Raw genomic sequence first — 429,526 nt, forward strand, 5'->3', positions numbered from 1 at the left:
CGAACTGCGCCGGGCCTTGCGCCGCGATGAGCTGGAACTGCATTACCAGCCCCGGATGAACCTTGAAGACGGGCAGATCGTCGGCCTCGAAGCCTTGGTGCGCTGGCGTCATGCCGAGCGCGGCTTGCTGCCTCCGAGCGAGTTCGTTCCCCTGGCCGAGCAGAGCGGTTTGATCGTGCCGCTGGGTTACTGGGTCATTTCCCGGGCATTACGCGATATGCAGGCGTTGCTTGAACTCGGTTTGCCGCCATTGCACATGGCGATCAATCTGTCGTTCCGGCAGTTTCAGGACAGCCAGTTGCTCTCGACCCTGAGCCGGTTGATCAGCGAGCGCGGTGTCGAAGCGCAATGGCTGGAATTCGAGCTGACCGAAACCGCGGTCATGCGCCGCAGCGATCTGGTCAAACAGACCATGGACGCCCTTGGGCGCCTGGGTGTGCGCTTCTCCCTGGATGACTTCGGTACCGGTTTTTCGTCCTTCGTGCACCTCAACAGCCTGCCGATCACGTTGCTGAAGATCGACAAGAGCTTTGTCGGCGGCATGGAGCTGCGCGAAGAAAATCGCAAACTGGTGCACGCGATGATCAACCTGGCGCACAACCTCAACCTGGAAGTGGTCGCCGAGGGTGTGGAAACGCCGGAACAACTGGAGCTGTTGCGCGGGTTCAATTGCGATCAGGTGCAGGGATATCTAATCAGCAAGCCGTTGCCGTTGGCGGATCTGGTGGAATACCTGATGTTTGACGGCAATCAGCAGGCGCCGCTGGAAATCGTCGTTTAAACACCCACGAAAAATTGTAGGAGCTGGCTTGCCAGCGAAGGCGGTTTGACATTCAACATATGTGTCGACTGACCCACCGTTTTCGCTGGCAAGCCAGCTCCTACAGGTTTTTCATTCGGCCTGGATGGCGTCGAAATGCTCTGACACCGGCTCCCGCCGAATCATCCGCTTCATCTTCCATTCAAACGCCAGCGTCAGGGCCACCGCTGCGCAGGCCAGTCCCAGCGCCAGGCCCCACCAGACGCCCGTTGGCCCCCAGTCCAGGTGGAACGCCATCCACCACGCGGCCGGAGCGCCAATCAACCAATAGCAACCCAGGCCGACGAGGAACGTGGTCTTGGCATCCTTGAGCCCGCGAATGCAGCCCATGGCAATGGTTTGCACGCCGTCGAACAACTCGAACCAGGCCGCCACCGCCAGCAGGCTCACGGCGAGGTTGATGACATCGGCAAACGCCGGGTCGTTGTGGTCGAGGAACAGGCCGACCAACGGGTTTGGCAACAGCCAGAAGACCATGGCGAAACACAGCATCGCCGCCGCTCCGAAGGCAATGCCAACCCTTCCGGCCAGCCGGGCATCCAGTAACTGCCCGGCACCGTAATGCTGACCGATGCGCATGGTGATCGCGTAGGAAATCCCCGCGGGCACCATGAAGGCTACCGAGACGATTTGCAGGGCGATCTGGTGCGCCCCCAGTTGCGTGCTGCCCATGGTGCCCATGCACAGCGCGGCGAAGGCAAACAGCCCGACCTCCACGGCGTAGGTGCCACCAATTGGCAGGCCCAGGCGCCACAGTTCATTCAGGTACTTGCGGTTGAGCTGCCACAAGCCCTGGCGCAGTGGATAGGCGTCGTAGGCCGGGTGCCGGCGAATGTGCCACGCCAGCGCCAGGGCCATCAGGTTGGCGACAATCGCCGTCACCAGGCCAATGCCCATCAGCCCCAGTTTCGGCAAGCCGAACATCCCGGTGATCAACGCGTAGTTCAGCAGGAAGTTGGCGACGGTACCGCCCAGGCTGATGACCATTACCGGCGTTGCCCGGCCGATGGCGCTGGTAAAGCCGCGCAAGGCCATGAAGCTCAGGTAGCCGGGCAGGGCGAACGGCAAAAAGATCAGAAACTGACCGGCCGACTGGACGTTGCTTTCGGTCTGGCCGAACAGCAGCAGTACCGGCTTGAGGTTCCACAGCAGCAGGCCGGCGCCCAGCGCCATCAACCATGCCAGCCACAGCCCGGCCTGGGTCAACCGGGTGGCGCCGAGAATATCGCCGGCACCCTGACGAATGGCCACCAGCGTACCAACCGCCGCGATCACGCCGATGCAGAAAATCGACACGAACGAATAGGTCGCCGCGCCAAGTCCACCGCCGGCCAGTGCCTCGGGACTCAGGCGCGCCATCATCAGGGTGTCGGTGAGGACCATCAGCATGTGCGCCAACTGCGAGGCGATCAACGGCCCCGCCAGCCGCAGGATGGCCCAGAGTTCAATACGCGCTGGATGCTGCATGGTCATCACGCTCGTTTATCAAAGAGAACAGGAAAGCGTCGATTCTCGGCGCTCTGCGGCGATTGCACAAAGGGATAAAAAGGATGGGTAGCATGATTCAAACTCATGCTGAAGAGTTTCTGCTAGGGTATTTAAAATTGCTGTAGGAGCTTTCCTGATGTCGCGTCGTCTTCCTCCTTTATATGCCCTGCGCGCCTTCGAAGCCGCGGCGCGGTACACGTCGTTTACCCGGGCCGCGCAAGAGCTGTCGATTACCCAAAGTGCAGTCAGTCGGCATATTCGTACCCTCGAAGAGCATTTTGCCTGCCGCCTGTTTCACCGCAGTGGTCGTAATCTGCAGCTGACCGAATCGGCGCGGTTGATCCTGCCGGGCATTCGTGACGGTTTCACCGCCCTGGAGCGCGCCTGCAATACCTTGCGCGCCGAAGACGACATCCTGCGCATGAAAGCCCCGTCGACCTTGACGATGCGCTGGTTGCTGGCGCGGCTCAGCCGTTTTCGGCACCTTCAACCGGGCAATGAAGTACAGCTGACCAGCGCCTGGATGGACATCGACTCGGTGGACTTCAATCAGGAACCGTTCGATTGCGCCGTGATCCTCAGCAACGGGCATTTCCCGCCAGACTGGGAGGCTACTTTGTTGTTTCCAGAGGAACTGATTCCGGTGGGCGCGCCTAACCTTCTGAACGATCAGCCTTGGGACGTCGCACGCCTGGCCAGTACCGAACTGCTCCACCCAACGCCCGACCGTCGCGACTGGCGCAGTTGGCTGGAGCGCATGGGCCTGACCGATCAAGTCTCACTAAAGGGCGGTCAGGTGTTCGACACGCTGGAGCTGGGGATGATCGCGGCCGCCCGAGGCTATGGGGTGTCCATGGGCGATTTGTTGATGGTGGCTGAGGATGTAGCGCAGGGACGTCTGAGTTTACCGTGGCCGACGGCGGTCGCCAGCGGTGAAAATTATTACCTGGTCTGGCCGAAAACCCGCCCAGGAGGTGAGCGTTTGCGCCGCCTCAGCGTTTTCCTCCTGGGTGAGGTTCGGGCCATGGAGTTACCGGCGGTCGAGCACTTGGGTCACCTCAATTCAGCATCAAGCTAGTTGCACTTGGCATTGCTGGAGACTTCCTTGCTCGCCTGTTTCAACAGGTTACCCAGCTCAGCCGCATTGGTGCTGTTGTAAATCCGACCTCCGGTGTTTTCAGCGATACAGCGTGACGGGCCGCCAGCACCGATTTTCACCACGTTGACCCGAAGGCGCGGTTGTTCCCTGGCGATTCGACGGGAAACCGCGCAAACGTCCTGCCCGCAACCGTCTTCGCCGTCGACAAACATCACGATAACCGCATCGTTATTGCGCCCGTCGACGGTACTCGCCGCGTGGGCCAGGCTGTCGGCCAGCGGTGTGCCGTCGTCCGGAACCAGGCCTCGAATCCCGTTGATCAGCCGCGGGCGATCGCCGAACTTGTACATACCCCGGTCCGGTGTTCTTTCGCAGCCGGCGAAGGTGATCAGGCGTGTGTCGATCTTCGGGTCCAGCCCGTTGATCATGCCGGCCAGCGATTCCTTGGCGACGTCCATGCGGCTGGGTTTGGCGGTGAGCCGCATGGTGCGGTTCGGGTCCAGGAGCTTGTTGATGTCAGGACCGTAGAACCAGTCCTCGTCGGCTTTCACTGACTTGATGTTCAAATCCATCGAGCCCGAAGTGTCGAGCACCACCACGAACTGTGGGACCTCTGACTTCGGCGCTGTTTTGCGGCATGCGAAGTTGTCCAGCGTCGGGGCTGGTGGCGGGGCCGCCACTTCCGGTTTTGGCGGTGGAACCGGTTTGGGTGGCGGGGTCGGCTTGGGTTCCGGTGCGGGTGCGGGTGCGGGTGCGGGTGCGGGTGCCGGTTTGGGTGGCGGGACCGGCTTGGGTTCCGGTACCGGTACTGGTTCTGGCGTGGGTTCTGGCGGCGGAACAGGTTTCGGTTCCGGTTCCACGACAGGCGCGGGGACAGGCTCAACCGGCTTCTCAACCGGTTTCTCGACGGGCGTAACCACCGGCGCTACAGGCGCTACAGGCGGAACCACGACAACCGGCTCTCGGTGCAGGAACCACCAGAGCCAGAGCGCCAGAAGCAGCAACAGCAGCGCGAGCAAGGCCGCCGCGAGCCACCAGCCACGTCGCGACGGCGCTACGACCGGTGCCACCGGAATCACTGGCGGCACGATCGGTTTGGGCGGACGCTGGTTCCAGCGCACCACCAAAGGTTCACCGTTGAGGCTGTAGAGTTTGTCCAGCTCAGGCGCGCCGAGCAGGCTGCGCAGGTCATCCGCTTCCGTCGGTTGACCGCGTTTTTGCAGTTCATCCGCCAGCTGTCCGAGGGACGTCTGACGCACCTCATAGGTTTCCAGCAAACGTCGTTGCGCGTCCTCTTTGAGATCGGCATAAGGCGTGGGTTGGCCACCCAGTTCCGTCCACCATTCCAGCACGTCGCCGCTGCCCATCCGCGGGATGGCAAACAGACTGGCGACGGTCGGCGGAAAGTGTTTCTGGATGAGGGCGACTTTGGCTTGCAGCGCACTCATCCCCTCCGATGTGGCTTGCGCATCCCTGATGACCCGCTGCATGACGACGATTCCTGAAAAAGTGCAGGCATCCGTCGGGATGCCCTGCGGGGTGAAAAGTTACTCTTCGTAGCCAAGGCTGAATTGCAGCTGGTTGACCTTCTTCTGCAACGTTTTCAGCTCTTGCTGCCTGGCCGCCAGTGCCGCTGGTGTTGATTTGGCCGTTGGCGCCACTTGCGTAGCCTTGAGCTGCTTCTCGAGGTCGGCAATCTGCTTCTGCACCTGGGCTTCATTGCCGCGCCGGGCCTTGAGCGAGTTCAGCAGTTGCGTCAGCGACTGATTCAGCGCCGCCTGGGATTTCTGCTGGCTGGCCAGATCGGTCTTGGTGCTGAGTTGCTGGGCCTGAATGTTCTCGTACACCTGACGGAACATTGCGTTTTGCTTTCGGGATTCGCTCAGGGCCAGTTCCTTCTGCTTGACCTGATCACTGTAACCACCGGAGTAGTCGCAGTTCATCTTGGTCAGCATGCTGCTGTCGCGATTGGTTGCATCGCACTCGCCCGGCGTGGTCGCGCAACCGCTCAGGGCCAGGATGGCAGTGATGACCATCAGTTGTCGTAGCGTCATGTGCTTAGCCCAGGGTGATTGCGGAACGTTGGCTGTACAGAGCGTCGACTTCCTTCTGCAGGCTGACGACTTTCTGGTTCATTCTCTGAATGTTCATCTCCACTTGCCGGATCTCGGCGCTGGAGCCTTGTGAACGCTCGGCGTCTGCCACTTTTCGGTACTCGGTAACTTTGGTACGCATGTTGGCAAGGTCTTTGCGCAGGCGCGCGATGTCTGAATCGATCCCGGCGATTTGCGCCTGGGCCCTGCTCTTGTCGACTTTCTTGTTGGCGATGTCCTTTTTGATCTGGGCAATTTGCGCACGGTCATCATTGATCACTTGCTGAGCGGTCGCCGTCCGGGCGATCACGTTCTGCGTGTCTTGTTCGACATCGCTGTTCATCTTCGCCAGGCGGGTGGTGGTGTCGGCGTATTGGGCGCGACGTTGATCCAGGTAATAGTTCGCGCCCATGGCCACGCCACACGCGGTGATACCGGCGGCGATGACGCACACGGTTTTGTTGCTGCTGTTGGACAGCGCGCAAGCGAGGATGCCGACACCGGCGCCGACGGCGCAGGCCTGGTATCCGGACTTGCTGAAGAACTCTGCGTCATTGCCCTGGGTCAGGCGCGGGTCGGCACCTTCGCCTTCGCCTTCGCCTTCTCCGAGCATGGAGCTGCCGGTGTTGGCGCAACCGGTCATTAGCAGGCTGCTGGCGACTACGAAAGCGATCTGTAGTTTGAAGCGAGTCCAAAGGCTGCGCGACATGGTGAAACTCCTACGTAACGGGTTGACGCATTGTTATTGAGTGACGGTTTTGCAGCTGTTCAGCCAGGCTGCAGTGTCGATTTTCTGCTTTTGCAGGAACGCTTTCTGATTGGCCCAGTGCGTGCGCAAATAAGGCTTCAGGTCTTGCAGCTGCTTGTTGCGGGTGATGATTTCTTCCATCACCGGGACTTGTGTTTCAAGCAGTGGCTGGCCGTACAAGGTAGCCGATTCCACCAGGCTGCTGGCGTAGTAACGGCTGAGTTTGTGCAGGCGGTCCTTTTGCTCCTCGAGCTTGCCTTTACGCATGTCGCAACTGGCGTCTTTGTCCGCACCTTCGCAATTGAGCTTGTAGTTCTTTTGCAGGAAGTCCACGTACTGGCCGTCGTCGAGCATCTTGGTGCACAGGAACGCACCCAGGTTGAGGCTGGCGCGGATCGCCTGGTCGCGGGTTTCTTCCTGCTGCTGGTTACTCGCGCGCAGCTGGTTCTCGAGGGCCTGGAGCTTTTCCTTGAGCGCTTTGTCTTCGACGCCCGAGGCGAGGCTGTTCAGCGATTGCACGGTGCCTTTGTCGGCCGATTCGGGTTCCTGGCTGCCGGTGCCGAGTTTCTTCCAGCTGCTCTCGATGCTGGCGACTCGTTCGCGAGAGGTGAGGGTCGGGGAGACCAGCACCAGTCGCAGGCCGGTGGTCTTGTTTTTCACCTGGCCTTCGGCATTGTAATACGGTTCTTCCTTACGTAATGCAGTACGCAGGTCGGCCTGCGCAGTCAGGAAGTTTGCGCCACGGACGATGTAGCCACCGGCCTGACCGTGCTGGCGGTCGAGTTTGTTCAGGCGAAACGGCTCGAACATCATTTCGTCGACGTTGCCGAGCATGTCATGCAGGCCCAGCGGGTTGGGCTTTTGCAGACCGGTCAATTGCACTTTGCCATTAGACGATTGCGCCCCGGCGAACCACTCGTAAGCGTTGATGCCTTCTGGCATTGGGTAGTGCGTGTCGCGGAATTCAGCAGCACCGACTTCCAGCCCGCCGCGCGCGGCGAACTCCCACTCGACCTCCGTCGGCAGGCGCAGGAAACCCAAGGCGCCGTCTTCCTTTGGCAGTTTGCCGGCGGCGTTTTTGCGCAGCCACAGGTTGTACTTGTCGGCGGCATCGATGGCTTGCACCCAACTCACCGCCGTTTGCGGCAAGCGCATCCTGGTGGCGGCGGTGGGGCAGGTCGCTTCGGTCAGCGCGGCGTATTGCAACTGACTCATCTCGTACTTGGCCATCAGGTAGTAGCGGGACTTGTCGTTCTTGGCCCCGGTAAAACTGCCGGCGATAAAGGTCGGTCGGGTCTGCTCGACATAGCCGTATTCCGCGCCGTCCTGACCGATGTTGATCGGGTAGTCATCCAAGGGACCGGCGACCGGAATGAACACCTTGCGAAACACCATCGAACCTTCGCAGGGCATCGGCAGCACAACGTCGCCAGCCTCGGGCATCGGGTTGTAATACTTTTCTTCCCAGCCCGCCGCCGATGCGTCGAGCAAGTAGCCGAGGCTCAGGGGTAATAGCAAGCCAAAACGTTTATAGCTCACGCAGACTCTCCGCAGGTTGGATGTTGATGGCTCTCAGGGCACCGATCATGGCCACCAGTGCGGCGACCAGGAAGGTCAGGAGCAGGGCGGCGACGCCATGCCAGACGGTGATGTGGCAAACGAAGGTGCCGGTGGCCTGGCTGCCGCCGAGCAGGTAGTCGAACAAATGACTGCCCACGGCATAAGACCCCAGTCCGCCCACGTAGCCGGCCAGACTCAGCACTAGCGCTTGCAGGACCACGAAACCGCCGACGGACCTGCGCTTGAAACCCAGCAGACGCAGGACCGCCAGGCTTTTGCGTTTACGGTCGATGTTGGCCAGGAACGCGCCGACCATGGACGCCACGCAGCCGATCAGTGCCGCTACGGCGATCACACCGAAGATCAGCCCCAGCACATGGTTGATGGCTTTGACGTTGTCGATGTCGGCCAGTCGGCTCGACGTTTCGATGTGTTGTTCATTGAGCCAGTGTTCCAGCGGCGCGACTTGATCGATGTCGCGCGCATACACGCGGGCGCGGGCATACAGCGGTTGTAGATTATCCTGAGGCTTACCGGTGGTAATGCCGAACTCACTGACCTGATAACCGTCGCGAAAGCGCTCCAGATCCAGCAACAGCGGCGGGGCGACAAAACCGGCGGCGCGACCGAAGCGGGCACCATCGAGCACGGCCAGTACCGTCAGCGTCATCTCGCCGCGTTCATTGACACCTTCCAGGCGGCGCAAGGCCCGCAGCTGCACACTGTCGCCAGCCTTGGCCTGCAAGCGTTGCGCTGCGCTGGCGCTGAGGATCACTTGATTGCCGACGGGGGTAAGTGACGCCAGATTCAGTTGTGGGTCGCCGGGCTCAGTGGCGATGATTTCCGCGCCTTCGACAAACCGTTGCATGCCGATCAGCAGGTCAGCCTGAGTATTGAGCGAGCGGGTCTGGCCGAGGGCAAAACCGGTCTCGGGGCGTTGGCGCAAACGCTCGATCCAGGCCGTGTCGTAGTTGCCGTTGCTGAGCATCTTCACTTCAAGGTTGCGCGGGTCGCGCAGCAGTTCGTCCTGCAGCTGGCTGACCACCCCGTGTTTGAGCCCGAACAGCAACAACAACGGCGCGATCACCGCCACCAGGGAGGCGGCGATACACAGTGAGACCTTGCGGTCGTGCCACAGGTCTTGCAGTGCCAGTGAGCCCAGCAGGCACAAGCGATCAGTCCATCGGTTCAAACAGCGTCTCCCCTTGATGGCTGATAGCGCCAAGTCGCGGCAAGCCGAAATCCTTCAACAAAGCCCAGTCATGGGACACAACGAGCGCACTCAGGCCCATGCTCGACACCAGGCTCAGTAGCAACTCGAACAAACGCCGTGCACCGTGAGGGTCGAGCGCGGCGGTCGGCTCATCGGCCAACAGCAGCAGCGGTTCATGGGCAATTGCCCGAACGCAGGCAACGCGCTGGCGTTCGCCGATCGACAAGGCCTGAGGGTGTTTATCCAGCAACCCTTGCAGGCGCAACACGTCAACGGCGTGGTCGATGTGATTGCTCTTGGCCGGCATCCCGAGCAAACGGCGCGGCAGGCTAATGTTGTCGCGCACGCTCAGGAACGGCAGCAAGCCGCCGCTCTGCAAAATGAATCCCAAATGCCGTGAACGCACCGCTGCCAGAGCAGGCTGGTCGTCAGTGGCCAGCAGTTGGGCAATATCCTGGGCGTGCGTCGGGCCCAGCCGAAAGCGCTCGAGTTCTACCGGCGCGAGCAACAGGCCGATGGCTTCGAGCAACGTGCTTTTGCCGCTGCCGCTCTCACCGGTGATGGCGAGGATTTCCCCGGCGCGGACCTGCAAGTGCGGTAGTCGCACATGATGAGCCTGTGCGCCTTCACCACGGCGCACCAGCAGGTTCTTGATATCGAGCATGGGCGTCTCGTTAAGGCATCATTTCCAGCGGTACGGGGTAGACGTTGTCCCGCGCATCACTGTCTTTGGCTAAAGCGACCCAACGGTCGACATCAGCGTTGTAACGCTGGTAATGCCGCAGTTTGGTGTTCAGCGTGCGGATGAATTTTTCTTGTGCCAGACCATCCCAGCTCTTCCAGGTCTCTTCATCCAGGTTCAGCACTTCACTCTGATAAGGCAGGTCTTCGAGGTATTCACCGAGGACGCCCATGTCCGCCAGCTTGGCATTGCTGTTCTGCTTGAGCTGATTGGGATCGGCGCCCATGGTCGCCGCCACCGAGCGCAGGCGATTGAACATGTCCGTCGGCGAAATCAGGCCTTCGTTGGCGGCATCGAGAATCTGCTTCATCACGTCGCTCAAGTCGCTGAGCTGTGACTTGGTCAGCAGCACCCGCACGTCGGTGGTCGGGATGTTCTGCTTGATCAGGTCGCGGTCGGTGATCCATGCCTTGAACACTGGCGGGGCTTTGCTGTTGGTCTTCTCGCCAAGATAGGCGAGTTGCATGGCGTGGCCTATCAAAGCCGCGTCTTCGAGCATTTTTTTATCGGCCGGGTCCTGCTTGGCGTTCGCCGCGCTGCCAATGGCGTCTTCGCCCATGTAGGCGGCTTTGACTTGTGTCGTGATCGCTGCGGCCAGTGCGTCAACCTTGCGCCCGAATTCCTGCACATCGCCAGCGTTCACCGGGTAGTACAGCGAAGTGTTGGTGCCCGGGTAGGTCGACAGGTTCTTGTATTGCGCCTCGGCCTTGGCGTGGTCCTTGGCTCCGGCCGGGGTTTTCAGGTGCAGGGTGTAAATCGCCACACCCGGGTTGGCGGCTTCGATACGCACCTGTGCAGCGCTCAAGCCGGTCTTCGACAGCTTGTCGTCGCCTTCGATGGCGCCCGCATCGGTGATCAGCACCACGTATCGTGCGCCGAACTGGTTCCAGTCGACCTTGTCGATGCTCTCCATGACGCCGGCAAACGAGTCTTCATCGAAGCTGCTGCTCGACACGGTGGCCTGTTTGAGGTCTGCAATTTTGGCGAAAAAGTCGGCGCTGTCTTTCACCTTGGTAGGGTCGGCGTACATCTTGGTGGTGTATTCCAGCCCCGGCACCGCCTGGGTGTTGGAGCGGAAAGCCACCAGGCCGAACTTGACCTGCTTGCCGAGATTCTGCGCTTCGATCTTCTGGTAAACCTTGCGGATCGCTTCGCGGGTGCGGTCGATGTAGGGGTCCATCGAGATCGTCGAGTCGATGACAAATACCACGGCCGCACTGAATTCCTTCAGCTGGTTGGCTTTTTTCTCTTCGGCTTCCTTGCTGCCGGCGGCGCTGCCTGCAGTGCCGCCCTTGGCGTTCTTGTCATCCGGCTTGCTGACGGAGGCGACGTTGAGCAGGCGCGTGCGGAAACCGCTTTCGGTCATGACTTCTTCGCCACTGAGCACCGGCAGCAGGTAAAACTGCTTTTGCAGGTCGACGAAGTATTCCGGTTCTTCAGCCAGTACGCCCGGTGCTTGCTGGCCCTTTTTCAGCGTGGCCCGCAGCGGCGCAACTTTGCTGACCGGATCCGGTGCATCAAGAATGCCTTCGACGGTGGCGCGGTCCTTGAAGAACAGCAGCCGGTCGCGGTTGGCCGGGTTAGTGAAGGCCAGCGTCAGCTGCATCTTCCAGTCGGTGGTGCAGCTGGCAGGCAGCCAGCCAATGGTTTTGCCATAGCTGTCGGGGCCGACTTTCAGCCACTCGATGTTGTTCGCTTGGGTGCGCTCGTACACATAAAAGCGGCTGAAGACGGGTGGTGCGTCGCCTGCCGCACCGCCCGCCGTCGGGCTGACTTTGCAGCCCGGCGTGGTCAGCACGCGTTGGAACAGGGTCTTTTTACCGGCCTGGATCAGCGGTTTGTCATCGGCCTGGGACAGCGGGCTGATGCACAGTGCCAGTAATGCGGCACCGCTCAGCAGGAATCGACTCAGGGGCGAACGCATCACTTCTGCAACTCCTCGAAGCGCTGCTTGGCTTCGGCGTTGTTCGGGTCCTGGGTCAGGATGGTTTCATACCAGTAGGCGGCGGTGGCGTTGTCCGCGGCCGGGAAGCACTCGCTGGCCTTCAGGTATTTAGGGTCGTATTCGCGGGCATAGGCGTTGGCGATCAGCGCGTCACCGGCCTGGGCACGGTTGGCGTACAGGCGCTGGGCGACGCCACAGTGCTTGCTGGCCTTGGCCTGGTTGATGATCTCCAGCAATTTGGCACTGTCGGGCGCCGCCTTGATGCAGGTCTGGACGAAGGTCAGCTCGGGCAGGCTGTTCATGCTGTCGAGGGTACAGGCTTGAGCGTCGGCGCCGGCAGGTGCAACGGATGCGGCGGGAGTGGCTGCAACCGCAGGGGCCGGGGTGCGTTTGTAGAACCAGAATCCGCCGCCCGCCGCCAGCAGCAACACCACAATCAACAGACCGATCAGGCCTTTATTGCTTTTTTTCACCGGTGCGGGAGGCGGCGCGTAGGCGGGCTCGGTCAGCACCGACTCCAACTCCACTTCTGGCTCGGCGGTGGACAGGGTCAGTTCAGGCAGATCCGGGATCTCCAGGATCTCCGGTGCCGGTGCCGGTGCCGGTGCGCTCGGCGCCGTCAGTTCGGCACTGCCGTAGGTCGAACGTGTCTGGCCGCCGGCCGTGGACGGCAGCAAGCCAACGCCAGGGCGAACCACGCCTTTATCGGCATGACCGTGGTTCTGTTCGCGCAGTTCGATCTGGAATTGTGAGTTGGCGACGCCTTCCAGCAGCGGGTCGACCACGTCCGGACCGACCTGCGCCTCCAAAGCTTCGTCGTTGGCCGTGAGATTGAAACGCGAGACCTTGAACCAGAATGGATTGTTGCTCCAGGCCTTGTGGTCCTGAAGGTAAAAACCGTCCTGGTTGCGCTGAATGGAAAACTCCAGCTGTTCCTCGCCACCCTGCCATTTCTTCACAGTGAGGCGGGCCTGGCCAGGCACATTGGGCTCTAACGCGAGCAGGTCGACACGAATTGGCATTGCTTATCTCGCTGCGAAGGCTGTGAGCACTTGGCCCAGCCGTTCGTTCTGTTCAGGGGTGATTTCACGTCCGGCACCATGGCCGGCATTGTCCTGCGTGATGTAGGCCAGGCCCGAGAGCCAGTCGCCCAGGTACCGTTGCGCCTGATTCGACGGTTGCGCCGGCAGTTCGGGCACTTGTCCCGGGCCAATGTCGGTGTAGAACGAAAACAAAGGCGCCTTGGCTCCGGTGCGGCTGTTCGGGCGCTCGTTCACCGGCTTCTGGAGGTAGCCGAACCAGGACACGAAATCGCGCAGTACGCGCTGCACTTCCAGTACCTGGCGCTCGACCAGTTGATCGCGCCGCGCGCCACTTTGTGCGCGCTTGAGGACGGCGCGGCTCAGTTGCCCCGGCAAGTCCTGGCGATAGCCGGCGGTGATCAGTTCATCGACCACCGCTTCCAGCAAAGCCTTTTCCAGCCCCAGCAGGTTGAGCAGGCTTTGCCGGGTGGTCAGTTCCCGCAGGTGCGCGATCCAGGCCTTGAAGGCCGCTTTGGCAAAGCGATGCTCATTGCTTTGCAACTCGGGCGCCGGGGTGCCGGTTTTGTTGCTCGCCGGCGTGCTGTCGGGGCTCAGGTCGTCACCGAAATCGAAGTCGAAACCGGCGTCGTTGCCGTACAGGCTCTGGCTCGGCGTCGGGGCGACCGGTTCGTCGGTCACGGCCCGCTCGTCATCGCTTTCATACACGCCGCTGAGGTACAAGTCGCGCACCTCTTCGCTCGGCATGTCGAGTTGATCGATCAATTCGCCAAGCACTGCCGGGCGACGGCCCAGGCCCGTCAAAATCATTTGCGCCTTGGCTTTCTTGGCGGCTGCGGCGCTGTCGTCGTCAGCGTGGTACCAGGTGCTCAGGCCGTGAGTGGTCAGGCCTTCGAGGCATTCGCTCAATTGCTCGCGGATGCGCTGCAATTTGAATTCGATATTGGCCACGCCTTTGAAACTGCCGCTGAAGTGGCTGATGCCACCGTCATCGTTGCGCAGCATTTCTGTCCAGGCGTTGGCCGGGTCCTTGATGTGTTTACACACCAGGGCGTTGCTGGCGAAGCTGGTGCCCAGCGCACTGACACGTTCCTGATAGAGGGCATTGAGGCCGGTTTCCGCACCGGTCGCGTCTTGCCCGATGAACGCCGCGTCCATACGCGGTTTGCGCACCAGGTAGGTGTTCTGGAACGGTGTGCCGGCCCAGTCGTTCATCCAGCTCAGGCTGCCGAAACGCTCCAGCATGGTCAGCTTGATCATGCCGTTCCAGCTCTCGTCGTACTGATCAGGCGTCAGGCTCAGGGAGTTGGTGATGCGCAGGTCGAGCATGGTCAGCGCCCAGATCAGGCCAGTATCGCGCTTGCTACGAGCGGCCGAGTCGGCGCCTTGGGTTTTTTCGATCCAGCGGGTCAGCACCGGGCCCACGTCGTTGACGTCGCTCTGTTTGGTCGAGCCTGTGCACACCACCAGCGCGTTCATTTCCTGGTTGTCGGTGTACCGTTCGAACAGGTAGGCGACCTTGCCGCGCAAGATCAGCTGGGAAACGGAGTTGTCCTTGGCGGTGGACTCAGGGTCGTTGGAGTCGGCGATCTCGTGCAGTTTCTGGCGCCCGCGATAACCGGGGAAATCCAGCAGGTCGACCTGATTGACGATGTCATCTACCGGCGCTTCGATCAGGCGGAAGGTCATTTCGGCGGTCAGTGCCGCCAGTTGCGCGACCGCAATTGCCTGACTGTTTTGCAGGCGATCGCCAACCAGTGGTCGAACATCGATCGGCAAGTCCAGCGGGCTGCCGAAGCGTTCGAGGATGTCGACGTTCATGATGCTGTCGCGCTGGCTGTAGGTGTCGTTGTCGAAACTCACCAAGGCCTTCAGCGGTGCGAACACGGTCTCTGGCAGACCCAGCTTGTGCAGCGCGCCGGCCAATTGCTGGTACACGCGCGTCAACTCGCGTTGCTCACCCCAGAGAATCGAAAACAGCTCGGCCCGTTCCTGGAAATTCAGGCGTGGCGCCAGTTGCAACGCTTTGGGCCAGTACAGGTGCTCAAGCTTCTTCACCGAATTGCGGAAGTTGTCGCGCAGATAATCCCACAGCGACACCAGATCGTCGGCGTTGACGCCCGCTTGCAGCGGCCCGGTTTCGCGGCCTTCGAACGGTTTGAGCACGCGCTGGATGCGCTCTTCATCGATCTCGTAGGAAATCCGTTCAAGGTCGAAATCCTTGAACCAGGCGTTGGCGAGAATCTTCGCCAGCTCGATTTCCTTGAACAGCGTGAGTTCTACCGGGAAGTCATTGTCCTGACTTGCCGTCGCCCGACGGCTGAAACGCGTTACCAGGCCGGTGGCTTCCTTGCCACCACCCACCGGGTTGATGTGCTTGATGAAGTCCAGGCGCTGGTCGCCGAACTCGGTTTCCAGTTTGCCGTTCTGACCGGCGGCGAGGGCCGAAATCAGGTAGGACTTGCCGGCCTGGGACAAGCCGAAAAAGCCAATGGTCATCGGCGTGCAGGCCACGCGACCGAGGCTTTGGGCCAGGTTGCGGGCGCGGTGCAGGCGGATGTTCAGGTTGTCGGCTTCGCTGTCCAGGCGCGGTGCATTGCCGCGTGTCTGGCCAATCCAGTCCAGCGCCTGACCGGCGCCTTCATAAACAGCGGCCCAACTGGCAGAGAGCTGAGTTTGATCGGGGGTCAGGTCATTCATTTGCGTTTCACACTTCCACTGTCGAGCCAGTATTTGGTCTCGCTCAGGCCGGCGTCGAGCATGGTGTTGAGCTCCAGCTCGAGGTCGCTGCGCGGATTGAAGTTGACGTTGTTACTGTTGGATTCGATGTCACGAACCGAGAGGCGGTCGCTGACCAGATCCTGCTTGCGGGTGTATTTGTCCGCCGGTTTGACCTCAAACCGCACCTTGAGCAGCGGCGCGCTGCCGTTTTCACCGATTGCGCGGGAAAACTTCTCCCGACCCGCCTTGGTGAACCGCAAGGTATACAACGGCGAAGCGGCCCAGCGTTCAGCGGCCAACTGGCGGAAACCGAGGCGCAGATCGCCGCGCATTTCCAGTTGTGGCGTGTCGGCGGTGTCGCCAACGCCAATTACCGGTAGCTTGATTTTGTAGTCTTCGGACTGGATATCGCGGTACAGCACGTCGGCATCCTTGATCACGTTGTTCAGATCGATGACGCCGATGTGCTTGACCGTCGAATACGGCTTGAGCGCCGATGCCCGGAAGTAGAAGTTCGGTACGCTGTGGTTGGCGCACAACAGGCAGAGCATGGCGCCGACCGAGGCGGTGCTCTTCGGGTCGTCGATCCGGCCGTTCTTGTGAAACGGATACCAGCCGCCGGTGCGGTAGTTTTGCAGCGCCAGAATGCGCCCCGGTGGCAGCGGCAGCACCTTGCGAATGAACGCCTGGATGCCGGGCAGGCGCGAAGGGCGGCCGGTCAGCAGCAAGACATCGCACGGGTAATGCGCGACCACTTCACATAGCGCACCGAGGATCTTGGTGATGTTGATCTGGTCGTTGAGGAACGCGGCGTGGAGCTTTTGCAGGTCGAAGCTGATCGGCGCGGCATACAGGTCGAAACCGCTCTGAGCGCCGACATCACGACGCACGGCGGCATTGACGTAGTCGAGCACGGTCTGGCTGATTGCGTTGTCACCGAGCAAATGGCGGTAGCTTTGCGGGATGACTTCTTGCGGGACTTGCGGATCGTAATGCTCGTACGCCTTGAGCAGCGCCAGGCCCAGCGGGGCGAACACCTGGAGGTTCAATTGCTGACGCAGGATCATGTCCTGGGCACTGACCGATTCATCGCCACACAGCCGTGACATCAGTGAATTCGGGGCCTTGACGCCAGCGTTCTGCAAGGCTTTTTCGAAACTCGGCAGGATGAAGTCCTGAATCACATCCAGCAGGATGTCGTCGCCGGCCACTTTGAAGCCATCGCGAAAACGCTGTTCGGGCACGATGTGCACATTGCTGCCGCTGCCGGTATTGCCTGCGCGGTCGAGACGATAGTCGGTGATCACCAGGTCGGTGGTGCCACCGCCGATGTCGATGGTCGCGAGGGTGATTCGTTGGCGGTCGGTCTTGTCCGGCCGGGCGATGGTGTCAAAAAACTCTTCCGGGTGACCGGCGAAGTTCTCGTTGACCTCGGTGTACAGGTAAACCAGCTGGCCGCAGGACGCTTCGTCCCATTCCACACGGATACTCGGGATCGGCGTGCGCGGGCTGACGGCCTGGTCCTGATGTGGGTCTTCCTCACCGGCATGCCAGCCGAGGCTTTTCCACACCAGACCGATGGCTTGCAGCATGCGTTCGTTGAGAATGCTGCGCTCGGCCTGCGGCATGCCCGGCGGCACAGTCAGGGTAATGCTGTTGAGCTGGCGCGGCACGCGGGTGTGACCCTGGCGCGAGCGCTGGGCCGGGCTGTTGATTTGCGACAGCGCCTGGGCCAGTACTTCGGCGAGCATGAAGGTCATTAGCGAGCTGCGTGAGTAACGCGGCATGAACACCGGCAAACGATCGTCTTCTTCGAGGCTATAAAGTGCCTCGCCGGTTTCGTTGATCAGGTGCGAAAACGGCGCGGCGGTGGCAAACGGTTCATTGTCGGTCTTGATGTACGAACAGTTGAAACGCCAGCCGTGGCCATAGGCGTTTTCGTCCCACAGATAGCGTTTCGGGCTGGACAGGCCAGTGGAGCCTTCGGTGCCGCGACGACGACTGGCCAGACGACCGGCCTCATTGCCGACACGGGCAATCGTCGCCCATTGGAACGCATCGTGACGACCACTCTTGACCGAACAGTGGTCCTTGCCGAAATACGCCTGGGCGAATTCCACGCGGCTTTCGAACGGCAGGTTGTAGGTGTGTTCGGGGGTGATCAGGTCGCGCAGTTCCAGCACGTAGTTCTGCTTCAGTCCGGAGCCGGCCTGACCGTGGTTTTCAATCAGGATGCCGCAGGTGCGCGAGTTGCCGACGTCCAGCACCAGGTCCACCGGAATCGGTTTGACCAGGCCATTGCTGTCGTTGGCAACCACTTTGAGCTCGGGGATTTCAACTTTCGCCCCGGCCTTCGACTGCTGGGCGGCTGACGGTTTGCTCAACAGGCTGAGCAAGTTGAGGTAGTGCGCCAGGTGATGGTTGGCGCGGATGTCGATGTCCAGTTCTGCGCGAGAACGGTGGGCATTGCCCTCATTGAACACTTCCAGCAACCACTCGTTGACCCACGGCTGCGCCAGAAACCAGCGGGTTTCTCTAGCCTTGGTCGCCAGTTTGAAAGACACGCCGGAGCTGATGTCTTCTTCATTTGGCGCCAGATAGGCAGTGCCGTCACGCTTGGGCATCACACGGCTGTCGAACGCCATTGTCAGGCGGTGGGTATTACCGTCGATGTCGGGAGTCGCCAGTTTCACCAAGCGCATGCGCGACCAATTGCTCGGACCTTCGTCGAAACGATGCGGTGGCATGAAGCGGAAAAACGGGATCGGCAGCCAGATACCGTCGAGCAAATCGAGGCTGCTTTTCATGTCGACACTGAACGCGGGTTTGGCTTTTTCGACCTTTTCCGGTTCGGGTTCATAGAAAAAGAAGTCTTTCTCTTCGTTGTACGCCAGGCGGCAGATCAGGCCGCTGATCATCGGTGCGAACTCGCCCGCCGGCTCCTTGCGCGGATCCAGGCACAGGGCGAAATCCATGAACTGGATGCCGGTGTCGCTGACCAGCGTGACGGTGTCTTCGAATTGAGTGACTTCTGGCAACATGTCAGGTTATTCCGTTTTATTCGGCCACTTGCCGCATGGACATGGGGAATTGTTCTTTTCCGTAACCGCCGGTGCAGTCCGCGATCGTGGTCGCCCCTTTGCTGCAGTTGACCTTGGGCATCTCGTAAGTGCTGCCATCGGCGCAAACGGCCTGGCCCTGGCTGTCGATGGCCAGGCTGCCACCCTTCATAGTAGCGCTCACCGGCCCACTGCATTTCGAACCGTCGGCCTGGTGGACGGTGACTTGGCCCTTACCGTCCTTGAGCTGGTATTCCAGACGCAGCGGTTTGCCGGTTCGGCTGTCCTGTATCCCGGCGCCTGCGCTGTACTGACCATCGAGAAACTTGGCGGCACCGTCGGCGGCGTCTGGCGGGATGCTCAGGGGCGGGCCGGGTTTTGCGGCGGCGGATTTTTCTGCTTCGGGCGATGTGACATCCGGCGGCGCGGTTTTGTTTTCTGGTGGCTCAGTTTTGTTTTCTGGTGGCTCAGTTTTGTTTTCGGGTGGCGCAGTTTTGTTTTCAGCTGCCGGGTCTATGGCCGGGTCTTTGGTCAAGTCGGCGGGTGCCATGTCAGCCTCGTTACCCTCGACGGCCGGCGTTTCCACACCCTGCGTTCCGGTCACGGCGGTGCCGGTTCCAGTGGTGGAGCCTACAACGGTGCCTGTCACCGGGACGCCATTGAGCGTCGTGACATTGCCGGTCAGTGGTGGCTCTTCCAGTTGTTTTTCCACCGGTACAACGCCCTTAGGCAGCAAATCTACCGCCACCAACGGAATCGGGACGCACCCTCGCAGGCCGAGCAACAGCCACAAAAGCAGCAGCAGGAGCGGCAGCAGCAACAGCCACCACCAACGACGCCACCACGGACGGGCAACCACTGGCACGACAGGCGCAACAACAGGCGCTTCGGCCACGGGTGGCAGCGTGAACGCGGGCGGGACCTGATAGAGGCAGTGCAGGGGATCGCTATTGCCGGTACCGGCATGCTCGAAACCCCAGAACGTCAGCACCGGTTTGCCTTGCACCAGGTAGACGAAATTTTCGTCCGGGAAATGAATCACGCGCTTGAGTAGCTTACCGAACACGGCTTTGTCGCCTTGTTGCTGTTCGGCGGAGTCAGTACCCAGGAAGCGCTGGCTCAATTCTTCGAGCGCGGTCTTCAGCGCTTCAAGCTGGCGGCGGGCAGGGGCGCGTTCTTCTTCGGTCGCGCTGCTCCACGGAATCACATCACCGTCGAGGGCGCTGTACCAATCGATCTGGTTGCCGAGTTCATCACTTTGAGGGATGGCCAAATGATCTACCAGATCGGGATTCTTGCGGCGAATGGCTTCGCGCAATTGCAGGGCTGCCCGGTAGACCGGTTGACCTGTTTCGCCGAGGGCAGTGAATGACCCGCTCTTACCGCTGCGTAATAGTGCCCCGCGCATTCAAACTCCATACGATCCGTTGCGCAAAAATGACAGACAAATGTGCCTGTACCTGCTCCTGCATTTGGCAAGCGACCATGATGCCATAATGGTGTCGCCGTCAAGCTGCCGGAGGTTCAAACCTCATGAGACTAACGTAAGCGTGCGGAGGTTGCATAAGGTCAATTTTAATTGGCTCTGGAAGGCTGGGGGATGCACTTTTTAAGCTTGCTGAATCGTTTCATCAGCGCTATAAAAAATGCACAACTCCAAGAAAGGCTTTCCCCATGTCCCCGCTCAAACTCCTCGTTGTCCTTGGTGCGCTGTCCGCCTCCCACGCCATGGCTTGGGATTACGTCCTGCTCGACAGCGACAAAGCCGCGCAAAACTGGCAGATCACCAGCCAGCAACTCGGTGTGAAAACCGACCAACCCTTCTCCGTGACACTTCGAACCTTGCACGGCGGTCGGCAAGAGGGCACCAGCATCGTCGACATCGATAACGGCACGATGAAGCTCTCGGTGGTGCCGACTCGCGGGATGAACGTGCTGCAGGCCTCGGTCGGTAGCGTGCGCATGGGCTGGGATTCGCCGGTCAAGGAGGTGGTCAATCCGTCTTTCATCGAGCTCAATGGTCGCGGTGGTCTGGGTTGGCTGGAAGGTTTCAATGAGCTGGTCACCCGCTGCGGCTACGAATGGGTCGGCCACCCCGGCGTCGACAACGGCGAACTGCTGACCCTGCACGGTCGGGCCGCCAACATTCCTGCGAACAAAGTCACCCTGCACATCGATGAAAAACCACCGTACGCCATCACCTTGCGCGGCGAACTGAAAGAGCAGGCGTTCAAGAAAGTCGACTTCTCCGTGGCGACCGAACTGGTCACCGAACCCGGCAGCGTAACGTTCGCTCTCAACGACACCCTGACCAATAACGGTGACTATCCGAAGGAATACCAGGCGCTGTATCACAGCAACTTCAGCACGCCGTTCCTGGAGCAGGGCGCCCGCTTCGCCGCACCGGTGAAACAGGTCTCACCGTTCAACGACAAAGCCAAAGGCGATCTGTCGGACTGGCAAACCTACCGCGCACCGACCAAGGACTACGACGAGACGGTTTACAACGTGGTGCCGTATGCCGATGCCAAGGGTGTTACGTTGACCGTGTTGCATAACAAGGCCGGCAGCCTGGGGGTTTCGGTCGGCTTCAACACTCAGACATTGCCCGTTTTCTCCCTGTGGAAAAACACCGATACCCAAGGCCAAGGCTATGTCACGGGGCTGGAGCCGGGAACAAGTTTTTCCTACAACCGCCGTTATCAGCGGCCACTGAACCTGGTACCGACAATCGGGCCGAAGGAACACAAGCAGTTCCGCATCAGCTACAGCTTGCTGGCGGATAAGGCGGCTGTGGATAAGGCCTTGAAGCAGGTGAGCGAGATTCAAGGTGGGCGGGAGACTGAGGTGCGGCAGACGCCGTTGGTCGATCTGAACAAGGGGTGACGCTGGCTAGAGCGTTGTCGGCCGATATTGCAGCGCCTCGGCCAAATGTTCGCGTCTGATGCCGTCGGCTTGTTCAAGGTCCGCCAGCGTGCGTGCGACCTTGAGCAATCGATGGGCTGAACGCAGGGAGAGATTGAGCCGTTCACAAGCGGTTTCCAGCCAGTTTTCATCTACTGTGGATAACTTGCAGTGCTTGCGCAGCCCCGGCAGATCGAGAAAGGCATTGGCACAGCCCTGACGCTTCTGTTGGCGCTCGCGTGCCTCGGCCACTATCAATGCAGCGCTGGCGCTGTCCTCTCCCGGTTTCACGGGTGGATTCAGCGCCGTGGCCTCCCGTGCCACGGTCAGGTGCAAGTCGATCCGATCCAGCAGCGGGCCCGACAGCTTGTTGCGGTATCGTTGCACCATGTCAGGTGTGCAGGAGCAGCGCCCAGTGGGTTCGCCAAGATATCCACAGGGGCACGGATTCATCGCCGCCACCAACTGGAACCGCGCTGGAAACCGCACGCGATCCTTCGCCCGGGAAATCACGATATACCCGGACTCCAGTGGCTCTCTTAACACCTCAAGCACCCTGCGTTCAAACTCCGGAAGCTCGTCCAGAAACAAGACGCCATGGTGAGCGAGGGTGATCTCGCCCGGCTGCGGTTTCGAGCCGCCGCCCACCAGCGCAGGCCCTGAGGCGGAGTGGTGGGGCTGGCGAAACGGCCGATGCGGCCAATGGCTCAGCGGTACGCAACTGGTGACCGATTGGATCGCCGCCACCTCCAGTGCTTCGCTTTCCGCCAGCGGCGGCAGTAGCCCCGGCAGGCGACTGGCCAACAGCGTTTTCCCGGTTCCCGGCGGCCCGCTGAACAGAAGGTTGTGCGCACCTGCGGCGGCAATCAACAGCGCCCGTTTGGCTGCCTGCTGACCCTGCACTTCATTCAAATCGGGATAGGGTTTGCTGGCGTAGAGCAAACCATTGGAGACATAGGGCTCGATCGGCGTATGCCCATTGAAATGCGCAACCGCCTCCAGCAAATGGTCCACCGCAATCACTTTCAAGCCCGACGCCAGGCACGCTTCCTCGGCATTGGCCCGCGGCACCACCAACGACCGCCCGGCCTTGCGCGCCGCCAATGCTGCGGGCAATACACCGCGCACGGCCCGAACCGCGCCTGACAGCGCCAGCTCCCCAAGGCACTCCACATCATCGAGCGTCAGCGTCGGCACTTGCACGCTGGCCGAGAGAATCCCCAGCGCAATCGCCAGATCGAAGCGCCCGCCATCCTTGGGCAAATCCGCCGGCGCCAGATTCAGCGTGATGCGCCGTGGCGGAAACTGCAGCCCCGAATTGATGATCGCGCTGCGCACCCGGTCCTTGCTTTCCTTCACCGCTGCCTCGGGCAGGCCGACCATGGTCAGCGATGGCAAACCATTGGCCAGATGGACTTCAACGGTGACAGCGGGGGCATCCACGCCAATCTGGGCGCGGCTGTGGACGATGGAGAGGGACATGGTCGTTCCTTGAGATGACGGGGGCCGCTTCCTGCGGTTTCAACAGCGTAGTCGGACGGCGCGAAACAAAAAGGATATGAAATAACGTGAAATATCACCGGATGTAACGACTCGTTTATGACCGGCGCCACAATCGACTACAACTCTATCTTCGAGCCTTCTCCCTGTTTGACGCCTCCTGTTTCCAGCAGTATGTGGTGGCTTGGTAAGCCCTGAAATGGGGCGTTTTCAAGGAGGATTTACACTGAAAATGTTGACTAGTGGCTGGCATTAACGGATCCTCATTTTTGAGGACTGCAACTGCGCATTCGTCGGGACTGGGCACCAGCAAAGGCCCCCCCGCATTTTTGGCAGCAGAGAAAGCTGGTTTCTCTGAAGTAGTGACGACGGGCTAGCCTGTCGGATTCTGAACCCAAGGTCGCAAGGCTGGGAGCTAAAGAATCGCTGCGACTACTCCTCAAAAATACTGAAAAGGCGTCCATTGGACGCCTTTTTTTTATTTCTGATTTGGTGCTGTTCGTGGTATCTGCCCGACCAACGTGCCATGCGCACGCTTTTGCGGGTACCAAGTCACTATGTAATAACCAAAGCCTGTTACGCGCTCGTGTCTCGGCTCGAGGATCAGTGTTCCCATGGATGTCCTCAACACTGCGATCCGGTTTCCGCCTCGCTGTTCTTTGAGTTCGCAGTAGATCTGCGCTCCAGGAACTATCATTTTCGACAGAAGAGCTGCTACCCCGTCGCCGCTATGAAACGGCCTCGATAGTCTCGCGAATAGGCGAAGGCGTTAATGCTGTAACGAAGGGTTGGCGCGTGTTAGCCCAAGCTCTGCACATTATTGAGCGTCAGCGTCGTCACCTGCACGCTTGCCGAGAGAATCCCAAGGGCGATCGCCGGATCGAAGCGTCCGCCATCCTTGGGTAGGTCCCCCGACGCCAGATGCATATCTTGGCTGTCCCTTATCAGGCAAGAAGCCTACAGGCACTGGTGTGGACTGATAAATCAGGCCGGAGAGCTGCTTTTTGTAGGACCGTGCCGAGATAGTTGAAGGACGTCGGTGAAAGAGCGTCGATGGCCTTGCGGTATCTACAGGGGTGGTCTGTCCAGTGTGGGATGGCAGGTAGACCGAGGCGACTCCATTCGCGGGCAAGCCCGCTCCCACAGGGGATCGCTTTTCACAGAGTAATAGGTGTGTTACTCGGCAGGTGGAGTGAGCTTCGCTTCCAACTCCGCTACTTTCGCCTCAAGAGCCTCCAACCGTGCCCGCGTGCGCGCCAACACCACCATCTGGCTATCGAATTCTTCGCGGCTCACCAGATCCAGTTTGCTGAATCCGCTCTGCAACAGCGCCTTGAACTGGCTTTCGATTTCGCTTTTGGGCAGTGGAGTGTCGCCGCTGAAGAGGCGGGAGGCGGTGCCTGTCAGGGCGTCGAGGAAGTCTTTGGGCGCGAGCATGGGAAATGTCCTGGTAGCAATGGCAGGCAGTGTATCACGCAGTGTCTATAGTCAATTCCGTGGGCAAGGGATGCACGCTTTTCGCGCATGGGGACGGACGGTGGCGCACCGTTGTTGTGCGTAACACGTCGGGTGTTGTTGTGAAGTGGTCGCGATCTGTTGGCAAAGGCTTGAAATTAAAGTGTTTTGTGGAGATGGCAAGCTTTCTGCTTAGATGCTGGTAACCCATGCACTGATGCAGTCGCTGTGACGAATGCAGTGCGCCAGGCGAAACGCGGGGAGTGTTTCGCAAGGAGCGGTTAGCTGGCGTCGGACGGGCAGGTAAGGCCGACGATGCGTTACAAAGCCAGGCACTGCGCTTAGACTTGAGACGGGTTTGTTTTCCTGGGGCAAGTCCACCAAATTCGGGAGAGAGTTTTCATGAAGCTAGTCACTGCCATCATCAAGCCGTTCAAGCTGGACGACGTGCGCGAGTCGTTGTCCGAGATCGGCGTGCAGGGCATTACCGTTACTGAAGTCAAAGGCTTCGGTCGGCAGAAGGGTCACACCGAGCTGTATCGCGGCGCTGAGTACGTGGTCGATTTCCTGCCAAAGGTGAAGATTGATGTCGCCATTGACGACAAGGATCTCGACCGGGTTATCGAGGCGATAACCAAGGCGGCCAACACCGGCAAGATCGGGGACGGCAAGATCTTCGTGGTCAATCTGGAACAGGCGATTCGCATCCGTACCGGCGAAACCGATACCGACGCAATCTAAGCCGCCACAAACCCAACGCCCCAGGAGAAAACAAAATGACTCTGCGTAAATTCGCAGGGCTAGGAGCCCTGTTGTCCTTCGTAATGCCCTGCCTGGCCATGGCGGCAGACGAAGTGGCGGCCCCAGTCCTCAACTCCGGCGACACCGCCTGGATGATGACCTCGACAGCCCTCGTGCTGTTCATGACCATTCCCGGCCTCGCGCTGTTCTACGGCGGCATGGTTCGCTCCAAAAACATTCTTTCCGTGATGATGCAGTGCTTCGCCATTACCGGTCTGATCAGCGTCCTGTGGGTCATTTATGGCTACAGCATTGCGTTCGACACCACCGGCATGGAGCAGGGCGTCGTCAACTTCAACTCGTTCTTCGGTGGCATGGGCAAGGCCTTCCTCGCCGGTGTCACGCCATCCAGCCTGACCGGCCCTGCGGCGCTGTTCCCTGAGGCGGTGTTCATCACCTTCCAGATGACGTTCGCCATCATCACTCCGGCGCTGATCGTTGGTGCTTTTGCCGAGCGTATGAAATTCTCCGCGATGCTGATCTTCATGGGCATCTGGTTCACCCTGGTGTATGCACCGATCGCGCACATGGTCTGGTCCGGCAACGGCGGCCTGATGTGGGATTGGGGCGTGCTGGACTTCGCCGGTGGCACCGTAGTGCACATCAATGCCGGTGTGGCTGGTCTGGTTGCCTGCCTGGTGCTGGGCAAGCGCAAAGGCTTCCCGACCACGCCGATGGCGCCGCACAACCTGGGTTACACCCTGATGGGCGCGGCCATGCTGTGGGTCGGCTGGTTCGGTTTCAACGCCGGTTCCGCTGCGGCGGCCAACGGCACTGCCGGCATGGCAATGCTGGTTACCCAGATCGCTACCGCCGCCGCTGCTCTGGGCTGGATGTTTGCCGAGTGGGTCACCCACGGCAAGCCAAGCGCACTGGGCATCGCTTCGGGTGTGGTTGCAGGCCTGGTAGCCATTACCCCGGCCGCTGGCACCGTAGGCCCGATGGGGGCTTTGGTGATCGGTCTGGCTGCAGGCGTGGTGTGCTTCTTCTGCGCGACCACCCTGAAACGCAAACTCGGCTATGACGACTCCCTGGACGCCTTCGGCGTGCACGGTATCGGCGGTATTCTCGGCGCGATCCTGACCGGTGTGTTCGCTGCACCGGCCCTGGGTGGTTTCGGCACTGTCACCGATATCGGTGCGCAAGTCTGGATTCAGCTCAAGGGCGTGGGCTTCACGGTGATCTACACCGCGATCGTCACCTACATCATCCTCAAGGTCCTGGACGCCGTCATGGGCCTGCGTATCACCGAGGAAGAAGAAGCGGTCGGTATTGATCTGGCGCTTCACAACGAACGCGGCTACAACTTGTAAGCACGCGCATGAAAAAAACTTGCCCGGCTTGCCGGGCATTTTTTTGTCTGGAATTTGTCATTGAAGGGTGAGCTGAAAGGTTTTTTCCTACAGGTTTTACGATGTTTGCGTCGGGTATATTTGTACGGCCGAAGGCTTACAGGAATGAGGGATGATCAGGGCCTTTGTTTTTTCCCAGAGCGCGCTAGAATGCGCCCCGGACGTGCGGAGAACTGTATGTGGCAACAGACTCTGATAACCCTTCGGGCGAGGCCCCGGGGCTTTCATCTGGTAACGGACGAGTTACTCGCCGGCCTGCCTGAACTCAAGGCGTGTCGGGTCGGTCTGTTGCATTTGTGGATACAGCATACCTCGGCGTCGTTGACCATCAACGAGAACGCCGATCCGGCGGTCCGTCGCGACTTCGAACGATTTTTCAATCGTCTGATCCCACAAGGAACAGACGGCTATGAGCATAACGACGAAGGCCTGGACGACCTCCCGGCGCACTTCAAGGCCAGCGTGCTTGGCTGTCAGCTCAGTTTGCCGGTTTCGGCGGGCCGACTGGCATTAGGGACCTGGCAAGGCGTTTACCTGGGCGAGCACCGTGATCATGGCGGTGCCCGTAAAGTCCTCGCCACCGTGCACGGTGAAGGGGCATAACCGCTGGTCAGCAGCGGCTGTTGATTTTTTTCCGGCGGCCTTCGACAGAGGGCAAAGCTGGGCTATAACTAATCTGCTTTTCGCAAGTCATGAGGTAGAACATGAGCGACGATGATCTGGAAAACGACGACCTCGAAGTAGGCGACGACGACGAAACCGAAGAAGGTCTGGAAGCAGCGGCGGAAGACGTCGCTGAAGACGACGGCGGTGATGCCCCCGTTCCGACCGCCAAAGGCAAAGCCAAGGCAGCGGTATCGGTTGATGAGCTGCCGAGTGTCGAAGCCAAGAACAAGGAACGCGACGCCCTGGCCAAGGCCATGGAAGAGTTCCTGGCTCGTGGTGGCAAGGTGCAGGAAGTGGAGGCCAATGTGGTCGCCGATCCTCCCAAGAAGCCTGACAACAAGTACGGTAGCCGGCCTATCTGAGCCTGCTGCACGCTTGCTGAAAAAGCCCGCCGTCGCTGCGGGCTTTTTCATGCCTGAAACAAAATCGTGCGCAGCCCTGTAGGAGCCGGCTTGCCGGCGAAGGGGCCCTTGAGTCTTGTGCAATCCTTGAGATCGCCTTCGCTGGCAAGCCAGCTCCTACAGATTCCACTGCGCCAACAACGCCGGCAATTCGGTCAGGCTGCGAATTTCGGCATCCGGCAAACGCTCGGCTTCCCAGACTTTGCCCGCCGGGTTGAACCAGATCGCCCGCAGCCCTGCCTGTTGCGCGCCGGCAATGTCGTCCCCCGGATGATCACCGATATGCACCGCCGATTCCGGGGTTGCACCACCACGTTGCAGCGCTTCATGAAACAGTCGCGCATCGGGTTTGGCAATGCCGATGTCTTCAGCGCACAACGCAAACTTGAAGTAGTCCGCGAGCCCCAGGCGGCGCACATCGGCGTTGCCGTTGGTGACCACGCCGAGGGTGTAATGGTCGGCCAGTGCCTGGAGGGTGGGTTGCACCTCCGGGAAGATTTCCAGCTGATGCCGGGCATGCAGGAACACTTCGAAGCTCTGATTGGCCAGGTCCGACGCCTCCGCATGGGCGTACCCGGCTTCTTCCAGTGCTTGAAACAACACACGGCGACGCAAGGCACTGATGCGGTGCTTGAGGTTTGGCTCGATGCTCAGGATGCGTTCGCGAATGGCCCACAAATGATCCACCGGAACAGCGCCCAGGTTGGGCGCATGTTCAGTCAGCCATTCACGCAATACGGCTTCGGCGCTGACGATCACCGGGGCGGTGTCCCACAGGGTGTCATCGAGGTCGAAAGTGATCAGTTGGAGAGTCATGAATCGTCGCCTTTAATGCGTTTGGCCCGTGGATGGGCGCTGTCGTAGACGGTTGCCAGGTGCTGGAAATCCAGGTGGGTGTAGATCTGGGTGGTCTTGATGTCCGAGTGGCCGAGCAGTTCCTGCACCGCCCGCAGGTCCTGGGAGGACTCCAGCAGGTGGCTGGCGAAAGAATGTCGCAACATGTGCGGGTGCAGGTTTTGCCCCAGTTCGCGTTCGCCCGCGGCCTTGACCCGCAACTGGATCGCCCGCGGACCCAGGCGCCGGCCTTGCTGGCTGACAAACACCGCATCGTCCGCCGGATTGGCCAAGGCCCGCAGTGGCAGCCACTGTTCCAGCGCCTCGCGGGCTTTTGTGCCCACTGGCAGCAGACGGGTTTTGCTGCCCTTGCCGTGCACCTGGACCATGCCGTCCGCCAGATCCAGCTGATCGAGATTGAGCCCGGTCAGCTCCGACAGGCGCAGCCCGGAGGAGTAGAACAGTTCAAGGATCGCCTGATCCCGGCGCGCCAGAAAGTCGTCTTCCACGCCACCTTCCAGCAGTTGCAGCGCGCGGTCGGTATCGAGGGTTTTCGGCAAGCGGCGCTCGCCCTTGGGCGGTGCCAGGCCATTGGCAGGGTCGTGATCGCAGAGGCCTTCGCGGTTCAGGTAGTGATAAAGCCCACGTACTGCCGACAACAGCCGTGCCAGGCTGCGGGACGATTGACCTTGTGAATGCAGGCGGGCGATCAGGCTGCGCAGGCGCTGGATGTCCAGGGCCGCCCAACTGCCGATGTTCTGTTTGACGCACCAGTCCAGCACTTTGTCGAGGTCGCGGCGATAGGCCGATAGCGTGTGCGGCGACACCTGCCGCTCACTGCGCAGGTGTTCGCAGTAAGCGTCCAGTTGCCGTTCCATCTCAGCGTACCGAGCGCAGAGAGCTGTTGAACCGTGGCAGCACGCGGCCCATGACTTCGGCGATGTAGCTCAAAAACAGCGTGCCCACCGAGCTCTTGTAGTGCTGCGGGTCGCGGCTGGCGATGGCCAGGATGCCGTGGATGCCTTGGTGACTGATGGCCACGACGGCGGTGGAGCCGATCTGCTTGCGCTGCTCTTCGCCGAACAGAAAGTCCAGTTCATGCTCGCGCAGGGTGCCGCTGACGCTCTTTTCTTCCTGTAGCAAGCCGCCAATGGCCACTTGTGCCTCGGCGTGAGTGACCCAGCGGCCAACCGGCATGGGGTTGTCGCCGAGCAGGATGAGACTGACGAAGGGCACCTGGAAGTCCTGGCGCAGGCTGTCTTCGACGCACATCACCACGTCTTCCAGGGTGTTGGCATCCATCAGCGCAAGGATCAGGCGGCGAGTCTTGTCGAAGAGGCGGTCGTTGTCGCGGGCCACATCCATCAAGTGCGAGAGGCGGTGTCGCAACTCGATGTTGCGGTCACGCAGGATGGTCATCTGGCGTTCGACCAGGGACACGGTGTCGCCACGGCGATGGGGAATGCGCAAGGCCGGCAGCAGTTCTTCGTGTTCGACGAAGAAGTCCGGATGAGCCTCCAGGTACGCGGCAATCGCCGCCGCCTCCAGGCTTTCGGACGCTGATTCGTCGGGCTGTCGGGCGGGTACCTGGGGCTTATCGGTCATGGCTTTGGCTCACTCAAAGACGTACTTGTCCTTCATATACACGTACTGCCGGGCCGGTCATCATGACTGGTTGCCCAGGGCCTGCCCATTCAATGGACAGACGCCCGCCGGGCAGGTCAATCAATAGCGGCGAATCCATCCACCCCTGGCTGATCGCGGCCACCGCCGCGGCGCAGGCGCCGGTACCGCAGGCCTGGGTTTCCCCCGCCCCGCGCTCCCAGACGCGCAGCTGCGCGCGGCCCCGGTCGATGACCTGGAGAAAACCGACATTGACCCGTGCCGGGAAGCGCGGGTGATGTTCGATTTTCGGCCCCAGTTCATGCACCGGTGCATTGTTGATGTCACTGACCCGCAACACGGCGTGGGGATTGCCCATGGACACGGCAGCCAACTCGACCGGTGTGCCGTCGACCTCAACCTGGTAACTCAGGGCCTGTTCCGACGCCTGGAACGGAATATCGGCCGGCACCAGGCGCGGCGCGCCCATGTTCACGCCAATCTGTCCGTCGTTGCGAACATCCAGCTCGATAATGCCGCTTTTGGTTTCGACACGGATCTGCCGTTTCGCGGTCAGGCGCTTGTCGAGCACAAAACGGGCGAAACAGCGTGCACCGTTGCCGCATTGTTCCACTTCGGAGCCGTCGGAGTTGAAGATCCGATAGCGGAAGTCCACGTCCGGGTTGCTCGGGGCTTCGACGATCAGCAACTGGTCGAAACCGATGCCGGTGTGTCGATCGCCCCAAAGCTTTGCATGCTTGGGCAGAATATGCGCGTGCTGGCTGACCAGGTCGAGGACCATGAAGTCATTGCCCAGGCCGTGCATCTTGGTAAAACGCAGCAGCATGGTTTTACTCCGGCAGCAGGCTTTCGCCAGCGAACAACTCGGCTACCGTCTCACGGCGACGCACTTCAAATGCCTGATCGCCGTCCACCAACACTTCAGCGGCGCGGCCGCGGGTATTGTAGTTGGAGCTCATGACAAACCCATAGGCGCCGGCGGAATGCACGGCCAGCAGGTCGCCTTCTTCCAAAGCAAGCTCACGCTCCTTGGCCAGGAAGTCACCGGTCTCGCAGATCGGCCCGACGATGTCGTAGGGGCGGGCAGCGGTAGCGCGCGGGCGCACGGCGGTGACGTCCATCCAGGCCTGGTACAGCGCCGGGCGGATGAGGTCGTTCATGGCCGCGTCGACGATGGCGAAGTCTTTGTGTTCGGTGTGCTTGAGGTACTCGACCTGGGTCAGCAGCACGCCGGCGTTGGCGACGATGAAACGGCCCGGTTCGAACACCAGTGCCAGATCGCGACCGTCAAGACGCTCGCGCACGGCCTTGATGTAGTCGGCGGCCAATGGCGGCTCTTCATCGCGATAACGCACGCCCAGGCCACCACCGAGATCGATGTGGCGCAGGTAGATGCCGCAATCGCCGAGGCGGTCGACCAGGCCCAGCAAGCGGTCGAGAGCATCGATGAACGGTGGCAGGGTGGTCAATTGCGAACCGATATGGCAATCGACGCCAACCACTTCCAGGTTCGGCAGCTGCGCAGCACGCACGTACACGTCTTCGGCGTCGGCGATGGCGATGCCGAACTTGTTCTCTTTGAGACCGGTGGAGATGTATGGGTGAGTACCGGCATCGACGTCCGGGTTTACGCGCAGCGAGATCGGCGCCCGAACACCGAGCTCGGCCGCCACCACTTGCAGGCGCTCCAGCTCGTCAGTGGATTCGACGTTGAAGCAGTGCACGCCGACTTCCAGCGCACGACGCATGTCGTCGCGGGTCTTGCCGACGCCGGAGAACACGATCTTGTCGGCGCTGCCGCCAGCGGCCAGTACACGTTCCAGTTCGCCACGGGAAACGATGTCGAAACCGGCACCCAGACGCGCCAGGACATTCAGCACACCCAGGTTGGAGTTGGCCTTGACCGCAAAGCAAACCAGGTGAGGCATGCCAACCAGGGCATCGGCATAAGCCAGGTATTGGGCTTCGATGTGCGCGCGCGAGTAAACGTAGGTCGGTGTACCAAAGCGATCAGCGATAGCAGACAGGGCAACACCTTCCGCGAACAGTTCACCGTCACGGTAGTTAAAAGCGTCCATGATGTTCCCTTATTGGTAGACGTCGTGCTTGTGCGACTTGGAGGGCTGCTTTTGCGAGGACTGGGCTTGCTCTGCAGGGTCCTGATCTTCATCGGGCAGGTACAGCGGGCCTTTTTGGCCACAGGCTGAAACCAAACAGGCAAAAGCGACGATCGAAGCGAGCGCGGCTAGGGAAGAGATCAGGCGCTTCATGGCGAAATCCTTGAAAATGCAGTAATTGCGCCGGAGTATACCGGCCACCCGGCAGCTTGCCTATGCGACGGGGCTCCCGTCCGGCGGGCCTTCGCGCATACACATCGAACCCTGTGGGAGCGGGCTTGCCCGCGATAGCGGTGGTTCTGTCGACATTGATGTTGAGTTTGCCGGCCCCATCGCGAGCAAGCTCGCTCCCACAGGTACAGCGTTTGATGTACCTATATCGGCCCATGATCGTTATCCTTTGCAATCAGCGGGGCTCGCCCGTATCGTGCGGCGCTTGAGCCTGATCAGACACTTTTTGAGGTTGCCGTAATGAGTTTGTCCGAAGCGCGTTTCCACGATCTGGTCGATGCCACCCAGCAGGCGCTGGAGGACATCTTTGACGACAGCGACCTGGATATCGATCTCGAAAGCTCGGCCGGTGTGCTGACCGTCAAGTTTGAAAACGGCACCGCGCTGATCTTCAGTCGCCAGGAACCGTTGCGTCAGCTGTGGCTGGCGGCAGTGTCCGGCGGCTTCCACTTCGACTACGACGAAGAAAGCGAGCGCTGGATGTGCGACAAGAGCGAAGAGCAGCTGGGTGAAATGCTTGAGCGCATCGTCAAGCAACAAGCCGACGTCGAACTCGATTTCGAAGGCCTGTAACGTCGTGACCCAGCCTGCGCCCGTTCGTCCGCCAAAGCCGCTTTACAGCAACGTCAGCCCGGCAGTCCCTTCGCCCTGCAGTGGCGTGTGCCGGCTGGATGAGCAGAAGGTCTGCCTCGGGTGTTTCCGCCATGTCGAAGACATCCGCGAATGGCGCTCGGCGGATGACGAGCGCCGCCGGGTGATCTGCGCCCAGGCCTCGCATCGCAAAACCACCACCGATGCCCGGTAGGGGCGCACAGCCGTATGCCGGTGGCGGCTTGTATATTTTTTGAGCTGTGATAGTGTCCGGGTATGCCTCAACCCATCGAGGCTTGTGAAAACCCCGCCTTTTTCTGGCGGGGTTTTGCTTTTTTCGTGCAGAAGAAAGGAGTCTGCCCTGATCATGACCGCACCTTCCATCACCCTTACCCGTCTGGACGTACAACGTCTGGAGCGCCTGATCGACAGCCTGGACGAAACGCTGCCGGGCGTTATCGCGCTGCAAACCGAACTGGATCGCGCCGATACAGTGGTCGGCCACGATGAAGTGCCCGCCGACGTCGTGACCATGAATTCCCGTGTGCACTGTCGTGAAGAGGGCAGTGGCAAGGACTACCACCTGACGCTGGTGTATCCGAAGGATGCCAATGCCGATGAAGGCAAGATTTCCATTCTGGCGCCAGTCGGCAGCGCGTTGCTGGGCCTGAAAGTCGGCCAGCACATCGACTGGCCAGCCCCGGGCGGCAAGACGTTGAAACTGACCCTGCTTGAAGTCGAATCGCAGCCAGCCAACGGCGGCGACTACAACGTTTGACCCCGCATCAGACCTGTTCGAGCGCCTCGTTCAATGCGCGCTCCAGGTCGGTCTTGTAGCGCAGATACAGATTGCTCGACCCCTGACCATCACCGAGCAGGCCTGAAAGGTCCAGATCGGTGATGTAGCAGCGGTAGCGTTCGGTCTCACGGCGTTGTTCGACGATTTCCCGGGCGACCACGCTGAACAGCTGGTCGCCATGTTCCAGCTCGGAAAACTCCCGCTGATTGCAATACAGCGTGACCTGTACCTTGCCCGGTGCGGCTTTGCCGACGATCGCCTGTACGTCATAGAAGGGTTTGTTGACCGGGGTTTGCGGCGCCGGTCGGGCATCCACCCGACGCGCCCGGCCTGCTCCTGAAGGCTGCAGTTGATAGTACAGGGTGTCCAGGCTCGCAGGCTGGGCCGTGTCCATCGGTAGCGCGGCATCGCGCCGGTACTGGATCGATTGCAGGAAGCGTTGCAACGGCACCAGCAGGCTGTGCTCGTCATGCCACGGCAGGCGCTGCTGCCACAAGGCATTGAATTCATCGAGCACGTACAGATCGGCCTGCGCTTCGTTGACCCGGTAGAACACCTGGATGCAGTCCGGTCGACCCATGGGCAGCAGCAGCGCCAGGTCCTGGTCGTCCAGTGCCATCGGGTCCAGGTGCAGCGGGCTGTAGCTCGCCAGTTCTTCACCGAGGTAGTCGAGCAATGCTGGCAGGCTAGCCAGGGCGATGTGATTGACCTGGCCGGGTATCAGTTCCAGCACGTGGTAATGCTGCTGGACCTGAATCAGGTAGCGATGGTTGAGATTACTCAGCAGCAGGTTCTGCGCGGTGTCGAGGATGTCTTCGACGCGCTGGGCGATGAATTGCGCGCGGTTGTGACAGAAACAACGCACTCTCAACCTGGGTTGCCGCGGCCTGCCAGGCAGGGCGTTGAGATAGTCGCGCAGGCAATCGAGCAGGGCGTGGGGGCCGTCATAGCGACTGACCAGCACTTCGTTCCAGCTGTTGCGCGTGACCTGATCCAGGGTCAGCACCAGGTTTTCCCTAACGCCTGCGTAGCTCAAGGAATCGGTACGCTCGGTGGTCATCAGGATGTTCAGGTCGCGGTGGTGCTTGAGCGGATCAATGCCAACGTTGACCAGGATCAGCACCTCGCTGGGCACGCTGGCACGCAGCAGGAGTTCTTCGGCGACGGTCGGCAGAGGCAGGGGAATGCTCTGTTGCAGGCTGCCAAGCAGGTTGAATAGCTCGAATTCGCTGAGGTCGCTGCTGCCCGGGTGCAAGGCCAGGCGGGTGCTGCTGTCGATCACGCCGTTGCGGTGGCACCAGGCGAGCAGCTCGAGCAAATGGCGACTGCGTTTGATCGGGGCGAAATGTTCCCACTCAAGGGCGGTCAGACTGCCGTTGTACAAGCCCCATTGGCTTTGCTCGGGTTCTTTCCTGCTCGGCGCGTACACCAGCGTCAGAGTGTCTTCGGCCAGGTCCGGGGCAATGCCGGGGTTGATGAACTCGACCTTGTCCGCCTTGCGCTCGAAGGCCGCATACAGGCGTCGACCCAGCACGCTGAGGTCGCGCTTGTTGATCGGACTGATGGATTGTTCGTGGCGGGCAAACTGGGTCAGGAAGCGATAGCTGAAATTCAGTTCATTGACCAGGGCCCGGCGCTCCGAGATCACCTGGCGCACTTTCCACTGGCTGCGGCTGTCGAGCAGGGCCAATTGGCGCTGATCCCATTGCCACTCGCGAGCCAGGCGCTCAAGCAACGAACGTTGCCAGCCTTGGGTGCGCCCACCGCTGCCAGTGAGTTTGCGATTGACCTTCAGGTAGAGCGCTCGGCGCACCAGCTCCAGTCGCTCCGGTTCGTTGCGGGCGATAAGGTACTGCGCGATGCGTCGATAAACCACGACATACGGGTCCAGCTCATCGAGGTCGAGCCGGTTGGCGAACACCGCCTGTTTGAAGCGCAGGCTCAGGCATTGGACTGTGGGGTGTTCGCTGGCGTACACCTCGATCAGCAGGAGTTTGAGCACCGATTTGTACGGCGACTCGATACCCTTGAACAGCTGCCAGAGCCCCGCACCAACGAATTCCCCAGGCGGAATGCGGGCCAGGTGGCCCAGGTCCAGGGTTTCATCGGCGCGGATGAAGCGCTTGGAGGTCAGTGTGTGGGTGTATTGCTCATAGTTGGCTTCCTCATACACCGGCACCAGCCACCAGATAGGCGTCCGTCCTGCCAGCCAGATCGCCGTGCGATAAAACTCGTCCAGCAGCAAATAGTGCTGGGTGGTGCCGCAGTCTTCCGAACTCAGCTGGCTGTCGCGCTCACCCCCTACGAAGCGGATCGGGTCGACCAGGAAGAAGTGCGCCTCGGCACCCTGGCTGGCAGCCCAGGCTTCGAGCAGTTGGCACTTCCTGCGCAATTCGGTGAGCTCGTTTTCGCTCAGGTCCGGGCTGTGACAGACCCACACGTCCATATCGCTCTGGTCCGCCTGGGCCAGGGTGCCGAGGCTGCCCATCAGGAACAGGCCGTGAATTGGCCGGGGTGGATTGCTGCCGTGGCGCGGCTTATAGGAAAAGGAGCGGGTCAGGCGCTGGGCTTCGGCGAGGAGGCTGGCATCCGGCTCGAAATTCGACAGCCCGGCCGGTGTGCTGCCCGAAACGTAACCTGGCAGCAGAGGATGATTGACGTGGAAGAACAGCGGCAGGAGGTTCAATACCCCTTGCTGGCGCGTCGATAACCCTTCCATGGCACGCGCCATGCGCCCCTCGTTGAGCTTGAGGAAGCGTGCGCGCAGCTGGCTGAGCACCTTGCGGTCAATTCCCTCGTCCAGATCGGGGCGGATTTCATGGGTGCGGGTCATGTCAGCTCAAACCGGCTCGCAGGGCTCGGACGTGGAGGCTCTCGGGATGAGGGGCAGTTTAGCGCCTCGGCCCCGGGACTTTTAAGCTGATTTTGTATTCTGGCGTCAGATTTCTATCACGGGGCGACGCCAGGCGACTGAATGCGCCCGCGGAAATCCCGTGGCGGGGCTTCCGTGGGCAATGCGATGGAATTCAGGCTGTTTCCTGAACGCTCAGAATAGTCAGAACGGTTTGTACATTTTGCGCGGCGTCACGACCCAGGCTGGTCAGATAACCGCCGTCAGGCTGGTCGATGAGTTCTTTCTCAAACAGGCGTTTGGCGGCGGCAATGTGTTTCGGGGCAGCGGTCTGATGAATTTTCAAACCTTCCTGGGAACTGTCCAGGTTGAAGAGTGCGAGGACTTCCAGTTCGGCAACCAACTCAGGGGTAAGCGACATAAGGACTCCAGACTTTCTAGGAATTGGGCGACAGCGCTCCTAAGGTGATCTCACTCGCGCGGCATGTCCAGTGCTCGTGCCAGGGTTATTGCTTTTCCGGCGGCAACTCGGGCAGTGCCCGCAACGCGGCTTCGTACCATTCGGTATTGAACGCGCGGTCTTCGTCGAGCATCGTGTCGATTTCTATGGCCAAAACGTGGGCCATCAAGTTGAGGATGTCCTCGCGCTCGTAGCCCACCAGCGTCAGCTTGTTGAAGGTCGCTTTGGCGGCCGGCGGATTGTCGCTTTCGATCTGGTTCTCGATGGCTTCGACCAGCGTGGTTTCGGCGAATTCTTCTTCGTCGTTATCGATATCGGTTGGTTCGCTCATGGCAGGCTCCTTAAGGAAAGGTCGCCAGTTTACCCGCATTCAGCCGCGTGATGCTGCTGGCAAGAAAGCCTGGAGCGTTCTATAAACAGGCACTGCCCACCCCACGCACGGCCTGGAGGCTATGTGATGCTCAAGCTTTATGGTTTTTCCGTCAGCAACTACTACAACATGGTCAAGCTGGCGCTGCTGGAGAAAGGACTGCCGTTCGAAGAAGTGCCGTTTTATGCCGGCCAGACCCCCGAGGCGCTGGCCATCAGCCCCCGTGGCAAAGTCCCGGTGTTGCAGACGGAGCAGGGTTTCATCAATGAAACCAGTGTGATCCTCGAATACATCGAGCAAAGCCAGAAAGGCACGCCACTGCTGCCGAGCGATCCCTTTGAACGGGCGCAGGTGCTGGCGCTGGCGAGGGAGATCGAGCTGTATATCGAGCTGCCGGCGCGTGCCTCTTATCCAGAAGCTTTTTTTGGCATGACGCTACCGAATGCGATCAAGGAAAAAACCAAGGCCGAACTATTGCAGGGTATTGCGGCGCTGGGCCGGCACGGAAAATTCAGCCCTTACGTGGCAGGCGAAAACCTGAGCGTGGCGGATCTGTATTTCCTGTACAGCGTGCCGCTGGCGTGCGGTGTGGCGAAGAAGTTGTTTGATATCGATTTGTTGGCTGAGCTGCCGGCAGCCAAGGCGCTGCTGGAGATTCTGGGCGATAACCCGAATGTTCAGCGGGTTGCAGCGGACAAGGAGGCGGCGATGCCGGCGTTCATGGCGATGGTCGCGTCCAAGAAGTAGGAATTTGTAGCGCATTCAAGAATGCATTCGCGGGCAAGTCACGCTCTGTAGGAGCGAGGCTTGCCCGCGAAGCTTTTAGCGGCTGGCGAGCAGAGCCTGACCGCGCGCTACGGCTGCCTTCACCTGCGCCGGCGCGGTGCCGCCGATGTGGTTACGGGCATTGACCGAACCTTCCAGGGTCAGCACGGCAAACACGTCCTGATCGATCTGGTCGCTGAACTTGCGCAGCTCTTCCAGGCTCATTTCCGCCAGGTCCTTACCGCTTTCCACGCCATATTTCACGGCATGGCCGACGATTTCATGGCAGTCGCGGAAGGGCAGGCCGCGGCGCACCAGGTAGTCGGCCAGGTCGGTGGCGGTGGAGAAGCCACGCAGGGCTGCTTCGCGCATCATCGCGTGTTTGGGCTTGATCGCCGGGATCATGTCGGCAAAGGCACGCAGTGAGTCGCGCAGGGTGTCGGCGGCGTCGAACAGCGGTTCCTTGTCTTCCTGGTTGTCCTTGTTGTAGGCCAGGGGCTGGCCTTTCATCAAGGTCAGCAGGCCCATCAGCGCACCGAATACACGACCGGTCTTGCCACGTACCAGCTCTGGCACATCCGGGTTTTTCTTTTGCGGCATGATCGAGCTACCGGTGCAGAAACGGTCCGGCAGATCGATGAACTGGAACTGCGCACTGGTCCACAGCACCAGCTCTTCGGAGAAGCGCGACAAGTGCATCATCGCGATGCTGGCCGCCGAGCAGAACTCGATGGCGAAGTCGCGATCGGACACGTTGTCCAGCGAGTTGCCGCCCACGGCATCGAAGCCCAGCAACTGGGCGGTGTATTCGCGGTCGATCGGGTAGGTGGTGCCGGCCAACGCGGCGCTGCCCAGTGGCATGCGGTTGGTGCGCTTGCGGCAGTCGACCAGGCGCTCGTAGTCGCGGCTGAGCATTTCGAACCAGGCCAGCATGTGGTGCCCGAAGGTCACCGGCTGCGCGGTTTGCAGGTGGGTGAAGCCCGGCATGATGCTGCCCGCTTCGCGCTCGGCCTGCTCCAGCAAGCCTTTTTGCAGGCGGGTGATTTCGCCGAGGATCAGGTCGATTTCGTCACGCAGCCACAGGCGAATGTCGGTGGCGACCTGGTCGTTACGGCTGCGGCCGGTGTGCAGTTTTTTACCGGTCACGCCAATGCGGTCGGTCAGGCGCGCCTCGATGTTCATGTGCACGTCTTCGAGGTCCACGCGCCAATCGAACTGGCCGGCCTCGATTTCTCCCTGGATGGTCTTCAGGCCATCGGCAATGCTGTCGCGCTCGGCATCAGTCAGCACGCCGACCTTGGCCAGCATGGTGGCGTGGGCGATCGAGCCCATGATGTCGTGGCGATACAGGCGCTGGTCGAAGGTGACGGAGGCGGTGAAGCGGGCGACGAAGGCGTCGACGGGTTCACTGAAGCGGCCGCCCCAGGACTGATTGGTCTTGTCAGTGCTCATGAATTCGCTCGTATCGGCTGAAGAAAGATGGCGTTGAAAGCTGCCGCGGATAATAACAGGGTTGCCAATCCTGTCGCTGGCACTGGTCGACTGGTTTTCATTGCCCGGGGTGTCTGAGCCTGGGCGTGAACAATTTGCACAACGATATTTTTCAATTGAGCAATATCGTTCCGGCAACCGTCTACAGTTGGACAGTAGGATGAGCGCACTTCTCGGTGCGAAAGAGGACTATAAGAAGAGGGGTGTTCATATTGCGTATCAGCAAACCCTGTGGCGATGTGTCGCCAATGCGGGCCTGGGCCGCTAATCGCCCGGCAGATGAAAATTTAGCTGCCCGACCAGCGGCACTTTTTGACGCTCGCGCTAGTCTTAGCGTGGATCGCGGTGACGGACGTCACTTCACCTGTCTACGCTATCCTTGTGCGAGACTCACGCAGGAATCCAGCGCAATATGAATGTCCTGATCGTTGATGACGACCCCCAAGCCCGCGAGCGCCTGAGCCGAATGGTTGGCGAGCTCGAGGGATACAGTGTCCTGGAGCCCAGCGCCACGAACGGCGATGAAGCGTTGGCACTGATCGACAGCCACAAGCCGGATATCGTGCTGCTCGATATCCGCATGCCAGGCCTCGATGGCCTGCAAGTGGCCGCGCGATTGTGCGAACGTGAAACCCCGCCTGCCGTGGTGTTTTGCACGGGGCCCGATGAATTTGCCGTGGAAGCCTTACAGGCCAGCGCCGTAGGCTATCTGGTGAAACCTGTGCGAACTGAACAATTACATGACTCGTTGAAAAAAGCCGAACGGCCCAATCGTGGCCAGCTCGCCGCCCTGACTCGCCCTGCCGCCGAAAGTGGCAACGGCCCGCGCAGCCATATCAGTGCCCGTACCCGCAAGGGGATCGAGCTGATCCCGCTGGATCAGGTGGTCTACTTTATCGCCGACCACAAGTACGTGACCTTGCGCCACGAAAGTGGTGAGGTGCTATTGGATGAGCCACTCAAAGCCCTCGAGGATGAATTCGGCGACCGCTTCGTGCGCATCCACCGCAACGCACTGGTCGCTCGCGAGCGTATCGAACGCTTGCAACGAACACCGCTGGGGCATTTCCAGCTGTTCCTTAAGGGTCTCAATGGTGATGCATTGATCGTCAGCCGACGTCATGTGGCCGGCGTGCGGAAGATGATGCAACAGCTTTGATTCGCGGGTTGCAAGGCGGACTTCACACCCGATTGCCGGATATCCGGGGCCAGGGAGGCCGAGTAGTTTCTGATACAAGTCAAAGTGGATTTGGCTGAGCTGTTATTATCCGCCGTATCTATTCAGTACGGATTGATCCATGTCCTCTCGCCAGATCCGCATCGCCACCCGCAAAAGCGCTCTTGCCCTGTGGCAGGCCGAATACGTCAAAGCCCGTCTGGAACAGGCCCATCCGGGTCTGCTCGTGACCTTGGTGCCCATGGTCAGTCGCGGCGACAAGCTGCTCGACTCACCCCTGTCGAAAATCGGCGGCAAGGGCCTGTTCGTCAAGGAGCTGGAAACTGCGCTTCTGGAAAACGAAGCCGACATCGCCGTGCACTCCATGAAAGACGTGCCGATGGACTTCCCTGAAGGCCTCGGTCTGTTCTGTATCTGCGAGCGCGAAGACCCACGCGACGCATTCGTCTCCAATACCTACGCAAGCCTTGAAGCGTTGCCACCTGGCAGCATCGTCGGCACGTCGAGCCTGCGCCGCCAGGCCCAGTTGCTGAGCCGTCGTCCAGACCTGGAAATCCGCTTCCTGCGCGGCAACGTCAACACGCGCCTGGCCAAGCTCGACGCCGGCGAATACGACGCCATTATCCTCGCGTCCGCCGGCTTGATCCGGCTGGGCTTTGAAGATCGCATCACCTCGGCCATCAGCGTCGACGACAGCCTGCCGGCCGGTGGCCAAGGCGCAGTGGGGATCGAATGCCGCACCGCGGACAGCGAAATTCACGCACTGCTCGCGCCGCTGCATCACCAGGACACCGCGACCCGTGTGAGCGCCGAGCGTGCTCTCAATAAACACCTCAATGGCGGCTGCCAGGTGCCGATCGCCTGCTACGCCGTGCTTGAGGGTGAGCAGGTCTGGTTGCGTGGCCTGGTGGGTGATCCGAGCGGCGGCCTGTTACTCAGTGCCCAGGCCCGAGCGCCGCGTGGCGATGCCGAGGCTCTGGGGGTGCAAGTGGCCGAAGACCTTTTGAGCCAGGGCGCCGCCGATATTCTGAAAGCGGTCTACGGCGAGGCAGGTCACGAGTGACGGGCTGGCGCCTGCTGCTGACGCGTCCGGCGGATGAGTCGGCGGCGTTGGGCACTTTGTTGGCCAATCAGGGGATTTTCAGTAGCAGCTTGCCGCTTTTGGACATAGTGCCGATCCCGGTCTCTGACACAATCGGCGAAGTTATCCGGGAACTGGATCGCTACAGCGCAGTGATCGTGGTCAGCAAGCCCGCCGCGCGAATTGGCGTCGAACTGCTCCAGCGCTTTTGCGTTCAAGCACCGTGTGTGAAGTGGTTTAGTGTCGGCGCGGCGACGGCACGAATTCTTCAGGGTCATGGCCTGGACGTGAGCTTCCCGGATGAAGGCGATGACAGCGAAGCCTTGCTTGAACTTGCGAGTTTGCGCGAGTCTCTCGCCCGACCCAATCCGCGTGTGCTGATCCTGCGCGGGGAAGGTGGGCGTGAACTGCTGGCTGAGCGATTGCGCGAGTCAGGTGCTAGTGTCGAGTATCTGGAATTGTACCGCCGCGAGCTGCCGCAATACCCTTCGGCAGCCCTGGAACAGCGGATCGAAGCGGAACGCCTGAATGCGCTGGTGGTCAGCAGTGGACAAGGTTTTGAGCACCTGCATCAATTGGCTGGCGATGCCTGGCCGCAGTTGGCGCGGTTGCCGTTGTTTGTACCAAGCCCCAGGGTCGCCGAGCTGGCACGTGCTGCCGGTGCCCAAACAGTTGTGGATTGTCGTGGCGCCAGTGCCGCGGCTTTGCTGACGGCGTTACGGGAGCATCCCGTGCCCGTTCTCTAAATGCAAAGGATGGATACGTGAGCGAAACAGCCTTGCCTAAAGATAACTCGCGGCCAGTGCTCGATGCACCGGTTGATGCACCTTCTGATGAACTGCGACCACCTCCAGCTGAGCAGCAACGCCGAGGCAATGGGCTGGCAATCGTCGCGCTGCTGTTGGGCGCCGCCGGTGTCGCAGTAGGTGGTTGGGGAGTCTGGCAGGTGCGTCACTTGCAAGCCAATACCCAGCAGCAATTGAGCCAGGTGCAGGCTTTGAACGATCAGGCGCAGAGCCTGAAGCTGAACGAGCAGCGCCTGAGTGCGCGCCTGGAACAACTGCCCAATGCCGATGTACTGGAGGAGCGCAGCCGCCTGGTGATTCAGTTGCAGGGCGACCAGCAACGCTTGAATCAACGCCTGGAAACCGTCCTCGGTGCCAGCCGCAAGGACTGGCGCCTGGCTGAGGCCGAGCACTTGCTGCGCCTGGCCAGCCTGCGACTTTCGGCCTTGCAGGACATTAGCAGCGCCCAGGCTTTGGTGCAGGGCGCCGATGAAATCCTCCGTGAGCAGAATGACCCCGGTTCCTTCGCCGCTCGCGAGCAAGTGGCCAAGACCCTGGTGGCCTTGCGCAGCACCGAGCAGCCGGATCGCACCGGTTTGTTCCTGCGGCTGGGGGCGTTGCGCGATCAGGTGATCAGCCTCACCGAGCTGGCGCCCGAGTACAAGGACCGTGGCGAATCCCTGCTGGGATTGACCGCCGATGGCGACGGCGCCAGTCGCTGGGCGCAATGGTGGGATCAGATCTCGCGCTACATACGTATCGATTTCAACGCCGACAAAAATGTCCGCCCATTGCTGGCCGGGCAGAGCCTGAGCCAGGTTCGCCTTGCCCTGAGCCTGGCGCTGGAGCAGGCGCAATGGGCTGCGCTCAACGGTCAGGCGGCGGTGTATGCGCAAGCGCTGGCAGAGGCGCGGGATGTGCTCAAGGGCAACTTCAACCCGGACAATCCTCAGAGCAAAGTGATGCTCGAACAGGTGGCGGAACTGAGCAAGCAGCCGGTCTCTGTGGTCACCCCGGACCTGACCGCGACCCTAAGTGCGGTCCAGGGCTATCTGGAGCGGCGTAACGTGAACGCCGAGGACTCGATCAAGCCGCTGGCCAAGCCTGCCGCGAATGCCGCGCAGGAGGCCACCCCATGAAACGCCTCTATGTGATCGTGTTCCTGGCCATTGCGGCTGCGGCTGCGCTGGGCTTGGCCATCGCCGAGCATTCGGGTTACGTCCTGATCGCCTACAAGAGCTTTCGCTACGAATCGAGCCTTTGGGCAACGCTGGCTTTGATCGCCGTACTCTTGCTGGTCTTCTGGGGTATCAAGGCGTTGGTCGAACTGGTGACGACCTCCGGTGGCGTGGTCAATCCGTGGTCACGGCGCAATCGTAGTCGCCGGGTCCAGGTGGCGATCGAACACGGGCAACTGGACCTGGCCGAAGGTCGCTGGGCCAGCGCGCAGCGTCACTTGCATCGGGCTGCGGAAGCCGAGCGTCAGCCGCTGTTTTACTACCTCGGGGCGGCGCGAGCCGCGAACGAACAAGGTCGCTACGAAGAAAGTGACAATCTGCTGGAGCGTGCCCTGGAGCGTCAGCCCCAGGCCGAGTTGGCGATAGCCTTGAACCACGCGCAATTGCAGACCGATCGCGGTGATACCGAGGGCGCCCTGGCGACCCTGCAGGCGATGCGCGAGCGCCACCCCCATAACGCACAAACCCTGCGTCAGTTGCAGCGCCTGCATCAGCAGCGAGGTGACTGGTCGGCAGTGATCCGCCTTTTGCCCGAGCTGCGCAAGGACAAAGTCCTGCCGGCGGCTGAACTGGCCGAACTGGAGCGCCGAGCCTGGGGTGAGAACCTGTCCCTGGCGGCGCATCAGGAAGAGGAAGGGACGCTCGGTTTGCAAGCGCTCGATCGCGCATGGCAACAGCTGACATCGGCTCAGCGCCAAGAGCCGCAATTGGTACTCGCCTATGCCGAGCAACTGCGGCAACTGGGGGCCCAGATCCAGGCCGAAGAGGTCTTGCGCACGGCTTTGAAACGAAACTACGACAGCCATCTGGCACGCCTCTATGGATTGGTGCGCGGCAGTGACCCGGCTCGCCAACTGCAACTCGCCGAGGGCTGGCTGAAAGATCATCCGACCGATCCAGGCCTGTTGCTGACGCTGGGTCGCCTGTGTCTGCAAAGCAGCCTGTGGGGCAAGGCCCGGGATTATCTGGAAAGCAGTCTGCGAATACAGCGCAACCCGGAAGCCTGCGCCGAACTGGCACGCCTGCTGGCCCAGATGGGAGACACCGAGCGTAGCAACCAGCTGTTCCAGGAAGGCCTGGGTTTGCTCGATGAGCGCTTGCTTGCGGCACCGCTGCCGGCGTTGGCTCACGTTTGATCACTGAGTGACGGATCGCTCGAATGGGCGATCCGCTGCTCCAAAGCTTGTCGGAATTCTCCCTTCGCAAGGCTGCTTCAGCAAAGTCCTACAGACCACTACGTCTGATCCTGTGATGTCTGTCGGGAATTCCCAATGTATTTGCTGAAATGTCTGCACCTGCCCGCCTTGAAAGGGTTGCGCGCTTTCCACTACCGTAGCCGTCGGACTCTTATTGTTACGGAAACGCCATGCCGTTGGCCTGCCCACGCTCCCTGTTTTTTACTGTGTTCATCGCAGGCACCCTGGCCCTGGGCGTTTCCTATTACCTGGAATATGCGGTCGGCCTCCAGCCATGTGGCTTGTGCCTGTTGCAACGGGCTTGCCTGGCGCTGCTAAGCGGTTTGTGCCTGATGGCTTCAGTGCACGGTCCCGGTCGCCTTGGAGCCTTTGTGTATTGGCTGGTTGCACTGCTCTGTGGCCTGTTGGGGACCTTCACGGCCTGGCGTCAGGTGTTGCTGCAAACCGATCCTGTGTATCAATTTTCCTCCTGCTCACCTGACCTGGCCGAGGTATTCACAGGCGCCCCGTGGCTACGCTTCATGCAGATGATGTTCCAGGGTGCCGTCGACTGCCCGCGGATCGCCTGGACGTTGTTCGATTTGAGTATCCCGGAATGGAGTCTGCTGTTCTTCGTTGCGGTGATGATTCCGAGTATTTATCAGCTGATACGCCTGGTCTTGAGTGCTCTACGACGACCACTCGGCGACAAGTCGTCGGATCGGGTGCTTGCCAAAGATTAAACACTTGTATGAACTTTATCGTCTGCGTACCTTGAAGCCACCGTCGCGCGGGCATAATCTGGCCCGCACGTGTCATTGGATTTATGTTGCTCGATGACGCTCTGCCTGGTCGAATCTTGATTCTCAAGTGTGCGACAGGTGTAGAGCAGCATGACCCACAAGGGAAGAGAGACCGCCATGCTCGAAAGTTGTCAGAATGCTCAGGAACGTTGGGGTGGAGTTCATCTGCTGATTGACCGCTGGTTGCAGGAGCGTAAAGAGCTGATCGATGCGTACGACAAGCTCGGAGCAAAACCTGAGGCACTGTCCGAGAACCGCAAACCCTTGCAAGAGTTCTGCGGCGTGCTGGTCGATTACGTCTCCGCCGGCCACTTCGAGATCTACGAACAGTTGACGGGGGAGGCCAAGGCCTTCAACGACAAGCGTGGCCTGGAGCTCGCAGAGACCATCTACCCGCGCATCGACGTCATCACCGAGAAACTCCTCGCGTTCAACGACCTGTGCGATGCCGGGAAGTGTGTTGCTGATGAGTTCAAGACGCTGGGTGGCTTGCTGCATGAACGCTTCGAACTGGAAGACTGCCTGATCGAAGTGTTGCATACCGCTCACAAGGAAGAAGATTCGGTTCAGGCCTGATCGTTCTTCCCGCAAGACCTGAAAACGGTGCGCCATGGCGCACCGTTTTTCATTTGTGCTTTCAGCTGGTGGCACCGCGCAATTCGACCTCGAACACCAGGGGAGTGAAGGGGGCGATGAGGTCGCCTGCACCGTCGGAACCATAAGCCTGTGCCGATGGAATCACCAGGCGCCATCTGGCACCGACGGGCATGTCTTGCAGCGCGCTGCGCCAGCCACTGATCACGCTGTCGAGACTGAACCATTGCGGTTGGTTGTTCTGGTCGAACACTGTGCCGTCTGGGAGTCGACCGACGTAAAGCACCTGGACCTTTCCGTTGGGTCCGGCCTTGGCGCCAGTACCCGGTGACAACTCGGTCAGCAGTATTCCATCCGCCAATTCACGAACGCCGGGTTTGGCTTTTTCCCTGGCGAGAAAGTCGTGCTCGTTTTTAAGTGCCTGCTCGTTTTGCGGTGCGGGCGTTTGCAGGGTCCCCTGCGTTTCGTGCTCGCGCAAAATCTGTTCGATCTGCTCGTCCTTCAACGCCAGTGGCTTGCCTTGATAGGCCTGCTGCAGTCCTTCGACCAGTGCCTGGATCTGCAAGTCGGGAACCTCTTGGCGCAAGCGTTCGCCAAGACTTGCGCCCAGGCTGTAAGCGAGATCGTGAGCGTCTTTTTCCTGGTTTTTTTCAGTGGCGTTGGCCACGGAAAATATCACGCAGAACGATAAAAAAAGGTAGCGCGACATGGGCACTCTCCAGCCTGAGTTGCGGGCGATTATGCCAGCGTGAATGCGTTCAACGGTGAACTGCTTTTGCGCCAACGCAGAACATTTTCAATTCGTTGCAACGCAGCGCTTTGGATACTGTCAAGATGCCCTAGCGGCGGTAGCAGCAGAGGTCTAGTATGAGCCGCACTCACGTCAGCCAGGAGGTAAACCATGTCGGCCACCAAGAAGCCTGTAAGTACTCCGTTGCACTTGCTCCAACAACTCTCGGGCAGCTTGCTCGAGCATCTGGAAAACGCTTGTTCCGAAGCTTTGGCTGATGCTGAAAAACTGCTCGCCAAACTGGAAAAGCAGCGCGGAAAAGCGCAAGAGAAATTGCACAAATCCCGTACCAAATTGCAGGACGCAGCGGCGGCCGGAAAGGCCAAGGCGCAAACCAAGGCCAAGGACGCGGTGAAAGAGCTCGAGGACCTGCTTGATGCCCTCAAGGATCGTCAATCGGAAACTCGCGGCTACATCCTGCAACTCAAGCGCGATGCCCAGGAAAGCCTGAAACTGGCCCAAGGTGTTGGTCGCGTAAAAGAGGCTGTCGGCAAGGCGTTGTCCTTGCGTTCGGCCAAGCCTGCTGCGGCTCCTGCGAAGAAAGCCGCTGCCAAACCGGTTGCCGCAAAAGCACCGGCCAAGCCTGCCGCCAAACCTGCCGCCAAGGCACCGGTGAAAGCCGCAGCCAAACCTGCTGCAACCTCTGCAGCGAAAAAACCTGTCGCGGCCAGTGCTGCAAAACCGGCTGCCAGAACTGCAGCTGCCAAACCTGCTGCCAAGACAACCGCTGCCAAAACAGCTGCCGCGAAACCGGCTGCTAAACCAGCCGCCAAAACCGCGGCTGCGAAACCTGCCGTAGCGAAAACCGCAGCCGCCAAACCAGCGGCTAGAACTGCCGCTGCCAAACCCGCTGCCAAACCGGTGGCAAAAGCAGCAGCAAAACCAGCCGCCAAACCTGCTGTGACGAAACCTGCCGCTGCTGCCAAACCGGGTGCTGCAAAAGCACCGGCTAAACCTGCCGCAGCCAAACCTGCTGCCAAACCAGTCGCAGCCAAGCCAGCTGCAAAAGCACCGGCCAAACCTGCAGTGAAAAAACCGGTTGCCGCCAAGCCGGCCACCGCGCCAGTTGCCAAGCCAGCCAACCCGGCTCCGGTAGCAACGTCTGCTTTAGCAGCAGCCACCTCGACAGCCACGCCAGCGCCAACGCCGGCCGCCGCATCGATCGCACCAACCACCCCAACCAGCGCTTCTTAAGTGCCGGATACCGCGACGCGCAGCTGATGCAGCGCGTCGCGGTCCAGGTTGGCGGCGCCTGCCGTCACACCTTCCAGCCAGATCGCCAGATCGGTTGCGTCACCTTTCGGCCAATCCTGAGCCGATCGCTCCAGGCGCAATAACAGATTTCGCTCGGCCTCCAATTCAAGTGCCTTGACCTGTTCGCGTAGCGAGTGCAGCTCGGCATCCCGTGTGGCGGCAACTTTCCATTGCACGCGCAGTGCCCGCAACGGTTGCACGACATCGGCGTCCCAGGCCTGCGCCACACCGCGAAGCTGCTCCAGGCGTTGCTCATCGCAGGCGATACCCCGTTGTCCCAGCCATGCCGCGCACAGCAGCAGACACACACTGACACCGGCCGCCTGCAATCGCAGGCACGCCTGTTCGACGCCCGGACGGGCATAAAGGGTCAGGGAAAAGCTCCACAGGTCAGAGGACATAGTGCTACTCGCGCCAGTTGCGAGCGAAGCTGGTAGACTCCGCCGCCATTATGATTCGACTTCAGAACCTGACTTTACAGCGTGGCCCGCAACGTCTGCTAGAAGACGCCGAGCTGACCCTGCACGCCGGCCAGAAAGCCGGCCTCATCGGTGCCAACGGCACCGGCAAATCGAGCCTGTTCGCCTTGCTCAGGGGCGAATTGCACCCTGACTCGGGTGATTGCTTCCTGCCGGCCGACTGGCGTATCGCCCACATGCGCCAGGAGGTCGACACGCTCGAACGCCTGGCGGTCGACTACGTGCTCGATGGCGACCTTCGCCTACGCCAGGTGCAACGTGACCTGGCGGCAGCCGAAGCGGCCCATGACGGTGCCGCACAGGCCCGTTACCACTCCGAGCTCGATAGCGCCGACGGCTACACCGCCGACGCACGGGCGCGCAAGTTGCTGGCGGGCCTGGGCTTCACCAACGAGCAGATGGATCGCCAGGTCGGCGATTTCTCCGGTGGCTGGCGGATGCGCCTGAACCTGGCGCAGGCCTTGATGTGCCCTTCGGACCTGCTGTTGCTCGACGAACCGACCAACCACCTGGACCTCGACGCCATCATCTGGCTCGAAGAGTGGCTCAAGAGCTATCCCGGCACCTTGATGTTGATTTCCCACGACCGGGATTTCCTCGATGCCGTGGTCGATCACGTGGCTCACGTCGATCAGCGCAAGATCACCCTCTATCGCGGTGGCTACAGCGCCTTCGAGCGTGCCCGTGCCGAACGCCTGGCCCAGCAACAGCAAGCCTATGAGAAGCAGCAGGCGCAACGTGCGCACATGGAAAGCTACATCGCCCGCTTCAAGGCCCAGGCGACCAAGGCCCGTCAGGCCCAGAGCCGGATCAAGGCCCTGGAGCGGATGGAAGAGCTGACCGCGGCGCACGTCGACTCGCCGTTCGACTTCGTCTTCCGCGAATCACAGAAGATTTCCAGCCCGCTGATCGACCTGTCCGATGCCCGCCTGGGTTACGGCGAGAAAACCGTGCTGGAGAAGGTCAAGCTGCAACTGACCCCCGGTGCGCGCATCGGCTTGCTCGGCCCGAACGGCGCCGGTAAATCGACCCTGATCAAGAACCTTGCCGGCGAGCTCTCGCCGCTGGCCGGCCGCTTGACCCGTGGCGAGAACACCGTCGTCGGCTACTTCGCCCAGCATCAGCTGGATTCCCTGGATGCCAAGGCCAGCCCGTTGCTGCACTTGCAGCGCCTGGCACCGACCGAACGTGAGCAGACCCTGCGCGACTTCCTCGGTGGTTTCGACTTCCGCGGTGCGCGGATCGACGAGCCGGTGCTGAATTTCTCCGGTGGCGAAAAGGCGCGCCTGGCGCTGGCGTTGATCGCCTGGGACCGGCCGAACCTGTTGCTGCTCGACGAACCGACCAACCACCTGGACCTGGAAATGCGCCTGGCGCTGACCATGGCCTTGCAGGAATTCAGTGGTGCGGTGTTGGTGGTCTCCCACGATCGCCATTTGCTCAAAAGCACCACCGACAATTTCTACCTGGTGGCAGACGGCAAGGTCGAAGAATTCGACGGTGACCTCGAGGACTACACCCGCTGGCTGGTGGAGTACCGTCAGCGCAACACCCCGGTCAGCAACACCCCGGTCAACCCGGACAAGACCGACAAGAAAGCCCAGCGTCAGGCTGCCGCTGCGTTGCGTCAGCAACTGGCGCCGCACAAGCGCGAGGCTGACAAGCTCGAAGCCGAGTTGGGCAAGCTGCACGAGAAACTGGCGAAGATCGATGCCAGCCTGGGCGACAGCGACATCTACGAACCGTTGCGCAAGAATGAGTTGCGCGACCTGCTGGCCGAGCAGGCCAAGCTGAAGGTGCGTGAAGCGCAGCTCGAAGAAGCCTGGATGGAAGCCCTGGAACTGCTGGAAAGCATGCAGGCGGAGCTGGAGGCTCTGTCCTGATGGAGGCCTTCAAGCTGCCGCTGCCGGCGATGTGGGCCGAGCCGATCTGGCTCGGTGTGCAAATCCTGCTGATCCTGCTGGCGGGTTACATCGCCCAACGCTTCGTTGCCAAGTGCCTGACCCGCCTCGGTGAGCGTTACCCGTTCCCGCCACAGTTGCTGATGCCGCTGCGCGGCGGGCTGCGTTGGCTGATCATGGGCAGTGCGCTGATCTTCGTGCTGGAGCGCCTCGGGGTTTCGGCCACGGTGCTCTGGACCGCGCTGTCGGGGTTTGTCGCGGTGGCGGCGGTGGCGTTTTTCGCCATGTGGAGCGTGCTCTCCAATCTGTTGTGCGCGATCCTGATCTTCACCGTCGGGCCGTTTCGCCTGGGTGATGTGGTCGAGTTGGTGGACACCACCGACAAGCCCGGCGTCAAAGGCCGGGTCATAGCGATCAATCTTCTGTACACCACGCTGATCGAAGCTGAAGAGCTCGGTACCGGCAGCGCCATGGTGCAGGTGCCCAACAGCCTGTTCTTCCAGCGTTCGGTTCGGCGTTGGCGCGGCAGCGATGTGTTTCCTTCGAGCGGGTTTGAGAAATAAGCCAGCTTGCGATCTTTTGCTTTTGGCGTACGCAAAAAATCGGTAGTCACCAGCCCAAAGCCGCATTAGCTTAGACATCTGTCACGAGTCTGAGTCGAGGTGTGCAATGGAGCTTCAAACATGGCTGGCGTTTTTTGCCGCCTGCTGGGTGATTAGCCTGTCTCCCGGTGCCGGCGCCATTGCGTCGATGTCCAGTGGTTTGCAGTACGGTTTCTGGCGCGGTTACTGGAACGCCCTGGGCCTGCAATTGGGCCTTGCAGTGCAGATTGCGATTGTCGGCGCCGGTGTTGGCGCGATTCTCACGGCATCCGCCACCGCCTTCTATGCGATCAAATGGTTCGGTGTGGCCTACCTGGTTTTTCTCGCCATCAAACAATGGCGTGCACTGCCCAGCGACATGAGCGATGACGCGGCGGTCCGGCAGATTGGCAAGCCGATGGCCCTGGTGTTCCGAGGCTTTCTGGTGAACATCAGCAACCCCAAGGCGTTGGTGTTCATGCTTGCGGTTTTGCCGCAGTTCATTGATCCGCACGCGCCACTGCTGATCCAGTACGTGATCATCGGTGTCACCATGGTCTGCGTGGACCTGATTGTCATGGCCGGTTACACCGGGCTGGCTTCCAAGGTGTTGCGTATGTTGCGTACACCGAAACAGCAAAGACGCATGAACCGTACCTTTGCCGGGCTGTTCATCGGCGCGGCGGCGTTCATGGCCACCCTGCGTAAAGTCGCGGTTTGAACCATCAGGCATAAAAAAGGCGACCGCTTCAGGTCGCCTTTTTCGTTTAAGGCCTGTTGCACAACTTACGACAAAGCTTGAGTGAAAGTGATTGGGAGGGAACAATATGTTACTTCGTATTTCCAATTGAGATTCATTCATGATTGCCCCGTCCCGATTCCTGGCCTGGCTGATAGCGCCGGTGTTTGCCCTGTGCAGTTTCAATCTGCTGGCCGACACCGTGGAAGGCGCACCCCAAGCGCTGCACTTACTTGATTACATCGGCGCGGACTACCCGCAAGCGGTGCAGGCAGGCAAGGTCGTCAACGAATCCGAATACCGCGAACAGCTGGAGTTCACCCAGGCGTTGCAAGGCTTGATTGCCGGCATGCCGGCCAAACCGGAAAAGACCGGGCTGGAGCAGGGCATCAGTCAGCTGCACGAGGCAGTCACCGCGCGTCAGGACGGCGCAGACGTTGCCCGACAGGCTCGACAGCTCGGCGCAAAACTGGCCGTGGCCTATGAAGTCAGCCAGGCCCCGATCATTACCCCGGACCCGACTCGCGGTGCGCCACTGTACGCCCAGCATTGTTCGGTGTGTCACGGCGATACAGGTGCTGGCGACGGTCCGGCGGGTGTGGGGCTGACCCCGCCTCCGGCCAATTTGCGTGACAACGCGCGCCTGGATCACCTGAGCCTCTACGCGATCTACAACACGGTAGGCCTGGGAGTCGAAGGCACCGACATGCCGGCTTTCGGCGATCAGTTGGATGATCGTCAGCGTTGGGATCTGGCTACCTATGTCGCCAGCTTCAGCGCTGATCCGCAGACCGCCAGCAGCGACAAGACCTACAACATTGCCGATCTGGCCCGCCAGACCCCGGCTGAAGTGCAGGCAACCGACGGCCCGCAGGCTGCCGCGACTTTCCGCGCGCAACGGGCTCAGCCGCCGCAGGCCAAGCGTGGCCCGGCGCAGTTGCTCGACTACACCGCCACCACCCTGGACAAGAGCGTCGCGGCTTACCGCGCTGGCGATCACGATCAGGCCTACGACCTGTCGGTGGCGGCGTACCTGGAAGGCTTCGAGCTGGTCGAAAGCTCCCTGGACAACGTCGATGCCAACGTGCGTAAGGACACTGAGAAATCGCTGATGGCTTACCGGCAGTCGTTGCAGGATGGTCTGTCGGTAGACCAGGTCGAGCAGCGTCTGGAGGCGGCCAAGGCCAAATTGAAGACGTCTGCCGATTTGTTGGGCAGCGATGGTTTGAGCTGGTCGCTGAGCTACATTTCCGGCCTGTTGATTCTGCTGCGCGAAGGCCTGGAAGCGATTTTGGTACTGGCGGCGATCCTTGCCTTCCTGCGTAACACCGGCCAACAGTCGGCGGTACGCAGCGTCAACGTCGGGTGGGGCCTGGCATTGTTGGCCGGTCTGGGTACCTGGGCGCTGGCGGCTTATGTGATCGATGTCAGCGGCTCGCAGCGTGAGTTGCTGGAAGGCGCGACGGCGCTGTTCGCCAGCGTCATGGTGTTGTGGCTCGGTGTGTGGATGCACGACCGTCGTCATGCCGCGGCCTGGCAGGATTACATCAAGAGCAGCCTGGTGGGCGGTGGTGGGCGTTTCGGTTTTGCGATCCTGGCGTTCTTCTCGGTGTATCGCGAGCTGTTCGAAGTGATCCTGTTCTACGAAACCCTGTGGTTGCAGGCCGGGCCTGCGGGCCATGACGCAGTGCTGGCCGGTGGTGCGACGGCGTTGGTGTTATTGGTCGGCCTGGCCTGGGTGATCCTGCGCGGCTCGGCGAAACTGCCGCTGGCGCTGTTCTTCAGCATCAACGCCGGTCTTCTATGTGCCTTGTCGGTGGTCTTCGCCGGGCACGGTGTGAAGGCCTTGCAGGAAGCCGGAATCTTCGGCACGCGGCCGGTGGCGTTCTTTGAGTTTGATTGGTTGGGAATTCATGCGGATGCGTATTCGCTGAGTGCGCAGGCTGTGGCGATCCTGGCGATCATTGTGCTGTATGGTCGTAGTCGTGTGGCCGAGAAGCGAAGAGTTACGGCTTAACAGCATTCGCTTCGCTCATATTCGCGGGCAAGCCTCGCTCCTACAGGTTTTATGTTGACACACCATTGTGTGTACGACACTGAACTGTAGGAGCGTGGCTTGCCCGCGAAGCTTTTAACGGAGGAAAAATCTATGCGCGTATGGATCGATGCCGACGCCTGCCCCCGGGCGGCCAAGGATCTGGTGGTGAAGTTCGCCCTCAAGCGCCAGTTCGAGGTGGTGCTGGTGGCTGGCCAGCCGCAGAGCAAGCCGGGCCTGGCCCTGGTGAAGCTGATTGTGGTGCCAAGTGGCCCTAATGCGGCCGACGACTACCTCGTGGAACACGCGGTGCCTGGTGAACTGGTGATCTGCAGCGATGTGCCGCTGGCCGACCGGTTGGTGAAAAAAGGCGTTGCCGCGCTGGACCCGAGGGGCAAGGAGTTTGACGCGCAGAACATGGGCGATCGCCTGGCCGTGCGCAACCTGTTCACCGACTTGCGCGAACAGGGGCAGATGAGTGGCGGGCCGGCACCCTTTGGTGAGCGGGAAAAGCAGGCGTTTGCCAATGCGCTGGACCGCATACTCACTCGTCTGTCCCGCTCACGCTGATCGTTCCCACGCGGAGCATGGGAACGATCAGGTTCGGGTTCGGGTTTCAGTCAGGCGTCGTTTTCGTGGGTCAGTTCGAGCACGCGGTCAACCAGTTTATTGATGCCCGACGCTGCCTCACTGATGCTCCCGGCCAACATGTACGCCGGAGTGCTCACCAGTTTGCGCGCCTTGTCTTCGACGATATCGCTTACGGCGCATTCCTTGTGGGTGGCGCCCATCTTGTTCAGCGCCGCGGCCGTTTCTGCGTCGTTGCCGATGGTGCACGTTACGCCGGGCCCATAGATTTTCGCCGCCAGGGCAGGCGAGATGCAGATCAGGCCGACCGGTTTGCCGGCCTCGGCAAAGGCTTCGGTCAAGGCCAGGACGTCCGGCTGAACCGTGCAGGCGGTACCTTCGATGGCGAAGTTGGAGAGGTTCTTGGCCGAGCCGAAGCCGCCGGGAATGATCAGCGCATCGAATTCTTCGGCGTCGGCCTCGCGGATATCCTTGATCTCACCGCGGGCTATGCGGGCGGACTCCACCAACACATTGCGCGACTCGGGCATTTCTTCGCCGGTCAGGTGATTGATGACGTGCAGCTGCGCGATATTTGGTGCAAAACATTGCACCTGCGCGCCACGCTGGTCCAGGCGCAGCAGGGTCACCACGCTTTCGTAAATTTCGGCGCCGTCGTATACGCCACAACCGGAAAGGATCACTGCAACTTTTTTGCTCATGGGCTTTTCTCCAGATTCATGGCGTTAAATGTCCACTAATTTGTCACTCGTTGCCATAGGGATAATTCGAGGCTACACATAGGATCTGTCCTCAAGATTCCGACCAGGGCGCGTCATGGACTTCATTCTGTATGCGGTGCCGTTTTTCTTTGTGCTGATCGCTGTCGAGCTGCTGGCCGACCGTTGGCGCGGGGTCAGCAACTATCGGCTGGCAGACGCGATCAACAGCATCAGCACCGGCGTGCTGTCGACCACCACGGGCCTTTTGACCAAGGGCGTGGGGTTGGTCACCTATGCGTTCGCCCTCAAGCACCTGGCGCTGTTCGAACTCTCGGCCGACAGCATCTGGGTCTGGGTATTCGCCTTCGTCCTTTACGATTTCTGCTACTACTGGCTGCACCGCATGGGCCACGAGCGCAATATTCTCTGGGCCGCGCATTCGGTGCATCACCAAAGCGAGGACTACAACCTCTCCACCGCCCTGCGCCAGACCAGTACCGGGTTCCTGCTGAGCTGGATCTTCTACCTGCCCATGGCCGTTGTCGGCGTGCCGTTGCTGGTGTTCGTCAGCGTCGCGGCGCTGAATCTGCTGTACCAGTTCTGGGTGCATACCCGGCACATTCCCAAGCTCGGCTGGTTCGAATGGTTTTTCGTCACGCCATCCAATCATCGGGCTCACCATGCACAGAACGCTCTCTACATGGATCGCAACTACGGCGGTGTGTTCATTATTTGGGACCGTCTATTCGGCTCGTTCCAGGAAGAGGACGACAACGAACCGGTGATTTTCGGCGTGACCACGCCGCTGGCGAGCTGGAACCCGGTGTGGGCCAACGTGCAGTTCTACGCCCAGTTGTGGGCGGATGCGCGGCGGGCCGACAGCACCTGGGACAAGCTGCGGATCTGGTTCATGCGCACCGGTTGGCGGCCGGCGGATGTGGCGGCCAGGTACCCGATGAACAAGCCGGACCTGAGCCAGTTCCGCAAATTCGAAGTGCCGTTGGACGGGCGTCAGCAGCTCTACGTGCTGTTGCAGTTCTGCGTCTACATCGCACTGGGCAGCTATTTGATGAACCTGGAACCGGGTCTGTCGACGGCCGCGTTGGTGCTGGGCTGGGGAGCGGTGGCGCTGGGTCTGTTCGTCCTGGGCGTGGCCCTGGAGAATCGCCCGTGGGCGCTGAAGCTAGAGTTGCTGCGCCTGGCATCGAATGTGCCGCTGGTATGGCTGGCGCCGCTGGTGGGGCTGTGGCCGGCCAGCGCGGCGGGCTGGGTCGGCCTGCTCAGTTACAGTCTGATCAGCGGTATCGGGCTCTACTGCTGCAGAAACCGGTTTACTCGACTGGCGTCTTAGGGTTGCCCGGATTGTGCTGTTGGGCCTTCAGGGCTTGCTCGTCGGCATAGATCTGCTTGGCCAGGCGGGCATTCTTGAACCGGCGGCGCAGCCACAGGCCAAGTCCGAGGACGAGCAGGGCACCGAGCACCCACAGTTCGTACTTCTTGATACTGCCGAGCATCCCTTCCAGTACCGCGCCGAAGTGATAGGCCGCCGCCGCCAGTGCGGTGGCCCAGATCGCAGCGCCAATGCCGTTGAGCAGCAGGTAACGGCCCGGTGGATAGCCCGACAAGCCGATCGCCACCGGCATCACGGTGCGCAGGCCGTAGACGAAGCGAAAGCTCAGGACCCAGATGTCCGGATGCTTGCGGATGTGCTCCAGCGCACGGTCACCCATCAACTGCCAGCGCGGTTTGCGTGCCAGCAACTTGCGCCCGTGCTTGCGCCCCAGGAAGTACCACAGCTGATCGCCGGCATAGCTGCCGAAGAACGCCACGACCACCACCAGGTTGATGTCCATGTATCCACGGAACGCGAGGAAGCCCGCGAGCACCAGGATGGTTTCGCCTTCGAAGAACGTGCCTAGGAAAAGGGCAAAGTAGCCGAAGTCATGCAGGAATTGTTGGAGCATTGTCTGGGTGCTGGCGAAATGAACGCGCAGCCTAACCCTTCGTACACATTCAGGAAAGTGTCCAAATGTGTCTCGACGTGAACATTTCCTACAACGACAATGGAATGCGGCTACCTGTCACAGGGTGCACACAACTGTAATACCTTCGTCATAATGGCCGCTTATAACTGTCACGCTCGCCATCCGCGCGGGCTCAGGAGTCTGCCGTGAGCTTTACCCCCGCCAACCGCTTGTTCCCTGCAACCCGCCTGCGCCGCAACCGTCGTGACGATTTCTCGCGTCGCCTGGTCCGTGAAAACGTGTTGACCGTCGATGACCTGATCCTGCCGGTGTTCGTGCTGGACGGTGAAAACCGTCGCGAAGCGGTGGCCTCGATGCCGGGCGTCGAGCGCCTGACCATTGATCTGTTGCTGGAAGAAGCGGCCAAATGGGTCGAGCTTGGGATTCCGGCGCTGGCGCTGTTCCCGGTGACGCCCCCGGAGCTCAAGTCGCTGGATGCCGCCGAAGCCTGGAACCCCGAAGGCATTGCCCAGCGCGCCACCCGCGCGCTGCGTGCGCAGTTCCCTGAACTGGGTGTGATCACCGACGTCGCGCTGGACCCGTTCACCACCCACGGCCAGGACGGTATTCTCGACGAAGAAGGCTATGTGCAGAACGACATCACCGTTGACGCACTGGTCAGGCAAGCCCTGTCCCATGCCGAAGCGGGCGCCCAGGTGGTCGCACCTTCGGACATGATGGACGGTCGCATCCAGGCGATCCGCGAGGCCCTCGAAGTGGCCGGTCACGTCAATGTGCGGATCATGGCCTACTCGGCGAAGTACGCCAGTGCCTATTACGGCCCGTTCCGCGATGCGGTCGGTTCGGCACTGAACCTGGGCAAGGCCAACAAGGCCTCCTATCAGATGGACCCGGCCAACAGCAACGAAGCCCTGCACGAAGTGGCGGCTGACTTGTCAGAAGGCGCAGATATGGTCATGGTCAAGCCAGGCATGCCCTATCTGGATATCCTCTGCCGGGTCAAAGAAGAATTCAAAGTGCCGACTTTTGTTTATCAAGTCAGTGGCGAATACGCCATGCACATGGCGGCGATCCAGAATGGCTGGTTGAGCGAAGGGGTTATCCTCGAATCCCTGACCGCTTTTAAACGCGCAGGCGCTGATGGCATCCTGACGTATTTTGCCGTTCGTGCTGCTCAATTGTTACGAGAGCAAAAATAGCCCTCCCAGGAACATTCGATGAATACCGAAGCAGTACTCACTGAAGTTGCCGTAAAAGACGCTCAGCCTGTGGTGGAGCAAGTCGACGAGACCCCGCCGGAGCTGGAACCCGCTCCGCCCGCGGCGGTCGTCGAAACCGCCGTGGCAGCGCCGGCGATTGCCATTCCAGGTCTGGATGACAGCAGCCTGTACATCCACCGCGAGCTGTCGCAACTGCAGTTCAATATCCGCGTGCTGGAACAGGCACTGGACGAGTCCTACCCGTTGCTGGAGCGCCTGAAGTTTCTGCTGATCTTCTCCAGCAACCTGGACGAGTTCTTCGAGATTCGTGTCGCCGGCCTCAAGAAGCAGATCACCTTCGCCCGGGAGCAGGCCGGTGCCGACGGCTTGCAGCCGCACCAGGCCCTGGCCCGCATCAGTGAACTGGTACACGGTCACGTTGACCGCCAGTACGCGATCCTCAACGATATTCTGCTGCCGGAACTGGAAAAGCATCAGGTCCGCTTCATCCGTCGCCGCAACTGGACGACCAAGCTCAAGACTTGGGTCCGGCGCTATTTCCGCGACGAAATCGCCCCGATCATCACCCCGATCGGCCTCGACCCGACGCACCCGTTCCCATTGCTGGTCAACAAGAGCCTGAACTTCATCGTCGAGCTCGAAGGCATCGATGCCTTCGGTCGCGACTCCGGCCTGGCGATCATCCCGGCACCGCGCCTGCTGCCGCGCATTATCAAGGTGCCGGAAGAAGTCGGCGGCGCTGGCGACAACTATGTGTTCCTGTCGTCGATGATCCACGCCCACGCCGATGACTTGTTCCAGGGCATGAAGGTCAAGGGCTGCTACCAGTTCCGCCTGACCCGAAACGCCGACCTGGCGCTGGACTCCGAGGATGTCGAAGACCTGGCGCGTGCCCTGCGTGGCGAATTGTTCTCCCGTCGTTATGGCGACGCGGTGCGCCTGGAGGTAGCCGATACCTGCCCGAAACACCTGTCCGATTACCTGCTCAAGCAATTCAACCTGAGCGAAACCGAGCTGTATCAGGTCAACGGCCCGGTGAACCTGACGCGTCTGTTCAGCATTACCGGCCTGGACAGCCAGCGCGAGCTGCAGTACCTGCCGTTTACCCCGCAGATCCCGAAACTGCTGCAAAACAGCGAGAACATCTTCAGCGTGATCAGCAAGCAGGACATCCTGTTGTTGCACCCGTTCGAGTCGTTCACCCCGGTGGTCGACCTGCTGCGCCAGGCCGCCAAGGACCCGCACGTGCTGGCGGTGCGTCAGACCCTGTATCGCTCCGGCGCCAACTCGGAAATCGTCGATGCGTTGGTGGATGCGGCGCGTAACGGCAAGGAAGTCACCGCGGTGATCGAACTGCGGGCACGCTTCGATGAAGAGTCCAACCTGCAACTGGCCAGCCGTCTGCAAGCGGCCGGTGCGGTGGTGATCTACGGTGTGGTCGGCTTCAAGACCCACGCCAAGATGATGCTGATCCTGCGCCGCGAGGCGGGCGAGATCGTGCGTTACGCGCACTTGGGCACGGGTAACTACCACGCCGGCAACGCTCGCCTGTACACCGACTACAGCCTGCTGACTTCCGACGACGCCCTGTGCGAAGACGTCGGCAAACTGTTCAGCCAGTTGATCGGCATGGGCAAGACGCTGCGCATGAAAAAGCTGCTGCATGCGCCGTTTACCCTGAAAAAGGGCATGCTCGACATGATTGCCCGCGAAACCCAGTTCGCCCTCGACGGCAAACCGGCGCACATCATCGCCAAGTTCAACTCGCTGACCGATCCGAAGATCATCCGTGCGCTGTACAAGGCCAGCCAGTCAGGCGTGCGTATCGATCTGGTCGTGCGGGGCATGTGCTGCCTGCGGCCGGGCATCGCCGGAGTGTCGCACAACATCCACGTGCGCTCGATCATCGGGCGCTTCCTGGAGCACACCAGGGTCTTCTACTTCCTCAATGGCGGCGAAGAGCAGATGTTCCTGTCCAGTGCCGACTGGATGGAGCGCAACCTCGACAAGCGCGTAGAGACTTGTTTCCCGGTGGAAGGCAAGAAGCTGATCATGCGGGTAAAGAAAGAGCTGGAGCTGTACCTCACCGATAACACCCACAGCTGGAGCCTGCAGTCGGACGGCCGATACATCCGTAACACGCCGACCGGCAACCAGAACCCGCGCAGTGCTCAGGCTACGTTGCTGGAGCGGTTGGGCAGCCCGATCCTGGCTGTGCGCTAACGCCGGCTAGTTGTAAAAAAAATGGCGATCCCAAGGGATCGCCATTTTTGTTTCCACCGCCCCCTGTAGGAGCTGGCTTGCCAGCGAAGCCGTCCTCGATTTTGACACAAGGCTCAATGACGCCTTCGCCGGCAAGCCGGCTCCTACAGGGACCGTTTTCGGCTATAGGTTGTTTATCGAGCGCTCAGGACAATATCGACCCGCGTCAGCCACTGCGCTTCAATTTCAAAGTCGGCCTGGGTCAGCTGGTTTTCGTCCAGCCAGTTTTCCGGGAACACCACTTCCAGGCTGTTGCCAGTGGCGTTCAGTTCCACCTGGGGCATTTGCTGGGTGCCGCGGATGTGATGGAACAGGATCGCGAAGCGCAGCAACACGCACAGGCGAATCAGCTTGATGCCGTCATCGCCGAAATCGGCAAATTTGTCCTTGGGGATGTTGCGACGGTGACCGCGGACCAGCAGCGCGAGCATCAGTTGGTCCTCGCGGGAGAAACCGGCCAGGTCCGAGTGCTCGATCAGGTAGGCGCCGTGCTTGTGATATTGATAGTGGGCAATGTCCAGGCCCACTTCATGTACCTTGGCCGCCCAGCCCAGCAGTTCGCGCCAGACGCCGTCTTCCAGGTCCCAGTCCCTGGCCACCTGATCGAAGGCATGCAGGGCCTTGCGTTCGACTCGCACCGCCTGTTCCAGGTCGACGTGATAACGCTCCATCAGCGAGGTCAGGGTTCGTTCACGCACGTCTTCGTGATGATGGCGCCCCAGCAGGTCATAGAGCACGCCTTCGCGCAACGCGCCTTCACAGTGGTCCATGCGTTGCAATTCAAGGGAATCGAAGATGGCTTCGAGGATCGCCAGGCCGGCCGGGAAAATCGCCCGACGGTCCGGCTTGATGCCTTCGAAGTCGATTTTCTCGACATCGCCAAGTTTGATCAGCTTGCGCTTGAGCCATGCCAGGCCTTCGGCATTCACTTCGCCGCTGCCGTGGCCGCCGGCCTTCAGCGCCAGGCCGATGGCGCGGATGGTGCCCGAGGAGCCGATGGCTTCATCCCAGGTCAGGCGGTGCAGGGCGTGTTCGATGCTCATGATCTCCAGCCGTGCTGCCGTATACGCCTGGGCGTAGCGGGCCGGGGTGATCTTGCCGTCCTTGAAATAGCGCTGGGTGTAGCTGACGCAACCCATCTGCAGGCTTTCGCGCAGCAGCGGTTCGAAGCGCTGCCCGATGATGAATTCGGTACTGCCGCCGCCGATGTCGGCCACCAGGCGTTTGCCGGGTGTGTCAGCGAGGGTGTGGGACACGCCGAGATAGATCAGGCGCGCTTCTTCACGGCCGGAGATGACTTCCACCGGGTGACCGAGGATTTCTTCGGCGCGGTGGATGAATTCGTTGCGGTTACGGGCTTCACGCAGGGCGTTGGTGCCGACGATACGCACGGCGCCCGGGGGCATACCGTTGATCAGTTGGGCGAAACGCTTGAGGCAATCGAGCCCGCGTTGCATGGATTCTTCGCTGAGATGGCGTTCGTCGTCGATACCGGCGGCCAGCTGAACCTTCTCCCCGAGACGCTCGAGAATGCGGATTTCGCCGTTCTGGGCCTTGGCCACGACCATGTGAAAGCTGTTGGAGCCCAGGTCGATTGCGGCGATCAGGGACAGATTCTTGGCTTGGGATTGCGGCATGGTCAGGGGGTCTCGGTCGTTAACCTCGACATCGTGCCACGATCACAGGCTGGCGCCAACGCGTTGTGTTCAAAGCCTTGATCCAGTGCAGGGAAGTTGGTGACCGCTGCGCGCTCAATCGCGGGCAAGCCCGCTCCCACAGGTTTTTGTGTCGATCACAAAATTGTCGATTTACACGGGGCACTGTGGGAGCGGGCTTGCCCGCGAAGAGGGCCTGACAGCCACCGCAGATCTGTCAGCCCGCCGCCTCAACCGTCCCAATGAAATTCGCCAGCTCCACCGTCCGCGGATTGGCAAACAACTCCTTCGGATGACCCACCTCATGCACCAACCCCTGATGCATGAACACCAACTTATCCCCAACCTCCCGCGCAAAGCGCATCTCATGGGTGACCATGATCAGCGTCATGCCTTCCTTGGCCAGTTGCCGAACCACGCTCAGCACCTCGTTGACCAGTTCCGGGTCCAGTGCCGAGGTGATTTCGTCACACAGCAACACCTTGGGCGACATCGCCAGTGCGCGGGCAATGGCGACTCGCTGTTGCTGCCCGCCGGACAGTCGATCGGGGAAGGCATCGAACTTCTCCCCAAGCCCGACCCGTTCCAGCATCTGTCGCGCCAGTTCGGCGGCCTTGGTTTTCGGTACTTTCTGCACCACTTGTGGCGCGAGCATCACGTTCTCGCCGACCGTCAGGTGCGGGAACAGGTTGAACTGCTGGAACACCATCCCGACTTTCTGCCGCAGGCTGCGCAGGTCGGCGCGGGCGGCGTCGAGGTATTCGCCGTCGACTTCGATGACGCCATCGTTGATCGATTCCAGGCCGTTGAGGGTGCGCAGCAAGGTCGACTTGCCCGAGCCGCTGCGGCCGATGATCGCCACCACCTGGCCTTGTTCGACACTCAGGTCGATGCCTTTGAGCACATGGTGGTCGCCATAGTATTTATGCAGGGCGGAAATTCTAAGCAGAGGCATGCAGTCTCCTTTCCAGGTAGCGCGCACTGAGGGACAAGGGGTAGCAGAGCAGGAAGTAGCCGAGGGCGACCAGGCCGTAGACCATGAAAGGCTCGAAGGTGGCGTTGGCCAGCATGCCGCCGGTCTTGGTCAGTTCGGTGAAACCGATGATCGAGGTCACGGCAGTGCCCTTGACCACTTGCACCGAGAAACCCACGGTCGGCGCCACGGCGATGCGCAACGCTTGTGGCAGGATCACGTAGCGCAGTTGCTCCAGGGGGTTCAGCGCCAGGCTCGACGAGGCTTCCCACTGGCCGTGGGGAATCGACTCGACGCAACCGCGCCAGATCTCCGCCAGATAGGCGCTGGTGAACAACGTCAAGGCGATTGCCGCGGCGGCCCACGGCGAAATCTCCACCCCGGCCAGCGCCACCCCGAAGAACACCAGGAACAGCTGCATCAACAGCGGCGTGCCCTGGAACAGTTCTATGTAGGTGCGGGCAAAGCTGCGCGGCAGGGATTTGTTCGAGAGGCGCATCAGCATGATCAGCAAGCCGATCAGCCCGCCGCCTACGAACGCCACCAGTGACAACGCCAGTGTCCATTGCAGGCCCGTGAGCAGGTTGCGCACGATGTCCCAGAAGGTGAAATCGCTCATCGGCTGCTCCTGGCAATGAAGCGGTGGCCGATCCAGTTCAGCAACTGGCGGATCAACAAGGCCATGCACAGATAGAGCAACGTGGTCAGGGCATAGGTTTCAAAGGCGCGGAAGTTGCGTGACTGGATGAAGTTGGCGGCGAAGCTCAGTTCTTCGGTGGCGATCTGCGAACAGACCGCCGAGCCGAGCATGACGATGATGATCTGGCTGCTCAGGGCCGGCCAGACCTTGCCCAGCGCTGGCAGCAGCACCACGTGGCGGAAGGCTTCGAAGCGCGTCATCGCCAGTGCCGCCGCAGCCTCCAGCTGGCCTCGCGGGATCGCCTGGACACCGGCGCGGATGATCTCGGTCGAATAGGCGCCCAGATTGATCACCATCGCCAGCACCGCTGCCTGCCATTCGGAAATCTGCACGCCCAGCGACGGCAGGCCGAAGAAGATGAAAAACAACTGCACCAGAAACGGCGTATTGCGGATCAACTCGACGTAGACCGCGAAAATTCCGGCGAAGGGGCGGATGTTCCACGCCCGCACCAGCGCCCCGACGATGCCCAGGCCCACCCCCAGCACCGCGCCGATGGCCGTCAGCTCAAGGGTGAACAACGCACCGCGCAGCAGCAGGTCGGTGTTGTGCACCACCGGCAAGAAATCGAACTGATAAGCCATAACGTGTCTCCTGCGCGCCGGATCAGAGGTCGGCCGGCAGCGGTTCTTTCAACCAGGCCAGGGCGTTTTTCTCCAGAGCACCGTCGCTCTTGGCGGTCACGAGAATCTGATTGACCTTGTCCAGCAGCGCCGGCTCGTTCTTGTTCACGCCCACGTAGACGGGCGAGTCCTTGAGTTTCACTTTCAGCGCCGGCACGCGTTTGGGGCTCTTCTCGCTGATCGCGACCATCACCACGTTGCCGCTGGCGATCAGATCGACTTGCCCGGCCAGGTACGCGGCGATGGTCGAGTTGTTGTCTTCGAAACGCTTGATGGTCACGCCTTCGGGGGCGACTTTGGTCAGTTCGATGTCTTCGATGGCGCCACGGGTGACGCTGATGGTTTTGCCCTTGAGGTCGTCCAGGCTTTTGATGTCGGCGTCTGGCGGACCGAACACGGCGAGGTAGAACGGCGCATAGGCGCGGGAGAAATCGATGACTTTTTCCCGCTCGGGGTTCTTGCCCAGGCTGGAAATCACCAGGTCGACCTTGCCGGTGGTCAGGAACGGGATGCGGTTGGTGCTGTTGACCGGGGTCAGTTCAAGTTTGACCTTGAGCTGGTCGGCCAGCAGTTTGGCGGTGTCGATATCGAGGCCGCGCGGCTTCATGTCCGGGCCTACCGAGCCGAAGGGCGGGAAGTCCTGCGGTACGGCGACCTTGAGGACGCCGCGCTTGACCACATCTTCCAGAGCGTCGGCGTGGGCGGGGGCCTGGCTCAGCACGAGGCTGGCGAACAAGGCTATGATGAGGGCGCTGTAACGCTGGGTCATGGCAAGTCTCCGGATCTTCGAGAAGTGATTTCTGCGGATGGACAGAGCACGGGCCATGCCAACATGGCGGATTCGGGGCACCAGGCCGCGGTTTTGCTGGCGTCGCACGGTCTTACTGGTCTGAACAGTCAGGTGGTCTTTCGCACCCCGATGGCGCAGCCGTGAATGCAATCGAACCCCCATGGGGCACGACTTGCCGGGCGCGGCGAATAGCTTTACAACTGATCGCACATTGGCCTGGTTCGACTGGAAAACCATGAATTCGATCTCTCGCGCCGTACCCGAAGTGGCGCTGCAAGCCATCCGCAAATTGATCACCGAACAGGGTTTCGGGCCGGGGGATGCCTTGCCCTCGCAACGGGACCTGGCCGTGCAATTGGGTGTCAGTCGGGCATCGTTGCGCGAGGCGCTGTCATCGCTCAGCGCCCTGGGTGTCATCAGTATCCAGCCGGGTAAAGGCGTGTTCGTGCAGTCGCCCGTGGAGCTGCCCAGAGGTGAGGCGGCACCCTGTTGGCCGTTCGCGGCACAGGCTTCGCCCCTGGATATCTTCCAGTTGCGTTATGCACTGGAGGGCTTCGCTGCGGGGCTGGCGGCCGTGACCTTGAGTACCGATGAGCTCGATGCACTGGAAGATAACGTCGCCGCCATGCGCGACGAACTCAAGCGGGGCGACTTCGAAGCGGCGGCGCGCCTGGACTTTGAATTCCACCGACGCATTTTGCTGGCCAGCGGCAACCAGGCGATGGTGAGCATCCTGACCGCCAGTGCCGACATCTTCCTGGAAAGCCAGAAGCTACCGTTCATCCGGGCCGAGCGGGCCATGGAAACCTGGCAGGAACACCGCAAGATCCTTCGCGCGCTGGCGCGCCGGGCCTCGGGGGCTGCGCAAAAGGCCATGCATGAACACGTGCGCAACGCGTCGCTGCGCACTGGAATTGCGTTCGTCGCTCCCGCCACGGCGTGACCTGGGCTATACCCAAACTCATGGAACACCATAGCGAGACTCAATCATCTGCACCTTCCTGAACGAGGGAAGGGCCGTTATGATGGGCCACGTTTTTTTGCTTACAACCCTGGAGAATTCCATGAGCAGCGATCTTATCAAACACGTTAGCGACGCTAGCTTCGAGGCCGACGTACTCAAGGCTGAAGGCGCTGTACTGGTCGACTACTGGGCTGAGTGGTGCGGCCCTTGCAAAATGATCGCTCCTGTCCTGGACGAAATTGCAGAGACTTACAAAGGCAAGCTGACCGTTGCCAAGCTGAACATCGACGAAAACCAGGAAACCCCCGCCAAGCACGGCGTGCGTGGTATCCCGACGCTGATGCTGTTCAAGAACGGCAACGTTGAAGCGACCAAGGTCGGCGCACTGTCGAAGTCGCAACTGGCGGCTTTCCTCGACGCCAACATCTAAGCGTCGTTACAGCGTGTCAGAAAAAGGCCCCGCAATTAGCGGGGCTTTTTTCGTTGTAGAGGGCTAGACGCTCCGAAACTCAAGTGTTACATTCGGCCCCGCGCTGGTTTCTCCAGTGCCCCCTGCTAGCCGTCGCCGACGCTCTCCTTTTCGAATAAGTACGCGATCCTGTCGCCTTCTCCGCGGCGCGGCCTCATTAAGCCAAAAGCTTAATTTCCCCCCTCCATAAATGATTACGTCATTCCTATATGAATCTGACTGAACTCAAGCAAAAGCCGATTACCGAACTGCTCGAATTGGCCGAACAGATGGGCATAGAAAATATGGCCCGTTCGCGCAAGCAGGACGTGATTTTCTCCCTGCTGAAAAAGCACGCGAAAAGCGGCGAGGAAATCTCCGGTGATGGCGTGCTGGAGATTCTCCAGGACGGCTTCGGCTTCCTCCGCTCTGCAGACGCCTCCTATCTCGCCGGCCCAGACGATATCTACGTCTCGCCGAGCCAGATCCGTCGCTTCAACTTGCGCACCGGTGACACCATCGTTGGCAAGATCCGCCCTCCGAAGGAAGGCGAGCGTTATTTCGCGCTGCTCAAGGTCGACACGATCAACTTCGACCGTCCGGAAAACGCGAAAAACAAGATTCTCTTCGAGAACCTGACCCCGCTGTTCCCAACCGTGCGCATGAAGATGGAAGCCGGTAACGGTTCCACCGAAGACTTGACCGGTCGAGTCATCGACTTGTGCGCCCCGATCGGTAAAGGCCAGCGCGGTCTGATCGTTGCACCGCCGAAAGCCGGTAAGACGATCATGTTGCAGAACATCGCGGCGAATATCGCGCGTAACAATCCTGAAGTTCATCTGATCGTATTGCTGATCGACGAACGTCCGGAAGAAGTGACCGAAATGCAGCGCACCGTGCGCGGCGAAGTGGTTGCCTCGACGTTCGACGAGCCGCCAACCCGCCACGTGCAGGTTGCCGAAATGGTGATCGAGAAGGCCAAGCGCCTGGTCGAGCACAAGAAGGACGTGGTGATCCTGCTCGACTCCATCACCCGTCTGGCCCGTGCCTATAACACCGTGATCCCGAGCTCCGGCAAGGTATTGACCGGTGGTGTCGATGCCCACGCCCTGGAGAAACCGAAGCGTTTCTTCGGCGCCGCGCGGAACATCGAAGAAGGCGGCTCGCTGACCATCATCGCCACCGCGCTGGTTGAAACCGGCTCGAAGATGGACGAAGTGATCTACGAGGAATTCAAAGGCACCGGCAACATGGAACTGCCTCTGGATCGCCGCATCGCTGAAAAGCGTGTGTTCCCGGCCATCAACATCAACCGTTCGGGTACCCGTCGCGAAGAGCTGCTGACCGCCGACGACGAGCTGCAGCGCATGTGGATCCTGCGCAAGCTGCTGCACCCGATGGACGAAGTGGCTGCCATCGAGTTCCTGGTCGACAAGCTGAAAACGACCAAGACCAACGATGAGTTCTTCCTGTCGATGAAGCGCAAGTAAGTCGATAGGCCAGCAAAAGCCGGGGAAACCCGGCTTTTTGCTATCTGATTTTTGCTCAACCGGCAGTTCGTGGTTCTGAATAGAGGGGTTCGGCGCTAAACTGCCTGCCCCGAACGCCACGGCCAACACGAGGCTCACGCATGCAGTATCGCGACTTGCGCGACTTTATCAGCGGCCTGGAACAGCGCGGCGAACTCAAGCGCATCCAGGTTCCGGTGTCCCCAGTGCTCGAAATGACCGAGGTCTGCGATCGCACCTTGCGCGCCAAGGGCCCGGCCCTGCTTTTCGAAAAGCCCACCGGTTTTGACATTCCCGTGCTCGGCAATCTGTTCGGCACCCCCGAGCGCGTGGCGCTGGGCATGGGCGCCGAAGCGGTCAGCGAGCTGCGTGAAATCGGCAAATTGCTGGCGTTCCTCAAGGAACCCGAGCCGCCAAAGGGGCTGAAAGACGCCTGGTCCAAGCTGCCGATCTTCCGCAAGATCATCTCGATGGCACCCAAGGTGGTCAAGGATGCGATCTGCCAGGAAGTGGTCATCGAAGGCGACGACGTCGATCTGTCGACGTTGCCGGTGCAGACCTGCTGGCCAGGCGATGTCGCGCCGCTGATCACCTGGGGCCTGACGGTCACCAAAGGTCCGAACAAGGACCGGCAGAACCTCGGCATCTACCGTCAGCAAGTGATTGGTCGCAACAAGGTCATCATGCGCTGGCTGAGCCACCGTGGCGGCGCGCTGGATTACCGTGAATGGTGCGAAAAACATCCTGGCCAGCCGTTCCCGGTCGCCGTGGCACTGGGCGCTGACCCGGCGACCATTCTTGGCGCCGTGACCCCGGTACCGGACAGCCTTTCCGAGTACGCCTTCGCCGGCCTGCTGCGCGGTAACCGTACCGAGCTGGTGAAATGCCGTGGCAACGACCTGCAAGTACCGGCCACCGCCGAGATCATCCTGGAAGGCGTGATCCACCCGGGCGAGATGGCCGATGAAGGTCCGTACGGCGACCACACGGGTTACTACAACGAAGTCGACAGCTTCCCGGTGTTCACGGTCGAGCGCATTACCCATCGTATCAAGCCGATCTACCACAGCACCTACACCGGTCGTCCGCCGGATGAGCCGGCGATTCTGGGTGTGGCGCTGAACGAAGTGTTCGTGCCGATCCTGCAGAAGCAGTTCCCGGAAATCACCGACTTCTACCTGCCGCCCGAAGGTTGTTCGTACCGCATGGCCGTCGTGACCATGAAGAAGTCGTACCCAGGCCATGCCAAGCGGGTAATGCTGGGTGTCTGGTCGTTTTTGCGACAGTTCATGTACACCAAGTTCGTTATCGTCACTGACGACGATATCAACGCGCGGGACTGGAACGACGTGATCTGGGCCATTACTACGCGCATGGACCCCAAGCGTGACACGGTGATGATCGAAAACACGCCGATCGACTACCTCGACTTTGCCTCGCCGGTGTCCGGCCTGGGTTCGAAGATGGGGCTCGATGCCACGCATAAATGGCCGGGTGAAACCACGCGCGAGTGGGGCCGTGTAATCGTCAAGGACGACGCCGTGACCCAGCGGATCGATGCCATCTGGAATCAGTTAGGAATAGATTGATGCGTGTAACCTTGCAGCCCTCCGGAGCCGTACTGGATATCTTGCCCGGCGAGCGGATTCTCGATGGCGCACGCCGCCTGGGCTATGAATGCCCGCAAAGCTGTCGCAACGGTAACTGCCATGTGTGCGCTGCACTGCTGGTGGAAGGGCGCGTCGAGCAGTCGGGTCTCGTGCGCGACCATGGCGAGTTCTACACTTGCATAGCAGAGCCGCTGGAAGACTGCATCGTGCTGTGGGATGGCGTGCTCGCGCTGGGAGAGTTGCCGGTGCGCAGTCTGTCGTGTCAGGTCACCAGTTGCACCGAGGTCGGCGGCGATACCTGGCGGGTGCGGCTGCGGGCCCCCGCCGGCAAGCCACCGCGTTATCACGCGGGCCAGTACCTGATGATCCATCGCGACAACGGCGAGAAGTCGTCCTTCTCCCTGGCCTCGGCACCCTCCGCTGGGCGTGATCTGGAAATCCACGTGCTGGCGCGCGAAGCCAGTGCGCTCAACCTGATCGAGCAACTGCAGCGCAACGCCATGGTGCGTGTCGACATGCCGTTCGGTGATGCGCACCTGGCCGAGTTGCCGGACGGTCCGCTGGTGCTGATTGCCGCGGGCACTGGAATGGGCCAGGTCCATGGCCTGATTGAACATTGCCGTGCACAAGGCTTCAAGCATCCCGTGCATCTGTATTGGGGCGTGCGTCGTCCTGAAGACTTCTATGACGTCGAGCATTGGGATGAGTGGCTGAAACTGCCCAATCTGTTCCTGCATAAAGTCGTCAGCGACCAATGCGGCTGGCAGGGGCGTTGCGGCATGTTGCATGAAGCGGTATGCGAAGATTTTCCCGATCTCAAGGCCCTGCACGTATACGCCAGTGGCTCGCCGGCCATGGTCTACGGCACCCTGGATGCGCTGGTCGAGGCGGGGATGGACGCGCACCAGATGCGCGCCGATGTGTTTGCGTACGCACCGCGCTCTTGAGCCGCGCGCTTGAGCCTGCCCATGCAGGACCTGCCGTTATAACTGCGTATATAGCCTATCGGTATTTATAAGATCTTATAAATGTCGGTAGGTTATATCTCATTCAAGTAATTAATTAAGAGTTGCGCCAAGGCGCTTCATTTACTTGAATACATATGTGCCTTATTGCTACAGCGGTGCGTTCTATTTAGTAACTGTTTTACTCGCGGGGAGCTGAACGCTATTCGCCATGAGCGCCATTGAATCTTCGTTTTTGAACCTGTCCTACCCTCCGCAGCTCGATCTGGGGCCGCAACTCACGCACGAACAATTGCTCAGCTCGATGCAATCGACCATGGCGCGCCATAAAGGCGGGCCGGTGTGGCTGTTCGCGTATGGATCGTTGATCTGGCGCCCTGAGTGCACGGCGGTCGAGCGTGTTCGCGGGCGAGTACATGGCTACCATCGCGGCTTGTACCTGTGGTCCCACGAGCATCGTGGCACGCCGGAAATGCCCGGGCTGGTATTCGGTCTGGATCGCGGCGGCTCCTGCAGCGGTTTTGCCTATCGCCTGCCCGAAGAACAGCTGGACGCGTCACTGTATGCGCTTTGGAAGCGCGAGATGCCGTTTCCATCCTATCGCCCGCACTGGCTCAACTGCCGGCTTGAAGACGGCAGCAAGGTTCAGGCATTGGGGTTTGTCCTGGAGCGGCACTTGCCCAGCTATGCCGGCAACTTGCCGGATCACGTACTGAGCCACGTGTTCGAAAACGCTTGCGGGCGTTACGGCACTACTCGCGATTATGTCGAGCAGACCGCCCACGCCCTGCGTAGCCACGCCATGCCAGACCGGAATCTGGAGGCGCGGCTCAAGCGCTGCAAATCAAAGGATGATCAAGCGAGTGCTTCGCGGCTCTGACTGGCGACCTGTTTGTGCCAAAGGGTTGGCGCAAGGAAGGCCATCGCCAACAGGCAGGCACCGATCAGCAGGACGAAACCACCATCCCAGCCGAAATGGTCCACGGTGTAGCCCATCGCCGCACTGGCCGCGACCGAACCGCCCAGGTAGCCGAACAGACCCGTGAAGCCCGCAGCCGTACCGGCGGCTTTCTTCGGTGCCAGCTCCAGCGCTTGCAGGCCGATCAGCATCACCGGGCCGTAGATCAGGAAGCCGATGGAAACCAGCGCAATCATGTCGACCGTCGGGTTGCCGGCCGGGTTGAGCCAGTACACCAGCGTTGCCACAGTCACCAATGCCATGAACACCATGCCGGTCAGGCCACGGTTGCCACGGAAGATCTTGTCCGACATCCAGCCGCACAGCAGTGTGCCCGGAATGCCGGCCCACTCGTAGAAGAAGTACGCCCAGGACGTCTTGTCCACGGTGAAACCTTTGGCTTCCTTGAGGTAGGTCGGTGCCCAGTCCAGTACGCCGTAGCGCAGCAGGTAGACAAAGACGTTGGCGAGGGCGATGTACCAGAGCATCTTGTTGCGCAGTACGTACTTGACGAAGATTTCCTTGGCGCTGAATTCTTCTTCGTGGCTGGCGTCGTAGCCTTCCGGGTAGTCATTCTTGTACTTCTCGATCGGCGGCAGGCCGACCGATTGCGGGGTGTCGCGCATGGTGATGAAGGCAAACACCGCGACCGCCATGGCCACCGCCGCCGGCACGTAGAACGCCGCGTGCCAGTCGTTGAACAGGCCCATGCCGATCAGGAACAGCGGGCCGATCAAGCCACCACCCACGTTGTGCGCCACGTTCCACAGGGACACCACGCCGCCGCGTTCCTTCTGCGACCACCAGTGCACCATGGTCCGCCCACTCGGCGGCCAGCCCATGCCTTGCGCCCAGCCATTGATGAACAGCAGGACGAACATGATGGTCACGCTGGACGTCGCCCAATGCGCAAAACCGAAAATGAACATCACCGCCGCCGAGACCATCAGGCCAAACGGCAGGAAGTAGCGCGGGTTGGAGCGGTCGGAAACGATGCCCATCAGGAACTTGGACAAACCATAGGCAATGGCGATCGCCGACAGCGCCACGCCCAGTTCCCCACGGGTGTAGCCCTCTTCGATCAGATAGGGCATGGCCAGGGAGAAGTTCTTGCGCAGCAGGTAGTAACCGGCGTAGCCGATAAAGATACCGGCGAAGATCTGCCAGCGCAGGCGTCGGTAGGTGCTGTCTATTTTTTCTTCAGGCAAGGGAGCCTGATGTGCGGCAGGACGAAAGAAAGCAAACATTCAAGAGCTCCAAATTTCTTGTTTTGACTGCGGATGCGAATGTTACAGTTTCGTTACCGAAAATAGCACCGGTTCGCATTCGCCAAACAGCGGAAATGTTGGAATTCGAGCGTTCCTTTATGAACATGTCGCACAGGTGTAAATGAAGGGCGTTGTAGGAATTATTACTGCGTTCCTTTTTGATGCGGAGGGTGTGGCGGGTGTAAGGCAGGACTTTGGGAAATGTCCTGCGCCTTTACCGGAAGCCACGACCTTCAGCTTTAGGCCGTCGGTCTGTAGCCTTTTTTTTGCGGCCAGGAACTGGCATTTGCATCAAGAGGGAGGGGGTATGCGGTGGTTTGCGTTGATGTTGATCCTGGTTGTTGCTGGCGAAATCCGGGCTGAAGAATTTTTTGTGATACCGGAGAACAATCCCAAGCCGATATATCCACTGGCGCTGCAAAGGGCCGGGATCGTCGGTACTGTCCGGGTCGGGTTCACGGTCATGGCAGATGGTTCAATCAACAAGGTGAGGATTGTGCAAAGCGATCACCCGGACCTGGCCGAAGCGACCAGGGTGGCGATAGCACAGTGGCGGTTCAAGCCCTGGACAGTCGATGGCGGTAAACCTGCGGAACAGGAAATGGTTGCGCCGATGGTGTTTGGATACGATTGGGATATGACGATCGATACCAACAAATGGCTCAACGAGCTGCGATGTCGCGACCTCAATGAGGCCCTTGTTCGCTCCCCGGAACACGGATGGACAGATTCCGCGGCGTTCTACTACACCCGTGCTTATCTGACGAAAGCGTTTTCTTCAGCCATGTTATCGAACGAACGACGACTGGAACTGATTGCCCAACTGAACCGCAAAGTGCCAATCATTGTCAGGGAATGTCGGAACAACCCTGTTTCCAGATACGTGAGGTACTTGCCGCAGGACATTCGAAAGTTGCTTTAGTAATTGGCCTGGCAAAATACGGTCTGAACAACGTTTATCGAAGTCCAGACCGATTGTCGGGCTTAACGAACCTGCACCACTACCTTCCCGACCGCCTTGCGCTGACCAAGATCATTGATCGCCTGCGCAGCATTGCTCAGCGGATACACCTGCGACACCAGCGGCTTCAACTTGCCTTCGGCAAACCAGCCAAACAATTGCTGGAAGTTGGCGGCGTTGTCCTGCGGCTGACGCTGGGCAAACGAGCCCCAGAACACGCCGAGCACTGCTGCACCCTTGAGCAGTGCGAGGTTGACCGGTAACTCGGGAATGCGTCCGCTGGCAAAGCCGACCACCAGCAAGCGACCGTTCCAGGCGATGGCGCGGATGGCCTGGTCGAACAGGTCACCACCCACCGGGTCGTAGATCACGTCGGCGCCCTGGCCATCGGTGAGGCGCTTGATTTCGTCCTTGAGGCTGGTTTCGCTGTAGTTGATCAGCTCGTCGGCACCCGCTGCCTTGGCCACGGCGAGTTTTTCCGCGCTGCTGGCCGCGGCGATTACCCGGGCGCCCATGGCCTTGCCGATTTCCACTGCCGCCAGGCCGACACCGCCGGAGGCGCCCAGTACCAGCAGGGTTTCACCGGGTTGCAGGTTGCCGCGCTGCTTGAGGGCGTGCATCGAGGTGCCGTAGGTCATGCTGAAGGCAGCGGCGGTGTTGAAGTCCATGGTGGGCGGGATCGGCAGCACGTTGTAGCTCGGCACCGCAACCTGTTCGGCAAAACTGCCCCAGCCGGTCAGGGCCATGACCCGGTCACCGACTTTCAGGTGGCTGACCTTTTCGCCCACTGCGCTGACGACGCCGGCGGCTTCACCGCCCGGGGAAAACGGGAAGGGTGGTTTGAACTGGTACTTGCCCTCGATGATCAGTGTGTCGGGAAAGTTCACCCCGGCGGCGTGTACCTCCAGCAGGATTTCATTCTTCTTCGCGACAGGACTGGCGACGTCTTCCAGCACCAGCGATTCGGCGGGGCCGAAGGCTTTGCACAGCACGGCTTTCATCAGGGCTATTCCTTTGGGAGTGATGGCCGATAAGTGTAGGTGTGAGAGTCGACGGGTCAACGAGCATGCTCGGCACTGATAGTCAGCCATAAGCTTGTGCTGGCGTGGCGGGTGGTTATGCTAGGCCGCAAACCGGATAAGGAGCGAATTGTGAAAGCGTGGATCATGTTGTTACTGGCCCTGTCCCTGCCTATGGCAGCGGTGGCTGAAGAGGCCAAGGAAGAGGCTGCGCCGAAGGTCAATTACGTCACCTTGAGCCCGCCGTTCGTGGGTAACTATGGGCTCGATGGCACACCGAAGCTCAAGGTCTACAAGGCGGATGTGGCATTGCGCGTGACCGGTGACGAGGCCACCAAAGCGGTGAAGGCCAATGAACCGCTGATTCGCAATCAACTGGTGGCGTTGTTTGCCCAGCAGTCCAGCGAGACGATGAACAATGTCGAGGCCAAGGAAAAACTGCGTCAGGAAGCCCTGAAGCAAACCCAGCAGATCATGAACGATGAAACCGGCAAGCCGGTGGTTGAGGATCTGTTGTTCAACAACTTGATCATTCAATAAGACTTCTATTGCTTGAGCGGGCGCCATCGCGAGCAAGCTCGCTCCCACAGTGGATTGTGTAGAAGCACAATCACATGTTCACCACAGAACCCTGTGGGAGCGAGCTTGCTCGCGATGAGGCCAGTACAGGCGATAAATGACTCAAGTCTTTAAGGCAATCACCGCTGCCCACTGATCCGCTGTCACCGGCATCACCGACAGTCTCGAGCCCTTCTGCACCAGTGGCATCTCGGCCAGCGCCGGTTGCTGTTTTAGATAATCCAGCTTCAACACCTTGGTAAACGTTTCAACGTGCGCGACATCGATCGCGCTCCAGGCGTTTTTCTCAGGGGTTGCCTTGGGGTCGTAGTAATGGCTCTCAGGTTCCAGCGCCGTCGGGTCCGGGTACGCCGCTTCGACGATCTTGCCAATCCCGGCAATCCCCGGTTCCGGGCAGCTCGAATGATAGAAAAAGAACTCGTCCCCCACCGCCATGGCGCGCAAAAAATTCCGCGCCTGATAGTTGCGAACCCCGTCCCAGCGCGCTTTGCCAAGCTGTTCCAGGCCTTTGATCGAGAGTTCGTCGGGCTCGGATTTCATCAGCCAATAGGCCATTGTTCGGCTCCTTGCAAAGTGGGTGGAGAGGTTGTCCGGCAATTTTATGACAAACCGACAGTCGGTTGACGTCAGCATTTGCGTGGCGGTTCACGTTGTCGCAAAATGCCGGCCTTTCAAGCTTGACGCTGCTGCACGGCCTACAAACGGAAACCGCTGCTGTCATCGTGTTGATATGCCTTTGGGGGGCAATCGATGAAACGCAAACCGGATTTACTATGGATTCTGGTCATTTTGTTCGGCCTCGGCGTCGTGACCACTGGCTATGCCCAAAGCCTTTGGGTCAACAAGACCGATGCACCGGTCGAAATCTCGGCATTGCAGCAACAGTCGACAGCCTTCAAACGCTGACCTTTGCTTTTCGACGCCGCTGATCCCGGTGGCGTCTAGCCTGAGTAATACCAGGCCTTGTCCGTCACCGTTCCTTGCAACGGCACATCCCAGCTAGCCTGAGCCAGTCGCTCGACCTTCTGACATTCATGGGCCAGCCCCAACAATGTCGGCTTGCGCCAGTCATTACGGCGCGCCAGGTAGGCGAGGCTTCGATCATAGAAGCCGCCGCCCATGCCCAGGCGTCCGCCGACATCGTCAAACCCCACCAATGGCAGCAGCACCAGATCCAGCGCCCAGACTTTGCGTTGCCGGGCGAGGTTGTGCCTGGGTTCGAGGATACGGAAGCGATTGGGCTTGAGCTTTTCGCCGGGGCGAATCCGCTGGAACACCATTTTGGTTCGCGGCCAGGCACTGAGCACCGGTAGATAAGTGGCCTTGCCCCGCCGTTGAGCCGCGCGCAGCAACAGGCGCGGATCGATTTCACCGTCGGTGGGCAAATAAAGAGAGATGTGTTTGGCGCGGCGGAACAGCGGTTGCTGGGCCAATTGTTTGTAAAGCCCGCGAGCCGCCTGGCGCTGCTGACTGGGTGTCAGTGCGCGGCGGGCCTTGCGCAGCATGCGTCGAAGTTGCGGTCGAGGGAGCAGCGCAGGTTCGGTCATGAATTCGGGCTTCGGCTATACGCGTTCGTAAAGCGTATCTGTAAAAAAGCAGAGCTGTAAAAACGCCGATGCCGGTATTAAAACCGGCATCGGACTGGAATCAGGCTCCCCGGATGTACCGCTGTCGACTTAGCCCTTGAACCCGAAAGTTCAAGGTGGAAGACGCAGTAGGCTTTAAGGCTTTCCGTCTAGCGGACATGCACACCAGCCCAACGTGCGACCTCCAGGGTATAGCAAATCGGCTCAGGGACATCGCCAACTGGCAAGCACCCCAGGGAGTGATCAGAGTATACCGCAAGCGGTGACGCGAATCAGCCTTTGGTGACATCCGGATCAGTGGCAAGCACCAGGTCGACACGATCAAGCAGGTCGCGCACCTGTTCGCGGGTCGAACCGCTGGCCTGGATGTCCGGTCGCTCTTCCTTGTGCAGCAGGTCGTGCGTGATGTTCAGCGCGGCCATCACGGCAATGCGATCGGCGCCGATGACTTTGCCGCTGCTGCGGATTTCGCGCATTTTGCCGTCCAGATAGCGAGCGGCGCTCACCAGGTTGCTGCGCTCTTCCTGGGGGCAGATGATCGAATATTCTTTGTCGAGGATCTGCACGGTGACGCTATTGCTTGAACTCATGAGTCTTGCTCCAGGGCCTTGAGGCGCGAAATCATCGATTCGACCTTACGCCGAGCGATTTCGTTTTTTTCAATGAGGTGCGCGCGTTCCTCGCGCCAGGTCTTTTCCTGAGCTAGTAAGAGTCCGTTTTGGCTCTTAAGTTGCTCGACTCGGGTAATCAGCAGTTCGAGTCTGGCCATCAGCGCTTGCAGGTCGGTGTCTTCCATAGTTTTCACTGTCTGATGGGAGTCGGACTGTAGGAGCGAGCCTGCTCGCGATGAACCTGAGAACGCCGCGGGGTGTCAGGACCCCAGCGTTATCGTTGACGAGCATCGCGAGCAAGCTCGCTCCTACAGGGGTAGTCGATGTAGGATACAAGGCCTTCATTCTAGACATAGCGCCGTCTGGCGCCTAGCTGCCCATGACCATTCAGAATTCCCCGTACCAAGGCTTCGCCACCCTGCTGACCTCCAGCGGCCATAACGTCTCGCCTGCCGAACTGCACGGCCTGCTGCTTGGCCGCAGCTGCGCCGGCGCCGGTTTCGATGCCGAAGGCTGGCTGATCGACGCCGCCGAACTGCTCGAAAGCGAGCCCCAGGACAACGTCCGCGCGGCCCTGATCGGCCTGCAGGAGATGGTCAAGGGTGAGCTCACCGGCGACGACGTAACCGTGGTCCTGTTGCTGCCGACCGACGACGCTCCGCTGGCCGAACGCGCCGCGGCACTGGGCCAATGGTGCCAGGGCTTCCTCAGTGGTTTTGGCTTGAACTGCCGCGACAGTAGCATGCTGAGCAACGAGGCCACCGAAGTGTTGCAGGATCTGGCGGCCATTTCCCAGGTGCAAGACGCTCTGGAAGAGTCCGACGACGGCGAAAGCGACTATATGGAAGTCATGGAGTACGTGCGCATCGCGCCGCTGCTGCTGTTCTCGGAAACAAAGAAAGACGTAGCGGCTGCCGCCAAGCCGTCGCTGCACTGACCAAAAAGCCAGGGAAAGCCATCTGCCCATGATTCATATCCCTAAGTCGGAATACAGCCGTCGTCGCAAGGCGTTGATGGCGCAGATGGAACCCAACAGCATCGCCATCCTGCCCGCCGCCGCGGTAGCCATCCGCAACCGCGACGTCGAGCACGTCTATCGCCAGGACAGCGATTTCCAGTACCTCAGCGGTTTTCCCGAGCCTCAGGCCGTGTTGGTCCTGATCCCGGGGCGTCTGCACGGTGAATACATCCTGTTCTGCCGTGAACGCAACGCCGAGCGCGAGTTGTGGGACGGCCTGCGGGCCGGGCAAGAGGGCGCGATTCGCGACTTCGGTGCCGACGACGCCTTCCCGATCACCGATATCGACGACATCCTGCCCGGCCTGATCGAAGGTCGCGACCGGGTGTATTCCGCCATGGGCAGCAACCCGGAATTCGACCGGCACCTGATGGAATGGATCAACGTGATCCGCTCCAAGGCCAACCTAGGCGCCCAGCCGCCGAACGAATACGTTGCCCTGGATCACCTGCTGCACGACATGCGCCTGTATAAATCGGCGGCAGAAGTGAAGGTGATGCGCGAAGCCGCACGGATTTCCGCCCAGGCACATGTGCGTGCAATGCAGGCCAGCCGTGTCGGGTTGCATGAGTTCAGCCTGGAAGCCGAGCTCGATTACGAGTTTCGCAAGGGCGGGGCGAAGATGCCGGCCTACGGCTCGATCGTCGCGGCGGGGCGCAACAGTTGCATCCTGCACTACCAGCAGAATGACGCGCTGCTCAAGGACGGCGACCTGGTACTGATCGACGCCGGTTGCGAGATCGACTGCTACGCCAGCGACATCACCCGTACCTGGCCGGTCAACGGCAAATACTCTGCAGAACAGAAGGCGATCTACGAATTGGTGCTGGCCGCCCAGGAAGCCGCGTTTGCCGAGATTGCCCCGAACAAACACTGGAACCAGGCCCACGAAGCCACGGTGCGGGTGATTACCTCGGGCCTGGTCGAGCTGGGACTGTTGCAGGGCGACGTCGACGAACTGATTGCCAGCGAAGCCTACAAAGCGTTTTACATGCACCGCGCCGGTCATTGGCTGGGCATGGATGTGCATGACGTCGGCGAGTACAAGGTCGGCGGCGAATGGCGTGTGCTGGAGGTGGGCATGGCGCTGACCGTGGAGCCGGGGATCTACATTTCTCCGGACAACCAGAGCGTGGCGAAGAAATGGCGCGGCATTGGCGTGCGCATCGAGGACGATGTCGTGGTCACCAAGACCGGCTGTGAAATCCTGACCAAAGGCGTACCGAAAACCGTCGCCGAGATCGAGGCCCTGATGGCGCAAGCACGGACACAAGCGGCATGAATCGAGTCAATCTGGCGATTATCGGTGGAGGCCTGGTCGGCGCCAGCCTGGCGTTGGCCTTGCAGGCCGGGGCGAAGGCCCGTGGCTGGAAGATCGTACTGATCGAGCCGTTTGCCCCCGGTGACACCTGGCAGCCTAGTTACGACGCGCGTTCCACGGCGTTGTCCTTCGGTGCGCGGCAGATTTACCAGCGCTTGGGTGTCTGGCAGGAAATCTCCCGCCGCGCGGAGCCGATCAAGCAGATTCACGTCTCTGACCGGGGGCGTTTTTCCACGGCACGACTGTCGGCGATGGAGGAGGGCGTTCCAGCGCTGGGTTACGTGGTGGAAAACGCCTGGCTCGGCCATTGCCTGTGGCAGGGTCTGGACAAGGATGTGATCAGCTGGCGTTGCCCGGCGGAAGTCACGCGCATGGAACCGCTCACCGACGGCTACCGCCTGACCCTGAATGACGAAACCACACTCGATTGCGATCTCGCGGTGCTCGCCGATGGCGGCCGTTCAGGCTTGCGCGAGCAACTGGGCATCGGCATTAAAAAGCGCCCGTACAACCAGAGCGCGCTGATCGCCAACATCACCCCGAGCGAAGCCCATGGCGGCATGGCGTTCGAGCGCTTCACCGACGATGGCCCGATGGCGTTCCTGCCATTGCCGGACAACCGTTGTGCGCTGGTCTGGACCCGTCTGGGCATGGATGCGCAACGGCTGGCCGCGCTTGATGATCGCAGTTTCCTCAGCGAGCTGCAGGGCGTGTTCGGTTATCGCCTTGGCACCTTGAAGCAAGTCGGTGTGCGGCACTTGTATCCACTGGCATTGGTGGAGGCCGAAGAGCAGGTGCGCTCGCACCTGGTGGTGCTCGGCAATGCTGCCCACAGCCTGCACCCGATTGCCGGCCAGGGGTTCAACCTGTCACTGCGCGATGCCCAGGCGCTGGCCGATGCGCTGCTCGCCAGTGAACACCTGCCGGGGGACCTCGCCACCTTGCAGGATTACCGCGAGCGCCAGCGACTGGACCAGAACCTCACCGTGGGCTTCTCCGATCAGGTCACGCGCCTGTTCGGCAGTACTCAGCCGCTGGTGTCATTGGGGCGCAATCTGGGCCTGCTTGGCCTTGACCTGCTGCCACCGGCCAAGCGTTGGTTCGCCCGGCAAGCCATGGGCCTGGGTACCCGCCCTGATGTTTAACTGGCTGACACGCAAGTTTGGCAAGGCCCGCTTGATGTGCCGGTTCATGAACCTCTATCCGCCGTACCTTGGCGCCGGGGTTCGGGTGCGGCACATCAGCGATGACTTCCGTGACATCCAGGTGTCCATGGGCCTTAGTTGGTACAACCGCAACTACGTCGGCACGCAGTTCGGCGGCAGCCTGTATTCGATGGTCGACCCGTTCTTCATGCTGATGTTGATGGAAAATCTCGGTCGCGAGTACATCGTCTGGGACAAGGCCGCCGACATTGACTTCATCGCGCCGGGCAAAGGTCCGGTGTTCGCCCGTTTCAACATCGATGACACCTTGCTCGACGAGATCCGCCGGCAGACGGCGGAGGGCAGGAAGTACCTGCCGCAATTGCAGGTCGATATTCATGACGGCGCCGGCAACCTGGTGGCGCGCGTCGGAAAAACCCTTTACGTGCGGCTCAAGCCGCAAGCGAGACAGGCTTAAAGCATGGAAATGCGCGCAGATCTGCTGATTGTCGGGGCCGGAATGGTCGGCAGCGCCCTGGCGCTGGCGTTGCAGGACAGCGGGCTGGAAGTCCTGCTGCTCGATGGCAGCCCGTTGAGCGTCAAACCCTTTGACCCGCAGGCGCCGTTCGAGCCGCGCGTGAGCGCATTGTCGATTGCCAGTCAGAGAATTCTCGAACGCCTGGGTGTCTGGGACGGCATTGCCAGCCGGCGCAGCAGCCCCTACAGCGAGATGCAGGTCTGGGATGGCAGCGGCACCGGGCAAATCCACTTTTCGGCGGCCAGCGTGCATGCCGATACGCTGGGCCATATCGTCGAGAACCGCGTGGTTCAGGACGCCTTGCTCGACCGTTTGCACGACTGTGACCTGGGCATGCTGGCCAACGCACGCCTGGAGCAGATGCGCCGCTCCGGCGACGACTGGCTGCTGACCCTGGCCGATGGCCGAACCTTGCGCGCGCCGCTGGTGATCGCGGCGGATGGCGCCAACTCGGCGGTGCGGCGCCTGACCGGTGTCGCCACGCGGGAGTGGGATTACCTGCACCACGCCATCGTCACCAGTGTGCGCAGCGCCAAACCGCATCAAGCGACTGCCTGGCAGCGGTTTACCGACAATGGCCCGCTGGCGTTCCTGCCGCTTGAGCGCGACGGTCAGCAGGATTGGTGCTCGATCGTCTGGTCGACCACGCCGAGCGAAGCCGCGCACTTGATGGCGCTGGACGACGAGGGTTTCTGTCGTGCGCTGGAACGGGCCTTCGAAGGTCGACTCGGCACGGTACTGAGTGCCGATCCGCGTCTGTGCGTGCCGCTGCGTCAGCGCCATGCCAAGCGGTACGTGGCAGAAGGCCTGGCCTTGATCGGCGACGCCGCGCACACCATTCACCCGTTGGCCGGGCAGGGTGTGAACCTCGGTTTCCTCGATGCCGCGGTGCTGGCCGAAGTGCTATTGAACGCGGCGACCCGTGGCGAGCGCCTGGCGGATGTGAAGGTGCTGAGCCGTTACGAACGTCGGCGCATGCCGCATAACCTGGCGCTGATGGCGGCGATGGAAGGTTTTGAGCGGCTGTTCCAAGCGGATCCGTTGCCGGTGCGCTTGTTGCGTAACGCCGGGTTGAACCTGGTCGACCGGATGCCCGAGGCCAAGGCGCTGTTCGTGCGTGAGGCGCTGGGGTTGATGGGGGATTTGCCGGCGCTGGCCAAGGCTTGAGATTTTTGTTGAGGCTTATGGCCCCATCGCGAGCAAGCTCGCTCCCACAGTTATCTCCAGTGCTCACAGATTATGTGAATACATATGAGACCCTGTGGGAGCGAGCTTGCTCGCGATGGCGGCGGCACAGTCACTGCAAACCTCTCCTCGTGCAACATCTGGTAACTCCTCCGCAAAGTGTTCGATTGAGAAGGGAAATGTGAGTCCTTATCATTTGGCCTAACTTTTTCAATCGAGAGACCGCTCCCATGTTGGCACCGAAGCGTCTACTGACCGCACTGGCCCTGACCCTGATCGGCAGCACCGCCGCCCAGGCCGCTGACGAGGTGGTGGTCTACTCCTCGCGCATCGACGAACTGATCAAGCCAGTGTTCGATGCCTACACCGCGAAAACCGGCACCCAGGTGAAGTTCATCACCGACAAGGAAGCGCCGCTGATGCAGCGGATCAAGGCCGAGGGCGAGAATACGCCCGCCGACCTGCTGCTGACCGTCGATGCCGGTAACCTTTGGCAGGCCGAGCAGATGGGCATCCTCCAGCCTTTCACCTCGAAAACCATCGATACCAACATTCCGCTGCAATACCGTGCGGCCTCCCATGCCTGGACCGGCCTGAGCCTGCGGGCGCGGACCATCGCCTATTCCACCGATCGGGTGAAACCGGGCGAACTGACCACCTACGAAGCACTGGCCGACAAGAACTGGGAAGGTCGCCTGTGCCTGCGCACGGCGAAGAAGGTCTACAACCAGTCCCTGACCGCCACCATGATCGAAGTACACGGTGCCGAGAAGACCGAGAAGATCCTCAAGGGCTGGGTCAACAACCTGTCCACTGACGTGTTCTCCGACGACGTGGCAGTGCTCGAGGCCATCAATGCCGGCCAGTGCGACGTCGGTATCGTCAACACCTACTACTATGGCCGCCTGCACAAACAGAAGCCGGATCTGCCGGTTAAACTGTTCTGGCCGAACCAGGCGGATCGCGGCGTGCACGTCAACCTCTCGGGCATCGGCCTGATCAAGCACGCGCCGCACCCGGAAGCGGCCAAGGCCCTGGTGGAGTGGATGACCACACCGGAGGCGCAGAAGATTTTCGCCGACGTGAACCAGGAATTCCCGGCTAACCCGACTGTGCAGCCATCGGCCGAAGTCGCTGCCTGGGGCAAGTTCATTGCCGATACCCTGCCGGTGGAAGTCGCCGGCAAACGCCAGGCCGAAGCGATTCGCATGATGGATCGCGCTGGCTGGAACTGAGTCACCCGATATACTGCGCCCCGCCTGTGCGGGGCGTTTTGTTTTTGCGCAGGTACCTCTGACCCTGTAGGAGCGAGCCTGCTGGCGATGAGCGTCACGACACCGCTGACCGTCAGGCACCCCGCGTTATCGTTAACGTTCATCGCGAGCAAGCTCGCTCCTACAAGGGTTTGTTATCTCCTCATCTGCTTGAGAGCTATACCTTGGCCCACCCCGCCCAACGCCGCTGGTATCCCCTGGTCTTCGCCATCGCTGCGCTGGTCCTGCTGCCCCTGAGCGTCCTGCTGCTGTCCTGGCAAGCCATCGACCCGCAGATCTGGTCCCACCTGTGGGAGACCCAGATGCCGCGCCTGCTGGGCAACACCCTGACCTTGATACTCGGTGTCGGCGTTGGCGTGACGGTCCTGGGGGTGAGCCTGGCCTGGCTCACCAGCCTTTGCGAATTCCCCGGTCGGCGTTGGCTGGACTGGGCGTTGATGCTGCCCTTTGCGATTCCGGCCTACGTGCTGGCATTCGTCTTCGTCGGGCTGCTGGATTTTGCCGGCCCGGTGCAGACCCTGCTGCGGGAGTGGTTCGGCGGCGGCCTGCGTTTACCGCGTGTGCGCTCCACGGGCGGGGTGATCCTGGTATTGGTGCTGGTCTTCTATCCTTACGTTTACCTGCTGGCCCGCACCGCGTTCCTGGCCCAAGGCAAGGGCCTGATGGAAGCGGCGCGAGTGCTCGGTCAATCCCCGTGGCAGGCGTTCTGGCGCGTGGCAATGCCCATGGCGCGCCCGGCCATCGGTGCTGGCGTGGCCCTGGCGCTGATGGAAACCCTGGCGGATTTCGGTGCCGTGTCGGTGTTCAACTTCGACACCTTCACCACCGCCATCTACAAGACCTGGTACGGGTTCTTCAGCCTCTCAACCGCCGCGCAACTGGCCAGCCTGTTGCTGCTGGTGGTGATGCTCGTGCTGTACGGCGAGCGTCGAGCCCGCGGCGCCAACCGGGCGAGCAACGAACGGCCACGGGTCAAGGCGTTGTATCACCTGCACGGCCTCAAGGCGCTGCTGGCGACGGGGTGGTGCGCCCTGGTGTTCGCCTGCGCCTTTGTCATTCCAATGCTGCAGCTGGTGGTGTGGTTCTGGCAGCGCGGGCGCCTGGATCTGGATGAGCGTTACACCGGCCTGATTATCCACACCTTGTACCTGGGGACAATGGCGGCGCTGATCACCGTGAGTGTCGCCCTGGTACTGGCGTTTGCCCGGCGGCTGGCACCGACCCAGGGGATCCGCGCCGGGGTCAGCCTGGCCAATCTTGGCTACGCCTTGCCCGGATCGGTGTTGGCGGTGTCGATCATGCTGGCGTTCAGTTACCTGGATCGCGTGCTGGTAATCCCGCTCTCCGGCTGGCTCGGCGGGGCTGGCAAGCCGTTGTTGCTGGGCAGCCTGTTGGCGTTGCTGCTGGCCTATCTGGTGCGCTTCATCGCCGTGGCTTACGGTCCGCTGGAAAGCAGTCTGGCGCGAATACGGCCATCTTTGCCCGAAGCGGCACGTAGCCTGGGGGTCAGTGGGCCACGACTGTTTTTCAAAGTGTATCTACCGTTACTGCTCCCCGGCTCGTTGAGCGCGGCCTTGCTGGTGTTCGTCGATGTGCTCAAGGAAATGCCCGCGACCCTTCTGATGCGCCCCTTTGGCTGGGACACGCTGGCGGTGCGGATCTTCGAAATGACCAGTGAAGGCGAGTGGGCGAGAGCATCTTTGCCGGCCTTGACCCTGGTTTTTGTCGGGCTGCTGCCGGTCATCGGATTGATACGACGTTCGGCGCATCGAAACAGCTAGGTGTCAGTCCTACACCTTGCGGCTACAATGCGCGGCATTCGGTGCGGTCGGTCTGACAGACAAGGTAGTGAAAACGGCTGGAAGCCTTTTATTTCAAGGTTCCCGCACAAACGATCACTCGTCCGCACCTTCGCCACGCCCGGAAGGAGAAACCCATGGGACAGCGTACGCCTCTGTATGACCTTCATCTCGCCCTCGGCGCGAAGATGGTCGATTTTGGCGGTTGGGATATGCCTCTGCATTATGGATCCCAGGTCGAGGAGCACCATCAGGTGCGCCGCGATTGCGGTGTTTTTGATGTATCCCACATGACCGTGATCGATGTCGACGGCCCCCAGGCCAAGGCATGGCTCCAGCATTTGCTGGCCAACGACGTCGAACGCCTGCACAAACCCGGTACCGCGTTGTACAGCACCATGCTCAATGAGCGCGGCGGTATCGTCGACGACATGATCGTCTATCGCCTCGAAAGCGCTTACCGTCTGGTGGTCAACGCCTCTACCCGCGATCAGGACCTGACGTGGATGCAGGCACATCTCGACGGTTTCGACGTGCAGCTCAACGAGCGCTCCGAACTGGCAATGCTGGCCATCCAGGGCCCCCACGCCCGGCAAAAGATTGCCGAGCTGGTGAGCCAGGCGCGCGGCGCATTGATCCAGAAACTCAAGCCTTTCGAAGGCCGGCCCGACGGTGACTGGTTCATCGCACGCACCGGCTACACCGGTGAAGACGGCCTGGAAATCATTCTGCCGGCCGAGCAGGCGCCGGGGTTCTTCAACGATCTGGTGGGGGCGGGTATTTCTCCCATTGGCCTGGGCGCGCGTGACACCCTGCGGGTCGAGGCGGGCATGAACCTGTACGGTCAGGATATTCACCAGGACGTTTCCCCGCTGGCCTCCAACATGGCCTGGAGCATCGCCTGGGAACCGGCCGCTCGCCAGTTCATCGGCCGCCAGGCGCTGGAAGCAGAACGCAGCGGTGGCGTACAACACAAACTGGTGGGGTTGGTCCTTGAGGAACGCGGGGTTTTGCGCGCTCATCAAGTGGTCCGCATCGCCAATGTTGGCGAAGGGGAGATCACCAGTGGTAGTTTCTCTCCTACGCTAAGCAAGTCGATTGCACTGGCGCGCGTGCCGATGGCCACTGCCGACCGCGCGGAAGTAGAAATTCGTGGCAAGTGGTACCCGGTCAGAGTGGTCAAGCCGACCTTCGTCCGCCATGGCAAAACCTTGATCTAATCTTTTCCGGCGGGCGTTGACCGCCGACAATTTTCCTGAGGACACAGAACATGAGCAATATCCCTGCCGACCTGCGTTTTGCCGAGAGCCACGAATGGGCTCGCCTGGAAGCCGATGGTACCGTCACCGTGGGCATCAGCGATCACGCGCAGGAAGCGCTGGGTGATGTGGTGTTCGTTGAGCTGACCGAAGTCGGCAACGTCTTCGCCGCCGGTGATCAGTCGGGTGTGGTGGAGTCGGTCAAGGCCGCTTCCGACATCTATTCCCCGGTTGCCGGTGAAGTGATCGCGGTCAACGAAGCTCTGAGCGGTGAGCCTGAGCTGCTCAACTCCGACCCGTACGGCGCGTGGATCTTCAAGCTCAAGCCAAGCAACGCGGCTGACCTGGACAAGCTGCTTGATGCAGCGGGTTACAAGGCCGCCATCGGCGAATAAGCCTTCAGCGTCACCCCAAAGCCCCGACTTGTCGGGGCTTTTTTATTTTTACCGGGCGAATTTCCCCTGTAGGAGCGAGCTCGCTCGCGATGAACTTGAGAACTCCACGGGGTGTCAGGCTTGCAGCGTTATCGTTGACGACCATCGCGAGCAAGCTCGCTCCTACAAGTGACTGCTATGCTGGTTTGACCGTGTTGCATCGACGCCGAGCGCCAGTCAAGAGAGAGCCCGTCATGTCAAAGTTGCCGTCCTTGAGCCAGTTACGCGACCCCAATGCCTTTCTTCGCCGCCACCTTGGGCCAGATGCCGCCGAGCAACAGGCGATGCTCGACAGCCTCGGCCTCGGTAGCCGGGTCGAGTTGATCGAGCAGACGGTACCGCCGGGAATCCGCCTGAACCGACCACTCGATCTGCCCCCGGCCCTCGACGAAGAAGCCGCGCTGGCCAAGCTGCGCGGTTACGCCGAGCAAAACCAGGTCTGGACCAGCCTGATCGGCATGGGCTATCACGGCACGCTGACGCCGGCCGTCATACTGCGCAACGTCCTGGAAAATCCCGGCTGGTACACCGCGTACACACCCTATCAACCGGAAATCGCCCAGGGCCGGCTCGAAGCGCTGTTGAATTTCCAGCAATTGACCATCGACCTTACGGGCCTTGAACTGGCCAACGCCTCGCTGCTGGATGAAGCCACCGCGGCGGCGGAAGCCATGGCGCTGGCCAAGCGGGTCGCCAAGTCGAAAAGCAATCTGTTCTTCGTCGACGAAAACTGCCACCCGCAGACCATTTCCGTGGTGCAAACCCGCGCCGAAGGCTTCGGGTTCGAACTGATCGTCGACGCTGTGGATAACTTGAAACAGCACCAGGTGTTTGGTGCGCTGCTGCAATACCCCGACACCCACGGCGAGATCCGTGATTTGCGCCCGCTGATTGATCATCTGCATGCCCAGCAGGCGCTGGCGTGTGTCGCCACCGATCTGCTGAGCCTGCTGTTGCTCACCCCGCCGGGGGAGCTGGGCGCCGACGTGGTGTTCGGCTCATCCCAGCGTTTCGGCGTGCCCATGGGGTACGGCGGCCCTCACGCGGCGTTTTTTGCCAGTCGTGACGAGTACAAGCGGGCGATTCCCGGCCGCATCATCGGCGTGTCAAAAGACGCCCGCAGCAACGTTGCCCTGCGCATGGCGCTGCAAACCCGCGAGCAGCATATCCGCCGTGAAAAGGCCAACTCGAACATCTGCACCGCGCAAGTGCTGCTGGCCAATATCGCCAGTTTCTATGCGGTTTATCACGGCCCGGAAGGGCTGAAACGGATTGCCCAGCGCGTGCACCGGCTGACCTGCATCCTTGCCGCAGGCCTTGAGCGCAAGGGCATTACTCGCGTCAACCAGCACTTCTTCGACACCCTGACCCTGGAGGTCGGTGGCACCCAGACCGCGATCATCGAAAGCGCCCAGGCCGCGCAGATCAACTTGCGCATTCTGGGGCGTGGGCAATTGGGGCTGAGCCTCGACGAAACCTCTGACGAAACCACGGTAACGAAACTGTTCGACCTGTTCCTGGGGTCTGATCATGGGCTCAACGTCGACGAGCTGGACGCTGAAACCCTGGCTGGCGGCATTCCCGACACGCTGGCGCGAACCTCGCCCTATCTGCGCCACCCGGTGTTCAACGCCCACCACAGCGAAACCGAGATGCTGCGCTACCTCAAGCAACTGGAAAACAAGGATCTGGCGCTCAACCAATCGATGATCCCGCTGGGCTCGTGCACCATGAAGCTCAACGCCACCAGCGAGATGATCCCGATTACCTGGCCGCAGTTCGCCAACCTGCATCCGTTTGCGCCCAGGGAGCAGGCGCTCGGTTACACATTGATGATCGAAGAACTGGAGCGCTGGCTCTGCGCGATTACCGGTTTCGATGCGATCTGCATGCAGCCCAACTCCGGGGCCCAGGGCGAATACGCCGGGCTGCTGGCGATCCGCAAATACCACGAGAGCCGCCAGCAGGGCGGGCGGGATATCTGCCTGATTCCTTCGTCGGCCCACGGCACCAACCCGGCCTCGGCACAGATGGCCGGGATGCGCGTGGTGATTGTCGAGTGCGACGAGGCGGGCAACGTCGATCTGGAGGACCTGAAAGACAAGGCCGCCCAGGCCGGGGATAAACTGGCCTGTCTGATGGCAACGTATCCGTCGACCCATGGCGTGTACGAGGAAGGCATCAGCGAAATCTGTGAAGTTGTCCACAGCCATGGCGGCCAGGTGTACATGGACGGCGCCAACCTCAATGCCCAGGTGGGCCTCGCGCGCCCGGCGGACATCGGCGCCGATGTGTCACACATGAACCTGCACAAGACCTTCTGCATTCCCCATGGTGGCGGTGGGCCGGGCATGGGGCCGATTGGCGTGCGCGCCCACCTGGCGCCGTTCGTGGCCAATCATCCGGTGGTGCCTATCGAAGGGCCGCAGCCACAGAATGGCGCGGTCAGCGCAGCGCCCTGGGGCAGTGCAAGCATTCTGCCGATCAGCTGGATGTACATCGCCATGATGGGGCCGCAATTGGCCGACGCCAGTGAAGTGGCGATCCTGGCGGCCAATTACCTGGCGCGGCACCTCTCCGGCGCGTTTCCAGTGCTCTACACCGGCCGCAACGAGCGGGTGGCCCACGAGTGCATTCTCGACCTGCGACCCCTCAAGGCGCTGACCGGCATCAGCGAAGAAGACGTTGCCAAGCGTCTGATGGACTATGGCTTCCATGCACCGACCATGTCGTTCCCGGTGCCGGGGACGTTGATGGTCGAGCCCACTGAAAGTGAGTCGAAGGCAGAGCTGGACCGTTTTATCGGCGCGATGCTGAGCATCCGCGCGGAAATTACCGAGGTGCAAAACGGCAACTGGCCAGCCGAGGACAACCCGTTGAAGCGAGCGCCGCATACGCTGGCGGACATCACTGGCGTGTGGGAGCGGCCTTACAGCATCGTGCAGGCGGTCACACCGGATGCTCACACCAAGGCGCACAAGTATTGGCCGGCGGTGAACCGGGTGGACAATGTGTATGGGGACCGGAACCTGTTTTGTGCGTGTGTGCCGTTGGACGAGTACCGCTGAACAACACACGCCCCTGTAGGAGCTGGCTTGTCGGGTCGCCGCATCGCAGCGAAAGCGGTGTAACAGTCAACACGGATGCTCAATGCCAGGGCCTCTTCGTCGGCAAGCCAGCTCCTACAAGGGGTTTGCGTAGGTCATAAAAAATGCCGCTCATGTGAGCGGCATTTTTTGTTCGGTAACCTGGGCTTATTCCGAAGCCACGGCGTTCTTCGCCAGGATCGCATTCGCCAGTTCCATATCCGTGGCCTGCAGCCCCGGGTTGTCGGCGCGGACTTTTTGCATTGCCGCTTCCAGGTACGGGCCGCGGATGCCGCCGTCACTGGCGACGAAGCTGCCGGCATCGTCCTGGGCAGCGACGATCACCTTGTTATCCTTGAACGTCAGGTAGGTCGAACCGGTGGTTGCACCGGAGGTAAGGACGTTACGCCAAAAGCTATCAGCCATCGCCGAGCCGACAGGCAGGGACAACAAGGCGATGGTAGCGACAGCAACTTTGAAACGCATGATGGGTGACTCCACTGATTTAACTGCGATGTTGGATTGTCCGCCCCTCATCGAGTTCCATAACGGCCCACCTACTTCTGCTCGCTCTGTGGCGTGACCCGCAACACCTCCTCAATCGTGGTCAAACCCGCCGCCACTTTCTGCGCGCCTGATAGTCGCAGACTGCGCATGCCTTCCTTGAACGCCTGGCGCCGCACGGCCAGCAAGTCGGTGTCGGGATTGATCAGCGTCTTCAAACCGTCGCTCAGTTGCATGATTTCGTACACCCCGGCACGACCGTGGTAGCCGGTATCGCGGCATTCCAGGCAGCCAATGGCGCGCTGGGCATTGCCAGGCAACGGCGCTTGCCAGGGCCGGGTCAGGGTTTGCCAGTCTTCCTCGCCCAGGGCTTGCGGGGCCTTGCAGTATGGGCACAGGGTACGCACCAGGCGTTGGGCCATCACGCCGAGCACAGTGGCCTTTATCAGGTAATGCGGCACGCCGAGTTCGAGCAGGCGGCTGATGGCGCTGGGCGCATCGTTGGTGTGCAGCGTCGACAACACCAGGTGCCCGGTGAGGGCGGCCTGGATGGCCATCTCGGCGGTTTCCAGGTCGCGGATCTCGCCGATCATGATGATGTCCGGATCTTGTCGCATCAGCGCCCGGACCCCGGCGGCAAAGGTCAGGTCGATGTTGTGCTGGACCTGCATCTGGTTGAACGCCGGCTCGACCATTTCTATTGGGTCTTCGATGGTGCAGAGGTTGACCTGGGGTGTTGCCAGTTTTTTCAGCGTGGTGTAGAGCGTGGTGGTCTTGCCCGACCCGGTCGGCCCGGTGACCAGGATGATGCCATTGGGCTGGCGGGTCATGTCCTGCCAGCGCCGCAGGTCGTCCGCGGAAAAACCCAACTGGTCGAAATCCTTGAGCAGCACCTCCGGGTCAAAGATCCGCATGACCATTTTTTCGCCGAAGGCCGTGGGCAAGGTCGAGAGCCGCAACTCGACTTCACCGCCATCCGGGGTCTTGGTTTTCACCCGGCCGTCCTGGGGTTTGCGTTTCTCCGCGACGTTCATTCGCCCCAGGCTTTTCAGGCGACTGACAATGGCCATGGTTACCTGTGGCGGGAACTGGTAAACGTTGTGCAGCACGCCGTCGATGCGAAAGCGCACCGTGCCCTGTTCGCGCCGGGGCTCGATGTGGATATCGCTGGCGCGCTGCTGGAAGGCGTACTGGAACAGCCAGTCGACGATATTGACGATGTGCGCGTCGTTGGCATCGGGCTCCTGATCGCTGGCGCCGAGGTTGAGCAACTGCTCGAAGTTGCCCAGGGTACTGACCTGCTGATCGGCATTGCTCGCGCCGCTGACCGATTTGGCCAGGCGAAAGAACTCCACGCTGAAACGCTGGATGTCCACCGGGTTGGCCACCACACGCTTGATCGGCAGCTTCAGCACATGGGTCAGGTCGGCTTCCCAGCCGGTGACGTAAGGCTGGGCGCTGGCGATGGTCACCGCGTCGCGATCGACCGACACCGCGAGGATCTTGTGGCGCTGGGCGAAGGCGTAGGACATCAGCGGGGTAACAGCCGCGACGTTGATTTTCAGCGGATCGATACGCAGGTAAGGCTGGCCGGCCTGCTGGGACAGCCACAGGGTCAGGCTTTCAAGGTCGAGGTGCTTGCCGGGACGGCTGAGGTCGTCCAGGTGTTGGCTGGCGATGAACTCCAGCGGGTGCATCTGGCCATTGGCGGCGTGCCGGCGTCGGGCGTTGAGCGCCTGTTCGGCCGAGTCCTGGCTGACAAAGCCCTGGGCGACCAGTTCGCGCAGCACATCATTGAGGTCCAGCCAGCGGTCCTGAAAGGCGATTTGAACGGACATGCGGGCTCCTTTTGAACAACAGTGCGCAAAGGATAGCCGTGACCCCGCAGGCTGTTGGGCCACTACCCGACGAAGCCGTATCGGGTTTTTTCAGCCCGCCGCCAGTGCCGCTTCGACCCACGCAGAATCAGCGGTTTGCAGATCGACCGAGCACACGCTGATCAGGTTTCGAAGTTTTTCCGCAATTACCTGGGCGCGATGCCAGCTCAATCCGTCGATGACCACATCGATGGCCAGCAAGTCGTCCTGGCGCTGCACATTCACCTGTTGCGGTGTCAGGAACTGCAGGGCGAACAGGTTGAGCGCGCGGCACAGCAGGTCCGGTTCGGCTTCGGCGAGCAATTGGTAGTGAACGCGGCAATGGGCGTTGCCGGCATTCCAGGCATCGGCACGGGTGGGCGAGGTATTGACGGCTTCCAGGTAGGGCATGTTCGGTCTCCAGAATGATTGGAGAAATTTTTACATTCGGTGGCGGGTATTTCTTATCTATGATTAGCCGTATTACAGATCTGGCGAATCGTGTAATTCACAGGATTATCATTTTAAGGTTTTTTTATGCGCAGCGAGCTGGACAGTTACGACCGCAGGATTCTCGCCTTGCTGCAGGAGGATGCTTCGCTCTCAAGCGCGCAGATCGCCGAACAGGTGGGGCTTTCGCAGTCGCCCTGCTGGCGGCGGATTCAGCGGATGAAGGAGGAGGGGATCATTCGCGGCCAGGTCACCTTGCTCGACCGCAAGAAAATCGGCTTGAACACGCAGATTTTTGCCCAGGTAAAACTCAACGCCCATGGCCGTTCGAACTTCACCGAATTCACCGAGGCGATTCGAGGTTTTCCCGAGGTGCTGGAGTGTTATGTACTGATGGGGGCGGTGGATTTCATGCTGCGGATCGTCGCGGCGGACATCGAGGCGTACGAGCGGTTTTTCTTCGAGAAGCTGTCGCTGGTGCCGGGGATTCAGGAAGTGAATTCGATCGTGGCGTTATCGGAGATCAAATCAACGACGAGTTTGCCGGTCTGAAGATTTGCGGTGCATTTGCTGGCCTCATCGCGGGCAAGCCCGCTCCCACAGGGATTAACGGTCGTACACAAGTTTTGTGTTCGCCAACGGTCCTGTGGGAGCGGGCTTGCCCGCGATAGCAATCTTATAGGCGCAGGAGCATCTTCCAGGCGCGATTCTGATACACCGCGATCGCCTGTTGCTTGCGCGCATCCAGGGTTTCGTCGGTGATCGGTTCGTTGGCCAGTTGCGCCAACTTGTTCAGCTCGCCGTAGAGGCGATCCATTTCCGGGATCTCCAGCACGTTGCGTGCGTGGTGCAGCCAGACCTGGATGCGCTCGATGCGCGGCAGTTGTTCGGCCAGGTCTTCCGGCTGTTGCTGGTAACGCTGCAATTGCAGCGAGGTAGCTTCTTCGCCGAGCAGGCGTGGCAGCCAGCTGCCCAATTGCGCGGCGCCCTGGCGATTGCCGCGGGTGTTGCGCTCGGCGGTCCAGGTGCGGGCCAGCAACCAGCGCGAGGTGCTCAGGGAGAATAGGCCCCAACGCGGGTCTTCGAGTTCTTCGAGGAACTGCTCCGGCGCGGCTTTGCGAACGTCTTCATCGTCCAGGCCGGCCTGTACCAGCGGGCGCCAGTCTTCCAGCAGAGCGTCGAGCGCGACACGCAAATCGTGGGTCGACTGACGCGGTGCGGCTTGACCAAGGCTGCTGATCAGCGCGCGCATTTCAGCCAGGTTCTCGACCCAGTCCTGCAACAGGCGCCAGTGGCCATTGAAACGATACTGCTCGGCCAGGCGCTGGCTGCTGCCCAGCAAGTGCCAGCTGAGCGCGGCGAAGGCGTCGTCCAAGGGCGTTTCGGCGCTGATCTGGGGTGCCGGCAGGCTCAGCGAGTAACTGTGGGCGTCGTACAGGCGATAGCCGCGTTCGGCCTTGCTGATGTCGCATGGCATCAGCGCCAGTTTTTCAGCCAGTTCGGCGGCCAGTTCCAGCAGCGCGGCGGGTTCGCCTTCGCGCAATTCCAGTTCCAGTTCGCAGATTTCTTCTTTCTGCTTGCCGACGACCACGTGGCCCAGGTCCAGTGCCGCTTCGATGACCACTTTGGTCTTGCCACGGCCCCAGGCGATTTCCGCGCGCTCGCGGACGAAATCGGTGGTGAAGATGGCTTTCAGGGTTTTCTTGTCCAGCTCAGCCAGCTCTTCGGGCCAGCATTCGCCGTCCAGTTTTTTCAGGTCGAGCTTGGCTTTGGGCAGGTTCCAGTCGTACTCGTTACGTACGGACAGGCCAGCGACGCTTTGGCCGCGGGTTTTGAGGGTCTGAATCACTTCTTCGCCATCCTTGCGCAGGCGCAGGGCGACTTTGGCCCGGGCCAGGTCACGCTCCGGGGTGTCGAAATATTGATTCATCAACTCACGGCGTTCCCAGCCACTTTTGTTGCGTTTTTTCAGTAACGGGTGCTCGCGCAGGGCGGCGAGGGTTTCGCGGCTGACGCGGAGCTTGATTTCGGTTTCTTTCTGCATGGCCGGAAAATCCAGGATCGGGAGCGCAGCCGGGGGAATGGGTGGCTGCCAAGGCCGTGCAGTGTACAGGACTCAACCTGCCTTCGCCCTGCGACGGTTTATTCCTGTCACCGGATGGCTCTATGATGGACTTCAATCCGGGAGTTGGAGTCAGCGATGCCTTTGCCGTCCATGAAAGATCAGTTCGCTGCGCTGATCGCTGCGCCGTCCGTCAGTTGCACCCAGCCAAGCCTCGATCAATCCAATCGTCCGGTGATCGACCTGCTGGCCGCCTGGCTCGGTGACCTGGGCTTTGCCTGTGATATCCAGCAGGTCAGCCCCGGCAAATTCAACTTGCTGGCCAGTTTTGGCAGTGGCCCCGGCGGGCTCGTGCTGGCCGGTCACAGTGATACGGTGCCGTTCGATGGCGCGTTGTGGCAGACCGACCCTCTGAAGCTGACTGAGGTCGACGGGCGCTGGGTCGGCCTGGGCAGTTGCGACATGAAGGGCTTTTTCGCCCTGGCCATCGAAGCCGTCAGGCCGCTGCTCGACCAACCGTTCAAGCAGCCGCTGCTGATCCTTGCCACCTGCGATGAAGAAAGCTCGATGTCCGGTGCCAGGGCGCTGGCCCAGGCAGGAAAGCCGCTGGGGCGTGCGGCGGTGATCGGCGAGCCGACCGGGCTCAAGCCGATCCGCATGCACAAAGGCATCATGATGGAACGCATCGATATTCTCGGGCAGAGCGGCCACTCCTCGGACCCGCGTCTGGGGCACAGCGCGCTCGAAGCCATGCACGATGCCATCGGTGAACTGCGCGGCCTGCGCTTGTTGTGGCAGCGCGAATTCCGTAATCCGCAGTTCAGTGTGCCCATGCCGACAATGAACTTCGGCTGCATCCATGGGGGCGACAATCCCAACCGCATCTGCGGGCAGTGTTCGCTGGAATTCGATCTGCGGCCGTTGCCAGGTATGGACCCCAAGGTCCTGCGTGCCGAGATTTTGCAGAAGCTCAGGCCGATTGCCGAGCGGCATCAGGTCAAGATCGATTACGCGCCCCTGTTCGCCGAAGTGCCGCCTTTCGAGCAGGCTGAGGATGCGGAACTGGTGCGCATTGCCGAAAAGCTCACCGGCCATGCCGCCGAAGCAGTGGCATTCGGCACCGAAGCGCCTTATCTTCAGCAACTTGGCTGCGAAACACTGGTGCTCGGCCCCGGCGATATCGCTTGCGCCCACCAACCGGGGGAATTCCTCGAAATGTCACGTTTGCAGCCTACGGTGCATCTATTACGACAGTTGATTGAACATTACTGCCTGACGCCGGCCCAAACGCAGGTGTGATGTATAAATTGCCGGTGTCCCAACCCGTATTCATGAGGAGAGCGCGCGTGTCGCCAAGCCTGTTCCGACGATAACCATCAGCCCGCTGTGTGTTTTCTGTTCCGCCCTTTTTTCGGCTGCTATTTATTACAGGCCCAGGTTCATGCCCGAATACGTCAATTGGCTTCGTCACGCTTCGCCCTACATCAACGCCCACCGCGATTGCACCTTTGTCGTCATGCTGCCCGGCGATGGTGTTGAGCACCCGAACTTCGGCAACATCGTCCATGACCTGGTGTTGTTGCACAGCCTGGGCGTGCGGTTGGTCCTGGTCCATGGTTCGCGCCCGCAAATCGAAGCGCGCCTTGAGGCTCGCGGCCTGACCCCGCACTACCATCACGGGATGCGCATCACCGATGCCGCGACCCTGGAGTGCGTGATCGATGCGGTCGGCCAGCTGCGCATCGCCATCGAGGCACGGCTGTCCATGGACATGGCGTCGTCGCCGATGCAGGGCTCGCGCCTGCGGGTGGCCAGCGGCAACCTGGTGACCGCGCGGCCTATCGGCGTGCTTGAAGGTGTCGACTATCACCACACCGGTGAAGTGCGTCGGGTTGACCGCAAGGGCATCAATCGCCTGCTGGACGAGCGCTCCATCGTGCTCTTGTCGCCACTGGGCTACTCGCCGACCGGTGAAATTTTCAACCTCGCCTGTGAAGATGTCGCCACGCGCGCGGCCATTGACCTGGGCGCAGACAAACTGCTGCTGTTTGGCGCCGACCTGGGCTTGATCGATGAACACGGCCGGCTGGTACGCGAACTGCGTCCGCAACAGGTGCCGGCACATCTGCAACGTCTGGGCAGCAACTACCAGGCCGAGCTGCTGGATGCTGCTGCTGAAGCCTGCCGTGGCGGCGTGGCCCGCAGCCATATCGTCAGCTACGCCGAAGACGGTGCGCTGCTGACCGAGCTCTTCACCCGTGACGGTGGCGGCACGCTGGTGGCCCAGGAGCAATTCGAGGTGGTGCGCGAAGCGGCCATCGAAGACGTCGGCGGCTTGCTGGACTTGATCAGCCCGCTGGAAGAGCAGGGCATTCTGGTACGCCGCTCCCGTGAAGTGCTTGAGCGTGAGATCGAGCAGTTCAGCGTGGTCGAGCGTGAGGGCATGATAATCGCCTGTGCGGCGTTGTATCAGATCGCCGATTCCGATGCCGGGGAGCTGGCGTGCCTGGCGGTGAACCCGGAGTACCGTCATGGCGGTCGCGGTGATGAACTGCTCGAGCGCATTGAAACCCGCGCACGGGCCCAGGGCTTGAAAACCTTGTTCGTCCTCACCACTCGCACGGCTCACTGGTTCCGCGAGCGCGGCTTCGTGCCGAGCAGCGTCGATCGCCTGCCGTCGGCGCGGGCGTCGCTGTACAACTATCAGCGTAATTCGAAGATCTTCGAAAAAGCCCTGTAACGACGATGCCCTTGTTGATGATCGTTCCCACGCGGAGCGTGGGAACGATCATTGCGTTATTCCTGCACGAACTTCGCACTGACATACGGCGAATAATCCGGTAGCACCGTCTCAACCTTCCCTTGTTCCTTCAAGAACTTCGCCGTCTCGCCAATCGCCTGCGCCGTGCCGCCGGCCAGCAGTGCGCTGGTCTGTTGTGCCTTGGCATCCGGGAACGCGGAACCGGCCAGCAGTTCCGGCACATCGACGGCGTTGGCACCGGTCAGTTTGGCGATTTTTTGCACCGGTACCGAATCCGCGGTCCAGCTGTCCTTATGCGCCGCATAGTCGGCAAATGAGTCGAGGGTCACCTTGGCGAACCGGGCGATGACCTCCGGGTGCTTCTGGGCGTAATCCTTGCGCGCTACCCAGACTTCGAAGGTTGGTGCACCCCATTGGCCGACCTGCGCGGCATCGGTCAAGGTCTTGCCGGTCTTGCGAATTTCCCCCAGGGCCGGCGACCAGACGAACGCGCCGTCGATGTCTCCACGCTTCCAGGCGGCGGCAATTTCCGCCGGTTGCAGGTTCACCACTTTGACTTTCGAGGCGTCCAGCCCCCAGTGCTTCAGCGCGCCTAACAGGCTGTAGTGGGAAGTGGAAACGAACGGCGTGGCGATGGTCTTGCCGATCAGATCTTGCGGTTTATCGATGCCACTGCCGTTGCGCACCACCAGGGCTTCGGCGGCATTGATCTGCGCGGAAACGAGGAAAGCGACGATCGGCAGATTGCGCGAGGCCGCGGCAGCCAGTGGGCTGGAACCGAGGTTGCCGATCTGTACATCACCGGAGGCAATGGCGGTGACCACTTCCGGACCACTGTTGAAGCGCCGCCAGTCGATTTTCTCGCCAATGGTTTTTTCGTAAAGGCCATCCGCCTGGGGGACTTTGCTCGGGTCGATACCGGTCTGGTAGCCCACCGTGAGGTTCGCCGCATGGGCGGAAAAAGAGACCATCAACGATACACAAACTGTAACAAATGGACGGGATAGTGCGCGCTTGTTCGTCATGGCGTCGGCCTTTTCGATAGGTTTTGTTTCGGAATTGCTTCTAAACCTAATCGATCTAAAAAACGCCTAATAAATACCATTTAGGAATTAGCTTATGAGCCAGCCGCTCTATCCCGAGGGCGGTGAGACGGTGAGCTAAATTCCTAAAGGGTATGAGGAAAGAATCCGATCATTCTTTTCAGGTTTATGACGAGCTCATGACCCGGCAGGGACCAAAAAACAGGGGATTAGACTATGGTCGTAGACACACAAAGTTACGATTGACTTGTGGGTCACGCTCTGGCGCTAATCGCGCATCTTAGGATCCGGGACATCGATTCCGGGCCAGGAATACAAGAATTAGAAACGAGAGGAGTTTAACAATGAACAAGTCCACCTTGGCGCTGGCCGTGGCCGTAGGGGTTATGGCGCAGCAGGCAGGCGCCGCGGGTTTCATCGAAGACAGCAAGGCTTCCGTCAGTTCCCGTACCTATTATTTCGACTCGGACAAGCGTGAAGGTGCGTCGACACCTGCTAACCGGCAGCGCGAAGCTGCCGAGGGTCTGAAGTTCGATTACCAGTCGGGCTTCACCCCAGGCACTGTCGGCTTCGGTATCGACGCCCAGGCACTGGTCGGCATCCATCTGGACGGCGGCAAGGGCCATCACCCGGACAACAACTCCTTCTCCCCTAGTGATTCCGATGGTTCGGCAGAGAGTTCGTGGAGCCGTCTGGCGGGCAACGTCAAGGCACGCTTCTCGAAGACCGAGGCCCACTACGGTGGTGCCTTGCAGCCCAACATGCCGATCCTGATCGCGAACGACAGTCGCGTACTGCCACAAACCTTTGAAGGTGGCACCATCACCTCGAAGGAAATCGACAACGTGACCTTCAACGTCGGTCAACTCGAGCACGCGACAGGTCGCGCCTCCTCGAACAGCACTGGCCTGTCTGTGGCTGGCGCTACTCAGGACAGCAACCAGTTCCGTTATGCCGGTGCTGACTGGAAAGTCACCAAAGACCTGTTGCTGCAGTACTACTACGCGAACCTGGAAGACTTCTACAAGCAGAACTTCCTCGGCCTGGTGCACGTTTACCCGATCGCGCCTAACCAGTCGTTCAAGACTGACATTCGTTACTTCGACAGCAGCTCCGATGGCAAGAACGGCAGCGGCCAGGCGGGCTACCGGTTCAACAACAACAACGGCTTCGCCAAGACCCCGGGCGAGGTCGATAACAAGACCTGGAGCGCCACGTTCACCTATACCCTGGGTGGCAGTGCATTCCTGCTCGGGCATCAGCGTGTCAACGACGACGGCGGCTTCGTCTTCCTCAACCAGGCCAACGTTGTCGATGGCAACGGTCGCAACGAAGGTGCCGGCGGCGCCAGCTTCTACTCGTTCACCGATGCCACCGTGGGCAGCTTTATCCGTGCCGGTGAAAACACCACGTACGGTCAGTACTCCTACGACTTCGCTTCGCTGGGTGTACCAGGCTTGAAAGCTTCGGCCGCTTACCTGTACGGCCAGGACATCAAGGCCACCAACGGTACTGGCAAGGACCTGAACGAGCGCGAGACCGACCTGCGTGTGGATTACGTGATTCAAACCGGTCCGCTCAAAGGGTTCGGTACCACGCTGCGCCACGGTATGTATCGTGGCAATACCAGTACCCTTGATGAAGACCAGACCCGTGTGATCTTCAACTACACCTACGCCTTCAAGTAAGCCGTAGCAAAAAGCCTCGTCAACGGACGAGGCTTTTTTCGCGTCCGTTTTCATATTCCATAAACGATGCATGTGATTATTTTTTATTCTTTTTAGCTTCTTTCTCAAGCGCTTAAAGTAAAGCCGTCCGATACGCACCGTAAGCTTCGGATAAAGCTTTAACTCCCCCGAACTCAAAAAAAATCCAGGCATCGGTTTGTCGCCGATACCTCGGGTCTGCGCTGTCGAGGTATATTCCTAAATGCGATTAAAAGTAATTTATCAATTCTTTTTAGGATTATGAAGGAGTATTCTGCGCGGCCCAAAAAAACGACCGGTCCAGACGGTCTGGCGCGAATGGCGCTTGCGGATCCAGGGCATTCGACCCAGGACCAAGAAATTAGAGAACGATAGGAGCGAAACAATGAACAAGTCCACCTTGGCCCTGGCTGTGACCGTAGGGGTTTTGGCGCAGCAGGCAAGCGCCGCCGGTTTCATCGAAGACAGCAAGGCAACATTGGGGCTGCGCAACTTCTACATCAACACCGACTACCGTGACGGTACCGGTCCGAACAAAAACGAAGAGTGGGGCCAGGGTTTTGATTTGCGTTTCACCTCCGGTTATACCCAGGGCCCTGTTGGCTTCGGTATTGATGCGATCGGTCTGTTGGGCGTGAAGCTGGATTCGGGCGGCGGCACCAACGGTGCTACCAACAACTCTTATGGCGGCACTGTTTTCCCAAGCAAGTCCAACGGCGAAGCGGTTGATAACTTCTCCAGCCTGGGTGTGACTGCCAAAGCCAAGATCTCTCAGACCGAGCTGAAATTGGGCACCCTGCAACCAAAACTGCCAGTGATCGTGACCAACGATGGCCGTCTGCTTCCACAAACCTGGCAGGGTGGCCAACTCACCTCGGGCGACATCAAGGACCTGACCCTGATCGGTGGCCAGATCGAGCAGGTAAAAGGTCGTAACTCGAGCAACAACGAACAGTTGTCGATCTCGGGCGCCAACAGCCGTGCCGCAACAGGTCGAGACAGCAACAAGTTCATCTATGCCGGTGGTGACTACAAGCTCACCAAGGACCTGACTGCCCAGTACTACTACGGCAACCTCGAAGAGTTCTACAAGCAACACTTCCTGGGTCTGGTGCACAACTGGGCAATCGGTCCGGGTGTGTTGAAGTCGGACTTGCGCTACTTCAACAGCTCCGATGACGGTGCCAACGGTCACGACCCACTTTACTACTCCACTGGCAACTACAACGCTCCGAGCGGTAAAGGCAAGGTCGACAACAATCTGTACAGCGGCCTGTTCCTCTACACCGTTGCCGGTCACACCTTCGGTGGCGGTTATCAGGTCAGCAATGGCAGCAGCGATTTCCCGTGGCTGAACCAGGGCGACGGATCGTCGGCCTACATCATCACCGACTCGCAAATCCAGAAGTTCGCCCGTGCCGGCGAACGCACCTGGCAGGCACGCTACTCGTTTGACTTCGCCAAGGTCGGCGTGCCTGGCCTGACGGCGGGCGTGGTGTACCTGCATGGCGACGACATCGATACCGTCAACTCGGCCGGTCGTGAAGCGGCCAGCGGCGCTTCCGAGTGGGAGCGCGATCTGACCGTGGGTTATGTCGTCCAGTCCGGTGCGTTGAAAAACCTCGGCGTGATGTGGAAAAACGCCACCTGGCGCACCGATCTGCCGAACACTCGCTCCCAGGACGAGAACCGCCTGATCGTCAGCTACTCGATCCCGCTGTTGTAATAGCGCTCGGAACCCAGGCAAAAAAAGCCCCGCCCGGCATCACGCCGGGCGGGGCTTATGCGTTTTCGAGGCGGGCTCACCCCCGTAAACCCGCCTGGAAAGTCCCCTCTTTTGCAGCAACTCAAGGCCTTCTCGAACCTTGTGGGCGATGTTCGGCGCGATGAGTTCGCGCGTCCAGTGAAGAGATGTTTAATATTTCCTTTAGGTCTAAATAAATCGATATTTATTCTTTTTAATAGATAAGAAATACAGGCACAGTTGATCTCAACCAGCACTCATCAGGAGCAGCACCATGAGCATCAGACTGGGCGATATCGCCCCCGATTTCGAACAGAATTCCAGCGCTGGTGCTATCCAGTTCCACCAGTGGCTGGGCGATAGCTGGGGTGTGCTGTTCTCCCACCCGGCCGACTTCACGCCGGTGTGCACCACCGAGCTGGGCTTTACCGCCAAGTTGAAAGATGAATTCGCCAAGCGTGGGGTCAAGGCCATCGCGCTGTCCGTCGACCCGGTGGATTCGCACCACAAGTGGATCGAAGACATCAACGAAACCCAGAACCCGTGGTCAACTTCCCGATTCTCGATGACGCCGATCGCAAGGTATCGGACCTGTACGACCTGATCCATCCCAACGCCAACGACACCCTGACGGTGCGCTCGCTGTTCGTGATCGACCCGAACAAAAAGGTTCGGCTGACCATCACCTACCCGGCGAGCACCGGGCGCAACTTCCATGAAATTCTGCGGGTGATCGACTCGCTGCAGCTCACCGACAACTACAAGGTGGCCACCCCGGCCAACTGGCAGGACGGTGATGAAGTGGTGATCGTGCCTTCGCTCAAGGATGAAGAAGAAATCAGGCAGCGTTTTCCCAAGGGCTATCGCGCGGTGAAACCGTACCTGCGCCTGACGCCGCAGCCGAATCGGTAATCCTTACATGATCGTTCCCACGCGGAGCGTGGGAACGATCTCGCAGGACATAAAGCAGGGGATTTCAGGCCGTTTCGACGGCCTTTTTTTCGTCTGGAAGAAATGGAATTTATATATCTAAAGCGTATAACCAAATGAATAAATATGATTTATGGATATATAAATCACCTGTTAAGGTCATTCCATCAAAGCGAGATCGCAAGTCGCGAATCGCCAACTCCGTTTAAGGAAGTATCTGAATGCTGGTCGTCTCACTGGGTGGCAGTCCCAGCCAGCGCTCCCGTTCCGGGGTGCTGCTGGATCGCTCCCGACGTTGGTTACAAAAGCGCGGCGTGGAGGTCGTGAGTTATCAGGTACGGGACTTCCCGGCCGAAGACTTGCTGCACGCCCGCTTCGATAGCCCGAAGGTCGTCGATCTGCTGCAACAGATTGAAAACGCCGATGGCCTCCTGATCGCCACGCCGGTGTACAAGGCTTCGTTTTCCGGGGCCTTGAAAACCGTGCTGGACCTGCTGCCTGAGCGTGCCCTGAGCCACAAGGTAGTGCTGCCGATGGCCACGGGGGGCAGCATTGCCCACATGCTGGCGGTGGATTATGCGCTCAAGCCGGTGTTGTCGGCATTGAAGGCCCAGGAGCTGCTGCAGGGGATTTTCGCCGTCGACAGCCAGATCGCTTACGGCGAAGGCAGCGCGCTGGCGCAGTTGGCGCCGGAGCTGGAGCAACGACTGGATGAGTCGCTGGAGTTGTTTTTCAGCGCCATGGCACGACGGCCCCGGCCGCTCGATCCGAACCTGTTGAATGATCGTTTGTTGAGTGCTCGCTGGAGCATTTAAGCCCTTCCGAAAATTGATGTACTCGCCTTACTCGCCCGCTAACGGGCAAGCAGGTGCAGCCAAAAACCCAACTGCAAAAAGGAGAGCGCCATGCGCCCTGTCATTTTGCGTCGCGGTCTGGTCGCTCTGTTTGCTGCGGCTGTCACCTTCGGCGCCATTACTCAAGCTCAAGCTGAAACTCTGCGAATCGGCTACCAGAAATACGGCACCCTGGTGCTGCTCAAAGCCAAAGGCACCCTGGAAAAACGCCTCGCCGCCCAAGGCGTCGATGTGCAATGGACGGAATTCCCCGGTGGCCCGCAACTGCTCGAAGGCCTGAACGTCGGCTCCATCGACTTCGGCGTCACCGGCGAAACCCCGCCAGTGTTCGCTCAGGCAGCGGGCGCTGATCTGCTCTACGTCGCCTACGAACCGCCAGCGCCGCACAGCGAAGCGATCCTGGTACCGAAGGACTCGCCGATCAAATCGGTGAAGGACCTCAAGGGCAAGAAAGTCGTCCTGAACAAAGGCTCCAACGTGCATTACCTGCTGGTCCGCGCCCTGGAAGACGCCGGCCTCAAGTACACCGATATCCAGACCGTATTCCTGCCGCCGGCCGATGCCCGCGCCGCGTTCGAGCGTGGCAGCGTCGATGCCTGGGTCATCTGGGACCCGTACCAGGCCGCCGCCGAACAGCAGCTGCAAGCGCACACCCTGCGCGATGGCCAGGGCATCGTCGACAACCACCAGTTCTACCTGGCCACCAAGCCCTATGCGCAGAAAAACCCTGAGGTGATCAAGACCCTCGTGGAAGAAGTGCGTGCGGTCGGTGAATGGTCCAAGGCCAATCCGGAGGATGTGACCAAACAGGTTTCGCCACTGCTCGGCCTGCCGGCGGACATCACCCTGACGTCGGTGAAACGCCAAGGCTACGGCGCGCTGTTCCTGACCCCGGAAGTGGTCGCCGCGCAACAGAAAATCGCCGACAGCTTCTATCAGCTCAAGCTGATTCCCAAGCCGCTGCGCATCAAGGATGTGATCTGGACGCCACCGGCGGCCGTTGCTAAAGCACAGTAATTCGATTCCCTAAGGAGACCACTCCATGAGCCTCAATATCTTCTGGTTCCTGCCTACCCACGGCGACGGCCATTACCTTGGTACCGCCGAAGGCGCTCGCGCCGTCGACCACGGTTACCTGCAACAAGTCGCGCAAGCGGCGGATCGCCTGGGCTTCGGCGGCGTGCTGATTCCCACCGGTCGTTCCTGCGAAGACTCGTGGCTGGTGGCCGCGTCGCTGATCCCGGTGACCCAGCGTTTGAAATTCCTCGTCGCGCTGCGCCCCGGAATCATTTCCCCGACCGTGGCGGCGCGTCAGGCCGCGACCCTCGATCGCTTGTCCGGCGGGCGTGCGCTGTTCAACCTGGTGACAGGCGGTGATCCGGAAGAATTGGCTGGCGACGGTCTGTTCCTGACCCACGAAGAGCGCTATCAGGCTTCTGTGGAATTCACCCGCATCTGGCGTCGGGTGCTGGAAGGCGAAACCGTCGATTACGATGGTCAGCACATCAGCGTGAAGGGCGCCAAGCTGCTCTATCCGCCGATCCAGCAACCGCGTCCGCCGCTGTACTTCGGTGGCTCGTCGGAAGCGGCCCAGGACCTTGCGGCAGAGCAGGTCGAAATGGTCCTGACCTGGGGCGAGCCACCGGCCGCTGTTGCCGAGAAAATCGCCCAGGTGCGCGCCAAGGCCGCCAAGCTCGGTCGTACCGTGCGCTTCGGCATTCGTCTGCATGTGATCGTGCGCGAAACCAACGCCGAAGCCTGGCAAGCGGCGGATCGACTGATCTCGCACCTGGACGACGACACCATTGCTCGTGCCCAGGCTTCGCTGGCGCGCTTCGATTCCGTGGGCCAGCAACGCATGGCTGCGTTGCACGGTGGCAATCGTGACAACCTGGAAGTCAGCCCCAACCTGTGGGCCGGTGTTGGCCTGGTGCGCGGCGGTGCCGGCACGGCGCTGGTGGGTGACGGTCCAACCGTGGCTGCCCGGGTGAAGGAGTACGCGGACCTGGGTATCGACACCTTTATCTTCTCCGGGTATCCACACCTGGAAGAGTCATATCGCGTCGCTGAGCTGCTGTTCCCGCACCTGGATATCGAGCGTCCCGAGCTGCCGAAAAGCGCCGGCTACGTCAGCCCGTTTGGCGAGATGGTCGCTAACGACATTCTCCCTAAAGCCGCGTCCCAGAGCTGAGGCGCGCCATGAAGAAGATCATTCACAGCCTTGCGCCCTGGGCATTGCCGGTCTTGCTGTTGGCGGTGTGGCAGTTGTCGGTGTCGGCGGGCTGGTTGTCGACGCGGATTCTGCCGGCGCCCGTTGCCGTGATCGAAGCCGGTGTGGAACTGGTGCGCAGCGGCGAAATCTGGACGCACCTGGCCATCAGCGGCTGGCGCGCGGCGCTGGGCTTCGCCATTGGCGGCGGCATCGGCCTGACCCTGGGCTTCATCACCGGTCTGTCGAAATGGGGCGAGCGCCTGCTCGACAGCTCGGTGCAGATGATCCGTAACGTACCGCACCTGGCGCTGATTCCATTGGTGATCCTGTGGTTCGGCATCGATGAGTCGGCGAAGATTTTCCTGGTGGCCCTGGGCACCTTGTTTCCGATCTACCTCAACACGTATCACGGCATCCGCAACGTCGACCCGGCGTTGGTGGAAATGTCGCGCAGCTACGGTCTGTCCGGTTTCAGCCTGTTCCGCCAAGTGATTTTGCCGGGGGCGCTGCCTTCGATCCTGGTCGGTGTGCGCTTTGCCCTGGGGTTCATGTGGTTGACCCTGATCGTCGCCGAAACCATTTCCGCCAGCTCCGGCATCGGCTACCTGGCAATGAATGCCCGGGAGTTCCTGCAGACCGACGTGGTGGTCCTGGCGATTCTGCTGTACGCGGTGCTCGGCAAACTGGCCGACCTCGCGGCTCGTGGGCTTGAACGTGTGTGGCTGCGCTGGCATCCGGCTTATCAGGTCGTCAAGGGAGGTGCCGCATGACCGCGGAGCAACCTCCACGCCTGCTGCGCGGGATTCCGCTGGCAGTGCGCAAGCTGCAAAAAACCTTCGGCTCGCGGCAAGTGCTGCGCGAGATGGATCTGCACATTCCGGCCGGTCAGTTCGTCGCGGTGGTCGGTCGCAGCGGCTGTGGCAAAAGTACCTTGCTGCGTCTACTGGCCGGGCTCGACCAGCCTACGGGCGGTGACTTGCTGGCCGGCTCCGCGCCGCTGAGCGAGGCGCGGCAAGACACCCGGCTGATGTTCCAGGAAGCGCGTCTGCTGCCGTGGAAAAAGATCATCGACAACGTCGGCCTCGGGCTCAAGGGCAACTGGCGCCCGCAAGCGCTGCAAGCGTTGGAAGCGGTCGGCCTGGCGGATCGCGCCAATGAATGGCCGGCGGCCTTGTCCGGAGGGCAGAAGCAACGTGTGGCGCTGGCTCGTGCATTGATCCATCAACCGCGCCTGCTGTTGCTCGACGAGCCGTTGGGTGCGCTGGATGCCCTTACCCGCATTGAAATGCAGCAGCTGATCGAACGGCTCTGGCAACAGCACGGCTTCACGGTGTTGCTAGTGACCCACGACGTCAGTGAAGCGGTGGCGATTGCCGATCGGGTGATCCTGATCGAAGACGGCGAAGTCGGCCTCGACCTGCACGTGGAACTGCCGCGCCCTCGGGTTCGCGGTTCCCATCGGCTGGCGGCGCTGGAAACCGAAGTCCTCAACCGCGTGCTGTCACTGCCCGGCCAGCCACCGGAACCGGAACCTGTTTCACCCTTGCCTACGCAGTTGCGCTGGGCTCAATAACTCAAGTCTTACCCAACGACAGGAATCAACATCATGACTATCAAGGCCATCAACGTTCGCAACCAGTTCAAAGGCTCGATCAAGGAAATCGTCCTCGGTGACGTGCTCTCGGAAATCGACGTACAGACCGCTTCCGGCATCGTGACGTCGGTGATCACCACCCGTTCGGTGAAAGAGCTGGAACTGGCGGTGGGCAGCGAAGTGATCGCGTTCGTGAAATCCACCGAGGTGTCGATCGCCAAGTTGTGAGTCGTTCGCGGATCGTTCCCACGCAGAGCGTGGGAACGATCAGGCTCTCTTCGGCAAATACGGCGGCAGATACAGCCCCAGATACGCATCGAACACCCGCATCCCTTCCTCAGCCATGCGCGGCGTGATCTGCCCGTGCTGCTGCACCGAACGCGCATAGACGCGGTCACCGAGCTCCATGGCCAGCGCAAACACATCGACATCTTCCGGCAACCGTGGCAGCTCGAAATGGTGATCGAACAGCTTGTGCATCAGGTCGCCCAGCTCAATGTCGTGCTGGCGGTCGGCCTGGGTGACTTCAGTCAGGCCGTGCTGGGCCAGGATGAGTTGGCGGGCGGCGGCGTCTTCGCTGTAGATTTCAAGCATGCGTTGTTCCACCAGTCGCGACAGGTCACGCCAACCACTCAATGCGTCATGGTCGATGGGCGCTTGCAGGCAGGCGCGAAAGGCCGCGTGGACGTCGGCTGTCAGCGCTTCGAGCAGGGACGGGACGCTGGCGAAGAAGTGGTAGACGGATGAGGGTGGGATCTGCGCGCGTTCGGCGACACTGTAGATCGACAGACTGGCCACGCCCTCGGCGGCCAGCAGCGTGCGGGCGGCATCGAGTATCGAATCGATCCGGGCCTGGCTGCGTGCACGGGGTTTGCGGGGGGTGGCGGTGCGCGTCATCGGAGTCTCCTGCGGGGCAGGGGGCATTGTACGAGCAGGCATCTATGTTGTCTGCCAGGACGCCATCGCTGGCAAGCCAGCTCCCACAGGGATCTGTTGTGGAAGCGTTATCCGCATGCGACACAAGACACTGTGGGAGCTGGCTTGCCAGCGATCTGCCGCAGGCGGCCATAAAAAAACGCCGCGGGCCTTATCAGCCGACGGCGTTTGTTTTACTGCAACCGATTAAACGGTATGCAGGTACCAGTTGTACTCAAGGTCGGAGATGGAGTGTTCGAACTCCTCCAGTTCACTTTCCTTACAGGCCACGAAGATATCGATGTATTTCGGATCGATGTACTTGGCCATGACTTCGCTGTCGTCCAGTTCGCGCAAGGCGTCGCGCAGGTTGTTCGGCAAGCTCTGCTCGTTCTGCTCGTAGCTGTTGCCTTCCACTGGGGCGCCAGGTTCGACCTTGTTGACCAGACCGTGGTGCACGCCTGCCAAAACTGAAGCCATCAGCAGATACGGGTTGGCATCGGCGCCTGCCACACGGTGTTCGATACGTACGGCATCGGCGGAGCCGGTCGGTACGCGAATCGCTACGGTGCGGTTGTCCAGGCCCCAGCACGGCGAGTTCGGCACATAGAACTGCGCGCCGAAACGACGGTAGGAGTTGACGTTCGGGCAGAGGAAAGCCATCTGAGCCGGTAGGGTCTCGAGCACACCGCCGATCGCGTGTCGCAGCGCGGCGTTCTGCTCGGGATCCTCGCTGGCAAAAATATTCTTGCCGTCTTTGTCGAGAATCGAAATGTGCACGTGCAGACCGTTGCCCGCCTGGCCTGGGTAAGGCTTGGCCATGAAGGTGGTATCCATTTCATGGTCGTAGGCGATGTTCTTGATCAGGCGCTTGAGCAGTACTGCATAGTCGCAAGCCTTGATCGGGTCGGCCACGTGGTGCAGGTTCACTTCGAACTGCGCCGGGGCACTTTCCTTGACGATGGCGTCGGCCGGGATGCCTTGCTCTTTCGCACCTTCCAGGATGTCCTGGAGGCAGTCGACGTATTCGTCGAGGTCGTCGATCAGGTAGACCTGTGTCGAGTGCGGGCGTTTGCCGGAAACCGGAGAGCGAGGTGGTTGCGGACGACCGTTCACGTTCTCCTGGTCGATCAGGTAGAACTCCAGTTCGAACGCGGCGCAGATGGTCAGGCCCATTTCGTCGAACTTGCGCACCACATTGGCCAGCACTTCGCGCGGGTCAGCGAAGAATGGCTCGCCTTCGAGTTCGTGCATGGTCATCAGCAGTTGCGCGGTCGGGCGCTTCTGCCATGGCTCGTTGCACAGGGTATCGGGGATTGGATAGCAGATTCGGTCAGCATCACCGATGTCCAGGCCCAGGCCGGTGCTTTCCACCGTGGAGCCATTGATATCCAGGGCAAATAGAGAGGCCGGCAGGTTGATGCCTTTCTCGTAAACCTTGTGGAGGCTGGTGCGTTCGATGCGCTTGCCGCGCACCACACCATTCATATCCGCAATCAGAAGGTCAACGTACAGAACCTCAGGATGTTCCTTAAGGAACGCGTTCGCTTCGTTAAGCTGAACGGCACGCGGGGGTACCGACATGATGCAACACCTTTGTTGTTAAAAATATCAATCATTGATCTTTTCGGATTCCAGTCAACCCGAACGGCATGCCGAAGTCAAGTGAGGCCTTTTTTGCCCTAAAAAAGCGCTCGTGTGGCTTTTTTGAGGCGCTTTGGGGCGTTTTTATACCCCTTGGCCGTTTGACGCCCGCAGGCTTGAGCGGGCCGTGTTGTATTTTTTACGGGGGTGTTGTGTAAAAAAATGAACAAGGCTAAGCTCGAATCAAACCCATAACAGCAATAATACCGGGGTGCTTCATGTCTCGCCTGCCGATAATCGGCGTCACCGCCTGCTCTTCGCAGACCGGTCTGAATGCTTATCACATCAGTGGCGACATCCACATCAACGCCGTGGCCGCATTGGCCCAGAGCCTGTCGGTGATCTTCCCTTCCCTGGCGGATCAACCGTCCCTGTCCGTTATTCTGGACGGCTTCGACGGCACACCCATTACGGTTACTCCATTCAATATAGAACCGATTCACAATAGCGGCTCGGCCTTCGTGCAGGGCACCGCTCGCGATTCTGCAGGCCCGGTATGCGCAGAAGTACACACAAGCGCGATAGCCTGGCGCAAACTTGCATTTCACCGCGACGCCGATGCGTCAACTACCGCCTGACCTCAAGCGTCAGGAAACTCAAAGCCTAGAGGCATTTATGAGTAACAACCTCGACCAGCTCACCGATTGGTTGAAAGACCACAAGATCACAGAAGTCGAATGCATGATCGCCGACTTGACCGGGATTACCCGGGGCAAGATTTCGCCGACCAACAAGTTCATCGCCGAAAAAGGCATGCGTCTGCCAGAGAGTGTGCTGCTCCAGACCGTGACCGGCGATTACGTCGAAGACGACATCTATTACGAGCTGCTCGACCCGGCTGACATCGACATGATCTGCCGTCCCGACCAGAACGCGGTGTACCCGGTGCCATGGGCCATCGAACCGACCGCCATCGTCATCCACGATACTTACGACAAGCAAGGTAACCCGATCGAGCTGTCGCCGCGCAACGTGCTCAAGAAGGTCCTCAAACTCTATGCCGACAAAGGCTGGCAGCCGATCGTGGCGCCGGAAATGGAGTTCTACCTGACCAAGCGCAGTGACGACCCGGACTATCCGTTGCAGCCGCCGATCGGCCGCTCCGGCCGCCCGGAAATCGGCCGCCAGTCGTTCTCCATCGAGGCGGCAAACGAGTTCGACCCGCTGTTCGAGGACGTCTATGACTGGTGCGAATTGCAGGAACTGGACCTCGACACGCTGATCCACGAAGACGGCACGGCGCAGATGGAAATCAACTTCCGTCACGGCGACGCCCTGTCCCTGGCGGACCAGATCCTGGTGTTCAAGCGCACCATGCGTGAGGCCGCACTCAAGCACAACGTGGCCGCGACCTTCATGGCCAAGCCGATGACCGGCGAGCCTGGCAGCGCGATGCACCTGCACCAGAGCATCATCGACATCGAGACCGGCAAGAACATCTTCTCCAATGAAGACGGGACCATGAGCCAGCTGTTCCTGAACCACATCGGTGGTTTGCAGAAGCTGATTCCGGAGCTATTGCCGCTGTTCGCCCCCAACGTCAACTCGTTCCGCCGCTTCCTGCCGGACACCTCGGCACCGGTGAACGTGGAATGGGGCGAAGAGAACCGCACCGTGGGCCTGCGGGTACCGGATGCCGGGCCACAAAACCGGCGCGTGGAAAACCGCCTGCCGGGTGCCGATGCCAACCCGTACCTGGCCATTGCCGCGAGCCTGCTGTGCGGCTACATCGGCATGGTCGAAGGCCTGAACCCGAGCGCACCGGTGGTGGGCCGTGGTTATGAGCGCCGCAACCTGCGCCTGCCACTGACCATCGAAGACGCGCTCGAGCGCATGGAAAACAGCGCAACCATCGAGCGCTACCTGGGCAAGACTTTCATCACTGGCTACGTCGCGGTCAAGCGGGCCGAGCATGAAAACTTCAAGCGCGTGATCAGTTCGTGGGAACGGGAATTCCTGCTTTTTGCCGTCTGATGCGCCGGGCGCCGCCGTTGTCGGGTGGCGCTCTCACCTGGACTTTTTAGGAGATTGGTATGACCAGCAACAACCCGCAAACCCGTGAATGGCAAACCCTGAGCAGCGATCACCACCTGGCCCCGTTCAGCGACTTCAAGCAGCTGAAGGAGAAGGGCCCGCGGATCATCACCAACGCCAAGGGCGTCTACCTGTGGGACAGCGAAGGCAACAAGATCCTCGACGGCATGGCCGGCCTGTGGTGCGTAGCCATCGGTTACGGCCGCGATGAGCTGGCCGACGCCGCCAGCAAGCAGATGCGCGAGCTGCCGTACTACAACCTGTTCTTCCAGACCGCCCACCCGCCGGTACTGGAGCTGGCCAAGGCCATCGCCGATGTCGCGCCAGACGGCATGAACCACGTGTTCTTCACAGGTTCCGGCTCTGAAGGCAACGACACCATGCTGCGAATGGTTCGTCACTATTGGGCGATCAAGGGCCAGCCGAAGAAAAAAGTCATCATCAGCCGCAAGAACGGTTATCACGGTTCCACCGTGGCCGGCGCGAGCCTGGGCGGCATGACCTACATGCACGAACAAGGCGACTTGCCGATTCCGGGCATCGTTCACATCGCCCAGCCGTACTGGTTCGCCGAAGGCGGCAACATGACCCCGGAAGAGTTCGGGATCTGGGCGGCCAATCAGCTGGAAGAGAAAATCCTGGAAGTGGGCGTGGACAACGTCGGCGCCTTTATTGCCGAGCCGATCCAGGGTGCCGGTGGCGTGATCATTCCGCCAGACAGCTACTGGCCGCGCATCAAGGAAATCCTTGCCAAGTACGACATCCTGTTCGTGGCCGACGAAGTGATCTGCGGTTTCGGCCGTACCGGGGAGTGGTTCGGCAGCGATTTCTATGACCTCAAGCCCGACATGATGACCATCGCCAAAGGCCTGACCTCCGGCTACATCCCCATGGGTGGCCTGATCGTGCGCGATGAAGTGGTCGACGTGCTCAACGAAGGCGGCGATTTCAACCACGGCTTCACCTACTCCGGGCACCCGGTGGCGGCGGCTGTAGGGCTGGAAAACATCCGTATCCTGCGCGACGAAAAAATTGTCGAGCGCGTGAAGACAGAAACGGCACCGTATTTGCAGAAACGTCTGCGCGAACTGAATGATCACCCATTGGTGGGCGAAGTTCGTGGGGTAGGTCTGCTGGGGGCGATCGAACTGGTTCAGGACAAGGCCACTCGCAAGCGTTATGAAGGCAAGGGCGTCGGCATGATTTGCCGGCAGTTCTGCTTCGATAACGGGCTGATCATGCGTGCCGTGGGGGACACCATGATCATCGCGCCACCGCTGGTGATTACGCCTGCGGAAATCGATGAGTTGGTGACCAAGGCACGCAAGTGCCTGGACCTGACCCTGAGTGCGTTGCAGGCCTAAGTGCTAGGCTCTGAGCGGGAGTGATGAAACTTTCGCTCAGGGCAGTCAGAAAGGTTGGCCTTTTCTTGAAAGACCGCCTCGGATCTTGCCAGACTAGCCGCGGTTCCAGTTGTCCGGGTTCGGCCGCTGAACAAAGTGGTTCAAAAAAGAAAAATTTGGAGCATTACGCATGAAGGCATTAGGAAAAAAGCTTGCTGGCAAGACCCTCCTCGCCATGTCCCTGATGGGCGTTATGGCGGGCGCAGTTCAGGCGGATGACAAGGTTCTGCACGTGTATAACTGGTCCGACTACATTGCACCGGACACCGTGAAGAAGTTTGAGCAAGAGTCGGGGATCAAGGTTGTCTACGACGTCTTCGACAGTAACGAAACGCTTGAAGCCAAGTTGCTGGCAGGCAAATCCGGTTACGACATTGTCGTGCCGTCGAACAACTTCCTGGCCAAGCAGATCAAGGCCGGCGTATACCAGAAGCTGGACAAGTCCAAGCTGCCTAACTGGAAAAACCTGAACACTGACTTGCTCAAGGCCGTTTCGGTCAGCGACCCGGGCAACGAACACGCCTTCCCGTACATGTGGGGTTCGATCGGTATCGGCTTCAACGCCGAGAAAGTCAAGGCAGCACTGGGTGCCGACGCGCCAACCAATTCCTGGGACCTGCTGTTCAAACCTGAAAACGCCGCCAAGTTGAAATCTTGCGGTATCAGTTTCCTCGATTCGCCTACCGAGATGATTCCGGTGGCGTTGCACTACCTGGGCTATCCAACCGACAGCCAGGACAAGAAACAACTGGCCGAAGCCGAAGCGCTGTTCCTGAAAATCCGTCCTTCGGTTGGCTACTTCCACTCGTCCAAGTACATCTCCGACCTGGCCAACGGCAACATCTGCGTGGCCGTGGGCTACTCGGGCGACATCTACCAGGCCAAGGCGCGTGCCGCCGAAGCCGGTGACAAAGTGAAAGTCAGCTACAACATTCCAAAAGAAGGTGCCGGCAGCTTCTACGACATGGTCGCCATCCCTAAAGATGCCGAAAACGTCGAAGGCGCCTACAAGTTCATGACCTTCCTGCAGAAGCCGGAAATCATGGCTGAAATCACCAACGCCGTGCGTTTCCCGAACGGTAACGCGGCCGCCACACCATTGGTTGATAAAGAAATCACCGCCGACCCAGGCATCTATCCGCCGGCGGATGTGCTGGCCAAGCTGTACGCGATTGCCGACTTGCCGGCCGCGACCCAGCGGATCATGACCCGCAGCTGGACCAAGATCAAATCCGGTAAATAAGCCGGTTTGATGCAATAACCTGTAGTCGCCACCTGCGCGGCGGCGACTACAGGATCAATTAAATGACAGAAAGTTTTGCTGGAACGGTTTTTCGAGGGTAAGTTGCGCGCCGGTTTTGTTGTCAGGCAGCCATGGCTGTCATGTAACGCGGGGCAACTTGAGCCCAACTCATTTTAGAGGACCTCCACTTGCCTATTTTTTCTTTGTTGCGCAATGCCATGCTGGTCGCTGCCGGATTGACGCTTGCCGTCAATGTTCAGGCGGCTGGCACAGTGCATATTTATAACTGGTCGGATTACATCGGCGAGACCACCCTGGCCGACTTCCAGAAAGAGACCGGCATCAAACCGGTTTATGACGTATTCGATTCCAACGAAACCCTGGAAGGCAAGTTGCTGGCCGGGCGTACCGGTTATGACGTAGTCGTGCCGTCCAACCACTTCCTTGGCAAACAGATCAAGGCCGGCGCTTTCCAGAAGCTCGACAAGTCTCAATTGCCGAATTACAAGAATCTCGACCCTGTACTGCTCAAGCGTCTGGAGCAGAACGATCCGGGTAACCTGTACGCCGTGCCGTACCTGTGGGGCACCAACGGCATCGGTTACAACGTCGACAAGGTCAAGGCTGTGCTGGGCGTCGACAAGATCGATTCCTGGGCTGCGGTATTCGAACCGGAGAACATCAAGAAACTGCAAAGTTGCGGCGTGGCGTTCCTTGATTCCGCCGATGAAATGATGCCGACGGTCCTCAACTACATGGGCCTGGATGCCAACAGCACCAACCCTGAAGACTACAAAAAGGCCGAAGCCAAGTTGCTGGCGGTGCGGCCTTACGTGACCTACTTCCACTCCTCCAAATACATCGCAGACCTGGCCAATGGCGATATCTGCGTGGCCATCGGTTTCTCCGGCGACATGTTCCAGGCCCGCAACCGTGCGGCCGAAGCCAAGAAAGGCGTGAACATCGCCTACTCGATTCCCAAAGAGGGCGGTGCGCTGTGGTTTGACATGCTGGCGATTCCGAAGGACTCGGCCAACGTGAAGGAAGCGCACGCGTTCATCAACTATTTGCTCAAGCCTGAGGTGATCGCCCAGGTCAGTGATTACGTCGGCTACGCCAACCCTAACCCGGGGTCGGACAAACTGATGGAACAGTCCATTCGCACCGACGAAGCGGTTTATCCACCGCAAGCGGTACTCGACAAGACCTACGTGTCCATCGAGTTACCACCAAACATTCAACGTTTGATGACCCGCAGCTGGACCAAGGTCAAGTCGGGCAAATAGCTTCAAGGCTCAAACTATCCAAGGTTGGCTCACCTTGAGCGAACTGCACTCTTTTTTTTGGGAGTTTCGTAAATGGCAGTTGCCTCCGGCGCCTATAAGAAAGCCCTCGAGGGCGACCAGTCACCTAAACAGGTGCTGGTCAAAATCGACCGGGTCACGAAGAAGTTCGACGAGACGATTGCCGTGGACGACGTGTCCCTGGAAATCAAGAAAGGCGAGATTTTCGCCTTGCTCGGCGGTTCGGGATCGGGCAAGTCCACCCTGCTGCGCATGCTCGCCGGTTTCGAGCGACCGACTGAAGGGCGGATCTTCCTCGACGGCGTGGACATCACCGACATGCCGCCGTACGAGCGGCCGATCAACATGATGTTCCAGTCCTACGCGCTGTTCCCGCACATGACCGTGGCGCAAAACATCGCCTTCGGCCTCAAGCAAGACAAACTACCCGCTGCCGAAATCGATGCCCGTGTGGCCGATATGCTCAAGCTGGTGCAGATGACCCAGTACGCCAAGCGCAAGCCGCATCAGTTGTCCGGCGGCCAGCGTCAGCGTGTGGCCCTGGCCCGTTCGCTGGCCAAGCGACCGAAGCTGCTGTTGCTCGACGAGCCAATGGGTGCGCTGGATAAAAAACTGCGTTCGCAAATGCAGCTGGAGCTGGTGGAGATCATCGAGCGCGTCGGCGTAACTTGCGTCATGGTGACCCACGACCAGGAAGAGGCCATGACCATGGCCGAGCGCATCGCAATCATGCACTTGGGCTGGATCGCCCAGATCGGCAGCCCGATCGACATCTACGAAACCCCGACCAGCCGCCTGGTCTGCGAATTCATCGGCAACGTCAACATCTTCGACGGTGAAGTGATCGACGACGCCGAGGGGCACGCGATCATCACCTGCAAGGACCTCGATCGGAAGATCTATGTGGGCCACGGCATCAGCACTTCGGTGCAGGACAAGTCGGTGACCTATGCGATCCGTCCGGAAAAACTGCTGGTGACCCCGACCATGCCGACCTGTGAATACAACTGGTCCAGCGGCAAGGTGCACGACATCGCCTACCTCGGTGGTCACTCGGTGTTCTACGTCGAACTGCCGAGCGGCAAGATCGTCCAGTCGTTCGTGGCCAACGCCGAGCGTCGTGGGCAGCGGCCGACCTGGGGTGACCAGGTGTACGTGTATTGGGAAGACGATAGCGGCGTGGTACTTCGCTCATGAACATGCGCAAATTCAAACGCCGCCTCAATCGAATAATTCCCGGTGGCCGCCAGATGGTCATCGGGGTTCCCTTCATCTGGCTGTTCCTGTTCTTCATGTTGCCGTTCTTCATCGTCCTGAAGATCAGCTTCGCCGAAGCCGACGTGGCCATTCCGCCCTACACCGAAATCTACAGCTACGCCGAACAGAAGCTGCAGGTGCTGCTTAACCTGGGCAACTACGCGATGCTCGGCGACGATGAGTTGTACATCGCCGCCTACCTCGGCTCCTTGAAGATGGCGCTGATCAGCACCATCCTCTGCCTGCTGATCGGCTACCCGATGGCCTACGCCATCGCCAGCGCCCGCAAAGAGCTGCAAACGGTGCTGGTGCTGCTGATCATGATGCCGACCTGGACCGCGATCCTGATCCGCGTCTACGCGTGGATGGGCATCCTCAGCAACAACGGCCTGCTCAACGGTTTCCTGATGAGCATGGGCTGGATCAGTGAGCCGCTGCAGATCCTCAATACCAACCTCGCCGTGTACATCGGCGTGGTGTATTCGTACCTGCCGTTCATGATCCTGCCGCTCTATGCCAACCTGGTGAAGCACGACACCAGTCTGCTGGAGGCCGCATCCGACCTCGGTTCGAGCACCTTCAACAGCTTCTGGAAGATCACCGTGCCGCTGTCGAAAAACGGCATCATCGCCGGCTGCATGCTGGTGTTCATCCCGGTGGTGGGTGAGTTCGTGATCCCGGAACTGCTCGGCGGTCCGGAGACCCTGATGATCGGTAAAGTGCTCTGGCAAGAGTTCTTCAACAACCGTGACTGGCCGGTGGCATCCGCCCTGGCGGTGGTGATGCTGGCGATCCTGATTGTGCCGATCATTCTGTTCAACCGCAGTCAGGCCAAGGAAATGGAGGGTAAAGAATGAAACGCTTCCGTTTCTCCAGCCTGATGCTGGTACTGGGTCTGTTGTTCATCTATCTGCCGATGCTGATCCTGGTGATCTACTCCTTCAACGCCTCGAAACTGGTGACGGTGTGGGGCGGCTGGTCGATCAAGTGGTACGTCGGCCTGATGGACAACACGCAACTGATGGGCTCGGTGGTGCGCTCGCTGGAAATCGCCTGCTACACGGCGGTGGCGGCAGTCGCACTGGGAACGCTGGCCGCGTTCGTCCTGACCCGCATCACCCACTTCAAGGGCCGTACGCTGTTCGGCGGCCTGGTCACGGCGCCATTGGTGATGCCCGAAGTGATCACCGGTCTGTCGCTGTTGCTGCTGTTCGTGGCCATGGCGCAGATGATCGGCTGGCCACAGGAACGTGGCATCGTGACGATCTGGATCGCCCACACCACGTTCTGTGCGGCGTATGTGGCAGTGGTGGTGTCGGCGCGCTTGCGTGAGCTGGACCTGTCCATTGAAGAAGCGGCCATGGACCTGGGCGCACGGCCATGGAAGGTGTTCTTCCTGATCACCATTCCGATGATCGCGCCATCCCTGGGCGCCGGCGGCATGATGTCGTTTGCCCTGTCGCTGGATGACCTGGTACTGGCGAGCTTCGTCTCGGGCCCGGGTTCCACCACCTTGCCGATGGAAGTGTTCTCGGCGGTGCGCCTGGGCGTGAAACCCGAGATCAACGCCGTGGCCAGCCTGATCCTGCTGGCGGTGTCGCTGATGACGTTCCTGGTCTGGTTCTTCAGCCGTCGCGCCGAAGAAGCGCGCAAGCGTGCGATCCAGCAAGCCATCGAAGAAAGCGCTGCCGACTCGTGGAAGCAACCGGACGTGCGTCGCGCGCAGCCGGAAGCGGCGTAAGTCTGAGGTGATCGTTCCCACGCTCTGCGTGGGGCGCAGCAGTTCAGGCAGAATTTTGCGGCGATGTCGCCTCACAGGGCCTCATCGCGAGCAAGCTCGCTCCCACAGGTTTTGTGCCGTACACAAAATCTGTATTCACTGGAGATCCTTGTGGGAGCGAGCTTGCTCGCGATGAGGCCAGTCCAGCCAATGCATATTTACTGAGCGCTACGCGCGGGCAACAGCTTCAACGTACTGCGCGTATTGGCCGTCACCTCTTCATCATTGAGATGCGCCTGGAAATAAATCCCCTCGATGTACGCCTCGGCCTGATCGTCAAAGTGGCTATCGAATGGCACGCCGCTCTGGCCGACCGGGTTGACTGTCAGGCTGTGGGCCGGGTCGGCGAAGTCGATCAGGCGCCGGGTCGACGGGCCGTACGTCACCGGCCACGGTGCCGGACCGATCTTGGCCGACAGGTTGTTCGGCACTTCATGGGTGCCGGGGGCCGCGAACGGGCCGACATTGAAGATCCGGTCCAGCGGCTTTTGCTGCCCCAGCGGGTGGCCGTGGGTCAGCGTGTGCGCCTTGCCCCATTGCCATTGCGAGAAATCGGCACCCAGGGTGGCCTTGAGGTGGGCGATGCTGGCCTGCCACGCCACCTTGACGGTATCGGCGCGGGTTTCCTTGCCGAGGGTATTGCGGTTGTCCCACCACGGTGAGTCCGGCGTCGCTGCCAGGCGCGGCAGTGCGGCATCGATTACCCGGGTCGAGAGCAGCGTTTCGAAAAAGTCATTGCCCAGATCGTCGTGCATCGTCGCGTCAGCCAGGTTGAACAGGAATTGGTTGAACAGCGTGGCGCTGGTGGACTCCAGTGGGTAGTCGCCTTTCCACTGGGCCAATTGCTCCACCAGCTTGAGCTCTACAGGGTCGCTGACCACTTCGCGCAGGGTCGGCAGCAGCGGCGCCAACAGCCGCGGGCCGTAGGCGGTGGTGGTGCCCAGTTGCAGCTGTTGGCTGTTTTCCAGATCCCACTTGACGTTCTTGTCACTGAGCTGGCGATTGAGCTGCTGGCCGCGATCGGCGAGGTTGTAATAACCGGGGATCTCCATCCCCGTCGGCGACAGCGGCTGGAAGTTGGCCGAGACGATGTAGCCCCGTGCCGGGTTCTCTTCCTGCGGGTTGGCGCTGAACGGATAGAAGCCGTCCTTGTCGGCATCGCTGGTGCTGCCATCGAGGATAAACCACGGCCGCACCCCGGCAGGGCGCTTGGGCAATTGCGCCGCGGCCCACCAGCCGATGTCGCCCTTGGCATTGGCCCAGACGATGTTCAGGCCGGGAGCCTGGACCTTGGCGGCAGCGCTACGGGCCTTGGCCAGGGTGTCGGCGCGGTTGAGCTGGTAGAAGCCTTCGATGATCGGGTTCTGGCTTTCGAGAAAACCCCACCACATGGCGATCGGTGTTTTACCGACGCTGTTGCCCAGCACATCGTTGACGATCGGACCATGGGGTGACTGGCGCAGCGTCAGGGTGACCGGTGCCTGGCCCTTGACCGCGATCTGTTGTTCGCTGTTGACCATGTCCACCCACTTGCCGCGATACCAGACCTGATTCGGATTGTCCGGATTGACCTTTTCGGCAATCAGGTCGAGGTCGTCGTTCTGGAACATGGTGATGCTCCAGCCGAAGTCCCGGTTCATGCCCAGCGAAGCGAACGGCATCAGGGCCTGGTAATGGCCATAGAGTTCGAAGCCCGGCGCCGAGAGCTGCGCCTCGTACCACACCGACGGCGCGGAAAAGCGGATGTGCGGGTCACCGGCCAGCAGCGGCTTGCCGCTTTTGGTGCGGTTGCCGGCAACCGCCCAGGCATTGCTGCCCTCGAACTGCGGCAAGCCATTGTCGGCCAGGGCCTGTTCGCTCAGGCGGGCGAGGGCGTTGAGGTCTTTCCAGTCGGCGCTGGCGAGGGGCGACGGGGCAGCGCTGTGTGGGGACGCCAGCACGCCCTTGGCCTGCCAGTCGAGATCGAAGACGCTCAGATAGTCGGCGCCCAATTGATCGCGCACATAGGTCAGCAGCGGTTCGGTGCGAAACGCCGCGGCAAAGCTGTAGGCCATGTAACCAGCGATGCTGATGGTGTCCTGCGCCGTGAACGGACGCTTGGCAATGCCCAGTACATCAAATTCTACGGGTTTGGCGTGACTTTCCTGGTACTGGTTGATGCCGTCCAGGTAAGCCTGCAGGGCAAGGAAGGCGGGCGATTGCTTGTCCATGTTCGCCAGGTAGATTTCGGCACGTTCGCGAATGCGCAGGCTGCGCATCAACTTGTCGGTGTCGAGCAGTTTCGGCCCGAGCACCTCGGCCAGTTCGCCACGGGCGAGGCGACGCAGAACCTCCATCTGGAACAACCGATCCTGAGCATGGACATAGCCGAGGGCGCGATACAGGTCGGTTTCGTTGTCGGCACGGATGTGCGGGATGCCGCGCTCGTCATAGCGCACGGTGACCGAACCTTGCAGATGCTGCAGTTCCACCATGCCCTGGCGTGACGGCTGCTTGCTGTAGACGTACCAGCCGGCACCGGCGGCGAGCGCGACGATCAGCAAACCGAGCGCGGTCAGGCTACGTTTCATGGTGACTCCTTATTCTTATTGGTGACAGCAATTCCCTGGCGAGACTGTTTAACACGACCAGCCGGTTTGGCCCATCGCCCGTAGGAGGGATTCTCGTTTGCTGTCCGGGTTACCTCGTCGGGACGACAGGCCACGGGCAGTAACACCCCACGGCCAGTGTGTGCGTGGCACTCACTTCGCGACCTTCGTTCAATGCTTGCAGGATCGGTTCGATAAAACTGTTGCTGGAATTGCAGGTCAGGCCTTCGCTGTAGGGCCCGAAATAGGCCAGCCTGCCGTTGCGGTCCCAGATCGCCACGGCGGGGCTGGCGGGAATCTGTTCGGAGCCGGGCAGGACGTCGATGGCTTTCAGGCTGCTGAGGGTGCCGGGCAGTTGGCCGTGGCTGCCGGGCTTCTGCACCGCATAAAACTCTACGCCGTGTGGGACATAGCGCTCGACCAGTTCGCTCAGGTGTTGTTGATTGCCGACATTGCACGGGCAGGCCGGGTCCCAGAAATGCACGAGGCGGATGGGACCGGGGCCGGCAAGGTTATCGGGCAGGCGCAACGGATCACCGGAGAACATCGCCGTGTGCTCGCTGAACGCCCGTAGATAGCGCCCCTGAAACCAATCGTAGGCGGCCCACAGCACCCCGGCGCACACGAGGGCAAGCAGGCTGGCGATCAGGGTGGCGCGATAGGGCGAGCGCATGGGGTCACTCCTTGTGGGGCGGCTAGCTTGCCATGCTTGCCGCGACAGATGAATATCGCAGGTCTATAAAGTCCGCTTCACCCTTTGGAATGCCCATGTCAGTGACCTTCGATCCCGATCATCTGCGTGCCAGCCTGCGGCCGCTGGCGCAAGGGCAGCCGTTGTCAGCGGAGGCCCAGGCTTATCAGCGTTTTTATGGACTGGATTTTTCCTCGCGTAACATACGCAGCGCCCTGGGGTGTTTCCAGGTCGATGGTTATGAGGTGGTCAGCCAGGTTTGGTGGCCAGAGCAGGTGAAGGCGACATTGTTTGTCTTTCACGGTTTTTACGATCACACCGGTCTTTACCGGCATGTGATCGAGTGGGCGCTGGAGCAAGGCTTCGCCGTCATTGCCTGCGACTTGCCGGGCCATGGGCTTTCCAGTGGCGAGCGGGCGAGCATCAAGGACTTCGCCGAGTATCAGGACACCCTGCAAGGGTTGTTTGCCGAGGCGCAATCGCTCGACTTGCCACAACCCTGGCACCTGTGCGGACAGAGTACCGGTGGCGCCATCGTGATCGATCATGTGCTCAATGCGGGGGCGGGCAGCCCGGCCCAGGGTCAGGTGATCCTGTTGGCGCCGCTGGTGCGGCCACGGGCATGGGGCTGGTCGCAACTGAGCTATTACCTGCTCAGGCCTTTCGTCAACGCCATTGCGCGGCGCTTCAGCGAGAACTCCAACGACCCGGATTTCTTGCCGTTCCTGCAAGCCGATCCGTTGCAGCCGCTGCGACTGCCGACGGCATGGGTCGGTGCGTTGGCGCGCTGGATCAAGCGTGTCGAAGCAGCCCCCACCAGCCCTCGGCGACCGCTGATTGTGCAGGGGCAAGCGGACATGACGGTGGATTGGCAGCACAACCTTGAGGTGCTGCGTGCCAAGTTCGACCGGCCTCAAGTGCTGATGTTGCCCGAGGCGCGGCATCACCTGGCGAATGAGGCGCAAGTGTTGCGAGGGGAGTATTTCGGGTTTTTGACCAAGCGAATCAAGGGGCGGAATCTGTAGGAGCGAGCTTGCTCGCGAAAGCGATCCAACAGACGCTGAAAATTACTGGGCCAGATTCGAAGTGCTTTGCCCCACTGCCAACCCCGCCCGAATCGCCGCCAGCGCCGCCTGGTAATAGGCCTTGCCTTCAGCCGACTCGGCAAACGTGGCGAATTCTTCCAGCTCCTCATCCGACAGGTCGCGATAGACGTACAGCAGCGTGTTGTTCAGGTCGCTGCCGATCTGGTCCATCAAGCGCTGACGCTGCCCATTCAGCATGCTTTGGGTCTGGCCGGCGCCGAGCAGGCCTGGGATCATCGAGCTGAGGCTGTCGGCTGCGACACCGGCAATCGCCAGGCTGACTTCCGCGCCCGCCTCGCGAGCGGGCAGGGCCTGGGCCAGGTGGCCGATGATCAGCAGGCGGCTGTCGCTGGCCTGCATCTTGGGCAGCCCCTTGGCGTTTTTCGCCAATTGATCGCGGCGGGTCGCGAGCAATTCGGCAGCGACGATTTTCTTGCCCAGCGGCGATTGGAAGAACGCCAGCGCCGGCTTTGGATCGGCGAGATTCTTGCGCAGTTGCGCTTCGGCACGCTGGTCCACGGCGTTGGGGGCGAAACGCTGGTTGCTGTTGTCGATCAACGCCTGGAAAACTGCCGGTGGCAGGCTGCTTTGGTATCGCTGTTGAGCGGCCGAGAGGGCGTCGTTGAAATGCGCGCGTTGTTCTGGCCAGCCGGCGACCTTGTACAGTTGGTCGTGGCCGTCTGCCCAAGCGGGCATAACACAGAGCATCAGCAGGGAGAAAAGCAAACGGCGCATAGGGACTCCTGTCAGCAGGCGACTATTCTCCGTGTGGCATACAGTCTTGTCGAGAATTCGTATCAACCCGCTGCATGGCTCTGTCGGATTTCCAGGCGCAGGAATACTATGCGCGCCATGCAAATACCTTCTGATCACCCGCTGCTGTTACAAATCGTCGACGACCTGGCCACCAGCGGTTGGTCGCAGCAGAATATTTTCCTCTCTCAGGATCTGACCCGAGCGCTGGCGGCCGAGTGCCGTAAACGTGCGGCCGAAGGTGAGCTGGCCCCGGCTGCCGTGGGTCGAGGGCCGTCCTCGGAGATACGCGAGAGGATTCGCGGCGATCATATCCAGTGGATCGAGCCCGGCCAGGCCGAGGTCTGCGACAGTTATCTGGCGTTGATGGACAGCCTGCGCGAGGCGTTGAACCGTGGCCTGTTCCTGGGGCTGGAGGACTTTGAGAGTCATTTCGCGATGTACCCGCCTGGCGCTTTCTACCTAAAGCACGTCGACCGGTTCCGAGACGACGACCGGCGCATGGTGTCGGCGGTGGTCTACCTCAACGATGCCTGGCTGCCTGAGCAGGGTGGTCAGTTGCGTATGTACCTGGACGAAGGTGCGCAATACGATGTAGTACCCATCGGTGGATGCCTGGTGGTATTCCTGTCGGGAGAGGTCCCCCATGAGGTCCTGCCTGCGAGCCGTGAGCGCCTGTCGTTGACCGGCTGGTTCCGGCGTCGCGGCAACGAGCCGTTCTGATCATGCAAAAAGTACTGGTAAGCCGCTGCCTGCTGGGTCACCGCGTACGTTATGACGGCGGTGCCAGCGGGCCGTTCGATCAGCTGCAACGGTGGCTTGATGAAGGTCGGGTCGTGCCCTTGTGTCCGGAAGTTGCCGGTGGCCTGCCTACGCCACGGGCGGCGGCGGAAATTCCCGGAGGGCAGGGTGGTGAAGTGCTGGATGGCCAGGCTGCGGTGATTACCACCGAGGGCGAGGATGTCAGTGCGCAGTTTATGTCAGGGGCTTATCAAGCCCTGGAACGGGTGCAACAGCACGGCATCCGCATTGCCGTGCTCAAGGCCAACAGCCCGTCGTGCGGCAATCTGCTGACCTATGACGGGACGTTCAGCGGGGTGAAGGTCAGTGGCGAAGGCGTGACAGCGGCGCTGCTCAGGCGCCATGGGGTTCAGGTCTTCAGTGAGTTGGAGTTGGCTGACGCAGCGCAGGCATTGGCAGCAATCGATTAACGCCCAACACAAAACCATTGTGGGAGCGAGCTTGCTCGCGATGGCGGTGTATCAGTCAGCAGTGTTTTCAACTGACAGTCCGCTATCGCGAGCAAGCTCGCTCCCACATTGGATCTTTATTGCCTTCAGGGCTTAGGTGTCGCCCCCGATTCCGGTCCCAGCCACTTCTGCTCCAACGCCTCCAACCGCCCATCCGCCTTGATCCGTTGCAACGCGCTTTCCAGGCTGGCGTGAAACGCCGGGTTGCCCTTCTGGAACGGAATCGACAAGTTCACCGCCTGGGCGGCTTTCGGCTTTTGCTCTGTCAGCGACTGCACCAGCAACATCGAGCGCGGCTCTTCTTTCTGGGCGAGCAATTGTGCTTGGGTTTGCACATAAGGTTCGCTGAAGTCGAAACGATCCGCGAGCGCCGGGGTCTGTGCAATGTGGTTGATGGCGATGTCGTATTTGCCACTTTCCACGCCGGTCAGCAGATCACTGGAATCGGTCACGACAAAGTCGGCGCGCACGTCCAGTTCGTTGGCCAGCAGTTGACCCAGCTCGACTTCGAAACCGGTGAGCCTGCCATCCTCCTTGAAACTGAAGGGAGGTGTATTGGCCTCGAGGGCAATGCGCAACTCACCGCGATCGTTCACGTCGTCAATCAGTTCGGCATGAGCCAACGGGCTCAGAAGGGGTAGCAGGCAGATCAGGCCAGGCAGAAAACGCATGGTCACTCCTTTGAAATCATTATCGCGACGCTCTGGATCGGGCTCGCTTTGCTATGGTTGTCGAGTGCCTTCGACAACGATTGACCATGAAGTTGTGATGGTCACGCGAATTTTACGGAAAAACTGGAGAAGAGAATGAAAACCTTTATGTCACGTGCTGCTTTGGCTGGCCTGCTGATGGGCGTTTCAGTGTTGGCCAGTGCTGCAACGCCAGCTCCCAAGGGCGCTGAAGTGTCCATCGTTTCTCCCGCAGACGGTGCCACCGTCCCACAGACTTTCGTCGTCAAGTTCGCAGTCGAGAACATTGCACTGGCTCCAGCGGGTGATACCACCAAGAACACCGGTCACCACCACCTGCTGATCGATGTCGACAAGCTGCCGGCCGCCGGCCAGGCGATCCCCAACGATGCCAACCATATGCACTTCGGCAAGGCGCAAACCCAGGCTGAAGTGAAGCTGGCACCGGGCAAGCATACCTTGCAGCTGGAGCTGGGCGACAGCGGCCACATGCCGTTCGATCCACCGATCGTATCGGAGAAGATCACCGTTAACGTGAAATAAAAAAAGGGAGCCTCTTCGCAGGGGCTCCCTTTTTTAACGCTGCACGCTGCTCTTAGAACAACACGCGGCTACGGATGGTGCCCTTGACGTGTTGCAGCTTCTGTTGCGCCAGGTCCGAGTATTCGGCGTCTACGTCGATCACCACGTAGCCGACTTTCTCGTTGGTCTGCAGGAACTGACCGGAAATGTTGATGCCGTTTTCGGCGAAGACCTTGTTGATCTCGCTCATCACACCCGGGATGTTCTCGTGGATGTGCAGCAGGCGGTGCTTGCCAGGGTGAGCCGGCAGCGCCACTTCCGGGAAGTTCACGGACGATACCGAGGTACCGTTGTCGCTGTACTTGACCAGCTTTTCAGCCACTTCCAGGCCGATGTTGGCCTGCGCCTCGGCGGTGGAACCACCGATGTGCGGGGTCAGGATCACGTTGTCCAGGCCGCGCAGCGGGCTTTCGAACTCTTCGTCGTTGGAGCGTGGCTCCACCGGGAACACGTCGATGGCTGCGCCGATCAGGTGTTTGTCCTTGATCGCATCCGCCAGGGCATCCAGCTCGACCACGGTGCCGCGCGCAGCGTTGATCAGGATGCCGCCCTTCTTGATGGCACGGATTTCCTTCTCGCCGATCATCCACTGGGTGGCAGCGGTTTCCGGTACGTGCAGGGTCACGATGTCGGACATGCCCAGCAGCTCGTGCAGGTTGCCAACCTGGGTGGCGTTACCCAGTGGCAGCTTGGTCACGGTGTCGTAGAAGTAAACCTGCATCCCCAGGCCTTCAGCCAGGACCGACAGTTGAGTACCGATCGAGCCGTAACCGACGATGCCCAGCTTCTTGCCGCGGATCTCGAAGGAGTTGGCCGCGCTCTTGATCCAGCCGCCACGGTGGCAGGAAGCGTTCTTCTCAGGGATACCGCGCAGCAACAGGATCGCTTCGGCCAGCACCAGCTCGGCAACGGAGCGGGTGTTGGAGTACGGCGCGTTGAACACGGCGATACCGCGTTCACGGGCGGCACTCAGGTCGACCTGGTTGGTGCCGATGCAGAAACACCCTACAGCCACGAGCTTCTTCGCGTGATCGAAGATCTCTTCGGTCAGTTGAGTGCGCGAGCGAATGCCGATGAAGTGAGCATCAGCGATCTTTTCCTTGAGCTGGGCTTCCGGCAGAGAACCTGTGAGGTACTCGATGCTGGTGTAGCCCGCCGCCTTGAGGACGTCGACAGCCGATTGGTGGACGCCTTCGAGAAGAAGGAACTTGATCTTGCTCTTATCGAGAGAAGTCTTGCTCATCTGCGTAAACCTGTATCCCGGAGAAAATTGGCAGGAAATGGTCAACAGACGCTGACCCGAGCGGCAGGAAAGCCGTCGCCGCAGAATAGCCGTTGGGCACTATGCTGCGGGGTCGGTATGCTAGCATATGCGCCCCGCTAAACACTCATTCCTGCGACGTGAAGCGTTCTCAGGATGACCATGAATTGTTCGAGAGTTCTGTCGATGACCAATCCTGCCCTGATTGATGAGCTGAAGACCCTGGTTGAGCCTGGCAAGGTGCTGACCGATGCCGACTCCCTGAATGCTTACGGTAAGGATTGGACCAAGCATTTCGCCCCCGCCCCGACCGCCATCGTGTTCCCCAAGACCACCGAACAGGTCCAGGCCATTGTTCTGTGGGCCAATAAACACAAGGTGGCGCTGGTGCCTTCCGGCGGCCGCACCGGCCTTTCCGCCGCTGCTGTGGCGGCCAATGGCGAAGTGGTCGTGTCCTTCGACTACATGAACCAGATCCTTGACGTGAACCTGACCGACCGCACCGCCGTTTGCCAGCCGGGCGTGGTCACCGAGCATCTGCAGAACGTGGCCGAAGAAAAGGGCCTGTACTATCCGGTGGACTTCGCTTCGGCAGGTTCGAGCCAGATTGGCGGCAATATCGGCACCAATGCCGGCGGGATCAAGGTGATTCGCTACGGCATGACCCGTAACTGGGTCGCCGGCATGAAAGTCGTCACCGGCAAGGGCGACGTGCTGGAACTGAACCGCGACCTGATCAAGAACGCCACCGGCTACGACATGCGTCAGCTGTTCATCGGCGCCGAAGGCACTCTTGGTTTCGTGGTCGAAGCGACCATGCGTCTGGACCGCGCGCCGAAAAACCTCACCGCCATGGTCCTCGGCACCGCTGATTTCGATTCGATCATGCCGGTGCTGCATGCCTTCCAAAGCAAGCTCGACCTGACCGCCTTCGAGTTCTTCTCCGACAAAGCCCTGGCCAAGGTCATGGGCCGCGGAGACGTGCCGGCGCCATTCGAAACCGATTGCCCGTTCTACGCATTGCTGGAATTTGAAGCGACCACCGAAGAAGTGGCCAACCACGCTCTGGAAACCTTCGAGCACTGTGTCGAGCAGGGCTGGGTACTGGACGGCGTGATGAGCCAGAGCGAAACCCAGCTGCAGAACTTGTGGAAGCTGCGCGAATACATTTCCGAAACCATTTCCCACTGGACGCCGTACAAGAACGACATTTCGGTGACCGTGTCGAAAGTCCCGGCGTTTCTCAAGGAAATCGACGCGATCGTCGGCGAACATTACCCGGACTTCGAAATCGTCTGGTTTGGCCACATCGGCGACGGGAACCTGCACTTGAACATCCTCAAGCCGGATAACCTGAGCAAGGACGAGTTCTTCGCCAAGTGCGCCACCGTCAACAAGTGGGTGTTCGAAACCGTCGAGAAGTACAACGGCTCGATTTCCGCGGAACACGGCGTGGGCATGACCAAGCGTGATTACCTGACCTACAGCCGTTCCCCGGTTGAGATCGAGTACATGAAGGCGGTCAAGGCGGTGTTCGACCCGAACGGGATCATGAACCCGGGCAAGATTTTCGCTGTTTGAATTGAGTAAACAGGAGTCGGTAATGAGCTATCAGCACCAGTATGTCGACGGCACGCGTATTCACTTCCCGTTGGGGAAAGTGGTGTGCATCGGCCGTAACTACGCCGAACACGCCAAGGAACTGGACAACCCGGTGCCGACTGAGCCGTTGCTGTTCATCAAGCCGGGCAGTTGTGTGGTGCCGCTGGAAGGCGGTTTCAGCATTCCGACCGAGCGTGGCTCGGTGCATTACGAAGCGGAAATCGCAGTACTGATTGGCAAGCCTTTGTCGACCAAACCCAGCGTTGAAGAAGTGCTCGACGCCATCTCCGGCTTCGCCCCGGCCCTGGACCTGACCCTGCGCGACAAGCAGGCCGAGCTGAAATCCAAGGGCCTGCCCTGGGAAATCGCCAAGTCCTTCGACGGCGCGGCGGTGATTGCACCGTTCGTCTCCGGCAGCACCTTCGCCGACCTGACCGACATCGGTATTCGCCTGATCATCAATGGCGAAGTGCGCCAGGATGGCAACAGCAGTGCGATGCTCAACCCGATCGTGCCGATGATCCAGCACATGGCCGGTTGCTTTTCGCTGCAGGCCGGTGACGTGATCCTCACCGGCACGCCGGTGGGCGTCGGCCCGCTGAACGTCGGCGACGAGATCGTCCTGGAACTGCCGGGCGCCAGCAGCTTCACCAGCAACGTCCGCTAAACCCGGCGCAAAACCCTTGTAGGAGCTGGCTTGCCAGCGAAGGGGCCCAGACATTCAACATTCTCGTTGACTGTTACGCCGCCTTCGCTGGCAAGCCAGCTCCTACAGGGGGGGCTGTGCCCGCACAGGGCTATCGCGCCATTTCCCGTTTTTTTCACAAAATGTCTGGATAATTCCACGGCATTCGGCGTCTGCGCCGGGCTCAATTGTGCTATTACCCCAAGCCTGAATTTCTGGAACGCATGCCCTGATGGCCACTCAACCGCTTTCGTCGCTCAAACCTGCCCGTCGCTCGCGCTTCGCCCTGCGTTGGTATTCCTGGCTGTTGCTGTTGGTCGCCGCCGCCTACGGCCTGGCGTTTGCCATGCATTGGGATGACCGCGGCGTGCTCTGGGTTCTGGAGCGTTTTGAAAGCCCCGCCGAGCGTCAAGACAGCGTCTGGCTGCCGGACTACCGCGCGGTGATCGACGCCAAGCCGCTGCCCGGCATGGAAAAGGACGAAGCGTCGGACGTCACCTACGATGCTCAGACCAAAACCCTGTTTTCGGTGATGGGTAAAAACCCGTTCCTGGCCGAGTTATCGCTGCAAGGCGACGTGCTGCGCAAAATGCCCCTGGTAGGCTGGAGCAACCCTGAAGGGGTGACGGCGCTGGGCAACGGTATGTTGGCCATTGTCGATGAGCGTGACCACCAGATCACCCTCGTCAAGGTCGATGCCGACACCCGCGAGCTGAACATCGCTGATTTTCCGAAGTACGACCTCGGCCCTTCGAAGGACCAGAACAAGGCTTTCGAGGCTGTTGTCTGGGATGCGCGCAATCAGCAATTGCTGCTGGGCGAAGAGCGTCCCCCCGCGCTGTTCACCTGGAAAGGGGATGGCAAGACGCTCACCGGTGACAAGCAAAAGCTTGCCAGTGATGAACTGGACATCCGCAACCTGTCTGCCCTGGCCATCGATCCACGGACCGGTCACACCCTGGTGTTGTCCGCAGACTCCCACCTGTTGCTGGAGCTGGACGAGAAAGGCGAGCAAGTCAGCTTCATGACCTTGCTGGGAGGCTTCAACGGCTTGAAAAAGACCATCCCGCGGGCCGAAGGCGTGACCATGGACGAGGCTGGCACGCTGTACATCGTGAGTGAGCCAAACCTGTTTTATCGGTTCGAAAAACAGAAATAATCGCCTTCCCGTGTAGGTATTTTTGCCTCTGGTTGTAGGATCAGGCCAATGGCCATTAAGCTTCAGTTCAGGCAGGCGTGATATTTCATCCGCCTGCCCTGAATCCGAGCCCGCCTGAATGCGTCGATTAGCCCGCCCCAAACCTCTGCTTTTGCTCCTGTCGGTGATTGCCCTGAGCGTATTGATCGCGTTCGGGCAGCACCTGCGCCTGTTCGAGCGCGCCTGGTTCAACCTGCATGCGCTCTGGCAGCCGATGAACACCCAGTCCATCGGCCTGGACCTGTATAGGGTGGTGCTGGAGGGGCAAGTCATCGAAGGGCTGGACGACGATGTTTCCGCCTTGACCTATGACCCGGTGCGCAAAAGCCTGTTCACGGTCACCAATCAAAACTCCGAACTGATCGAGCTGTCCCTCGACGGCAGGATCCTGCGCCGCATCGCGTTGGTCGGTTTTGGTGATCCGGAAGCCGTTGAGTTCATCAGCGCCGACACCTACGTGATCACGGACGAGCGCCAGCAGCGCCTGATCAAGATTCATCTGGAGCATGACACCACCTTCCTCGACGCCGCGGACGCGGAACAGATGACCCTCGGTGTGCACATGAGCGGCAACAAGGGGTTCGAAGGCTTGGCTTACGATTCGGTAGGCAAGCGCTTGTTTGTCGCCAAGGAACGCGACCCGATGCTGATCTACGAAGTGCACGGGTTTCCGCATTTCAATCCGGAAAAGTCCTATGCGGTACACGTGGTCAACAATCCCAAGCGCGACGCCGGGATGTTTGTGCGGGATCTGTCGAGCCTGCAATACGACGAGCGCAGCGGGCACTTGCTGGCGTTGTCCGACGAGTCGCGGCTGATTCTGGAGCTGGATGTGGACGGGCGACCGCTGAGCACCATGTCACTGAACAAGGGCCGGCAGGGTCTGCAAAAGACCGTACCACAAGCCGAAGGTATCGCCATGGACGACGACGGTACGATGTACCTGGTCAGTGAGCCGAACCTGTTCTACGTCTTCAAGAAACCCACACAACCTTAACTCACACCCCAAATCCCATTGTAGGAGCGAGCAAGCTTCGCTCCTACAGTTGGGCGCTAGGTGTCAGGCCTTGAGGGTCTTCACGCCTTCGCTGGTCCCCAGCAACAGCAGGTCCGCCGGACGCGCCGCGAACAAGCCGTTGGTGACCACGCCGACGATCGCATTGATCTGCGACTCCAGTTCAACCGGGTTGGTGATCTGCAGGTTGAACACGTCGAGGATGATGTTGCCGTTGTCGGTCAGCACGCCTTCGCGGTAGACCGGGTCGCCGCCGAGTTTCACCAGCTGGCGGGCCACGTGGCTGCGGGCCATCGGGATCACTTCCACGGGCAACGGGAATGCGCCAAGGACGGGCACAAGCTTGCTGGCGTCGGCGATACAGATGAAGGTCTTGGCCACGGCTGCGACGATTTTCTCGCGGGTCAGGGCCGCGCCGCCGCCCTTGATCAGGTTCAGGTGCTCGTCGCTCTCGTCGGTGCCGTCGACGTAGAACTCAAGGTCGCTGACCGTATTGAGCTCATAGACCGGAATTCCGTGGCCCTTGAGGCGTGCGGCGGTAGCCTCGGAGCTGGCGACTGCGCCATCGAATGCACCCTTGTGCAAGGCCAGGGCATCGATGAAGCAGTTGGCGGTGGAGCCGGTGCCGACCCCGATGATGCTCTTGTCGTCGAGTTTCGGGAGGATGAAGTCGACGGCGGCCTGGGCCACTGCCTGTTTGAGTTGATCCTGGGTCATGCGGGCTCCGGAAGCGGGCAAGGTAAGAATGCAAAGGCAGGCATTATAGCTCCATGCCGGGGCAAAACCTCTTGATTCGTGTGGTCGTGCGGCCAAAAGCCGGGTTAGACTCCTTGATCCTGCCCAACCCGCTCAGTGATGCTTTCCGATGCTTGAACAGTACGTCAAAAAGATCCTCACCTCGCGCGTTTATGACGTTGCCGTAGAAACCCCATTGCAGACTGCCCGCCAGCTCTCCGAGCGGCTGGGCAACGAGATTTTGCTCAAGCGTGAAGACTTGCAGCCGGTGTTCTCGTTCAAGATTCGCGGCGCCTACAACAAGCTGACGCAATTGAGCGACGAGGAACGCGCTCGCGGCGTGGTCACCGCTTCCGCGGGCAATCATGCGCAAGGCCTGGCCCTGGCGGCCAAGGTCCTGGGCGTGAAAGCCACCATCGTCATGCCCAAGACCACTCCCGAGATCAAGGTTGAAGGCGTGCGTTCGCGCGGTGGCAAAGTGGTGCTGCACGGCGATTCGTTTCCGGAGGCCCTGGCCTACTCGTTGAAACTGGTCGACGAAAAAGGCTACGTCTACATTCACCCCTACGACGATCCCCACACCATTGCCGGGCAGGGCACGGTGGCCATGGAGATTTTGCGCCAGCACCCGGCGCCCCTGGATGCGATCTTCGTTCCGGTCGGCGGTGGTGGCCTGATCGCCGGTATCGCGGCGTACGTGAAGTACCTGCGCCCGGACATCAAGGTCATCGGTGTCGAGCCGGACGATTCCAATTGCCTGCAAGCCGCCATGGCAGCGGGTGAGCGTGTGGTGTTGCCCACCGTGGGCATCTTCGCCGACGGCGTTGCGGTGGCCCAGATCGGCCAGCACACCTTTGATATCTGCAAAGACTACGTCGACGAAGTCATCACCGTCAGCACCGACGAAATCTGTGCGGCAATCAAGGACATCTACGACGATACCCGTTCGATCACCGAACCTGCCGGCGCCTTGGGCGTGGCCGGGATCAAGAAGTATGTCGAGTCCCGCGGTGTCACCGGTCAGACCTTCGTGGCCATCGACTCCGGGGCCAACGTCAATTTCGACCGCCTGCGCCATGTCGCCGAGCGCGCCGAACTGGGCGAAGGCCGTGAAGCCATCATCGCCGTGACCATCCCTGAACAGCCGGGGAGCTTCAAGGCGTTCTGCGAAGCCATCGGCAAGCGCCAGATCACCGAATTCAACTACCGCTACAACACGGGCAGCGAAGCGCACATCTTTGTCGGTGTACAGACTCATCCGGAAACAGACCCCCGTCGCGCGCTGATCGCCAGCCTGGGCGAGCAGGGCTTTCCGGTCGTCGACCTGACCGACAACGAACTGGCCAAGTTGCACATCCGCCACATGGTCGGCGGTCGCGCGGCGCATGTGGTCGATGAAGTGATCCTGCGATTCGAGTTCCCGGAGCGTCCGGGGGCGCTGTTCAACTTCCTTAATAAGCTTGGCGGACGCTGGAACATCTCGATGTTCCACTATCGTAACCACGGTGCGGCCGATGGTCGTGTGGTCGCGGGCCTGCAAGTACCCCACGAGGAGCGGCACCTGGTACCGGCAGCGCTGGAAGAAATCGGCTACCCGTACTGGGACGAAACCGACAACCCGGCCTATCAGTTGTTTCTTGGCTGAGCGGCTACGCTGATGGGCAGGCCCTGAGGAAATCGAACAATGGAAACGTTAACCGCCCTGAAAGCGGCGCACACGGTGGCGACGGTGGTGTTGCTGCTGGGTGCATTGGTTCTGGGTATCTGGGTCTGGCGGACCCGGCGTAACGGTGATGCGACGGCGGCAAGCCGCACCTTGCAGGGGCCGCGTGTGTTCATCTGGCTGTTGATGGGGCTGGCGCTGCTGAGCATGCCATTCACCGGGTGGTGGATGGTGCATCTGGTGGGTTGGCCTCTGGGGCAAACCTGGTTGCTGGCCTCGAGCGTGCTCTACACCGTCGCGGCGCTGGCGTGGTTCTGGTTGCTGGTGCGACTGAACAAGGTGCGCAAGACGCCGGGTGGGGTGGGCAAATTTACCTTTGCCTTGGCGTTGTTCAGTTTTGTCTGCTTTGTGGCGATTGCCGGGTTGATGGGCGCCAAACCGGTTTGATCCTTTAAACCGAGTCGTATTCTTCGCGGGCAAGCCTCGCTCCTACACGTTATGCGTCGTCCACAAATTCGACGACCAACACGACCGGGTAGGAGCGAGGCTTGCCCGCGAGGGCAATTTCAATCGCGCAACGAAATCACCGGCCAGCCACGCTTCTCGGCCTCGGCCCGCAGATTTGGATCTGGATCGACCGCCACCGGATTCACCACCTGCTCCAGCAACGGCAAATCATTCATCGAGTCACTGTAGAAGTAGCTGTCCTCCAGGTTGTGCCCGGTCTCCTCCAGCCAACGATTCAGTCTTGTCACCTTGCCTTCACGGAAGCACGGTACGTCGATGCTGCGTCCGGTATAACGGCCATCGAGCATTTCGCATTCAGTGGCAATCAGGGTTTCGACACCCAGGCGCTCGGCAATGGGCCCGGTGACGAAGCGGTTGGTGGCGGTAATGATCACCAGTTTGTCGCCAGCATCGCGGTGTTTGGCCAGCAGTTCGATAGCCTTGGGCAGCATGATCGGTTCGATGCAGTCGCGCATGTAGTCGTTGTGCCACTGATCCAGCGTGACCATTTCAGTGCGGCCGAGCACTTCCAGGCAGAAATTCAGGTAGGCGGCATTATCCAGCTTGCCCGCCAGGTAATCCTGGTAGAACTCGTCGTTGCGTGCCTTATAGGCAACGGCGTCGAGGAAGCCGCGCTCACAAAGGTAGTCACCCCAGGCATGGTCACTGTCGCCGCCCAGAAGCGTGTTGTCCAAGTCGAATAAAGCCAGCCGCATTGCAGTTACTCGCTGAAAAGTCTGTAGAAAGGCGTCCACAATACGGACTTTTCACAAGAGTGCACATAAGGTAGGCCGGCGCGTTGCTGCCTTCACAACCTTTGTGGAACAATGCGACGACATGCGTTTGCGAGGTTGTTGCCGTGATCGACCCCGATGGTTTCCGTCCTAATGTCGGGATCATTCTCACGAATGATGCCGGCCAGGTGCTATGGGCTCGCCGTATCAATCAAGATGCCTGGCAGTTTCCTCAAGGCGGGATCAACCCCCAGGAGACGCCGGAAGACGCCTTGTACCGCGAGCTGAACGAAGAAGTGGGCCTGGAGCGCGAAGATGTTGAAATACTCGCCTGCACTCGGGGCTGGTTGCGCTATCGTTTGCCGCAACGTCTGGTCAGGACGCACAGCCAGCCGCTGTGTATCGGCCAGAAGCAGAAATGGTTTCTCCTGCGCCTGGTCTCCAATGAGCAACGGGTGCGGATGGATTTGACCGGTAAACCGGAATTCGATGGCTGGCGCTGGGTCAGTTATTGGTATCCGTTGGGCCAGGTGGTGACATTCAAGCGCGAGGTGTATCGACGCGCCCTCAAAGAGCTTGCCCCGCGCCTTCTAGCGCGCGACTGACGACGGAGTTCGACCCCGAGCCATGCTCAATACGCTGCGCAAGATCGTCCAGGAAGTTAACTCCGCCAAGGATCTCAAGGCGGCGAAGGGGATAATAGAGTTGCGCGTCAAAGAGGCCATGGGCAGCCAGGTCTGCTCGGTCTACCTGCTTGATCCCGAGACCAACCGTTTCGTGCTGATGGCCACCGAGGGCTTGAACAAGCGCTCGATCGGCAAGGTCAGCATGGCGCCCAATGAAGGTCTGGTTGGCCTGGTCGGCACGCGTGAAGAACCCCTGAACCTCGAAAACGCCGCGGATCACCCGCGCTACCGCTACTTCGCCGAAACCGGTGAAGAGCGCTACGCCTCGTTCCTCGGGGCACCGATCATTCACCACCGCCGCGTCGTCGGCGTGTTGGTCATCCAGCAAAAAGAACGCCGTCAGTTCGATGAGGGTGAAGAAGCCTTCCTCGTGACCATGAGCGCGCAACTCGCCGGGGTTATCGCCCACGCCGAGGCCACCGGTTCGATCCGTGGCCTGGGTCGCCAGGGCAAGGGTATCCAGGAAGCCAAGTTCATCGGCGTGCCGGGCTCGCCGGGTGCGGCGGTCGGTACTGCGGTGGTCATGCTGCCGCCGGCCGACCTGGACGTGGTGCCCGACAAGACCATCGTCGACATCGAAGCGGAGCTGGGGCTGTTCAAGACCGCCATCGAAGGCGTGCGCGCCGACATGCGCGCGTTGTCCGCCAAGCTCGCCACGCAGTTGCGCCCGGAAGAGCGCGCCTTGTTCGACGTCTACCTGATGATGCTCGACGACGCGGCGCTGGGCAGCGAAGTGACCACCGTGATCAAGACCGGGCAGTGGGCCCAGGGCGCGCTGCGCCAGGTAGTCACCGATCACGTCAACCGTTTCGAATTGATGGACGACGCTTACCTGCGTGAGCGGGCGTCGGACGTCAAGGACCTGGGTCGTCGCCTGCTCGCCTACTTGCAGGAAGAGCGCCAGCAGACCCTGGTCTACCCCGACAACACCATCCTGGTCAGCGAAGAACTGACGCCGGCCATGCTCGGCGAGGTTCCGGAAAACAAGCTGGTGGGCCTGGTTTCGGTACTCGGTTCCGGCAACTCCCACGTCGCGATCCTTGCCCGGGCCATGGGCATTCCGACGGTGATGGGCCTCGTCGACCTGCCGTATTCCAAGGTCGACGGCATTGGCATGATCGTCGACGGTCACCGCGGCGAGGTCTACACCAACCCCAGCGACGTGCTGCGCAAGCAGTTCGCCGAAGTGGTCGAGGAAGAGAAACAACTGGCCCTCGGGTTGGATGCGCTGCGCGATCTGCCCTGTATCACGGTCGATGGTCATCGCATGCCGCTTTGGGTCAATACCGGCCTGCTGGCGGACGTGGCGCGCGCGCAGAAACGCGGGGCTGAAGGTGTCGGCCTGTACCGCACCGAAGTACCGTTCATGATCAACCAGCGCTTCCCGAGTGAAAAGGAACAGCTGGCGATCTACCGCGAACAACTCGCCGCGTTCCACCCGCAACCGGTGACCATGCGGACCCTGGACATCGGTGGCGACAAGTCGCTGTCGTACTTCCCGATCAAGGAAGACAACCCGTTCCTCGGCTGGCGCGGCATTCGCGTCACCCTCGACCACCCGGAAATCTTCCTGGTGCAGACCCGCGCCATGCTCAAGGCCAGTGAAGGCCTGAACAACCTGCGGATTCTGCTGCCGATGATCTCCGGCACCCACGAACTGGAAGAAGCCCTGCACCTGATCCACCGGGCCTGGGGTGAAGTGCGCGACGAAGGCTGCGACGTACCAATGCCACCGATTGGCGTGATGATCGAGATTCCGGCGGCGGTGTACCAGACCAAGGAGCTGGCGCGGCAGGTGGACTTCCTGTCGGTCGGTTCCAACGACCTGACCCAGTATCTGTTGGCCGTGGACCGTAACAACCCGCGAGTGGCCGACCTTTACGACTACCTGCATCCGGCGGTGCTGCAAGCCCTGCAAACCGTGGTGCGTGACGCCCATGCCGAAGGCAAGCCGGTGAGTATCTGCGGCGAAATGGCCGGTGATCCGGCGGCGGCGGTGCTGTTGATGGCGATGGGTTTCGACAGCCTTTCGATGAACGCCACCAACCTGCCGAAGGTGAAGTGGATGCTGCGCCAGATCAACCTGAGCAAGGCCAGGGAACTGCTGGCTGAGCTGATGACCATCGACAACCCGCAGGTTATCCACAGCTCGCTGCAATTGGCGCTGAAGAACCTTGGGTTGGCGCGGATGATCAATCCGGCGGCGATCAAGGCCCTCTGAAACGCTGGTGCCCCCATCGCTGGCAAGCCAGCTCCCACAGGTTTTGCTGTGTGACAAAGAAAGCATTCACACTGCAGATCCCTGTGGGAGCGGGCTTGCCCGCGATGGCGCCAGTTCAGGCACCGGCTAAATCAAGATCTCCACTTCCCCAAGATGCCCGCCATACGGCCCGAAACTCCTTTCGACCAAATGCCGCGCACCATCGGCCTGCACAATCAACGCCGTACTCGCCCGCGTTCCATAACTCTGACTGGCAATAAACACACTCGACAGCAACGTCTCGGTAGCCAACCCCACTCCGGTGTCCGGCAGGTCCGCAAAGGGTGCTTGCTGCGAATCACTGAGCAAGGCCAGCAAAGACTGAGGTTGTGGATCGTCCAGCACCTCGGTCAACGCCGCCTTGGCCTTGAGCAGTTTCGGCCACGGCGTATCCAGCCCGGCGTTCGACAGGCCGTAGACCCCGGGTGGCAGCATCACCGCTTCCGATTCCCGGGCATTGAAATGCCACAACTCGTTGGCGTTGCCGATCAACAGGTTAAATCCGCCATATTCCGGCGAACGTGCGACAACGTCGTCTAAATAATCATCTATTGGCACTTCGCCAGTGAGAAACCGTGCCACCAGTTCACCGCGAGACCGGCGTCCTGGCGGTCGATGTGGATCGCGGATGTTGGTCAGCGCGGCAAAGCGCCCGTTGGCGCCGACACCGAGCCAGGTGCCACCGGCTTCCAGATCTCGTCCGGCATGCACCTGCGGTGCTTCGGGCCATTGCCCCAGCGGCAGGCTGGGGCGGGCATAGAATTCGTCGCGGTTGGCCGCTACGATCAGCGGTTGGGCGTGGCCCGGTCGCCAAGCGAAAACAATCAGGCACATAAGGTGATCCTTGTGTGTTTTTTGCCCACTCTACGCAGACATCGTGCGGGTATCCATCGCCATCCAGTGGAGCCCAAGGCCATGCATCCGTTACCATGCCGCTCCGGTTTTGGGGTTGGGTGGGGAAACAGCATGGAATTTCTGCTCTATCTGGCGCTCGGCGCTTGTGCCGGGGTGCTGGCGGGGCTGTTTGGCGTGGGGGGCGGGATCATCATCGTCCCGGTGCTGGTGTTCAGTTTCACCCTGCAAGGTTTCGATGCATCGATCCTGACCCACCTCGCCGTCGGTACATCCCTGGCGACGATCATCTTCACCTCGGTCAATGCGGTACGCGAGCATCACCGTCGCGGTGCGGTGCGCTGGCCCATTTTCCTGTGGATGACCGTCGGCATTTTGATCGGGGCCGGTTTCGGGGCGCTGACCGCCGAGGCGATTTCCGGGCCGAACCTGCAGAAAATCATCGGTGTGTTCGCCCTGGTGATCGCCGCGCAGCTGGCGCTGGACGTCAAGCCCAAGGCCAGTCGAACCGTGCCGGGCAAAGTCGGCCTGACCGTGGCCGGCAGCGTCATTGGCTGGGCCTCGGCGATTTTCGGCATTGGCGGCGGTTCGTTGACCGTGCCGTTTTTGACCTGGCGCAGCGTGCCGATGCAACAAGCGGTGGCAACTTCGTCGGCCTGCGGCCTACCGATCGCCCTGGCAAGTGCATTAAGTTTCATGATTCTGGGCTGGCACGATCCGCTGCTCCCGGCCCATAGTCTGGGTTTTGTTTATTTGCCGGCGCTGCTGGGCATTGCCCTGACCAGCATGGTCTTCGCCCGCTTCGGCGCGCGACTGGCGCACAATCTGTCGCCAAGGTTGCTGAAAAGACTGTTTGCGGCTTTGCTGTTCTGCGTTGGTCTGAACTTTCTAGTCTGAAGCATCTGCTCTGACGCTCGGCACAATCCTGGCTTAATCCTGGGGTGACAGCGTCGCCCGGGAATTGATTTGAACTCATGAGGAGTCGCAATGCTGCCTTACCCGCAGATCGACCCGGTGGCCCTGGCCATCGGTCCGCTGAAAATCCACTGGTACGGGTTGATGTACCTGATCGGCATCGGCGGCGCGTGGCTGCTGGCGTCGCGCCGATTGAACCGCTTCGACCCGACCTGGACCAAGGAGAAGCTCTCCGACATGGTGTTCTGGATGTCGATGGGGGTAATTGTCGGTGGTCGCCTGGGCTACGTGCTGTTCTACGACCTGAGTGCTTATCTCGCCAACCCGCTGTTGATCTTTGAAGTGTGGAAGGGCGGCATGTCGTTCCACGGAGGCTTCATCGGCGTCATGTTGGCTGCGTTGTGGTTCGGTAAAAAGAACAACAAGTCGTTTTTCCAGCTGATGGACTTCGTCGCGCCAATGGTGCCGATCGGCCTGGGCGCCGGGCGTATCGGCAACTTCATCAACGCCGAGTTGTGGGGCAAGGCCACCGATGTGTCGTGGGCGATGGTCTTCCCGACCGATCCGGCGCAACTGGCGCGTCACCCGTCGCAGCTGTATCAGTTCGCGCTCGAAGGCGTGGCGCTGTTCCTGATCCTGTGGCTGTTCTCGCGCAAACCGCGGCCGACCATGGCGGTATCGGGGATGTTTGCGCTGTTCTATGGCATCTTCCGTTTCATCGTCGAATTCGTTCGCGTACCGGATGCGCAGCTGGGCTATCTGGCCTGGAACTGGCTGACCATGGGCCAGGTGCTCTGCGTGCCGATGATCGTCGGCGGGCTGTTCCTGATCTGGCTGGCGTATCACCGCGCTCCGGCGACTCCAGCGGCAGCCGTATAAAATTCGAATCCCGCGGCGACGGCCACGGGTTCAAGGACACAGGTAACTCATGAAGCAATATCTCGAACTGGTCGCCCACGTCATCAAGAACGGCACCAAACAGGCCAACCGCACTGGCGTGAACACCATCAGCTTCCCGGGCGCGATGTTGCGCTACGACCTGAAGGAAGGTTTCCCGGCGATCACCACGCGCAAGATGGCCTTCAAATCGGCCATCGGCGAGATGTGCGGGTTTCTGCGCGGCGTGAACAATGCCGCCGAATTCCGCGCGTTGGGCTGCAAGGTCTGGGACCAGAACGCCAATGAAAACGCCCAGTGGCTGGCCAACCCGTTCCGCCAGGGTGAAGACGACCTCGGTGAGATCTACGGCGTGCAATGGCGCAAATGGCCGGCGTACAAACAGATCCCAGTCAGCAACCCGGCCGCTTTCGAGCAGACCCTGAAGCAGGGTTATCGCCAGATTGCCGAAGGTGAAGAAAACGGCCAGGCCTACGTGGTGTTGTACAAAGCCATCGATCAGGTTCGCCAGTGCGTCGACACTATCATCAAGGACCCGGGCAGCCGCCGCATCCTGTTTCATGGCTGGAACGTCGCGCAGCTCGATGAAATGGCCCTGCCGCCGTGCCATCTGCTGTACCAGTTCCACCCGAATGTCGAGACCAGAGAGATTTCCCTGACCCTCTACATCCGTTCCAATGACCTGGGCCTGGGCACACCGTTCAACCTCACCGAAGGCGCCGCGCTGCTGAGCCTGATCGGGCGCCTGACCGGCTACACGCCGCGCTGGTTCACCTATTTCATCGGCGACGCCCACGTCTACGAAAATCACCTGGACATGCTCAACGAGCAGCTCAAGCGCGAGCCGTTCCCGATGCCCAAGCTGGTGATTTCCGACCGCGTACCGGAGTTTGCCAAGACCGGTGTTTACCAGCCGGAGTGGCTGGAGCTGGTCGAGCCAAGCGATTTCTCGCTGGAAGGCTACGAGCACCATGCGCCGATGACCGCGCCGATGGCGGTCTAGTCACGCAGGTCGTTCCCATGCAGAGCATGGGAACGATCATTTTCCGCTAATGGCCGTGGCTGCGGCCCACATGGGAATGCTCAACCTCCGTCGCCACAACCCCGCCGCTCGCTTCCAACCGCTGCAAAATCCCGCATTGATCAATATCCGGCCCTTCACCACAACGTTGGCGCAGGTCGAGCAGTTGTGCCTGCAGGGCCAGCAATCCATCGATCCGCGCCTTGACGTGATGGATGTGCTCGTCGATCAGCGCGTTGACGCTTTCGCACTGGTCCTGCGGGCTGTCGCGAAAGGCCAGCAGGCTGCGGATTTCCTCGAGGGTCATGTCCAGGGTGCGGCAGTTGCGGATGAAGGTCAGGCGTTCTGCGTGGGCTTGGGTATAGACACGGTAGTTGCCGTCGCTGCGGGCCGGCTCCGGCAGCAGGTGCTCGCGCTCGTAGTAGCGAATGGTTTCCACGGCGCAATCGGTGAGTTTGGCCAGCTCTCCAATCTTCATGACGGCAATCTCCAAATGGGTGCTTGACCCTATAGTGGCTACAGGGTCTTTACTTGGCAACAGGCACCTTCAAGGACGCGAACCGATGAGCGATTCCCTTCACACCCACAAACCCGAGGCTGACCACGATCACAGCCACAAACTGCAGCCTGTGCACAAACATGTCCATGGTGGCCACGGGGATTCCTGCTGTTCGGCCAAAGGGGCGGCACCCTCGCTGATCAAGTTGAGCGAAACGCCAACCGCCGGCGCGCGGCTGAGCAGTTTCCGCATCGAGGCTATGGATTGCCCGACCGAGCAAACGCTGATCCAGAACAAGCTCGGCAAACTGGCGGGTGTGCAGCAGCTGGAATTCAACCTGATCAACCGTGTGCTCGGCGTGACCCACGACCTGCCAGGCACTGCGCCGATCATCGACGCCATCAAGTCCCTCGGCATGCAAGCCGAGCCGCTGGAGCAGGGCGTCGAAGCGCCCGCCCCGGCGCCTGCGAAAAAGCCCTGGTGGCCATTGGCGCTGTCGGGTCTGGGGGCTCTGCTGGCCGAGGTGATTCACTTCACCAGCGCTGCGCCGAACTGGGTGGTGGCGGTCATCGCACTGGTCTCGATCCTCAGCGGCGGCCTCACAACGTACAAGAAGGGCTGGATCGCCCTGAAGAACCTCAACCTGAATATCAATGCGCTGATGAGCATTGCGGTGACCGGTGCGATCCTGATCGGACAGTGGCCGGAAGCTGCGATGGTAATGTTCCTGTTTACCGTGGCAGAGCTGATCGAAGCCAGGTCGCTGGACCGGGCGCGCAACGCTATCAGCGGCCTGATGCAGATGACGCCAGAGCAGGCCACGGTGTTGCAGGCCGATGGCAGCTGGGTTGCGCAAAGCGTCAAATCCATTGAACTCGGCGCGCGGGTGCGGGTACGCCCCGGCGAGCGAATTGGCTTGGACGGTGAAGTGCTGTCGGGCAGTTCGACCATCGATCAGGCACCGATCACGGGTGAAAGCCTGCCAGTGGAAAAAACCGTTGGCGACAAGGTGTTCGCCGGCACTATCAACCAGGCCGGCTCCCTGGAATATGCCGTGACCGCCGAAGCGAACCATTCGACGCTGGCGCGGATCATTCACGCCGTCGAACAGGCTCAAGGCGCACGGGCACCGACCCAGCGCTTCGTCGACAGCTTCTCGAAAATCTACACCCCGGCGGTGTTTGTCCTGGCCCTGGCGGTGGCGGTGATTCCACCGCTGTTCATGAACGCGCTTTGGTTTGACTGGATCTACCGCGCGCTGGTCCTGCTGGTTGTCGCCTGTCCTTGTGCCTTGGTGATTTCCACGCCGGTAACCATCGTCAGCGGCCTCGCGGCGGCGGCGCGCAAAGGCATTCTGGTGAAGGGCGGTGTTTATCTGGAGGGTGGATACAAGCTCGACTATCTGGCGCTGGACAAGACCGGCACGATTACCCACGGCAAGCCGGTGCAAACCGATTACCTGTCACTCGACCCTTCTGCCGACGCCACGGCTCCGGCGATTGCAGCGGCGCTGGCTGGTCGTTCGGATCACCCGGTGTCACAGGCCATCGCCAACGCGGCTGTGGATAAACAGCCTGTACCTTGGGCTGTGGATAACTTCGAAGCCCTGGGCGGACGCGGCGTGCGCGGCGAGATCAATGGTCAGCTCTACCACTTGGGCAACCATCGATTGGTGGAAGATTTGGGTTTGTGTTCACCTGCGCTGGAAGAGAAGCTGTTTGCACTGGAGAAACAGGGCAAGTCTGTCGTGCTATTGCTCGACAAGTCCGGTCCGCTGGCACTTTTCGCCGTCGCCGATACGGTGAAGGAATCCAGCCGCGAAGCCATCCAGCAACTGCACGAACTGGGCATCAAAACCCTGATGCTCACCGGCGACAACGTCCACACCGCCCAGGCGATCGCCGCACAAGTCGGCATCGATCAGGCTCAGGGCGATTTGTTGCCGAGCGACAAGCTGCAGGCCATCGAAGCACTTTATGCACAGGGTCATCAGGTCGGGATGGTCGGCGACGGGATCAACGATGCACCGGCACTGGCGCGTTCGCAGATTGGTTTCGCCATGGCCGCCGCTGGCACCGATACTGCCATTGAAACGGCAGATGTCGCCCTGATGGACGACGATCTGCGCAAAATTCCCGCATTCATTCGCCTATCTCGACAAACCTCAAGCATCCTCAAGCAGAACATTGCCCTGGCATTGGTCATCAAGGCGATCTTTCTTGGGGTAACCTTCGCCGGGCTCGCCACCATGTGGATGGCGGTGTTCGCTGACATGGGCGTAAGCCTGTTGGTGGTGTTAAATGGCTTGCGCCTGCTGCGCAAATAAACGATGAGGGACGGTTGTGCTGAGTGCCGAGCTGAAGGCGTTTTACATGGTTGCCCGCCTGGGCAGCATCACCCTGGCAGCGAAAAAGCTCGGCTTGAGCCAACCCACGGTGACCACCCAGATTCGCAATCTGGAAAGCCAGTACTCGGTTGAGTTGTTCTATCGTGGTGGCCGCCGCCTGAGCGTCAGCGATGAGGGGGCGCGGCTGTTGCCGATGGTCAAGGCACTGCTGCAGCAGGAAGCCGAAATCGAATTTTTCCTGCGCAACAGCGGGCAGGTCCAGGGCACGTTGCGCATCGCCGCCACGGCGCCGTATTACATTCTCGATCTGGTGAAGACGTTTCGCGAGCGTTTGCCGCAGGTGGAAGTGTCGGTGGAAATCGGCAACTCCCAGCAGGTGCTCGAAGCACTGGAGGAATACCGCGTGGATGTCGCGGCGTCCTCGCAGTTGCTGGAGGATGCGCGGCTGATTCGGCGGGTGCTTGGCAGCGATCCGCTGGTGCTGGCGGTGCATCGCAATCATCCGCTGGCCGTGCACGATCACGTGCCGCTCAGCGCGTTGGCCGGACATACCTTGTTGATGCGCGAGCCAGGCTCGACCACTCGACGGTTGACTGAAGAGTTGCTCGCCAGCGCCGGTGTGAGTTTCGGGCCGCTGCTGGAGATTGGCAGCCGCGAATCGATTCGTGAGGCGGTGCTGCGCAACATCGGCATCAGCATCATTGCCCGCCAGGAAGTGCCCCACGATCCGCAATTGCGCGTGCTGACCATCGAAAATGCGCCGCAGATTCCGGAGTACCTGTACTGCCTCAAAGAGCGAAAAAACGCACGATTGCCGGCGGCGTTTTTGGGGTTGGCGCAGGAAATGTCTCCTGCGTAATGATCGTTCCCACGCGGAGCGTGGGAACGATCGCCATCCAACCCAAATCCTCGAATACCACTATCGGCGGTTTTTGCCTTACTGCCACATGACGGACGCATTGCAACCCTAGGATGGCCCCATCTGCTAGATGAGGCCCGTCCATGAACAACTCGATCGCAACTGCCCTGACCAACCCCGGCGCACCGATGAAGGTGCGCGGCGTACAGAAGCGCTTTGGCGCGTTTACCGCGCTGGATAACGTTTCCCTCGACGTGGCGGCCGGTGAACTGGTGTGCCTGTTGGGTCCGTCGGGCTGCGGCAAGACCACCTTGCTGCGTTGCATCGCCGGGCTGGAGAAGCAGGACAGCGGCGAGCTGTTTCTGGGAGATCGCGACGTTTCCCACTTGGCGCCCCAAGCGCGGGACTACGGCATTCTGTTTCAGTCCTACGCACTGTTTCCCAATCTCACCGTCGAAGCGAATATTGCCTACGGCCTGGCCGGCAGTGGTCGCGACCAGGTGCGTCAGCGTGTCGGTCAGATGCTGGAGCTGGTGGGCCTGAGCGGCAGTGAGAAAAAGTACCCGGGCCAGCTGTCCGGTGGGCAGCAGCAGCGCGTGGCGCTGGCTCGCGCCTTGGCCCCGGCGCCTTCCTTGTTGCTGCTGGACGAACCGATGTCGGCACTCGATGCCCGCGTGCGCGAGCACCTGTGCACCGAACTGCGCCAGCTGCAACGCAGCCTGGGCATCACCACGCTGATGGTCACCCACAATCAGGACGAGGCCATGCTGATGGCCGACCGTATCGCCGTGATGAACAGCGGCCAGGTCGAGCAGTACGCCACGCCGCAGGACATCTACAACCGTCCGGCCACGCCGTTCGTGGCTGAGTTCGTCGGCCAGGGCAATTGGTTGCCCTTCAGCCGCAACAGCGACAGCCACGCCCAGGTCGGCGGAATGAACCTGCGCCTGGCCGACGGCAGTGCCAAAAACGCCTCGGGCCGTTTGTTCTGCCGCCCGGAAGCGATCAACGTCAATCCGCCGGTACATGAAGAAAACCTGTTCCCGGCCAAGGTTCGCGAAATCACCTTCCTCGGTAACCGCTGCCGGATGAGCTTCGAGCTCGACCAGTTACCTGGCCACGCATTGTTGGCCGAGCTGGCACCGGAAGCCATGCCGCGTCTTGGCGCGCAGCAGATCATGGTGGCCTTGCCGCCACAGAGCCTGCAGGTGTTTGCCTGATGAATGCGAACATCGCTGTGGCGCTGCCGCACAAGCCGGTGCGGCAGATGTCCCGCGCCGAACTCGGCGACCGGTTGTTCGTGGTCGCAGGTAAAGTCCTCTTGCTGGTGCTGCTTGGCGTCGCGGTACTGATGCCGCTGCTGGCCATCTTCTGGCGCGGCTTCAGTTCCGAAGCCGGGCAGGGCGGTGGTTGGGTTGCAGCCAGGGAACTGGTAACCAGTGCCAATTTCCACTGGTTGCTGGGTAACAGCCTCAAGGTTTCCCTTAGCGTCGCGGCCATTGTCGTACCGCTGGCCTACCTGTTTGCCTACGCCCTGCAACGCACATTGATTCCGGGCAAAGGCATCTGGCGTGGCATTTCTCTGCTGCCACTGATGGCGCCGTCGATGCTGCCCGGCATTGCCCTGGTTTATCTGTTCGGCAACCAGGGCATGTTGCGTGGGCTGCTCTCGGACAATATCTACGGCTTCTGGGGCATTGTGCTGGGTGAAGTCATCTACACCTTCCCACACGCCTTGATGATTTTGCTGTCAGCCCTGTCCCTGGCGGATGCGCGCTTGTTCGATGCCGCCTCCAGCATGGGCGCCAGTCCGGCAAAAGCCTTTCGCAGCATCACCTGGCCGGCGACCCGTCAGGCGGTGTTCGCTGCGTTCTGCCTGGTTTTCACCCTGACCATCACTGACTTCGGCGTACCTGTTGTGGTCGGTGGCGACTATCAAGTGCTGGCGCTGGAAGCCTACAAAGCGGTGGTCGGCCAGCAGCAGTTCGGTCGCGGCGCGTTGATCGGTATGGTGCTGTTGCTGCCGGCGCTGTTCAGCTTCGGGGTCGATGCCTGGTTGCGTCGGCGTCATGGCGACGCCATGAGCGGTCGGGCACAAGTCTTCAAACCGGCGCCCTCGAAACTGCGCGACGGATGCTGCCTGGCGATTGTGCTGCTGATCTGCGCCGCGTTGCTAATGGTGTTCGGCATGGCGGTGTTCTCGTCGCTGGTGAAGTTCTGGCCGTATAACCTGTCGCTGTCGCTCAACCACTACCAGTTCAACGACACCGCGGGTGGTGGCTGGCTGGCCTACGGCAACAGCGTGAAGATGGCGTTGTGCACGGCGCTGATCGGCAGCCTGTCGATCTTCACCGGTGCGTACCTGATGGAGAAAACCCGAGGCCAGCGCGGGTTGAACCTGGCCCTGCGCATGCTCAGCTTCGTACCGATGGCGGTGCCGGGCCTGGTGCTGGGCCTGGGTTACGTTTTCTTCTTCAACCTCACCGGCAACCCGCTGCATGTGCTCTACGGGACCATGACCCTGCTGGTGGTCTGCACCATTGCGCATTATCTGACCACCGCGCAGATGACCGCCACCACCGCGCTGCGCCAACTCGATGCCGAGTTCGAAGCGGCCGCGCTGTCACTCAAGGCGCCGCTGTACCGCCATTACCTGCGGGTCACCGTGCCGATTTGCCTGCCGGCACTGCTGGACATCGTGCGCTACCTGTTCGTCTCGGCCATGACCACCGTCTCGGCGGCGATCTTCCTCTACAGCCCCGACACCATCCTCGCGGCGGTCGCAGTGCTGAACATGGACGACGCTGGCAACGTCGGCGGTGCGGCGGCGATGTCGACCCTGATTCTGTTCACCTCGGCGGGCGTGTCCTTGCTGCTGGCCTGGGCCTCGCGCGGTTTGCTGCGCCGCTCGCAAGCCTGGCGGCAGACCGCGCCTGGTCACTGATTCACCCTCTCAACTCAACTACAGGAAAAGATCATGTTCAAGCCCCTGGCCCTGGCCGCTGCTGTCCTCACCGCTTTCAGCCTGAACGCCTTTGCGGCGAAAACCGAGTTGACGGTGTACACCGCCCTCGAAGCCGAACAACTCAAGACTTACAAGCAAGCGTTCGAAAAGGCCAACCCGGACGTCGAGATCAAATGGGTGCGTGACTCCACCGGGATCATTACCGCCAAGCTGCTCGCAGAAAAAGACCGTCCACAGGCAGACGCCGTATGGGGCCTGGCCGCTTCGAGCCTGGCGATCCTCGACCAGCAAGGCATGCTGCAAAGCTATGCGCCGAAAGACCTCGGCAAGATCGGCGGCAACTACCGCGATGCCGCCAACCCGCCAGCCTGGGTCGGCATGGATGTTTGGGCCGCGACCATTTGCTTCAACACCGTCGAAGCCGAAAAGCAGGGCCTGAGCAAGCCCGTGAGCTGGCAAGACCTGACCAAGCCCGAGTACAAAGGCAAGATCGTCATGCCCAACCCGGCGTCGTCCGGCACCGGTTTCCTCGACGTCAGCGCCTGGCTGCAAACCTTCGGCGAGAAACAGGGTTGGGCGTACATGGACGGGCTGCACCAGAACATCGGCCAGTACGTTCACTCCGGTTCCAAGCCCTGCAAACTGGCGGCGGCCGGTGAGTTCCCGATCGGCATTTCCTTTGAATACCCGGCTGTCCAGCTCAAGCGCCAGGGCGCGCCGCTGGACATCATCCTGCCGAAGGAAGGCCTGGGCTGGGAAATCGAAGCCACCGCCGTGATCAAGGGCACACCACATGAAGATGCCGCGAAGAAACTCGCGGACTTCTCGGCCAGCCCCGAGGCGATGGAGCTTTATAAAGAGAACTTCGCCGTACTCGCACAGCCTGGTATCGCCAAGCCGCAGACCGAGTTGCCAGCTGACTATGAACAGCGTTTGATCAAGAATGACTTTGCCTGGGCGTCGAAGAATCGCGATGATATTTTGAGCGAGTGGCGCAAGCGGTATGACGGTAAGTCGGAGAAAGTGGCGGCCAAATAAGGCCTTTGCAGTCTGAAAGGGCTCCTTCGCGGGCAAGTCGGTCTACAATTGAGCACTCATCTCACTTCATCGCGAGACTTCTGATGAGCCCCAACGAACAAGCAGTCGCCAAGGTTTTCGCGTTATACGAGCGCTTCGGCGATGCCGACTACATCGGCGAACCGGTATCGCAGATCGAGCACATGTCCCAGGCCGCACAGTGCGCGATGGTCGAGGGCTTCGATGACGAAGTGGTGCTTGCCGCTTTTTTCCATGACATCGGGCACATCTGCGCCGAGGGCGCCGAGAACATGGGCGGCTTTGGCGTGGTCAGCCATGAACGGTTGGGCGCCGATTACCTGCGCAGCGTCGGTTTCAGCGAGCGCATGGCACGGCTGGTGGAGTATCACGTTCAGGCCAAACGCTATCTGACCCTCAAGGAGCCTGGGTATTACGAGCGCTTGAGCGAAGCCAGTCGGCGGACGCTGGAGTATCAGGGCGGCGTGATGACCGAAGCTGAGGCTGAAGCCTTCGAACAGGACCCGTTGTGCGCGGTCAGTTTGCGCATGCGCCAGTGGGATGAGCTGGCCAAGGAGATGCATGTGCCGGTCATTGATCTCGGTATCTTGAAGGAAAAAGCAGTGCGTCTGCTGGCTGCATAAAAACTGCTGGACCGAGGTGCGGCCTTCGCGAGCAGGCTCGCTCCTACAGTTGCTGCGCCAGCTCTTCGATTTGCTCCTGGCGCTCTGCCTGATTCAACTTTGCATGCGCATTGAGCGACGACCACTGCGGATGCGCCCGTGCCTTGTTCAGCGCTTCCGGCAGTTTGCCCTCGCGCCAGGTCTTGTCCTGGGGCGTGGCAACCTGGATGCTGTCCATCGCCGCATGCCCACGGGCATCCAGCGCTTGCAGCAGTTGCCGTTGGCGCAGCGCCAACAGCCGCAGCACGTTGTCATCGACCGTCAGCTCACGCTGGCCCTTGATCTTGCCCAGCAACCGACCGCCGTAACTGCGCACGGTTTGCAGGGCGCCGCCGGCAATCGCACCGGCCAGTGCCGCTGCACCGAGTGTTATGCCGCCGACCAGCAAGTCGACTCCGGCGCCGGCTGCCGCACCGGCCGCGATCCCGCCGCCGACCCGCACGCCCAGTTGCTTGAGGATTTCCGGGTTGAACAAGTCATCGCCCCAGCGACCATCGAGCAGCGGTAAGTCGCTGGCCGCCGCGTCCTGTGGGCGGAAGGCATAGAGCTTGAGCAGGGCTTCGACGCAGCGTTGTTCGCGCTGGCGAACGGCTTTGCGCAGTTCGTCGATGGCTTGCTGTTCCTGTTCGGCCTCGCTGACCACGCTGCGTCGGCAGGCGGCGCAATCGATCAACAACTCGGCGATCAAGCGCGCCGCACTTTGCTGACGCGCCAGGCGTTGCGCCTGTTGATCGGCAATCAACCGCTCAAGCTGTGGACGGGCATGTTCCAGCAGCAGCGCGAGGCTTTCATAGAGCCGGCGTTCGCCATCCTCCGGCGGTGCGACGCTGTCAAAGCGCACCAACGCATGCAAACCCAGGCGCGCCAATGCTTCACGCCATGCCGGCTCACGGTGGTTGCTGCTGCTGACAAAATTCAGCACCGGCAGCAGCGGTTTACCACAACTGGCCAGCACTTCCAGCTCATCGCGATACTTGGCGAGGACCGGTTCCCGGGCGTCGATCACATAGAGCCCGGCGTCCGACGCCAGCAACTGGCGCAGGACCTTGGCTTCCTGTTCGAAGCGCTGCCGGGCTTCGCTGCCCTCAAGAAAACGCGCCAGTCGTGCCGGGCCGTCCAGTCGCTCGCCGGGACGCTCCAGGCGTTCGAGGTAATCGAGCAGGGCGATGGCGTCTTCCAGGCCGGGCGTGTCGTAGAGATCAAGCAAAGGTTCGCCGTTCACCGACAACCGCGCGCCTTCGACATGCCGCGTGGTGCTGGGGCGGTGGGACACTTCGCCGAAACCGACATCGCGAGTCAGGGTGCGCAGCAATGAGGTTTTGCCGACATTGGTGTGGCCGACAACCGCGAGTTTCAGAGGCTGCTTCCTGGTGTCAGTCATGGCCCGTCTCCAGCCAGTTCATCGGTGCGCAATCGGCGAACGGCAGCTCAAGCTGTTGCAGCGCCATGTGCCAATCGCCGAGGCGTTCGGCGTCCAGCGCTTTACCGGGTGGCGCTTGCAGCAACCAGATGCGGCTGGCGTTGGCGCTGCGGGCCAGTTCGGCAATCAGCGCCAGGCTGCCGCGATCCGGCGAGCGCCGTGGATCGCAAGCGATCGCCAGGCGCGCAGGAGGGAAGCGGCTCAGTTGTTCGAGGAGTTTGTGCCGCGATTCGCGGCTGTCGAGGATGCCGGCATTGCTCACGCTCTTGGGCAGTTGCGGCGGCCACGGTCGGTCGTCGTCCAGTTCGATGGCGACCAACAGTGCGCCATCGCTTTGCTGTTCATTGACGCCGCTTTGCACGCGGTGAAGTTGGGCCGGCGCGGCATCGCTGACCCCCAGGCGTTCACTGGTGGGCATCAGCCGTTCGCGCAGTTGCGCGTAACCGGGCAGTTTCAGGTCGAGCTGCAAGGTCTTCCGGCCGGCCTTCCAGCGCCACAAACAAAACACCGCCAGTACCAGGCGCGGCACCACGCCGTAAACCAGCAACACGCCTACCAGCCATGCCGCCCAGGTCTGGCGGGCGCTTTCGATGTTCAATGCGGCGTCGCCACTGGCACGGATCATCTCCTCGGTCGGCACGCTGAAGCCGAGCAGGGCTGGCAGTGCGCCGAGGGCTTGGGTCGCGGCGATAAAAGTGTTGGCGCTGAGGATCGTGGTTTCCCAGACGAAGCCGTAGCGCCGGGTCGCCATCAACGTCAGCAGAATCACCAGTGCACTGAGCATCGCCAGCAACCACAGGCTGTTGACCAGCACGCCTATCGCCCAGCGACTGAGTTTCTGGCGTTGGAGCAACAGCAGCAGGGCCGGCGCCAGTTGCGCGGCCTTGGCATCCCGGGCGAGTTTTTCGCTCAGCCACAACCACAAGCGCCCCAGGCTGGCGCCGTGTTCGCCGGCAAGCACCAGGCCCATGGCCCAGCTCAGCAGCAGGATCAGATTGAGCCCGAGCAGACTGCCCAGGGCCCAGAATACATTCACCGGGTGCAGGCCATCGCCCATGGCTGCAAAGGCCAGGCCCGCGCCACTGACCACGGCCAGCACCGCCAATACGATCAGCGCCAGTCGCGCGCCCTGCAGCCAGTGTTTGAGTGCCTCGCTCAAGCCATCGCGTTCGGCCAGCCACAGGGCGCGGCGTTGTATGCGTGCCGGCAGATCGCCGCCGGCGCTGCGGGCCAGCCGATTGGCTTCCAGATCTTCCAGGGGGCCGGCATGTTCTTCGCGCAGGCGGATGGTTTCTGTCAGCCAGAGATTATTCAGTTCAGTCACGCGGCATCCCGTCGCTTAATTGAACTGTGAGCATAACCGCTGCGGCGCTTATCGGGGAAAGCGCGGCTCTGGTATCCTCGCCAGCATGACTAAATCACTCCCCCTCAGCCTGATCGCAGCCCTCGGTGAAAACCGCGTGATCGGCATCGACAACAGCATGCCCTGGCACCTGCCGGGGGACTTCAAATACTTCAAGGCCACCACCCTGGGCAAGCCGATCATCATGGGGCGCAAGACCTGGGATTCCCTTGGTCGTCCATTACCGGGTCGCTTGAACATCGTGGTCAGCCGTCAGGCGGATCTGGTGCTCGAAGGCGCGGAGGTTTATCCGTCGCTGGAAACGGCCGTGGCGCGCGCCGAAGAATGGGCGAAAGAGCAGGGCGTCGATGAGCTGATGTTGATCGGCGGGGCGCAGTTGTATGCGCAGGGATTGGCCCAGGCTGACCGGTTGTATCTGACCCGTGTGGCGCTGAGCCCGGAAGGGGATGCGTGGTTTCCGGAGTTTGATTCGGGGCAGTGGAAGCTGGTGTCCAACATCGAAAACCCGGCTGTGGATGACAAGCCGGCATACAACTTCGAAGTTTGGGAAAAAGCCTAAGAGCATCGCTGGCAAGCCAGCTCCCACAATGACCAAGGTGAACTACAAATTGTGTGAACACCTGCAATCGCTGTGGGAGCTGGCTTGCCAGCGATAGCGGTTTACCTGGCGCCGCTTATGTGTGAGCCAACGCCGAGTGCTCATCCGCATCCAACAATTCTTTATCCGTCTGCTGCATCACCTGGCTGGTAATCGCCCCGGCCGTGATCGAACCACTGACGTTCAACGCCGTGCGCCCCATATCAATCAGCGGCTCGACCGAAATCAGCAACGCCACCAGTGACACCGGCAAGCCCATCGCCGGCAACACGATCAACGCGGCAAACGTCGCGCCCCCGCCAACGCCAGCCACACCCGCCGAACTCAAGGTCACAATCGCCACCAGCGTCGCGATCCACAGCGGGTCCAGCGGGTTGATGCCAACGGTTGGGGCCACCATCACCGCCAACATCGCCGGATACAGGCCGGCGCAGCCGTTCTGGCCGATGGTCGCGCCGAACGAGGCGGCGAAACTGGCGATGGACTGCGGAATGCCCAGGCGGCTTGTCTGCGCTTCGATGCTCAACGGGATCGTTGCTGCGCTCGAACGACTGGTGAAAGCAAACGTCAGCACCGGCCAGATCTTGCGAAAGAACCGCAGCGGGTTGATCCCGGTGGCCGACACCAACACGCCATGAACCACAAACATCAGGCCCAGGCCGAGGTAGGACACCACCACGAAACTGCCGAGCTTGATGATGTCCTGCAGGTTGGAGCCGGCGACCACTTTGGTCATCAACGCCAGTACGCCGTAGGGGGTCAGCTTCATCACCAGGCGCACCAGGCGCATCACCCACGCTTGCAGGGTGTCGATGGCGTTGATCACTTTCTGACCTTTTTCCACGTCATCCTTCAGCAGCTGCAGCGCCGCAACCCCGAGGAGCGCCGCAAAGATCACCACGCTGATGATCGACGTCGGTTTGGCCCGCGCCAGGTCGGCGATCGGGTTTTGCGGGATGAACGACAGCAGCAACTGCGGCACATTCAGGTCGGCGACCTTGCCTGCATAGTCGCTCTGGATGGTCTGCAGGCGCGCCATTTCCTGGGTGCCGGCCACCAGGCCCTCGGCGGTCAGGCCGAACAGGTTGGTCAGGCCAATGCCGATCAATGCCGCGATGGCGGTGGTGAACAGCAGCGTGCCAATGGTCAGGAAGCTGATCTTGCCCAGCGACGAGGCGTTGTGCAGACGGGCCACGGCGCTGAGGATCGAGGCGAATACCAAGGGGATCACGATCATTTGCAGCAACTGCACGTAACCGTTGCCCACCAGATCGAACCAGCCGATCGAGGCTTTGAGCACCGGGTTACCGGCACCGTAGACAGTGTGCAGCGCCACACCGAACGCCACGCCCAGCACCAGTGCGAGCAGGACTTTTTTCGCCAGGCTGAAAGTGGTGTGGCGGGTTTGTGCGAGACCAAAAAGTAACGCGAGGAACACCAGCAGATTGAGAATCAGCGGCAGATTCATGAGTACTCCGAAGTGACTTGTGCCAGCCACCTTCCGGGGCAGCTGCGAACCGGCAAGCCTAACAGCTTGATTTCCAATGAATTAATATCAAAAACGTCTGGTAACTGTCGTTTTTGGAATAAGCGGATGTCGCTCTCGGCGATGCAGCTGGCGCGATAGCTACGTTGGCGGTCGCTGACAGACGAGGACTGTCACACTTATTTGTTAGCGTCGATCTCTTTCACTCAGGGAGAAACGCAGATGAAGTTCGCACCGAAATTTCTGGTCGCCGCACTTTGCCTGGGCCTCGCCGGCCAGGTACTCGCCACGGATCTGAAACACTGGCCAGCCGATCAGGCCAAGGCGTTGGACGCGATGATTGCCGCCAACGCCAACAAAGGTAACTACGCGGTGTTCGACATGGACAACACCAGTTACCGCTACGACCTCGAAGAGTCGTTGCTGCCATTCATGGAAAACAAGGGCCTGATCACCCGCGACAAGCTCGACCCCTCCCTGAAACTGATGCCGTTCAAGGACACCGCCGAACACAAGGAAAGCCTGTTCAGTTACTACTATCGCCTCTGCGAGCTCGACGACATGGTTTGTTATCCATGGGTCGCCCAGGTGTTTTCCGGCTTCACGCTCCAGGAACTCAAGGGCTACGTCGATGAGATGATGGCCTCCGGCAAGCCGGTGCCAGCCACCTATTACGAAGGCGACGTGGTCAAGAAACTCGACGTCAACCCACCGAAAATCTTCACCGGCCAGCAAGAGCTCTACAACAAGCTGATGGAGAACGGCATCGAGGTCTATGTCATGACCGCCGCCTCGGAAGAACTGGTGCGCATGGTCGCGGCCGATCCGAAGTACGGCTACAACGTCAAACCGCAGAACGTGATCGGCGTGTCGATGTTGCTCAAGGACCCCAAGACCGGTGAACTGACCACCGCGCGCAAACAGATCACCGCCGGCAAATATGACGAGAAGGCCAACCTCGGACTCGAACTGACCCCGTATCTGTGGACCCCGGCGACCTGGATGGCCGGCAAGCAGGCGGCGATCCTGACCTACATCGACGAGTGGAAAAAACCGGTGCTCGTCGGCGGCGATACCCCGACCAGCGACGGTTACATGCTGTTCCACGGCGTCGACGTGGCCAAGGGCGGCATCCACCTGTGGGTCAACCGCAAGGACAAGTACATGACCCAGATCCAGGGCATGATGGCCAAGAACGCCGCAGCCCAGGCCAAGGAAGGGTTGCCGGTGACGGCGGACAAGAACTGGGTGGTCGTCACACCGCAAGAGATTCAGTAAGACCGCGGTGCTCCAATCGCGGGCAAGCCCGCTCCCACAAAGGTCTTGGGTCAAACACCAATTGTGTGACACCCGACGATCCCTGTGGGAGCGGGCTTGCCCGCGATGGGGACAGCCAAAACAATGAAAGCCACTGATTGATCCAACCCGCAGTAATAACGCGGTGCCGAGTTGATCGTTCCCACGCTCTGCGTGGGAATGCAGCCCGTGACGCTCCGCGTCACTGGACGCAGAGCGTCCCTTGAGGCATTACCACGCAGAGCGTGGGAACGATCAGCCGTAATTGGCTGATAATTGATCCCAAAAAAATACCCCGCACTTGGCGGGGCATATTTTGTTCAAACGCTTAAGCCTTACAGCCCATCAAGCATCGCCTTGTTACGCACAGCACCTTTGTCGGCACTGGTCGCCAGCAGCGCGTAGGCCTTCAGTGCAGTAGTCACTTTACGAGGACGCACTTCCACCGGTTTCCAGCCTTTCTTGTCCTGCTCGACCCGGCGTGCCGCCAGTTCTTCATCGCTGACCAACAGGTTGATCGAGCGGTTCGGAATGTCGATCAGCACTTTGTCGCCGTCCTGCACCAGGCCAATCGCGCCACCGGCAGCCGCTTCAGGCGAAGCGTGGCCGATGGACAGGCCCGAGGTGCCGCCGGAGAAACGGCCGTCGGTGAGCAGGGCGCAGGCTTTGCCCAGGCCTTTGGATTTCAGGTACGAAGTCGGGTAGAGCATTTCCTGCATGCCCGGGCCGCCTTTCGGGCCTTCGTAGCGAATGATGACGATGTCGCCTTCTTTCACTTCGTCGGCGAGGATGCCGCGCACGGCGCTGTCCTGGCTTTCGAAGATCTTCGCGTTGCCTTCGAACACGTGGATCGACTCATCGACGCCAGCGGTTTTCACCACGCAGCCGTCCAGGGCGATGTTGCCGTACAGCACGGCCAGGCCGCCTTCTTGCGAGTAGGCGTGCTCGACGCTGCGGATGCAGCCGTTTTCACGGTCGTCGTCCAGGGTTTCCCAACGGGTCGACTGGCTGAACGCGGTTTGCGTCGGGATGCCTGCAGGACCTGCCTTGAAGAAGTGATGCACCGCTTCGTCGTTGGTCTGGGTGATGTCCCACTTGGCAATGGCTTCTTCCATGCTGCGGCTGTGCACGGTCGGCAGCTGGGTGTGCAGCAGGCCGCCACGGGCCAGCGAGCCGAGGATGCTGAAGATCCCGCCGGCACGGTGCACGTCTTCCATGTGGTACTTCTGGATGTTCGGCGCGACCTTGCACAGTTGCGGCACGTGACGGGACAGACGGTCGATGTCGCGCAAGTCGAAATCGATCTCGGCTTCCTGGGCGGCAGCCAGCAAGTGCAGGATGGTGTTGGTGGAACCGCCCATGGCGATGTCCAGGGTCATGGCGTTTTCGAATGCCTGGAAGTTGGCGATGTTGCGCGGCAACACCGAGTCATCGTTCTCGCCGTAGTAACGCTTGCACAGCTCGACGATGGTGCGGCCGGCCTGCAGGAACAGCTGCTCGCGGTCGCTGTGGGTGGCCAGGGTCGAACCGTTGCCCGGCAATGCCAGGCCCAGGGCCTCGACCAGGCAGTTCATCGAGTTGGCGGTGAACATGCCGGAGCACGAACCGCAGGTCGGGCAGGCGCTACGCTCGTACTCGGCAACCTTCTCGTCAGAAGCGCTGGAGTCGGCGGCGATCACCATGGCGTCGACCAGGTCGAGACCGTGGCTGGCCAGTTTGGTCTTGCCGGCTTCCATCGGGCCGCCGGAGACGAAGATCACCGGGATGTTCAGGCGCAGGGAGGCCATCAACATGCCAGGGGTGATCTTGTCGCAGTTGGAGATGCAGACGATCGCGTCGGCGCAGTGGGCATTGACCATGTACTCGACGGAGTCGGCGATGATCTCGCGGCTCGGCAGCGAATAGAGCATGCCGTCATGGCCCATGGCGATGCCGTCATCGACGGCAATGGTGTTGAATTCTTTTGCCACGCCGCCAGCGCGTTCGATTTCGCGGGCAACCAGTTGGCCCAGGTCCTTGAGGTGGACGTGGCCCGGTACGAACTGGGTGAAGGAGTTGGCAATGGCGATGATCGGCTTTTTGAAGTCGTCATCTTTCATCCCCGTTGCGCGCCACAGTGCGCGGGCGCCGGCCATGTTGCGGCCATGGGTGGATGTTTTCGAGCGGTAATCAGGCATGAAGCACTCCGGGCGGCTAATCAGGTATCAAAAGGGAAGTGAGCTTCTATTGACGTCTGGAACACTCAGAAATGGCCGGGTGTCCGGAAGTTGCCGATAACTTTGCGGGATCGCCGCGCGCTTCAGCTTGAGCTCATAAACCCGCCGGGGATGACTGGCGATGAATGTTCGCGATTCTACACGGCTGGCGGCTGGAGGGAATGCCTGTACGCGTGGCGGCAGCATTCACAAGACGCACGGACAGCCCTCTGTAGGAGCGAGCCTGCTCGCGAAAAACCTGAGAGCGCCGCGGGGTGTCAGGTTTCGAGCGTTATCGTTGACGACCTTCGCGACGGTGCGACGATTCGACAGGCTCGCTCACACATAAGGCAGGATTGCGCTGCGTGATCAGCGTGTTCACTGCCAGGCTCACACCGCTCAGGATAAGGAAGCACAAGGCGAGGGCGCAGGTCAGTTCTGCGGACGCCAGATTGATAACAACGCTGATCACGCCGCCGCACATGAAGATCATCACTCCGCCGACCGAAGTGGACGTGCCAGCATCCTGCGGGTGGAGGGTCATCGCCTTGGAGTTGGCAATGGGGCGGGCAATCGTAGTGCCGGCGGTACAAATCAGCATCGGTATTAGCACGGCTGTTGCAGTGAGCCCGAACTGGCTGGCCAGCCAGAGCATGACCAACCCTGACAGTGCGATCAGCCCCAGGCCGACGATGATCTGCGTATTGGCCTGCAGGCACCGATGCAGTGCGCTGGCGACTATCCCGCCAACTATGTAGGCGGCACCGTACAGCAGCATTACCCAGGCGAATTCGTAGGGTGTAAGTGCCAGGCGCTCCATGAAAATGATCGGCGAGATGACGATGAATGAGAAATGGCAGGCGAAGGCCAGCGCGGAAATCAGCCAATAGCCCATGAAGCGTGGGTCGGAACACAGGCGCCAGTAGGCGCTGAAAAAACGACCGGGAGACGCACGATTGCGCGGGGTTTCCTTGAGCAAGACGCCAGCCTTTATCCAGACAATGACCGCCAACCCGATAAAGACATAGAAGCTGCCCTCCCAGCCAAGATGCATTTGCAGCCATGTTCCCAGCAGCGGTGATATGGAAATGAAGACGCCGCCTGCGGTGGTCATCCAGATTCTGAGGCGCTCCTGTTCCCTGCCGACGAACAGATCCTGGATCAGCGCCTGCGATAGCACGAAGGAACCGCAGCCAACTGCCTGGATAACGCGAAACACCAGGAACCAGCCGTAATCCGGAGTCATTACGCAGCCCGCTGCACCAACTACCGAGATGGCGATACCGATCAGTAGAAGCTGCCTGCGCCCCCATAAATCCGACAGCGGTCCGACCAGTACCACGGATATCCCCAGGCCGATGGCGAACAGGCTGACAGAAAGGGCAATGTCGGATGCTGAGGTCTGGAAGTAATCAGAGAGCGCGGGAAAGGACGGAAGCACCACGTCCAGAGGGAAAACGCCCAGTAGCGTCATGGTCATCAATAGCAGTATTAGCGACGATTTTTTCGCGGTATGCGGGGAAGGGTTCATCAACAACGCGCTCGATCCGTGAGGGACGGTCGAGAGTCGACTTGATGTGGGGGGAAGTCAATGAGGGCGGCGTAGGACCTTTCTGAATCTACTGTGGGAGCGAGCATGCTCGCTCCCACAAGGGATTTGGGTTAGCTGTTTGGCAACAACCGGCAGGTGATGCTCTTGATGTAGCGGGTTTCCGGGATGGCCGGGTGCACCGGATGATCCGGACCCTGGCCGCCACGTTCCAGCATCTGGATATTGCGGTCCAGATGACGGGCGCTGGTCAGCAGGATGTTCTGCAGGTCGTCTTCGGGCAGGTGCATCGAGCAGGATGCGCTGAACAGGATGCCGTCCTTGGTGAGCAGGCGCATGGCTTGTTCGTTCAGGCGACGGTAGGCGCCTTCGCCGTTCTTCATGTCTTTCTTGCGTTTGATGAACGCTGGCGGGTCGGCCACGATCACGTCGAAGCGCTCTTCGCTGGCCTTGAGCTCTTTCAGGGCTTCGAAGACGTCGCCTTCGATGCAGGTCATTTTCTCGGCAAAACCGTTCAGCGCGGCGTTGCGCTCGACGCCGTCGAGGGCGAAGGCCGATGCGTCGACGCAGAACACTTCACTGGCACCGAATGCAGCGGCTTGAACGCCCCAGCCGCCGATGTAGCTGTACAGGTCAAGCACGCGCTTGCCCTTGGCGTATGGCGCCAGGCGTGCGCGGTTCATGCGGTGGTCGTAGAACCAGCCGGTTTTCTGGCCCTGGATGACCGGTGCTTCGAATTTCACGCCGTTCTCTTCCAGCGCAACCCATTCCGGCACCAGGCCGAACACGGTTTCGACATAGCGGTTGAGACCTTCGGCATCACGGGCGGCGGAGTCGTTCTTGAACAGGATGCCGCTTGGCTTGAGCACCTGGGTCAGTGCCGCGATTACATCGTCTTTATGGGCTTCCATGGTCGCCGAGGCGATCTGTACCACCAGGATGTCGCCGAAACGGTCGACCACCAGGCCTGGCAGCAGGTCGGAATCGCCGTAGACCAAGCGATAGAACGGCTTGTCGAACAGACGATCGCGCAGCGACAGGGCCACGTTCAGGCGATGTACCAGCAGCGACTTGTCGAGCGGCAGCTTGATGTCGCGCGACAGCAGGCGCGCGCAAATCAGGTTGTTCGGGCTCATCGCAACGATGCCCAGCGGCTTGCCGCCGGCGGCTTCGAGGATCGCCTGGTCGCCGGCCTTGAAGCCGTGCAACGGGGTGGCAGCCACGTCGATTTCGTTGCTGTAGACCCACAGGTGACCGTTGCGCAGGCGACGGTCGGCGTTGGCTTTGAGGCGCAGGCTAGGCAGGGACATGACGTCGCTCCGGAAAAAAGAGCGGGAGTATACCGTGTTGCACAAGGCCGCGGCGCGGTGGATGGACATGCGGTTGAGTCAGGCCGGGATCGGATGAAACTTCAATCGGTGCACCGGCCAAGGTGTCGGATCCAATTCAGAAAAGTTAGAATCTGCGCCTGACCCAGAGTGTGTACTTATGTCCCAAGAGCTTACCGCCGAACAAATCCAGCAATCCTTGCAAGGCATCAGTGTGCCGGCCCAACCGCAGATCATGGTGGATCTGCAGATGGAACAGTACATGCCCGACCCGGATCTGGACGTGATCGCGAAGCTGATTTCCCAGGACCCTGGCCTCTCTGGCTCCCTGCTGAAAATCGTCAACTCGCCGTATTACGGCCTGAGCAACAAGATCGCCTCGATCCAGCGCGCCGTGAATCTGCTGGGCAGCCGTTCGATCATCAACCTGATCAATGCGCAGTCGATCAAGGGCGAGATGAACGATGACACCATCGTCACCTTGAACCGGTTCTGGGACACCGCCCAGGACGTGGCGATGACCTGCCTTACCCTGGCCAAGCGCATTGGCGCCCAGGCCGGGGATGAAGCCTATGCCCTGGGCTTGTTCCACGACTGCGGCGTGCCGCTGATGCTGCAGCGGTTCCCCAACTACATGAGCGTGCTGGAACAGTCCTATGCCAACGCCGGTCCCGATTGCCGGGTGGTGGACACCGAAAACCAGGCGTTCAACACCAACCACGCCGTGGTCGGGTACTACACGGCCAAGTCCTGGCGCCTGCCGGATCACGTGTCTGCCGCGATCGCCAATCATCACAATGCCCTGGCGATATTCAGCGACGAGTCGTCACGCAACAGCGCCCTGAAGAACCTGCTGGCGATCCTGAAAATGGCTGAGCACATTTGTGCGTCCTACCGCGTACTGGGCAACCAGGCCGAAGACCACGAGTGGAACAGCATCGGGCATTTGGTGCTCGATTACGTTGGCCTCTCGGATTACGATTTCGAAACCATGAAGCAAACGATTCGCGACCTCGGCACTCACCGCTGAACGGCGAACCTCTTCTCACCGAGCGCCTGATCCGAGAGCACCATGCCTGAATTGCCAGAAGTCGAAACCACCCGCCGTGGAATTGCGCCGCACCTGGAAGGCCAGCGCGTCAGCCGGGTGATCGTGCGCGATCGCCGCCTGCGCTGGCCGATCCCCGAAGACCTCGATGTGCGCTTGTCCGGTCAACGCATCGTGCTGGTGGAGCGGCGCGCCAAGTACCTGTTGATCAATGCCGAGGTCGGCACCTTGATCAGCCATTTGGGCATGTCGGGGAATTTGCGCCTGGTGCAAGCCGGTTTACCGGCGGCCAAGCATGAGCATGTGGATATCGAGCTGGAATCGGGCCTGGCCTTGCGCTACACCGATCCTCGGCGGTTCGGTGCGATGCTGTGGAGCCTCGATCCGCTCAATCATGAGCTGTTGATTCGCCTGGGGCCGGAGCCGTTGACCGACCTGTTCGATGGCGAGCGGCTGTTCCAGCAGTCACGCGGGCGCTCGATGGCAGTCAAGCCGTTCATCATGGACAACGCGGTGGTGGTCGGCGTCGGCAATATCTATGCGACCGAGGCCCTGTTCGCCGCCGGTATCGATCCGCGTCGCGAAGCCAAGAGCATCTCCCGGGCGCGGTACCTGAAGCTGGCGATCGAGATCAAGCGCATCCTGGCGGCCGCCATCGAGCGCGGCGGCACTACGCTGCGCGACTTTATCGGCGGGGACGGGCAGCCGGGTTATTTTCAGCAGGAACTGTTCGTGTACGGCCGCGGCGGTGAGCACTGCAAAGTCTGTGGCACGGGCCTGCGGGAAGTGAAGCTGGGGCAGCGCGCCAGCGTTTTTTGCCCGCGCTGCCAGAGCTGAAAGTTCACAAATCCCCTGTGGGAGCGAGCCTGCTCGCGATGGCGCCGGAGCAGGCAGCGCTGGATTTCAAGCCTTCCCGGTAATCTTGCGGTACTTCTCCATCAACTGCTCTTCGGTCTCTGGATGAGCTTCGTCCAGAGGAATGCAATCCACCGGGCAGACCTGCTGGCACTGCGGTTCGTCGTAGTGGCCGACGCACTGGGTGCACAGGTTCGGGTCGATCACGTAGATTTCTTCGCCCTGGGAAATGGCGGCGTTGGGGCACTCGGGTTCGCAGACGTCGCAGTTGATGCAATCGTCGGTGATGATCAGGGACATGCTAACTCCAGCCGGGGCGGCAGGCCCGGGCGCAATAAATCAATGCGCTAATTGTGCCGCATTGCAGCTGTAGGAGCCAGCTTGCAGGCGCAGGCGGTGCGTCAGGTGCACTGCGTGGTCTTGTTCGCTGGCAAGCCAGCTCCTACAGTCCGGGTCTACTTCTTGAATCGAAGTGTCAGGGCATCCGCCACTATCGGGTGCACGAACTTGGTGATATCGCCGCCCAAGGCTGCAATTTCACGAACCAGCGTCGAAGAAATGAACGAATAACGCTCGGACGGGGTAAGGAACAGGCTTTCCACATCCGGGGCCAGCTGGCGGTTCATGTTGGCCAGCTGGAATTCGTATTCGAAATCCGACACTGCGCGCAAGCCACGCAGGAACACATTGGCGTTCGTCTCTTTGGCAAAATGCGCCAACAGCGTCGAGAAGCCGACCACTTCAACGTTCGGCAGATGCTTGGTGACTTCGCGGGCCAGCTCCACACGCTGTTCCAGAGGAAACAACGGGTTTTTCTTCGGGCTGGCGGCAACGGCAATGATCACGTGATCGAACAGGCGCGAGGCGCGTTCGACCAGATCGCCATGGCCCTTGGTAATAGGGTCGAAGGTACCTGGGTACAACACTCGGTTCATCGCGTCGTCCTGGCGGGAGTGCGTTGGGGACTCGGATGGTATCGCAGCCAAACCGGTCGGCCAAGTCGCCTGTTGGGTAAGAAAGCACTATAGACGATGGGAATAATCACTTTTTTCATGGTTTTTTTAAACGTTCGGCCAGGGAAGTCGCCAGTTGCGCCGTCAGGCCGTAGACCGACAACTGCGGGTTTGCGCCAATGCTGGTGGGGAACAGCGAGCCGTCATGGATCGACAGATTGCCCAGTTGATGATGCCGGCCAAGGCTGTCGGTGACGGCATTTTTCGGGTCTTCGCCCATGCTGCAGCCGCCCATCACATGGGCGCTGCCCAAGCGTGTGCGGTACAACGCCAGGTTGAGCCCGTCGATCAGCGTGCGCGCTTCGCCCAGGGTTTTAACGTAGCGGGCATCGGCGTGCATGGGCATCACGGCCTTGGCACCCCCGGCGAACTGGATCTCGGCCATGCTGTGGAAGGCCCGGCGCAAACCGTCCCAGACGTAGGGTGAAACCTGGTAGTCGAGCACTGGCGTCCCATCACCGCGCAGTTGGACGCTGCCACCGGTACTGTCGGGGTGGAATCCGTCGCGCAGCAACGCCAGCATGGCGTGGGTGTGCGGCAGGTCGGCCATGTGTCGGGCGCTTTCCTGGCTGAAGCCGCCCAGCAAGGTGGCGGCCAGCGCCGGGTGTAGCGGCGGAACCTCCAGTTTGTATCCAATCTTGCCAGCGGTGCCATCCTGCCATTGGAAATAATCGGAGTAGATCGACTGTGGCGCGCCATAGAACGGGTTGATGACCTCGTCAAACAAGCCGGCGGACATGTTCACCAGATGCAGGAAGGTTCGTGTGCCCAGCCGCTTGTGCGGATCGGGCGCGTCGGAGCGCAACAGCAACGCCGGGCTGTTGATACCGCCGCCGGCCAACACGTAATGCCTGGCCTTGACCCTGATATTGCGTCCGGTGGGCTCGACGCAGCGCTCGTCCATCGCCACGCAGTGCAACCCGGTGACGGTGTCGCCGCTGATGATGAGTTTTTCGGCGCGGGCCAGATAAAGCAACTCGCCGCCGTTTTCCAGGGTGGCCGGAATGGTCGTGACCATCATCGACTGCTTGGCGTTGGTCGGGCAGCCCATGCCGCAGTAGCCGAGGTTCCAGCAGCCGCGCACATTGCGCGGGATGACATGCCAGCTGTAACCGAGCTTTTCGCAGCCCTTGCGGATCACATCGTTGTTGGCATTGGGCGGCACCAGCCACGGAGCGACGCCCAGGCGCTGCTCCATTTTCTCGAACCAGGGCGCCATTTCAGCAGGGGAGTGGCCCTTCACGTCGTGTTCCTTGGCCCAGTGTTCCAGGGTCGGTTCCGGTGTGCGGAAACTGGAGGTCCAGTTGATCAGCGTGGTACCGCCTACCGCCCGGCCCTGGAGGATGGTGATCGCGCCGTCCTTGCTCATGCGGCCGATGCCTTCCTGGTAGAGGCTGGCGTAGGCCTGGTCTTCGAGCAACTTGAAGTCGCTGCTGGTCTTGAGCGGGCCTTCCTCGATCAGCAGCACCTTGTAGCCGGCCGCACTGAGGATTTCGGCCGTGGTCCCGCCACCGGCACCGCTGCCGATAATCGCCACATCCGCTTCGAGGGTCAGGTCCTGGGTCAGTTGCGAGCCGTCATGGGTTTTCCAGCCGCGGGCCATGCCTTCGCGGAACGGATCGGGTACAGGCATCTTCGGGTTCTCTTTTTATTGTTGGATGATGGGGCGACGCGGGTGACGCCTTCGCGGGCAAGCCTCGCTCCTACAGGCGAAGGGAGCGACTCGGTCTCAAACCTTGGGCGGCCCCGGATACCCGCAATGCGCCCACGATTCCTTACGCCCGTACCAGGCCATCATCACCAGCTGCAGCAGTGAACTGTGACCCATGCGCAGCAGGCTCAACGAGCTGTTTTCCCAGCGATCGAGGAAGTGCCGGATATCCTCGGCGCTGGCGTTTTCCCAGCTGCCCCAGATCCCGGTCAGCGGCCCCCGGGTCACGGCCATGCCCAGCACGTCGAACAATTGCCGGGTGAGCTTGAGCATTTCCGGCGACAGGTGACCGAGGTTGTAGTCGAGGCTTTTCAAGGTGCCCTCGACAGCCTCGGGCATGCTGACGGCCGTTACTGCGCCGTCGAGCATCACCGGCACAAGGGCGCGCAGAAACTGCAGGTCGCCACTGCGCAGCGCCGTGAAGCCATTGGCAGGAACGCTCGATGAGCAGCCGCCGAGGCTGGCCCCCAACCCGGCGGTGGCAAGAAAGGCGCTGGCGCCGAGACTGAATTTGAGCAGGCCGCGCCGTGACAGCGCGGGTGTTTCGGACAGGCTTGGGTGCATTATTGTTATTACCCGGCGGTGGCTATCGTTAGCGGATAAACAGCTTCTGGATCAGTTTCTGAATGGCTTTGCCGTAGGGCGGGTAGATCAGCTTCGCCGCGTTGAACCGCTGCTTGATCAGCACACCTTTGGCCTTGCTGAAGGTCAGGAAGCCTTCGTGGCCGTGGTAATGGCCCATGCCTGAAGGGCCGATGCCGCCGAACGGCATGTCATCCTGCGCCACGTGCAGCAGGGTGTCGTTGAGGCACACGCCTCCGGAATGGGTCTCGTTGAGCACGCGGTTTTGCTCGCGCTTGTCGTAGCCGAAGTAGTACAGCGCCAGTGGGCGAGGGCGCTGGTTGATGTAGGCAAACGCCTGGTCCAGATGCTTGTACGGCACGATCGGCAACAACGGGCCGAAGATTTCATCCTGCATCACCGTCATCTCGTCGCTGACGTTGAGCAGCAGGCTATGTGCCATGCGGCGGCCTTGGCCTTGCTCGAACAATGGAATCAGTAGCGCACCCTTGCTGGTGGCGTCACTGACATAGCCCTTGAGTCGCGCCAGTTGCCGGTCATTGATGATCGCGGTGTAGTCCGGGTTGTCGGCGAGGGTCGGATAAAAACCGCGAACCGCCTGTCGATAGGCCTCCACGAATGCGCCCACGCGGTCTTCCGGCACCAGCACGTAATCCGGGGCCACGCAGGTCTGGCCGGCATTGAGGGTCTTGCCGAAAGCGATGCGTTCGGCGGCATCCTTGAGCGGTACGTCATGGGAAACAATGGCGGGGGACTTGCCGCCCAGTTCCAGCGTGACCGGCGTCAGGTTTTCCGCCGCTGCGCGCATCACGTGTTTGCCGATGCTGGTGGCGCCGGTGAACAGCAGGTGATCGAAGGGCAGGCGTGAAAACGCCACGCCGATATCGGCTTCGCCCAGCACCACGCAGACCAGGTCTCCTGGGAAGATTCGCGCGAACAATGCCTTGAGCAGCAAACCTGTTGCCGGGGTCGATTCGCTGAGTTTGAGCATCACCCGGTTGCCCGCCGATAGCGCGCCGACCAAAGGGCCAATGGCCAGGTACAGCGGATAGTTCCACGGCACGATGACCCCAACCACGCCCAGTGGCTGGTAGACCACCTTCGCCGAAGCCGGCTGAAACGCGACACCGACCTTGCGCCGCGACGCGCGCATCCAGCCCTTGAGGTGGCGGCTGGCGTGATGAATGCCGTGCAGGCTGGGCATCAGTTCGGCGAGCAGGGTTTCATCGGCGCTGCGGTTGCTGAAGTCCTGGCTGATCGCATCGATCAGGGCCTGGCGTTCGTTATCCAGCAAATCGCGCAGTGCCTTGAGCCATTGCTGGCGCTGGGCCGCGGGTGGCATTGGGTTGGCGGCATAGGCCGCGCGCTGTGCGTCGAACAGTGCCTTGAGCTCTTCCAGGGGCTGCTGGAGGTTTTGCAGGTAGGAAATGTCAGCAGTCATGGTCGGCTCCGGATTTATTGTAGTGAGAGCACTTTTAGAGTCTATACTCTAAAAAGTCAAATGCCATCCTCGGCACTGCTTTGTTTTCTCCGCTCGCGGATAGGCCGTAAGATGCCCCTCAACGCACTCTGAATTTAAGCTCTAGCCATGGCCCCCAGGATAAAAACCAGCGAGCGCATCGTGCAGAACAGCCTGGAGCTGTTCAACCAGCAGGGCGAGCGCAGCATCAGCACCAACCACATCGCCGCCCACATGGAGATTTCTCCGGGCAACCTGTACTACCACTTCCCGAACAAGCAGGCGATCATCGCCGTGCTGTTCAGCGAGTATGAGAGCCTGGTGGACAGCTTCCTGCGTCCGCCACAGGGGCGCGCCGCCACGGTGGAAGACAAGCGCTTCTACCTCAAGGAGCTGCTGTCAGCCATGTGGCGCTACCGGTTCCTGCACCGGGACCTGGAGCACCTGCTCGACAGTGACCCGGAGCTGGCCGCTCGCTACCGGCGTTTTTCCCAGCGCTGCGTGATTCAGGGCGCTGCCATCTACGAAGGTTTTGTCGCCGCGGGCATCCTGAAGATGGATCGGGTGCAGATCGAGTCCCTGACGCTCAATGCCTGGATCATCCTCACCTCCTGGGTGCGTTTTTTGTGCACCACGCGGGAAAACTCCAGCCACCTCAGCGAGCAAGCCATCAAGCGCGGCGTGTACCAGGTGCTGGTGCTGGAGGCGGGTTTCGTCACGGATCAGGCTCGTGACGCGGTCGACGCGCTGTTCGAAGAGTTTTACGTGCCGCTGGCCCAGGCATTGGAAGAAGTATGAAATAAAGAATTCAGCAGGATCGAAAACAGCCCACCACAGGAGCCCGTTATGCCCATTGCGCAACTGATCAGCCCGCAAGCACTGGACCTGAAAAAGGACCAGCCGGGGTTGGTGATTCTTGATTGTCGTTTTGCTCTTGAAGACCCGGATTACGGCCAGCGCAGCTACGCGCAAGGGCACATCGGTGGCTCGTCTTTTGCCGATCTCGAGCGCGACCTGAGTGGCAAAGTGGTCAAGGGCGTGACCGGGCGTCATCCATTGCCCGAGCCGGCGGACCTGATCGAACGCCTGCAAGCCTGGGGCATCAACGCCGACAGCGAAGTGGTTTTGTATGACGACGGTCCGGGTGCCTTTGCGGCGCGGGCCTGGTGGCTGATGGCCTGGCTGGGCAAGCGTGACGGCGTTTTTATCCTCGATGGCGGGCTCAAGGCCTGGCACGCGGCGGGCCTTCCCCTGAGCCTTGATCCACCGTCGACCCGTCGCGGCACATTTACTGGAGTACCGGACAACGGGCTGACTCTCAGCGCCGAGCAGTTGCAGGAGCGTCTGGCCCAACCCGCGCTGACCTTGCTCGATGCCCGCGCCTTGCCGCGCTTCAAGGGTGAGGTTGAACCGATCGACCCGATTGCCGGGCACATCCCCGGTGCGCAATGTGCGGCCTTCACCGACAACCTGGGCAGCGACGGGCGTTTCTTGCCAGCCGATCAGCTCAAACAGCGGTTTGCCTCGAAACTCGGCGGGCGTTCGCCGGTCGATCTGGTGGCGTATTGCGGTTCTGGCGTGACGGCGTGTCATAACCTGTTCGCCCTGTGCCTGGCGGGTTATCCGTTGGGGGCGTTGTATGCCGGGTCGTGGAGTGAGTGGATCAATGATCCGGCGCGGGGCGTTGTCACCGGCGAATAAAGATCAAAAGATCGCAGCCTGCGGCAACTCCTACCTGGGTAGGCCACTGTAGGAGCTGCCGCAGGCTGCGATCTTTTAGAGGCGCGCGCTGCGATACGCCCCAGGACCAACCCCGTACACCTGCTTGAACTGCCGGCTCAGGTGACTCTGGTCGGCAAACCCCAGTTGTGTCGCGACGTCCAGCGGCAAACAACCTCCCTGCAACAACGCCCGCGCCCGAGCGATGCGCTGTTGCATCAGCCAGGTATGCGGCGGCATGCCGGTTGCGCGGCGGAATACCCGGGCGAAGTGGAAAGGCGACAAGTTCACCGCCGCTGCCAGTTCTTCCAGTGAAGGAGGCGTCGCCAATTGCGCGTGCATCAGGTCCTTGGCCAATGTCACTGCTCGGTGCTCCTTGCCTGGTTTGCCGGCAACCGGCACCGCCGCGTGACGTTGCAGCAGTGACAGCATCAGTTCCCGCCAGGCGGCCTGTTGTTGCAGTGCGGTGGCCGGGCTTTCCAGCAAGCGATGCAACTGACAGAAGCCGTTCACCAGATCCTGGTCGCGATACAGTGTGGCGCCGAACGCCGGCAGGTGATGGGTCGGCAGTTCCAGCTCGGCCAACAGTGAAAGAATCTGCCCGCTGTCGGGATAGAAGGCCCGGTACAACCAGCCGTCCTCCGTGCCCTTGTGGCCGGTGTGCAGTTCATCAGGGTTGATCAGCACCAATGTGCCGCTGCCGGCCAGGTGTTCGGCGCCGCGATAACGGTAACGCTGGGCGCCGGCCATGATCATGCCGATCACATAGCCGTCATGCACATGGGGGGCGAAACGGTGCTCGATGTAGCGCGCCGACAACAACTCGACCCCGGCCAGCGGTGCCGTTTGCCAGAAATGGATGGACTCGCCCCGGGCGTTCTCCATGGCTTACCCGCGACCCATGCTGGCCAGCCACTGCGGGATGCGTCGTTCCAGGTAGTACCCTGGTTGGCGGAAGGTGCCATCGACAAAGCCGACATGCCCGCCCCGGGCCTGCAATTCGAATTGCGTGCAGGCTGACAACTCGTCAGCGTGCGGCAGGCTATGGGGAAAAACGAAGGGGTCGTCGGCTGCGTGGATGATCAGGGTTGGTGTGCAGATCTCGCCGAGAAAGTAGCGGCTCGACGCGCGGCGATAGTAGTCGTGGGCATCGGCGAAACCATTGAGCGGCGCGGTCACCCGGCCATCGAAATCCCAGAACGTGCGCATGTTTTCCAGCGAGCCCAGCGCCGCGAGGGCCGCGAGGCCTTCTTCGCGGCCGTCGTGCTGAAACTGCCGTTGCTTGTTCTTGATGTAGGCCAGCATCTCGCGCATGAAGTGCGCCTGATAGACCTTGGAGAAACCCTGGCCGATGCGGTCGGCGCACTGGTCCAGGCGAAACGGCACCGACACCGCCACCGCACCGAGCACGCCGCTGGCACTGCCGGTTTCGCCCAGATGCTTGAGCAGCACATTGCCACCCAGGGAATAACCGACGGCATACAACGGCGCGAGAGGGCGCTTTGCCCGCAGGTGCCTGATGGTTTCGGCCAGGTCTTCACTGGCGCCGGAATGGTAGCTGCGCGGCAACAGATTGGGTTCGCCGGAGCAGCCACGCCAGTTCAACGCGACACTGGCCCAGCCCTGATCGCCCAGCGCTTTCTGTATCCCGGCAACGTAAGGTGAGTTCGACGAGCCGGTGAGTCCGTGCAACACCAGTACCAAAGGCGCATCGACGGTGTGCGGGCCATGCCAGTCGAGGTCGAGGAAGTCGCCGTCCTCGAGCCACAGACGTTCACGCTCTCGTTGCAGGTGGGTGGTTTTGCGCCACAGCGGGCCCCACAAGGTCTGCAAGTGCGGATTGCCGAGGCCGAAGGCCGGGATGAAGCGTTCTGGCGGATGGAACACGATGGGTCTCTATGCAGTGGCGCACGCCTGCATTGAGGCGCGCGCCTTGTTCAGGCCGGTCGATTAACCGGCGATCTCTGCCATACGTTGCCACAATGAATAATAGACCCGTCCGGATTTTTGCTCCCGGTGCAGGCGCCAGTTCCCCGGCAGGCCGAGGCTCGAGGGTGCGTTTTCGCTTTCGGTGTAGACCCAGGCGTCGTCAGCCAGCCAATGGCGCTCTTCAAGCAGGGCGCAAACGGTCGGCAGCAGGTTCTGGTTGAACGGCGGGTCGAGGAACACCAGGTCGTAGGCAACGGCGGTCTGGGTTTCCAGGTAGCGCAAGGCGTCGGCCGTTTGAATCTGGCCGGTGGTGCAGCGCAGGGTACCCAGGTGCTCCTTGATGCTCGATACCGCAAGGCTACTGGCATCCAACGCCTGGCCCATCGCAGCGCCACGGGACAGTGCCTCGAGGAACAGCGCGCCGCTACCGGCGAACGGATCGAACACCTTGGCGCCCGGGACGTAGGGTGCGAGCCAGTTGAACAGGGTTTCGCGCACCCGGTCCGGCGTCGGGCGCAGGCCCGGCGCATCGGGGAAGCTCAGCTTGCGGCTGCGCCATTCGCCGCCGATGATGCGCAGCTGGTTCACACCGTTATGCACGTTGTGGACAGGTTTTTTCGGGCGAGAAGTGGCCATTAATGCTCCGGAACCCCGAGCGGTTGCTCGGCGGGTTTATCAGTAGGGGCCGGTAACGGCTTTTGCGGCACGGTCGGGCCAGCGCTGACGATGACCAGTTTGTCCGTGCTCAGGTGTTTGTTCATGGCCGCCTTGACCTGCTCGACGGTCAGGTTCTGCGACTGCTGCATGAATTCTTCCAGGTGGTTGAGCGGCAAGTCGTAGAAGCCGATCGCGCCCAGCTGGCCAACGATATCGGCGTTGCTGGCGGTAGACAGCGGGAAGCTGCCGGCCAGTTCGCGCTTGGCATCGTCGAGTTCTTTTTCGGTCGGGCCGGTCTTGAGGTAGTCGGCGAGCACATCCTGCACCAGTTTCAGGGTGCCTTCGCTCATCTCGGCGCGGGTCTGCAGGTTGATCATGAACGGGCCACGTACCTGCATCGGGCTGAAACCTGAGTACACACCATACGCCAGGCCGCGCTTCTCGCGCACTTCGCTCATCAGTCGAGTGCCGAAACCGCCACCGCCGAGGATCTGGTTGCCCATGGACAGTGCCGCGTAATCCGGATCGTCCCGGTCGATGCCCAGTTGCGCGAGCATGAGGTTGGTTTGCTTGGACGGGAACTCGATGTGGCCGATGCTGGCCTTGGGTTCGGCGGGTTGCTCGATCTTCGGCAGGGCCGGGCCTTTGGGCAGGGCGGCGCTGACCTGTGCGGCAATGGCTTCGGCTTCGGCGCGGGACAGGTCGCCGACCAGCGCGATCACCACGTTGCCCGCGGCATAGGCTTTCTGGTGGAACCCGCGCAGTTGCGCGAGGGTGACGGCCGGAACGGTTTGCGCCGTGCCATCGCTGGCGTGCGCGTACGGGTGTTCGCCGTACAGGCGGTTCATCAACTCGAGACTGGCGAGTTTGCCGGGGTTCTGTTTCTGGTATTCGAAACCGGCGAGCATCTGGTTCTTGATGCGGGTAAACGAGTCGGCGGGGAAGGTCGGTTTGCCGACGACTTCGGCGAACAGCTTCAACGCCGGTTCGCGTTTGTCCGCGGCGCTGAGGCTGCGCAGGGACGCCACCGCCATGTCTTTATAAGCACCGTTGCCGAAGTCGGCGCCCAGGCCTTCGAAGCCCTGGGCAATGGCGCTGACATCTTTGCCGGCCACGCCTTCGTTGAGCATGGCGTTGGTCAACAGCGCCAAGCCCGGTGCGTTGCCGTCCTGGCTGCTGCCGGCGGCAAAGATCAGGCGCATGTCGAACATCGGCAGCTCACGGGCTTCGACGAACAACACCTTGGCGCCTTCGGCGGTGCTCCAGGTTTGCACGTCGAGTTTGCGGTGGCTCGGCGCCTTGCCATTGAGTTCGGTCAGCGATTGCAGTTTCTGGCTGGCCTTGGCCTTATCCAGCGCTTCGCTGGCAACAGAGTCATCGGTCCTGGAGAAGTAAAATGCAGCAGAGCCGATCAGGACGACTGCGATCAGGCCGAGCAGGGCCAGGCGCGGTTTTTTATGTTCACTCATGAGTCGTCTCCTCCGGCAGAACATGGGCGACGCTGAGACGTTCGCGGGTGAAATACAGCTTGGCGGCGTTCTGGATGTCTTGCGGTGTCACGCTTTCCAGCTCAGCGAGCTCGGTGTCCATCAACTTCCACGACAGGCCGACGGTCTCCAGTTGGCCGATGGCAGTGGCCTGGCTGGTGATCGAGTCGCGCTCGTATACCAGCCCGGCGATGACCTGTGCCCGTACACGTTCCAGCTCTTCGGTGGTCGGCGCGGTGGTTTTCAGTTGTTCAAGCAGCCTCCACAAACCGGCTTCGGCCTGGGCGATGGTCTTGTTCTTCTGGCTGTTGGGCGTTGCCGACAGGGTGAACAGGCTGTCGCCACGGGTGTAGGCGTCGTAACTCGACGAGCCGCCGGACACCAGCTCTTCGCCGCGCTCCAGTTGCGTCGGGATGCGTCCGCTGTAGCCGCCGTCAAGCAGGGCTGAGATCAGCCGCAAGGCGTTGACCAGGCGCTTGTCTTCGGCGGTTGCGATGCTCGGCACGTTGAAGGCCAGCATCAGGCTGGGCAATTGGGTCTTTACATGCAGGGTGATCTGGCGTTCGCCGGGCTCGGCCAGTTCCAGCGGAATCTTCGCCGCCGGTACCTCGCGCTTGGCGATCGGGCCGAAGTAGCGCTGGGCCAGGGTCTTGACCTCGTCCGGCGTCACATCGCCGACCACCACCAGCGTGGCGTTGTTCGGCACGTACCAGGATTGGTACCAGTGACGCAGCTCTTCGACTTTCATGCGGTCCAGGTCGGCCATCCAGCCAATGGTCGGCGTGTGATAGCCGCTGGCCGGGTAAGCCATGGCCTTGAAGCGCTCGTAGGCCTTGGACATGGGTTTGTCGTCGGTGCGCAGGCGCCGTTCTTCCTTGATGACTTCGATCTCGCGGGCGAACTCGTCGGGCGGCAGGCGCAGGCTGGCCATGCGGTCGGCTTCGAGTTCGAAGGCCACGCCCAGTCGGTCGCGGGCCAGGACCTGGTAATACGCCGTGAAGTCGTCGCTGGTGAAGGCGTTTTCTTCGGCGCCGAGGTCGCGCAGGATCAGCGACGCTTCGCCGGGGCCGACTTTCTCGCTGCCCTTGAACATCATGTGTTCCAGTGCATGGGACAGGCCGGTCTGGCCTGGCGTCTCGTAGCTGGAGCCAACCTTGTACCAGACCTGGGAAACCACCACCGGCGCGCGATGGTCTTCGCGCACGACGACCTTCAGGCCGTTGTCGAGGGTGAATTCGTGGGTCGGTTGCGGGTCGGCCGCCAGGGCCGAAAAGGGCAGGCAAAGTGTGCTGAGCAGCAGGCCTGCAGCGCGGCGGGCTAGGGCATTCATTCGTTTTTAAACCTTTGGGGCTGCCCGCTTGTTCTTAGCGTCAGCGGGCGAGAGGGTGCTAGGATACTGATCCGTTTTACTGGCGGCCACGCCTATCAGGCCTTTGCGTTTGATCAGGTTGTTTGGGTTTGCGGCTGTAAGCTGTGGTTTATCAACTAAACTCAGCTTTTTCGCCGATTTTCCGCCTCAGTCCATAGTTAAATCGTTTTTGCAGGGTGCCGTTTCGCACCTCGACAAAATGTTGCGCATGAACAAGCTGGGTCAATCGCAGTCTGTTCTGCATCGAATATTCATTTGCCGGGGCGCCCGTTGGCGCGTCGCTACCGTGAGATAGCCGTCCTCCATGTTTGGTTCCAACGACGACAAGAAGACCCCAGCTGCGGCTGGCGAAAAGAAAAGCCTGTTCGGATGGCTGCGCAAAAAGCCGCAGGAACCCGTCGTCGAACAGCCACAACCACTTCCTGAGCCAACACCCGCGCCGGTGGTAAACGCCGAACCTGCGCCGGTTGTATTGCCGATCGCCGAGCCGCTGCTGCAACCGGTTGCAGAGACGGCGCCTGAAATCGTCGTCGAATTGCCGCTGACCCCGGTCGCCGAGCCCTGGTTGACCTTGCCGGTAGCGGAAGAGCCGGTGGCGCTGGTCGAAGACGAACAGGCGCCACATGTGACGCCGCCTATTCCGGCACCCGCTGCGTGGACGCCGGAGGCGGCCCGGGCGCCAGTGATCGAGCCGGTCGTTGCGCCTGTCGTCGAAGCTGCGCCAACGCCTGCGGCCCCTGTATTTGTTCCGCCGGTTGCGCCGGTTGCGCCGATTGTCCAGGCGCCAGAGCCTGCACCTGCACCTGCACCTGCACCTGCACCTGCACCTGCACCTGCACCTGCACCTGTACCTGCACCTGTTATTACGCCTGTTGTCGCTGCCCCCGTCGAAGTGCCAGTGGAAGTGCCCGTCGAGCCGGTACGCACCGAGGAAACCAAAGCCGGGTTCTTCGCCCGCCTCAAGCAAGGCCTGTCCAAGACCAGTGCCAGCATCGGCGAAGGCATGGCCAGCCTGTTCCTGGGTAGGAAAGCCATCGATGACGAGCTGCTCGATGACCTCGAAACCCGCCTGCTGACCGCCGATGTCGGTGTGGAGGCCACTTCGGTGATCATTCAGCGCCTGACCCAGAAGGTTGCGCGCAAAGAGCTGGCCGATGCCGATGCGCTGTACAAATCCCTGCAAGCCGAGCTGGCGGCCATGCTCAAGCCCGTCGAGCAGCCGCTGAAAATCACCTCGCAGAACAAGCCTTTCGTGATCCTGGTGGTGGGCGTCAACGGTGCCGGTAAAACCACCACCATTGGCAAGCTGGCGAAGAAACTGCAGCTGGAAGGCAAGAAAGTCATGCTTGCCGCCGGCGACACCTTTCGCGCTGCCGCGGTCGAGCAATTGCAGGTCTGGGGCGAACGCAACAAGATTCCGGTCATCGCCCAGCACACCGGGGCCGACTCGGCTTCGGTGATCTTCGACGCCGTGCAGGCCGCCAAGGCCCGTGGCATCGATGTGCTGATCGCCGACACCGCCGGTCGCCTGCACACCAAAGACAACCTGATGGAAGAGCTGAAAAAGGTTCGCCGGGTGATCGGCAAGCTCGATGCCGACGCGCCGCACGAGGTGCTGCTGGTACTCGATGCCGGCACCGGCCAGAACGCCATCAACCAGGCCAAGCAATTCAACCAGACCGTCGAACTGACCGGCCTGGCGCTGACCAAGCTCGACGGGACCGCCAAGGGCGGGGTGATTTTCGCCCTGGCCAAGCAGTTTGGCCTGCCGATCCGCTACATCGGCGTCGGTGAAGGCATTGACGATTTGCGCACTTTTGAAGCTGAACCCTTTGTCCAGGCACTGTTTGCCGAGCGGGAGCGTTCATGATTCGTTTCGAACAGGTCGGTAAACGCTACCCGAACGGTCACGTCGGCTTGCATGAGCTGAGCTTTCGAGTCCGTCGGGGCGAATTTTTGTTTGTCACAGGCCATTCCGGCGCTGGCAAGAGCACTTTGTTGCGGCTGTTGCTGGCCATGGAGCGCCCGACCAGCGGCAAGCTGCTGCTGGCCGGGCAAGACCTGAGCACCATCAGCAACGCACAGATTCCATTCCTGCGTCGGCAGATCGGCGTGGTGTTCCAGAACCACCAGTTGCTGTTCGATCGCACGGTGTTCAATAACGTCGCGCTGCCGTTGCAGATCCTCGGTTTGTCCAAGGCTGAAATTGCCAAGCGCGTGGACTCGGCCCTGGAGCGCGTGGCGCTGTCGGACAAGACCGATCTGTATCCCGGCGACTTGTCCACCGGTCAGCAACAACGCGTCGGTATTGCCCGCGCCATCGTTCACCGCCCGGCGCTGCTGCTGGCGGACGAGCCGACCGGTAACCTCGACCCGCGTCTGGCGGCGGAAATCATGGGTGTGTTCGAAGACATCAATCGCCTGGGCACCAGCGTGTTGATTGCCAGCCACGACCTGGCGTTGATCGCGCGCATGCGCCACCGCATGCTGACACTGCAACGCGGCCGATTGATCGGTGATGGGGAGGCCGGCGAATGAGTGCTACTCGCAGTCCAAAGGTTTCCGAGCGCGTGGCCCCCAAGGCTGCCGACCCGCAACCGCAGAAGAAAAAACACGACGACGATGATGGTCCGGATTTCGCCACGCTGTTGCGCGCCTGGATCGAAAGCCATCGCGCCAGCCTGCTGGACAGCTTGCGTCGCCTGGGCAAGCAGCCTATTGGCAGCTTTTTCACCTGCATGGTGATGGCGGTGGCCTTGAGTTTGCCCATGGGCCTGTCACTTTTGCTAAGTAACGTCGAGCGCCTCGGCGGTTCCTGGCAGCGCGCGGCGCAGATTTCCCTGTACCTGCAACTCGAGGCCAGCCCGACGGATGGCGAGGCGCTGCGCGAACAGATCAAGGGCATCCCCGGGGTGGCTGATGCCGAATACGTCGGTCGGGATCAGGCGCTGGAAGAGTTCCAGCAGCAGTCGGGCCTGGGCGAAGCGCTCAAGGAGCTGCCGGAGAACCCGCTGCCAGGCGTGGTGCTGGTAACGCCGACCGAGGTCGACAAGCCGGCCCTTGAAGCATTAAGGCAAAAACTTTCCGAACTGCCCAAGGTACAACAGGCGCAACTTGATCTAGTCTGGGTCGAGCGTCTGGCAGCCATCCTCAAGCTGGGCGACCGATTTGTCTTCGGTCTGACCGTGCTTCTGGTGTCTGCATTACTTTTGGTGATAGGCAATACCATTCGTCTTCATATTGAAAACCGCCGCACAGAGATAGAAGTGATTAAACTCGTGGGCGGCACTGACAGCTATGTGCGCAGACCCTTTCTCTATATGGGGGCGCTGTACGGTTTCGGTGCGGGGATTCTTTCCTGGGGTGTATTGGCATTCGGCCTGGACTGGCTGAACGATGCAGTGGTCGGGCTGGCCGGGTTGTACGGCAGTGATTTCGCACTGGCCGGCGTACCGGTTGCCGACGGTCTGTCTCTCTTGCTTGGCGCGGTGCTGTTGGGTTATATCGGTGCATGGATTGCAGTCGCACGTCATCTCAGGGAGCTGGCGCCGAAGTAGAATCTTTTTTGCGCGTGATTGACCTTGCAGTTTCTAAGGGAACTTGTCTTGCGGTTTCCGGTCAATTTTCGCAGTGCCAATGGCACGAGTATGTAAGTGGGAGGTTTTTTCGTATGACCAATTCTTTGCAGCCTGCATATGCTCTGGTCCCGGGTGCGAACCTGGAGGCCTATGTGCACACCGTCAACAGCATTCCATTGCTGACGCCGGAGCAGGAGCGTGAACTGGCCGAGAGTCTCTATTATGAGCAGGATCTTGAGGCGGCTCGGCAGATGGTGCTCGCCCACCTGCGTTTTGTCGTACATATCGCCCGTAGCTATTCCGGCTACGGTCTGGCCCAGGCTGACCTGATCCAGGAAGGTAACGTCGGCCTGATGAAGGCCGTGAAGCGCTTCAACCCGGAAATGGGTGTGCGCCTGGTGTCCTTTGCCGTGCATTGGATCAAGGCCGAGATCCACGAATTCATCCTGCGTAACTGGCGTATTGTCAAAGTCGCGACCACCAAGGCCCAGCGCAAGCTGTTCTTCAACCTGCGCAGCCAGAAAAAACGTCTGGCCTGGCTGAACAACGAGGAAGTCCACCGTGTGGCGGAAAGCCTCGGTGTCGAGCCGCGGGAAGTGCGCGAGATGGAAAGTCGCCTGACCGGTCATGACATGGCCTTCGACCCGGCTGCCGAAGCCGATGACGACAGCGCCTTCCAGTCGCCGGCCAACTATCTGGAAGACCACCGGTACGACCCGGCCCGTCAACTGGAAGATGCCGACTGGAGCGACAACTCCAACCACAACCTGCACGAAGCGCTGGAAGTGCTGGACGACCGTAGCCGCGACATCCTCTACCAGCGCTGGCTGGCAGAAGAAAAGTCCACGCTGCACGACCTGGCGCAGAAGTACAACGTGTCGGCCGAGCGTATCCGTCAGCTCGAGAAGAGCGCGATGAACAAGCTCAAGTTGTCGATCGCCGCGTAACCTGCACGAAGGCAATAAAAAACGCCCCGATCATTGATCGGGGCGTTTTTTTTGGTTGTTACGCGCCGCGCGTGTGTTATTGAGACCACGGCGCCCGACGCGAATCATTGAGCCCCACCAGATAGCTATCGCCCCCGAGCTGGCTCATCTGCCGCCGTATCCAGCCTGCACGCCGTGCCACGTAAGCGGTCGGATGGCTGGCGCTCCACACTCGCGGGTTCGGCAATACGGCGGCCAGCAAGCTCGATTGCTGGCGAGTGAGGCCTTTTGCGCTTGTACCAAAGTGATGCCTGGCCGCCGCTTCGGCGCCAAACACTCCATCGTCCCATTCGACGCTATTGAGGTACACCTCAAGAATCCGCTGCTTGGGCCAGAACACTTCGATCAACCCGGTAAACCAGGCTTCCAGGCCTTTGCGCAGCCAGCTGCGTCCGGACCACAGGAACAGGTTTTTCGACACCTGCTGGCTGAGGGTGCTGGCGCCGCGAATCGAACCGCCGAGCTCGTTATGGGCCAGTGCCGCCTTGATCGCATTCACGTCGAACCCCCAGTGTTCGGGGAATTTCTGGTCTTCGCCAGCGATCACCGCGACTTTCAGGTCGTCGGAGATCTCTTCCCACGGCTTCCAGGTGCGCTGCAGGTCAATGGGTTCGCCGTCGAACCAGGATTCGATCTTGCGCTCGACCATCAGGGCCGTCCCCGGCGGGGGTACCACGCGGAAAATCAGCACCAGCAATACGCTGGCACCCATGAACCAGAGCACGGCCTTGATGAAATGGCGGAAATAGATACGCAGCATAGAGATGGCTTGGCCGAACCCGTTGAGCGGGCCATTATACAGACCCTGTTGATCGAGACTGACTGGAGTTCTTCATGCTGCGTGGCTTTTTGATGCTGGCCGCTTTTTTTGGCTTCACCGGTGTCGGTCTCGGGGCGTTTGCCGCCCACGGCCTGAAAAACCGGCTGAGCGCCGAATACCTGGCGGTTTTCCATACCGGCGTCACCTACCAGTTGGTGCATACCCTGGCATTGTTGGGCGTGGCGTTGCTGGCTACGCAGATTCCCGGTCGCCTCGTGACCTGGGCCGGCGCTTCGTTTGCCATCGGCATCGTGCTGTTCTCCGGCAGCCTGTACGTGCTGACGCTGACGGGTGTCAGCAAGCTGGGCATCGTCACCCCCTTCGGTGGCCTGGCCTTCCTCGCAGGCTGGCTTTGCCTGGGTCTCGCCGCCTGGCGCCTGCCGCTGACCGCTTGACGCTTGTTGCTGACCTTTAGGTCACGATCGGGCTAGAATGCCAGCCCCAAAAAATGATGGCGGCATTCGACATGCGCATTCAGTTGAACGGCGAATCCTTTGAACTGCCCGACGGTGAAACCGTTGCGGCCCTGCTGACCCGTCTGGACCTGACCGGACGCCGGGTGGCGGTCGAACTCAATCTGGATATCGTTCCGCGCAGCCAGCACGCAGATACTGCGTTGAACGACGGCGATAATGTCGAAGTGGTGCACGCCATCGGCGGCGGCTAGCCCCGTGGCCCAAGGGCCGACAGAATTCTGCAAGACCCTCACCCCTACAGAGGATTCCCCATGAGCATCGTTCGTAGCGACAAGCCTTTCGTCCTGGCCGGTCGTACTTACCAGTCGCGTTTGCTGGTCGGTACCGGCAAGTACCGTGACATGGAAGAAACCCGCCTGGCCATCGAGGCCTCGGGTGCCGAGATCGTCACTTTCGCCGTGCGCCGTACCAACCTCGGCCAGAACGCGGGCGAACCGAACCTGCTGGATTTCCTCTCGCCGGATCGCTACACCTTCCTGCCGAACACCGCCGGTTGCTACGACGCTGTCGAGGCCGTGCGCACCTGCCGCCTGGCCCGTGAGCTGCTCGATGGTCACAACCTGGTGAAACTGGAAGTGCTGGCGGATCAGAAAACCCTGTTCCCCAACGTGATCGAAACTCTCAAGGCCGCCGAATCGCTGGTCAAGGAAGGCTTCGACGTGATGGTCTATACCAGCGACGACCCGATCATCGCCCGCCAGCTGGCGGAAATCGGCTGCATCGCGGTCATGCCGCTGGCCGGTCTGATCGGTTCGGGCCTGGGGATCTGCAACCCGTACAACCTGCAGATCATCCTTGAAGAAGCGAAAATCCCGGTGCTGGTGGATGCTGGTGTCGGTACCGCTTCCGACGCCACCATCGCCATGGAACTGGGCTGTGATGCGGTGCTGATGAACTCGGCCATCGCCCACGCCCAGCAGCCGATCATGATGGCCGAAGCCATGAAACACGCGATCGTCGCAGGCCGCCTGGCCTACCTCGCCGGCCGCATGCCGAAAAAACTCTATGCCAGCGCCTCTTCGCCGCTGGATGGTCTGATCAAGTAAGAGCCATTGATGACTGAATCGAACGACACGCCAATCCAGACGGAAGAAGGCGACGAGCGCCAACACCGCCGCATCAAGAGTTTCGTGATGCGCGCCGGGCGCATGACCGAAGGCCAGCAACGTGGCCTGGAGCAGGGCGCGCCGCTGTTCGTACTGCCCCTGGCCGATGCGCCGGTGGACTTCGACCAGGTGTTCGGTCGCTCGGCACCGCGTTCGCTGGAAATCGGCTTCGGCATGGGCCATTCGCTGCTGGAAATGGCTGCGGCGGCGCCGGAGCAGGATTTCATCGGCGTCGAGGTTCACCGTCCAGGTGTTGGCGCGCTGCTCAATGGCGTGTTGACCCAGGGTTTGACCAACCTGCGGGTCTACGATTGCGATGCCATCGAAGTGCTCAACCGCTGCGTGGCCGATAACAGCCTGGATCGCCTGATGCTGTTTTTCCCGGACCCATGGCACAAGAGCCGTCACCACAAGCGTCGTATCGTTCAGGCGTCTTTCGCCGAGCTGGTGCGGAGCAAGTTGAAGGTCGGCGGTATCCTGCACATGGCCACCGACTGGGAGCCGTACGCCGAGTACATGCTGGAAGTGATGAACGTTGCCCCGGGTTACCGCAACCTCGCCGAAGACGGCAAGTGCGTGCCGCGCCCGGCCGAGCGCCCGATCACCAAGTTCGAACGCCGGGGCGAACGTCTTGGGCATGGCGTTTGGGATCTGAAGTTCGAGAAGCAGTCCTAAATCGCGCCACAGCTGATCGTTCCCACGCAGAACGTGGGAACGATCAATGACCAGGGAATCAGCGGCGGTCGGCTACTACGCCGATGAGCACCAGCACCACCAGCAATACCGGTGCCAGGCTGTAGTTGTTGAACTGGCTCAGGCCCTTGACGATCCACGGCGTGGCGTAGATCAGCGCCGCACCGCTGCCGATCATGCACAGCAGGGACATCAACGGTACGCGCAAGGCGCCGGCGATGCTGCCCAGGCGTTGCTCGACCCAGCCCTTGAAATCTGCACCGAACAGCACCAGCAGGCAACCGACCAGGGCGAGGGCGATTTCCGAGAGGTTGCTGCGGCTCCAGCGAGACGCGGTGGCGAGCAGGTCGAGTACCAAATCCATTCGATTTCCTTATGTCAGAAATTTCTGCAGCAAGTCGTTGAGGAAGAGTTGTCCGCGCTCGGTCGCCGCCAGACGTGACGGTTCGACCTGCAACAGGCCGCTTTGTTCGGCTTCGCGACGGCTTTCGGCGAGGCTTTCCAGGGTCATGCCAGTGCGTTCCGGATACAGCCGCGCCTCGACACCTGCGGTCAGGCGCAGGGCGTTCATCAGGAACTCGAACGGCATTTCTTCATTGGTCAGCGCTTTTTCGCCAGCCTGGAAGCGCTTTTTCGGATTCAGGTAGTCCTTCGGCAAGCGGGTTTTCCAGGTACGGATAATGCGCCCGTCCGGATGGCTGAGCTTGCCGTGGGCGCCGGCGCCGATGCCGATGAAGTCGCCAAAGCTCCAGTAATTGAGGTTATGTCGTGCCGGGCGACCCGGTTGGGCATACGCCGAGACTTCATACTGCTTGTAACCGTGTTCGGCCAACAGCGCCTGGCCGGCTTCCTGAATGTCCCACAGCGTATCGTCTTCCGGCAGCGTCGGCGGCTGGTTCCAGAATACGGTGTTCGGCTCCAGGGTCAGCTGGTACCAGGATAAATGCGTCGGCTTCAACGCAATGGCCTGGCGCAGGTCGCTTAAAGCGTCGTCCAGGGATTGATCGGGCAAACCATGCATCAGGTCCAGGTTGAAGTTGTCGAACCCGGCCTGTCGCGCCATGCCGGCGGCGCGTACCGCTTCGTCGCCGTTGTGAATTCGTCCCAGCGCCTGAAGCTTGTCTTGCTGGAAACTCTGGATGCCTATCGACAGGCGATTGATGCCCAGCGCGCGGTAAGCCACGAATTTCTCTTGTTCGAACGTTCCCGGATTGGCCTCCAGGGTGATCTCGATGTCGCTGGCGAAAGGAATGCGCTGCTCCACACCCTTGAGCAAGCGCCCCAAGGCTTGTGCGCTGAACAGGCTGGGCGTACCGCCGCCGAAGAAGATCGAGCTCAGCTCTCGGCCGTAGACGGCGTGCAGGTCCTGATCGAGATCAGCCAGCAAGGCGTCGACATACTCTTCTTCCGGCAGCACGGGGCTGGCGGTGTGGGAGTTGAAGTCGCAATAAGGGCATTTGCGTACGCACCACGGGATGTGGATGTACAGCGCCAAGGGCGGCAGCACAGGCAGGGCGGCCCGAGGCGATTGTGCGGCGCCGCCGAAGATCAGCGGCGACGCGGAGGATTCACGGGTCATTTCAAGCCCAGGCGCTGGCGCAGCAGATCCATTGCACGGGCGCGGTGACTGATCTGGTTCTTGTCGCCCGGACTTAGCTCGGCGCTGGAGCAATCACGCTCCGGTACCCAGAACAGCGGGTCGTAGCCAAAACCGTGTTCACCGCTGGCCTGGGTCAGTATGCGCCCGTGCCACAGGCCTTCGCAGAGAATCGGCAGCGGATCGTCGGCGTGACGCACCAGCGCCAGTACGCAGACGAACTGCGCGCCGCGCTCGGCTTCAGGCACGTCCTTCAACACCTCGAGCAGCTTGGTGTTGTTCGCCGCATCGCCCTTGCCATCGGCATAACGCGCCGAGTAGATGCCCGGCGCACCGCCAAGGAAATCCACCGCCAGCCCGGAATCGTCGGCCAGTGCCGGCAAGCCGGAAATGCGCGCGGCATTGCGGGCCTTGAGGATGGCGTTCTCGACGAACGACAGGCCGGTTTCTTCAGGCTCCACGCTGCTGAACTCGCCGATCGAGCGCAGTTGCACCGACTCGCCGAGCATGGCCTGGAGTTCCTTGAGTTTGCCTGCGTTATGGCTGGCCAGTACGAGTTGCGTGAAGTTGATCATTCGCCGGGGAAGAGCTCTTGGTTGAAGTTGATGGTGTTGATTTTGTCACCGACCTGCACCTTGATGTCGAAGGTACGGGTTTCCTGCTGTTCCACCGGGTATTGGGCGATGTAGTAGATCGCGCCTTGTTCGGTGATCTGCCGGAATTTCAGGTTAATGCTCTGGCTGGTCAGGTCTTTGACCGTACCACTGACCTGGGCCATCTGCGGTTTGCCATCCTTGATCACCGAAACGTTGATCACGCCCTGATTCTTGCTGCGTGTAAGTTCCGCGGCCTTGGCAATGTCGGGTGTCAGGAAGGTGGAGTTGAAGGTGTTGTAGTGCACCGTCGTGTCGCCAAAGACTTCCTTGCGATCACCTTTGATTGCATCAGCAGCCATGGCCGTGACGCTCAGGCAGGCGGTAAGTAGAAACAGCGCTAGACGACCCATGATCATTCTCCTCGAAATTAAGGTGTTCAGACCGCGACCTTGTGGTCTGCAAGCCCCGGGCTGCTGACGCGGTAAATGCCGATCTCACCTAACAGATTAGGCCATAGCTTACTGGCCCACCCGTGCCGATGCTGTTGATCCACGGCCAGCCGATCAATGACCTTGGCTTCACGTTCGAGGCACAAGGCTTCAAAGTCGGCGAAGGTGCAGAAGTGGATGTTCGGCGTGTTGTACCAGGTGTACGGCAGGAACTCGGAAACCGGCATCCGGCCCTTGCTCGCCAGGTACCAGCGGCAGCGCCAGTGACCGAAATTGGGGAAGGTGATGATGCACTGGCGGCCGACGCGCAGCATTTCGTCGAGGATCTTGTCCGGGTAGTGCACCGCTTGCAGCGCCTGGGTCATGACCACGACGTCGAAACTGTTGCTGGCGAAGTTGCCCAGGCCCTTGTCCAGGTCCTGCTCGATGACGTTGATGCCCTTGGCCACGCACTCGGCAATGTTATCCGCGTCGTTTTCCAGGCCGTAGCCGGTGACCTGCTTGTTGTCGCGCAGCCAGGTCAGCAATTCGCCGTTGCCGCAACCGAGGTCGAGCACGCGGCTGCCGGCGGGTATCCATTCCTGGATGATTTCCAGATCAGCTCTCATGGCTATCTCACAACGTAATGCGGTTCATGTAATTGCCGAACGCCTGCAAGTAGCGCGGGATCGGAATCAGGAAGGCGTCGTGGCCTTGCGGCGCGTCGATTTCCAGGTAGCAGACGTCCTTGCGCGCGGCCATCAGCGCGTCCACCAGTTCCCGCGAGCGGGCAGGGGAGAAGCGCCAATCGGTGGTGAACGACATCACGCAGAACTTGGCGGTGGCGTTGGCAAAGGTTTTCGCCAGGTCATCGTCGAAGTTGGCCGCCGGGTCGAAGTAGTCCAGGGCCTTGGTCATCAGCAGGTAGGTGTTGGCGTCGAAACGCCCGGAGAACTCTTCACCCTGATAGCGCAGGTAGCTTTCGACCTGGAACTCGACGCTGTGGAAGTCGTAGTTGAGCTTCTCGCTTTTCAGGCCGCGGCCGAATTTCTCACCCATGGAGTCGTCGGACAGGTAGGTGATGTGCCCGACCATGCGCGCCAGCATCAGCCCGCGCTTGGGGATCACGTTGTGCTCCTGGAACGAGCCGCCGTGGAATTCGGGGTCGGTGAGGATCGCCTGGCGTGCCACTTCGTTGAAGGCGATGTTCTGCGCCGACAGCTTGGGTGCCGAGGCGATGGCCAGGCAATGACGGATGCGGTCTGGGTAAGTGATGCTCCACTGCATCGCCTGCATACCACCCAGGCTGCCGCCGATCACGGCGGCAAACTGGGCGATGCCGAGGCGATCGGCCAGGCGCGCCTGGCTGTGCACCCAGTCTTCCACGGTCAATACCGGGAAATCGGCACCGAACGGCTTGCCGGTTTCCGGGTTGATACTGCTCGGGCCGGTAGAGCCGTTGCAGCCACCGAGGTTGTTCAGGCTGACCACGAAGAACTTGCTGGTGTCGATGGGCTTGCCGGGCCCGATGCAGCTGTCCCACCAACCGGGTTTGCGATCGTCGGGGCTGTGATAACCGGCGGCATGGTGGTGGCCGGACAAGGCGTGGCAGATCAGCACGGCGTTGCTCGCCGTGGCGTTCAAGGTCCCGTAGGTCTCGTAGATCAGGTCATAGGCCGGGAGCGAACGGCCGCAGGCCAACGCCAGGGGTTCGCTGAAGTGCGCCACTTGTGGCGTCACCAGACCAACAGAATCGGGGGGAAAGGCAGCTGGCATCGACCCTGCTCTCGTTGAAATGAGGCGTAAGTCTAAAGACCGCTGCCCATAGCAGCAAGCGACTACCCGAGATGATCGTTCCCACGCTCTGCGTCACAGCCAGAGCCGAACGCGGAGCGTCCGTTGAGGCATTCCCACGCAGAGCGTGGGAACGATCAGCCTCGGTGCAGCAGAATCAGATCAGGCCAAACAATTCCTTCGGCATCAGCGCGTAGTAAGCCAGGCGTGGAATCAGCCAGCTCTGCAGCAATTGCAGCGCGATGAAGGCGAAGATCGGCGAGATGTCGAGACCGCCCAGGTTCGGAATGATTCGGCGGAACGGCGCCAGTACCGGTTCAGTGATTTGCTGGACCAGCTCGGCGCCCGGGTTGTGGCTCCCCGGAGCGACCCAGGACAGGATCACGCTGATGATCATCGCCCAGAACAGAATCTTCAAGAACAGCGCGAAGATGCCGATCAGCGCCCAAGGGGCCAGGAACAGCACATCGACCGAGTAACCACTGAGCAGCAGGATGACCGCGAACAGCGCCATTTGCACGACCAGAGCCAGCACCAGCGAGGACATGTCCAGCCCGAACATGCTCGGGATAACCCGGCGCAGTGGCTTGAGTAGCGGTTGAGTGGCCTTGACGGCGAATTGGCAGAGCGGGTTGTAGAAGTTCGCCCGCACCAATTGCAGGATGAAACGCAGCAACACGATCAAAAGATACAGGCTGCCCAAGGTCTGGATCACAAAAATGGCAGCGTCATTGAGTCCGAGCATTGTTGATTCCTTATTAAGTGCTGATTAGCGACCGAGTTGCTCAGCCATCTCGGCCGAGCGGTGCGCGGCGGCGCCCAGGGCTTTTTCGACCAGTGCTTCGAAGCCACTGGCCTGGAACGATTTGATCGCGGCTTCGGTGGTGCCGGCGGGCGAAGTGACGCGGCGACGCAGTTCGGCGGCGTCGACGTCGCTGGACACCGCCATGTGGGCGGCGCCCAAAGCGGTTTGCAAGGTCAGTTGGGCGGCGATGTCTGCCGGCAGGCCAAGTTTGACGCCGGCGGCGGTCATGGCTTCGATCAGCAGGAAAAAGTACGCAGGGCCGGAACCTGAAACGGCGGTGACCGCATCCAGTTGCTGTTCTTCATCCAGCCACAGGGCAATACCAACCGCCGATAGCAGCTGTTGAGCTTGCTGGCGTTGTTCAGCGGTCACTTGGGCGGTGGCGAACAGACCGCTAACGCCCTGGCGTAACAGTGCCGGGGTGTTAGGCATGCAGCGCACGATCGGCTGGGCGCCGAGCCAGTTGTTCATGCTGGCGCAGGTGATGCCAGCGGCGATCGACACCACCAGTTGCTCAGGCTTCAGGCTTGGACGAATGGCTTCGCAGACAGCCTTCATCGCCTGGGGCTTGACCGCCAGCACGACCACATCGGCGCCTTCAATGGCCTGGGCATTGTCGGCGAATACTTCGATGCCATGTTCGGCGCTCACGCGGGCGCGGGTTTCTTCGCCCGGATCGCTGGCGCGGATCTGCGCGGCTTCCAGACCTTTGGCCCGCAGGCCGCCGATCAAGCTGGCGGCCATGTTGCCGGCACCGATAAAGGCAATACGCGTCTTGCTCATGTCAGGTCCTTATCAAGAAGTGGGATGGCCATATTTACGACTGGCTGTAGTCGCGGGCGCCAAATAGTGCGGTACCGATCCGCACCCACGTGGCGCCCTGGGCGATGGCCGATTCGAGATCGTGGCTCATCCCCATGGAAAGTGTGTCGAGCGGCAGATTCAGGCTGGCCTGCAAGCTTTGCACGGCAGCGAAAGCGGCATCCTGGGCGGCGCGATCTTCGGTTGGCTCGGGAATGGCCATCAGTCCGCGCAATTTCAGGCGCGGCAAGGCGCTGATGGCGTTGGCCAGGGCCGGCAGGTCCGCCGGGGTGCAGCCGGACTTGCTGGCTTCACCGCTGACATTGACCTGGATGCAGATGTTCAAGGGCGGCAGATCGGCAGGACGTTGTTCGGACAAGCGTTGCGCGATTTTCAGGCGGTCCACGGAATGCACCCAGGCGAAGTGCTCGGCGATTGCACGAGTCTTGTTCGATTGAATGGGGCCGATGAAGTGCCAGATCAAGGGCAGGTCGCTCAGTTCAAGCTGCTTGCCCAGGGCTTCCTGCAGGTAGTTCTCGCCAAAGTCGCGCAGGCCAGCGGCATAGGCTTCACGCAGCGCCTGTGCGGGTTTGGTCTTGCTGACGGCCAGCAACTGGACGCTGTTTTCATCGCGGTGGGCGGCGAGGGCGGCGGCACGGATACGTGAACCAACCCGTTCAATGTTGTCTGCTATCGTGGACATTCAAGAGGCGCCAGCGGTCTGAGGTTGGCGGCATTCTACTGGAATTGAGGGGTGCTATGGATATCACTGAGTTGCTGGCATTCAGCGCCAAACAAGGCGCATCCGACCTGCATTTGTCGGCAGGCCTGCCGCCGATGATTCGCGTCGATGGCGATGTGCGGCGCATCAACTTGCCGGCCCTGGAGCACAAGGAAGTGCAGGCGCTGATCTACGACATCATGAACGACGCCCAGCGGGTGGCGTTCGAAAGGCACCTGGAAACCGACTTTTCCTTTGATGTGCCCGGTGTCGCGCGATTCCGGGTCAATGCCTTCAATCAGCGTCGAGGTGCCGGTGCGGTCTTTCGCACGATCCCGTCCAGGGTCCAGAGCATGGAAGAGTTGGGCATGGGCGAAGTGTTTCGCAAGATGACCGACGCGCCACGCGGCCTGGTCCTGGTGACAGGCCCGACGGGCTCCGGTAAGTCCACCACTTTGGCGGCGATGATCGATTACCTCAACAGTCATCGCCATCACCACATCCTGACGATTGAAGACCCTATCGAGTTTGTCCACGAATCGCGCAAATGCCTGATCAATCAGCGTGAAGTCCACCGCGATACCCGCAGTTTCGCCACAGCCTTGCGTTCGGCCCTGCGCGAAGACCCGGATGTGATCCTGGTGGGGGAGATGCGTGACCTGGAAACCATCCGCCTGGCCTTGACCGCTGCCGAGACCGGCCACCTGGTGTTCGGTACTCTGCACACGACCTCGGCGGCTAAAACCATCGACCGGATCATCGACGTGTTTCCCGGGGACGAGAAGTCGATGGTGCGTTCGATGCTTTCCGAGTCGTTGCTGGCGGTGGTGTCCCAGACCCTGGTCAAGAGGATTGGGGGCGGTCGGGTCGCAGCCCACGAGATCATGCTCGGAACATCGGCCATCCGTAACCTGATCCGGGAAGACAAGGTGGCACAGATGTATTCGTTGATTCAGGCGGGCGGGTCGCTGGGGATGCAGACGCTGGATATGGGCTTGAAGGACCTGGTGACCAAGGGTCTGGTCAGTCGCGAACAGGCGCGGGAGAAGGCGCGATCGCCGGATAACTTCTGATGGACGTCGATCGTTCCCACGCACAGCGTGGGAACGATCATCAGGGGGGCAGGGCAGGTTAGCGCTGAACAACCTGCAATGCTTTCTGATCTTTCGGCAGAACCCGCTTGGCCACTACGTAGTGCTTTTCCCAGTACGGTTTCTTCAGAGTGTCGATGCTCACCGACTTGCCACGACGTGGTGCGTGGATGAAGCGGTCGTTGCCCAGGTAGATGGCAACGTGATTGACTCGACGGCTCTTGATGTTGAAGAAAATCAGGTCGCCCGGTTTCAAATCGTTGCGATCGACTTTCTCGCCGTGACCACTGGCCATGGCATTGGAAGTGCGTGGCAGGTCAAACGTGGCGTCGTTGAACGCGTATTTCACCAGGCCGCTGCAGTCGAAGCCCTTGCTCGGGCTGCTGCCGCCCCAACGGTACGGCGTACCGAGGACGTTAACGGCGCGGCTCAGCACGTTGCTGCTTTCCCGGGTCGCCATCGGCGGCACCAGGCTGCTTTTGCTGACCAGCTGTGGAGCCAGTTTGACCGATTTCTTGCTTTTGCTCGAAGGAGCAGCAGCATGGGATTTTGGGGTGTAACCATTAACGTTCGGAAGACGTTGCTCACGATTGGTGGCGTGGGCGGCCAGTGGCAATAATAGGCAAATGGTTAGCCATGTCTTGAAAAATGGACGCATTAGGCAGGGCTCGTATGTGTTAGCGCGCAACTTTATAACAGCTTTTTTTGGCATTCTGAGGCCGTTGGTCGATTCCATCGGGGTCTAACGGAACCAAATAAGCGGTAAGTTGACGCAATTGTCCGACAGAAGTCAGGTGCTATAAGGGTTTGGCGAGAGTGACGGTAGCATTTGCCATACGTCGGCTGCTCGTAAAAAAGTCACAAAGATTTAAAGAATATTTATCTATCGCGTGAATCGAGGTCCTCCATGAACACCTATCAACCGCCCGTCCCGCATCAAGACACCCACAGCAAGGTGATCGGTTACCTGCTGTGGATTTTTGGATTTACCGGTGCTCACCGCTTTTATTACGGCAAGCCGGTGACCGGGACGATCTGGTTCTTCACCTTGGGTTTGCTGGGGATCGGCTGGTTGATCGACCTGTTCCTGATTCCGGCCATGGACCGTGAAGCGGACCTGCGATTTACCGCTGGACCGATTGAATACAACGTGGCGTGGATTCTGCTGACGTTTCTTGGGGTGTTCGGTGTGCACCGGATGTATCAGGGGAAGTGGATCAGCGGGTTGCTGTACCTGGTGACGGGCGGGTTGTTTTTTCTGGGGGTGCTGTATGACTTCTGGACGCTGAATGATCAGGTATCGGTTCGCAACGCGCAGAACAGAGGCGCCTTCTAAGACGCTATCGCCGGCAAGCCAGCTCCCACAGGGATCACCTAAATCCTGTGGGAGCTGGCTTGCCAGCGATTGGGGCGACTCGGTCTCAAGCCTGGTGGCTGATCCGTCCGTCCACCAGGGTGTAACGCACCACGCCCGGCAGGCTATGGCCAATGAACGGGCAATTCTCACCTTTGGACAGCCAGGTCTCACCGGCCACGGTCGTGGTCGCCGGGTCGAACAGCACGATATCCGCCGCACCACCCACCGCCAGCTTGCCTGCCGGCAGGCGCAAGGCCTCGGCAGGGCCGGTGCTGAGTCGCGCCAGCAGCGTCGGCAGGTCGAGCAAGCCGTCTTCCACCAAGGTCATTGCCAGCGGCAGCAGCAATTCAACGCTGCTGATGCCGGGCTCGGTAGCCCCGAACGGTGCCAGTTTGGCGTCCCGTTCGTGGGGCTGGTGATGGCTGGAAATGGCCGAGACCACGCCGGACTTCACGGCTGCGCGCAAACCCTCACGGTCGGCGCGGGTGCGTAGCGGTGGCTGCACGTGATAGAGGCTGCTGAAATCGATCAGCGCTTCGTCGGTCAGAATCAACTGGTACAGGGCGACATCCGCCGTGACCTTCAGGCCGCGCTGCTGGGCCTGGGCGATCAGGGCTACACCACGCGCGCTGGTGAGCTGGCTGAAGTGAGCACGCACGCCCGTCTGTTCGACCAGCAGCAGATCCCTGGCCAGGGCCACGGTTTCGGCGGTTTCCGGGATGCCCGGCAGGCCGAGGAAGCTCGCGGTCGGTCCTTCATGGGCCAGGCCGCCTTCCGCCAGATCGTGGTCCTGGGAGTTGAAGATCACCGTGAGGTCGAAGGTGGCCGCATAATCCAGTGCCCGGCACAGGGTGCGGGTGTTGCGGAAACTCTCCAGGCCGTTGCCGAAGGCCACGCAACCGGCATCGCGCAAGGCAACCAGCTCTGCAAGCTGTTCGCCATCCAGGCCTTTGCTGAGCGCGCCAATCGGGAACACTTTGGCGTTACCGGCTTCGCGGGCGCGGTCGAGGATCAGCTCGGCCACGGCCGAGGTGTCTAGCACCGGCTTGGTTTTTGGTGGGCAGCACAGGCTGGTCACGCCACCGGCAGCGGCGGCGCGGGTTTCGCTGACAATCGAACCTTTGCGGCTGTAGCCCGGTTCGCGCAGGGCAACGTTGAGGTCGACCAGGCCAGGGGCGGCCACCAGGCCTGTGGCATCAATGGTGTCGACGGCGACAAAACCGGCCGGCGCGGCGCCAATGGCGACGACTTTGCAGGCTTCAATGTGGATATCGGTGACTTGATCCAGGCCGCTGGCCGGATCGATGACGCGGGCGCCAAGAATGCTGAGCTTCACTGAACGTTCTCCTGCTCGAATTGGCGTTGCGCAGTTTGACCGCTCATGGCCATGGACAAAACGGCCATGCGAATCGCGATGCCGTAGGTCACCTGGTTGAGGATCACCGAGTGTGGACCGTCGGCTACCGCCGATTCGATTTCCACGCCCCGGTTGATCGGCCCCGGGTGCATGACGATGGCATCCGGCTTGGCGCCGGCCAGGCGCGCGGTGGTCAGGCCGAACAGGCGGTAGAACTCGCCTTCGCTTGGCAGCAGGCCGCCGGTCATGCGCTCACGCTGCAGACGCAGCATGATCACCACGTCGACGTCTTTCAGGCCTTCGGTCATGTCGGTGTAGACCTTCACGCCGTATTGCTCGATGCCGATCGGCAGCAAGGTTTTCGGCGCGATCACGCGGATGTCCGGGCAACCCAGGGTTTTCAGGGCCAGCATGTTCGAGCGCGCCACCCGCGAGTGCAGGATGTCGCCGACGATGGCCACTGAAAGATTTTCGAAACCGCCCTTGTGCCGTCGGATGGTGAGCATGTCGAGCATGCCCTGGGTCGGGTGGGCGTGACGGCCGTCGCCGCCGTTGATGATCGCCACTTGTGGGCAAACATGTTCGGCGATGAAGTGTGCGGCGCCGGAATCACCGTGGCGCACGACGAACATGTCGGCAGCCATGGCTTCCAGGTTGCGCAGGGTGTCGAGCAGGGTTTCCCCCTTGCTCGCCGACGATGTCGACACGTTCAGGGTGATCACGTCCGCCGACAGTCGCTGGGCCGCCAGTTCGAAGGTGGTGCGGGTGCGGGTGGAGTTTTCGAAGAATACGTTGCACACGGTCTTGCCGCGCAGCAACGGGACTTTCTTCACCGCCCGGGCGCCGACCTCGAGGAACGAGTCGGCGGTGTCGAGGATTTCCGTCAGCAGCTCGCGGCGCAAACCGTCGAGCGAGAGGAAGTGGCGCAGCTGGCCCTGATCATTGAGCTGCAGCGGGCGCTTGGTATCTGGAGGCGTCATCGCGAGGGGGACTCTCAATAGGTCGAATTAAAGGGCGAGGTCTTGCAGTTCGAGCTTGAGTTCTGGCCCCGACAGTTTCACCCGCTCGTGGGCTGCCAGGGACAGGGTCGCACCCAGTACGTTCGGGCGGATCGGCAGTTCCCCGGCGTCCAGGTCCAGCAGGCATACCAGCGTCACGCTGGCCGGGCGACCATAGTCGAAGAGTTCGTTCATGGCGGCGCGGATGGTCCGTCCGCTCATCAGTACGTCGTCGATCAGCACCAGGTGCTGGCCTTCGATCTCGAACGGCAGGGCCGAGGGGCGCACTTGCGGGTGCAGGCCGTTCTGGCTGAAGTCGTCGCGGTAGAAGGAAACGTCGAGTGTGCCAAGCGGTTCAGCGCTGCCCAGCTCTTTGAGCAGGGCCTGGGCAACCCACACGCCACCGGTACGAATGCCGATGTAGCGCGGTTCGCTGATGCCACGGTGTTCCAGGTGTGCCTTGAGACGGATCGCCATCTGGCTGATCAGTTCGTCGGGATTGGGCAGGCTCATGGTTGCTCCTTCTTGGGCCCGAGCCGGGTCGTTGCCGCAGGTGGCTCGGGTTGTAGCTAAAAGAGACGGGTGACGGCTCTTCAGGATTAGGATTGGAACAATGCGCTGTTCTCGTCGAGCCAGCCTTGCAGCAGCAGGGCGGCGGCGATGGCATCCACCGGGTTGTCGCGGTAGCTGCCTTTCTGCCCGCCCCGGGCCAGGCGTTCGCCCTTGGCCTCGAAGGTGGTCAGGCGTTCATCGTGGGTGTAGAAGGGCAGGTTGAAGCGGCCGTTCAGGCGTCGGGCGAATTTTTCCGCGCGGGCGCACATGTCGCTGGGCGTGCCGTCCATGTTCAGCGGCAGGCCGACCACCACGGCGTCGGGTTTCCACTCTTTGATCAGCGCTTCGACCTGATCCCAGTCGGGAATACCGTTTTGTGCCTTCAAGGTGCACAGCTCGCGGGCCTGGCCGGTGATGACCTGGCCAACCGCAACGCCGATCTGTTTGGTGCCGTAGTCGAACCCCAGAATCAACCGCAGGGCCATCAGGCGTGCCCCGCCTGGCTGGTGAGCAGGCTGAGGTTGACGCCCAGGTGCTTGGCCGCCGCTTCCAGGCGCAGCTCGCTGCTGGTGTTGAACAGGATGTCGGCATCGTACGGGCAGGTCAGCCAGGCGTTCTGGGCCAGCTCGGCCTCCAGTTGCCCGGCTTCCCAGCCGGCATAACCCAGGGTGATCACGCTTTTCGCCGGGCCGACGCCATCGGCAATGGCGAACAGCACGTCCTGCGAGGTCGACAGGGACAGCTCGCCTTCCAGATCAACGGTCGCCTGAAAACTCTGGCCCTTGGGGTGCAGGACAAAACCGCGATCGGTCTGCACCGGACCACCGATGAAGATCGGCACGTGCTGGCAGAGCGCGGGCGGCTCGATGTCCGGGCGCAATTGCTCGAGGATATCGGCCAGGTTCAGGTCCTGCGGACGGTTGACCACCAGCCCCATGGCACCATTGGCCGTGTGCTCGACGATGTAGGTCAAGGTGTGCGCAAAGTTCGGGTCGACCATGTGAGGCATGGCGATCAGGAAGTGATGCTTGAGGTAGCTGGGGCTGACGTTTTTCATGAACGCTAGTGTGGCGTTGGAGGGACGAACTGACAAGCCGAAGTGTCGATGTTTGCTTGAGATTGATTACCTGTAGGAAGCTGGCTTGCCAGCGAAAGCGATCTCGAAAACGCCTTCGCTGGCAAGCCAGCTCCTACGGGGCTTACGTCTGTCAGTTGCTGGAGAGGCGATCGCCGCGTGCAAATTTCCATGTGCGGATGATTTCCAGGCGATCGATGTCCGACAGGTCCCCGGTAAAGGGGGCAAACGGCGCCGCCAGGCGCACGATGCGCTGGGCCGCCTGATCCAGCAGCGGTTGCCCGGAAGACTCCAGTACCAGCACCTCATACAGCGAACCGTCGCGGTTGATCGAGACCATCAGGCGCAAGTTGCCGTAGATCTGCTTGCGCCGGGCTTCGTCGGGGTAATTGAGGTTGCCGATGCGCTCGACTTTTTTACGCCATTCATCCTTATACCAGGCGCCCTTGTCGCGCATGGTCGAAGCGGCGCTCAAGCGGTGGATGCGCGGGCGCTTGGCGTACAACTGCTGTTCCTGGGCCAGTTCGGCTTCGAGGCTGGCGATATCGCTGGACAGTTGTTCGCTGTCAAATGTCGGTGCCGCCACCGCAGGTTTGGTGACGGGCTTGGGCTCTTCGGTTTTCGCCGCGGCTTTCTTCGGTTTCGGTGCGACGGTGGTCACGGCAGCCTTGGGCGGGGCTTCCCGCTGTTCAGGCTTGGCCGCTGGAGGTGGCGTGACTTTTTGAACCTTGTTGTCCTGGAACGGCGCGATCTCGGTGGTCTTGGGGACGGCCTTCTTGTCCAGGGTGCCGCTGCCTTGCTGATTTTCCTGGGCGAGGAAATCGGCCTTCTCCGGCGTCTTTTCGCTTTTGAAGGTGGCGAGGGTGATTTCCAGTGTTTTACTGATCTGCTTGGGCTCGACCATCGTGAAACCGACGCCCAGCAATAAGGCCAGATGCACCAACGCCGCCAGAAACAGGGTAAATCCGAGGCGATCGGCCGGGCGCACGCCGTGGTGGGCGAGTTCGAGGGGCAGATCGGACGGGAGGGTCATGACAAGGAAACCAACATCACGTTTTCACAGGCCGCGCATGATAACGCAATGTTGGTTTGGCTTATCAACGGGCCTTGAGCTTCTGATCGATGGCATCCATCAGCAAGCCGCCGATATCGGTGCCGAAGGCGTTATCGATTTCGCGGATGCAGGTTGGGCTGGTGACGTTGATTTCAGTCAGGTGCTCGCCGATCACATCGAGGCCGACAAACAACAGGCCTTTTTCGCGCAGGGTCGGGCCGACTTGCGCCGCGATCCAGCGATCCTTCTCGGTCAATGGGCGGGCTTCGCCGCGGCCACCGGCGGCGAGATTGCCACGGGTTTCACCGGCAGCGGGGATACGCGCCAGGCAGTAGTCCACCGGCTCGCCGTCGATCATCAGGATGCGCTTGTCGCCATCGACGATGGCCGGCAGGTAGCCCTGGATCATGATTTGCTGCTGGCCGTGCAGGGTCAGGGTTTCGAGGATCACCGACAGGTTCGGGTGGCCGGCGGTGTGACGGAAGATCGAGGACCCGCCCATGCCGTCCAGCGGCTTGAGGATCACATCGCCATGATGGTCGGCGAATTCGCGCAATACGTCAGGGCGGCGGCTGACGATGGTCGGCGGCGTGCACTGCGGGAACAGCGTGGCGAACAGCTTTTCATTGCAGTCACGCAGGCTCTGCGGCTTGTTGACCACCAGCACGCCAGCGCTTTCGGCTTGTTCCAGCAAATAGGTGGAGTAGACGAATTCCATGTCGAACGGCGGATCCTTGCGCATCAGGATCACGTCCAGGTCGCTCAGCAGGTTGTCCTGCTCGGCTTCCAGCTCGAACCATTTTTCCGGGTTGGCGAACACTTTCAGCGGACGCATCCGCGCCCGTGCCTGACCTTCGGCCTGGTACAGGTCGCGCTGCTCCATGTAGAACAGTTCCCAGCCGCGTTTCTGTGCGGCCAGCAGCATGGCCAGCGAGCTATCCTTTTTATAGGAGATGCTGGCGATAGGATCCATGACAATCCCGACACGAACGCTCATGGGTTATTCCTCGAAATTTGGGGGCAGTGTCGATCCCCTGTAGGAGCGAGCATGCTCGCGAAAAACTCAAGGGCAACGCGTTCATCCTGACAGCACGCATTATCGTTGACGACCATCGCGAGCAAGCTCGCTCCTACAGAGGATCAGCGTATAAAAGTGGCGTCAGAGTGGCGCTGAGTGTGTTCCCGGTCAAGGAAAAACCACTGCCAGGGCCGGCCGATAGATTGGATTTGGAGACTGTGCTAAAAAGGCTGCCATATTGTGCCGACCCTTGAACATCAAGGGTTTCGAGCCCTCGATGCCCTGCAGATGGACAAATAGATTCGTAAAGGCGACGGTAGAGCACCTATGGAAAAGCAACCCAGCGCCTTGAAGGTCATGGTGATCGATGATTCGAAGACGATTCGTCGCACCGCCGAAACACTGCTCAAGAACGTGGGGTGCGAGGTCATCACGGCCATCGACGGCTTCGATGCCCTGGCCAAGATCGCCGATCACCACCCCGGCATCATCTTTGTCGACATCATGATGCCGCGCCTGGATGGCTATCAGACCTGCGCATTGATCAAGAACAACAGTGCATTCAAGTCCACGCCAGTGATTATGCTGTCGTCCAAGGATGGGCTGTTCGACAAGGCCAAGGGGCGCATCGTCGGCTCCGACCAGTTTCTGACCAAGCCTTTCAGCAAGGAAGAACTGCTGAACGCGATCCAGGCCCATGTTCCGGGCTTTGCCGCTGTTTTGCCGCAGTAAGACACCTACAGTGACGCTCGGCCATTGGGCCCTGCGCCGACAAGAATGGGGAAGACCATGGCACGTATCCTGATCGTCGACGATTCGCCGACCGAAATGTACAAACTGACTGGCATGCTGGAAAAGCACGGTCATGAAGTATTGAAAGCCGAAAACGGCGCAGACGGCGTGGCCCTGGCCCGCCAGGAAAAACCCGACGCGGTGCTGATGGACATCGTCATGCCTGGGCTCAACGGTTTCCAGGCGACCCGCCAGTTGACCAAGGACCCGGAAACCGGCCACATCCCGGTGATCATCATCACCACCAAGGATCAGGAAACCGACAAGGTCTGGGGCACGCGCCAAGGGGCCAAGGACTACCTGACCAAGCCGGTCGACGAAGACACCCTGATCAAGACCCTGAACAACGTGCTGGCCGGTTGATCACAGGACCATGAGCCAATCACTGACCGCCTTCGAACTGCTGCTGCAGATCGACCGGCGCTGTCGCTTGCTGGCGGCGGACTTGCCGTCCCAGCCGACCCGTCAGGACAGCTGGAGCGGTATCGGTTTTCGCCTGGGCGAACACTGGTACGTCGCGCCCATGGGCGAAGTCGGTGAAGTGTTGCACGAGCCGCGGTTTACCCTGGTGCCGGGGGTCAAGCCTTGGGTAAAGGGCGTGGCCAATCTGCGCGGGCGTTTGTTGCCGATCATGGACCTGGCAGGCTTCTTCGGCCACGAAACCTCGGCGGCGCGCAAGCAGCGACGGGTGTTGGTGGTGGAGCATGAAGACGTGTTTGCCGGGTTATTGGTCGATGAAGTCGTTGGTTTGCAGCACTTTGCCCGGGACAGCCTGGAGCCGGCAGATCATTCGAACGGGCCGATTTCGGCATTTATCGAAGGCCGGTTTCAGCGAGAACAGAGCTGGCAGGTGTTCAGCCTGTTTGCGCTGGCGCGGTCGCAAGGATTCATGAACGTCGCGCTGTAAACACGGCTCCCACAGGTACTTCGGCAAGCTTTGAAGGGTGTTGGTTACCGATGACAAAAGCAAAATCAGGCAAGCCAATGGAAGCGTCGCGCAGTCGATCGCAGATCATCGCGCTGTTCATCGCACTGATCATCTTCATCATGTTGCTGTTCGCCAACTTCGCGTACCTCAACACCCAGGCCACTTACGATAAACAGTACATCGGCCACGCCGGTGAGCTGCGCGTGCTGTCCCAGCGCATTGCCAAGAATGCCACCGAAGCCGCTGCCGGCAAGGCGGCGGCGTTCAAGTTGCTCAGCGATGCGCGCAACGATTTTGCCCGGCGCTGGAGTTATCTGAAGAAAGGCGATCCCGCCACCGGTTTGCCACCGGCACCACCCAGCGTTCGCCCGGAAATGCGCGCCGTACAGCTGGACTGGGAACGCCTGCTGAAAAACACCGACGCCATCCTGTCCAGTGAACAGACGGTGTTGTCGCTGCATCAGGTCGCCGCGACCCTGGCCGAAACCGTGCCGCAGTTGCAGGTCGAATACGAAAAAGTGGTGGAAACCCTGCTGCAACGTGGAGCCCCGGCTGCGCAGGTGGCGATGGCCCAGCGCCAATCGCTGCTGGCCGAACGTATTTTAGGTGCGGTCAATACGGTACTGTCCGGCGACGAAAACTCGCAGCAGGCCGCCGATGCGTTCGGCCGTGATGCGGCGCGTTTCGGGCAGGTGCTCAACGGCATGCTCCAGGGCAACGCGGCACTGCGGGTCAGCCAGGTCGAGGACCGTGACGCGCGCGCGCGGCTGATCGAGATTTCCGAGCTGTTCGAGTTCGTCTCCGGCTCAGTGGACGAAATCCTCGAAACCTCCCCGGAGCTGTTCAAGGTCCGTGAGTCGGCCACCAATATCTTCAGCCTGTCGCAAACCCTGCTCGACGAAGCGTCCCACCTGGCCAGCGGCTTCGAAAACCTCGCCGGGGGACGTGACACCGACACCATCGGCGGCTATGTCCTGGGCCTGGGGGCGTTGATGTCGATCATCCTCATCGGCCTGGTGATGGTGCGCGAAACCAATCGGCAGTTGCGCGAAACCGCCGAAAAGAACGAGCGCAACCAGAATGCGATCATGCGCCTGCTCGACGAAATCGAAGACCTGGCCGACGGCGACCTGACCGTGACCGCCACGGTGACTGAAGACTTCACCGGGACAATTGCCGATTCGATCAACTATTCCGTGGACCAACTGCGCGACCTGGTGGCAACGATCAACCTGACAGCCGGCCAGGTCGCTGCCGCCGTGCAGGAAACCCAGGCCACCGCGATGCACCTGGCGCAGGCCTCGGAACATCAGGCCCAACAGATTTCCGAAGCGTCCACCGCGATCAACGACATGGCTGAGTCCATCGATCAGGTGTCGGCCAACGCCGCGGAATCCTCGGCGGTGGCCGAGCGTTCGGTGGAGATCGCCAACAAGGGCAACGAGGTGGTGCACAACACCATCCATGGCATGGACAACATCCGCGAACAGATTCAGGACACCGCCAAGCGAATCAAGCGTCTTGGCGAGTCCTCCCAGGAAATCGGCGATATTGTCAGCTTGATCGATGATATTGCCGACCAGACCAACATCCTCGCTCTCAATGCGGCGATCCAGGCATCCATGGCCGGTGATGCCGGGCGTGGTTTCGCAGTGGTCGCCGACGAGGTGCAGCGCCTGGCGGAACGCTCTTCGGCCGCGACGCGGCAGATCGAGACCCTGGTGCGGGCGATCCAGGCCGACACCAACGAAGCAGTGATTTCCATGGAGCAGACCACCACCGAAGTGGTGCGAGGCGCGCGTCTGGCGCAGGATGCCGGTGTGGCCCTGGAAGAAATCGAAGGGGTATCCAAGACCCTGGCGGCGCTGATCCAGAGCATTTCCAACGCGGCGCAACAACAGACATCGTCTGCCGGTCAGATTTCCCTGACGATGAACGTGATCCAGCAGATCACCTCGCAGACCTCGTCCGGCTCTACAGCCACTGCCGAGAGCATCGGCAACCTGGCAAAAATGGCCAGCCAGTTGCGGCGTTCGGTGTCCGGTTTCACCTTGCCGGCCACCCAGGCGCAGGTCGCGGACAAAGCTTGAACCGCCCCCGGGCACGGCTATCTTGATTGAAGTGGGGATTGGAGTGGTTATGGGTGATCGGCACGACTATGTGGCCCTCGAATGGGTCAAAGGCGAAATTGCCGAAACGCTGAAGCAGGCTCATCACGCGATCGAAACCCAGCTTGATGACCCGCAGGCGACGCACGCCCTGAGCGAATGCCTGGCGTGCATCCATCAGGTTCACGGCAGTCTGCAGATGGTCGAGTTCTACGGCGCGGCTCTGCTCGCCGAAGAAATGGAACATCTGGTCACCGCCTTGCAACACAATCGCGTTCATCATCGCGACGAGGCGCTGCACCTGATGCTGCAAGCGCTGGGGCAATTGCCGATCTACCTTGATCGTGTACAAGGCGCCCGCCGCGATTTGCCTTTGGTGGTGTTGCCGCTGATCAACGACCTGCGCAGCGCACGAGGCGAAAGCCTGTTGTCGGAAACCAGCCTGTTCAGCCCGCAGTTGCCAGACCTGGCTCCTCTGGACGAAGCGTCCCTGGCGCTGCTGGAGCCGACCGAACTGCCGAATGTGCTGCGCAAGTTGCGGCAGATGTTGCAGATGGCCCTGGTCGGTTTGCTGCGTGAACAGGACGACGACACTCACCTGGAGTACCTGGCGAAGGTTTTTACGCGCCTGGAAGGCTTGTCCGGTACAGCGCCCCTCAGCCCGCTGTGGCAAGTCGGCTCGGCGCTGGTCGAAGGCATGCGCGCTGGCGTCATTGCCAACAGCCCGGCCTTGCGCAGCCTGTTCAAGGAGGCCGACAAAGAGCTCAAGCGTCTGCTCGAACAGGGCATGCAGGGCATCAATCAGCCGCCGCCGCCCGAGTTGCTCAAGAGTTTGCTGTTCTATATTGCCAAGGCCGAACATCCCACCGGGCAGATGCTGACCATGAAAGATCGCTACGCACTGGACGATGCATTGCCTGACAGCGCGATGGTCGACGAAGAACGCGCAAGGCTGGCCGGTCCCGACCGTGACGCCATGCGCTCGGTATTGGCGGCATTGTGCGAAGAACTGGTGCGGGTCAAGGAGCGCCTGGACCTGTTCGTGCGCAGCGACCGGCAACACACCTCGGACCTCGACAGCCTGCTAGCACCCCTGCGGCAAATCGCCGACACCCTGGCGGTGCTGGGTTTTGGCCAGCCACGCAAGGTCATCATCGATCAACTGGCGGTGGTGCTGAGCCTGGCCCAAGGCCAGCGCGCACCCGATGACGCGATCCTCATGGACGTGGCCGGGGCCTTGCTTTACGTCGAAGCGACGCTGGCCGGCATGGTCGGCACCGTGGAGCCTGAAAGCCAGGAAGACAGTCGCCTGCCCACCACCGACCTGACGCAGATCCACCAGATCGTCATCAAGGAAGCGCGCATCTGCCTGCAGCAGGCCAAGGACATGATCGTCGACTACATCGATGCCGATTGGGACCGACAGCATCTGCAGGCACTGCCGGCCTTGCTGACCCAGGTGCGCGGTGCGCTGGCGATGATTCCGTTGAGCCGGGCGGCGGGCCTGATCGAAACCTGCAATCATTTCATCCGCGAACACCTGCTGCTCGATCCGGATCAGCCCGGCTGGCAGGCGCTGGACAGCCTGGCCGACGTCATCACCAGCATCGAATATTACCTTGAGCGCCTCAGCGACGACCCCGAAGCGCCCGGTGAACACCTGCTCGACGTGGCGCAAAGCAGCCTGGCTGCACTTGGATTCTTCCCCAGCGAACGACAGGTACCGGTGCTTGCGGATGTCTTGAGCCCCCGCGAAGCACAGGCCCTGCGACAACAGCAGGAACGGGATGCCCCGGCCATCGCGCAAGCCTTGGCCGATGTACTGGCCAACCCGGTCTCTGTGCTGAACCCGCCCGCGCTCGACACCCCGGATAGCCTGCTGCCGCCACCGTCGGGCGAGGAGCCGGTGGACGAGGAATTGCGCGAAGTGTTCCTTGAGGAAGCCGATGAAGTGCTGGAGGTCCTTCGCGAGTATTTGCCACGCTGGTCGGCGGATCCCTCCAACCGCTTGGCCCTGAGTGAATTGCGCCGCGCCTTCCACACCCTCAAGGGCAGTGGTCGGATGGTGCGCGCCCTGGTGCTCGGCGAACTGGCCTGGGCCCTGGAAAACCTGCTCAACCGCGTGCTGGAACAGAGCGTAGAGGCTGGCGCCAGCGTGCAGCAGCTGCTCGGCGATGTGCTCGACCTGCTGCCGGAACTGGTGGCCGAATACGCCGCCGATGCCCAGCGTCAGCGCAACGATGTCGACCAGTTGGCGGCGCGTGCCCACGCCTTGGCCAAGGGCGAGACCCCGGCAGAGGACGAGGACACCCAGGACGTCGCGGCCCTCGACCCGCTGTTGCTGGAAATCTTCCGCAAGGAAGCCGAAACCCATTTGAGCAGCCTCAACCGCTTTCTCGATCAGGCCGCCGAACACCTGCCGCTGCAGGCCAGCGATGAACTGCAGCGCGCCTTGCACACGCTCAAGGGCAGTGCGTCGATGGCGGGGGTGATGCCGATTGCCGAGCTGGCGACGCCGCTGGATCAACTGGCCCGGGAATACAAGGCCCACCTGATCGCGCTCGACATGGACGAAGTCGAAGTGCTGCTGGAGGCCGAAGGCTTGTTCCGTCTTGGCTTGCGTCAGCTCAAGACCGACCCGCTCGCTGAAATCCCCGGCTCCCGGGCCCTGATCGAACGTGCCAGGGCGCTGCTCGCCGAGCGCCTGCAAAGCCATTTGAGCTCGCCCAGCAGCGGCCTGAGGGTCAAGCGAGACCCGCAGCTGATCACCAACTTCCTGGCCCAGGGCATGGACATCCTGCTGGACGCCGAAAGCCTGTTGCGGCGTTGGCAGCAGCACCCAGGCGAGCGCCAGGAACTCAGTGCACTGCTGGACGAACTGACCACCCTCGGCGAAGGTGCGCATCTGGCCGACCTGCACCCGGTGGATGAGCTCTGCGAAGCCTTGCTCGACCTCTACGGTGCAGTGGAAGAGAGCAGCCTGGCGGTCAGCGAAGCGTTTTTCCATGAGGCGCAAAATGCCCACGAAGCGCTGATCAACATGCTCGATGAACTGGCGGCCGGCCAGGAAGTCAGTCCACGTCCAGAACGGGTTCGGGCCTTGCACGGCTTGCTTGATCAGAGCCTGGACCCTTCGGCCATGGGCCTGATCCGCAGTGATGGCAGTCGCACCTTGAGCATCCGCGAGCTGGGCGACGCCACCGCCGAACTCGAGCGCACGCTCCCCCCTGCAGGAGCGAGCCTGCTCGCGATGGACGATAACGATGACGCGCTTTCATTGGATAAACGCGGTGCCTTTGAGTCCTTCGCTGGCAAGCCAGCTCCTACAAAGGACCGCGCAGCCGAGCTGGACGACGATATCGTTTCGATCTTCCTCGAGGAAGCGGAGGATATCCTCCAAAGTGCCAACCATTTCTTGCAACGCTGGGTCAGTGACCCGCACAACGCCGCGCCGCTGTCGTCCTTGCAGCGCGATCTGCACACCCTAAAAGGGGGCGCGCGGATGGCCGAGGTCGAGCCGGTCGGCGACCTGGCCCAGGAACTGGAAAGCCTCTATGAGGGCCTGGCGGACCGCCGTTACAGCCACAGCGAAGTGCTGGTGCAGTTGCTGCAACAGAGCCATGACCGTCTGGCGCAGTTGCTTGAACAACTGCAAGACCAGCAAGCCCTGGACGAACCCGGGGAACTGATCGAAACGATTCGCGCGTTTCGGCAAAGTCACGCAGGTAACGCCGAGGTGATCGACGCAGCGACCAGCAACGACTCGGCCCACCATGACGGCGAATTGCTGGATATCTTCCTTGAGGAAGGTTTCGACATCATCGAAAGCTCCGGCGCGGCGCTGCTGCGCTGGCAGGCCGAGCCATCGAGCCGTCAGGAAGTGGAAACCCTGCTGCGCGACCTGCACACCCTCAAGGGCGGTGCACGCATGGTGGAAATCGCTCCGATTGGCGATTTGGCCCATGAGCTGGAATTTCTCTACGAAGGTTTATCCACCGGCGTGCTGCAACCCACGGCGGCGTTGTTCGAACTGCTGCAGCGCAGCCATGACCGGCTGGCCCAGATGCTCGACGCAGCGCGCGCCGGTGAGCCGTTGCCGCCGGCCGACCGGTTGATCGACGCCATCCAGAACTTCAGTCACCCGGTGCTGCCTGAATCCCAGGTACCGCTCACCGTGCCCGTTGTGGCGAAAGCCGAGACGCCGCTGCTGCAACCCGATGCCGGGGCGGACATGGTCAAGGTCTCGGCAGAATTGCTCGACGACCTGGTCAACCTGGCCGCTGAAACGTCGATCTTTCGCGGTCGCATCGAGCAGCAGGTCAACGACGCGCAGGTGGCGCTCAACGAGATGGAAACCACCATCGAGCGCATGCGCGACCAGTTGCGCCGGCTCGATACCGAAACCCAGGGCAGGATCCTCAGCCGCCAGCAAGTCGACGCCGAACGCCTGGGTTACGAAGAGTTCGACCCGCTGGAAATGGACCGCCACTCGCAATTGCAACAACTGTCGCGCGCCCTGTTCGAATCCGCCTCCGACTTGCTTGACCTCAAGGAAACCCTCGACCGGCGCAACCAGGACGCAGAAAACCTGTTGCAGCAGCAGGGCCGCATCAACACCGAGTTACAGGAAGGCTTGATGCGCACGCGCATGGTGCCGTTCGAGCGGATGCTGCCGCGCTTGAAGCGCATTGTTCGTCAAGTGGCCAGTGAGCTGGGCAAGGACGTCGAGTTCATCGTCGGCAACGCTGAAGGCGAAATGGATCGCAATGTGCTCGAACGCATGGCGGCGCCGCTGGAGCATATGCTGCGCAATGCCGTCGACCATGGCCTGGAAGCCGCCCCTGTGCGAGTGGCGGCGGGCAAGCCGGCGCAAGGGCGGATCACCCTGGACCTGTTGCGCGAAGGTGGCGACATCATTTTCGATATTCGCGACGACGGTGCCGGCGTGCCCCTGGAGGCGGTGCGGCGCAAGGCGATCAAGCGCGGCCTGCTCGACCCCCACAGCGTCATCAGCGACCACGACGTGCTGCAATTCATTCTGCAACCGGGGTTTTCCACCGCCGAGAAAATCACCCAGATCTCCGGGCGCGGTGTCGGCATGGACGTGGTGCACGAGGAAGTACGGCAACTGGGCGGCACCATGAGCATCGACTCCGTACCAGGGCAGGGCGTGCATTTCCGCATCCGCCTGCCGTTCACCGTGTCGGTTAACCGGGCGCTGATGGTGCAATGCGGGGAAGACCAATATGCCATTCCGTTGAACACTATCGATGGCATTGTCCGCGTGTTGCCCAACGAACTCGAAGGGCATTTCCGTCTTGATCCGCCGGCTTATGAATACGCCGGGCAGCGCTATGAATTGTGTTACCTGGGTGAGCTGCTGAAAACCAGCCCGCGTCCACGGCTGCTGGGTCAGGGCCTGCCGCTGCCGGTATTGCTGGTGCAGTGCAACGAGCGTCACATTGCGGTGCAGGTCGATGCCATGGCGGGCACCCGCGAGATCGTGGTCAAGAGCCTCGGCCCGCAGTTCGCGGCGGTGCAAGGGGTGTCCGGGGCGACGATTCTGGGGGACGGCCGGGTGGTGCTGATCCTGGATTTGCTGGCACCAGTTCGCGCCATGCAAGCGCGGGCGCCGCAGCGTCCGGTGAGCCACGAAGTCGAGGTCGAGCCGCAGCGGCCCTTGCTGGTGATGGTGGTCGACGACTCGGTCACCGTGCGCAAGGTCACCAGCCGTTTGCTCGAACGCCACGGCATGAACGTGCTGACCGCCAAGGACGGTGTCGACGCCATGCTGCTGCTGGAAGAACACAGCCCGGACCTGATGCTGCTGGACATCGAAATGCCGCGGATGGATGGCTTCGAAGTGGCGACCCAAGTGCGCAATGATGAGCGTCTGCGGCACCTGCCGATCATCATGATCACCTCACGCACAGGCCAGAAACACCGCGACCGGGCCATGGCCATCGGCGTCAACGACTACCTTGGCAAGCCGTACCAGGAATCGGTACTGCTCGAAAGTATCGCCCTGTGGAGCAAGGCCCATGCATGAGCGTCGCCACGACCCGCGCGACAGCCAACTCACCGGTCTGCTACTGCCACTGGCCGACCGCAACCTGATCCTGCCGAACGTCGCCGTGGCGGAGCTGATCGATTACCAGCCCGCGGCCTTCGACCTCGACTCACCACCCTGGTACCTGGGACGGGTAGCGTGGCGCGACCGGCAGATTCCGTTGCTCAGCTTCGAGTCGGCGTGCGGGCAGAAAATCGCCATCGGCGAACGCGCGCGAATCGTCATTCTCAATGCGCTCGGCGGTCGGCCCGAGTTGAAATTCATCGCGCTACTGGTCCAGGGGATACCGCGCTCGTACAAGCTCGACAGTCAGTTGAGTTATGTGGATGTGCCGTTGTGCCCGCTGGAGATGGCGGCGGTGCAGGTGGCGGATCAAGTGGCCAAGGTGCCGGATTTGTTGGCGTTGGAGGAGTTGTTGGTGAGTGCCGCGCTCGTCTGAAGGGCCCATCGCGAGCAAGCTCGCTCCCACAGGTATTGTGGTTGCCGCAGATATTGGGCAATACACGGACACTGTGGGAGCGGGCTTGCCCGCGAAGGCTACAGTCCAGGCAACCATTACTCTGACCGTAACAATCCACCACTCTGCTTGATTGATGCCCCCACCCAACGCTCCTACTGTGACCCCCACGACAGCGAACCCGTGGAGTGGTCATGACAACAACAATATCCCCCGACTCGCGATGGACGCGGCGGCGCAGCGAAAAGCAGCGGCGCCTTGCGCAGGTGCGAGACCTGGCTGACGGTGTGGTGTTGCCCACCGACAAGATCGTGGTGGCGCTAGAGGCGTTGATCCTGCCGGGCGATCGCGTGGTGCTGGAGGGCAACAACCAGAAGCAGGCGGATTTTCTTTCCCGCTCCCTGGCCAAGGCTGATCCGGGCAAGCTGCATGACCTGCACATGATCATGCCCAGCGTCGGTCGTTCCGAGCACCTGGACCTGTTCGAGCGTGGCATTGCGCGCAAGCTCGACTTCTCCTTTGCCGGCACCCAGAGCCTGCGCATCAGCCAGTTGCTCGAAGACGGCCTGCTGGAAATCGGCGCGATCCACACCTACATCGAGCTCTACGCACGGTTGGTGGTCGACCTGATTCCCAACGTGGTGCTCAGTGCCGGCTTCATGGCCGACCGCGCCGGCAACATCTACACCGGCCCCAGCACCGAAGACACGCCGGCGCTGATCGAACCGGCAGCCTTCAGCGACGGCATCGTCATCGTCCAGGTGAACCAACTGGTCGATGACGTCACTGATTTGCCACGCGTCGACATCCCTGCGTCTTGGGTCGACTTCGTGGTGGTGGCCGACAAGCCGTTCTACATCGAACCACTGTTCACCCGTGACCCTCGGCACATCAAGCCGGTGCATGTGCTGATGGCGATGATGGCGATTCGCGGGATCTACGAAAAACACAACGTGCAGTCGCTCAACCACGGCATCGGCTTCAACACGGCCGCCATCGAGCTGATCCTGCCGACCTACGGCGAATCCCTTGGCCTCAAGGGCAAGATCTGCCGCAACTGGACCCTCAATCCCCATCCGACCCTGATCCCGGCGATTGAAAGCGGCTGGGTCGAAAGCGTGCATTGCTTCGGCACCGAACTGGGCATGGAAAACTACATCGCCGCCCGGCCGGACGTGTTCTTCACCGGGCGCGACGGCTCCCTGCGCTCCAACCGGATGTTCAGCCAACTGGCCGGGCAATACGCGGTGGACCTGTTCATCGGCGCGACCCTGCAAGTCGATGGCGACGGCCATTCTTCCACCGTGACCCGCGGTCGCCTGGCCGGCTTCGGCGGCGCGCCGAACATGGGCCACGACCCGCGCGGTCGCCGACACGGCACGCCAGCCTGGCTCGACATGCGCCACGCCGACGCGGCTGAGCCGATGCTCGAACGCGGCAAGAAACTGGTGGTGCAAATGGTCGAGACCTTCCAGGAAGGCGGCAAACCGACCTTCGTCGAGACCCTCGACGCGGTGGACGTGGCGAAGAAAAGCGGCATGCCGCTGGCGCCGATCATGATCTACGGCGACGACGTCACCCACCTGCTGACCGAAGAAGGCATCGCCTATTTGTATAAGGCCCGAACCCTGGAAGAACGCCAGGCAATGATCGCCGCTGTCGCTGGCGTGACTGCCATTGGCCTGCGCCACAATCCGAAAGACACCGCACGCATGCGCCGCGAAGGCTTGATCGCCTTGCCCGAAGACCTCGGCATCCGCCGCACCGACGCAACGCGCGAATTGCTCGCCGCCAAAAGCGTGGCCGATCTGGTGGAGTGGTCCGGTGGCCTCTACAACCCGCCCGCCAAATTCAGGAGCTGGTAATGCATGCATTCAACCTGCAACCCAAAACCCTGAGCCTGGCCGAACGCCTGGCGGACCTGGCGGTGGACGCGCTGATCGACGAAGCGGACCTGTCGCCGAAACCGGCGCTGGTTGACCGTCGCGGCAATGGCGCCCACACCGATCTGCATCTGGGGCTGATGCACGCCTCGGCGCTGGCCCTGTGGCCGGCGTTCAAGGAAATGGCTGAAACGGCTATCGAGATGGGCGAGGTTGGATTGCCGCTGCGCGAGGCCATTGGCTTGATCGGTCGTGAAGGCGAACAAGCGATGCTCGCCACCACCAACGGCGTGAACACCCATCGCGGAGCCATCTGGGCGCTGGGCCTGCTGGTCGCCGCGGTTGCGCTGCAGCCGCAATCCACCGCTGCCGGCTCTATCGCCTTGCGCGCGGCACGTTTGGCCTTGCTCGACGACCGTTATGCGCCGCGTCCTCTGAGTCACGGCGCGCAAGTCGCCCAACGATACGGCGCACGCGGTGCCCGTGAGGAAGCGCAACTCGGCTTCCCGGCGGTGACGCAACGCGCGCTGCCGCAACTCAAGCGCAGCCGCGCCGCCGGCCATGGCGAACAGAATGCTCGGCTCGATGCGCTGCTGGCGATCATGACGAATCTGGCCGACACCTGCGTGCTGTACCGCGCCGGGGAAGAGGGTCTGAGCACCATGCAGCTCGGCGCCCAGGCCGTGCTCGACGCGGGTGGCAGTGCCAGCCTCGCCGGGCGTCGTCGGCTGCATGAGCTGGACCAACAACTTATCGCATTGAATGCCTCGCCTGGCGGTGCTGCGGATTTGCTCGCAGCCTGCCTGTTCATCGATCGCATCGAGTCCGGCGACGGCATCATCCAGGGAGCCTTTTGATGGAAACCTTATCCTTTGAATTCCCCGCCGGGCAGCCGCCACGCGGTCGCACGCTGGTGGGTTGTGTCGGTTCGGGCGATCTGGAAGTGCTGATCGAACCGGGTCAGCCCGGCAAGCTGAGCATCACCGTGCAGACTTCGGTCAATGGCAGCGAACAACGCTGGCAGCACCTGTTCTCACGGATGTTCGACGGTCAGGTCCCGCCGGCCATGGACATCGATATCCACGATTTCGGCGCCACCCCTGGCGTAGTACGCCTGCGCCTGGAACAGGGCTTCGAGGAGATCGGCCATGACTGACAACGCAGTGCTTCTCAACAAACACAGCTTCGTTGAACTCGGTGCCCGGCAACGGGCGAAAGCCTTGCTTGATGCCGGCACCTTCCGCGAATTGCTCGATCCGTTTCAACGCATCATGTCACCGTGGCTGGCGCGCCAGGGCGTGGTGCCTCAGGCAGACGACGGCGTGGTGATCGCCAAGGGCAGCCTCGCCGGTTTGCCGGTGGTGATCGCCGCCATCGAAGGGGCGTTCCAGGGCGGCAGTCTCGGTGAAGTCGGCGGGGCGAAAATTGCCGGCGCGCTGGAGCTGGCCGCCGAAGACAACCGCAAGGGCATTCCGACCCGCGCCGTGCTGCTGTTGGAAACCGGTGGTGTGCGTTTGCAGGAAGCCAACCTCGGCTTGGCGGCGATTGCCGATATCCATGCGGCGATCGTCGATTTGCGTCAGTACCAACCGGTGGTGGGCGTCATCGCAGGCAGTGTCGGTTGCTTCGGCGGCATGTCGATCGCCGCCGGCTTGTGCAGCTACCTGTTGGTGACCCAGGAAGCGCGCCTGGGCCTGAACGGTCCGCAGGTGATCGAACAGGAGGCGGGGCTCGAGGAATACGACTCGCGGGATCGCCCCTTCATCTGGAGCCTGACCGGAGGCGAGCAACGTTTCGCCACGGGGCTGGTGGATCGATACGCTGATGATGACGTGGCGCAGATTCGCCGGCAGGTCGGCGAATTGCTCAAGCAAGGTTTACCCGCGCAGCACCGCAGTGCTCAGGCCGAGCTGTTTCTGCAACGGCTGGCGCGTCTGGATGCCGAACCGCAAATCGAACCGGCCACGGTTCGCGACCTGTATCAAGGAGAGCGCGCATGAGTTCGTATTCCCTGAGGGGCTTGAATTGGTTCAACGCCTTGAGCGGCGATGCCAGGCCGGTCGACGGTTTACCTGCGTCGCTGAAAGTGGCTGATGGATGCTTGGGTGAACAACCCGCGCGATTTATCGCCGTGGTGGCCGATCCCGACAACCGTTTTGTGCGTGCCCGCAACGGTGAGGTCGGGCTGCTCGAAGGCTGGGGGCTGGCCAAGGCGGTGAATGAAGTCATCGCTGCCGATCAGCACAAGCCGCAAAAACGCGCACTGATCGCCATCGTCGATGTGCCAAGCCAGGCCTACGGCCGCCGCGAAGAAGCCCTCGGTATTCATCAAGCCTTGGCCGGTGCCGCCGACAGTTATGCCCGCGCCCGGCTGGCCGGTCATGCCGTTATCGGTTTGCTGGTGGGCAAGGCGATGTCCGGGGCGTTTCTCGCGCACGGTTATCAGGCCAACCGCTTGATTGCCCTACGCGATCCGGGCGTGATGGTGCATGCCATGGGCAAGGCATCGGCGGCGCGGGTGACCTTGCGCAGTATCGAAGAACTGGAAGCCCTGGCCGCCAGCGTGCCGCCGATGGCCTATGACATCGACAGCTATGCGAGCCTCGGCCTGCTCTGGGAAACCTTGGCGGTGCAGCAGATCGAACAACCAACCCCGTCGGATCTGACGCGGGTGACCGAGTGCCTGACCCAGGCGATTGACGATGTCGCGCACAAGGGCACTGATCTGAGCGCTCGCCTCGGGGCGGCCAATCGGGCGGCCTCGAGCAAGGTCCGCCAGTTGCTGAGAGAGCAGTGGTGAGCCGGTTTCTGGCCCACGACCTGCTCTGGGGCATGACCCCTCGGCAGCTGCCCGTGGATGCACCTGCCTGGGCGGTCGAGGCGATCGGCGCGGGGCAACCGGTGGTGGTGCGTCGTGCGGTATCGGCGGCAGGGCAGGTGGCGGTTGGCGTGCGTGGGCGTTTGCGTGAGCAGCGCTATGGGGCGTCGATGGCGATTGCGGCGGTAACCCGTCGTGTCAGCCCGGAAGCGCTTTGCCACGTCGATATCCACCGTGACTTGCCGGCGCTTGAGGCCTTGGCTCAATTGCGCCTCGCACTCGATGCCTGCGCTTGGGTCTGGGGTGTCAGCGGCAGTGCCGGGTTCGAGTTGGCCAGCGGCTTTGCAGCCCTGCATGAGGGCAGCGATCTGGATCTTATCCTGCGCACGCCACAGCCTCTGGCGCGTGATCAGGCCCGGGAGCTGGTGGCGTTGCTCGATACGGCGCCGTGTGTGGTGGACATGCAATTGCAGACCCCGTTTGGCGCCGTCGCCTTGCGTGAGTGGGCGGGGTCCTCCCCTCGGGTGCTGCTCAAGAAGGCAACGGGAGCTTGCCTGGTCATAGATCCATGGACGCCACAGGAGCAGGCAGCGTGAGTAGCTTGCTGGTGTTCCCGGGCCAGGGCGCGCAGCAGCCGGGCATGCTCCAGCGTGTGCCTCGGGAAACGCTGGTCGAAGCCAGCGACGTGTTGGGTGAAGACGTTCGGCTGCTCGATTCTGCCGAAGCGTTGCAATCGACGAGGGCGGTGCAGCTCTGCCTGCTGATCGCGGGGGTGGCGGCTGCACGGCAGTTGGCATTGCCGGCGGATTACGTCGCGGGGCTTTCCATCGGTGCTTACCCGGCAGCGGTGGTCGCCGGTGCCCTGGGTTTCAGCGATGCGCTGCACTTGGTCAGCCTGCGCGGTGAGTTGATGCAGCAGGCTTATCCACAGGGCTACGGGATGACCGCGATCATCGGCCTGGAACTGGCGGTGGTGGAGGGCTTGCTGGCCCAGGTTCATAGCGTCGATACGCCGGTTTACCTGGCCAACATCAACGCCGATAACCAGGTGGTGATTGCCGGCAGTGACGCGGGGATGAAAGCGCTGGCCGAGCTGGCAAGGGCGCGTGGGGCAGGGATGGCCAAGCGTCTGGCCGTGAGTGTGCCGTCGCACTGTCCGCTGCTGGATATTGCGGCGCAAACCCTGGCCGAAGCGTTCGCCAGGGTGACGCTGCAAACGCCGAAGATCGGCTACCTGAGCGGCAGCCGCGCGCGCCCGGTGATCAAGGTTGATGCCTTGCGCGACGACCTGGCTTTCAACATGTGCCGCGTGGTGGATTGGCGCGGCACGGTACAAAGCGCCTACGAGCGTGGCGTACGTCTACAGATCGAACTGCCACCCGGTGCGGTGCTGACCGGGCTGGCGCGCCGGGTGTTCGAACAGGGCACCGTGATTGCTTTCGACGGTGCCCGGCTCGATACCCTGCAGGCGCTGTTGCGTGAGGAGGGAAGTCGCCACCCCTAGAGCAACCCTGAGGCTTCGAACAACAAGAACAACATTCGACGATGCACTTTGAGGACGACAACAATGATTATTTACGGTGTGGCGCTACTCGCGATCTGTACGCTGGCAGGGGTGATCATGGGTGACATGCTCGGCGTGTTGCTGGGCGTCAAATCCAACGTCGGCGGGGTCGGGATCGCAATGATCCTGTTGATTTGCGCGCGACTGTGGATGCAAAAACGCGGTGGCATGACCAAGGATTGCGAAATGGGCGTCGGCTTCTGGGGTGCCATGTACATTCCGGTGGTCGTGGCGATGGCCGCGCAACAGAACGTGGTCACGGCATTGCACGGCGGTCCGGTGGCGGTGCTGGCGGCGATCGGCTCGGTGGTGGTCTGCGGCTGCACCATTGCCTTGATCAGCCGGACCCACAAAGGCGAACCCTTGCCCGATGAACCGACAGACATAACGCCGCTCGGCACACCGGCAGGAGGTCGCTGATATGTGGGATCTCATCGAGAAAGGCCTGGAGCACAACGGCCTGGTGACTGCATTCGCCTTCGTCGGCGTGATCATGTGGGTGTCGGTCATCCTCTCCAAACGCCTGACCTTCGGGCGCATCCATGGCTCGGCGATTGCCATCGTCATCGGCCTGGTGCTGGCCTGGGTCGGCGGCACCATGACCGGTGGGCAAAAAGGCCTGGCGGACCTGACACTGTTCTCCGGCATCGGCCTGATGGGCGGTGCCATGCTGCGCGACTTCGCCATCGTCGCCACGGCCTTCGAAGTGCAGGCCACCGAAGCGCGCAAGGCCGGCTTGATCGGCGTGATCGCGCTGCTGCTGGGCACGGTGCTGCCGTTCATTGTCGGCGCCTGCATGGCTTGGGTATTCGGTTATCGCGATGCGGTGAGCATGACCACGATTGGCGCAGGAGCGGTGACCTACATCGTCGGGCCGGTGACCGGTGCGGCAATTGGCGCGACCTCGGATGTGATGGCGCTGTCGATTGCCACCGGGTTGATCAAGGCGATCCTGGTGATGGTCGGCACCCCGATGGCGGCGCGCTGGATGGGCCTGGATAACCCGCGTTCGGCGATGGTGTTTGGCGGGTTGGCCGGCACGGTGAGCGGGGTGACGGCGGGGCTGGCGGCGACGGATCGGCGGTTGGTGCCTTATGGCGCGTTGACGGCGACCTTTCACACTGGGCTGGGCTGCCTGCTCGGGCCATCGTTGTTGTACTTCATTGTTCGCGGAATTGTGGGCTAACTGATCGTTCCCACGCTCTGCGTGGGAATGCAGCCCGGGACGCTCCGCGTCCCATTCGAGAGCTGGAACGCGGAGCGCCCCTTGAGGCATTCCCACGCAGAGCGTGGGAACGATCACTGGATGGTGTGGCGATTGGCATACATCCGGCACTCCGCCAGCAACGCCAGCAAATTCGGATCGCGCTCCTTGGCCTTCAGGAACACCACGCCAATGTGCTGCTGCATCCGATACTTCTCCTGCAACGGAATCAGCTTCACCCGATTCTCGTACACCGCCGCAATCCTGCCCGGCAGCAACGCATAACCCACCCCTGAGCTGACCATGCTCAGCAGGGTGAAGATGTCGTTGACCTGCATCGCCACCTTGGGCTCGAACCCCGCCTGACTGAACACCCGATTGCTGTCCTGATGCGTGGCAAAGCCCTGGGTCAGGGTGATAAAGGTCTCTTCGCGGACCTCGGCCAGGTCGACTTCGCTTCTTTGCGCAAACTTCGAATCGGCCGGGGTCGCCAGGAAGATGTCGTCGCAAAACAGCTCGATATGCTCCAGGTCCGGGTCGTTGATGCTGTCGTCCAGAGACACCAGGATCGCATCGACCTCCATGTTCTTGAGCTTGTACAACAGGTCGAAATTGGAGCCGAGGATCAGGTCGATATTGAGTTCGGTGCGGCGGATCTTCAGCCCCATGATCAGTTGCGGTACGGTCTTCACCGTCAGCGAATACAGCGAGCCCAATTTGAAACGCTCGGCGGAAAACCCGGCGGCTTCGCGGGTCAGGCGCACAGTTTCCACGACATCCTGAATCAGCTTGTGCGCCCGTTCTTCCAGGACGTAGGCGCTTTCCAGTGGCGTCAGGTTGCGCCCCTCGTGCTTGAACAACGGGCAGCGCAGGGCGCTTTCCAGGGAGTGGATCGCCCGATGTACGCTAACGTTACTGGTCTGCAATTCGGCCGCGGCGCGGGCCAGGTTGCCGGTGCGCATGAAGGCCAGGAACACCTCGAGTTTTTTCAGGGTCAACTCTTCATCGATCAGCATGGGGCGGACTCTTTTTGGAATAGCCTGATTGTGCACGTATGTGGGTTTCTGTAGGAGCGCGCGATATTGCGCTTTATCGATTTTCGAGGTGGGTAAACGATGTATCACGGGGAAAGATTGAACGCCTGGACGCATCTGGTCGGGGCAGTGGCGGCATTTGTCGGCGGTGTGTGGTTGATCGTGGTCGCCAGCCTCGACGGCAGTCCTTGGAAAATCGTCAGCACGTCGATCTATGCCTTTACCTTGCTGGTGCTGTACAGCGCATCGACCGTGTACCACAGCGTGCGCGGACGCAAGAAAGCGATCATGCAGAAGGTCGATCACTTCTCGATCTACTTGTTGATCGCCGGCAGCTACACGCCGTTCTGCCTGGTGACCCTGCGCGGGCCGTGGGGCTGGACGTTGTTCGGGATTGTCTGGGGGCTGGCGCTGATCGGCATACTGCAGGAAATCAAGCCGAGGTCGGAAGCGCGGATCCTGTCGATCGTGATCTACGCGGTGATGGGCTGGATCGTGTTGGTGGCGGTCAAGCCGTTGCTGGCGGCGCTAGGCAGCACCGGATTTGCGTGGCTGGCATCGGGCGGTGTGTTGTACACCGTGGGCATCATCTTTTTTGCCGTCGACCATCGATTGCGGCATGCCCACGGGATCTGGCATCTGTTCGTGATCGCCGGCAGCCTGCTGCACTTTGTGGCGATTTTCTTTTACGTCCTTTAGACCGCGTCGCGGCCATCGCCAGCAGGCTGGCTCCCACAGGAGATTTCCAGTGAACACGAAACGGTGAACACCCAAAATTCAATGTGGGAGCTAGCCTGCTGGCGATAGCGTCCTAGAAGTCACCCCACAACTGCTGGGCCACCGCCAACGCCACAACCGGCGCGGTCTCGGTGCGCAACACCCGAGGCCCAAGGCGAGCCGCATGAAAACCGGCGCTCTTGGCCTGGTCCACTTCCGCATCGGACAAACCACCCTCCGGCCCAATCAAGAACGCCAGCGTCCCGGGCTTGGCGTGGCTCACCAGCGGCTCAGCCACCGGATGCAACACCAGCTTCAGTTCAGCCTCAGTCTGTTTCAACCAGTCAGCCAACAGCACCGGCGGATGAATCACCGGTACCCGTGAACGCCCGCATTGCTCGCAGGCGCTGATCGCCACCTGGCGCCAGTGCAGCAGGCGTTTGTCGGCGCGCTCGTCCTTAAGCCGCACTTCGCAGCGTTCACTGAAAATCGGCGTGATTTGCGTGACGCCCAATTCAGTTGCTTTCTGGATCGCCCAGTCCATGCGCTCGCCACGGGACAAGCCTTGGCCGAGATGGATCTGTAATGGCGATTCCACCTGGCCGGCAAACTGTTCATTGATCTGTACCACCACGCGTTTTTTGCCGACTTCCACCAGCGTGCCGCGAAACTCATGGCCGGAACCGTCGAACAGTTGCAACGCATCGCCCTCGGCCATGCGCAGCACGCGACCGATGTAATGGGCCTGGGCTTCGGGCAACTCGTGCTCGCCGGTGCTCAGGGGGGCGTCGATAAAGAAGCGGGACAGTCTCATACGGGATCTCTGTAGATGGATCGTTCCCACGCTCTGCGTGGGAATGCCTCATCGGACGCTCTGCGTCCGCTTTTGGGACGCGGAGCGTCCCGGGCTGCATTCCCACGCGGAGCGTGGGAACGAGCAGACGAACTCTAGCCCGGATCGCGGAAACCGGGGTGGAAGTCCTTCGGCACCGCCACGCTGACGCTATCGCGAGTGGCAATGTCGATGCCTTCACTGGCGACCTCGGCGAGGAAGTCGATTTGCTCCGGGGTAATCACATACGGCGGCAGGAAATACACCACGCTGCCCAGCGGCCGAAGCAGGGCACCACGCTCCAGAGCATGCTGGAACACCTTCAGGCCACGGCGCTCCTGCCATGGATAGGCTTCTTTGCTCGCCTTGTCCTTGACCATTTCGATGGCCAGCACCATGCCGGTCTGGCGCACTTCGCTGACGTTCGGGTGGTCGGCCAGATGCGCAGTGGAGGCGGCCATGCGCTGGGCCAGGGCCTTGTTGTTCTCGATGACCTTGTCTTGTTCGAAGATATCCAGCGTCGCCAGGGCCGCTGCGCACGCCAGCGGGTTGCCCGTGTAGCTGTGGGAATGCAGGAAGGCGCGCAGGGTCGGGTAATCGTCGTAGAAGGCGCTGTAGACGTCATCGGTGGTCAGGCACGCCGCCAGCGGCAGGTAGCCGCCGGTCAGGGCCTTGGACAGGCAGAGGAAGTCCGGCCGGATGCCGGCCTGTTCACAGGCGAACATCGTCCCGGTGCGGCCGAAGCCAACGGCGATTTCGTCGTGGATCAGGTGCACGCCATAGCGGTCGCAGGCTTCACGCAGCAACTTGAGGTACACCGGGTGGTACATGCGCATGCCGCCCGCGCCCTGGATCAGCGGCTCGACGATCACGGCGGCAACGGTGTCATGGTTCTCGGCCAGGGTCTGTTCCATGGCGGTGAACATGTTGCGCGAGTGCTCTTCCCAGCTCATGCCCTCAGGGCGCAGATAGCAATCGGGGCTTGGCACCTTGATGGTGTCGAGCAGCAGCGCCTTGTAGGTTTCGGTGAACAGCGGAACGTCGCCCACCGACATCGCCGCCATGGTTTCGCCGTGGTAGCTGTTGGTCAGGGTGACGAAGCGCTTCTTGGCAGGCGCGCCGCGGTTGAGCCAGTAGTGAAAGCTCATTTTCAGCGCGACTTCGATGCAGGACGAACCGTTATCGGCGTAGAAGCACCGGGTCAGTCCTTCGGGCGTCATCTTCACCAGGCGCTCGGACAGCTCGATCACCGGCTGATGGCTGAAACCGGCGAGGATCACGTGTTCCAGTTGATCGACCTGATCCTTGATGCGCTGGTTGATGCGCGGGTTGGCATGGCCGAACACGTTCACCCACCAGGAGCTCACCGCGTCGAGGTAGCGTTTGCCTTCGAAATCTTCCAGCCACACGCCTTCACCGCGCTTGATCGGGATCAGCGGCAGTTGTTCGTGATCTTTCATCTGGGTGCAGGGATGCCACAACACCGCGAGATCGCGTTGCATCCACTGATTATTCAGGCCCATGTTCAGTCTCCTCGAGGCGGTCCGTGACATGCGCGGACATACAATCGCGCAAGCCTATGCAATGCGTGCCTCGGGAACAACCCATTGTGTCGATTGAGCTACTTTGTATAGGGCGGTAGACGTTGCTGGCGGGCGTCTGACGGCTGACGTATCCTTCGCGGTTCTTGAGCCGTCTGGCTCGTAAAACCGCTATTTTTTCCTGAATTTCCGGAGTTCGCTGAATGTCTGTCGGTTGGCTGCGCGCCTGTGCGCTGGTGATGTTGGGGCTGTTCAGCGTGTCTGCGCTGGCCAAGGATAAAACCGCGATCGTGGTCGGCGGCGGGGTCGCGGGCCTCACGGCTGCTTATGAGCTGCAGAACAAAGGTTGGCAGGTCACGCTGCTGGAAGCCAAGCCAAGCCTGGGTGGCCGCTCCGGCATGGCCACCAGTGAGTGGATCGGCAACGACAAGACCCAGCCAGTCCTGAACAAGTACGTCTCGACGTTCAAGCTGAGCACCACGCCAGCGCCGGAATTCGTGCGTACACCCAGCTACCTGATCGATGGCGTGTATTACACCGCTGCCGATCTGGCCACCAAGGACCCAAGCACTGCCGAAGCGCTCAAACGCTACGAAAAGACGCTGGATGACCTGGCGCGCTCGATCGAAGACCCGCTGAACCCAGCAGCCAACAACACACTGCACGCCCTGGACCAGATCAACGTGTCCAACTGGCTTGATCGCCTGAGCCTGCCGCCGACTGCCCGTCAGTTGGTGAACCAGCAGATTCGTACCCGTTATGACGAACCTTCGCGTATCTCGCTGCTGTACTTCGCCCAGCAGAGCCGCGTTTACCGTGGCGTTTCCGACCGTGACCTGCGCGCTTCGCGCCTGGTCGGTGGCAGCCCAGTGCTGGCCCAGGCCTTCGTCAAGCAACTGAAAACCATCAAGACCAGCTCCCCGGTCTCGTCCATCACCCAGGACAAGGACGGCGTCACCGTCAAGGTCGGCAGCGTTGGCTATCAGGCTGACTATGTCGTACTGGCCGTGCCTTTGCGTGCCCTGAACAAGATCCAGATGACCCCGGCACTGGACGCCCAGCACCTGGCGGCGATCAAGGGCACCAACTACGGCTGGCGCGACCAGATCATGCTGAAGTTCAAGACGCCAGTGTGGGAAAGCAAGGCGCGCATGTCTGGCGAAATCTACAGCAACACTGGTTTGGGCATGTTGTGGGTCGAGCCTGCGCTGAAGGGCGGCGCCAACGTGGTGATCAACCTGTCCGGCGATAACGCCCGGGTCATGCAGGCGTTCGGCGACAAGCAGATAGTCGATCAGGTGTTGATTCGCCTGCACGCGTTTTATCCACAGGCGCGCGGTTCGTTTACCGGTTATGAAATCCGTCGCTACAGCACCGACCCTTCGATGGGCGGCGCTTACCTGGCCTTCGGCCCGGGTCAGATCAGCAAGTTCTGGCGCCTGTGGGAACGTCCGATCCAGCGCGTAGCCTTTGCCGGCGAACACACCGACACCTTGTACCCGGGCACCCTGGAAGGTGCGTTGCGCACCGGTCAGCGTGCGGCCAGCCAGGTTGAAGACTTGGCGGCGGGCAAATCGTTTGACCCGGCGAAGGCCGTTCCAGTAGCCGCTGCAGCTGCAGCCGGCGCTGTGGCAGCGAAGAAGGGTAACTTCTTCAGCAATCTGTTCGGCAGCTCGGATGACGAGAAGAAACCAGAGCCGGTCAAGGCACCTGAGCCAGTCGCTCCGGCCCCTGCACCAGCCCCAACACCGGCACCAGCAGTTGCACCGGTCGAGGCAGCGAAGCCTGCTGCACCGGTGAAGGCTGAGCCGGCCAAGAAGGCGCCAGCCAAAGCCCCGGCGAAGAAACCGGCAGCCAAGACCGAGGCAAAAAAAGCCCCGGTGAAAAAGGCTGAACCGGCGAAGATGCCAGCGGCGGCCACTGTTACCAAGGCCCAGTAACGTTCAGGCGTAAAAAAGCGCGGCCCCAGGGTCGCGCTTTTTTATGCGCGAAAAAAACCGAGAGCGAAATCGAATAAACCTTTTGATACAGGTGTTCTCTGGTTTGTATTCACTTTTTCTCACAATTTCGACTTTAATCTTTCCTTAACCCGCGTGATTTAGGCTTTCGATCGCATTTCTCGATATTTCAAAGCGAAATTTTCCGCTTTAATCCGATAGATAAATCGATAGTCTTGGGCCAGCACTTACAGGGATCTGGGCAATGCAGCTACGAAATTCTACTTCCCGTTACGGCTGGGTCAGCATTTTCATTCACTGGAGTGTCGCGCTGGCGGTCTTCGGACTGTTCGCGTTGGGGTTGTGGATGGTCGGGCTCGACTACTACAGCACCTGGCGCAAAGACGCGCCGGACCTGCACAAGAGCATCGGCCTGGTGTTGCTGGGTGTGATGGTGTTGCGGGTGGTATGGCGTTTCATCAGTCCGCCGCCGCCTACCCTGTCCAGCTACAGCCGGATGACGCGCCTGGGCGCCAAGTTCGGCCATGGCTTTCTGTATCTCAGTCTGTTCGCTGTGATGATTGCCGGTTACCTGATTTCCACCGCAGAAGGTGTCGGTATCCCGGTGTTCGGCTTGTTTGAAGTGCCTGCGCTGGTGTCCGGACTACCGGACCAGGCAGACACCGCCGGTGTGATTCACCTCTGGCTGGCCTGGGTGCTGGTAATTTTTTCCGGCCTCCATGCGTTGGCAGCATTGAAGCACCACTTTATCGACCGTGATGTGACCCTCAAGCGAATGCTGGGTCGCAAAGCCTGAAGTTCAACCTCGACTCCAAAGGAAAACAAAGCATGTTGAAAAAGACTCTGGCCGCTCTGGCAATCAGTTCCGCCCTGTTGTCCGCCGGTAGCGTCATGGCCGCTGACTACGTGGTCGACAAGGAAGGCCAGCACGCCTTCGTTGACTTCAAGATCAGCCACCTGGGCTACAGCTTCATCACCGGTACTTTCAAGGACATCGACGGCAAGTTCAGCTTTGACGCTGCCAAGCCTGAAGACAGCAAGATCGAGTTCAACGTGAACACTGCCAGCGTGTTCACCAACAACGCCGAGCGCGACAAGCACATCTCCAGCAAAGACTTCCTGAACGGCAGCAAAGCCACGTTTGTTTCCACCAGCGTCAAACCTACCGGCAAAAACGCTGCTGGCAAGGACACTGCTGACGTGGCTGGCGACCTGACTATCCTCGGTGTGACCAAGCCAATCGTGGTCAAAGCCACTTTCCTGGGTGAAGGCAAGGATCCATGGGGCGGCTACCGTGCAGGCTTCGAGGGTACCTTCAGCCTCAAGCGTTCCGATTTCGGCAAGCAGAAAGACCTGGGTCCATCGTCCGATGCAGTTGAAATGTACGTGACGTTTGAAGGTGTCAAAGCGAAATAATTTTCGCGCCTGACCCAAAAACGCCCCTGATCTTGCGATCAGGGGCGTTTTTTATTGCCGTGCGCTATCTGCCAGATTACGCAAACCCTGTGGGAGCGAGCTTGCTCGCGATAGCGGTCAAACATTCAACATTGAAGGTGACTGATCCACCGCCATCGCGAGCAAGCTCGCTCCCACAGGGTTTTGTACTGATCAAAAAAATGCCCCGGACCTTTCGATGCGGGGCATTTTTTATTGCAGCGATAACTCAGCGATTGCGGGTCAGCAATGCCGGTTTTTCACCACGAGGACGGCTTGGCAGTTGATCCAGCTGCTCAGGTGTCGGGAAGCGATCGGCCTTCGACTCCTTGTGCATGATCTTCGGCGCGGGACCGCGTGGGTTCTGCACGGCGGGTTCCGAACGCGATTGCTCGTCACGGGCCGGGCGGCGGTTGCGGGAGTCTTCGCGACGGGCCTGGCCATCACGTGGCGCGCCGCTGCGTGGGCCGCTGCGCTTGGCTGGCGGGGTGCCGGTGCTGGCGCCATCGCTGTTGCGCGGACCGTTCTGGCGACCGCCCTGCGGCTTGCCGCCACGTGGAGCGCCTGCGGCTGTGCCTTGTGCCGGAGCACCCGGACGACGGCCGCGGCCCTGGGCCGGTTTCTGCTGCGGAACGTAGTCGACGCGGTTACCGAAGTTATCGATATCGTCGTCCAGGAACTCATCCGGAGCGCGATCAGCCGCGGCACGCGGCGGCTGGCTTGGCTGGCGCTGTTCGCGGGCCGGGGTGCCTTCGCGCGGCTTTTGCTGACGGGCCGGACGCTCACCGCGCTCACCTGCCGGTTTTTCCTTGCCCTTGTCCTTGCCTTTGTCCTTGCGACCGCCACCACCACCGCTGCCATTCGGACCGTCGCCGCGTGGGCCACGTGGATTGCGCGGGTTACGCATGTCCGGACGCTCGCGTGCTTCGGGTTTCTCGGCTTCCACGGCGCTGGCATCGAAGCCCATCAGGTCGCCGTCGGCGATTTTCTGCTTGGTCATGCGTTCGATGCTTTTCAGCAGTTTTTCTTCGTCCGGGGCCACCAGCGAGATCGCCTCGCCCGAACGACCGGCACGACCGGTACGGCCGATACGGTGCACGTAGTCTTCATCGACATTAGGCAGTTCGAAGTTGACCACGTGTGGCAACTGGTCGATGTCCAGGCCGCGAGCGGCGATGTCGGTGGCAACCAGGATGCGCACGGTACCGGCCTTGAAGTCGGCCAGGGCTTTGGTGCGGGCGTTCTGGCTCTTGTTGCCGTGGATCGCGACGGCGCTCAGGCCGTGTTTGTCCAGGTACTCGGCCAGGCGGTTGGCGCCGTGCTTGGTGCGGGTGAACACCAGGACCTGTTCCCAGGCGCCAGCGGTGATCAGGTGCGCCAGCAGTGCACGCTTGTGGCTGGCCGGCAGGCGGAACACGCGCTGTTCGATGCGCTCGACCGTGGTGTTCGGCGGCGTGACTTCGATGCGTTCCGGGTTGTGCAGCAGCTTGCCGGCGAGGTCGGTGATGTCCTTGGAGAAGGTTGCCGAAAACAGCAGGTTCTGGCGCTTGGCCGGCAGACGGGCGAGGACTTTCTTCACGTCATGGACGAAGCCCATGTCGAGCATGCGGTCGGCTTCGTCCAGCACGAGGATTTCCACGTGGGACAGGTCGACGCTGCCTTGGCCGGCCAGGTCGAGCAGGCGGCCAGGGCAGGCCACCAGCACGTCTACGCCACGGGACATGGCCTGGACCTGCGGGTTCATGCCGACGCCGCCGAAAATGCAGGCGCTTACGAATTTCAGGTCACGGGCATAGACCTTGAAACTTTCGTGCACTTGCGCCGCGAGTTCGCGAGTAGGGGTCAGGACCAGTACGCGCGGTTGACGCGGGCCGTGACGCTGGGATTTGTCCGGGTGACCGTTGGGGAACAACCGCTCCAGGATCGGAAGGGCGAAACCGCCGGTTTTACCAGTACCTGTCTGTGCCGCGACCATCAGGTCGCGACCTTGCAACACGGCGGGAATGGCCCGCTGTTGCACCGGAGTAGGCTCGGTATAGCCCGCTGCCTCGATGGCGCGGACTAAAGCCTCGGAGAGACCGAGGGAAGCAAAGGACATGAGTAATCCTGTTTTAAGTTAGGGCTTGGCCCAATGGGAGTCTTGCCTGGCGCGAATGGCGTTTATGAGGAACGCAATCCCGTCCGGTCCTGCTTCGGTCACGAAGGCTCGTCTGGAGCGCTCGCGCGGGCTGAAAAGCTGCGCTGTAGCAGGGTCGAGATGCCTTGAACGGTTCCGAGCGTCCGGGCGTGAGCCTGGCGGGAAGGCCGGAGTATAACAGAGCAATCACTGCGCGCCGCTTTCCTGCTGCTCAACGGTTTTTTCCGTGTTGGCCGTGGTCCGTCCGGCGTTGGGGGTATCGGCCGGGGCGGCGCCATATCGCGCGCTGAGCTCGGCGTAGGCGGGTTCGCGCTTGAAACGTTTGAGTTCAGCGCCGAAGCGCTGCACCAGCAAGTCCATGCCGGCATTGCGTCGCACCGCCAGGAACTGGCTCTGCTGACTGATGACTATTGGGTTTTCGGTGATCTGGTTACGGATATTCAGTTCGTCGAGCAAGTGCTGGCCCACCCGGCGGTCGGTGATCAGCAGGTCGATCCGCCCGCGCACCAGTTTGCCGAAGTTCGCCTCATGGCTCGGTGCCGGCTCCCGGGTGAACAGGGTCGAGTTCCTGAAGTCCTGGCTATACAGGTAGCCAGGAGAGATGCCGATGGTCAGGCCGCGCAGTTCGTCGAGGGTGCGAAACGGATGGGGCCTGGCGTTGGCGTAGAACATCACGAACTGGACGTCCGACAGCGGTTCGCTGGGGTAGAGCAGGGTCGCGTCGCGCTCATCGCTATGGAAAATGTCCAGCGCGCCATCGGCTTGACCGGTTTCGAGCATCGACAGGCAGCGTTTCCATGGCAGAAATTGCCATTCCACTTCGATGCCCAGGCGCTTGAAGACGATGGCGGTGGTTTCGTAGTCCAGTCCCTGTGCCTTGCCGTTCTCCTCGTACACGTAAGGTGCCCAGGGTTCAGTGACAATGCGCAGCTTCTCGCCCCTAGCGGCAAAGCTAAGGCAAGTAAAAACAAGCAGGGCGACGAACTGCGTGATCAAAGGCATGGGCTTGAGATTACGACGAGAAACGCGAAAGAGCCAGAAACTGGCAGCAGATGCTCTAACTCCGTGGATTGCCGCACAATAAAAGTGCATGAAAGCAAAAGATCGCAGCCTGCGGCAGCTCCTATAGGAATTAAACATTTCCCAAGGAGCTGCCGCAGGCTGCGATCTTTTGATCTTGCTTTGTTTAACGCGGCAACTTCAGGTTGTTCCACACCGCCAGGCTCGCTTCAGCCTGGTTCAGCGTGTAGAAGTGCAGCCCTGGCGCGCCGCCCTGCAGCAGGCGTTCGCACATCTCGGTGATGACTTGCTCGCCGAAGCGCTGAATGCTCTGGGTATCGTCACCGTAGGCTTCCAGCTGCTTGCGGATCCAGCGCGGGATTTCCGCACCGCAGGCATCGGAGAAGCGTGCCAGCTTGCTGTAGTTGGTGATCGGCATGATCCCCGGCACGATCGGGATGTTCACGCCCTTGGCCCGTACACGCTCGACGAAGTAGAAGTAGCTGTCGGCGTTGAAGAAGTACTGGGTGATCGCGCTGTCGGCGCCAGCGTTGGCTTTGCGCACGAAGTTGTTGAGATCGTCTTCGAAATTGCGCGCCTGCGGATGCATTTCCGGGTAGGCGGCGACTTCGATGTGGAAATGGTCGCCGGTCTCTTCACGGATGAATTCAACCAGGTCGTTGGCGTGGCGCATTTCACCACTGGCCATGCCCATGCCCGAAGGCAGGTCACCGCGCAAAGCGACGATGCGCTGGATGCCGGCAGACTTGTACTGGCTCAGCAGGCCGCGCAGGTCCGCCTTGCTGTCGCCGACGCACGACAGGTGCGGTGCGGCCGGGACTTTGACTTCGCTCTCAAGCTGCAACACGGTGTTGAGCGTGCGATCACGGGTCGAACCACCCGCACCGTAGGTGCAGGAGAAGAAATCGGGGTTGTACGTGGCCAGCTGACGGGCAGTGGCGAGCAGCTTTTCATGCCCAGCGTCGGTCTTGGTAGGGAAGAACTCGAAGCTGTAGCGACGATCTTGGGACATGGTCATATCCTTGGAAACTCGAAAGCCAAACGGTGTGTCCGTTACGACGCCTTCGCTGGCAAGCCAGCTCCTACAAAGGGTGGAGCAGATTGTTCTGTAGGAGCTGGCTTGCCAGCGAACCAGTCAACGCGGTGCGCCAGGCACACCGCGTCGCCGATCGGCGAATCAGTAGCGGTAAGCGTGCGGCTTGAACGGACCTTCGACGGTCACGCCGATGTAGTCGGCCTGGGTCTTGGTCAGTTGAGTCACAACGCCGCCGAAACCGCGGACCATTTCCAGGGCCACTTCTTCGTCGAGTTTCTTCGGCAGCACTTCAACGGTCAGGCGTTCGGCTTTCTGGGCTGGCGACAGGTCGGCGTACTTCTGGCCGAACAGGAAGATCTGAGCCAGTACCTGGTTGGCGAACGAACCGTCCATGATGCGGCTCGGGTGGCCAGTGGCGTTGCCCAGGTTAACCAGGCGGCCTTCGGCCAGCAGGATCAGGTAGTCGTCGTTCTGCGGGTCGAAATCGCCAGCGCCGGTACGGTGGATCTTGTGAACCTGCGGCTTCACTTCTTCCCATGCCCAGTTCTTGCGCATGAAGGCGGTGTCGATTTCGTTGTCGAAGTGGCCGATGTTGCAGACAACAGCGCGCTTCTTCAGGGCCTTGAGCATGTTCGCGTCGCAAACATTGACGTTACCGGTGGTGGTCACGATCAGGTCGATCTTGCCCAGCAGGGCCTTGTCGATGCTTTCTTCGGTACCGGTGTTGATACCGTCGATGAACGGCGAAACCAGTTCGAATCCGTCCATGCAGGCTTGCATGGCGCAGATCGGGTCGACTTCGGAGACTTTGACGATCATGCCTTCCTGACGCAGGGACTGAGCCGAGCCCTTGCCCACGTCGCCGTAACCGATGACCAGCGCTTGCTTGCCGGACAGCAGGTGGTCGGTACCGCGCTTGATCGCATCGTTCAGGCTGTGACGGCAGCCGTACTTGTTGTCGTTCTTGCTCTTGGTCACCGAGTCGTTGACGTTGATGGCCGGGATTTTCAGCTCACCCTTGGCCAGCATGTCCAGCAGGCGGTGCACGCCGGTGGTGGTTTCTTCGGTCACGCCGTGAACGCGATCCAGTACCTGAGGGTACTTCTTGTGCAGCAGTTCGGTCAGGTCGCCGCCGTCGTCGAGGATCATGTTGGCGTCCCATGGCTGGCCATCCTTGAGGATGGTCTGCTCCAGGCACCACTCGTACTCTTGCTCGGTTTCGCCTTTCCAGGCGAAAACCGGAATGCCGGCAGCGGCGATGGACGCAGCAGCCTGGTCTTGAGTCGAGAAAATGTTGCAGGACGACCAGCGTACTTCGGCACCCAGGGCAACCAGGGTTTCGATCAGCACGGCGGTCTGAATGGTCATGTGGATGCAGCCGAGGATCTTCGCGCCCTTGAGCGGTTGCTCTTCGGAGTACTTGCGGCGCAGACCCATCAGGGCCGGCATTTCCGATTCGGCGATGATGGTTTCGCGACGGCCCCAGGCAGCCAGGGACATGTCGGCGACTTTGTAATCGTTAAAATCTGCAGGCGTGATAACAGCGCTCATGAAGAGCCTCCATTCGTAATGTATGCGAATGGGCGCCGTTGTGCGTTTAGTGTCTGGTCGGTAATGACCAAGCAACGCCCCATCCGAGCCTGACAGGCCTAGCCTGCTGCAGCGCCCCTCGGACAGGTGGCGGGAAAACGGTAGCAAGTGAGGATTACCGTTTTGAAACGGGGCCGATTATAGCGGGCTATGCTGATCTTCCAAAGGGTTTCTGTCGGTCAATGTGCGAACGGTAATGGTGGCTATAGATGATGCCGAATAGAGCTCTGGCCCGGGGTCTGCCAAGATACCGTCCATCATTCGGCAAGACGCTCAGGAGTGCATATGAATTTCCACACCCGCAAATGGGTCAAGCCCGAAGACCTCAACCCCAATGGAACACTGTTCGGCGGCAGCCTGCTGCGCTGGCTCGACGAAGAAGCGGCGATCTACGCCATCGTCCAGCTGGGCAATCAGCGCGTGGTCACCAAGTACATTTCCGAGATCAACTTCGTCAGCGCCTCGCGCCAGGGCGACATCATCGAGCTGGGTATCACTGCCACCGAGTTCGGTCGCACCTCCATCACCCTCACGTGCGAAGTGCGTAACAAGATCACCCGCAAAAGCATCCTGACGGTGGAGAAGATTGTTTTCGTCAACCTGGGTGAAGACGGCTTGCCTGCGCCACACGGGCGGACCGAGATCAAATACGTCAAGGACCAGTTCAAGGATGAAGGCGCCGTCGAATAATGTTCGGCGTGTAAGAACGTAAGCTGAGCCGCAGGGGTCGTAACTACATCGCACGCCAGCGGTTGAGGAGTCCCATGGACACTAAAAAAGACGGCAAGACCCCCGACCTCTCGGCAAAAGAGCAGCACGAAGTCGAAAAGAACCAGCCACCGCGCGCGGCAGTGCTGCATGAAATCATCCGCACCCAGGGCGATCAGGAACTGGAACGTAGCGTTGCCGCGCTGTGGTGGTCGGCGTTGGCCGCCGGCCTGACCATGGGCCTGTCATTGATGGGCATGGGCTTGCTCAACTCCCGCCTGCCGGACGGCGAAGGTTTCAAGGTGATTGCCAGTTTCGGTTATTGCGCCGGTTTCCTCGCGGTGATTCTTGCCCGCCAGCAACTGTTCACCGAAAACACCCTGACCGCCGTGCTGCCGATCATGAGCAAGCCTACGCTGGGGAACTTCGGCCGTTTGCTGCGGCTGTGGGGAGTGGTGCTGGTGGGTAACCTCTGCGGCACGATACTGGTGGCTTACGTCATGCTGGAGCTGCCGATTTTCGACAGCAAGACCGACGTGGCCTTCCTCGACATCGGCCGCAAGGTCATGGAGAACGACGCCAGCCAGATGTTCGCCAAGGGCATCGTCTCGGGCTGGATGATCGCCACCATGGTCTGGATGATCCCGTCCATGGAGAGCGCCAAGATGTGGATCATCATCCTCATCACCTACCTCATGGCGCTGGGGGATTTCACGCACATCGTGGTCGGTTCGCTGGAGGTCTCATACCTGGTGTTTGCCGGGCAATTGCCGTGGAAGGATTTCTGGCTGGTGTTCGCCGGTCCCACGCTGGTGGGGAACATCGTGGGTGGCAGCTTTATCTTCGCGTTGATCAGCCATGCGCAGATTCGCAGCGAGAGCGGACCACCGAAAAGCGCAGCGGATCAGGCTGAAGAGCCCGATCCGCAGGCGATCAAAAAGTAATCAGCCCGGCACATTCACCGCAGCGGCACTGCGCCGTTGCAGGTGGATAAAATACAGCGCGGCCAGTACGGTCAAGCCACTGACCAATGCGCCGGTCCACGGCAAGTCCGCCAGGTCGGCCCCGCTGGCGACCACCAGCCCGCCGATCCAGGCACCTGCTGCATTACCGAGATTGAATGCGCTCTGGTTCAGCGTCGAACCCAGGTTGGGCGCTTCATGAGCCTGGTCGATGATCAGCAGTTGCAGGATCGGGCATAGGGCGAAGGCGAAAATGCCCCACAACACCAGGGTGATCGCCGCGGGAATCACCGAGTGACTGGTCTGGCTGAACGCGGCCAGGACCACCGCAACGGCCAGCGCCATGCCGACCAGTGAAGGCAGCAAGCGGCTGTCGGCCAATCGCCCACCGAGCATGCTGCCAGCAGTCAAACCTACGCCGAACAATAACAGCATGATGGTTACGCCATGGGGGCTGACACCGGTGATGTCCTGCAGGATCGGCGCGATGTAGGTGAATACGCTGAACAGGCTGGTCGAAGCCAATACGCTCATGCCCAGTGCCATCAGCACGTTGGCCTTGCCAAGCACCTTGAACTCGCTCGCCAGGTTGGCTTTATCCATCACGATGTTCTTAGGCAGCCAGACCCATTGCGCAATGGCAGCGATCACACCGATCACCGATACCGCCCAGAACGTTGAGCGCCAGCCGGCGTACTGCCCCAGTGCGGTGCCCAATGGCACGCCAAGCACGTTGGCCAGGGTCAGGCCGGTGAACATCATGGCAATCGCCTGGGCTCGTTTGTTCGGCGCCACAAGGCCGGCGGCAACCACCGAACCGATGCCGAAGAACGCGCCGTGGCATAGCGCAGTCACCACACGCGCCGCCATCAGCGTGGCGTAGTTCGGCGCCAGTGCGCAAAGCATGTTGCCGAGGATGAACATCAGCGTCATGCCCAGCAGTGTTGCTTTGCGCGGCATGTTGGCGGTGCCGACCGCGAGGATCGGCGCACCGAACACCACGCCCAGGGCATAGCCGGTGATCAGCAATCCGGCGTGGGGAATGCTGACCGTGAGGTCGCGGGCAACATCGGGCAACAAGCCCATGATGACGAATTCAGTGGTGCCGATGCCGAACGCGGCAACAGCAAGGGCAAGCAAGGCGAGTGGCATGCGCATGGTCTCTGTCGGTAGTCTTGACGCTCTGATCAGGCATACGCATGCCAAAGGCCGATCTCGATGAGAACGGCCAAGGGCATTGTTATTGGAATTAGTCTGTGCGCAACTGAGTGCGGCGTGGTCGGTTGCAGTATAAACAGCTGCTGACATATGGCGAATCAATTATCTGCCCGGTTCTTGTAGGAGCCAGGCTTGCCCGCGAAGAATGATAACGCGGTACAGCAGGTACACCGCGGTGCCTGGTTCGCGGGCAAGCCTCGCTCCTACAGGGGAGTGCGGGGACAACAAAAGGAGTAGGCCGTGCTTGCGACGGCGTTGGTGTTGGTGGCGGCGTTGCTGCATGCAGCGTGGAATACCCTGATCAAGTTCAGTGCCGAGCGTTTGCTGGTAGTGGCCTGCATGGACAGCGTGGCAATGCTCTTCGTCGCGCTTATGTTGCCATTCGTGGAGCTGCCGCCACTGGACATCTGGCCGTGGATTCTCGCCTCGGCGGCGTTCGAATTGCTCTACCGTTATTTGCTGATCCAGGCCTATCGGGTCGGTGACCTTGGGCTGGTCTATCCGCTGATGCGTGGGTTGTCGCCGCTGGTGGTGCTGGCGCTGACCCTGGTGTTTGCCGGGGAAGTGCTGACCCACCAACAGATCTTCGGAATCCTGCTGATTCCGCTCGGCATGCTTTGCCTGCTCTGGCAGGGGGGAGGCGGTGCGCGTTTGCCGTGGTCGATGCTTCCTGTGGTCGCGTTGATCGGTTTGTGCATTGGTTGCTACACCTTCATCGACGGCCAGGCCTTGCGGCGCTGGTCGCATCCACTGGATTACCTGGTTTGGGTGACGTTGCTCAGTGCCTGGCCGTTTCCGTTGCTGGCCTGGGTGGGCAAGCGGCCGGCGTTCAAACTGTTCTGGCGTGAGCAGTGGCGATTGGGGCTGGCGGTCGGGTTCTGCGTGTTGTTCAGCTACGCTCTGGTGCTTTGGGCCATGCAGCTGGGCTCGATTGCCGAAGCGGCGGCCTTGCGCGAGATCAGCGTGATTCTGGTGGTGCTGTTCGGCATGCGTTACCTGAAAGAGCCTTTCGGCGGGCCAAGGCTCCTGGCCTGCGGGCTGGTCCTGGTCGGCATGCTGGTAATGAAATTTTGACGGGTCTGAACTGAGAAAGGGACTGCTTAATGAATGTTGCTCTGTGGTGCATTTTAATCGCGATCATCCTGCCGTATGTGTGTATAGCGGTAGCCAAGATCAGCGGCGGCTACGGTTTGAGACACAATCATGATCCCCGGGGATTCCTCGATTCCCTGGAGGGCTTGGGCAAGCGGGCACATGCGGCGCAACTGAACAGCTTCGAAGTGACCCCGGCGTTCGCGGCAGCAGTGATCGTGGCGCACCTGGTCGGCAATGCGGAGCTGGTGACGCTCAATGTGCTGTCGGTGTTGTTCATCACCAGTCGACTTCTCTACATCATTTTCTATCTGGCGGACTGGGCGACCTTGCGGTCGTTGGTGTGGTTTGTGGGAATGGGCTTGATCATCAGTTTCTTTGTCGTTTCGGTTTAAAGGCAAGATCAAAAGATCGCAGCCTGCGGCAGCTCCTGCATGGGCGTGTGCAGGCTGCGATCTTTTTGCTTTAAAGCTTGTCCGCCACCTGCGGCACTTGTGGCAGCGCCGCGCCTTTGGGCCATAACATCCAGATCTGCCCTTGCTGTTTCATGTCGCCAGCCAGTTGCCCGGCTGCATCGCCAGTACCCCAGAACAGATCTGCACGAACCTTGCCGGCAATTGCACCGCCGGTGTCCTGGGCAGCCACCGGGCGTACCAGTGCGGTGCCGTCCGGCTTGGTGGTGGACAGCCACAATAGGCTGCCCAGCGGAATCACCTTGCGATCCACCGCCGCACTGTAACCGGCCGTCAACGGCACGTTCAGCGAGCCGCGCGGCCCTTCGTTGCTATCGGGGTTCCGGGTGAAAAACACATAGCTCGGGTTGCTGCCGAGCAGTTCTGGAATGCGCGAAGGATTGGCCTTGGCCCAGCTGCTGATCGCCCCCATGGTCACGTCTTCTTTATTCAACTCGCCTTGCTCCACCAACCAACGCCCGATTGGTCGGTAGGGGTGACCGTTCTGGTCGGCATAGGCGATTCGCAGCTGGCGACCGCTGTCGAGCTGGATCCGACCCGAGCCCTGGATTTGCAGGAACTGCAGGTTCATCGGATCGGTCAACCAGGCCACGACCGGCGCATTGGCCCCTTTGCTGCCGATGGTTGCAGCATCGTCGTAAGGCTTGAGCACGCGGCCTTCAAGTCGGCCGCGCAGGCGTTTTCCCTTGAGTTCCGGGTAGATGCTGTCCAGCGAGACAATGATCATGTCTTCGGGCACGCCATACACCGGGATGTTCGCCGTTGCGGTTTGGGTCAGGCTACCGGGGTAGACCGGTTCGTAGTAGCCAGTGATCAATCCGTTGGGATTGTCGTTGGCGGCGCGCAGGCCGTAGACATCCAGGTTCTGCTTGAGAAAACCGCGGATGTCGCTGGCGCTCTGCGGCACGTTGGCCGCCGCTGCGCAGGTGCCGCCCCAGACCGGATCGGCCTTGAGTCGGGTGCAGGCGCTGCGCCAGGAGCCGAAACCGGCCACGAGGTCATTGTCGGAAACCGCCGGCAGCGCTTCCCAGGTGGCGCTGGAGTAGGTGGCCAGTGCGTGGGTCTTCGGTTGCTTGTCTTCGCCGCCGGTGCAGCCCGCGAGCACGGCTACTATCGGAAGCGTCCAGGCCAGGGGGTGACACCAGGCCTTGAAACGGCTGTTCATGGGTAATTCCTTTGCCGGTTGCCTGAGTGTCATGTGCGCTCATGCAACCCGTATTGATGATAGGGGTATTGGTGTTTGCCGGTGGACGCGAGGATACTGGCCGACGTTTTCCGTGACCTGAAGCCACCATGACTCTTAAAAGACTTTCTGTTGTATTGCTGGCCTGCCTGGCGCTGTGCGCTTGTGGCGGTGTCGACCCCAACTCGCCCCTCGGTCAGCGCAAGGCCATTTTCAAACAGATGCTCAAGACCGGTGAAGACCTGGGCGGCATGTTGCGTGGCCGTATTGCGTTCGATGGCCCCAAATTCGCTGACGGCGCGGTGAAACTCGATGCGCTGTCCCGTGAGCCGTGGAAACATTTTCCGCAGGTGCGCGAAGAAGACAACACCAGCGCCAAAAGTGACGTCTGGGAGAAGCAGGCACGCTTCGAGCAAATGGCTCGCAGCCTTGAAGCCGCCACCGGCGAGCTGGTGATTGCCAGCCAGGTCCAGCCCTACAAGGCCAGTAACCTGGGGCCTGCGGTACAGAAGGTCGAAGATGCCTGCAGTGCGTGCCATAAGGAATTTCGGGATCATTGACCTTTAGGAGGGCTTGAGGCCGCCAAGAGCTTCGCTGGCAAGCCAGTTCCTACCTGTCCAGCTCATCCACCGCTTCCTGCAATTCCTTGCGGGACTCGGCGAGTTTGTCCTTGCGCTTGTTGATCTTCTCGGGGTCGCCTTGTTTCATGGCTTTATCGAGGTCGGCCTGACGCTTGCTGACTTCGTGCTTGGCGTCGAGCACCTTGTTTTCCCGTTCTTTCTTCAGCGAGGCATCAGTGCAATTGGCGCTGACTTCGCTCAAGGCTTTCTCCAGGCCGGCCTGCTGTTCGGCATTGCCGCGGGATTTGGCCAGTTCGATCTGATTGATGATGCCTTGCTTCTTGGCGGCGCAGCCGGTCAGGCCCGGGGCCTCTTCGACAGCCATCAATGGAGTGGCCATAACGCTGCAAAGGGTCAACAGGGCCAGCGATGGAAGAAATTTCATAAAAGCTCCAGGTGAAAAAGCATTCGTGTCGATGCAGCGATGGCATGTTTGAGCCCATCGGGACTTCGGGGTTCCCGGGCACAAGGGCATCACCGGGGCTAAAACTAAAAACCGTCCATGGCAGCCCGGCGCAGTGTTTCACTCAGGGCCAGGACCTGGGGATCGCGAAAAAATGCACTCAATTGCGCTGCGCGGCCTGGTCCGATGCCGGGCTGGGCCTGCCATTGCTCGATGTCTCGTTGTGCCAGCTCCCGCCATGAATCGCCGAGGTGTGCCTGACCGGTCGGCGGCATGCCCAGGGCTTTTAGCCATCGGGCGAACGGGCGTTGCCGGGCACCGTTGAAACTATTGGCCAGCCGGGCAGCGCTGAGCTCGCCTAAACCGTCAATGTTAGCAAGCTCTTGGGCATCGAGGGTCAACCAATCCAACAGGCTGTTCAGGCGACCTGTTTCAAGAAGTTTTTCCCATGTGCCGGGGCCAACATGGGGCAGGCTCAATCCGTGCTTGCCACTGAGCCAGGTCAGGCGCGCGAGAAACTGGCTTTCGCACCCTGGGGTCGGCTGCCAGCAGCTCAATGGATGAAAGTCGGCTGCCAGCGGTACATTCAGTTCAGGGCGTTCGGTACTGCGCAGCACGACGCCATCGAGCCTGGGAATGGTCAAGCCGGCCAGGCTGATGGCGACCTGGTCGCCCGGTCGAATATCCAGTGTTTGCCAACGTTGCAGGGAGCTCACGCTGACGCGCTTGACCTGTTGGTCATCAAGGGTCACCGGGGTCAACTCCAGCACGGGGGTGATCCGTCCTGTGCGGCCGATCTTGAAATGAACCTTTCGCACTTCGGCCAGTGCCTGGGCGAAGGGATACTTCCAGGCAACGATCCAGTACGGCGCTTTTGCCTGCCAGCGCTCGGCGGGCGGGCGCTGCTCCTGGCGCAGGACAATCCCGTCGCTGGCAAACGGCAGGGGCGAGCGATACCAGTGATCACGCCAGCGCTCGACCTCGGCCATTGAACTGATGGCCTGGGTGTACTGTGCGGTGTCGGAAAAACCCAATTTTTCAAGCTCCGCGATACGGGCCGGCAAGCTCGTCGGACCGTGGGGCCATTCCCAGGCAAACAGGCCGATCCCCTCGGCCTGCTCGACGCTCAACGTCTTGCGGGCCATCAAGCCGGCTACCGTGCCACGGGCGTTCAGGCTGCCGGCGATGGCTTGCACGTGGTCAGTCAGGCGCCAGTAGAGCTCGCCCTGCACCACCAGGTCCCGTGGCTCGGGCAGGCGTTGAGGAATGGCGCCGATCTGGCGGGCCGAGGCTGTCCAGTCCTGGCCATGCACACCATCGCCGCGACTGATAGCTCGAGTCAGCAGGCCCTCGCGGTAGACCAAGGTCACCGCCACACCGTCGACCTTGGGCTGTGCCCAGACCTGCTCGCGATCACGCAGCCAGTGTTCGACGGCGCCGCCGTCAGGCAGTTTTTCCAGGCCGGTATGCGGCACCGGATGGGCCAGCGGGCCGCTCGCGGTGCGCAATGGATCGGTGGCCAAGCCGGGACTGAAGCATTGGCGCCATTGGGTCAGTCGTGCGAAGGATTGATCGTAGAGTTCGTCGGCGATCAGCGAACGGCCTTCACGGTGATAGCTGTCATCCCAGTGGTCGATTTGTTTTTGCAGTGCGGCGAGTTCTTGCGCGGCACGCGCGGGCGGCCAGGCAGGGCATTCGCCAGCAGCAGTGCCCAGGCACAGGCAGGTCAGGAGTAAGCCGGTCAGCAGGCGGGGTGGCATCGTGAGCTTCCTTGCTCGATGGAGGTGCCTGAAGGTTAGTCAGCGGCGGGCTGATGGGCTTGATGCTGTTTTTCGGATTGTTTCCACCCATTAAAAAGCCCCGCACGGCGAACCGTGCGGGGCTTGAGGTAACGCCGGGAAGTCTTACAGGCCGGCCGCGGTGCGCAGGTCGTCGGCGCGGTCGGTTTTTTCCCAGGTGAAGGTGGTGAAGGTGTCGTCGCCAACCGTCTTGGTGGCCGGGGTACGGCCGAAGTGGCCGTAGGCAGCGGTTTCCTGGTACATCGGGTGCAGCAGGTCAAGCATGGTGGTGATTGCGTAAGGACGCAGGTCGAACACTTCGCGCACCAGCTTGACGATCTTGTCGTCGCTGATTTTGCCGGTGCCGAAGGTGTTCAACGAGATCGAAGTCGGTTGAGCAACGCCGATGGCGTAGGACACCTGAATCTCGCAGCGCTCGGCCAGGCCGGCGGCAACGATGTTCTTGGCCACGTAACGACCGGCATAGGCAGCCGAGCGGTCAACCTTGGATGGATCCTTACCGGAGAACGCACCACCACCGTGGCGGGCCATGCCGCCGTAGCTATCGACGATGATCTTGCGGCCGGTCAGGCCACAGTCGCCCACCGGGCCACCGATGATGAACTGGCCGGTCGGGTTGATGTGGAACTGAGTGTCCTTGGACAGCAGTTCGGCCGGCAGCACGTGCTTGACGATCAGCTCCATCACGCCTTCGCGCAGGTCGGTGTACGACACTTCCGGGTTGTGCTGGGTCGACAGGACAACCGCGTCGATGCCGACAACCTTGCCGTTTTCGTAGCGGCAGGTCACTTGCGACTTGGCGTCCGGACGCAGCCAGGGCAGCAGGCCGGATTTACGGGCTTCGGCTTGCCTTTGCACAAGCTGGTGCGAGAACGTGATCGGTGCAGGCATCAGCACGTCGGTTTCGTTGCTGGCGTAGCCGAACATCAGGCCCTGGTCGCCGGCGCCCTGATCTTCAGGTTTGGCACGGTCGACACCCTGGTTGATGTCAGGGGACTGCTTGCCGATGATGTTCATCACGCCGCAGGTCGCGCCGTCGAAGCCGACGTTGGAGCTGTTGTAGCCGATGTTGGTGATGACATCACGAACGATCTGCTCCAGGTCAACCCAGGCCGAGGTGGTGACTTCGCCAGCGATGATCGCCACACCGGTTTTCACCAGGGTCTCGCACGCCACGCGGGCGAACTTGTCTTCAGCGATGATGGCGTCCAGCACCGCATCAGAAATCTGGTCGGCGATTTTGTCCGGATGCCCTTCAGACACGGACTCGGAGGTGAAAAGGGAGTATTCGCTCATCTCGATGTTTTCCTGAAATTACCGATGGTGAGTGTCGCCAGCCGACCGCTGAAAATGGCGGACCTGAATCTGGAAACCATTACGTAAGCCTACATAGAGGCTTTCTCCGGGGGCGAGCCCCGCAGCGGTTGCCCAACGGGCCAGATCGTCCTGTTCAAACCCCAGCCAGAGATCACCGCAGGCCTCCTTGGCCCAACTCTGGTTGTGGCTACATAATTCTGTCACCAGCAGGCTGCCGCCTGGTTGCAGCAAATTGGCCATGTGCTTGAGCGCATCGGCCGGCGCGGCAAAGTGATGCAATACCATGTTCAGTACAACGCAATCGGCCTTGAGGCTGACACCGTTCAGGGCATCGGCCAGTTGCAGGCTAACGTTAGTCAGCGAATCGCGTTCGCATACCTGGCGAGCCAGCTCGAGCATCGCCTGGCTATTGTCCAGTGCCGTGACCTGAGTGAAACGGCGCGCCAGTTCCGGCAGGAATGCACCGTCGCCTGGGCCGACTTCGATCGCGGTGGCAGCGCTGCCGAAGCTCAGCTTGTCGAGCAGGGCCACCACGCTTTCGCGGTACTGTGGCAGGCCGGCGATCAAGTCTTGCTGGGCGCGAAATTTCTCGGCAACCCGTGAGAAAAAGTCCTGGCTGGCCGCCTCGCGTTGCTTGTGAACCTGGTTGATCCGCATCTGCACGTCGGCAGGCAAGGTCAGGTTGTCCACTTCTTCGAGCAAGGCCGCGTGCAGTTTGCCCCCTGGTAACTCGGTGTGGGGCAGGGCGCGACGGTAGAAAATCGCGTTGCCTTCACGGCGAGTAGCGACCAGATCGGCTTGGGCCAGCACCTTGAGGTGATGGCTCATGCCCGATTGGCCGATGCCGAAGATCTGCGCCAGTTCCAGTACGCCGAACGAATCGTTGGTCAGTGCGCGCAAGACATTCAGGCGCAAGGGATCGCCGCCGGCCTTGCACAAGGCCGCCAGCTCATCACAATCGTCTGGGCGAATGGAGGGCGCGCGTAAATTCATAGGGCGGCAGTCTAGTCACGCGCCGGAAGCATCGCAAGATCAATATCAAAAAGTTTTGATATTGATCGATAGATGGCACTTCTCACGAGCTGGTTAACTCTACAAACCGATAGCGGAAAGGTTTCACCCGCCTAATCCGTCGTCAAGCGTTGGAAAAACGCCTCCAGATGACTTTCTGTCATTGCCCCGAGGCGTCCCGGTGAGGGAAAATGCTCGCCTTTTTTCCGTTTCATTTTTTATTCACTCTCGATTCAGAACCCGCAGGAGAACAGCGATGCCTAGCCGTCGTGAGCGTGCCAACGCCATTCGTGCCCTCAGCATGGATGCCGTGCAAAAAGCCAACAGCGGCCATCCCGGTGCCCCGATGGGTATGGCGGATATCGCCGAGGTGCTTTGGCGCGACTACCTCAAGCACAACCCGAGCAATCCATCGTTCGCCGACCGTGACCGCTTCGTGCTGTCCAATGGTCACGGCTCGATGTTGATCTACTCGTTGCTGCACCTGACCGGCTACGATCTGTCGATCGAAGACCTGAAGCAGTTCCGCCAACTGCACAGCCGCACCCCGGGTCACCCGGAATTCGGCTACACCCCGGGCGTCGAGACCACCACCGGTCCGCTGGGCCAGGGCCTGGCCAATGCCGTGGGCTTTGCCCTGGCTGAAAAAGTCATGGCGGCACAGTTCAACCGTCCTGGCCACAACATCGTCGACCACCACACCTACGTGTTCCTGGGTGATGGCTGCATGATGGAAGGCATCTCCCACGAAGTCAGCTCCCTGGCCGGTACCCTGGGCCTGGGCAAACTGATCGCCTTCTACGATGACAACGGCATCTCCATCGATGGCGAAGTCGAAGGCTGGTTCACCGATGACACGCCAAAGCGTTTCGAATCGTACAACTGGCAAGTGATCCGCAATGTCGACGGTCATGACCCGGAAGAAATCAAGATCGCGATCGAGACGGCGCGCAAAAGCCCGCAACCGACCCTGATCTGCTGCAAGACCACCATCGGCTTCGGTTCGCCGAACAAGCAAGGCAAGGAAGACTGCCACGGCGCCCCACTGGGTGACGCGGAAATCGCCCTGACCCGTGCGGCGCTGAAATGGAACCACGGCCCGTTCGAAATCCCGGCCGACATTTATGCCGAGTGGGATGCCAAGGAAGCCGGCCGTGCGGTCGAAGCCGAGTGGGACCAGCGTTTCGCGGCTTACTCCGCGGCGTTCCCGACCGAAGCCAACGAACTGATCCGTCGTCTGAGCGGCGAACTGCCGGCCGACTTCAGCGAAAAGGCCGATGCCTACATCGCCGAAGTGGCTGCCAAGGGCGAGACCATCGCCAGCCGTAAAGCCAGCCAGAACGCCCTGAACGCGTTCGGCCCGCTGCTGCCTGAGTTCCTCGGCGGCTCGGCTGACCTGGCCGGTTCCAACCTGACCCTGTGGAAAGGTTGCAAAGGCGTCACCGCCGAAGACGCCAGCGGCAACTACATGTACTACGGCGTGCGCGAATTTGGCATGACCGCGATCATGAACGGCGTTGCCCTGCACGGCGGCCTGGTGCCTTACGGCGCAACCTTCCTGATGTTCATGGAATATGCGCGCAACGCGGTGCGCATGTCGGCCCTGATGAAGCAGCGCGTGATCCACGTCTACACCCACGACTCCATCGGTCTGGGCGAAGACGGTCCGACTCACCAGCCAATCGAGCAACTGGCCAGCCTGCGCTGCACGCCGAACCTCGACACCTGGCGTCCGGCCGATGCCGTTGAATCGGCGGTGTCCTGGAAGTACGCGCTGGAGCGTAAAGACGGTCCTTCGGCCCTGATCTTCTCGCGTCAGAACCTGCAGCACCAGACCCGCAATGCCCTGCAGATCGCCGACATCAACCGTGGCGGTTACGTGCTGAAGGACTGCGCCGGCGAGCCTGAACTGATCCTGATCGCCACCGGTTCGGAAGTCGGCCTGGCCGTTCAGGCTTACGACAAGCTGACCGAGCAGGGCCGCAAGGTGCGTGTGGTTTCCATGCCTTGCACCAGCGTGTTCGACGCCCAGGATGCTGGTTACAAGCAATCGGTCTTGCCGTTGCAGGTCAGCGCCCGTATCGCCATCGAAGCTTCCATCGCCGACTACTGGTACAAGTACGTCGGCCTGGAAGGTCGCGTGATCGGCATGACCACCTACGGCGAGTCGGCGCCTGCGCCTGCCTTGTTCGAAGAGTTCGGCTTCACCCTGGAAAACATCCTGGGTCAGGCTGAAGAGCTGCTGGAAGACTAAGCACCGTGCGGTGGTCTCACGACCACCGCCGTCCCCTCTAGGAGCCGGCTTGCCAGCGAAGGCGGCCTCAAGATCATTGCAAGACTTGAGGGTCTCTTCGCTGGCAAGCCAGCGCCTACAGGGGTTGTGTTGTACTTGCGCAAAATCGAGAACCCCATGCCTCAACCGCGTCCCTACAAAGTTGCACTCAACGGCTACGGCCGGATTGGTCGTTGCGTCTTGCGTGCGTTGTTCGAGCGAGGCGAAAAGGCCGGGTTCGAGATTGTCGCGATCAACGATCTGGCCGACATGGCCAGCATCGAATACCTGACACGCTTCGACTCTACCCACGGGCGCTTTCCCGGTGAGGTGAAGGTCGATGGCGATTGTCTGCATATTAATGGCGACTGCGTGAAGGTCCTGCGCAGTGCCACTCCCGAAGGCATCGATTGGGCGTCGTTGGGCGTCGATCTGGTGCTGGAATGCTCCGGCGCTTACCACACTCGCGAAGACGGCCAGCGGTTTCTCGACGCCGGCGCACCGCGCGTGCTGTTTTCCCAGCCGATGGCCAGCGAGGCGGATGTCGATGCCACCATCGTGTACGGCGTGAACCAGGATTGCCTGACGGGCGATGAGTTGCTGGTGTCCAACGCCTCCTGCACGACCAACTGCGGCGTGCCGTTGTTGCGCCTGCTGGACCAGGCCATCGGACTCGAGTACGTGTCGATTACCACCATCCATTCGGCGATGAACGACCAGCCGGTGATCGACGCCTATCATCATGAAGACCTGCGCCGCACCCGTTCGGCGTTTCAGTCGGTGATTCCGGTGTCCACTGGTCTGGCGCGCGGCATTGAACGCTTGCTGCCGGAACTTGCCGGGCGAATTCAGGCCAAAGCCGTACGTGTGCCGACGGTTAACGTGTCTTGCCTCGATATCACGATGCAGACTGTGAGCGACACCGACGCCACCGAGGTCAACCGGATCCTGCGCGAGGCTGCCACCCGCGGCCCGCTCAAAGGCCTTCTGGCCTATACCGAGTTGCCCCACGCAAGTTGTGATTTCAACCACGACCCACATTCGGCGATCGTCGATGCCAGTCAGACTCGCGTTTCCGGCCCAAGGCTGGTGAACATCCTGGCCTGGTTCGACAACGAATGGGGTTTTGCCAACCGAATGCTGGATGTTGCGGAACACTATCTGCACACAGCCTCAACAAAACCTGCTCTCTAAGAACAGCTACTCAGGAAATGCGACCCATGACCGTGTTGAAGATGTCCGACCTCGATCTGCAAGGTAAGCGCGTACTGATTCGCGAAGACCTCAACGTCCCAGTCAAGGACGGTGCTGTCACCAGCGATGCGCGAATCCTGGCTTCGCTGCCGACCATCAAGCTGGCCCTGGAAAAAGGCGCGGCCGTGATGGTCTGCTCGCACCTTGGCCGTCCGACCGAAGGCGAATTCTCGGCCGAGAACAGCCTCAAGCCCGTTGCCGACTACCTGAGCAAGGCTCTGGGTCGCGAAGTGCCGCTGGTGGCTGACTACCTGGGCGGCGTCGAGGTGAAAGCCGGCGACATCGTGCTGTTTGAAAACGTACGCTTCAACAAAGGCGAGAAGAAGAACGCCGATGAACTGGCCAAGCAATACGCCGCCCTGTGCGACGTGTTCGTGATGGATGCCTTCGGCACCGCGCACCGTGCCGAGGGTTCGACCCACGGCGTGGCCAAGTTCGCCAAGGTTGCCGCCGCGGGCCCGCTGCTCGCCGCCGAACTGGACGCGCTGGGCAAGGCCCTGGGCGCACCGGCCCAGCCGATGGCCGCCATCGTTGCCGGTTCCAAGGTATCGACCAAGCTTGACGTTCTTAACAGCCTGAGCCAGATCTGCGACCAGCTGATCGTCGGTGGCGGTATCGCCAACACCTTCCTGGCGGCTGCCGGTCACCCGGTTGGCAAATCGCTGTACGAGCCGGACCTGCTGGACACCGCTCGCGCCATCGCCGCCAAAGTCAGCGTGCCCCTGCCGGTGGACGTGGTGGTTGCCAAGGAGTTCGCTGAAAGCGCGACGGCCACGGTCAAGTTGATCGCCGATGTTGCCGCCGACGACATGATTCTCGATATTGGCCCGCAGACGGCGGCGAACTTCGCTGAGCTGCTGAAATCGTCCAAGACTATCCTGTGGAACGGTCCGGTTGGCGTGTTTGAGTTCGACCAGTTCGGTAACGGCACCAAAGTGCTGGCCCAGGCCATCGCCGACAGCGCGGCATTCTCCATTGCTGGCGGTGGTGACACCCTGGCGGCCATCGATAAATATGGCGTTGCCGAGCAAATCTCCTACATTTCTACCGGTGGCGGCGCGTTCCTGGAGTTCGTCGAAGGCAAGGTGTTGCCAGCTGTTGAAGTCCTGGAAAGCCGGGCCAAGGCCTGAGGGTCGCCCGTTTGACCAGGAAAGGGAGTGTTCAAATGGTCAAGACCTTAGCGCTGTTGATCGTCGCGGGATCGCTGGCGGCTTGCGGGAGCAATCCCAAGGCCACGCCGGACCCTGCGTCGACCGCGCACCGCAACGGTTGCTACCAGGCCGACTGGCAGGCGGAAACCAACCCGGTGCTCAACAAGCGTTCCGGGCCTGATGGCCTGGACAAATACGAGACACAGACCCCCGCCAAGGAACATGGCTGTCCTTGACGGGTCTGACTCTTTACTCAGGGTTGGCGGTGTTTGCCGTCAGTCGAGGGACACGGATGAAAGGCTTTATCGCCATTACGGCGCTGGCATTGCTGGGAGGGTGCGCCAACTGGAACCCGTTCCAGTCGTCGGCCCCGGTGGATGACTGGACCACCTGGACTTGCGACAGTCAGGCAAAGGTGGTGTGGCGCTACACCGACGACAGTCGCAACGAGGTCGATGTACGCCTGGGCGGCGCCGATCAGGTCCATCACCTGAAGCAGGAGCCGGGCGCGTCGGGATCGCTGTACAGCGACAACATGCTGGCGTTTCACATGAAAGGTGAGGAAGGCCTGGTCTACTGGGTCGCCACCAATGATTTGATTGGCCGTGGTTGTAAAGCGCAATAACTGACACAACACCGAATTCGCAGCCCGGGACAAACCCCCGATCTGCAATAACTTGAATAGCCGCCGCCGCTACGGCAGGCTGGCACGATTAACGACCCAAACCGGGAGAGACACACACAATGGCACTTATCAGCATGCGCCAGATGTTGGACCACGCAGCCGAGTTCGGCTACGGCGTTCCAGCCTTCAACGTCAACAACCTTGAGCAGATGCGCGCCATCATGGAAGCCGCTGACAAGACTGACTCCCCGGTGATCGTCCAGGCTTCGGCCGGTGCTCGCAAATACGCCGGCGCACCGTTCCTGCGTCACCTGATCCTGGCAGCCATCGAAGAATTCCCGCACATCCCGGTGTGCATGCACCAGGACCACGGCACCAGCCCTGACGTCTGCCAGCGCTCCATCCAGCTGGGCTTCAGCTCGGTGATGATGGACGGTTCCCTGGGCGAAGACGGCAAGACCCCGACCGACTACGACTACAACGTCCGTGTTACCCAACAAACCGTGGCCATGGCTCACGCCTGCGGCGTATCGGTAGAAGGCGAGCTGGGCTGCCTGGGTTCGCTGGAAACCGGCATGGCCGGTGAAGAAGACGGTATCGGCGCTGAAGGCGTATTGGATCACAGCCAGATGCTGACTGACCCGGAAGAAGCCGCTGACTTCGTCAAGCGCACCCAGGTCGATGCCCTGGCCATCGCCATCGGCACCAGCCACGGCGCCTACAAGTTCACCAAGCCGCCTACCGGCGACGTGTTGGCGATCGACCGCATCAAAGAGATCCACAAGCGCATTCCGAACACTCACCTGGTGATGCACGGTTCGTCTTCGGTTCCGCAAGAGTGGCTGGCGATCATCAACCAGTACGGCGGCGACATCAAAGAAACCTACGGCGTACCGGTTGAAGAAATCGTCGAAGGCATCAAGCACGGCGTGCGCAAGGTCAACATCGACACCGACCTGCGCCTGGCGTCCACCGGTGCGATGCGTCGCCTGATGGCCACCAACCCGAGCGAATTCGACCCACGTAAGTTCTTCGGCGCCACCGTGACCGCCATGCGCGACGTGTGCATCGCCCGTTACGAAGCCTTCGGTACCGCGGGCAACGCTTCGAAGATCAAGCCGATCTCCCTGGAAGGGATGTATCAGCGTTATCTGAAAGGTGAGTTGAACGCCAAGGTCAACTAAGCCTCAAGTGTTTTAGTTGCATGAAAAACCCGCCGTGAGGCGGGTTTTTTTGTGGGTGCAGGATCATGGTCTGCTTAATTATCGTGATCAATATCCAGCTTGCTGAACGTCACTTTACCGCCCTCAGTGGTGTACCCGGTATTGTCCTGCACATACACGCCGGCTTTGAAGTACAGCGGTTTGTCGCGCCAGGTAGCGCTGATATTGGTGTCCCACTGGTAACCCGCCGCGCTGACGCCCAGTGCGCCGCCGGGGCTCAGGTGAATGAGGTAGTTGAACTCACGATTGAGGTTGATTCCGGTGGCAAGGGTGATGACCCTGCTTTCGGCGTCGTCGGGGTGCATGCGCACTTTGATGACGAGGTTACCGGTCTCGGTTGATGTTTTGTATTGGTATTCGAGTTTGACCATCGGCTTCTGGCTTTTATAGGCGTGGATCTGCCCGATCACGATCTTGCCCGAGCTAGGGACCTGGTTCACTGCCAGGGTGGCGTGAAGCAAGTTGTCGGCGTCCGGGTAGAACCAGTTTTTCAGCGTGCCATTGCTGTAGGTTTCACGCAGCTCGGTGCGGGGATAGATCGCGTTTTCAGTACGCGAGCCGGTCACCGGTGTCCAGAAAAACAATGTGCCCGTATCAGAGTGGAAGTATTGATCCTTGAAACCGTCCACCAGCTTTGCGGTTTCAACCGTGTATGGCGGGCTGCCGACGGGAACGCTGAGGTTCCAGGTTGCGAGGTCAATCATAGTCAAAGCTTCCGCGAATGAATGCTGCACGCACGTGCCAATCGCTCTAGCACGTGCCTTTGGGGGCGGTCTTTATAAGCGTAGTGAACTATTTTGTTAACGCCCGTCGGGCAGTTAATTGGCGCCAACATCCTGTCGAAGTGCCATCCTGCCCGGTTTTAGCGGGCTGCGTTGCCGACCGTTAGTCGGCAAATGACGCTTCAGTCGAATGATGGCGCACTGACACCTTCTGCTTTCACGGATCCGGGTCTAGAGTGAAGGCACAGAATCTGTCCGGGTTTTCCCGAGAAACCGGCCTGACATCCAGCCCTAGAGAAGCAGCATGGAATGCGCGCACCCAATGCCAGCTGAAGGCCATTCAACCCTGTTGATCGTCGATGATTACCCCGAAAACCTGGTCAGCATGCGTGCATTGCTGCAGCGCCAGGATTGGCTGGTCATCACCGCTGCCTCCGGTTTCGAGGCGCTCGGGCTATTGCTTGAACACGATGTCGACCTGGTGTTGCTGGATGTGCAGATGCCGGGCATGGACGGTTTCGAAGTGGCGCGCCTGATGCGCGGCAGTCAACGGACGCGTCTGACACCGATCATTTTCCTGACCGCCAATGAACAGTCCCAGGACGCCGTGATCAAGGGTTACGCCAGTGGCGCAGTGGATTACCTGTTCAAACCCTTCGACCCGCAGATTCTCAAGCCCAAGGTCCAGGCGCTGCTCGAACATCAGCGTAATCGCCGGGCCTTGCAGCGCCTGAGTCATGACCTGGAGGCCGCTCGCGCGTTCAACGCCTCGGTGCTGGATAATGCCGCCGAAGGCATCCTGGTGGTTGGAGAGGACGGCCTGATTCGTTTTGCCAACCCGGCGATGTCGCGGCTGCTCAGCGCTACGGTGCAGGAGCTGCAGGGCAAGGAGTTCCTGGATTTCCTGCAAAAACCGCACATACCGGTCTGGGCCGATTCTGACCTGCTGGCCGGTTACAAGCGCGGCGAGACCTTGCGCCTGCACGACGCATTGCTGCGTACCGCCCCCGGGCAACAGGTGCCGGTCGCACTGTCTTGCGCGCCACTGCCGTCGGATCAGCACGCGATGGTGGTGACGGTGCTGGACATGTCGGTGGTGCGCCACCTGCATCAGCAACTCGAATTCCAGGCGGTCACCGATCCGCTGACCGGGCTGCTCAATCGCCGCGGCTTTTACCAGACCGTGGAAAACCTGCTGTTGCGCGGCGAACGCTCGGACAGCGCGTGGGTCCTGCTGTACCTGGACCTCGACGGCTTCAAGCGGGTCAATGATTCTCTCGGTCACGATGCCGGTGATCGGGTATTGCGTTGGGTGTCCGAACAGTTGAAGGCCTGCCTGCGCCCGTTCGATATCCTCGCCCGCATGGGTGGCGATGAATTCACGGCGCTGCTGGACCTGGAGTTTCCCGAGCAAGCGGCCAAGGTTGCGGAGAAGCTCATCGAGCGGGTGTCGATCTGCCAGCAAATCGACGGCCTGGATATCGTCCTTGGTGCCAGCATTGGCATTGCCACCTTTCCCGATTGTGGCGCCAATCTCGACGGCTTGATGCGCGCGTCCGACATCGCCATGTACGAGGCCAAGCGCGCCGGTCGTCAACAGTATCGGTTTTACGATCACGAAATGAATGGTCGTGCGCGTTCGCGGCTGATGCTCGAAGAAAGCGTGCGCACGGCCATCGAGAATCGTGATTTTAATCTGGTGTATCAGCCGCAGGTGGCTGTTGCCGATGGGCGCACTCGCGGTTTCGAGGCGTTGCTGCGCTGGCAGCACCCGAGCGTCGGCGACGTTCCGCCAGGATTGTTTTTGCCGTTGCTGGAAGAGGCGCGATTGATCAGTCGCCTGGGCAGCTGGATTTACCAGCGCAGTGCCGGGCAGCGCAAAGCCTGGGAGACCCTGTTTGGCGAGGATCTGGTGGTGAGCGTCAGTTTGAGCAACACCCAGTTTTCCATGCCCCACCTGGTCACCGAGTTGCGCCAGGTCGTGGAACGGCATGGTTTGAAGCCGCGTCATCTGGAAGTCGAAGTGACGGAAGCGGCCTTGATGCATAACCCTGAGGAAACCCGCAAACAGCTGCGTTTGCTGCGCAATCTGGGAGTGCGGGTGGCGCTGGATGATTTCGGTTCTGGTCCGTGTTCTTTGTCCCACTTGCGCGATCTGGAAATGGATACGCTCAAGCTCGATCGCCATCTGATCAGCCGTCTTCCAGAGTCCTCGAGGGATGCGGCCCTGGTGCGCAATGTGATCGACCTGTGCAAGGAGTACGGGATGCTGGTGATTGCCGAAGGAGTCGAAACCCTGGCGCAATACCAGTGGCTCCAAGCCAATGGCTGTGAATATGTGCAAGGTTTTCTGGTCGCCCGGCCGATGATGGCCGAAGATACCGAGTGCTTTGTGCAGCCCTTCGACTGGGGCGCGCTGAGCCGCTGAATTCGCTACACTGGCCGCCTTTTGCTGATTTGCGTTGCCGCCCAGATGACCGCGTTGAAATACCTCCAGGCCTATCCGGCTACCTTGCAGGACCAGGTGCGTCAGTTGATCGCCGACGGCCGGCTGGGCGATTACCTGAACCAGCGCTACCCGCAAAAGCATGCCGTGCAGAGCGACAAGGCGCTGTACACCTATGCCCTGGACCTCAAGCAGGAATTCCTGCGTAACGCCCCGTCCATCGACAAGGTACTCTTCGACAACCGTCTGGACCTGACCCATCGTGCGCTTGGCCTGCATACCACGATCTCCCGGGTGCAAGGCGGCAAGCTCAAGGCCAAGAAAGAAATCCGCATTGCCTCATTGTTCAAGGAAGCGCCGCCGGAGTTTCTGAAAATGATCGTGGTGCATGAGTTGGCGCACTTCAAGGAATCCGACCACAACAAGGCATTCTACAAACTGTGCGAGCACATGTTGCCCGGGTATCACCAGGTGGAGTTCGATGTGCGGGTGTACCTGACCTGGCGGGATTTGTAGGAGCTGCCGAAGGCTGCGATCTTTTGATCTAAAAAAGGAGCAAACGTGACAGAAGTAAGCAAGACCAAGAGCAGCTTCTACCGCCGCCTGTACGTGGCGTACCTGATCGACAGCGGCCTGGCCAGCAGCGTTCCGGCATTGACCGAAGTCACCGGTATGCCCCGGCGCACAGCCCAGGACACCATCGCCGCCCTGGCGGATCTGGATATCGTTTGCGAGTTCGAGCAGGAAGAGGGTGGGCGCAACCATGCCGGGCGCTATCGGATTCGCGGGTGGGGGGCGATTGATCGCGGCTGGATCGAGCGCAATCTTCGGCAGATCAAGGCGGTGCTGGAGTATCCCTGAATTTCTGCGGTGCGACGATTCGACTTGCTCGCGAAGGGGCCCTTAAGAACGACGCATACCGATATGTGGAATTCCGTCCTCGACATACACCTCGCCCGCCACTTCAAACCCGTACCGCCCGTAATACCCCTGCAAATGTGCCTGGGCCGAAAGATACACGGGCATATCAGGCCAGCGCTTTTCAATCTGCTTCAGCGCGTGGGCCATCATTTCATGGCCCAGCCCGGTGCCTCGCGCCTGTGGCGCAATGATCACGCGGCCGATCACCACATCTCCGCCCTGTAGCTCGGGATCGAGCAAGCGCAGGTAGGCCACCAGCCGATCTTCGTCCCAGGCCATCAAATGGCAGGTGTCGCCCTCCAGGTCCTGGCCATCGATGTCCTGATAGATGCATTTCTGCTCGACGACGAACACCTCGGCGCGCAGTTGCAAAATGGCGTACAGCTGCTCTTTGCCCAGATCGCTGTGGTGTTTGCAGACCCAGTTGATTGTCATGTGCTGATTCCCTGAAAACGTCCTGGTGATATTAAGCGTCCCGACGACAGATGTCTTGATGGCGTAGGAATCTGTGACAATGACCAAAATGCCATCATTCATTTAACGCGACGCTGTCGTCTTTGTGTAATCTGAAATCAAGCGATGTGCAGTGCTGCAACGCGCTGACATTGAGGGCCTGGGGGTGCCGGTACGGGGTCTTGGCGTTTTGGCTGAAAACACGTCGGGCAACCCGCCCGCTAAGGATTTTCTGGCATGCCGCGATTGCATCGAGCCTTTGCCTTGATTGGATTGCTGTTGCTGACTGAAACGGTGGCAGCAGAAAAGTTGCGGCTGGTGGCGGATGCCTGGCCGCCCTTTACCGACGCCACGCTGTATAACGGCGGGTTGGCCACGGATATTGTCAGTACTGCCCTGGCGCGGGCTGGCTATGCCAGTGATTTCGAGCAGGTGCCCTGGGCGCGGGCCTTGCTGGGAGTGGGCGAGGGCCGCTATGACGTTCTGGTCAATGCCTGGTTCGAGGAGGAGCGCACAAGGCTCGGTCAGTTTTCGGGCGAGTACCTGGTCAATCGCGTGCGCTTTCTCAAGCGTAAAGATGTGCCCATCGAATTCGCCAATTTGCAGCAGCTCTACACCTATCCGATTTCGGTGGTACGTGGCTACGCCTACTCACCCAGCTTCGATCAAGATGTGTCATTGCAGAGGATTCCGGTACACAACTTCGCCATGGCCGTGCGCATGGTCGCTGCCGACAGGGTCAAGCTGACCCTGGAAGACGAATACGTCGCTCGTTACTACTTGGCCCGCGAGTCGCCCAAGGTCCGCAATGCCGTGGAGTTCCTGCCCAAGCCGTTGAGCGAGAATGGCCTGCACATCCTGGTCAGCCTGAAAAATCCGCAGCATGAGCAGATTGTCGCCGGTTTTGACCGCGCCATCGTGGCAATGAAGGCCGACGGCACGTATGCACGGCTGATGAAGCGCCACGGCATGTAAGCCGAGGTTGATGGCTCAATCCTCACTGGTGTCCTTGATCAGATGCGCCGCCAGCGTGCGCAACGGCCCCAGCTGCCGGCAGATCAGCGCCAGTTGCGTCTGCACCAGGCGCTGGCCTTCATCGATTTCATCGGGCATCTGCTCGAGCGCGTTGGCCAGCGCTTCCTCCTCATCGCTCTGAATGGCGATGGCGGATTTGCTCGCCAGGCCTTGGGCGATTTCGTCGATGCTGGCCGCCAGTTTCACTCCCGCGCCCTCGATCAGATGCTCGCGCACGTCCTGGGGTAATTGGGTTTCCCGGTGCGCGCCCAGCCCGGACAAATAACTGAGCAGGGTGTGTGACAGCACCAGGAAGCGGAAGCCGACATCCGCTTCCTTACGGAAATGCCCCGGCTCCATCAGCATGTTGGCCAGGGTGGTCGACAGCGCCGCGTCGGCGTTGTGGGCGTTGCGCCGCGCCAGGCGATACGCCAGGTCATCGCTTTTGCCAGCGGCGTATTGCTGCATGATCTGGCGCAGGTAGACGCTGTTGCAGGTCAGGGTGTTGGCCAGCACTTTGTTCAGGCGCCGACCCTGCCAGTCCGGGAGGAACAGGAACACTGCCAGGCCGGCGATCAGGCTGCCGAGCAGGGTATCGAACAGCCGCGGCAGGAGCAGCCCGTAACCGTCACCCACCTGGTTGAAGCAGAACAGCACCATCAGGGTGATCGCCGCCGTCGCCAGGGTGTAGCGGGTGGTGCGGTTGGTAAAGAACACCACCCCGGCGGCAATCGCGAAACTCGACTGGATCAGCGGGTTGGGGAACAGGTCGAACAGTGCCCAGGCCAGGGTCAGGCCGATCGCGGTGCCGATGATCCGCTGGCCGAGCTTGCGCCTTGTCGCACCGTAGTTCGGTTGGCAGACGAACAGCGTCGTGAGAATGATCCAGTAACCCTGGGACGGGTGGATCAAATGCACCATCGCGTAGCCGATGCTCAAGGCCAGGGGCAAACGCAGGGCATGGCGGAACAGCAGCGAGGTCGGCGTCAGCTGCGTGCGCAAGCGTACCCAGACATCCTTCAAATTGCGCGGCGAGCGGTCGAGCAGGCTGCTGTCGGTGGCGTCGGCCAGGGTATCGGGGTTACTGGCATCGCTGAGCAGGCGGTCGAGTGTGCCCAGGTTGGCCGCCAGTGCCCGCAGTGAGCGCAGCAGCCCGCGCCAGGCGGGATTGCTTTGGATGCGCAGGTGTTCGAGGGAGGCGTGCAGGTCGCCGAGGGCTTCGGCGAAACTCGCGTCGTAGGTGAACGGCTGGCGCATCTGGATCGATTCGGCCAGGGCGCGGCAAGCCTTGCCTTGCTGGCGCAGCAGGCGCTGACAGCGGAATAGCACGTCGCTGTGGAAGAACGCTTCGGCCAGGGCGTTGTAAGGGTAGTGCGAGGAACTGGCGCGTTCGTGGATGTCCTGGGCGAGGAAGTACAGCTTCAGGTAGCGGCTGACTTTCGAGCCGGGGCGACCGTTACCGACCCGGTGCAGGATGATTTCCTTGGCCGCGTTGAGTGCCGCAACCACGCGGCCGTTCTGCTGGGCCAGTTCAAGGCGTCGCGCTTGCACATCCATCTGCCGGATGGGCTCGAAGAGTGACGACTTCAATTTCAGGTAATAACCCAGCTCCCGGAACAGTTTCGCCAGGCTCTGCTGCACGGGCTGATTGGAAAACATCGCCTGCCACAGCACCGAGAGCAACCCGTACCAGGCGGCGCCCGCCACCAGCAGCACCGGCTCATGCCAGAAATCGGTGACCGCGCCGCCTCGCTGATCGACGCCGATCATGGTGTAGACCGAAAGAATCAGCGTCGCCGAGGCAATCGCCCCATAACGTTCGCCCAAGGCGCCGAGCATGGTCAGGCAGAAGGCGGCAAGGGCGAAGGCGATGATAAAGAGTATGGGGTAAGGGAACAGCAGTTCGACCGACAGCGCGGCGACGGCGAAACACACCAGCGTCACCGCCAGCGCGTTGAGGCGCCCCTGCCAGCTGTCATCGGTTTCGGCCAGGGCACTGGCGATAATCCCCAGGAACAACGGGATCAGCAGTCCCATTTCATCCTGATACCAGCACAACGCCATGGTGCCGGTCAGGGCGATGAATACCCGCACGCTGTAGCTGAATTTATCCAGCGCCCAAAGACGGCGCAGAGACTGACGGAGCGAGGTCGATGACATGAAGTGCGAAGGCCTTCCGAGGCAATGACGCTAAATTGAGCCAGTAATGACGCCGACGCAATGGCGGCGATCACATCTGACAGCAAAAACTGTTCCTTTCAATTTTCAGGCAGGCAAAAAAACGTGTGGGAGCTGGCAAGCCAGCTCCCACAGGGATTGTATTTACATTGGTTAGACGTACTGCGCAGCCGCGTAACCCGAAGCCCAGGCCCACTGGAAGTTGAAGCCGCCCAGGTGCCCGGTGACGTCGAGCACTTCGCCGATGAAGTACAGCCCTGGGCTTTTCAGCGATTCCATGGTCTTGGACGACACTTCATTGGTATTGACGCCGCCAAGGGTCACCTCGGCAGTGCGATAGCCTTCGGTGCCCGCTGGCACGACTTTCCAGCTCGCCAGTTTTTGCGCGACATCGGCCAGTTCGGCGTGGGTGTACTGCTTCATCGGTTTGGAGATGAACCAGTTGTCCGCCAGCAAGTTGGCCATCTTCTTGGTGAAGATTTCACCGAGCAGGGTTTTCAGTTCGCTGTTCGGGCGTTCGGCTTGTTGCTGTTGCAGCCAGCTCGGTACGTCGTGGTCGGGCATCAGGTTGATCTCGACCGTGTCGCCGGATTCCCAGAACGAGGAAATCTGCAGGATCGCCGGGCCGCTGAGGCCGCGGTGGGTGAACAGGATGTTCTCGCGAAAGCTCTGGTCATTGCAGCTGACCAGGCAATCGACCGAGGTGCCGGACAGCTCGGTGCACAGTTCTTTCAGCTGATCAGTGATGGTGAACGGCACCAGGCCGGCGCGGGTCGGGAGCAGGTCGTGGCCGAACTGTTTGGCCACTTGATAACCGAAACCGGTGGCGCCCAGGGTCGGAATCGACAGGCCGCCAGTGGCGATGACCAAAGACTCGCAGGTGACCTGGCCCAGGGTGGTGTCCAGCAAATAGCCCTTCTCGAGCTTCTCGATGGTCTGGATCGAGGTGTCCAGGTGCAGGCTGACGCCGACCTGATCGCACTCGTTGAGCAGCATGTCGAGGATGTCGCTGGATTTGTTATCGCAGAACAGCTGGCCGAGCTTTTTCTCGTGGTACGGCACGCCGTGCTTGGCCACCATGCCGATGAAATCCCACTGGGTGTAGCGGGCCAGTGCGGATTTGCAGAAGTGGGCATTCTGCGAGAGAAAGTTGCCAGGTTCGGTGTACATGTTGGTGAAATTGCAGCGGCCACCGCCCGACATCAGGATTTTCTTGCCGGCCTTGTTGGCGTGGTCGAGCAGCAGCACCTCGCGCCCGCGCCCGGCGGCGGTCAGTGCACACATCAACCCTGCGGCGCCAGCGCCAATGATCACGACTTCGGTAGAGCGCAAAACGGTGTCCTCAACTGTACTCGATCGTTCCCACGCTCTGCGTGGGAATGCCGCCATGGACGCTCTGCGTCCGCTGTTATGTGACGCAGAGCGTCACGGGATGCATTCCCACGCAGAGCGTGGGAACGATCAGGGTCAGAGGATGCGCACGCGCAACGAACGGCCCTTGATCTTGCCGTCGTTCAGGCGCTGCAGGGCCTGCTTGGCGACGCCGCGTTCCACGGCCACGAAGGCCTGGAAGTCGAAGATGGCGATCTTGCCGACCTGGGCGCCCGGGATGCCGGCTTCACCGGTCAGTGCGCCAAGGATGTCGCCTGGACGAACCTTGTCCTTGCGGCCGCCAGCGATGCACAGGGTGCTCATCTGCGGCAGCAGCGGACCACCGCCCTGGGAGGTGAGGTTGTCCACCTGGTCCCAGTTCAGCGGGCTCTTCTGCAGTTGCTCGATGGCCTGGGCGCGATGCGCTTCGGACGGGGCGACCAGGCTGATGGCGAGGCCTTTCTCACCGGCGCGGCCAGTACGGCCAACACGGTGGATGTGGATTTCCGAATCCCGGGCCAGTTCGACGTTGATCACCATGTCCAGGGAATCGATGTCCAGGCCGCGCGCGGCGACGTCAGTGGCCACCAGCACCGAAGTACTGCGGTTGGCGAACATCGCCAGTACCTGGTCGCGATCACGCTGTTCCAGATCGCCGTGCAGGCCGACGGCGGAGATGCCTTTGGCGGTCAGGTGATCTACGGTTTCCTGGACCTGCTGCTTGGTGAAGCAGAACGCCACGCAGGACGCCGGGCGGAAGTGGCCCAGCACCTTGGTCACGGCGCTCATGCGATCGTCCGGGGAGATTTCGTAGAAGCGCTGCTCGATCTGCGTGTCGTCGTGAAACGCCTCGGCCTTCACCTGCTGCGGGTTGCGCATGAACTTTGAGGCCAGCTGCTTGATGCCGACCGGGTAGGTGGCGGAGAACAGCAGGGTCTGGCGACGCTCCGGGGCCTGCATGATGATTTCTTCGATGGAGTCGTAGAAACCCATGTCGAGCATGCGGTCGGCTTCGTCGAGGATCAGGGTGTTGAGGCCGTGCAGGACCAGCGAACCCTTGCGCAGGTGCTGCTGGATGCGCCCCGGGGTGCCGACGATGATATGCGCGCCGTGTTCCAGCGAAGCGATCTGCGGGCCGAGGGATACGCCGCCGCACAAGGTCAGGACCTTGATGTTGTCTTCGGCACGGGCCAGGCGACGGATTTCCTTGGCGACCTGGTCGGCCAGCTCGCGGGTCGGGCACAGGATCAGCGCCTGGCAACCGAAGTAGCGCGGATTGATCGGGTTGAGCAGGCCGATACCGAAGGCGGCGGTCTTGCCGCTGCCGGTCTTGGCCTGGGCGATCAGGTCCATCCCCTTGAGGATCACCGGCAAGCTTTGCGCCTGGATCGGCGTCATCTGGGCATAACCGAGGGAGTCGAGGTTAGCCAGCATGGCGGCGGACAGCGGCAAAGTATTAAATTCGGTGGCGATGGTGGTCACGGGACTGGCCTGCAAAACAAAATGTCGCGCAGTGTACCAGTCCGATGGCCATTCGCCCTAAGGCTCTATGTGTTCTTCCGGACGTTTGACGCGCCGTCCGTCTTCCTTTGAGAGTTGGGAAAAGATCGTGGCGGCCAGCATCGCCATGATTCCGACAGTCACAAAAGTCAGCTGGAACGCGCCCAGCACGGTCTCGACGCCATCGTTGCCGATCCCTGCCGTGAAACCGCCGAGCAATGCACCGGCGCAGGCCACGCCCAGGCTCAGGGACAATTGCGCAACCACCGACAGCAGGCTGTTGCCGCTGCTGGCACTGGCATCGTCGAGGTCGATCAGGGTCACGGTGTTCATCGCGGTGAACTGCAAGGAGTTGATCGCCCCCAAGATGGCCAGCAGGCACAACAGCAGCCAGTACGGCGTCTGCTCGCTGACCAGGCCCATGCTCGCCAACATGATCCCCAGCGCCAGGGTGTTGCCGGTCAGCACGATGCGGTAGCCCAGGCGTTCGATCAACGGTCGCGCCACCCACTTGGCGATCATCGCCGCCGCCGCCAGCGGCAGCATGCTCATCCCGGCCTGGGATGGTGAGTACCCCAGCGCCACTTGCAGCAACAGTGGCACCAGGAACGGCAAGGCGCCGCTGCCGAGCCGGGCGAAGAGGTTGCCGAGGATGCCGACGGCAAAGGTCCGGGTCTTGAACAGCGACGGCGCAAACAGCGGATTGTCGATGTGCCCGGCGCGCAGCCAGTAGGCCGCCAGGCATGCCATGCCGCCGAACAACAGCAGCATCACCCGCAGGTGCGGCAGGTGCAGTTCGCCCAGGCCTTCCATGGCGATGGTGATCAGGATCATCGCCGCGCCGAACAGCAGGAAACCCAGGCTATCGAAGCGGGTACGCTCGGAACCGCGCAGGTCGGGGATGAATTTCCACACGGCGTAGCAGCCCACCAGTCCCACCGGCAGGTTGATCAGGAAGATCCAGTGCCAGGTCAGGTACTCCACCATCCAGCCGCCCATGGTCGGGCCGATCAACGGCCCGAGCAGGCCGGGAATGGTGATGAAACCCATGATCCGCACCAGTTCCGAGCGCGGGTAGGCGCGCAGCACCACCAATCGCCCGACCGGCAACATCAACGCGCCGCCCAGGCCCTGGATCACCCGGGCGCCGATCAGCATGCTCAAGCTGCTGGAAAGGGCGCAGAGCAACGAACCGAAACTGAACAGCAGGATCGCGCTGAAGAAGATTTTCCGGGTGCCGAAGCGGTCGGCGATCCAGCCAGAGGCGGGGATCAGCAAGGCGACCGTGAGCATGTAGGCGATGATCACACCCTGCATGCGCAGCGGATCTTCCGCCAGGTCGCTGGCCATGGCCGGCAGGGCGGTGTTGAGGATCGTTCCGTCGAGGGACTGCATGAAGAAGGCAATGGCGACGACCCAGGGCACCCAGCGGGCGGTCACAGGATCGAGAGGCGGGCGGTTGGGCATGGGACCTCTTGATGTCGGAAATGATCGTTCCCACGCTACGCGTGGGAATGCCTCAATGGACGCTCTGCGTCCGCACTTGGGACGCGCAGCGTCCCGGACTGCATTCCCACGCAGAGCGTGGGAACGAGCGGTGTCTCAGAGGGTCAAGGTCAACCGGCTCACAAGCGCCCCGGGCAGCAACGCCGAAGCCGTCGCCCGCTGGCTGTAGGTGCTCGCCGACAACAGCAGTTCGCGCTCCGCGGTCAGCGCTTCCAGCTGTGAACCCAGCAGACTGTAGGCGCTGTCATCGAAACGCATGGTGCTGACCGGTGCCTGGATCTTGCCATCCTCGACCCAGAAGGTCGCAAACCGTGTCATGCCGGTCAGGCGTGCCGCCGGTTGATCCGAGAAGTTCAGGTACCACAGGTTACTGATGTACAAGCCGGTACCGAGTTGCTTGAGGATTTGTGCCTCGGGCAAATCCCCGGCCTGCATGTTCAGCGCCGTTGGCGATTCCCCGCCACTGGCGCCGTTGGCGGTCAATCCGTACTCGGCGGCGCTGCGTGAACCCACCAGTTGCGCACCGGCCTTGCCCTCGACGATCAACCCCAGGTCGCTGCGAGGGTAGCCTTCGTCGGAGAATGCCGGGCTCAGCGAACCGCTGACTTTTTCGTCCAGCGAGACCAGCGGGCTGAACGCTTGATCACCCCCGTACAACTTCTGCAGCGGACTACTTTTGCTGGCAATCGACTGCGCTGAAAAACCGCCCCAGCACAGCATGCCCATGATTTCTTCCAGCGCGGCGGGCGCCAGGTAGGCGCGGTACTGACCCGGCGCCAAGGTGCGCAGCGGCCGTCCCAGGTACTCAAGCTGTTCCCGCGCCTGCTGGAAGCGTCTGGCAAAGCCTTCGCTGTTCCAGTCGTGCCCGGCATAGCTGGCCTTCACCGCCTGGCCGTTTTCATGGAACAGACTGAAATCGAAGTTGAAGCTGTTGGCCTGGTGCCAGCCGAAGGCGCCGGCGGAACTGGCGAAACCACGGCTGATCGGCCCGGCCGCGTAGAACCCGACTAAGTCCAGGCCTTCGGCGGCCTGGGTGATTTCGGCGACCACTTGCTCGGTGTCCGGCAGCGGATGCTCCTGCTCGTTCCGGCTTTGCCAACGGGTGTAGTTGAGCAGCAGGTAGGGGTCCCGGGGCAGCAGCGGCAAGGTTTCGCGCAGTTGTTGCAGGCCTTCGGCCAGGCGCTGATGGTCGACCGCAGGATCGCCCGCCAGGGTGATTTGCAGGTCGGCGTGGCGACCATCGTTGATCAGTTTCAAGCCGATGCTCGCCTGTTGCACCTGCCCGGCCTGACGCACCTTGGCGTGGTTGAAACGCACGAAGGCCGACGACTCGGCGGCGTAGCTGAGGGTGAACTGTTCCGGTTCGCGCAGCGCTTCGTTCAATCCGGCGACCAATGCCTTGAACGACTCGGCCTGGGCTTTCGACGTGGTCATCAGCTGTCTCCCCCAAAAACATCAACGTTGCTGAATACGCAGGCCGGCGAGGCATGGCCGACGCGAATCACTTGATTCGGTTCGCCCTTGCCACAGTTCGGTGTGCCCAGGACCTTGAAGGTGCTGGCATCGCCGACTGCGCTGAGGCTCTTCCAGAACTGTGCGGAAATCGCCCGGTAATTCGGGTTCTTCACCACGCCCTTGAGTTCGCCGTTTTCAATCAACTGGCCCCATTCGCAACCGAACTGGAACTTGTTGCGCGCATCGTCGATGGACCATGAGCGGTTGGTGCTCATCAGGATGCCGTGTTCGATGTTGCCGATCAGTTGCGCAAGCGGCTGGTCGCCAGGCTCGATGTTGAGGTTGGCCATGCGGTCGATCGGCGGGCGGTTCCAGCCGCAGGCGCGGCTGTTGGCGACCCCGTTGAGGCCTGCGCGGAACTGCGAGAGGGCACCGCCCAGGGGCCGCAGCAGCAGGCCTTGGCGAATCAGGAACTGTTTGCTGGCGGCCGTGCCGTCGTCGTCATGGCCGTAGCTGGCGAGTTGTTCGGGGATGTCCGGGTCGAAGGTCACATTGAGCAGTTTCGAGCCGTATTGCAGGCTGCCGAAATCTTCGGCTTTGACGAAGCTGGTCCCGGCGTAATTACGCTCGTCGCCGAGGATGCGGTCCAGTTCCAGCGGGTGGCCGATGGATTCGTGGATCTGCAGCATCATCTGGTCGGGCATCAGCAGCAGGTCGCGCGGACCTTGCGGGGTGTTGGGTGCCAGCAGCAATTGCAGCGCTTGATCGGCGACCAGCGGGCCGGCACCGACCAGGCCGCAGCGACTGACCACATCAAAGCCACCCTGCTGGCCGAAGTTCTCGCGACCCAGGCTGCGGGTCTGGCTGTCGCTGCCGTCGTAGGCGGTGACGTCGAGGCCCGGGTAGACGAAGCGCTGGGCCTGGCGCAGTTCGGCGCCGGCGTTGTTGAGGTAGATCTGCTCGACGTGGGTGATGCCGAGGCTGACCTGCCAGCTCACCAGACGCTCGTCCTTGGGCACGGCAGCGGATTCGGCACCCAGCAGCTGGTAGCAGTCGCTCAGGGACGGGAAGGGCTGGTCGAGGTTCGGCGAGAAATAATCGGCACGGTCACTGGATACGGCGTGGTCGCGCAGATCCAGCAACGCGTGGGGCTTGAGCCGGCGCGCCTGCTGTTCGGCGCGCTCGAGGGCGGCTTGCAGGCCTTGCTGCGACAGATCGTTGGTGGCGGCATAGGCTTCGACGCCGTTGACCCGCACGGTCAGCATCGCCCCTTCGTCGCGGCTCAGGCTCGGCGGTTCGGCGACGTTCTTGCGCACCGACAGGTACTGGCCGGACTCGCGCACATAACGCAGGGAAAAGAATTCGGCGCCCGTGCGCAAGGCAGAAAAGCGCTGCTTGAGCTGGGGGTGGAAATCGAACATTCGGGAACCTCCTTGGTATGGAGTGGCGGTGCAGCGGTGCGGCGAGGGGATGAAGCGATTGCGCGGCACTAGAGTAGGCCTGTGCGTGGGGAGGATCAAGGGCGGATGGCGTGGGGAAAAAATTGCGCAATGCAGAGGACGCGGGACAGGTTTGTTGATGATTGAAGTTCGCGAACACCCCATTGCGGCTTGCTCGCGATCAATCCCTCTGTCAGTCAAAGCGCTGCTTTCAAGCGCTCAGGTAGGTGAACGCTGCCACATAAATGAACAGGCTTGTAAAGAAAGAAGGCAGGATATTCTTGGTTTTGACGACCGCGATGAAGGTGCCCACCAGCAAGAACAGCTTCACTGCATCCATCATTTGAAACTGCCTTATCAGCGTAAGCACATCCATCTTGTTGAACGCGGTGTCGTAGATGATGACCCCCAACATGGCTTGCGCGCTGTAGCTGATGAACCGATAGAAGGAGCCCTGGGTTCGGGTAAGTGCAGTGCTGTTTTTGAAGGCAAAGGGCAGGGCACGAAATGCAAAGGCGGTAACGGCGGAGAATGCAATAAGAAGCCAGATTGTCATGAAGCTACGCTGCCTCGTTTTTTGTAATTGTTTTCAATGAGTACGACCAATCCACCAATGATAAAAGGCGTGCAGAGCAAGCTGTAATCCTTGAATAGATAGATCAGCAGTGGTGCACCGACAAAGCCCAGCCAGTAACTTGATACTTCCGCGTAATGAGGCCAGTGCTTGCCGGCCAACGCTGTAAATTGAAGGGGTAATAGCAGTGTCATCGCTGCATATATGACCGGTGAAGTGAGCCCTGCACCTGCGACGAACCCGATGTAGGTACAGATAATCGATACACCAAATATTGGGATACCAAGGCCTATCATGTAAGTGAACGGGTGATCGGTTTTCCGCTTGAATCGAGTAAGGCAGCCTGTGAATATCGAAGGTGTGATGAGTATCAGGGATGCCATGGTCTTCGTGGTGGAAGTGTTCCTTATATAAGGTGCCAGTGTCGCGGAGAGCAGCACGAAACGAGCGTTGAGCGCCAGGATGATGGGGAGCAATATCCAACCATCGTTATAGCTTTGTATTAGCAAAAACTGCAGCGGGGTGGAGAATATCAACAGGGTCGTTGCAAGCGCTTGGCTTAGTGATAATGATTGTGTCGCGCTCAAAACACCTATGGATAAGTACAGGAAAATGAACGCGACGCCAAATGTGATCGCGTCCCGTGCACCTTCAATAAAAACGTTGCTGGCCGAAGATCGAATGGATGCATCCGGAGGTCCCATTAATGAAGCACCCCATTGTCTCGAAAATACCTTAGAGCCTTAGGGTAGTCGATATCAGGCATGTCCTTGATCTCCATTAAGACTGCTCGTGTCCGATTGAATTGGGGCGCGGATAGTAATTGAGGTTTTTAAGTTGGTGTGAATGCATGTGTTGCAAGTTTTGTGGAAGTATTTGTAATTGTTTTTAGTTACTTGTTGTGATGAATGTGGTCTGTTTAAAGCAGTATGTGCTAGCCAAAAAAAACCGCCAACCCAGAAAGGTTGACGGTTTTGTTTGAAGCCAGTTCGCTAGTGGTTAAGCCGTCTGGCCCACTTCACGCATCGGCTTGCCCTTCACCGGCGCATCGCCTGCTACGTAGTACTTGGCGTTGCTGCGCGGCAACGGCTTGCGCCCGCGGATCTTGTCGGCGATTTTCTCGGCCATCATGATCGTCGGCGCGTTCAGGTTACCGGTGGTGATGATCGGCATGATCGAGGCATCGACCACACGCAGGCCTTGCATGCCATGCACGCGGCCTTCGCCATCGACCACGGCCATCTCGTCGGTGCCCATCTTGCACGAGCAGGACGGGTGGAACGCGGTTTCGGCGTGTTCGCGGATGAACTTGTCCAGTTGCTCATCGGTTTGCACTTCGATGCCCGGGCTGATTTCGCGGCCACGGAAGGCGTCCAGCGCCGGTTGCTGCATGATTTCACGGGTCAGGCGGATGCCATCGCGGAATTCCTGCCAGTCCTGCTCGGTGGCCATGTAGTTGAACAGGATGCTCGGGTGCTGGCGCGGGTCCTTGGACTTGGCCTGGATACGCCCGCGGCTTGGCGAACGCATGGAGCCCATGTGCGCCTGGAAACCGTGCTCTTTCACACCGTTGCTGCCGTTGTAGTTAATCGCCACCGGCAGGAAGTGGTACTGGATGTTCGGCCATTCGAATTCCGGACGGGTGCGGATGAAACCGCCAGCTTCGAACTGGTTGCTGGCGCCGATGCCGGTGCCGTTGAACAGCCATTCGGCACCGATGGCCGGCTGGTTGTGCAGGAGCAGCGACGGGTACAGCGACACCGGTTGGGTGCAGGCGTATTGCAGGTACAGCTCAAGGTGATCCTGCAGGTTTTCACCGACGCCCGGCAGGTCGTGGACCACCGGAATGTCGAGCTTGTTCAGCAGTGCGGCCGGGCCGACGCCGGAGCGTTGCAGAATCTGCGGCGAAGCGATGGCGCCGGAGCACAGCAGCACTTCCTTGCGCGCCTTGGCTTCAACGCGCTCTTCAGCGTCGCCCACCAGATAGCGCACGCCGACCGCACGCTTGCCTTCGAACAGGATCTTGTCGGTCAGGGCGTGGGTGACGATGGTCAGGGTCGAGCGCTTCTTGGCCACGTCGAGGTAACCGCGGGCGGTGGAGGCACGACGACCCTTGGGCGTCACGGTGCGGTCCATCGGGCCGAAGCCTTCCTGCTGGTAGCCGTTGAGGTCTTCAGTGCGCGGGTAACCGGCCTGCACACCAGCTTCAACCATGGCGTGGAACAGCGGGTTGTTGCCGGCTTTCGGTGTGGTCACGCTGACCGGGCCGTCGCCACCGTGGTAGTCGTTCGGGCCGATGTCGCGGGTTTCCGCCTTGCGGAAATACGGCAGGCAGTCCAGGTACGACCAGTCCTCGAGACCTGGCAGTTTTGCCCAGCCGTCGTAGTCCATGGCGTTGCCACGGATGTAGCACATGCCGTTGATCAGCGAGGAGCCGCCCAGGCCCTTGCCGCGGCCGCATTCCATCCGGCGACCGTCCATGTGTGGCTCAGGATCGGTTTCGTAGGCCCAGTTGTAGCGACGGCCTTGCAGCGGGAACGCCAGGGCGGCCGGCATCTGCGTGCGGAAGTCCATGCGGTAATCCGGGCCGCCGGCTTCGAGCAGCAGGACGGTGACGCCTTCGTCTTCAGTCAGACGAGTCGCCAGGGTGTTACCGGCCGAGCCGGCACCGATGATGATGTAATCGAATTCTTGGGACATTGAATGCACCCTCTTTGAAGTTGGTTCAGGTCAGGCCATGGCGAGTGCTGCGCACTCGATTCGCTGGCAAGCCAGCTCCTACAGGTATTACGCGACCTTGTAGGAGCGGGCTTGCCCGCGAAGACGGCCTGGCAGGCAATACAGAGCCCGGGGTCTTAGAACACCGAGACGTAATCGCCCAGCTCGACCTGTACCGATTTGATGCGGGTGAAGTTGTTCAGCGAGCTGATGCCGTTTTCACGGCCAACACCCGACTGCTTGTAGCCGCCGACCGGCATTTTCGCGTCGGACTCGCCCCAAGCGTTGATCCAGCAGATACCGGCTTCCAGTTGGTGAATCACGCGGTGAGCGCGGTTCAGGTCCTTGGTGACGATACCGGCGGCCAGGCCGAAGTCGGTGTCGTTGGCGCGGCGGATCACTTCTTCTTCGGTCTCGTAGGTGAGGATCGCCATCACCGGGCCAAAGATTTCTTCACGCACGATGGTCATGTCGTCGGTGCAGTCGGTGAATACGGTTGGCGCGACGAAGGCGCCCTTGGCGAATTCGCCTTCAGTCAGACGCTCGCCGCCGCACAGCAGGCGCGCACCTTCTTCCTTGCCCTTGGCGATGTAGCCCAGCACGCTTTCCATGTGGGCGAAGCTGACCAGCGGGCCGAAGTTGGTGTTTTCGTCCTGCGGGTTGCCGACGCGGATGCGCGCGACACGTTCAACGATCTTGGCTTCGAAAGCGGCTTTCAGGTGCGCCGGTACGAACACGCGAGTGCCGTTGGTGCAGACTTGGCCGGAGCTGTAGAAGTTGGCCATCATCGCGGTGTCGGCGGCGCGGTCGAGGTCGGCGTCGTCGCAGATGATCAGCGGCGACTTGCCGCCCAGTTCCATGGTCACGTCCTTGAGCGAAGAGCTCGAAGCGCTGGCCATGACTTTCTTGCCGGTGTCGGTGCCACCGGTGAACGAGACTTTCTCGATGCGCGGGTGCTCGGTCAGCCAGGTGCCGACTTCACGGCCGCTGCCGGTCAGGACGTTGAACACACCGGCTGGCAGGCCGGCTTCGGTGTAGATCTCGGCCAGTTTCAGGGTGGTCAGCGAGGTGACTTCGCTTGGCTTGAAGATCATCGCGTTACCGGCGGCCAGGGCCGGTGCGGATTTCCACAGGGCGATCTGGATCGGGTAGTTCCACGCGCCGATACCGGCCACGACGCCCAGCGGCTCGCGACGGGTGTAGACGAACGAAGTGGTGCGCAACGGGATCTGCTCGCCTTCGATGGCGGGTACCAGGCCGGCGTAGTACTCAAGCACGTCAGCGCCGGTGACGATGTCGACGTAGCGGGTTTCGGAGTACGACTTGCCGGTGTCCAGGGTTTCCAGGGCGGCCAGTTCATCGTTGCGCTCGCGCAGGATGTCCACGGCACGACGCAGGATGCGCGAACGCTCCATGGCGGTCATCGCGGCCCAGATTTTCTGGCCCTTTTCGGCGCTGACCACAGCGCGCTCGACGTCTGACTGGGTGGCACGTTGTACTTTTGCGAGGACTTCGCCGTTAGCAGGGTTGATGGCTTCGAACGTGGCGTCGCTGCCAGCGTCACTGTAGCCGCCATCGATGTAGAGTTTTTGCAGTTCGAAACGGGCCATAAAGTCCTCGCAAGTGCATTAAGTGATTGGCGCGTTCAGGGGTTGAGCGTTCTGTTGTGCTCTAACTCACCCGCTTGGCCAGTTGGATATCCATGTATTCGTAAGCGATTCGTTGCGCCTGCTCGGTGTCGAAAGCATCTCCCGACAGCGCGCCGCGCAACCACAAGCCGTCAATCAACGCTGCCAGGCCCCGGGCCGCACTGCGCGCTTCGACAAGCGGCAATACGCGGCGGAACTGGCAGCACAGGTTGGAATACAGGCGGTGATCGTTGATCCGCTGCAACCTGTGCAAAGACGGCTGGTGCATGCTGGTGGCCCAGAAGGCCAACCAGGTTTTCATTGCCGGGCCATTGACCTGGCTGGCGTCGAAGTTGCCTTCGATGATCACCTGCAGATGCGCCCGCGGGCTGTCATCTGTCAGCGCCAATCGGCGCGCGGTGACGTTCTCGCTCAGGACGGTCATCAGGTACCCCATGGTGGCGGCGATCAGGCCATTCTTGTCCTGAAAGTAGTGACTGATGATGCCATTCGAGACACCGGCCAAACGGGCGATCAGCGCAATGCTGGCGTCCCCCATTCCGACCTGATCGACCGCCAGCAATGTGGCTTCGATCAACTGCTGGCGACGGATGGGTTGCATACCGACCTTGGGCATCTTGCACATCTCCTTAGGCCTTCCGGCAGACGCAAGACGTCTATCGGATTGAGGGCCAGTCTATTTTGTTTTGATTGAACGTTCAATCAACAAAGAATAAGATCTGCGACAAATCGTCGCTGCCTACAGATTTTTCCTACGCGTAGCGGCGAAAAAAACGACTTCCGAAAATGCTCGAAACCCACGCGCTACGGCGTTAAGGGGGGGTCGAGTGTGTTCGGGGTGTCTTTATATCACCCGCTGGTCGGCTGCCCACTAAGCGATTGGTCGGGTAACTCGTTTGTCTTGCGTTCTTCTCTCGCACTGCCCGGAGCATCTGTGCCATGAGTTCTGCCTCGCTAATAAAGACCCCACCCGAGAAGGTGACGGTCAACGGTTGGGTGTTCTACACCTCTACCGCGTTGATTCTGTTGTTGACCGCCATTCTGATCATCGCCCCGCAAGAGGCGGGCAGACTGCTCGGTACGGCGCAAGCCTGGTTGTCCCGCAGCTTCGGCTGGTACTACATGGTGGTGATTGCCGCCTACCTGATCTTCGTGGTCGGCCTGGCGTTCTCGTCCTACGGCAAGCTCAAGCTGGGCAGCAAGGACGACACCCCGGACTTCAGCTACGGTGCCTGGGCGGGGATGCTGTTCTCGTCGGGTATCGGCATCTCGCTGCTGTACTTCGGTGCGTCCGAGCCGTTGGATCACTATTTCAACCCACCGGAAGGCGTGGCCGGCAGCAACCTGGCGGCACGTCAGGCGGTGCAGCTGACGTTCCTGCATTGGGGCCTGCATGGCTGGGCGATCTACGCCCTGGTCGGCCTGGCGGTGGCGTACTTTGCCTACCGGCATAACCAGCCGCTGGCGTTGCGTTCGGCGCTGTATCCGCTGGTGGGCGAGCGTTGGGTCAAGGGCGCGGCCGGTCATGCGGTGGACGGCTTCGGCATGTTCGTGACCCTGCTGGGCCTGGTGACCAACCTGGGGATCGGTTCGCTGCAGGTCTCGTCGGGCCTGGAAAACCTGTTCGGCATGGAGCACAGCAACACCAACCTGCTGATCGTGATCATCGTGATGAGCACCGTGGCGACCATCGCTGCCGTGTCGGGTGTGGAAAACGGCATCCGTCGTCTGTCCAACCTGAACATCGTGCTGTTCAGCGGCCTGTTGATTTTCGTGCTGCTGTTCGGCCCGACCCTGCACCTGCTCAATGGCTTCGTGCAGAACGTCGGTGACTACCTCAACGGGGTGGTGCTGAAGACCTTCGACCTCTATGTGTACGAAGGCGACAGCGAGAAGTCCGACCGCTGGCTGGGCCTGTGGACCCTGTTCTACTGGGCGTGGTGGATTTCCTGGGCGCCATTCGTGGGCATGTTCATCGCGCGTATTTCCCGTGGTCGTACGGTGCGTGAAATGGTCGCTGGCGTGCTGCTGATTCCGCTGGGTTTCACCCTGGCGTGGCTGTCGATTTTCGGTAACTCGGCCCTGGACCTGGTGATGAACCATGGGGCGGTGGAGCTGGGCAAGACGGCGCTGGAACAGCCGTCCATGGCGATCTACCAGTTGCTGGAGCATTACCCGGCGTCGAAAGTGGTGATCGGTGTCTCGATTTTCGTGGGCTTCGTGCTGTTCCTGACACCGGCGGATTCCGGCGCGGTGATGATGGCCAACCTGTCGTGCAAAGGCGGTAACGTCGACGAGGACGCGCCGCACTGGCTGCGGATCTTCTGGTCGGTGGTGATCACCCTGGTGACCATCGGTCTGCTGTTCGCCGGTAACTTCGAAGCCATGCAAACCATGGTGGTGCTGGCTGGCCTGCCGTTCTCGGTGGTGTTGGTGTTCTTCATGTTCGGCTTGCACAAGGCCATGCGCCAGGACGTGCAGATCGAACAGGAGCAGGCGGAATTGGCGGCACGGGGTCGTCGTGGCTTCAGCGAGCGCTTGACGCAGCTGGACCTGCAACCGAGCCAGTCGGTGGTACAACGCTTCATGGATAAGCATGTGAGCCCGGCATTGCAGGATGCGACGACGCAAATGCGTGCCCAAGGCCTGGAAGTGCAGACGCTGCTGGGCAAGTCCAAGCGTTGCATGGGTGTGCGGGTCGAGATGGAAGAGGGCAACCTTTTTGTCTACGAAGTCAGCCTGGACGGTTATCTGGCTACGCCAACCGAGTCGGCGCAATCCGATGAGGCGCGCCAGCGTTACTACCGCGCCGAGGTGTACCTGCACAACGGCAGCCAGGACTACGACTTGATGGGTTTCACCCAGGATCAGATCACCCGTGACGTGCTCGATCAGTTTGAAAGCCATCGGCAGCTTCTTGGCCGGGTGTATAGCTAAGTTGTGATCCAGGATCGTTCCTTTGTTGCGCGTGGGAACGATCAGCACCAGCAAAAACGCCGCGATCTCTCGCGGCGTTTTTGTGTCTGTTGCCTTACCCCAGGTTCTTGCCGAGCAGCGCGTGGTACAGCTCGCTGTCGTGAGGATTCCTACAACTTTGTTGCAGTCACTCTGTTCCCACGCTGATCGTTCCCACGCGCAGCAAAGGAATGCCTCAAGGGACGCTCCGCGTTCCAGCCCCGGTGCCGATTTGCGGTCTGGCACCGATGGGACGCAGAGCGTCCCGGGCCGCATTCCTTTGCTGCGCGCGGGAACGATCAGCACAAACAAAAACGCCGCGATCTCTCGCGGCGTTTTTGTGTCTGTTGCCTTACCCCAGGTTCTTGCCGAGCAGCGCGTGGTACAGCTCGCTGTCGCCGAGAATCCCGACCACTTTGTTGTTGTCGTGCAGCACCAGTTTGTTGCCCGTCTGATAACGGATCTGCAGCGCATCGCGCATGCCGATGTTGGAGTCCACCAGCGTCGGCCGGCGGCCCAGGCCTTCTACCGCCTGCCCTGGAATCCAGTTCTGCAGGTCCAGGCTCGCACCGTTCTGGCGTGCGCCCTTGATGGTGTTGCCTTCAGCCAGGTCCAGCCACGAATCGCCGCCCGGATCGAGGCACACCGAACCGTTGATGCGCTTGCAGTTGTCCAGGGTACGCATCAGGCTGCGCCCGCACAGTACGTTCAGCGGGTTGGTGTGGGCCACGAAGGTCCGCACGTAGTCGTCCGCCGGGTTGAGGACGATTTCTTCAGGCTTGCTGTACTGGATGATCCGGCCGTCTTTCATGATCGCGATACGGCTGCCGAGCTTCAGGGCTTCATCGAGGTCGTGGCTCACGAACACGATGGTCTTGCTCAACTTGCGTTGCAGCTCCAGCAGTTCATCCTGCAGGCCCTGGCGGATCAGCGGGTCGAGCGCCGAGAACGGTTCGTCCATCAGCAGAATGTCGGCGTCCATCGCCAGCGCACGGGCCAGGCCCACACGTTGCTGCATGCCACCGGACAGCTCATCGGGTTTCTTGTTGCGCCATTGGGTCAGGCCCACCAGTTCGAGTTTTTCATCGACCAGTTTCCGGCGTTCCTTCTCTGGACGGCCCTGCATTTCCAGGCCGAAGCTGATGTTCTCGCGCACCGTCAGCCAAGGCATCAGGGCGAACTTCTGGAACACCATCGCGATGCGCTTGGTGCGCATCATTTTCAGTTCGGCGGCGGAACAGGACGCAATGTTGATCTGCTTGCCTTCGTGCTCGACGAACAACTTGCCACGGCTGACGGTATTGAGGCCGTTGATGCAGCGCAGCAGGCTGGACTTGCCGGAGCCGGACAAGCCCATCAGCACGCAGATTTCACCTTTTTCGATATCCAGGCTGGCCTTTTCGACGCCAACGATCTGCCCGGTCTTTTTCAGGATCTCGCTGCGGGTCAAGCCTTGATCGAGAAGTTTCAGTGCTTCGCGTGGATCTTTGGTGAAGATTACGTCGACGTCTTCGAAGCGAATTATGCTCATGCGTCACCCCCTACTTTGGCGTCGGGTTGTTTGCAGATACGGTCGAGCATGATCGCCAGCAGTACGATCGCCAGGCCCGCTTCGAAGCCCAGGGCGATATCAGCAGTGTTCAGTGCGTTGACCACCGGTTTACCCAGTCCGTCGGCGCCCACCAGTGCCGCGATCACCACCATCGACAGCGACAGCATGATGCACTGGGTGATACCGGCCGCGATGCTCGGCATGGCGTGGGGCAGTTCGATCCGTGTTAGCAGCTGGCGACGCGAGCAGCCAAAGGCCTTGCCGGCGTCCATCAGTTCTTGCGGGACATCGCGGATGCCCAGGTAGGTCAGGCGGATCGGCGCGGCAATCGCGAACACCACCGTGGAGATCAGGCCCGGGACCACACCCAGCCCGAAGAGGGTCAGGGTAGGAATGAGGTAAACGAAGGTCGGTACGGTCTGCATCAGATCGAGTACCGGTCGCATTACAGTGTAGAACATTGGCTTGTGCGCGGCGACGATACCCAGCGGCACGCCGATGACCACGCAGACCAGGGTGGCGAACAACACTTGGGCGAGGGTCTCCATGGTTTCCTGCCAGTACCCCAGGTTGAGGATCAGCAGAAAGGAGGCGATGACAAAAGCGGTCAGCCCCCATTTGCGCTGGATGAAGTGGGCCAGGAGGGCTATGAGGCCGATCAATGCCAGCGGGTTGAACCAGGTCAGCGCGAAAGTCACGCCGTGGATCATCGTTTCCAGCGACACGGCAATGGCGTCGAATGTGTTGGCGCCGTGTTGCGTCAACCACTCGACAAAGCTCGCGATGTGCTGGCCTAAAGGGATTTTCTGATCAATCAGCATGGTAGTGAACGTCCGCATGCAAGGAAATTAACAGCCCGGACGGCGTGAGCCGCCCGGCATAAGCGATGCTCCCTGATTCAAGGCGCGAGTTTGGCTTTCACGGCTTCCAGGCCTGGTTTACCGTCAATGGTGGTCACGCCAGCGAGCCAGGTATCGAGCACCTGTGGATTCTTCTTTAACCAGGCCTTGGCGGCCGCGTCAGGCTTCATCTTGTCGTCCAGGATGTTGCCCATCAGTTCGCTCTCCATGTCGACGGTGAACTCCAGGTTCTTCAGCAGTTGACCCACGTTGCTGCATTCCTCGGCGTAACCCTTGCGGGTGTTGGTCGCCACGGTGGCAGCACCGAAATCCGGGCCAAAGAAGTCGTCGCCGCCGGTCAGGTATTGAATCTTGAAGCGCTTGTTCATCGGATGCGGCGCCCAGCCGAGGAAGACCACGGCGGTGTCGCGTTTCTGTGCGCGGTCGACCTGGGAAAGCATCCCCGCTTCGCTGGACTCGACGACCTTGAAGCCTGCGTCCTTGAGGCCGAAGGCGTTCTTGTCGATCATGCTCTGGATCAGGCGGTTACCGTCGTTGCCCGGCTCGATGCCGTAGATCTTGCCGTCGAGTTCTTTCTTGAATTTGGCGATGTCGGCGAAGTCATGCAGCCCCTTGTCGTACAGGGCTTGCGGTACGGCGAGGGTGTACTTGGCGCCCTTGAGGTTGGTGCGCACGGTTTCCACGGTGCCGGCGTCGCGGTAGGCCTTGATGTCGTTTTCCATGGTCGGCATCCAGTTGCCGAGGAACACGTCCATGTTCTTGCCGTCGGCCAGGGACTTGTAGGTCACGGGTACGGAAATCATGGTGGTCTTGGTCTTGTAGCCAAGGGCGTTGAGCACGACGCTGGTGGTGGCGGTCGTTGCGGTGATGTCGGTCCAGCCAACATCGGAGAAGTTTACGGTACTGCATTGGGCCGGTTCGGCGGCTTGCGCCAGAACCGGCAGACTAAGCAAAGCGGCCAACAACAACGACGGGGAACCTTTCATGGATGGACTCCTTGGTGTTTTTTTTGGCAGTGTTTCCGACTGGAACCACCGCACTTATAGGTTGCGGTTGGATGGCGTTCTGGAGACATCTCTACCACGGCGCCTTGCAATCGAGTCGATACGATCATGTACCAGTGAAAATCTGACGCCTACAGGGTGCGTCGTAACCAGTACAGGGATGGTCGCATCCAGTGTCGGTGACGTCGTTTACAGATTTTTTCAGCCACTTTTGTCCGTCTGAGCCGCAAAAAAACGGCGAAAACACGACGTGAAAGACACGCGGCGTTCGTGGACATGAGTGCGTCGGTGTGAGACGTCGAACGACAGGATAAAAGCCTGATGATGCGGCCATCCTGACGGATTGCAGCTTGAGCGTAGCAGCTCCGTCACCGGGCGCTTTTGCGCCTGGAGTTGGCACATCCAGGAGTCCGGCAGCAATGGCTATCAGTGTTTTCGACCTGTTCAAAATCGGCATCGGCCCTTCCAGTTCACACACCGTGGGGCCTATGCGGGCGGCGGCGTTGTTCGTGCAGGGCTTGCGCGAACGGGGGCAACTCGAGCAGGTTCGACGTGTCGAAGTGCAGCTCTTTGGCTCGCTGTCGGCCACCGGCATCGGCCACGGCAGCGACAACGCGGTGATCATGGGGTTGATGGGGGAGTGGCCGGACGCGATCGATCCGTCGCAAATCGGCATTCGCATCGCCACCTTGCGTGAAACCGACACGTTGTTGCTCGACGGTCGCCTGCCGGTCCCGTTCATCTGGGCTCGGGACATGCGCCTGATCGATGAGAACCTGCCTTTTCACCCCAATGCCATGACCCTGGTTGCTGAAGGTGAAGACGGCGAGCTGCATCGCGATACCTACTATTCGGTCGGCGGCGGTTTTGTCGTCGATGAGGCGCAAGCCAGCAGCGGTGTGGTCGACATGGATCGCACCGTGCTGCCGTACGATTTTTCCAGCGCCGCCGAGCTGCTGGAGTTGTGTAAAAAGCACAACCTGCGAGTCGCCGAACTGATGATGGCCAACGAGAAGGTCTGGCGCAGCGAAGAGGAAATCCGCAGTGGCCTGATGCACCTCTGGCGCGCCATGCAGGATTGCGTCGAGCAAGGCCTCAAGCACGAGGGCATCCTGCCCGGCGGCCTGAACGTGCGCCGTCGCGCGGCCAAGTTGCATCGCAGCTTGCAGGAACTGAACAAGCCCAACGTGATCGGCTCGACGCTGAGCGCCATGGAGTGGGTCAACCTGTTCGCCCTGGCGGTCAATGAAGAGAACGCGGCCGGCGGGCGCATGGTCACGGCGCCGACCAATGGCGCGGCGGGGATCATCCCGGCAGTGTTGCACTACTTCATGAAGTTCAGCGAGGACGTGACTGACGCCAATGTCGTCGACTACATGCTCGGCGCGGCGTCGGTCGGGATCCTGTGCAAAAAGAACGCCTCGATCTCCGGTGCCGAAGTCGGTTGCCAGGGCGAAGTCGGTTCGGCTTGTGCCATGGCGGCGGCGGGCCTGGCGGAAATTCTTGGCGCCACACCGGAACAGCTGTGCAACGCGGCGGAAATCGGCCTGGAGCACAACCTGGGGCTCACGTGCGATCCGGTAGGTGGCCTGGTGCAGGTGCCGTGCATCGAGCGCAACGCGATTGCCGCGGTGAAGGCGATCAATGCGGCGCAGATGGCATTGCGCGGCGATGGCCAGCATTTTATCTCCCTGGACCGGGTGATTCGCACCATGCGCGATACCGGTGCCGACATGCATGACAAATATAAGGAGACGTCGCGGGGTGGGTTGGCGGTTAGTGCGGTTGAGTGCTGAGACCGAGTCGCCCCCCCATCGCTGGCAAGCCAGCTCCTACAGGTTTTGTGTCGCTCACATTAATTGTGTCCACCTCGATCACTGTGGGAGCTGGCTTGCCAGCGATGGCGTCAGACCAGTCAAAACTGCGCGTTAAGTGCACACCCGATTTAAAACGCGCCACCTTTTGGCGCGTCGCTAACAGATAAATTGCCTCATCGGCGATCGGGTACAATCGGTGCTCCGACCGCCCGTCACCTGTGCCTGCGGTGACACTCTTCCCAGGCTGCTCGCAGCCCTGTTCCCACAAGTGCTACCGATTTGCTCACACGCAACGGGGCAGAGCACTTGCCGCCCTTGATGGCACTTATAACCCCTACTCAATGCGCGTCATATATAGACACATTCCGACGTCGTTTTTAGGAGTTATTGAACGCACAATCAAATTTAGGCATGGCAATTGCTCTGTCATTACAAAGCCCGTCTCCCACGCGAGAACGATGGCGATAACAAGAGCCTCCGCCTGAGGCCATCACCCGCTTTGTGTGAGGAGATACCGCGATGACGACGTTCAACTCCGGGGCCCAACCCCAGAACCGTGCGCCTCAATCCATCGGCTTTCTGCTGCTGGACAATTTCACGCTGATTTCCCTGGCTTCCGCAGTCGAACCACTGCGCATGGCCAACCAGCTGTCCGGCCGCGAGCTGTATCGCTGGACCACCCTCACCGTCGATGGCGGTCAAGTCTGGGCCAGTGACGGTCTGCAAATCACTCCCGACGCCTCCATGCACAAAGCGCCTCCCATGGACACCGTGATCGTCTGCGGTGGTATCGGCATTCAGCGCACTGTTACCCGCGAACACGTTTCATGGCTGCAGAGCCAGGCGCGTCAGTCCCGTCGCCTGGGTGCGGTCTGCACCGGCAGCTGGGCCCTGGCCTGCGCCGGCCTGCTGGACGGTTTCGATTGCAGCGTGCACTGGGAATGCCTGGCGGCGATGCAGGAAGCGTTTCCGCGGGTAGCCATGAGTACCCGCCTGTTCACCCTCGACCGTAACCGCTTCACCAGCTCCGGTGGCACCGCGCCGCTGGACATGATGCTGCACCTGATCAGCCGCGATCACGGTCGTGAACTGTCCGCCGCGATCTCGGAGATGTTCGTCTACGAACGCATCCGCAACGAACAGGATCACCAGCGCGTGCCGCTCAAGCACATGCTCGGCACCAACCAGCCGAAGTTGCAGGAAATCGTCGCGCTGATGGAAGCCAACCTCGAGGAGCCGATCGACCTCGACGAATTGGCGGTGTACGTCGCCGTGTCCCGTCGTCAGCTGGAGCGGCTGTTCCAGAAGTACCTGCATTGTTCGCCTTCGCGGTACTACCTGAAGCTGCGCTTGATCCGCGCTCGGCAACTGCTCAAGCAAACGCCGATGTCGATCATCGAAGTGGCGTCGGTGTGTGGCTTCGTGTCCACGCCGCACTTCTCCAAGTGCTACCGCGAATACTTCGGCATTCCGCCGCGCGATGAGCGTGTAGGTTCCAACACCACGCAACAAGTGGCGATGATGCCGCTGCCGCAGGCATTGGTGCTGTCGCCGTTGTCCGGGCCGTTGTCGGCGCTGAGTCAGGCGCGTAATGAGTCGACGTTTGCTAGCGTAAGGCTCTAAAACCGAGTCGCATTCATCGCGGGCAAGCCCGCTCCCACAGGTACTGCGCTGGTTTGAAAATGGCGCATTTCCTGTGGGAGCGGGCTTGCCCGCGATTGGATTTAACGGGCGACGTGGCTTTGTTGGTATTCCGCCAACGCCGGCAGCAACTGCTTGTCGATGGCCTGGCGCACAGCCGGCAGGATCGTCGCGCTGCTGGTGTACATCTGCTTGACCATGGTGCGCAGCACGATGGCCCGTTCGTTGTTCAAGCCTCGCACGGCAAACTCACACGCCTGCTCGGCCGTGGCGCCACTCGGCACTTGAAAGCCCAATGACTTGAGCTGGCCCAACAGGTCTTCCTGGTCTATCAAATCAGCGTGCATCATGACGCGAATCCTTCTTCTGGGAATGGTGTCGTGGTTCGATTCTGGTAGTGGCACGCAGTGGCGGCAAGGGTGATTTGTCGTAATGGCAGCATTGGCTATGAACAGGTCGTTTTCGGGCTATATACCGCAGATGAGAACCGGCACACTGGACCCAGCTTGCTTCACGAGGGTTTGGTCACCTTCCCGCGGCAGCTCCTCAACAGTACCCTCTGCCTCGATCCTGTCACGGCTTGATCGGGGCTTTTTTTGCCTGTCTGTAGGAGCCAGCTTGCTGGCGAATGGGACAAACGCGGTGTGACATGTGCGCTGCCTTCGCTGGCAAGCCAGCTCCTACAGATGTGGGGCGACGAGGTTTAACGCTGCAACACGAGGATTCGAGACAACAACTCATCCCGATCCACATAACAGCCCTGGAAATGCCGCCCCCCGGTTGCTGGATCAAAGGCGTTGCGGGCGTGCAGCGTACGGCGATTGTCGAAGCACCAGAGTTCGCCGGGGTTGAGCCTTTGCATCAGCCTGAAACGGTCCTCTCGAGTCATCGCAATGAAGCGGCGATAGGCACGATACAGCTTGGGCATCTGTTCTACCGACGCATCGAACGGGCCGCGCAAAAAGTTCGCCATGCGGATTTCCGACACTTGCCCCAAGGTATCCAGGGCGATGATCGGTGCGAGGCAACGGTAGTCGCTGTGGCGATCCTTGTTGCGGAATTCCACGGGAATCTCGCAGAGGCTCTGGAACGACTCGGGGTCCTCCTGGCGTAACGCCTCGGCGATGGCAAAGCCGTCGACGAAAATGCTCTCGCCGCCCTCGGCATCGTTGACCAGGCAATGCAGGAATTGCAGCCCCGGTTGCAACTCACGGGTTGGCAGATCGCTGTGCAACGGCAGGTTGAAAGCGGTGTAGGCGTTGCTGTCGGCATCGGCCTTGGACTGCACGTTGAACAACACGCCGAAATTGCTCTCGCGGATGAAGGAAATGCGCTGCGCGACCAGCTTCAGTGAGCCGGGTTCGGTGGGTACGCCACGGACCTGGGTCAGGCCGGTGTCGCGCACGGCCAGTAGCCATTGCAACAGCGCCTGGTTGTCGTTCATCAGCGCTTGATACTCGAACACCGGCAACTGCAAATCACTGTGCCAAAGCCTGGATTTGGGCTTGCCTGCCAGGCGCTCGGCGCGGGACTCGTCGTCGTAGGCATGGGCGCGCAACCAGCCAGGGTCGAAGCGGCTGAGGTGGCCATCCTGCCATTGCACGCTCAGGCAGCCTTCAGCATCGATACTGGTCTGGACTGGCATCAGGTTTTGCGGCACGTCGACGATTTCCAGCACCTGTTCGCGAGTCACCGTGTAGACGCATTGCGGGCACGGGCAGTTGTCCCGCAGCCATGGGTGGTGGAAGGGGCTGATGCGGTTGTCGGCCCACTTCACCAGAACCCGATCCGCCATGGCGTGCACGCCTGCCAGCGCGCTGATCAACGGATAAGTACGGAAGTCGGCAAAAGCAGCGGCGGTGTTCATGCGATCTCCTTGTTATTTTTTTGGCGGTAATGCAATCACTCGGCCGATGTAGGCGGGGGCGGGCAGGTCGTTCTGCTCGGCGACGATGGCCTGCAGCTTGCCCAGGGTCAACTCGCTGAATGGCGTGGAGCTTGGCCCGGCGAGGTCGACGTGCAGCAGCATCTGTTCGTTGCCCGCCAGCTCCTTCGCGTCGCCCACCAAGTGCAGGCTGTGGTAAAGGTGCAGGCGTTTGGCGTCGTGGCCGATGATCTGCGTGTGCACTTCGACCTCGGCATCGAGCTTCACTTCGTGCAGGTAGTTGAGGTGCAGTTCCAGGGTGAACAGCGAGTTGCCGCTGGCTTCGCGGTTGCTGCTGTCCATGCCGAGGCGGTCCATCAGGGCGTCGGTGGCGTAGCTGAAGATCAGCAGGTAGAACGCGTCGCGCAGGTGGCCGTTGTAGTCGACCCAGTCGGGGATGATGCGGGTTTGGTAGGTGGTCAATGCGGGCATATTGCTCTCCAGAAATGATCGCTCCCACGCAGATCGTGGGAACGATCAGGGGTACGGGTTACTCGCTGAAGGCCATCCCATGCTTCTCTTTGGTGGTCTTCACCGCTTCCAGCACAGCCAGCAGGCAGTCATCACGATAGCGCTCCAGCGCCGAAATGCTGTGTTTGCCCAGCTGATCGCTGGTGCCGTCTACCACATCGTCGATCAATTTTTCCGTCAGTTCAGGCGCCGGCAGGTAAGTCCACGGCAACTGCAAGGCCGGGCCGAACTGTGCCATGAAGTGACGCATACCAGCGTCGCCACCGGCCAGGGTATAGGTCAGGAACGTGCCCATGAACGACCAGCGCAGACCGGCGCCAAAACGAATCGCGTCGTCGATTTCGCCGGTCGTCGCTACGCCATCGTTGACCAGGTGCAGCGCCTCACGCCACAGCGCTTCGAGCAGGCGGTCGGCGATGAAGCCTGGCACTTCCTTGCGTACGTGCAGCGGGCGCATGCCGAGGGATTCGTAGACTTTCATTGCCGCTTGCACAGCGTCTGGGGCAGTGTTTTTTCCGCCAACCACTTCCACCAATGGCAACAGGTAAACCGGGTTGAACGGGTGCCCGACCACGCAGCGCTCCGGGTGGGTCGAGCTCTCGTAGAATTCGCTTGGCAGCAGGCCGGAGGTACTGGAGCCGATCAAAGCATCGGGTTTGGCCGCGGCACTGATTTTGCTGTGCAGTTCCAGTTTCAGTTCAAGGCGTTCAGGGGCGCTTTCCTGGATGAAGTCGGCGTCGCGCACGCATTCTTCGATGGTCTCGACAAAACGCAGGCGGTCCTGCGAGGCGCCGGGCGCCAGGCCTTGTTTCTCCAGCGCGCCCCAGGCATTGGCGACGCGTTTGCGCAGGGCGGCTTCGGCGCCAGGCGCCGGGTCCCAAGCCACCACGTCGAGGCCGTGGGCGAGGGCGCGGGACACCCAGCCGCTGCCGATGACACCGCTGCCGAGGGCTGCGAAGGTTTTGATTTCGGTGATAAAGCTCATGGCAATTTCCTGAAGGATTCGGTGATCCCTGTAGGAGAGCCGGCTTGCCGGCGAAGGCGATTCAAGCACCGCAGAAAATGCGATGGATGTACCGGCCTCTTCGCCGGCAAGCCGGCTCCTACAGTGGTTGGTGTTAGTGGGCTTAACCGCGCTGTTTCAGGCCCATTTTCTTGCGGCCTTCCGCCGGGGTCAGGACCCGGGCGCCGAGGCGGCTGAGGATTTCGCTGGCGCGTTCGACCAGTTGGCCGTTGGTCGCCAATACACCCTTGTCCAGCCACAGGTTGTCTTCCAGACCGACCCGCACGTTGCCGCCCAGCAGCACGGCTTGCGCGGCCATCGGCATTTGCATCCGACCGATGCCGAAACCAGCCCAGACCGCATCGGCCGGCAGGTTGTCGACCATGGCTTTCATGGTGGTGGTGTCCGCCGGGGCACCCCACGGAATGCCCAGACACAGCTGGAACAGCGGGTTGTCGAGCAGGCCTTCCTTGATCATCTGCTTGGCGAACCACAGGTGACCGGTGTCGAAAATCTCCAGCTCAGGCTTAACGCCCAGCTCTTGAATACGCTTGGCACCAGCCCGCAGCTGCGCCGGGGTGGAGACGTAAATGGTGTCGCCATCGCCGAAGTTCAGCGTGCCGCAATCGAGGGTGCAGATTTCCGGCAGCAGTTCTTCGACGTGGGCCAGACGGGTCAGCGGGCCGACCAGGTCAGTGTTCGGGCCGAACTCCATCGGGTTCTCGCCCGCGCCGATTTCCAGGTCGCCACCCATGCCGGCGGTGAGGTTGACGATGATGTCGACGTCGGCTTCGCGAATGCGCTCCATCACTTCGCGATACAGCGCCACGTCACGGCTGAACTTGCCGGTTTCAGGGTCGCGAACGTGGCAGTGAACCACGGTGGCGCCGGCCTTGGCGGCCTCTACGGCGGCGGCAGCGATTTGTTTCGGGGTGACCGGCACGTGTGGGCTCTTGGCGGTCGTGTCGCCAGCACCGGTGAGTGCGCAGGTGATGATGACGTCGTGGTTCATTTTTCGGTTCCTTACAGGCGTAGTTGTCCCGTTCGCAGCCCGGTCGGGCTGCGAATCGGTGGTTCGATTGAGGGTTACTTGCTGGTCAGCTTCAGGTTTTCAGCCGCCGGCTTGCCATCGAAGGTGGTCACGCCCTCGAGCCAGCGTTGCTTGTCTTGCGGGTGATCCTTGAGCCACTGCTTGGCCGATTCGAAGGCGTCCTTGTGATCCAGCAGCGGCTGCATCATCCGGCTCTCGTCTTCGGCGGTGAATGTCAGGTTGCTCAGCAGGCGACCGATGTTGGGGCACTGTTCGGCGTATTTCGGTGCGGTAACGGTCCAGACCGTGGCCATGCCTTCGTTCGGGCCAAGGGCATCTTCACTGCCGGTGAGGTAGGTCATCTGTACGTTGACGTTCATCGGGTGCGGCGCCCAGCCGAAGAACACCACGGCTTCTTTGCGGCGTACGGCGCGATCCACGGCGGCGAGCATGCCGGCTTCGCTGGATTCGACCAGCTGGAACTTGCCAAGGCCGAACTGGTTCTTGGCAATCATCGCCTTGATCTGGGTGTTGGCGCCCGAGCCTGGCTCGATGCCGTAGATCTTGCCGCCCAGCTCTTTTTCAAACTTGGCGATGTCGGCGAAGGTTTTCAGGCCCTTGTCGGCCAGGTAGGTCGGCACGGCGAGGGTGGCGCGGGCGTCTTTGAGGTTTGGCGCTTCAAGCACCTTGACCTGATTGGCGTCGACGAACGGGGTGATGGTTTGGGTCATCAGCGGGTTCCAGTAACCCAGGAACAGGTCCAGGCGCTGATCGCGGATCCCGGCAAAGATGATCTGCTGGGAAGCGCTGGTTTGTTTGGTGCTGTAGCCGAGGCCGTCGAGCAATACCTGGGTCATCGCACTGGTGGCGATCACGTCGGTCCAGTTCACCACGCCCATGCGCACGTTCTGGCACGACGCAGGTTCGGCGGCCATGACACTGGCGCTCAGCAAAGCGGTACCACTGAGTGCAAGAACACAGCTGCTGATCAGTCGTTTCATTCTCAGGTTCCTCGGCAGTTTCATTATTGTGGGTCCGGTCGTCTGTGCGCCGGTGATGTCACGTTACGCAGCTAATCTGCCATGAAAGCGCACTGCGGCGACCGACTCTTGCACTGCAGCGACCTGTGCTCTTGAATGCTTGTTGCAAGTGGCGTATCACCCTCATCACGCTACCCGTCGATCGAGTGCGCTCCATGTCCCAGGATTTCTATTTCTTGTTGATGCCGGGTTTCTCGGCCATTGGATTCATCTCGGCCATCGAGCCGTTGCGGGTTGCCAATCGCTTTCGCGGCGAGCTCTATCGCTGGCACGTATTGAGTGCCGATGGCGGGGCGGTGCTGGCCAGTAACGGCATGTCGGTCAACGCCGATGCGGCGCTGGAGCCACTGAAAAAAGGCGCGACGCTCCTGGTGGTCGCCGGCTTCGAACCGCTGAAGTTCGCCACCCCGGCCCTGGAGCACTGGCTGCGTCGCCTGGACAACGAAGGCGTGACCCTCGGCGCGATTGACACCGGCAGCTTTATCCTCGCCGAAGCCGGCCTGCTCGACGGCCATCGCCTGACCCTGCACTGGGAAGCCATCGACGCCTTCAAGGAGTCCTATCCACAGCTGAGCGTCACTCAAGAGCTGTTCGAAATCGACCGTCGGCGCATCACCTCGGCGGGTGGAACCGCGTCGATCGATTTAATGCTGGATCTGATCGCCCAGGCCCATGGTCCGGAACTGGCGATCCAGGTCAGCGAACAGTTCGTGCTCGGGCGCATCCGCCCGCGCAAGGACCACCAGCGCATGGAAGTCGCCACGCGCTACGGCATCAGCAACAAGAAGCTGGTGCACGTGATTGGCGAGATGGAGCAGCACAGTGAGCCGCCGCTGAGTACGCTGGAACTGGCGGAATCGATCAAGGTGACGCGCAGGCAGCTTGAGCGGTTGTTTCGCCTGCATCTGAACGATACGCCGAGCAATTTCTACCTGCGCTTGCGGCTGGAGAAAGCGCGGCAGCTGCTGCGCCAGACCGATATGAGTGTGTTGGAGGTGAGTATTGCGTGCGGGTTTGAATCGCCGTCGTATTTCACCCGTAGTTATCGGGCGAAGTTCGAGCGGTGCCCGCGAGAGGATCGCCGGACCGCCAAAGCCTGAACCCCCAAAAAACTGTGGGAGCGAGCAAGCTCGCTCCCACAGTGATTTTCTTTGGCCAGAAGAGAGCGTTACTTCTTCATCAGCGCCGAACACGCTGCTTTATACGCCTCATGCTGATACTTGTTCAGCGCCTCCGGCAGCTCAAAACCATGCTTCTTGGCCTGCGCATTGATGGTCTGCGGCGACAACAGCATCACCTCGCAATTCTCCAGCAACTGAAAAACGCCCTCGATCTTGAACGTGGTCGGCCCACCGGCGAATTCGCCTTTCTTGCTGCGCTTCTTGATCGCGATTCGATCTATCGAGTTCTCGCGAACAAAGGACGCGACCTGAGCGGCAAACACTTTGACGTTGGCGGCTTCATCGTCATCGTCCAGGGCGATTTTCTTGGTGGCGAGCGCGACGTGGCTCAGAGTGGAACCCTCGAGAGCTGCCACAGCGATGATCGCTTCGCTGCCTTTGATTTCGATGCCGCAGACTTTCATGTTGAATCCCTTTTAAGTGAAGAAGTGCAGCCTACAGCTCAACGGACTGAAGTTTGCATTTACTCCTGCCCAATCAACTCCAAAAACTCCGACCGCTCGTCACTCATCCGCGCCACGCAATCATTTTGCGCGATGGTGAATGCCTTGCTGCCAGCGGTGGCCGGGAAGGCGTAGATGGCGCAGTCGGCGTCGCGGGTTTTCAGCCATTGTTGCTGGGCGGCCTTGATCTTGGCGGTGATGTCGGCCAATTGCGACGGGTTCTTGCCGTAGAGCGACTGCATGCGCTCGTTCAGGCTTTTGTAGTTTTCGCTCAGCAAATCTTCGGCGGTGGTTTTGCTGAAGGCGGAGCATTCCAGGGTCTGGACGTCGTTTTCGACTTTGTCGCAGGGAGTGTCTTCAGACTCCTCGGCGGCGTGTACGCCGGTCGCAATCAGTGCCAAAGCCAGGAAGATGAATTTCATGTGGTTGCCGCTCCCATCCAGTGAAGCATCAAGAGATATGGCGAATTCTGGCCCAAGCGGACAGCCTTGAACAGGTCGGCAATTGTGCCTTGCGACGACCCTTTGTCGCGGATTGACGCTTTCGGCAATTCCCCTGTCGTTTTTGCACCCGGCTGCCAATGCACCGAGGCATATGCTGGCCCCAAAGCGCCGGCACACGATTCGGCGCATGAATCGCCAACAAGGGGACAGCCTGATGAGCCCAGCCGAATTGCACGCCGACAGCATCGTTATCGACGGGCTGATTATTGCCAAGTGGAACCGCGAGCTGTTTGAAGACATGCGCAAGGGCGGTCTGACCGCAGCCAACTGCACCGTGTCGGTGTGGGAGGGCTTCCAGGCCACCGTCAACAACATCGCCGCCAGCCAGAAACTGATCCGCGAAAACAGCGACCTGGTGATTCCGGTGCGCACCACCGCCGACATCCGCAAGGCGAAAGAGCAGGGCAAGACCGGCATCCTCTTCGGTTTCCAGAATGCCCATGCGTTTGAAGACCAGATCGGCTATGTCGAAGTGTTCAAGCAGCTGGGCGTCGGTATCGTGCAGATGTGCTACAACACCCAGAACCTGGTCGGCACCGGTTGCTACGAGCGTGACGGCGGCCTGTCGGGCTTCGGCCGTGAAATCGTTGCCGAGATGAATCGCGTTGGTGTCATGTGCGACCTGTCCCACGTCGGTTCCAAGACTTCCGAAGAAGTCATCCTCGAATCGAAAAAGCCGGTCTGCTACTCACACTGCCTGCCGTCGGGCCTTAAAGAGCACCCGCGCAACAAGTCCGATGAAGAACTGAAGTTCATTGCCGACCACGGCGGTTTCGTCGGTGTGACCATGTTCGCGCCATTCCTGGCCAAGGGCATCGATTCGACCATCGACGACTACGCCGAAGCCATCGAATACACCCTGAACATCGTCGGCGAAGATTCCATCGGCATCGGCACCGACTTCACCCAGGGTCACGGCCAGGACTTCTTCGAGTACCTGACCCACGACAAGGGTTACGCCCGCCGTTTGACCAGCTTCGGCAAGATCATCAACCCGCTGGGCATCCGTACCGTCGGCGAGTTCCCGAACCTCACCGAAACCCTGCTCAAGCGCGGCCATTCCGAGCGCGTGGTGCGCAAGATCATGGGCGAGAACTGGGTCAACGTTTTGAAAGACGTCTGGGGCGAATAAGCCGCCGCACTTCTGATTCCTTTCCCCCGGTCATCCGTGCCGGGGGCAACACCAAAATTTTTCTGGAGTTAAGTTTCCATGGCCAAGATCGCCCCGCAATTGCCTATTGAAGTCGACAGCGAGACCGGTGTCTGGACGTCCGACGCCCTGCCGATGCTGTATGTACCGCGCCATTTCTTCGTCAACAACCACATGGGCATCGAGGAAGTGCTGGGCGCCGACGCCTACGCCGAAATCCTCTACAAGGCCGGCTACAAGTCCGCCTGGCACTGGTGTGAAAAAGAAGCCGAATGCCATGGCCTGGAAGGCGTCGCTGTGTTCGAACACTACATGAAGCGCCTGTCGCAGCGCGGCTGGGGCCTGTTCAAGATCCAGGACATCGACCTGGATAAAGGCACCTGCAGCGTCAAGCTCGAGCACTCGGCATTCGTCTACGTGTACGGCAAGGTCGGGCGCAAGGTCGACTACATGTTCACCGGTTGGTTTGCCGGCGCGATGGACCAGATCCTCGCCGCTCGTGGCAGCAAGATCCGCACCGTGGCCGAGCAAGTCTACGGTGGCTCCGAAGAGGGCCACGAAGACGGCTTGTTCATCGTCAAGCCGTTGTAAGTCGAGGAACCCGCCATGGCTTTCGAAGCAATGTTCCAGCCGATCCAGATCGGCAAACTGACCATCCGTAACCGCGTGCTCAGCACCGCGCACGCCGAGGTCTACGCGACCGACGGCGGCATGACCACCGACCGGTACGTCAAGTATTACGAAGAGAAGGCCAAGGGCGGGATCGGCCTGGCGATCTGCGGCGGTTCGTCCGTCGTCGCCATCGACAGCCCGCAGGAGTGGTGGAGCTCGGTGAACCTGTCCACCGACCGCATCATCCCGCACTTCCAGAATCTGGCCGACGCCATGCACAAGCATGGCGCCAAGATCATGATCCAGATTACTCACATGGGCCGTCGCTCGCGCTGGGACGGCTTCAACTGGCCGACGCTGATGTCGCCGTCGGGCGTGCGTGAGCCGGTACACCGTGCTACCTGCAAGACCATCGAGCCGGAAGAAATCTGGCGGGTGATCGGTAACTACGCGCAAGCGGCGCGTCGCGCCAAGGCCGGTGGCCTGGACGGTGTAGAACTGTCGGCGGTGCACCAGCACATGATCGACCAGTTCTGGAGCCCGCGGGTCAACAAGCGTACTGACGAATGGGGCGGCACCTTCGAAGGCCGCATGAAGTTCGGCCTGGAAGTCTTGAAAGCCGTGCGCGCCGAGGTCGGTGACGATTTCTGCGTGGGCATGCGCATCTGCGGCGACGAGTTCCACCCTGACGGCCTGTCTCATGAAGATATGAAGCAGATCGCCAAGTATTACGACGACACCGGCATGCTCGATTTCATCGGCGTCGTGGGCTCGGGTTGTGACACCCACAACACCCTGGCCAACGTGATTCCGAACATGAGTTATCCACCGGAGCCGTTCCTGCATCTGGCTGCCGGCATCAAGGAAGTGGTCAAGGTTCCGGTGCTGCACGCGCAGAACATCAAGGACCCGAACCAGGCCACCCGTATCCTGGAAGGCGGTTACGTCGACATGGTCGGCATGACCCGCGCGCACATCGCCGACCCGCACCTGATCGCCAAGATCAAGATGGGCCAGGTGGACCAGATCAAGCAGTGCGTCGGCGCCAACTACTGCATCGACCGTCAATACCAAGGTCTGGACGTACTGTGCATCCAGAACGCCGCGACTTCCCGTGAGTACATGGGCCTGCCGCACATCATCGAAAAAACCACCGGCGTCAAACGCAAGGTGGTGGTGGTCGGTGCCGGTCCTGCCGGGATGGAAGCCGCCCGCGTGGCTGCCGAGCGTGGTCACGACGTGACATTGTTCGAGAAGAAGGAATTCATCGGTGGGCAGATCACCACGGCGTCGAAAGCGCCGCAGCGTGACCAGATCGCCGGTATCACCCGCTGGTATCAGCTGGAACTGGCACGGTTGAAAGTCGACCTGCGCCTGGGCGTGGCGGCAGATGCCCCGACCATCATGGACCTGCGTCCGGATGTGGTGGTGCTGGCGGTCGGCGGTCATCCGTTCATCGAGCAGAACGAGCACTGGGGCGCGGCTGAAGGCCTGGTGGTCAGCAGCTGGGACATCCTCGACGGCAAGGTTGCACCTGCCAAGAACGTGCTGGTCTACGACACCATTTGCGAGTTCACCGGCATGTCCACCGCCGACTTCCTCGCCGACAAGGGCAGCCAGGTCGAGATCGTCACCGACGACATCAAGCCGGGCGTGGCCATCGGTGGTACGTCGTTCCCGACTTACTACCGCAGCATGTATCCGAAAGAAGTGATCATGACCGGCGACATGATGCTGGAGAAGGTCTACCGCGAAGGCGACAAGCTGGTGGCGGTGCTGGAGAACGAATACACCGGCGCCAAAGAGGAGCGGGTGGTGGACCAGGTGGTCATCGAGAACGGCGTGCGTCCGGACGAGGAGATCTATTACGCGATGAAGGAAGGCTCGCGCAACAAAGGCCAGATCGACGTCGAAGCCTTGTTCGCGATCAAGCCGCAGCCATGCCTGGAACAGAGCGGCGACGGCTACCTGCTGTTCCGCATCGGCGACTGTGTGGCCCAGCGTAACGTGCATGCGGCGATCTACGACGCGCTGCGGCTGTGCAAGGATTTCTAAGCCACAAACTGATCGTTCCCATGCTCCGCGTGGGAACGCGTCAATGGACGCTCTGCGTCCGCTCTTGGGACGCAGAGCGTCCCGGGCTGCATTCCCACGCAGAGCGTGGGAACGATCACTGACCCCGCGGTCTTTGGGAGCTCCACCATGTTGAACACCCTTCTTCCAATCCTGTTGTTCGCTGCCCTGGGCCTCGCGGTTCTGGGCGCGTTGCGGCGGGTAGCCATGTGGCGCCGGGGCCGGGCCTCGAAGGTCGATCTGATCGGCGGCCTGTTTGCCATGCCCAAGCGCTACATGGTCGACCTGCACCACGTGGTGGCGCGGGACAAATACATTGCCAACACCCACGTCGCCACGGCCGGCGGCGCGGTTGCGTCCATCGTGCTGGCGATCCTGGTGCATGGTTTCGGCCTGCATAACCGCATTCTTGGTTATGCGCTGCTGTTGATGTCGGCGGTGATGTTCGTCGGCGCGGTCTTTGTTTACCTGCGTCGGCGCAACCCGCCGGCGCGCCTGTCGAAAGGCCCGTGGATGCGCCTGCCGAAAAGCCTGATGGCGTTCTCGGTGTCGTTTTTCCTGGTGACCCTGCCGGTGGCCGGCATCCTGCCGGAAAACTTCGGCGGCTGGCTGTTGGCGGTGATCCTCGGGGTTGGCGTGCTGTGGGGCGTGTCCGAGCTCTTCTTCGGCATGACCTGGGGCGGGCCGATGAAGCATGCCTTTGCCGGTGCCCTGCACCTGGCCTGGCACCGTCGCGCCGAGCGTTTTGGCGGCGGTCGTTCCACCGGTCTGAAACCCCTGGATCTGAACGATCCGGCGGCACCACTGGGCGTGGAAAAACCCAAGGACTTCACCTGGAACCAGTTGCTCGGCTTCGACGCCTGCGTGCAGTGCGGTAAATGTGAAGCCGCGTGCCCGGCCTTCGCCGCCGGCCAGCCGCTGAACCCGAAAAAGCTGATCCAGGACATGGTTGTCGGCCTGGCTGGCGGTACCGATGCCAAGTTCGCCGGCAGCCCGTATCCAGGCAAGCCGATTGGCGAACACGCCGGTAATCCGCATCAACCGATCGTCAACGGTCTGGTGGATGCCGAAACCCTGTGGTCGTGCACCACCTGCCGCGCTTGCGTCGAGGAATGCCCGATGATGATCGAGCACGTCGATGCCATCGTCGACATGCGCCGCCATCTGACCCTGGAAAAAGGCGCGACCCCGAACAAGGGTGCCGAAGTCCTGGAAAACCTGATCGCCACCGACAACCCGGGCGGTTTTGCGCCAGGCGGGCGGATGAACTGGGCGGCGGACTTGAACCTCAATCTGCTCAGCGAAAAGAAATCCACCGACGTGCTGTTCTGGGTCGGCGACGGCGCCTTCGACATGCGCAACCAGCGCACCTTGCGCGCCTTCGTCAAAGTGCTGAAAGCGGCAAAAATCGACTTCGCCGTGCTCGGCCTCGAAGAGCGCGACAGCGGCGACGTGGCCCGACGCCTGGGCGACGAGGCAACCTTCCAGTTGCTGGCCAAACGCAACATCCAGACCCTGGCCAAGTACAGCTTCAACCGCATCGTCACCTGCGATCCGCACAGCTTCCACGTGCTGAAAAACGAATATGGCGCCTTCGATGGCAACTACCTGGTGCAGCACCACAGCACCTACATGGCGCAAATCATCGATGCGGGTGCGCTGAACCTCGGCCAGCACAAAGGCGACAGCGTGACCTATCACGACCCGTGCTACCTCGGCCGCTACAACGGCGAATATGAGGCGCCGCGTCAGGTCCTGCGTGCGCTCGGCATCGAGGTCAAGGAAATGCAACGCTCCGGTTTCCGTTCGCGCTGCTGCGGCGGTGGCGGCGGTGCGCCGATCACCGACATTCCGGGCAAGCAGCGTATCCCCGACATGCGCATGGAAGACATCCGCGAGACGGGCGCCGAACTGGTGGCTGTGGGCTGCCCGCAATGCACCGCGATGCTCGAAGGTGTGGTCGAGCCACGACCGCTGATCAAGGACATTGCCGAACTGGTGGCCGACGCGCTCCTGGAAGATGAGGCCCCAAAGTCGGCTACGCCGGCCAAACGTGAACCCGCGGAGGTGCACTGATGAGCGACATTATCCGCCGCGACCCCCGTGCCGAATGGATCGCCCGCAACCGTTTGCACCCGCTGCACGCGGCCATGCAACCGGCGCAACACAGCTGGATGGGGCCTAACGGCGTCATTCGCAAGAACCCGCACGGCATCGGTTTCATTGGACCTAACGGCATCAAGCGGATCGACCGCAGCGGCGCTCAGCAGGGCGGGGCGACCAAACGCTCGGCCGCCGTTGAAGTGCAATTGCCGCTGCATCAGGTGCCTGCACCGGCGTTCTACATTTGCGTGGTGCCGGACATGGTCGGTGGCCGCTTGAGCAGCCACGACAAGGACTTGCTGGGCCTGGCCCACCAACTGGCCGGCAGCGACGGCGCGGTACTGGCCGTGGTCTTCGGCGAGCATAAGGAAAACGCGTTTTCCACCGCCGGCGTCGATCGCTTGCTGGTGCTCGAAGGCGACGAGTTCAGTGGTTATGCACCGGAACAACGGGTCCAGGGCCTGCGGGCTGTGGATAACCAGTTCAGCCCGCGTCACTGGCTACTGCCGGACAGTCGCAGCGGTGGCGGTGAATTGGGTCGACGCTTTGCCGCGGCCCTGGGCGAACGCCCGGCCACGCGGGTCTGGCAGGTCAAGGACCAGGAGTGCATCGGCCGTGCCGGTGCCGGTTTGCAAGACCTGGCGCGTCCGGTTGCACGCTTGATTCTGGCTGCCGTCGAATGCGCCGAACCGGTCAGCGAAACCCGTCACGAAGCCTTGCCGGTGGAGTTATCCACAGCCATCGCCCGCAGTCTCTCGCGCATCGAGGACCTGGGGGCGGTGGCGGTGGACCCGGCGGCGATTCCCATGGCCGAGGCCGAATTCATTTTCTCTGGCGGCAACGGGGTCAAGGATTGGAACTTGTTCCACCAGACCGCCGCGGCCCTTGGCGCCACCGAAGGCGCGTCACGGGTGGCGGTGGACGATGGTTTCATGGCCCGCGACCGTCAGGTCGGCGCGTCCGGTACCTGGGTTACGGCGCGGGTCTACGTGGCGGTGGGAATTTCCGGGGCGATCCAGCACCTGCAAGGCATCGGTGCCTGCGACAAGGTGGTGGCGATCAACCTCGATCCGGGCTGCGACATGATCAAACGGGCCGACCTGTCGGTAATCGGCGAGAGTGCCGAGATTCTTCAAGCCTTGATCGCGGCGGTAGAGGCCTACCGCAACGACGCCAAGCGCGATGCGGCTTAAGGGAAGGAAAGGGTTATGAGCACGAAAATCATCAGCCTGGTGTCCATTGGCGCCCACCCGACTTCCGGTCGACCACGACGTGCGGAGCAGGATGCACGGGCGGTGGAACTGGGCTTGCAGCTGGCTGGGGATAACTTGCAGGTACTGCACGCCGGCGACGTCGCCGAGCCGGCCTTGCGCGCTTACCTGGGCATGGGGCTGGAACAATTGCATGTGCTGGAACAGCCGCAAGGCGCCGATGCGCTGCCGGCCTTGACCGCTTATTTGCGCGATGCCGGGGCTCAGGTCGTTTTGACCGGTAGCCAGGCGGAAACCGGCGAAGGCTCGGGCATGCTGCCGTTCCTGCTGGCCGAAGGCCTTGGCTGGCCGCTGGTGGTGGGGCTGGCGCAGGTCGAGTCCATTGACGGCGGTTCGGCGCTGGTGCTGCAGGCTTTGCCGCGCGGTCAGCGGCGTCGCTTGAAGGTCCGCTTGCCGTTTCTCGCCACTGTGGATAACGCCGCGCCCAAGCCACGGCAGAGCGCCTACGGCCCGGCCAGGCGCGGGGTATTGCAGGCCAATGACGTGGAAATCGTCGACGATGAATTGCTCGCAGTCGCCACCCTGCAACCGGCCAAGCCACGGCCGAAACGCTTGAAGGTGATCAAGGCCAAAAGCGGTGCGGACCGCATGAAAGCCGCAACGGCGAAAGCCAGTGGCGGTGGGGGACAAGTGCTCAAGGGCGTTACGGCGCAAACTGGGGCTGAAGCAATTCTCAAGTTGCTGATAGAAGAAGGTGTGGTCCGCTAGCAGTCAGTTTTGGGGGCAGGTCAATGGCAGTAGAATTTCGTCCGGCAGTGCGCGCGGACGCGCGCGAGATTGCGCGTTTGTTCCAGATTTCATCGGAGGGTGCTTCGGACTACATCTGGAGCCAGGTAGCAGAACCCGGGCAGGATCTGCTGGACGTCGGGGCCCTGCGTTACGCCCGTGACGATGTGGATTTCTCCTGGCAGAACTGCCTGATCGCCGAAGCTGAAGGTGAAGTCATTGGCATGCTGCACAGCTACGTGATGCGTCACGATCCTTTCGCAGCGCCGGTGACCGACCCGGTGCTGGCGCCGTACGCCAAAATGGAAATCCCCGACACCCTCTATATTTCCAGCCTGGCGCTGCATGAAGGCTGGCGCAATCAGGGGCTGGGCAAGCAGTTCCTGGCCTACGCCTACGACCGCGCCAACCGGCTCGGGCTCAATGGCCTGAGCCTGATCGACTATGCCGCGAACACCGGTGCCCGGCGGTTCTATGAGCGCCACGGCTTCCGTATTGTCGATACCTGCCAGATCACGCCGCATCCGATGATTCGGGTCACGGGTGAGGCATATCTGATGTATCGGCCTTAGCGGGTTCCCGGGTGGCGGGCGACCCTAGCAGAACTGATAGTGTTGGCTTTACTGGCGGTTTGTTAGGGTAGTTGACAGTTGGTACCCGCTTTCCCAGCAGGCCTGCCGGTGGCGTTCATGGGATGGCATGGCGGCGGATTACCCGGTCTCATCAAGGACGCTACCAATGCCCATCTCCCACCAAATTCGACGTGTTCAACCCTCTACAGCAATTGATCCGCTGTACTCCCGTACCCTGCTGCTCGCCAGCGACCTCCAGCAAAGCGTTCTCGCCGAGCTGGACCGCAGGGGGCCGAACCCGTTCGCCTATTCTCCCTATGGCTTGCAAAGCGGCGTGAGTCAGGCCGGTACGCATCTGGGCTTCAACGGGCAACTGAAAGAGCGTTCAACCGGTTGGTATCACCTGGGCAATGGCCATCGGGTCTATAACCCGCAGCTGATGCGGTTTCACAGGCCGGATGGGTTGAGTCCGTTTGGTAAGGGTGGAATCAATTCCTATGCCTACTGTGGTGGCTCTCCCGTGAATCGGGTCGACCCTAGCGGAGAGTGGTGGGTCCCTATTCCCGTCACTGGGCAGGTAATTGGTACTGCGGTAGGTGTGCTCTTTACGATTGCAGCTACTGTCAGGACAGCAGCTGCAATCGTTAACAGGTCAGTGCTCAGCACCAGTTCGCGCTTGGCCAACATCTTTAGTTTTTATGGCGGTGTTTCAGCTTTTGTCGTTCGCCCACTTGGAGTTCCAGCTGCTCTATCCGCTGTTTTACCCAATGCAAAGCAGGCTACTTCCGTCGTGGGCAATGCTATCAGTCAGGTCTCGACTTTCGTCGGGGGGACTATCGCGACTGTAAATCTCGCACGGACAACGCTGGGAACAGCTCGAGCAACTGGCCAGTCCTTGAGGCGAGTGGCAGTTGAATCAATCAAGGAAGTCAGTGGCTACAACTTGCTTCGGCGGCGGTCAATCGGTCAGGTTCCTCACGCAGACCTGCCTCTGGAAGACATCCGCGTTGACGCACGCGATATACGAGACCCGAATGCCTCGAGTGCGCCAGAGACGACTCGGTTTTAGCGAACGACTTTATTGATGCTTAATTGTGCCTTTTATTTTGCTGGGCTGGCGTGCATTCGATGATTTTGAGTTGAACCTCGACCTCGACTCTGGGGGTTGCTGCTTGGATGAAGTTTGATTCTGTTACCCACAATCCCTGTTAGTGCTTTTGTGGATAACATGTTCGCCCCTCGCTAAGACCCATGCAAAGCGCAGCCTGCAAGCCTTAGATCAAATAATAACCAGCATAAGTTACGGTTTTATCGCGCTTTTTTATTAAGTGGAGACCCATACTTGCACACAATCTCTGTTGGCGCTTCTGTGGATAAGATGTTTGCTCAACGCTGAAGGCCTTATAAACAGCGGCGTACAGGCTTCTGGTTAAAAATCGATCAAATCTTGGTTTTTTAGTGTTATACCGTGCGGGAACCCTCAAAAATCGCGGCTTTCAGCGCTTTTCCACAGAGGCGCAATAGTTGCCCCCAAAGTCTGTTGGCGCTTCTGTGGATAAGGTGTTTGTCATCCTCTACAGGCCACGTAATTCGTGCGTTATAGAGGATTGATCAATAAATGATCAGTCGCTCTGTAAAACCTTGCTTCTGGATAAGTCACGGATTTTCTTTGGTTTTTGTGGAGAAAGTTTCCGGTATTTCCACAGTTGTCCCCATTAGCTGTGGGTGGAGGTGTGGATAACTTGTTTGCGGAAGCCTGGGGGACGCGCAGGATATAGCTCTGAACGGAATAGATCATATTTCGTACAGTGCTAAGGGGGAGATATGAATTGTGGGGAGAAAACCCGCCCCCTGTAGGAGCGAGCATGCTCGCTCCTACAGGGGGCGGTGGCGTTAGCCTTGGACCGGGACGCCTTTGAGGTACGCCGCAGGTTCGGCGCCCAAGTTGCTCAGCAAGCGCTCGCTGTACCAATCCACAAAGTTCACCACACCGAACTCATAGGTCTTGGAGTAAGGCCCGGGCTGGTACGCGGTGGAGTTGATGCCACGCTGGTTCTCTTCGGCCAGGCGACGATCCTGGTCGTTGGTGGCGTCCCAGACTTGGCGCATGCGGTCCACGTCGTAGTCCACGCCTTCAACGGCATCCTTGTGCACGATCCACTTGGTGGTGACCATGGTTTCCTGCGCGCTGATCGGCCATACGGTGAACACGATGATGTGGTCGCCCATGCAGTGGTTCCACGAGTGCGGCAGGTGCAGGATGCGCATCGAGCCCAGGTCCGGGTTCTTGATGCGGCCCATGAGTTTTTGGCAGCCCTGTTTGCCGTCCAGGGTCATCGACACGGTGCCCTTGAGCAGCGGCATGCGCACGATGCGGTTACGCAGGCCGAAACTGGCATGGGCGTAAGGGATCTTCTCGGCTTCCCAGGCTGCGGCGGAGGCGGCGACGTGATCCTTGAATGCCTGGTCGGCGCGCGGGTCGGTGACGTCGTCCCATTCCAGCAGGGTTTTCAGCAGTTCCGGGTGCGACGCGTTGCAGTGGTAGCACTCGCGGTTGTTTTCCAGCACCAGTTTCCAGTTGGCCTTTTCCATCAAGGTGGTCGTGATTGCCACCTTGGTGTTTTCCATGTCGTACGGTTCCATGTAATGGCTGAGCGTCGACAGGAAGTCATCGATGGCCGGCGGGTTTTCCGCCAGGCTGATGAAGATGTAGCCACCGGCGGTCTTCACGTTCACCGGTTTGAGGCCGTACTGCTTCATGTCGAAGTCGGCGCCCATTTCGGTACCGGCGAACAGCAGGCGACCGTCGAGTTCGTAGGTCCACTGGTGGTAGTGGCAGACCAGTTTGGCAACCTTGCCTTTTTCACTGGTGCACAGGCGCGAACCACGGTGGCGGCAGACGTTATGGAACGCATGCACCACGCCTTCGGCGCCACGAATCACGATGATCGGGTTCTTGCCCACTTGCAGGGTCAGGTAGTTGCCCTTGGTCGGGATTTCGCAGGTCATGCCGGCGATCAACCACTCTTTCTGGAAAATCTCCTGCATGTCGATATCAAACAGGCGCTCGTCAGAGTAAAACGGCTGCGGCAGCGAGAAGGTGCGCTCGCGCTCTTGCAGCATCTGTGCGGTGGCCTTGCGTGCGGGTTCCAGCGGATCGCCCAGGCTCAGGGTAGTAGTGACGTCCATCGTTTAATCCTCAAGGCCATTCTGTGTGGCCGGCGAAAGTGGCTAATCAGGTGTGTTGCTAACGGTTGCTACGCAAGGTGTAAAGAATGTGTCTTGGTATGGGGCGAGTGTGGGGCCGGCGCTGGCCAGAACCTTATCCATGGGCGACATGGTGCAATCTGTTCCCGACGCGCAAGCCCCGGTCGTTGGGGGCTGGTCGCGATAAGCATGTGAATGTCGCAGATAGGTAAATGGGTGTTTCGCGCTATACGCAGAATCGCCAACATGAAGGCCGACAGTCGGCCGTGGAGATCAGCATGTCCAACAGCTTCCTGAACCCGGTAACCACCCAGACCTGGGCCAATGGTCGGCACATCGTCCGTTGTGTCAAAGTCATCCAGGAAACCTGGGATGTGCGCACCTTCTGTTTCATGGCCGACCAGCCGATCATGTTCTTCTTCAAGCCGGGGCAGTTTGTCACCCTGGAGCTGGAAATCGAAGGCCAGCCGATCATGCGGTCGTACACCATTTCCAGCTCGCCGTCGGTGCCGTACAGCTTTTCGGTGACCATCAAGCGCGTGCCGGGCGGCAAGGTGTCCAACTGGCTGCACGACACCCTGCACGAAGGCCAGGAGCTGGCGGTGCACGGGCCGGTCGGGCTGTTCAACGCCATGGACTTCACCGCGCCAAAGGTGCTTTACCTCAGCGGCGGCGTCGGTATCACGCCGGTCATGTCCATGGCGCGCTGGTTCTACGACACCAACGGCAATGTCGACATGGTGTTTATCCACAGCGCCCGTTCGCCCAAGGACATCATTTACCACCGCGAGCTGGAACACATGGCGTCGCGGATCGACAACTTCAGCCTGCACCTGATCTGCGAGAAGCATGGCATGGGTGAGCCCTGGGCCGGTTATCGCGGTTACCTCAACCACAGAATGCTTGAATTGATGGCGCCGGACTTCCTTGAGCGGGAAGTGTTCTGCTGCGGCCCGACCCCGTACATGAACGCAGTCAAGCGCTTGCTGGAAGGCGCTGGATTCGACATGAAGCGTTATCATGAGGAATCCTTCGGCGCGACGCCGCCAGAGGCGCGTGCTGACGCTGTGGAGCATGCCGAACAAGCGGCCGAAGCACCGGAAGTCGACGCGGCGGATTTGCACCAGGTGGAGTTCATCTCCTCCGGCAAGAGCATTCGCGTGGCGCCTGGCGAAACCGTGCATGCGGCGGCGGCCAAGGTCGGCTTGCTGATTCCCAAAGCCTGCGGCATGGGTATCTGCGGCACCTGCAAGGTGTTGAAGCTGGGTGGCGAAGTGGAGATGGAGCACAACGGCGGAATCACCGAGGAAGACGAGGCCGAAGGGTACATCCTGTCGTGCTGCAGCGTGCCGAAGGGCGACGTGCGCATCGAGTTCTAACAAACGCTATAGAAACCCTGTGGGAGCGAGCTTGCTCGCGATGACGGAATCAAATTCAACATCAATGTTGTCTGATCCACCGCCATCGCGAGCAAGCTCGCTCCCACAGTGATTGCATTAGCTCTGAAGGGTTAGTGGGACATCACTTCCCGAATGTCCCGCGCCAATTCCCGTACGCGCTCTTCTTCGGTGTCCCACGAGCACATGAAGCGTGCGCCGCCGTTGCCGATGAAGGTGTAGAACCGCCAGCCCTTGGCGGTCAGCGCGGCGATGGCCGGTTCCGACAGTTGCAGGAACACGCCGTTGGCCTGCACCGGGAACATCAGTTCCACGCCTGGAATGTCGCTCACCAGTTCGGCCAGCAGTTGCGCACAGTGGTTGGCGTGGCGCGCATATTTGAGCCAGGCGTCGTTTTCCAGGATGCCGACCCACGGTGCCGACAGGAAGCGCATCTTTGAAGCAAGCTGCCCAGCCTGTTTGCAGCGGTAGTCAAAGTCTTCAGCCAGCTTGTGGTTGAAGAACAGGATCGCCTCACCCACCGCCATGCCGTTTTTCGTGCCGCCGAAGCACAGCACGTCGACGCCGGCCTTCCAGGTCAAGTCCGCTGGCGTGCACCCGAGGAACGCGCAGGCGTTGGAGAAGCGCGCGCCGTCCATGTGCAGGTTCAGGCCCAGCTCCTTGCAGGTGGCGCTGATGGCGCGGATTTCGTCCGGGGTGTAGACGCTGCCGACTTCGGTGGCCTGGGTCAGGGTCACGACGCGGGGTTTGGGGTAGTGGATGTCCTGGCGCTTGAGGGCGATTTCGCGGATCGAATCCGGCGTCAGCTTGCCGTTTTCGGTGCGGGCGATCAGCAGTTTGGAACCGTTGGAGAAGAATTCCGGTGCGCCGCATTCGTCGGTTTCGACGTGGGCTGTTTCCGAGCAGATCACGCTGTGGTAACTCTGGCACAGTGACGACAGGGCCAGCGAGTTGGCGGCGGTGCCGTTGAAGGCGAAGAACACTTCACAGTCGGTTTCGAACAGTTTGCGGAAATCGTCGGACGCGCGGGCGGTCCACTCGTCGTCGCCGTAAGCGCGCTGGTGGCCATGGTTGGCCTGTTCCATGGCAGCCCAGGCTTCAGGGCAAATGCCGGAATAGTTGTCGCTGGCGAATTGTTGGCTCTTATCGGTCATGGCCCTGCTTTCCGTGGTCGGGACGCTTATGGTGAAACGTCTCGTGGTCAATGATGGTGCGCACTTTACCGAAGATCGTCCGGGGCGCGCACGGGATGTCTCTGTCAGAACATTACAAGGATGTTGGGCAATTATGCACATGGCTACACACTTAAATCAGCGCGACCGTGCACTGGATCTGCTCAAGTGGCTGGCGCTGCTGGGCATGGTGCTCGATCACCTTCGATATGTCGGCTACTCCGCCGATTGGCTGTATGTGCCGGGACGCCTGGCCTTTCCGTGGTTTTGCCTGGCGATGGCGGCCAACCTGGCGCGCAAGCCGGCGGAGGCGACCAACGGGCGGTGGCGCTATCTGGGCTGGTTGTTGATGTTTAGCGCTGTGAGTGAAATTCCCTACCGAATGTTCATTCCCAACCCCGACACGTTGAACGTGATGCCCACGCTGGCACTCGGTCTGTTGGTGGTGCGCGGCTGGCAGGACCGGACCCTGCAGGCGCGTCTGTTGGCAGTCGGCGCCGTCGTGCTGGCGGCACTGTTTTCGCGACAGCTGATGTTCGGATTTTTTGGCGTGATGTTGCCGCTTGCAATGCTGCTGGTGATCCGGCGCCCCTGGTATTTCGCCTTGCTACCGGGGCTGGTGTGTCTGGCGGCCAATCAATGGCAGGTGCTGTATTACTCCGTTCGATTGGGTAATCACGTGGCCCTGGCGGCTGTCGTTACTTGTCTGATTGCGCCATGGCTGGGGCTGTTCCTGTTGCGACATGCCGGTGACGTAAAACCACCGCCGATGCGGCGCTGGGCGTATGCGCTGTACCCCATGCATTTCCTGGCGTTGCTAATTGTCCGTCAGATCGCCGCATAACCCTGTGGGAGCTGGCTTGCCAGCGATAGCGGTGGGGCAGCCGCCATCCATGCCGGATGTAAAGCCGTCATCGCTGGCAAGCCAGCTCCCACAGGGGTTCTCTGCTGATTTGAGGAAGGTGTTCGATCCACCATTTCCCGCCATGTCGTAAACGCACCTTTGCGTGGCGCGCGTAGGCATTTGACGACTCGTAGCCGGTCATACCATCGCTATCAAAGGGCACTGCCGAAAAGCCAGTGCCTCACCGAGACGAATGGCGCACCGCCGCCGCTGGGAGAGACGCGATGTTCAGCAAGCAAGACCAGATCAAGGGTTACGACGATGCACTGCTGGCGGCGATGAATGCCGAGGAGCAACGCCAGGAAGATCACATCGAACTGATCGCGTCGGAGAACTACACCAGCAAGCGTGTGATGGAAGCGCAAGGCAGCGGCCTGACCAACAAATACGCCGAAGGCTACCCAGGCAAGCGTTACTACGGTGGCTGCGAGCACGTCGACAAGGTCGAGGCCCTGGCCATCGAGCGCGCCAAGCAACTGTTCGGCGCCGACTACGCCAACGTGCAGCCGCACTCCGGTTCCTCGGCCAACAGCGCCGTGTACCTGGCCCTGCTGCAAGCCGGCGACACCATCCTGGGCATGAGCCTGGCCCATGGCGGTCACTTGACCCACGGTGCCAAGGTGTCGTCCTCCGGCAAGCTGTACAACGCCGTGCAGTACGGCATCGATACCGACACCGGCCTGATCAACTACGACGAAGTCGAGCGCCTGGCGGTCGAGCACAAGCCGAAAATGATCGTTGCCGGTTTCTCGGCCTACTCCAAAACCCTCGATTTCCCGCGCTTCCGTCAGATCGCTGACAAAGTCGGTGCGCTGCTGTTCGTCGACATGGCCCACGTTGCCGGTCTGGTCGCTGCCGGCCTGTACCCGAACCCGCTGCCGTACGCCGACGTGGTCACCACCACCACCCACAAGACCCTGCGCGGTCCACGTGGCGGCCTGATCCTGGCCAAGTCCAACGAAGAAATCGAGAAGAAGCTCAACGCTGCCGTGTTCCCCGGTGCCCAGGGCGGCCCGCTGATGCATGTGATTGCCGGTAAGGCAGTGTGCTTCAAGGAAGCGCTGGAGCCAGGCTTCAAGGCTTATCAGCAACAAGTGATCGACAACGCCCAGGCCATGGCCGGCGTGTTTATCAAACGCGGCTACGATGTAGTGTCCGGCGGCACCGATAACCACCTGTTCCTGGTCAGCCTGATCCGTCAGGGCCTCACCGGCAAAGAGGCGGACGCAGCACTCGGTCGCGCCCACATCACTGTGAACAAGAACGCTGTCCCGAACGATCCACAGTCGCCGTTCGTCACCTCCGGTCTGCGCATCGGCACCCCGGCGGTCACCACTCGCGGCTTCAAGGTGACGCAGTGCGTCGAGTTGGCCGGCTGGATCTGCGACATTCTCGACAACCTCGGCGATGCCGATGTCGAGGCCAATGTCGCCCAGCAAGTATCGGCACTGTGCGCAGACTTCCCGGTTTATCGCTGAGCGCGGTTTTTGGAGTAAATGACTATGCAACGCTACTCAGGCTTCGGCCTCTTCAAACACTCCCTCAGCCACCATGAAAACTGGCAGCGGATGTGGCGCACACCGACCCCGAAAAAAGTCTACGACGTGGTCATCGTCGGCGGTGGCGGGCATGGTCTGGCGACCGCCTACTACCTGGCCAAGGAACACGGCATCACCAACGTGGCCGTGGTCGAGAAGGGCTGGCTGGGCGGCGGTAACACCGCGCGCAACACCACCATCGTTCGCTCCAACTACCTGTGGGACGAGTCGGCGCACCTGTACGAACACGCGATGAAACTGTGGGAAGGCCTGTCCCAGGACCTGAACTACAACGTGATGTTCTCCCAGCGTGGCGTCTACAACCTGTGCCACACCCTGCAGGACATCCGTGATTCCGAGCGTCGTGTCAGCGCCAACCGCCTCAACGGCGTGGACGGCGAGCTGCTCGATGCCAAGCAAGTAGCCGATGAGATTCCGTACCTCGATTGCTCGAAGAACACCCGCTACCCGGTGATGGGCGCCACCGTCCAGCGTCGCGGCGGCGTTGCCCGTCACGATGCCGTGGCCTGGGGCTTTGCCCGTGCCGCCGACGCCCTGGGCGTGGACTTGATTCAACAGACCGAAGTAATCGGTTTCCGCAAGGAAAACGGCGTGTGCATCGGTGTTGAAACCAACAAGGGCTTCATCGGCGCCAAGCGCGTCGGCGTGGTGACTGCCGGTAACTCCGGGCACATGGCCAAGCTCGCCGGTTTCCGCCTGCCGATCGAATCCCACCCGCTACAAGCGCTGGTGTCGGAGCCGATCAAGCCGATTATCGACAGCGTGATCATGTCCAACGCCGTGCACGGCTACATCAGCCAGTCCGACAAGGGCGACCTGGTGATCGGCGCCGGTATCGACGGCTACAACGGCTACGGCCAGCGTGGTTCGTACCCGGTGATCGAACACACCATCCAGGCCATCGTCGAGATGTTCCCGGTCTTGTCCCGCGTACGCATGAACCGTCAGTGGGGCGGCATCGTCGACACCACGCCGGATGCCTGTCCGATCATTTCGAAAACCCCGGTGCCGAACATGTTCTTCAACTGCGGTTGGGGTACCGGTGGCTTCAAGGCAACACCTGGCTCGGGCAACGTGTTTGCCGCAAGCCTGGCCAAGGGCGAAATGCACCCATTGGCCGCACCTTTCTCCATCGACCGTTTCCACAACGGTGCGTTGATCGATGAACACGGCGCTGCTGCGGTTGCCCACTAACAGGAGAAATCCCCATGTTGCATATCTTCTGTCCTCACTGCGGCGAACTGCGCTCCGAAGAGGAATTCCACGCATCCGGCCAGGCGCACATCCCGCGTCCACTGGACCCTAACAGCTGCACCGACGAGGAGTGGGGCGACTACATGTTCTTCCGCGATAACCCTCGCGGCCTGCATCACGAGCTGTGGGATCACGTCGCCGGTTGCCGTCAGTACTTCAACGTCACCCGCGACACCGTGACCTACGAGATTCTCGAAACCTACAAGATCGGCACCAAGCCACAATTCACCGACAAGACCGATAGCCCGAAAGCGGCCAGCACGGCTCTGGGAGAGAAGGTATGAGCCAGATCAATCGCCTGTCCAACGGCGGACGGATCGACCGCAACAAAGTCCTGACGTTTACTTTCAACGGCCAGAGCTACAAAGGCTTCGAAGGCGATTCCCTGGCCGCTGCACTGTTGGCCAACGGCGTCGACATCATCGGTCGCAGCTTCAAGTATTCCCGTCCGCGCGGCATCTTCGCCGCCGGTGCCGAAGAGCCGAACGCGGTGCTGCAGATCGGCGCCACCGAAGCCACGCAGATCCCGAACGTGCGCGCCACGCAACAGGCGCTGTATCAAGGCCTGGTCGCCACCAGCACCAACGGTTGGCCGAGCGTGAACAATGACATGATGGGGATTCTCGGCAAGGTCGGCGGCAAGCTGATGCCACCGGGTTTCTACTACAAAACCTTCATGTACCCGCAATCGTTCTGGATGACTTACGAGAAGTACATCCGCAAGGCTGCCGGCCTGGGTCGCTCGCCGACCGAGAACGATCCGGACACCTACGACTACATGAACCAGCACTGCGACGTGCTGATCGTGGGCGCTGGCCCTGCCGGCCTGGCGGCTGCACTGGCGGCTGCGCGCAGCGGTGCCCGTGTAATTCTGGCTGACGAACAGGAAGAGTTCGGCGGCAGCCTGCTCGACTCCCGCGAAAGCCTCGACGGCAAGCCGGCGATGGAGTGGGTCGCCAGCGTCATCGACGAACTCAAGAACACCCCGGACGTGCTGCTGTTGCCGCGCGCCACGGTCAACGGTTATCACGACCACAACTTCCTGACCATCCACGAGCGCCTGACCGATCACCTCGGCGACCGTGCGCCGATTGGCCAGGTGCGTCAGCGCATCCACCGTGTTCGCGCCAAGCGTGTCGTGCTGGCGACCGGCGCTCACGAGCGTCCACTGGTCTACGGCAACAACGACGTGCCGGGCAACATGCTGGCTGGCGCTGTCTCGACTTACGTGCGCCGCTACGGCGTGGCACCGGGCAAGAAGCTGGTGCTGTCGACCAACAACGACCACGCCTACCGCGTTGCTCTGGATTGGCTCGATGCCAGCCTGCAAGTGGTGGCGATCGCCGACGCCCGCAGCAACCCGCGCGGTGCGCTGGTGGAAGAAGCGCGCGCCAAGGGCATTCGCATCCTCACCGGCAGCGCCGTGATCGAGGCCCGTGGCAGCAAACACGTGACCGCTGCCCGCGTTGCAGCCATCGATGTCAAAGGCCACAAAGTCACCAGCCCTGGCGAATGGCTCGACTGCGACATCGTCGCCAGCTCCGGCGGTTACAGCCCGGTGGTTCACCTGGCTTCGCACTTGGGCGGCAAGCCGATCTGGCGTGAAGACATCCTCGGTTTCGTACCGGGCGAAGCACCGCAGAAACGCGTGTGCGTCGGTGGCATCAACGGCGTCTATGGCCTCGGCGATTCCCTGGCCGATGGTTTTGAAGGTGGCGTGCGCGCTGCCAGCGAAGCCGGTTTCGGTGCGGTCGAAGCGACCTTGCCAAAAGCCCTGGCGCGTCTGGAAGAGCCGACCCTGGCGCTGTTCCAGGTGCCGCACGAAAAGAACACCGCACGGGCGCCGAAGCAATTCGTCGACCTGCAGAACGACGTCACCGCCGCCGCCATTGAACTGGCGACCCGTGAAGGCTTCGAGTCGGTCGAGCACGTCAAGCGCTACACCGCGCTGGGCTTCGGTACCGATCAGGGCAAGCTGGGTAACGTCAACGGCCTGGCCATCGCTGCCCGTTCGCTGAACGTGACCATCCCGCAGATGGGCACCACCATGTTCCGTCCGAACTACACGCCGGTGACCTTCGGCGCCGTGGCCGGTCGTCACTGTGGGCACATCTTCGAACCAGTGCGCTACACCGCCCTGCATCAGTGGCACCTGAAAAACGGCGCCGAGTTCGAAGATGTTGGCCAGTGGAAACGACCATGGTACTTCCCGAAATCCGGTGAAGACATGCATGCGGCAGTCAAGCGCGAATGCAAAGCCGTGCGCGACAGCGTCGGCCTGCTGGACGCTTCGACCCTGGGCAAGATCGACATTCAAGGCCCGGATGCACGTGAGTTCCTCAACCGCATCTACACCAACGCCTGGACCAAGCTCGATGTGGGCAAGGCGCGTTATGGCCTGATGTGCAAAGAAGACGGCATGGTCTTTGACGATGGCGTAACCGCTTGCCTGGCCGACAACCACTTCGTGATGACCACCACCACCGGCGGCGCTGCACGCGTGCTGCAATGGCTGGAAATCTACTCTCAGACTGAATGGCCAGAGCTGAAGGTGTACTTCACTTCCGTGACGGATCACTGGGCAACCATGACCCTGTCCGGGCCGAACAGCCGCAAGCTGCTGAGCGAAGTCACCGACGCCGACCTGAGCAGCGAAGCCTTCCCGTTCATGACCTGGAAAGAAGCTCTGGTCGGTGGCGTACCGGCGCGGATCTTCCGAATCTCGTTTACCGGTGAACTGTCGTACGAAGTCAACGTGCAAGCCGACTACGCCATGGGCGTGCTCGAGAAAATCGTCGACGCTGGCAAGAAGTACAACCTGACCCCGTACGGCACTGAAACCATGCACGTACTGCGGGCCGAGAAGGGCTTCATCATCGTCGGTCAGGACACTGACAGCTCGATGACCCCGGACGACCTGAACATGGGCTGGTGTGTCGGTCGCACCAAACCGTTCTCGTGGATCGGCTGGCGCGGGATGAACCGCGAAGACTGTGTACGTGATCAGCGTAAGCAGTTGGTGGGCCTGAAGCCGATCGATCCGAACAAGTGGCTGCCAGAAGGTGCGCAGTTGGTGTTCAACACCAAGCAGGCGATCCCGATGACCATGGTCGGTCACGTGACCTCCAGCTACCTGCACAACTCCCTGGGCTATTCGTTTGCCATGGGCGTGGTCAAGGGCGGCCTGAACCGCATGGGCGAACGTGTGTTCGCGCCACTGGCGGACGGCAGCGTGATCGAGGCGGAAATCGTTTCTTCGGTGTTCTTCGATCCGAAAGGCGAACGCCAGAACGTGTAACAACACAGTACCTGTGGGAGCGTGGCTTGCCCGCGATGAACGATAACGCGGTGTATCAGGCAAAACGCGTCGCTCCCATCGCTGGCAAGCCAGCTCCCACAGGGAACACAGAATTCAGGAACAGGTGCTTTATGACCGCAGCCAATGTTTACCAACAACGCCCAACCAATGGGGCCAAGGCCGAGTCGTCGCTGCATCACGCCGACCTCGCCAGCCTGGTGGGCAAGGGTCGCAAGAACGCCGGCGTGACCGTGCGCGAGAAAAAACTCCTCGGTCACCTCACCATCCGTGGTGATGGCCACGATGCCGCGTTCGCCGCGGGCGTACACAAGGCCCTGGGCATCGAATTGCCGGGTGCACTGACCGTCATCGTCAAAGGCGAAACCAGCCTGCAATGGATGGGGCCGGATGAATGGCTGCTGATCGTGCCGACCGGTGAAGAGTTCGCCGCCGAGCAAAAACTGCGCAAGGCGCTGGGCGACCTGCACATCCAGATCGTCAACGTCAGCGGTGGCCAGCAGATCCTCGAACTGAGCGGCCCGAATGTGCGCCAGGTGTTGATGAAATCCACCAGCTACGACGTGCACCCGAACAACTTCCCGGTGGGCAAGGCCGTCGGTACGGTGTTCGCCAAGTCGCAACTGGTGATCCGCCACACCGCCGAAGACACCTGGGAACTGCTGATCCGTCGCAGCTTCTCGGATTACTGGTGGTTGTGGTTGCAGGATGCGTCGGCCGAGTTCGGCCTTAGCGTCCAGGCGTAAAGATGATCGTTCCCACGCTCCGCGTGGGAATGCATCCCGGGACGCTCTGCGTCCCAAGAGCGGACGCAGAGCGTCCATGGCGGCGTTCCCGCGCAGAGCGTGGGAACGATCAGAGGAAAAAACTATGAGCCGCGCCCCAGACACATGGATCCTGACCGCCGACTGCCCCAGCGTGCTCGGCACGGTGGACGCGGTGACCCGCTTTCTGTTCGAGCAGGGCTGCTACGTCACTGAACACCACTCCTTCGATGACCGCCTCTCAGGGCGTTTCTTCATTCGTGTGGAGTTCCGCCAGCCTGACGGCTTCGACGAGCAATCATTCCGCGCCGGCCTTGCCGAGCGCGGTGCGGCCTTCGGCATGATTTTCGAGCTGACCCCGCCGCATCACCGTCCGAAAGTGGTGATCATGGTGTCCAAGGCCGATCACTGCCTCAACGATTTGCTCTACCGCCAGCGCATCGGCCAGTTGTCGATGGACGTGGTCGCCGTGGTCTCCAACCACCCGGACCTCAAGCCGCTGGCCGACTGGCACCAGATCCCGTACTACCATTTCCCCCTGGACCCGAACGACAAGCCTTCACAGGAGCGTCAGGTCTTGCAGGTGATCGAAGAGTCTGGCGCCGAACTGGTGATCCTCGCCCGCTACATGCAGGTCCTGTCGCCGGAGCTGTGCCGCAAACTTGACGGCAGGGCGATCAACATCCACCACTCCCTGCTGCCCGGTTTCAAGGGTGCCAAACCCTATCACCAGGCCTATAACAAGGGCGTGAAACTGGTCGGGGCCACGGCGCATTACATCAACAACGACCTGGACGAAGGGCCGATTATCGCCCAAGGCGTCGAGGTGGTGGATCACAGTCATTACCCGGAAGATCTGATCGCCAAGGGGCGCGATATCGAAGGGCTGACCCTGGCCCGGGCGGTTGGTTATCACATCGAGCGAAGGGTGTTTCTCAACGCAAACAGAACCGTCGTTCTTTAAATCGCCTTCGCTGGCAAGCCCGCACCTGTAGGAGCAGGCTTGCCAGCGAAGAGGCCATAACAGGCAACACAAGAAAACCGAGCACTTAACGCGCTGCCTGCCTGGGCAACGCGGATCCATAAAAACAACAGCGAGGTGAAAGCATGTCTGGCAATCGTGGTGTGGTGTATCTCGGCGCTGGCAAGGTCGAAGTACAGAAAATCGACTATCCGAAAATGCAGGACCCGCGCGGCAGGAAGATTGAACACGCTGTCATCCTGCGTGTGGTTTCCACCAATATCTGTGGTTCTGACCAGCACATGGTGCGCGGTCGTACCACCGCGCAAACCGGTCTGGTCCTGGGTCACGAGATCACCGGTGAAGTGATCGAGAAGGGCCGCGACGTTGAAAACCTGCAAATCGGCGATCTGGTGTCCGTGCCGTTCAACGTGGCTTGCGGGCGCTGCCGTTCCTGCAAGGAAATGCACACCGGCGTGTGCCTGAGCGTTAACCCGGCTCGCCCAGGCGGTGCCTACGGTTACGTCGACATGGGCGACTGGACCGGCGGCCAGGCTGAATACGCGATGGTGCCGTACGCCGACTTCAACCTGCTGAAACTGCCGGATCGCGATCGCGCGATGGCAAAAATCCGTGACCTGACCTGCCTCTCCGACATCCTGCCGACCGGTTACCACGGCGCAGTGACCGCCGGTGTCGGCCCAGGCAGCACCGTATACATCGCTGGCGCCGGCCCAGTCGGCCTGGCGGCTGCCGCTTCCGCTCGCCTGCTGGGTGCGGCAGTGGTGATCGTGGGCGACGTCAACACCGTGCGCCTGGCCCACGCCAAGGCCCAAGGTTTCGAAATCGCCGACCTGTCCCTCGACACCCCATTGCACGAGCAAATCGCCGCACTGCTGGGTGAACCGGAAGTGGATTGCGCCATCGACGCCGTAGGCTTCGAAGCTCGCGGTCATGGCCATGACGGCGTGAAACACGAAGCTCCGGCCACCGTACTCAACTCGTTGATGGGCGTGGTCCGTGTTGCCGGCAAAATCGGTATCCCCGGCCTCTACGTCACCGAAGATCCGGGCGCTGTCGACGCCGCCGCGAAAATGGGCAGCCTGAGCATCCGCTTCGGCCTGGGCTGGGCCAAGTCCCACAGCTTCCACACCGGCCAGACCCCGGTGATGAAGTACAACCGCCAGCTGATGCAGGCGATCATGTGGGACCGTATCAACATTGCTGAAGTGGTGGGCGTGCAGGTGATCAGCCTGGATCAGGCGCCGGAAGGGTATGGCGAGTTCGATGCGGGCGTGCCGAAGAAGTTTGTGATTGATCCGCATAAGTTGTTTAGTGCGGCGTAAGGGAACGCGCAAAGTAAAAGGGCGACGAATGTCGCCCTTTTACGTTTTCGTAGGATTTTCACGAATGGTGCGATTCGCTCCCGTAAGGGGAGGCCAAGATCCCTGTAGGAGCGAGCTTACTCGCGAAAAATACAAGGGCACCGCATTTCGCCAGGCAGCACGCGTCATCGTTGACGTCCATCGCGAGCAGGCTTGCTCCTAGAGAAGGGCAGGGAACAATGTTGGGGGATATCAGTCCAACGTACAGTTTTTCGCCGCCCGCTGTCGGGCGGTTTTCTTTGAGGATGTCTGGATGAAGTTTTCCCGCGGTTTTGCACTGGCATCGCTCATGACCCTGGCGGCCAGCCCGGTGTTTGCCCAGTTCAGCCTGAGCGATGCGGCCAGCGCTATTTCCGGCATGAAGGGCAATTCGGCCACGGAGGCGGCGCCGACCTCTGAGACAGCAGACCTGCTGGGCGCGCTCACTCAATTGAACATCACTCCACAACAAGCCGTCGGCGGCGCCGGGGCGATGCTCGGGCTGGCGAAGAATCAGCTGAGTTCGACCGATTACTCGGAGCTGGCCAAAAGTGTGCCGGGTATCGACATTCTCTCGGGTGGGGGTGAACTGGGGGCGCTCGCCGGGTTGCTCGGTTCGACCGGCAAGGCCGCAGGGCTGGATAACGCCTTGGGCAACGTCAAGGACACCAATGACCTGAACAACGCCTTCAGTGCCCTGGGCATGGACACCGGCATGATCGGGATGTTTACCCCGGTGATCCTTCAATACCTCGGTCAGCAGGGCGTCGGCGGTTCGCTGCTGAGCAGCCTGGGCAGCATCTGGGGCACCGGCACTGGCAACAGTATCGACACCGACACCGACACCGGCTTCGGCACGGATAGCTGATTCAGCGGCGCTCGGTGCGCAACGCGTCGATACGCCGATCCTTCTCGTTCCAGAGCTGGTTGACCCAGTTCTGGACTTTCTCGCGAAACCGCGGATCGTTTTCGTAGTCGCCCTGCCACAGCGCCGGGTCGAGTTCGCGGGTCTTGATGTCGATGATGACCCTCGGCACATTGCCGCTGATCAAGTCCCAGAACCCCGGAATCGCTTGCTGTGGATAGACCACGGTGACGTCGAGAATGGCATCCAGCTGTTCGCCCATCGCCGCCAAAACGAAGGCCACGCCACCGGCCTTGGGTTTGAGCAGGTGGGTGAAGGGTGATTGTTGCTGGGTGCTTTTGGCGGTGGTGTAGCGAGTGCCTTCCAGATAGTTGACCACCGTCACGGGCTGGCGCTTGAACAGTTCGCAGGCCTGTTTGGTGATCTCCAGATCCTTGCCCGCCAGTTCCGGGTTCTTCGCCAGAAAAGCCTTGGTGTAGCGCTTCATGAACGGATAGTCCAGCGCCCACCACGCCAGGCCCAGGAACGGCACCCAGATCAGCTCTTTCTTGAGGAAGAACTTGAAGAACGGCGTGCGCCGGTTCAGCGTCTGGATCAGCGCCGGGATATCGACCCAGGATTGATGGTTGCTGATCACCAGATACGAGGTGTCGGTGCGCAGGTCGTCACCGCCCCGAATGTCCCACTGGGTGGGAATGCACAAGCGGAAGATCAGCTTGTCGATCTCGGCCCAGGTCTCGGCGATCCACATCACCGCCCATGAGGCGTAATCGCGAAAACGGCCGGGCAGGATCAGTTTGAGCAGGGCAAACACCATCAACGGTCCGAACAGGACCAGCGTGTTGAGCGACAGCAGCAGGGTGACGAAACAGCCGGTGAGCAGGCGGCGCATAGGCAACTCTTGAAAGCGTGAGGGCGCGCCATGATAAGCAGCTTCGGGCGACAGGCCAAATCGGGGGTGACGAATGTTTCACCTCTGAAGCGCTAACCTTCTGACACCGATCGTTCCCACGCTCTGCGTGGGAATGCAGCCCGGGACGCTCTGCGTCCCAAATCAGGGGCCGAAGCAGAGCATCCGTTGAAGCAATCCTTTACGGCGCGTGGGAACGATCTATTCAACAACGGTCTAAAATTGCGCTGCCCACCCTTCAAGGACTCCCAGTACGTGAAATCCCTTCTTGCACTGCTTTCACTGATTGCCCTGCCAGTCATGGCCGCCGAGCCAACCCTGTACGGTCGCTACGAATACATCGCGCTACCGGAAATCGGCGGCGAAGTGCTCAAGGCCAAGATGGACACCGGCGCCCTGACCGCATCGCTGTCGGCCAAGGACATCGAAACCTTCACTCGCGATGGCGAAGACTGGGTGCGTTTCCGCCTGGCGACCAAGGGTGCGAGCAACAAGGTCTACGAGCACAAGGTGGCGCGGATCAGCAAGATCAAGACGCGTTCAGAAGAGGACGAGGATGAAAGCGAAGTGATCGCGCCTACCAAGCGGCCGGTGGTCGATCTGGAGTTGTGTCTGGGCAATGTAAAACGCACGGTCGAGGTCAACCTCACCGACCGCAGTAGCTTTAACTATCCGCTGTTGATTGGTGCCAAGGCGCTGCGTGAGTTTGGGGCTGCGGTGAATCCGGCTCGGCGGTTTACGGCAGACAAGCCGGATTGTTGATGTCGGTTGTTCCGAACCTTATTCGGACACGCCGCGGATGTCTTCAATAAGTTGATTCAGAGCATTTTCGTTTTTCAATGCTCTATCCGATCCGGGGAGCGCCGGCGCGCTAGTATCTATATCGAGCGTGCCCGAAACGACCTCGTGTCTAACGTTAGACGTGGGTACTGGCTTCCGAGTAGGTTTGAGAGATGGGTCTTTTTTCCACAGCTTGAGCATGGTTTCGGTCGCCTTTGTCTTCTCGGAAAAAGCTATGCGTTCATCGCCGTTGGCTAGTTGGTAAACCAGTATGCGTTTGCCCTTATCGCCCTTGAGGATGTCTACCAGTATTTTGTTTTTGTTTTTGTTTTGGAGCGCTTCTGTCGAGCTTCGTGATGACGAAGCATCAGTAGGCACAGCCGTTGCGTTGCGCGAAGGTGAGGGAGTTCGTCGCGCCTTGAAGAAAGATTTCAACATGTGTCCGGTGGGATCGGCCCTGTTTACCGGATCCCCTGCGCAATACATATAAGCATTCAGCCCGCCCTTCCCAAACGGACTCCAACTATCCGGGCTGTTAAACCGCATCAACACCGGATTGAACTGCCGATACCCTTTCCCCAAATGATAATGCCCGGTCAGCGGGTCCGGCAGTTCACCATTAAACCCGAGCAGGCTGAGCAAACGGTTTTCCCGTGGACGGTGGCCATAGGGCGTGTAGGCAATGGGATTGGGCTGATTCGCGTCGAGGGCGTTCAACACCGACTGCTGTTGATCGGTTGCCAGCAGTATCCTTTTGTGTGATTGAGAAGACATCGGCAGGGCTCCGAATATGGTCCATAAAGCTGGATTTTAAGCATCGGTCCTTTCTCATCCTTTGCCTACTATCAGAACTGCTAGGTCCTACAGACTCCGCCGCGATTTAACTCGGTCGGATTGACGTCGATTCAGCCTTGAGTCACCGTTCGCCCACTCCACCACCAGGCTCGGACGCCATGCCTCATATCCTGATTGTCGAAGACGAAGCTGCGATTGCCGACACCTTGATTTTCGCCTTGCAGGGCGAAGGCTTTACCACTACCTGGCTGACCCTTGGCGCGGCCGCGCTGGAGTATCAGCGTCAGACCCCGGCGGACTTGATCATCCTCGACATTGGCCTGCCGGACATCAGCGGCTTCGAAACCTGCAAGCAATTGCGGCAGTTCAGCGAAGTACCGGTGATGTTTCTCAGCGCCCGCGATGGCGAGATCGACCGCGTCGTAGGCCTGGAAATCGGCGCCGACGATTACGTGGTCAAGCCGTTCAGCCCCCGCGAAGTGGCGGCGCGGGTTCGGGCGATTCTCAAGCGCATGGCACCCCGTGCGGTAGAAGAGCCATCAGCACTGTTTCGCCTCGACAGCGAGCGCGTGCAGATCAGCTATCGCGGTCAGTTGCTGACCCTCACTCGCCACGAATTTCGGTTGCTGCAATGCCTTCTGGAACAACCCGAGCGCGTGTTCAGCCGCGAGCAATTGCTCGATGCGCTGGGTGTCGCGGCAGACGCCGGTTATGAGCGCAGCATCGACAGCCACATCAAGAGCGTGCGCGCCAAATTACGCCAGGTGAAGGCCGACGCCGAGCCGATCCAGACCCATCGTGGCCTGGGCTACAGCTATAACCCGAGGCAAGGCTGATGCCATTGGGTATCCGGATTTTTCTGGTGTACGCGCTGTTTATCGGGTTGACCGGTTACTTCGTGCTCAACACCGTAATGGAAGAAATCCGACCGGGTGTGCGCCAGTCCACCGAAGAAACCCTGGTCGACACCGCCAACCTGATGGCCGAGATCCTGCGCGATGACTTCAAGGCCGGCACCCTCAACCAGAACCGCTGGCCCGAGTTGCTCAAGGCCTATGGTGAGCGGCAACCGAAGGCTAGCATCTGGGGCCTGTCGAAGAATCAGGTCAACCATCGCATCTACGTCACCGATGCCAAGGGCAGGGTGGTGCTCGATTCCAGCGGCGTGGCGGTTGGCCAGGATTACTCGCGCTGGAACGACGTTTACCTGACCCTGCGCGGCGAATACGGCGCTCGCTCAAGCCGTAGCGATCCAGATGATGCGAGCTCATCGGTGATGCACGTCGGTGCGCCGATTCGCGACGACGGGCAGATCATCGGCGTGGTCACCGTGGCCAAACCCAACAGCTCGTTGCAGCCTTACGTGGATCGCACGGAACGGCGTTTGCTCGCCTATGGTGCCGGGCTGATCGGCCTCGGCCTGTTGTTCGGCGCATTGTTATCCTGGTGGCTTAGCCGCGCGCTGCGACGGTTGACCGCTTATGCTCAGGCCGTCAGCGAGGGCCGGCGGGTCGAGGTGCCGCATTATCGCGGCGGCGAGCTGGAACAGCTGGCGACGGCGGTGGAACAGATGCGCACGCAGCTCGAAGGCAAGGCTTATGTCGAGCGCTACGTGCATACGCTGACCCATGAGCTGAAGAGTCCGCTGGCGGCGATTCGTGGCGCGGCGGAGCTGCTGCAAGGTGAGATGCCGTCGGCTCAGCGGCAGCGATTTGTCAGCAATATCGACAACGAAAGTGCGCGGATGCAGCAGTTGATCGAGCGCTTGTTGAATCTGGCGCAGGTTGAACAGCGTCAGGGGCTTGAGGAGCGCGTAGAGGTGTCGTTGGCGGCTTTGGTGAATGAGTTGCTGAGCGCTCAAGCAGCGCGAATCGAAGGTAAGGAGCTGCGCGTGGAACAAACGATTCCACGGGATCTGACGTTGATCGGTGAGCCGTTTCTGTTGCGGCAGGCGCTGGGAAACCTGTTGGAAAATGCGCTGGATTTCACCCCGGCCAAGGGCGTGCTGCGATTCAGTGCCAAGCGGATTGGCGAGCAGATCGAGTTCAGATTGTTCAATCAGGCCGAGGCGATTCCCGACTATGCATTGCCACGGCTGTGCGAGCGTTTCTACTCGCTGCCGCGACCGGGCAGCGGGCGCAAAAGCACCGGGTTGGGGCTGAACTTTGTCGAGGAAGTGGTCAAGTTGCACGGTGGGGAAATGAGCATTGGCAATGTCGAAGGTGGGGTGGAAGTCAGTCTCCACATAATCTCCATATTCCCCTCATAAAGCCCCCACGCAGCCAACCCAGAATCTCCCCATCCAAACAGGGAGAGTCCCATGAACCGCAGCCTGACCCTAAAACTCGGGGCGATTGCCCTACTGATTCTGTTGTTGCTGATCCCGCTGTTGATGATCAACGGTGTGATCCAGGACCGCCAGCAACTGCGCGACGGCGTGCTCGAAGACATCGCCCGCAGCTCCAGTTACAGCCAGCAATTGAGCGGGCCGTTGATGGTGGTGCCTTATCGCAAAGTGGTGCGTACCTGGAGGACCCATGAAAAAACCAATGAGCGTTATCAGGAGATCGGCGAAGAGAGGGGGCGTTTGTACTTCCTGCCGGAGCACTTCGAACTCGACGGCCAGGTGCAGACCGAACTGCGCTCCCGCGGCATTTATCAGGCGCGGCTGTTCCATGCCGACAACCGCATCAGCGGCCATTTTTCACTGCCAGCCCAACTGGGTATCAAGGAAGACTTCGCCGATTACCAATTCGACCAGCCGTTCCTTGCAGTCGGCATCAGCGACATTCGCGGCATCGAGAACGCCTTGAAACTCGAACTCAATGGCCAGCAGCTGGACTTCCTTCCGGGGAGCCAGGTCGGCTGGCTGGGTGAGGGCGTCCATGTGACGTTGCCGGCGTTGGACGCGAGGCAAAATACAGAACTGGCCTTCGGTTTCGACCTGAAGCTGCAAGGCACCGGCCAGTTGCAGATCCTGCCGGTTGGCAAGACCAGCAAGGTTGCGCTGAGCGCCAACTGGCCGCATCCCAGCTTCATCGGCAACTACCTGCCGGCCCAGCGCGAAATCACCGATCAGGGCTTTACCGCCAATTGGCAGACTTCGTTTTTCTCCACCAACCTGCAAGAGATCCTGAGCAGCTGCGTGTCCCGTGGCGGTTGTGAAGCGTTTTCCAGCCGCAGCTTCGGCGTGAGCTTCATCGATCCGGTGGATCAATACCTGAAAAGCGACCGGGCGATCAAATATGCGCTGTTGTTCATCGTCCTGACGTTCGCCGGCTTCTTCCTTTTTGAAGTGCTGAAAAGCCTGGCGGTGCACCCGGTGCAATACGCTTTGGTGGGCGTGGCTCTGGCGTTCTTCTATCTGCTGTTGCTGTCGCTGTCCGAACACATTGGCTTTGCGCTGGCGTACTTGTTGTCGGCCAGCGCGTGTGTGCTGTTGATTGGTTTCTACGTCTGCCACGTACTGCGCAGCCTGCGTCACGGCTTGAGTTTTTCAGCGGGGTTAGCAGCGTTGTACAGCCTGCTTTATGGCTTGTTGAGTGCCGAGGATTACGCGCTGTTGATGGGATCGTTGTTGCTGTTTGGATTGCTGGGCGTGTTTATGGTACTGACCCGGAAACTGGATTGGTATGGAGTTGGGCAGAAGGCGGCGAAACCGTTGGAGCTCGATGTTGGGGTGGTGGAATGAGCAGGTCGTTGGGTTTGAGGGAGGATCAGCGGGATGGTCGGGTTTTGGCGGTACTGATTGCCGGGTTGTTTCCGGCTGTCAGGAGAATGAATAGGAGATAGAGAAGCGACGGGGGCAGATTCATTGATTTAAAATAAATCCGTCCCCTTTTCCCAGACCTCTTTCCCCCTCAGGCGGTTCGTACATTATTTGCGATAATTTCAAAGTTTGAATTTCTACCGGTCCTAATTCTAGGGATTAGTTGTAGATTTTCGCCTGAACTTCGCGCAAAGGTGCTTGTTGGGTCTTGAGGAAGCGCAATACGCCGTCTTGGGGCTGGGGCTGGGGCTGGGGCGGAGTTTGAAAAGTTTTGTAGCTCGATACTCTCTGTACGTGGGGCTCTTCGTGTATCAATTGGTTGCGCACGGGGTAGGCTCCTCGATGGAATAGTATTCATCCGAGGAGCTCGGCTTGGTCTGAATCTGTGCATCCCCCCAAGGCCAGCTCCAAGAAGAAAGCTTGACCCATATAAGAGTATGTAGTTTGGAGTTTTATCGAGAGGAACGAAGGCTTCGGCTACAAGGCCGGCACTGCCAGCTAGCACTGCCGCGGCTGAAATCTTGAACTTGATATTTGATACTTTAAAAGTATGTATGGCTGCGTTAAGGAGCGACGTGAAAACTGACATGTGCCCGGACGGGTCGCGTTGTCCTACCGGATCTCCCTTGCAATATGTATATGCGTTCATCCCACCTTTACCAAATGGGCTCCAACTGTCCGGACTATTAAACCGCATGAACACCGGGTTGAACCCCCGATAGCCATTACCCAAAGGATAATGTCCGGTTACCGGGTCCGGCAGCTCGCCATTAAAACCGAGTAAGCCGCTTCCAGGCCGGCGATAGCCGTAGGGGGTATAGGCAAGAGAATAGTTCTGCGTCGCGTCGAGTGCATTCAAGATCGAGCGCTGTTGATCCGTTGCCAGCAGAATTGTTTTGAGTGAAGACGTTTGCATGGGGCGATCTCCGATGCTGAAGTACCGCTGAAAGCGGAACTTCAGCATCGGACTTTTTTCAAACTTTGCCTACTATCAGAACTGCTAGGGTGATGGCGCCTTCCGCGTCAAACCTTCGGCATCGTCGCCAGCATCGAAGGCCGCAGGCTTACCTCGAAATACCAAGCCGCCAACTGTGGATTCGCAGATCGCCACTCAAGGTCCGGATGGCGCAGATCCAGATAACCCAATGCACAGGCGACGCTGATCGCCGCCACATCGAAGCGGCTGGTCAGCTCGGCAATTGCATCTTTCTCCAGCAATGCCAGGGCGCGGCGAATTTTGTCGCGTTGGCCGTCGAGCCATTGGTCCCAGTGTTTTTCCGGGGCACGCAAGGCAACTTCGTAGCGCACCAGTACCGCAGCATCCATGATCCCGTCGGCCAGGGAGGCCAGGGTCAGGCGCCGCCAGCGGGCCGAGCCTTCGCGGGGGATCAGTGGGTTGCCGACGTGCTGGTGGTCGAGGTAGTCGAGGATCACCCGGCTGTCGTGGATGACGTTGCCGTCGGCCAGGCGCAGGGCGGGGATCTTGCTCAGGGGGTTGTCGTCGATCAGGGGCTGGTCCGGGTCGACGGGTGTGAGCACGCAGTTTTGCAGGGCGACGCGGTCCTGTTGACCGGTTTCGTGCAAGAGCACCATGACTTTGCGGACGAAGGGGGAGAGGGGGTTGTGGTACAGGGTCATGCTCGGGGCGGACATGGCAGTGACTCGGTCGGTGGCGGTGTCACGCAGCATAACCTGTGGAGGCGATGATGTAGGAGCGAGCTTGCTCGCGAAGGGGCCGTGTCAGTCGACATCATTGCCGTCTGACACGCCGCTTTCGCGAGCAGGCTCGCTTCCACAGGGTAATGCTGTTCACTTAAGCCATCGTGGTTCAATGGGGCACCCAAATGATCGTTCCCACGCTCTGCGTGGGAATGCATCCTGTGACGCTCCGCGTCACCGTTGCGCATCGCTCATGTCATGCGTCGTCAGCGGAACGCGGAGCGTCCCTGGCGGCATTCCCACGCAGAGCGTGGGAACGATCACATCGCGGACAGACCTGCATTCAGGTCGGCTGTCAGGCCGCCTCTCTATGGCTTTTGATTTTCTTTCCACATCGAGCCACTAAAGTGAACAGCATTAGCTTCCACAGGGGATCTTCTTCAGCTCGCTGGCTGCAAGGCGGCCTGTGGGCCTGGCGCAGCCTGCTGAGGCTTCAGTTCCCGGGCCACTGTCCAGACGATGAATGCGGCGACGATGTCGAAGATCGCCAGGGTCACGAACAGCGGGCTGTAGCCGATCTTGGTCACCATCACGCCAAACACCTGGGTGAAAGCGGTCGCGCCAAGGTAGCCGAACATGCCGCCCATGCCGGTGGCTGTGGCCACTTCATTTTTACCAAACGAGTCAGAGGTGATTGCATAAAGCGCACCGGACAAGGTCTGGTGAGCGAAACCGCCGATGCACAGCAAGGCAATCGCCGTGTACGGGCTGGCGACCAGGCCGATGCACGCCGGGCCGATCATGCACGAGGCACCGAACAGCAGGACCATTTTGCGTGAGGTGAACAGCGACACTTTGCAGTGTTTGTGAAAGAACGGGCTCAGGTAACCGCCGAGCACACAGCCAAGGTCAGCGGCGAGGAGCGGCAGCCAGGCGAACATCGCGATCTCCTTGATGTTCATGTGCCGCTCGGTCATCAGGTACAGCGCAATCCACGCATTGAAGGTCTGCCAGGCTGGCTCGGAGAGAATCCGCGCGCTGGCAATGGCGTAGAAATTACGGCTGCCGTGCTTGTTATCGGCGTTGCAGGAGACCGCGTAGGGCAAGGGCGGCGGGAATACCTAGCCCAAGCCAGCTCAGGGCATCCCAAACGCCATCGCCGAGCGCCGCCGCAAACAACCCGCCCGCACTGAACAAGGCGATGACGGTGGGGGTGCCGAACACCTTCCAGAAACTCGACTGCCGGGGCTTCATGCCGCGTTCTCCGCTTTTTCCAGTACGGGTTTGGCAGCCTTGCGGCGCACCACCCACAGGTAAACGCCACTGCCGAGCACGATGATCGTCAGCACGTCCAGGGTCGCCCAGAGGATTTGCATCGGCATGCCGCCGTAGTCACCGAAATGCAACGGCTGCGACATGCCCATGGCGTCCATGTACCAGGGGCGCTCGGCCACGGCGGTAACTTGCAGGGTGCTGGCGTCGATCAGCACCGGCGTCAGCAAGTGTGAAGTCAGGTGGGTGCTGCCTTTCATGAACACCGCATAATGGTGCTCGCTGGAGAACCGCGTGCCAGGGAAGGCAATGAAATCCGGCTGCATGCCGGGAGCGACCTCCTTGGCGATGTCGAGCAAGCGAGTGGCCGGCGCCAGTTGCGTCAGGGCTGGCGCATCGCGATACGGCGCAACCATGGCGCTGAGGCTGTCGTTGCGCCACGCCGCGATCAGCAGGTCGGCGCAAGCACTGATCACGCCGGTCACACCGACCACCAGGGCCCAGGTCAGGGTCACCACGCCGATCAGGTTGTGCAGGTCTAGCCAGCGCAGGCGGGTGGATTTGTCCTGGCGCACGGTGGCGAATGTCAAGCGACGCATGAACGGCAGGTACAACACGGTGCCGGACACGATCGCGACCATGAACAGCAACCCCATGAACGCCAGCAATAACTTGCCTGGCAGCCCGGCGAACATGTCCACATGCAGGCGCAGCATGACCATCATGAAGCCGCCATTGGCCGACGGCATCTCCAGCGCTTCGCCGGTGCGGGCGTCGAGCATGAAGGTGTGGGACGAGTTCGGCTCGGTGCCGGCGGTGGCCGCCATGATCGCGATGGCGCCGTTGGGCTCGTCATCGTCGAAACCGAAATACTGCATGACCTCACCGGGACGATGCTTTTCAGCCGCCTGCACCAACTGCTGCAAATTCAGCTGCGGGGTGTCCGCCGGCATTTGCTTCAACTCGGCGGCATCGCCCAATAAGTGGTCGATCTCGTGGTGGAAGATCAACGGCAGGCCGGTCAGTGCCAGCATCAGCAGGAAGACCGTGCAGATCAGGCTGGTCCAGGTGTGGATGACGGACCAGCGGCGAATTGTTTTACTTTTCATTTCGTAGCCTTCAGAAACGCCAAAGCCGTCCTCGAAGGACGGCCTGGTGGTGGGCCTGTCAGGTCAAGTGATTACCACTTGTAGTCAAGGCTGGCCATGACGTTGCGACGGTCGCCGTAGTAGCAGTAGAAGCCGTCACAGGTCGATATGTATTCCTTGTCGAATACGTTGTTGGCATTGACGCTGACACTGACGCCCTTGAGGACATTGTCCAGGCGGCCAAGGTCGTAATGAACGGCCGCGTCATAGACGGTATAGGAATCGCTGTGGCCATCCGATGGATCGCGTACGAAGGCCATGCTGCCGATGGCGATGTTGTCGGTTTCGCCGACATAGCGCACGCCGAAGCCGATTCCGAAGCCATCCAGAACACCCGTGTGCCAGGTGTAGTCAGCCCATGCCGCGGCCTGGTTTTCCGGGGTCAGTGGCAGCGGACGGTTTTTGTCCAGTGGATCGGTGACTTTGGTCATCTTGCTGTTGGCGTAGGTGTACGAGGCGGTCAGGTTCAGGTTTTCGTTGACGTTACCGGTCGCTTCCAACTCGAAGCCACGTACTTTCGCTTCACCCAGCGGGCGAGATACGCCCAGGGTGTCGCTGAGTACGATGTCCTTGCGGGTGAGGTCGTAGGCAGCAGCCGTGAACAGCATGTCGGTACCCGGTGGCTGGTACTTGAGTCCCACTTCATATTGCTTGCCGGTTCCTGGGCGGAATGCCTCGCCGTTGGCGCCACCCGCTTCTGCCTGGAAGGATTCGGCGTAGGAGACGTAAGGCGTAAAGCCTGCGTCGAACACATAGCTGATGGCCGCGTTGCCGCTGAATTGGGTGTCATCGCGGGTGTCCTTGGCGTTGTTCATGTTGTAGAACGTCGAATCCGTGTGCAGCCAGTCCTGACGACCGCCCAGGGTCAGGCGCCAGTTATCGAGGGCCATCTGGTCCTGGACGTAGAGGCCTGTGTCATGGGTCTTCTGGTTGTAATCATTGAACGCCGTGTATTGGACGTTACTGAAGTCCTGGCCGTAAATCGGGTTGGTGATGTTGCTGGTTGGCGCGCTGCCGTACAGCCATTTGTAGTTGGTATTGACGCGTTGGTGATCCAGCCCCAGCAACAGTGTGTGCTTGATGGCAGCGGTGTCGAAATCGGCCTGGAAATTGTTATCCACGGCGAACTGGCTGAGGTCTTCGTCAACCACGTTGGCACCCCGGGACAGGGTGCCGTCGTCTGCGACCGAGCCGTAGAAGCCGCCCGAGGTGATGCTCTGGAAGGAAAGATCGCTCTTGGTGTAGCGAAGGTTCTGACGGAACTGCCAGACGTCGTTCATCCGGTGCTCAAAGGCATAACCCAACGCGTAATAGGTCTTGTCGTAGAACTCCCATTGCGGATCACCGAGATTCTTGTGGAATTTGACTTCTCCGGCGGGCGTGGACAGTTTGGTGCCTTGTAGCGGAAGGAACTGGCTGGTGGTGCCGGTATCGTCACGGTTGTACTGGCTGAGGAAAGTCAGCGTGGTGTCGGGATCGATGTTCCAGGTCAGGCTGGGAGCGATGTTGTAACGCTTGTCGTCAATGTGCTCGATGGTGGTGTTGCTATCGCGCACCACACCGCTGACACGGTACAAAAAACGCCCTTCCTCATCGACCGGGCCGGTGCTGTCAAAGCTGATCTGCTTGCGCTCGTAGCTGCCGACCTGCAATTGCACTTCGTTGCTGGCCAATGCGTCAGGGCGTCGACTGACCATGTCGACCAGGCCACCAGGCGGTGTCTGGCCGTAAAGCGAGGACGCAGGGCCACGCAGCAGGGCTACGCGCTCAAGGTCCCAGGTCTCCATCTTCGGCATGGTGTAAGTGCCCTTTGGCAGCGGCAAGCCATCGAGGAACTGGGTGGGCTCAAATCCACGAACCTTCAGCCACTCGGCACGGCTATCGCTACCGTAGCTGCTGGCAATGACCCCGGGCATATAACGTACGGCGTCATCCAGATTCTGGACGGCACGGTCTTGCATCTGCTCGCGGGTGGCGACAGAGATCGATCGCGGTACTTCGGCCAGTGCCGTATCCGTCTTGGTGCCGGCCGCGGTGCGCTTGGCCAGGTAGCCTTGCACCGGCCCCCAGGCGTTTTCAGTATCAGCTTCCAAGCCGATCACGCTGGTCGCCGGCAGGTCCATCACGCCCTCGGGCACGGCCACCAGGGTGTAGGTGCCGCCGCTTTGTTCCAGTTGCAGTCCGCTGCCACGCAGGGCTTCGCGCAGGGCGTCGGCAGCGTCGAACTGGCCTTTGACCGGGGCCGAAGTCTTGCCTGCGGCCAGCGACGGGTTCAACGACAACGCCAGGCCGGCTTGGCTGGCAATCTGGTTCAGGGTGCTGGCCAGTGGCGCGGCCGGCAGGTTGTAGGCACGAACGCTGGACGCCTGTTCAGCGGCGATCAGTTGGCTGCTGGCCAAAGGCGTGCAAAAGGCAATGGCTACCGCCAGCAAACTGGGGCGCAACAAGGTGTCTAGCAAACGGGGCATACGGCGGCTCCTGAAAGGGAATACTTCTCAATTGCCTAGGTGCCGGACGAAAATCAAAAAGTGATAGGGCTGGATGAAAATAATTTCGATTCACCAAATCAGTCGGGTAGATGTGTTGATGCTGATGGCCCTATCGCGAGCAAGCTCGCTCCCACAATTGATCCTCAGCAGGCACAAAATCCATGTACGCCCAAGACCCCCTGTGGGAGCGAGCTTGCTCGCGATAGGGCCATCAGACATACAACACCTGTCAGGGCTTGGCCGCGGTCTTCGCCTCCACCGTCACCCACCATTGCGCATGGTGCTCAATCTGCACCGGCAGCGTTGGCAACAGGGCGTTCAGGGCCAGGTCGGTGTCTTTCAGCGGGAAGCTGCCGGTGATCCGCAGGTCGGCCACTTCCGGCGCCACACCCAGGTGGCCCGGGCGATAACGACCGATTTCACGCACCAGATCTTCCAGTCGTGCGTTGTCCACCACCAGCATGCCGCGGGTCCAGGCATCGGCGCCGAGGTTGAGCGCGACAATCGGACCCAGGCCGTCGCTGCGGATCAGCATTTGCTGGCCTTCGCGCAGGATCTGCTCTTCAGGACTCGATTGCGGATGGGCGGCCACCGCCGATTGCAGCACGCTCAGGCGCGTGCCTTGCTCTTCACGCTTGACCAGGAACCGGGTGCCCAATGCGCGCATGCTGCCTTCGCGGGTTTCGACGATAAACGGCCGGGCGTCGCCATGACCGGTTTCGACGAGGATTTCGCCTTCCTGCAGGATGACCAGGCGCTGCCTGTCATCGAAGCGCACGTCCACGGCACTGTGGGTGTTGAGGTTGATCAGGGTGCCGTCGTCCAGGCGAATGGTGCGTTGTTCGCCGGTGGCGGTGCGCTGGTCGGCCAGCCAATAGTCGATCGGCAGGTAACGCTCACCGGCAAACAGCGCCAGTCCGAGCACCGCAACAATGCTGGCCAGGCCGCTGCCGAGCTTGCGTACCCGGCGGCGAATGCCTTCGCGCGATTGCAGCAGGGCGGTGCGTGCCGAGCCGCGGGCGACGCTGAAGCGCTGGTCGAGCATGCCCAATTGACGCCAGGCGCGGGCATGTTCTTCGTGGGCGGCGTGCCATTTGGCGAACTCTTCGCGTTCCACCGGGTTGCCGGAATCCAGGGACAGTTGCCAGGCGATGGCGGCGTCGAGCACCTGTGCCGACACTGGCTTGGAGCTGACCGGGCTCATGTCGGCTCCCCGTACAAGGCGATGTAGCACTGACGTATGCCCTGGGCCAGGTACTGGCGCACCCGCGGCACCGATACACCGAGTCGCTCGGCGATTTCTGCATGGCCGAGGCCATCGAGACGGTTGTAGAGAAAGGCCGTGCGGGCCTTGCTCGACAGCTTGCCAAGCAGGCGATCGATGTTTTTCAGGTCTTCGAGGATCATTTGCTGTTCCTCCACCGACGGTTGTTCGGCTTCTGGAATCAGCATCAGTTCGGTGAGATAGGCCTGTTCCAGCGCGGCGCGTCGGAAGTAGTCGAACAGCAGGCCCTTGGCAATTGCCACCAGAAACGCCCGCGGCTCGCGCGGCTCCTTCAGTTCCTCGCGTCCGAGCAAGCGCACGAAGGTGTCCTGGCTCAGGTCCTCGGCCCGTTGCGGGCAGGCGACGTTACGACGTAGCCAGGCCAATAGCCAGCCACGATGGTCGCGATATAACGCACCAACGAGCTCACTTTGGGGGCTTGGGACTGACGACACGCAGCATCACCGAGTGGGAAGTGTTAACTAACGAGAATTGTTCGCGATTGTGTCAGAGGCGAGGGAGGGAAAGCAATTGGCGTTGGTCGGGTGACCGCGTCATCGTTCATCGCGGGCAAGCCCGCTCCCACAGGGGAACCGAAATCCATGTGGGAGCGGGCTTGCCCGCGAAGGCGGCAGAACAGGCGCCGAAGATCTAGAAGGAATGCGTTTGCTGCCGCCGCTTCCACTGATTCAACCGCTGCTGCAGGTTCAACGGGCTGTGAATCTGCTGTTGCCGCGCGCGACTGAACAGGATCAGCGCCAGTTCGGCGGTCGCCAGGGCGTCGGCGCTGGCGTTATGACGCTCGAAGACTTGCAGCTTGAACCAGTCGATCCACTCGTCCAGGCCGGCCTCGCGGATGTTGGCCTGCGGACACAGCAGCGGGGCGATGTCTGCCACATCCAGAAAAACATGCTGCAACTTGTAACCCAAATGCTCTTTCAATGCGCGTGCCAGCATGTGCTGGTCGAATGGCGCATGAAAGGCCAGCACCGGGCTGTCGCCGACAAACTCCATGAATTCGAGCAATGCCTCGGCGGGGTCGCTTCCGGCGGCAATTGCACTGGGCCCCAGGCCGTGAATCAGCACACTGGGGCCGAGCTTGAGTTCGTCGCATTGCAAAGTGCGCTCGAACTGTCGACTGAAATCGATCGCGCCATCCTCGATCACCACGGCGCCGATGGACAGGACCCGGTCCTTGTTCATGCTCAGCCCGGTGGTTTCCAGGTCGAGCACGACCCAGCGCTGCTCGCGCAGGCTGCATTCGCTCAATCCGGGGGCCAAAGGCAGGCGTTGAAGGCGTTGTTGCAGGTCTGCGGACAAGCTCGGCCCGGCGGGGCGCAGCCATGAAAACAGGCTCATAACTGATACCGCAGGGTCAGACTGCTTTGCAGGCGTTGGGCCTGGCGCAGGGATTCACGCAGGATGCGTCGATCCAGATGATTGAGACTGTCGGGGTCGACCCGGTTGGAGTAGGGCAAGTTCTCCCGGGTCTGCAGCTGATGTTGCTGCATGCGGGTTTGCTGGATGAAGTGGTAGGCCTCTTCATACGCCGCGCCGTCCAGTGGCTCGATGACCTCTTTGGCCACCAGCTGGCGAAAGCGCTCCAGGGTATTGTTCGCTTCGATGCCGTGGGCAAGGGCAAGTAACCGCGCCGCGTCGACGAAGGGGGTCAGGCCTTGGATCTTCAGGTCCAGCGTGGCTTTTTCGCCATTTTTGCGCGCCAGCACGAACTCACGGAAACGTCCTACGGGTGGGCGATTGCGCAACGCGTTTTCAGCCATCATGCGTTGGAACAGGCGATTGTCGGCCACCTGGTCGAGAATCGAGCGGCGCAGTTGTTCGCAGCCTTGCTCGCTGCCCCAGACCACGCGCAAATCGAAATAAATGCTCGAACCCAGCAGGTTCTCGGGCGTGGCCTCGCGAATGAACGCGCCAAAGCGTCGGGCCCATTCAACCCGCGACAGGCACAGTTCTGGATTGCCGGCCATGATGTTGCCTTTGCACAGGGTGAAACCGCAAAGCGCCAGGCTGTGGTTGATCTGATGGGCGATGGGCAGCAATTTCCCGCGGATCTCGGCGGCGTGGGCTGCGTCCCGTGCTTCGAACAGAATGCCGTTGTCCTGGTCGGTGTGCAGCGTCTGTTCGCGGCGACCTTCGCTGCCGAAACACAACCAGCTGAACGGGATGCCCGGATCGCCTTTCTCGGCCAGGGTCAGCTCGATCACACGGCACACGGTGTGGTCGTTGAGCAGGGTGATGATGTGGGTGATCTGGGTCGAAGACGCACCGTGGGCCAGCATGCGTTCCACCAGTTGACCAATCTCGCCGCGCAGCAGCACCAGGTTTTCCACACGCTGGGCGCTGCGAATGGTGCGCGCCAGGTGCACCAGGTCTACCCGTTGCAGGGAAAACAGATCGCGTTCCGAGACCACGCCGCACAGGCGCTGATCCTTGACCAGGCAGACGTGGGCGATATGCCGCTCGGTCATTGCAATCGCCGCATCGAAGGCGCTGTGATCAGGAGACAGGTAAAACGGCGAGCAGGTCATGTGCCGCTCGATCGCCTCGTTGAGATCGCAGGTGCCGTTGGCCACGACATGGCGCAAATCGCGCAGGGTGAAAATGCCTAGCGGCGCTTTATGTTCATTGACGATCACAATGCTGCCGACCTGCTGTTCATGCATTTGGGTCACGGCTTCACGCAGGGGCGTGGAGGGGGTGCATGTCACGGGATGGCGCATGGCCAATTCACCCAGGCGGGTGTTGAGCGAATATTGGGTACCAAGGGTTTCCACGGCTTTTTGCTGGACCTGTTGGTTGACCTGATCCAACAGGCTGCTCACGCCACGTAGGGCAAAGTCGCGGAAGGTGCCGGAAATGGCGAACAACTTGATGAATGCAAGTTTGTTCAGCTGTAGGCAGAAGGTGTCTTCGGCGGCCAGGTGTTCGGTGCGCGTTGCACGCTCCCCCAGCAGCGCGGCGAGGGGAAAGCACTCGCCTGTGGTGATTTCGAAGGTGGTTTCGGTCCCGCCCTTGGCCGAGTGCTGACGTTCGCCGACAACTCGACCCTGTTTGACGATGTAAAAGTGTTCAACCGGGCCGTCGGTCGGCTTGATGATGCTCTCGCCGGGCGCATAAAAACGCAGCTGGCACTGTTCGACCAGATACGCCAGGTGAGCGTGGTCCATCTGGTTGAAGGGCGGGAAGCGCTGAAGGAATTGCAAAGTGCCCTGGATGTTCTGCAACACCGCGGTTTTCCCTGCCTGTGTGAAGGCGTCCGCTTTACTCATAACCATTACCGCAGTCTTTTTTTGAATTGTTGTTGTCGGATGACTCACCCATGGTCGACCCCTACGGGCAGGGTGCCCATTGGACGTAAGTCTAGGTAGGCTGCAAACGTGATGCAGTATCGGAGAATCCGTACCTGAACGAGAGAAAAACCTCACCTTACCCCTATTGGAAAATTATCCGACGGAGTGCACATTGAAGGTCTGCTTAGTGATGTCTCACCACTGTGCTGGGGAATTGAATAGAACATGTAGAGAATGCCATGTCCGACCACGATATTTTGAGTGATGCCGAGCGCCAGGCACTCAGTGACATCATGCTGGAACCCGACCTTCCGCCGCAGCGGGTGTTGATTGTCGACGACGACAAGGACGCCCGGGAACTGCTCTCGGAGATCCTGGCACTGGACGGTATTCGTTGCATGATGGCAGCCAGTGGCGAAACCGCACTCAAGATGCTGGAAGAGAAACCCTCGATTGGACTGGTCATTACCGACCTGCGCATGGGACATGTCGATGGCCTGGACCTGATTCGCCAGGTGCGGGAGTCGGTGCGGGCGGCGATGCCGTTCATCATTGTCTCTGGCGATGCTGACGTGAAAGACGCTATCGCGGCGATGCATTTGAGCGTGGTGGATTTTCTGCTCAAGCCAATCGATACCGGCAAGTTGTTGGGATTGGTCAAGCATGAGTTGGGGTTGGATTCGTAAATCAAGAAGGATCGTTCCCACGCGGAGCATGGGAACGATCAAAGCGGCGGCCCAAAATAGAAAAAGCCCTGATCTTTCGACCAGGGCTTTTTCATATCCGGCGCTAACGCTCAGTTACAGGCCATTGGCAGCCTTGAACTGGCGACGACGACGATGCAGAACCGGCTCGGTGTAGCCGTTCGGTTGCTTGGTACCTTCCACCACCAACTCGACTGCCGCCTGGAAGGCGATGTTGCTGTCGAAGTCCGGTGCCAGCGGACGGTACAGGGCATCCCCGGCGTTCTGACGGTCCACCACCGGCGCCATGCGCTTGAGGCTTTCCATCACTTGCTCTTCGGTGACGATGCCATGACGCAGCCAGTTGGCGATGTGCTGGCTGGAAATACGCAGCGTGGCACGGTCTTCCATCAGGCCGACGTCATTGATGTCCGGCACCTTCGAGCAACCAACGCCCTGGTCGATCCAGCGCACCACATAACCCAGGATGCCCTGGCTGTTGTTGTCCAGTTCGTTCTGGATCTGCTCGGCGGTCCACTGCGGGTTCACTGCAAGCGGGATGGTCAGGATATCGTCCACCGATGCATGGTCACGCTTGGCCAGTTCGGCCTGACGGGCGAACACGTCAACCTTGTGGTAGTGCAGCGCGTGCAGGGCAGCGGCAGTCGGCGACGGGACCCAGGCCGTGTTGGCCCCGGCCAGTGGGTGAGCGATTTTCTGTTCCAGCATCGCTGCCATCAGGTCGGGCATCGCCCACATGCCTTTACCGATCTGTGCGCGACCTTGCAGGCCGGTGCTCAAGCCGATATCGACGTTGGAGTTCTCGTAGGCGCTGATCCATTTTTCCGCCTTCATGTCGGCCTTGCGCACCATCGGGCCGGCTTCCATGGAGGTGTGGATTTCGTCGCCCGTGCGGTCGAGGAAACCCGTGTTGATGAACACCACGCGCTCGCTGGCGGCCTTGATGCAGGCCTTGAGGTTGACCGTGGTACGGCGCTCCTCGTCCATGATCCCGACTTTCAGGGTATTGCGTGGCAGGCCCAGTACGTCTTCGATGCGGCCGAACAGTTCGTTGGTGAACGCCGCTTCTTCAGGGCCGTGCATCTTCGGCTTGACGATGTAGATCGAGCCGGTACGGGTGTTTTTGCGCGAGGTGTTGCCGTTCAGGTTGTGCATCGCCGCCAAAACAGTCACCAGACCGTCGAGGATGCCTTCCGGCACTTCGTTGCCCTCTTTATCGAGGATCGCATCGATGGTCATCAGGTGACCCACGTTGCGCACGAACAACAACGAGCGACCGTGCAGGTTCACCGCGTTACCGTCGACACCGGTGTAGGTGCGGTCGGGGTTCATGGTGCGGGTAAACGTCTTGCCACCCTTGGCGACTTCTTCCGACAGGTCGCCTTTCATCAAGCCGAGCCAGTTGCGGTAGATCACCACTTTGTCATCGGCATCAACGGCGGCAACGGAGTCTTCGCAGTCCATGATGGTGGTCAGCGCGGCTTCCATCAGGATGTCTTTGACGCCGGCGGCATCGGTCTGGCCGACTGGGGTGCTGGCGTCGACCTGGATTTCGAAATGCAGGCCGTTGTTTTTCAGCAGGATCGCGGTCGGTGCCGAAGCATCGCCCTGGAAACCGATCAGTTGCGCATCGTTGCGCAGGCCACTGTTGCTGCCGCCCTTGAGGGCGACGACCAGTTTGCCATCGACGATTTTATAGGCGGTGGAATCGACGTGGGAGCCGGCTGCCAATGGCGCAGCCTCGTCGAGGAAAGCGCGGGCGAAGGCGATGACCTTGTCGCCGCGAACCTTGTTGTAGCCTTTGCCTTTTTCCGCGCCGTCAGCCTCGCTGATGGCGTCGGTGCCGTAGAGCGCGTCGTACAGCGAACCCCAACGAGCGTTCGAAGCGTTAAGCGCGAAGCGGGCGTTCATCACCGGTACCACGAGTTGTGGACCGGCCATGCGGGCGATTTCATCATCGACGTTTTGCGTCGTTGCCTGGAAATCGGCCGCTTCTGGCAGCAGATAACCGATGTCTTGCAGGAAGGCTTTATAGGCCACGGCGTCGTGCGCCTGACCTGCGCGTTCCTGGTGCCAGGAATCGATACGAGCCTGGAAATCATCGCGTTTGGCGAGTAGGGCTTTGTTCTTCGGCGCCAGGTCATGGATGACCTTGTCGGCACCGGCCCAGAACTGGTCGGCGGTGAGGCCGGTTCCGGGAATGGCTTCGTTGTTCACGAAGTCGAACAGGACTTTGGCGACCTGCAGGCCACCGACTTGAACGTGTTCAGTCATTGCTTGCCTCACTCTGCTCAGCTATTTCGCTTTTCAGCTCTTCAATTTAACAATGAAGCCTCTGGCATTTAAACCACAAACCCTGGGACCAGTGCATGCCATTTCTGACGGCTGGGTGGGGACCAATCAACGGCTTTGGGGCCTTGCTGACGGGGCTTTCAGGGATGCGACTGCGCCTGTGGCAGACATCGATCCAACGTTATGTAGTGCGCGCTGCGGCATACTACATGATGAATTGCGCTTGTGAAAATTAGACTAATTACGTCGTTCTGCGACCCCATGACGCATTGCAGTCACGCCGGGGATGAGGATGTTCTCAAAAAAGCATTAGATTGTTCCAGTTAAATATAAAAAGTTGTACACATTTGTGACTGTAGGAGCAGGCTTGCCTGCGAAGGCGTCAGCCGATTCAACACAGGATTACCCCTTGCCTATACTTCTCTTTCAATAACAAAAGAGGGCTGCGCCATGGACCACCTCGTACTCACTGTTTTTGCACCGGACAAGCCTGGGCAGGTCGAGCGCATAGCCCAATGCATCGCCGAGCATGGCGGCAACTGGCTGGAAAGCCGCATGTCACGCATGGCCGGGCAATTCGCCGGGATTCTTCGGGTGGGAGTTCCGGCGGAAGGCTACGATTCACTGGTCGATGCCCTGCAAGGATTATCGGCCCACGGCATTCGCGTATTGATCGCCGAAAGCGGTATCGAACAATCGTGCACCTGGAAACCGATCGCCATGGAATTGGTGGGCAATGACCGGCCAGGGATCGTGCGCGACATCACGCGCTTGCTCAGTGAGCAGGGGGTGAACCTGGAGCGTCTGGTTACTGAGGTGCGCCCCGCCCCTATGAGCAGCGAGCCGCTGTTCCACGCCGAAGCGATACTGGCGGTGCCATTGACGCTGTCGCTGGAGGTGCTGCAATCGCGCCTGGAAACTTTGGCGGACGATCTGATGGTGGAATTGGTGCTGCGCAGTGAGCCTTGATCAGGTTATCCAGTTTAAACGTGCACCTGCCTGTGGATAACCTGTAGAGACAGCCCGCCAGGCCCCGCCGGCCGGGGCTTTGCAAAGATTGATCAAAAAACCAGCAGTTTCAGTAACTTGCGCACAAACGGCGGGGATCACGCTGTGGATAACCTTGGGAAGGATCGCTGCAGGCTACGGATAACGTGGCCTGCAGAGGTTTGTGTGTTTTTTGATCAGCTGCGGCGGCGCAGGCTGAACCAGGCATCGACGCTGTAAACCGCAAGGCCAGCCCAGATGAAGATGAACGCCACCAACGTACTGGACGACAGGTGCTCGCCAAACAGCAGCACGGCCTGCAGCAGCACCAGGGTCGGCGCCAGGTATTGGAGGAATCCCAGGGTGGTGTAGGGCAAATGCCGCGCGGCGGCGTTGAAACAGACCAGCGGCACCAGCGTCACCGGACCGGCAGCCACCAGCCACCAGGCTTCTGAGGTGGTCCAAAATTCAGCCTGGGCGCTGCTGGCGGTTGGATTGAGCAGCAACCAGGCCAGCGCTATCGGCACCAGCATCCAGGTTTCGACCACCAATCCCGGGAGTGCCTTGACCGGCGCCTGCTTGCGAATCAGCCCGTAGAAACCGAAGGTCAATGCCAGCACCAGCGACACCCAAGGCAGGCTGCCGACCTGCCATACCTGTTGCGCCACGCCAACCGCCGCCAGCCCCACCGCAATCCATTGCATGCGTCGCAGCCGTTCGCCAAGGATCAGCATCCCCAACAGCACGTTCACCAAGGGGTTGATGTAGTAACCGAGGCTGGCCTCCAACATGCGCCCGTTGTTCACCGACCACACATACGTCAGCCAGTTGGCGGCGATCAGCGTGCCGCTCAGCGCCAGGATCGCAAGCCGACGCGGGTTCTCCCGCAGTTCGCGCCACCAGCCCGGGTGTTTCCAGACCATCAGCAGCAAAGCGCCGAACAGCGCCGACCACAGCACGCGGTGAATGATGATCTCCACCGCGGGCACGCTGGCGATGGCTTTGAAGTAGAGCGGGAAAAGTCCCCAGATGATGTAGGCACTCAGGCCCAATATGTACCCGCGACGCGGGTTGGCGGCTTGCATGCAGAATCCTTGCTTAGGCAGCTAACAAAGAAGGGATTGTAAGGAGATTTGCTTCAATGTGGTGACCTGTAGGAGTGAGGCTTGCCCGCGAAGAACGATGACTCGGTACCATAGGCAAACCGCGTAATCGTTCTTCGCGGGCCTGCTCCTACAGGGGGCGGTGGCGTTCAGAAAAGTTTCAGTGGTTCTTCATTGAGTGCAGCCAGTTGCTCACGCAACGCCAACACCTGATCACCCCAATACCGCTCAGTACCAAACCACGGAAAGCTGCGCGGGAATGCCGGGTCGTCCCAGCGGCGGGCGAGCCAGGCGCTGTAGTGCATCAGGCGCAGCGCGCGAAGGGGTTCGATCAGCGCCAGTTCCCGGGAATTGAAGTCATGGAATTCGTTGTAGCCGTCCATCAATTCCGACAACTGACCCAGGCAGTCCTGGCGATCACCGGCCAGCATCATCCAGATGTCCTGCACCGCCGGGCCCATGCGGCAGTCGTCGAGGTCGACGATGTGGAACATCTCATCACGGCACATCATGTTGCCGGGGTGGCAGTCACCGTGCATGCGAATGTTCTGGTGCGGTGTATTGCTGTAGGCATCTTCCACCCGCTTGAGCAGATCGCGGGCCACGGACTCGTAGGCCGGCAACAGGCTGCGGGGGATGAAATTGCCTTCAAGCAAGGTCGTCAGCGAATCATGGCCGAAGTTTTTCACCGCCAGCGCCTCACGGTGCTCGAACGGCTTGGTCGAGCCCACCGCATGCAAACGGCCGAGCAGTTGTCCCAGGCGATACAGCTGATCGAGATTGCCAGGTTCCGGCGCGCGTCCGCCGCGGCGGGGGAACAGGGTGAAACGAAAGCCATTGTGCTCGTGCAGGGTTTCACCGTTGTGGATCAGCGGCGCGACGACCGGCACCTCGACCTCGGCAAGTTCGAAGGTGAACTGGTGTTCTTCCAGAATCGCTTCGTTGCTCCAGCGCTGCGGGCGGTAGAACTTGGCGATCAGCGGCTCGGCGTCTTCGATACCAACCTGGTAGACACGGTTTTCGTAGCTGTTGAGCGCCAGGATGCGGGCATCGCTGAGAAAACCGATGCTTTCGACGGCATCGAGCACGAGGTCTGGGGTGAGCGTTTCAAACGGGTGGGCCATGCTGACTCCTGCGCGCAGCAGGCTGCTGCGTCCGGCATGGCATGGTAGCGCAGACGGGGCTTCTTTAGGGGTTGGGCTTGAGATGTGTGGTGTCTGGGCTGACGCCATCGCGAGCAAGCTCGCTCCCACAGGTTTGGTGAACGACACAAATCACTGTGGGAGCGGGCTTGCCGGCGATGAAGCCCTGTCAGGCGCCGACTATCCCGCCATCCTCCCGGGTAATCACCATCACCGAAGACCGCGGCTTTCCATTCGGCAAGTGCTCAGGGAAGGTCGAACCGCCGTTCTCCCCCGGATGCTGAATCCCGACAAACAATGTCTTCTGGTCCGGCGAGAAACTGATGCCCGTCACCTCACAACCAATCGGCCCGACCATGAACCGACGAATCTCCCCGGTCACCGGGTCGGCGCAAAGCATCTGGTTGTTGCCCATGCCAGCGAAATCACCGGCATTGCTCGAATCGCCGTCGGTTTGAATCCATAGCCGCCCGGCATCATCGAACGCCAATCCATCCGGACTGTTGAACATGTTCTGCGGTGTGATGTTCGACGAGCCGCCCTTCGGCGTATCGGCGTGCACTTGCGGGTTGCCGGCGACCACGAACAAGTCCCAGGCAAAGGTGTTCGAGGCGTGGTCGTCGCGGTCTGTGCGCCAGCGCAGAATCTGCCCGTAGACATTCTTCTCGCGTGGGTTCGGCCCGCCCACCGGTTGCCCGTCCTCGCCACGTTTGGCGTTGTTGGTCAGGGTGCAGTAAACCTGACCGTCCTTGGGGCTGACGACGATCCATTCCGGACGGTCCATGCGCGTAGCCTTCACCACGCTGGCCGCCAGGCGCGCATGAATCAGCACTTGGCCCTGGTCGGCAAAACCGCTGCTGGCGTCGATACCGTTTTTGCCGTGGGTCAGTTCGATCCATTGCCCCTGGCCTTTGGGGTGATCGGCATTGCCGTCGCCCGCGTCGAAACGTGCCACGTACAAGGTGCCGTGGTCCAGCAGGTCGCGGTTGGCCTTGGGGTTCTGGTGATTGATCTTGTCGCGGCTGACGAACTTGTAGATGAACTCGCCGCGCTCATCGTCGCCCATGTACACCACGGCGTGGCCGTCGCTGGTTTCAGCCAGGGCGGCGTTTTCATGTTTGAAGCGGCCCAGTGCGGTGCGCTTGACCGGGGTCGATTGCGGGTCGAACGGGTCGATCTCGACCACCCAACCGTGACGGTTGAGTTCGTTGGGATTCTTCGCCAAGTCGAAGCGCGGATCATGTTGATGCCAGTTGATGTCTTTGCTGGTCGCCACCACGCCGTAGCGTTTTTGTGCAGCATCGAGTTTCTGCTCGGCATCGTTGCTGCCAAAGCAGTCGGTAAAGTTCTCTTCGCAGGTCAGATAGGTGCCCCACGGCGTCTTGCCGTTGGCGCAGTTCTGGAATGTGCCGAGGACTGTTTTGCCCTGCGCGTCGGCACTGGTTTTCAGCAGATCGTGGCCGGCGGCCGGGCCGCTCAGGCTGATCGGCGAATTGCCGTGGATGCGTCGGTTGTAGTGCGAGCCCTGGACAAACTGCCAATGACCGTTCTTGCGCTGCACCTCGATCACCGACACGCCTTCGCAGGCCAGGGCCTTGCGCACTTCCTCGGTCGATTGCGGCATGCCAGCGTGGGGATAGAGGTAGCGGTAGTTGGTGTATTCGTTGTTGATCGCCATCAGCGCCCGGTTGTTGTCATCGGGGAAGGCAAACAGGCTCATGCCGTCGTTGTTGTCGCCGAACTGGACTTCCTGATGCTCGGCGGTGCCGTTGCCACTCGTGTCGAAGGCCGGACCGTTTTTCTGCAGGGGCTGACCCCAGCTGATCAGTACCGAAGACTTGTAGCCGGGTGGCAGGCTGATCGCGTCGCTGGTCGCAGCGGGAATGCTTTCGAAACCCAGCAGCTGGCTGGTGCCGGCGCTGACGCTGGCGGCCAGTACGCTGCGGCTCAGCAGGGTGCCGCCGAGAAACATGGCGGCACCGCACAAGGCGCCCGCACTGATGAAGCCGCGACGGCTGAGGCCGACCATTTGTTCGAGGTCGGTGGGTTGGTTGTCTTCTAATAAGCTCACATCAGGCTCCCTGCGATTTTTGCAGTCACCTTAATGGTGAGCGATGAAGCTTTTGTGGCAGTTGTAATTAAAGTGGCGTGCCGAGCAATACGTTGGAGGGCGAGAACTGCGCGCGTACCGGTGTTCCGCGGGTCAGACTGCGTGATTGCAAATGCCGGGGCTCGGCCAGCGCGCAGAGGGTCTGGCCATTAGGCAGGCCGATTCGCACTTCGCAGGGGCCGTCTTCGGCGTCGAGGATCTCCTCGATAACGCCTTCGAGGCAATTGTGTCCGGGTATTGCTTCGTCGCCACTGCCCAGCACATCGAGCCAACCGGCCTTGATCAGGGCGACGACTTCGGTGCCGGTTTGCAGGTCCAGGCGCACGGTGCTGTCGTGGGTTATCTGGGCCGCGATCCTCAAGCCTTCGGCCAGTTCGAGGCGAATCCGATCGTTATGGCCCTGGGTTTCAATGGCCGCGACTTTTCCGTGCAACTGATTGCGTGCGCTGGTCCTGAGCATCAGGCGCCCGAGCAGGTCAAGGTCGCTGGCATCTTCAGCGGCTTCCAGTACCTGTGCTTGCAGCGCTTGCAGCTTTTGATAGAGGCGCAGCACACGCTCGCCTTCGGCGGACAGTTTTGCACCCCCCCCGCCTTTGCCGCCGACATTGCGTTCCACCAGCGGTTTCTGCGCAAGGTTGTTCAGCTCATCGATGGCATCCCAGGCGGCCTTGTAGCTCAAGCCCGCGCTTTTCGCCGCGCGGGTGATCGACCCCTGCTCGGCGATGTGTTGCAGCAGGGCAATGCGTTGCGGGCGACGGACAATGTGCTGGGACAACAACGTAGGCAAGGACATGGCAAGGCGCTTTGGGCTATGACGATGGTGAGGACGTTGGCGGCTCGGGGCCCGGGAGTCAAGTCACGGCGACTCGCCAGGTTTGGGTGTGCGCGCCAGGCAGTAGACGTCGACCCGTGTGGCGCCTGCGTCCATCAGCAGGCGAGCCAGTGCTTGCGTCGTGGCGCCAGTGGTCAGCACGTCGTCCACCAGCGCTAGGTGGCGCCCCTTCACTGATGCGTCGGGTGCCAGGGCGAAGGCGTGGTGCAGGTTCTTTTTGCGTGCCTGGGCGTTCAGGTCTTGTTGGGCGTTTGTGTCTTGGGGCCTCAATAGCAACCGTTCATCGCAAGGTAGGGCCAGGTGCTCGCTGAGCCAACGCGCCAACATCACGGCCTGATTGAAGCCGCGTTGGCGCAGGCGCCGGGTAGCCATCGGCACGGGTACCAGCACCTCAGGTCGCGGCAGGTCATCGTCGAAGCGATGTTGCAGCGATTGGGCGAGAAGTTCGCCGAGCAGGTGGCCAAACGGCCATTTCGCGCTGTGCTTGAAGCGGGTAATCAGGCTGTCTACCGGGAAGCTGTAAGTCCAGGGCGCGACCACCTGCTCGAAGGCCGGCGGCTGCATCAGGCATTGGCCGCACGTCATGCCGGCGGCGGGCAAGGGCAGCGCGCAGGTCTGGCAGTGATCGCCGAGCCAGGGCAACTCGGTTTCGCAGGCCATGCAAATGGGCGTGGTGCCATCGGCGGCTTCATCGCAAAGCAAACAGTGTTGGTTGTTTTTTAACCAGATGTAAACCTGCCTATCGTATCGTGGTTGACAGCGCATGACTCTTCCTTAAATATGCCGAAACACCTGTGATGCGCCGGCGGAAATTCCATTTCCCGGTCGCCTGCTAAAGCATAAAACAAAGGAAACGCCCATGAGCGCCAGCACCTCTGCAACATTGCGTCATGACTGGTCTTTGGCCGAAGTCAAAGCACTCTTCGTTCAGCCATTCAATGACCTGTTGTTCCAGGCGCAGACGGTGCACCGCGCGCATTTCGACGCCAACCGCGTCCAGGTATCGACCCTGCTGTCGATCAAGACCGGTGCTTGCCCGGAAGATTGCAAATATTGTCCGCAGTCCGGTCACTACAACACCGGCCTGGAAAAAGAAAAGCTGATGGAAGTGCAGAAGGTCCTCGAAGAGGCCGCGCGTGCCAAGGCTATCGGGTCGACCCGTTTCTGCATGGGCGCAGCGTGGAAGCACCCGTCGGCCAAGGACATGCCCTACGTGCTGAAGATGGTCGAAGGCGTCAAGGCCCTTGGCCTGGAAACCTGCATGACCCTCGGTCGCCTCGATCAGGACCAGACCGAAGCGCTGGCAAAGGCCGGCCTTGACTACTACAACCACAACCTCGACACCTCGCCTGAGTTCTACGGCAGCATCATCACCACCCGCACTTACAGCGAGCGCCTGCAGACCCTGGCCTACGTACGTGAATCGGGGATGAAGATCTGCTCCGGTGGCATCCTCGGCATGGGCGAATCCCTCGATGACCGTGCCAACCTGCTGATCCAGCTGGCCAACCTGCCGGAGCATCCGGAGTCGGTGCCGATCAACATGCTGGTGAAAGTCGCCGGCACGCCGCTGGAAAATGCCGACGACGTCGACCCGTTCGACTTCATCCGCATGCTCGCGGTAGCGCGGATCCTGATGCCCAAATCCCACGTGCGCCTGTCCGCTGGCCGCGAAGCCATGAACGAGCAGATGCAGGCCCTGGCCTTCTTCGCCGGCGCCAACTCGATTTTCTACGGTGAGAAACTGCTGACCACCGCCAACCCGCAGGCCGACAAGGACATGCAGCTGTTCGGGCGTTTGGGGATCCTGCCGGAGGCCCGTGAAGAACACGCTGACGAAGTGCATCAGGCCGCCATTGAACAGGCGCTGGTGGAGCAGAAGAGCAGCGAGCAGTTCTATAACGCGGCTGTTTGAGTCTTCCACCGACTTCTCTGGTTGGAATGCAAAACACTGTGGGAGCGAGCTTGCTCGCGATAGCGTCAGGTCTGTCGACATCAAATGTGAATGTGACGCCGCCATCGCGAGCAAGCTCGCTCCCACAGGGATCGCATTCATTTTGATTTCTGTGATCTGAGCTTCGAGGCCTGCATGTCTTTCGATCTCGCCGCACGCCTGGCTGCCCGTCGTGCTGAAAACCTTTACCGCCAACGGCCATTGCTCGAAAGCCCGCAAGGCCCGCAAGTGGTGGTGGACGGTCAGTCGTTGCTGGCGTTCTGCAACAACGATTACCTGGGCCTGGCCAATCACCCACAGGTGATCGAAGCCTGGCGCGCAGGGGCTGCCAAGTGGGGCGTGGGTGGCGGGGCTTCGCATCTGGTCATCGGCCATAGCGGTCCGCATCACGCCCTGGAAGAAGCCTTGGCCGACCTTACCGGTCGTCCGCGTGCCCTGTTGTTCACCACCGGCTACATGGCCAATCTCGGGGCGGTCACGGCGCTGGTGGGGCAGGGCGATACGGTGCTCGAAGACCGGCTCAATCACGCCTCGTTGCTGGACGCGGGACTGTTGTCGGGGGCACGTTTCAATCGTTACTTGCACAACGATGCGGCGAGCCTGGCCAATCGTCTTGAGAAAGCCACCGGCAATACGCTGGTCGTGACTGACGGCGTCTTCAGCATGGACGGCGATATTGCCGATCTGCCAGCGCTGGCTCGGGAAACCCGGGCCAAAGGTGCGTGGTTGATGGTCGATGACGCCCACGGTTTCGGCCCGCTGGGCGCCCATGGCGGCGGGAGCGTCGAGCATTTCGGCCTGGGCATGGACGACGTGCCGGTACTGGTCGGCACGCTCGGCAAGGCGTTCGGAACGGCGGGTGCTTTTGTCGCCGGCAGCGAAGAGTTGGTCGAGAGCCTGATCCAGTTCGCTCGCCCCTACATTTACACCACCAGCCAACCCCCGGCCCTGGCCTGCGCGACCTTGAAAAGCCTGGAACTGCTGCGTAGCGAGCATTGGCGCCGCGAGCATTTGCAGGCGCTGATCCGCCAGTTCCGCCAGGGCGCCGAGCAGATCGGCCTGGAGCTGATGGACAGCTTCACGCCGATCCAGCCGATCATGATCGGTGACGCCGGGCGCGCGGTGCGCTTGTCGCAGATGCTGCGCGAACGCGGCTTGATGGTGAGCGCGATCCGCCCGCCCACCGTGCCGGCCGGCAGTGCCCGACTGCGCGTGACCCTGACCGCCGCCCATAGCGAGGCGCAAGTACAGCTATTGTTAGAAGGACTGGCCGATTGTTATCAACGACTGGGAGCGGAGCCTGGCCATGCGTGATCGACTGATTCTGTTGCCCGGCTGGGGCCTCGGAATTTCGCCGCTGCAACCGTTGGCCGCAGCCTTGCAGGGCCTGGACGAACACTTGCGGGTCGAAATCGAGCCACTGCCTGACCTGGAGTCGAGCAATCTTGAGCACTGGCTCGATGAACTCGACGCCAGCGTGCCACAGGACGCATGGCTGGGCGGGTGGTCGCTGGGAGGCATGCTTGCGTCCGAGTTGGCGGCGCGCCGTGGCGACCGTTGCTGTGGTCTGCTGACCCTGGCGAGCAACCCTTCTTTTGTCAGCCATGAACAATGGCCAAGCGCAATGCCCGGCGAAACGTTCGATGCCTTCCTGGCGGGTTGCGCTGCCGATCCGCGCACGACCTTGAAGCGCTTTTCATTGCTCTGCGCACAAGGTGGGGAAGATCCGCGCGGCCTGTCGAGGCTATTGCTCGCGGGCGCGCCACATTCCACGGCGGCCGTGCTGATGAGTGGCCTGGAGTTGCTCGCGCAACTGGACACCCGCCAGGCGCTTCAGACCTTCCGCGGTCCGCAATTGCACCTGTTTGCCGGCCTCGACGGACTGGTGCCGGCCGAAGCCGCGGAGGCGTTACTGGCGTTGCTGCCGGATGTCGAAATCGGCCTGATCGAACAGGCCGGCCACGCGTTTCTCCTGGAAAGTCCCCACGGTGTCGCGGGGGCGATCCAGGCCTTTTTGCATGAGTGCGGCGATGACTGATTTATCCTTTCCAAAATTGCCCGGTGGCTTGCCCGACAAGCGCCAGGTAGCCGCCTCGTTTTCCCGTGCAGCGGCAAGCTACGACAGCGTGGCCGAGTTGCAGCGCGATGTGGGCAGCCAACTGCTGCACCGTTTGCCGCAGGCGTTCGTGCCCCGGCGCTGGCTCGATCTTGGATGCGGCACCGGCTATTTCAGTCGTGCGCTGGGTGAGCGGTTTCCTGGCGGCCAGGGCGTGGCTCTGGACATCGCCGAAGGCATGCTCAATCACGCCCGGCCGTTGGGCGGGGCTGCACACTTCATCGCCGGCGACGCCGAGCGCATGCCGTTGCGGGATGCAACGTGCGACCTGATTTTCTCCAGCCTGGCCGTGCAGTGGTGCGCGGACTTCGCGTCGGTGCTCAGCGAAGCGCATCGGGTGCTCAAGCCGGGCGGTGTCTTTGCATTTGCTAGTCTCTGTGTGGGCACGTTGTTCGAGCTGCGTGACAGCTGGCGTGAGGTGGATGGCATGGTGCACGTCAACCGCTTCCGCGAGTTCAACGTTTATCAACAGCTGTGCGCGGCCAGCGGCTTGCGGGCGATCAGCCTGGAAAACCAGGCGCATGTGCTGCATTACCCGGACGTGCGCAGCCTGACCCACGAGCTCAAGGCCTTGGGGGCGCATAACCTGAACCCCGGGCGTCCGGGCGGCTTGACCGGTCGGGCGCGGATTCTCGGCCTGGTCAAGGCTTATGAGCAGTTTCGTCAGGCCAAAGGCCTGCCGGCGACTTATCAAGTGGTGTACGCCGTTTTGGAGAAACCCTTATGAGCTCCGCGTATTTCATCACCGGTACCGACACCGATGTCGGAAAAACCACGATTGCCGCAGGTCTCTTGAATGCCGCGCGGTCAGCGGGGTTAAGCACGGCAGCGGGCAAGCCGGTGGCCTCTGGCTGCTCGGTGACGCCCAAGGGCTTGCGTAATGCCGACGCGCTAGCGCTGCTCGCGGAGTGTTCGGTGCCCTTGACCTACCCCCAGGTCAATCCGGTGGCGCTGGAGCCGGCGATTGCGCCGCACCTGGCCGCGCGTGAGGCCGGCATCGCGTTGACCGTGCAATCGCTGCTGACTCCGATGCAACAGATACTCGACATGCAGGCCGACTTCACCCTGATCGAGGGGGCTGGAGGCTGGCGCGTGCCCTTGGCGGACCAGGACAACCTGTCGGACCTGGCGAAGGCGCTGGGCCTGCCGGTCATTCTGGTGGTCGGCGTGCGCCTGGGGTGCATCAACCACGCATTGCTGACGGCCGAGGCGATTGCCCGGGACGGTTTGCAGCTGGCGGGATGGGTGGCGAACATCATCGATCCGAAAACCTCGCGCCTGGAAGAAAACCTCGCGACACTCGCCGAACGCCTGCCAGCACCATGCCTGGGCCGGGTGCCCAAGCTCAAGGTGGTCACGGCCGAAGCGGTGGCGGAGCACCTGCAACTGGACCTTTTGGACTAGGTATTGGCTATGGCACGGCACGGTGCCATTAGCGTTTTTGACGGGCGATTTCTCGGTATGTCTGCTTCAATGAGTGTTGATGGCTCTTTGACCATTGATTTCTCTTTTAGCAAGGACGAGCACTTCCATGGAAATCTCGGGAAATACCGCTTTTTATGCCGGCCTGAGCACCCTTCAGGTGGGGCAGAACCGTGTCGACCAAGCCGCGGGACAAATTGCCAATACGACGATCGAGCGTTCGGTGACCAGCCAGTCTTCCGAAGCTCAGGTCGATCGCCTGCGTTCGGTCGACCGCAGTCGGCAATCGGACCTCGTCAGCCATAGCATCGAAATGGCCGAAGGCCGGTTTCAGGTGGAACTGGGCGCCAAAGTCGCCAAGGCTTCCGATGAAGTGCTCGGCACCCTGATCGACACCTACGCCTGAACTCACGCTGAAAGCGCACCGTCCGACGGTACGCTTTCAGCGTGAGTCCTGTACCCATCCTCTATCTCGCGCTGTGCGTTGCTCGTGCAATGGCGTCAGGCTCGCGTGCGCGCTGATTGGTCATGGAATGACGAATGGCAAAAGATCGGTGCTTGACAAGATTTGGGCGTAAACGTATGTTTCAAACAACTGTTTGATCGTTTCGACAACGGTCGCTCACTCCCGGTTACATCAGCAGAGGTTTATCGCTATGCCTGACTACAAGGCCCCCTTGCGTGATATTCGCTTCGTTCGTGACGAACTGCTCGGCTACGAAGCGCACTATCAGAGCCTTCCGGCTTGTGCAGACGCAACTCCGGACATGGTTGACGCCATTCTCGAAGAAGGCGCCAAGTTTTGTGAGCAGGTGCTGGCTCCGCTGAACCGCGTGGGTGACACCGAAGGCTGCACCTGGAGCGAGTCGGGCGTTAAAACGCCGACCGGTTTCAAAGAGGCCTACAAGCAATTCGTCGAAGGCGGCTGGCCAAGCCTGGCCCACGACGTCGAGCACGGCGGCCAAGGCCTGCCGGAATCCCTGGGGCTGGCAGTCAGCGAAATGGTCGGCGAAGCCAACTGGTCGTGGGGCATGTACCCGGGCCTGTCCCATGGCGCGATGAACACCATCTCCGAGCACGGCACGCCTGAGCAACAAGAGGCTTACCTGACCAAGCTGGTTTCCGGCGAATGGACCGGCACCATGTGCCTGACCGAACCGCACTGCGGCACCGACCTGGGCATGCTGCGCACCAAGGCCGAGCCTCAGGCCGACGGTTCCTACAAAGTGTCCGGCACCAAGATCTTCATCTCGGCCGGTGAACACGACATGGCCGACAACATCGTGCACATCGTACTGGCCCGCCTGCCGGATGCACCGGCTGGCACCAAAGGCATTTCGCTGTTCATCGTGCCGAAGTTCCTGCCAAACGCCGATGGTTCGATCGGTGCGCGTAACGCCGTGTCCTGTGGTTCCCTGGAACACAAGATGGGCATCCACGGCAACGCCACCTGCGTGATGAACTTCGACGCGGCCACCGGTTTCCTGATCGGCCCGGCGAACAAAGGCCTGAACTGCATGTTCACCTTCATGAACACCGCACGTCTGGGTACCGCGCTGCAAGGCCTGGCCCACGCCGAAATCGGTTTCCAGGGTGGCCTGAAATACGCCCGCGATCGCCTGCAAATGCGCTCGCTGACCGGGCCGAAAGCGCCGGAAAAAGCCGCTGACCCAATCATCGTGCACCCGGATGTACGTCGCATGCTGCTGACCATGAAGGCATTCGCCGAAGGCAACCGCGCGATGGTCTACTTCACTGCCAAGCAAGTCGACATCGTCAAGTACGGCGTGGACGAGGAAGAGAAGAAGAAGGCCGATGCACTGTTGGCGTTCATGACCCCGATCGCCAAGGCCTTCATGACCGAAGTCGGTTTTGAATCGGCCAACCACGGTGTGCAAATCTACGGCGGCCACGGCTTCATTGCCGAGTGGGGCATGGAGCAAAACGTTCGCGACAGCCGCATTTCGATGCTGTACGAAGGCACTACCGGCATCCAGGCACTCGACCTGCTGGGCCGCAAAGTGCTGATGACTCAAGGCGAGGCTCTCAAGGGCTTCACCAAGATCGTCCACAAGTTCTGCCAGACCAACGAAGGCAACGAAGCGGTCAAGGAATTCGTCGCGCCGCTGGCTGCACTGAACAAGGAATGGGGCGAGCTGACCATGAAGGTCGGTATGGCCGCCATGAAAGATCGCGAAGAAGTCGGCGCGGCCTCCGTGGACTACCTGATGTACTCCGGTTACGCCTGCCTGGCCTACTTCTGGGCTGACATGGCACGCCTGGCCGCCGAGAAACTGGCTGCCGGCACTTCCGACGCGGCGTTCTACAACGCCAAGCTGCAGACTGCGCGCTTCTACTTCCAGCGTATCCTGCCGCGCACCCGCACTCACGTTGCAACCATGCTGTCGGGCGCCAACAACCTGATGGACATGAAAGAAGAGGACTTCGCGCTGGGCTACTAAGTCTTAACGCTGTTCTTCAAAAAAGCCGCTGTTCCTTTGGGAGAAGCGGCTTTTTTTATAGGTTTTATTGAAAAAATCTCGAAAATTGACTCAGCAAGTCGGGGTTCGTGCCGTTACAGTTGTTGGCACATTGCCATCAATTGAAATGACGGGTCGGAGCTTTATCCTTGCCGCGTTCTCCCGCTGTCCGTGTGAGTCATTTTTTGCCGTCGTTGCTGCTGTTACTGGCGGGGCTCGCGGCTGCCTACATCAAAGACCTGAACGTTTTCTTCACCTCGTTGTTTCAGGTACTGCCAACCCTGGTGCTGTTACTCGGCGGTGCCTACTGTGCGGTTTACCGGCGCCAGCGTGAGCTGTTCCTGATGGTCACGGTGTACATCGCCTACTTCCTGCTCGACACCCAGACCGATTACTACCGCGACCACGGCAAGGTGCGTGACGACGCCGCGGTGGTTTTCCATTTGTGTTGCCTGCTGTTGCCGTTGTTGTTCGGCGTATTCGCCGCGTGGCAGGAGCGTACGCATCTGTTCCAGGACATGGTCGCCCGTTTCGCCGTGTTGCTGGCCGTCGGTAGCGTTGCACTGGCGCTTGAACAAAGTTACCCACAGGCGTTGCTGACGTGGCTGTCGCAGATCCGCTGGCCGGCCTTGCATGGCGCCTGGATGAGCCTGATCCAGCTGTCCTATCCGGTGTTCATCGCATCGTTCGGGCTGCTGGCCTACCAGTATTGGCGCCACCCCAGGCCCCTGCATGCGGCACAACTGGTGGGGTTGCTCGGGCTGTTCTGGATGTTGCCGAAAACCTTCATCCTGCCCTTCACCCTGAACATCATGTGCAGCCAGGTGATGCTGATGATTGCGGCGGCCGTGGCCCATGAGGCCTATCAAATGGCCTTCCGTGACGAACTGACCGGGCTGCCGGGGCGCCGAGCGTTGAATGAGCGCATGCAGCGCCTGGGGCGCAACTATGTGTTGGCCATGAGTGACGTCGACCACTTCAAGAAATTCAACGATACCCACGGCCATGACGTGGGTGACCAGGTGCTGCGACTGGTCGCCAGCAAGCTGTCGAAAATCGGCGGAGGCGGTAAGGCCTATCGCTATGGCGGTGAGGAATTCGCCCTGGTGTTTGCCGGCAAGAGCCTCGAAGAGTGCCTGCCGCACCTGGAGGTCATTCGCGAATCGATCGCCACCTACAGCATTCGTCTGCGCAATCAGGACAGCCGTCCACAGGATGACAATCAGGGCCGACAGCGTCGCGCCGGTGCCAGTGCCTCGAGTGTGTCGGTGACTGTTAGCATCGGCGTTGCCGAGCGAGTGGAGCAACGCACGCCCGAGCGAGTGCTCAAGTCCGCTGACGAAGCGCTTTACAGCGCCAAGGGCGCCGGGCGCAACTGCGTGATGGCGTTCGGGCAGAGCCGCCGTGGCGCCGTGCGCATGGACGCCGCTGCGGTTGAGTGATGACGGCGCATTCAGCGTCTGGACTGTCATTGTGAAGGGCGAGGCGGCGGCAGTAGGTTTGAGTCATCTACTGCCGGAGAAATGACCATGCCCGCCTACAAGGCCCCCCTGCGCGATATGCGCTTTCTGATTGACCACGTCTTCGATTTCCACAGCAACTACGCAAAGCTCGGCGCCTGCGATGCCAGCCCGGACATGGTCAGTGCGATCCTCGAAGAGGGCGCCAGGTTCTGTGAGAACGTGCTGTCGCCACTCAACCGTAGCGGCGACGAAGAGGGCTGCCATTTCGACAACGGCGTGGTCACGACGCCTGCAGGTTTCAAGCAGGCTTTCGCCCAATATGTCGAGGGTGGCTGGCATGGCCTGGCGGCTGATCCGGCGTATGGCGGTCAGGGCCTGCCCGGCTCACTGGGGCTGGTCATCAGCGAGATGGTGGGTTCGAGCAACACGTCCTGGGGCATGTACCCCGGCTTGACCCACGGCGCCATGTCGGCGATCCACGCCCATGGCACTCAAGAGCAAAAACAAACCTATCTGAGCAAACTCACCGCCGGCCAATGGACCGGCACCATGTGCCTGACCGAAGCCCATTGCGGCACCGACCTGGGCATCATCAAGACCCGCGCCGTGCCTCAGGCCGACGGCAGTTACGCGATCACCGGCAGCAAGATTTTCATCTCCGCCGGCGAGCACGACATGAGCGCCAACATCATTCACCTGGTACTGGCGAAGCTGCCGGAGGCACCGGCCGGGACCAAGGGCATTTCGCTGTTTATCGTGCCCAAGTTCCTGCCCGATGCCGAGGGTGACGCGGGCGAACGCAATGGTGTTTCCTGCGGTTCCATCGAGCACAAGATGGGGATCAAGGCTTCGGCTACCTGTGTGCTGAATTTCGACGGGGCCAAGGGCTTTTTGATCGGGGAAGCTAACAAGGGCCTCAACTGCATGTTCACCATGATGAACCACGCACGACTCGGCACGGGCATGCAGGGTTTGTGTCTGGGCGAAGCGAGTTTCCAGGGAGCGATCAAGTACGCCAACGACCGTTTGCAGATGCGCGCATTGACAGGCCCCAAGGCACCGGAAAAAGCCGCCGACCCGATCATCGTGCATCCCGATGTACGTCGAATGTTGCTGACCATGAAAGCCTTCAACGAAGGCAACCGGGCACTGACTTACTTCACTGCGCAGTTGCTCGACGTTGCGCACCTGAGCGCGGATGCAACGGCGCGCCAGGACGCCGAAGATCTGCTGGCCTTCCTGACGCCGATCTGCAAAGCCTTCATGACCGAAACCGGACTGGAAGTGACCAACCATGGCATGCAGGTGTTCGGTGGCCACGGCTTCATTCGTGAATGGGGGATGGAGCAGTTGGTCCGCGACTGCCGGATCGCGCCGATCTATGAGGGCACCAACGGTATCCAGGCGCTTGACCTGCTCGGGCGCAAAGTCCTCGGCAGCCAGGGCAAGCTGCTGCGCGGTTTCACCAGAATCGTCCACAAGTTCTGCGCGGCCAACACCGAGCATCCACAGTTGGGCAGCTATGTGGCGCAGCTCAATGAGCTGAATCAGCAATGGGGTGAGTTGACGACCAGGCTCGGCATGGCGGCGATGAAAAACCCGGATGAAGTCGGCGCGGCATCGGTGGATTATCTGATGTACAGCGGTTACATCATCCTCGGCTATTTGTGGTTGCGCATGGCGTTGGTGGCGCAGGCGCAGCTCGATGCTGGCAGCGCCGACGCGGATTTCTGCCGGGCCAAACTGGCCACCAGCGAGTTTTACTTCAAGCGTTTGTTGCCGCGTACCGACGCTCATCGGGCGGCGATCGAGGCGGGGAGTGATTGCCTGATGCAGTTGCCGGCGGAGTTGTTTGCGCTTTGATGGATGGCTGATAACGCCTTCGCGGGCAAGCCTCGCTCCTACGGGATCTACGTCGAACACGCATGCGTGAACGACTTCGGCCTGTAGGAGCGAGGCTTGCCCGCGAACACGTTTTGAGGCGTAAACGCCGATGACTAAAAATTACAAATCAGTCATGTGCTGACCCTATGTGTCGCAAAAGTTGTTGGGTTACACTCGGACCCCAATAAAGCATCTTTCCTACGAACCACCTGTTTAGATCTTGCGAGGTTTGCCATGGCTGACTACAAAGCGCCCCTGCGCGATATGCGCTTCGTCCTCAATGAAGTCTTCGAGGTCGCCAAACTCTGGGCCGAGCTGCCAGCACTGGCCGATTCCATCGATGCTGAAACGGTCGAAGCCATTCTCGAAGAAGCCGGCAAGGTCACCAGCAAAAGCGTCGCGCCCCTGAGCCGTGCGGCTGACGAGGAAGGTTGCCACTGGGCGGACGGTGCTGTCACCACGCCGGCAGGTTTCCCACAGGCTTACCAGACTTACGCTGAAGGCGGTTGGGTCGGTGTTGGTGGCGACCCGGCCTACGGTGGCATGGGCATGCCCAAGGCCGTTTCGGCCCAGGTCGAAGAAATGGTCAACTCGGCCAGCCTGGCGTTCGGTCTGTACCCGATGCTGACCGCTGGTGCCTGCCTGTCGATCAACGCCCACGCCAGTGAAGAACTGAAGGCTGCCTACCTGCCGAACATGTACGCCGGGGTCTGGGCCGGTTCCATGTGTCTGACCGAACCGCACGCCGGTACCGACCTGGGGATCATCCGCACCAAGGCCGAGCCTCAGGCCGACGGTTCCTACAAGGTCAGCGGCACCAAGATCTTCATCACCGGCGGCGAACACGACCTGACCGAAAACATCATCCATCTGGTGCTGGCCAAGCTGCCGGATGCACCGGCTGGCCCTAAAGGGATTTCGCTGTTCCTGGTGCCCAAGTTCATGGTCAATGCCGACGGCAGCCTGGGTGCGCGCAACCCGGCAAACTGCGGTTCGATCGAGCACAAGATGGGCATCCAGGCCTCGGCGACCTGCGTGATGAACTTCGACGAAGCTGTCGGTTATCTGGTTGGCGAACCGAACAAAGGCCTGGCGGCAATGTTCACCATGATGAACTACGAGCGCCTGGGCGTCGGCATCCAGGGCCTGGCCACTGGCGAGCGCTCTTACCAGAATGCCGTCGAGTACGCCCGCGATCGTCTGCAGAGCCGTTCGCCGACCGGCGCGCAGAACAAGGACAAAGTCGCTGACCCGATCATCGTCCACCCGGACGTGCGTCGCATGCTGCTGACCATGAAAGCCTCGAACGAAGGCGGCCGCGCGTTTTCGACCTACGTGGCCATGCAACTGGACACCGCCAAGTTCAGCGAAGACGCCACCACCCGCAAGCGCGCGGAAGACCTGGTGGCCTTGCTGACCCCGGTGGCCAAGGCGTTCCTCACCGATCTGGGCCTGGAAACCACGGTCCACGGCCAGCAGGTATTCGGCGGCCACGGTTACATCCGTGAGTGGGGCCAGGAGCAACTGGTGCGCGACGTGCGCATCACCCAAATCTACGAAGGCACCAATGGCATCCAGGCGCTGGACCTGGTGGGGCGCAAGATCGTCGGCAGCGGCGGGGCGTTCTACAATCTGTTTGCCGACGAGATTCGCCACTTCACCGCAACGGCCAGCGCTGACCTGGCAGAGTTCACCAAGCCGCTCAACGATGCGGTGACGACCCTTGACCAACTGACGGCATGGTTGCTGGACCGGGCGAAAAACAACCCGAATGAAATCGGCGCGGCGTCGGTCGAGTACCTGCAGGTATTTGGCTACGTGGCTTATGCCTACATGTGGGCGTTGATGGCCAAGGCTGCCTTGGGCAAAGAAACCCAGGACGATTTCTACGCCAGCAAACTGGGTACCGCACGCTTCTATTTCGCCCGTTTGCTGCCGCGTATTCACTCGCTGAGCGCGTCGGTGAAGGCCGGTAGCGAATCGCTGTTCCTGCTGGATGCGGGGCAATTCTGATGTTGTAACCTGATGTAAGCATTCTCTTACATGACGTGCTGCTGTTCTCCCATAGTCGTAAATTGGATCCACGGCTAATCTACTTCTCATGGACGTAGCGCAGGAAGCGCAAAGTAACAACACGGACACGTAGGATTCTGCCAGGACGGCGGAGTGAAATGGATGTCAGGGAAACAGTCTGCAAAGCCCCGCTTCGGCGGGGTTTTCTTTTGTCTCGAGAAAAGTGTTCAGCTCAGGCCATCCAGTGCCGGCGGGCTGTTCAAGCGCTCATCCGGCCGATTGATCACCTCCTCCAGCAACGTGCGCAGCAAGGCCAGCGATGCCTGTTGCCGTTGCACATCGCGACAGACCAACCCGACTTTGAGCGGCACCCGCGGCTCGCTCAGGGGTTTCCACAACAATTCTTGGCTGCCGTGGGTCTTCTGCGAGCGTCCGGGCAGCACCGTCGCCAGTCGCGTGTGCGGCAGGCTGTCGAGAATGCCGGCCATGTTGTTCAGCTCGGCCTGCACCTGCGGACGCCGTCCCAGGGTGGCCAGTTGCGCCTGCCAGATCTGCCGTATCTGAAACTCTTCGCCCAGCAATAACATCGGCAGTTCGGCGGCCTGGCTCATGGAGACTTTCTTGAATTCGCGCAAGGGATGGTCTGCCGGGATGACCAGTGTCAGCTCGTCCTCGTACAACAGCACCCCATGCAGGCCCGGCTGACGTGGTGGCAAGTAGCCGATGCCGATGTCCAGCGAACCATTGAGCAGGCGTCGCTCGATTTCCAGCCCCGTCAGTTCATAGATCTGCACCACCAGATGGGGCTGCGCCTTGCGCACCCGTTCGAGCATTTGTGGCACCAGGCTGGTGTGCACGGTTTGCAGTACGCCAATGGCCAGGGTGCGCAGCGCGTGCCCCTTGAAGTTGCCCAGAGCTTCGCGTGCCCGTTGCAGGCCATCGAGCAAGGGCAGGGCATGGTTGTACAGCGTATGGGCCGCAAGGGTCGGCAACAGGCGTTTGCTGCTGCGTTCGAACAGGCTCACATCGAGGGTTTGTTCGAGCTGGCGGATCTGCTGCGACAGTGCCGGCTGGGAAATGGACAGCCGCTCGGCCGCCCGGCCCACATGGCCTTCTTCGTAGACCGCGACGAAATAACGCAGTTGCTTGAAATCCATAAGTAATGCTTATCGAAAATGCTGGGAAATCGAAATGGCTCATCGCCTTGGCTGAGCCTAGTCTAACCGCATTCACAAGGCTTACAGGGCCCCGGAACGCGATGAAAACCCTTTGCTTCGATGGCGTTTGCATAGGTAACGCAAAAAACCTGCTGCGAGGGTTGAACCCATGAATCTGTTCAACCTGCGTCGAAACGCGCCCAGTCTCGATGATTTGCTCGTAGACAATTGCTCCCCGTCCAGGGACGACAATCTTTGCAGCGAGTACCTGATGCCCAGTGTCGATCGGCCCCAACAGGTTTTTGCCCGCGGCCAGGGTTCCTGGTTGTGGGACAGCGATGACCGTGCCTATCTGGATTTCTCCCAGGGCGGCGGCGCCAACAGCCTCGGCCACAGCCCCAAGGCAATGGTCAGCGCCATTACTGCGCAGGCGCAAGCGCTGATCAATCCCGGTTTCGCCCTGCATAACCGCGGCATGCTCAAGCTCGCCGAGCGACTCTGTGCCAGCACGGGCAGCGACCAGGCGTATCTGCTCAACAGCGGCAGCGAGGCCTGTGAGGCGGCGATCAAGCTGGCGCGCAAATGGGGTCAGCGGCATCGCGGTGGCGCTTCGCGGATCATCGTGGCCAATCAGGCTTGCCATGGTCGTAGCCTGGGCACGATTTCGGCGTCGGACGGTTCGACCCTGGTCAACCGTTTCGAGCCGCAGCTTCCTGGCTTCAGCCGCGTCCCCTTCAATGATCTTGCGGCGCTGAATGCGGCGGTGGATGAACGGACCGTGGCGATCATGCTCGAGCCGATCCAGAGTGAGGCCGGGGTGATTGCGGCCACTGCGCATTACATCAATGGGGTCGAGCGCCTGTGTCGTGAGCTGGGCATCCTGCTGATCTTCGACGAAGTGCAAACCGGTATCGGTCGCTGTGGCAGCTTGCTGGCAGAGCAGTCCTACGGCGTGCGGGCCGATATTGTCGTGCTCGGCAAAGGGCTTGGCGGGGGTGTACCGGTGGCGGCGCTGCTGGCGCGGGGCAAGGCCTGTTGCTTGGAAACGGGCGAAATGAGCGGTACCCATCATGGCAATGCGCTGCTGAGCGCCGCCGGCCTGGCGGTGCTCGACAGCGTGCAGGACAAAGGCTTTCTCGAGCATGTCGGGGAGATGGCGCAGCACCTGCGCGAAGGCCTGCAGCGTTTGTCCCATCGTTACGGCCACGGCGAATTACGCGGACAAGGGCTGCTCTGGGGGCTGACCCTGTCGGACGACTCGGCTGACGCCGTGGTCAAGGCCGCGTTGTGCGAAGGGCTGTTGCTCGATGCGCCGCAAGCCGATTGTCTGCGATTCACCCCGGCGCTGACGGTCAGCAAATCCAACATCGATGAAATGCTGCTGCGCCTGGCCCGCGCCTTCTCCCGCGTGCGCACCGCGCAGCTGCAATGCCGTAAAGGGATTGCCGTCTGAGCGCACGCTTGCTGCACGAATTCCCGAACCGTCTCGCGGTATAACGCACGCCCCACGCCTGATTCTTTTGGCGTGGGGCGTTTTTTTTGTGGCGGTTGCATCGTTCAGAAACATGGCCTGGGTACACTGGCCTGAACAATCATGCTGAACCCTGACCAACGGTACAGGTCAATGCGTTATGGGCTCGCGTGAGTCCACTTCAATCAGGAGCTGCGTCCATGGACTTTATTCGCATCATCATCGCCATTCTGTTGCCGCCATTGGGCGTGTTTCTGCAAGTGGGATTCGGTGGAGCGTTCTGGCTGAATATTCTGCTGACACTCTGCGGCTACATTCCCGGGATCGTGCATGCGGTGTACATCATTGCCAAGCGTTGAGGCGTTCTCCATGTAGGAGCCAGGCTTGCCAGCGAAGAATGATGACGCGTTGAGGCAGATACACCGCGGCGCCTGGTTCGCGCGCAAGCCACGCTCCTACGGGCGAAGACGGGTTGCCTGGCACACCGCATCGGCCGTTTACCAGCGAATGATGCACCGCGTTTTCAATTTGCGAACGCCATCACCCGCCGATAGAACAACCATTCCTGCTCCAGCGCATGCGCCTGGTTGCCGGCTTTGCGAAAGCCATGGCGTTCGTCTGCGTAGTAATGGGCTTCGACCAGAATGCCGTTGTCCTGCAGGGCCTCGACCATGTCGCGGGTCTGCTGCGGCACCACCACGGCATCCAGCTCGCCCTGAAAGAAGATCACCGGCACGCGGATGTTGCCAGCATGTAGTAACGGCGTGCGGGCAGCGTAGCGTTCGGCATCCTGTTGTGGATCACCGATCAGCCAGTCCAGGTAGTCTCCCTCGAACTTGTGCGTCGCCCGGCCCAGCGCCACAGGGTCGCTGACCCCATAAAGACTGGCGCCGGCACGAAATACCTGGTGAAACGCCAGCGCGCACAGCGCCGTGTAGCCGCCGGCGCTGCCACCGCGAATGAACGCCTGGTGGCCGTCGATCAAACCGCGTTCGGCGAGATGGCTCACCACGGCGCAAGCATCTTCGACATCGACTTCGCCCCAGCGCAAATGCAGGGCCTGGCGATAGTCCCGGCCGTAACCGCTGCTACCGCGATAGTTCAGATCGGCCACCGCGAAACCGCGTTGCGCCCAATACTGGATGCGCGGATCGAGCATCGGATAGCACGCCGAGGTCGGGCCGCCATGGATAAACACCACCAGCGGCGGCTTGGCGTCGCCAGTCATCGCCGGGTAGAAGAAACCGTGGGCCTCACCCGAACCGCTTGGGTAGCGCAGGGTTTGCGGGCGACTGATTTGCTCGGCGGGCAGTGGTGCAATACCGCCGGCGAGGACGTTCGCTTGCCGTGTCTGGCGATCGATGGCGATCACCGCCGCTGAACTGACGGGGGAGGCTGCAATGCAGTAGATGAACTGGTCATCCACGGCAAGATGGCGGAAGCGGCTGAATTCGCCGGTAAAGTCGTCGCAGGTGGTGGCGCAAAGGCCTAATCGGCCGAAGCCGCCTTCCGTCCAGCTGGCCAGATAGCTGCCATCACTCAGGGGTAACCAGGTGCAACCGCCCAGTTGCCAAGGCGCCGGGCCGTGATCGGCAGCGGCGCTCGGCAATGGTGCCAGGCCATCGGCCGACTCCATCCAGGGCTGCCAGTAACCACCGCGATCGGTCAGGCAGAACAAGCGACCGTTACCATCGAAGCGAGGTTGTTGCAGCGACTCTTGCGCCTGGTCGCCAGCCACGCAGCAGGGTGCCGCGAAGCCGCCATCGGCCTGGCGTTGCGCAACCATCAAACGGGTCGCGGTCCAAGGCTGATCCGGGCGACTCCACTCGATCCAGGCCAGGCGTTGCGCATCGGGGCTCAAGGTCGGTGAGGCGTAGAAATCCGCGCCTTCGGCCAACAATTGTCGTGCGCCATCCACCAGGTTGATCGCCACCAGGCGGTGCTCATTGCGGTTTTCCTCAACCGCCAGCACCTGGCCATTGGCGAACTGCAGGTCGCCGTATCGACACACGCCTGACGTCAGCACCTCGGGCGTCTCGCCTTGCAGTGATTGGCGATACAGCTGCTGGTCGGCCTCATTGACGAACACCACGCCGTCATCGGTCAGGCAAAACGCACCACCGCCATATTCGTACACCCGACTGCGCACACTGAACGGGGGTGGCGTCAGGCAGTTGCCCACGCCATCACGCCAGTGCCAGATCCGACACGCGGCATCCTCCGGACGGTATTCGTTCCAGAACAAGCCATGGGGGCCGACCTGCAGCTCGGCAAAATCGATGCCGGCGGCGACGGCGTTGGCGGCGCTGAAGGGTTCAGCTTTTGGCGATGAGGCGTGAGTTTCGTTCATTGCGAAAGGCCAGTTGTTCAATGGTCTGGGTCGCGTGCTCCGCCTCTTCGCGGGCCTTGAGGATCACGCCGTGATGAGGCGACTTGCTGCACACCGGGTCGGCGTTGCGCGCATCCCCCGTGAGCATGAACGCCTGGCAGCGGCAGCCGCCGAAGTCCTTTTCCTTCTCGTCGCAGGAGCGGCACGGCTCGGGCATCCAGTCGTATCCGCGAAAGCGGTTGAAACCGAACGAGTCATACCAGATGTGCTGCATGCTGTGGTCACGCACGTTGGGAAACTGCACGGGCAGCTGTCGGGCGCCGTGACAGGGCAGCGCGGTGCCGTCCGGGGTCACGGTCAGGAAGATGCTGCCCCAGCCGTTCATGCAGGCTTTCGGGCGTTCTTCGTAATAGTCCGGCGTGACGAAAATCAGCTTGCACGGATGCCCTTCGGCTTCCAGTCTGGCGCGGTATTCATTGGTGATGCGTTCGGCGCGGACCAGCTGTTCCCGGGTCGGCAGCAGCCCAACCCGATTGAGCTGCGCCCAGCCGTAGAACTGGCAAGTGGCGAGCTCGACGAAGTCGGCTTCCAGGGCGATGCACAGCTCGATGATGCGGTCGATCTTGTCGATGTTGTGCCGATGGGTCACGAAGTTCAGGACCATCGGGTAGCCGTGGGCTTTCACGGCGCGGGCCATTTCCAGCTTCTGCGCGAAGGCCTTTTTCGAGCCCGCCAGCAGGTTGTTCACCTGCTCGTCGCTGGCCTGGAAACTGATCTGGATGTGATCGAGGCCGGCTTGCTTGAAGTCGCTGATTTTCTGCTCGGTCAGGCCGATGCCGGAGGTGATCAGGTTGGTGTAGAAACCCAGCTGGCGCGCCTCGGCAATCAGCTCGGCGAGGTCCTGGCGCACCAGCGGCTCACCGCCGGAAAAACCCAGCTGCGCCGCGCCCATCTCCCGCGCCTCGCGGAACACCTTGATCCACTGTTCGGTACTGAGCTCCTGGCCTTGCTCGGCAAAATCCAGCGGATTGGAGCAGTACGGGCATTGCAGCGGGCAGCGGTAGGTCAGCTCGGCCAGCAACCACAGCGGCAGGCCGATCTCGGGGGTGGGCGGCACTTGCCTCGATGAATCAGGCAAGTTCGATCCAGTGCTGCGCACGGGCAACCTCCATGAATTGCTCGATGTCGTCACCGAGCTCGGGCACGCCGGGGAACTGCCGGTCGAGCTCATTGATAATCGCGGCGACATCACGCTCGCCATCGATCAAGCCGCCGATCAGCGCGGCGCTTTCATTGAGTTTAATCATGCCTTCGGGATACAGCAGCACGTGGCCTTTCTGCGCCGGTTCGTACTGGAACCGGTAGCCAGGGCGCCAGGTCGGGGTCTTGCTGCGATCGAAACTCATAGGGTGATTCCTTTGTGCCAGACCCGTTGTCCGGTCACGCTGTGATACGGCGGGCGATTGAGTTCATAGGCCATGCTCATGGCATCGAGCATGCTCCAAAGAATGTCCAGTTTGAACTGGAGAATTTCCAGCATGCGCTCCTGGCCTTCCCGGGTCGTGTAGTGCTGGAGGGTGATGGCCAGGCCGTGCTCGACATCGCGGCGTGCCTGGCCCAGGCGCGTGCGGAAATATTCGTAGCCGGCGGGGTCGATCCACGGGTAATGCTGCGGCCAGCTGTCCAGGCGCGACTGATGGATCTGCGGGGCGAACAGTTCGGTCAGCGAGCTGCTGGCGGCCTCCTGCCAACTGGCGCGGCGGGCGAAGTTGACGTAGGCGTCGACGGCGAAGCGCACGCCGGGCAGCACCAGTTCCTGGGAACGTAATTGATCCGGGTCGAGGCCGACCGCCTGGCCCAGGCGCAGCCAGGCTTCGATGCCGCCGTCTTCGCCGGGGGCACCGTCATGGTCGAGCAGGCGTTGAATCCATTCGCGGCGGATCTCGCGGTCCGGGCAATTGGCCAGGATGGCGGCGTCTTTCAGGGGGATGTTCACCTGATAGTAAAAGCGGTTGGCGACCCAGCCCTGGATCTGCTCGCGGGTCGCCCGGCCTTGGTACATCGCCACGTGATACGGGTGATGGATGTGGTAGTAGGCGCCTTTGGCACGCAGGGCGGCTTCGAATTCGGCGGGGGACATGGGGGTGTCGGTCATCGGGGGTCTCCGGGGGTGTCTGGTCTGACGCCTTCGCGGGCAAGCCCGCTCCCACAGGTGTTGTGTACACCGCAGAATCCTGTGGGAGCGGGCTTGCCCGCGAAGGGGCCATCCGTTACAGCACAATACTCATGCCGTCATACGCCACTTCAACCTCACGCCGATCCAGCTCGGCACGCTGCGGCGAATCCTCATCGAGAATCGGGTTGGTGTTGTTGATGTGGATAAGCACCTTGCGCTGCTTGGGCAGTTGCTCCAGCACTTCAAGCATGCCGCCGGGGCCGTTCTGTGCCAGGTGGCCCATCTCCCGGCCGGTGCGGGTGCCGACGCCACGGCGCTGCATTTCGTCGTCGTCCCACAGCGTGCCGTCGACCAACAGGCAGTCGCTGGCGGCCATGATCTCCATGAGCGGCGCGTCGACTTTGCCCAGGCCGGGGGCGTAGAACAGTTTGCCACCGGTATTGAGGTCTTCGACGATCAGGCCGATGTTATCGCCTGGATGCGGGTCGAAGCGATGCGGCGAGTAGGGCGGCGCGGCGCTGCGCAGGGGCAGCGGGGTGAATCGCAGGTTCGGGCAGGCCGGGATGCTGAAGCTCTGGTCGAGTTCGATGCGGTTCCAGTTCAGGCCACCGTTCCAGTGGGTCAGCATGTTGAACAGCGGGAACCCGGTGCTCAAATCCTCATGGACCATGTCGGTGCACCAGACCTGGTGCGGGCAACCTTCACGCAGCATGAGCAGGCCGGTGGTGTGGTCGATCTGGCTGTCCATCAGGATGATCGCGCTGATCCCGGTATCGCGCAGTGCGCGTCCCGGCTGCATGGGCGCGAAACTCTGGAGCTGGGCACGGATGTCCGGGGAGGTGTTGCACAGCACCCAATTCACGCCGTTATCGGAAATCGCGATGGACGATTGGGTGCGCGCCTTGGCCCGCAGGCTGCCATTACGAAAACCTGCGCAGTTCTCGCAATTGCAGTTCCACTGAGGGAAACCACCGCCAGCGGCGGAACCTAGGATCTGGACAAACATGGGCGCTCCATCATTTCAATGCTGAAAATAAAACGCCTCGGATAACCGAGGCGTTGTGCTGCATTCCTGCCAGGGCAGGGATCAGCGGCTTGCGAAGTACATGGTGACTTCAAAGCCGATACGCAGGTCGGTGTAAGCCGGTTTGGTCCAGGCCATCAGTTGAACTCCTTCAGGTAAGGTTGGACAGCGCTATCTATAGGTATAGTCCACCTCCAGCGGGAGATGTTCCAAATAGTTAGGCTGCTATGTTACTCAAAATTTCACAGGGATTGCCCGTGAAACTTTGAAAAAGCTCCTTACAGTCTGGGTAATGATCATTTTGTCGCTTGCCAGGGCGCACCGGGTGCAGGGCTGTTCGCCAGGCAGCGCCAGCCCCCTTCGGCCCGGTTCAAGCGCTGAACCGCGGCCAGCAGCGCGGCACGGTCGGTCAGGAGAATGGCCTGGGGCAACTGCGTCAGATAATCCGACGGGCGGCCAGCCAACTTGCCCTGCCAGAGCAATTCCGCGGTTTGGCGGGTGGTCAGGGCGGCGCTGGAAAACTGATCCACCAAGGCTTGGCGTTGGCTGATGAAAGCGCTCTCGTCGAGGGACTGGATCAGCGCCGGCAAGCCGTTCAGGAACTGTTCGATGTGCTGCAGGATTGCCGCTGCGGCAACATTCGGCGATTGCACACCCAACAACAGTCCAGTCTGCCCGTGAACCTGTCGCAGGGCACTGAACACCGCATAGCCCAGTTGCAACTCCACCCTCAGGCGCTGATAGAACGGCGTCTGACAGACATGGGCGAGCAAGCGCCAGGCGGCTTCGTCGGCCAGATCGTGGGTGGCTGTGGGGCAGAACAACAACAGCGCATGCTCGCTGGAGTCGGCCTCTACGGTGCTCCACAGGTGCTGCGAATGGATTGACGACGGTGGTGCCTGTTGCGTATCCGCAGTACCCGGCACGCGGCTCAACGCTAGCCCCATGGCCACTTGAGTCTGGGCAGAAAAACCGCTCGCCAGGCCGGTCCAGTGAGCACTCGACCACAGTTGCGCCAGGTTGTCCGATTCGGCCGACGGCTCAAGGCAGTGATCGGGCAGCACCTTGAGTAGCTGTCGGATCGGCATCAAGGCGGGGGGCGTCGGTGTTTGTGGTGAGCGTGCTGCATCAGGTTGGGTCAGCGAGTTCAGCGCGTGTTCGAGGATGGTGGGCATCGGCGCTTGCAGGCCGGTCATTTTCAACAGCCATTGATTGCCCGATGCGTCGAAGGAAAAATCCACACCGGCCTGGCTTGCGTCTTCGCGCAACGCTTGCAGGTTGTGTTCCAGGCGCGATTGAAGGCCGGCGCCGGGGGCTGCGTCCAGGCGCCAGCGCAGGTACACCGCCGCTTCAGCAGCGTTGTCCGGCGACACTTGGCAAAATTGCATCGGTGAGCGTTCGCGGCGGTTGCGTGAGCGGTCTTGAGCAAAGGTGCGCAGGCCTCGATGGGCGCTGGTTTGTCCGCGAATCAAGCCGGCGTTGGGAGCCGCCGTTTCGTTGTGCAGGAACGGATTGGGCGCGGGGAGTTGCCAGGTGCCGCTGAAGTTATCCACAGCGCCGATTTTTTCCAGGACAGCCTTGAGGGCCATAACGCCGGCTTCGGATAACCCGGCTTCGCGCGCTTCGCTATCCTGCCGGACCTGTTGCAGCGCACTGCTGACCTGTTGCTGGCGCTGGCGCAGTGCCGCGTATTCCGCGCGCAACCCGCGCCAGTCTTGCTGGGCGAAAAAGCCCAGCCAGTCCTGCAATTGCTCGCCAATCCCGTTCGCCACTGCATTGGCAGGCAGTGTGAACTCAATGTGCAGAAAGGCTTGTTCGGCGAACTGATACAGAGGGCGTGCCTTGAGGTTGTCAGCCCGGCCCTGTTTGCGCAGTTCAGCCAACAGCCCTCCGGGTTTCGCCGTGTTCAGCCAATGGCACAAAAAGTCCAGTGCCTCGGGCGATGAGTCGGGCAGTGCTTCAAGGGCGAACAGCAGGTCCAACCGATGCTCGCTAGCCTGTTGATAACGGTTGTCCGCTCCGGCCATCAGCGCTGTGGGAGGTTGTTGCGGGACCTTCTCGCCCTTGGCAATGACCTTGCCGAATGCCTCGGCCAACAGCCTCAATTCATCAAGGCTCTGGGGGCCGGCAAGGCTCAAGGTCATTTGTCCGGTCTGGTAATAGCGCTGATGGAAATCCTGCAAGGCCTGCTGGAATTCTGGTTGCGGCACCGGCAAGGTGTCGCGGTTGCCCGCATGAAAACCGCGCAACGGATGAGCGTCGCTAAGCCCGCCCAACAGGGCCACCTGCTGCTGCGCCGCACCATCCTGCGACCAGGCGATAAATTCTGCGTGCAGCACTTCCCGTTCCCGGTGCTGGTCGTCCAGATTCATGCGTGGATGGGCGAGCATGTCGGCCAGTCGCTCCAGACCCTTGGCAAACGCCTGGGGTGGCAGCTCGAAAAAGTAATCGGTGGTGCGCTCGCAGGTTTGCGCATTCACCTGACCGCCGTGACGCTGGACGTAGGCCATCAGCCCTTGATCGGCGGCAAAGCGCTCGGTACCGAGAAACAGCAGGTGTTCCAGAAAGTGCGCCAGGCCTGGCCAGGCCAACGGCACGTCATGGCTGCCGGCGGCAACCCGCAACGCCGCCGCGCAGCGCTTCAAGTCCGGGGCATGACGCAGCGTCACCCGCAAGCCGTTGGCCAGGGTTTCAGTGTGGGGGCGAGGGTGATTCAGCGCAGGCATGAGCACTTCCAGAACAGAGAAGTGCCAATGCTAGCGGATAACGGTGGCTCAGCGCTTGTTCAGTGCGCCGTAAAGCTCGGGGCGGCGATCGATCAGGTAGCGATTGGCGGCGCGCGAGTCGACCATCAACTGGCGGTCCAGCTCCCCGACAATCAGCGCTTCATCGAGTCCCGCCTGGGCGATGCGGCTGCCATCCGGTGCGGCGATGCTGCTTTGGCCACAGTAGTGGATATCGCCTTCGTGCCCGCAATAGTTGGCATACGCCACATAGCACTGATTCTCGTAAGCCCGGGCGCGGACAGTGACGTCCGCGATGAAATCGAACGGGATCATGTTGGCCGTCGGTGCCAGTATCAGCTCGGCACCGGCCAGGGCCAGGCGCCGGGCGTTTTCCGGAAACTCGAGGTCGTAGCAGATCAGGAACCCGAGCTTCCAGCCGTTGAGTTCAACGATGGGGAAGTCGTCGGTGCCGGCGCTGAACATCGAGCGGTCGAGGTCACCGAACAGGTGCGTCTTGCGGTAATTGCACAGGCGTTCGCCATTGGCGTCGATCAGTTGCACGGCGTTGTAGATCTGTCCGTCCGCGGTGCGTTCGGGATAGCCATACAAAATGGCGATCCCGGTGGTCTTGGCTATGCGCGCAATCTGTTGCGCCGACTCACCGTTGTACACCTCCGCCAACACGCTGACGGCATCGACGCCGATGTTGTAGCCGGTCAGGAACATCTCCGGCAGTACCAGCAAGTCGGCGCCCTTTGCCTCCAGCGCCAGCTGATGCAGGCGCTGAAGGTTGCCGGCGACATCCAGGGGCAACGGTGGACACTGGTAAAGAGCTACGCGCATTTCGGACTCCTCTTACTCGGGCAGGGCGATCGGACCGATCTCGTTGAACACATCTCCTGGACCCGGATTCTCGGCGTGAGTTGCACCGCCGAAGTGTTTCATGATGCCCCACACCGCGTTGAGCGAGGTTTGCACCGCGCCTTCGACCCAGGCCGGCGTCCACGAAACGTCGTCGCCAGCGATGAAAATCCCGCGTTGTTCGGCCGGCATGTCGTCCTGCATGAAATGCGCGTACATGCGCTGGTTGTAGCGGTAGTGGCCGGGCAGGGCACCCTTGAAGGCGCCGAGGAAATGCGGGTCGGCTTCCCAGGACACGGTGATCGGATCGCCGATGATTCGCGCGGCGATGTCGACTTTCGGGTAGATCTTCTTCAGCGCATCCAACGCCAGCTTCACGCGTTTTTCCACCGGGTGCGGGAGCATTTTCAAGGCGTCGCTCATCCACGAATACGACAGGCAAATCACCCCCGGCTTGTCGTCGCCGTTGTCGAACAGGTAGGTACCGCGGGTCAGGCGATCGGTGAGGGTCATACTCATCAGGTCGCGCCCGGTTTCCGGGTCTTTGTCCTTCCAGAACGGGCGGTCGACCATCACGAAGGTTTTCGACGACTGCATGTAGCGGGTACGGTCCAGGGCCATCCACATCTTCTGCGAGAACAGGGTTTCGTCGCATTCGATCTGGGTGGTCAAAAGCCAGCTCTGGCAGGTGGTCAGCACCGCCGCGTATTCGCGGGTATCGCCGTTGTTGTCGGTGACCGCAAAGCGGCCGTCCGGCGCGTGGGCGATTTTCTTCACGCCGGAACGAGGCGCACCGCTGTGCAACGACTTGAGGCTGGTGCCCTGCGGCCAGTGCACGCAGCGTTCCGGGACATGGCGCCAGATGCCCTGCGGCACTTGTTCCACGCCACCGACCACCAGGTGCTGGTGATCGTCGCAGTTGGTCATCACCACGCGGAATATTTCCAGCATCGAGTTGGGGAAGTCCGAGTCCCAGCCACCGGTGCCGAAACCGACCTGGCCGAACACTTCGCGGTGATGGAACGACAGCTTGGCGAAGGCTTTGGAGGTGGCAACGAAATCGTAGAAAGTGCGGTCGTCCCACAGCGGCACGAGGGTGTTCCAAAGCTCCTTGAGGCGTGGGACGTCGCGGTCGCGAATGGCCTGCTGGATATCGGAGAACTGCGAGCCGGCTTCCAGGGCGTCGGCCCAGGCGTCAGCCACTTCCTGGAACAGTGCAGGAAGATCCGCCAGTTTCTGTGCGTAATGGGTCTTGCCTTCCAGATCGATGACGGTGCTGCCGGAGGCAGGTGTCAGCGGGTTGGGGAAGGGTTTGGTTTCAAGGCCCAGCTTGTCGACATAGTGATAGAACGCGGTGGACGACACCGGAAAACGCATGCCCCCCAACTCGGCGACGATGCCGTCGGTGCCATTGAACGCTTGGGAACGCAGGCGACCACCCAGCTTCGAGGCCTCATAGACCACCGGCTTGAGGCCGAGCTTCATCAGTTCATAGGCAGCTACCAGCCCGGCGATACCGGCACCGACAATCGCCACTTCGGCACCGTGATGGTGCTCGGGAATGCTGCCCAGGCCGGCCGGGTGTTCGATCCAGTCGTCGAAGGCGAAAGGAAAGTCCGGACCGAAAATGGTGACTGGTTTTTTACCGTCTGCAGGATGGCGATTGTTCTTGTTCATGGCTGACCTTACTGGCGACCCGACGCGGAGTGCGCATCTGAGTATAGGAAAAGATGCCAGCCATTCTAGAGAGCGTAGAACACGTTAATAAGACGCAAAGTGTCGTCGTTTTGCCAATTAATTGATCAATATGACGATCTATTACTGCATACCGTCAAATGTGAGGACTTAAACCGGCTGCCCCCGATCAATCTTGCTGCTCAAGATGATCGACGTCGTCGTCTTCTCCACCCCGTCGACACTGCCAATCTGATCCAGCAGCTGGTCCAGTTGCTCCGGCGAATCGCTGCGCAACCAGGCCACATAATCAAATTCGCCACTCACCGCACAAAGCTGCTGCACCTGGGCCATCGCACTGAGGCGCCGCAACACTTCCTTGCCGGAGCGCGGCTGCACGGTAATCCCCACATACGCCTGTAGTCCGCCATCCACCACGCGCTGGCCGAGTCGTACGCCATACCCGGTAATGACCTTGGCCTTTTCCAGCCGAGCCAGGCGCGAGGTGACGGTGGTCCGGGCGATGCCCAGTTGCCGGGCGAGCATGGCCACGCTTTCGCGGGCGTTGATCTGCAGAGCCGCAATCAACTGACGGTCGATTTCGTCAAGAGCGGGCGGGCGAGTGTCAGGCAAGGGCGGTCTCCAGCGGCATGGATCAAGGTCAAGGCATGTTACAGGCACATCCCCCGCAGCGCTCGCGACGGTTATCTGGACTAGCCTCAATACCGTTCATGACATTTTTGCCTGCGACAAATTGCCATAAGTAACTAGGTAGTACATTATTCCGCCCTTGTCACAAATGGGGAAAATTTCCGACATGAATAATTCTGGGGCTGCCGCCGGCAGCAAATGGCTGCTGACGGGGTTGGGTGTCTTGATAGCACTGATCGGGCTCGGCCTGGCTGGCGGCGGCGGTTATCTGATCGCACTTGGCGGCAGCTGGTATTTCCTGCTGATGGGCCTGGCGATGCTGGTCTCGGGGCTGATGATTGCCCGACGTAGACCGCTGGGGGCGTGGATATATGGTCTGGCGCTTATCCTCACGGCCGTCTGGGCAGTGTGGGATGCCGGTCTTGAATATTGGCCACTGGTTTCGCGGGTACTGACGTTTGCTGTGATCGGCCTGGTTGTGGCGCTGATCTATCCGACGCTGGTGCGCGCTTCGGGCGCTTCCGGCGGGCGTGGTGCTTACGGGCTTGCCGGAATTTTGGGCGTGGGAGTCGTTGCGACGATGGCCTACATGTTTGTCCCGACCCACGTGGTCAAGGCTGCCGTTGAGCCTGCGGTAACGCCGGTCGTGCCGGGTACCGAACAGAAAGACTGGGCGCACTGGGGCAACACCACCGCCGGCAACCGCTTTGCCGCGCTGGATCAGATAAACAAAGGCAACATCGACAAATTGCAGGTGGCCTGGACCTTCCGTACCGGCGATATCCCGCAAAGTACCGGCGCCGGTGCCGAAGACCAGAATACCCCGTTGCAGATCGGTGACACGGTCTACACCTGCACCGCGTACGGCAAGGTTTTCGCCCTGGACGCCGACACTGGCGCCCAGCGCTGGAAGTTCGACCCGCAAGGCACCGCGCCCAACTGGCAGCGCTGCCGTGGCCTGGGCTACTTCGATTCTGGCGCGGCGCCTGTAGCCGAGCAGCCAGGCGCTTGTACGAAACGTCTGTTCCTGCCGACCGGCGATGCCCGCCTGATCGCCATCAATGCCGAAACCGGCAAGCCGTGCGAAGAGTTCGGCAACCAGGGCACCGTCGACCTGACCACCGACATGGGTGAAGTCAAACCCGGTTATTACCAGCAGACCTCGACGCCGCTGGTCGCAGGGGACGTGGTGATCGTCGGTGGCCGTGTCGCCGACAACTACTCCACTGGCGAGCCGCCAGGTGTGGTCCGCGCCTACGACGTGCGCAGCGGCGAGCTGGTGTGGGCGTGGGATCCGGGTAACCCGAACACCACCAAGCGCCCACCGGCCGGCGAGACCTACACCCGGGGTACGCCGAACGTCTGGTCGGCGATGTCCTACGACGCCAAGCTTGGTCTGGTGTACCTGCCAACCGGCAACGCGACACCGGACTTCTTCGGCGGTCAGCGTACGGCCATGGATGACAAGTGGAACTCGTCCGTCGTTGCCATCGACGTGAAAACCGGCCAGGTGCGCTGGCACTTCCAGACCACCCACAACGATCTGTGGGACTTCGACCTGCCCGCACAACCGTTGCTGTATGACGTGCCGGACGACAAGGGCGGCACCCAGCCTGCCTTGGCGCAAGTGACCAAGCAGGGCGAGATTTTCCTGCTCAACCGCGAAACCGGCGTGCCGATAGCGCGGGTCGAAGAGCGTCCAGTGCCGCAGGGCCATGTGCCTGGCGAGCGCTACTCGCCGACCCAGCCGTTCTCGGTGGAAATGCCATCGATCGGCAACAAGACCCTGACCGAGTCCGACATGTGGGGAGCCACGCCGTTTGACCAGTTGATGTGCCGCATCCAGTTCAAAGGCATGCGTCATGAAGGCGTCTACACACCGCCAGGCATGGATCGCGCCCTGCAATTCCCAGGCTCGCTGGGCGGGATGAACTGGGGCAGCGTCTCGGTCGACCCGAACACCCACTACATGTTCGTCAACGACATGCGCCTGGGCCTGGCCAACTACATGATCCCGCGCGACAAGATCAAAGCAGGGGCCAGTGGCATCGAAATGGGCGTGGTACCCCAGGAAGGCACGCCGTTCGGCGCCATGCGCGAGCGTTTCCTTTCGGCGGTCGGCATTCCGTGCCAGAAACCACCGTTCGGCACCATGTCCGCCATTGACCTCAAAACCCACAAGCTGATGTGGCAGGTACCGGTCGGCACCGTACAGGACACCGGCCCGCTGGGCATCCGCATGCACCTGCCGATCCCGATCGGCATGCCGACCCTCGGCGCCTCGCTTGCCACCCAGTCGGGCCTGCTGTTTTTCGCCGGCACCCAGGACTTCTACCTGCGCGCCTTCGATACCGGCAACGGCAACGAAATCTGGAAGGCGCGGTTGCCGGTGGGAAGCCAGTCCGGACCGATGACCTATGTTTCGCCGAAAACGGGCAAGCAGTACATCCTGCTCACCGTTGGCGGCGCACGTCAGTCGACGGATCGCGGGGATTATGTGATTGCCTACGCATTGCCTAAGTAAAGGCTGAGTTCCATGTACGAAAAAGCCGCGCAATGTCGCGGCTTTTTCGTGGGTAATCATCGAGGAGAAAAAAGCAGCGTCATTTCAGGACGTGTCTGACATACGTAGTGGGTTCACTTGCCGATCATTGATTTTTTCCGTGGCGTCGGGTTGCGGAGAGGTCTGTAAAGGTGCCAAGGGGCGGATGAAAAGGGTCTCGTTCGATGTTGATCACGTGTACTGCATATCCCTGAGTGAGCGCCATCACCGGCGGCAACTGTTTCGCAGCACCGTCGCAACGCTCATTTCCAACCCGATCGAGTTCTTCATCGCACAGCGCTGCAGCGACCCGGTCCAAGGCTGTTATGAGTCGCATCAGGCACTGGCCAGAAAAGTCCTGGCCGAAGGTTGGCAGCGGGTGTTGATCTTCGAGGACGATGCCAAACCCTACAGGTTTCATCCGGTACAGGTGTGCTGGGTAAACCGGTTCATTCGCAGTCAAAGGTTTGAGGCGCTGCATCTGGGGTACAGCATGGGGCGCACATGGCTGACCTGGTTCCCGTTCATTGCCCGTGGCAACGTGGTGGCGCTGCACGCCTACATCCTCTCCCGCGAAGGCTGCAGGGTACTGGCTCAAACGCCCTATGCCGGAGAGCCGGTCGATGTCCTGTTCAAACGGCAGATCAAACAACACTGTGTGTTCCCCATGCTGTTTCGCCAGCACGCGGCGGCGGTTACCGGTAGCGACATCGAGGCGCTCGCCATGAATGAAGATGCATGGTGGGAGCGCAACTGGAAGAAACACAAACGCTCGGTGTGGAGAAACCTCTGGCGAACAGTGGTTCGATTCAGGTTTTGATGATTGACCCGGGACCCGCATTTGATCTGTGATGTATGGCAGCTCAATTGCGGCCGTGACACGAGGGGACAGGTCATGACGAAGAAAATGCCTCCTGCTGTATGGGATCGTGCCTGGGAGATTGCCCATCACGAAATGGGCCACTACGTCGTGGCTCGTGCCTTGGGTTTTGCCACGGGCAGCGTGAGCCTGACAGTGACCATGGATTTGCGGCATCAAGGTGGCGCGTCCATCAGCCTGGTGCGGGCGATATCGTCGATGGAAGCCATGCAGCAACATCTTGAGGCGCGGATGATGGTCCTTCTGGCGGGCGCGATGGCGCAGACACTGCCCTCGAAATATTCCGCCGGGAAACGCGTCGACAAGTCGAAAGCGACGGCCATCCTCAAAGGCGAACAAGGGGCGCAACAGGATTACGCCAAGATCAGAGAGCTGCAGCATCTGCTGCGCAATATCCTCTACCCCGACACCGATCCGGCTTCATCCGAGCGCATAACGGCAGAGCTTAAAACGCTGACGGACCGCGCCTGGCAGCGCACTCAAGACCTCGTGGAAGAACTGTCCGGGACCATTGCCGAATTGGCAGCGGTGTTGGTGGAGGGCATGGTTATCGTGGAGCAGTGGGGGCGGGCGGCGGATACGTATGAGGTCGTGGTGACGGGGCAGGTGCTGGAGCGGCTGCGGGCGGTACAGGCCATACCCTCGTTACATGTTTGAACAGGCCTGCGTTAGAGCCTCGCCAGTAACCATCTGATTTGGTGGCGCGTCGCTCTCCAGAGTCTCAAGCGCGTGTCGAGGCCTTGCATCAGAAGCTGCGAGCACAAATGCCGTTGCACGAGTTGCGCCAGGCGCAAGCGTTGAGTCAGGACTCGCTGGCCAGGACACTGCATGTCAACCAGGCGGCGATCTCCAAGATGGAGCGGCGAACAGACATGTACATCAGTACTTTGCGCAACTATATCCGTGCCATGGGTGGTGAGCTGGAAATTATCGCCACTTTCCCCGAGGGCCAGGTAAAGATCGAAAACTTTGCCAGCTGAACGATTAAACAATGGTCCGACGGATTCAGACCATCCAGAAACGCAAAAGCCGCGCATTGCGCGGCTTTCTTGTTTGGTGGGCCCACACGGACTTGAACCGTGGACCAAAGGATTATGAGTCCTCTGCTCTAACCAACTGAGCTATAGGCCCCAGTGGTCGCGGATTATAGCGATGGTTTCGCGGCTGTGCTATCCGAAAAATCCATTACTGCTGTACGAAGAAACGTCGCGGCGAATTCGTCTGGGGGCAAGGGCAGGCTGACGATGTAGCCCTGGATCTGCTCACAGCCTTCGGCGGCCAGGAATTGCTGCTGCGCCTGGGTTTCGACGCCCTCGGCGATAACCGTGAATTGCATGCTGCGGCCGAGCGCGATGATGGCGCGCACGATGGCGGCGTCGTGGGGGTCGTCCGGCAGTCCACGGACGAAGGACTGGTCGATCTTGAGGATGTCCAGCGGCAGGCGCTTGAGGTAACTGAGCGAGGAGTACCCGGTCCCGAAGTCGTCGATCGCCAGTTGCACGCCCAGATGCTTGAGTTGGTGCAGCACCGCAAGCGCTTCTTCGGCCTGGCTCATGATGAAGTTTTCGGTGATTTCCAGTTGCAGGTAACCGGGTTGGAGGCGGTTGTCCTTGAGCAGTTGCTCGATTCGCCCCAAGAGGTTCGGTTGGCGCAGTTGGGCGCCGGCGAGGTTGACCGACAGCGGGCCGAGGCCTTCGTACATCTGGTTCCATTCAAACATCTGCCGGCAGGCGGTCTCGAGCACCCAGTCGCCGATCTGCAGGATCATGCCGTTTTCTTCGGCAAGGGAGATGAAGTGTTCGGGCGGTACGTCGCCAAAGGTCGGATGACGCCAGCGAATCAACGCTTCGGCACCCACCAGGCGATAGTCGTCGAGGCTGATCTTCGGTTGGTAGCACAGGTGCAGTTCATTGCGTTCGATGGCGCGTCGCAGTTCGTGCTCCAGCGCCACGCGCTCGCTGGCTTGGGCGGTGAGGTCGCAGGTGTAGCTTTCGACGCGGTTGCGGCCTTTGGCCTTGGAACGGTACATCGCTGCATCAGCGTTTTTGATCAGCGTGGCCACGTCGCAGCCGTCCTTGGGGTAGAGGCTGGTACCGATGCTGGAGCTGATGAAAAACTCATGCTCGCCGGCCTGGAACGGCGCGGTAAAGCAATTGAGCAGCTTGGTGGCGATGTTGTCGGCGTCGCTGGCTTGTTGCAGGCCGGGGAGCAGGATGATGAATTCGTCGCCGCCCAGGCGCGCGACGGTGTCGATGTCTCGCAGTTGTTCCTTGAGGCGCACGGCAATGCCCTTGAGCAATAGATCGCCGACCGGGTGACCGAGGCTGTCGTTGATGTGCTTGAAACGGTCCAGATCGAGGAACAGCACCGCACCCTGGCCGCCGTTTTCCTTCTGGTGATTGAGCGCGTTGAGCAAGCGGCTTTCGAACAGCGTGCGGTTTGGCAGGCCGGTCAGCGGGTCGTGGTGAGCTTGGTAGTCGAGTTTGGCCTGGGCGTGTTTGAGGCTGGAGATGTCGGCGAATACGGCCACGAAGTGGGTGATGAAGTTGTCACGATTGCGCACGGCGCTGATGGTCAGCCAGCTCGGATAGAGTTCGCCATTCTTGCGCCGGTTGGAAATCTCGCCTTGCCAATGACCTTCGGCGGTCAGCTGATGCCACATGGCGGCGTAGAACGCGCTGTCATGCAGGCCTGAGGCAAGCAGGCGCGGGGTATGGCCCAATGCTTCGCTTTCGCTGTAGCCGGTGATTTCGGTGAAGGCGCGGTTGACCGCGCTGATGTGTTGCTGGGTATCGGTGATCAAAACACCTTCTGCGGTGCTCTCGAATACCGTCGCCGCCTGTTGCAGTTTCTCCTGCATCAGGTGGCGTTCGGTGATATCCCGGGCGATGGTCAGCATGCAGTCGTCGTCACCGATCGGCAGCGGACGGCTGGAGACCTCGCAGAGGCGGATCTGCCCGTCGCTGCGGCGGATATGGCAGCTGAAATCGCGGACGAACCCGTCCCGGTGCAACAGGTCGAGCATTTGTTTGCGCTCGTTGAGGTTGACCCAGATCCCCAGGTCCAGGGCCGAGCGATCCACCGACATCGCACTGTTGAAACCGGTAATGCGGCTGAATCCCTCGTTGACCTCCAACAGCAAGCCATCGCTCTGGCGCGACAGCAGCAAGCCGTCGGGGGAGGCGTGGAAGGCCTTGGCGAATTTTTCTTCGGAGGTTTGCAGTTGTTGCTGGGTTTCCTTGAGCTGGGTGATGTCTCGCACCACGACCACCAGCGCCGGGGTGGTATCGAGGTCGAACGGTTCGGCAGAGATCAGTCCGGTGAACACCTGGCCATTGCTGCGGCGAAAGGGCATCTCCAGATTGCGGATACTGCCGGCTTGCAAGCGCTGTAGCAGCCCAGGCCCGACGCCCGGAATGCCCCAGATGTTCAGGTTGGTGGCGGTCTGGCCGATGACGTCTTCGGCCTTGAGGCCGATCTGTTCTTCGAACGCCTCGTTGACTTCCAGCAGGCAACCGTCGCTCAGGCGTGCGATTACCAGAATGTCCGGGCATTGCTGGAACACCGAAGCAAACTTCTGTTCAGACAGGCGCAGTGCTTCTTCGGTGCGCTTGGTTTCGCTGATGTCGATCATCAGGCCGCGCATCACCGGCTCATGACCGTGTTCGATGAGGCTGACGATGTCGCGGACCCACAAGCAGCGCCCGTCGGCGGTGATGACCCGGTAATCGAGGCTGTGGTCTCGCCCGGCCAACACTTCGTGGTCGCAGAAGCTCTGCGCCCGAGTGAGGTCGGCGGGGTGAATGATGTTGCGCCAGAAGCCCGGAATCAGCCAGTGGGAAAGGGGGTAGCCGAGCAGATCTTCGGCGTGGGGCGACACATAGCTGTAGGTGAAGTCGCTCATCCGCGCTTCCCAGGCGATGGCCGACAGGCTCTCCACCAGCCCGCGGTAGTGGTATTCGCTGCTGCGCAGTTCCTGCTCCAGGTCGACCCTGCGGGCAATTTCCGAGCTCAAGCGGCGGTTGACGCGGATCACGGCCGCCAGCACGGCGATCAGCAGCAATAGCCCAGGCAAGCCGTAGATCAGCAGATCGGACCAGAACGTCCGATGATCGAGGACGTTGCCGACCCAATGCTCCTGGATCGAACTGATTTCAGCGGGTGTCATGTCGGCCAGGACTTTATCCAGGATGCCGACCAGTATTTTGTTGTCCCGTGGTACACCCATGGCCAGTTGATAGCGGTAGGGGGTTTCGCCGCTGACATACAGCCCGTCGAGCTTGAGCTGGCGCAAACTCCAGACACTGGAGGCGAGATCGCCTACCACGGCGTCTACTTCGTCGGTGGCCAGCGCCTGCAGGGCCGAGCTGACGTTGGGCATCGCCACCAGGTTCAAATCGGGATTGTGGGTGCGCAACAGTTCGTGAGGTGCGTAGTTCTCCACTACGGCGATTTTCAGCCCGTACAGGTCTTTGAGTTTGCGCGGCTGGGCGCCTCCGACGTGCGCCAGGATGACGATCGGGAAGTCCAGGTAGGGACGGGTGAATGACAGGTAGGCCTGGCGTTCCGGGGTCGACATGATGCCCGGCAAAAGGTCCAGCTTGCCTTGTTTGGCCTGGTCCAGGACGACCGTCCAGCTCACGGGCTCGATAGGCGTGAGCTTGATGGCCAGTCGCTGGCGAATACGGTCGATATAGTCTGCCGCAAGGCCCTGGTAACGCCCTTGGTCGTCACGAAACTCAAAAGGCGGCCAGGATGCATCGACACCCAGGCGCAGGTCCGGGTGGGCCGCAAGCCAGCTACGTTCTTCGTCGGTTAGAGTCAGCGCGCCAGCCGTTGCGGTCCAGGTCATTAGCGACAGCAAAAAAAACACGGTCGGCAGTCTGGGCATAACGGTCTCGTTATGGCTCGGGGAATGCTTCGAGTGTAGACGGGCAAATCGGCGGGTGGGGTGGCGCAGGGGGATTTAATCTGCAAAAACAAAACCCCCGGCCTGGGCCGGGGGTTCTGGTATCACTCGTCGAGGAAGGAGCGCAGGTGCTCGCTTCTCGTCGGGTGGCGCAGCTTGCGCAGCGCCTTGGCTTCGATCTGACGAATCCGTTCACGGGTCACGTCGAATTGCTTACCAACCTCCTCGAGGGTGTGGTCGGTATTCATGTCGATACCGAAGCGCATGCGCAGTACCTTGGCTTCACGGGCAGTGAGGCCGGACAGCACTTCGCGCGTCGCTTCCTTAAGGCTCTCAACGGTCGCGACATCGATTGGCGACTGCATGGTCGAGTCTTCGATGAAGTCGCCCAGATGGGAGTCTTCGTCATCACCGATCGGGGTTTCCATGGAGATCGGCTCTTTAGCGATCTTCAATACCTTGCGGATCTTGTCCTCAGGCATTTCCATACGTTCGCCCAGCTCTTCCGGGGTCGGTTCGCGACCCATTTCCTGCAACATCTGGCGGGAAATGCGGTTGAGCTTGTTGATCGTCTCGATCATGTGCACCGGAATACGGATGGTGCGGGCCTGGTCGGCGATCGAGCGAGTGATCGCCTGACGGATCCACCAGGTGGCATAAGTCGAGAATTTGTAGCCGCGGCGGTATTCGAACTTGTCTACCGCTTTCATCAAGCCAATGTTGCCTTCCTGGATCAGGTCGAGGAATTGCAGGCCACGGTTGGTGTACTTCTTGGCGATGGAGATCACCAGACGCAAGTTCGCTTCGACCATCTCTTTCTTCGCGCGGCGGGCCTTGGCCTCACCGATCGACATGCGACGGTTGATGTCCTTGATCTCGGCGATCGTCAAACCGGTTTCGGTTTCCAGCGCGGTCAGCTTCTGCTGGCAACGAATGATGTCCGGCTGCAGGCGACCAATGGCTTCAGCGTATTTGCTCTTGCCTTTGGCCAGTGCATCGCTCCAGCTTTCGTCGACTTCGTTGCCCGGGAACTGGCGCAGGAAATCGGCACGCGGCATGCGAGCATCACGAACGCAGAGCTGCATGATTGCACGCTCTTGCTGACGCAGACGATCCAGGGCACTGCGCACACGCTCGACCAGGCCTTCGAATTGCTTCGGAACCAGTTTGATCGGCATGAACAGGTCGGCCAGGGCCAACAGCTCGGCAATCGCCAGTTTGTTGTGGCGACCGTGCTTTTTCAGCGCCTTGCGGGTGATTTCCATCTGGTCGGCGACAGCGCCAAAACGCTGGGCGGCGATGATCGGATCCGGACCGCTTTCGGCTTCTTCTTCGTCATCGGAAGCTTCGGCGTCATCGTCGTCGGAATCGTCATCCGCTTTCGCGGCCTTGGCGTCGATCGGCGGCGGCACTTCCGCCGCAGGCGGCGCAATACCGTCGTCCGGGTCGATATAACCGCTCAGGACGTCGGACAGGCGGCCACCTTCGGTGGTCACGCGAGTGTATTCGGAGAGAATATGATCAACCGTGCCAGGGAAGTGCGCGATTGCGCTCATCACTTCACGGATGCCCTCTTCAATACGCTTGGCGATTTCGATTTCGCCTTCACGCGTGAGGAGCTCGACCGTACCCATTTCACGCATGTACATGCGCACCGGGTCGGTTGTGCGACCAATGTCGGTCTCGACCGCTGCCAACGCAGCAGCTGCCTCTTCGGCCGCGGCTTCGTCGGTATCGGCGTCGGCCAGCATAAGGGAATCCTTATCTGGCGCAACCTCGAATACGTTGATCCCCATGTCGTTGATCATGCGGATGATGTCTTCCACCTGTTCCGGATCTGAAATATCCTCCGGCAGGTGGTCGTTGACCTCCGCGTAAGTCAGGTAGCCCTGCTCACGACCCAGTTTGATCAACTCAATAATACGAGACTGCTGTTGCGCTTTTCCGGACATAACACCCTATCCACTGAAGGTCTTGGCGGGCAAAAAACAAGCCGAGGATTATACCTGAGCTATGACCTCACGCGCCAGTTGAGGTCGGGCTTGATGCGGAAACATTGCGACTTAATAGGTCGCGCAGTTGGTTTTTCTCTTCTGTGCTCAGTTCGCTTTGACGGGCTTTCCTGAGCAGTTGTTCCAGGTTTCGCTCGCGTTGGCGGGCTGACAAGCTAGTAATGGTGTCGAAAAACTGTTGTTCAAGGTTATCTCCGTCAATCAACCATTCCTTTTCCGCCAGCGCCTTGAGCAAACGTCCTTGCTCCGTGCCGTGCCAGCGCGCAATCAACTGAAATGAGTTTAGCTTGGGATTCTTCTGTACGGCTTCGAGCAGTGCCACCAGCAGTTGCGTGTTGGTGTGGTCCTCGGCGGCAAAGTGCCCGGCGTCTTCGACTTTTTCGGCCAATTGCGGGTGGTGCAGCAGTGTGCGCAACGCGGCGAGCGTCGGTGGCTCTACCGCCGCCGGCACCCTGGGCGCGCGGGGTTGATCGCGATCACCGCCACGCTTGCCGTTCTTGTCCCAGGGCTTCTTGTCCCACTTCTTGCCGCCCGCGCCGGGTTTCTTCGGCGTCCATTCCTGCTGCGGTACGTACATTTCCTGCGATTGCGGCTGATGATAGTCGCTGTATTCGGGCGTCGCGTCGTAATCGAAGCCGGGGTCGTAGGCCGGTGGCGCTTCTTGCGGGGCGCTCTGCACCAGCTGGCTGACGGCTTCCCCGCTGAGGCCGGTGATTTCGCTCAGGCGCTGGCGCATCAGGATGCGCAGGTTGGCCCCTGGCACTTTGTCGATCAACGGTGCTGCGAGGGTGGCCATGTGGGCCTTGCCTTCGAGTGAGCGCGGGTCGGCTTCTTCCGTCAGTTGCTGGAAAAAATAATCGGCCAATGGCTGCGCGTGCTGGTTGATGCGTGCGCGGAAGGCATCGGTGCCTTCGGAGCGGACCAGGGTGTCCGGGTCTTCGCCTTCGGGCAGGAACAGGAATCGCGCGCGACGGCCATCCTGCAAGCTCGACAGCGTGGCCTCCAGGGCTCGCCAGGCGGCGTTGCGGCCGGCCTGGTCGCCGTCGAAGCAGAACAGCACGCTGGGCACGACACGAAACAGTCGCTTCATGTGCTCTTCGCTGGTGGCGGTGCCCAGGGTCGCGACGGCATTGCGCAAGCCTTGCTGGGCGAGGGCGATGACGTCCATGTAGCCCTCGACGACGATGATTTCGTCAAGGTTGCGGTTGTTCTTGCGCGCTTCGTACAGGCCGTAGAGTTCCTGGCCTTTATGGAAGACCGGGGTTTCCGGTGAGTTGAGGTACTTGGGTTTGTCGTCGCCCAGCACCCGGCCACCAAAGGCGATGATGCGCCCGCGGCTGTCGCGGATCGGGAACATCACGCGATCACGAAAGCGGTCGTAGCGTTTGCCGGTTTCGGCGTTTTCGATCAGCAGGCCGGCATCGATCATGGCTTTTTGCTGCAGGGTGTCGCTGCTCAAGTGCTTGAACAGGTTGTCCCAGCCAGGTGGGGCAAAACCCAGGCCGAAGTCCCGGGCGATTTCACCAGTCAGTCCGCGGCCTTTGAGGTAGTCCACTGCTGCTTTGCGCGCCGGATGGCTTTTCAGGGCCTGGCGATAAAAATCGGCAGCGGCCGTGAGCAGCGGGTACAGCGGCGAATCGGTGGGCTGGCGCGGCTTGTGCGGGCGCCCGCTTTCTTCCCGGGGGATTTCCATCCCGGCGGCCTTGGCCAGTTCCTCGACAGCCTGGGGGAAGTCCAGGTTGTCGTGGTCCATGATGAAGCCCAGGGCATTGCCGCCAGCGCCACAGCCGAAGCAGTAGTAGAACTGCTTGTCGGGGCTCACGCTGAAAGAGGGTGTTTTCTCTTTGTGGAACGGGCAGCAGGCCGTGTGGTTCTTGCCGGCCTTTTTCAGTTGCAGGCGCGAGCTGACCACGTCGACGATGTCGGTGCGGTTCAGAAGGTCGTCAATGAAGCTCTGGGGAATCAGCCCGGCCATGGCGTTCTCGTCATCTGCGCTGAAAAGGAACCGAAGCGAAGGGTAGCTGGGCGCGGGTCATTGCCTGAGGCGCGCAAAATGTGCGGCTCGACCGGTATCGCCTGCGTAATCGCTGTCGGGAAGTGTAACTGCCGAAAAACCACTGACGTTACTACCTGTCAGTATTCGACTGTTTGAAAGTGTTGCGCTGAATCCGGCTGCGACCCGTCAAGGGTCTCGGATAGCTCGTTTTCGGCACGCATACAGGTGCCTTGGGCTGATCGTCGTGAGAGGAATCAGTGGGTGTGCTCGTCAGTAGCCTTGAAAGGCTCGTCAGAAAAGACGTGCACCGCTGGCAAAAGAGCCAGGTCTGACGCGGTGAAGCAGATTTGTCTTGGTCGCGTCTGCGGCTTCGACAGTGAAGCATCAAGCGTTTTACGCAAATGCCATAAGCCCGGCTCAGAGCCGGGCTTGGCAGAAGCTTGCTACGATCGTCTGTGTATTAGTACAGACGAACGGCGCGGCGCTGTTCGCGCTGAACTTTCTTGGCGTGACGCTTAACAGCGGCTGCTGCTTTACGCTTTCTCTCTTAAGTTGGCTTCTCGTAAAATTCGCGGCTACGAACTTCAGCCAGTACACCGGCTTTTTCGCAGGAGCGCTTGAAACGACGCAGAGCTACGTCGAAGGGTTCGTTCTCTTTTACTTTGACGGCTGGCATCCAGAGCTACCTTCATTCATTACCGGGGTCAACATCCTCGCGGCAAAAGAGCACTTGAAGACGTCGGTTTTTAAGGGTTGCGGATGTTAACCCCTCATCGCACGGAATGCAAAGCCTCTGATCGAAAACCGCTGGTCGGGGCATCACGCGACGACTATTATGCGCGCCTTCGAATTCAGCCTAAACAAGGCGCAAACCCATGCTAGTACTGGGATTAGAAACCTCTTGCGACGAAACTGGTGTCGCACTTTACGACAGTGAGCGCGGCCTGCTGGCCGACGCGCTGTTCAGCCAGATCGACCTGCATCGTGCGTATGGTGGTGTAGTGCCGGAGCTGGCCTCGCGTGATCACGTCAAGCGCATGCTGCCCTTGATTCGTCAGGTGTTGGCCGAAGCCGACTGCGTGCCAACCGAGATCGACGCCATCGCTTATACCGCGGGTCCTGGTCTGGTCGGTGCGTTGCTGGTCGGTGCTTCCTGTGCTCAGGCGCTGGCCTTTGCCTGGGGCATTCCGGCGCTGGGCGTGCACCACATGGAGGGTCACCTGCTGGCGCCCATGCTGGAGTCGCAACCACCGGAATTTCCGTTCGTCGCTTTGTTGGTGTCGGGCGGCCATACGCAGTTGGTTCAGGTCGACGGAATCGGCCAGTACACGCTTTTAGGCGAGACCCTGGACGATGCCGCGGGCGAAGCCTTCGACAAGACCGCGAAGATGATGGGGCTCAATTATCCAGGCGGACCGGAAATTGCTCGCCTGGCAGAGCAGGGCGTTGCAGGACGTTTCGTTTTCCCGCGTCCGATGTGCGACCGCCCTGGCCTGGACTTCAGCTTCAGCGGCTTGAAAACCTTCGCCCTGAACACCTGGCAGCAGTGTGTGAGCGCCGGGGACGACGGTGAGCAAGCCCGTTGCGACATCTCGCTGGCGTTCCAGCAGGCCGTGGTGGAGACTTTGACGATCAAGTGCAAGCGCGCCCTGAAAGCGGCTGGCATGAAGCGCCTGGTGATCGCTGGGGGCGTCAGTGCCAACAAGGCGTTGCGCACCTCTCTGGAAAAAATGCTCGGCGACATGAAGGGCGATGTTTTTTACGCCCGTGCGCAATTCTGCACCGATAATGGCGCCATGATTGCGTTTGCCGGCTGCCAGCGCCTGCAGGCCGGCCAGCAGGAAAGCCTGGCGATCAGTGTGCAGGCGCGGTGGCCGATGGAGCAGTTGTCGCCCTTGTGATGAGGTGAGCTCATGCCTGGCGGCTAAAAATGCCGTTCGCGCCCGGCGAACAGGTCGCGTAGATTGCCTCGGTGGCGCCAGACGATCATGCCGGTCAGGGCGCACATGGGCAGCAGTGCTGCCGGCTCTTGCCAGGCCAGCAGTGGCAGGGTCAAGGGTGTGGCGATCAAGGCGGCCAGCGAGCTGGTGCGGGTCAGGTAGAACGTCAGCAGCCAGGCGCAGACGGCCATCAAGGCCGCAGGCGGGTATAGGCCCAGCAACATACCGGCAGCGGTGGCGACACCCTTGCCACCGCGAAAGCGGAAGTACAGCGGGAACAGGTGACCGATGACGGCGCAAACGCCGATCCAGGCCTGGTCTTGAAGTGACAAGCCTGCGCTGCCGGCGACCAGCACGGGCAGCAGGCCTTTGCAGAGGTCGCCGAGCAAGGTCAGGATGGCGAGTTTCTTGCCGGCCAGGCGCAACATGTTGGTGGCGCCAGCATTGCCCGAGCCACTCATTCGCGGATCGGGGCTACCGGTCAGGCGGCTGAGCAAGATGGCGAAGGACAGAGAGCCGAGCAGGTAGGCGAGGATCGCCAGTAACCAAAACATGCTAACCATTCCGGGCGAGGACGCCCTGATTCTAACGGCGCATTGCGCCCTTGTCGTGTAGCGGAGAAAAGTGCTTGGACAGAGTGTTTATCGAGGGCCTGGAAGTCGACACCATAATCGGTGCCTATGACTGGGAGCGAGGCATCCGACAGTGCTTGCGACTTGACCTGAGCTTCGCTTGGGACAACCGTCCGGCCGCCGCTGGCGATGACCTGACCCTGGCGCTTGATTATGCGAGCGTTTCATCGCGCGTCCAGGCTTTTGCCGAGCAGGCGCAGTTCCAGCTGGTCGAGACCTTTGCCGAGCGCTTGGTCGAAGTGCTGATGAGCGAATTCAAGATCACCTGGATGCGCCTCAAGCTGACCAAGCCAGGTGCGGTTCCTGCCGCTACAGGGGGCGTGGGCGTGGAGATCGAGCGCGGATGTCGCTGACTCAGGTGTATCTCGGGCTCGGCAGCAACATCGAGCGCGAAACCCATTTGCAGGCCGGCCTGGACGCCTTGGCGGGTTTTCTGGTGGATATACGTTGCTCGGCGGTTTTCGAAAGCCAGCCGGTGGGGATCAAGAGCGGGCCGTTCTTCAATTTCGTGGTGTCGGCCTATACCGACTTGCCGCTGATGGAGCTGGATCGCCGGCTTAAATTCATCGAAGCGGATAATGGACGTTACGCGCCTGATCGCCGAGGTTTGCCTCTGGATATCGACGTTTTGCTGTTCGGTGACCTGGTGGGTAATTTCGATGGCTTGGTGCTGCCGAGGGCGGAAATTCTTAAAAATGCGTTCGTGTTGTGGCCGTTGTCGCTGATTGCGCCGCACAGGGTGCATCCGGGTGTTGGCAAGAGTTTCGCAACTTTGTGGAGTGAAGCGCAGATTGATCAGGTGTTGGCGCCGGTGGCATTTGAGTGGCGTGGGGAGCAGTTGACGCCTTCGGATTTGTTGTGACAGTGATAACGCCTTCGCGGGCAAGCCCGCTCCCACAGGTACGATGAAATCCCTGTAGGAGCGAGCTTGCCCGCGAAGCTTTTCAGCCCGACGCCGTCTCTTTGTAAGCCTTCAACGCTTTGAGCCGCTCTCGCTTGATCGCCTCACCCAGCTCCGGCCCCTTGAATCCCTTTTCCAGCAATGGCTGAACTGCCACGCTACGCGCGGCCGTCGCTGCCCCGCGCAGATAATCCGCCTGTGGATAACTTCTCTGCTCCAGCCCTTTACGCCCGCGCGCATCCATTTCACACGCTGCGATGAACTCTTCGAACCGTTGCGGCCGACGGTAAATGTCGAAGCTCTGCAGTAGCTCAAGCAAGGTAGATGCCTTCAATTCCAGCGCGCGATGCCCGTGGGTGTGATATTCACCCACCAGCAGCGCCAGCTCCTGGCAATCCTTCGGCGCCTTGAAGCGTTCGTTGACCGCCTTGATCAGCTTCAGCCCTTTGGACTCATGAGCGATGTGGCGCGGCCATTGCTCCTCTGGCGTCAGTCCTTTACCCAGGTCATGCAGCAGGCAAGCCCAGCGCACGGTCAGTGGTTGTTGGTGTCGTGCCGCTTGCTGCAGCACGCTCAGGGTGTGGACGCCAGTGTCGATTTCCGGGTGGTGGGTGGCGGGCTGCGGGACACCGAACAGCGCGTCGACTTCCGGCATCAGCACTTTGAGCGCACCGCAGTCGCGCAATACCTCGATGAACACCTGTGGCTGATTTTCCATGAGGGCGCGTGAGATTTCTTTCCAGCTGCGTTCCGCCGTCAGCGCCTGGAGTTCGCCTGACTCACTGAGCTGGCGCATCAGTTCGAGGGTTTCGGGGGCGACAGTAAAGCCGAGATCTGCATAGCGAGCCGCAAAACGGGCAACGCGCAAAACTCTGAGTGGATCTTCGGCAAACGCGGGGGAAACGTGACGAAGCACGCGGGCCTCGAGATCGCGTTGACCGTGATAGGGGTCGGTCAGGTTCTGCTGATCGTCCTCGGCCATCGCGTTGATCGTCAGGTCGCGGCGAATCAGGTCTTCTTCGAGGGTCACATCGGGGCTGGCGTGGAAGGTGAACCCGCCATAACCGCGTCCACTTTTGCGTTCGGTCCGGGCGAGGGCGTATTCCTCGCCGGTTTTCGGATGAAGAAACACCGGAAAGTCAGCACCTACCGGCCGAAAACCCTTGGCGAGCATTTCTTGAGTGGTCGCGCCGACCACGACTCGGTCGATGTCGGTGACAGGTATGCCGAGCAGGCGATCGCGTACGGCACCGCCAACTTTATAAATCTGCATGAAAAACCTCCGTTAGCTCGACAGGATAACCGTTACGTCGAGCGTTCGGAGGTACAAACAGGATCACAGATGGATGACGGCCAGGTCCAGCCGGCCGTAATCGCCTTCGCTGTGTTCTCCTCTAGGTGGCACATGGTGGGTTTTCATGACCTGGTCACCCTGCAGGGTTTCCAGGTGAATATCGAAGCCCCAGAGGCGATGTAGATGCTTGAGCACTTCCTCGGTGGACTCTCCCAGGGGTTTGCGGTCGTGCTGTTGGTGGCGCAGCGTCAGGGAGCGGTCGCCGCGTCTATCGATGCTGTAGATCTGCACATTAGGTTCGCGATTGCCCAGGTTGTACTGTGCCGCCAGGGTTTCGCGAATGATGCGATAACCGCCTTCGTCGTGAATGGCTGGTACCAGCAGATCGTCCTTCTGGTCGTCATCGAGAATGCTGAACAGCTTCAGGTCGCGGATCACTTTGGGTGAAAGGTACTGCAGGATGAAACTCTCATCCTTGAAGCTGCTCATGGCGAACTTGATGGCTGCCAGCCAGTCGGTGCCGGCAATATCCGGGAACCAGCGATAGTCCTCCTCAGTAGGTTCTTCACACATGCGACGGATGTCGCGGTACATGGCAAAGCCCAGGGCGTAGGGGTTGATGCCGCTGTAGTAGGGGCTGTCGAAACCAGGCTGGAAGACCACGCTGGTGTGGGATGTCAGGAACTCCATCATGAAACCGTCGGTCACCAGGCCTTCGTCGTACAGGTCGTTCATCAGGGTGTAGTGCCAGAAGGTCGCCCAGCCTTCGTTCATGACCTGGGTCTGGCGCTGTGGATAAAAGTACTGGGCGATCTTGCGTACGATCCGCACGATTTCCCTCTGCCAGGGCTCCAGCAGCGGCGCATGTTTTTCGATGAAGTACAGGATGTTTTCCTGCGGTTCGGCGGGGAAGCGCGCGTTGTCCTTGTCGCTGTACTTGTCCGCGCCTTTGGGTATGGTGCGCCAAAGATCGTTGATCTGCTTCTGCAGGTGTTCTTCCCGGTCCTTTTGCCGGCGCCGTTCCTCCTCTGCGGAAATTGGGTAGGGACGTTTGTAGCGGTCGACCCCGTAGTTCATCAAGGCGTGGCAGGAGTCGAGCAAGTCTTCGACCGCATCGATGCCATGGCGCTCTTCGCACTGCATGATGTACTGCTTGGCGAATACCAGGTAATCGATGATCGAGCTGGCATCGGTCCAGGTGCGGAACAGATAGTTGCCCTTGAAGAAGCTGTTGTGTCCGTAGCACGCGTGCGCCACCACCAGCGCCTGCATGCAGATCGTGTTTTCCTCCATGAGGTAGGCGATGCACGGGTCGGAGTTGATCACAATTTCATAGGCCAACCCCATCTGGCCGCGTGTGTAGGACTTTTCGGTACTGAGAAAGTGTTTGCCATAGGACCAGTGGTGATAACCCAGCGGCATGCCGACGGACGCGTAGGCGTCCATCATCTGTTCAGCGGTGATCACTTCGATCTGGTTAGGGTACGTATCGAGCGCGTAGCGAGCTGCAATACGACTGATTTCACGGTCGTACGCCTGGATCAGCTCGAACGTCCACTCCGATCCGGTGGATATGGGTTGGCGCTTCAGCTCTTTGGCGGTCATGTCACTAACCTGCGCTGGAAGAGTTCACGGAAGACCGGATAGATATCCCCGGCCGAGACCAGTTGTTGCTGGGCAAAAGTGTCGGAAAAGGCTTCGGCGATACGCTCGTACTCAAACCACAGGGCCTGGTGTTCCCGTGGGGTGATCTCAACGTAAGTGTAGTACTGCACGAATGGCATGATCTGGTTGATCAGGATGTCGCGGCAAATCGGCGAGTCGTCGTTCCAGTTGTCGCCGTCGGAGGCCTGGGCGGCGTAGATGTTCCATTCGTTGGCCGGATAGCGCTCGGCCATGATCTCTTGCATCAGTTTCAAGGCGCTGGACACGATGGTTCCGCCGGTTTCCCGGGAATAGAAGAACTCTTCCTCGTCCACTTCGCGGGCACTGGTGTGGTGACGGATGAACACCACGTCGATCTTGTCGTAGTTACGCTTGAGAAACAGGTACAGCAGGATGAAGAAGCGCTTGGCGATGTCCTTGGTCGCCTGGGTCATGGAGCCGGAAACGTCCATGAGGCAAAACATCACCGCCTTCGAGCTGGGGTTGGGTTGTTTGATCAGCAAGTTGTACTTGAGGTCGAAGGTGTCGAGAAACGGTACGCGATGAATGCGTGCGCTGAGTTTTTCGATTTCAGCCTCAAGTTCCTGGATATCGCCGAAGTTGTCTGGTTCTTCCTGCTTGAGTCGCAGGAGTTCTTCCTTGGCTTCGCGCAGTTTCGCCCGGCTGCTGCCCGAGAGGGCGATTCGCCGTGCATGGGCTGAGCGCAAGGTACGGATGATGTTGATCCGCGACGGGTTGCCCTCGTTGCTGATCCCTGCGCGCACAGTCTTGAAGGTGTCGGTGCCGGTCAGGTTGCGCTTGACCAGGTTCGGCAGCTCAAGGTCTTCGAACATGAATTCGAGGAATTCTTCCTGGGTGATCTGGAAGACGAATTCGTCCATCCCTTCGCCCGAGTTGCCGGCCTTGCCAGGCCCTCTGCCGCCGCCACCCCCGGGTGGGCGGGCAATGTGTTCGCCGCTGGTGAATTCCTTGTTGCCCGGGTGCACGATGGTCTGTTTGCCACCACGACCGTGGTGAAGCACCGGTTCGTCGATGTCGCGCCCAGGGATGCTGATTTGCTCGCCGTGCTCCATATCGGTAATGGAGCGCCGGCTGACCGCCTCTTCGACAGCCTTTTTGATGTGATCACGGTAACGCCGCAGAAACCGCTGGCGGTTTACCGTGCTCTTGTTCTTGCCATTGAGACGTCGGTCGATCACATAGCTCATGACTGCTCCTTAGAAGCTGTCCTGAAAGGGGCGAGCGGTGATGCAGCATCGGACCGAGAGCCAAGGGATATTCAACGCTCCCCCAAGCGCTTTGGATGCTGCCTGAACTCGCTACCGACTTTCGAACACCTTCCAGAGGCCTGTGTATCAGAAAAAGCACGCACAGGTCTCTGGCTGACGACAACCGGTCTGACCGGCAGCGGGTTATTGTGATTTTCTGACCCGCAGGTACCACTCGGACAGCAGCCGTACCTGTTTGTCGGTGTAACCCCGCTCGACCATCCGTGTGACGAAGTCGTTGTGTTTCTGCTGGTCCTCTTTGCTGGCCTTGGCGTTGAAGCTGATGACTGGCAACAGGTCTTCGGTGTTGGAGAACATTTTCTTCTCGATGACCACCCGCAGTTTTTCGTAGCTGAGCCAGGTCGGGTTCTTGCCGTTGTTGTTGGCACGGGCGCGCAGAACGAAGTTGACGATTTCGTTGCGGAAATCCTTCGGATTGCTGATGCCAGCCGGTTTTTCGATTTTCTCCAGTTCTTCGTTCAGCGCTACGCGGTTGAGGATCTCGCCGGTTTCCGGGTCGCGATACTCCTGATCCTGAATCCAGAAATCAGCGTACAGCACATAACGATCGAAGATGTTCTGGCCGTACTCGCTGTAGGACTCGAGGTAGGCGGTCTGGATTTCCTTGCCGATGAATTCGATATACCGCGGTGCCAGGTACTCCTTGAGGAAGCGCAGGTAGCGTTCGCGGGTTTCGGCCTGGAACTGTTCCTGCTCGATCTGTTGTTCCAGCACGTAGAGCAGGTGTACCGGGTTGGCGGCGATTTCGTGGGGATCGAAGTTGAAGACCTTGGACAGGATCTTGAACGCAAAGCGGGTCGACAGACCGTTCATGCCTTCGTCGACACCGGCGTTGTCGCGATACTCCTGGATCGACTTGGCCTTCGGATCGGTGTCTTTGAGGTTTTCGCCGTCATACACGCGCATCTTGGAGTAGATGTTCGAGTTTTCCGGCTCCTTGAGGCGTGACAGCACGGTGAACTGGGCGAGCATCTTCAAGGTGTCGGGCGCGCAATGGGCTTTGGCCAGCGAGCTGTTGAACAGCAACTTGTCGTAGATCTTCACTTCGTCGCTGACCCGCAGGCAGTACGGCACCTTGACGATGTAGATCCGGTCAATGAACGCTTCGTTGTTCTTGTTGTTACGGAAGGTATGCCATTCCGATTCGTTGGAGTGGGCCAGCAGGATCCCGGTAAACGGAATCGCGCCCAAGCCTTCGGTACTGTTGTAGTTGCCTTCCTGGGTGGCCGTCAGCAGTGGGTGCAGTACCTTGATCGGCGCCTTGAACATTTCGACGAATTCCATCAGGCCCTGGTTGGCCCGGCACAGTGCGCCCGAATAGCTGTAGGCATCGGCGTCGTTCTGTGGGAACTCTTCCAGTTTGCGGATATCGACCTTGCCCACCAGTGCCGAGATGTCCTGGTTGTTTTCATCTCCCGGCTCGGTCTTGGCCACGGCGATCTGGTTGAGGATCGACGGATAGAGTTTGACCACGCGGAACTGGCTGATGTCGCCGCCGAATTCGGCCAGGCGTTTGGTGGCCCATGGCGACATGATGGTGTTGAGGTAGCGCCGTGGGATGCCGAAGTCTTCCTCGAGGATCGCGCCATCTTCAGTGGCGTTGAACAGACCTAGGGGCGATTCGAATACCGGTGAGCCCTTGATTGCGTAAAAGGGCACCCGCTCCATGAGTTGTTTGAGTTTTTCGGCCAGGGACGACTTACCGCCGCCGACGGGACCGAGCAGATAAAGGATCTGTTTCTTCTCTTCCAGGCCTTGGGCGGCATGGCGGAAATACGACACGATCTGGTCGATGCATTCTTCCATCCCGTGGAAGTCTTCAAAGGCCGGGTAGCGACGGATTACCTTGTTGGAGAAGATTCGCGACAGCCTCGAGTTGGTCGAGGTGTCGAGCAGCTCCGGTTCACCGATGGCCAGCAACAGACGCTCGGCGGCGGAAACGTAGGCGCTACGGTCCTTTTTGCACAACTCCAGATACTCTTGCAGAGAGAGTTCTTCCTGGCGTGTGGACTCGAAACGTTGTTGGAAGTGGCTAAAGATACTCATGACGTCACCTCGCTCGATACGTGGAGCCGACGCCGGATCATTCAGTCGATGCTGGCAGCAACCGAACAGGCAGTCGCTGTTTACCCCCCAGAACTCTTCCGGAGCTGACTACCCCGAAAGCTACTCCCGATGACCCGTGCGCCGGTGTACCGGCTCTCCCCTGTTTTGGATGGCCTGCGCTTAAGGATAGTTGCTTATTCGGGAGGTAAAGGCGAGATACGTAATTAGTTGTGGCTGACCGTTCGTCTGCCGCCGCGCAAGCCCGCGGTGGCCGGGGCTTGCGCATGACAAAAAAATTATTCGCTGGTGCCTTGGGCCGTTTCCGCAGGATACGTCGTACGCCACAGCTCAAAACCGCCATCCATGCTGTAGACGTCGGAGAAGCCCTGGCTGATCAGGTAGGCGGCGGCACCCTGGCTGGAGTTGCCGTGATAGCAGACCACCACGGTTGGCGCGTCCAGATCGGCACCCTGGATGAAGGCGTGCAGGGAGTGGTTGTCCAGATGCTTCGAGCCGCTGATGTGCAGGGCGGCAAAGGTTGCAGGATCCCGGACGTCGACCACCACTGCGCCTTGCTCGCGCAGGGCTTGGGCCTGTTCCGGGGGAATACGTTTGAATTCGCTCATGGCGGGCTCCTGTGGCTCGGCAGAAAGTGCAGTCTAGCGCGGGGCGCTGACTGGCGATGGTTCGGAAATCCGTGGGGCGACTGGCGGTTCGGCGGCATGGCCATGCTCGTCGCATTTGCAGGCCAGGCGTTCACCCGTGTCGACATTCATCAGGGTCAGGGCACCGCCCCAGACGCAACCGGTGTCGAGGGCCGACATACCCGGTTCCTGGATCTTGCCTTCCAGCGCCGCCCAGTGGCCGAAGATGATCTTTACGTCCCTGGTCTTGCGTTCCTTGTGCTGGAACCAGGGCTTGTAGCCTGCAGGGGCCGTGCCCAGGCCTTCCTTGCTCTTGAGGTCGAGCTTGCCCTCGGCCGTACAGAAGCGCATGCGCGTGAAATAGTTGGTAATCACCCGCAGGCGCGTCACGCCCTTGAGGTCACTGTCCCATTTCGCCGGATCGTTACCGTACATGCCATCGAGGTAGGGCGGCAGCAGGTTGTCATCACGCAGGGCCGTCTCGACTTCGGCCGCGTATTTCAATGCTTTGCGCAGTGACCACTGCGGCGGAATGCCAGCATGCACCATCGCCACGTTGCGCTGTTCATCGTAGTGCATGAGTTTTTGCTGGCGCAGCCATTCCAGTAGCTCGGCGCTATCGGGGGCTTCGATAATCTCGCGCAGGGTGTCGGCTTTCTTCAGGCGCTCGATGTTCTTCCCGGCCGCCAGCAAGTGCAGGTCGTGGTTGCCGAGCACGCACACCAGTGAGTGACGGATGCTATAGAGGAAGCGCAGGGTTTCCAGCGACTGCGGGCCGCGGTTGACCAGGTCGCCTACCAGCCATAGACGATCTTTTCCCGGATCGAAGGCGACCTTCTTGAGCAGGCATTGCAATGCCTCGAGGCAGCCTTGCAGGTCGCCGACGGCATAGGTTGCCATCAGTGCAAGGCTCCGGGCACCGCCAGGCGGAATGGGGCGATGATGGCATCGAAATGTTTGCCGTCGTCGGCGAGCATTTGATAGGTGCCTTGCATGGTGCCGACCTTGGTGGTCATGACCGTGCCGCTACTGTAGGTATGGCTTTTGCCCGCATCGATCAGCGGTTGCTGGCCGACCACGCCTGCGCCGCGGACCTCTTCGACATGCCCATCGCCATCGGTGATGACCCAATGCCGTGACAACAGTTTGGCCGGTAGCAGGCCGTTATTTTTCACGGTGATGGTGTACGCGAAGGCAAAACGCTCTTGCTCGGGTTGCGATTGTTCTGCCAGATAGCGGGTGACGACGCTGACGTCGACCTGATAACGAGGATCGGACATGCAAAGGGCCTTAAAAACGAAGCGGAACGCGGGACGTAGCTGATATGTCAGTCTAGGCCAGGTATCGGATAGTAAACCAGACATGGGCGCTGGTGTCCTACCCGATAACGCTTCAGTTCTGTCAGGCGTCCGCCGCTTTCTGTAGGACTTGTTCGCTAAGCTTGTCGGCAAGGCGTACGAATGCCGCCAGATCAAGCTGCTCGGGACGCAAGCTGCCATCGACGCCAGCGGCTTCGATTTCGGCGTTGCTCAGCAACAGCTTGAGGGTGTTGCGCAGGGTTTTGCGGCGCTGGTTGAAGGCCTCGCGCACGACGCGCTCCAGCAAGCGGTGGTCCTTGGCCGGGTGCGGCAATACCGCATGGGGTACCAGGCGCACGATGGCCGAGTCGACTTTCGGCGGTGGATTGAACGCGCCGGGACCTACGTTGAACAGGTGTTCGACCCGGCAGTGGTACTGGACCATGATCGACAGCCGGCCCCAGTCACCGCCGCCAGGCCCTGCCGCCAGACGCTCGACCACTTCCTTCTGCAGCATGAAGTGCATGTCGCGGATCAGGTGGGCGTTGTGCAGCAGGTGGAAAATCAGCGGTGTAGAGATGTTGTACGGCAGGTTGCCGACTACACGCAGGCTACCAGGTGCGGCATTCAGGCTGGTGAAATCGAACTTCAACGCATCACCCTGATGCAGGTTGAAGTTGCTCTTGCCGGCGAACTGTTGGTTGAGGATCGGGATCAGGTCCTTGTCCAGTTCCACCACGTCGAGCTGCGCACCACTGCTGAGCAGGCCTTGGGTCAGCGCACCCTGGCCAGGGCCGATTTCCAGGAGGCGATCTTCTGCCTTGGCATGGATGGAGCGCAGGATGCGGTCGATAACGCCAGCATCGTGCAGAAAGTTCTGGCCAAAACGCTTGCGCGCCTTGTGTTGGTATTGCTCGGTCATAAACGGGTCTCGGCCATCTGGTAGGCGGTTTCCAGGGCGACTTGCAGGCTGCCGGTGTCGATCTTGCCACTGCCGGCCAGGTCCAGGGCGGTGCCGTGGTCGACCGATGTGCGGATGATCGGCAAGCCGAGGGTCACATTGACTGCTGCACCGAAACCTTTGTATTTCAGCACAGGCAGGCCCTGGTCGTGGTACATCGCCAGCACTGCATCGCAGTGCTCCAGATATTTGGGGGTAAACAGAGTATCGGCGGGCAACGGGCCACGTAGGTCCATGCCTTCGCCGCGCAGGCGCTCTAGCGTGGGTTCGATGATATCGATTTCTTCATGGCCCAGGTGTCCGCCTTCACCGGCATGGGGGTTGAGCCCGCACACCAGGATACGTGGCTGGGCGATGCCGAACTTTTCTTTCAGGTCGCTATGCAGGATTCGCGTGACCCGTTCCAGACGCTCCGGCGTGATCGCATCGGCAATCTCGCGCAGGGGCAGGTGAGTGGTGACCAGCGCCACGCGCAGGCCGCGGGTGGCGAGCATCATGACCACTTGCGCGGTATGGGTCAGGTCGGCGAGAAATTCCGTGTGCCCGGAAAACGCGATACCGGATTCATTGATCACGCCCTTGTGCACCGGGGCGGTGATCATGCCGGCAAAATGCCCGTCCAGGCAGCCCTGGCCAGCGCGGGTCAGGGTCTCCAGGACGAAAGCGGCGTTAGCCTTGTCCAGCTGCCCGGCGACAACCTTGGCATTGAGCGGTGTATCCCAGGCATACAGGCTGTTGGCGGGAGCGGGAACATCCGGCCAGTTGTCCGGCGTGACGGGCAGCACATCGACAGTCACACCCAGCTGCGCGGCCCGCTCAAGGAGCAGGTCGCGGCTGGTGATGGCAATCAGGGGGTGTGGCTGGGCGTGCGCGGCGAGCAGCAGGCACAGGTCGGGACCTATGCCGGCCGGTTCGCCGGGTGTCAGCGCGAAACGTATGGGTTTCACTGCGTTGCCTGGTCGGCGCCAGGGAGCTTGATTTCCACGTACGCTTCGTCACGGATCTGACGCAGCCAGGTTTGCAGCTCTTCGTCGTACTTGCGGTTACGCAGCACGGTCATGGCCTGCTGTTCGCGAGCCTGGGTCGTGCTGTCGGTGGCGCGACGACCGAGGACTTCCAGGACGTGCCAGCCGTATTGCGTCTGGAATGGCTTGGACAGCTGACCTTGCGGGGTCTTGGCCATCACTTCGCGGAATTCCGGAACCAATACATTCGGGTCGATCCAGTTCAGGTCGCCGCCATTGAGGGCGGAACCCGGATCTTCCGAGTAGCTTTTTGCCAGTTCGCCGAAATCTTCGCCTGCTTCGATGCGGGTATAGAGCGATTCGGCCAGGGCCTTGGTTTTTGCTTCGTCACGGATCGGGCTTGGTTTGACCAGGATGTGGCGTACGTGCACTTCGTCACGCACCTGGGCCTCACCGCCACGCTTGTCGGTGATCTTCAGGATGATGAAGCCCCCCGGCGTGCGCATGGGTTGGGTGATGTCGCCAACAGCCATGGTGCTCAACAGGCGATCGAAGGGGGGTGGCAGCTGAGCGGCTTTACGCCAGCCCATGTCGCCACCTTCCAGTGCGGTTTCGCTGGCGGACTTGGCGATTGCCAGCTGGCCGAAGTCAGCACCTTGCTTGAGTTGCTGGTAAACCGCGTCGGCCTGCTTGGCGGCATTCTGGATGGCGTCGGAGTTGGCGCTTTCCGGTGTAGGAATCAGGATATTGGCCAGGCGGAACTCTTCGGACAGCTGCATTTTGCCCAGATCCGACGCCAGGAAGTTCTTCACTTCCTGCTCGGAGACCTGGATGCGCTCGGCGACGCGGCGCTGACGCACGCGGCTGATGACCATTTCGCGACGAATCTGGTCACGTGCGTCGTCGTAGGACAGGCCGTCACGCGTCAGGGCTGCGCGGAATTGCTCCACCGACATGTTATTGCGCTGGGCAATGGTGCCGACAGCCTGGTTTAGTTCTTCATCGGTGATACGGATGCCGGAACGTTCGCCGATCTGCAGCTGCAGGTTCTCGACGATCAGGCGCTCGAGCACCTGTTGCTCCAGTACGCTGGCCGGTGGCACGGCGGAGCCGCGCTTGGCGATGGTTTGCTGAACTTCATGAACCCGTTGGTCCAGTTGGCTCTGCATGACCACGTCGTTGTCGACAATGGCCACCACTTTATCGATGGACTGTACCGCGGCGTTGGCCGCGGTACCCAGGAACAGCGCGCCCAGCAACAGCGGGCGCAGACAATCAGAAAGCTTGGTCTTCACGTTCACGATAACCTTGGATGCCTTTGTCGAGGAAACTCTCTACTTTGGAGCCCGTGAGGCCGCCGAGTCCCTTCAGAACAATTTGGAGGAAGACGCCATGGTCGCCTTTTTCGTTTTCCGGCGCGTCTTGACTGGTTTCGTCATAATCGACCCAGTAACGGTTGATCAGGCGCAGTTTCCAGCAGCAGTTGTCGTACTCGAAACCACCGAAGGCTTCCAGGGTACGGTTGCGGTTGTAGTCGTACTGCCAGCGGCTGATGACGTTCCATTGCGGCACGACCGGCCAGATCACCGAGAAGTCGTGCTGTTCGATCTTGTAGTAGTCCTTCACGTAGCCAGGCTGGCCCGGGGTGCCGTAGTCACCGCCGCCCACTTGCCATGTACCGGAGTTCTGGTCGTAACGAACCTGGTCATTGCGATAGCGATAGCCGGCGTTGATGACCTTGTTCGGGTTGTCTTCAGGCTGGTAGTGGAACATCGCGCTGCCCGACCGAGGGCTGCGGCTGTCCGGGTCCCAGTTGTAATCGGCAGTGGTGCGCCAGTCGCGGTTCCAGCGATATTCGTACTCCAGCGCGTATGGAGAAACGTCAGAGTGCGCGTCTTCGCGGGTTTTGGCATCGATTCCCGGCAATTGGACTTCGCGATCCTTGAAGTACAGGGCCTGGCCGACGCTTATGCGTTGACGTTCAAAGCCATTCTCTTCGATCCATCGGCTCGTTACACCAAGGGACAGTTTGTTCTCGTCGCCGACACGGTCGGAGCCAGAGAAACGGTTGTCGCGGAACAGCGATGCATAGCTGAAGGTGTATTCGCTGGTGTCGAATACCGGAATGTCTTCCTGGTCCTTCTCGGGTACGTAGAGGTAGAACAGGCGTGGTTCGAGGGTCTGGTTATAGTTCTTGCCAAACCAGCTGGTCTTGCGATCGAAATACAGGCCGCTGTCGATGCTTGCAATCGGCACGCCGCGGTTCTGGTTGCTGTCGAACGTGCCGTTGAGCCGGTCCTGTTCTGCAGTTTGCGCGGCAACCTGGCTTTTCCCGATGCTGTCCAGATCCAGTTGGTACTGCGTGTACTGGTACTTGAGTTTTGGCGTCAGGAAGCCGTAGCTTGCCTCCATCGGGTAGCTGACGGCTGGCGCCAGGTTGAGGCGATCGCCATTGGCGCGGGCCAGACCCTGGACGTTGGTGTCGAGGCGTGGCTCTACATTGCCGTCTTCATCGGTGAAGTTGCCGTTTTTCAAGTCCCGGTCGAACCGCACGAGTTCAGTGTCATAGGTGAAGTTCAGGCCGCCTGGACGCTCCGGCAGCGCACCGTTGAAGGTGATCTGCGGCAAACGGTCGTAAGGCGTGATGTTCGACACAGTCGCCAGTTGATAAGCCTGGGCATTCACGCGGGCGGTGTAGCTGTCGCCACGGTAGGTCACGGCACCCTGCTGGTTGACGTAGTCGGCGCTTTTCACACCGATCTGGTCGGTTTGCAGGTCCTGGAAGTAATAGGGGTCGCTGATCTTGGTGTAATCGACTTCCGAGAGTACACGCGAGTCGAGACCACCCTTGTGCTGCCAGTTGTACATGTAGCGGGTTTTTTCGTAATCGGTCTGCAGCTTGCGATCGTCGTTCTCGTCGTTGAGGTACGCGGCGCCGAACTGACCTTCGCTGGACTTGGTCAGGTAGCGGAATTCGCCTTCCATCAACAGGCCGCGATCGCTCATGTAGCGTGGGTACAACGTGGCATCGTAGTTCGGTGCCAGGTTGAAGTAGTACGGCGTGACCAGCAGGAAGCCGGTATCGCTGCCGGTGCCGATGGTCGGCGGCAGGAAGCCGGATTGACGACGGTCGTCGATCGGGAAGTAGATATACGGCGTGTACAGGACCGGAATGTCCTTGACCCGCAGTGTCACGTTGGTCGCCGTACCGAAGCCGGTAGCCGGGTTCAGGGTGATGTTGTTGCCCTTGAGCTGCCAGGCGTTGCTGTTCGGCTCGCACGTGGTGTACGTACCGTCCTTGAGGCGGATGATCGCGTTCTCGGCACGTTTGGCGTACAGCGCGTTACCGCGGATGCGCGATTTGTGCATCACGTATTCGGCGTTATCGACCTTGGCTTCACCGGTATCGAGCTGTACATCGGCGTGGTCACCCACGATCAGTGCGCCGTTGTCGCGAATGCGCACGTTGCCGCTCAGTTCGCCACGACTCTCGGCCTGGTACAGGTTGGCTTCGTCGGCTTCGACCTGCATGCTGCCCTGGCGCATGACCACGTCACCAGCCAGAGTGGCGACTTGCTCATCCTGCTTGTAGCGGGAGGCTTTGGCGCCGATAAAGGTGGGGGCGTCACTTTTATTCGTCTTGTCATTCATGCCAGGACGAATCGGTTCGATATAGGAACCAGAGCAATAAGGACCGGTTTCGGCCAATTGTGCTGCAGTGAGCTGCTCGCGGGGAACCCAGTCGAGGTGGCTGTAGTCTGCGCTACGCGACTTCAGGCCACGGCCTTTGGATTCGGTGACCAGGGCAGGTTTGGCCCCCGTGTCTTCGCTGGCGCCCGTTTCGGCGGGTGCCTGGCCGGTGGTGCTGGCTGCGCTGCCCTCATGGACTGGACGCGGAGGCAATGCAGCCGCTGGCGATTTTGGCGCACAATTCCAGGCACCCGAAGCAGAGACCGAGCAGTCATACTGTTCTGCGGCGACCACGAAAGGGGTGGCCAAGGGTTGCAGAGCCAGCAAACTGCCGGTCATCAACAACGGAAATTTTTTACGAAACGCGGGGGATTTCAATGCCATCTTAATAGTCCGGGCTTCCTGCGTGCCATCTGCCCGCGGTGTGGGCCGCACGCCTCTCGATGGTCTGAAAAAGATGCTGGATAATAAAGCATGACCCGCTTGACGGCTAGCGCCGTCGGAGACCCTTGCAATGCCTGACCAAGATCTACGTTTGCAACACCTGAAAGTTTGGCTCGATGAACAATTGGCAATCCTTTTCGCGCAACAGGGATGGGGTGCCGTACCCCCGGCCACGTTGACTGCGGCCAGCAGCGACGCGAGTTTTCGGCGCTATTTCCGTTGGGAAGGCGCCGGCAGAAGCTTGATCGTGATGGACGCCCCCCCGCCCCAGGAAAACTGCAAACCCTTCGTGGATATCGCTTTTCTGCTGGCGAAATCCGGAATAAATGTGCCGAAGATCTACGCCGAAGACCTTGAGCGCGGATTTCTTTTGCTTAATGACCTGGGCAACAAGACGTACCTGGACGTGATCGACAGCGCAAACGCCGACGATTTGTTCACCGATGCCCTGCAAGCGCTGCTGGCATTCCAGCAGTTGCCGATGGTTGCGCCACTGCCGAGTTACGACGTGGCGTTGTTGCGACGTGAGCTGGAATTGTTCCCCGAGTGGTACGTCAAGCATGAGCTGGGCATCGAGTTCGATGCGGCGCAGCAAGTCCTCTGGCAGCAGGTCAGCGATCTGCTGATCGACAGTGCCCTGGCTCAGCCGAAAGTCCTGGTGCACCGCGACTACATGCCGCGCAACCTGATGCTCAGTGAGCCCAATCCCGGTGTGCTGGATTTTCAGGACGCCGTTTATGGCCCTGTCACCTATGACGTGACCTGCCTGTTCAAGGATGCCTTCCTCAGTTGGCCCGAGGAGCGCGTGCGCGGCTGGCTGGAAAATTACTGGCAGCAAGCAGATGCGCTGGACATTCCGGTGCAGCCCGACTTCGAAGACTTCCTGCGCGCCAGCGACCTGATGGGCGTGCAGCGTCACCTCAAGGTGATCGGGATCTTCGCCCGTATTTGCCACCGCGACGGTAAGCCGCGTTACCTGGGTGATGTGCCACGCTTCTTTGCGTATATAGATGCAGTGATTGCCCGTCGTCCTGAGCTGGCTGAACTAGATGTATTGCTGGCCAGCCTGCGTGCTGGAGTGCCAGCATGAAGGCGATGATTCTGGCGGCAGGCAAGGGCGAGCGCATGCGTCCCTTGACCCTGACCACGCCCAAGCCGCTGGTTCGTGCCGGTGGCGTGCCGCTGATCGAGTATCACCTGCAAGCCCTGGCGGCGGCGGGCTTTACCGAGATCGTGATCAATCATGCCTGGCTGGGTCAGCAGATCGAAGACTATCTGGGCGATGGCTCGCGCTACGGTGTGAGCATTCGCTACTCGGCCGAAGGTGAACCGCTGGAGACCGGTGGCGGAATCTTCCGCGCCTTGCCGTTGTTGGGTGACGAAGCTTTCCTGGTCGTCAACGGTGACATCTGGACGGATTACGACTTCAGCGTGCTGCATCAGCCCATCACCGGGCTGGCGCATCTGGTACTGGCCGACAACCCGCCCCATCATCTCGCTGGAGACTTCAGCCTGGAAGACGGCCAGGTCCGGGACGGTCAGCCGGACACCGCAACCCTGACCTACAGCGGTATCGCCGTGCTGCATCCACAGTTGTTCGATGGTTGCTCGGCAGGGGCGTTCAAGCTCGCGCCGTTGTTGCGCAAGGCCATGGCTGACGGGCAAGTGAGCGGCGAACGCCTGAAGGGGCTTTGGGTGGATGTCGGCACCCACGAGCGTCTGGCCGAAGCTGAAACCCTGATCGAAGCGAGCCGCTGACATGCTGTGGCCAGGGACTCTGATCGGAGCCGGAGCGGGCTTTGCCATCGCCAGTATTCCGGGGGCCATGCTCGGGGCCTTGCTGGGGCAGGTGCTGGATCGGCACCTGCACCTGCAAAGCTGGGCGCATCTGCGTGAAAAGCTCGGGGGGCGACCTGTCCTGCGCAACGACGAGTTGTTGTTTGTGTTGCTGGGGCGCCTGGCCAAGTGTGACGGACGGGTTGTGGAGGGGCATATCCAGCAGGCTCGCGCGGAGATGCGTGCCTTGGACATGTCCGAATCGGCACAGCGCCGGGCGATTGCCGCGTTCAATCGTGGCAAATCAGGCAGTGACCGGTTGGGTGGCCATTTGCGCCGGCTGAGGGCTCAGCCCTTTGCCGCCGAAGGGGTGTTGCGCGCTTGTTGGCGGATGGTTTGGGCTGATGGTCATGCGGGCATCCGCGAGCGTGAACTGCTACTCCAGTGGGGCGGCTGGCTGGGGTGGAGCGAGCGGCAGGTCAAGGCGTTGGCGGCCGATTACGAGCCACAGCAGCGTCCGTTGGCCAACAGTGTTATTACCTATCAGGACGCCTTGCGGCTGTTGGGGGTGTCTGCCACCAGTGAGCCCGCCCAGATCAAGCGCGCCTATCGACGCTTGCTCAGTCGTCATCACCCGGACAAGATTGCCGGCAGTGGTGCAACGGCGTCGCAGGTTCGCGAGGCGACCGACAAGACACGCGAGTTGCACAACGCCTATACGTTGATTCGACAGCGGCGGGATTTTCGCTAACAGCAAAGAGTTGCGTCGCCCTGGTGTGGATTTGCTGGAGAGCGGGGCGACTCAGTCCGTCAGTCCGCCGCATTTTGCGGATTTAGCCAACCCCGTACCCGGCGCACCAATTGTTCCTGTTGTGCCTTGTTATTGCCTGGCAAAGCCTTGAGCGAAACCTGGCTGAAGGCCGAAGTCTTCAAGCGTTTGCTGGCTTGCAAGCGGGCCAGTGCCGCGTTGCGGTCCAGCGGCTTATCCATATAGAAGAGGTCGGCGGTGGGCAGCTTGAGGGTTGGTGCGAGTTCGTCCAGTTCAGGTGTCACTTTGGCCGGCGTCTGCGCGGCGACCATGACGAAGCGCTCGACTTGTGCCGTCTGCTTCTCGCTCAGATACCGTGCGGCCCAATAGGCGCCAGTGCCATGCCCCAGCACCACGATGCTGCGAGCGCTTTGCTGTTCGGCAAAAGCGATGGCCGCATCGATGCGGGCGAAGATTCGCTCGGCGTCAGCCTTGGTCTGTTCGTCGGCGGTTTCGGCGACGGCCTTGTCCGCCACCTCGGCTTCGCCGCCCGCCGCCTGTTCGATGGGGGCCGCAGTGGTTGAGTCTTTGCTGCCGACATCTGGCGCCTTGGCTGCTGGAGCGGCTTCCACCACGCGCGGCGCCATGGCATCACTTTGCAAATCAGGCAGGGTGATACTCAGGCTGCTCCATTGGGCATCCGGCAATTGGCGGCGCAACGGGCCGATTGCTTGCGGCCAGTCAACGGTTTCGCCAGCGCCGGGGATGATAATGACAGCGCCTTTGGGGTCAGCGGAGTTGGCCGGCTTCCACAGGGCCAGGAAGGTATCGCTGCCCGCTTGCAGTTGTTGCTGTTCCTGGAGCGGAATAGTTCGCTCCAGTGCATTGGCTTCTTCCTGACTACGCTCAGGCAATGGCTGGCGTTCGAGTGGTTTTTCTTCGGCGGGTTTTTCTGCTGCGGCAGGCGTCGGGTCAGCCGCCTCAACGGAAAAAGCCCATGGCAGGATCAGCGACAGGCACAATGCTGGCAGTGCCAGGCGGTAGACAGGGAGCATCGGATATTCCAGGCCAGAAGTAATTCCGGCAGCCTAATGGGTTGGTCAGTTTTTGTCAGTGTGTGAGAGTTCGATGATGCGTTTTCGCTGCCTGTGGGTTATCGGCTGTTTGTGGTTGCCCTTGATGGGCTGGGCGGCGGCCGCGCCACCGGCGCATGTCGCGCCCTTGTCGGCAGGCCAGCAACAATGGCTGGCGCAGCAGGGCGATCTGCGGGTGGGGTTGGTGTTGCAAGCGCCCTACGCTCAGTACGACCGCCGCTTGCAGCGCCTGTCGGGGGTCAATGTCGAGCTGATGAAGTGGCTGGCCAGGTCGCTCAAGGTCGAATTGAGCTGGCGCAACTTTCCCGATCTCGAGCAATTGGAAGCGGCCGCGCGCGCCGGCGAAATCGATCTCGCCCCAGGGTTGACCCAGACCCCTGGCGGCCTGCGCCTCTGGCAGTTTTCCGATCCGTACATGCGGGTGCCGCAACTGGTGGTCAGCGACCAGAAAAGCACCGGTGCGGTGGAGCTGGAAAAACTCGACAGCCATACCCGCGTCGCGGTACGCATGCCCAGTGCCACCGCAGACTACTTGCGCGGCAACTATCCGCATCTGAACCTGCAGGGTGTACCGGTCGAGCGTCAGGCGTTGCAACTGTTGTTGAGCCAGCAAGCCGCCTACGCGGTGGTCGATGAGGCGCAATTGGGGCGCTTGTCCGTCGAACCTGAGTTCTCCGGGCTGGTGGTGGTCGGTGATATCGGCTTGCCACAGCTGCTGCGGGTGGCTACACGGCGCGACCTGCCGGAGTTGGCCGTTATTGTGGAGAGCGCGCTGCGGGCGATCCCGGCCAAGGACCTGGAGGCGCTGCACAACCAGTGGCTGCAACCCAAGTACCCACGGCTCAGCGAGTCCCCGGGGTTCTGGCAAAACCTCTGTCTGCTGTTGTTGGTGCTGGCGCTCAGCGCTATGGCCATCGTGTTCTGGCAACGGCGTCAGCAGCACAGCCTGGAGCAACGACTGGCGGCGGCGCAGGCAGACATTGCCATGCGCGCCGCCAGCGAAGAGGCCCTGAGACTCACGCAGTTTTCCATCGACCAGAGCACCGTCGGCATTCTCTGGGTGAATTGGGACAGCCACGTGCGCTACGCCAACCGCGCCGCCGAAACCATGCTGGGCTATCGGCCCGGTGGGATTATCGACCGGCCGTTGATCGAGTTTGAGCCCGACCTGCACATGGATCGCTGGTTGAACCTGTGGAAGCGCGCCAGGGCCAGCGACGACACGCCGCAAAGTTTCGAAACCAATTGCCGGCGGGCCGATGGCAGCATCCTGCCGACCGATGTCTCCTTGAGCTTTCTGCGTTTTCGCGAGGGTGAGTACCTGGTGGTCTACCTGACCGATGTCACCGAACGTCGGCGCGCCCTGGCGGCGTTGCAGGAAAGTGAAGCACGCTTGCAAGGGATCGCGGCAAATGTGCCGGGCCTGGTCTTTCGCCTGGAGCGGGCGCCGGTGACAGGCCAGATCGACTTTGCCTACATCAGTGAAGGCAGCAAGAGTCTGGTGGGTTATTCGCCAGCCACCCTGGCCCATCGTGACAAAGGCCTGCGCAGCCTGGTGCACCCAGACGACAAGGCCAGCTATCACCAGACCCAGGACCATGCGCTGGACACTGACAGCGACTGGTCCTGGCAAGGGAGGATTCTCACGCGTCAGGGGGAGCAACGCTGGGCGGAAATCAAGGCGATTACCCGCCGACTCGAAGGCGGCGCCTACGTCTGGGATGGCATTGTCTGGGACATCAGCGAGAGCAAGCGCATCGAACTGGAACTGGCCAGCTCGCGCGAGCAGTTACGCGAATTGTCCGCGCACCTGGAGAGCGTGCGCGAAGAGGAAAAGGCGCGCATTGCCCGGGAAGTTCACGACGAACTGGGCCAGATGTTGACGGTGCTCAAGCTGGAAACGTCCATGTGCGAGCTGGCTTATGCGCAACTCGACCCCGGATTGAACGAGCGCCTGAACAGCATGAAACGGTTGATCGCCCAGCTGTTTCAACTGGTACGTGATGTGGCGACGGCGTTGCGACCACCGATTCTCGATGCCGGGATAGCTTCGGCCATCGAGTGGCAGGCGCGCCGCTTCGAGGCGCGCACGCAGATTCCGTGTCTGGTACAGGTGCCGGAAAATTTACCGGTGCTCAGCGATGCCAAGGCCATTGGCCTGTTTCGTATCCTTCAGGAGGCGCTGACCAATGTCATGCGTCACGCCCAGGCGCATACTGTCGAACTGACACTGGCCCTTGAAGGCGACGACCTGTGTCTGACTGTCAGCGATGATGGCGTAGGATTTGTCGCCGCGAGCGGCAGGCCAACATCCTTTGGGGTGGTCGGCATGCGCGAGCGGGTGTTGATCATGGGCGGGCAACTGTCCCTTGAGAGCGAACCGGGTGAGGGCACGACCCTGACTGTGCGAGTACCCCTGGATAAGGAGACGTAAGTGATCCGTGTACTGGTTGCCGAAGACCACACCATCGTTCGCGAGGGCATCAAGCAATTGATCGGCCTGGCCAAGGACTTGCTGGTGGTGGGGGAGGCGAGCAATGGCGAACAACTGCTCGAGACCTTGCGGCATGTGCCCTGCGAAGTGGTGTTGCTGGATATCTCCATGCCGGGTGTCAACGGCCTTGAGGCGATCCCGCGGATTCGTGCCTTGAACAATCCACCGGTGATCCTGGTGTTGTCGATGCACGACGAGGCGCAGATGGCGGCACGGGCCTTGAAGGTCGGGGCGGCGGGCTATGCCACCAAGGACAGTGATCCGGCGCTGTTGCTGACGGCCATTCGCCGGGTAGCGGCGGGAGGGCGTTACATCGACCCGGACCTTGCCGACCGCATGGTCTTCGAAGTCGGCCTGACCGATTCGCGGCCGTTGCACTCATTGCTTTCGGAGCGTGAGTTTTCCGTGTTCGAGCGCCTGGCCCAGGGCGCCAACGTCAACGAGATCGCCCAGCAACTGGCATTGAGCAGCAAAACCATCAGCACCCACAAGGCGCGGTTGATGCAGAAACTCAACATCACCTCGCTGGCCGAACTGGTGAAATATGCGATGGAGCACAAGCTCCTCTGAAGAACACCTACAGGGATTCGCGTCGCCATATCCATTTGCGACATTCATGAGCAACCGTTTTTGCTTGTTCTTGCGGCTTGTAGCTGAAAGCTTGCCGCTGCCGCTATCCAAACGCGCCATCCTTGTAGGGCAATCCCTACCCCCGGCCTTCCATCTGGCTGAGGCGAATCTCTCTTGCCCCCCGATTTGCGCAGGTCCCAGCGTCCACTAGGCTTAGTCCACAGCAGTCATCAACAACAAAGGTGTGGGTATGAGCCAGGTCGATTCAAGCGCAGGGGCCAATGATGTTCTGGTCAGCTTTCGTGGAGTGCAGAAGAGCTACGATGGCGAGAACCTGATCGTCAAGGACCTCAACCTGGACATTCGCAAAGGCGAATTCCTCACCTTGCTCGGGCCGTCCGGCTCCGGCAAGACCACCAGTCTGATGATGCTCGCCGGTTTCGAAACACCGACAGCGGGCGAAATCCTGCTGGCCGGACGCGCCATCAACAACGTGCCGCCGCACAAGCGTGACATCGGCATGGTGTTCCAGAACTACGCGTTGTTCCCGCACATGACGGTCGCCGAGAACCTGGCGTTCCCGCTGACCGTGCGCGGCTTGAACAAGAGCGACGTCAGCGACAAGGTCAAAAAAGTCCTGAGCATGGTGCAGCTCGATGCGTTCGCCCAGCGTTATCCGGCACAACTGTCCGGTGGCCAGCAGCAGCGCGTGGCACTGGCCCGCGCACTGGTGTTCGAGCCGCAACTGGTCCTGATGGACGAACCCCTCGGCGCACTGGATAAACAGTTGCGCGAACACATGCAGATGGAAATCAAGCACCTGCACCAGCGCCTGGGCGTGACCGTGGTCTACGTGACCCATGACCAGGGCGAAGCCCTGACCATGTCCGACCGTGTGGCCGTTTTCCATCAAGGCGAAATCCAGCAGATCGCACCGCCGCGCACCCTTTATGAAGAGCCGAAAAATACCTTCGTCGCCAACTTCATTGGCGAAAACAACCGCCTCAATGGTCGTCTGCACAGCCAGACCGGCGATCGTTGCGTGGTCGAACTGGGCCGTGGTGAAAAAGTTGAAGCCCTGGCGGTGAATGTCGGCAAGACCGGCGAACCCGTCACATTGTCGATTCGTCCGGAACGCGTGAGCCTCAATGGCTCCAGCGAGTCCTGCATCAACCGCTTCTCGGGACGGGTAGCGGAATTCATCTATCTGGGCGACCACGTCCGGGTGCGCCTGGAAGTCTGTGGCAAGACTGACTTCTTCGTGAAACAACCGATTGCCGAGCTCGATCCTGCGCTTGCTGTCGGCGACGTGGTTCCGCTTGGCTGGCAGGTCGAACACGTTCGCGCGCTCGATCCAATTCTAGAGGCGAACTGATCGCCCCGGCTTCAACAACACAAACCCTGCACGTGGAGAGAACAATAAATGTTGAGATCCCTGAAATTCACCGCTCTGGCACTGGGCATGATGGGGGCAGCCAGCGCAATGGCGGCTGGCCCGGACCTGACCGTGGTGTCCTTTGGCGGTGCGAACAAGGCGGCGCAGGTCAAAGCCTTCTACGCACCGTGGGAAGCGGCAGGCAACGGCAAGATCGTGGCGGGCGAATACAACGGCGAGATGGCCAAGGTCAAGGCCATGGTCGACACCAAGAGCGTGTCCTGGGATCTGGTAGAAGTCGAATCGCCAGAGCTGTCCCGTGGTTGTGACGAAGACATGTTCGAGCAACTCGACCCGGCCCTGTTCGGCAAGACCGAGGACTACGTCAAAGGCGCCATCCAGCCATGCGGCGTGGGTTTCTTTGTGTGGTCGACCGTGTTGGCCTACAACGCCGACAAGCTGAAAACCGCACCGACCAGCTGGGCGGATTTCTGGGACACCAAGCAGTTCCCGGGCAAGCGCGGCCTGCGTAAAGGCGCGAAGTACACCCTGGAGTTCGCACTGATGGCTGACGGCGTTGCGCCCAAAGACGTCTACAAAGTGCTGGCCGGCAAAGACGGTCAGGACCGCGCGTTCAAGAAACTCGACGAACTCAAGCCGAACATCCAGTGGTGGGAAGCCGGCGCACAACCGCCGCAGTACCTTGCCTCCGGTGACGTGGTCATGAGTTCGGCCTACAACGGCCGCATCGCCGCCGTGCAGAAAGAAAGCAACCTGAAAGTGGTGTGGAACGGCGGCATCTACGACTTCGACGCATGGGCGATTCCAAAAGGCCTGGATAAAGCACGCGCTGACGCGGCGAAGAAATTCATCGCTTTCTCGGTGCAGCCGCAGCAGCAGAAGACCTACTCGGAAAACATCGCCTACGGCCCGGCCAACACCCAGGCCGTACCGTTGCTGGCCAAGGATGTCCTGAAAGACATGCCGACCACCCCGGAAAACATCGCCAACCAGGTGCAGATCGACGTCAGCTTCTGGGCTGACAACGGCGAGCAACTGGAGCAGCGCTTCAATTCCTGGGCTGCAAAATAACCACCCGGTGATGATCGTTCCCACGCTCTGCGTGGGAATGCCGCCCGGGACGCTCCGCGTCCCTGTGACGCAGAGCGTCACTGGATGCGTTCCCACGCAGAGCGTGGGAACGATCAGTACTAAAAGTTCGAGGCGGCGATCGCCGTCCCTGTAACGATCAAAAGATTTCCGGAGTACGCCATGGCTATCGCCGTTCCCGTGAACGCGGGCACTGACCCCACCTTGAAGCAGCGGCTCAAGCATGCCGAGCGGGTCAACCGCTGGAAGGCCCAGGCGTTGATCGCGCCGCTGGTGCTGTTCCTGTTGCTGGTGTTCCTGGTGCCAATCGTGGCGCTGCTCTATAAAAGCGTGGGTAACCCGGAGGTGGTCGGCGGCATGCCGCGCACCGTGGCGGCCATTGCCAGCTGGGACGGCCGGGGCCTGCCTGCCGAACCTGTCTACAAGGCGGCCAGCGAAGACCTCGCCGAAGCACGCAAGAATCAGACCCTGGGCGATTTGTCCAAACGCCTGAACATGGAGTTGGCCGGCTATCGCAGCCTGCTGACCAAAACCGCCCGCGCCTTGCCGTTCGCCACAGAACCGGCCTCCTATAAAGAGGCGCTGGAAGGGCTCGACGAGCGCTGGGGCGATCCGGCCTATTGGCAAGCCGTACGCCGTAACACCAGCAACATTACGCCATACTATCTGCTGGCCGCGGTCGATCACCGCATCGACGACCTCGGCGAAATCGCCCCAGCCACCCCGGACCAGGCGATCTACCTCGACATCTTTGCCCGCACTTTCTGGATGGGCCTGATCATCACCGTGATCTGCCTGGTACTCGCGTATCCCCTGGCTTACCTGTTGGCGAACCTGCCATCGCGCCAGAGCAACCTGCTGATGATTCTGGTGCTGCTACCGTTCTGGACCTCGATCCTGGTACGGGTTGCCGCGTGGATCGTGTTGCTGCAATCGGGTGGCTTGATCAACAGCGGCTTGATGGCCCTGGGCATCATCGATAAACCGCTGGAGCTGGTGTTCAACCGCATCGGTGTCTACATCTCGATGGTGCACATCCTGCTGCCGTTCATGATCCTGCCGATCTACAGCGTGATGAAAGGCATCTCGCCGACCTACATGCGCGCCGCCATTTCCCTCGGCTGTCATCCGTTCGCCAGCTTCTGGCGGGTGTACTTCCCGCAAACCTATGCCGGTGTTGGCGCCGGTTGCCTGTTGGTGTTCATCCTCGCCATCGGCTACTACATCACCCCGGCGTTGCTGGGCAGCCCGAACGATCAGATGGTCAGCTACTTTGTCGCCTTCTACACCAACACCAGCATCAACTGGGGCATGGCGACCGCACTCGGCGGCCTGTTGCTCCTGGCGACCGTGGTGCTTTATCTGATTTACAGCTGGCTGGTGGGCGCGAGCCGCCTGCGCCTGAGCTAAGGGGAGAATGAAATGCTGAGTCCTTATATGTCGCCCATCGAGCGGGTGTGGTTCTACAGCTTGCGGATTCTCTGCGGCTTGATCCTGTTGTTCCTGATTCTGCCGGTGCTGGTGATCATTCCGTTGTCGTTCAACTCCGGCAGTTTCCTGGTGTACCCGCTGCAAGGTTTCTCGCTGCAGTGGTACCACGACTTTTTCGCCTCGGCGGAATGGATGCGCGCCCTGAAGAACAGCATCATCGTCGCACCGGCCGCTACGGTGCTGGCCATGGTGTTCGGCACGCTGGCGGCCATCGGCCTGACCCGTGGCGACTTCCCCGGCAAACCCCTGGTGATGGCGCTGGTCATTTCGCCGATGGTGGTGCCCGTAGTGATCATCGGTGTGGCCAGCTATCTGTTCTTTGCGCCGTTGGGCCTGGGTAACAGCTTCTTCTCGCTGATCGTGGTGCACGCGGTGCTGGGCGTGCCGTTCGTGATCATTACCGTGTCGGCGACATTGCAGGGGTTTAATCAGAACCTGGTACGCGCTGCGGCCAGCCTCGGTGCTTCGCCGCTGACGGCGTTCCGTCGGGTGACCTTGCCGTTGATCGCGCCCGGGGTGATTTCCGGTGCATTGTTCGCCTTCGCCACGTCGTTCGATGAGGTGGTGGTGACGCTGTTCCTCGCCGGCCCCGAGCAAGCGACTTTGCCACGGCAGATGTTCAGCGGCATCCGCGAAAACCTTAGCCCGACCATCGCCGCCGCCGCGACGCTGCTGATCGCCTTCTCGGTGATCCTGCTGCTGACCCTGGAATGGTTGCGTGGGCGTAGCGAGAAACTGCGTACCGCCCAAGTCTGATCTCCGGTTAACGATCGTTCCCACGCAGAGCGTGGGAACGATCGGCACAGAGCGCGCAGGTCATTCACCGTTTGAATACCAGACACCCGCAAATCCCCAGCTACTATTGTGCCCAGCTCCCACATCTATAAGAGGCTGCGCACATGGGTCTTTCCTCCTTCAAAATCGCTCACAAACTGATCACCGGTGCAGGGGCCATCGAGCAACTGTCGGCGGAATTGACGCGCCTGGATATAGATAACCCGCTGATCGTCACCGACGCCGCGCTGGTCAAGTCCGGCACGGTAGAGCTGGCACTGGCGCAGCTTGGCGGGCGCACTTACGAGATCTTCGACCGGGTGCTGCCGGACCCGGAAATTGCCATCGTCGAAGACTGCATGCGGGTTTATCGCGACGGTGGGCATGACGGCCTGATCGGCCTGGGTGGCGGGAGTGCCATCGACATCGCCAAAAGCGTGGCGGCCTACGCCGGCTACCACGGCGCACTCGAAGATTTGTTCGGGGTCGACCAGGTGCCGCGCAAAGGCCCTCCGCTGATCGCGATTCCAACCACCGCCGGCACGGGCTCGGAAGTCACCAACGTGGCGATCCTTTCCGACAAGATCGCGCATTTGAAGAAGGGCATCGTCAGCGACTACCTGTTGCCGGACGTGGCGCTGGTCAGCCCGCAAATGACCTTGACCTGCCCACGCAGTGTTACCGCGGCCAGCGGCGTCGATGCACTGGTGCATGCCATCGAATCCTATCTGTCGGTCAATGCCTCGCCGATTACCGACGCCCTGGCCATCGGCGCTATCAAACTGATAGCCAAGGCGCTGCCCAAGGCCTACGCCAACCCGTCCAATCTGCAGGCCCGAGAAGACATGGCCACCGCCAGCCTGATGGCGGGCATGGCGTTCGGCAATGCCGGGGTGGGTGCGGTGCATGCGCTGGCGTATCCGCTGGGTGGGCGCTTCAACATTGCCCATGGCGTGAGCAATGCCTTGCTACTGCCTCATGTCATGACCTGGAACAAGATGGCCTGCGTTGAACGCATGCAGGATATCGCCGAGGCCATGGGGGTGAAGACCGCTCATCTGAGCACCAATGAAGCGGCCGACAAAGCCGTGGAGGCCATGACCGCGTTGTGCGCGGCGGTGGAAATCCCCCAAGGACTGCGCAGTTTCGAGGTGCCCGAGGATGCCATTGCGGCGATGGCCGTGGAGGCGGCGGGGATCGAGCGCCTGATGCGCAATAATCCGCGCCGGCTGAGTGCTGTCGATATCGAGAAAATCTACCGGGCGGCCTACTGATCATCGCGCTTTCGGTGCGCCGGCCAAAGCAGGAGGTATACAATGCGCGCCATCGTGATTCTGCTCAGAAAAGGTGCGTCATGCAGCCCTTCGTAATTGCTCCGTCGATTCTTTCCGCCGACTTCGCCCGCCTGGGCGAAGAAGTGGACAACGTCCTGGCCGCCGGTGCCGACTTCGTGCACTTCGATGTCATGGACAACCACTACGTGCCGAACCTGACCATCGGCCCGATGGTCTGCTCGGCGCTGCGCAAGTACGGCGTGACCGCGCCGATCGACGCGCACCTGATGGTCAGCCCGGTGGATCGCATCGTCGGTGACTTCATCGAAGCCGGCGCGACCTACATCACCTTCCACCCGGAAGCTACCCAGCACATCGACCGCTCCTTGCAACTGATTCGCGAGGGCGGCTGCAAGTCGGGCCTGGTGTTCAACCCGGCGACGCCGCTGGACGTGCTCAAGTACGTGATGGACAAGGTCGACATGATCCTGCTGATGAGCGTCAACCCGGGCTTCGGCGGGCAGAAGTTCATCCCTGGCACCCTCGACAAGCTGCGTGAGGCGCGGGCGCTGATCGACGCGTCGGGTCGTGACATTCGCCTGGAAATCGACGGCGGCGTCAACGTGAACAACATTCGTGAAATCGCTGCGGCGGGTGCCGACACCTTCGTTGCCGGTTCGGCGATCTTCAATGCACCGAACTACCAGGAAGTGATTGAAAAAATGCGTTCCGAACTGGCGCTGGCTCGCCCATGAGTGGCTTTGAGCAGCTGTTCCCGGGACGCCTGCCACGGCTGGTGATGTTCGATCTCGATGGCACCTTGGTCGACTCGGTCCCGGACCTGGCGGTGGCTGTGGACAAGATGCTGCTCAAGCTCGGTCGCGCACCGGCAGGTATCGAAGCGGTGCGTGAATGGGTGGGTAATGGCGCGCCGGTGCTGGTGCGCCGAGCCCTGGCCGGCGGTATCGACCATTCGACGGTCGATGACGCCGAGGCTGACAGTGCGCTGGAGATTTTCATGCAGGCCTATGCCGATAGCCATGGTTTGACCGTGGTTTACCCCGGCGTGCGCGATACCCTCAAGTGGCTACAAAAGCAGGGCGTCGAGATGGCGCTGATTACCAACAAGCCGGAGCGCTTCGTCGCGCCGCTGCTGGACCAGATGAAGATCGGCCGATATTTCAAGTGGATCATCGGCGGCGACACCCTGCCACAGAAAAAACCCGACCCGGCCGCGCTGTTTTTCGTGATGAAGATGGCCAATATCCCGGCTTCGCAATCCTTGTTCGTTGGCGACTCGCGCAGTGATGTGCAGGCGGCGAAAGCGGCGGGGGTCAAGTGCGTGGCCTTGAGCTACGGCTATAACCACGGCCGTCCGATCGCCGAAGAATTGCCGGCCCTGGTGATCGACGACCTGCGCAAGCTAATTCCCGGTTGCCTGGACCCGGCCGCTGAGATAACGTTGGCCGACGCTGTTCAACCCCCTTCTGGAAACGCCATCGTGGTGGTCACTCGCAAACTCTGGATGAAAGTCATCAAGGCCCTGGCCCGCTGGCGTTGGCGCGCCTGACTGATCCTGGCCGGTTGTCCGGCGCGTTTGCATACCTGACTGTTTGACCCTCAAGCCACGAGGCACCTCATGATCCGCGAAGAATTCCTGCGTTTGGCCGCTGCCGGCTATAACCGCATCCCGCTTGCCTGCGAAACCCTGGCCGACTTCGACACGCCGCTGTCGATCTACCTGAAACTGGCCGACGAGCCCAACTCCTATTTGCTGGAGTCCGTGCAGGGCGGCGAGAAGTGGGGCCGTTACTCGATCATCGGCCTGCCGTGCCGCACCGTGCTGCGGGTGCATGACCATCACGTCAGCGTGACCATCGACGGTGTTGAGACTGAAAGCCATGAGGTAGAAGACCCGCTGGCCTTCGTCGAGGCTTTCAAGGCCCGTTACAACGTACCGACCATCGCCGGCCTGCCGCGTTTCAACGGCGGCCTGGTGGGCTATTTCGGTTACGACTGCGTGCGTTATGTGGAAAAGCGTCTGGGCAAGTGCCCGAACCCGGACCCGTTGGGCGTACCGGACATTCTGCTGATGGTGTCCGACGCCGTGGTGGTGTTCGACAACCTGGCCGGCAAGATGCACGCCATCGTCCTGGCCGACCCGGCGCAGGAAGACGCCTTCGAGCAAGGTCGAGCGCGCCTGGAAGAGCTGCTGGGAAAACTCCGTCAGCCAATCACCCCACGCCGTGGTCTGGATTTCAGCAAGCAGCAAGCGGCTGACCCGGTGTTTCGCTCCAGCTTCACCCAGAACGATTACGAAAAAGCCGTCGACACCATCAAGGAATACATCCTGGCCGGTGACTGCATGCAGGTCGTACCGTCCCAGCGTATGTCGATCGACTTCAAGGCAGCACCCATCGATCTGTACCGGGCGTTGCGCTGCTTCAACCCGACGCCTTACATGTACTTCTTCAACTTCGGCGACTTCCACGTCGTCGGCAGTTCGCCGGAAGTGCTGGTGCGGGTCGAAGACAACCTGATCACCGTGCGCCCGATCGCCGGCACCCGTCCACGCGGGGCTAACGAAGAGGCCGACCTGGAGCTGGAAAAAGACCTGCTGTCGGACGACAAGGAAATCGCCGAGCACCTGATGCTGATCGACCTCGGTCGCAACGACACCGGTCGCGTATCGGAGATCGGTTCGGTGAAGCTCACCGAGAAAATGGTCATCGAGCGCTATTCCAACGTGATGCACATCGTGTCCAACGTCACCGGTCAATTGAAGGCCGGTCTGACGGCGATGGACGCACTGCGGGCGATCCTGCCAGCGGGCACTTTGTCCGGCGCACCGAAGATCCGCGCGATGGAAATCATCGACGAACTGGAACCGGTCAAGCGCGGTGTCTACGGCGGCGCCGTCGGCTACTTTGCCTGGAACGGCAACATGGACACCGCCATTGCGATCCGTACGGCGGTGATCAAGAACGGCGAACTGCATGTGCAGGCTGGTGGCGGCATCGTCGCCGACTCGGTGCCGGCGCTGGAGTGGGAAGAAACCCTGAACAAACGCCGTGCGATGTTCCGTGCGGTGGCCCTGGCGGAACAAACCCCGGAAAACTGATCCATGACAAACGCGGCACCTGAGAAGGCGCCGCGTTTTTTTGTGCCTGTGGTTTACTGAAGATCAGAAATCCAGCGCGACCCCAACGGTAATCCCTTGCTGGGTAAAGTCATCGTCCTTGCGCAAGGTGTACCCGCCACGCAACGCAAGATCGGCCGTCAAGTTGTGGCTGACCCCCAGGCTCACGCGATTCAAATGACTCTGTGGTGTATAGCCATCTAGCGTGAAGCCGAGGGTCGGCAAGCTATTGAGGGCAATGTTCACCTTCTGCACGTCATCCTCATACTCACGCTCGTAGGCATATTCACCAAACACTTGGGTCTGTGAGGTGATCTGGTACTTACCCTGCAGCCCGGCGCCGAGACGTTTCGAATCGCGTTTCTGATCATCAAAGGTCAGCGCCGTGGAGCGACTGGTATTTTCCGAGTAACCGTCGACTTCCACTTTGGCGTAATCGGCGCTGATGAACGGCGACAGGTGCCACTCACTGCCCGACTGCGCAATGTCATAGCCCAGGCGTGTGCTGAAGGCCCAGAGATTGCCGTCGGTATCGCCTTTCTCCGCACCTTCACCCGCGCCTAGATCGAATTTGCGTTTGAGATCGTCGTAATCCAGCTTGCCGCCGGTCAATGCGGCATCGGCCCACCAACGGTTCTGCTGGTACTGGGCGAATGCCGTGGCCAGGTAGCTGTTGAGCTTGTAGTCCGAATCGTTGTTGCCTGCCTCCAGGTTCTGGCGATAGAAGCCTGCCGCCACACCCACGCGCCAGGCTTCATTGAGGCGATAGCTGCCGCCGATGTTCAAGCTGTAGCCGTTGCCATCGGCATCGGCACCGCTGCTTTGGTGGTCCACGTCGAGATGCTGGCCACCCCCGGCCACAATGGCCCGCCATTGGCCGACCGCCTGCCAGCTCTCCCAGTCGGATTGCCACTGGCTGCGCAGTTCGTCCTGATGCGCGCGTAGCGTGGCGTGGGCCATTTCCGGCAGCAGCGTCAGTTCCCAGGGCGCAGCAAGCAAGGAATAGGCGTAATCGGACACCAGTTTTTGCCCGGCTTCGGTCGGATGAACCCCATCGTTATAAACCAGCTGGCTGGGGTCCGGGGTGGCGCTGTTGATGCCAAAGGTAGCGTTTTCGGTACAGCCGTCGCCGCTGAAGCAAGTCGCCGTCAGGTTCTGGTCGGTAGCAAAACCGAATCGCGCCGGATCGGCGAAGGTTTCCTGCAACAACAGTGGAATATTCAACGGAATGATTTGGGCGTCGATGCCCGCCAACCGAGTGACCAATTGCCGGTTGAAGGCCGCACTCAGTTGCGAGGTTGGGCCCTGCAGAGGAGTGCCATTGATGGCGGGTGTCAAACCCAGGTCAGGCAGCAGCCAGACCATGATGTACCGGGCGCCGGCCGATTGCAGAACCTGAACGCTGTTGGCCAGTCGGTCCGCTGCGGCATTCGCCTGGGCGCCGCTTTGCACACGTCCCTGAAGAAAGTCGTTACCGCCGCCGGAGAGGTAATACAGAGCGTTCGGATCGGCGCGGAAATTGTTGGCTGGCAAGTAGCCCGCTCGTGCACGTTCGCCCGTGGCGGATAAGGTGGTGATTGAATTGAGGATCTGATCGGTGCGGTAGCCGCCAACGGCCCAGTTGTTACCATCGGGCAGACCCTGGGCGGCGCGTGCGGCTGAAGTCGAAGCGGCGGTCTGGTCATCTGAGAAGCCAAGCCTGCCCCCAAGCAGTTGGGTTGAGTTGGCGGAATGGACTTCGCCGCTGCCGTCCTGATAAGTCGGCCCGGTCCGGTTGGTGAAGCGCAGGGTCGAGCCGGGAGGGCCGCCCGTGTCGGTAAACTGCCCCGCGTCGTTGAGGCTGTCACCGAAGACGATGAAGTTCGAGTAAGGGTTGGGCGCCGCGAACGCCTGAGCGCAGGCCATAGCGAGCAGGCAACCGGCAAGCGGTACAAACAGCGTCTGTCTGATCATGAGCAAGTCCGTTTGTTTCTTGTTTTAGTGGCGTAAACGACAGTGCCAAAAAACTATAGAGCCTGATGCCATTCGGCGCGAACCTGCCCAATGTTTCACTGGCTTCGATCGCCCCATATTGCACGCTCTGCCCAGCTAAGTTACTGTGCCTGGACGTATAAATGAGACCTTCCCCGTGTTGATCGTCAGCAAACTCCTGGATCAAGTCATCAAGGCACACGCCCGCTGGCGTTGGCGCGCCTGAATCCTTCTACCGGCCCGGCCGGATCTTTACCGCTTCGCCTTCTTTACTCGCAAGACATTGCCCTTTGCTTCGCGATTCCAGCGCCGCCAAAGTGCAGGACGCTGCGGGTAAGTCATTCGAAGGCTGTATCAAGTCAGTGAATTCAAGAGGTTCTTAACGCCATGTTGCTGATGATCGATAACTACGACTCTTTTACCTACAACGTTGTGCAATACCTGGGTGAGCTGGGCTCCCATGTCAAAGTCGTGCGCAACGATGAACTCACGGTTGCACAAATCGAAGCCCTCAATCCCGAGCGCATCGTCGTCTCTCCCGGTCCTTGCACCCCGACCGAAGCGGGCGTCTCGATTGATGTCATCAAGCACTTCGCCGGCAAACTGCCGATCCTCGGTGTCTGCCTGGGCCATCAGTCCATCGGCCAGGCCTTTGGTGGCGATGTGGTTCGCGCGCGCCAGGTCATGCACGGCAAGACCAGCCCGGTGTTCCACGAAGACAAAGGTGTCTTCGAAGGCCTCAACAAGCCGCTGACGGTTACCCGCTATCATTCATTGATCGTCAAGCGCGAAACCCTGCCTGATTGCCTCGAGCTGACCGCCTGGACCCAACTGGAAGACGGCTCAGTCGACGAAATCATGGGCCTGCGCCACAAGACCCTGAACATCGAAGGCGTGCAGTTCCACCCTGAGTCGATCCTCACCGAACAGGGGCACGAACTGTTTGCCAACTTCCTCAAACAAACCGGCGGCACGCGCTAAGGACCTTTCATGAATATCAAGACAGCCCTGGGCCGTATCGTCGAGCAGCTTGACCTCAGCACTGATGAAATGCGCGACGTGATGCGTGAAATCATGACCGGCCAATGCACGGACGCACAGATCGGCGCCTTCATGATGGCCATGCGCATGAAGAGCGAAAGCATCGACGAAATCGTCGGTGCGGTGTCGGTCATGCGTGAGCTGGCGGACAAGGTCGAACTAAAGACTCTCGACGGTGTAGTCGATGTGGTCGGCACTGGCGGTGACGGTGCCAACATCTTCAACGTGTCGACCGCGTCGTCTTTCGTGGTCGCGGCGGCCGGTTGCACGGTGGCCAAGCACGGCAATCGCGCGGTTTCGGGTAAAAGCGGCAGTGCCGATTTGCTGGAGGCGGCCGGAATCTACCTGAACCTGACCCCGGTCCAAGTGGCGCGCTGCATCGATAACGTCGGCATCGGTTTCATGTTTGCCCAGACTCATCACAGTGCCATGAAGCACGCCGCCGGCCCGCGCAAGGAGCTTGGCTTGCGTACTCTGTTCAACATGCTTGGCCCGCTTACGAATCCGGCCGGTGTGAAACATCAGGTAGTGGGTGTCTTCACCCAGGCGTTGTGCCGGCCGCTTGCTGAAGTGTTGCAGCGTTTGGGCAGCAAGCATGTACTGGTGGTGCATTCAAAGGATGGCCTGGACGAGTTCAGCCTGGCGGCACCGACCTTTGTCGCGGAACTGAAAAACGACCAGATCACTGAATATTGGGTCGAGCCGGAAGATCTGGGCATGAAGAGCCAGAGCCTGCATGGCCTGGCGGTGGAAAGCCCGGCGGCGTCCCTGGAGTTGATCCGCGACGCCCTGGGCAAGCGCAAGACCGAAAACGGTCAGAAAGCTGCCGAAATGATCATGCTCAATGCCGGTGCCGCGCTGTATGCGGCCGATCATGCCAGCAGTTTGAAAGAAGGCGTTGCCCTGGCGCACGATGCGCTGCACACCGGCCTCGCTCGGGAGAAACTCGAGGAGCTGGGTGCATTTACCGCGGTATTCAAAGTGGAGAATGAGGGATGAGTGTACCGACGGTTCTGGAAAACATTCTGGCCCGCAAAGTTCAGGAGGTCGCCGAGCGTAGCGCCCGTGTGAGCCTGGGCGAGCTGGAAAGTCTGGCCAAGGCGGCCGATGCACCCCGGGGTTTTGCCAAGGCTTTGCTGGCTCAGGCCAAGCTGAAAGAGCCGGCAGTCATTGCTGAAATCAAGAAAGCGTCGCCGAGCAAAGGCGTGATCCGCGAGAACTTCGTTCCTGCCGACATTGCCAAGAGTTACGAGAAGGGCGGGGCGACCTGTCTTTCCGTGCTGACCGACATCGATTATTTTCAGGGCGCCGATGCGTACCTGCAGCAGGCTCGTGCTGCGTGCAACCTGCCAGTCATCCGCAAGGACTTCATGATCGATCCGTATCAGATCGTCGAAGCCCGTGCCCTCGGCGCCGACTGCGTGCTGTTGATCGTCTCCGCCCTGGATGACGTGAAAATGGCCGAACTGGCGGCGGTGGCCAAAAGCGTCAACCTCGATGTGCTGGTGGAAGTGCACGATGGCGATGAGCTGGAGCGGGCCTTGAAAACCCTCGACACCCCGCTGGTTGGCATCAACAACCGCAACCTGCACACCTTCGAAGTCAGCCTGGAAACCACCCTCGACCTGTTGCCGCGAATCCCGCGCGATCGTCTGGTGATCACCGAAAGCGGCATCCTCAATCGCGCCGATGTCGAGTTGATGGAAATCAGCGACGTCTACGCGTTCCTGGTTGGCGAGGCATTCATGCGCGCCGAAAATCCGGGCACTGAACTGCAGCGCCTGTTCTTCCCTGAACGCGGCATTCCTGTCAGCGGTTCTACGCTCGACTGATCCGGTCATTGCAGGCAGCCCTGTTCCCCTGTGGGAGCGGGCTTGCCCGCGATGAGGCCATCAAATTCCCCAAGGACGTGAAGTCTGCCGGAGTCGCTCCATGTCGCTGCCAATCTCTCTGACCATCGAAGCCGGCCTGCAGGCCGAACAGGATCTGTTGGCATCGGTCTGTGCCGGCGACGCGGAGTTCGGCCTGTTGTTCTGGCAGCCGAGCGATCGGGCTTTGGTGATGCCACGCCGTTTGAATCGCTTACCGGGATTCGAACACGCCTGCGAAGTCTCCGCCGCTGCCGGCTGGCCGGTGCTGTTGCGTGAAACCGGTGGTGAACCGGTGCCGCAATCCGCCTCGACGATCAACATCGCCCTGGTTTACGCGCCGGCGCGCAGCGAAGGGGATCTGAACCGTATCGAGACCGGCTACCGACGTCTGTGCGATCCGATCTGCCAGTTGCTGGATGAGCTGGGCGGCACTTCGTCCCTGGGCGAAATAGCCGGTGCGTTCTGTGATGGCCGCTTCAACGTCAATCTGGATGGTCGCAAGATGGTCGGTACTGCCCAGCGCTGGCGCCAGAGCCAGGGTGGTCAGCGTCCAGTCGGGCTGGTTCATGGTGCGATGTTGCTGGATAACGAGCGCCAATCGATGGCCGCGGCGGTCAATCGCTTCAATGAGGCCTGCGGTCTGGAGCAACGGGTGCGCGCTGAAAGCCACATTGCCTTGCATGAGAAGTTCACCGCGCCGGATGCGCTGGAACGTCTCGATGAACTCTATCGGCAAATGCTGGTGCGGATGTTCAACGGCTAAGTTTACGAGCTTAGCGCGTACCGAAGACCACCATGGTCTTGCCTTTGACATCCACCAGGTTGCGCTCTTCCAGATCCTTGAGCACACGTCCCACCATCTCCCGGGAACAGCCGACGATCCGTCCGATTTCCTGACGGGTCACCTTGATTTGCATGCCGTCGGGATGGGTCATGGCATCGGGCTGCTTGCACAGCTCAAGCAGGCAGCGGGCGACGCGACCGGTGACGTCGAAAAACGCCAAGTCACCGACCTTGCGGGTGGTGTTGCGCAGGCGTTGTGCGATTTGTCCGCTTAGAACGTAAAGAATGTCCGGGTCTTGCTGCGACAGTTCGCGGAATTTCGCGTAGCTGATTTCCGCCACTTCGCATTCGACCTTCGCCCGCACCCAGGCACTGCGTTCCTGTTCGTGGCCGGCCTGCTCAAACAAACCCAGCTCACCGAAAAAGTCCCCGGCGTTCAGGTAGGCGATGATCATTTCCCGGCCATCGTCGTCTTCGATCAGGATGGTGACCGAACCCTTGATGATGAAGAACAGCGTCTCCGAGCGGTCACCGGCACAAATGATGTTGCTCTTGGCCTGATAGCGACGGCGCTGGCAATGCATCAACAGCTTGTCGAGGTTTTTCATCTTGGGGGTGGGGGCAATAGCAACCATGGTTGTATCCCGAAAAGACTGCACGGTGTGTTGGGTTTTTTAAGAACTGCGGACATTGGGGCACAGTTGGCCAGGCGCCAGCGAATTGGCGCCAGCTTACCAGACACTTCTTGCAATATTCGAGATTTTACCTACAGCGTCGTAGGTTATGTCCTAGGACGGCGGTCACTGTCAATCAAGGGGCCTGTGCTAAGCTGGCGACCCTTTTTTTAGACAGTGGAGTCTTGGCGATGAAGGCACGCATCCAATGGGCTGGCGAAGCCATGTTCCTCGGCGAATCCGGCAGCGGTCATGTCGTGGTCATGGACGGTCCGCCCGATGCCGGCGGTCGTAACCTGGGTGTCCGGCCGATGGAAATGCTCCTGCTGGGTGTAGGCGGTTGCAGCAACTTCGATGTGGTCAGCATCCTCAAGAAGTCCCGTCAGGCGGTCGAGAGCTGCGAGGCATTCCTTGAAGCCGAGCGCGCGACTGAAGATCCGAAGGTATTCACCAAGATCCACATGCATTTTGTGGTCAAGGGCCGTGGCCTGAAGGAAGCGCAGGTCAAGCGCGCCATCGAACTGTCCGCTGAAAAATATTGCTCGGCTTCGATCATGCTGGGTGCGGCAGGTGTAGAGATCACTCACGACTACGAGATCATCGAACTGGGTTGAATCGACATCAAAAAAAGGCGACTCCCTCACGGCAGTCGCCTTTTTCATGTCTGTCGCAAAACTTTGTGGGCGCGGGCTTGCCCGCGATGGGGCCCTGACAGGCAACCGAGCGCTCAGATCCGATAAGTACTCTTGGTCATGACCTTGGCCATCAAACTCATCCCGAACTTCACCGGTGTCGGAAAGCGGAAACCGCCAGCCTCCAGCGCGCTTTCGGCATGCTGTTCTTCATCGATGCGCATCTGCTCGAGAATCGCCCGGGATTTTTCGTCCTCGGCCGGCAGTTGCTCCAGGTGTTCATTCAAGTGCTTGCACACCTGATCTTCTGTCGCTGCGACAAAACCAAGGCTGACTTTGTCGCTGATCAGGCCTGCAACAGCACCTATACCAAACGACATGCCATAGAACAGCGGATTGAGAATGCTGGTGTGGCTGCCCAACTGATGGATGCGTTGCTCACACCACGCCAGATGGTCGACTTCTTCTTCGGCGGCGTGCTCCATCGCGATGCGCACTTGCGGCAGCTTGGCAGTCAGGGCCTGACCTTGGTACAGCGCCTGGGCGCAGACTTCACCGGTATGGTTGATGCGCATCAGCCCGGCAACGTGGCGGGTGTCTTCATCGCTCAATTTCGCATCGGGTTGCACGATGGCCGGCGACGGACGGTAGGGCTGGCCGCTGAAGGGCAGCAGGGTCCGCATCGCGGCATCGGCTTGCAGCAGAAGGCGATCAATCGGCGAGTAGTGACGTTGGGTAGTCATGCTGACCTCCGGAGGAATCTCGGCGGCCAGTTTAACCCAATCGGCCGGGGAAGGTTTGCGTTGGGTCATTTGTGGTGGCGCCACCGAACGTGTAGGAGCATGGCTTGCCCGCGATAGCGTCCTGGAGATCGCCATCGCGGGCAAGCCTTGCTCCTGCAGGGGTTAGCGGTCTATCAGCCCGGCGGCCAGTGCATCTGGCGCTGACCCAGTACATGCATATGAATGTGATAGACAGTCTGCCCACCTTCTTCATTGCAGTTCATGACAACGCGGAAACCTTTTTCGCAACCCAGTTCCAGGGCCAGACGCTGGGCGGTGAACAGGATGTGTCCAGCCAGAGCCTTGTCGTCCTCGGTCAGGTCGTTCAAGGTGCGTACCGGCTTCTTCGGAACCACCAGGAAGTGCACCGGTGCCTGTGGGGCGATGTCGTGGAAGGCCAGTACCTGGTCGTCCTCATAAATGATCTTCGCCGGGATTTCCCGGTTGATGATCTTGGTGAACAGAGTATCCACAGCTGTTTTCTCCGTTGTTTGGGCTGGCCCGAGTGTACCCATGCCGGGTGTACCCGCCCAGTGTTTTACCGTAGGCCTCTTCAGCGCGGGCAGTGAGCCTTGATGACCATGCCAGTGATCGTCCTGATCAGCCAGCGCGAGCCGAACCGGGGCAGGGTGGCGAACCAGCGGTTGCGCCGCCCGGGGATGATGATTGCGCGATTTTTCTCCAGGGCCCGCACGGTATAGAGCGCGACTTCCTCCGGACTCATCAGCATTTTACTGTTGGCCAGTTTGTCGTTGTTCAGTTGCGCGGTGCGGAAAAACGCCGTGCGAGTCGGGCCGGGGCAGAGCACCGAGACCTTGACCGCGCATTTTTTCAGCTCGACGCGCAGGGCTTCGGAAAAGTGCAGCACATAGGCCTTGCTCGCATAGTAAGTGCTCATCCACGGGCCGGGCTGGAATGCCGCGACCGAAGCGACGTTCAGAATTTGACCGCCGCCCTGCAACGCCATGCTGTTGCCGATGGCATGGCACAGGCGAGTGAGTGCCAGGATGTTCACTTCGATCAGGTCTTGCTCGGTCATCCAGTCCTGCGCCAGGAACGGGCCGCAAGTGCCGATGCCCGCGCAGTTGACCAGCAGGTCGATCTGCCTGTCGCCTTCTTCCAACTCCAGCAGGAAGCCCGACAGGCGTAGCGGCTCGCCCAGATCGCAGGCACGGAACAACACTTCCACGCCAAAACGTTGGGTCAGTTCAATCGCAATGCTTTCCAGCTGATCACGCTGTCGAGCCACAAGAATCAGGCTGCGGCCGCGCCGGGCCAGCGCTTCGGCCATCGCCAGGCCGATGCCGCTGGAAGCGCCAGTGATCAGAGCGTAACGGGTCATGCCATTCTCCATCGCAACAGCTCCGCGCCGCGACGCAGGTGTCACGGGCGGGGAGCGCTGTTCATTCTTTCGCAGAGTCTACAGGGGGCGGGGCTTGTTCGGCTGCCTCGGCAGGCGAATTTGCTTGTGGTTGGACTTCGACATCGATTTCGTCGCTGCTCACCGAGCCGCTCTGGTAACTGCTTTCGAGGGTGTCTTCATACCCTTGCTGGATTGCCGAGATTCCACCCACCATCGCACCGATGGAAAACAGGCCGATAAACACAATCCACAATGCGCACAAAACCTTGACCGCCGTGCTGTTGGGCGGGGGAGGCGGGCCATAGCGGTTAGCGCCGACGTTGCCCGGCATGACCATGATCACCAGCGGGAAGAAACTGCCGACGAATGGAACCAGGTTCAGGAGCCAGAGCCAGCCCGACCAGCCTATATCGTGCAAGCGCTGGATGGAGAACAGAACACTGACCACCAGGAACGCCATGAACAGGAAGAAAGCGAAGATGCCGCCGATGATCAGCCCGTTGGTGGAATTGCCACTGACCAGCCCCAGGCCGATGAGCGCAAATACGCCGACAATGGGCAGGGTCACCAGGCTCAGCACCATCGTCCACGCCAGAAAACGCAGGCGTCCGATTCGACCTTCGACGCTGAAGGCTTTGAGTACGGCGAACTCCGGCAGACTTTCGCCGACGCTGGCTTGTGGCGGCGAATAAGGAGATTGTGGTTCTGTCACAGCGACACGATCGTGAGCATCCGACAGGTCAAGCTCGATCGAAGGTTCCCTCTCGATCCGGGCATCGATGCCCGTGTTCTTCAGGGCTTGAAGATAGGTTTGCGCATCAGCCTGTGACAGGTCGCGCTTGAGTGCTACCGGTCGACCATTGAACAAGCGCTCGATGGCGCTGACGTCGCTCTTGAACAGCGCGGCGAGATTGAGTTTGGCGGTGTTGATATCAACGCCCGGCAGCAGTGTGCCGTCGAACACGATCTTGTAACGGTTTTCGCTCATCGCCCAGGCATCCTTGTCGCAAGTCTCGATACGAATGGCCAGCCGCAAGCTGGCCCGGTTGTTCAGCGCGGCCAGTGTTGGCGCAGCTGCGCTGCTTGTTCCTGTGCCTTGCGGTACTCGTCGTCGAGGCGTGCAACCAACTGATCGACGCTTGGCAAATCATCGATTTCACCGACGCCCTGGCCCGCAGACCACACGGTTTTCCAGGCTTTGGCTTCATCGCTGATGGGTTTGAGTTTGGAGCCGAAATTAACCTCGCCCTTGTTTTGCAGCGCAGCCATGTTGAATCCGGCGGCCTCCAGGCTCTGGCGCATGAAACTTGCCGGTACGCCCGACACCGCTGGAGTATGGATGATGTCTGCCGCTCTGGATGTCAGCAGCATCTCTTTGTAGGCATCCGGCGCATGACTCTCGGTGGTGCCGATAAATCGTGTGCCGAAGTAGGCCAGGTCCGCACCCAGCAATTGCGCGGCAAGAATTTCGTGACCGTGGTTCAGGCATCCGGCCAGCAGTAGCGTCTTGTCGAAGAACTGGCGGATCTCGGCGATCAGCGAGAACGGGCTCCAGGTGCCGGCATGTCCGCCAGCACCCGCCGCGACGGCAATCAGCCCGTCCACGCCCGCCTCGGCGGCCTTCTCGGCATGGCGACGGGTCGTCACATCATGGAACACCAGCCCGCCATAGCCGTGGACCGCGTCGACGAGCTCCTTCACGGCGCCGAGGCTGGTGATCACGATCGGGACCTTGTGTTCAATGCAGATGTCCAGGTCCGCCTGCAATCGCGGATTGCTGTTGTGCACAATCAGGTTCACCGCATAGGGCGCAGGGTTCTCAAGGGTCGCCAGCCCTGCCTCGATTTCCTCCAGCCATGCCTTGAAGCCGCTGCTCTCGCGTTGATTCAGCGCTGGAAAACTGCCCACTACGCCGTTGCGACAGCAGGCAAGCACCAGTTGCGGGTTGGAAATCAGGAACATCGGCGCGGCCACCACGGGCAAACGCAAGCGTTGTTCAAGCAGAGCGGGCAGCGACATTGGAAGTACCCCGGTGAGTTGTGCCTATTGGATTTAGAACGGCCGAACGACGACCAGAATTACGATCGCCAGCAATATCAGAACCGGCACTTCATTGAACCAGCGATAAAAGACATGGCTGCGGGTGTTTTCGCCACGGGCAAAGCGCTTCACCTGCGCGCCGCACATATGGTGGTAGCCGATCAGCAGCACCACCAGGGTCAGCTTGGCGTGCATCCAGCCACCCTGGCTGAAGTAGGCGCCCGGGTTGAGGCTGATCAGCCAGCCGCCAAAAATCAGGGTCGCGATCATCGAAGGCCCCATGATGCCTCGGTACAGCTTGCGCTCCATGATGCTGAAGCGCTCCTTGCTGACGGTGTCTTGGCTTTGGGCATGGTAGACGAACAGGCGCGGCAGGTAGAACAGGCCGGCAAACCAGCAGACGACGCTGATGATGTGGAAAGCTTTGAGCCACAGATAAAGCATTTTTGGTTATTCCCAGGTTCATGGTAGCCGGATAGTAGAGGCTTGAGGCTCCGCACGTCACCTTGCCGGTTGTCGCAGGACGATACGGGCCCTATTATCGACGGCTTTCCAGTGGGTTCGTTGAGGGCAGGTTTATGGTCAAGGTCGGTATCGTCGGCGGCACGGGTTACACCGGTGTCGAACTGTTGCGTCTGTTGGCGCAACATCCGCAAGCTGAAGTGGTGGTGATCACTTCCCGATCCGAGGCCGGCCTGGCCGTGGCGGACATGTACCCGAACCTGCGAGGCCACTACGACGGCCTGGCGTTCAGTGTTCCGGACATCAAGACCCTGGGGGCGTGCGACGTGGTGTTCTTCGCCACCCCTCATGGTGTTGCACATGCCTTGGCGGGTGAGCTGCTGGCGGCCGGTACCAAGGTCATCGACCTGTCTGCGGATTTCCGCCTGCAGGACGCCGATGAATGGGCCAAGTGGTACGGCCAGCCGCACGGTGCACCGGAGTTGTTGGACGAAGCGGTCTACGGCCTGCCGGAGGTCAATCGCGAGCAGATCAAGAAAGCGCGCCTGATTGCGGTACCGGGTTGCTACCCGACCGCCACGCAGTTGGGTTTCCTGCCATTGCTCGAAGCGGGCCTGGCCGATGCTTCGCGCCTGATCGCCGACTGCAAGTCCGGCGTCAGCGGCGCTGGTCGTGGTGCTGCCGTAGGTTCGCTGTACTCCGAAACGTCGGAAAGCATGAAGGCTTACGCCGTCAAAGGGCATCGTCATCTGCCGGAAATTCGCCAGGGTCTGCGTCGCGCCGCGGGCAAGGACGTTGGCCTGACCTTCGTACCGCACCTGACCCCGATGATCCGTGGCATTCACTCCACGCTCTACGCAACCGTCGTGGATCGCTCGGTGGATCTGCAGGCGCTGTTTGAAAAGCGTTATGCCAATGAACCGTTCGTCGACGTGATGCCAGCCGGCAGTCATCCGGAAACCCGCAGCGTGCGCGGCGCCAACGTGTGCCGTATCGCTGTGCACCGCCCTCAGGACGGTGATCTGGTGGTCGTGTTGTCGGTGATCGACAACTTGGTCAAAGGTGCGTCGGGTCAGGCCGTGCAGAACATGAACATCCTGTTTGGCCTGGATGAGCGCCTGGGCCTGTCCCACGCGGGCATGTTGCCGTAAGGCTGTATCGCGCACAGCAAAAGGCCCGTTGAACGGGCCTTTTTGCATTCAGGGCGGGCGACTGGGTTGGTTGATATACCATAACAATAGTTGACCGATTTTCTAGGACAAGCGGATAATGCGCGTCATCACGCATTATGGCGGCGTAACGCCGGGAGATAGTCAGCATGAGCGTCGAATCCTTCACCCCCACGGCTTTGCAATTCACCCACGGTGCCGCGCACAAGGTGAAGAGCCTGGTCGATGAAGAGGGGAATGATCGCTTGAAGCTGCGCGTATTCGTTACGGGCGGCGGTTGTTCAGGTTTTCAGTACGGCTTCACTTTCGATGAAGAAGTGGCCGATGACGACACCATCGTTGAACGCGAAGGTGTGAGTCTGGTTGTCGATCCGATGAGCTTTCAGTACCTGGCAGGAGCCGAGGTGGATTACCAGGAAGGTCTGGAAGGCTCGCGTTTTGTCATCAAGAACCCGAACGCTACCACCACCTGTGGCTGTGGCTCTTCGTTCTCGATCTGATCAGCGCGTCTGTATCATCAAAACGCCGCATGGCCTCAGGGCCCTGCGGCGTTTTGCTGTCCGGCATTCAGGCGGGGTAGATGGCGCCGAGTACGCGCAGTCCACGCGCGCCGGTGACACTCGGGCGATTGGCCGCGATGCCTTCCAGGCAGCAATGGGCCAGCCAGGCGAAGGCCATGGCCTCGACCCAGTCCGGGTCTACACCGTGAGTGGCGGTACTGCTGACCATCGCATTCGGTAGCAGGTCGGCCAGGCGCTTCATCAGTGCACCGTTGTGCGCGCCACCTCCGCAGACCAGCAGCTCCTGAGTATCTGCCTGGGAACTGCGCAGCGATTCGATGATGGTCAATGCCGTCAGTTCCAGCAGCGTTGCCTGAACATCCTCGGCCGCGAAGTTCGGCAGCGCTGCCAGGTGCCGGGTCAGCCATGGCAGGTTGAAGACTTCCCGGCCGGTACTCTTCGGGCCCTTTGTCACAAAGAACGGGTCGCTGAGCAGCGCCTTCAACAGTACCGGTTCAATCTTGCCGCTGGCAGCCCATTGGCCATCACGATCATAGTTGTCACCGCGCTGTTGGTGAATCCAGGCATCCAGCAACACGTTACCCGGACCGCAGTCGAAACCTGCGACAGGCTTGCCGGGTTCAATCAGGCTGAGGTTGCTGAAGCCACCCACGTTCAGCACGGCGCGGTTACCGGACTGTTCTTCAAAAAGCGCTTCGTGAAAGGCCGGAACCAGTGGCGCGCCTTGCCCACCAGCGGCGACGTCACGGCTACGGAAATCGCTGACCACCGTGATGCCGGTCAGCTCGGTCAGCAGGGCCGGGTTACCGATTTGCACCGTGAAGCCGCGCGCGGGTTCATGGCGAATGGTCTGGCCATGGCTACCAATCGCGCGAATGTCTTCAGGCTTGAGGTGTTGTTGGGCAAGTAGGGCATTAACCCCCTGCGCCGCCAGCTTTACCCAGTTCTGCTGGGCGATGGCGGAGCGGGCGATTTCGTCCGGACCGCTGGCGCACAAGCCAAGCAGCTCAGCGCGCAGGGAGTCGGGCATCGGGATGTAGTGGGTGGCGATCAGCCTGATCGCCGGAGCTTGTTCGATCAGCGCTATGTCCAGGCCATCAAGGCTGGTCCCGGACATCACACCTATATAGAGCGCCATGGCCTAGCGCTTGGCCGAAGCCAGCTGGGTGGCTTTTTCCTGGTCCATGCGGGCCATCAGGGGCTGGCTCTGCGCCCGGAAGCGTGCGCGTTCGGCTTTGGAAATCGGGTCGGCCATCGCTACTTTCTGGCCCAGCGGATCGACGTGTACGCCATTGACCTGGAACTCGTAATGCAAGTGCGGGCCGGTGGAAAGGCCGGTAGTGCCAATGTAGCCGATGACCTGGCCTTGTTTGACAGTGCCTCCTGTCTTGACGCCCTTGGCGAAGCCTTGCATGTGGCCGTACAAGGTGCGGTAGGTATTGCCGTGCTGCAGGATTACGGTGTTGCCGTAACCGCCGCGGCGACCCGCGAGCAATACTTTGCCGTCACCGGCTGCCTTGATTGGCGTACCGCGTGGTGCTGCGTAGTCCACGCCTTTGTGAGCGCGGATTTTGTTCAGAATAGGGTGCTTGCGGCCCATGGAAAATTTCGAGCTGATTCGGGCGAAGTCCACCGGGGTACGGATGAATGCCTTGCGCATGCTGTTGCCATCAGCCGTGTAATAGCTGCTGTTGCCTTGCTTGTCGGTGTAGCGCACGGCGGTGTAGGTCTTGCCGCGGTTGGTGAAACGTGCGGACAGGATTGGGCCGTCGCCAACTGCTTTGCCGTTGACCACTTTCTGTTCATAGATCACATCGAACTGGTCGCCCTGGCGAATATCCTGGGCAAAGTCGACGTCGTAGCCAAACACGCTGGCCATGTCCATGGTCAGTCGATGCGACAGGCCCGCGCGCGCAGCGGACTGCGACAGCGAGCTGTTGATCACGCCATGCACGTAGGCAGAGCGTACGGTGGGCTTGGCGGTAACACGGTTGAAGCTGTAACCCTTGACGTTCTTGGTCAGGGTGATGGTTTCGAGGTCGCTGACCTTGCTGTGCAGGCTGGTCAGCTGGCCGTCCGGACCCAGTTCGAATTCAAGTTTCTGCCCATGCTTGAGCTGGCTGAATTGTTTGGCCTGTTTGTCGCTGGCCAGCAAGTCATGCACCGAAGTGGCTGGGAGGCCGACTTTTTCGAACAGCGTGGAGAGCGTATCGCCTTTGCTGACGATCACTTCCCTGTGATTTGGCGCCTTCTTTTCTTCGGCGGCCGGTGCAGGTGCTGCTGCAGGAGCAGGTGCGGCTTGAGCGGTTTCCTGCTGCTCTGGCGCGCTGTCCTCGATTTGCGCAAAAGGAGGCGCGACAGCCTCATTTGTGGCTTGGACGGCGTCTGCAGCGTCTTGTTCTTGTGTCAGTTGTTCAGCAGGGCTTTCCAGTTCAAGACTCAGGGTTGTCTTTTTGGCTTCGACATCACTGGAAGGAAATACCAGAAGCGCCAGGCTCAGCAGGGCGGCGATGCCACTCGCTGCGAGCAGGTGGGTTTTCGGGTAAAGCGGTGGCGCTTTAGACGATTCTTTGGTCATAAGTAGTGTTTTGACTTTGAAAAAGATGAATTGGAAAAGATGAATGACATGATGAAGATGAAATAACTGTATAAAATATAACCAAATCATCCCTGAAGCAAGTCCGCGGACACCCTAGTCAGCGGATTGGCGTCATTGTGCCGGCCAAACTTTGTATTTGACGCGCGATCTTGTATGGTTGGTCCCCTTTGAATTCGAGCCTTGCGGGTCTGTTATGAAGTCGGTTGAAGAGCAGCTAGCGCTGATTAAACGTGGTGCGGAAGAACTGTTGGTCGAGTCCGAGCTGATCGAAAAGCTCAAGCGTGGCCAGCCGCTGCGTATCAAGGCCGGCTTCGACCCGACCGCACCGGATTTGCACCTGGGCCACACCGTGCTTATCAACAAGCTGCGCCAGTTCCAGGAGCTGGGTCATCAGGTGATTTTCCTGATCGGCGACTTCACCGGGATGATCGGCGATCCAAGCGGCAAGAGTGCAACGCGTCCGCCGCTGACCCGTGAACAGGTGCTCGACAACGCCGAGACCTACAAGACCCAGGTGTTCAAGATTCTCGATCCGGCCAAAACCGAAGTGGCATTCAACTCCACCTGGATGGATCAGATGGGGCCGGCCGACTTCATCCGCCTGACTTCGCAGTACACCGTGGCACGCATGCTCGAGCGCGATGACTTCGACAAGCGCTACACGACCAATCAGCCGATCGCTATTCATGAGTTCCTGTATCCGCTGGTCCAGGGCTATGACTCGGTCGCCTTGCGCGCGGATGTCGAGCTCGGAGGTACCGACCAGAAGTTCAACCTGTTGATGGGGCGTGAGCTGCAGCGTGGTTACGGCCAGGAAGCCCAGTGCATTCTGACCATGCCGTTGCTCGAAGGGCTCGATGGGGTGAAGAAGATGTCCAAGTCCTTGGGCAACTACGTCGGCATCCAGGAAGCGCCGGGAGTGATGTATAGCAAGCTGGTCTCCATTCCGGATGCGCTGATGTGGCGTTACTTCGAGCTGCTCAGCTTCCGTTCCATGGATGAGATCAATGCGTTCCGCGCCGATGTCGAGGCGGGTGCCAATCCGCGTGACATCAAGATCAAGCTGGCTGAAGAGATCGTTGCCCGTTTCCATGGTGAGGAGGCTGCGGCCAATGCCCATCGTGCGGCCGGTAACCGTATGAAGGATGGCGAGCTGCCGGACGATCTGCCTGAGATCGAATTGACTGCTGCCGAAGATATGCCGATCGCTGCTGTCCTTAATAAGGCTGGCCTGGTGAAAAACTCGGCTGTGGCGCGTGATCTGCTCGGTTCCGGTGGCGTGCGCATCGATGGCGAGGTCGTCGATCGCTCCTTTATATACGTACTGGGTGCGACCCACGTTTGCCAGGCTGGCAAAAAGGCATTTGCGCGCATTACGCTCAAATCCGAATAAACCTGAAACAAAGGGTTGACGGCGAATTTTAGGAGCCTATAATTCGCCCCACTTCCGGCGCAGTCGAAACGGAAAACTCCTTGCTAAACAATGAGTTACGAAGTTTTCGGCAGCAGGTTGCTTCAGTTCATCGAAGCTAGAAGGAAGTTGAAAAAGAGGTGTTGACAGCAGCGTGTAACGCTGTAGAATTCGCCTCCCGCTGACGAGAGATCTGAAGCGCAAGTGGTTGAAGTTGTTAAGGATTCCTTGAAAACTTCTGAAAAATATCACTTGACAGCAAATGAGGCTGCTGTAGAATGCGCGCCTCGGTTGAGACAAAGCTCTTAACCAATCGCTCTTTAACAACTGAATCAAGCAATTCGTGTGGGTGCTTGTGGAGTCAGACTGCTAGTCAACAGATTATCAGCATCTCAAGTTACTCCGCGAGAAATCAAAGATGTAACCAACGATTGCTGAGCCAAGTTTAGGGTTTTCTCAAAACCCAAAGATGTTTGAACTGAAGAGTT

General features: G+C 60.6%; 386 protein-coding genes, 1 tRNA gene, 1 other RNA gene, 5 pseudogenes and 1 riboswitch (1 of these 394 only partly in view). Of the genes and pseudogenes, 205 read left to right on the forward strand and 188 right to left on the reverse strand.

The genetic code is table 11. The annotated features are described in order from the left end of the window. On the forward strand, positions 1-781 hold the final stretch of the coding sequence (locus tag ACIO0C_RS00520; protein ID WP_401306519.1) for a putative bifunctional diguanylate cyclase/phosphodiesterase. It extends 893 nt beyond the left edge of the window; the window shows 781 of its 1,674 coding nt (coding positions 894-1,674); its start codon lies off the left edge, out of view; its stop codon occupies positions 779-781. 111 nt (positions 782-892) lie between these two features. On the opposite strand, the gene ACIO0C_RS00525 is transcribed toward ACIO0C_RS00520, so the two are convergent. Beyond that, positions 893-2,287: a NorM family multidrug efflux MATE transporter gene (locus ACIO0C_RS00525; RefSeq protein ID WP_401307325.1), complete on the reverse strand. Its 1,395-nt coding sequence runs from the start codon at positions 2,285-2,287 to the stop codon at positions 893-895. Positions 2,288-2,444: 157 nt separating this feature from the next. On the opposite strand from ACIO0C_RS00525, the gene ACIO0C_RS00530 reads away from it, so the two are divergent. After that, on the forward strand, positions 2,445-3,386 hold the full coding sequence (locus ACIO0C_RS00530; protein ID WP_401306522.1) for a LysR substrate-binding domain-containing protein: 942 nt from the start codon (positions 2,445-2,447) through the stop codon (positions 3,384-3,386). On the opposite strand, the gene ACIO0C_RS00535 is transcribed toward ACIO0C_RS00530, so the two are convergent. The 11 genes from ACIO0C_RS00535 to ACIO0C_RS00585 are packed head-to-tail and all read right to left on the reverse strand — an operon-like array spanning position 3,383 to position 19,936. Beyond that, entirely contained in the window at positions 3,383-4,897 is a 1,515-nt protein-coding gene (locus tag ACIO0C_RS00535; protein WP_401306524.1) for a hypothetical protein, read from the reverse strand. The genes ACIO0C_RS00530 and ACIO0C_RS00535 overlap by 4 nt on opposite strands. A gap of 57 nt (positions 4,898-4,954) precedes the next feature. Continuing rightward, positions 4,955-5,461 (reverse strand): hypothetical protein, encoded by a 507-nt coding sequence (locus ACIO0C_RS00540; RefSeq protein ID WP_401306527.1) that lies wholly within the window; start codon positions 5,459-5,461, stop codon positions 4,955-4,957. Between the two features lie 4 nt (positions 5,462-5,465). After that, complete coding sequence (locus ACIO0C_RS00545) at positions 5,466-6,209, reverse strand: hypothetical protein (protein WP_401306529.1); 744 nt, start codon at positions 6,207-6,209, stop codon at positions 5,466-5,468. A 33-nt stretch (positions 6,210-6,242) separates the two neighbouring features. After that, on the reverse strand, positions 6,243-7,787 hold the full coding sequence (locus ACIO0C_RS00550) for an SUMF1/EgtB/PvdO family nonheme iron enzyme (protein ID WP_401306531.1): 1,545 nt from the start codon (positions 7,785-7,787) through the stop codon (positions 6,243-6,245). Continuing rightward, complete coding sequence (locus tag ACIO0C_RS00555; RefSeq protein WP_401306533.1) at positions 7,777-9,000, reverse strand: ABC transporter permease; 1,224 nt, start codon at positions 8,998-9,000, stop codon at positions 7,777-7,779. Before ACIO0C_RS00555 ends, ACIO0C_RS00550 begins: the two co-directional genes overlap by 11 nt. Further along, positions 8,984-9,685, reverse strand: coding sequence for an ABC transporter ATP-binding protein (locus ACIO0C_RS00560; RefSeq protein WP_401306535.1), 702 nt, complete (start codon positions 9,683-9,685; stop codon positions 8,984-8,986). Before ACIO0C_RS00560 ends, ACIO0C_RS00555 begins: the two co-directional genes overlap by 17 nt. 10 nt (positions 9,686-9,695) lie before the next feature. Next, a complete protein-coding gene (locus ACIO0C_RS00565; RefSeq protein WP_401306537.1) occupies positions 9,696-11,687 on the reverse strand; it encodes a vWA domain-containing protein in 1,992 nt (663 codons plus the stop codon). After that, positions 11,687-12,730 carry a hypothetical protein gene (locus tag ACIO0C_RS00570; protein ID WP_401306540.1) on the reverse strand — a complete coding sequence of 348 codons (1,044 nt, stop codon included), beginning with the start codon at positions 12,728-12,730 and terminating at the stop codon, positions 11,687-11,689. The genes ACIO0C_RS00565 and ACIO0C_RS00570 overlap by 1 nt, the downstream gene beginning before the upstream one ends. Before the next feature lie 3 nt (positions 12,731-12,733). After that, positions 12,734-15,448, reverse strand: a complete 2,715-nt coding sequence (locus ACIO0C_RS00575) for a putative virulence factor (protein WP_401306543.1) — start codon at positions 15,446-15,448, stop codon at positions 12,734-12,736. After that, entirely contained in the window at positions 15,445-18,510 is a 3,066-nt protein-coding gene (locus ACIO0C_RS00580; protein WP_401306545.1) for a virulence factor SrfB, read from the reverse strand. Before ACIO0C_RS00580 ends, ACIO0C_RS00575 begins: the two co-directional genes overlap by 4 nt. Before the next feature lie 16 nt (positions 18,511-18,526). Then, on the reverse strand, positions 18,527-19,936 hold the full coding sequence (locus ACIO0C_RS00585; protein WP_401306548.1) for an SrfA family protein: 1,410 nt from the start codon (positions 19,934-19,936) through the stop codon (positions 18,527-18,529). Between the two features lie 266 nt (positions 19,937-20,202). Here ACIO0C_RS00585 and ACIO0C_RS00590 point away from each other — a divergent pair, with 266 nt between their 5' ends. Next, positions 20,203-21,414 carry an aldose 1-epimerase family protein gene (locus ACIO0C_RS00590; protein WP_401306551.1) on the forward strand — a complete coding sequence of 404 codons (1,212 nt, stop codon included), beginning with the start codon at positions 20,203-20,205 and terminating at the stop codon, positions 21,412-21,414. A gap of 6 nt (positions 21,415-21,420) precedes the next feature. Here ACIO0C_RS00590 and ACIO0C_RS00595 read toward each other — a convergent pair whose 3' ends face one another. From ACIO0C_RS00595 to ACIO0C_RS00605, 3 genes and pseudogenes are all read right to left on the reverse strand, one after another. Continuing rightward, positions 21,421-22,914, reverse strand: a complete 1,494-nt coding sequence (locus ACIO0C_RS00595; RefSeq protein ID WP_401306554.1) for a YifB family Mg chelatase-like AAA ATPase — start codon at positions 22,912-22,914, stop codon at positions 21,421-21,423. A gap of 819 nt (positions 22,915-23,733) precedes the next feature. Next, positions 23,734-23,859: pseudogene (locus ACIO0C_RS00600) on the reverse strand (magnesium chelatase domain-containing protein); the annotation flags it as partial. A gap of 249 nt (positions 23,860-24,108) precedes the next feature. Then, positions 24,109-24,369 (reverse strand): accessory factor UbiK family protein, encoded by a 261-nt coding sequence (locus ACIO0C_RS00605; RefSeq protein WP_180202177.1) that lies wholly within the window; start codon positions 24,367-24,369, stop codon positions 24,109-24,111. Positions 24,370-24,789: 420 nt separating this feature from the next. Here ACIO0C_RS00605 and glnK point away from each other — a divergent pair, with 420 nt between their 5' ends. From glnK to sutA, 4 genes are all read left to right on the forward strand, one after another. Continuing rightward, positions 24,790-25,128 carry a P-II family nitrogen regulator gene (gene glnK, locus ACIO0C_RS00610; RefSeq protein ID WP_002555808.1) on the forward strand — a complete coding sequence of 113 codons (339 nt, stop codon included), beginning with the start codon at positions 24,790-24,792 and terminating at the stop codon, positions 25,126-25,128. 35 nt (positions 25,129-25,163) lie between these two features. Beyond that, the gene (locus ACIO0C_RS00615) at positions 25,164-26,501 is read left to right on the forward strand and encodes an ammonium transporter (RefSeq protein WP_401306557.1); all 1,338 of its coding nucleotides are present in this window, start codon (positions 25,164-25,166) and stop codon (positions 26,499-26,501) included. A 216-nt stretch (positions 26,502-26,717) separates the two neighbouring features. After that, positions 26,718-27,143, forward strand: coding sequence for a secondary thiamine-phosphate synthase enzyme YjbQ (locus tag ACIO0C_RS00620; RefSeq protein WP_401306560.1), 426 nt, complete (start codon positions 26,718-26,720; stop codon positions 27,141-27,143). A gap of 101 nt (positions 27,144-27,244) precedes the next feature. Then, complete coding sequence (gene sutA, locus ACIO0C_RS00625; RefSeq protein ID WP_007980816.1) at positions 27,245-27,568, forward strand: transcriptional regulator SutA; 324 nt, start codon at positions 27,245-27,247, stop codon at positions 27,566-27,568. Positions 27,569-27,724: 156 nt separating this feature from the next. Here sutA and ACIO0C_RS00630 read toward each other — a convergent pair whose 3' ends face one another. From ACIO0C_RS00630 to ACIO0C_RS00655, 6 genes are read right to left on the reverse strand one after another with little or no spacing between them, the layout of a single operon-like run. Then, positions 27,725-28,423, reverse strand: coding sequence for an HAD family hydrolase (locus ACIO0C_RS00630; protein ID WP_401306564.1), 699 nt, complete (start codon positions 28,421-28,423; stop codon positions 27,725-27,727). After that, positions 28,420-29,319: a tyrosine recombinase XerC gene (gene xerC / locus ACIO0C_RS00635; RefSeq protein ID WP_401306567.1), complete on the reverse strand. Its 900-nt coding sequence runs from the start codon at positions 29,317-29,319 to the stop codon at positions 28,420-28,422. Before xerC ends, ACIO0C_RS00630 begins: the two co-directional genes overlap by 4 nt. Position 29,320: 1 nt before the next feature. After that, complete coding sequence (locus ACIO0C_RS00640; RefSeq protein WP_401306569.1) at positions 29,321-30,046, reverse strand: DUF484 family protein; 726 nt, start codon at positions 30,044-30,046, stop codon at positions 29,321-29,323. A 13-nt stretch (positions 30,047-30,059) separates the two neighbouring features. Continuing rightward, the gene (dapF, locus tag ACIO0C_RS00645) at positions 30,060-30,890 is read right to left on the reverse strand and encodes a diaminopimelate epimerase (RefSeq protein WP_401306571.1); all 831 of its coding nucleotides are present in this window, start codon (positions 30,888-30,890) and stop codon (positions 30,060-30,062) included. Positions 30,891-30,894: 4 nt separating this feature from the next. Further along, entirely contained in the window at positions 30,895-32,142 is a 1,248-nt protein-coding gene (lysA, locus tag ACIO0C_RS00650; RefSeq protein ID WP_401306574.1) for a diaminopimelate decarboxylase, read from the reverse strand. Positions 32,143-32,151: 9 nt separating this feature from the next. Then, complete coding sequence (locus tag ACIO0C_RS00655; RefSeq protein ID WP_008066386.1) at positions 32,152-32,334, reverse strand: lipoprotein; 183 nt, start codon at positions 32,332-32,334, stop codon at positions 32,152-32,154. 318 nt (positions 32,335-32,652) lie between these two features. On the opposite strand from ACIO0C_RS00655, the gene cyaY reads away from it, so the two are divergent. From cyaY to rnk, 3 genes are all read left to right on the forward strand, one after another. Continuing rightward, entirely contained in the window at positions 32,653-32,985 is a 333-nt protein-coding gene (gene cyaY / locus ACIO0C_RS00660; RefSeq protein ID WP_401306577.1) for an iron donor protein CyaY, read from the forward strand. Between the two features lie 4 nt (positions 32,986-32,989). After that, positions 32,990-33,217, forward strand: a complete 228-nt coding sequence (locus ACIO0C_RS00665; protein WP_401306580.1) for a DUF1289 domain-containing protein — start codon at positions 32,990-32,992, stop codon at positions 33,215-33,217. A 153-nt stretch (positions 33,218-33,370) separates the two neighbouring features. Beyond that, a complete protein-coding gene (gene rnk / locus ACIO0C_RS00670; RefSeq protein WP_401306583.1) occupies positions 33,371-33,781 on the forward strand; it encodes a nucleoside diphosphate kinase regulator in 411 nt (136 codons plus the stop codon). Between the two features lie 7 nt (positions 33,782-33,788). Here the strand turns inward: rnk and ACIO0C_RS00675 are convergent, their stop codons facing one another. From ACIO0C_RS00675 to ACIO0C_RS00685, 3 genes are all read right to left on the reverse strand, one after another. Continuing rightward, positions 33,789-36,635 carry a class I adenylate cyclase gene (locus tag ACIO0C_RS00675; RefSeq protein WP_401306586.1) on the reverse strand — a complete coding sequence of 949 codons (2,847 nt, stop codon included), beginning with the start codon at positions 36,633-36,635 and terminating at the stop codon, positions 33,789-33,791. Positions 36,636-36,828: 193 nt separating this feature from the next. Next, a complete protein-coding gene (locus ACIO0C_RS00680; RefSeq protein ID WP_046818484.1) occupies positions 36,829-37,074 on the reverse strand; it encodes a TIGR02647 family protein in 246 nt (81 codons plus the stop codon). Positions 37,075-37,159: 85 nt separating this feature from the next. Further along, positions 37,160-37,444, reverse strand: a complete 285-nt coding sequence (locus ACIO0C_RS00685; protein WP_401306589.1) for a hypothetical protein — start codon at positions 37,442-37,444, stop codon at positions 37,160-37,162. Positions 37,445-37,570: 126 nt separating this feature from the next. On the opposite strand from ACIO0C_RS00685, the gene ACIO0C_RS00690 reads away from it, so the two are divergent. Then, a complete protein-coding gene (locus tag ACIO0C_RS00690) occupies positions 37,571-38,230 on the forward strand; it encodes a glutathione S-transferase family protein (RefSeq protein WP_401306592.1) in 660 nt (219 codons plus the stop codon). Positions 38,231-38,305: 75 nt separating this feature from the next. Here the strand turns inward: ACIO0C_RS00690 and argH are convergent, their stop codons facing one another. Further along, positions 38,306-39,700, reverse strand: a complete 1,395-nt coding sequence (gene argH / locus ACIO0C_RS00695) for an argininosuccinate lyase (RefSeq protein ID WP_401306595.1) — start codon at positions 39,698-39,700, stop codon at positions 38,306-38,308. 451 nt (positions 39,701-40,151) lie between these two features. Between argH and ACIO0C_RS00700 the strand changes: the two genes are divergently transcribed. The 7 genes from ACIO0C_RS00700 (at position 40,152) to rsd (ending at position 46,574) form a co-directional block, all read left to right on the forward strand. Next, complete coding sequence (locus ACIO0C_RS00700; RefSeq protein ID WP_008066399.1) at positions 40,152-40,898, forward strand: LytTR family DNA-binding domain-containing protein; 747 nt, start codon at positions 40,152-40,154, stop codon at positions 40,896-40,898. Positions 40,899-41,037: 139 nt separating this feature from the next. Further along, the gene (gene hemC / locus ACIO0C_RS00705; RefSeq protein WP_180202185.1) at positions 41,038-41,979 is read left to right on the forward strand and encodes a hydroxymethylbilane synthase; all 942 of its coding nucleotides are present in this window, start codon (positions 41,038-41,040) and stop codon (positions 41,977-41,979) included. Continuing rightward, complete coding sequence (locus tag ACIO0C_RS00710; protein WP_401306599.1) at positions 41,976-42,743, forward strand: uroporphyrinogen-III synthase; 768 nt, start codon at positions 41,976-41,978, stop codon at positions 42,741-42,743. The genes hemC and ACIO0C_RS00710 overlap by 4 nt, the downstream gene beginning before the upstream one ends. 17 nt (positions 42,744-42,760) lie before the next feature. Then, positions 42,761-43,921 carry a uroporphyrinogen-III C-methyltransferase gene (locus tag ACIO0C_RS00715; protein WP_401306602.1) on the forward strand — a complete coding sequence of 387 codons (1,161 nt, stop codon included), beginning with the start codon at positions 42,761-42,763 and terminating at the stop codon, positions 43,919-43,921. Continuing rightward, positions 43,918-45,156 carry a heme biosynthesis protein HemY gene (locus ACIO0C_RS00720; protein WP_401306604.1) on the forward strand — a complete coding sequence of 413 codons (1,239 nt, stop codon included), beginning with the start codon at positions 43,918-43,920 and terminating at the stop codon, positions 45,154-45,156. The genes ACIO0C_RS00715 and ACIO0C_RS00720 overlap by 4 nt, the downstream gene beginning before the upstream one ends. A gap of 230 nt (positions 45,157-45,386) precedes the next feature. After that, positions 45,387-45,938, forward strand: a complete 552-nt coding sequence (locus ACIO0C_RS00725; protein WP_401306606.1) for a disulfide bond formation protein B — start codon at positions 45,387-45,389, stop codon at positions 45,936-45,938. 177 nt (positions 45,939-46,115) lie between these two features. Beyond that, positions 46,116-46,574 carry a sigma D regulator gene (gene rsd / locus ACIO0C_RS00730; RefSeq protein ID WP_083349898.1) on the forward strand — a complete coding sequence of 153 codons (459 nt, stop codon included), beginning with the start codon at positions 46,116-46,118 and terminating at the stop codon, positions 46,572-46,574. A gap of 61 nt (positions 46,575-46,635) precedes the next feature. On the opposite strand, the gene ACIO0C_RS00735 is transcribed toward rsd, so the two are convergent. Further along, entirely contained in the window at positions 46,636-47,301 is a 666-nt protein-coding gene (locus ACIO0C_RS00735) for an FKBP-type peptidyl-prolyl cis-trans isomerase (RefSeq protein WP_401306609.1), read from the reverse strand. A gap of 192 nt (positions 47,302-47,493) precedes the next feature. On the opposite strand from ACIO0C_RS00735, the gene ACIO0C_RS00740 reads away from it, so the two are divergent. Next, positions 47,494-48,576, forward strand: coding sequence for an AlgP family protein (locus ACIO0C_RS00740; RefSeq protein ID WP_401306612.1), 1,083 nt, complete (start codon positions 47,494-47,496; stop codon positions 48,574-48,576). Here the strand turns inward: ACIO0C_RS00740 and ACIO0C_RS00745 are convergent. After that, positions 48,573-49,037: a TIGR02444 family protein gene (locus tag ACIO0C_RS00745; protein ID WP_401306614.1), complete on the reverse strand. Its 465-nt coding sequence runs from the start codon at positions 49,035-49,037 to the stop codon at positions 48,573-48,575. The genes ACIO0C_RS00740 and ACIO0C_RS00745 overlap by 4 nt on opposite strands. A gap of 50 nt (positions 49,038-49,087) precedes the next feature. Here ACIO0C_RS00745 and ACIO0C_RS00750 point away from each other — a divergent pair, with 50 nt between their 5' ends. The 5 genes from ACIO0C_RS00750 (at position 49,088) to ACIO0C_RS00770 (ending at position 54,941) form a co-directional block, all read left to right on the forward strand. After that, positions 49,088-50,998 (forward strand): ATP-binding cassette domain-containing protein, encoded by a 1,911-nt coding sequence (locus ACIO0C_RS00750; protein ID WP_401306616.1) that lies wholly within the window; start codon positions 49,088-49,090, stop codon positions 50,996-50,998. After that, positions 50,998-51,579: a mechanosensitive ion channel domain-containing protein gene (locus ACIO0C_RS00755; RefSeq protein ID WP_401306618.1), complete on the forward strand. Its 582-nt coding sequence runs from the start codon at positions 50,998-51,000 to the stop codon at positions 51,577-51,579. Before ACIO0C_RS00750 ends, ACIO0C_RS00755 begins: the two co-directional genes overlap by 1 nt. Before the next feature lie 106 nt (positions 51,580-51,685). Beyond that, positions 51,686-52,318 carry a LysE family transporter gene (locus ACIO0C_RS00760; RefSeq protein WP_180202195.1) on the forward strand — a complete coding sequence of 211 codons (633 nt, stop codon included), beginning with the start codon at positions 51,686-51,688 and terminating at the stop codon, positions 52,316-52,318. Between the two features lie 139 nt (positions 52,319-52,457). Continuing rightward, on the forward strand, positions 52,458-54,353 hold the full coding sequence (locus tag ACIO0C_RS00765; RefSeq protein ID WP_401306622.1) for an FTR1 family protein: 1,896 nt from the start codon (positions 52,458-52,460) through the stop codon (positions 54,351-54,353). Between the two features lie 132 nt (positions 54,354-54,485). Next, the gene (locus tag ACIO0C_RS00770) at positions 54,486-54,941 is read left to right on the forward strand and encodes a YaiI/YqxD family protein (protein WP_401306625.1); all 456 of its coding nucleotides are present in this window, start codon (positions 54,486-54,488) and stop codon (positions 54,939-54,941) included. A 50-nt stretch (positions 54,942-54,991) separates the two neighbouring features. Here ACIO0C_RS00770 and elbB read toward each other — a convergent pair whose 3' ends face one another. Further along, positions 54,992-55,660, reverse strand: a complete 669-nt coding sequence (gene elbB, locus ACIO0C_RS00775; protein WP_401306627.1) for an isoprenoid biosynthesis glyoxalase ElbB — start codon at positions 55,658-55,660, stop codon at positions 54,992-54,994. 115 nt (positions 55,661-55,775) lie between these two features. Between elbB and ACIO0C_RS00780 the strand changes: the two genes are divergently transcribed. After that, positions 55,776-57,011, forward strand: coding sequence for a sterol desaturase family protein (locus tag ACIO0C_RS00780; protein WP_401306630.1), 1,236 nt, complete (start codon positions 55,776-55,778; stop codon positions 57,009-57,011). On the opposite strand, the gene ACIO0C_RS00785 is transcribed toward ACIO0C_RS00780, so the two are convergent. Continuing rightward, entirely contained in the window at positions 56,992-57,624 is a 633-nt protein-coding gene (locus tag ACIO0C_RS00785; RefSeq protein ID WP_008066426.1) for a DedA family protein, read from the reverse strand. The genes ACIO0C_RS00780 and ACIO0C_RS00785 overlap by 20 nt on opposite strands. A 206-nt stretch (positions 57,625-57,830) precedes the next feature. Here ACIO0C_RS00785 and hemB point away from each other — a divergent pair, with 206 nt between their 5' ends. Beyond that, complete coding sequence (gene hemB, locus ACIO0C_RS00790; protein WP_401306633.1) at positions 57,831-58,844, forward strand: porphobilinogen synthase; 1,014 nt, start codon at positions 57,831-57,833, stop codon at positions 58,842-58,844. Positions 58,845-58,862: 18 nt separating this feature from the next. After that, entirely contained in the window at positions 58,863-61,088 is a 2,226-nt protein-coding gene (ppk1, locus tag ACIO0C_RS00795) for a polyphosphate kinase 1 (RefSeq protein ID WP_401306636.1), read from the forward strand. Positions 61,089-61,261: 173 nt separating this feature from the next. Here ppk1 and ppx read toward each other — a convergent pair whose 3' ends face one another. The 5 genes from ppx to ACIO0C_RS00820 all read right to left on the reverse strand — a co-directional run bounded on the left by ppx (position 61,262) and on the right by ACIO0C_RS00820 (position 65,847). Then, complete coding sequence (gene ppx / locus ACIO0C_RS00800) at positions 61,262-62,764, reverse strand: exopolyphosphatase (protein WP_401306639.1); 1,503 nt, start codon at positions 62,762-62,764, stop codon at positions 61,262-61,264. Between the two features lie 235 nt (positions 62,765-62,999). Beyond that, a complete protein-coding gene (locus ACIO0C_RS00805; protein ID WP_401306642.1) occupies positions 63,000-63,737 on the reverse strand; it encodes an amino acid ABC transporter ATP-binding protein in 738 nt (245 codons plus the stop codon). Then, complete coding sequence (locus ACIO0C_RS00810) at positions 63,724-64,374, reverse strand: amino acid ABC transporter permease (RefSeq protein ID WP_401306645.1); 651 nt, start codon at positions 64,372-64,374, stop codon at positions 63,724-63,726. Before ACIO0C_RS00810 ends, ACIO0C_RS00805 begins: the two co-directional genes overlap by 14 nt. Continuing rightward, entirely contained in the window at positions 64,371-65,039 is a 669-nt protein-coding gene (locus tag ACIO0C_RS00815; protein ID WP_180202205.1) for an amino acid ABC transporter permease, read from the reverse strand. Before ACIO0C_RS00815 ends, ACIO0C_RS00810 begins: the two co-directional genes overlap by 4 nt. A 22-nt stretch (positions 65,040-65,061) precedes the next feature. After that, on the reverse strand, positions 65,062-65,847 hold the full coding sequence (locus ACIO0C_RS00820; RefSeq protein WP_401306649.1) for a transporter substrate-binding domain-containing protein: 786 nt from the start codon (positions 65,845-65,847) through the stop codon (positions 65,062-65,064). A 256-nt stretch (positions 65,848-66,103) separates the two neighbouring features. Here ACIO0C_RS00820 and ACIO0C_RS00825 point away from each other — a divergent pair, with 256 nt between their 5' ends. The 6 genes from ACIO0C_RS00825 (at position 66,104) to ACIO0C_RS00850 (ending at position 72,243) form a co-directional block, all read left to right on the forward strand. Then, a complete protein-coding gene (locus tag ACIO0C_RS00825; RefSeq protein WP_401306652.1) occupies positions 66,104-66,811 on the forward strand; it encodes a FadR/GntR family transcriptional regulator in 708 nt (235 codons plus the stop codon). 121 nt (positions 66,812-66,932) lie between these two features. Continuing rightward, positions 66,933-67,262 (forward strand): thioredoxin TrxA, encoded by a 330-nt coding sequence (gene trxA / locus ACIO0C_RS00830; protein WP_003206727.1) that lies wholly within the window; start codon positions 66,933-66,935, stop codon positions 67,260-67,262. A 248-nt stretch (positions 67,263-67,510) separates the two neighbouring features. Beyond that, positions 67,511-68,770: a transcription termination factor Rho gene (gene rho, locus ACIO0C_RS00835; protein ID WP_003206716.1), complete on the forward strand. Its 1,260-nt coding sequence runs from the start codon at positions 67,511-67,513 to the stop codon at positions 68,768-68,770. A gap of 140 nt (positions 68,771-68,910) precedes the next feature. After that, positions 68,911-70,377 carry a 4-hydroxy-3-polyprenylbenzoate decarboxylase gene (gene ubiD / locus ACIO0C_RS00840; RefSeq protein WP_020797260.1) on the forward strand — a complete coding sequence of 489 codons (1,467 nt, stop codon included), beginning with the start codon at positions 68,911-68,913 and terminating at the stop codon, positions 70,375-70,377. Continuing rightward, on the forward strand, positions 70,377-71,345 hold the full coding sequence (locus ACIO0C_RS00845) for a CDP-6-deoxy-delta-3,4-glucoseen reductase (RefSeq protein ID WP_401306657.1): 969 nt from the start codon (positions 70,377-70,379) through the stop codon (positions 71,343-71,345). Before ubiD ends, ACIO0C_RS00845 begins: the two co-directional genes overlap by 1 nt. Before the next feature lie 229 nt (positions 71,346-71,574). Beyond that, a complete protein-coding gene (locus ACIO0C_RS00850) occupies positions 71,575-72,243 on the forward strand; it encodes a gamma-glutamylcyclotransferase (protein ID WP_401306660.1) in 669 nt (222 codons plus the stop codon). Here ACIO0C_RS00850 and glpT read toward each other — a convergent pair. Then, positions 72,219-73,568 (reverse strand): glycerol-3-phosphate transporter, encoded by a 1,350-nt coding sequence (glpT, locus tag ACIO0C_RS00855; RefSeq protein ID WP_401306663.1) that lies wholly within the window; start codon positions 73,566-73,568, stop codon positions 72,219-72,221. The two genes, ACIO0C_RS00850 and glpT, sit on opposite strands and share 25 nt — an antisense overlap. Before the next feature lie 328 nt (positions 73,569-73,896). Between glpT and ACIO0C_RS00860 the strand changes: the two genes are divergently transcribed. Further along, entirely contained in the window at positions 73,897-74,511 is a 615-nt protein-coding gene (locus ACIO0C_RS00860; protein ID WP_401306666.1) for an energy transducer TonB, read from the forward strand. 62 nt (positions 74,512-74,573) lie between these two features. Here the strand turns inward: ACIO0C_RS00860 and ACIO0C_RS00865 are convergent, their stop codons facing one another. Next, positions 74,574-75,551, reverse strand: a complete 978-nt coding sequence (locus ACIO0C_RS00865) for an NADPH:quinone oxidoreductase family protein (protein WP_401306669.1) — start codon at positions 75,549-75,551, stop codon at positions 74,574-74,576. 150 nt (positions 75,552-75,701) lie between these two features. On the opposite strand from ACIO0C_RS00865, the gene ACIO0C_RS00870 reads away from it, so the two are divergent. Continuing rightward, the gene (locus ACIO0C_RS00870) at positions 75,702-76,109 is read left to right on the forward strand and encodes a flagellar basal body-associated protein FliL (protein ID WP_401306672.1); all 408 of its coding nucleotides are present in this window, start codon (positions 75,702-75,704) and stop codon (positions 76,107-76,109) included. Between the two features lie 141 nt (positions 76,110-76,250). On the opposite strand, the gene ACIO0C_RS00875 is transcribed toward ACIO0C_RS00870, so the two are convergent. Beyond that, positions 76,251-76,703, reverse strand: a complete 453-nt coding sequence (locus tag ACIO0C_RS00875; RefSeq protein WP_401306675.1) for an EVE domain-containing protein — start codon at positions 76,701-76,703, stop codon at positions 76,251-76,253. 195 nt (positions 76,704-76,898) lie between these two features. Between ACIO0C_RS00875 and ACIO0C_RS00880 the strand changes: the two genes are divergently transcribed. Beyond that, positions 76,899-77,054, forward strand: a complete 156-nt coding sequence (locus ACIO0C_RS00880) for a hypothetical protein (RefSeq protein ID WP_401306678.1) — start codon at positions 76,899-76,901, stop codon at positions 77,052-77,054. Between the two features lie 35 nt (positions 77,055-77,089). Here ACIO0C_RS00880 and ACIO0C_RS00885 read toward each other — a convergent pair whose 3' ends face one another. The 4 genes from ACIO0C_RS00885 to ACIO0C_RS00900 all read right to left on the reverse strand — a co-directional run bounded on the left by ACIO0C_RS00885 (position 77,090) and on the right by ACIO0C_RS00900 (position 78,530). Beyond that, positions 77,090-77,695: a 5-formyltetrahydrofolate cyclo-ligase gene (locus ACIO0C_RS00885; RefSeq protein ID WP_401306681.1), complete on the reverse strand. Its 606-nt coding sequence runs from the start codon at positions 77,693-77,695 to the stop codon at positions 77,090-77,092. A gap of 102 nt (positions 77,696-77,797) precedes the next feature. Continuing rightward, a non-coding RNA gene (gene ssrS, locus ACIO0C_RS00890) (6S RNA) lies at positions 77,798-77,976 on the reverse strand. Between the two features lie 30 nt (positions 77,977-78,006). Then, positions 78,007-78,324 carry a cell division protein ZapA gene (locus ACIO0C_RS00895; RefSeq protein WP_008055229.1) on the reverse strand — a complete coding sequence of 106 codons (318 nt, stop codon included), beginning with the start codon at positions 78,322-78,324 and terminating at the stop codon, positions 78,007-78,009. After that, positions 78,321-78,530, reverse strand: a complete 210-nt coding sequence (locus ACIO0C_RS00900) for a TIGR02449 family protein (RefSeq protein WP_007982902.1) — start codon at positions 78,528-78,530, stop codon at positions 78,321-78,323. Before ACIO0C_RS00900 ends, ACIO0C_RS00895 begins: the two co-directional genes overlap by 4 nt. A 194-nt stretch (positions 78,531-78,724) precedes the next feature. Here ACIO0C_RS00900 and ACIO0C_RS00905 point away from each other — a divergent pair, with 194 nt between their 5' ends. The 10 genes from ACIO0C_RS00905 to gcvP all read left to right on the forward strand — a co-directional run bounded on the left by ACIO0C_RS00905 (position 78,725) and on the right by gcvP (position 91,386). Beyond that, a complete protein-coding gene (locus ACIO0C_RS00905; RefSeq protein ID WP_401306684.1) occupies positions 78,725-79,282 on the forward strand; it encodes a YecA family protein in 558 nt (185 codons plus the stop codon). A gap of 28 nt (positions 79,283-79,310) precedes the next feature. Then, positions 79,311-80,645: a Xaa-Pro aminopeptidase gene (gene pepP, locus ACIO0C_RS00910; protein ID WP_401306686.1), complete on the forward strand. Its 1,335-nt coding sequence runs from the start codon at positions 79,311-79,313 to the stop codon at positions 80,643-80,645. Continuing rightward, entirely contained in the window at positions 80,642-81,829 is a 1,188-nt protein-coding gene (ubiH, locus tag ACIO0C_RS00915) for a 2-octaprenyl-6-methoxyphenyl hydroxylase (protein ID WP_401306689.1), read from the forward strand. The genes pepP and ubiH overlap by 4 nt, the downstream gene beginning before the upstream one ends. Continuing rightward, positions 81,822-82,307 (forward strand): DUF4442 domain-containing protein, encoded by a 486-nt coding sequence (locus ACIO0C_RS00920; protein WP_401306692.1) that lies wholly within the window; start codon positions 81,822-81,824, stop codon positions 82,305-82,307. Before ubiH ends, ACIO0C_RS00920 begins: the two co-directional genes overlap by 8 nt. A 9-nt stretch (positions 82,308-82,316) precedes the next feature. Beyond that, positions 82,317-83,534, forward strand: coding sequence for a 2-octaprenyl-3-methyl-6-methoxy-1,4-benzoquinol hydroxylase (locus tag ACIO0C_RS00925; protein WP_401307328.1), 1,218 nt, complete (start codon positions 82,317-82,319; stop codon positions 83,532-83,534). 248 nt (positions 83,535-83,782) lie between these two features. Beyond that, positions 83,783-84,787 carry an extracellular solute-binding protein gene (locus ACIO0C_RS00930; RefSeq protein WP_401306694.1) on the forward strand — a complete coding sequence of 335 codons (1,005 nt, stop codon included), beginning with the start codon at positions 83,783-83,785 and terminating at the stop codon, positions 84,785-84,787. Between the two features lie 203 nt (positions 84,788-84,990). Beyond that, the gene (locus ACIO0C_RS00935) at positions 84,991-86,607 is read left to right on the forward strand and encodes an ABC transporter permease (protein ID WP_401306696.1); all 1,617 of its coding nucleotides are present in this window, start codon (positions 84,991-84,993) and stop codon (positions 86,605-86,607) included. A gap of 155 nt (positions 86,608-86,762) precedes the next feature. After that, complete coding sequence (gcvT, locus tag ACIO0C_RS00940) at positions 86,763-87,845, forward strand: glycine cleavage system aminomethyltransferase GcvT (protein ID WP_401306698.1); 1,083 nt, start codon at positions 86,763-86,765, stop codon at positions 87,843-87,845. A gap of 50 nt (positions 87,846-87,895) precedes the next feature. Next, the gene (gene gcvH / locus ACIO0C_RS00945; RefSeq protein WP_008064934.1) at positions 87,896-88,279 is read left to right on the forward strand and encodes a glycine cleavage system protein GcvH; all 384 of its coding nucleotides are present in this window, start codon (positions 87,896-87,898) and stop codon (positions 88,277-88,279) included. A 233-nt stretch (positions 88,280-88,512) separates the two neighbouring features. Then, complete coding sequence (gene gcvP, locus ACIO0C_RS00950) at positions 88,513-91,386, forward strand: aminomethyl-transferring glycine dehydrogenase (protein ID WP_401306701.1); 2,874 nt, start codon at positions 88,513-88,515, stop codon at positions 91,384-91,386. Between the two features lie 186 nt (positions 91,387-91,572). Here gcvP and ACIO0C_RS00955 read toward each other — a convergent pair whose 3' ends face one another. The 3 genes from ACIO0C_RS00955 to ACIO0C_RS00965 all read right to left on the reverse strand — a co-directional run bounded on the left by ACIO0C_RS00955 (position 91,573) and on the right by ACIO0C_RS00965 (position 94,175). Beyond that, positions 91,573-91,890, reverse strand: coding sequence for a DUF2388 domain-containing protein (locus ACIO0C_RS00955; RefSeq protein ID WP_401306703.1), 318 nt, complete (start codon positions 91,888-91,890; stop codon positions 91,573-91,575). A gap of 71 nt (positions 91,891-91,961) precedes the next feature. Beyond that, on the reverse strand, positions 91,962-93,746 hold the full coding sequence (locus ACIO0C_RS00960) for a GspE/PulE family protein (RefSeq protein ID WP_401306706.1): 1,785 nt from the start codon (positions 93,744-93,746) through the stop codon (positions 91,962-91,964). A 90-nt stretch (positions 93,747-93,836) separates the two neighbouring features. Next, complete coding sequence (locus ACIO0C_RS00965) at positions 93,837-94,175, reverse strand: hypothetical protein (protein WP_401306709.1); 339 nt, start codon at positions 94,173-94,175, stop codon at positions 93,837-93,839. 126 nt (positions 94,176-94,301) lie between these two features. On the opposite strand from ACIO0C_RS00965, the gene ACIO0C_RS00970 reads away from it, so the two are divergent. Next, positions 94,302-94,766 carry an Lrp/AsnC family transcriptional regulator gene (locus ACIO0C_RS00970; RefSeq protein ID WP_401306712.1) on the forward strand — a complete coding sequence of 155 codons (465 nt, stop codon included), beginning with the start codon at positions 94,302-94,304 and terminating at the stop codon, positions 94,764-94,766. A 124-nt stretch (positions 94,767-94,890) separates the two neighbouring features. Here ACIO0C_RS00970 and ACIO0C_RS00975 read toward each other — a convergent pair whose 3' ends face one another. After that, positions 94,891-96,258: an inorganic triphosphatase gene (locus tag ACIO0C_RS00975; RefSeq protein WP_401306715.1), complete on the reverse strand. Its 1,368-nt coding sequence runs from the start codon at positions 96,256-96,258 to the stop codon at positions 94,891-94,893. A 156-nt stretch (positions 96,259-96,414) separates the two neighbouring features. Here ACIO0C_RS00975 and argE point away from each other — a divergent pair, with 156 nt between their 5' ends. After that, the gene (argE, locus tag ACIO0C_RS00980; RefSeq protein WP_401306717.1) at positions 96,415-97,575 is read left to right on the forward strand and encodes an acetylornithine deacetylase; all 1,161 of its coding nucleotides are present in this window, start codon (positions 96,415-96,417) and stop codon (positions 97,573-97,575) included. A 142-nt stretch (positions 97,576-97,717) separates the two neighbouring features. Continuing rightward, positions 97,718-99,016: an amino-acid N-acetyltransferase gene (argA, locus tag ACIO0C_RS00985; RefSeq protein WP_008064942.1), complete on the forward strand. Its 1,299-nt coding sequence runs from the start codon at positions 97,718-97,720 to the stop codon at positions 99,014-99,016. A gap of 56 nt (positions 99,017-99,072) precedes the next feature. On the opposite strand, the gene tauA is transcribed toward argA, so the two are convergent. Continuing rightward, positions 99,073-100,062 (reverse strand): taurine ABC transporter substrate-binding protein, encoded by a 990-nt coding sequence (gene tauA / locus ACIO0C_RS00990; RefSeq protein WP_401306720.1) that lies wholly within the window; start codon positions 100,060-100,062, stop codon positions 99,073-99,075. Positions 100,063-100,424: 362 nt separating this feature from the next. On the opposite strand from tauA, the gene ACIO0C_RS00995 reads away from it, so the two are divergent. The 9 genes and pseudogenes from ACIO0C_RS00995 to ACIO0C_RS01035 all read left to right on the forward strand — a co-directional run bounded on the left by ACIO0C_RS00995 (position 100,425) and on the right by ACIO0C_RS01035 (position 109,348). After that, positions 100,425-101,768 (forward strand): OprD family outer membrane porin, encoded by a 1,344-nt coding sequence (locus tag ACIO0C_RS00995; protein WP_401306723.1) that lies wholly within the window; start codon positions 100,425-100,427, stop codon positions 101,766-101,768. 403 nt (positions 101,769-102,171) lie between these two features. Then, positions 102,172-103,512, forward strand: a complete 1,341-nt coding sequence (locus ACIO0C_RS01000) for an OprD family porin (RefSeq protein ID WP_401306726.1) — start codon at positions 102,172-102,174, stop codon at positions 103,510-103,512. A 292-nt stretch (positions 103,513-103,804) separates the two neighbouring features. After that, a pseudogene (locus ACIO0C_RS01005) lies at positions 103,805-104,442 on the forward strand (peroxiredoxin). 239 nt (positions 104,443-104,681) lie between these two features. Then, a complete protein-coding gene (gene ssuE / locus ACIO0C_RS01010; RefSeq protein ID WP_401306729.1) occupies positions 104,682-105,275 on the forward strand; it encodes an NADPH-dependent FMN reductase in 594 nt (197 codons plus the stop codon). A 90-nt stretch (positions 105,276-105,365) separates the two neighbouring features. Continuing rightward, positions 105,366-106,331, forward strand: coding sequence for a sulfonate ABC transporter substrate-binding protein (locus ACIO0C_RS01015; protein ID WP_401306731.1), 966 nt, complete (start codon positions 105,366-105,368; stop codon positions 106,329-106,331). Between the two features lie 25 nt (positions 106,332-106,356). Next, entirely contained in the window at positions 106,357-107,505 is a 1,149-nt protein-coding gene (gene ssuD, locus ACIO0C_RS01020; RefSeq protein ID WP_272603956.1) for an FMNH2-dependent alkanesulfonate monooxygenase, read from the forward strand. 8 nt (positions 107,506-107,513) lie between these two features. Next, positions 107,514-108,296: an aliphatic sulfonate ABC transporter permease SsuC gene (ssuC, locus tag ACIO0C_RS01025; protein ID WP_401306734.1), complete on the forward strand. Its 783-nt coding sequence runs from the start codon at positions 107,514-107,516 to the stop codon at positions 108,294-108,296. Next, positions 108,293-109,099, forward strand: a complete 807-nt coding sequence (gene ssuB / locus ACIO0C_RS01030; protein ID WP_401306737.1) for an aliphatic sulfonates ABC transporter ATP-binding protein — start codon at positions 108,293-108,295, stop codon at positions 109,097-109,099. Before ssuC ends, ssuB begins: the two co-directional genes overlap by 4 nt. A 33-nt stretch (positions 109,100-109,132) precedes the next feature. Beyond that, positions 109,133-109,348: a molybdopterin-binding protein gene (locus ACIO0C_RS01035; protein WP_007967989.1), complete on the forward strand. Its 216-nt coding sequence runs from the start codon at positions 109,133-109,135 to the stop codon at positions 109,346-109,348. 39 nt (positions 109,349-109,387) lie between these two features. Here the strand turns inward: ACIO0C_RS01035 and ACIO0C_RS01040 are convergent, their stop codons facing one another. Then, positions 109,388-110,017 (reverse strand): TetR/AcrR family transcriptional regulator, encoded by a 630-nt coding sequence (locus ACIO0C_RS01040; protein WP_401306740.1) that lies wholly within the window; start codon positions 110,015-110,017, stop codon positions 109,388-109,390. Positions 110,018-110,242: 225 nt separating this feature from the next. Next, positions 110,243-111,619, reverse strand: coding sequence for a glutamine synthetase family protein (locus ACIO0C_RS01045; RefSeq protein ID WP_007976355.1), 1,377 nt, complete (start codon positions 111,617-111,619; stop codon positions 110,243-110,245). Positions 111,620-111,897: 278 nt separating this feature from the next. On the opposite strand from ACIO0C_RS01045, the gene ACIO0C_RS01050 reads away from it, so the two are divergent. From ACIO0C_RS01050 to ACIO0C_RS01085, 8 genes are all read left to right on the forward strand, one after another. After that, positions 111,898-112,257, forward strand: coding sequence for a gamma-glutamyl-gamma-aminobutyrate hydrolase family protein (locus ACIO0C_RS01050; RefSeq protein WP_401306742.1), 360 nt, complete (start codon positions 111,898-111,900; stop codon positions 112,255-112,257). A 37-nt stretch (positions 112,258-112,294) separates the two neighbouring features. Beyond that, positions 112,295-113,653 carry a glutamine synthetase family protein gene (locus ACIO0C_RS01055; protein ID WP_401306744.1) on the forward strand — a complete coding sequence of 453 codons (1,359 nt, stop codon included), beginning with the start codon at positions 112,295-112,297 and terminating at the stop codon, positions 113,651-113,653. Between the two features lie 59 nt (positions 113,654-113,712). Beyond that, positions 113,713-115,077: an aspartate aminotransferase family protein gene (locus ACIO0C_RS01060; RefSeq protein WP_401306747.1), complete on the forward strand. Its 1,365-nt coding sequence runs from the start codon at positions 113,713-113,715 to the stop codon at positions 115,075-115,077. A 169-nt stretch (positions 115,078-115,246) separates the two neighbouring features. Next, the gene (locus ACIO0C_RS01065; protein WP_401306750.1) at positions 115,247-116,359 is read left to right on the forward strand and encodes a polyamine ABC transporter substrate-binding protein; all 1,113 of its coding nucleotides are present in this window, start codon (positions 115,247-115,249) and stop codon (positions 116,357-116,359) included. A 188-nt stretch (positions 116,360-116,547) separates the two neighbouring features. Continuing rightward, positions 116,548-117,645 (forward strand): polyamine ABC transporter substrate-binding protein, encoded by a 1,098-nt coding sequence (locus ACIO0C_RS01070; RefSeq protein ID WP_401306753.1) that lies wholly within the window; start codon positions 116,548-116,550, stop codon positions 117,643-117,645. A gap of 72 nt (positions 117,646-117,717) precedes the next feature. Continuing rightward, the gene (locus tag ACIO0C_RS01075; protein WP_008064958.1) at positions 117,718-118,860 is read left to right on the forward strand and encodes an ABC transporter ATP-binding protein; all 1,143 of its coding nucleotides are present in this window, start codon (positions 117,718-117,720) and stop codon (positions 118,858-118,860) included. A gap of 35 nt (positions 118,861-118,895) precedes the next feature. Next, complete coding sequence (locus ACIO0C_RS01080; protein WP_401307330.1) at positions 118,896-119,777, forward strand: ABC transporter permease subunit; 882 nt, start codon at positions 118,896-118,898, stop codon at positions 119,775-119,777. Next, positions 119,774-120,661, forward strand: a complete 888-nt coding sequence (locus ACIO0C_RS01085) for an ABC transporter permease subunit (protein ID WP_020797304.1) — start codon at positions 119,774-119,776, stop codon at positions 120,659-120,661. The genes ACIO0C_RS01080 and ACIO0C_RS01085 overlap by 4 nt, the downstream gene beginning before the upstream one ends. Positions 120,662-120,858: 197 nt before the next feature. Here ACIO0C_RS01085 and ACIO0C_RS01090 read toward each other — a convergent pair whose 3' ends face one another. Both ACIO0C_RS01090 and ACIO0C_RS01095 read right to left on the reverse strand, forming a co-directional pair. Next, positions 120,859-123,270: a penicillin acylase family protein gene (locus tag ACIO0C_RS01090; RefSeq protein ID WP_401306755.1), complete on the reverse strand. Its 2,412-nt coding sequence runs from the start codon at positions 123,268-123,270 to the stop codon at positions 120,859-120,861. A gap of 109 nt (positions 123,271-123,379) precedes the next feature. After that, positions 123,380-123,961, reverse strand: a complete 582-nt coding sequence (locus ACIO0C_RS01095; RefSeq protein ID WP_401306757.1) for a DUF6436 domain-containing protein — start codon at positions 123,959-123,961, stop codon at positions 123,380-123,382. Positions 123,962-124,056: 95 nt separating this feature from the next. Between ACIO0C_RS01095 and ACIO0C_RS01100 the strand changes: the two genes are divergently transcribed. Then, a complete protein-coding gene (locus ACIO0C_RS01100) occupies positions 124,057-125,004 on the forward strand; it encodes an alpha/beta hydrolase (protein WP_401306759.1) in 948 nt (315 codons plus the stop codon). 42 nt (positions 125,005-125,046) lie between these two features. On the opposite strand, the gene ACIO0C_RS01105 is transcribed toward ACIO0C_RS01100, so the two are convergent. Continuing rightward, positions 125,047-125,799 carry a DUF2059 domain-containing protein gene (locus tag ACIO0C_RS01105; RefSeq protein ID WP_401306762.1) on the reverse strand — a complete coding sequence of 251 codons (753 nt, stop codon included), beginning with the start codon at positions 125,797-125,799 and terminating at the stop codon, positions 125,047-125,049. Positions 125,800-125,907: 108 nt separating this feature from the next. Between ACIO0C_RS01105 and ACIO0C_RS01110 the strand changes: the two genes are divergently transcribed. Continuing rightward, positions 125,908-126,540 carry a 2OG-Fe(II) oxygenase gene (locus ACIO0C_RS01110; RefSeq protein ID WP_401306765.1) on the forward strand — a complete coding sequence of 211 codons (633 nt, stop codon included), beginning with the start codon at positions 125,908-125,910 and terminating at the stop codon, positions 126,538-126,540. Between the two features lie 2 nt (positions 126,541-126,542). After that, on the forward strand, positions 126,543-127,028 hold the full coding sequence (locus ACIO0C_RS01115) for a DUF523 domain-containing protein (protein ID WP_401306766.1): 486 nt from the start codon (positions 126,543-126,545) through the stop codon (positions 127,026-127,028). A gap of 125 nt (positions 127,029-127,153) precedes the next feature. On the opposite strand, the gene ACIO0C_RS01120 is transcribed toward ACIO0C_RS01115, so the two are convergent. Further along, on the reverse strand, positions 127,154-127,738 hold the full coding sequence (locus ACIO0C_RS01120) for a transporter substrate-binding domain-containing protein (protein WP_401306768.1): 585 nt from the start codon (positions 127,736-127,738) through the stop codon (positions 127,154-127,156). Positions 127,739-127,873: 135 nt separating this feature from the next. Here ACIO0C_RS01120 and ACIO0C_RS01125 point away from each other — a divergent pair, with 135 nt between their 5' ends. Beyond that, complete coding sequence (locus ACIO0C_RS01125) at positions 127,874-128,299, forward strand: DUF4399 domain-containing protein (protein ID WP_401306770.1); 426 nt, start codon at positions 127,874-127,876, stop codon at positions 128,297-128,299. A gap of 52 nt (positions 128,300-128,351) precedes the next feature. On the opposite strand, the gene serA is transcribed toward ACIO0C_RS01125, so the two are convergent. After that, positions 128,352-129,581, reverse strand: a complete 1,230-nt coding sequence (gene serA, locus ACIO0C_RS01130; RefSeq protein WP_008064973.1) for a phosphoglycerate dehydrogenase — start codon at positions 129,579-129,581, stop codon at positions 128,352-128,354. A 204-nt stretch (positions 129,582-129,785) separates the two neighbouring features. On the opposite strand from serA, the gene ACIO0C_RS01135 reads away from it, so the two are divergent. From ACIO0C_RS01135 to ACIO0C_RS01150, 4 genes are all read left to right on the forward strand, one after another. Continuing rightward, positions 129,786-131,180: an FAD-binding oxidoreductase gene (locus ACIO0C_RS01135; protein ID WP_060543975.1), complete on the forward strand. Its 1,395-nt coding sequence runs from the start codon at positions 129,786-129,788 to the stop codon at positions 131,178-131,180. 22 nt (positions 131,181-131,202) lie between these two features. Next, a complete protein-coding gene (locus ACIO0C_RS01140; RefSeq protein WP_401306773.1) occupies positions 131,203-131,868 on the forward strand; it encodes a fumarylacetoacetate hydrolase family protein in 666 nt (221 codons plus the stop codon). A gap of 250 nt (positions 131,869-132,118) precedes the next feature. After that, positions 132,119-133,045, forward strand: a complete 927-nt coding sequence (locus tag ACIO0C_RS01145) for an SdiA-regulated domain-containing protein (protein WP_401306776.1) — start codon at positions 132,119-132,121, stop codon at positions 133,043-133,045. A gap of 118 nt (positions 133,046-133,163) precedes the next feature. Beyond that, positions 133,164-134,081: an SdiA-regulated domain-containing protein gene (locus ACIO0C_RS01150; RefSeq protein WP_401306779.1), complete on the forward strand. Its 918-nt coding sequence runs from the start codon at positions 133,164-133,166 to the stop codon at positions 134,079-134,081. A gap of 63 nt (positions 134,082-134,144) precedes the next feature. Here the strand turns inward: ACIO0C_RS01150 and rpiA are convergent, their stop codons facing one another. Continuing rightward, a complete protein-coding gene (gene rpiA, locus ACIO0C_RS01155; RefSeq protein ID WP_401306782.1) occupies positions 134,145-134,816 on the reverse strand; it encodes a ribose-5-phosphate isomerase RpiA in 672 nt (223 codons plus the stop codon). Positions 134,817-134,964: 148 nt separating this feature from the next. On the opposite strand from rpiA, the gene ilvA reads away from it, so the two are divergent. Further along, entirely contained in the window at positions 134,965-136,479 is a 1,515-nt protein-coding gene (ilvA, locus tag ACIO0C_RS01160; protein ID WP_110747892.1) for a threonine ammonia-lyase, biosynthetic, read from the forward strand. 39 nt (positions 136,480-136,518) lie between these two features. Continuing rightward, entirely contained in the window at positions 136,519-136,944 is a 426-nt protein-coding gene (locus ACIO0C_RS01165; RefSeq protein WP_401306785.1) for a DUF2269 family protein, read from the forward strand. A 119-nt stretch (positions 136,945-137,063) separates the two neighbouring features. Here the strand turns inward: ACIO0C_RS01165 and ACIO0C_RS01170 are convergent, their stop codons facing one another. Continuing rightward, entirely contained in the window at positions 137,064-137,720 is a 657-nt protein-coding gene (locus ACIO0C_RS01170) for an HAD family hydrolase (RefSeq protein WP_401306788.1), read from the reverse strand. A 143-nt stretch (positions 137,721-137,863) separates the two neighbouring features. On the opposite strand from ACIO0C_RS01170, the gene ACIO0C_RS01175 reads away from it, so the two are divergent. Both ACIO0C_RS01175 and ptsP read left to right on the forward strand, forming a co-directional pair. Continuing rightward, on the forward strand, positions 137,864-138,343 hold the full coding sequence (locus ACIO0C_RS01175; RefSeq protein ID WP_008064982.1) for an RNA pyrophosphohydrolase: 480 nt from the start codon (positions 137,864-137,866) through the stop codon (positions 138,341-138,343). 22 nt (positions 138,344-138,365) lie between these two features. Then, the gene (gene ptsP / locus ACIO0C_RS01180) at positions 138,366-140,645 is read left to right on the forward strand and encodes a phosphoenolpyruvate--protein phosphotransferase (protein WP_401306791.1); all 2,280 of its coding nucleotides are present in this window, start codon (positions 138,366-138,368) and stop codon (positions 140,643-140,645) included. A 126-nt stretch (positions 140,646-140,771) separates the two neighbouring features. Here ptsP and ACIO0C_RS01185 read toward each other — a convergent pair whose 3' ends face one another. Continuing rightward, positions 140,772-141,518, reverse strand: a complete 747-nt coding sequence (locus tag ACIO0C_RS01185) for an NRDE family protein (protein WP_401306794.1) — start codon at positions 141,516-141,518, stop codon at positions 140,772-140,774. A 132-nt stretch (positions 141,519-141,650) separates the two neighbouring features. Between ACIO0C_RS01185 and ACIO0C_RS01190 the strand changes: the two genes are divergently transcribed. The 3 genes from ACIO0C_RS01190 (at position 141,651) to ACIO0C_RS01200 (ending at position 144,351) form a co-directional block, all read left to right on the forward strand. Further along, the gene (locus ACIO0C_RS01190) at positions 141,651-142,433 is read left to right on the forward strand and encodes a sulfite exporter TauE/SafE family protein (RefSeq protein WP_180202259.1); all 783 of its coding nucleotides are present in this window, start codon (positions 141,651-141,653) and stop codon (positions 142,431-142,433) included. A 90-nt stretch (positions 142,434-142,523) separates the two neighbouring features. Next, complete coding sequence (gene lgt / locus ACIO0C_RS01195) at positions 142,524-143,330, forward strand: prolipoprotein diacylglyceryl transferase (RefSeq protein ID WP_401306797.1); 807 nt, start codon at positions 142,524-142,526, stop codon at positions 143,328-143,330. Positions 143,331-143,379: 49 nt separating this feature from the next. After that, entirely contained in the window at positions 143,380-144,351 is a 972-nt protein-coding gene (locus ACIO0C_RS01200; RefSeq protein WP_401306800.1) for a thymidylate synthase, read from the forward strand. Between the two features lie 46 nt (positions 144,352-144,397). Here ACIO0C_RS01200 and cadR read toward each other — a convergent pair whose 3' ends face one another. After that, positions 144,398-144,847, reverse strand: coding sequence for a Cd(II)/Pb(II)-responsive transcriptional regulator (gene cadR, locus ACIO0C_RS01205; RefSeq protein WP_401306803.1), 450 nt, complete (start codon positions 144,845-144,847; stop codon positions 144,398-144,400). 85 nt (positions 144,848-144,932) lie between these two features. On the opposite strand from cadR, the gene ACIO0C_RS01210 reads away from it, so the two are divergent. From ACIO0C_RS01210 to ACIO0C_RS01235, 6 genes are all read left to right on the forward strand, one after another. Next, entirely contained in the window at positions 144,933-147,194 is a 2,262-nt protein-coding gene (locus ACIO0C_RS01210) for a heavy metal translocating P-type ATPase (RefSeq protein ID WP_401306806.1), read from the forward strand. Between the two features lie 16 nt (positions 147,195-147,210). Continuing rightward, positions 147,211-148,074, forward strand: a complete 864-nt coding sequence (locus ACIO0C_RS01215) for a LysR family transcriptional regulator (protein WP_401306809.1) — start codon at positions 147,211-147,213, stop codon at positions 148,072-148,074. 143 nt (positions 148,075-148,217) lie between these two features. Beyond that, positions 148,218-149,294, forward strand: a complete 1,077-nt coding sequence (locus tag ACIO0C_RS01220; RefSeq protein WP_401306812.1) for a putative 2-aminoethylphosphonate ABC transporter ATP-binding protein — start codon at positions 148,218-148,220, stop codon at positions 149,292-149,294. After that, positions 149,294-151,018 carry a putative 2-aminoethylphosphonate ABC transporter permease subunit gene (locus ACIO0C_RS01225; protein ID WP_401306815.1) on the forward strand — a complete coding sequence of 575 codons (1,725 nt, stop codon included), beginning with the start codon at positions 149,294-149,296 and terminating at the stop codon, positions 151,016-151,018. Before ACIO0C_RS01220 ends, ACIO0C_RS01225 begins: the two co-directional genes overlap by 1 nt. A 33-nt stretch (positions 151,019-151,051) precedes the next feature. Next, on the forward strand, positions 151,052-152,077 hold the full coding sequence (locus ACIO0C_RS01230; RefSeq protein ID WP_401306818.1) for a putative 2-aminoethylphosphonate ABC transporter substrate-binding protein: 1,026 nt from the start codon (positions 151,052-151,054) through the stop codon (positions 152,075-152,077). An 83-nt stretch (positions 152,078-152,160) separates the two neighbouring features. Next, the gene (locus ACIO0C_RS01235; RefSeq protein ID WP_401306820.1) at positions 152,161-152,718 is read left to right on the forward strand and encodes a phosphonate degradation HD-domain oxygenase; all 558 of its coding nucleotides are present in this window, start codon (positions 152,161-152,163) and stop codon (positions 152,716-152,718) included. Positions 152,719-152,761: 43 nt separating this feature from the next. Here the strand turns inward: ACIO0C_RS01235 and ACIO0C_RS01240 are convergent, their stop codons facing one another. Both ACIO0C_RS01240 and ACIO0C_RS01245 read right to left on the reverse strand, forming a co-directional pair. Next, positions 152,762-154,138, reverse strand: coding sequence for a GTPase/DUF3482 domain-containing protein (locus tag ACIO0C_RS01240; protein WP_401306823.1), 1,377 nt, complete (start codon positions 154,136-154,138; stop codon positions 152,762-152,764). Beyond that, entirely contained in the window at positions 154,131-155,501 is a 1,371-nt protein-coding gene (locus tag ACIO0C_RS01245) for a DUF2868 domain-containing protein (protein WP_401306825.1), read from the reverse strand. Before ACIO0C_RS01245 ends, ACIO0C_RS01240 begins: the two co-directional genes overlap by 8 nt. Positions 155,502-155,586: 85 nt before the next feature. Here ACIO0C_RS01245 and ACIO0C_RS01250 point away from each other — a divergent pair, with 85 nt between their 5' ends. Next, positions 155,587-156,099, forward strand: coding sequence for a dihydrofolate reductase (locus tag ACIO0C_RS01250; RefSeq protein ID WP_401306828.1), 513 nt, complete (start codon positions 155,587-155,589; stop codon positions 156,097-156,099). Positions 156,100-156,214: 115 nt separating this feature from the next. Here ACIO0C_RS01250 and ACIO0C_RS01255 read toward each other — a convergent pair whose 3' ends face one another. Next, the gene (locus ACIO0C_RS01255) at positions 156,215-157,606 is read right to left on the reverse strand and encodes an L-cystine transporter (protein ID WP_401306831.1); all 1,392 of its coding nucleotides are present in this window, start codon (positions 157,604-157,606) and stop codon (positions 156,215-156,217) included. 240 nt (positions 157,607-157,846) lie between these two features. Here ACIO0C_RS01255 and ACIO0C_RS01260 point away from each other — a divergent pair, with 240 nt between their 5' ends. Next, positions 157,847-158,902: a haloacid dehalogenase-like hydrolase gene (locus ACIO0C_RS01260; RefSeq protein WP_401306834.1), complete on the forward strand. Its 1,056-nt coding sequence runs from the start codon at positions 157,847-157,849 to the stop codon at positions 158,900-158,902. A 353-nt stretch (positions 158,903-159,255) separates the two neighbouring features. Here the strand turns inward: ACIO0C_RS01260 and ilvD are convergent, their stop codons facing one another. The 3 genes from ilvD to ACIO0C_RS01275 all read right to left on the reverse strand — a co-directional run bounded on the left by ilvD (position 159,256) and on the right by ACIO0C_RS01275 (position 163,974). Next, positions 159,256-161,097: a dihydroxy-acid dehydratase gene (gene ilvD, locus ACIO0C_RS01265; RefSeq protein ID WP_180202277.1), complete on the reverse strand. Its 1,842-nt coding sequence runs from the start codon at positions 161,095-161,097 to the stop codon at positions 159,256-159,258. 310 nt (positions 161,098-161,407) lie between these two features. Next, complete coding sequence (locus ACIO0C_RS01270) at positions 161,408-162,646, reverse strand: multidrug effflux MFS transporter (protein ID WP_401306837.1); 1,239 nt, start codon at positions 162,644-162,646, stop codon at positions 161,408-161,410. A gap of 131 nt (positions 162,647-162,777) precedes the next feature. Continuing rightward, positions 162,778-163,974, reverse strand: coding sequence for a class I SAM-dependent rRNA methyltransferase (locus ACIO0C_RS01275; protein WP_008065056.1), 1,197 nt, complete (start codon positions 163,972-163,974; stop codon positions 162,778-162,780). Between the two features lie 232 nt (positions 163,975-164,206). Between ACIO0C_RS01275 and ACIO0C_RS01280 the strand changes: the two genes are divergently transcribed. Together ACIO0C_RS01280 and mutM are read left to right on the forward strand one after the other, a co-directional pair. Next, the gene (locus ACIO0C_RS01280; RefSeq protein ID WP_401307332.1) at positions 164,207-165,022 is read left to right on the forward strand and encodes an HDOD domain-containing protein; all 816 of its coding nucleotides are present in this window, start codon (positions 164,207-164,209) and stop codon (positions 165,020-165,022) included. A 42-nt stretch (positions 165,023-165,064) separates the two neighbouring features. Continuing rightward, a complete protein-coding gene (gene mutM / locus ACIO0C_RS01285; protein ID WP_401306839.1) occupies positions 165,065-165,877 on the forward strand; it encodes a bifunctional DNA-formamidopyrimidine glycosylase/DNA-(apurinic or apyrimidinic site) lyase in 813 nt (270 codons plus the stop codon). Positions 165,878-165,943: 66 nt separating this feature from the next. Here mutM and ACIO0C_RS01290 read toward each other — a convergent pair whose 3' ends face one another. The 5 genes from ACIO0C_RS01290 to ACIO0C_RS01310 all read right to left on the reverse strand — a co-directional run bounded on the left by ACIO0C_RS01290 (position 165,944) and on the right by ACIO0C_RS01310 (position 170,642). Beyond that, positions 165,944-166,195, reverse strand: a complete 252-nt coding sequence (locus ACIO0C_RS01290) for a YfhL family 4Fe-4S dicluster ferredoxin (RefSeq protein ID WP_003195146.1) — start codon at positions 166,193-166,195, stop codon at positions 165,944-165,946. Positions 166,196-166,350: 155 nt separating this feature from the next. Continuing rightward, on the reverse strand, positions 166,351-166,830 hold the full coding sequence (gene coaD / locus ACIO0C_RS01295; RefSeq protein WP_180202280.1) for a pantetheine-phosphate adenylyltransferase: 480 nt from the start codon (positions 166,828-166,830) through the stop codon (positions 166,351-166,353). Positions 166,831-166,945: 115 nt separating this feature from the next. After that, positions 166,946-168,541, reverse strand: a complete 1,596-nt coding sequence (locus ACIO0C_RS01300; RefSeq protein WP_401306843.1) for a GMC family oxidoreductase N-terminal domain-containing protein — start codon at positions 168,539-168,541, stop codon at positions 166,946-166,948. Between the two features lie 96 nt (positions 168,542-168,637). Continuing rightward, positions 168,638-169,183 (reverse strand): twin-arginine translocation pathway signal protein, encoded by a 546-nt coding sequence (locus ACIO0C_RS01305; RefSeq protein WP_401306845.1) that lies wholly within the window; start codon positions 169,181-169,183, stop codon positions 168,638-168,640. A gap of 28 nt (positions 169,184-169,211) precedes the next feature. After that, positions 169,212-170,642 carry a coniferyl aldehyde dehydrogenase gene (locus tag ACIO0C_RS01310; RefSeq protein ID WP_401306847.1) on the reverse strand — a complete coding sequence of 477 codons (1,431 nt, stop codon included), beginning with the start codon at positions 170,640-170,642 and terminating at the stop codon, positions 169,212-169,214. Between the two features lie 147 nt (positions 170,643-170,789). Between ACIO0C_RS01310 and ACIO0C_RS01315 the strand changes: the two genes are divergently transcribed. Both ACIO0C_RS01315 and ACIO0C_RS01320 read left to right on the forward strand, forming a co-directional pair. Further along, positions 170,790-171,458: a TetR/AcrR family transcriptional regulator gene (locus tag ACIO0C_RS01315; RefSeq protein ID WP_401306850.1), complete on the forward strand. Its 669-nt coding sequence runs from the start codon at positions 170,790-170,792 to the stop codon at positions 171,456-171,458. 48 nt (positions 171,459-171,506) lie between these two features. Further along, entirely contained in the window at positions 171,507-172,361 is an 855-nt protein-coding gene (locus ACIO0C_RS01320) for a sulfurtransferase (RefSeq protein ID WP_401306853.1), read from the forward strand. 75 nt (positions 172,362-172,436) lie between these two features. Here the strand turns inward: ACIO0C_RS01320 and ACIO0C_RS01325 are convergent, their stop codons facing one another. The 5 genes from ACIO0C_RS01325 to ACIO0C_RS01345 form a co-directional block, all read right to left on the reverse strand. Beyond that, positions 172,437-173,264 (reverse strand): AraC family ligand binding domain-containing protein, encoded by an 828-nt coding sequence (locus ACIO0C_RS01325; RefSeq protein ID WP_401306856.1) that lies wholly within the window; start codon positions 173,262-173,264, stop codon positions 172,437-172,439. A gap of 3 nt (positions 173,265-173,267) precedes the next feature. Continuing rightward, complete coding sequence (locus ACIO0C_RS01330) at positions 173,268-174,266, reverse strand: hydrolase (RefSeq protein WP_401306859.1); 999 nt, start codon at positions 174,264-174,266, stop codon at positions 173,268-173,270. 63 nt (positions 174,267-174,329) lie between these two features. Further along, positions 174,330-174,944, reverse strand: coding sequence for a 16S rRNA (guanine(966)-N(2))-methyltransferase RsmD (gene rsmD / locus ACIO0C_RS01335; protein ID WP_401306862.1), 615 nt, complete (start codon positions 174,942-174,944; stop codon positions 174,330-174,332). Beyond that, positions 174,944-176,434, reverse strand: coding sequence for a M16 family metallopeptidase (locus ACIO0C_RS01340; RefSeq protein ID WP_401306864.1), 1,491 nt, complete (start codon positions 176,432-176,434; stop codon positions 174,944-174,946). Before ACIO0C_RS01340 ends, rsmD begins: the two co-directional genes overlap by 1 nt. Then, entirely contained in the window at positions 176,427-177,782 is a 1,356-nt protein-coding gene (locus tag ACIO0C_RS01345; protein ID WP_401306867.1) for a M16 family metallopeptidase, read from the reverse strand. The genes ACIO0C_RS01340 and ACIO0C_RS01345 overlap by 8 nt, the downstream gene beginning before the upstream one ends. A 343-nt stretch (positions 177,783-178,125) precedes the next feature. On the opposite strand from ACIO0C_RS01345, the gene ftsY reads away from it, so the two are divergent. The 4 genes from ftsY to rpoH all read left to right on the forward strand — a co-directional run bounded on the left by ftsY (position 178,126) and on the right by rpoH (position 182,346). Beyond that, a complete protein-coding gene (ftsY, locus tag ACIO0C_RS01350) occupies positions 178,126-179,691 on the forward strand; it encodes a signal recognition particle-docking protein FtsY (protein WP_401306869.1) in 1,566 nt (521 codons plus the stop codon). Continuing rightward, positions 179,688-180,359: a cell division ATP-binding protein FtsE gene (gene ftsE / locus ACIO0C_RS01355; protein ID WP_008065082.1), complete on the forward strand. Its 672-nt coding sequence runs from the start codon at positions 179,688-179,690 to the stop codon at positions 180,357-180,359. The genes ftsY and ftsE overlap by 4 nt, the downstream gene beginning before the upstream one ends. Then, positions 180,356-181,378 (forward strand): permease-like cell division protein FtsX, encoded by a 1,023-nt coding sequence (ftsX, locus tag ACIO0C_RS01360; protein ID WP_180202290.1) that lies wholly within the window; start codon positions 180,356-180,358, stop codon positions 181,376-181,378. The genes ftsE and ftsX overlap by 4 nt, the downstream gene beginning before the upstream one ends. Positions 181,379-181,491: 113 nt before the next feature. Continuing rightward, positions 181,492-182,346 carry an RNA polymerase sigma factor RpoH gene (gene rpoH / locus ACIO0C_RS01365; protein WP_008065085.1) on the forward strand — a complete coding sequence of 285 codons (855 nt, stop codon included), beginning with the start codon at positions 181,492-181,494 and terminating at the stop codon, positions 182,344-182,346. A gap of 76 nt (positions 182,347-182,422) precedes the next feature. On the opposite strand, the gene mtgA is transcribed toward rpoH, so the two are convergent. Next, positions 182,423-183,145 (reverse strand): monofunctional biosynthetic peptidoglycan transglycosylase, encoded by a 723-nt coding sequence (mtgA, locus tag ACIO0C_RS01370; RefSeq protein ID WP_401306873.1) that lies wholly within the window; start codon positions 183,143-183,145, stop codon positions 182,423-182,425. Between the two features lie 74 nt (positions 183,146-183,219). Between mtgA and ACIO0C_RS01375 the strand changes: the two genes are divergently transcribed. From ACIO0C_RS01375 to trmB, 4 genes are all read left to right on the forward strand, one after another. Further along, positions 183,220-183,600 carry a DUF423 domain-containing protein gene (locus ACIO0C_RS01375; RefSeq protein ID WP_401306875.1) on the forward strand — a complete coding sequence of 127 codons (381 nt, stop codon included), beginning with the start codon at positions 183,220-183,222 and terminating at the stop codon, positions 183,598-183,600. A gap of 71 nt (positions 183,601-183,671) precedes the next feature. Beyond that, a complete protein-coding gene (thiS, locus tag ACIO0C_RS01380) occupies positions 183,672-183,872 on the forward strand; it encodes a sulfur carrier protein ThiS (RefSeq protein WP_050562648.1) in 201 nt (66 codons plus the stop codon). A gap of 60 nt (positions 183,873-183,932) precedes the next feature. Next, entirely contained in the window at positions 183,933-184,727 is a 795-nt protein-coding gene (locus ACIO0C_RS01385; protein WP_090326117.1) for a thiazole synthase, read from the forward strand. Between the two features lie 9 nt (positions 184,728-184,736). Beyond that, a complete protein-coding gene (gene trmB / locus ACIO0C_RS01390; RefSeq protein WP_008065101.1) occupies positions 184,737-185,462 on the forward strand; it encodes a tRNA (guanosine(46)-N7)-methyltransferase TrmB in 726 nt (241 codons plus the stop codon). A gap of 58 nt (positions 185,463-185,520) precedes the next feature. On the opposite strand, the gene ACIO0C_RS01395 is transcribed toward trmB, so the two are convergent. The 9 genes from ACIO0C_RS01395 to ACIO0C_RS01435 form a co-directional block, all read right to left on the reverse strand. Then, the gene (locus ACIO0C_RS01395) at positions 185,521-185,844 is read right to left on the reverse strand and encodes a DUF3392 domain-containing protein (RefSeq protein ID WP_008063519.1); all 324 of its coding nucleotides are present in this window, start codon (positions 185,842-185,844) and stop codon (positions 185,521-185,523) included. Positions 185,845-185,853: 9 nt separating this feature from the next. After that, positions 185,854-187,059 (reverse strand): radical SAM family heme chaperone HemW, encoded by a 1,206-nt coding sequence (hemW, locus tag ACIO0C_RS01400; protein ID WP_401306881.1) that lies wholly within the window; start codon positions 187,057-187,059, stop codon positions 185,854-185,856. Further along, on the reverse strand, positions 187,056-187,652 hold the full coding sequence (gene rdgB, locus ACIO0C_RS01405) for an RdgB/HAM1 family non-canonical purine NTP pyrophosphatase (RefSeq protein ID WP_401306883.1): 597 nt from the start codon (positions 187,650-187,652) through the stop codon (positions 187,056-187,058). Before rdgB ends, hemW begins: the two co-directional genes overlap by 4 nt. Next, entirely contained in the window at positions 187,649-188,083 is a 435-nt protein-coding gene (locus ACIO0C_RS01410; protein WP_401306886.1) for a DUF4426 domain-containing protein, read from the reverse strand. The genes rdgB and ACIO0C_RS01410 overlap by 4 nt, the downstream gene beginning before the upstream one ends. 26 nt (positions 188,084-188,109) lie before the next feature. Then, positions 188,110-188,730 (reverse strand): methionine biosynthesis protein MetW, encoded by a 621-nt coding sequence (gene metW, locus ACIO0C_RS01415; protein ID WP_401306889.1) that lies wholly within the window; start codon positions 188,728-188,730, stop codon positions 188,110-188,112. 7 nt (positions 188,731-188,737) lie between these two features. Further along, the gene (locus ACIO0C_RS01420) at positions 188,738-189,877 is read right to left on the reverse strand and encodes a homoserine O-acetyltransferase (protein ID WP_401306892.1); all 1,140 of its coding nucleotides are present in this window, start codon (positions 189,875-189,877) and stop codon (positions 188,738-188,740) included. A gap of 175 nt (positions 189,878-190,052) precedes the next feature. Next, positions 190,053-190,640, reverse strand: a complete 588-nt coding sequence (locus ACIO0C_RS01425) for a YggT family protein (RefSeq protein ID WP_110750274.1) — start codon at positions 190,638-190,640, stop codon at positions 190,053-190,055. A 24-nt stretch (positions 190,641-190,664) separates the two neighbouring features. After that, positions 190,665-191,483 (reverse strand): pyrroline-5-carboxylate reductase, encoded by an 819-nt coding sequence (gene proC / locus ACIO0C_RS01430; protein WP_401306895.1) that lies wholly within the window; start codon positions 191,481-191,483, stop codon positions 190,665-190,667. A gap of 34 nt (positions 191,484-191,517) precedes the next feature. Further along, positions 191,518-192,204 (reverse strand): YggS family pyridoxal phosphate-dependent enzyme, encoded by a 687-nt coding sequence (locus ACIO0C_RS01435; RefSeq protein WP_401306898.1) that lies wholly within the window; start codon positions 192,202-192,204, stop codon positions 191,518-191,520. A gap of 56 nt (positions 192,205-192,260) precedes the next feature. Between ACIO0C_RS01435 and ACIO0C_RS01440 the strand changes: the two genes are divergently transcribed. Then, positions 192,261-193,295, forward strand: a complete 1,035-nt coding sequence (locus ACIO0C_RS01440; protein WP_401306901.1) for a type IV pilus twitching motility protein PilT — start codon at positions 192,261-192,263, stop codon at positions 193,293-193,295. 58 nt (positions 193,296-193,353) lie between these two features. On the opposite strand, the gene ACIO0C_RS01445 is transcribed toward ACIO0C_RS01440, so the two are convergent. Continuing rightward, positions 193,354-193,971, reverse strand: coding sequence for a C40 family peptidase (locus ACIO0C_RS01445; RefSeq protein ID WP_401306904.1), 618 nt, complete (start codon positions 193,969-193,971; stop codon positions 193,354-193,356). A 249-nt stretch (positions 193,972-194,220) separates the two neighbouring features. Between ACIO0C_RS01445 and ACIO0C_RS01450 the strand changes: the two genes are divergently transcribed. Further along, positions 194,221-194,649, forward strand: a complete 429-nt coding sequence (locus ACIO0C_RS01450; RefSeq protein WP_401306907.1) for an NINE protein — start codon at positions 194,221-194,223, stop codon at positions 194,647-194,649. An 85-nt stretch (positions 194,650-194,734) separates the two neighbouring features. On the opposite strand, the gene ACIO0C_RS01455 is transcribed toward ACIO0C_RS01450, so the two are convergent. The 7 genes from ACIO0C_RS01455 to gshB all read right to left on the reverse strand — a co-directional run bounded on the left by ACIO0C_RS01455 (position 194,735) and on the right by gshB (position 200,703). Next, entirely contained in the window at positions 194,735-196,006 is a 1,272-nt protein-coding gene (locus tag ACIO0C_RS01455; protein ID WP_401306910.1) for a dihydroorotase, read from the reverse strand. Then, complete coding sequence (locus ACIO0C_RS01460; RefSeq protein ID WP_008063486.1) at positions 196,003-197,007, reverse strand: aspartate carbamoyltransferase catalytic subunit; 1,005 nt, start codon at positions 197,005-197,007, stop codon at positions 196,003-196,005. The genes ACIO0C_RS01455 and ACIO0C_RS01460 overlap by 4 nt, the downstream gene beginning before the upstream one ends. A 27-nt stretch (positions 197,008-197,034) precedes the next feature. Next, positions 197,035-197,538 carry a bifunctional pyr operon transcriptional regulator/uracil phosphoribosyltransferase PyrR gene (gene pyrR, locus ACIO0C_RS01465; RefSeq protein WP_401306913.1) on the reverse strand — a complete coding sequence of 168 codons (504 nt, stop codon included), beginning with the start codon at positions 197,536-197,538 and terminating at the stop codon, positions 197,035-197,037. Positions 197,539-197,624: 86 nt separating this feature from the next. Further along, positions 197,625-198,062 carry a Holliday junction resolvase RuvX gene (gene ruvX, locus ACIO0C_RS01470; protein ID WP_020797382.1) on the reverse strand — a complete coding sequence of 146 codons (438 nt, stop codon included), beginning with the start codon at positions 198,060-198,062 and terminating at the stop codon, positions 197,625-197,627. Beyond that, complete coding sequence (locus ACIO0C_RS01475; RefSeq protein ID WP_008063482.1) at positions 198,062-198,634, reverse strand: YqgE/AlgH family protein; 573 nt, start codon at positions 198,632-198,634, stop codon at positions 198,062-198,064. Before ACIO0C_RS01475 ends, ruvX begins: the two co-directional genes overlap by 1 nt. Before the next feature lie 151 nt (positions 198,635-198,785). Then, positions 198,786-199,685 carry an energy transducer TonB gene (locus ACIO0C_RS01480; protein WP_401306917.1) on the reverse strand — a complete coding sequence of 300 codons (900 nt, stop codon included), beginning with the start codon at positions 199,683-199,685 and terminating at the stop codon, positions 198,786-198,788. A gap of 64 nt (positions 199,686-199,749) precedes the next feature. Beyond that, positions 199,750-200,703, reverse strand: coding sequence for a glutathione synthase (gshB, locus tag ACIO0C_RS01485; RefSeq protein WP_401306920.1), 954 nt, complete (start codon positions 200,701-200,703; stop codon positions 199,750-199,752). A gap of 348 nt (positions 200,704-201,051) precedes the next feature. Here gshB and pilG point away from each other — a divergent pair, with 348 nt between their 5' ends. The 15 genes from pilG (at position 201,052) to madM (ending at position 218,530) form a co-directional block, all read left to right on the forward strand. Beyond that, a complete protein-coding gene (pilG, locus tag ACIO0C_RS01490; protein WP_008063477.1) occupies positions 201,052-201,456 on the forward strand; it encodes a twitching motility response regulator PilG in 405 nt (134 codons plus the stop codon). A gap of 57 nt (positions 201,457-201,513) precedes the next feature. Further along, positions 201,514-201,879, forward strand: coding sequence for a twitching motility response regulator PilH (gene pilH, locus ACIO0C_RS01495; RefSeq protein WP_007897961.1), 366 nt, complete (start codon positions 201,514-201,516; stop codon positions 201,877-201,879). Positions 201,880-201,889: 10 nt separating this feature from the next. Next, complete coding sequence (locus ACIO0C_RS01500; protein ID WP_401306923.1) at positions 201,890-202,423, forward strand: chemotaxis protein CheW; 534 nt, start codon at positions 201,890-201,892, stop codon at positions 202,421-202,423. Between the two features lie 50 nt (positions 202,424-202,473). Beyond that, entirely contained in the window at positions 202,474-204,534 is a 2,061-nt protein-coding gene (locus tag ACIO0C_RS01505) for a methyl-accepting chemotaxis protein (protein WP_401306926.1), read from the forward strand. Positions 204,535-204,583: 49 nt separating this feature from the next. Next, entirely contained in the window at positions 204,584-210,601 is a 6,018-nt protein-coding gene (locus ACIO0C_RS01510; RefSeq protein ID WP_401306929.1) for an Hpt domain-containing protein, read from the forward strand. After that, positions 210,594-211,061, forward strand: coding sequence for a chemotaxis protein CheW (locus ACIO0C_RS01515; RefSeq protein ID WP_401306932.1), 468 nt, complete (start codon positions 210,594-210,596; stop codon positions 211,059-211,061). The genes ACIO0C_RS01510 and ACIO0C_RS01515 overlap by 8 nt, the downstream gene beginning before the upstream one ends. A 212-nt stretch (positions 211,062-211,273) precedes the next feature. Beyond that, entirely contained in the window at positions 211,274-212,944 is a 1,671-nt protein-coding gene (gene mdcA, locus ACIO0C_RS01520; RefSeq protein WP_401306935.1) for a malonate decarboxylase subunit alpha, read from the forward strand. Continuing rightward, positions 212,944-213,819: a triphosphoribosyl-dephospho-CoA synthase gene (locus ACIO0C_RS01525; RefSeq protein ID WP_401306938.1), complete on the forward strand. Its 876-nt coding sequence runs from the start codon at positions 212,944-212,946 to the stop codon at positions 213,817-213,819. The genes mdcA and ACIO0C_RS01525 overlap by 1 nt, the downstream gene beginning before the upstream one ends. Beyond that, positions 213,819-214,118, forward strand: a complete 300-nt coding sequence (locus ACIO0C_RS01530; RefSeq protein WP_401306941.1) for a malonate decarboxylase subunit delta — start codon at positions 213,819-213,821, stop codon at positions 214,116-214,118. Before ACIO0C_RS01525 ends, ACIO0C_RS01530 begins: the two co-directional genes overlap by 1 nt. Then, on the forward strand, positions 214,111-214,962 hold the full coding sequence (locus ACIO0C_RS01535) for a biotin-independent malonate decarboxylase subunit beta (protein WP_401306944.1): 852 nt from the start codon (positions 214,111-214,113) through the stop codon (positions 214,960-214,962). The genes ACIO0C_RS01530 and ACIO0C_RS01535 overlap by 8 nt, the downstream gene beginning before the upstream one ends. Next, positions 214,959-215,762: a biotin-independent malonate decarboxylase subunit gamma gene (mdcE, locus tag ACIO0C_RS01540; RefSeq protein ID WP_401306946.1), complete on the forward strand. Its 804-nt coding sequence runs from the start codon at positions 214,959-214,961 to the stop codon at positions 215,760-215,762. Before ACIO0C_RS01535 ends, mdcE begins: the two co-directional genes overlap by 4 nt. Continuing rightward, positions 215,756-216,376: a malonate decarboxylase holo-ACP synthase gene (locus tag ACIO0C_RS01545; RefSeq protein ID WP_401306949.1), complete on the forward strand. Its 621-nt coding sequence runs from the start codon at positions 215,756-215,758 to the stop codon at positions 216,374-216,376. The genes mdcE and ACIO0C_RS01545 overlap by 7 nt, the downstream gene beginning before the upstream one ends. Continuing rightward, complete coding sequence (gene mdcH / locus ACIO0C_RS01550) at positions 216,373-217,284, forward strand: malonate decarboxylase subunit epsilon (protein WP_401306952.1); 912 nt, start codon at positions 216,373-216,375, stop codon at positions 217,282-217,284. The genes ACIO0C_RS01545 and mdcH overlap by 4 nt, the downstream gene beginning before the upstream one ends. Before the next feature lie 63 nt (positions 217,285-217,347). Further along, entirely contained in the window at positions 217,348-217,764 is a 417-nt protein-coding gene (gene madL, locus ACIO0C_RS01555; protein WP_401306955.1) for a malonate transporter subunit MadL, read from the forward strand. A 1-nt stretch (position 217,765) separates the two neighbouring features. Then, complete coding sequence (madM, locus tag ACIO0C_RS01560; RefSeq protein WP_008063454.1) at positions 217,766-218,530, forward strand: malonate transporter subunit MadM; 765 nt, start codon at positions 217,766-217,768, stop codon at positions 218,528-218,530. Positions 218,531-218,643: 113 nt separating this feature from the next. Here the strand turns inward: madM and ACIO0C_RS01565 are convergent, their stop codons facing one another. Then, entirely contained in the window at positions 218,644-219,564 is a 921-nt protein-coding gene (locus ACIO0C_RS01565) for a LysR substrate-binding domain-containing protein (RefSeq protein ID WP_401306959.1), read from the reverse strand. Positions 219,565-219,663: 99 nt separating this feature from the next. Here ACIO0C_RS01565 and ACIO0C_RS01570 point away from each other — a divergent pair, with 99 nt between their 5' ends. Then, positions 219,664-220,281: a hemolysin III family protein gene (locus ACIO0C_RS01570; protein ID WP_401306962.1), complete on the forward strand. Its 618-nt coding sequence runs from the start codon at positions 219,664-219,666 to the stop codon at positions 220,279-220,281. 112 nt (positions 220,282-220,393) lie between these two features. Here the strand turns inward: ACIO0C_RS01570 and ACIO0C_RS01575 are convergent, their stop codons facing one another. Next, positions 220,394-221,113: a 16S rRNA (uracil(1498)-N(3))-methyltransferase gene (locus tag ACIO0C_RS01575; protein ID WP_401306964.1), complete on the reverse strand. Its 720-nt coding sequence runs from the start codon at positions 221,111-221,113 to the stop codon at positions 220,394-220,396. A 134-nt stretch (positions 221,114-221,247) separates the two neighbouring features. Further along, positions 221,248-222,654 (reverse strand): adenosylmethionine--8-amino-7-oxononanoate transaminase, encoded by a 1,407-nt coding sequence (locus ACIO0C_RS01580; RefSeq protein WP_401306967.1) that lies wholly within the window; start codon positions 222,652-222,654, stop codon positions 221,248-221,250. Positions 222,655-222,875: 221 nt separating this feature from the next. Here ACIO0C_RS01580 and ACIO0C_RS01585 point away from each other — a divergent pair, with 221 nt between their 5' ends. From ACIO0C_RS01585 to ACIO0C_RS01595, 3 genes are all read left to right on the forward strand, one after another. Beyond that, a complete protein-coding gene (locus ACIO0C_RS01585) occupies positions 222,876-224,612 on the forward strand; it encodes a flavin monoamine oxidase family protein (RefSeq protein ID WP_401306969.1) in 1,737 nt (578 codons plus the stop codon). A gap of 262 nt (positions 224,613-224,874) precedes the next feature. Further along, the gene (locus ACIO0C_RS01590; RefSeq protein ID WP_401306972.1) at positions 224,875-225,426 is read left to right on the forward strand and encodes a cytochrome b; all 552 of its coding nucleotides are present in this window, start codon (positions 224,875-224,877) and stop codon (positions 225,424-225,426) included. A gap of 32 nt (positions 225,427-225,458) precedes the next feature. Then, on the forward strand, positions 225,459-226,046 hold the full coding sequence (locus ACIO0C_RS01595) for a YceI family protein (RefSeq protein WP_008057034.1): 588 nt from the start codon (positions 225,459-225,461) through the stop codon (positions 226,044-226,046). A 247-nt stretch (positions 226,047-226,293) separates the two neighbouring features. Here ACIO0C_RS01595 and ACIO0C_RS01600 read toward each other — a convergent pair whose 3' ends face one another. The 4 genes from ACIO0C_RS01600 to ahcY form a co-directional block, all read right to left on the reverse strand. Continuing rightward, positions 226,294-228,162 carry a DEAD/DEAH box helicase gene (locus ACIO0C_RS01600; RefSeq protein ID WP_180202325.1) on the reverse strand — a complete coding sequence of 623 codons (1,869 nt, stop codon included), beginning with the start codon at positions 228,160-228,162 and terminating at the stop codon, positions 226,294-226,296. Between the two features lie 225 nt (positions 228,163-228,387). Beyond that, positions 228,388-229,203 carry a substrate-binding periplasmic protein gene (locus tag ACIO0C_RS01605; RefSeq protein WP_401306977.1) on the reverse strand — a complete coding sequence of 272 codons (816 nt, stop codon included), beginning with the start codon at positions 229,201-229,203 and terminating at the stop codon, positions 228,388-228,390. Positions 229,204-229,387: 184 nt separating this feature from the next. Then, positions 229,388-230,233 carry a methylenetetrahydrofolate reductase [NAD(P)H] gene (gene metF, locus ACIO0C_RS01610; protein ID WP_401306980.1) on the reverse strand — a complete coding sequence of 282 codons (846 nt, stop codon included), beginning with the start codon at positions 230,231-230,233 and terminating at the stop codon, positions 229,388-229,390. 165 nt (positions 230,234-230,398) lie between these two features. Continuing rightward, entirely contained in the window at positions 230,399-231,808 is a 1,410-nt protein-coding gene (gene ahcY, locus ACIO0C_RS01615) for an adenosylhomocysteinase (protein ID WP_401306983.1), read from the reverse strand. Positions 231,809-231,831: 23 nt separating this feature from the next. Continuing rightward, a riboswitch (S-adenosyl-L-homocysteine riboswitch) is annotated at positions 231,832-231,934 on the reverse strand. 198 nt (positions 231,935-232,132) lie between these two features. On the opposite strand from ahcY, the gene ACIO0C_RS01620 reads away from it, so the two are divergent. Both ACIO0C_RS01620 and ACIO0C_RS01625 read left to right on the forward strand, forming a co-directional pair. After that, the gene (locus ACIO0C_RS01620) at positions 232,133-232,537 is read left to right on the forward strand and encodes an acyl-CoA thioesterase (RefSeq protein WP_020797418.1); all 405 of its coding nucleotides are present in this window, start codon (positions 232,133-232,135) and stop codon (positions 232,535-232,537) included. A 74-nt stretch (positions 232,538-232,611) separates the two neighbouring features. Then, a complete protein-coding gene (locus ACIO0C_RS01625; RefSeq protein WP_401306986.1) occupies positions 232,612-233,499 on the forward strand; it encodes a formate/nitrite transporter family protein in 888 nt (295 codons plus the stop codon). On the opposite strand, the gene ACIO0C_RS01630 is transcribed toward ACIO0C_RS01625, so the two are convergent. Further along, a complete protein-coding gene (locus tag ACIO0C_RS01630) occupies positions 233,500-234,669 on the reverse strand; it encodes an MFS transporter (protein WP_401307335.1) in 1,170 nt (389 codons plus the stop codon). Positions 234,670-234,975: 306 nt separating this feature from the next. Between ACIO0C_RS01630 and ACIO0C_RS01635 the strand changes: the two genes are divergently transcribed. Both ACIO0C_RS01635 and ACIO0C_RS01640 read left to right on the forward strand, forming a co-directional pair. Further along, complete coding sequence (locus tag ACIO0C_RS01635; RefSeq protein ID WP_401306988.1) at positions 234,976-235,809, forward strand: EamA family transporter; 834 nt, start codon at positions 234,976-234,978, stop codon at positions 235,807-235,809. Between the two features lie 29 nt (positions 235,810-235,838). Further along, entirely contained in the window at positions 235,839-236,222 is a 384-nt protein-coding gene (locus tag ACIO0C_RS01640) for an MAPEG family protein (protein ID WP_401306991.1), read from the forward strand. Between the two features lie 70 nt (positions 236,223-236,292). Here the strand turns inward: ACIO0C_RS01640 and ACIO0C_RS01645 are convergent, their stop codons facing one another. Continuing rightward, positions 236,293-237,465 carry a murein transglycosylase A gene (locus ACIO0C_RS01645; protein WP_401306994.1) on the reverse strand — a complete coding sequence of 391 codons (1,173 nt, stop codon included), beginning with the start codon at positions 237,463-237,465 and terminating at the stop codon, positions 236,293-236,295. A gap of 128 nt (positions 237,466-237,593) precedes the next feature. On the opposite strand from ACIO0C_RS01645, the gene ACIO0C_RS01650 reads away from it, so the two are divergent. After that, complete coding sequence (locus ACIO0C_RS01650; RefSeq protein WP_401306997.1) at positions 237,594-238,043, forward strand: c-type cytochrome; 450 nt, start codon at positions 237,594-237,596, stop codon at positions 238,041-238,043. Positions 238,044-238,092: 49 nt separating this feature from the next. Here ACIO0C_RS01650 and ACIO0C_RS01655 read toward each other — a convergent pair whose 3' ends face one another. The 4 genes from ACIO0C_RS01655 to ACIO0C_RS01670 form a co-directional block, all read right to left on the reverse strand. Continuing rightward, positions 238,093-238,488, reverse strand: a complete 396-nt coding sequence (locus ACIO0C_RS01655; RefSeq protein ID WP_401306999.1) for a DUF1090 domain-containing protein — start codon at positions 238,486-238,488, stop codon at positions 238,093-238,095. Between the two features lie 104 nt (positions 238,489-238,592). Then, positions 238,593-240,266 carry an NAD-dependent DNA ligase LigB gene (gene ligB / locus ACIO0C_RS01660; protein WP_401307002.1) on the reverse strand — a complete coding sequence of 558 codons (1,674 nt, stop codon included), beginning with the start codon at positions 240,264-240,266 and terminating at the stop codon, positions 238,593-238,595. A 144-nt stretch (positions 240,267-240,410) separates the two neighbouring features. After that, positions 240,411-241,601 carry a methionine adenosyltransferase gene (metK, locus tag ACIO0C_RS01665; protein ID WP_401307004.1) on the reverse strand — a complete coding sequence of 397 codons (1,191 nt, stop codon included), beginning with the start codon at positions 241,599-241,601 and terminating at the stop codon, positions 240,411-240,413. An 18-nt stretch (positions 241,602-241,619) separates the two neighbouring features. After that, on the reverse strand, positions 241,620-242,615 hold the full coding sequence (locus tag ACIO0C_RS01670; RefSeq protein ID WP_401307006.1) for an ArsR/SmtB family transcription factor: 996 nt from the start codon (positions 242,613-242,615) through the stop codon (positions 241,620-241,622). A gap of 274 nt (positions 242,616-242,889) precedes the next feature. On the opposite strand from ACIO0C_RS01670, the gene tkt reads away from it, so the two are divergent. From tkt to fba, 6 genes are all read left to right on the forward strand, one after another. After that, complete coding sequence (tkt, locus tag ACIO0C_RS01675; RefSeq protein WP_401307009.1) at positions 242,890-244,887, forward strand: transketolase; 1,998 nt, start codon at positions 242,890-242,892, stop codon at positions 244,885-244,887. A 156-nt stretch (positions 244,888-245,043) separates the two neighbouring features. Further along, on the forward strand, positions 245,044-246,099 hold the full coding sequence (gene epd, locus ACIO0C_RS01680; RefSeq protein WP_008057062.1) for an erythrose-4-phosphate dehydrogenase: 1,056 nt from the start codon (positions 245,044-245,046) through the stop codon (positions 246,097-246,099). Positions 246,100-246,125: 26 nt separating this feature from the next. Beyond that, a complete protein-coding gene (locus tag ACIO0C_RS01685) occupies positions 246,126-247,289 on the forward strand; it encodes a phosphoglycerate kinase (protein ID WP_008057063.1) in 1,164 nt (387 codons plus the stop codon). A 35-nt stretch (positions 247,290-247,324) separates the two neighbouring features. Beyond that, a complete protein-coding gene (locus ACIO0C_RS01690; RefSeq protein ID WP_401307012.1) occupies positions 247,325-247,546 on the forward strand; it encodes a hypothetical protein in 222 nt (73 codons plus the stop codon). Between the two features lie 56 nt (positions 247,547-247,602). Further along, complete coding sequence (locus ACIO0C_RS01695; RefSeq protein WP_401307015.1) at positions 247,603-247,935, forward strand: MliC family protein; 333 nt, start codon at positions 247,603-247,605, stop codon at positions 247,933-247,935. Between the two features lie 119 nt (positions 247,936-248,054). Further along, a complete protein-coding gene (gene fba / locus ACIO0C_RS01700) occupies positions 248,055-249,119 on the forward strand; it encodes a class II fructose-bisphosphate aldolase (RefSeq protein ID WP_007975467.1) in 1,065 nt (354 codons plus the stop codon). 74 nt (positions 249,120-249,193) lie between these two features. Here the strand turns inward: fba and ACIO0C_RS01705 are convergent, their stop codons facing one another. Continuing rightward, positions 249,194-249,862 carry a polysaccharide lyase family 7 protein gene (locus ACIO0C_RS01705; protein ID WP_401307020.1) on the reverse strand — a complete coding sequence of 223 codons (669 nt, stop codon included), beginning with the start codon at positions 249,860-249,862 and terminating at the stop codon, positions 249,194-249,196. Between the two features lie 322 nt (positions 249,863-250,184). Between ACIO0C_RS01705 and ACIO0C_RS01710 the strand changes: the two genes are divergently transcribed. Genes ACIO0C_RS01710 through ACIO0C_RS01720 form a run of 3 tightly spaced genes read left to right on the forward strand, consistent with a single transcriptional unit; the run spans position 250,185 to position 253,187 of the window. Next, on the forward strand, positions 250,185-252,308 hold the full coding sequence (locus tag ACIO0C_RS01710; protein ID WP_401307022.1) for a putative bifunctional diguanylate cyclase/phosphodiesterase: 2,124 nt from the start codon (positions 250,185-250,187) through the stop codon (positions 252,306-252,308). Positions 252,309-252,353: 45 nt separating this feature from the next. Then, positions 252,354-252,842, forward strand: coding sequence for a M48 family metallopeptidase (locus tag ACIO0C_RS01715; RefSeq protein WP_401307024.1), 489 nt, complete (start codon positions 252,354-252,356; stop codon positions 252,840-252,842). Between the two features lie 45 nt (positions 252,843-252,887). Further along, positions 252,888-253,187 (forward strand): helix-turn-helix domain-containing protein, encoded by a 300-nt coding sequence (locus ACIO0C_RS01720; RefSeq protein ID WP_401307027.1) that lies wholly within the window; start codon positions 252,888-252,890, stop codon positions 253,185-253,187. 42 nt (positions 253,188-253,229) lie between these two features. Here ACIO0C_RS01720 and ACIO0C_RS01725 read toward each other — a convergent pair whose 3' ends face one another. Continuing rightward, the gene (locus ACIO0C_RS01725; RefSeq protein WP_401307338.1) at positions 253,230-253,682 is read right to left on the reverse strand and encodes a GNAT family N-acetyltransferase; all 453 of its coding nucleotides are present in this window, start codon (positions 253,680-253,682) and stop codon (positions 253,230-253,232) included. A 255-nt stretch (positions 253,683-253,937) separates the two neighbouring features. Here ACIO0C_RS01725 and ACIO0C_RS01730 point away from each other — a divergent pair, with 255 nt between their 5' ends. Next, positions 253,938-254,675: a substrate-binding periplasmic protein gene (locus ACIO0C_RS01730; protein WP_401307030.1), complete on the forward strand. Its 738-nt coding sequence runs from the start codon at positions 253,938-253,940 to the stop codon at positions 254,673-254,675. Positions 254,676-254,690: 15 nt separating this feature from the next. Here ACIO0C_RS01730 and yccS read toward each other — a convergent pair whose 3' ends face one another. The 12 genes from yccS to betI form a co-directional block, all read right to left on the reverse strand. Further along, complete coding sequence (gene yccS, locus ACIO0C_RS01735) at positions 254,691-256,874, reverse strand: YccS family putative transporter (RefSeq protein WP_401307033.1); 2,184 nt, start codon at positions 256,872-256,874, stop codon at positions 254,691-254,693. Between the two features lie 171 nt (positions 256,875-257,045). Further along, complete coding sequence (locus ACIO0C_RS01740) at positions 257,046-258,224, reverse strand: NAD(P)/FAD-dependent oxidoreductase (protein WP_401307035.1); 1,179 nt, start codon at positions 258,222-258,224, stop codon at positions 257,046-257,048. 135 nt (positions 258,225-258,359) lie between these two features. Continuing rightward, the gene (gene dbpA, locus ACIO0C_RS01745) at positions 258,360-259,697 is read right to left on the reverse strand and encodes an ATP-dependent RNA helicase DbpA (RefSeq protein WP_235431860.1); all 1,338 of its coding nucleotides are present in this window, start codon (positions 259,695-259,697) and stop codon (positions 258,360-258,362) included. Between the two features lie 105 nt (positions 259,698-259,802). Further along, on the reverse strand, positions 259,803-261,230 hold the full coding sequence (mdtD, locus tag ACIO0C_RS01750; protein WP_401307038.1) for a multidrug transporter subunit MdtD: 1,428 nt from the start codon (positions 261,228-261,230) through the stop codon (positions 259,803-259,805). A 135-nt stretch (positions 261,231-261,365) separates the two neighbouring features. Further along, positions 261,366-262,703 carry a TldD/PmbA family protein gene (locus ACIO0C_RS01755; RefSeq protein ID WP_401307041.1) on the reverse strand — a complete coding sequence of 446 codons (1,338 nt, stop codon included), beginning with the start codon at positions 262,701-262,703 and terminating at the stop codon, positions 261,366-261,368. Further along, positions 262,703-264,145, reverse strand: coding sequence for a TldD/PmbA family protein (locus ACIO0C_RS01760; RefSeq protein WP_401307044.1), 1,443 nt, complete (start codon positions 264,143-264,145; stop codon positions 262,703-262,705). Before ACIO0C_RS01760 ends, ACIO0C_RS01755 begins: the two co-directional genes overlap by 1 nt. Positions 264,146-264,374: 229 nt before the next feature. Further along, on the reverse strand, positions 264,375-264,719 hold the full coding sequence (locus ACIO0C_RS01765) for an AzlD domain-containing protein (protein WP_401307047.1): 345 nt from the start codon (positions 264,717-264,719) through the stop codon (positions 264,375-264,377). Continuing rightward, positions 264,716-265,441, reverse strand: a complete 726-nt coding sequence (locus tag ACIO0C_RS01770) for an AzlC family ABC transporter permease (RefSeq protein ID WP_401307049.1) — start codon at positions 265,439-265,441, stop codon at positions 264,716-264,718. Before ACIO0C_RS01770 ends, ACIO0C_RS01765 begins: the two co-directional genes overlap by 4 nt. Before the next feature lie 76 nt (positions 265,442-265,517). Continuing rightward, the gene (locus ACIO0C_RS01775) at positions 265,518-265,613 is read right to left on the reverse strand and encodes a hypothetical protein (RefSeq protein ID WP_401307341.1); all 96 of its coding nucleotides are present in this window, start codon (positions 265,611-265,613) and stop codon (positions 265,518-265,520) included. A 123-nt stretch (positions 265,614-265,736) separates the two neighbouring features. Next, complete coding sequence (gene betA / locus ACIO0C_RS01780; RefSeq protein ID WP_401307052.1) at positions 265,737-267,437, reverse strand: choline dehydrogenase; 1,701 nt, start codon at positions 267,435-267,437, stop codon at positions 265,737-265,739. A 155-nt stretch (positions 267,438-267,592) separates the two neighbouring features. Beyond that, complete coding sequence (gene betB / locus ACIO0C_RS01785) at positions 267,593-269,065, reverse strand: betaine-aldehyde dehydrogenase (RefSeq protein WP_401307054.1); 1,473 nt, start codon at positions 269,063-269,065, stop codon at positions 267,593-267,595. A gap of 61 nt (positions 269,066-269,126) precedes the next feature. Beyond that, entirely contained in the window at positions 269,127-269,720 is a 594-nt protein-coding gene (betI, locus tag ACIO0C_RS01790; protein WP_008057083.1) for a transcriptional regulator BetI, read from the reverse strand. Positions 269,721-270,100: 380 nt separating this feature from the next. Here betI and ACIO0C_RS01795 point away from each other — a divergent pair, with 380 nt between their 5' ends. Then, positions 270,101-272,041, forward strand: a complete 1,941-nt coding sequence (locus ACIO0C_RS01795; protein ID WP_401307344.1) for a BCCT family transporter — start codon at positions 270,101-270,103, stop codon at positions 272,039-272,041. 370 nt (positions 272,042-272,411) lie between these two features. On the opposite strand, the gene choV is transcribed toward ACIO0C_RS01795, so the two are convergent. The 3 genes from choV to ACIO0C_RS01810 form a co-directional block, all read right to left on the reverse strand. Next, a complete protein-coding gene (choV, locus tag ACIO0C_RS01800) occupies positions 272,412-273,590 on the reverse strand; it encodes a choline ABC transporter ATP-binding protein (RefSeq protein WP_020796090.1) in 1,179 nt (392 codons plus the stop codon). Next, on the reverse strand, positions 273,587-274,432 hold the full coding sequence (gene choW / locus ACIO0C_RS01805) for a choline ABC transporter permease subunit (RefSeq protein WP_401307058.1): 846 nt from the start codon (positions 274,430-274,432) through the stop codon (positions 273,587-273,589). The genes choV and choW overlap by 4 nt, the downstream gene beginning before the upstream one ends. A gap of 77 nt (positions 274,433-274,509) precedes the next feature. Then, the gene (locus ACIO0C_RS01810) at positions 274,510-275,457 is read right to left on the reverse strand and encodes a choline ABC transporter substrate-binding protein (protein ID WP_179056955.1); all 948 of its coding nucleotides are present in this window, start codon (positions 275,455-275,457) and stop codon (positions 274,510-274,512) included. A gap of 437 nt (positions 275,458-275,894) precedes the next feature. Between ACIO0C_RS01810 and ACIO0C_RS01815 the strand changes: the two genes are divergently transcribed. Both ACIO0C_RS01815 and ACIO0C_RS01820 read left to right on the forward strand, forming a co-directional pair. After that, positions 275,895-277,271: an L-serine ammonia-lyase gene (locus tag ACIO0C_RS01815; protein ID WP_401307062.1), complete on the forward strand. Its 1,377-nt coding sequence runs from the start codon at positions 275,895-275,897 to the stop codon at positions 277,269-277,271. Positions 277,272-277,811: 540 nt separating this feature from the next. Next, positions 277,812-278,915: a GlxA family transcriptional regulator gene (locus tag ACIO0C_RS01820; RefSeq protein ID WP_007975492.1), complete on the forward strand. Its 1,104-nt coding sequence runs from the start codon at positions 277,812-277,814 to the stop codon at positions 278,913-278,915. Between the two features lie 101 nt (positions 278,916-279,016). On the opposite strand, the gene ACIO0C_RS01825 is transcribed toward ACIO0C_RS01820, so the two are convergent. The 6 genes from ACIO0C_RS01825 to ACIO0C_RS01850 all read right to left on the reverse strand — a co-directional run bounded on the left by ACIO0C_RS01825 (position 279,017) and on the right by ACIO0C_RS01850 (position 284,362). Beyond that, a complete protein-coding gene (locus ACIO0C_RS01825) occupies positions 279,017-279,283 on the reverse strand; it encodes a hypothetical protein (RefSeq protein ID WP_008057089.1) in 267 nt (88 codons plus the stop codon). Positions 279,284-279,636: 353 nt separating this feature from the next. Continuing rightward, positions 279,637-280,800, reverse strand: a complete 1,164-nt coding sequence (locus tag ACIO0C_RS01830; protein WP_401307067.1) for a gamma-butyrobetaine dioxygenase — start codon at positions 280,798-280,800, stop codon at positions 279,637-279,639. 12 nt (positions 280,801-280,812) lie between these two features. Next, the gene (locus tag ACIO0C_RS01835) at positions 280,813-281,289 is read right to left on the reverse strand and encodes a thioesterase family protein (protein ID WP_401307070.1); all 477 of its coding nucleotides are present in this window, start codon (positions 281,287-281,289) and stop codon (positions 280,813-280,815) included. Between the two features lie 58 nt (positions 281,290-281,347). Next, positions 281,348-282,313, reverse strand: coding sequence for an L-carnitine dehydrogenase (locus ACIO0C_RS01840; protein ID WP_401307073.1), 966 nt, complete (start codon positions 282,311-282,313; stop codon positions 281,348-281,350). A 142-nt stretch (positions 282,314-282,455) separates the two neighbouring features. Then, positions 282,456-283,343 (reverse strand): 3-keto-5-aminohexanoate cleavage protein, encoded by an 888-nt coding sequence (locus tag ACIO0C_RS01845; RefSeq protein ID WP_179056959.1) that lies wholly within the window; start codon positions 283,341-283,343, stop codon positions 282,456-282,458. Positions 283,344-283,417: 74 nt separating this feature from the next. Then, positions 283,418-284,362: a choline ABC transporter substrate-binding protein gene (locus ACIO0C_RS01850; RefSeq protein WP_401307075.1), complete on the reverse strand. Its 945-nt coding sequence runs from the start codon at positions 284,360-284,362 to the stop codon at positions 283,418-283,420. Between the two features lie 194 nt (positions 284,363-284,556). On the opposite strand from ACIO0C_RS01850, the gene ACIO0C_RS01855 reads away from it, so the two are divergent. Further along, positions 284,557-285,501: a GlxA family transcriptional regulator gene (locus ACIO0C_RS01855; RefSeq protein ID WP_272603835.1), complete on the forward strand. Its 945-nt coding sequence runs from the start codon at positions 284,557-284,559 to the stop codon at positions 285,499-285,501. A 68-nt stretch (positions 285,502-285,569) separates the two neighbouring features. On the opposite strand, the gene ACIO0C_RS01860 is transcribed toward ACIO0C_RS01855, so the two are convergent. Together ACIO0C_RS01860 and ACIO0C_RS01865 are read right to left on the reverse strand one after the other, a co-directional pair. After that, positions 285,570-285,986: a DUF3010 family protein gene (locus ACIO0C_RS01860; protein ID WP_401307079.1), complete on the reverse strand. Its 417-nt coding sequence runs from the start codon at positions 285,984-285,986 to the stop codon at positions 285,570-285,572. Between the two features lie 59 nt (positions 285,987-286,045). Next, positions 286,046-286,447, reverse strand: a complete 402-nt coding sequence (locus ACIO0C_RS01865) for a lysozyme inhibitor LprI family protein (protein WP_401307082.1) — start codon at positions 286,445-286,447, stop codon at positions 286,046-286,048. A 235-nt stretch (positions 286,448-286,682) separates the two neighbouring features. Between ACIO0C_RS01865 and ACIO0C_RS01870 the strand changes: the two genes are divergently transcribed. The 8 genes from ACIO0C_RS01870 (at position 286,683) to ACIO0C_RS01905 (ending at position 296,104) form a co-directional block, all read left to right on the forward strand. Next, entirely contained in the window at positions 286,683-287,660 is a 978-nt protein-coding gene (locus ACIO0C_RS01870) for a dipeptidase (protein WP_008019494.1), read from the forward strand. Between the two features lie 78 nt (positions 287,661-287,738). Further along, complete coding sequence (locus ACIO0C_RS01875) at positions 287,739-288,269, forward strand: DUF5943 domain-containing protein (RefSeq protein ID WP_401307084.1); 531 nt, start codon at positions 287,739-287,741, stop codon at positions 288,267-288,269. A gap of 15 nt (positions 288,270-288,284) precedes the next feature. Beyond that, a complete protein-coding gene (gene dgcA / locus ACIO0C_RS01880) occupies positions 288,285-290,345 on the forward strand; it encodes a dimethylglycine demethylation protein DgcA (RefSeq protein WP_401307086.1) in 2,061 nt (686 codons plus the stop codon). Positions 290,346-290,492: 147 nt separating this feature from the next. Further along, on the forward strand, positions 290,493-292,439 hold the full coding sequence (gene dgcB, locus ACIO0C_RS01885; protein ID WP_401307089.1) for a dimethylglycine demethylation protein DgcB: 1,947 nt from the start codon (positions 290,493-290,495) through the stop codon (positions 292,437-292,439). Then, the gene (locus tag ACIO0C_RS01890; protein WP_401307091.1) at positions 292,439-293,659 is read left to right on the forward strand and encodes an electron transfer flavoprotein subunit alpha/FixB family protein; all 1,221 of its coding nucleotides are present in this window, start codon (positions 292,439-292,441) and stop codon (positions 293,657-293,659) included. Before dgcB ends, ACIO0C_RS01890 begins: the two co-directional genes overlap by 1 nt. Before the next feature lie 15 nt (positions 293,660-293,674). Beyond that, entirely contained in the window at positions 293,675-294,445 is a 771-nt protein-coding gene (locus tag ACIO0C_RS01895) for an electron transfer flavoprotein subunit beta (protein ID WP_401307093.1), read from the forward strand. A 23-nt stretch (positions 294,446-294,468) separates the two neighbouring features. Next, positions 294,469-295,035 carry a GNAT family N-acetyltransferase gene (locus tag ACIO0C_RS01900; protein WP_401307095.1) on the forward strand — a complete coding sequence of 189 codons (567 nt, stop codon included), beginning with the start codon at positions 294,469-294,471 and terminating at the stop codon, positions 295,033-295,035. Between the two features lie 166 nt (positions 295,036-295,201). Next, the gene (locus tag ACIO0C_RS01905) at positions 295,202-296,104 is read left to right on the forward strand and encodes an RHS repeat-associated core domain-containing protein (protein ID WP_401307098.1); all 903 of its coding nucleotides are present in this window, start codon (positions 295,202-295,204) and stop codon (positions 296,102-296,104) included. 824 nt (positions 296,105-296,928) lie between these two features. Here the strand turns inward: ACIO0C_RS01905 and gbcA are convergent. After that, positions 296,929-298,224 (reverse strand): glycine-betaine demethylase subunit GbcA, encoded by a 1,296-nt coding sequence (gene gbcA, locus ACIO0C_RS01910; RefSeq protein WP_401307101.1) that lies wholly within the window; start codon positions 298,222-298,224, stop codon positions 296,929-296,931. A gap of 296 nt (positions 298,225-298,520) precedes the next feature. Here gbcA and gbcB point away from each other — a divergent pair, with 296 nt between their 5' ends. After that, positions 298,521-299,621 (forward strand): glycine-betaine demethylase subunit GbcB, encoded by a 1,101-nt coding sequence (gbcB, locus tag ACIO0C_RS01915; protein WP_401307104.1) that lies wholly within the window; start codon positions 298,521-298,523, stop codon positions 299,619-299,621. A 131-nt stretch (positions 299,622-299,752) separates the two neighbouring features. On the opposite strand, the gene ACIO0C_RS01920 is transcribed toward gbcB, so the two are convergent. Then, on the reverse strand, positions 299,753-300,793 hold the full coding sequence (locus tag ACIO0C_RS01920; protein ID WP_401307107.1) for a low specificity L-threonine aldolase: 1,041 nt from the start codon (positions 300,791-300,793) through the stop codon (positions 299,753-299,755). Between the two features lie 133 nt (positions 300,794-300,926). Between ACIO0C_RS01920 and ACIO0C_RS01925 the strand changes: the two genes are divergently transcribed. The 9 genes from ACIO0C_RS01925 to ACIO0C_RS01965 all read left to right on the forward strand — a co-directional run bounded on the left by ACIO0C_RS01925 (position 300,927) and on the right by ACIO0C_RS01965 (position 311,801). Further along, positions 300,927-301,655 (forward strand): TraX family protein, encoded by a 729-nt coding sequence (locus ACIO0C_RS01925; RefSeq protein ID WP_401307346.1) that lies wholly within the window; start codon positions 300,927-300,929, stop codon positions 301,653-301,655. A 284-nt stretch (positions 301,656-301,939) separates the two neighbouring features. Further along, positions 301,940-303,193 (forward strand): serine hydroxymethyltransferase, encoded by a 1,254-nt coding sequence (gene glyA, locus ACIO0C_RS01930; RefSeq protein WP_008057116.1) that lies wholly within the window; start codon positions 301,940-301,942, stop codon positions 303,191-303,193. A gap of 24 nt (positions 303,194-303,217) precedes the next feature. Next, positions 303,218-304,468, forward strand: a complete 1,251-nt coding sequence (locus ACIO0C_RS01935) for a sarcosine oxidase subunit beta (protein ID WP_007980419.1) — start codon at positions 303,218-303,220, stop codon at positions 304,466-304,468. A gap of 14 nt (positions 304,469-304,482) precedes the next feature. Continuing rightward, positions 304,483-304,812, forward strand: coding sequence for a sarcosine oxidase subunit delta (locus ACIO0C_RS01940; RefSeq protein ID WP_007980417.1), 330 nt, complete (start codon positions 304,483-304,485; stop codon positions 304,810-304,812). Next, positions 304,809-307,826, forward strand: coding sequence for a sarcosine oxidase subunit alpha (locus ACIO0C_RS01945; protein ID WP_401307111.1), 3,018 nt, complete (start codon positions 304,809-304,811; stop codon positions 307,824-307,826). The genes ACIO0C_RS01940 and ACIO0C_RS01945 overlap by 4 nt, the downstream gene beginning before the upstream one ends. A 131-nt stretch (positions 307,827-307,957) precedes the next feature. Then, entirely contained in the window at positions 307,958-308,590 is a 633-nt protein-coding gene (locus ACIO0C_RS01950; protein WP_272603820.1) for a sarcosine oxidase subunit gamma, read from the forward strand. 124 nt (positions 308,591-308,714) lie between these two features. Then, positions 308,715-309,572, forward strand: coding sequence for a formyltetrahydrofolate deformylase (gene purU, locus ACIO0C_RS01955; RefSeq protein WP_008057128.1), 858 nt, complete (start codon positions 308,715-308,717; stop codon positions 309,570-309,572). Between the two features lie 143 nt (positions 309,573-309,715). Beyond that, positions 309,716-310,915: a formaldehyde dehydrogenase, glutathione-independent gene (gene fdhA / locus ACIO0C_RS01960; RefSeq protein ID WP_008057129.1), complete on the forward strand. Its 1,200-nt coding sequence runs from the start codon at positions 309,716-309,718 to the stop codon at positions 310,913-310,915. Between the two features lie 292 nt (positions 310,916-311,207). Then, positions 311,208-311,801 (forward strand): DUF2780 domain-containing protein, encoded by a 594-nt coding sequence (locus tag ACIO0C_RS01965; protein ID WP_401307115.1) that lies wholly within the window; start codon positions 311,208-311,210, stop codon positions 311,799-311,801. Between the two features lies 1 nt (position 311,802). Here ACIO0C_RS01965 and ACIO0C_RS01970 read toward each other — a convergent pair whose 3' ends face one another. Beyond that, positions 311,803-312,690: an acyltransferase gene (locus ACIO0C_RS01970; RefSeq protein ID WP_401307118.1), complete on the reverse strand. Its 888-nt coding sequence runs from the start codon at positions 312,688-312,690 to the stop codon at positions 311,803-311,805. Positions 312,691-312,963: 273 nt separating this feature from the next. Here ACIO0C_RS01970 and ACIO0C_RS01975 point away from each other — a divergent pair, with 273 nt between their 5' ends. Beyond that, on the forward strand, positions 312,964-313,470 hold the full coding sequence (locus ACIO0C_RS01975; protein WP_401307121.1) for an ATP-dependent zinc protease: 507 nt from the start codon (positions 312,964-312,966) through the stop codon (positions 313,468-313,470). An 18-nt stretch (positions 313,471-313,488) separates the two neighbouring features. On the opposite strand, the gene ACIO0C_RS01980 is transcribed toward ACIO0C_RS01975, so the two are convergent. Beyond that, on the reverse strand, positions 313,489-314,262 hold the full coding sequence (locus tag ACIO0C_RS01980; protein ID WP_401307123.1) for an RHS repeat-associated core domain-containing protein: 774 nt from the start codon (positions 314,260-314,262) through the stop codon (positions 313,489-313,491). 179 nt (positions 314,263-314,441) lie between these two features. Between ACIO0C_RS01980 and creB the strand changes: the two genes are divergently transcribed. From creB to creD, 3 genes are read left to right on the forward strand one after another with little or no spacing between them, the layout of a single operon-like run. Continuing rightward, a complete protein-coding gene (gene creB / locus ACIO0C_RS01985) occupies positions 314,442-315,119 on the forward strand; it encodes a two-component system response regulator CreB (protein ID WP_401307126.1) in 678 nt (225 codons plus the stop codon). Next, positions 315,119-316,552, forward strand: a complete 1,434-nt coding sequence (creC, locus tag ACIO0C_RS01990; protein WP_401307128.1) for a two-component system sensor histidine kinase CreC — start codon at positions 315,119-315,121, stop codon at positions 316,550-316,552. The genes creB and creC overlap by 1 nt, the downstream gene beginning before the upstream one ends. Positions 316,553-316,603: 51 nt before the next feature. Further along, entirely contained in the window at positions 316,604-317,974 is a 1,371-nt protein-coding gene (gene creD, locus ACIO0C_RS01995; protein ID WP_401307131.1) for a cell envelope integrity protein CreD, read from the forward strand. A 658-nt stretch (positions 317,975-318,632) separates the two neighbouring features. On the opposite strand, the pseudogene ACIO0C_RS02000 reads toward creD, so the two are convergent. The 10 genes and pseudogenes from ACIO0C_RS02000 to ACIO0C_RS02045 all read right to left on the reverse strand — a co-directional run. Then, positions 318,633-318,968, reverse strand: a pseudogene (locus ACIO0C_RS02000) (RHS repeat-associated core domain-containing protein); the annotation flags it as partial. Between the two features lie 107 nt (positions 318,969-319,075). After that, positions 319,076-319,705: a glutathione S-transferase gene (locus tag ACIO0C_RS02005; RefSeq protein WP_401307133.1), complete on the reverse strand. Its 630-nt coding sequence runs from the start codon at positions 319,703-319,705 to the stop codon at positions 319,076-319,078. 446 nt (positions 319,706-320,151) lie between these two features. Next, positions 320,152-320,775, reverse strand: a pseudogene (locus tag ACIO0C_RS02010) (MFS transporter); the annotation flags it as partial. Positions 320,776-320,785: 10 nt separating this feature from the next. Then, a complete protein-coding gene (locus ACIO0C_RS02015) occupies positions 320,786-320,965 on the reverse strand; it encodes a hypothetical protein (protein WP_401307136.1) in 180 nt (59 codons plus the stop codon). Continuing rightward, entirely contained in the window at positions 320,962-322,092 is a 1,131-nt protein-coding gene (locus tag ACIO0C_RS02020; RefSeq protein WP_401307138.1) for a PepSY-associated TM helix domain-containing protein, read from the reverse strand. Before ACIO0C_RS02020 ends, ACIO0C_RS02015 begins: the two co-directional genes overlap by 4 nt. 71 nt (positions 322,093-322,163) lie before the next feature. After that, the gene (locus tag ACIO0C_RS02025; protein ID WP_401307141.1) at positions 322,164-324,599 is read right to left on the reverse strand and encodes a TonB-dependent siderophore receptor; all 2,436 of its coding nucleotides are present in this window, start codon (positions 324,597-324,599) and stop codon (positions 322,164-322,166) included. Between the two features lie 250 nt (positions 324,600-324,849). After that, the gene (locus ACIO0C_RS02030; RefSeq protein ID WP_401307144.1) at positions 324,850-325,824 is read right to left on the reverse strand and encodes a FecR domain-containing protein; all 975 of its coding nucleotides are present in this window, start codon (positions 325,822-325,824) and stop codon (positions 324,850-324,852) included. After that, on the reverse strand, positions 325,821-326,339 hold the full coding sequence (locus ACIO0C_RS02035; protein ID WP_401307147.1) for an RNA polymerase sigma factor: 519 nt from the start codon (positions 326,337-326,339) through the stop codon (positions 325,821-325,823). Before ACIO0C_RS02035 ends, ACIO0C_RS02030 begins: the two co-directional genes overlap by 4 nt. A 196-nt stretch (positions 326,340-326,535) precedes the next feature. After that, the gene (locus tag ACIO0C_RS02040) at positions 326,536-327,243 is read right to left on the reverse strand and encodes a PolC-type DNA polymerase III (protein WP_401307149.1); all 708 of its coding nucleotides are present in this window, start codon (positions 327,241-327,243) and stop codon (positions 326,536-326,538) included. Next, on the reverse strand, positions 327,240-329,174 hold the full coding sequence (locus ACIO0C_RS02045; RefSeq protein ID WP_401307152.1) for a putative nucleotidyltransferase substrate binding domain-containing protein: 1,935 nt from the start codon (positions 329,172-329,174) through the stop codon (positions 327,240-327,242). Before ACIO0C_RS02045 ends, ACIO0C_RS02040 begins: the two co-directional genes overlap by 4 nt. Before the next feature lie 260 nt (positions 329,175-329,434). Between ACIO0C_RS02045 and ACIO0C_RS02050 the strand changes: the two genes are divergently transcribed. Then, entirely contained in the window at positions 329,435-329,881 is a 447-nt protein-coding gene (locus tag ACIO0C_RS02050) for a response regulator (protein ID WP_401307154.1), read from the forward strand. A gap of 114 nt (positions 329,882-329,995) precedes the next feature. Here the strand turns inward: ACIO0C_RS02050 and ACIO0C_RS02055 are convergent, their stop codons facing one another. Continuing rightward, positions 329,996-332,173 (reverse strand): malate synthase G, encoded by a 2,178-nt coding sequence (locus ACIO0C_RS02055; protein ID WP_401307157.1) that lies wholly within the window; start codon positions 332,171-332,173, stop codon positions 329,996-329,998. Positions 332,174-332,641: 468 nt separating this feature from the next. Here ACIO0C_RS02055 and ACIO0C_RS02060 point away from each other — a divergent pair, with 468 nt between their 5' ends. Further along, a complete protein-coding gene (locus tag ACIO0C_RS02060) occupies positions 332,642-333,160 on the forward strand; it encodes a glycine cleavage system protein R (protein ID WP_401307160.1) in 519 nt (172 codons plus the stop codon). Between the two features lie 215 nt (positions 333,161-333,375). Here the strand turns inward: ACIO0C_RS02060 and rarD are convergent, their stop codons facing one another. The 5 genes from rarD to ACIO0C_RS02085 form a co-directional block, all read right to left on the reverse strand. Beyond that, positions 333,376-334,263, reverse strand: a complete 888-nt coding sequence (rarD, locus tag ACIO0C_RS02065) for an EamA family transporter RarD (protein WP_008054539.1) — start codon at positions 334,261-334,263, stop codon at positions 333,376-333,378. Positions 334,264-334,430: 167 nt separating this feature from the next. After that, positions 334,431-335,405 carry a serine/threonine protein kinase gene (locus ACIO0C_RS02070; RefSeq protein ID WP_401307162.1) on the reverse strand — a complete coding sequence of 325 codons (975 nt, stop codon included), beginning with the start codon at positions 335,403-335,405 and terminating at the stop codon, positions 334,431-334,433. A gap of 187 nt (positions 335,406-335,592) precedes the next feature. Further along, positions 335,593-337,494 (reverse strand): PhoX family protein, encoded by a 1,902-nt coding sequence (locus tag ACIO0C_RS02075; RefSeq protein ID WP_401307165.1) that lies wholly within the window; start codon positions 337,492-337,494, stop codon positions 335,593-335,595. A 67-nt stretch (positions 337,495-337,561) separates the two neighbouring features. Further along, complete coding sequence (locus tag ACIO0C_RS02080; protein WP_401307168.1) at positions 337,562-338,326, reverse strand: TOBE domain-containing protein; 765 nt, start codon at positions 338,324-338,326, stop codon at positions 337,562-337,564. Positions 338,327-338,389: 63 nt separating this feature from the next. Next, positions 338,390-339,130: a double zinc ribbon domain-containing protein gene (locus ACIO0C_RS02085; protein WP_401307171.1), complete on the reverse strand. Its 741-nt coding sequence runs from the start codon at positions 339,128-339,130 to the stop codon at positions 338,390-338,392. A 94-nt stretch (positions 339,131-339,224) separates the two neighbouring features. Here ACIO0C_RS02085 and bioB point away from each other — a divergent pair, with 94 nt between their 5' ends. The 10 genes from bioB (at position 339,225) to ACIO0C_RS02135 (ending at position 351,697) form a co-directional block, all read left to right on the forward strand. Then, positions 339,225-340,280, forward strand: coding sequence for a biotin synthase BioB (bioB, locus tag ACIO0C_RS02090; RefSeq protein WP_020796035.1), 1,056 nt, complete (start codon positions 339,225-339,227; stop codon positions 340,278-340,280). A gap of 174 nt (positions 340,281-340,454) precedes the next feature. Then, on the forward strand, positions 340,455-341,633 hold the full coding sequence (gene bioF, locus ACIO0C_RS02095; RefSeq protein ID WP_401307173.1) for an 8-amino-7-oxononanoate synthase: 1,179 nt from the start codon (positions 340,455-340,457) through the stop codon (positions 341,631-341,633). Then, entirely contained in the window at positions 341,626-342,357 is a 732-nt protein-coding gene (locus ACIO0C_RS02100; protein ID WP_401307176.1) for an alpha/beta fold hydrolase, read from the forward strand. The genes bioF and ACIO0C_RS02100 overlap by 8 nt, the downstream gene beginning before the upstream one ends. After that, entirely contained in the window at positions 342,350-343,162 is an 813-nt protein-coding gene (gene bioC / locus ACIO0C_RS02105; RefSeq protein ID WP_401307179.1) for a malonyl-ACP O-methyltransferase BioC, read from the forward strand. Before ACIO0C_RS02100 ends, bioC begins: the two co-directional genes overlap by 8 nt. Continuing rightward, positions 343,159-343,839 carry a dethiobiotin synthase gene (gene bioD / locus ACIO0C_RS02110; RefSeq protein ID WP_272603793.1) on the forward strand — a complete coding sequence of 227 codons (681 nt, stop codon included), beginning with the start codon at positions 343,159-343,161 and terminating at the stop codon, positions 343,837-343,839. The genes bioC and bioD overlap by 4 nt, the downstream gene beginning before the upstream one ends. A gap of 127 nt (positions 343,840-343,966) precedes the next feature. Continuing rightward, positions 343,967-344,263, forward strand: a complete 297-nt coding sequence (locus ACIO0C_RS02115) for a pyrroloquinoline quinone biosynthesis protein PqqE (protein ID WP_401307182.1) — start codon at positions 343,967-343,969, stop codon at positions 344,261-344,263. Positions 344,264-344,513: 250 nt separating this feature from the next. Then, positions 344,514-346,319 carry a phenylacyl-CoA dehydrogenase gene (locus ACIO0C_RS02120; RefSeq protein ID WP_401307185.1) on the forward strand — a complete coding sequence of 602 codons (1,806 nt, stop codon included), beginning with the start codon at positions 344,514-344,516 and terminating at the stop codon, positions 346,317-346,319. Positions 346,320-346,486: 167 nt separating this feature from the next. Further along, complete coding sequence (locus ACIO0C_RS02125) at positions 346,487-347,779, forward strand: GGDEF domain-containing protein (protein WP_401307187.1); 1,293 nt, start codon at positions 346,487-346,489, stop codon at positions 347,777-347,779. A gap of 87 nt (positions 347,780-347,866) precedes the next feature. Further along, the gene (locus ACIO0C_RS02130; RefSeq protein ID WP_401307188.1) at positions 347,867-349,663 is read left to right on the forward strand and encodes an acyl-CoA dehydrogenase C-terminal domain-containing protein; all 1,797 of its coding nucleotides are present in this window, start codon (positions 347,867-347,869) and stop codon (positions 349,661-349,663) included. 255 nt (positions 349,664-349,918) lie between these two features. Then, positions 349,919-351,697 carry an acyl-CoA dehydrogenase C-terminal domain-containing protein gene (locus tag ACIO0C_RS02135; protein WP_401307191.1) on the forward strand — a complete coding sequence of 593 codons (1,779 nt, stop codon included), beginning with the start codon at positions 349,919-349,921 and terminating at the stop codon, positions 351,695-351,697. Positions 351,698-351,924: 227 nt separating this feature from the next. Here the strand turns inward: ACIO0C_RS02135 and ACIO0C_RS02140 are convergent, their stop codons facing one another. Continuing rightward, complete coding sequence (locus tag ACIO0C_RS02140) at positions 351,925-352,854, reverse strand: LysR family transcriptional regulator (RefSeq protein WP_401307193.1); 930 nt, start codon at positions 352,852-352,854, stop codon at positions 351,925-351,927. A 169-nt stretch (positions 352,855-353,023) separates the two neighbouring features. On the opposite strand from ACIO0C_RS02140, the gene ACIO0C_RS02145 reads away from it, so the two are divergent. Next, complete coding sequence (locus ACIO0C_RS02145) at positions 353,024-354,307, forward strand: aspartate aminotransferase family protein (protein ID WP_401307196.1); 1,284 nt, start codon at positions 353,024-353,026, stop codon at positions 354,305-354,307. Between the two features lie 218 nt (positions 354,308-354,525). Then, positions 354,526-354,684: a YqaE/Pmp3 family membrane protein gene (locus ACIO0C_RS02150; protein WP_003228885.1), complete on the forward strand. Its 159-nt coding sequence runs from the start codon at positions 354,526-354,528 to the stop codon at positions 354,682-354,684. 164 nt (positions 354,685-354,848) lie between these two features. On the opposite strand, the gene ACIO0C_RS02155 is transcribed toward ACIO0C_RS02150, so the two are convergent. The 10 genes from ACIO0C_RS02155 to ACIO0C_RS02200 all read right to left on the reverse strand — a co-directional run bounded on the left by ACIO0C_RS02155 (position 354,849) and on the right by ACIO0C_RS02200 (position 365,748). After that, positions 354,849-356,675 carry a S9 family peptidase gene (locus ACIO0C_RS02155; protein WP_401307199.1) on the reverse strand — a complete coding sequence of 609 codons (1,827 nt, stop codon included), beginning with the start codon at positions 356,673-356,675 and terminating at the stop codon, positions 354,849-354,851. Further along, entirely contained in the window at positions 356,641-357,771 is a 1,131-nt protein-coding gene (gene pqqE / locus ACIO0C_RS02160; RefSeq protein WP_401307349.1) for a pyrroloquinoline quinone biosynthesis protein PqqE, read from the reverse strand. Before pqqE ends, ACIO0C_RS02155 begins: the two co-directional genes overlap by 35 nt. A gap of 13 nt (positions 357,772-357,784) precedes the next feature. Further along, positions 357,785-358,060 carry a pyrroloquinoline quinone biosynthesis peptide chaperone PqqD gene (pqqD, locus tag ACIO0C_RS02165; protein WP_090451769.1) on the reverse strand — a complete coding sequence of 92 codons (276 nt, stop codon included), beginning with the start codon at positions 358,058-358,060 and terminating at the stop codon, positions 357,785-357,787. Beyond that, positions 358,057-358,809, reverse strand: coding sequence for a pyrroloquinoline-quinone synthase PqqC (gene pqqC, locus ACIO0C_RS02170; RefSeq protein WP_401307201.1), 753 nt, complete (start codon positions 358,807-358,809; stop codon positions 358,057-358,059). Before pqqC ends, pqqD begins: the two co-directional genes overlap by 4 nt. A gap of 115 nt (positions 358,810-358,924) precedes the next feature. After that, a complete protein-coding gene (gene pqqB / locus ACIO0C_RS02175; protein ID WP_401307203.1) occupies positions 358,925-359,836 on the reverse strand; it encodes a pyrroloquinoline quinone biosynthesis protein PqqB in 912 nt (303 codons plus the stop codon). 81 nt (positions 359,837-359,917) lie between these two features. Beyond that, positions 359,918-359,992 (reverse strand): pyrroloquinoline quinone precursor peptide PqqA, encoded by a 75-nt coding sequence (gene pqqA, locus ACIO0C_RS02180; protein WP_003444522.1) that lies wholly within the window; start codon positions 359,990-359,992, stop codon positions 359,918-359,920. 158 nt (positions 359,993-360,150) lie between these two features. Further along, complete coding sequence (pqqF, locus tag ACIO0C_RS02185) at positions 360,151-362,580, reverse strand: pyrroloquinoline quinone biosynthesis protein PqqF (protein ID WP_401307205.1); 2,430 nt, start codon at positions 362,578-362,580, stop codon at positions 360,151-360,153. 48 nt (positions 362,581-362,628) lie between these two features. After that, positions 362,629-363,423 (reverse strand): carbon-nitrogen hydrolase family protein, encoded by a 795-nt coding sequence (locus tag ACIO0C_RS02190; RefSeq protein ID WP_401307208.1) that lies wholly within the window; start codon positions 363,421-363,423, stop codon positions 362,629-362,631. Positions 363,424-363,435: 12 nt separating this feature from the next. Next, on the reverse strand, positions 363,436-365,118 hold the full coding sequence (locus ACIO0C_RS02195; RefSeq protein ID WP_401307210.1) for a flavin monoamine oxidase family protein: 1,683 nt from the start codon (positions 365,116-365,118) through the stop codon (positions 363,436-363,438). 168 nt (positions 365,119-365,286) lie between these two features. Beyond that, on the reverse strand, positions 365,287-365,748 hold the full coding sequence (locus tag ACIO0C_RS02200) for an Lrp/AsnC family transcriptional regulator (RefSeq protein WP_401307212.1): 462 nt from the start codon (positions 365,746-365,748) through the stop codon (positions 365,287-365,289). 184 nt (positions 365,749-365,932) lie between these two features. Here ACIO0C_RS02200 and ACIO0C_RS02205 point away from each other — a divergent pair, with 184 nt between their 5' ends. From ACIO0C_RS02205 to ACIO0C_RS02220, 4 genes are all read left to right on the forward strand, one after another. Beyond that, positions 365,933-368,290, forward strand: coding sequence for a glucose/quinate/shikimate family membrane-bound PQQ-dependent dehydrogenase (locus tag ACIO0C_RS02205; protein ID WP_401307215.1), 2,358 nt, complete (start codon positions 365,933-365,935; stop codon positions 368,288-368,290). A 184-nt stretch (positions 368,291-368,474) separates the two neighbouring features. Then, positions 368,475-369,128: a hypothetical protein gene (locus ACIO0C_RS02210; RefSeq protein WP_401307352.1), complete on the forward strand. Its 654-nt coding sequence runs from the start codon at positions 368,475-368,477 to the stop codon at positions 369,126-369,128. Between the two features lie 75 nt (positions 369,129-369,203). Next, positions 369,204-369,845 (forward strand): peptidase M41, encoded by a 642-nt coding sequence (locus ACIO0C_RS02215; RefSeq protein ID WP_401307218.1) that lies wholly within the window; start codon positions 369,204-369,206, stop codon positions 369,843-369,845. Between the two features lie 41 nt (positions 369,846-369,886). After that, positions 369,887-370,168 (forward strand): XRE family transcriptional regulator, encoded by a 282-nt coding sequence (locus tag ACIO0C_RS02220; protein ID WP_401307221.1) that lies wholly within the window; start codon positions 369,887-369,889, stop codon positions 370,166-370,168. A 74-nt stretch (positions 370,169-370,242) separates the two neighbouring features. Here the strand turns inward: ACIO0C_RS02220 and ACIO0C_RS02225 are convergent. The 5 genes and pseudogenes from ACIO0C_RS02225 to rpsU all read right to left on the reverse strand — a co-directional run bounded on the left by ACIO0C_RS02225 (position 370,243) and on the right by rpsU (position 378,781). Further along, positions 370,243-370,319 (reverse strand) — tRNA-Ile (locus ACIO0C_RS02225). Between the two features lie 13 nt (positions 370,320-370,332). Next, positions 370,333-374,079: a bifunctional diguanylate cyclase/phosphodiesterase gene (locus ACIO0C_RS02230; RefSeq protein WP_401307224.1), complete on the reverse strand. Its 3,747-nt coding sequence runs from the start codon at positions 374,077-374,079 to the stop codon at positions 370,333-370,335. Positions 374,080-374,201: 122 nt separating this feature from the next. Further along, on the reverse strand, positions 374,202-376,049 hold the full coding sequence (gene rpoD, locus ACIO0C_RS02235) for an RNA polymerase sigma factor RpoD (RefSeq protein ID WP_401307227.1): 1,848 nt from the start codon (positions 376,047-376,049) through the stop codon (positions 374,202-374,204). A 67-nt stretch (positions 376,050-376,116) separates the two neighbouring features. After that, on the reverse strand, positions 376,117-378,084 hold the full coding sequence (gene dnaG, locus ACIO0C_RS02240; protein WP_401307230.1) for a DNA primase: 1,968 nt from the start codon (positions 378,082-378,084) through the stop codon (positions 376,117-376,119). Positions 378,085-378,565: 481 nt separating this feature from the next. Further along, positions 378,566-378,781, reverse strand: a pseudogene (gene rpsU, locus ACIO0C_RS02245) (30S ribosomal protein S21). 199 nt (positions 378,782-378,980) lie between these two features. On the opposite strand from rpsU, the gene tsaD reads away from it, so the two are divergent. Then, positions 378,981-380,006: a tRNA (adenosine(37)-N6)-threonylcarbamoyltransferase complex transferase subunit TsaD gene (gene tsaD / locus ACIO0C_RS02250; protein WP_401307232.1), complete on the forward strand. Its 1,026-nt coding sequence runs from the start codon at positions 378,981-378,983 to the stop codon at positions 380,004-380,006. Positions 380,007-380,029: 23 nt separating this feature from the next. On the opposite strand, the gene plsY is transcribed toward tsaD, so the two are convergent. Next, positions 380,030-380,599: a glycerol-3-phosphate 1-O-acyltransferase PlsY gene (gene plsY / locus ACIO0C_RS02255; protein WP_008061541.1), complete on the reverse strand. Its 570-nt coding sequence runs from the start codon at positions 380,597-380,599 to the stop codon at positions 380,030-380,032. A gap of 74 nt (positions 380,600-380,673) precedes the next feature. Here plsY and folB point away from each other — a divergent pair, with 74 nt between their 5' ends. Next, complete coding sequence (gene folB / locus ACIO0C_RS02260; protein ID WP_401307235.1) at positions 380,674-381,030, forward strand: dihydroneopterin aldolase; 357 nt, start codon at positions 380,674-380,676, stop codon at positions 381,028-381,030. Further along, positions 381,021-381,539, forward strand: a complete 519-nt coding sequence (gene folK, locus ACIO0C_RS02265; RefSeq protein ID WP_401307238.1) for a 2-amino-4-hydroxy-6-hydroxymethyldihydropteridine diphosphokinase — start codon at positions 381,021-381,023, stop codon at positions 381,537-381,539. Before folB ends, folK begins: the two co-directional genes overlap by 10 nt. An 82-nt stretch (positions 381,540-381,621) precedes the next feature. On the opposite strand, the gene ACIO0C_RS02270 is transcribed toward folK, so the two are convergent. From ACIO0C_RS02270 to ACIO0C_RS02320, 11 genes are all read right to left on the reverse strand, one after another. Then, the gene (locus tag ACIO0C_RS02270; protein ID WP_401307241.1) at positions 381,622-382,851 is read right to left on the reverse strand and encodes a multifunctional CCA addition/repair protein; all 1,230 of its coding nucleotides are present in this window, start codon (positions 382,849-382,851) and stop codon (positions 381,622-381,624) included. Between the two features lie 63 nt (positions 382,852-382,914). After that, on the reverse strand, positions 382,915-384,477 hold the full coding sequence (locus tag ACIO0C_RS02275; RefSeq protein WP_008061551.1) for a SpoVR family protein: 1,563 nt from the start codon (positions 384,475-384,477) through the stop codon (positions 382,915-382,917). Next, a complete protein-coding gene (locus ACIO0C_RS02280) occupies positions 384,474-385,745 on the reverse strand; it encodes a YeaH/YhbH family protein (RefSeq protein WP_020798816.1) in 1,272 nt (423 codons plus the stop codon). Before ACIO0C_RS02280 ends, ACIO0C_RS02275 begins: the two co-directional genes overlap by 4 nt. 204 nt (positions 385,746-385,949) lie before the next feature. Next, positions 385,950-387,872, reverse strand: coding sequence for a PrkA family serine protein kinase (locus ACIO0C_RS02285; protein ID WP_008061555.1), 1,923 nt, complete (start codon positions 387,870-387,872; stop codon positions 385,950-385,952). 296 nt (positions 387,873-388,168) lie between these two features. After that, complete coding sequence (gene glpE / locus ACIO0C_RS02290) at positions 388,169-388,498, reverse strand: thiosulfate sulfurtransferase GlpE (protein ID WP_008061556.1); 330 nt, start codon at positions 388,496-388,498, stop codon at positions 388,169-388,171. A gap of 33 nt (positions 388,499-388,531) precedes the next feature. Continuing rightward, positions 388,532-389,416: a symmetrical bis(5'-nucleosyl)-tetraphosphatase gene (locus ACIO0C_RS02295; protein ID WP_401307245.1), complete on the reverse strand. Its 885-nt coding sequence runs from the start codon at positions 389,414-389,416 to the stop codon at positions 388,532-388,534. Then, positions 389,416-389,796 carry a Co2+/Mg2+ efflux protein ApaG gene (gene apaG, locus ACIO0C_RS02300; RefSeq protein WP_008061559.1) on the reverse strand — a complete coding sequence of 127 codons (381 nt, stop codon included), beginning with the start codon at positions 389,794-389,796 and terminating at the stop codon, positions 389,416-389,418. The genes ACIO0C_RS02295 and apaG overlap by 1 nt, the downstream gene beginning before the upstream one ends. 121 nt (positions 389,797-389,917) lie before the next feature. Next, positions 389,918-390,736, reverse strand: a complete 819-nt coding sequence (rsmA, locus tag ACIO0C_RS02305) for a 16S rRNA (adenine(1518)-N(6)/adenine(1519)-N(6))-dimethyltransferase RsmA (RefSeq protein WP_008061562.1) — start codon at positions 390,734-390,736, stop codon at positions 389,918-389,920. Then, positions 390,733-391,722 (reverse strand): 4-hydroxythreonine-4-phosphate dehydrogenase PdxA, encoded by a 990-nt coding sequence (gene pdxA / locus ACIO0C_RS02310; protein ID WP_401307249.1) that lies wholly within the window; start codon positions 391,720-391,722, stop codon positions 390,733-390,735. The genes rsmA and pdxA overlap by 4 nt, the downstream gene beginning before the upstream one ends. Next, positions 391,719-393,035, reverse strand: coding sequence for a peptidylprolyl isomerase SurA (gene surA, locus ACIO0C_RS02315; protein WP_401307251.1), 1,317 nt, complete (start codon positions 393,033-393,035; stop codon positions 391,719-391,721). The genes pdxA and surA overlap by 4 nt, the downstream gene beginning before the upstream one ends. Further along, a complete protein-coding gene (locus ACIO0C_RS02320) occupies positions 393,016-395,814 on the reverse strand; it encodes an LPS-assembly protein LptD (protein WP_401307254.1) in 2,799 nt (932 codons plus the stop codon). Before ACIO0C_RS02320 ends, surA begins: the two co-directional genes overlap by 20 nt. A gap of 130 nt (positions 395,815-395,944) precedes the next feature. On the opposite strand from ACIO0C_RS02320, the gene ACIO0C_RS02325 reads away from it, so the two are divergent. The 3 genes from ACIO0C_RS02325 to ACIO0C_RS02335 are packed head-to-tail and all read left to right on the forward strand — an operon-like array spanning position 395,945 to position 398,401. Further along, positions 395,945-396,964, forward strand: coding sequence for an aminoglycoside phosphotransferase family protein (locus tag ACIO0C_RS02325; protein WP_401307257.1), 1,020 nt, complete (start codon positions 395,945-395,947; stop codon positions 396,962-396,964). After that, positions 396,961-397,632: an N-acetylmuramate alpha-1-phosphate uridylyltransferase MurU gene (gene murU, locus ACIO0C_RS02330; protein ID WP_401307260.1), complete on the forward strand. Its 672-nt coding sequence runs from the start codon at positions 396,961-396,963 to the stop codon at positions 397,630-397,632. Before ACIO0C_RS02325 ends, murU begins: the two co-directional genes overlap by 4 nt. Before the next feature lies 1 nt (position 397,633). Continuing rightward, the gene (locus ACIO0C_RS02335; protein ID WP_401307263.1) at positions 397,634-398,401 is read left to right on the forward strand and encodes a DnaJ domain-containing protein; all 768 of its coding nucleotides are present in this window, start codon (positions 397,634-397,636) and stop codon (positions 398,399-398,401) included. Positions 398,402-398,460: 59 nt separating this feature from the next. Here ACIO0C_RS02335 and ACIO0C_RS02340 read toward each other — a convergent pair whose 3' ends face one another. Beyond that, entirely contained in the window at positions 398,461-399,453 is a 993-nt protein-coding gene (locus ACIO0C_RS02340) for an alpha/beta hydrolase family protein (protein ID WP_401307265.1), read from the reverse strand. A 73-nt stretch (positions 399,454-399,526) separates the two neighbouring features. Between ACIO0C_RS02340 and ACIO0C_RS02345 the strand changes: the two genes are divergently transcribed. From ACIO0C_RS02345 to trpE, 10 genes are all read left to right on the forward strand, one after another. Further along, positions 399,527-401,926 carry a PAS domain S-box protein gene (locus tag ACIO0C_RS02345; RefSeq protein WP_401307268.1) on the forward strand — a complete coding sequence of 800 codons (2,400 nt, stop codon included), beginning with the start codon at positions 399,527-399,529 and terminating at the stop codon, positions 401,924-401,926. Beyond that, positions 401,927-402,556: a response regulator transcription factor gene (locus ACIO0C_RS02350; RefSeq protein ID WP_008061576.1), complete on the forward strand. Its 630-nt coding sequence runs from the start codon at positions 401,927-401,929 to the stop codon at positions 402,554-402,556. A 250-nt stretch (positions 402,557-402,806) separates the two neighbouring features. Continuing rightward, positions 402,807-403,931 carry an ABC transporter ATP-binding protein gene (locus ACIO0C_RS02355; RefSeq protein WP_008061578.1) on the forward strand — a complete coding sequence of 375 codons (1,125 nt, stop codon included), beginning with the start codon at positions 402,807-402,809 and terminating at the stop codon, positions 403,929-403,931. Positions 403,932-403,979: 48 nt separating this feature from the next. Next, positions 403,980-405,023 carry an ABC transporter substrate-binding protein gene (locus tag ACIO0C_RS02360; protein ID WP_008061579.1) on the forward strand — a complete coding sequence of 348 codons (1,044 nt, stop codon included), beginning with the start codon at positions 403,980-403,982 and terminating at the stop codon, positions 405,021-405,023. 180 nt (positions 405,024-405,203) lie between these two features. Then, positions 405,204-406,451, forward strand: a complete 1,248-nt coding sequence (locus ACIO0C_RS02365) for an ABC transporter permease (protein ID WP_401307273.1) — start codon at positions 405,204-405,206, stop codon at positions 406,449-406,451. 12 nt (positions 406,452-406,463) lie between these two features. Then, complete coding sequence (locus ACIO0C_RS02370) at positions 406,464-407,288, forward strand: ABC transporter permease (RefSeq protein ID WP_008061581.1); 825 nt, start codon at positions 406,464-406,466, stop codon at positions 407,286-407,288. A gap of 143 nt (positions 407,289-407,431) precedes the next feature. Further along, complete coding sequence (locus tag ACIO0C_RS02375; RefSeq protein ID WP_401307276.1) at positions 407,432-408,580, forward strand: iron-containing alcohol dehydrogenase; 1,149 nt, start codon at positions 407,432-407,434, stop codon at positions 408,578-408,580. Positions 408,581-408,660: 80 nt separating this feature from the next. Further along, complete coding sequence (gene rpe / locus ACIO0C_RS02380; RefSeq protein WP_033044299.1) at positions 408,661-409,335, forward strand: ribulose-phosphate 3-epimerase; 675 nt, start codon at positions 408,661-408,663, stop codon at positions 409,333-409,335. Continuing rightward, the gene (locus ACIO0C_RS02385; protein ID WP_180202452.1) at positions 409,332-410,150 is read left to right on the forward strand and encodes a phosphoglycolate phosphatase; all 819 of its coding nucleotides are present in this window, start codon (positions 409,332-409,334) and stop codon (positions 410,148-410,150) included. Before rpe ends, ACIO0C_RS02385 begins: the two co-directional genes overlap by 4 nt. Positions 410,151-410,219: 69 nt before the next feature. Beyond that, on the forward strand, positions 410,220-411,701 hold the full coding sequence (gene trpE, locus ACIO0C_RS02390) for an anthranilate synthase component I (RefSeq protein WP_401307281.1): 1,482 nt from the start codon (positions 410,220-410,222) through the stop codon (positions 411,699-411,701). A gap of 63 nt (positions 411,702-411,764) precedes the next feature. On the opposite strand, the gene estP is transcribed toward trpE, so the two are convergent. Then, positions 411,765-413,672, reverse strand: coding sequence for an esterase EstP (gene estP / locus ACIO0C_RS02395; RefSeq protein ID WP_401307284.1), 1,908 nt, complete (start codon positions 413,670-413,672; stop codon positions 411,765-411,767). A 405-nt stretch (positions 413,673-414,077) separates the two neighbouring features. On the opposite strand from estP, the gene ACIO0C_RS02400 reads away from it, so the two are divergent. From ACIO0C_RS02400 to ACIO0C_RS02415, 4 genes are all read left to right on the forward strand, one after another. After that, positions 414,078-414,671: an aminodeoxychorismate/anthranilate synthase component II gene (locus ACIO0C_RS02400; protein WP_401307286.1), complete on the forward strand. Its 594-nt coding sequence runs from the start codon at positions 414,078-414,080 to the stop codon at positions 414,669-414,671. A 9-nt stretch (positions 414,672-414,680) separates the two neighbouring features. Beyond that, positions 414,681-415,730, forward strand: a complete 1,050-nt coding sequence (trpD, locus tag ACIO0C_RS02405) for an anthranilate phosphoribosyltransferase (RefSeq protein ID WP_401307289.1) — start codon at positions 414,681-414,683, stop codon at positions 415,728-415,730. Beyond that, positions 415,727-416,563 carry an indole-3-glycerol phosphate synthase TrpC gene (gene trpC / locus ACIO0C_RS02410; protein ID WP_401307291.1) on the forward strand — a complete coding sequence of 279 codons (837 nt, stop codon included), beginning with the start codon at positions 415,727-415,729 and terminating at the stop codon, positions 416,561-416,563. The genes trpD and trpC overlap by 4 nt, the downstream gene beginning before the upstream one ends. Before the next feature lie 100 nt (positions 416,564-416,663). After that, positions 416,664-417,365 carry a biotin/lipoate A/B protein ligase family protein gene (locus tag ACIO0C_RS02415; RefSeq protein WP_401307293.1) on the forward strand — a complete coding sequence of 234 codons (702 nt, stop codon included), beginning with the start codon at positions 416,664-416,666 and terminating at the stop codon, positions 417,363-417,365. 10 nt (positions 417,366-417,375) lie between these two features. Here ACIO0C_RS02415 and crp read toward each other — a convergent pair whose 3' ends face one another. Next, positions 417,376-418,020 (reverse strand): cAMP-activated global transcriptional regulator CRP, encoded by a 645-nt coding sequence (crp, locus tag ACIO0C_RS02420; protein ID WP_008061599.1) that lies wholly within the window; start codon positions 418,018-418,020, stop codon positions 417,376-417,378. A 230-nt stretch (positions 418,021-418,250) separates the two neighbouring features. On the opposite strand from crp, the gene ACIO0C_RS02425 reads away from it, so the two are divergent. Next, positions 418,251-418,673 carry an OsmC family protein gene (locus tag ACIO0C_RS02425; RefSeq protein WP_008061600.1) on the forward strand — a complete coding sequence of 141 codons (423 nt, stop codon included), beginning with the start codon at positions 418,251-418,253 and terminating at the stop codon, positions 418,671-418,673. Between the two features lie 113 nt (positions 418,674-418,786). Here the strand turns inward: ACIO0C_RS02425 and coq7 are convergent, their stop codons facing one another. From coq7 to hemJ, 6 genes are all read right to left on the reverse strand, one after another. Continuing rightward, positions 418,787-419,434, reverse strand: coding sequence for a 2-polyprenyl-3-methyl-6-methoxy-1,4-benzoquinone monooxygenase (gene coq7, locus ACIO0C_RS02430; RefSeq protein WP_401307298.1), 648 nt, complete (start codon positions 419,432-419,434; stop codon positions 418,787-418,789). Positions 419,435-419,607: 173 nt separating this feature from the next. Next, positions 419,608-419,946: a histidine triad nucleotide-binding protein gene (locus ACIO0C_RS02435; protein ID WP_007986008.1), complete on the reverse strand. Its 339-nt coding sequence runs from the start codon at positions 419,944-419,946 to the stop codon at positions 419,608-419,610. A gap of 80 nt (positions 419,947-420,026) precedes the next feature. Beyond that, a complete protein-coding gene (locus ACIO0C_RS02440; RefSeq protein WP_401307302.1) occupies positions 420,027-420,815 on the reverse strand; it encodes an SDR family NAD(P)-dependent oxidoreductase in 789 nt (262 codons plus the stop codon). Between the two features lie 61 nt (positions 420,816-420,876). After that, the gene (locus ACIO0C_RS02445; protein ID WP_401307304.1) at positions 420,877-421,824 is read right to left on the reverse strand and encodes a DUF805 domain-containing protein; all 948 of its coding nucleotides are present in this window, start codon (positions 421,822-421,824) and stop codon (positions 420,877-420,879) included. A gap of 62 nt (positions 421,825-421,886) precedes the next feature. Next, a complete protein-coding gene (locus ACIO0C_RS02450) occupies positions 421,887-422,855 on the reverse strand; it encodes an NAD(P)H-dependent flavin oxidoreductase (RefSeq protein ID WP_401307307.1) in 969 nt (322 codons plus the stop codon). 33 nt (positions 422,856-422,888) lie between these two features. Further along, entirely contained in the window at positions 422,889-423,320 is a 432-nt protein-coding gene (hemJ, locus tag ACIO0C_RS02455) for a protoporphyrinogen oxidase HemJ (RefSeq protein ID WP_401307310.1), read from the reverse strand. A 134-nt stretch (positions 423,321-423,454) separates the two neighbouring features. On the opposite strand from hemJ, the gene argC reads away from it, so the two are divergent. Continuing rightward, positions 423,455-424,489: an N-acetyl-gamma-glutamyl-phosphate reductase gene (gene argC / locus ACIO0C_RS02460; protein WP_020798783.1), complete on the forward strand. Its 1,035-nt coding sequence runs from the start codon at positions 423,455-423,457 to the stop codon at positions 424,487-424,489. Positions 424,490-424,656: 167 nt separating this feature from the next. Continuing rightward, positions 424,657-425,007, forward strand: a complete 351-nt coding sequence (gene erpA / locus ACIO0C_RS02465; protein WP_007906865.1) for an iron-sulfur cluster insertion protein ErpA — start codon at positions 424,657-424,659, stop codon at positions 425,005-425,007. A 67-nt stretch (positions 425,008-425,074) separates the two neighbouring features. Here the strand turns inward: erpA and ACIO0C_RS02470 are convergent, their stop codons facing one another. After that, entirely contained in the window at positions 425,075-426,166 is a 1,092-nt protein-coding gene (locus ACIO0C_RS02470) for an anhydro-N-acetylmuramic acid kinase (RefSeq protein ID WP_401307314.1), read from the reverse strand. Positions 426,167-426,169: 3 nt separating this feature from the next. Continuing rightward, positions 426,170-427,606, reverse strand: coding sequence for a peptidoglycan DD-metalloendopeptidase family protein (locus tag ACIO0C_RS02475; protein WP_401307316.1), 1,437 nt, complete (start codon positions 427,604-427,606; stop codon positions 426,170-426,172). A 214-nt stretch (positions 427,607-427,820) separates the two neighbouring features. On the opposite strand from ACIO0C_RS02475, the gene tyrS reads away from it, so the two are divergent. Next, on the forward strand, positions 427,821-429,020 hold the full coding sequence (gene tyrS / locus ACIO0C_RS02480; protein ID WP_180202466.1) for a tyrosine--tRNA ligase: 1,200 nt from the start codon (positions 427,821-427,823) through the stop codon (positions 429,018-429,020). The last annotated feature ends 506 nt before the right edge of the window (positions 429,021-429,526 follow it).

Origin of the sequence: Pseudomonas sp. NPDC087336 (assembly GCF_044744285.1) — a bacterium.
In the GTDB taxonomy this organism is placed as follows: domain Bacteria; phylum Pseudomonadota; class Gammaproteobacteria; order Pseudomonadales; family Pseudomonadaceae; genus Aquipseudomonas.

Bases quoted from the DNA above. Each gene is read 5' to 3' on its own strand.
- ACIO0C_RS00525 (WP_401307325.1), bottom strand. From the start codon at position 2,287: ATGCAGCATCCAGCGCGTATTGAACTCTGGGCCATCCTGCGGCTGGCG.
- ACIO0C_RS00530 (WP_401306522.1), top strand. From the start codon at position 2,445: ATGTCGCGTCGTCTTCCTCCTTTATATGCCCTGCGCGCCTTCGAAGCC.
- ACIO0C_RS00535 (WP_401306524.1), bottom strand. From the start codon at position 4,897: ATGCAGCGGGTCATCAGGGATGCGCAAGCCACATCGGAGGGGATGAGT.
- ACIO0C_RS00540 (WP_401306527.1), bottom strand. From the start codon at position 5,461: ATGACGCTACGACAACTGATGGTCATCACTGCCATCCTGGCCCTGAGC.
- ACIO0C_RS00545 (WP_401306529.1), bottom strand. From the start codon at position 6,209: ATGTCGCGCAGCCTTTGGACTCGCTTCAAACTACAGATCGCTTTCGTA.
- ACIO0C_RS00560 (WP_401306535.1), bottom strand. From the start codon at position 9,685: ATGCTCGATATCAAGAACCTGCTGGTGCGCCGTGGTGAAGGCGCACAG.
- ACIO0C_RS00565 (WP_401306537.1), bottom strand. From the start codon at position 11,687: ATGCGTTCGCCCCTGAGTCGATTCCTGCTGAGCGGTGCCGCATTACTG.
- ACIO0C_RS00570 (WP_401306540.1), bottom strand. From the start codon at position 12,730: ATGCCAATTCGTGTCGACCTGCTCGCGTTAGAGCCCAATGTGCCTGGC.
- ACIO0C_RS00575 (WP_401306543.1), bottom strand. From the start codon at position 15,448: ATGAATGACCTGACCCCCGATCAAACTCAGCTCTCTGCCAGTTGGGCC.
- ACIO0C_RS00580 (WP_401306545.1), bottom strand. From the start codon at position 18,510: ATGTTGCCAGAAGTCACTCAATTCGAAGACACCGTCACGCTGGTCAGC.
- ACIO0C_RS00585 (WP_401306548.1), bottom strand. From the start codon at position 19,936: ATGCGCGGGGCACTATTACGCAGCGGTAAGAGCGGGTCATTCACTGCC.
- ACIO0C_RS00590 (WP_401306551.1), top strand. From the start codon at position 20,203: ATGTCCCCGCTCAAACTCCTCGTTGTCCTTGGTGCGCTGTCCGCCTCC.
- ACIO0C_RS00595 (WP_401306554.1), bottom strand. From the start codon at position 22,914: ATGTCCCTCTCCATCGTCCACAGCCGCGCCCAGATTGGCGTGGATGCC.
- ACIO0C_RS00605 (WP_180202177.1), bottom strand. From the start codon at position 24,369: ATGCTCGCGCCCAAAGACTTCCTCGACGCCCTGACAGGCACCGCCTCC.
- glnK (WP_002555808.1), top strand. From the start codon at position 24,790: ATGAAGCTAGTCACTGCCATCATCAAGCCGTTCAAGCTGGACGACGTG.
- ACIO0C_RS00615 (WP_401306557.1), top strand. From the start codon at position 25,164: ATGACTCTGCGTAAATTCGCAGGGCTAGGAGCCCTGTTGTCCTTCGTA.
- ACIO0C_RS00620 (WP_401306560.1), top strand. From the start codon at position 26,718: ATGTGGCAACAGACTCTGATAACCCTTCGGGCGAGGCCCCGGGGCTTT.
- sutA (WP_007980816.1), top strand. From the start codon at position 27,245: ATGAGCGACGATGATCTGGAAAACGACGACCTCGAAGTAGGCGACGAC.
- ACIO0C_RS00630 (WP_401306564.1), bottom strand. From the start codon at position 28,423: ATGACTCTCCAACTGATCACTTTCGACCTCGATGACACCCTGTGGGAC.
- xerC (WP_401306567.1), bottom strand. From the start codon at position 29,319: ATGGAACGGCAACTGGACGCTTACTGCGAACACCTGCGCAGTGAGCGG.
- ACIO0C_RS00640 (WP_401306569.1), bottom strand. From the start codon at position 30,046: ATGACCGATAAGCCCCAGGTACCCGCCCGACAGCCCGACGAATCAGCG.
- dapF (WP_401306571.1), bottom strand. From the start codon at position 30,890: ATGCTGCTGCGTTTTACCAAGATGCACGGCCTGGGCAATGACTTCATG.
- lysA (WP_401306574.1), bottom strand. From the start codon at position 32,142: ATGGACGCTTTTAACTACCGTGACGGTGAACTGTTCGCGGAAGGTGTT.
- ACIO0C_RS00655 (WP_008066386.1), bottom strand. From the start codon at position 32,334: ATGAAGCGCCTGATCTCTTCCCTAGCCGCGCTCGCTTCGATCGTCGCT.
- cyaY (WP_401306577.1), top strand. From the start codon at position 32,653: ATGAGTTTGTCCGAAGCGCGTTTCCACGATCTGGTCGATGCCACCCAG.
- rnk (WP_401306583.1), top strand. From the start codon at position 33,371: ATGACCGCACCTTCCATCACCCTTACCCGTCTGGACGTACAACGTCTG.
- ACIO0C_RS00675 (WP_401306586.1), bottom strand. From the start codon at position 36,635: ATGACCCGCACCCATGAAATCCGCCCCGATCTGGACGAGGGAATTGAC.
- ACIO0C_RS00680 (WP_046818484.1), bottom strand. From the start codon at position 37,074: ATGTCGCTTACCCCTGAGTTGGTTGCCGAACTGGAAGTCCTCGCACTC.
- ACIO0C_RS00685 (WP_401306589.1), bottom strand. From the start codon at position 37,444: ATGAGCGAACCAACCGATATCGATAACGACGAAGAAGAATTCGCCGAA.
- ACIO0C_RS00690 (WP_401306592.1), top strand. From the start codon at position 37,571: ATGCTCAAGCTTTATGGTTTTTCCGTCAGCAACTACTACAACATGGTC.
- argH (WP_401306595.1), bottom strand. From the start codon at position 39,700: ATGAGCACTGACAAGACCAATCAGTCCTGGGGCGGCCGCTTCAGTGAA.
- ACIO0C_RS00700 (WP_008066399.1), top strand. From the start codon at position 40,152: ATGAATGTCCTGATCGTTGATGACGACCCCCAAGCCCGCGAGCGCCTG.
- hemC (WP_180202185.1), top strand. From the start codon at position 41,038: ATGTCCTCTCGCCAGATCCGCATCGCCACCCGCAAAAGCGCTCTTGCC.
- ACIO0C_RS00720 (WP_401306604.1), top strand. From the start codon at position 43,918: ATGAAACGCCTCTATGTGATCGTGTTCCTGGCCATTGCGGCTGCGGCT.
- ACIO0C_RS00725 (WP_401306606.1), top strand. From the start codon at position 45,387: ATGCCGTTGGCCTGCCCACGCTCCCTGTTTTTTACTGTGTTCATCGCA.
- rsd (WP_083349898.1), top strand. From the start codon at position 46,116: ATGCTCGAAAGTTGTCAGAATGCTCAGGAACGTTGGGGTGGAGTTCAT.
- ACIO0C_RS00735 (WP_401306609.1), bottom strand. From the start codon at position 47,301: ATGTCGCGCTACCTTTTTTTATCGTTCTGCGTGATATTTTCCGTGGCC.
- ACIO0C_RS00740 (WP_401306612.1), top strand. From the start codon at position 47,494: ATGTCGGCCACCAAGAAGCCTGTAAGTACTCCGTTGCACTTGCTCCAA.
- ACIO0C_RS00745 (WP_401306614.1), bottom strand. From the start codon at position 49,037: ATGTCCTCTGACCTGTGGAGCTTTTCCCTGACCCTTTATGCCCGTCCG.
- ACIO0C_RS00750 (WP_401306616.1), top strand. From the start codon at position 49,088: ATGATTCGACTTCAGAACCTGACTTTACAGCGTGGCCCGCAACGTCTG.
- ACIO0C_RS00755 (WP_401306618.1), top strand. From the start codon at position 50,998: ATGGAGGCCTTCAAGCTGCCGCTGCCGGCGATGTGGGCCGAGCCGATC.
- ACIO0C_RS00760 (WP_180202195.1), top strand. From the start codon at position 51,686: ATGGAGCTTCAAACATGGCTGGCGTTTTTTGCCGCCTGCTGGGTGATT.
- ACIO0C_RS00765 (WP_401306622.1), top strand. From the start codon at position 52,458: ATGATTGCCCCGTCCCGATTCCTGGCCTGGCTGATAGCGCCGGTGTTT.
- ACIO0C_RS00770 (WP_401306625.1), top strand. From the start codon at position 54,486: ATGCGCGTATGGATCGATGCCGACGCCTGCCCCCGGGCGGCCAAGGAT.
- elbB (WP_401306627.1), bottom strand. From the start codon at position 55,660: ATGAGCAAAAAAGTTGCAGTGATCCTTTCCGGTTGTGGCGTATACGAC.
- ACIO0C_RS00780 (WP_401306630.1), top strand. From the start codon at position 55,776: ATGGACTTCATTCTGTATGCGGTGCCGTTTTTCTTTGTGCTGATCGCT.
- ACIO0C_RS00785 (WP_008066426.1), bottom strand. From the start codon at position 57,624: ATGCTCCAACAATTCCTGCATGACTTCGGCTACTTTGCCCTTTTCCTA.
- ppk1 (WP_401306636.1), top strand. From the start codon at position 58,863: ATGAATACCGAAGCAGTACTCACTGAAGTTGCCGTAAAAGACGCTCAG.
- ppx (WP_401306639.1), bottom strand. From the start codon at position 62,764: ATGCCGCAATCCCAAGCCAAGAATCTGTCCCTGATCGCCGCAATCGAC.
- ACIO0C_RS00805 (WP_401306642.1), bottom strand. From the start codon at position 63,737: ATGCCTCTGCTTAGAATTTCCGCCCTGCATAAATACTATGGCGACCAC.
- ACIO0C_RS00810 (WP_401306645.1), bottom strand. From the start codon at position 64,374: ATGAGCGATTTCACCTTCTGGGACATCGTGCGCAACCTGCTCACGGGC.
- ACIO0C_RS00815 (WP_180202205.1), bottom strand. From the start codon at position 65,039: ATGGCTTATCAGTTCGATTTCTTGCCGGTGGTGCACAACACCGACCTG.
- ACIO0C_RS00820 (WP_401306649.1), bottom strand. From the start codon at position 65,847: ATGACCCAGCGTTACAGCGCCCTCATCATAGCCTTGTTCGCCAGCCTC.
- ACIO0C_RS00825 (WP_401306652.1), top strand. From the start codon at position 66,104: ATGAATTCGATCTCTCGCGCCGTACCCGAAGTGGCGCTGCAAGCCATC.
- trxA (WP_003206727.1), top strand. From the start codon at position 66,933: ATGAGCAGCGATCTTATCAAACACGTTAGCGACGCTAGCTTCGAGGCC.
- rho (WP_003206716.1), top strand. From the start codon at position 67,511: ATGAATCTGACTGAACTCAAGCAAAAGCCGATTACCGAACTGCTCGAA.
- ubiD (WP_020797260.1), top strand. From the start codon at position 68,911: ATGCAGTATCGCGACTTGCGCGACTTTATCAGCGGCCTGGAACAGCGC.
- ACIO0C_RS00845 (WP_401306657.1), top strand. From the start codon at position 70,377: ATGCGTGTAACCTTGCAGCCCTCCGGAGCCGTACTGGATATCTTGCCC.
- ACIO0C_RS00850 (WP_401306660.1), top strand. From the start codon at position 71,575: ATGAGCGCCATTGAATCTTCGTTTTTGAACCTGTCCTACCCTCCGCAG.
- glpT (WP_401306663.1), bottom strand. From the start codon at position 73,568: ATGTTTGCTTTCTTTCGTCCTGCCGCACATCAGGCTCCCTTGCCTGAA.
- ACIO0C_RS00860 (WP_401306666.1), top strand. From the start codon at position 73,897: ATGCGGTGGTTTGCGTTGATGTTGATCCTGGTTGTTGCTGGCGAAATC.
- ACIO0C_RS00865 (WP_401306669.1), bottom strand. From the start codon at position 75,551: ATGAAAGCCGTGCTGTGCAAAGCCTTCGGCCCCGCCGAATCGCTGGTG.
- ACIO0C_RS00875 (WP_401306675.1), bottom strand. From the start codon at position 76,703: ATGGCCTATTGGCTGATGAAATCCGAGCCCGACGAACTCTCGATCAAA.
- ACIO0C_RS00880 (WP_401306678.1), top strand. From the start codon at position 76,899: ATGAAACGCAAACCGGATTTACTATGGATTCTGGTCATTTTGTTCGGC.
- ACIO0C_RS00885 (WP_401306681.1), bottom strand. From the start codon at position 77,695: ATGACCGAACCTGCGCTGCTCCCTCGACCGCAACTTCGACGCATGCTG.
- ACIO0C_RS00895 (WP_008055229.1), bottom strand. From the start codon at position 78,324: ATGAGTTCAAGCAATAGCGTCACCGTGCAGATCCTCGACAAAGAATAT.
- ACIO0C_RS00900 (WP_007982902.1), bottom strand. From the start codon at position 78,530: ATGGAAGACACCGACCTGCAAGCGCTGATGGCCAGACTCGAACTGCTG.
- ACIO0C_RS00905 (WP_401306684.1), top strand. From the start codon at position 78,725: ATGACCATTCAGAATTCCCCGTACCAAGGCTTCGCCACCCTGCTGACC.
- pepP (WP_401306686.1), top strand. From the start codon at position 79,311: ATGATTCATATCCCTAAGTCGGAATACAGCCGTCGTCGCAAGGCGTTG.
- ubiH (WP_401306689.1), top strand. From the start codon at position 80,642: ATGAATCGAGTCAATCTGGCGATTATCGGTGGAGGCCTGGTCGGCGCC.
- ACIO0C_RS00920 (WP_401306692.1), top strand. From the start codon at position 81,822: ATGTTTAACTGGCTGACACGCAAGTTTGGCAAGGCCCGCTTGATGTGC.
- ACIO0C_RS00925 (WP_401307328.1), top strand. From the start codon at position 82,317: ATGCGCGCAGATCTGCTGATTGTCGGGGCCGGAATGGTCGGCAGCGCC.
- ACIO0C_RS00930 (WP_401306694.1), top strand. From the start codon at position 83,783: ATGTTGGCACCGAAGCGTCTACTGACCGCACTGGCCCTGACCCTGATC.
- gcvT (WP_401306698.1), top strand. From the start codon at position 86,763: ATGGGACAGCGTACGCCTCTGTATGACCTTCATCTCGCCCTCGGCGCG.
- gcvH (WP_008064934.1), top strand. From the start codon at position 87,896: ATGAGCAATATCCCTGCCGACCTGCGTTTTGCCGAGAGCCACGAATGG.
- gcvP (WP_401306701.1), top strand. From the start codon at position 88,513: ATGTCAAAGTTGCCGTCCTTGAGCCAGTTACGCGACCCCAATGCCTTT.
- ACIO0C_RS00955 (WP_401306703.1), bottom strand. From the start codon at position 91,890: ATGCGTTTCAAAGTTGCTGTCGCTACCATCGCCTTGTTGTCCCTGCCT.
- ACIO0C_RS00960 (WP_401306706.1), bottom strand. From the start codon at position 93,746: ATGTCCGTTCAAATCGCCTTTCAGGACCGCTGGCTGGACCTCAATGAT.
- ACIO0C_RS00965 (WP_401306709.1), bottom strand. From the start codon at position 94,175: ATGCCCTACCTGGAAGCCGTCAATACCTCGCCCACCCGTGCCGATGCC.
- ACIO0C_RS00970 (WP_401306712.1), top strand. From the start codon at position 94,302: ATGCGCAGCGAGCTGGACAGTTACGACCGCAGGATTCTCGCCTTGCTG.
- ACIO0C_RS00975 (WP_401306715.1), bottom strand. From the start codon at position 96,258: ATGCAGAAAGAAACCGAAATCAAGCTCCGCGTCAGCCGCGAAACCCTC.
- argE (WP_401306717.1), top strand. From the start codon at position 96,415: ATGCCTTTGCCGTCCATGAAAGATCAGTTCGCTGCGCTGATCGCTGCG.
- argA (WP_008064942.1), top strand. From the start codon at position 97,718: ATGCCCGAATACGTCAATTGGCTTCGTCACGCTTCGCCCTACATCAAC.
- tauA (WP_401306720.1), bottom strand. From the start codon at position 100,062: ATGACGAACAAGCGCGCACTATCCCGTCCATTTGTTACAGTTTGTGTA.
- ACIO0C_RS00995 (WP_401306723.1), top strand. From the start codon at position 100,425: ATGAACAAGTCCACCTTGGCGCTGGCCGTGGCCGTAGGGGTTATGGCG.
- ACIO0C_RS01000 (WP_401306726.1), top strand. From the start codon at position 102,172: ATGAACAAGTCCACCTTGGCCCTGGCTGTGACCGTAGGGGTTTTGGCG.
- ssuE (WP_401306729.1), top strand. From the start codon at position 104,682: ATGCTGGTCGTCTCACTGGGTGGCAGTCCCAGCCAGCGCTCCCGTTCC.
- ACIO0C_RS01015 (WP_401306731.1), top strand. From the start codon at position 105,366: ATGCGCCCTGTCATTTTGCGTCGCGGTCTGGTCGCTCTGTTTGCTGCG.
- ssuD (WP_272603956.1), top strand. From the start codon at position 106,357: ATGAGCCTCAATATCTTCTGGTTCCTGCCTACCCACGGCGACGGCCAT.
- ssuC (WP_401306734.1), top strand. From the start codon at position 107,514: ATGAAGAAGATCATTCACAGCCTTGCGCCCTGGGCATTGCCGGTCTTG.
- ssuB (WP_401306737.1), top strand. From the start codon at position 108,293: ATGACCGCGGAGCAACCTCCACGCCTGCTGCGCGGGATTCCGCTGGCA.
- ACIO0C_RS01035 (WP_007967989.1), top strand. From the start codon at position 109,133: ATGACTATCAAGGCCATCAACGTTCGCAACCAGTTCAAAGGCTCGATC.
- ACIO0C_RS01040 (WP_401306740.1), bottom strand. From the start codon at position 110,017: ATGACGCGCACCGCCACCCCCCGCAAACCCCGTGCACGCAGCCAGGCC.
- ACIO0C_RS01045 (WP_007976355.1), bottom strand. From the start codon at position 111,619: ATGTCGGTACCCCCGCGTGCCGTTCAGCTTAACGAAGCGAACGCGTTC.
- ACIO0C_RS01050 (WP_401306742.1), top strand. From the start codon at position 111,898: ATGTCTCGCCTGCCGATAATCGGCGTCACCGCCTGCTCTTCGCAGACC.
- ACIO0C_RS01055 (WP_401306744.1), top strand. From the start codon at position 112,295: ATGAGTAACAACCTCGACCAGCTCACCGATTGGTTGAAAGACCACAAG.
- ACIO0C_RS01060 (WP_401306747.1), top strand. From the start codon at position 113,713: ATGACCAGCAACAACCCGCAAACCCGTGAATGGCAAACCCTGAGCAGC.
- ACIO0C_RS01065 (WP_401306750.1), top strand. From the start codon at position 115,247: ATGAAGGCATTAGGAAAAAAGCTTGCTGGCAAGACCCTCCTCGCCATG.
- ACIO0C_RS01075 (WP_008064958.1), top strand. From the start codon at position 117,718: ATGGCAGTTGCCTCCGGCGCCTATAAGAAAGCCCTCGAGGGCGACCAG.
- ACIO0C_RS01085 (WP_020797304.1), top strand. From the start codon at position 119,774: ATGAAACGCTTCCGTTTCTCCAGCCTGATGCTGGTACTGGGTCTGTTG.
- ACIO0C_RS01090 (WP_401306755.1), bottom strand. From the start codon at position 123,270: ATGAAACGTAGCCTGACCGCGCTCGGTTTGCTGATCGTCGCGCTCGCC.
- ACIO0C_RS01095 (WP_401306757.1), bottom strand. From the start codon at position 123,961: ATGCGCTCGCCCTATCGCGCCACCCTGATCGCCAGCCTGCTTGCCCTC.
- ACIO0C_RS01100 (WP_401306759.1), top strand. From the start codon at position 124,057: ATGTCAGTGACCTTCGATCCCGATCATCTGCGTGCCAGCCTGCGGCCG.
- ACIO0C_RS01105 (WP_401306762.1), bottom strand. From the start codon at position 125,799: ATGCGCCGTTTGCTTTTCTCCCTGCTGATGCTCTGTGTTATGCCCGCT.
- ACIO0C_RS01110 (WP_401306765.1), top strand. From the start codon at position 125,908: ATGCGCGCCATGCAAATACCTTCTGATCACCCGCTGCTGTTACAAATC.
- ACIO0C_RS01115 (WP_401306766.1), top strand. From the start codon at position 126,543: ATGCAAAAAGTACTGGTAAGCCGCTGCCTGCTGGGTCACCGCGTACGT.
- ACIO0C_RS01120 (WP_401306768.1), bottom strand. From the start codon at position 127,738: ATGCGTTTTCTGCCTGGCCTGATCTGCCTGCTACCCCTTCTGAGCCCG.
- ACIO0C_RS01125 (WP_401306770.1), top strand. From the start codon at position 127,874: ATGAAAACCTTTATGTCACGTGCTGCTTTGGCTGGCCTGCTGATGGGC.
- serA (WP_008064973.1), bottom strand. From the start codon at position 129,581: ATGAGCAAGACTTCTCTCGATAAGAGCAAGATCAAGTTCCTTCTTCTC.
- ACIO0C_RS01135 (WP_060543975.1), top strand. From the start codon at position 129,786: ATGACCAATCCTGCCCTGATTGATGAGCTGAAGACCCTGGTTGAGCCT.
- ACIO0C_RS01140 (WP_401306773.1), top strand. From the start codon at position 131,203: ATGAGCTATCAGCACCAGTATGTCGACGGCACGCGTATTCACTTCCCG.
- ACIO0C_RS01145 (WP_401306776.1), top strand. From the start codon at position 132,119: ATGGCCACTCAACCGCTTTCGTCGCTCAAACCTGCCCGTCGCTCGCGC.
- ACIO0C_RS01150 (WP_401306779.1), top strand. From the start codon at position 133,164: ATGCGTCGATTAGCCCGCCCCAAACCTCTGCTTTTGCTCCTGTCGGTG.
- rpiA (WP_401306782.1), bottom strand. From the start codon at position 134,816: ATGACCCAGGATCAACTCAAACAGGCAGTGGCCCAGGCCGCCGTCGAC.
- ilvA (WP_110747892.1), top strand. From the start codon at position 134,965: ATGCTTGAACAGTACGTCAAAAAGATCCTCACCTCGCGCGTTTATGAC.
- ACIO0C_RS01165 (WP_401306785.1), top strand. From the start codon at position 136,519: ATGGAAACGTTAACCGCCCTGAAAGCGGCGCACACGGTGGCGACGGTG.
- ACIO0C_RS01170 (WP_401306788.1), bottom strand. From the start codon at position 137,720: ATGCGGCTGGCTTTATTCGACTTGGACAACACGCTTCTGGGCGGCGAC.
- ptsP (WP_401306791.1), top strand. From the start codon at position 138,366: ATGCTCAATACGCTGCGCAAGATCGTCCAGGAAGTTAACTCCGCCAAG.
- ACIO0C_RS01185 (WP_401306794.1), bottom strand. From the start codon at position 141,518: ATGTGCCTGATTGTTTTCGCTTGGCGACCGGGCCACGCCCAACCGCTG.
- ACIO0C_RS01190 (WP_180202259.1), top strand. From the start codon at position 141,651: ATGGAATTTCTGCTCTATCTGGCGCTCGGCGCTTGTGCCGGGGTGCTG.
- lgt (WP_401306797.1), top strand. From the start codon at position 142,524: ATGCTGCCTTACCCGCAGATCGACCCGGTGGCCCTGGCCATCGGTCCG.
- ACIO0C_RS01200 (WP_401306800.1), top strand. From the start codon at position 143,380: ATGAAGCAATATCTCGAACTGGTCGCCCACGTCATCAAGAACGGCACC.
- cadR (WP_401306803.1), bottom strand. From the start codon at position 144,847: ATGAAGATTGGAGAGCTGGCCAAACTCACCGATTGCGCCGTGGAAACC.
- ACIO0C_RS01210 (WP_401306806.1), top strand. From the start codon at position 144,933: ATGAGCGATTCCCTTCACACCCACAAACCCGAGGCTGACCACGATCAC.
- ACIO0C_RS01220 (WP_401306812.1), top strand. From the start codon at position 148,218: ATGAACAACTCGATCGCAACTGCCCTGACCAACCCCGGCGCACCGATG.
- ACIO0C_RS01225 (WP_401306815.1), top strand. From the start codon at position 149,294: ATGAATGCGAACATCGCTGTGGCGCTGCCGCACAAGCCGGTGCGGCAG.
- ACIO0C_RS01230 (WP_401306818.1), top strand. From the start codon at position 151,052: ATGTTCAAGCCCCTGGCCCTGGCCGCTGCTGTCCTCACCGCTTTCAGC.
- ACIO0C_RS01235 (WP_401306820.1), top strand. From the start codon at position 152,161: ATGAGCCCCAACGAACAAGCAGTCGCCAAGGTTTTCGCGTTATACGAG.
- ACIO0C_RS01240 (WP_401306823.1), bottom strand. From the start codon at position 154,138: ATGACTGACACCAGGAAGCAGCCTCTGAAACTCGCGGTTGTCGGCCAC.
- ACIO0C_RS01250 (WP_401306828.1), top strand. From the start codon at position 155,587: ATGACTAAATCACTCCCCCTCAGCCTGATCGCAGCCCTCGGTGAAAAC.
- ACIO0C_RS01255 (WP_401306831.1), bottom strand. From the start codon at position 157,606: ATGAATCTGCCGCTGATTCTCAATCTGCTGGTGTTCCTCGCGTTACTT.
- ACIO0C_RS01260 (WP_401306834.1), top strand. From the start codon at position 157,847: ATGAAGTTCGCACCGAAATTTCTGGTCGCCGCACTTTGCCTGGGCCTC.
- ilvD (WP_180202277.1), bottom strand. From the start codon at position 161,097: ATGCCTGATTACCGCTCGAAAACATCCACCCATGGCCGCAACATGGCC.
- ACIO0C_RS01270 (WP_401306837.1), bottom strand. From the start codon at position 162,646: ATGAACCCTTCCCCGCATACCGCGAAAAAATCGTCGCTAATACTGCTA.
- ACIO0C_RS01275 (WP_008065056.1), bottom strand. From the start codon at position 163,974: ATGTCCCTGCCTAGCCTGCGCCTCAAAGCCAACGCCGACCGTCGCCTG.
- mutM (WP_401306839.1), top strand. From the start codon at position 165,065: ATGCCTGAATTGCCAGAAGTCGAAACCACCCGCCGTGGAATTGCGCCG.
- ACIO0C_RS01290 (WP_003195146.1), bottom strand. From the start codon at position 166,195: ATGTCCCTGATCATCACCGACGATTGCATCAACTGCGACGTCTGCGAA.
- coaD (WP_180202280.1), bottom strand. From the start codon at position 166,830: ATGAACCGAGTGTTGTACCCAGGTACCTTCGACCCTATTACCAAGGGC.
- ACIO0C_RS01300 (WP_401306843.1), bottom strand. From the start codon at position 168,541: ATGCCTGTACCCGATCCGTTCCGCGAAGGCATGGCCCGCGGCTGGAAA.
- ACIO0C_RS01305 (WP_401306845.1), bottom strand. From the start codon at position 169,183: ATGCACCCAAGCCTGTCCGAAACACCCGCGCTGTCACGGCGCGGCCTG.
- ACIO0C_RS01310 (WP_401306847.1), bottom strand. From the start codon at position 170,642: ATGACTGCTGACATTTCCTACCTGCAAAACCTCCAGCAGCCCCTGGAA.
- ACIO0C_RS01315 (WP_401306850.1), top strand. From the start codon at position 170,790: ATGGCCCCCAGGATAAAAACCAGCGAGCGCATCGTGCAGAACAGCCTG.
- ACIO0C_RS01320 (WP_401306853.1), top strand. From the start codon at position 171,507: ATGCCCATTGCGCAACTGATCAGCCCGCAAGCACTGGACCTGAAAAAG.
- ACIO0C_RS01325 (WP_401306856.1), bottom strand. From the start codon at position 173,264: ATGGAGAACGCCCGGGGCGAGTCCATCCATTTCTGGCAAACGGCACCG.
- rsmD (WP_401306862.1), bottom strand. From the start codon at position 174,944: ATGGCCACTTCTCGCCCGAAAAAACCTGTCCACAACGTGCATAACGGT.
- ACIO0C_RS01340 (WP_401306864.1), bottom strand. From the start codon at position 176,434: ATGAGTGAACATAAAAAACCGCGCCTGGCCCTGCTCGGCCTGATCGCA.
- ACIO0C_RS01345 (WP_401306867.1), bottom strand. From the start codon at position 177,782: ATGAATGCCCTAGCCCGCCGCGCTGCAGGCCTGCTGCTCAGCACACTT.
- ftsY (WP_401306869.1), top strand. From the start codon at position 178,126: ATGTTTGGTTCCAACGACGACAAGAAGACCCCAGCTGCGGCTGGCGAA.
- ftsE (WP_008065082.1), top strand. From the start codon at position 179,688: ATGATTCGTTTCGAACAGGTCGGTAAACGCTACCCGAACGGTCACGTC.
- ftsX (WP_180202290.1), top strand. From the start codon at position 180,356: ATGAGTGCTACTCGCAGTCCAAAGGTTTCCGAGCGCGTGGCCCCCAAG.
- rpoH (WP_008065085.1), top strand. From the start codon at position 181,492: ATGACCAATTCTTTGCAGCCTGCATATGCTCTGGTCCCGGGTGCGAAC.
- mtgA (WP_401306873.1), bottom strand. From the start codon at position 183,145: ATGCTGCGTATCTATTTCCGCCATTTCATCAAGGCCGTGCTCTGGTTC.
- ACIO0C_RS01375 (WP_401306875.1), top strand. From the start codon at position 183,220: ATGCTGCGTGGCTTTTTGATGCTGGCCGCTTTTTTTGGCTTCACCGGT.
- thiS (WP_050562648.1), top strand. From the start codon at position 183,672: ATGCGCATTCAGTTGAACGGCGAATCCTTTGAACTGCCCGACGGTGAA.
- ACIO0C_RS01385 (WP_090326117.1), top strand. From the start codon at position 183,933: ATGAGCATCGTTCGTAGCGACAAGCCTTTCGTCCTGGCCGGTCGTACT.
- trmB (WP_008065101.1), top strand. From the start codon at position 184,737: ATGACTGAATCGAACGACACGCCAATCCAGACGGAAGAAGGCGACGAG.
- ACIO0C_RS01395 (WP_008063519.1), bottom strand. From the start codon at position 185,844: ATGGATTTGGTACTCGACCTGCTCGCCACCGCGTCTCGCTGGAGCCGC.
- hemW (WP_401306881.1), bottom strand. From the start codon at position 187,059: ATGACCCGTGAATCCTCCGCGTCGCCGCTGATCTTCGGCGGCGCCGCA.
- rdgB (WP_401306883.1), bottom strand. From the start codon at position 187,652: ATGATCAACTTCACGCAACTCGTACTGGCCAGCCATAACGCAGGCAAA.
- ACIO0C_RS01410 (WP_401306886.1), bottom strand. From the start codon at position 188,083: ATGGGTCGTCTAGCGCTGTTTCTACTTACCGCCTGCCTGAGCGTCACG.
- metW (WP_401306889.1), bottom strand. From the start codon at position 188,730: ATGAGAGCTGATCTGGAAATCATCCAGGAATGGATACCCGCCGGCAGC.
- ACIO0C_RS01420 (WP_401306892.1), bottom strand. From the start codon at position 189,877: ATGCCAGCTGCCTTTCCCCCCGATTCTGTTGGTCTGGTGACGCCACAA.
- ACIO0C_RS01425 (WP_110750274.1), bottom strand. From the start codon at position 190,640: ATGCTCGGACTCAATGACGCTGCCATTTTTGTGATCCAGACCTTGGGC.
- proC (WP_401306895.1), bottom strand. From the start codon at position 191,483: ATGAGCAAGACGCGTATTGCCTTTATCGGTGCCGGCAACATGGCCGCC.
- ACIO0C_RS01435 (WP_401306898.1), bottom strand. From the start codon at position 192,204: ATGTCCACGATAGCAGACAACATTGAACGGGTTGGTTCACGTATCCGT.
- ACIO0C_RS01440 (WP_401306901.1), top strand. From the start codon at position 192,261: ATGGATATCACTGAGTTGCTGGCATTCAGCGCCAAACAAGGCGCATCC.
- ACIO0C_RS01445 (WP_401306904.1), bottom strand. From the start codon at position 193,971: ATGCGTCCATTTTTCAAGACATGGCTAACCATTTGCCTATTATTGCCA.
- ACIO0C_RS01450 (WP_401306907.1), top strand. From the start codon at position 194,221: ATGAACACCTATCAACCGCCCGTCCCGCATCAAGACACCCACAGCAAG.
- ACIO0C_RS01460 (WP_008063486.1), bottom strand. From the start codon at position 197,007: ATGACGCCTCCAGATACCAAGCGCCCGCTGCAGCTCAATGATCAGGGC.
- pyrR (WP_401306913.1), bottom strand. From the start codon at position 197,538: ATGAGCCTGCCCAATCCCGACGAACTGATCAGCCAGATGGCGATCCGT.
- ruvX (WP_020797382.1), bottom strand. From the start codon at position 198,062: ATGGCCCTGCGGTTGATTCTGGGGTTCGACTACGGCACCAAACAGATC.
- ACIO0C_RS01475 (WP_008063482.1), bottom strand. From the start codon at position 198,634: ATGAAAAACGTCAGCCCCAGCTACCTCAAGCATCACTTCCTGATCGCC.
- ACIO0C_RS01480 (WP_401306917.1), bottom strand. From the start codon at position 199,685: ATGACCCTCCCGTCCGATCTGCCCCTCGAACTCGCCCACCACGGCGTG.
- gshB (WP_401306920.1), bottom strand. From the start codon at position 200,703: ATGAGCGTTCGTGTCGGGATTGTCATGGATCCTATCGCCAGCATCTCC.
- pilG (WP_008063477.1), top strand. From the start codon at position 201,052: ATGGAAAAGCAACCCAGCGCCTTGAAGGTCATGGTGATCGATGATTCG.
- pilH (WP_007897961.1), top strand. From the start codon at position 201,514: ATGGCACGTATCCTGATCGTCGACGATTCGCCGACCGAAATGTACAAA.
- ACIO0C_RS01500 (WP_401306923.1), top strand. From the start codon at position 201,890: ATGAGCCAATCACTGACCGCCTTCGAACTGCTGCTGCAGATCGACCGG.
- ACIO0C_RS01505 (WP_401306926.1), top strand. From the start codon at position 202,474: ATGACAAAAGCAAAATCAGGCAAGCCAATGGAAGCGTCGCGCAGTCGA.
- ACIO0C_RS01510 (WP_401306929.1), top strand. From the start codon at position 204,584: ATGGGTGATCGGCACGACTATGTGGCCCTCGAATGGGTCAAAGGCGAA.
- ACIO0C_RS01515 (WP_401306932.1), top strand. From the start codon at position 210,594: ATGCATGAGCGTCGCCACGACCCGCGCGACAGCCAACTCACCGGTCTG.
- mdcA (WP_401306935.1), top strand. From the start codon at position 211,274: ATGACAACAACAATATCCCCCGACTCGCGATGGACGCGGCGGCGCAGC.
- ACIO0C_RS01525 (WP_401306938.1), top strand. From the start codon at position 212,944: ATGCATGCATTCAACCTGCAACCCAAAACCCTGAGCCTGGCCGAACGC.
- ACIO0C_RS01530 (WP_401306941.1), top strand. From the start codon at position 213,819: ATGGAAACCTTATCCTTTGAATTCCCCGCCGGGCAGCCGCCACGCGGT.
- ACIO0C_RS01535 (WP_401306944.1), top strand. From the start codon at position 214,111: ATGACTGACAACGCAGTGCTTCTCAACAAACACAGCTTCGTTGAACTC.
- mdcE (WP_401306946.1), top strand. From the start codon at position 214,959: ATGAGTTCGTATTCCCTGAGGGGCTTGAATTGGTTCAACGCCTTGAGC.
- madL (WP_401306955.1), top strand. From the start codon at position 217,348: ATGATTATTTACGGTGTGGCGCTACTCGCGATCTGTACGCTGGCAGGG.
- madM (WP_008063454.1), top strand. From the start codon at position 217,766: ATGTGGGATCTCATCGAGAAAGGCCTGGAGCACAACGGCCTGGTGACT.
- ACIO0C_RS01565 (WP_401306959.1), bottom strand. From the start codon at position 219,564: ATGCTGATCGATGAAGAGTTGACCCTGAAAAAACTCGAGGTGTTCCTG.
- ACIO0C_RS01570 (WP_401306962.1), top strand. From the start codon at position 219,664: ATGTATCACGGGGAAAGATTGAACGCCTGGACGCATCTGGTCGGGGCA.
- ACIO0C_RS01575 (WP_401306964.1), bottom strand. From the start codon at position 221,113: ATGAGACTGTCCCGCTTCTTTATCGACGCCCCCCTGAGCACCGGCGAG.
- ACIO0C_RS01580 (WP_401306967.1), bottom strand. From the start codon at position 222,654: ATGGGCCTGAATAATCAGTGGATGCAACGCGATCTCGCGGTGTTGTGG.
- ACIO0C_RS01585 (WP_401306969.1), top strand. From the start codon at position 222,876: ATGTCTGTCGGTTGGCTGCGCGCCTGTGCGCTGGTGATGTTGGGGCTG.
- ACIO0C_RS01590 (WP_401306972.1), top strand. From the start codon at position 224,875: ATGCAGCTACGAAATTCTACTTCCCGTTACGGCTGGGTCAGCATTTTC.
- ACIO0C_RS01595 (WP_008057034.1), top strand. From the start codon at position 225,459: ATGTTGAAAAAGACTCTGGCCGCTCTGGCAATCAGTTCCGCCCTGTTG.
- ACIO0C_RS01600 (WP_180202325.1), bottom strand. From the start codon at position 228,162: ATGTCCTTTGCTTCCCTCGGTCTCTCCGAGGCTTTAGTCCGCGCCATC.
- ACIO0C_RS01605 (WP_401306977.1), bottom strand. From the start codon at position 229,203: ATGCCTTTGATCACGCAGTTCGTCGCCCTGCTTGTTTTTACTTGCCTT.
- metF (WP_401306980.1), bottom strand. From the start codon at position 230,233: ATGTCCCAAGATCGTCGCTACAGCTTCGAGTTCTTCCCTACCAAGACC.
- ahcY (WP_401306983.1), bottom strand. From the start codon at position 231,808: ATGAGCGCTGTTATCACGCCTGCAGATTTTAACGATTACAAAGTCGCC.
- ACIO0C_RS01620 (WP_020797418.1), top strand. From the start codon at position 232,133: ATGAATTTCCACACCCGCAAATGGGTCAAGCCCGAAGACCTCAACCCC.
- ACIO0C_RS01625 (WP_401306986.1), top strand. From the start codon at position 232,612: ATGGACACTAAAAAAGACGGCAAGACCCCCGACCTCTCGGCAAAAGAG.
- ACIO0C_RS01630 (WP_401307335.1), bottom strand. From the start codon at position 234,669: ATGCCACTCGCCTTGCTTGCCCTTGCTGTTGCCGCGTTCGGCATCGGC.
- ACIO0C_RS01640 (WP_401306991.1), top strand. From the start codon at position 235,839: ATGAATGTTGCTCTGTGGTGCATTTTAATCGCGATCATCCTGCCGTAT.
- ACIO0C_RS01645 (WP_401306994.1), bottom strand. From the start codon at position 237,465: ATGAACAGCCGTTTCAAGGCCTGGTGTCACCCCCTGGCCTGGACGCTT.
- ACIO0C_RS01650 (WP_401306997.1), top strand. From the start codon at position 237,594: ATGACTCTTAAAAGACTTTCTGTTGTATTGCTGGCCTGCCTGGCGCTG.
- ACIO0C_RS01655 (WP_401306999.1), bottom strand. From the start codon at position 238,488: ATGAAATTTCTTCCATCGCTGGCCCTGTTGACCCTTTGCAGCGTTATG.
- ligB (WP_401307002.1), bottom strand. From the start codon at position 240,266: ATGCCACCCCGCCTGCTGACCGGCTTACTCCTGACCTGCCTGTGCCTG.
- metK (WP_401307004.1), bottom strand. From the start codon at position 241,601: ATGAGCGAATACTCCCTTTTCACCTCCGAGTCCGTGTCTGAAGGGCAT.
- ACIO0C_RS01670 (WP_401307006.1), bottom strand. From the start codon at position 242,615: ATGAATTTACGCGCGCCCTCCATTCGCCCAGACGATTGTGATGAGCTG.
- tkt (WP_401307009.1), top strand. From the start codon at position 242,890: ATGCCTAGCCGTCGTGAGCGTGCCAACGCCATTCGTGCCCTCAGCATG.
- epd (WP_008057062.1), top strand. From the start codon at position 245,044: ATGCCTCAACCGCGTCCCTACAAAGTTGCACTCAACGGCTACGGCCGG.
- ACIO0C_RS01685 (WP_008057063.1), top strand. From the start codon at position 246,126: ATGACCGTGTTGAAGATGTCCGACCTCGATCTGCAAGGTAAGCGCGTA.
- ACIO0C_RS01690 (WP_401307012.1), top strand. From the start codon at position 247,325: ATGGTCAAGACCTTAGCGCTGTTGATCGTCGCGGGATCGCTGGCGGCT.
- ACIO0C_RS01695 (WP_401307015.1), top strand. From the start codon at position 247,603: ATGAAAGGCTTTATCGCCATTACGGCGCTGGCATTGCTGGGAGGGTGC.
- fba (WP_007975467.1), top strand. From the start codon at position 248,055: ATGGCACTTATCAGCATGCGCCAGATGTTGGACCACGCAGCCGAGTTC.
- ACIO0C_RS01705 (WP_401307020.1), bottom strand. From the start codon at position 249,862: ATGATTGACCTCGCAACCTGGAACCTCAGCGTTCCCGTCGGCAGCCCG.
- ACIO0C_RS01710 (WP_401307022.1), top strand. From the start codon at position 250,185: ATGGAATGCGCGCACCCAATGCCAGCTGAAGGCCATTCAACCCTGTTG.
- ACIO0C_RS01715 (WP_401307024.1), top strand. From the start codon at position 252,354: ATGACCGCGTTGAAATACCTCCAGGCCTATCCGGCTACCTTGCAGGAC.
- ACIO0C_RS01725 (WP_401307338.1), bottom strand. From the start codon at position 253,682: ATGACAATCAACTGGGTCTGCAAACACCACAGCGATCTGGGCAAAGAG.
- ACIO0C_RS01730 (WP_401307030.1), top strand. From the start codon at position 253,938: ATGCCGCGATTGCATCGAGCCTTTGCCTTGATTGGATTGCTGTTGCTG.
- yccS (WP_401307033.1), bottom strand. From the start codon at position 256,874: ATGTCATCGACCTCGCTCCGTCAGTCTCTGCGCCGTCTTTGGGCGCTG.
- dbpA (WP_235431860.1), bottom strand. From the start codon at position 259,697: ATGCTGGCTAACCTCGACTCCCTCGGTTATGCCCAGATGACGCCGATC.
- mdtD (WP_401307038.1), bottom strand. From the start codon at position 261,230: ATGCCCAACCGCCCGCCTCTCGATCCTGTGACCGCCCGCTGGGTGCCC.
- ACIO0C_RS01755 (WP_401307041.1), bottom strand. From the start codon at position 262,703: ATGACCACGTCGAAAGCCCAGGCCGAGTCGTTCAAGGCATTGGTCGCC.
- ACIO0C_RS01760 (WP_401307044.1), bottom strand. From the start codon at position 264,145: ATGTTCGATTTCCACCCCCAGCTCAAGCAGCGCTTTTCTGCCTTGCGC.
- ACIO0C_RS01765 (WP_401307047.1), bottom strand. From the start codon at position 264,719: ATGACAATCTGGCTTCTTATTGCATTCTCCGCCGTTACCGCCTTTGCA.
- ACIO0C_RS01770 (WP_401307049.1), bottom strand. From the start codon at position 265,441: ATGGGACCTCCGGATGCATCCATTCGATCTTCGGCCAGCAACGTTTTT.
- betA (WP_401307052.1), bottom strand. From the start codon at position 267,437: ATGTCCCAAGAATTCGATTACATCATCATCGGTGCCGGCTCGGCCGGT.
- betB (WP_401307054.1), bottom strand. From the start codon at position 269,065: ATGGCCCGTTTCGAACTGCAAAAACTCTACATCGATGGCGGCTACAGT.
- betI (WP_008057083.1), bottom strand. From the start codon at position 269,720: ATGCCCAAGGTCGGTATGCAACCCATCCGTCGCCAGCAGTTGATCGAA.
- choV (WP_020796090.1), bottom strand. From the start codon at position 273,590: ATGAGCATAATTCGCTTCGAAGACGTCGACGTAATCTTCACCAAAGAT.
- choW (WP_401307058.1), bottom strand. From the start codon at position 274,432: ATGCTGATTGATCAGAAAATCCCTTTAGGCCAGCACATCGCGAGCTTT.
- ACIO0C_RS01810 (WP_179056955.1), bottom strand. From the start codon at position 275,457: ATGAAAGGTTCCCCGTCGTTGTTGTTGGCCGCTTTGCTTAGTCTGCCG.
- ACIO0C_RS01815 (WP_401307062.1), top strand. From the start codon at position 275,895: ATGGCTATCAGTGTTTTCGACCTGTTCAAAATCGGCATCGGCCCTTCC.
- ACIO0C_RS01820 (WP_007975492.1), top strand. From the start codon at position 277,812: ATGACGACGTTCAACTCCGGGGCCCAACCCCAGAACCGTGCGCCTCAA.
- ACIO0C_RS01825 (WP_008057089.1), bottom strand. From the start codon at position 279,283: ATGATGCACGCTGATTTGATAGACCAGGAAGACCTGTTGGGCCAGCTC.
- ACIO0C_RS01830 (WP_401307067.1), bottom strand. From the start codon at position 280,800: ATGAACACCGCCGCTGCTTTTGCCGACTTCCGTACTTATCCGTTGATC.
- ACIO0C_RS01835 (WP_401307070.1), bottom strand. From the start codon at position 281,289: ATGCCCGCATTGACCACCTACCAAACCCGCATCATCCCCGACTGGGTC.
- ACIO0C_RS01840 (WP_401307073.1), bottom strand. From the start codon at position 282,313: ATGAGCTTTATCACCGAAATCAAAACCTTCGCAGCCCTCGGCAGCGGT.
- ACIO0C_RS01845 (WP_179056959.1), bottom strand. From the start codon at position 283,343: ATGAACCACGACGTCATCATCACCTGCGCACTCACCGGTGCTGGCGAC.
- ACIO0C_RS01850 (WP_401307075.1), bottom strand. From the start codon at position 284,362: ATGAAACGACTGATCAGCAGCTGTGTTCTTGCACTCAGTGGTACCGCT.
- ACIO0C_RS01855 (WP_272603835.1), top strand. From the start codon at position 284,557: ATGTCCCAGGATTTCTATTTCTTGTTGATGCCGGGTTTCTCGGCCATT.
- ACIO0C_RS01860 (WP_401307079.1), bottom strand. From the start codon at position 285,986: ATGAAAGTCTGCGGCATCGAAATCAAAGGCAGCGAAGCGATCATCGCT.
- ACIO0C_RS01865 (WP_401307082.1), bottom strand. From the start codon at position 286,447: ATGAAATTCATCTTCCTGGCTTTGGCACTGATTGCGACCGGCGTACAC.
- ACIO0C_RS01870 (WP_008019494.1), top strand. From the start codon at position 286,683: ATGAGCCCAGCCGAATTGCACGCCGACAGCATCGTTATCGACGGGCTG.
- ACIO0C_RS01875 (WP_401307084.1), top strand. From the start codon at position 287,739: ATGGCCAAGATCGCCCCGCAATTGCCTATTGAAGTCGACAGCGAGACC.
- dgcA (WP_401307086.1), top strand. From the start codon at position 288,285: ATGGCTTTCGAAGCAATGTTCCAGCCGATCCAGATCGGCAAACTGACC.
- dgcB (WP_401307089.1), top strand. From the start codon at position 290,493: ATGTTGAACACCCTTCTTCCAATCCTGTTGTTCGCTGCCCTGGGCCTC.
- ACIO0C_RS01890 (WP_401307091.1), top strand. From the start codon at position 292,439: ATGAGCGACATTATCCGCCGCGACCCCCGTGCCGAATGGATCGCCCGC.
- ACIO0C_RS01895 (WP_401307093.1), top strand. From the start codon at position 293,675: ATGAGCACGAAAATCATCAGCCTGGTGTCCATTGGCGCCCACCCGACT.
- ACIO0C_RS01900 (WP_401307095.1), top strand. From the start codon at position 294,469: ATGGCAGTAGAATTTCGTCCGGCAGTGCGCGCGGACGCGCGCGAGATT.
- ACIO0C_RS01905 (WP_401307098.1), top strand. From the start codon at position 295,202: ATGCCCATCTCCCACCAAATTCGACGTGTTCAACCCTCTACAGCAATT.
- gbcA (WP_401307101.1), bottom strand. From the start codon at position 298,224: ATGGACGTCACTACTACCCTGAGCCTGGGCGATCCGCTGGAACCCGCA.
- gbcB (WP_401307104.1), top strand. From the start codon at position 298,521: ATGTCCAACAGCTTCCTGAACCCGGTAACCACCCAGACCTGGGCCAAT.
- ACIO0C_RS01920 (WP_401307107.1), bottom strand. From the start codon at position 300,793: ATGACCGATAAGAGCCAACAATTCGCCAGCGACAACTATTCCGGCATT.
- ACIO0C_RS01925 (WP_401307346.1), top strand. From the start codon at position 300,927: ATGCACATGGCTACACACTTAAATCAGCGCGACCGTGCACTGGATCTG.
- glyA (WP_008057116.1), top strand. From the start codon at position 301,940: ATGTTCAGCAAGCAAGACCAGATCAAGGGTTACGACGATGCACTGCTG.
- ACIO0C_RS01935 (WP_007980419.1), top strand. From the start codon at position 303,218: ATGCAACGCTACTCAGGCTTCGGCCTCTTCAAACACTCCCTCAGCCAC.
- ACIO0C_RS01940 (WP_007980417.1), top strand. From the start codon at position 304,483: ATGTTGCATATCTTCTGTCCTCACTGCGGCGAACTGCGCTCCGAAGAG.
- ACIO0C_RS01945 (WP_401307111.1), top strand. From the start codon at position 304,809: ATGAGCCAGATCAATCGCCTGTCCAACGGCGGACGGATCGACCGCAAC.
- ACIO0C_RS01950 (WP_272603820.1), top strand. From the start codon at position 307,958: ATGACCGCAGCCAATGTTTACCAACAACGCCCAACCAATGGGGCCAAG.
- purU (WP_008057128.1), top strand. From the start codon at position 308,715: ATGAGCCGCGCCCCAGACACATGGATCCTGACCGCCGACTGCCCCAGC.
- fdhA (WP_008057129.1), top strand. From the start codon at position 309,716: ATGTCTGGCAATCGTGGTGTGGTGTATCTCGGCGCTGGCAAGGTCGAA.
- ACIO0C_RS01965 (WP_401307115.1), top strand. From the start codon at position 311,208: ATGAAGTTTTCCCGCGGTTTTGCACTGGCATCGCTCATGACCCTGGCG.
- ACIO0C_RS01970 (WP_401307118.1), bottom strand. From the start codon at position 312,690: ATGCGCCGCCTGCTCACCGGCTGTTTCGTCACCCTGCTGCTGTCGCTC.
- ACIO0C_RS01980 (WP_401307123.1), bottom strand. From the start codon at position 314,262: ATGTCTTCTCAATCACACAAAAGGATACTGCTGGCAACCGATCAACAG.
- creB (WP_401307126.1), top strand. From the start codon at position 314,442: ATGCCTCATATCCTGATTGTCGAAGACGAAGCTGCGATTGCCGACACC.
- creC (WP_401307128.1), top strand. From the start codon at position 315,119: ATGCCATTGGGTATCCGGATTTTTCTGGTGTACGCGCTGTTTATCGGG.
- creD (WP_401307131.1), top strand. From the start codon at position 316,604: ATGAACCGCAGCCTGACCCTAAAACTCGGGGCGATTGCCCTACTGATT.
- ACIO0C_RS02005 (WP_401307133.1), bottom strand. From the start codon at position 319,705: ATGTCCGCCCCGAGCATGACCCTGTACCACAACCCCCTCTCCCCCTTC.
- ACIO0C_RS02015 (WP_401307136.1), bottom strand. From the start codon at position 320,965: ATGAAGCCCCGGCAGTCGAGTTTCTGGAAGGTGTTCGGCACCCCCACC.
- ACIO0C_RS02020 (WP_401307138.1), bottom strand. From the start codon at position 322,092: ATGAAAAGTAAAACAATTCGCCGCTGGTCCGTCATCCACACCTGGACC.
- ACIO0C_RS02025 (WP_401307141.1), bottom strand. From the start codon at position 324,599: ATGCCCCGTTTGCTAGACACCTTGTTGCGCCCCAGTTTGCTGGCGGTA.
- ACIO0C_RS02030 (WP_401307144.1), bottom strand. From the start codon at position 325,824: ATGAGCCCGGTCAGCTCCAAGCCAGTGTCGGCACAGGTGCTCGACGCC.
- ACIO0C_RS02040 (WP_401307149.1), bottom strand. From the start codon at position 327,243: ATGAGCCTGTTTTCATGGCTGCGCCCCGCCGGGCCGAGCTTGTCCGCA.
- ACIO0C_RS02045 (WP_401307152.1), bottom strand. From the start codon at position 329,174: ATGAGTAAAGCGGACGCCTTCACACAGGCAGGGAAAACCGCGGTGTTG.
- ACIO0C_RS02050 (WP_401307154.1), top strand. From the start codon at position 329,435: ATGTCCGACCACGATATTTTGAGTGATGCCGAGCGCCAGGCACTCAGT.
- ACIO0C_RS02055 (WP_401307157.1), bottom strand. From the start codon at position 332,173: ATGACTGAACACGTTCAAGTCGGTGGCCTGCAGGTCGCCAAAGTCCTG.
- ACIO0C_RS02060 (WP_401307160.1), top strand. From the start codon at position 332,642: ATGGACCACCTCGTACTCACTGTTTTTGCACCGGACAAGCCTGGGCAG.
- rarD (WP_008054539.1), bottom strand. From the start codon at position 334,263: ATGCAAGCCGCCAACCCGCGTCGCGGGTACATATTGGGCCTGAGTGCC.
- ACIO0C_RS02070 (WP_401307162.1), bottom strand. From the start codon at position 335,405: ATGGCCCACCCGTTTGAAACGCTCACCCCAGACCTCGTGCTCGATGCC.
- ACIO0C_RS02080 (WP_401307168.1), bottom strand. From the start codon at position 338,326: ATGTCCTTGCCTACGTTGTTGTCCCAGCACATTGTCCGTCGCCCGCAA.
- ACIO0C_RS02085 (WP_401307171.1), bottom strand. From the start codon at position 339,130: ATGCGCTGTCAACCACGATACGATAGGCAGGTTTACATCTGGTTAAAA.
- bioB (WP_020796035.1), top strand. From the start codon at position 339,225: ATGAGCGCCAGCACCTCTGCAACATTGCGTCATGACTGGTCTTTGGCC.
- bioF (WP_401307173.1), top strand. From the start codon at position 340,455: ATGTCTTTCGATCTCGCCGCACGCCTGGCTGCCCGTCGTGCTGAAAAC.
- ACIO0C_RS02100 (WP_401307176.1), top strand. From the start codon at position 341,626: ATGCGTGATCGACTGATTCTGTTGCCCGGCTGGGGCCTCGGAATTTCG.
- bioC (WP_401307179.1), top strand. From the start codon at position 342,350: ATGACTGATTTATCCTTTCCAAAATTGCCCGGTGGCTTGCCCGACAAG.
- bioD (WP_272603793.1), top strand. From the start codon at position 343,159: ATGAGCTCCGCGTATTTCATCACCGGTACCGACACCGATGTCGGAAAA.
- ACIO0C_RS02115 (WP_401307182.1), top strand. From the start codon at position 343,967: ATGGAAATCTCGGGAAATACCGCTTTTTATGCCGGCCTGAGCACCCTT.
- ACIO0C_RS02120 (WP_401307185.1), top strand. From the start codon at position 344,514: ATGCCTGACTACAAGGCCCCCTTGCGTGATATTCGCTTCGTTCGTGAC.
- ACIO0C_RS02130 (WP_401307188.1), top strand. From the start codon at position 347,867: ATGCCCGCCTACAAGGCCCCCCTGCGCGATATGCGCTTTCTGATTGAC.
- ACIO0C_RS02135 (WP_401307191.1), top strand. From the start codon at position 349,919: ATGGCTGACTACAAAGCGCCCCTGCGCGATATGCGCTTCGTCCTCAAT.
- ACIO0C_RS02140 (WP_401307193.1), bottom strand. From the start codon at position 352,854: ATGGATTTCAAGCAACTGCGTTATTTCGTCGCGGTCTACGAAGAAGGC.
- ACIO0C_RS02145 (WP_401307196.1), top strand. From the start codon at position 353,024: ATGAATCTGTTCAACCTGCGTCGAAACGCGCCCAGTCTCGATGATTTG.
- ACIO0C_RS02150 (WP_003228885.1), top strand. From the start codon at position 354,526: ATGGACTTTATTCGCATCATCATCGCCATTCTGTTGCCGCCATTGGGC.
- ACIO0C_RS02155 (WP_401307199.1), bottom strand. From the start codon at position 356,675: ATGAACGAAACTCACGCCTCATCGCCAAAAGCTGAACCCTTCAGCGCC.
- pqqD (WP_090451769.1), bottom strand. From the start codon at position 358,060: ATGAGTTTCGATCGCAGCAAGACCCCGACCTGGCGCCCTGGCTACCGG.
- pqqC (WP_401307201.1), bottom strand. From the start codon at position 358,809: ATGACCGACACCCCCATGTCCCCCGCCGAATTCGAAGCCGCCCTGCGT.
- pqqB (WP_401307203.1), bottom strand. From the start codon at position 359,836: ATGTTTGTCCAGATCCTAGGTTCCGCCGCTGGCGGTGGTTTCCCTCAG.
- pqqF (WP_401307205.1), bottom strand. From the start codon at position 362,580: ATGCCTGCGCTGAATCACCCTCGCCCCCACACTGAAACCCTGGCCAAC.
- ACIO0C_RS02190 (WP_401307208.1), bottom strand. From the start codon at position 363,423: ATGCGCGTAGCTCTTTACCAGTGTCCACCGTTGCCCCTGGATGTCGCC.
- ACIO0C_RS02195 (WP_401307210.1), bottom strand. From the start codon at position 365,118: ATGAACAAGAACAATCGCCATCCTGCAGACGGTAAAAAACCAGTCACC.
- ACIO0C_RS02205 (WP_401307215.1), top strand. From the start codon at position 365,933: ATGAATAATTCTGGGGCTGCCGCCGGCAGCAAATGGCTGCTGACGGGG.
- ACIO0C_RS02210 (WP_401307352.1), top strand. From the start codon at position 368,475: ATGAAAAGGGTCTCGTTCGATGTTGATCACGTGTACTGCATATCCCTG.
- ACIO0C_RS02215 (WP_401307218.1), top strand. From the start codon at position 369,204: ATGACGAAGAAAATGCCTCCTGCTGTATGGGATCGTGCCTGGGAGATT.
- ACIO0C_RS02230 (WP_401307224.1), bottom strand. From the start codon at position 374,079: ATGCCCAGACTGCCGACCGTGTTTTTTTTGCTGTCGCTAATGACCTGG.
- rpoD (WP_401307227.1), bottom strand. From the start codon at position 376,049: ATGTCCGGAAAAGCGCAACAGCAGTCTCGTATTATTGAGTTGATCAAA.
- dnaG (WP_401307230.1), bottom strand. From the start codon at position 378,084: ATGGCCGGGCTGATTCCCCAGAGCTTCATTGACGACCTTCTGAACCGC.
- tsaD (WP_401307232.1), top strand. From the start codon at position 378,981: ATGCTAGTACTGGGATTAGAAACCTCTTGCGACGAAACTGGTGTCGCA.
- plsY (WP_008061541.1), bottom strand. From the start codon at position 380,599: ATGTTTTGGTTACTGGCGATCCTCGCCTACCTGCTCGGCTCTCTGTCC.
- folK (WP_401307238.1), top strand. From the start codon at position 381,021: ATGTCGCTGACTCAGGTGTATCTCGGGCTCGGCAGCAACATCGAGCGC.
- ACIO0C_RS02270 (WP_401307241.1), bottom strand. From the start codon at position 382,851: ATGCAGATTTATAAAGTTGGCGGTGCCGTACGCGATCGCCTGCTCGGC.
- ACIO0C_RS02275 (WP_008061551.1), bottom strand. From the start codon at position 384,477: ATGACCGCCAAAGAGCTGAAGCGCCAACCCATATCCACCGGATCGGAG.
- ACIO0C_RS02280 (WP_020798816.1), bottom strand. From the start codon at position 385,745: ATGAGCTATGTGATCGACCGACGTCTCAATGGCAAGAACAAGAGCACG.
- ACIO0C_RS02285 (WP_008061555.1), bottom strand. From the start codon at position 387,872: ATGAGTATCTTTAGCCACTTCCAACAACGTTTCGAGTCCACACGCCAG.
- glpE (WP_008061556.1), bottom strand. From the start codon at position 388,498: ATGAGCGAATTCAAACGTATTCCCCCGGAACAGGCCCAAGCCCTGCGC.
- ACIO0C_RS02295 (WP_401307245.1), bottom strand. From the start codon at position 389,416: ATGGCAACCTATGCCGTCGGCGACCTGCAAGGCTGCCTCGAGGCATTG.
- apaG (WP_008061559.1), bottom strand. From the start codon at position 389,796: ATGTCCGATCCTCGTTATCAGGTCGACGTCAGCGTCGTCACCCGCTAT.
- rsmA (WP_008061562.1), bottom strand. From the start codon at position 390,736: ATGACCGAGCAATACCAACACAAGGCGCGCAAGCGTTTTGGCCAGAAC.
- ACIO0C_RS02320 (WP_401307254.1), bottom strand. From the start codon at position 395,814: ATGGCATTGAAATCCCCCGCGTTTCGTAAAAAATTTCCGTTGTTGATG.
- ACIO0C_RS02325 (WP_401307257.1), top strand. From the start codon at position 395,945: ATGCCTGACCAAGATCTACGTTTGCAACACCTGAAAGTTTGGCTCGAT.
- murU (WP_401307260.1), top strand. From the start codon at position 396,961: ATGAAGGCGATGATTCTGGCGGCAGGCAAGGGCGAGCGCATGCGTCCC.
- ACIO0C_RS02335 (WP_401307263.1), top strand. From the start codon at position 397,634: ATGCTGTGGCCAGGGACTCTGATCGGAGCCGGAGCGGGCTTTGCCATC.
- ACIO0C_RS02340 (WP_401307265.1), bottom strand. From the start codon at position 399,453: ATGCTCCCTGTCTACCGCCTGGCACTGCCAGCATTGTGCCTGTCGCTG.
- ACIO0C_RS02345 (WP_401307268.1), top strand. From the start codon at position 399,527: ATGATGCGTTTTCGCTGCCTGTGGGTTATCGGCTGTTTGTGGTTGCCC.
- ACIO0C_RS02355 (WP_008061578.1), top strand. From the start codon at position 402,807: ATGAGCCAGGTCGATTCAAGCGCAGGGGCCAATGATGTTCTGGTCAGC.
- ACIO0C_RS02360 (WP_008061579.1), top strand. From the start codon at position 403,980: ATGTTGAGATCCCTGAAATTCACCGCTCTGGCACTGGGCATGATGGGG.
- ACIO0C_RS02365 (WP_401307273.1), top strand. From the start codon at position 405,204: ATGGCTATCGCCGTTCCCGTGAACGCGGGCACTGACCCCACCTTGAAG.
- ACIO0C_RS02370 (WP_008061581.1), top strand. From the start codon at position 406,464: ATGCTGAGTCCTTATATGTCGCCCATCGAGCGGGTGTGGTTCTACAGC.
- ACIO0C_RS02375 (WP_401307276.1), top strand. From the start codon at position 407,432: ATGGGTCTTTCCTCCTTCAAAATCGCTCACAAACTGATCACCGGTGCA.
- rpe (WP_033044299.1), top strand. From the start codon at position 408,661: ATGCAGCCCTTCGTAATTGCTCCGTCGATTCTTTCCGCCGACTTCGCC.
- ACIO0C_RS02385 (WP_180202452.1), top strand. From the start codon at position 409,332: ATGAGTGGCTTTGAGCAGCTGTTCCCGGGACGCCTGCCACGGCTGGTG.
- trpE (WP_401307281.1), top strand. From the start codon at position 410,220: ATGATCCGCGAAGAATTCCTGCGTTTGGCCGCTGCCGGCTATAACCGC.
- estP (WP_401307284.1), bottom strand. From the start codon at position 413,672: ATGATCAGACAGACGCTGTTTGTACCGCTTGCCGGTTGCCTGCTCGCT.
- ACIO0C_RS02400 (WP_401307286.1), top strand. From the start codon at position 414,078: ATGTTGCTGATGATCGATAACTACGACTCTTTTACCTACAACGTTGTG.
- trpD (WP_401307289.1), top strand. From the start codon at position 414,681: ATGAATATCAAGACAGCCCTGGGCCGTATCGTCGAGCAGCTTGACCTC.
- trpC (WP_401307291.1), top strand. From the start codon at position 415,727: ATGAGTGTACCGACGGTTCTGGAAAACATTCTGGCCCGCAAAGTTCAG.
- ACIO0C_RS02415 (WP_401307293.1), top strand. From the start codon at position 416,664: ATGTCGCTGCCAATCTCTCTGACCATCGAAGCCGGCCTGCAGGCCGAA.
- crp (WP_008061599.1), bottom strand. From the start codon at position 418,020: ATGGTTGCTATTGCCCCCACCCCCAAGATGAAAAACCTCGACAAGCTG.
- ACIO0C_RS02425 (WP_008061600.1), top strand. From the start codon at position 418,251: ATGAAGGCACGCATCCAATGGGCTGGCGAAGCCATGTTCCTCGGCGAA.
- coq7 (WP_401307298.1), bottom strand. From the start codon at position 419,434: ATGACTACCCAACGTCACTACTCGCCGATTGATCGCCTTCTGCTGCAA.
- ACIO0C_RS02440 (WP_401307302.1), bottom strand. From the start codon at position 420,815: ATGACCCGTTACGCTCTGATCACTGGCGCTTCCAGCGGCATCGGCCTG.
- ACIO0C_RS02445 (WP_401307304.1), bottom strand. From the start codon at position 421,824: ATGAGCGAAAACCGTTACAAGATCGTGTTCGACGGCACACTGCTGCCG.
- ACIO0C_RS02450 (WP_401307307.1), bottom strand. From the start codon at position 422,855: ATGTCGCTGCCCGCTCTGCTTGAACAACGCTTGCGTTTGCCCGTGGTG.
- hemJ (WP_401307310.1), bottom strand. From the start codon at position 423,320: ATGCTTTATCTGTGGCTCAAAGCTTTCCACATCATCAGCGTCGTCTGC.
- argC (WP_020798783.1), top strand. From the start codon at position 423,455: ATGGTCAAGGTCGGTATCGTCGGCGGCACGGGTTACACCGGTGTCGAA.
- erpA (WP_007906865.1), top strand. From the start codon at position 424,657: ATGAGCGTCGAATCCTTCACCCCCACGGCTTTGCAATTCACCCACGGT.
- ACIO0C_RS02470 (WP_401307314.1), bottom strand. From the start codon at position 426,166: ATGGCGCTCTATATAGGTGTGATGTCCGGGACCAGCCTTGATGGCCTG.
- ACIO0C_RS02475 (WP_401307316.1), bottom strand. From the start codon at position 427,606: ATGACCAAAGAATCGTCTAAAGCGCCACCGCTTTACCCGAAAACCCAC.
- tyrS (WP_180202466.1), top strand. From the start codon at position 427,821: ATGAAGTCGGTTGAAGAGCAGCTAGCGCTGATTAAACGTGGTGCGGAA.